We start from the raw sequence: 459,091 nt of genomic DNA, 5'->3' as shown, positions 1-459,091 counted from the left end.
GCGGTGAGCAGATCGACGACCTCGGCGCCGCGCACCTCGCCGACGACGATGCGGTCGGGCCGCATTCGCAGCGCCTGCCGGACGAGATCGCGCACCGCGACCTCCCCGACGCCCTCGACGTTGGCGGCTCGCGCGACGAGCCGCACGACGTGGGGATGGGCGGGCGCCAGTTCCGCCGCGTCCTCGACGCACACGATCCGCTCACCCGGATCCACGGTGCCGAGCAGCGCCGCGAGCAGGGTGGTCTTGCCCGCACCCGTGCCCCCGACGACGAGGAAGGCGAGCCGGGCGGCGACGATCCGGCGCAACAACACGTAGGCGTGCGGGTCGACGGCGCCGCGATCGCGCAGCGCGTCGAGTCCCTGGGTGGCGGGCCGCAGCACCCGCAGCGACAGACACGTGCCACCCTGTGCGACGGGCGCGAGGACGGCATGCAGGCGGACACCGAAATCGCCGTGCCCGGGCAGCCGGCCATCGACCCACGGTTGGGCGTCGTCGAGCCGCCGCCCGGCGAACAGCGCGAGGCGCTGGGCCAGTCGCCGCACCGACGCCTCGTCGGGAAAGGCGACGGAGGTGAGCCGCAGCCCGCCGCCGCGGTCGACCCAGACGCGGTCGGGGGCGGTGACGAGTACGTCGGTGACGCCGGGTTCGGCAAGCAGCGCTTCGAGCGGGCCGGCGCCGGACAGCTCGGTCTGCAGATGCCGCAGTGCCGTGAGCAGATCGAAATCGCCGAGAACCCCGCCGGATTCGGCACGCAGCGCAGCGGCGACACGGTCCGGCGTGGGCTCGCCGGCCTCCGTCGCGAGACGTTCACGGACCCGGTCGAGCAGCTCGGCAGTGAGGACGGCGCTCATGCTGCCCACCGCGATCCCGGCTCGGGACCGGCCAGCACGTCGAGGACCGACTCGGCGGCGTGGACCAGGGGCGAACGACGTCCGAGCCGCAGTCCACCGCGTTCGAGTGCCGCGGCGAGGCCGGGCTGCGCGCGCATCGTGGCGATCAGCGGCAGCCCCACCACCTCGGCGACGTCCCGGCCACGCAGTCCGCCGGGGGCCGGGCCGCGCACGACGATGCCCTGGTTCGTGTTCTGGTCGGCGACCCAGCCGGCGACCCGCCCCGCGGCGAGGGCGGCACGCACACGGGCGGGGACCACCAGCACGGCCAGGTCGGCGGCCGCCACCATCGCCTCGGCGGCCGGCCCGCGGCTGCGCGGCACGTCGCACACCACCAGGTCGCCCGAGCGGCGGACGGTGTCGAGCACCGCGGTGACGGCGGCGGGGGCCGGCTCGGACGTGGACTCGCGATCTGCGGAGAGCACGCCGAGTCCCGGAAGCCATTCGGGCACCGCATCCCGCAGCGACCGGGCGGAGAGCCGGCCGCGATCGACGGCCAGGCCGGACCAGCGGACACCCGGCCGCTCCTCGATTCCCGTGAGGACGTCCAACCCTCCGCCCAGGGGATCACCGTCGACGAGAAGTGCTCCCGCACTGTGCCGGAAGGCGGCGACGGTCCATGCCAGGGCGGCCGCGAACGTGGAGGCGCCGGCGCCGCCGCAGCCGCCGAGTACGGCGACGACGTGCCCACCCCCGGTGTCGGGTTCGGCGGCGGTGCCGAGCACCGTGAGCAGTTCGACTTCGTCGTCGGGCAGGCCGACGACGTGTTCGGCCCCGACGGCGGTGGCGGCCTGCCAGTCGGGGAGGTCGGCCCCGCCGGCAGTGACCAGGACGATGCCGCCTCGACGGGGAAGCTGCTGCGCGCAGAGCAGGGCTGCGGTTCGGTCGACCACGACGAGTCCCGCGTCGAGCCAGGTTCTGCGCGGCGGTGGCATCGCCGCCGCGCCGACGGTGCGGTCGGTGGCGGCCGCCACGCGGTGCAGGCTCGCCGTCAGGGCGGGATCGTCGACGAGGGCCAGGACGTCGTTCATGGCGCCCAGCTTGCGCGCCGAACGAGGGTGCCGGAAGCCGAGGCGGGGCGAATCGGCGAATCTGTGGATGAATGCGCCGCCTGTGGATGAACACGCCGGGCTTCGAAAGGTCCCGGAACAGAGGACGACCCTCGCCAGGGGGGGAGGAGGCGAGGGTCGTCATGTTCAGCCCCGGGGGGTCGGGCTGAACACCCCCTGGACTATGTCCAGGTGAGGTCGATACTACGCCGGGACCCGATATTTGCAAGTTCAACCGTCGCGTGTTCCACGCAGGTGGAGGCGCCCGACGACGGGCCGGATCACGGGACGTACCGGGAAGATGCAGCCACACCTATTGTGGTGCCGTGACCGACGCGACCGTGGACCCGACCCCGTCCGGCCGAATCGCCGCCTTCTTCGATCTCGACAAGACCGTCATCGCGAAGTCCAGCGCGCTCGCCTTCAGCAAGCCGTTCTTCGCCCAGGGGCTCCTCAACCGGCGGGCGGTGCTCAAGAGCAGCTACGCCCAGTTCCTGTTCATGCTGTCCGGCGCCGACCACGATCAGGTGGAGCGCATGCGTGCCCACATCGCGGCGATGTGTACCGGCTGGGATGTCGAGCAGATCAAGGCGATCGTCGCCGAGACACTGCACGACATCGTGGACCCGCTGGTCTTCGCCGAGGCGGCCGATCTCATCGCGGACCACCGGCTCCGGGGACACGACGTGATCATCGTGTCCGCGTCCGGGGAGGAGGTGGTCACCCCCATCGCGACGGCGCTCGGGGCGACGCACAGCACCGCGAGCCGGATGCGGATCGAGGACGGCCGCTACGCCGGGGAGCTGGAGTTCTACTGCTACGGGGAGGCCAAGGCGGAGGCAATCCAGGCGCTGGCGCTGCAGTACGGGTACGATCTCGCACGCTGCTACGCGTACTCGGACTCGTCGACGGACATCCCGATGTTGCGGGCCGTGGGTCATCCGCGGGCGGTGAACCCGGATCGGGTACTGCGCCGCGAAGCAGTCGAAAATGATTGGCCCATACTCACTTTCATCCGTCCCGTCCCGCTCCTGCACCGATTCACCACGACGTCGCCGGCCGTGGTCGCCGCGACGGCCGCGATCACCGCGGGCGCGGCGGCCGCGGGCGCCGCGGCGTACCTGGCGTTGCGCCGGAGGCACCGGCGCGGGTTCACGCCCCGGGGGTGACGGTCCCGAAAATGGGACTTGCCCCCCTGTGAGACCGGGAGTAGAAAGGAGTTACGGAAGGACGGAAGGCCAAGAGCGAATCGGAAGAGAAGGTTCGATCTCCCGACCGGACTTCCCAGCACGGACACCGAGCACCCACGCGGAGCCGATGCCACTATAAGGGCAAAAGCGTTGTGGGCTTGCGAGATTCGGGTCTTCGACGGCGAGCACCCCGCACCCGTTGCGAGGACGAACCAGCGATATCCGAACCCTCGCCGAGGCCAGTGACACACAACCCATGCAGCACGCTTGGTAACTCGGCAGTCCGTGCTGGCGGGCGACGCCACCGAAGTCATTCGGCGACGTCGCCCGCTTACATGTGACGACATGGCCCGAAAACGATGTCGGGCAGCCTGATTCACTGCTCTAACCAGCCGCACCGCTCGGACCAGCCGCACCGCTCGGACTAGCCGCCGGCGAAGGCGTCCGCGATCGATGTCGCCTCCCGCGCGCCCGCTTCCAGCCCGCCGCAGCAGAAGACGACCCAGCCGCCGACGCCGACCGCGGTGCCCGACTCGAAACCCGCGAGCCCGTCGCGGTAGGCCTGGGCGCGACGCATCCAGCTCACCTCGGGCACGCCCAGATTGTGCACGTCCAGCCCACTCGCGACCGACACGAGGCGCGACGCCGACCGGGCGATCACGCCGTCGGCCACTCCGAAGGGACGCAGCACCGCCAGCTCGCCGTGCACCACCGCGGCCAGCACCGGGGCGGGTGCCCGGGTACCACCGGTCACCAACTGCGCGAGGGCGTCGAGCCGCTCCCCCACGCCCGGCTCCGGGCGGGGCCGGCCCAGCACCTCCGGATCGTCGACGAGGTCGGCCGCCGCGAGCAGATGCAGACGTGCGAGGGTCTGCAAGGGCGCGCGCTGCCAGGTGGACACCATGACGGCCAGGCCGTCGCCGTCGAGCGCCTGCGCCACTCGCAGTGCGCCCGTCAGAATCGGCTCACCCGCCTCCCCCGGCGTGGGCAGCTCCATGGATCCACCGTCGAGCGCGGCCGAGGCCCGGGCGGCCCGGACCGACGCCTCGGCGGCGGTGTTCGGCCAGCCGCGCCGGTTGGTCTTGTGCCGGTGCACCTCGGCGAGGGCGTCGCGCGCGCGGTCCGCGGCGGCGCGCACTCCGGGCAGGTCGAGCAGGGGCTGCAAGGGGTCGGTCACGGCATCCGACGGTACCGGCCGGTGCCGACTGCCCGGGCGCCGGTTCCGCTGGACGCGGAGGCCGACCGCCCGTCGCGCGGGACCGACCGATCGTCGAAAGTGAGCAGGTTGCAGCCGTATGCAACGGTGCGATGTCGGTCACAGGTGACTACCCTCACAGGTGCCCGAACTGTTTGGACCGACCGGAAAGAGGCCCCGCAACCATGACGAGCGCAGCGCAGGACCACGAACAGCAGGTGTACCCACCGAGCCCCGAGTTCGTCGCCACCGCCAACGCCGGTCCCGAGTTGCAGGCCGCCGCGGACGCCGACCGGCTCGGGTTCTGGGCGACGCAGGCGCAGCGGCTGGACTGGGCCACGCCGTGGACCGAGGTGCTGGACTGGTCCGACGCGCCGGTGGCCAAGTGGTTCGTCGGCGGGCAACTCAACGTCGCCTACAACTGCGTCGACCGGCACGTGCTCGCCGGCAACGGCGACCGGGTCGCCATCCACTTCGAGGGCGAGCCCGGCGATTCGCGGGCGCTGACCTACAACGACCTGCTCGCCGAGGTGTCCAAGGCGGCGAACACCTTCACCGACCTGGGCCTGGTCGCCGGCGACCGGGTGGCGATCTACATGCCGATGATCCCCGAGGCGATCGTGACGATGCTCGCCTGCGCGCGCCTGGGCCTGACCCACTCGGTGGTCTTCGGCGGTTTCTCCTCGCACGCGCTGCGCTCGCGCATCGACGACGCCCGCGCCAAGCTGGTGGTCACCGTCGACGGACAGTGGCGCCGTGGCCAGGCCGCCCCGCTCAAGCCGGCCGCCGACGAGGCCCTCGCCGAGGCCGCGTCGGTGCAGCACGTGCTGGTGGTCAAGCGCACCGGCATCGACGTCGACTGGACCGACGGACGCGACCTGTGGTGGCACGAGACGGTGGACAAGGCCTCCGCCGAGCACGAGGCCCAGCCGTTCGACGCCGAACATCCCCTGTTCATCCTCTACACCTCGGGCACCACCGGTAAGCCCAAGGGCATCGTCCACACCTCTGGTGGCTACCTGACGCAGGCCTCGTACACCCACCACTACGTGTTCGACCACAAGCCGGGCCGCGACGTGTACTGGTGCACCGCCGACATCGGCTGGGTCACCGGGCACAGCTACATCGTGTACGGCCCGCTGTCCAACGGCGCGACCCAGGTGGTCTACGAGGGCACCCCGAACTCGCCGAACGAGCACCGGCACTTCGAGATCATCGAAAAGTACGGGGTGAGCATCTACTACACCGCCCCCACCCTGATCCGCACCTTCATGAAGTGGGGCCGGCAGATCCCCGACGCGCACGACCTGTCCTCGATCCGCCTGCTGGGTTCGGTGGGCGAGCCGATCAACCCGGAGGCGTGGCGCTGGTTCCGGGAGGTCATCGGCTCGGGCAAGGCCCCCATCGTGGACACCTGGTGGCAGACCGAGACCGGCGCGATCATGATCTCCCCGCTGCCGGGCATCACCGCCACCAAGCCGGGCTCGGCGATGGCGCCGCTGCCGGGCATCTCCGCCAAGATCGTCGACGACAACGCGGCCCCGCTCGGGGCCGGCGGCAACGGCTACCTGGTGCTCGATCAGCCGTGGCCGTCGATGTTGCGCGGCATCTGGGGCGACATGGACCGGTACAAGGACACCTACTGGTCCCGGTACGCCGAGGAGGGCTGGTACTTCGCCGGTGACGGCGCCCGCTACGACGAGGACGGCGCCCTGTGGGTCCTCGGCCGCGTCGACGACGTCATGAACGTCTCCGGGCACCGCATCTCGACCTCCGAGGTCGAGTCCGCCCTCGTCGGGCACCCGGCCGTCGCCGAGGCCGCCGTCGTCGGTGCCGCCGACGAGACCACCGGCCAGGGCATCGTCGCGTTCGTCATCCTGCGCGAGGGCGTGGAGAACACCGGCGATGCGCTGATCGCGGAACTGCGCAACCAGGTCTCCACCGAGATCTCCCCGATCGCCAAGCCCCGGCAGATCTCCGTCGTGCCGGAACTGCCCAAGACCCGTTCCGGCAAGATCATGCGCCGCCTGCTGCGCGACGTCGCCGAGGGCCGCGAACTCGGCGACACCTCCACCCTCGTGGACCCGAAGGTCTTCGAAGCCATCCGTTCCCAGAGCAAGTAGGCAGCGAAGCTGCCGGTGTGCCCTTTGGGCGGCCCCAACAGCCCAAAGGGCACACCGGCCGCGGAGCGGCCTACACCTCGTCCAGCCGGCGATCCTTGGTCTCGTGCATCACGAGCAGCGCGACGAAGGTGAGTGCGGCCGCGGCCAGGAGATACACACCCACCCAGCCGACCCCGTAGGTCGTGGCGAGCCACGTCGCGATGAACGGGGCGACGGCGGCGCCGAGGATGCTCGACACGTTGTAGGCGATGCCCGACCCGGTGTAGCGCACGTTGGTGGGGAACAGCTCGGGCAGCACGGCGCTCATGGGACCGAAGGTGAAGCCCATCAGGATCATGCCGAGGACGAGGAACAGCAGCATGCGCGGTTCGCCCATGCCCTCCGGGTCGAGCAGGATCCCGAAGGTCAGGCCGAACGCCATGATGATCCCGGTGACGACGAGCAGGGTGATGCGGCGACCGTAACGGTCGGCGAGCCGGCCGGACACCGGAATGGCGGCCGCGAAGAACAGCACCGCGACCAGCTGCAGCACCAGGAAGTCCGAGTACTGGAACCCGGCGCCGGTACCGCCTTGCGCGGGGGTCTTCCCGGTGCCGTGGCTGAGCACCCAGGTCGTCATGATGTAGAAGAGGGTGTACGTCGCGAGCATCACGAATGTGCCGATGATCAGCTGACGCCAGCTGGTCCGGAAAACCTCGGCCAGCGGGGTCTTGACCTTCTTGCCCTCGGCGACGGCGCGGGCGAACACCGGCGTCTCCTCCAGCTTGAGCCGCACGTAGAGGCCGATGATCACCATCACCGCGCTGAGCAGGAACGGGATCCGCCAGCCCCACGTCAGGAACGCGCTGTCCAGGTCGGGCTCGGCGTTGTTGTGGTTCAGGAACAGGGTGATGATCAGGAACAGGCCGTTGGCCAGGAAGAATCCGATCGGCGCGCCCAGCTGTGGCCACATGGCGGCCCACGCCCGCTTGCCCTTCTCGGCGGTTTCGGTGGCCAGCAGTGCCGCGCCGCTCCATTCGCCCCCGAGGCCGAGGCCCTGACAGAAGCGCATGAGTGCGAGCAGCGCCGGGGCCAGCAGACCCACCTGGTGGTACGTGGGCAGGATTCCGATGAGGAAGGTCGCGACGCCCATGGTCAGCAGCGAACCGACGAGGGTGGCTTTGCGGCCGATGCGATCGCCGAAGTGACCGAACAGGATCGAGCCGACCGGACGGGCGACGAACGCGAGACCGAACGTCGCGAGCGAGGCGAGCAGAGCGGTGGTGCCGTTGCCCTTCGGGAAGAACAGGTGCGGGAACACCGAGACGGCGGCGGTCGCATAGATGTAGAAGTCGTAGAACTCGATCGAGGTGCCGACGGTGCTCGCGACGATGATGCGGCTGCGCGGTACTCCCGCGACCAGCGATCCGTCTCGGTCGGCGGTGTTGTCGAGGGAAGTGCTCACGAAACCAGCTCCAGAGATTCACATGATGGGAAACGATCCCAGCTTCTAGGAAAGTGAACACCTCCTTTCCGGAACGAATCAAATCGGACATCCGCCGACCGGACGGACGGGGATACGATTCGTCGCTGGGTGCGCTGGGAATCCTGGTCGGCGGCAGCCCCATCGCCCCGCGGATTCGTCGATCGAAAGGCCTTCGTGAATCAGCCACTGCGCTCGGAACTCACTCGGTATCTACGCACCGAGACCGTCGGTGGCGCGATCCTCCTCGTCGCCGCCGCCGTCGCCGTCCTGTGGGTCAACTCCCCGCTCGGACCCGCCTACGAGAGGCTGCGCGACTTCACCGTCGGGCCGGAGGCGCTGCACCTGCATCTCACCGTAGGCACCTGGGCACAGGACGGCCTGCTCGCCGTGTTCTTCTTCGTCGCCGGACTCGAACTCAAACGCGAACTCGTGATCGGTGAACTTGCAGACCGCAAGAAGGCCCTGCTGCCGGTCATCGCGGCCTGCGGCGGCGTGCTGCTGCCGGCACTCATCGCCGCCACCGTCGGGTGGGGCACGCCGGGCATGGACCGCGGCTGGGCGATCCCCGTCGCCACCGACATCGCCTTCGCCCTCGGAGTTCTCGCCCTCACCGGTTCCCGCATCCCCACCGGCGCGCGTGTCTTCCTGCTCAGCCTCGCCGTCGTCGACGATCTCATCGGCATCGCACTGATTGCCGTCCTGTTCACCACGTCCATCGCGGCGCTGTGGCTGCTCGGGACCGTCGCGTGCGCCGCCGCCTACTGGTACGCCCAGCACCGGCGGATCACAACCCCGTGGCTGTACGTCCCGCTCGCGCTGCTCACCTGGTACGGCATGCACGAGGCCGGCATCCACGCCACCATCGCGGGCGTCGTGCTGGGTCTGCTCACCCGCGTCCGCGCCGACCCGGGTGAGCGGCGGGCACCGGCCGAGCGGCTCGCCCACGACCTCCAACCCTGGTCCGCCGGCCTGTGTGTGCCGCTGTTCGCGCTGTTCGCCTCCGGCGTTCCCATCGACGGCGAGGTCCTCGCCGATGTGTTCACCAGTCCGGTGGGCCTGTCCGTTCTGCTGGGCCTGCTGATCGGCAAGACGGTCGGCATCTTCGGCGCATCCTGGCTCGCGATCCGGACAGGCGTGGCCACCAGGCCCGCCGGGCTGGCATGGCCGGACCTGCTGGCCCTCGCCGTACTCGGCGGCATCGGATTCACCGTGAGCCTGCTCATCGCCGACCTCTCGCTCGCCGGAATCGACGGCGGGGCGCCCGCGGAGATCGCGAAGGCGTCGGTCCTCGTCACGTCACTGATCGCCTCGCTGCTGGGATCGACGCTACTGTTACGGCGTGGGCGAGCCCACCGTAGGCAATACGAATCAACTGGAGGGGTCGACAAGTGAGCGTGACGAACGGGAACCGGAAGCAGGGTGACGGGGTACCGACGAGCATCTCGTCCATTCCGCTGACCGAGGTGCGCGCCCGCACTCCTCAGGAAGCGAGCATCGGGGACCTGGTCCGCGACGCCACAGCACAGGTCTCGACGCTGTTCCGCGCCGAGGTCGAACTCGCCAAGGCCGAGGTCACCGGCGAGGTGAAGAAGGGCCTGCAGGGCAGTCTGTTCTTCATCCTGGCCTTCGCGGTCCTGGTGTTCAGTTCGTTCTTCTTCTTCTTCTTCCTCGCCGAACTGATCGACATCTGGACGCCCCGCTGGCTGGCGTTCCTGATCGTCTTCCTCATCATGGTCGTGGTCACGGCGATCTTCGCCCTGATCGGGTACCTGCGGGTGCGCAAACTGCGCGCCCCGGAGAAGACCATCGACTCGCTCAGGCAGGCTCGTACCGTCCTGCCGCAGCAACACGACGCGGAGCCGGCAGCGGGCCCCCGGCACGCGCGCTGACCCTCCACGTGCAGGGCACCGTGTCCCTCCCCGACCCGTCCACGGTCCGGTTCCCCGGGCCGTGGACGCACCGCGACATCCACGCCAACGGCATCCGTCTGCACGCCGTCGAAGCCGGCCCGTCCGGCCCCGACGCACCGCTGGCGCTGTTCCTGCACGGGTTCGCCGACCTGTGGTGGTCGTGGCGGCACCAGCTCACCGCCTTCGCGGACGCCGGCTACCGCGCCGTCGCCGTCGATCTGCGCGGCTACGGCGACTCCGACAAGCCCCCGCGCGGCTACGACGGCTGGACCCTCTCGGGCGACGTCGCAGGACTCATCCGCGCCCTGGGCTGCTCGGAGGCGACGCTGGTCGGGCACGCCGACGGCGGGCTGGTGTGCTGGGCGACGGCCGTGCTGCACCCGCGGCTCGTCCGGGCGATCGCCCTCGTGGACTCGCCGCATCCGATCTCACTGCGGGACGCGACGCTGCACGACCGGGCGCAGCGGGCGGCGCTGCTGCCCACGTTCCTCGCCTACCAGGTGCCGTGGCGGCCCGAACGCAAGCTCGTGCGCGACGACGGCTGGGAGATCGAACGACTGCTGCGGGCCCGCGCGGGCGCACGGTGGCAGCAGTCGGACGAATTCCGGGAGGTCGCCGAGCGGATGCGCTCGGCCATCCGCATTCCCGGCACCGCACACTGCACGCTCGAGTACCAGCGCTGGGCCTTCCGCAGCCAGTGGCGGCCGGACGGGCGACGGTTCATGGCGGCGATGGACAAGACGCTGACGCTGCCGGTCCTGCAACTGCACGGCGCGCGGGACCCGTACGTCGTGCCGGCGACCGTGCGCCGGTGCGTCCGTCACGCTCCCGGCCGGAAGTTGCTCATGATCGACGACGCCGGGCACTACGCCCATCAGGAGCGTGCCGACGACGTGACCGCCGCGCTGCTCGACTTCGCCGCCGGGCTCTAGGAGCCCCGGGATTCAGGCGATGCAGGTCCCCGTCGCCACCGCTGCGAACGAATCGTCGGCCAGTGCCAGCTGACTGCTGACCTCCGCCGCGGTCAGCACGAATCCGGTATCGCTGTTGTCCACGGCCGCCCCGAACACGACACCCAGGACCCGGCCCTGCTCGTCGACGAGCGGACCGCCGGAGTTGCCCTGCCGGATGGACCCGCGGACGGTGTACACCTCTCGCTCGACGGTGCCCGAGCGGTAGATGTCCGGTCCCTGCAGGTCGAGCGTCTCCCGGATGCGCGCGGCACTCGCCGTGTAGGGGCCGCCGCCGGGATAGCCCAGGACGAGGGCGTCCTGCCCCGAGTCGGCCGGGGCCGGGGCGAATTCGAGCGGTGCCACGTCGAGTCCCGGCACCGAGAGGATCGCGACGTCGACCGCGGGATCGAACAGCACGACCTCGGCGTCGAGCGCCCCGCCCAGCGTCTGCACCGACACTGCCGACGTGCCGGCGACGACGTGGGCGTTGGTCATGACGCGTTCGGGCGCGACGACGAACCCTGAGCCCTCGAGCGCGCGCTGGCAGGTCGGCGCGATGCCGTTGATGCGCAGCACACTCGGGTGCAGGTCGAGCGCGACGGGACTGGCGAGCACACTCGGGTCCGGTGGCTCCACCTCGGCGACCGGGGTGCGTCCGAACGGGCCGATGACGTCCGGCAGGCCCGAGGTGTCGAGCAGCGCAGAGAACTCCTTCGGGACCCCGCGCAACCAGTCCGGGGCCAGCACGTCGACCGTGCTCAGCACCCGGGACCCGCGCACGGCCGCGGAGATCTCCGGCTGGGACGAGGCGGTGAGCGGAATGGCGAGCAGCCATGCCGCCACCAGCACCGCCACGGCCTGCAGGCCGGCCCCGACCACGCTGTCGACGCCCCGCGCGACGGGGCTGTGCATGTTGCTCCGGGCCGCCCGGCCGAGCACCATGCCCGCGACCTCGCCGATGATGACGAGGACGACGATGAGCGCGATCCCGGCGAGGATCCGCATCCGTCCCTCCTCGACGTGCACGAGCACGTGCGGGGCGATCAGGATGCCGGCGACCGCGCCGAGCACCACGCCGAGGAACGCCAGCGCGGACGCCACCGCGCCCTGCCGCAGGCCGGACGACGCGGCCACGAGCACGACCAGCAGGATGAGCAGATCGATCCATCCGGACGGCGTCACGGTTCGACCACCCCTGTCTCGAGCTCGGCGAGCGTGACGTCGAAGTCACGGATGTCGCTGTGGTCCCACTCGATCTCCCAGCCCGACACCGCGAACAGGCCTGCCAGGATCCCCGCGGTGAATCCCCACACGAGCATGTCCTCCACCAGGAACGCCGGTCCCTGGTAGCCGCGCTCGTGCCGGATCTGGAAGCGATTGTCCGGGTCGAGCAGGTCGTGCAGGGACACCCGGACCACCCGGACCGCCTCGCGGGGGTCGACCACCCCGATGGGAGTGGGCTTCTCCCAGAAGGCCACCACCGGGGTGACGTCGAACCCGGACGGCGGGATGAAGATCTCCGGCAGCACCGTCAGCGGGCGGACACCCGCGGGGTCGAGGCCTGTCTCTTCCTGCGCCTCGCGCAGCGCGGTCGCGACCGGGCCGTCGTCCTCCGGGTCGGCGGCACCACCGGGGAACGCGACCTGTCCGCTGTGCTGACGCATCGTCGGCGCCCGCTGGGTGAGCAGGACGTCCGCGTCGGCGGGCAGTCCGCCCCGGGCCAGGGGATCGGGTTCGGGCGAGCCGCCGAACAGTACGAGCACGGCCGCGGGACGAACGGGAACCCCGCTCGGAGCCCGGCGGTCGAGCACGGGGTTGACCCGGTGCGGATCGCTCGGCAGGACGGTGGACACGTGGCGCAGCCAGTACGGCGTCATACCTTCACTCCCAGGTGGTACTCCACGGCGGCGGCGACCTCGTCGGCGCTGCGGAACGGCTGGGGCAGCACCTTGGCGACCGAACCGTCGGGCCGCAGCAGCACCGTCACCGGCAGCACCGGCGGCGACTGCACCGCGGCCTGCGCCCGCGCGGACCCGTCCTGCACCCCCGGCAGCTGCACGGCGTACTCCGCGAGCCGGGACAGGGCGTTGGCCTCGTTGGGATCGGTGTGGACGGTGACGACCGTGACCGCATCCCCGGCACGCTGCGCGTACTCCTGCAGGTAGGGCAGTTCTTCGGCGCACGGCCCGCACCACCACGCCCACAGGTTCACCAGGGCGGGCCGTCCCGCGAGCGCGGCCGCCAGGTCGACGCTGCTGCCGTCGCCGAGACACTCGAACCGCAGCCCCGCAAGCGGCCCCGCTCCGTTCCCGGCCGGGGCCGGGCAGGCCTCGAGCGCCGCCGCGGCACGCAGCGGCGCGAGGGCCTCGGGGGTGTCCTGGGCCCGGCGGTCCACCGGCGCCGCGGCCGGCCGGGCACCGTCGACGGGCGGTGCCGGATCGTCGGTGTCGCGGGGCCAGATCGCGACGATCAGCGCCACCACGACGACGAGTGCCACCAGGCTCCAGCGGCCTGCGCGGGTCAGTTGCACCGGGTCACCGTCCGGCCAGTTCGAGCAGGTGCTCGGTCTCCGGTCCCTTCACCAGCGCGGCGGCGGTCACGGGGTCGGTCGGTCCGATGCCGTAGGACGGGCAGTCCTTGGCCAGTACGCAGATGCCGCAGGCGGGTTTGCGGGCGTGGCACACGCGCCGGCCGTGGAAGATCACCCGATGCGAGAGCAGGGTCCATTCCTTGCGTTCGACGAGCGCACCGACGGCGTGTTCGATCTTGACCGGGTCGGTTTCCCCGGTCCACTTCCAGCGGTGCACGAGGCGCTGGAAGTGGGTGTCGACGGTGATGCCGGGAACGCCGAACGCGTTGCCGAGGACGACGTTGGCGGTCTTGCGCCCGAATCCGGGAAGTGTGACGAGATCCTCGAGCCGGCGTGGCACCTCGCCGTCGAACCGCTCGAGCAGGGCCTGGCCGAGCCCGATCAGGGAGTTGGCCTTGTTGCGGTAGAAGCCGGTGGACCGGATGTACTCCTCGAGCTCGGCGCGGTCGGCCTCGGCGTAGGCGCGGGCATCCGGGTAGCGGGCGAACAGTGCCGGGGTCACCTGGTTGACCCGCACATCCGTGCACTGGGCGGACAGGATCGTGGCGACCGCCAGCTCGAGTGGCGTGGTGAAGTCGAGTTCGCAGTACACGTGGGGAAACGCCTCGGCGAGCCGCCGGTTCATGCGACGCGCCCGGCGCACGAGGGCGAGCCGACTCTCGGGTGGGCGCTCGCCTCCGGACGCGCGTCGTCGGCGCACGTCGGGACTCTCGGACGGGGTCGCATGCACCTGCTCCACTGTACGTACCCGGCCCGTCGCGGATTCGGCGCTGTGTCGCATCTGAGACCTTTCTTGTGTTTACTTCCCGGTATGCAAGCTCTTGCTGTCGTGCTCTTCCCCGTCCTGCTCATGCTGTTCGCATTGGCGATGGAGCGGGTCGAGTCCCGGCTGAGCCGTCTGTCCGTTCGCCAGCAGGAGGTCGAGGAGTTCCTCGACAAGGCGAGCCACGACGACGTCGCCACCCTGGCCAGGGAGGGATTCCCCCACGCTCTCGCCCGGTTCCACCGCCGCCGGCGGCGGGTCCTCGTCATGGAGTTCGACGACGCGGAGTCCGACATAGGGGAGCGCCGCGCGAGCTGATGCCGCGCGAGCTGATTCCGCGCGAGCTGATTCCGGGACGCATCGGTAGAATGCGTGGGCGCTGCCGCGGGAACGGCACGACGGTTGTCGTGGTGTCAATCACTCGTGCCGAGGGCGCGCACAGTAGACTTCGATTCCGTACGCGTTGCAGGTGGCCTGTCCGGGCGCCCGTGGACGTCGTGCGGACCCGGCAGCATGACGACGAGAATTACCCTCAAAGGAGCGCACGTGGACGACGTCCTGGCCAGAGCAGGCATCTTCCAAGGAGTCGAACCCTCGGCGGTTGCGGCGCTGGTCAAAGAGCTTCAGCCGGTCGATTTCCCCCGCGGACATGTCATCTTCAACGAGGGTGAGCCGGGCGACCGCCTGTACATCATCGTCTCCGGCAAGGTGAAGCTCGGCCGCCGTTCCCCGGATGGGCGCGAGAACCTGCTGACCATCATGGGTCCGTCCGACATGTTCGGTGAGCTGTCGATCTTCGACCCGGGCCCGCGCACCTCCACCGCGACGACCGTGACCGAGGTCCGCGCCGTGAGCATGGACCGCGACGCGCTCAAGGCCTGGATCGATCAGCGCCCGGAGATCGCCGAGCAGCTGCTGCGCGTGCTCGCGCGCCGCCTGCGCCGCACCAACAACAACCTGGCCGACCTGATCTTCACCGACGTGCCCGGTCGCGTCGCGAAGGCTCTGCTGCAGCTCGCGCAGCGGTTCGGCACCCAGGAGGCGGGCGCGCTGCGCGTCACGCACGACCTGACCCAGGAGGAGATCGCACAGCTCGTCGGCGCCTCCCGCGAAACCGTGAACAAGGCGCTCGCCGACTTCGCCCACCGCGGCTGGCTGCGGCTCGAGGGCAAGAGCGTGCTCATCTCCGACTCGGAGCGCCTCGCCCGCCGCGCGCGGTAGGCCCACCCTTCCGAACGACCCGAGGCCGGTGCATCGTCGATGCACCGGCCTCGGGTCGTCCCAGGTCAGGCGAAACTGCGCAGGTACTCGAGCTGGACGTTGACCGACTTCTCCGCGACCGGCCACAGCGACGGGTCCACATCGGCGTACACGTGCTCGACGACGGATCGCGGCGTGGCGTCGTCCCCGAGCACTCGCAACGCGGCCCGCACCTGGTCGAGCCGCTCCTCCCGATGGGCGAGATAGCCGCGGGCGACGGTCTCCAGGTCGGGCAGGTCCGGTCCGTGACCGGGCAGAACGGTGTAGCCGCCGCCCAGGTCGATCAGCCGGCGGAGCGACCCGAGGTAGTCCCCGAGGTCGCCGTCGGAGTCGTCGAGAACGGTGGTGCCCCGGCCGAGGATGGTGTCGGCGGTGAGCACGCTGCGGTCGTCCTCGACGACGAAGGACAACGAGTCCGCGGTGTGGCCCGGCGTTGCGAGCACCCGGATCCGCAGCCCGGCCGCCTCGATCGTCTCGCCGTCGGCCAGGCCCGCTCCCCCGCCGTGCCGGTGCCGGGCATCCACGGCCCGTACCGGGGTGCCGGTGAGTTCGGCGAACCGGCCGGCGCCGTCGGTGTGGTCGCCGTGCCGATGGCTGACCAGCGTCAAGGCCACGGGAACGCGCGCGACGCGGGCGAGGTGCGCCTCGTCGAGCGGGCCCGGATCGACCACGACGCATTCGTCGCTGCCGGGGGCCCGCAGGATCCAGGTGTTGGTGCCGTCGAGCGTCATCATCGACGGGTTCTCGGCCAGCACCACCGCGGCGTTGGCGGTGACCTGCCGCAACTGTGCGTACGCGGGGTGAACCAGCGTCACGATCCGGCCTCCTCCATGTGGGGTGCGTCCCACTCTAGATCCGGTCCACCCCGCATCCGTCAGCGCACCTCGGCGACGATCTCGACCTCGACGGGTGCGCCGAGCGGCAGCTCGGCCACGCCGACGGCGGACCGGGCGTGCACGCCCGCCTCCCCGAACACCTCGCCGAGGAGTTCGGATGCGCCGTTGATCACACCCGGCTGACCGGTGAAACCCTCCGCCGATGCGACGAAGCCCACGACCTTGACGATGCGGACGAGGTTGTCGATGCCGACGAGGTCGTCCACCGCGGCCAGCGCATTGAGCGCGGCGATGCGCGCCGCGGCCTTCGCGTCCTCGGCCGCGACCTCGGCGCCCACCTTTCCGGCGAGGCCCAGCGCGCCGTCGACGAACGGCAGCTGGCCGGAGGTGTAGACGTGGTCACCGGTGCGGACGGCGGGAACGTACGCGGCGACGGGCGCCGCCACCGGCGGCAGGCTCAGGCCCAGTTCGGCGAGCCGTGCCGTCCAGCTCTGCCCGGCGGAATCCCCTGTTGCCACGCCCGTCAGCCCTTCGGGCGCTTGAGGTACGCGACGTGCTGCTCACCGGTGGGTCCCGGAAGCACCGAGACGAGTTCCCAGCCGTCGGCCCCCCACGTGTCCAGGATCTGCTTCGTGGCATGGGTCAGCAGGGGCACCGTCGCGTACTCCCACGTTGTCAATTCGCTCATGTCTCGACCCTATATGCGCACCGGACTTATAGGCTCGACGTCGTGGCATCAACGACTGCTGAACACGACGTCTGGCCGGCGAAGGCCGCGCAGGCGCGGCTGCACTTCGTCTCGGGCAAGGGTGGCACCGGTAAGTCGACCGTCGCGGGGGCGCTGGCCCTCGCGCTGGCGGCCGGGGGCCGCAAGGTGCTCCTGGTGGAGGTGGAGGGACGGCAGGGCATCGCCCAGCTGTTCGACGTGCCGCCGCTGCCGCCGGTCGAAACCAAGATCGCCACGACGGACAGCGGCGGCGCCGTGTACGCCCTGGCCATCGACATCGAGACGGCCTTCCTCGAGTACCTGGACATGTTCTACAACCTCGGGTTCGCGGGGCGGGCGATGCGCCGGATCGGTGCCATCGAGTTCGCGACCACGCTGGCGCCGGGTCTGCGGGACGTGATCCTGACCGGCAAGATCAAGGAGACCGTGGTGCGCACCGACCGCACCGGCGAACCCGTGTACGACGTGGTCGTGGTGGACTCCCCGCCCACGGGCCGCATCGGTAGCTTCCTCGACGTGACCAAGGCGATGGCCGACCTCGCGAAGTCGGGTCCGATCCGCTCCCAGAGCGAGGGGGTCGTGCGGCTGCTGCACTCCGACGAGACCATGGTCCACCTGGTCACGCTGCTCGAGGCGCTCCCGGTGCAGGAAACCTCCGACGCGGTGAGCGAGCTGCTCGCGGCGGACCTGCGGCTGGGTACCGTGATCGTCAACCGGACCGCACCCGACTTCCTGCCCGAGGAGATGGTGGACGAGGCGGCGGCCGGCCGGATCGATGCGGCCGCGGTACGCGAGGGACTCGACCGGGCGGGGGTCGCGCTCGACGAAGCGAACTTCGCGGGTCTGCTGACCGAGACGATCGAGCATGCATCCACCCTGCAGGCGCAGCAGGTCAGCGCCGCCCAACTCGACGAGGTGAACGTGGCACGAATGCATCTGCCCGCGCTGGCGGACGGCGTGGATCTCGGCGGGCTGTACGAGCTCGCGGAGCAGCTCGGCGAACAGGGTGTGCGGTGACCGCGCCGCGGGCGCACCATGCGCCGCCGCTCGACGTCCGGTCCATCCTCGCCGACCCCTCGTCGCGCATCATCGTGTGCACCGGCGCGGGCGGGGTCGGCAAGACCACGACCGCTGCGGCGCTGGCGCTGCGGGCCGCAGAGCAGGGCCGCAACGTCGTGGTGCTGACGATCGATCCGGCCCGGCGGCTGGCTCAGGCGCTGGGTGTGCAGGCCCTCGACAACAGTCCGCAGCTCGTGCAGCTGGGGCCGGGCGCGAAGGGCGAGCTGCACGCGATGATGCTGAACATGCGCCGCACCTTCGACGACATGGTGCTCGAGCACTCGACACCGGAAAAGGCGCAGCAGATCCTCGACAACCCGTTCTATCAGACCGTGGCCTCGTCGTTCTCCGGCACTCAGGAGTACATGGCGATGGAGAAGCTCGGGCAGCTCGCGGCGAGCGACGCCTGGGATCTGATCGTGGTCGACACTCCGCCGTCGCGCAATGCGCTGGACTTCCTCGATGCACCGCAGCGGCTCGGCGCGTTCCTGGACGGCCGGATGATCCGCATGTTCACCGCGCCGGGGCGGGGGCTGGGACGGTTGGTGACGGGCGCCATGGGCCTGGCCCTGAAAGCGGTCTCGACGATCGTCGGTAGCCAGATGCTTTCGGACGCATCCGCTTTCGTGCAGTCCCTGGATTCGATGTTCGGCGGGTTCCGGGAGCGGGCGAACCGCACCTACCAGTTGCTGCAGCAGCCGGGCACCCACTTCATGGTGGTCGCGGCGGCCGAACCGGACGCGCTGCGGGAAGCATCGTTCTTCGTCGAGCGGTTGTCCGAGGACCGCATGCCGCTCGCGGGGCTGATCCTCAACCGCACGCATCCGACACTGTCCTCGCTACCGGCCGACCACGCCCTGACTGCGGCGGATCTGCTCGAGGAGCAGGGCCGGAAGGAGAACGCGCCGGCCGAGGCCGTGCTGCGGGTCCACGCGCACCGGGCGGTGACGGCGAAGCGGGAGCTGCGGCTGCTGGCTCGATTCACGAGTGCGCATCCGCGGGTGCCGGTCGTCGGCGTACCGTCGCTGCCCTTCGAGGTCTCGGATCTCGAGGCACTGCGCGCCGTGGCCGATCAGATGACCCGCGAGGCATGACCTCGCGGGTTCCCACTGATCGGTCGGACGGCTGATCGGTCGGACGGCCGATCGGTCAGACGGCGTTCTGGTGCTGACGCTGAGCCTCGAAGAAGTCGGCCCAGGAGTCGACTTCGGGATGCTGCTTGAGCAGCGCCCGGCGCTGACGTTCGGTCATCCCGCCCCAGACGCCGAATTCGACGCGGTTGTCGAGGGCGTCGGCGCCGCACTGGAGCATCACCGGGCAGTGCCGGCAGATGACTGCGGCCTTGCGCTGGGCGGCGCCACGGACGAACAACTGATCGGGGTCCACTTCACGGCATCGGGCTTTCGATACCCATGCGATGCGTGCTTCTGCTTGGTCTACGTCGAGCCGGGCCATCGGGGTGGTCATGTGCATTCAGTTGCCCCTTACTCTCCGAACGCCGTGTCACGGGGTCCTGGAAGGCACGCAGTATCGACGGCCTAGCACGACCGTTCTGCGCCACATTCCTATTCAGGTGTTATCTGCATCACACTGAGGACTCAATCTAGGTAAAGAGTTCCCCGTGCGCAAGGTGGAGAAACACTTTTCTGGTACGCCCGTGCATCACTGCACGTCGGAGGGTTTTCGCCAGCGCAACGCGGACACGGGAACGCGTGCGGCGGGGTCCGTGCTCCGCCGCGGCACGTACTGTGTAGGCGTGTCGATCGGAAAAACGGTGGCGAAGCTCGCAGGATGCACGGCACTGGGCGGAGTCCTGCTGGCCGGTGTGATGTTCCCGGCGGCCGGGGGGTTCGGCTACGTCTCGAACCGCGCCGCGGACACGGTGGACAACAGTTCCGCCGAACTCGTCGAGGGGGTGGTGCCCGCGGTCACCACCATGACCGACGCCGCGGGCACACCCATCGCCTGGCTCTACGACCAGCGCCGGTTCGAGGTGCCGAGCGACCAGATCTCCAACGAGATGAAGCTCGCCATCGTCTCCATCGAGGACAAGCGCTTCGCCGAACACCAGGGTGTCGACTGGCAGGGCACCATCCGCGCCTTCCTCACCAACACCACCAGCGGGCAGGTCGAGCAGGGCGCGTCCACGATCGACCAGCAGTACGTGAAGAACTACCTGCTGCACGTGGTCGCCAAGACCGACGCCGAACGCCGCGCCGCGATCGAGACGACGCCCGCGCGCAAGATCCGGGAGATCCGGATGGCGCTGACGCTCGACGACGAGCTGACCAAGGACGAGATCCTCACCCGCTACCTGAACCTCGTGCCGTTCGGGAACGGATCCTTCGGCGTGCAGGACGCCGCGCAGACGTACTTCGGCATCGACGCGAAGGACCTGAACGTCACCCAGTCCGCGATGCTCGCCGGCATGGTGCAGTCCAGTTCCGCGCTGAACCCGTACACCAATCCGGACGGCGTGCTGGCGCGGCGCAACGTCGTGCTCGACACGATGATCCAGAACATCCCCGAGCGCGCCGCCGAGATCCGTGCCGCGAAGGAGCAGCCGCTCGGCGTCCTGCCCGAGCCGAAGACCCTGCCGCGCGGGTGCATCGCCGCGGGCGACCGGGGGTTCTTCTGCGAGTACGCGCTGCAGTACCTGGCCGAAGCCGGGTTGTCCCGCGAACAGATCGACAAGGGCGGATATCTCATCCGCACCACGCTCGACCCCGAGATCCAGAACTCGGTCAAGTCGTCGCTGGACAAGTTCACGAGCCCGACCGTCGAGGACGTCGCCACGGTGATGAACGTGATCCGGCCCGGGGAGGATTCGCATCGTGTCCTCGCGATGGGGTCGAGCCGCGTGTACGGTCTCGACGGCGAGGCCAACCAGACGGTGCAGCCGCAGCCGTACTCGCTGACCGGTCACGGCGCCGGCTCGGTGTTCAAGATCTTCACGGTGGCCGCGGCGATGGAGAAGGGCCTCGGCACGAGTGCCGTGCTGGACGTGCCGGCCCGCTACAACGCCCGCGGTCTCGGTGACGGCGGCGCCCCCGGGTGCCCGCCGGCCACCTACTGCGTCGAGAACGCCGCGCCGTACCCGCCGAAGCTGTCGGTGACGGACGCGCTGGCGCAGTCCCCCAACACCGCCTTCGTCAAGCTGATCGAGGCCACCGGGGTGGACTCCGTCGTCGACATGTCGGTGCGGCTCGGTCTGCGCTCCTACGCCCAGCCCAATTCCTCCGGTTTCGGCGAGCAGAGCATGTCCGAGATGCAGAAGGCGCAGCACCTCGGTTCGTTCACCCTGGGACCCACCTGGGTCAACCCGCTGGAGCTGTCCAACGTCGCGGCGACGCTCGCCTCCCACGGCAAGTGGTGCCCGCCGACGCCGATCGACGCGGTGTTCGACCGCGAGGGCAAGCCCGTGCCGATCACCCAGCAGGCCTGCGAACAGGTCGTCGAACCGGGCCTGGCCGACACGCTCGCGAACGCCCTGGGCAAGGACACGTCGGGTGGCGGCACGGCGGCCGGCGCGGCCGGCTCGGTGGGCTGGAACCTGCCGGTGTCGGCCAAGACGGGAACCACCGAGTCGCACATGTCCTCGGCCTTCCTCGGTTTCACCAACAATCTCGCCGGATCCGTCTACACGTACGGTGACTCGCCTACGCCGGGGCAGATCTGTTCCGGGCCGGTGCGCCCCTGCTACGACGGCAACCTCTTCGGCGGCACCGAGCCCGCACGCACGTGGTTCGATGCGCTGCTGCCGGTCGCGAACAAGTTCGGCCCCACCGAGCTGCCCCCCGTGGATCAGAAGTACGTGCGCGGCGCCGGCAACGCGCAGGTCCCCAACGTCGTGGGCCTGAACCGGCAGCAGGCCAGCCAGCGCCTGATCGACGCCGGGTTCCAGGTGACGGAGACGACCGTCAAGGCGGAAGGCCGCAGTGGCACCGTCGCCTCGGTCTCGCCGTCCGGTTCCGCCGTCCCCGGCTCGACGGTGACGATCTTCGTCAGCGACGGGTCGGTGCGCGCCGCGCCGCCGAGCCCGAGTGCGACACCGGCCCGGCCGAGCGAGAGCCGGGTACCGGACACGACGGTGCCGGCCGCGCCGGCACCCATCCCGGGACGATGACCGTCGCCGCCCGGTCGCGCGACGACCGGGCGGCGCCGTCGTCTACCGGTGCGGTCTACAGGCGCGACTTGACGGCGGCGGACAGGCGCTTGCCGTCGGTCTTCCCGGCGGCGATCGCGGTCGCCGCCTTCATGACCTGACCCATCTGCCGGGGCCCCGGCCGCTCCCCGATCTCCTCGGCGACCTGGGCGATGGCGGTGTCCACCACGTCGGCCAGTTCGGCGTCGGTGAGCGGGGTCGGCAGGTACCCGTCGATGATGCGGGCCTCGGCGTGCTCTTTCGCCGCCAGTTCCCCGCGGCCGTTCTCGGTGTACACCTCGGCAGCTTCGCCGCGCTTCTTCGCTTCGCGCGCGAGCACCTTCACGACTTCCTCGTCGGTGAGATCGCGTGCCTGCTTGCCGGCGACTTCTTCGGTCTGGACGGCGGCGAGCAACATGCGCAGCGTGTTGGTGCGCAGCGCATCCTTGTCCTTCATCGCGGACGTGAGGTCGGCGCGGAGCGTGGCTTTGAGCGAGGACGTGGTCTCGGACATGCCTCGACGCTACGCGGTGCCCTGCGAACCCGTGCACGGACGAGCCCCGGCGGTACGCTGGAGACGTGCCAGACGTTCCTACTCTCCGACGTGCCGCGATCGGCGCGGCCGGTGCCGCTGTCCTCGGCCTCGGCTACGCGACGCTCGTCGAGCGCAACGCCTTCGCTCTGCGGGAGGTGACGCTGCCGGTGCTCGCGCCGGACGCCTCGACGCTGCGAGTGCTGCACCTGAGCGACATCCACATGACGCCCGGGCAGCGGCTCAAGCAGAACTGGCTTCGCGAGCTCGACCGCCTCGAACCCGACCTGGTGATCAACACCGGTGACAATCTCGCGCATCCGAAGGCGGTCCCCGCCGTCGTGCAGGCGCTCGGCGGTCTGCTCGCCCGGCCGGGGCTGTTCGTCTTCGGCAGCAACGACTACTTCGGGCCGCGGGTGAAGAACCCGCTGAAGTACTTCGACCGCGACCACGAGCGCGTGCACGGCGCGCCACTGCCCTGGAGTGATCTGCGCGCCGCGTTCAGCGAGCGCGGCTGGCTCGACGTCACGCACGTGCGACGCGAGCTCGAGATCGCCGGGGTGCGCATCAGCGCAGCCGGTGTCGACGACCCGCACATCGACCGGGACCGGTACGACACCGTCGCCGGTCCCGCGAATCCGGCGGCGGATCTGCGGCTGGGGCTGACCCACTCGCCCGAACCGCGGGTGCTGGACCGGTTCGCGGACGACGGGTACGACCTGGTGATGGCGGGTCATACCCACGGTGGTCAACTGTGCCTGCCGCTGGTCGGCGCGCTGGTGACCAACTGCGGGCTGGACCGGTCGCGGGTCAAGGGCCCGTCGCGCTGGGGGTCGCACATGCGGTTGCACGTCTCGGCGGGCATCGGCACGTCACCGACGGCACCCGCCCGGTTCTGGTGCCGTCCCGAGGCGACGCTGCTGACGCTGGTTCCGGCACCGCGGGAGCAGGCTCGAAGCACCGCGGACGCGGGTACCCGGAGTACGTTTTCGCCGCGCTGACCAGGCGATTTAACCGTCAACCCCATCGTGCTGTAAGCTGACCGAGGTTCGAAACGGGGTGTGGCGCAGCTTGGTAGCGCGCTTCGTTCGGGACGAAGAGGTCGTGGGTTCGAATCCCGCCACCCCGACTCGCGAAGAACCTGATCGGGGCCTCTTCTCCGCACGGAGAAGAGGCCCCGATCTCGTTCTCAGTTTCTCGGCACGGCACGTCCGCCGTGATCGTGACGTACGGTGAGCAGACCGGCACGTTCCCGTCTCGAGCATCCGGCTCGACGCCTCCCGGTGACAAGCCGGCCTCCCCGAGGCCACCCAAGGAGCGTCTCATGACGCACAACCACGCCATCACCCACGTCGCCGACGATCGCTCCGTGCCGCCCGATCGCTCCGTGCCGCCCGAGCGCACCGCGCCGTCGCACCGCCCGCCTGCCCGATTTCCCACACCGGCCCACACGCCGCGCTTCCTGCTCCGGCCGAACTCCGCACCACCGTCCTCGATCGACGGCTCCTGGTTCCCGTGGACCACGAACCTCACCGACGAGCTGGACGACCTGATCTCCGCGCTCGTCCTGCGCCTCGGACCCGTGGCCCGGGTCTGCTTCGACTGGAACGCCCTGCAGATCTCGCGAAAACGAATCGACGAGTTCACCCTCGACTCGGGCGGCACCGCCCTGCGCGAACCGGCACCCGGACAACCACCGCACACGATGTACTTCCTCGGGTGCAACGGCACCCAACTCGTGCTGGTGCTCCTGTCCCCCGACACCGAACCGGACCACGCCTACGGCATCATGCGCACGTTGGCGGATTCGTAGGATCGGCCGGCGGTGCCGGCTCGTCCGGATACCGGCCGCCCCCGGAGTCCAGTGTGGCCGTCAGGCCCGAAAAGAAGACGTCGAGGCCGCGCTCGAACTCGGCGGCACCGTCGTAGGAGGCCAGAATCGGCGCGAGACTACGTAGGATGGGGAACTCGCCGATCGGTAGCCGATGCAGCCCCAGGCGGAGCAGGTCGTCGGACTCCTCCGGCCGCTCGACGAGTTCCTGCAACTCGTCGAGGACGTGACCGTGAAGGAACCCGAACAAGGCCCGGTAGACATGCAGGGCGTCGGCCGCAGTGAAGCCGGCCCGGGTGAGCAGGGTCAGGATACCTTCGAGGGGACGCAGAGTTCCGAGCGGACGCAGCGCGAGGGGCGTGGCCAAGGGGCGGGTGACCAGCAACGGAACCACGTGCGGGTGGTCGAGAGCCAGTCGACGGAAATCCCTTGCCACCGTTCGTAGTTGATCTTCCCAGTCACCGCCCTGGGGGTCGACGGACAGTTGCCCGAGGACGATCTCGGCGACTCCGTCGAGGAGGGCGGCCTTGTTCGGCGCGTGGCGGTACAGGATCATCGGATCCCGGCCGAGTGCCTTGCCGAGGCGGCGCATGGAGAGCCCCTCGACGCCGTCGCGATCGATGATCGCGAGCGCGGACGTGAGGATCGCTTCCCGGGTCCGAATGTTCCCGCCCCAGGGTCCGACCGGGCGGCCCGCGGGAGTCTTCGGCATCACGGACTCCTTCCCGTCCGTGTCCACTGTAGCCCTGTGCTGTAGGTCTACAGCGTTGACACCCTCGATGACGCGGTGTTGACTGGTCCTACATCCCAGGCCTCGGGAGGCCGCCGTGATCGACCTTGTGCGACCGAACGTCCTGCTCGTCGTGACCGCCGGAACGGGCGGGGCGCCCCGCGGATCCCGTCGCGAATCGACCGACACGCACCGGCGTCGTGGCCGCCCCGCTACCGAGAACGTGACTCGACGACGTGCGCCGCGGTGGGCCACCGCACCGACCGTTGATCCCCGCAGCGGGGTCCGAATCCTACCTCGCCCGTTGCGAACTCGATGCGGAAAGGACACCATGGCGATCTCCGACATCAAGGAATATGCGCACCTCACCGCGGATGATGTCGAGGCGCTGAGCACCGAACTGAACGAGATCCGCCGAGATGTCGCCGAGTCGCTCGGGGCGGCGGACGCCGCCTACATCCGGCGCACGATCGCGTTCCAGCGTGCACTGGATGTCGCTGCACGGCTGCTGATCTGCACCAGCAGGGCTCGGGCCGGGTGGGTTCTCGGAGTGGCAGCCCTCGCTGTCGCCAAGAGCGTGGAGAACATGGAGATCGGTCACAACGTCTCGCACGGGCAGTGGGACTGGATGAACGACCCGGAAATCCACTCCACGACGTGGGAGTGGGACATGGCCGGGCTCTCCTCGCAGTGGCGGTACTCCCACAACTACCGCCACCACGTTTTCAACAACGTCGTCGGAGTGGACGACGACCTCGGCTTCGGCGTCATCCGGATCACCCGCGACCAGCCTTGGCAGCCCGGCAATCTGGCGCAACCGCTGCGAAACCTGCTGTTGGCAATCACCTTCGAGTGGGGGATCGCACTGCACGGTCTGCATTCCGCGAACGAGCACGCCGGCAGCGAGGCCGAGAAGACCGCCCACCGGCGAGCACTGACGGGAAAGCTTGTCCGCCAATCGCTGAAGGACTACCTGGTCTTCCCCGCGCTCAGCGGTCGTCGCTGGCGGCGTACCCTGACGGCCGATCTGGTCGCGAATCTGCTCCGGAACCTGTGGTCGTACGTGGTGATCTTCTGCGGGCACTTTCCCGACGGCGCCGAGAAGTTCACCCTCGTCGAGCTCGAGCACGAGACGAGGGCGGAATGGTATCTCCGGCAGATGCTCGGAAGTGCCAACTTCCGCGCCGGCGCGGTGATGGCTTTCCTGAGCGGCAACCTCTGCTACCAGATCGAGCATCATCTGTTCCCGGACCTTCCCAGCAACCGCTACGCAGAGATCTCCATGAAGGTCCGGGCGCTGTGCGACAAGTACGATCTGCCGTACACGACGGGTCCGCTTGTGCGGCAGTATCTTCTGACTCTGCGTACGATCCACAAGCTCGCGCTGCCCGATCGATTCCTGCGGGCGACCTCCGATGACGCCCCGGAAACCGCCTCCGAACTGAAGTTCCGCTCCCCGGCTACCGCGCCGGTCGTTCCGCCGGCGGCCCTTCGGCCCGGCCGTCGGGCAGTTCTGCGGACCTTGCACCTCGACCGGCGCAACCGCCGGTGAGCGATGAACCCTGCCCGGCATTGGGGTGACCATCCGGGGCGGGGCCACGGAAGAGCAGGCCGTGAGGATAGCCTCCCCTCATGAACAAGCTCAGACACCTCGGCCGCCTCACCGCCGCGGCCCTGCTCGTCACCTTCACGGTCGCGGCCTGCGGCGGCGCCGCCGAGTCGACCCGCGACACCGGCGCCGGCAACGCCGACGTCGCCACCGGTGGCCGGCTGTTCGCCACCGCCGACGAGGAGACGGCGAAGCTCGGCAGCGACGCGGCGCCCGGACAGTTCCCCCGGGTCGTCACCCACGCTCTCGGCGAGACGGAGATCGCGGTCAAGCCGCAGCGCGTCGTCGTGCTCGACGGCGGCGAGCTCGATGCCGTCCTCTCCCTCGGCCTCACTCCCGTGGGCATCGCGAGTCCCGAGGGCGCTGCGGAGCAGCCGTCGTACCTCGCGGACCGGCTCGCCGGCGTCGCCGACGTGGGCACGATCAACAACCTCGATCTCGAGGCCATCGGCACGCTGCGGCCGGATCTGATCGTCGGCAGCAAGCTCCGCGCGGACAAGATGTACCCGCAGCTGTCCGCCATCGCCCCGACCGTGTTCTCGATCCGGCCCGGTTTCCCGTGGAAGGAGAATTTCCTGCTCGTCGCGGACGCGCTGGGCGAGGAGGAGAAAGCCGAGTCGGTCCTCAATGCCTATCAGACCCGCGCCGACGAGGTGGGGGACTCGATCCAGGGCGATCCAAGCATCTCGCTGGTGCGGTTCATGTCCGGCAAGATCCGCCTGTACGGGAACCTCTCGTTCATCGGCGTCATCCTGCAGGACGTCGGGCTGCGCCGTCCGCCGGTCCAGGACATCGAGGAACTTGCGGCCGAGGTCAGCCCGGAAACGATCACGGAGGCGGACGGCGACCGGATCTTCTACTCGAGCTACGGCAGAGAAACCGACGAGGCGGCCGTCGTCGGCGGCCCGCTGTGGTCGAGCCTCACAGCCGTGCAGCAGGGGCGCGCCGTCGCGGTGAGCGACGAGACGTGGTTCCTCGCACTCGGCCCGACCGGCGCAATGCTCGTTCTCGACGACCTCGAGCGATTGCTCGCACGGCAGTAACCGACATCTGCGTCAGATCGTCACCTCGTCGCGCCAACGGGTCAGCAACGCGGCGTCACCGAACACCTCGAACCGGTCGAGGGACGCCCGGTTCCACAGGAGGAGCAACAGATCCGATGCCGGCCCGCAGACTGCGACGTCCCCCTCGGCGTGGGTGTGGACGACGGAAGGTTCGTCGGCATCGAAGGTGATCGACCATTCGCCCTCGCCCGCGGCGAGGGCGGGGTCGGTCGCATGCAGGTGCATCGTCTTCCCAGACCAGGACGGCGACCCGGCACTCCCCGTCCCGGCAAGGGCACGGAACGGGAGCAGCACCCCGAAGAGTTCGTCGATGCCCTCGACGGCCAGTGCGGTGTCGACGGGCGTGGTGCCCTCGCCCGTGGCGAGCTCGGCGTCGATCCGGTGCAGCGCAGTTTCGACCGCCATGCGACGGACCCAGAACGACGCCGGCTGCGGTCCGGCGAAGGTCTGCTCGTCGGCGTGTGGGTCGGCCGACTGCACGGCCTCCGTCAACTCCTCGAGTCCGTCCCGCACCCACGGGAGGACGGCGGCCCCGGCCGGAGCGGGTGGGATCTCGGTGCGACGGCCGGTCCGCAGCCAGGCTGCCGCGTTCCGGTGCACGCGGCCGACGTGCCCGAGAAGCCGCTCGACGGACCAGCGCGGGCAGGTCGGGACCGGCCGGTCGAGCCGGCCTTCGCCGACGGCGAGCAGCCGCTCGGTGTCCGCGCGCAACAGCTTCGGATAGGACGCTCGATCCACGCCTCGATTATGCGTCCCGGGCACCTGCTTCCTGCCGGAGCGCCCCCTGTCAGCGCGCCGTCTCGCGCACGCGCAGCGTCATCACGTCGACGGGCTCCCCGACGTCCGAGAGCCCGTCGGACTTGCGGGCGGTGACGGCACCGAACTCGACGATCTCCCCGCCGTGGGTGCCGGCGAACGCGTACAGACCATACGTGCCGTTCGCCGCACCGTCGCTCACCGTGAACGCGATCCGCTCCTCGAGGGTTTCCCCCGCGGCCAGATCGACGTCGATCGGGTCCAGGACCGGCTCGCCTTCCTCGCCGTTCGGGCGGACCGCCCCGGCCCACACCTGCCCCGTGTAGGGCGCGTCGTCGGGTGCTTCGACGAGCAGGGTGGCCTCGACCACCCCGCCGGACGCGGGCAGCGTCGTGGACGTGTCCGCGGTGAGGGAGACGCGCACGGGCAGATCCGTTCGGGGAACGGCGGGCCGGGTCGACGACGGGGATCCGTCGCCGATCTCCGGCCAGCCGTTGGCCCACACGATCCGGTCGATCATGCCCTCCCGTCGCTGCGCGCCGCTGGGCAGCTGGAGATCGTCGCGGGGAATCGCGTGGTAGACGATCCAGTCGTCGCCGGCGTCGTCGGTCACCACCGTGTTGTGCCCGGGCCCTGCCCACGGGTCGCTGCCGGCCAGGATGAGCGCGCCGCCACCGCCGTCGAGATCGTCGCCCTTGCGGTCGACGTACGGGCCGGTCAACGACTCGGACCGGCCGACGAGGACCCGGTAGGCGGTGTCGGCGCCGTTGCAGCAGTGGCCGGAGGAGAGGAACAGGTAGTAGTAGCCGTCGCGATGTTCGACGTGTGGTCCCTCGAAGCGTTCGTCCGCGACCCGGACCGGTTCGCCGGCAGGCGCGGTTCCCTCCGCATTCAGCGGGATGGCGTAGACGCCTTTGAAATTCCCGACGAACATCGTCTTCGTCGTGCCGTCGTCCCATACGAACGGATCGATCGTGCCCTGGACTCCGACGTCCTCGGCGCAGAACACGGGACGACCCAGGTCGGTCCACGGGCCGGCCGGTCCGGGTGCGGTGGCGAGACCGATGCACGGATTCGCCCCGTCCGGGAGCGCGTAGTAGAGGCTGTAGCCGGAGTCCGACTCGATCACGTGGGGAGCCCACACGTAGTTGTCCGGCGGGTGCCAGGTGGGAATCTCGGAGAACACGTCGTCGACGTACTTCCAGTCCGTGAGGTCGAAGGACGTGAAGACGGACATCCCGCGCAGGCCCCGGCCGTCGCCCCAGTCGTCACCCGTCGTGTACATGTAGTACGCCCCGTCGGATGCCCGCACGATGCTGGGGTCGGCCGCCACCGGCTCGACGATCGGGTTCGCCGCGGCCGACGGCGCCGGTGCGATCAGACAGGCGAGCAGCGCTGCGGCGGCGGCCCCCCGACGGACGTGGCGCCGCGCCGAGTGCGTGCCTCCCGCGTTCTTCCCCGTCTCGAACTTCCGCACGTCGCTCCCACCGTCGCACCCACATGGAACGGGGCAAATGTATACGGATGTGACTGATGTGAGAGTTGTGAACGACGGAAGCGGCGGGATCGAAACCGAACCGTGCCCTCGGACCGGTCCCGCGCCTCACACCGGCGGCAGCAACCGATCGAGGAATCCGTTGGTGAACACCCGATGCGGGTCGTGCCGGTCGAACGACGCGCGCGCCGCGTCCCAGCCCTCGTCGGCGGACAGTCCGGTGCGGTACATCGCCGGGACGACCTCACCGAGAAACCTCGGATCCCGGTATCCGCCCGCCGCGTCGAACGCCCAGCCCTTCGACCACTCCGACCGGAAGGTCGCGTAGTCACCGGAGTAATGGTCGGCCATCCACTGCTCCATCTCCTGGAAGAAGGCGGACTGTCCCGCGGTGCCGGGAACGGAGACGACGTTCATCCAGATGGCCGTGTCCCACTCGGGCCGGTCGGGACGGGGACGGACGGCCGACAGGTTCGGCGGGCCCGCCGACTCGACGAGCACCTCCGACTGATCGTCCACGGTGCACAGGCGCACCTCGAACGGCATGTTGACCGGATACTGCCCGAGCGAGGCGTAGTGGGTCATCCGTTCGTGCAACCACGTGGTGAACTCGTGGATGACGCGGGCGATGTTCGCCCGCCGCGTGAGGACCACCCCGCCGCCGGCGACGACGCGCAGCGTGGTGGCCCGCAGATAGAACAACAGGTCCTTCGACCAGCCCCACAGGTCGGCGGTGCCGGTGGCGGCGAGACCGGCGGCGACGGCCCCGAACTGGGCGGCGCCGAAGGCCGGGGTGGCGGCCTGCATCCCGCTCGCCACCTGACCGAGAGGCGTGGTGACCTCCTCGGGGATGCTGTCGGAGAAGAAGTAGTTGTACGGCCCGTGCACCTCGCGCGCGGTCGGCGGCTTCTCGGGGCACACCGACCAGATCTTCAACCACGGCGTCTGCGTGAAGGGGAACCAGATCGCCTCCACTCGGCCGGACTCCTCGACGAACCGCTCGAAGGTGCGGCCCGGAGCGCCGGGCGGGGCGAACAGTTCCTGCCACGGCACGTCGGTGAAGCTCTGGCAGCGCAGCCGGTAGTTGGCCCCGGCCTGCAGGGTCACCGAGGTGACGAAGCTGCGGCCCAGGTGGGCGAGCAGGGGCGTGATCTCGGGTTCGGACCGACGGAACTCGCGCAGTTCGTAGGCGCCGGCGGCGCCGTTCCACACGACGGCGGTGAGGGCGACGACGAGGTTCGACAGGGAGCCGAACGACTGGCCGGGGATCGCCCGCTCCCCCGCGGCCGGATAGGTGGCGCCGTGCGCGCCGATCGACAGCGCTCCGGCGATGGTGATGTCGCCGATGGCCGGCGTATTGGCCCACCCGAGGCCGTGCTGCTCCAGCGCGGTGAGGATCGATTCGATGCTCGCGCCCGCGCCGGCGGTGACGGTGGCGGGCGTTCCTGCGGGATCGACGGTGACGGCGTTCAGGTGCGCCATCGTGTCGATCAGCACGATCTTCTCGACGCTCTCGCCGGGCACGACGGTCAGCGGGCTCCAGCTGTGCATGGTGCCCCGCGGGCGGACGCGGTAGCCGTGGGCGCGGGCCCAGTCGGCGATGCGCACAACGTCGTGCGCATCGCGTGCGGTCGCGGTCCACACCGCGTCGAAGCGGATCGTCCGGGCCCAGTTCTCGAAGCGCTGCTGGGCCAGCGGGATATCCGCGGGGAATGCCGGGGGCGCCGGAATGGTGGCGCGCGGATCACCGACCGGGACTGCGCCGGCGGGTTTCCAGGCGAGACCGGTCAATCCCACGGCACCGGCGGCGCCGAGAAAGCCTCGTCGGCTGAGGGTCGTGGTGGAGACGGGGTCGCCGTCCGTCCGGGCATCGCGGGCTTTCACCGGGCTGGGCTCCGATCTGGCGAGAGGCAGAAACAGAGCAAAAATAGAACAAGTTCTCTTTCGATGCCAGTGGTTCCGAAATCCGCGTCAGCTGCCGGCGCGCGACACCCCGACGGCTTCGCGCAGGAGTTCCGGCGCGCCGTCGATCGACCACACCGCTATCGCGACCGCGGCGATCGTCAGCGCCGGGCCGAGGATCGCCAGCTCGAACGCGCCGCCGGCGCGGATGGCGAGGAACCCGGGCATCCGGATCTCCCACCAGCGTTCGCCGCGCCAGGGCACGAACGGCGCGAGAAACGGGATGCCCTCCTTGGTGACGGCGTCGCCCAGGCAGTGCGTCGCGCATCCGAGCGCTACCGCCACCCCGAGGCCCACCGAACCCACCTCGCCGGGGAACCAGTTCCACATGAGCACCGACAACACCGCCGAGGTCGCGGTCACCACGAGCCACCCGTTGCGCTTGGCCCAGCCGTCCGCGAGCCCGCGCAGCGCCAGGCCGAGCGTGACGAACAGGACGGCGACGACCGCGACCCGGTCGAACCGGGCGACGAGCATGGACACCCCCGCCCCCAGCAGGGCCGCGAACAGGGCCGTGTGCGTCAGCGTGCGATGGCCACCCCGGCGGCTACGGTCACGACGGCCCTTGGTGAGCGTGTAGTAGCCGAGCGAGAGGTTGTCGATGCCGCGCGCCGCCACCTGACTGACCGGCCCGAAGGACCGCGCCACCGTCGACTGCGGGGTGTCGAGATCCGGCAGCAGGGCTGAGCCGGCGCAGACCGCGGCGAACGCGAAGGTCTCCGCCGTGGAGCCGGGTCCACCCCACTCCGGGGGCAGCACGTCGGCGACGAGGAGGCCGACCAGCGCCCCGGACACCGCGTGGGTAGGACCCATGACCATCGCTGCAGGCACCTTTCGATCGGAGAACGGACCGGTGCCAACGTAGCAATCACATCCGACACTTCAGTAACACAGGTGTTCGATCGCCCGGAACACACGAAGGGCCACCCGCGGGAACGGGTGGCCCTGAGGGAGGTACCGGCTCAGGCGAGCTGGGCCTGCCACATCCAATGCGTCTGCTCGAGACCGGCGGTCTGGGCGATGAGCAGGTCCTGCGTGACCGGGTCCGCCTCGTCCGTCGCCGCGATGCGCTCGCGCAGGCGGCCGATGACGGCCGAGAGGTTGTCGGTGATCGACGCGACGACCTGCTCGTCCTTGGTCCAACCCGCACCGAACCCCTTGGTGCCCGAGTCCTGGGCGACGGTCGTGGCCCGTCCGTCCGGGCTGACGCCGATCGCCGTGAGCCGCTCCGCCACCTCGTCGGTGTAGGTCCGGGCGGCCGTGACGATCTCGTCCAGGGCGAGGTGCAGACTGCGGAACTGGGGGCCGACGACGTTCCAGTGCGCCTGCTTGGCGATCAAGCTCAGGTCGATCATGTCGACCAGGGTGTCCTGCAGAGCATCCCCCGCGATCTTCTGCTGGTCCGGATTCAGCGTGCTGGTGATGGGTCCGGTCATGATCCGAGCTCCTATCGGTGTCGATGTGCCTCCCGGCGGCGACGGACGTCGCGCCGGTCGTACTTCGGACATACTGCCCTGTTTCAACGCCCGAGGCGGTGGCCTGGTTCCCTGCGGCCGCAGGCAACGAAGTGGACACGGGACTCCCTGTTCTCGGAGTGTCCGTGGCGGCCGTGCCCCCGCGGGCGGATGATGGAGGAAGAATCCGCACCGAGGGAGGACAAAGAGATGCAGACGGTCGTCGTGTGGATACTGGCCACCCTCCTCTACTGGTGGGGCTTGCTCTGACGCGCGGTCAGGCCCGGCCCGACCGGACACCCTCCTCGATCTTCTTTCCGAGGTCGGTGTCGACATTCGACCAGTATTCGAAGATCCGGCCGTACAACGCCTCCGAGGTTCCGCCGAGGATGTGTCCGACGATGTTGCCCACCAGCCGCTCCCGAGCGGCGTCGTCGAGCACCTCGCGCACGAGCGTGCCGGCCTGACCGAAGTCGTCGTCCTCGGCATGCCGGACGTAGCCGGCCCGTACCGCCTCGGTGCCGAACTCCCACAGACCTTCGTCGCCGGCGAGCTGCGGGTCGGCGTGCGGGCCGCCGAAGCTGTTCGGCGCATACACCGGGGTGCCCGGGTCGTTGAACGAGTACCGCATGGCGCCGTCCTGCGAGTACGAGTTCACCTCGTTCTTCGGCGCGTTGACCGGCAGCTGCGCGTGGTTCGCGCCGATGCGGTAGCGGTGCGCGTCGGCATAGGAGAACACCCGGCCGAGCAGCATCTTGTCCGGCGACAGTCCGATGCCCGGCACGATGTTCGACGGCGCGAACGCGGCCTGCTCGATCTCGGCGAAGAAGTTGCGCGGGTTGCGGTTCAGCGTCCAGGTGCCGACCTCGATCAGCGGGTAGTCACGCTGGGACCACACCTTGGTCAGGTCGAACGGGTTGAAGCGATACCCCTCCGCCTCGGCCACGGGCATGATCTGCACCTTCAGCGTCCAGCTGGGGAACTCGCCCCGCTCGATCGCGTCGTGGAGATCGGCGCGATGGTAGTCCGGGTCGGTACCGGCGAGCCGGTCGGCTTCGGCCTGGGTGAGGAATTCGATGCCCTGGTTCGTCTTGAAGTGGTACTTGACCCAGAACCGCTCCCCTTCGGCGTTGACCCACTGGTAGGTATGGGAGCCGAAACCGTCCATGTGGCGCCAGGTTCGGGGGATGCCCCGGTCACCCATCAGCCACGTCACCTGGTGCGCGGTCTCGGGACGCAACGTCCAGAAGTCCCACTGCATGGTGTGGTCGCGCAGTCCCGAACCGGGCAGCCGCTTCTGGGAGTGGATGAAGTCGGGGAACTTGATCGGGTCCTTGACGAAGAACACCGGGGTGTTGTTGCCGACGAGGTCGTAGTTGCCGTCCCCGGTGTAGAACTTCACCGCGAATCCGCGCGGGTCACGCCACGTGTCGGGACTGCCCTGCTCCCCGGCCACCGTCGAGAACCGCACGAGGGATTCGGTTCTCGTGCCGGGCTGGAACAGCTTCGCCGCGGTGTACGCACTGACGTCGTTCGTGACGACGAGTTCGCCGAACGCGCCGCCGCCCTTGGCGTGCACGACGCGCTCCGGGACCCGTTCCCGGTTGAACTGGGCGAGCTTCTCGATCAGGTAGTGGTCGTGCAGCAGGATGGGGCCCTGCGTTCCGGCGGTGAGCGATTCGTCGTCGCTCGCGACGGGGATACCGACGCCGGTCGTGGTGGGGCGGGGATTCGTCATGGTGATCCTCCTGAGGAAGGGTGCCCGCCACACCACCGCGGGATGCGGTGGTGGCGGAGGGAAAAGCGTTGCTGAACTAGGATTCTCGACAATCGGGGCACAGACCCCAGAACGTCACTTCGGCCTCGTCGACGGCGAATCCGTGATCGTCCGAGGGCACGAGGCACGGGACCGCCCCGACGACGCAGTCGGTATCGGTCACCGCGCCGCAGTTGCGGCACACCAGGTGGTGGTGGTTGTCGCCGATCCTGGTCTCGTACCGGGCGGGTGAGCCGGCAGGTTCGATGCGGCGCAGTAGCCCGGCCCCGACACACGCCTTGAGCACGTCGTACACCGCCTGCGTGGAGACGGAGCCGAGTTCGCTCCGCACCGCGACCGCGATCTCGTCCGCATCGGAATGCGGTTGCGCGGCAACCGCGCCGAGCACGGCAACGCGCGGAGCAGTCACCCGCAGACCCGCGGCGCGCAGTTGCGCCGGGATGTCGACAGGCTCGTCCGTTCGGTGCATGACCCCAGTATGCCCCTTTTCTGGAATAGGTCAAGAAAATGGGCGAGATCGGTGCGAGCACGATCCTCCGATTCCACACAACGGACCCCTCGGTGCGGTCTACCCTGCTTCTCAGCCCACCGGAAGAGGTCCGCCATGCGCACCATCCCGATTTCTCGCGCCTCCGGGATCGCGATCGCGGCCGGCACCGCGCTCACCCTGCTGCTCGGCTGCTCCAGCGGTTCCGACTCGGAGTCGGAGCCCTACTCCTACGGGCCCACCGTCGATGTCGGCGACGGCACTGCACGGACCTATGTCGAGTCGGGCGACGACGGCACACCCCAGGCGATCGGGCTGCGCTTCTCGGCGACGGCACTCGACGGGCTCGCCGACGCCCTCGAGGTGCACACGCTCGAGTTCCCGGCCGAGGCGGACGAGACGGCCTTCGACCACCTGACCCTGGACTGGAACCCGCACGGGCACGAACCGGTGGGATTGTTCGACCAGCCCCACTTCGACATCCACTTCTATATGATCCCCGCCGAGAAGGTCGACGAGATCGACCCGGCCGCACCGGGATACGCCGAGTCGGCGGCCAACATGCCCGAACCACGGTACATGCCTGCGGACTACGTTCCCGCCGGCCCGCCGGAGGTGGCACTCGTCCCGCAGATGGGGATGCACTGGGTCGACGGCACCCTGCCGATCGCACCCGGACAGTACGACTTCACCCAGATCCTCATCGAGGGATCCTGGGACGGCGAATGGACATTCGTCGAACCGATGATGACCCGTGAGTGGCTGCTCACCCGGCCCACCGTCGACGAGCCGGTGAAGCAGCCGGAGGCCTATCAGCAGAGTGCGTACTACCCCACCACCTACTCGGTGAGCTTCGACGACCGGGAGCAGGAATACGTCGTCGAACTCGGTGGACTCACCATGCGAGAGGAGTCGTGACAGTGGTGCATCTTCGCACGTTCGCGGTGCTCGGAGTCGTCGGTGCGACGGCGACGGCGACAGCACTCGTCCTCGGCTCGGCGGCCGGAGCCCAGAGTTCCACGGCCCTCGACGGCCCGCCGCACCCGGTCGGCAACGGATCGGCCCACACGTACGTCACCGTCGGCCCCGACGGCACTCCCACCGCGATCGGCGTCCGCCTCGACGCGGCCGCACTCGACGGCCTCACGAGCGGTCTGCTGCCCACCACCGAGGCCTACGTCCTCGACGTGCCCGCCGGGGCGCCGGACACCGTCGTCGACCACGTCACGCTGGACTGGAACTCGCACGGCCACAATCCGGAGCACGGGTTCGACCAGCCGCACTTCGACGTGCACTTCTACCTCGTGGACACCGCGACGGTGGAATCGATCCACCCGTTCGTCCCCGGTTATCTCGAACGGGCCGCGAAGCTGCCAGACCCGAAGTATCTGCCGGAAGGCTACGCACCGTCGGACCCCCAGCCGATTCTCGGCACCGTCGCCAAAATGGGACTGCACTGGCTCGACACCACCGAGCCGCACGGGCACTTCACGGAAACGGTCCTGCAGGGTTCGTGGGACGGCCGGCACATCTTCATCGAGCCGATGATGACCAGGGACTGGCTCGCCTCCCGGCCCGACCTGCACGAGGACCTGCGCCAGCCGAGCGCGTACCAGCAGTCCGGCTACTACCCCACCACCTACTCCGTGACGTGGGACGACGCGGCCGGGCAGTACGTCGTCGAGCTCGGCGGGCTCACGATGCGCGAGGCGTCGTGAGCCCGGTGCCGCCCGTCAGCGCACCGTCCGGGCCGGCCCGATGCTCATCCGGCCCGAGGTGATCACGATGCCGTGGTGTGCCCCCGGCAGCAACCACTGCCCGAGCGTCGGGCCCTGCGCCTCGACGCGGACCCGCGCGTAGCGGAACCGCCCCCGCAGCCGCGCCGTGGCCCGGGCCTGACTGCCGTCCGGTTCGGGCTGGGCGAATGCCAGTCCGCCGACGATCGGCAGTTCGGGACCACGCGGGGACGCGTCGGTGTCCACCTTCCACGTGTGGCCCGTGGCCGAGAACCGGCCGGTGACGTCGCCGTCGAACGAGGCGAGCACCTTCGGCAGGTGCCAGTGCTCGCGGCCGCCGTGCACGGACGCCTCGGAGTCCACGGCGATGAACGGCACCGCCATCGCCGGGATCAGGCCCGGGCGCAGGACGGGACTGGCGAGCACCTCACGGTAGGGACCGACGGGCGAGTCGAGATAGTCCACCACCATCGCGAGGGTGAACGGCAGGGTCCGGCCACCGGGGCCGAACTGCGCCGCCCCCGGCGCACTGCGATGCCACCACAGGGCGGCGCGCGCCTGCGCCGACCACGGGGGTGGCGCGGATGTCGGCCAGTCGGTGCGTTCGTCGGTGCTCTCAGGCACGCTCCACAACACGGGCGGCCTCCTCTCGTCGGACTGGATGGATCGGCAGGCGCAGCGCCCCGGGTGCGGAGTCCGGAACGCTGGGGCGCACCGGCTGCACGGCGGTGACCGGCACGTACCCGGAGCCGGGCGCCGGACGCGGGTCGGCCTCGCCCTTGTTGGGCCACAACGCCATCGCCCGCTCGGCCTGCGCCGTGATGGTGAGCGACGGGTTCACGCCCAGATTGGCACTGACGACGGATCCGTCCACGACATGCAGACCGTCGTGACCGTAGACGCGCAGGTAGGGGTCGACGACACCGGACTCGGGCGAATCCCCGATCACGCAGCCGCCGAGGAAGTGCGCGGTCATGGGAATGTCGACCAGGTCCGCGATCGATCCGCCCGCGTCGCCGTCGATCCTGTCGGCGACCCGCCGGATCGCCTCGTGACCCACCGGGATCCACTCCGGCGGCGGCGCACCCGGTCCGCGGCGGCTCGTGAGCCGGCGCCCGAAGAACCCGCGCTTGCTCGTCAGTTCGAGCGAGTTGTCGTCGGTCTGCATGACCAGCGCGATCACGGTCCGCTCGGACCAGCGCCGCACCGACAGGCTGCGCAGGAACGCCGCCGGATTACGGGCCGCCACGGCGAAGAACTTCGCCAGCCGCGGTGTCCGGCCGCCACCGTCGACCAGCAGGGCCTGGAGGAGTCCGATAGCGTTGCTGCCCTTGCCGTATCGCACCGGTTCGATGTGGGTGTGGTCGTCCGGGTGGAAGGAGGCGGTGATCGCGATACCCCGGGAGTAGTCCACGCTGCGGTCCTGCGCCGTCGCGGCGAGCACCGCTTCGGAATTGGTGCGCACCACCGTGCCCAGCCGCGGCGACAACCGCGGCAGCGCACCGGTCTCGCGCATCGCGAGCAGCAGCCGCGACGTGCCGTAGGTGCCGGCGGCGAGCACCACCTGGTCGGCGGTGTACACGTCGTGGCGCTTGCGGATCCGGTTCGTGCTGCGGGTGCGGACCTCGTATCCGCCGCCGGCGCGCGGGCGGATCCCGGTGACGGTGGTGAGCGGGTGGATCGTCGCACCGGCCTGCTCCGCGAGGTACAGGTAGTTCTTCACCAGGGTGTTCTTCGCCCCCACCCGGCAACCGGTCATGCAGCCGCCGCACTCGGTGCAGCCGGTCCGGTCCGGGCCGGCGCCGCCGAAGAACGGGTCCGGGACCGTCTGCCCCGGCTCGCCGAAGAACACCCCGACCGGCGTGGTGGTGAACGTCTCCCCCACCCCCATCTCCTCGGCCACCGAACGCATCACGTCGTCCGCGGGGGTCGTCAGCGGATTCGGGCGCACCCCGAGCATCCGCGCCGCCTGCTCGTAGTACGGTCCGAGCTCGGCCTGCCAGTCGGTGATGTGCCCCCACTGCGGGTCCTGGAAGAAACGGGCGGGCGGCCGGTAGAGGGTGTTGGCATAGTTGAGCGATCCGCCGCCGACGCCTGCGCCCGCCATGACCAGGACGTCGGGCAGCAGATGGATGCGCTGCACGCCGTAGCAGCCCAGCGCCGGCGCCCACAGGTACTTGCGCAGCCGCCAGCTGGTCTTCGGGAGTTCGTCGTCGGCGAACCGCCGGCCGGCCTCGAGGATGCCGACGCGGTAGCCCTTCTCGGTCGCGCGCAGCGCGGCGACACTGCCGCCGAAGCCGGAGCCGACGACCAGTACGTCGTAATGGGTCATGCCGCAATCCTTTCGGCCGCGGGGCGGGCGAGGTAGTTCTCGGGGTCGAACTGCCGGGTCCGGGCGCGGTACCGCCAGGTGAACGTAGGCCACATCACCGAGTTACGGCCCTTGCGGTCGAGGTACCAGCTGTCGCAGCCGCCCGCGTTCCACACCGTGCCCGCGAGGGCTGGATCGAGTTCGGCGTTGTAGGTGCGCTGCGCGCCCGCGGTCACCTCGACGGCGGACAGACCCCGGGACCTCATGGCGCGCAATGCATCCGCGATGTAGGCGGCCTGCGACTCGAGCATGTACACGATCGAGCTGTGACCGAGGTTGGTGTTCGGCCCGTACATCAGGAAGAGGTTGGGGAAACCGTGGACCGCGATGCCCAGATAGGCGCTGGGGCTGCCGTTCCAGGTCTCGGCGAGGGTGCGGCCGTCGCCGCCTCGGATGTGCTGGGCCACCGGTGGTTCGGTGACGGTGAAGCCGGTACCGAAGATGACGGTGTCGACCTCGTACTCGTTGCCGGCTTCGTCGACGACCCCGTTCTCGGTGAGGGCGGTCAGCCCGGACGCCACGACGGTGACGTCGGGCCGGGTGATCGCCGGGAACCAGTCGTTGGACAGCAGGATCCGTTTGCACATGATCCGGAACTTCGGGGTGAGCTTCGCCCGCAGCTCCGGATCGGCGACCTGCCTGTCGAGCACCGACAGCGCCCGGCGCTCGAACAGCGGCACGAGCCACCGGCGTGCGAACGGGCGTGTCATCCCGACGACGTACGTCTCCTTCTGCCCGTAGACGGCCGCGCGAACGACCTTCTGTGCGAGCGGGAAACGCCGGTAGAGGGCCCGCACCGGACGCGCGATGGTGTGGTCGTGCTTGGGCATGACCCACGAGGCGGTGCGCTGGAACAGTGTCAGGTGCCCGACGGTGTCGACGATGGCGGGGACGAACTGGATCGCGGAGGCGCCGGTGCCGATCACGGCGACGCGCTTGCCGGTCAGGTCGTAGTCGTGGTCCCACTGCGCCGAATGGAACATCTTGCCGCGGAACGATTCCAGTCCCGGCACCTTCGGCAGGGTGGGGGTGGACAACGCGCCGGTCGCCGAGACGAGCACCTCGGCGGTGAGGTCACCACGCGACGTCGACACCATCCAGCGGGCGCTTTCGTCGTCCCATTGCGCGTCACGCAGTTCGCACCCGAACATCGTCCGGTCGGTGACGCCCTGCTCCTTCGCGACCCGGCGCAGGTAGGCGTAGATCTCCTCCTGGGTACCGTGAGCCTTCGACCAGTCCGGTTCGGGCGCGAAGGAGAACGAGTACAACGCGCTCGGCACGTCGCAGGCCGCACCCGGGTAGGTGTTCACGCGCCAGGTGCCGCCGACGTCGTCGCCTCGTTCGATCACGAGGACGTCGGCGCGCGGATCCTCGCGCAGGAGGGTGGCGGCCATGCCGATGCCCCCGAAGCCCGCCCCGACGACGAGCGTGTGTACGTGCGGCGGGAGGGTCTCGATGCTCACTTCATCACCAGTTCCTTCCAGACCGGGAGCAGCCGCTCCCGGATCTCACGATCCGATTCGGGGGTACGCATCAGGGCGGCGACGGCAAGTCCGCGAGCGAGTTCGATGCTCAGGTCGATCTCGTCGGGCCCCATCCGGTCACCCATGATCTCCAGGCAGCCGACCCGCAGCGCATCGGAGACCTTGCGCTCGAGGGGGATCACCGCCTCGTGCAGGGCGGGATCGGTCCGCGCGGCCACCCACAGCTCGAGCGCGGCATGGAACAGCGGCCCGCGGAACGCGTCGGTGAGGACGTCGAGGCCCCGCTCGGGGTCCGGGCTCGCCTCGAGAATCTCCGTCAGGCGCTTGTCCACGAGGTGTTCGACCGCGGCGACGACGAGTGATTCCTTGGTCGGGAAGTGATGCAGTTGCGCGCCCCGGGACACCCCGGCCCGCTTGGCGATCACCTGCGTGGTGGTGCGTGCGTAGCCGAGCTCGACGAGCGAGTCGACGGCCGCGTCGAGGAGTTTCGCCCGGGTCACGGCGGTGCGCTCGGCCTGCGTGCGCCCGGTGCCCGTGGATGTGGTTCGAGTCACAGAACGGACGGTAACAGTCAATGAACAAACAGTCCAGACTGCTTGCAAATAACCGGCGGGCCGGCGTCACTCCAGCTGGCGGGCGTAGCCACCCAAAAGCAACTGGAATTCAACCGTTGACTATTTCAATCGTTATTGGTCTACTGTGATCTGCGCGACAAACGTCGCAGAAGGAGGACCGCCGTCTCCATGAGTGCCGTGTCGCTCGACCGCACCGTCTACGAATCCGACCACGACGCGTTCCGCGAAACCGCGCGACGCTTCGCCGAGCGCGAGGTCGCACCGCACCTCGAGGAGTGGGCCGCCACGGGCCGCGTCGATCGTGAGCTGTACCGGCAGGCCGGCAAGCTCGGCCTGCTCGGGGTCGCCGTGCCGGAACGGTTCGGCGGCGGCGGCATCGACGACTTCCGGTTCGGGGCCGTGCTCATCGAGGAACTCGCCCGCGCCGGCGCCCAGGCCGTCACCATGGGGCTGTCGGGATTCAACGACCTGGTCGCGCCGTACTTCACGGCCCTCGGCACCGACGAGCAGAACCACCGCTGGCTCGCCCCGATGGTCGCCGGCGAGACGATCGGCGCGATCGCGATGACCGAGCCCGGCACCGGCAGCGACCTCGCCGCCGTCACCACCACGGCGATCCCCGACGGCGACCACTTCGTCCTGAACGGCAGCAAGATCTTCATCTCCAACGGCATCCTCGCCGACACGATCATCGTCGTCGCAAAGACCGATCCCGCCGCCGGGAAGAACGGGGTGAGCCTGCTCGTCGTCGAGGACGGCATGCCCGGCTTCACGAAGAACGGCCCGCTCGACAAGGTGGGCCTGTCCGCCCAGGACACCGCCGAGCTGGTGTTCGACGACGTCCGAGTGCCCCGGACCCACCTCCTCGGCGAGGAGAACAAGGGCTTCGGCTACCTACGGCACAACCTGCCGCAGGAGCGGCTGAGCATCGCGGTGACGTCCATGGCCCTGATGACCCGAACGTTCGAGACGGCGTTGCGCCACGCCACCGACCGCAGGGCGTTCGGGCAGCGCATCGCCGACTTCCAGGCCAACCGCTTCTACCTCGCCGAACTGGCCACCGAGATCGAGGTCGCCCAGGTGTTCGTGGACCGCTGCATCCTCGACGCCGCCCACGGACGCCTCGACGAGGTGACTGCGGCGATGGCGAAGTGGTGGGTCACCGAGCTGCATCTGAAGGTCGTGCACCGTGCCGTGCAACTGCACGGCGGCTACGGCTTCATGAAGGAGTACGACGTCGCCCGCGACTATCTGGACTCCCGGGCCGGGACGCTCTACGGCGGCACCACGGAAATCATGAAGGAGATCGTCGGCCGCAGGCTCACCCGGCCGTAGCCGCTTCGATCCAGAACATCCTGAAATTCCCAGGCATCGAGGAGATCCCGTGCTCAACCAAGGTACCGGTACGTGGCCGCGCCGACGCGCCCGGCAGGCCCCCGACGCGGTCGCGCTCGCCTTCCGCGGCACCGGCGTCACCTACCGCGAACTCGACGAGCGGGTCACCCGGCTCGCCCACGCCCTGCGCGCCCAGGGTGTCGGCCCCGGGGACCGCGTCGCGCTGCTGTCGGCGAACCACCCCGCCTATCTCGAAGTGCTGTTCGCCGCCGGTCTGCTCGGGGCGGTGTTCGTGCCGCTCAACGCCCGGCTGACCACCCCCGAGGTGGAGTACTGCCTGGCCGACTCCGGCAGCATCGTCCTGGTCCATTCCGCCGCCCTCACGGACGTCGCCGACGCCGCCGCGACCGCGGCCGGCACCACCCGGCGCGTGGTCCTCGACGGTGCGCCCGACGACCGGGCCGTCGGCTACGAGGAGATCGTCGCGGCCGCTCCCACCGACCGCCTCGACCTCCCGGTCACGCACGAGGACCCGTGCTTCATCATGTACACCTCCGGCACGACGGGCCGGCCCAAGGGTGTCGTCCTCACCCACGGGAACGTGGTGTTCGCGGTGATGAACCCGATCGTCGACCTCGACTTCCTGTCCGACGAGGTGGCTCTCGTCGCCGCACCCCTGTTCCACACCGCCGCATTGAACTTCGTCGCCCTGCCCACCCTGCTCAAGGGCGGCACCGTGCTCATCGAGGAAGGCTTCGAGCCGGGCCGCATCCTCCACCTGATCGAAACCGAAAGGGTCACCTACTCGTTCGGGGTGCCCACGATGCTCGACGCGATGAGCGCCCACCCGAACTGGGACCGCACCGACCTGAGTTCGATCCGGCGCTGGATCGTGGCGGCCGCACCGGTTCCGCCGCGGACCCTGCAGACCTACACCGCCCGCGGCGTCCGCCTCTGCCAGGGATACGGGCTGACCGAGACCGGTCCGGGCGCGCTGATCCTCACCCCCAAGGACGCCGAGCGCAAGCTCGGCACCGCGGGCGCGCCGCACTTCTTCACCGACGTGCGTGTCGTCGACCCCGACGGCACCGAGGCCGCCCCCGGAGAACGCGGCGAGATCCAGATCTCCGGCCCGAACGTGATGCAGCGCTACTGGAATCGACCCGACGCCACCGCCGACGCGTTCACCGGCGACGGCTGGTTCCGCTCCGGCGACGTGGGGGTTCCCGACGAGGACGGCTTCGTCACGATCGTCGACCGGCTCAAGGACATGATCATCTCGGGGGGCGAGAACATCTACCCCGCCGAGGTGGAGGCCGCCATCCTCGACCTGCCCGGCGTGCTCGGCTGCGCCGTCTTCGGTGTGCCCGACGAGAAATGGGGCGAGGTCGGCCGGGCCGCGGTCACCCTCGCCGACGGCGTCACCCTCACCGAGGAAGAGCTGTTCGCCTTCCTCGGCGAGCGTCTCGCCAAGTACAAGATCCCCACATCGCTCCTCGTTCTCGACGAGATCCCCCGCAACGCCACCGGAAAGGTCCGCAAGGACACGTTGCGCGAGCAGTACGCCCACTGACCCGACCGCCACTGCAGGAGCCCCCATGACTGTCACCGCATCCGCGGACATCACTGCGGCCCAGAGGAAGAAGGAAGTTCGACGCGTCGTGCTGTCGAGCTACCTGGGCAGCACGATCGAGTTCTACGACTTTCTGCTCTACGCGACCGCGGCAGCGATCGTCTTCGCCCCCGTGTTCTTCTCGGACCTGTCCCCGCTCGCCGGGACCATCGCGTCGATGGGCACGTTCGCCGCGGGCTACCTCGCCCGCCCCTTCGGGGGCATCGTCTTCGGGCACTTCGGCGACCGGTACGGCCGCAAGTCGATGCTGCTGATCTCGATGACGGTCATGGGCGTGGCCTCGTTCCTCATCGGCCTCGTCCCACCGGCGTCGGCGATCGGATCCTGGGCCGCGATCATTCTCGTGCTGCTGCGCGTGTGCCAGGGCATCGCCGTCGGCGGCGAGTGGGGCGGGGCGGCACTCATGTCCCTCGAGCACGTCGGCGGGCGGGGACGCGGCTTCGCCGCGGCGTTCACCAACGCCGGCGCACCCACCGGTTCGCTGCTCGGCACCCTCGCCCTGGCACTGGTGGCGCTGCTGCCCGAGGACGACTTCCTGTCGTGGGGCTGGCGCATCCCGTTCCTGCTGTCCGCGGTGATGCTGGCCGTCGGCCTGTTCGTCCGGGCCCGGGTTTCCGAGAGCCCGCTGTTCCGGGAGGCGATGGCCAAGCAGGTCGAGGTCGATGCCGCCGCCGTGGACCGGCCCACCCCGCCGATCCTGAGCATCCTGCGCCGGCCGCGAAATCTGCTGCTCGTCGCCCTGGGCTGCATGGCCAGCTTCGGGATCCAGACCATGTTCACCACCTTCGCCATCGGGTACGCATCCCACTCCGGGGTGACCCGATCGCAGGCGCTGATGGCGTTCGCCGTCTGCCAGTTCGTCGCGATCTTCACCCTGCTCGGATTCGCCCGCCTCTCCGACCGCGTGGGCCGGCGCCCGGTGATGCTCTTCGGCCTCGGCGCGTTCGTCGTGCTGATCGTGCCGATCCTGGCGCTGCTCTCGTCCGGCAACGTCGCGCTGGTGACGCTCGGGTTCGTGCTCGGCTTCGGCGTCTGCCAGTCCGCGACGTACGGTCCGATGGCCGCTTACATCGCCGAGCAGTTCGGCACCGCGGCCCGGTACACCGGCGCCTCGCTCGGCTACCAGGGCGCGACACTGCTCGGCGCGGGCTTCACGCCGGTGATCCTCGCGTCGCTGCAGGCGGCCGCCGGCGGCGGCACCGGACTGGTCGCGGCGTTCATGATCGGTCTGGCAGTCCTGAGCGCGGTGTTCATCCTCTTGGCGAAGGAGAGCAAGGACCGCGATCTGAGCACCTACGAGCACTGATACGCGAACCCCGAGGGCGCGCAGGGAAATCCCTGCGCGCCCTCGGGGTTTCCGACTCCGGTCAGCGCCGCACCGGCCGGTGCTCCGGATACGCCCGCGCCGAGGTCTCCACCGCCGTGGGGAACGGCTCGAACGCCGCCTCGAGCGGCCGGATATTCGGGTGCGTACCGCCGGCTCCGCGACCACAATGGGACGGCAACGACGAAGGAGACGAAATGGTGCAGCCACGGTCCCGGGAGTTTGCGCAGGTAGACGTGTTCGCCGCCGAACCGTATCGGGGAAACCCCGTCGCGGTGGTTCTCGACGGCGCCGGCCTCCCGGACGAGGCGATGGCGCAGTTCGCGGCGTGGACGAACCTGTCCGAGACCACGTTCGTCCTTCCCCCGACGACCGCCGGGGCCGACTACCGGCTCCGCATCTTCACTCCGGCCGCGGAGATCCCGTTCGCCGGTCACCCCACCCTCGGCTCGGCGCAGGCGTGGCTCGAGGCCGGCGGGGTGCCGAACAGCCCGGGTCTGCTCGTCCAAGAGTGCGGAGCCGGACTCGTCGCACTGCGCCGCGGCGACGAGTCCCTGGCATTCCGGGCTCCCGAACCGGTCCGTCGCGGCGACCTCGACGACGAGCACCTGGCCCGGATCGCGCGGGGGCTCGGGATCGACCGTGCGCGAATCGTGGCGCACAACTGGGTCGACAACGGACCCGGCTGGGCCGCGGTCCTGCTCGGGTCCGCGCAGGAGGTGCTCGACCTCGAACCCGACGACCAGCACATGCGCGATCTCATCCTCGGCGTCGTCGGTCCCTACCCGCCGGGATCGCCGCTGCAGTTCGAGGTGCGCGCCTTCGCGGCGCCCGTGGGCGTCAGGGAAGACCCGGTGACGGGCAGCCTCAACGCCGGCCTGGCCCAGTGGCTGATCGGTGCCGGCCTCGCGCCGGCCGACTACCGGGCGAGTCAGGGCACTCGCGTCGGCCGCCGCGGCATCGTGACCGTGCATTCGTCCGGCGACGAGGTGTGGATCGGAGGACGCAGCACGACGTGCATCCGGGGCGCCGTGCACCTGTAGGGCACCGGTCTCGGGACGGGGTCTCCCGTCGTCTCCGTGCGACTACGCCGACAGCGCTCGGGCCAGATCGTCGGGGACCGGCATCGGCGTGGTCAGTCCGGCGGCGACCCGTCCGATGTTGCCTTCGGGATACCGGCCGGTCATCGAACCGGGGGCAGCCACGAGGATCCGCACGACCTGCCCGAAAGCCTCGCGGCGGTCACGGCAGCGCAGGGCCAGGGCGAGCATCGCGGCGTGGTTGCAGGTGTGCAGCCACGGGTCCGGCTGCGAGAGGATGTGTGCGCGTTCGAGATGGCGCCACCGCTGTTGCGGGTCGACGGCGGTTCTCGACGCCGTCATCTCCTGTCGGTAGAGGGCTCGGGCAGTGGCACCGATACGAGGCATCATCGATCCTTCGGTTCAGGAGGGGTTCGGCAACAATCGCATTCGGATCCGCAGCAGCATTCCGGCGCGTCATCGGTCACCACTGCGGGTACTGGACAGCAGGTTCGGCCCCTCCAGGCTTCGAGTCCTTCCCGCACCGCGAAGACCGCAATGACGAGTGCCGCGACCGGATCGGCCCACGACAGACCGAATGCGCTGTTGAGTACCAGCCCGATCAGCAGCACGGCCGAGAGGTACGTGCACAGCAGCGTCTGCTTCGAATCGGCCACGGCGGAGGCGGATCCGAGTTCGCGCCCGGTACGCCGCTGAGCCCAGGACAACACGGGCATGATCACCAGGCTCGCCGCGGCCAGCGCGATCCCGACCGGCGAGTGCCGGGCTTCGCCGATCCCGAGCAGCGATCGGATCGAGTCGACGCCGACATACAGGGCGAGCCCGAAGAACGAGAACGCGATGATCCGCAGCGTGGCCTTCTCGCGGGCTTCCGGATCTCGGCCGGCGAACTGCCAGGCCACCGCGGCGGCGGAGGACACCTCGATCAGCGAATCGAGCCCGAACCCGATCAGCGCCGTCGACGACGCCCGCGCGCCCTCGGTCAATGCGACGCTCGCTTCGACGATGTTGTACGCGATCGTCGCGGTCACCAGCAGCCGGATCCGTTTCGTGAGCACGGCCCTGCGCGGCGCCGACGGCGCGGGGGCGTGTGGCCGCGCGGACATCAGCAGCAGTCCTCGGCCGCGGCGGCGGGACAACACGAGGGGTCCACCGTCAGGACCAGGTCGAGCAGGTCGTCGAGTGCGTGCCCGATCCGGCGATCGGCGAGTTCGTAACGATTGCGCCGGCCTTCGGGCACCGCGACGACGAGACCGCACCCACGCAGGCACGCCAGGTGGTTCGAGAGGATCTGCCGGCTGACGCCGATCGCCTCGGCCAGTTCCGAGGGATAACCCGGGCCACGCCGCAGGGTCAGCAGAATCCGTGTCCGGGTCGGATCCGAGAGGGCATGACCGAACCGGGACAGCGCGTCGTGATGCTCCACCGTCTCCACGACCTCGAATGTACATCGAATCCTGTATTCAGGAAATGATGTATCGAATCGCCGTCCGCGAGGCAGTACCGGCCGGCGCGCCGCCGCTAGACTCGGCGGCCACATGCCGACCGCAGCCGAGGACGGGTGATGGACACTCTCGCGCGTTACGTCGAACTGTTCGTGCCGATGCTCTGGCTCGGAATGGTGCTCGCGATCTCCTTCCTGGAGGCGCCTTTGAAGTTCCGGGCGCCGGGGATCACCATCCCGCTCGGACTCGGCATCGGGCGCCTGGTGTTCCGGGCCCTGAACACGGTCGAGGTCGTTCTCGCCGTCGCGCTGATCGTCGCGTGCCTGATCCTCTCGCCGGGCACGACGGGCTGGGTGCTGCTGCTGGTGACCGTGGCCGTGCTGGCGGTGCAGGTGGCGGTGGTCCGGCCGCCGTTGACACGCCGGTCGAACCGCGTCCTCGCCGGCGAGGACGTGCCCCGCTCGAACGCGCACTACGCGTACGTGGCACTCGAGATCGCCAAGGTCGCCTTGTTGATCGCGCTCGCGATCGTGCTCGCCGGCGCCATCGTCTGATCCCGGCGGACGATCGCGCCCCACGGGGCCGTCACGTCGTATGCCCGCCTTGCCTCCGGCACGGCCCTACAGTAGGAATCGAGGAGCTCATCGCCGTCGACGCTGCCGGCGTCACGGAGCCGAACACGAGGGGGCGTACCGATGCCTGTGACAGCCACTGTTCACCGGCCGGTGCGCGCGGCGAGTCTGCGGTCGCGTCGCCCTCGTCCCACCGAGGCGCCGCGAGGGCGCAGGAGGTAATCCCACAATGGCGGACACTTCGGTTCGCGACCTGCCCCCCGCGCTCGGGAACGAGGACCTGGCGCGGCTGCTGGACGGACGCCGGCCGGCGGTGTTCCTCGACTACGACGGAGTACTCACCCCGATCGTGTCGCGACCCGAGGACGCTGTGATCTCGGACGGTATGCGTACCGTCGTCCGAGATCTCGCAGCACGGTGCCCGGTCTGCGTCGTGACCGGCCGGGACCGGGCGGTGGTGCAGCAGCTGATGGGCGTCGACGACCTCGTGGTGGCCGGCAGCCACGGCTTCGACATCTGGACTCCGCAGCGCGGCTCCGTCTCCGACGACCGCGTGGCCCGGTTCGCGGACCTCGTCGCCGCGGTGACCGAGCGGCTCCGCGCCGAGATCGGGACGATCCCGGGTGCGCTGGTGGAGCCGAAACGCGCGTCGGTCGCAGTGCACTACCGGCTCGTCGACCCTGCGGACCGGAATCGGATCGAGGCGGTCGTGCAGACCCTGCTCACCGAGCATCACGGCGAACTGAAGGTCACCCCGGGAAAGATGGTGTACGAGCTCGCGCCCGCCATCGACTGGGACAAGGGCCGGGCCGTGCTGTACCTCGTGGACGTTCTCGGTCTCGACTCGGCCGACACGGTACCGGTGTACCTGGGCGACGACATCACCGACGAGGACGCCTTCCGGGCGTTGCGCGGGCGGGGGATCGGCATCCTCGTGGGCCGGCCGGACGATCCGGAGATGGCGGGCCGGACCACGGCCGCCGAATTCGCACTCGCCTCCGTCGACGAGGTGGAGCGCTTCTTGACCACACTGGCGCGGTGATCGGGGGCCACGCCCAGGGACATCCAGGGGGACGTCGTGCAGGACCCGAAGTTCGAACTCGACTACGACCGGTTCGACAGCGCGTCGGAGGGACTGCGAGAGGCGCTGACCTCCACCGGCAACGGCTACTTCTGCACGCGCGGCACCGCCGAGTGGGAGGACATGAGTCCCATCCACTACCCCGGCACGTACGTGCACGGGATCTACAACCGCGAGACCACCATCATGGGCGGCCGCCCGGTGCTGAACGAGGATCTGGTCAACGTCTCGAACTGGCTGGTCCTCAAGCTTCGCATCGAAGGCGGGGACGCCGTACGGCTCGACGACGTCGACGTGCTGTCCTACCGGCACACCTACGACATCCGGCTCGCCACGGTGAAGCGCGAGGTGCGATTCCGGGACCGGTTCGGGCGGGAGACCACCCTGCGGAGCCGTCGCTTCGTGAGCATGGCCCAGAGCCATCAGGCCGGGATCGAATGGACGCTGGTCCCGGAGAACTGGTCCGGGACGGTGGAGGTGGTCTCGGCACTGGACGGCCGCGTCACGAACCAGATCGTCGCCCGCTACCGGCAGCTCGAGGGCCGCCATCTGGATCCGGTATCCCCGCGTACCTTCGGCAACGAGACCATCGCGCTGCGCGTGCAGACCCGCCAGTCCGACATCTACATCGCCGAGGCCGCCCGTACCCGGGTCTTCCGCGGGGAGGGCTACGACGGCGGACCGCTCGAGGTCGACCGCTCGCTGTACCAGATGGAGGACTACATCCAGCAGGTGCTCTCCTTCGACGTCGAGCAGGGCCGGCCGACGCGCGTGGAGAAGATGGTGTCGCTGTTCACCTCCCGGGACAATGCGATCACCGAGGCGCTGGCCGCGTCCGGCCGGCACGTGCTGCGGTACCCGGACTTCGCCCCCGCGTATGCCGAGCACGAAGCGGCGTGGGACGAACTGTGGGACATCTGCGACGTCCGGCTGCCCAGCGAACCGCGTGCCGACCTCCTGCTGCGGCTCCATGTCGCGCACGTGCTGCAGGTCTGTTCCCGGCACACGGCGCGGCACGACGTCGGCGTGCCGGCACGTGGACTCAACGGAGAGGCGTACCGGGGGCACGTGTTCTGGGACGAGATGTACATCCAGCCCTTCCTGAACCTGCGGATGCCGGAGGTGACCCGGAGCCTGCTGCTCTACCGGTACCGCCGGCTGTCCGAAGCCCAGGCCGCGGCCGAGGAGGCCGGGTACCGCGGCGCGATGTTCCCCTGGCAGAGCGGCAGCGACGGCACCGAGGAGACCCAGGCAGTCCATCTCAATCCCCTTTCCGGGCAGTGGGATCCAGACCTCAGCCGGAATCAGCGGCACGTCAACGCGGCGATCTTCTACAACGTGTGGCGCTTCCTGCAGGCGACCGACGACACGGAGTTCCTGGCCGACTACGGCGCCGAGCTCATGCTCGAGATCGCCCGGTTCTGGGCGTCGGTGGCCCACTACAACTCCGAGCGCGAACGCTACGAGATCCACGGTGTGATGGGGCCGGACGAGTTCCATGAACGCCACCCCGGCGCGGCCGAGGCCGGTTTGCGCAACAACGCCTACACCAATGTCATGGTGGCCTGGATCATGGCGACGGTTCCGGCGGTGCTCGGCTCGCTCTCGTCCAGCCGGCGCGGCGCCCTGCTCGCCCAGCTCGCGGTCACCGACGAGGAGCTGCGCACATGGGACGACATGAGCCGGCGGATGTTCGTGCCCTTCCACGAGGGCGTCGTCAGCCAGTTCGAGGGTTACGACGAACTCGAGGAACTCGACTGGGAGCACTACCGCGCCGCATATCCCAACATCCAGCGGCTCGATCGCATCCTCCGGGCGGAGGGCGAGGATCCGAACCGGTTCAAGATGGCCAAGCAGGCCGACACGGTGATGTTGTTCTTCCTGCTCGACGACGACGAACTGCACACGACGTTCGAGCGGCTGGGCTATCCGTACGACCGGGAGCTGGCCCGGCGCACCATCGAGTACTACGACCAGCGGACCTCACACGGGTCGACGCTCAGCCACGTCACCTTCGCCGGAGTGCTCGCCGACATCCATCCGCCCAGCTCGTGGGAACGCTTCATGCTGGCACTCGAGAGCGACGTCAGCGACATCCAAGGTGGAACCACCAAGGAGGGCATCCACATGGGCGTCATGTCCGGCACGCTCGACCTGCTGCAGAGCAGCTTCGTCGGCGCCCGGGTCTACGACGGTGTGCTGCTGTTCCGGCCCCGCCTCGTGGACCGGCTCGACGGCGTGTCCTTCTCGATCCGGTTCCGGGGCACCCCGCTACGGGTACGCATCGTGGGTGGCGAACTGACCGTGCTGGCCCAGTCCGAGGGGTTCCACGGACCCGTCCGGGTGGGTCTCGACGGTCAGGTCTGCGAACTCGGCGCCGGGGAGAGTTGTGTGTTCACCCTGCCCACCCAGGAACCGTCGATGCCCTGAGCACCGCCCAACCGTTGTGGCCGAATGTCACATGCGGTCGATCCAACCGACCGAATGTGACATTCGGTCACCGGCGCCGGCGTCCTACGGCAACGAGCGGCGCATCAGTTCGGCGACGCTCCGGTCGTACGCGACGAGCGTGACGATCTCGACGGCGGTGCGGGCGGAGGTCAGCGCGGTGACCGCCTGCCGGATCGCGTCCTCCCTCGGCCAGCCGTAGGCACCGGCGGAGATGAGCGGGAACGCGACGGTGCGGGCGCCGAGGGTGTCGGCGACGGCGAGACTGCGGGTGTAGGCCGACCGCAGCAGGTGCGAGCGGTCCTCGTGGGGCGAGTAGAGCGGTCCGACGGTGTGGATCACCCAGCGCGCCGGGAGTTTTCCGGCAGTGGTGGCCACCGCCGCACCGACGTCCAGACCGTTGGGCAGGGTCGTCGCGCGCAGGGCCTTGCAGGCGGCGAGGATCTCCGGACCGCCGGCGTGGTGGATGGCGCCGTCGACGCCGCCGCCGCCGAGGAGGGAGGACTTGGCGGCGTTGACGATCGCGTCGACGCGCTGGGCGGTGATGTCGCCGTGGACGACGTCGATGAGGGTCACGACTGCTCCTGGAACGTGGTGGGACGAGCGGGGACGGCGACGGGACGACCGTATCCCTTGCGGGCGGCCGCCGTGGCCAGGCGGGTCAGGTCGTGCGCGGTGTACCCGGGCCAGCCGTGCAGGATGCGCCGCCAACGATCCGGGACCGCCGAGGCGCCCCAGCGAGCGCCGAGCAGTCCGCCCGCGATGGCGGCGGTCGTGTCGGTGTCACCGCCGGCGCGGACCGCGGCCTCGAGGGCACGCTGCAGGTGCCCGGCGTCGGAATCGTCGGTCGTGCTGATCGCCCACCACGCGGTCTGCAGCGCGTGGACGGTCCATCCGTTGTTCGCGAAGTCGTCGGGCGAGCCGCACTCGGCCCGATCGAGCAACGGGCCCCAGTACTCGGCGACGTCGGCGGGGCAGACCTGCAGGTATCCGCGGACACCGTCGAAGGTGCCGTGCAGGACGGCGTGGCGGATCGCGTACGTCCACAGCCGGCAGGCCTGGACCACCCGGGGGTCGTCGTGGGTCAGCCGGGCCACCTCCCCCGCGGCGACGAGCGCGACGTCCGTCCCGCCCGCGCCGAGACAGGACAATGCGACGGGGGCGGTGCGCATGAGAGCGCCGTTGCCGCCCTTGCGGCCGGGAAGGGCGCGGGCGCGGGCCTGCATCGCGGCGCCGCCGGCGGGACGATGCGAGAGCACCGCGCGGGTCTGGTTGCCGATGTCCTTCGGGTCCGAGTCGAACCAGCGCACGAACTGCGCGGCCACCGCGTCGAGACCGGCGGCGCTGCCGAGGTCGACGCCCGTGGCCGCGACCTCGGCGACGGCGACGGTCATCGCGGTGTCGTCGGTCCACTCCCCCGGTTCCCACCCGAACACGCCGCCGCCGACCATGCCGATCTCAGCGTCCGCCGCGGGGTGAGTGAATTCGTAGCCGGCGCCGAGGGCGTCCCCGGCCGCCGTCGCCACCAGCACCCCCACCGCTCGGTCGCACTGTCGTGTCGTCAATGCCATCGCTCGTCCCACCCTTCGATCAAATCTGCGCTATCAGCTTAGATCATGTCCGAGCTAAGCTGCAAGAGTGAACGAGTGGAGGGACGAGACCGGCCGGACGCTGGGCGACTATCCGCACCCGTCGGCGGCGGTGGACGTCGCCGTGCTGACCTACTGCGACGGCGAACTCCGGGTGCTGGCCGTCGAGCACGGCCACGGCCCCCTGGCCCTGCCCGGCACGTTCCTCCGCGAACGCGAACGGCTCGCCGACGCCGCCCGGCGCGTGCTGCGCGACAAGACGAACCTCGCCGGCATCCGATTCCACCAGATCGGCGCGTTCGACACCCCCGACCGGGATCCGCGCGGATGGGTGATCTCGATCGCCCATGCCGCGGCGGTCCCCCACGAGGATCTCCCGCCCCGCGCCCTCCTCGTGGTGGTGCGTGACGGAAAGGCCGACCAGCCGCTGGCTTTCGATCATGCCGAGATGGTGGCGGCGGCCGTGGCGGATCTGCGGGCGCGCTACGCACAGCGTGTCGATCCGGACGGGCTGCTCGGCGACGAGTTCACCGTCCTCGAGCTGCGGCGGCTGTACGAGGTGGTGTTCGGTCTTCCACTGCAGAAGGACTCGTTCCGCCGCCACGTCGTCGACGCTCTCGACAGCACCGGGCGCATGTCGAGTCCGGGTACCGGCCGGCCTGCGGAACTGTTCCGCCGCAAGGACGGCGCCCGGTTGCCGGCTCAGGCGGCGGTGTTGTTCACCGGCTGAGGCGGCCGCGGGGTCACAGGATCGGATAGACGAAGTGCCCGGGCCCGCCGCCCGGCAGACTCGAACCGGTGACGTTCGGCAGGTTGGCCGGCAGCCGGATCAGCTTGTGCGGCTGCCCGTTCTGATCGGCCTGCCAACAGTCGGTGGTCACGCCGTGGAAGCCGACGCAGACGATCCGGGTGCCGGTGCCGAACGGTGACGTGAGCCGATTCCGGTTCACCAGCGGATTCCAGTAGTCCAGGTCCGCAGGAGTCAGGAAGTCCTTGGTCTCGTACGGCATCATCGGTGTCGGATAGGACGGAATCTCGGGCCACTGGTCCTGCGCCGACGCCGGGCCGGATGCGCCGAAGACTGCGGCGGCCGCCAGCAGCAGCGTCGCTCCCGCTCGCCGGGCACGGCGGCCGATACGGTTGCTCGTCATCTCGCCTCCTCGCGGTACTCGTCCCGACCATCGAAGCACGTGGTGCCCGCCGGCAGCGGGCACCACGCGGAGACGGAAGATTCGGAACCGGTCAGCCGAGCCGCTTGTGGTACACGACGACGTCGCACGGAACGGCGAGCAGCGGAACCAGTTCGGGGTACATGACCTCGGGGTCCTCCGTCCGCACCGGCACGTATCCCATTCGCGGATACCACTGCGACAGGAACACCTTCGACGGGTGCTCGAAGTCTTTGGGCTGGATGATCTCGAGCTGCATGATCTCGTTCCCGAGCCGCGCCGCGTGGGATTCGGCGAACCGCACCAGGGCACGGCCGATGCCTGCACCCCGCACCTCCGGGTCGGCAGCGAGCATCCCGAACTCGGCGGTGCGGGCATCGAGTTGCACCACCTTCACGCAGCCCACGATCCGGTCGCCGAGCGAGGCGACGAAGAGCTGACCGGCACCGGCAAGTTCGGCGATCTCGGTCGCCGAGGTCCGGGTGGCCCCCTCCGGCCACATGCCGTCCTCGGCAACGGCATAGACGGAATTGACGAGGTCGGCGACCACCTTGGCGGTGTCGTCACTGCCGTCGGCCGGGCGCACCAGCGGCCCGATACTCAGTTCCCCAGAGTCCGTCAACGTCTTTCACCCAATTTTCTCGACGACCGCGGCCCGCAACCGCGGAGGGACCGGCGGTCCGGCTTGCCGGAACAAGCCTAGCCGACCGCGACGACGCGACCGTTCCGGCTTCCGAGGGGCGGACGCTCAGCCGGGCAGCGCGCCGACGGCCGGCCTCGACGCCCCGAACTTCGAGGCGAGTTCGCGCCGGGCGGCCCGGTCGCCGGCCCGCTCGAGGAACCGCCTGCCGGTGCGTGTGCGGGCCACCACCGTGGAGGCGACGACGTTCTTGACCAGCACCGGAGGAACGGCCCAGGCCGAGGTGACGGGCAGATCCAGCTCCCGCAGGCTCTGCGTGCCGAGGAAGTACCGAAGCATACTCAGCAGGCGCTGCCGCTCGTACCGGCCGCGCACGTCCCCGAACCTGCCGTGGTCGAGGGTCCGCTGGCCCTCCACGAGGGCCCCGGACAACGCGGCACCCGCGGGCGTGACGTCGTCCTGCACCAGCAGCACGTGGTAGTTGAACACGTGCTGCTCGCGTTCGGTGTCGAACAGCCAGTCCTCGTCGATTCCCATGAGCCATCCGACGTACTTCCACAGGTGCATCACCGCCCGCGACTCCTCACGGGTGACGAAGTACCCGAGTGCCCGCATGCCGAGCAACAGCGTGCCGTTGAACAACCCGAGAGTTGCCGCCTGGTCGGTCTGGTTGATCGGCAGACCCCAGCGCTCGACGTCCCATCGGCCGTTGGTCTCGAACTGGTGGTTGATCAGCGCATGCATCGCGCGCACGTGCACGGTGAGCTTGAATCCCTCACCGTTCCTGCGCATCCCGCCTGGCTCGCCGACCGCGGTTCCCCATTTCTGCGTTTCGCCGAGGCGCCGCATTGCGGTCGAGCCGGTCAGGCCCCCGGTCTCGACGAGCAGATCCGGCGGCCCGCCGAACCGATAGCCACCGATGAGCGACAACTGGAGCAGCACGTCGATGCGGCTGCGGCCCATCCTGCGAAAGGCCCGGGCGCCCTTCTCCAGCAGGTCGAAGTCCACCCACTCCGGGACGTCGTCGACCACGGCGAAGAACCGTCGCAGCGCCTCCGGGGCCTCCGGCACCGCGTCGATGCCGTGCTCGAGCGCCCGATGGAACTGCGCCATGCTCACCCGTTCGGCGTCCGTCCGGGGGCGGCGCATCGCGCGCACCAGATCGGCGCCCACCTCGTCCCGGGCGAACATCCGGCGGCCGATCCGATCGAGCAGTTCCTCGTCGACGGCGCCGATCCGCGCGTAGGCGCGCAGCGGGCGTCCGATGCGCTGGTTCCTGGGCCGGATGCCCGCGTACCGGCGCGGGTAACGGGCCGCCTGCGCGTCCTGTCGAATCTCGTGTGCCACCATGAGCCGATGCTGACACGAGCAAATACTCGCGTTCAATTCGCGTCCGGGGGGCGCCGATGAGGCCGGCGGAGCAGAGCCGGCTGCGCCGGGTGCCACGGCAACGCCGCTCCCAGGCGATGGTCGAGCGCATCGTGACCGCCGGCCGGGAGGTCCTGCTCACCCACGGATACGAGGGCGCCTCCACCAACCGGATCGCCGCCGCCGCCGGTATCAGCCCCGGCTCGCTGTACCAGTACTTCCCCGGCAAGGACGCCATCGTGGCCGAAGTCGTCGACCGGTGGACCGAGGAGGTTCAGGCTCGCATTTCGCACGTGTTCACCGATGCGCTCGACGCCCCCACCTGGACCGAATCGGTGCGGACCAACATGCGCGTACTCCTCGAGGCACTCGGCGAGAACCCCCGGCTGCTGCGCGTGCTCGTCGAGCAACTCCCCCGCACGCCGGACAGCCGGCTGGTCGCGTTCGAGCACCGCATCGACGCGCTGCTGGCCATGTGGCTGCGCTTCAATCCCGGCCGGCGCCGGATCGAGCATCCCGACGCCATCGCGTGGATGCTCGTCCGCACCGTCGAGAACGTCGCGGTCGGTTACGTGCTCGATCAGCCACCGATCGAGCCGGAGGTGGTCGCGGACCAGCTGACGGCCATGATCACCGCCTATCTCAAGGAGATTCTGGACTGAGCGCCGCCCGTATCCTTCCCGACGATCTGTCCGCACGCCTCAGCAGTTGCTCCGGCAGCGTCGCAGCTGGCCGGCCAGGTATCGCCGGGCGCGGCGATGCCCACCCGCGCTGGCGAGTTCGAGGTCCAGCGCGTTCAGGAGCGTCGCGAGCAGGCTCGCCTGCGGGGCCCAGCCGCGCCGGTTCCGGCACTCGGCGAGCCACTCGACCGGACCCCGGTGACCGCGGTCGGCGTTGCACCGCCGGCACGCGGCGGCCTCGTTGGCCGCGATGCTGGGACCGCCCTTGACTCGTGGCACGAGATGTTCGGTGGTCGGCGGAATCAACGGTCCGAACCGTCGGCCACACCACAGGCAGCAATCGTCCTGTCGTTCGACGGCGAGCGTGAGTCTGGCGGCGCGGTCCACCTGTCGATCGTGACCGAGTCGCTCCCCGAGCGCCAGTGCCCCCGCGGACCACGATGCAGGGCGAGCGTTGTCGTCCCGTTCGCTCAGGGATCACAGGCGCTTGCAGAAGTGGCGCCGGGACACCCCGTGGCGGAGATCACTTTCATCCGGCAGACATTCGCATTCTCCGCACCGTACCATCTTGCGCGGGTGGGGTTCCGGGGGGATACGACATTCGAGGCGTCCGAACGAGCATTCGGGAACTGGACGGTTTCACGAGCAGTCTCCCCCGTGCATCACGTCGTTGTGCAAGTTCGGTTCCATCAAGGGGGGTCATGCATTCTCGCCACACCGTCGTCACGTCCGGACATGCACTGCTGGACGGGCTGGCCACTTCATGCGTCGAGCGCCCCGATCGGATCGCGGTGACCGATCTGCGCTCGTCATCGCAGCACTCTTTTTCCGACATCCAGCACGCGGCCGAGTCCGCACGGACACACCTGCACCAGCTGGGCGTACGGCCAGGCGACAACGTGGTGGTGACGCTGCCGCTGAGCGTCGAGCTGATCGCATACTGCTACGGCGCATTCCTGGTAGGAGCAGTCCCCGCGTTCCTCGACCCCAACCAGCCCCCCGACACGCTGGCCGCGTGCCTTGCCGACCTCGATGCGCCGGTGTGGGTCTCCGAACTGCCCTGCCCCGGAGCGGATCTCTACGACGGCATCGTCTGCACCCCGACGAGCACCGGCTTCGACAGCGCTCGTCTCGGTACGGTTCTGCCCGACCCGAGTCGGAGCGAAATGCAGTGGGACATCGCCGATACCGTGCTGCTGCTCTACACCAGCGGAACCACGGGCATCCCCAAGGGAGTGCCGTGGACCTCGCGCGAGCTCGCCTCGCAGATGCGCTACTACCGCAGCGACGAGATCTCCTCCGAGTTCTGCCTGTTTCCACACCTGGCTCTGGTGGCCGTGGCCATGGGCCGACGCGTGGTGTTGCCGGACCTGGCCACCGTCCAACCCGCTCGCCTCGACGTCGCCGCGTTCTACCAGCAGCTGGCCGTCTCCGGCAGCGACTACCTGTTCGCTTCGCCACTGGTGTGGCATCGCCTGATCACCCATATGGATCAGCATCACCTGCCCGCCCCGGCGTTGCGACGGGTGGCCACCGCGGGGTCGGCCATCGGCGCCCGGCTGGTCGAACGCATGCAGGACAGGCTCGCCCCGGCCGAGGTCGTGGTGCCGTATGCGAGCACCGAAGTGTTGATGCCGATCACCCTGATCGGCGCCGACGAGCACGTGTACCGTTCGAAGCTCGGAACCTGGACCGGCATGGGCACCCCGCTCGGGCGGCCGCCCGCGGACATGGACGTCGCTGTCGTCGAATCGCAGTTCGAGGGGCCGCACTTCGACGTAGCGCTCGACGGCCTCCCTGCCGACAGGACCGGCGAGATCGTCGTTTCCGGCGCTCGGGTGAGCACCACCTACTTCCACCGCGACGACGCCGTGCGCACCGCCAAACTGCGCGATACGCGAACCGGTGAGATATGGCACCGCACAGGCGATTTCGGCTACATCGACTCCTCGGGTCTGGTGTGGTACCTGTGCCGCAGAAAGGACGTCGTCGACTCCCCACACGGCCCGATCCATCCCGATGCGCTCGAACAGATGTGGAACATGGTCACCGGGTTCCTGCTCAGCGCAGTGGTGTATCTCGAGGATCTCGACCGCCTGTTCTACGTCTTTCCCCACGACGAGGATCCTCGCGCCGTCGACCTCGGCACCATGGCAATCCTCGCCCAGCGGCTGCACTTGCCACGGCCCACCCCGGTGCACCTGTCCACCGCGCTACCGACCGACCCGCGGCACAACAGCAAGATCGACCGCGGGCGACTGCGCCGCGTCGTCGAGCACCTCGTCGCGACGGAGGGCCTGTGACCACTACTTCGACTCCGTCGCTGCGTTCGACACCGCCGGCCTGAACGGTCCGGTTCGCGGCTGTGCCGTCGGCACCGGTTTCGGCACCTCCGACTGCTCGAGGCCGGCTACCCGCTGTTCCGACGGCAGCGTGGACGTGCTCGACCGATTTCGGCTCGACTGCGCCGAGGCCGGTCTGCCCTACGCCACCGCACCCGGCCCTCACCTCAGCCAGCTCGTCAGGCTGCCGATACCCTGCCGACCCTCGATGGGTCGACAACTCCACACCCCGGACGCCCCGACCGCGCCCGTGGACGAGCGCGCGGTCAGCGGGCGGCGTTCACCGACTCGGGAAAAACCATGCGGCCGAGCACAGTGCGCATTTCGGCGAGAAGAGCCGGGTCCACGCCGGCGAAGTGCCGGTCCGACACCTCCTCGCTGAGCCGGCGCGCTTCGTCGCACAGCTTTCGTCCCTCGTCGGTGGCGACGACGAGTTTGTTGCGCCGGTCGCCCGGGTCGGCGGTGCGGGCGACCAGATTCCGGTTCTCGAGTTCGTCGACGATCGCGACGATCTGGCTGGGGTCGAGTCCCATGTCCGCGGCGATGCGGCGCTGCGCCACACCGGAGGGTTCGTCGCACGCGAGGGAGAGCACCGTGTAGGGGCGCACCCGCAGCCCGAGTGGGGCGAGAGCCTCGTTCACCGATCGCACCACCATCGCACTGGCACGCGTCAGCAGAAATCCCAGGTCGTCCTCGAGGACGCGTCGACGTTCCATTCCGAGAGCCTTTCGTCGCGACCCTCAGGATAACAGTTCCTCAATCGTTGACATTCTCAATAGTAGATGTTCCTATGTGATTGGGAGTTCATCAGCTCGAGCAACGGAGGATCTCGTGGACCTCAGCAACAAAGTCGCCGTCGTCACCGGTAGCGGGCAGGGCCTCGGCCTCGCCTACGCCGCCGAGCTGGCACGTCACGGCGCCGCGGTCGTGATCAACGACGTCGACCGGGGCACCGCCGATGCCGCCGTCGCGACGATCACCGCCGCGGGCGGACGCGCCGTCGCCGTCGTCGCCCCCGTCGGTCCCACCGAGACGGCTCGAAAACTCGTCGCCGCCGCGGTCGAGCACTTCGGCCGCCTCGACGTGATGGTGACCAATGCGGGCATCCTGCGTGACAAGGTGCTGTGGAAGATGACCGACGACGACTTCGACGCCGTGATCGACGTGCACTTGCGCGGCACCTTCACGTGCGTGCGCGAGGCCGTACTGCGCTTCCGTGAGCAGGGCGAGGGCGGGCGCATCATCGCCATCGGATCCCCGGCCGGGCAGCGCGGCAACTTCGGGCAGACCAACTACTCCGGCGCCAAGGCCGCGGTGGTCGGGATGGTCCGCACCTGGGCGATGGAACTGCAGCGCGCCGGGATCACCGCCAACGCGGTGTGCCCCGTCGCCGTCACCGCGATGACCGAGACCGTGCCGATCTTCGCGCCCTACATCGAGCAGATGAAGCAGACCGGCGAGCTGCCCGCGGTGATCCGCCGCGAGGTCGGCATGGGCACCCCGCAGGACGTCGCCGGCCTGATCGCCTTCCTCGCCTCCGACGACGCCGCCGACATCACCGGGCAGGCGTTCTCCGTCGGCGGCGACCGCCTGGCGCTGTGGTCGCATCCGCAGCTGACCGCCACCGCCTTCCACGACGGCGGCTTCTCCGCCGACGACGTGGCCGCGCAGTGGCCCATCGTGTTCGCCGACCGCGTCGAGTCCGTCGGCGAGGAATTCCCCGAGGAGGTGCTCGCCAAGTGAGCCGCTACGAATACGGGATCGACTTCGAGGCGATCGAGGCGATCGACATCCACACCCACGTCGAGATCGACGGCTGCGGACACCGCTCCATGGACGACGAACTGATGGCCGCCTCGGAGAAGTACTTCAAGTCCGGTGAGGAACGCACCCCCACCATCGACTCCATCGCCGAGCACTACCGGCAGCGGAACATGGCCGCCGTCGTGTTCACCGTCGATGCCCGGTCCGCCACCGGCCACGCCCCCAACTCGGTCGAGGAGATCGCCGAGCTCGCCACCACCCACAACGACGTGCTCATCCCCTTCGGCTCCGTCGACCCGTTGCAGGGCAAGGCCGCTGTGAAACGGGCGCGCCGCCTGGTCGACGAGTACGGCGTCAAGGGCTTCAAGTTCCACCCCAGCATGCAGGGCTTCGAGCCGAACGACCGGCAGTTCTACCCCCTCTACGAGGCCCTCGTCGAGGCCGGCGTGCCCGCCCTGTTCCACACCGGCCAGACCGGCATCGGCGCCGGACTGCCCGGCGGGCACGGCATCAAGCTGCGCTACTCCGACCCCATGCTGCTCGACGACGTCGCCGCCGACTTCCCCGACCTGACCATCGTCATGGCCCATCCCGCGGTACCGTGGGTCGACGCGCAGATCTCCATCGCCACCCACAAGGCCAACGTCTACATCGACCTCTCCGGCTGGTCCCCCAAGTACTTCCCGCCGCAACTGGTCAAGGCCTCGAACACGATGCTGCGCCACAAGGTGCTGTTCGGCTCCGACTTCCCCGTCATCCAAGTGGATCGATGGCGCAACGATTTCGCCACTCTCGACATCAAACCCGACATCGCACCGATGATCTTCAAGCAGAACGCACTGCGCGTTCTCGGCATCAAGCGCTGAGCACAGGAGGCCCCATGACCGTCCCCGCCACCTCCATCACCCACGTCGCCACCCTGGCCGACCTCGAGGCACTCGTCGGGCAACCGCTCGGCGTCAGCTCGTGGATGGCGATCGAGCAGGACCGGATCCAGACCTTCGCCGACGCCACCGACGATCATCAGTGGATCCACCTCGACGTCGAGCGGGCGAAGAAGGAGAGCCCGTTCGGCGGTCCCATCGCCCACGGTTACCTGACGCTCTCCCTGATCATCCCGATGTGGAGCGAGGTCCTGAAGGTCGACAGTGTCACCATGGCCGTCAACTACGGCCTGAACAAGGTCCGCTTCACCAGTCCCGTGCCCGCCGGCGGCAAGGTCCGCCTCGATGCGACGCTGAAGTCGTTCGAGAAGCTGCCGAAGGGCGGCGTCCAGATCACCATCGACGGCCTGATCGAACTCGAGGGCAGCGAGCGGCCCGCCGTCGTCGTCGAGGCGGTCTACCGCATGTTCGAGTAGCGCCCGTTGCCTGCAACCGAGCGAATGTGCCCTTCTGTCGGCTGAAGGGCACATTCGCTCGTTCCAGGCCGCCTCACGGCCGGACGAACGCGGGCAGCAACGTCTGCGCGACCCGTTCGTTCCAGTCGGCGGCGATGCCGCCACTGCGCGCCCGTTCCGCGAAGTAGGCGCCGACGATGCAGTCGAGGAAGGTCTCGACGTCGAGGTCGGTCCGCACGGTCCCCCGGGCGATGTGGCGCCGCACGACCTCCGTCAAGGTGCGGCGGTGTCGCACGAGCACCGAGCGGATGAGATCGGTGAACGCGGGATCCGCATCGGTCACCAGCGCGGCGAGACCCCCGAAGCCCACACCGCCGTCGACCGAACGCAGGGACTGCTCGGTCAGCCACGTCAGCACCTGCTGCGCGGTGGCATCCGGTGCGGGAGGCGACGGTTGCGCGATCGGTTCCATCACCGCGGTGAGCATCTCGTCCCGGTCGCGGTAGCGACGGTAGATGGTGGTGCGGGCCATGCCCGTGTGTGCGGCCACGGCCTCGATCGTCACCGCCCTAGGCCCCTTGCGCCGGAGCAGTTCGAGCACGGCATCGGCGATGCGTTCTTCCGGCGTCGCAGTGTCCTCACCCGACCGCATGGCCCTCACCTGACCGCATGCATCACTCCGTCCGCCGTCCCGACTTCGACGATCATCCTACAACGTCGCTACACTATATGTAGCTACGCAACATGTAGCGATTCGAAGAGAGGTGCGCACATGAAGATCTCCAACTCGCTCGCCGGAACGATCGCCCTGATCCTGGGCATCGCCACCATGACCGCGTCGGTGTGGTTTGACACCACCGCCGTCGGCTCCGGCGTCACCCTCGGACTGGGGGCCATCGCCGCGATCTACGCCCTGTGGTCGCTGATCGCCCGCGACCCCACCAAGGACCACTGGTCCCTGTCCGTCGTCGGCCTGATCCTGTTCATCTCGCCCTGGATCGGACAGTTCGCCGGCGACGGAGCAGCCTGGACCGCGTGGATCGCGGGTGCGCTCATCATGCTCGTCGGCAGCAGCGCCTACCTCGCCGACGAGTTCGCCGACGTCACGGCGTCGACCCAGGGACGGTCCCCGATCACGGAAACTGTGGTCCTCGACCGGAAGTAGTGGCCAAGCACGCGGAAGTGTCCACTCGACCGGTGACCGCCCCGATCAGCACGGACACATCCTCGGGGATGCTGTTTCCGCGCCACGCCACGTGACCGTCCGGCCGCACGAGTACGAGATCGGCCTCGTAGACGGCGCGCACCGTGGCGTCGTCCACGGCGAGAACCTGAATGGGCATGTTCGCCGCGGCTGCAGCATCGACCAGTTCCGTCGCGGCGTCCTCGCCGACGAAGCTGACGATGGTGAACGTGTCGCGGTAGGCGTCGAGCATGGACCGGCCGTCCGGCAGCCGCACGTGCGGTGCGCGTGCGCCGGGAAGAGTGGTGGGGATGTAGGTCGAACCGTCGTTGTCGGGAACCGCACGGTCGTCCCGGACGATCACCGGCGAGGCGTACACATACCCCATTTCCACGCCGAAGCTCTCGTGCTCACCGGTGTGGGAAGCGAAGTACTCCTCCAGGGCGTGCCGGTGCTCGTCTGCTTCGATGGTGTCGGCTTCGACGAGTTCGCGGTCGACGAGCTGCTGGGCTTCGACGTGGACGCCGAGATGGCGGAACGACCAGTCCCGGGCCATGACGGCAACCGGTCGGCGCTCGGTTTCGTAGCTGTCGAGAAGGTCGTTGCCGCCGTATCCCTGGAGGACTGCGGCGAGCTTCCATCCGAGGTTGACGGCGTCGGCGATGCCGGTGTTCAGTCCGTATCCGCCGGTGGGGATGACCTCGTGGGCGGCGTCGCCGGCGACGAACAGCCGACCGAGGCGGTACCGGTCGGCGACGAGTACGTTCGCGTGCCACACACTGCTCTGCAGGACCTCGTCGACGTCGAGGTGCCGGCCGCAGACCGCGTCCAGCAGTTCCTGCTTGTCGATGTCTTCGGTCCGCACACCGTCGGTGATGGCGCTGGTCTGCAGCGTCCACGTGTCGCGTTCGTCCTGGGCGATGATCGCGCCGACTCCGCCGCCGACGAAGAAGGTGTGCCAGAACTGGCCGTGCGCGTGCAGGGTTTCGAGATCCCGGGACTTGAAATGCACCTGGCAGAACGTGATGACGCCGCGCTCGCCCTCCATGGTCAGCCCCATGGCGCGCCGCACGACCGAGGCGGCGCCGTCACATCCGACGACGTAGTCCGCCGCGAGTGTGTGGACAGTGCCGTCGACCGAGGAGGTGATCTCGATCCGGGCACCGCCGTCGTCCTGGGTGACGGCGGTGACGCGCCAGGGCCGGAGCACCTCGATGTTCTCGTCCGCGAGACAGCGGCGCATGAGCAGCTTCTCGACCTCGATCTGGGTGACCCGCTGCCAGGCGTGCGCCGGTGTGGTGCCGTCGTTCCTGGACGCGATCCACTCGGACATCTCGTCGACGCCGGGGTACTTCCAGCGGCCCACCTGCCGGCCTGCCATCGAGGTGCAGAAGACGACATCGTGCGAGTGCTCCGGGGCGACGCCGACCGAACGGATGTCGTCGACGAGACCGAGCCGGTCGAGAAGCTCCATGCTGCGCGCATTCGTCAGGTCCATCTTCGGAAAGCGGGTCGTCTGCGGAGCCTGTTCGACCAAGGTGCTGCGGATCCCGTGCAGGCTGAGCTCGAGCGCGAGGATCATCCCCACCGGGCCCGCGCCGGAAATCACCACCGGTCGCCGCGACGACACATCGATCGCCGCAGCGACGTCCGTCGACGACCGCCCGGGGCGCACCGAATCCTGTTCCGGCTCGCGACTTGTGGGATGGCTCATGACGATTCCTTTCGAGGTGTTCCGCCCGTACGCGGCCGTGGAGTACGACCGGGCGTGGGGGATGCGCAGGGTGGGGGATGCGCAGGGTGGGGCGAGGTGGCGTCACCGAGTCGGGTGGCTGCCACCGGTAGGTCCGCGGCGGCAGCCGCCTCCCGGTGTCAGCGCGCGGCGACGACCGGGCTGGGATCCATGAAGATCAGGTACTCGGTCACCTTCCCGTCCTCGATGCGGGTGCGGGTGACCGCAGGAAGGGTGAACGTGGTGCCGTCGTTCATCGTGTACGTGACGTCCACGCGCAGGGCGGTGACGTTGCCGGCGCACCACTGTTCGAGGATGACGTGCTGCATTCCGGCGACCGATCCCAGGTAGGACGCCACCCACTGCTGGATCGCCTCGCTTCCTTCGACCGGGTCGTTGTTCCCCATGCGGAAGTGGCAGTCCGTGGAGAAGTAGCCGAAGAATCGGGCGATGTCGGTGTCGGCAGCATGGAGAAGGCTACGGGTGATCTCGAGGGCGGTGGCATCGGGGGAGGTCGTGTCCGAGGTCATGGCGTTCACTTCCGTTGCGGTGGAGGTGCTCGTACGTCGCGCACCTGGAGGGCATGTCGGAGTCCGATCCGGGTGTGTCAGAGCAGCGGGTCGGCGACGGGGAGGTCGAGGGTGAAGCGACCCATCGTTTCCGACGCGGTGTCGATGTCGAGGAAGGCATGCACCGCCAGGACGCTGAGGTCACGATGGAAGCGCTGGATCGGTGAGGCGGTGCGGAATCCGTCGCCGCCGATGCCGCGCACGATGTCGTTGAGCGCATTGCGGCACAGGTCGGTCATGTACGCCGCCTTCAGTTTCATTTCGGCCCGATCCTGCGGATCCGACTGCTCGGGACGCTGTGCGGTGAGGCGTTCGAAGAAGGCGTGCAGGAGAGTCTCGGCGGCGTCCGCCGCGGCAAGGGCACGGCCGAGCCGCATCTGGGCGGCCTGCTTGCCGGCAGCCTTCTCCTGGCTCAATGTTCCCTGCCGCTGACGGGTGCGGTCGATGAAGGCGTTCGTCGCTCCCCGCATGGCCCCGACGACGACGGGCGTCACCTCCGCCATCGCGAAGGGCAGGAACGGCAGGTGGTACATCGGGTTGTCGTGGAGCAGCATGCCCGGCGCCGCGCCGGCGAGGGCGAGGTCGAACGGACCGGTCCGGTAGTCGGGGACGAACACGTCCTCGACGGAGACGTCGTTGCTGGCGGTCCCGGCCATGCCGGAGATGTACCAGGTGTCGTGGATCTCGACCTCACTGCGAGGAACGAGGAACCACAGAGGCGCCGGCGGGCGACCCTCCTCGAGGGAAACGCCGGCGAAGGTGAACCATTCGGCGTGAGCGGAGCCGGAGTTCCAGGCGGTCTGACCGGTGATCCGGTAGCCGCCCTCGACCTTCTGCACTCCGCGCAGTGGAGCGGCAGTGCCGGCGGTGAGGGTGTAGGGCTTGTCCGCGAACATCTCTCGCTGTGCCTGCTCGGTGAAGATGTTCACCCGCCATGCCGCGCCGATGTAGAAGGACGTGACCCACCCCGTCGACGGGCACACGGCGCTGATGGCGCGAACGATGTCCGCTGCGACATCGAGACCGAGCTCGAGCCCGCCGTACGCTTTCGGTGTCAGCGTCGCCAGGATCCCCGAGTCGATCAGGTCGGTGATCGTCTCGTCGAGCGGCGCCCGGTTCTCCTCGGTTTTCTGGGCGCGTTCGGCCAAGACCGGCACCAGGTCGTTGACGCGGCTCATCAGTTGATCGGCGGTGATGTCCATGGTTTCCTCGCTTCGGGATGGGTGGTCGAATTGATCGCAGAGAGCTGACCCACTCCGGCACCGCACACCTCGGGTGCGCGAAATCGACTGGATCGGAATGGATTCGGACGAAGGCGGTGGTCAGTGTGAGCGTTCGTGATACTCGTCGGGTGCTACGAGGGTGAGGCCGTAGCTGTCGGCCAGTGCTTCGGCGTCGTGGGGACCTGCGGTGTTCACCGGGTCGCCGATGCCGTCGAGTTCGGCGAAGACCGCACCGGAGTATTCCGGCCGTGCCAGATCGGTCAGCGCAAGCGCGCAGGCGGCGACCGTTCGTCGCTCGCACAGGACACGCGGATCCACCCGGACGGGGACGAGATGCCCGGGCCTGCTGAGGTCGTCGACGCTCGAGCGCGGATCCGCGAGCACCCGGGCGGTGCGAGCCCGATCTGCCCCGGAGATGCCGGTGGTGACTCCGGCCGAAGCGTCGACGGCAACACATTGGCCGTATGCGCATGCCGACGGCGCGCGCGAACTCGGAGTGGCTTCGGGCAGACCGAGCCGGTCGCAGTCCCGCTCGTGGAGGGCCACTTGGACGAATCCCGTGCTGTGTCGAATGACGAAGGCCATCTGCTCGGTGGTCACGGTGCCTGCACACCCGACGAGCACGAGACGAGCACCGTGCCGCAGGATGATCAGTTCGCCTCGCGCCAGGGCGCGCATGCCCTCGGCTGCAGTCGACCACAGGGTCCGCGGGTCAGCGGCGTATGCAACGGAGGCGGTCATGACTTTCCTCTCCTCGAGGGTGTTCGGCGCTGGGGAACAGGGACAGAAGCGATAGACGCTGCCGACCGGAACTGTCCGGTTACACCATTTCCAGCGCGCAGTGGGTGCCGAAGGTGCGGCGGTGATAGGTGAGGGGGTCGCTGTCGTGCTGCTCGGCGGCGACGACATTGCCCAGCACGATCATGTGGTCGCCGCCTTCGAGGATCCGTTCGACGGTGCAAGCTACCCATCCGGCCGCACCGGTGATCCGGGGCAGGTCGTGGTCGATGTCCCAGCGAACCCCGTGGAACTTGCCGAGGCCGTTCTTGGTGGCGAATTTCAGGGCGGCGCTGTGTTGGTCACTGGACAGGATGTTCAGGCCGAACCTGCGCGACTCGGTGACGAGTTCGAGGGTTTCGGACCCCCGGTCGAGGGAGACGAGGACCATCGGAGGGTTCATCGACAGCGAGAGGAAGGCGCTGACGGTGGTGCCGACGGGCAGCCCGCCGTTCATGGAGGTTGCGACGGCGACGGGGGTGGCTACGTGCGCCATCACGTTCTTGAAAGTTTCCTGGAGCGAAGTCAACGGACGTGTCCTTCGATCGACCGCGGGACATGCCGCGGGTCTGGAGGATGGGGCGCCGGGACCCGCTTCGACTGCTCTCACCACGGTGGCCGGCTGTGTTCTAGGACACAAGTAGACCGCACGGGTTGCGCCTTGCGCATTGGTGCGCAGCCTAAGGTTGCGCACCAACCTTGGTTTCCAGACCAAACTGCAGACGCAGGATGCCGGTACTGCCGAGCGCTACTCTCGGGCGAGCGGATCTCCGCGAAGCCACTCGTGAATGCGGAGCGCGGCACGCAGATCGGTGGTCGTCTCCCCCGAATGACCACACAGATTCAACGCCTTGTGCACGCGATAGGTCACCGTGTTCTTCGAGATATGCTCTGCCGCAGCCACCTTGGACAGACTGTGATCCATGTCGAGATAGCGGCGCAGCGTCGACCGAAGCTCCGCCATGCGAGGTTCGCGCTGCGCGAGCGGGCCCAGCAGCCGCGACGCGAACTGGTCTGCCGCGTCCGGATCCGACAGGAGCAACACCTCGAGTGCGACGTGTTCGTGGGCCACGGTGCAGGGACCCCGGCCCGGGTGAAGGCGGATCAGCCGTTCGACCGCCTTGGCTTCGGCATGGCTTCGACGGAAGCCCTCCACCCCGACCCCCGTCTCCCCTACCGTGACGAACACGTCGTCGAACATGGGGAGGGCACCCCGGTGCGGCGAACTCCCGGGGCGCACGGTTCCCCACGCCCATACCGTCTGGAGCCCGACCGGTAGTACCAACGAGGCCGACGCGGTGCCTCGCTCCCGCAGGACGGTGTCGACGACGGTGCGCAGATCCTGGGTGGAGTGCGGTCCGCCCCACGCGACGAGCGCAATGTGGGGGCCGGCGAGCGGATAGCCGAGAACCTTCTCGGCGTGGACCCGATCGACATCCTCGGCTCCCAGGATCTGGTTCACCAGATCGAATCGGGCCGCAGACACCCCCGCGGCCCAGACGCTTTGCTCTGCGATGAAAGCGGAGGCCGCCCCGGCCGTGAAGTCGTCGTGCACCTCGAAGAGCAACACCGAGATCCGCCGGAGTTCGGCACTGCTCTCCGTGGGCGGAAGCAAGAGAGTCGCCGCGTCGAGAAAGGCCGCGGCCAGGACGGCGTACCCCACGCGAATGGTACGCAGCAGGTCGTCGAGCTCCATACCTCGTCGGGCGAAGTCCCGGGCGATCTCGTCGACCTCGGCACTCGCCAGCGTCGTGTCGGACTCGCCGAGACCGGCCACCATCATCAGTGCGCGCAGTGCGGTGGAGGTGGTGGCTCGACGGATGGCCACCATGACAGCCGCCTCGTCCGCCAGGGCCGGAATCTTCCGGGCAATCCTGGCGGCGATGTCCTGACCGACCTCGACCGCCCAGGTCACCGCCCCGTCCCCGAGAGCCTCCCTGACGCGCTCGGCATCCGGGCTCAGCCACTCGCCCTCGGGCTGGGGTGCACGTGCTCCCGAGAGCTCATATGTCCAATGCGGCACTTCGGCATCCTTCCGATCCGGGCCGAGTACGGTGAGCACACGACTCTATTGGGCTCCAGACCAACTCTGTCCGGATTTCTTGGCTTCCAGCCCGTAGCCGCACAAGGCGACATCGGATGGAATTGTGCAACAGATCACATGGCAGAGACCACACCACGAACCCGTCCCGGCAGCGCCGTCGCTTCCCCAGACGGCAGCGTTCCCGTCCTGAGCACGCTGTTGCCCGGAGCGGCCCCCGTGGCGGTCCGCCCGGATTCGCCCGAGGTCTCGCACCGACGACCACGTTCAGCTCCGAAGGAGACACCGATGACCTCCACACCGAAGTTCGCTCACGTTGTGCTGCAGACCAGTCGTTTCGACGAGATGCGGGACTGGTACTGCACCGTCCTCGACGCTCACGTGGTCTACGAGGGCCACGGCCTGTGCTTCATCACCTTCGACGAGGAGCATCACCGCGTTGCTCTGCTCGGCGCCCCCGTCGAACTGGCGCCGCGCAACCCCGGAGCCGCCGGCATGCACCACACCGCCTACACCTTCGACACCCTGCAGGATCTGCTCGACCGCTACGACAGACTCAAGGCCGAGGGGATCGAACCGAAGGTGCCGATCCAGCACGGGGTGACCACGTCGCTGTACTACCAGGACCCGGACGGAAATTTCGTCGAACTGCAGATCGACAACTTCGCCACCCCGGAGGAGGCGACCGAGTACATGCACGGGCCGGAATACGGCAACAACCCCGTCGGTGTGTCGTTCGTCCCCGAGTTGATGCGTGAGGCGCTCGCGATGGGCACCCCGGTCTCGGAGATCACCACCCATGCCTGGGCTCTCGAGACCAGCCCCCATCTGCCCGATCCGATGGTCGCGCTCACCAGCTGACCCGACGGTCTCTACCGATACCGACACTCGATCGTCTCTCGAAGGATTCGTTCTCATGCGTGTGGCAAATCAATCCGGCCGGCTCACCCTCGTCGCGGACGGACGCGGCGTCGACGTCGAAACCGCCAGCGCCGGGCGCTTCTCCGCTGATCCCCAGCAGATCTTCGAGCGCTGGGACGAGTTCGTCTCGTGGGCCCGGACAGTGGACTTCTCGGATGCTGCTTCGGTGATCGAATCGGAGCTGCACGCTCCGGTTCCCCGGCCGGGCCAGATCTTCGCCGTCGGCGTGAACTACGCCGATCACGTCGAGGAATCCGGCCTCGAACTCCCGGATGCGCCCTTCGTGTTCACGAAGTTCCCCGCCGCGATCACCGGACCGTACGACACCATCGAACACCCCGGCGGCTCGGTGGACTTCGAGGTCGAACTCGTCGCGGTCATCGGTAAGGAAGCCCGCCACGTTCCCGTCTCGCAGGGCTGGGACCACGTCGCCGGCCTCACCCTCGGTCAGGACCTCTCCGAACGCGAGTTGCAGTTGTCCGGACCGCCGCCGCAGCAGTTCGCCCTCGGCAAGTCCTTCACCGGCTTCGCGCCGATCGGCCCCGTGCTGGTCACCCCCGACGAGTTCGCCGATCGTGACGACCTCGAGGTGAGCACCGTGCTCTCGGGTGAACTCATGCAGAAGTCCCGCACCCGGCATCTGATCTTCCCGATCCCGGTCCTGGTGTCCTACCTGTCGTCGATCGTGCCGCTGCGTCCCGGCGATCTGATCTTCACCGGCACCCCCGCGGGCATCGGCTTCACCCGCGAGCCCAAACGGCTCATCGGCACCGACGACGAACTCGTCAGCCGCGCCGAGGGTATCGGCGAGATGCGCCACCGCTTCGTCGCCACCGGCCGCCCCCACCCTCTCACCACAGTTTCCAGGAGCACGCACCATGTCTGACATCACCGTTCCCGTACTCGTCGTCGGCGGCGGCGGCTGCGGCCTGACCACCTCGATCCTGCTGTCCGAGCACGGCATCGACCACCATCTCGTCGAGCGGCACACCGGCACCTCGCCGCTGCCGAAGGCGCACTACCTCAACCAGCGCACCATGGAGGTGCTCCGGCAGTACGGCGTCGCGGACTCGATCTACGAGGTCGGCACGCCGCCGAAGAACATGGGCAAGACCCGCTGGGTGACCTCCCTGGGCGGCGACGGCGAACTCGACGGCCGCACCCTGTTCACCCTCGACTCCTTCGGAGGCGGGGGCCTCGAGAACAAGTACGCCGACGACAGCCCGTGCCTGTCGAGCAACTACCCGCAGGTGCGGCTCGAGCCGCTGCTGCGCGCGCACGCCGAGCAGCGCGCACCGGGCTCGATCCACTTCCACCGGGAACTGGTCTCGTTCACCCAGGACGACGACGGCGTCGATGCGGTCATCCTCGACCGGGACACGCAGCAGACCTACACCGTCCACGCCCAGTACCTGGTCGCCGCGGACGGCGGCAAGACCGTCGGACCCGAACTGGGGGTGACGCTGGAAGGCCCGACCGGGATCCTGGACATGGTCAGCACCCATTTCACCGCGGATCTGTCGCAGTACTGGGAAGACGACGTGCTGATCACCTGGCTGGTCAACCCGGAAGGGGCCGGCTCGTGGCACAGCGGCGCCATGGCCGCGATGGGACCGACCTGGGGCAAGCATTCGGAAGAGTTCGTCATCCACTTCACCTTCCGTCCGGACGATCCCAACCGCTTCGACGAAGAGGCGATCGTGCCCCGGCTGCGGGAACTGCTCGAGCTGCCCGACCTCGAACCGCAGGTGCACAAGGTCAGCCACTGGATCCTCGAAGGGGTCCTCGCCGACAAGTACCAGGTCGGCCGGATCTTCCTCGCCGGGGACGCCGCCCACCGGCACCCCCCGACCACCGGTCTCGGGCTCAACACCGCCATCCAGGACGCCCACAACCTGGTGTGGAAACTCGCCGCCGTCCTGCGGGGGGACGCCTCCCCCGCGCTGCTCGACACCTACGAACCGGAACGGCGCCCGGTGGGCATGCGCAACGTCGACTGGGCCATGTTCACCTTCCTCAACCACATGGTCATCGACGCCGGCCTCGGGCTGAGCCCCGATCAGCCTCTCGAGGTTCGCACCCAGGTGTTCCGCGACTTCTTCTCCGACACCCCGATGGGCGAAACCCGCCGGGCGCGGGCGTTCGAGGTCTCCAACACCCAGCGCACCGAGTTCCAGGCGCACGACCTCGAGATCGGCTTCGCCTACCAGGACGGCGCCCTGGTGCCCGACGGCAGCGACGCTCCGCCGCGGGACCCGATGGGCAGCGTGTACTTCCCCACCACCCGCCCCGGCCACCGACTTCCCCACGCCTGGATCGAGCACCACGGCCGCCGGGTCTCCACCCACGACCTCACCGGCACCGACACCGCCTTCGCGCTCGTCACCGGCGCCGAGAGCGAGGCCTGGGTGACCGCGGCCGACACGGTCGAGAAGAAGTTCGGGATCCGTATCAAGGTCGTCACGATCGCCGACGGCGCCGACTACACCGATCCCACCGGCCGATGGAACGAACTGCGCGAGATCGCAGAAGACGGCGCGATCCTGGTCCGCCCCGACAACCACGTCGCCTGGCGCAGCGCCGAACGCGTCACCGATCCTGCCGACGAGCTCGCCCGCACCGTCGGCACCCTCCTGTCCCGCTGAATCGACGCCGTCCCGGCGACCGACTCCCCGCGCACTCACCAGCGCATGCTCGGTCGGTCGCCGGGGTGGCAGACCAGTCGAAAGGAAACCCCCACCGATGTCCGGTCCCGAGCCCGAACTGTTGTGGTCTCCCGCTGCCGAGCGGGTCGCCACCTGCCGGATGTCGCGGTACCAGCGCTGGCTCGCCACCGAAAAGAACGTGCGCACCACCGATTACCGGTCGCTGTGGCACTGGTCGATCACCGACCTCGACGGGTTCTGGTCCTCGATCTGGGAGTACTTCGACGTGTCGGCCTCGAACCCGGGCTCGGTGGCCCTGGCCGAGCCTCGGATGCCCGGAGCGCAGTGGTTCCCCGGGGCGCGGCTGAACTGGGCGGAGAACCTGCTACGGCACATCGACGCCGACGGCCCGGCAATCGTCTCGCTCGACGAGAACGGCCACCGATCCGAGATCGGGCGGGCCCAGCTGGTGTCCCAGGTCGCCAATCTCGCCGCACAGTTCCGCGCCATGGGGGTGCGTCCCGGCGACCGGATCGCGGCGGTGCTGCCGAACATCGCGCCGACGGTGGTCGCGGTGCTCGCCGCGGCCAGCGTCGGCGCGGTGTGGTCGTGCTGCGCCCCGGACTTCGGTCTCAAGGGACTGCTGGACCGGTTCACCCAGATCGAACCGACCGTGCTCATCGGCGTCGACGGCTACCGGTTCAACCACAAGACCGTCGACCGCCGTGCCCTGCTCGCCGAGCTGCAGACCCAGCTGCCCACCGTCGCGCACACCGTCCTGGTCCGCACCCTCGACAGCACGACACCGCTTCCCGACGGTGTCCTCGATTTCGCCGAGCTGATCACCGGGGACGCGGAGCCCCGGTACGAGCAGGTGCCGTTCGACCATCCCCTGTGGATTCTCTACAGCTCCGGCACCACCGGACTGCCCAAGGGCATCGTGCACTCGCACGGCGGCATCCTGCTCGAATCCCTCAAGGCCAACGCGCTGCACTACGACCTCGGCCCCACCGATCGGGTGTTCATCGCCGCCAGCACCGCGTGGGTGGTGTGGAACATGCTCGTCGACGCCATGGTCACCGGCGCGACGATCGTCACCTACGACGGCAGCCCCACCGCCGACGGCCCGGACACCCTGTTCCGTATCTGCGGGAAGGAACGCGTCACCCGTTTCGGCACCGGAGCCGCCTACCTGACCTTGTGCGAGAAGGCCGGCGCCACCCCGGGTGCGGACGTCGACCTCGGCTCGCTGCGGTCGATCATGAGCACCGGCTCCCCGCTGCCCGAGTCCACCTGGACCTGGGTGTACGAGGCGGTCGCGTCCGATGTGCACCTCGGTTCCGACAGCGGAGGGACGGATGTGGCCACCGCGTTCGTCGGCGCCAATCCCCTCCAGCCGGTGTACACGGGCGAGCTGCAGGGGCCGTGCCTCGGTGTCGCAGTCGAGGCCTGGAATGCCGACGGAGAGCCGGTCACCGACGAGGTCGGGGAGATGGTCATCACCGCGCCGATGCCGTCGATGCCGATCTACTTCTGGAACGACCCCGACGGTCACCGCTACCACGACGCGTACTTCGACACCTTCCCCGGAGTGTGGCGGCACGGCGACTGGATCACCATCACCGGCCACGGCAGCTGCCGGATCCACGGCCGCTCCGATTCGACCATCAACCGCGGCGGTGTGCGGATGGGCTCGGCCGACATCTACCAGGCTGTCGAAGCCCTCCCCGAGATCGCCGACGCCCTGGTCATCGGCGCCGAACTCCCCGACGGCGGCTACCACATGCCCCTGTTCGTCGTGCTCCACGACGGTCACGACCTCGACGACGCTCTCGTCGACAAGATCCGCACCACCATCCGCACCGAGGTTTCACCGCGTCACGTACCCGACGAGATCATCGACGTCCCGGCCGTACCCACCACCCGCACCGGCAAGCGCCTCGAGGTGCCGATCAAGAAGCTCATCCAAGGGGCGTCGCCGGAGAGTGCACTGAACCGGGCCACCGTCGCCGATACCGATGCCTTGGACTGGTACATCGACTACGCCAACGCCTTTCACCGCTCTCGCCAGACACGACATCAGTGAGGACTGCCGTGACCGACACCGTAGAGAACCCTGCACCCCACCGGCTCGAGCCTGTCGAAGAACGGGCACTCGAGGCGTTGTTCACCGCGGCGCGGACCGCGAACTCCTTCGCACCCATCCCGGTGTCCGACGACCAGCTCACCGAGATCTGGGAGTTGGCGCGGTGGGCACCGACGGGGGCGAACACCCAACCGCTGCGAACAGTGTTCGTTCGCAAGGAATCCGGGCGCGATCGTCTGGTCACCCACATGAACGACGGCAACAAGGCCAAGACCGCTTCGGCTCCGGCCACGGCGATTCTCGCCGTGGACACCCGGTTCCACGACCATATGGGCACCCTGCTGCCGTTCAAGCCCGAACTCGGGCAGCTCTACGAATCGAACGAGGCAGTCCGGTCGGCCACCGCCCAGCTGAACGCGGCGCTACAGGCCGGCTACTTCATCCTCGCCGTGCGGGCTCGCGGTCTCGCGGCCGGGCCGATGAGCGGCTTCGACGCCGCCGCCCTCGATGCGGACTTCTTCCCCGACGGGCAGTGGCGGTCGCTGCTGGTCGTCAACATCGGACACCCCGGTGAGAACCCGTGGTTCGAGCGGCTTCCGCGGCTCGAGCACAGCGAGTGCCTGCGCTGGGAGTGATCGTGGATTGCCTACTCCGCGAGGGTGTCGAGCAGTGGCCGCACCCGGTAGTCCACCATTTCGCGCATCACCAGGGCCGTGGTGGTGCGTTTGACGCCCTTGATGTTCAGGATGTCCCCGGCGATGCGATACAGATCGTCGGCGTCCCGGGCCGCGACGTGGACGAGCAGGTCGGCGACACCGCTGAGGCCGTGCACTTCGAGGACCTCGGGTATCGCGTCGAGCGCGGCTCCGACGCGGTCGAGTTTGCGCTGGGTGACGTTGGTGAGCACGTACGCCTGCAGCGGATACCCGAGGATGGCCGGGTCGACGCGGCGTTCGAACGAGCGCAGCGCCCCCGCCTCGTCGAGCTTGCTCAGGCGTGCTTGAACGGTGTTGCGGGACAGACCTGTTCGTTCTGCTATGGCCATCACAGTGGCACGCGGGTCGTCGGACAGGGCGGTCAGGATTCGCGCGTCTATCCGGTCGGCTCGGTGTGTGCTTGGCACAGTGCCCACCTCCCTCTCGTCCACACCCGCCGGCGGGGTGCATAATGCTCAATTTTCGGTTCCAGTATTGCGCAAACAGACACCCACTGGTGGACTGTTGTCACACCCCGCAGGTCGGGCAGCCTCCCAGACACGATCCGGTCGGCCTCCCGATTCCTTCGCCGCTCGGCCCCTTCTCATCCGTCGCCGGCCGAGCCGGCTCCCCCCGGCGCCCGATGCAGTAGCCCTGCCCGGTTCCGCGTTGTTGTCTTCAAGGAGAGTTCCGATGTCCCAGCCCGTGTCCTTCGACTCCGTGACCTCGTACCCGACCGGCCAGGTCGGTGCGTGCGAGGACCTCGCCGCCCTCGAGGCGATCCGGCAGCGGGTGTTGTGGCTGTCGACCTCGATGATCCACCACGCGAACCGGGTCCGCCCCAACCCCACCGGCCTGAAAGTCGGTGGCCATCAGGCGTCCTGCGCGTCGATGGTCTCGATCATGACCGCCCTGTGGTTCGAGCACCTGCGTCCCGGCGACCGGGTCTCGGTCAAACCCCACGCGTCTCCGGTGCTGCACAGCATCAACTACCTGCTCGGCGAACTGGACGAGAAGTACCTGACCACCCTGCGCGAATTCGGGGGCCTGCAGTCGTATCCGAGCCGGGCGAAGGACCCGGACCCGGTCGACTACTCCACCGGGTCGGTCGGGATCGGTGCCACCGCCCCGATCTGGGGGGCGATGGCCCGCCGCTACGTCGACACCCACCTCGCCGGCACCGGCCGCGGCCGGCAGTACTCGCTGGTCGGCGACGCCGAACTCGACGAGGGCGCGGTCTGGGAGGCCATCCTCGATCCCGGGATCACCGACCTCGGGGAGGTGGTGTGGATCGTCGATCTGAACCGCCAGTCCCTGGACCGGGTGGTGCCCAACATCGCCGCCCGCCGCCTGGAGAAGATGTTCGACGCCGCCGGCTGGCAGGTCGTCACCGTCAAGTTCGGCACGCTGCTCGAAGAACTGTTCACCCGACCCGGCGGGGACGGGCTGCGCACCCGCATCCTGGACATGCCGAATCCGGAATACCAGCGGCTGCTGCGCTGCACCCCGGCCGAGGTCCGCGACCGGCTGCCCGGCGACGGCCCCGGCAGCACCCAGATCGCCGAGCTGATCGCCACCCTCGACGATGCGACCCTGACCGCCGCGGTCCGCAACCTCGGCGGGCACGATCTGCAGGCCCTGTCGCAGGCGTACCGGCAGATCGACGACACCCGCCCCACGGTGATCATCGCCTACACCATCAAGGGCTACGGCCTGCCCACCGAAGGGCACCCGCAGAACCACTCCGCGCTGCTGACGGTCGACGAATACACGCAACTGGCCTCGAGTCTGGGAATGGACCCGCAGCACCCGTGGGGCCGGTTCGCGGCCGACACCGCGGCAGGACAGCTGTGCCGGAGCGCCGCCGACCGGCTGCGGCGCGACCCGATCCCGGCGCTGCCGGCCCTGACGCTGCCCACCGACATCGGCCGCACCCCCAAGGGCACCGCCACCACCCAGGCCGCCCTCGGCCGGGTACTGCTGGACCTGACCCGCGAAGCCCCCGAGGCCGCCGGGCGGGTGGTCACCGTCAGCCCCGACGTCAGCTCCACCACCAACCTCGGCGGCTGGGTGAACAAGGTCGGGGTGTGGTCGGCGGCCGAGCGGCACAACTGGTTCGCCGACGACGCCGAGACGATCATGCACTGGAACGAGCGGCCCACCGGCCAGCACATGGAACTCGGCATCGCCGAAACCAACCTGGTCGGACTGATCGGCGAACTCGGCGCCACCTGGAGCCGCTGGGGCCAGCCGCTGCTGCCCATCGGGGTGCTCTACGACCCGTTCGTCGAACGCGCCCTCGAGCCCTGGTCGTACGGCATCTACGCCGGCGGACAGTCCATCCTCGTCGGCACTCCCTCCGGGGTCACCCTCGCCGCCGAGGGCGGTGCGCACCAGTCGATCAAGACCCCGTCGATCGGTCTCGAACAACCCGGCTGCATCAGCTACGAACCGGCCTTCGCCCTCGACGTCGAATGGACCCTGCTCGCCTCCCTCGCCCGGCTCGGCCGCCCCGACGGCACCTCCGCGTACCTGCGGCTGTCGACCCGCCCGGTCGATCAGACCCTCGCCGCCGTGCCCACCGACCCGGCCGCGCGCGAACGCCGCCGCCGCCAGGTCGTCGCCGGCGGCTACCCGATCCGGCGCCGCGAGGGCGCGCAGGTGACGATCGTGGCGATGGGCGCGATGCTCACCGAGGCGCTCGCCGCCGCGGACCGGCTCGAGGCCACCGGGGCGCCGGCCGACGTGCTGTGCATCACCAGCCCCGGACTGCTGTTCGAGGCCTGGCAGGCCCGCCAGGGCCGCGGCCACGGTGAGAGCTGGATCCTCGATCAGCTCTTCCCCGCCGACCGCGCCACCCCGATGGTCACCGTCCTCGACGGCCACCCCCACACCCTGGCCTTCCTCGCCGGCATCAACCGGGTGCGCAGCACCTGCCTCGGCGTCAGCCGCTTCGGGCAGGTCGGCGGGCTCGACGATGTCTACCGCTACCACGGCATCGACACCGACAGCATCGTCGCCGCCGCCCTCGACCTCCTCCCCTGACCTGGCACCGTTCCCGCATCACCGGAGACAGAAGAGACCCCCATGACCACCGGACAACTCACCGGCACCACCGTGCGCATGCCGGCCCTCGGGGACAGCGTCGACGAGGGCACCGTCACCCGCTGGCTCAAACAACCCGGCGACCACGTCACCGCCGACGAACCGCTGCTCGAGGTCGCCACCGACAAGGTCGACACCGAAATCCCCGCGCCGGTCACCGGTGTCCTGCAGCGGATCCTCGCCGAGGAGAACGACGTCGTCGCCGTCGGCGCCGAGTTGGCGATCATCGCCGAACCGTCCACCGGAGCGGTGAACCCGTCCCCCGTTCCTTCCGTATCGGCACCCGCGGCGGCTCCGGCATCCCCGGTCGCGGCGGTGCCCCCGGTGCCGGGGGCGGCGGCTTCTCCCCTGCGGCCGTCGCCCCCGGCACCGCCCCCCACTCCGACAGGTGCTGCCTCGCAACCGAAGGACTCCGGATCCGGTGGCACCACGGTGGAGAAGCTGCCCCGCATCCGCCGCACGATCGCCCGGCGGATGGTCGAATCGCTGCAGACCGCCGCGCAACTGACCACGGTGCTCGAGGTGGACGTCACCGCGATCGCCCGGCTGCGGGCCGCCCACAAGGACGACTTTCTGCGGCGGACGGGGATCAAGCTGTCGTTCCTGCCGTTCTTCGCCAAGGCCGCCGTCGATGCGCTCGCCGAGCACCGGGTTCTCAACGCCTCGCTGAACACCGAGGTCACCGAGGTGACCTACCACAACCACTGCCACCTGGGCATGGCCGTCGACAGCGACAAGGGTCTGATGGTGCCGGTCATCCGCGATGCCCACACGCTCGGCATCGAAGGACTCGCCCGGGCCGTCGCCGACAAGGCCGACAAGGTCCGCACCGGGAACATCTCCCCGGACGAACTGACCGGCGGCACCTTCACCCTCACCAACACCGGCAGCCGCGGCGCACTGTTCGACACCCCGATCCTCAACCAACCCCAGACCGGAATCCTCGGTGTCGGTGCCGTCGTCGAGCGGCTGGTACCGACCCGCCAAGACGGCGAAGTCCGCATCGACGTGCGCTCGATGGCCTACCTGTCGATCACCTACGACCACCGCATCGTCGACGGCGCCGACGCCGCCCGCTTCCTCACCACAGTAAAGAACACCCTCGAACACGGCTTCACCACAGCCGACCTGACCTGATCGCTCACCCGGAAGGAGCACACGTGCGCCCGGACGATCGCGCGATGCTGGCATTCGCCGTCGAATGGTCCCCCTTCGGCGGAGGAGACGAGTACATCCTTCCCGAATTCGGGCTCACCCCCGCGGTGTTCTACCAACGTCTTCTGGCGATGGTGACCACCACTCCGACGGATGAGGTGGATTTCGCGACCCGTACATTCCTACGACAGTTCTGCGTCTCGAAGCTGTCCCGTTCGACGCGACCCGCACGCCCCGCCTTCGATAAACCGATCGCTCCGCCCGAGGTTCGCCTGTCCCAGGCGACCGTAGAGAAACGCCCGTGAACACGACCACCGCCGCCACGGCAGCCGAACCCCACAACGACCACCTCATGCTCCCTCAGGGGAACCGGCCGTTGTTCGACGAATCCGATGAACCGGTCTCGTGGGAGGACCCGGTCTCGTCGGAGGACACAACCGCATCCTGATCGTCTCTGCCGGCGAAACCGGCACGAGGAACGCCGCGCCCATGCGTCGACGTCCCCCGAGAACGACGAGGGGGAGGTTGCCGGCGACGTGTCGCGGCAACCTCCCCCTCGGGGCGAAGAACCTACACCAGCAGCTCGGCGATCTGAATGGTGTTGAGGGCGGCGCCCTTCCGCAGGTTGTCCCCCGAGACGAACAGCGCGAGACCGCGGCCGTCCGGCACACCCGGATCCTGCCGGACCCGGCCCACCAGCGACGGATCCTGGCCGGCGGCCTGCAGCGGCGTCGGAACATCCACGAGGCGCACGCCGGGGGCGTTCGCGAGCAGTTCGTTCGCGCGCTCGACCGACAGCGGGCGTTCGAACTCGGCGTTGATCGACAGCGAGTGACCGGTGATCACCGGCACCCGCACGCAGGTACCCGAGACCAGCAGATCCGGCAGCCCGAGGATCTTGCGGGACTCGTTGCGCAGCTTCTGGTCCTCGTCGGTCTCGCCGCTGCCGTCGTCGACGAGCGAACCCGCGAGCGGCAGCACGTTGAACGCGATCGGCGCGACGTACTTGTCCGGGGCCGGGAAGTCGACGGCGCTGCCGTCGTGCACGAGCTTCTCGGCGTCGCCGATGACGGCGCGGGCCTGGCCGAGCAGCTCCTCGACGCCGGCGATGCCGCTGCCGGAGACCGCCTGGTAGCTCGAGACGATCAGCCGCTGCAGGCCGGCTTCGTCGTGCAGCACTTTCAGGACCGGCATCGCGGCCATGGTGGTGCAGTTCGGGTTGGCGATGATGCCCTTCGGCGGGTTCTTCGCCTCCTGCGGGTTCACCTCGCTCACGACGAGAGGCACCTCGGGGTCCTTGCGCCAGGCCGAGGAGTTGTCGACCACGACCGCCCCGGCGGCGGCGAACCGCGGCGCCTGGGCGCGCGAGAGCGTCGCACCGGCCGAGAACAGGGCGATGTCGATGCCCTTCAGATCCTCGTCGGAGGTCGCCGCGGCGTCCTCCACGACGATCTCCTCCCCGCGGAACGGCAGCTTCTTGCCGGCCGAGCGGGCCGAGGCGAAGAAGCGCACCTTGTCGGCGGGAAAGTTGCGCTCCTCGAGCAGGGTGCGCATGACGATGCCGACCTGGCCGGTGGCACCTACGACTGCGATGGTGGTCATGATCTACCGTCCCGTTCCGGCGTGGACGACGGCTTCCTCGTCGCCGCCGAGTTCGAAGGCGGCGTGCAGGGCGCGCACCGCGTCGTCGAGTTCGGTGTCGTCGACGAGCACCGAGATGCGGATCTCCGAGGTCGAGATGAGATCGATGTTGATGCCCGCGTCCGCGAGAGCCTCGCAGAACTTCGCCGTGACGCCCGGATGGCTCTTCATGCCGGCACCGACGAGCGAGACCTTGCCGATGTGGTCGTCGAACAGCACCTGGGTGAAGCCGATCTCCTCCTGCTGCTTGCTCAGCAGCTCCACGGCACGTGGGCCGTCGCTCTTCGGCAGGGTGAAGGTGATGTCGGTCTTGCCGGTCTCCACCTTGGAGATGTTCTGCAACACCATGTCGATGTTGATCTCGGCCTCGGCGACGGCGCGGAACACCTTCGCGGCGTAGCCGGGAGTGTCGGGCAGGCCGACGACGGTGACCTTGGCCTCGCCGCGATCGTGCGCGACGCCGGTGATCAGAGCCTCTTCCACGGGGATGTCCTCCATCGATCCGGACACGATGGTGCCGGGCTTGGTGGTGTACGACGAACGAACGTGCACGGGCACGTTGTAGCGGCGGGCGTACTCGACGCAGCGCAGCATGAGCACCTTCGCGCCGCAGGCCGCGAGCTCGAGCATCTCCTCGAACGAGACCTTCTCGAGCCGCTGCGCGTCCTTGACGATGCGCGGGTCGGCAGTGAAGACGCCGTCGACGTCGGTGTAGATCTCGCAGACATCGGCGTCGAGCGCCGCGGCCAGGGCCACGGCGGTGGTGTCGGACCCGCCGCGGCCGAGGGTGGTGATGTCCTTGCTGTCCTGGCTCACGCCCTGGAAACCGGCGACGAGGACGATGCTGCCCTCGTCGAGCGCGGTCCGGACGCGGCCGGGGGTGACGTCGATGATCTTCGCGTTGCCGTGGCTGCCCGTCGTGATCACGCCGGCCTGGGAGCCGGTGAACGAGCGTGCCTCGGCGCCGAGCGAGTGGATCGCCATCGCGACCAGGGCGTTGGAGATGCGCTCACCGGAGGTGAGGAGCATGTCCATCTCACGCGCCGGCGGGGCGGGGCACACCTGCTGAGCGAGGTCGAGCAGCTCGTCGGTGGTGTCGCCCATCGCCGACACGACCACGACGACGTCGTTGCCCGCCTTCTTGGTCTCGACTATCCGTTCAGCGACGCGCCGGATCCGTTCGGCCGTCGCGACCGAGGATCCTCCGTACTTCTGGACGACGAGTGCCACGCTGGCGAACCTCCGGGGTCTTGGGTGCAAGTCCAGGGGACCAGCTTACCGATGCGGCCCGAAGGGATGCGGCCCGACCTGCCCCGACCCGCCCCGCCCATCCGGCGGCAACCTCGGCAGCAGACCGTAATCGCCGGGCCCGAACGCGATCTCGGACGGCAACGGCAGCGGCGGGCGGGAGCGCCGGCGGACGCTGCGGGTCCGCGCGGCGGGACGCGGGTCCGCGCGGCGGGATGCGGCCGACAACGGCCGCTCGGGACGAGCGGCTCAGCCCGCGACGGTCGTGCGCAGCAGCATGACGTTGTAGTCGCTCCAGCGGGACGCGACGAAGTAGAGGTCGTTGCCGCTGGACCACGGGTGGATGTACGGCGCGTACAGGCCGCTGATCTGGGCACTGGTGACGAGCACGCGCGGCGCGCTCCACGGGCCCTCCGGCCGCGCGCTCGTGCGCATCTCGATCCGGCCGCCTTCCTCGTTGCCGTAGAGGAGGACGAAGGTGCTGCCGGTCCAGTGCACCGACATCTCGCCGACCGGGCCGTCGACGACGGGCACTGCCGCATCGATTCCGCCGAGCACCCAGCCGGTGCCGGTCCAGAACTCGTAGGCGCCGAGGTCTCGGATCTGCGCCTCGGGCACGCGGGAGACGTAGGCCGGTCCGAAGCGGCCGTTGGGCGTGCCGAAGTCGTAGACGTAGCCCTCGTGCTTGACGTACGCGTGCTGCTGGAACCCGGCGTTGCCGACGGCCAGCTGCTGGACGCCGGGCACCTCCACCGGTGTGTTGATCCGCGCGGTGGCCGGGTCGACGGTCCACGTCTCACCGTTGTCGGTCGAGTACGCGAGGGCGGAGGCGTTGGTCCACCATTCCCCGGGCTCGCCCCAGGCGCGCACCGACATGAAGTTGATGTACTGGGTGCCGCCGACGGCGACAGCGGCGGTGGGCACGACGGTGGTCTCGACCCCGTCGATGCCGATGCTGCCGAGGATCTCCCGGGCGAAGTTCGGGTCGGAGGCGAGCACCGGTGCGCCGGAAGAGGGATCGCCGGGGCGGGGCTCGGGCACGGCGATGCCGTCCGACAGCTCGGTGTCCGCGCTGCGCATGAGGATGTTGCGGCGCCATTCGTCGCCCTCGACCGAGCAGTCGCCGAAGGTGTCGCCGAAGGCCATGAGCACCTGGCGGCCGGGTCCGGTTTCACCGTTGTCCCACATGATTCCCAGATCGGTACCCGAGACGGAGAACCGGGTGTCGGTCCGGTTCGGGCTGCGCGGCCCGGTGACCCAGGCGACGGTGCGGGTGGGACCGGAGGTGATCGTCGGGAGCGGTCCCTGTGGTGTCCCGGCACCGGGGTTGCTGCTGCCGAAGCCGCTGCTTCCGGGTCCGGAATTCCCGCAGGGTTCGGCGTGGGCGGTGGCGGCGAACGGCACCGCGCAGCCGAGCGCCAGCAGCAGCGCGGAGGTGAACGTCGTCGCCGACCGGACCGCGCTCATGAACTCTCCTCCCGTCCGGGTGACCGGATCGCGTCTTCCGCAGGACTTCTGTGACAGGTGATTCTCATGTGACGAATGAGGTCAACGTATTGGACCGGCACGGACCGCGGCGGGGCCCTTCGTATCGATCGGGTCACGTTCGCGCGGGCCCGGCTGTTCGGGATCGGTTTCGAGATCGTTTATGGAATCCCTCACCTCCGGGTGGGCTCCGGCGGGGCCGGCGAGTACACTGCCTGGCATGCAGCGCGCGCTTCTCCTCGGCCGCCGCGGCGGGATCTGACCAGACCGGCTTCCCGTCGCGGGGTGTTGTCGCGCCGGTCGTATCCTCATCCGGACTCACCGGTCCCCATTTTTTGGAGCTACGTCATGTCACCCGCCGACGCATTCACCTCCGGCTCGCGCACGATCACGCCGCCGAGCAAGCCCGCCCCCGCCGATCAGCCGGCGTGGAACAAGCAGAAGAACTCTTCGATGCCGACCTACCGGTACCGGCCGTTCGCCGAGGAGGTCGAGCCGATCACGCTGCCCGACCGCACCTGGCCGGACAAGATCATCGACCGGGCGCCCGCCTGGTGCGCGGTGGACCTGCGTGACGGCAACCAGGCGCTCATCGACCCCATGAGCCCCGCCCGCAAGCGGCGCATGTTCGACCTGCTGGTACGCATGGGCTACAAGGAGATCGAGGTCGGCTTCCCGTCGGCGAGCCAGACCGACTTCGACTTCGTCCGAGAGATCATCGAGGACAACGCGATTCCCGACGACGTCACCATCCAGGTGCTGACGCAGGCCCGCCCCGAGCTGATCAAGCGCACCTTCGAGGCGTGCGCCGGGGCCCACTCGGCCATCGTCCACTTCTACAACTCGACGTCGATCCTGCAGCGTCGCGTGGTGTTCCGGGCGGACAAGGACACGGTCAAGAAGATCGCCACCGACGCGGCCGAGCTGGTGCTCGAGGAGGCGAAGAACCACCCCGACACGAACTGGCGGTGGGAGTACTCCCCCGAGTCGTACACCGGCACGGAACTGTCGTATGCCAAGGAGGTGTGCGACGCGGTCGTCGACACCCTGGGCGCGACCCCCGAGAACCCGGTGATCATCAACCTGCCGGCCACGGTCGAGATGGCCACGCCGAACGTGTACGCCGACTCGATCGAGTGGATGCACCGCAACCTGGCCAAGCGCGACTCGATCATCCTGTCGCTGCATCCGCACAACGACCGCGGCACCGGTGTCGCGGCGGCCGAACTGGGCTACCAGGCCGGCGCCGACCGCATCGAGGGCTGCCTGTTCGGCAACGGCGAGCGCACCGGCAACGTGTGCCTGGTGACCCTGGGCCTGAACATGTTCAGCCGGGGCGTGGATCCGCAGATCGACTTCTCCGACATCGACGAGATCCGCCGCACCGTCGAGTACTGCAACCAGCTGCCCGTGCCCGAGCGGCACCCCTACGGCGGTGACCTGGTCTACACCGCCTTCTCCGGCAGCCACCAGGACGCCATCAACAAGGGCATGGACATGATGAAGGCCGACGCCGATGCCGCGGGCACCGACGTCGACGACCTGACCTGGGCGGTGCCGTATCTGCCCATCGACCCGAAGGACGTGGGCCGCAGCTACGAGGCCGTGATCCGGGTCAACTCGCAGTCCGGCAAGGGCGGCGTGGCGTACATCATGAAGCACGACCACGGCCTGAACCTGCCGCGACGGCTGCAGATCGAGTTCTCGCAGGCGGTACAGCGCGTCACCGACGGTGAGGGCGGCGAGGTCAGCCCCAAGGAGATGTGGGACATCTTCCACGAGGAGTACCTGGCTCCGACCACTCCGCTCGAGCGGATGCGGCAGAAGGTCACGGCGGCCGAGACCGACGACGGCACCGACACCGTCACCGCGGTCGTGAAGTACCACGGCAAGGAACAGGAGATCACCGGGTCCGGCAACGGTCCGCTCGCGGCCTTCGTCGACGCCCTGGAATCCCTGGGCTACCAGGTGGCCGTCCGCGGCTACGCCGAGCATGCCATGTCGGCCGGCGACGACGCCCTCGCCGCCGCGTACGTCGAAGCGGACGTGACCCGGCCCGACGGCGTCACGACCCTGGTCTGGGGCGCCGGCATCGCACCGTCCATCACGACGGCCTCGCTGCGCGCGGTGGTGTCGGCGGTGAACCGGGCGCACTGAGCCCTCCGGGTCCCGCGAACGCCGGTCGATTCGGCAGGAATTCGGACGAATGCGGCGGTACTCTTCCCCGGGGAGTGCCGCCGCATTCCGCGTTTTCCCACCTCGCGCGTGCCCCACGAAAGGGAGCGTCACATGGATTTCTGGGACATCATCTGGTTCATCATCATCAGCTTCGCGTTCATCGCGTACCTGATGGTGCTCTTCTCGATCATCGGCGACCTGTTCCGCAACCACCAGCAGTCCGGCTGGATCAAGGCGATCTGGATCGTCTTCCTGATCTTCCTGCCGTTCCTCACCGCCCTGATCTACCTGATCGTCAACGGCAAGGGCATGGCCGAGCGGTCCGCACGGGAATACGCCCAGGTCAAGCAGGCCCAGGACAGCTACATCCGCGAGGTCGCCGGCAAGTCCCCCGCCGAGCACATCGCCGACGCCAAGGCGCTGCTCGACGCGGGCACCATCACCGAAGCCGAGTACCAGGCTCTCAAGGCCAAGGCGCTGTCCTGACCATCTGCTGCCTGCCGGAACGAGAACGTTAACGCCTCTCCTTCCTGAAGGCAGGAGATTCCCGGCTCAGACCGCAACCGCACCACCACCCGGAGGGAGGACGGCGCTTCCTCTCCCTCGTGAACGAGGGAGTATCCGCGCCGCACATCAGATGACACCGGATCCGGTGCTGGTCGACCGCGACGGCCCGGTCACGACGATCGGGATCAACCGTCCGGGGGTCCGCAACGCCGTCGATCGGGCGACGGCCGAGGCGCTGGCCGCCGCCTTCCGCGCCTTCGACGCCGACGACGGCGCGGCGGTCGCCGTGCTGCACGGCACCGGCGGCACCTTCTGCGCCGGCGCCGACCTGAAGGCGATCAGCGAGGGACACCCGAACCGGGTCGCCCCGGACGGGGACGGGCCGATGGGCGTGTCGCGGATGCGGCTGTCCAAACCCGTCGTCGCCGCGATCTCGGGGCACGCCGTCGCCGGCGGGCTCGAACTGGCCCTGTGGGCCGATCTGCGCGTCGCCGAGGAGGGGGCGGTCCTGGGCGTGTTCTGCCGCCGCTGGGGCGTGCCGCTGATCGACGGCGGCACGGTGCGGCTGCCGCGGCTCATCGGCGAGAGCCGCGCGATGGATCTCGTCCTGACCGGCCGTCCCGTCGACGCCGGCGAGGCGCTGAGCATCGGGCTGGTCAACCGGCTCGTTCCCGCCGGTCAGGCACTCACCGCGGCCCGCGCCCTCGCCGCCGAGATCGCCGCCTTCCCGCAGACCTGTCTGCGCCGGGACCGCCTCTCGCTGCTCGAGCAGCACGGGCTCGACGAGGACCAGGCGTTGCTCAACGAGTTCCGGCACGGCGCGGTCTCCCTGGCGCACGACACGCTCGAGGGCGCGTCCCGGTTCGCCGGCGGTGCCGGGCGGCACGGCAGTTTCGGTGAGCCCGGCACCTAGCCGTCCACATCCCCGCCGTCCCACACCACGTGCCCGTCCGCCCGCATGCGGGCACCCGGCGCCGCCTCGTGCGCCAGTAGACGGCCGTCGTGCATGAGGTGCTCGACGTCGTGGCCGAACCGCAGCACGACGACGTCGGCGACGAGGCGGCGGTGGCATCGCCACCACACGCTCTCGCTGCACATCATCGCGGTCCGGCGCCGCGCGGACTCCTCGAGCAGCCCGTCGAGCGCGTCGGCGAACTCCTCGGTGCGGGTGTGGGCGGCGTAGGCGGCGAACTGCTCGACCCGCCACCACGAGTCCTCGGGCGTCGTCCCGGCGGGGAGCCGTCGCCGGCCGCCGAGTCGCCGCTCGAGCCGGTAGCCGATGCCGGCATCGGCCAGCCATTGCGTCATCGCGTCGCTCGACAGGTCCGGGTTGCGCCGGCTGCCCGGGAAACGCCGGACGTCGACCAGCGACTCGACGCCGGCGGAATGCAGCAGCTCGGCCAGTTGCGTCCGGTCGAGCCGTCCGTGCCCCACGGAGAGCAGCATCGCGACGATTCCTCCCTCGGGTCGGGTTCCCTCCGGCATACCTGCCCCTCCGGCATACCCACCGGCGGCTACCGCATGCCCGCGCCCGCGACCGGCGCGTGCCGGCAGCCCCCCGGCGACGCGATCGGCAGTTCCTCGAACCGGCCGTCCGGAAGGCGCAGGTGCACATGCACCGCACCGGCGACCACCCCCAGCGGCTCGCGACCGAGCAGACGCGCGAGCACGTACGTCGCGCTCAGGCTCGTCACGTCGCGGATCACGCCCAGCGGCAGCAGCGAGCCCGTCTCGGCGAGCACCTCGCGTTCCCCGGCGCGCAAGACCAGCCGCAGGCCCGGTGCGATGCCCTGGACGGCGAGCGAGACCGCGACGTTGTCCCGGTCGTCGGACCCCACCGCAGCGAGCGCGACCGCCCGATGGACCCCGACCCGCTCGAGCAGCCGGCGGTCGCCGCCGTCGCCGACCACGGCGGGGATGTTCAGGTCGCGCACCAGTCGCAGGTTGCGCGCATTCGTGTCCCGCTCGACACCCACCACCGGGATGCCGAGGTCCCGCAGCTCCCGGCACAGCCGCAGACCCACCTGCCCGAGGCCCACGACGATCACGTGCCCGGAGCGGGGCAGCGATCGCGGGCCGAGCAGCGCGGTCAGGCGCGGACCCAGCAGCCGGTCCACCACCCCGGCGGTGAACATGGCAGTGAACACGATCGTCGCCAGCATCGCGGTGGACGCGATCGCGGCGTATGCCTCGTTGCCGTGCGGGTCGGCCGCCGGTCCGACCGTGGTGACCACGCGGACCGCCTCGTGGAACGCGTCGATCGTTCCCTTGCCCTCCCCGAAGGTCAGCCAGGCCCAGTCGCCGAACAGCACCGCAGCCAGCCCGAGCAGCCCGGCGAGCAGGATGCGGGTGCCGGTCTCGTGGGTGCGCAGCACCGCGGTGAGTTGCCCGGCCCACCGCTGCCACGCCATGCGGCGCGGCACCGCGACGGGCACCTCGTCGAGCACGTCACCGGCCGCGCGGATGCCGCGCGGTCCGCGGGTGGAGGTCACCGCCAGCAGGTCGGGTGCCACGCACGGCCCGGCCAGGGACGCCACGGCCAGGTCCGCCGGCGACGTCACGTCGCACTGCGGCAGGAACCGGGCGAGCTGATCGCCGATCGTGCGGTCGAAGATCGTCGCGACCATCGGGGCGTCCGGCTGCAGGTGCGCCGCGGCGAGCGCGTACCGCAGCGCCACCACGTCGTCCTGCAGGAGCACCGCGATCCCGGCGACCGGCGGCCGGTCCAGCAGGGCCCGCAGCTCGTCGTCGTCGGGCCGGGGCGCATGCCGCACGGTGCAGCCCAGGACGACGAGCGAGGCGCAGACCCGGCGCGCGACCGTGGTGTCGCCCACCACGACGTACGTCCCGGTGTTCCCGCTGGTTGTGTCCGCATCCGCCACGGCGACCACCTCCCCGCCCCAGGGGACCACGCCACCTGCGCGGATGCATCCGGCACCGCGGATGCTGTGAGCGATTCGCCCCGGCGCAGCGGCGTGTGACGGCGCGGACACGGCGGCGCTGCGGCGACGCCGGCGCCGCTGTGGAAAACTCGCGACGTGGGTACAAGCACTCGAATCACCGGGCGCGGGCGGCTGGCGCTGCGCGCGGCGAAGGCCGCCTCGTGGGCCTCGCAGAAGGCCGGGCGCGGCAAGGGCTCGATGATCGGCGGTCTCGTCGCGCTGAAGATCGATCCGCGGCTGATGGAGCAGCTCGGGCGCGGACGACGCACCGTCCTGGTGACCGGCACCAACGGCAAGTCCACCACCACCCGGATGACGGCGGCGGCGCTGGAGACGATGGACTCCGTCGCCACCCAGGCCGACGGGGCGAACATGGACGCCGGCATCGTCGCCGCGCTGGTCGCCAATCAGGAGGCGCCGCTCGCGGCGATCGAGGTCGACGAGTTGCACACCCCGCACGTCGCCGACGCCCTCGACCCCGAAGCGATCGTGCTGCTCAATCTGAGCCGCGACCAGCTGGACCGGGTGGGCGAGATCAACATGATCGAACGCAAGCTGCGGGCCGGTCTCGAACGGCACCCGGACGCGGTGGTCGTCGCGAACTGCGACGACGTGCTCGTCACCTCCGTCGCCTACGACCATCCGAACGTGGTGTGGGTGGCGGCGGGCGCCGGCTGGTCGGGCGACTCGGTCAGCTGCCCCCGCACCGGCGAGCCGATCCTGTGGGAGGACGGGCACTGGCGCAGCACGGGATCGGATTTCGCACGGCCCGAACCGGATTGGTGGGTCGACGACGACAATCTCTACGGCCCGGACGGGCTGGTGCTGCCGATGACGCTGACCCTGCCGGGGCGCGCCAACCGCGGCAACGCCGCGCAGGCGGTGGCCGCGGCGGTCGCCCTCGGCGCGGATCCGGCCGCGGCCGTCGCCGCCGCGGGTGTCGTCGAGGAGGTCGCCGGCCGGTACAAGACCGTGCAGGTGGGTCCGCATTCGGTGCACATGCTGCTGGCGAAGAATCCGGCCGGATGGCAGGAAGCCCTGTCGATGATCGACCCGACGGTCGACGGTCTGGTCATCGCGGTCAACGGGCAGGTGCCCGACGGGGAGGACCTGTCGTGGCTGTGGGACGTGCGGTTCGAGCACTTCGAGGGCGTGCAGGTGGTGGCCTCCGGCGAACGCGGTACCGACCTGGCCGTGCGGCTGACCTACGCCGGGGTCGAGCACACGCTGGTGGCGGATCCGGTCCGGGCCATCGCGTCGTGCCCGCCCGGACGGGTCGAGGTCCTGGCCAACTACACCGCGTTCCGGGATCTGAACACCGCCCTGGCGAAGGGAGCCGCGCATGTCTGAGTCCACCGTGCGGATCGGGCTCGTGCTGCCCGACGTGATGGGCACCTACGGCGACGGCGGCAATGCGCTGGTCCTGCGGCAGCGCCTGCGGATGCGCGGCCACGATGCCGAGGTCGTGTCGATCAACCTGACCGACCCGGTGCCCGACTCCCTGGATCTCTACACCCTCGGCGGGGCCGAGGACTCGGCGCAACGCCTCGCCACGCGACACCTGCAGCGACATCCGGGACTGCAACGGGCGGCCGGACGGGGGGCTCCGGTCCTGGCGATCTGCGCGGCGATCCAGGTGCTCGGCAACTGGTACCAGACGTCGGCGGGCGAGCGCGTCGACGGCGTCGGCCTGCTCGACGTGACCACCGCTCCGCAGCAGACCCGTGCCATCGGCGAGGTCGTGACCACTCCCCTCGTCGAGGGGCTGCACCTGCCGTTGACCGGCTTCGAGAACCACCGCGGCGGAACGACTCTGGGGCCGGAGGCTCGTGCCCTGGGCCGGGTCACCCGGGGTGTCGGCAACGGCGTGGGCGACGGCGTCGAGGGCGCCGTGCAGGGTTCGGTGATCGGCACCTACATGCACGGACCGGTCCTGGCCCGCAACCCCGAACTGGCGGATCTGCTGCTGGCACGCGCGCTCGGCGTGGACTCGCTGCCGCCGCTGGATCTGCCGGAGGTCGAGCAGTTGCGGCGTGAGCGGCTGGCCTGACCCGCCGTCCGTGAACACCCCGCGTCCGCGAACACCCCGGACAGGGGTTCGGCCCGGGAAATCGCTTTCGCGTTCACCGGGCCGGATCTCTGCTTCACGAGCCTCTGTCGTCCTCGGACGTCTGCTCGATTCGCACTACCGATGTTATCTGCATCACACCCCGAATGCAAGGGCGGAAACTCAACGGCGTCCCTTCATCTCGCGCGTCTCGCGGCGATGCTGGTCGACGACGGTGCGGGCCAGTTCCGCCACCTTGACGTTGACCTGCTGCGACGTCCGGCGGAGCAGCTCGAACGCCTGATCGTCGGAGATCTTGTTCAGTGCCATGAGAAGACCGACCGCTTTGCCGATCTCCCGGTTGCTCTCGATGCCGTTGCGCAGTGAGGCAATGTCCTCGCCCCGGGACGTGGCGGCGACGGCAACGGCCGCGAAGGCGGCCAGGACGCTGGCGTGGGTGGCGGCCGCGAGGTCGAAGGCCCCCGCCGTATCGGAGAACAGGTTCAGCGACCCGACCTTGCGGTCGTCGACTCGCAGGCGGAACCCCATCGCTCCACGCACGGGCGTCTGCGTCACGATGCCGGGAGCCAGATGCGGCCACTGCTCGGAGACGTTCAGGTCCGGCTCGATCTGAGCGGCGTCCTCCTCGATCGCGTCCAGGCACGGTCCCTCGCCGGTCGCGCGCTCGAGGTCGTCGACGTGCCGCGCGACGTCGTCGGAGGCACCGACGGTGACGTACGCCTTACCTTCCCGCAGCATGAGACTGGCATGGTCGCAGCCGGGCACCAGCATCGTGGCGGCCACGCAGATCGCCGTGTACGTCTCCGCAGGGCCCGCGCCGCGGTAGACGATCTCGGCGAGTGCGGTGAACACCGTCGCCGGATCGGCCGTGGACTGACCGTTCTGCATGTGCGCTCCTCGACCTCGTCGCCGCGCTTTCGACGCGGGGCTCGGATCGCCATTCAACCAGACACGCCGGAACGGCCGGCGCGTCGCGGGGAGCGCGGAGCCGCCTCCTACGTGCGGATCGCGGGCGATCGCGCGGACCCCTGAGCACAGTTGGACATCCGCTCGAGTAGCGCACGCCGCTGTGATGGGGTACAACACATCGGCATTGGTTTTGTGAACCAAGTCACGAATTGCTTGCAGGGGGATAAACCGAATATGACAGGCACGGCAACGCGCCACCACACCTCACGCTACGAGGACGTCCGGAGCGCCCCGATGGTGCTCGTGTCCCACACCGGCTCGTCGACGCCGGGGTGGCGCGCCGCTCTCGGGCACACGCTCGGCACCGCCGTCTCCGTCGGCGCCGCAGCCCTCATGGTCACCGGCCTGACCGCGGTCGGTGCGACCACCACCGTCACGGGTCTCGTGTCCTTCCTCCGGACGAACTGACCGTCCCGGTCGACCGAGCCCCGATCATCCCGACATCACAGACAGGAACACCACCACACATGCACACCTCCGCTGTCGCCGCGCCCCGTCGCTCCATGAGCACCGAGGAGATCAAGGCCCGCATCGAGGCCATGTTCGCGGACCGCGACCAGCAGGAGCGCCCGACGGCCGACTGACGATCGGGCCGCACGTCGAGAGGAGAAACCGATATGAACGCGAACGTGGTCGAGCTACTGCTGCTGCTCGGTGCCGCACTGGGCGGCACCGCAGCCCTCGAGGCCTACCTGGTGCGATCGGATTCCGCGCATCCGCACGTGTCCGACGACCTGGTCCGCCCGCCCAGGTACTGACGCGAGACCGCCCGTCCGGAAGACTCCCTTCCGGACGGGTCTTCTCATCCCCGGACGGCCCGGCCCGCGAAGCACGACGCGGGCCCGGTGCCACGGTCCGGGCAGGATCGGCAACATCCCGGTAGGCACCCGCTTCCACCCGGGCGATCGTGGCGTCCGCGTTGAGCGCGGCCTGCGTGAGCCTCCGGCCCGATGCTCCGTCGCCGGACCCGGTCAGGTCCGCCACGTCGCCACCTCGCAGATCGTCACTTCGCGTCCGCTCCCTGCAGCAGCCACCGGTCGTCCACCCGGTCGAGGGTGATCAGGAACCGTGTCGCGTCGACCCGCCCGTCCGGCACCGCGACGTTCTTCACGTCCTGGTCGAGGAACACGAGCACCGTCGCGCGATCCGCGTCGAGTGTCTCGACCGCGGCGTGCGACACGGTCGCGACGGAGACGCCCTGCCCGTTCTCCACGAGCCCGCGCAGGTCTCCCGCCACCGCGCGGTACTTGTCCGCGAACTCGGGGGTGGAGACGTCGGTGACCGCGGCGAGCGCATCGTCGAAGTGCCGGTAGTCGTAGGTGCCGAGCGCGATCGCGTACTCCCGCGCCCGTTCGAGCGCACCGGCCCGTAGGTCCTCGGCCTGCTCGGCCTGCCACCACCGGAAGCCGCAGAAGCCGGCGGCCGCGGTGAGCAGCACGATCAGGACGAGCAGCAGCCGTCGCCGCGGCCGGGAGCCCGGGGGCCCCGGGTCCGGCGGCGCGGGCGTGGCGGTGTCGTCGACGGCGGATTCGGTGGTGGATTCGGTGGTCGGCATCAGTTTCCCAGTCCTTCCAACAGCTTCTGCCAGTACTGCAGTACCTCGACGCCGGTGGGGACGAGCAGCGGATCCTCCGCCATGTCCGGTCCGGTCACCATTGCGGGGGTGGTCTGGTGTTGCAGGCCGAGGTCGTCGGGTCGTGGCGCGACGCGGGCGCCGCGCTGGGCGAGATCCTCGCCCGGCGGGCAGTACAGGGACAGGTTCGGGGTGCGGGGGCTCTCGTCGCCGACAGTGCGGCGCTGCGTGTCGTAGTAGCAGACCGGCCCCTGCGTGGCGACGAGCGAGAAGTCGCCACGGTCGCCTTCGACCACCGAGGTCAGGTCGCCGAGCGCCGCGGGGATCGAGTCGAGGCCGGCTGCCAGGGCCGGGGTGCGCGGGGCGAGCACGTCGCCCACGGTCACCAGGTTCGTCAGCAGCAGCCCGTAGTCGTCACGGGTGTCGGCGAACAACCGCTCCGTCTTCGCGAGGGCCTCCGGCGACCGGTCCAGCAGGTACACGAGCGCGTCCCGGCTACCGGCGAGTTGGTCGGAGACGTCCCGCACGGCCCGCATCGCGCCCGGGAAGGTGCCGGAGTTCTCGGCGAGCGTGTTCACCAGGTCGACCCCCTGCTCCAGCAGTGCCGCGAGGGTCGGCGCCCGTTCCGACGCCATCGTCGAGAGTGCATCGGCGTTCTCGAGCAGGGCCTGCAGGTCGGGCCCCGTACCCGCGAGTGCGGTGCCCCAGGTCTCGCCGAGCGTCGCGACCGATCCGGGATCGATGCTCTCGACGAGTGCGCTCATCCGGACGAGCATCTGGTCGAGCCGCAGTCCCTGCGCGTCCGCCGGCACCTCGAGGGTGTCGCCGTCGGTGAGATAGGGACCCTCGGCGGTCTGCGGTTCGATGTCGAGGGTGATGATGCCGATCGCGGTGCCCGTCGCGACGCGGCCCGTGCTGCCCACGGGGATCCGGGTGTCCGGATCCAGCGTGAGCACCGCCGTCGACCCGCGACCGCCGTCGTCGATCGTCACCGAGTCGATCTCCCCCACCGCGACCCCACGGTAGGTCACCGTCGTCCCGGGACCGATACCGCGCGCGTCGACCAGGTGCGCTCGCACCTCGAGGCCACCGCCGATGCTCTGCGGGCCGAGGACGTAGCGGACACCGAACGCGGTGGCCAGCAGACCGAGCACGACGAACAGCGAAACCTGCACCAGCACCGGCCGTTTCATCGGAGTCCTCCCTGGAGCAGGTCCGGCAGCCCCGACGGGACGGTGACCGGCGGCGAGGCGGCGGGCATCGGGACGCCGCCCGTGAGCAGCATGTCGATCGCTCCCGGCACGTCGAACGCGCCGTCGAACAGCAGATAGTCGCCGTGCACGGACCGGTTGAACCCGTCGACGAAGGCATCCATGTTGGTCAGCGCAGAGCCGACCGTCCGGTTGAAGTCCCGGATTCCGGCGAGGATCTCGGCGATGTCGTCGACGGATCCGCCCATCCGGCCGGAGTCGGCCATGATCGCGTCCAGCGACGTCAGCATCGTGGACGTGCTCGACACCAGGGACCGTAGGTCCGCTTCCTGCGCCGCGAGCAGGTCGACGATCTCCGCGCTGCTCGCGATGCCGTCGTCGATCAGCTGCTGTTGCTGCGCCAGCCGGGCCGTGACGTCGTCGGCGGCGCGCAGCGTCCGGGCGAGGTGATCGCCGTTGCCGGCCGCGAGCGCCATCGTCCGGTCCATCCGTTCGAGTAGGGTGCGGATCTTGTCGCCGCGACCGCCGAACGCGGTCGTGAGCTCGGTGGTGATCGTGCGGAGTTCGTCGAGGCCGCTGCCGCTGACGATCTGTCCCAGCATCGCGAACGTGGCCTCGAGCTCGGGGCCCCGCTCCGTCCGCTCGATGACGTCCCCGTCGGCGAGCGGCTCCGGTGACGGCTGCCCGGGCAGGTCGATCTGGACGAACGGGCTGCCGAGCGCGGACGGCAGCCGCACCGACGCGGCGACGTTCGCGGGCAGTTCGGCCCACTCGCTCATGCTCAGTTCGAGGAAGGCACGGCGGCCGTCCGTGGAGATCGACCGCACGCGGCCCACCACGGCCTGCCCGACGCGCACCTCGGTGCCGGGATCGACGCGGTCCGCCCCGTCGAACACCGCTGTCACCCGGTAGGTTTCGCCCTCGCCGCTGCGCCCGATCGGCAGCTGCTGCAGGCCCACGCCGCACCCCGTAGCCGCGACCGCCGCCGCGGCCAGGACGGCGGCGAGCCCGGCCGTGCGCCGGTTCATCGGCCGCCTCCCAGGGCCCGGTCCAGCGACTGGGGCACGAGATCCCGGAAGGGATCGGACAGGTCGATCGGGACGGTGATCGGGTTGGTGAATCCCGCTCCGGTGCACAACGGCAGCTGTTCCCGCTCGCACAGCTCCCTCGCCCGCGGGAACTGACCGATCCGGGTGGAGATGTTCAGCCGGATGCGGGCGGTGGTGTTCTCACCGATGGTGTTGTCGATGTTCTGCATCGTCAGCGGCAGCACGTCCAGCAGCTCCGCGAGATCGGCACGGTGCTCGGCGAACAGCCCGGTGAGCACCTGCGCGTCGGCGACGACGGCGTCGATGTCCTGCCCGCGGGCACCGAGCAGGGTGTCGAGCCGGTCCAGGATCGTCGTCAGCCGGCCGATCGGCCCGGCGACGTCGAGGTTCTGCCGTTGCAGCTCGGCGCCCAGGTCGGACAACCCGGTGGCCAGTTCGGACAGCGAGCCCTGACGGGCGTTCACGGCCTCGACCGCGATCCCGAGGTCGTCGACGAGCGCCCCGATGTCCTCGGATCGGGCGCCGACGACGGAACTCGCGGCACCCACCGCACGCAGCGCCCGGTTGATCTCGGGTCCGAGCCCCGCGGTGGCACCGGCGGCCAGGTCGAGGGTCGAGCCCAGCGCGCCGGCGTCCGGCCCGAGCGCCGCCGCGATGGTGTCGACGCTCTCGAGCAGTTCGTCCCAGTTGATCGGTGCGTGGCTGCGTTCGGGCGGGATGACGTCACCGTCCTCGAACCGGGCCCCGCCCGCATAGGCCGGGCTCAGTTCGACGAACCGGTCGCTGATGATCGACGGATTCATCACGAAGGCCGAGACGTCGGCGGGCAGGACGATGTCGTCGGGGATCCGCATCGTCACGGTCACGACGGTGCCGGCCGGCTCGACCGATTCGACCGTGCCGACGGGCAGCCCCAGGACGGCGACCTTGCTGCCGGGATAGACACCGCTCACGGACGCGAATTCGGCGGTCACGGTCCGGGCACGATCGGTGCCGACGAAGACGTACCAGGCCGCCGCCGCGCACACCACCGTGACGACGCCGATCGCGAGCCCGCGGAGCGCCCAGGTTGTCCGGGTGGTCACTGCCGTCCGGGTGGTGGTCACCGGCATCCCTCCATCACGCCGAGCGCGCACAGCAGGTTGTCGGGGATGGGGCCGGCGGGGGCGTGCACGTCGACCCAGTTGCCGTTGCCCGACGCGTCGGCGGCGGCACGCAGCGCCGGCGGCAGACGGGTCATCAGCACATCGATGTTCTCGGCGTTGCGGTTCAGCGTGTCGGTCACCGAACGCAGGTTGACCAGCAATGCGTCGATCTCCGCGGAGTTGTCCTCGAGGAAGGCGGCGGTGCGCTCGGTCAGCAGGCGCAGGTCCGCCACGAGCTGCCCGAGCGCGTCCCTGCGGGCGGCGAGCACCGACACGACGGTGGTCGCGTTCTGCACCAGCGCCGCGACGTCCTCGCTCTGCCCGGCGACGATCGCGGAGAGCGAGCGCGACGCCTCGAGCAGTGAGTGTATGCGGGCGTCGTTGCGCGACAGCATCTCTGCTGCGGCGGTGGCGCCGGCGAGGGCGTCGGCGAGCTGGGCCGAGTCGGACGGGACGGTGTCGGCGAGCGTCCGCATCATCGCTTCGAGTCCGGGCACGTCGAGATCGCGGGCCACCTGCCCGGCGTCCGCCGCGATCTGGTCGAGGCTGTACGGAACGGAGGTGCGTGCCAGCGGGATCCGGCCCTCGGGGAGTTCCCCGGCCCCGGCCGGAGTCACCGACAGGTAGAGCTTGCCGAGGATCGTCTTCAGCTTCACCTCGGCCGCAGTGCGATCGCCGAGCGGTTGGCCGCCGTCCACCCGGAACGTCACGACGACCCGGTCCGTTCCCAGCCGCAGGTCCTCGACCCGCCCGGCGGGCACCCCGGCCACGTAGACCGGGTCGTCGGGTTGCAGCCCCGCCGCGTTCGCCAGTTCCGCCGTGTACTCGTCGGTGCGGAGGAGGTAGGTGACCCGCGGTGCGGCGAGGGCGACGGCCATCACCGCCGCGACGAGGACGATGCCGACGGCCCCCACCACGAGCGGGTCGGCGGTCCGATCGTGCCGGCCCGCGAGCATCGCGAGTGCGGCGTCGCGGATCCGTCGCACGGCGCTCATCGGCACACCTCCGAGTAGGCCGGGCCGAAGAGGTTGACCTCGGCGTCGTGGCTCTTCACCGTGAAGTTGCACATGTAGAGGTTCAGCCAGCCGCCGTAGTCGCCGATGCGGTTGATGTTGCCGGCCAGCTCCGGAAGGCCGCTCATCACCTGATCGAACTGTCCGGTCCGGGGGATCCACGCGTCGGTCATCGCCCGCAGGTCGGTCACCGTGCTCGCGAGCGGGGCCGTCGCGCCGGCGACGAGTGCGGCGGCGGCACGGACGGAGGTGGAGCCGCGCTCGACGAGCACAGCGAGCTGATCGCCGTCCCCGGCCAGGGCGTCGCTGACGACGGCCAGTCCCGAGATCAGGCGACCGACGTCCGTACTGCGCCGGTCCGCGACGGCGACGAGCGTCTCGAGGTTGGCGGCGAGGCTGTCGAAGATCTGCTCGTGCTCGACGAGGTCGCTGCTCACCGACGCGATGTGCAGCAGCAGCGAATCCAGTGTGCTGCCCTGCCCCTGGAACGCCTCGACGACGGCGGTGGCGAGTGTGTTCACCTGGGCGGGGTCGATCGCCTCGAACAGCGGCTCGAACCCGTTGACGAGCGCGGTCAGGTCGACCGGCGGCGACGTCTGCCCGACCGGGATCGTGCCACCGTCGGGCAGTACGGTGCCGGTTCCGTCCTCGGGCAGCGTCAGCGCGACGTACCGGACGCCGATCATGTCGCCGTAGTGCACGTCGGCAGTGACGTCCGTGGTGAGCTCGAACTCCGATTCCACCTCGAAATCGACTACTGCTCTTGATGTTCCGTCGTCCTGCGGCGCGAGTGTCACGTCGGACACGCGCCCCACCCGCACACCGGCGAGCGTGACGTCGCTGCCGGGGCCGAGCCCCTCGACGTCCGTGAACTCCGCGGAGTATGCGCGGGTGGACCCGGCGATCGTCCTGTCGAGGGTGTTGCCGACGACGACCGCCGCCAGTACTCCCACGGCGCAGAACGCCGTGAGGCGCACTCCCGGTCCGAGCAGCGAGTTCACGAGACTTCCACCTCCGTGCCACGGACGAGCGGCGCGAGCAGGATCGACGCGGCGGTGGACGGATTCGTCCCCGTGGCCGCGGGATCGGACGGGTCGGCACCACCTGCGATCTGCTCCAGGTATCCCAGCGGCTCCCGCTCCGCGGCGGCCGAGAGGACGGGCTGCCGGTCGATCGGGCTCGTCCGGACGGGATCGTCGCAGTTCGCGCCGTCCATGCCGGGATACCGGGGGCAGTCGGCGGCGGTGTACGGCATCGGATCCGAGAAGTCCGCGACGGCGGTGATGTCGAACCGCCCGGTCGCGAAGACTCGTGCGCCGGCGTCGCCGAAGGTCGTGAGATGCCGCAGGGTGTCGTCGAGCCCGACGGTGTCGGCCGCGAACGTCTCGAGCACCGGCGCACCGTCGCGGACGACGGCGATCATCCGCTCGGTGTTCTGCGCGATCAGGGTGGAACCGTCGGCGGCCAGGGCGGCTCCGCCGCGCAGCAGGCGTGCCACACCGTCGCGGCGTTCGAGGGCGATCTCCGAGAGCTCCGCCGCGTTCTGCAGGGTCGCGACCAAGTCGTCGGTGGCCGCGGCCATCGACTCGGTCACCGCGGCGAGTTGCGGTGCGGAGGCCAGTCCCTCGTCGATCAGCGGGCCGAGCTGCTCGGTGAGCGCGACGCTGCGGTCGAGGGTGCGGCCGAGGGATTCGCCCCGTCCCGCCAGGGCCTGGCTCATCGCGTCGAGGGTGACGGCGAGCAGGTCCGGCCGCAGTTCCCGCAGGAGATCGGTGGTGGTGTAGTACAGGTTCGCCAGCTGCACCGCCTCGGCGGAGGTGTCCACCGGGATCTGTGTGCCGGCCCGCAGGCGGGGCCCGGTTGCAGGGTCCGCGGCCGGGACGAGTTCGAGGAAGACGTCGCCGAACAGGGTGCGCGGCACGATGCGGAGCTGCACCGAGGCGGGAATGTTTCGGAGCGCGCGGGCGTCGAGTCGCATCGTGATCCGTGAACTCGCGAGGCCCGCCTCGAGGTGCACGAGCCGGCCGACGTGCACGCCCCGGTACTGCACCCCGGCGGCGCCGTGGATCACTCCCGCGCCCGCCGGGACCACCGCGGTGACTTCCGGCTCGCGCGAGAGTCCGCCCGACCCCGAGGCGACGAGCAGGGCCCCCGCGACGGCGACGACCACGACGGCGACGACCCCGACGAGAGCCGCTCCCGCCCTGCCGGTTCCGTCTCGGCGCCGGCGACGGCTCTCGCGCCGCGGTGAGGGCGGCGCCGTGACGGCAGGACCCGACGCCGTCGCCTGCTGGGTCGTCACGACAGCCCCATCCCCGGCACGGTCGGCACGAGCCCCCACAACGCGAACGTCAGGACCACGTCGGTGACACCGATGGCCAGGATGCTGGTGCGCAACGCGCGCCCGGCCGCGCGACCGACCCCCTCCGGTCCGCCGGTGGCGTGGTATCCGTAGGAGCAGTGCACGAGTGCCACGATCATCGCGAACACCACGGCCTTGGTCAGCGAGTACCACAGGTCGGACGGGCCGAGCGCGAGGTGGAAGTAGTAGTCGTAGGTGCCCGCGGAGTTGCCCTGGAAGGTGACGACGACGAGCCGGGTGGCGACGTACGCCGACAGCAGGCCGACCATGTAGATCGGGACCACGCAGACGGCGGACGCGATCAGCCGTGTGCTGGCGAGGAAGGGCACCGACCGCACGGCCAAGGCGTCCAGCGCGTCGATCTCGTCGGAGATCCGCATGGCGCCGAGCTGGGCGGTGAAGCCGGTGCCGACCTTCGCCGCCAGCGCGACGGACGCGACGACCGGGGCGAGTTCACGGGTGTTGGCGATCGCGGACAGCATTCCCGACAGCGACGTCATGCCGATCAGCTCGAGGCCGCGCTGGGTCTCGACGCCGACCATCATCGCGGCGACCGCGGACATCGCGAAGACGATGCCGATGGTGCCGCCCCCGGCGAGCAGCGAGGCATAGCCGAAGCCGACCTCCCCCACGTGGTACGTCACGTGCTTGTGGTACCGGCGCAGCGCTGTGGGAATGCCTGCGACCGTGTGTATCCCGAACAGCACGTGGCGGCCGACGGTGGCGAACCCGTCGACGACGCCGGTCACCGACCGGTGGACGCCGCGCACCCGGGTGACGGTGGAATGGGACAGCATCAGTAGGTCCCCACGGCCGGCACCATCACGGTGTACATCTGGGACAGCACGGTATTGACGACGAACACCATCACGAAGGCGAGCACGACGGCCTCGTTGACGGCGTCGGCCACGCCGCTCGGGCCGCCCTTGGCGTGCAGGCCCTTGAACGCGGCGATGAGGGCGGAGGTGATCCCGAAGAACGCCGACTTCACCATCGCCATCACGAAATCCGACAGCCGGCCGTACTCGGTCAGCGTGCGCAGGAAGCCACCGCCCGAGGCGTCGTCGACGTAGATCTCGTACAGATAGCAGCCGCCGACACCCACGAGCGTGACGAGCGCGCAGAGCATCACCGACACGAGGATCGAGGCGAGCAGCCGCGGCACGACGAGCCGCTCGACCACGTTCAGCCCCATCACCTCCATCGCCTCGATCTCCTCGCGGATGGTGCGGGAACCCAGGTCGGCGCAGATCGCGGAGCCGCCGACCCCGGCGAGCATGAGTGCGCACACCAGCGCCGCGGCCTGACCCACCACGACGAACGCGACGATCGCGCCGGAGTACCCGCCGGCGCCGAGCCGGCCGGCGAGGGAGCCGACGGAGACCGCGATGAGCACGCCGACGGGCAGCATCAACAGCAGCGCCGGGCCGCTGCACACCTTCGCGACGAACAGCGCCTGTGTGATCGTCTCGCGGAGCGAGAGTCGACGGCCGGCGACGACGCGCACGGTGGTGGCGAGGGTCTCCACGGAGAACCCGACCAACGCACCGACCTGGATCGCCAGGTCGTGCACCGGCCCCCTCGCCTCGGGCAGCTCGAACGTCACTCCCATACCCCCGTACGCGTCATCGCGGCCTCCCGTCCCCCGACGGCTCCTCGGCGTCTCAGCCCTGGACGACCGCCGACAGGCCGCCGCGCAGCTGGTGCTTGACGACCTTGCCGCTGGCGTTGCGCGGCAGGGCCTCGACGATCACGACGTCCTTCGGATGCTTGTAGCGGGCGAGCCGCTCGTCGAAGAACGGCTGCAGCTCGTCCAGGGGAAGATCGTCGTGGCCGGGCCGCAACGCGATCACCGCGACCGGCACCTCGCCCCACTTCGGATCCGGACGTCCGATCACGGCGGCCTCGAGGATCTTCGGATGCGAGAACAGCACGTTCTCGACCTCGGCGCAGTAGATGTTCTCGCCGCCGGAGATGATCATGTCCTTCTTGCGGTCGACGACGTAGACGAAGCCCTCGTCGTCGACGCGCACGAGGTCGCCGGAGTGGAACCAGCCGCCGTGGAACGCATCTGCCGTCGCGGCCGGGTTGTTCCAGTACTCGCTCATCATGGTGGGTCCGCGGTAGACGATCTCGCCGACCTCACCGGGGGCCACGTCGTTCATCTCGTCGTCGACGACCCGCGCCTGGATGGTGGGAATGACCCGGCCGACGGAGCCGAGCTTGCGCAGCGCGTCCTCGCCGTCGAGCACGCAGGTGATGGGTGACATCTCGGTCTGGCCGAACACCGCGACGTTCGACGCGTCGGGGAACGTCTCGGCCATCGCGCGCAGGATCGTGTCGGACGACGGCGCAGCGCCCCAGGAGATGTTGCGCAGGGCCAGCTTCCGCGGGTTCGCCTGCTGTGCCGCGCACACCGCCTGCCACTGCACCGGCACCAGGAACAGGTTGGTGACCTGCTCGGCCTCGAGGACGTCGAGCAGCTCGTTCGGGTCGAACGCCCCCACCGGATGGATCACGGTGGCGACGCCCAGCATCAGGTTGGGTGCCATCGCACCGAGAGCCGCGATGTGGAACATCGGCGAGGCGCAGAACCCGACGCCGGACTCGTCGAACAGGTGGAACGCACGGATGCACGTGAGGGCCTGCGCGGACATGTTGCTGTGGGAGAGCACCGCGCCCTTGGGCCGTCCCGTGGTCCCGGAGGTGTACATAATCAGGGCCGGGGTGTCGTCCGGAACGTCGACCGCCGGGTGCGGCTCGCCGGTCTCGGCGACCAGGTCCTCGTAGGCGAGGCTGTCGCCGTCCGGGGCCCCGCCGACGGTGATGGACAGGCCGAGCCCGTCGCTCTCCGCGCGGACCGCGGCGGCCAGCGGAGCGAGGGGTGCCTCGACCACGATCGCCGAGGCCCCGCTGTCGTTCGACAGGTACGCCACCTCGGGCGCGGTGAGACGGAAGTTGACCGGCACGGCGATCGCGCCGAGAGCGTTCGCGGCCAGCACGGTTTCGAGGTATTCGGGGCGGTTGAGCATGAGCACGACGACCCGGTCACCGAAGCCGACGCCGCGCCGCGCGAGGGCACCGGCGAGCCGCTCGACCCGGTCGTGCAGCTCCGCCCACGTGATCGACCGGCCCTGGAACCGCAGCGCGGTGCGGTTCGGGATCATCAGGGCGTGCCGCTCGAGGTGGTTGTTCCAGTTGTTGCGACGCAGGCGCTGGGTCTCGGCGAGGGTGGAGGCGGTGACCATGAGGATTCCTCTCGGGGCGTGGCGGAGGTGCCGACGGGACGCGATCCGGGTTCTCGATGTGAGGCACATTACAGGCAGCGCCCCTGTTCGGCCAGCATTTTGTTAATGGTGATTCTCAGGGAGACAACCGGTTGAGGAGGGCGCGGGCGCCCGCAGCACGGAGCGCGTCTCGCATCGAATGATATTGTCGCCCAACGTCTTAACAGGGCAGTCCGACCGGGACGCAGCCGGGCGGCGACCGGGGTTCCCGCGCCGGTAAGTGCACGGCCTGTCGTCAGGGGAAACGCGGGGATCGCTTCTCGAGCATGGCCATGGCCGCCTCGGCGAAGTCCGCCGAGGCGAGCAGCTCGGTCTGGCCGCTCTTCTCCCGGGCCAGCGCGTCGTCGAGCAGGCCGAGCGTGGTGGCATGAAGTGCCCGCTTGGTCAGTTCGAAAGCGCGCCGTGGTTTCGTCGCCGTCCGAGCCGCCACGTCCGCGACATGCGCGGCGAACTGCGCGTCGGGCAGGGTGCGCGCGACGAGGCCGAACCGGTCGGCATCCGCGGCCGACACCCGCTCGCCGAGCAGCGCCATCTCCGCGGCCCGCGCACGCCCGACCGCCGCCGGGACGAGCAGGCTCGCTCCGCCGTCGGGCATCAGCCCCATGTTCACGAACGACAGCAGGAAATAGGCGCTCTCGGCGGCATAGGTGAGGTCCGCCGCAACAGCCATCGACACGCCCACGCCCGCGGCGGGGCCGTTGACGGCGGCGATCACCGGCACCGGAACCGTCGCGATGGATCGGATCACCGCGTTCGCGACGTCCATGACCTCGGCCGGATCGGCCGGGTTCGTCGCTGCCGCAGCGAGATCGGCGCCGGTGCAGAACGCCGTTCCCGCACCGGTGAGGACGACGGTGCGGACCCGGGGATCGGGGCCGGCCTCGTCCAGCGCGGCGCCGAGCGCCCGCATGGTCGGCAGGTCCACGGCGTTCATCCGCTTCGGCCGGTCGATGGTCAGCCGCAGGATGCCGTCGGCGAGTTCCGAGCGCAGCCCCTCCCCGGTCGGTGTGCTCACGCCCCGACCCCCTGTGCCACGAATCCGCGGAGCCGGTCCTCGATGATCGACTCCGCCTCGGACACCATGCGCTCGACGAGTTCGGCCACGGTCGGGATGTCGTCGATCAGGCCCTGGCTCTGTCCGGCCGTCCAGATGCCCGCCTCGAGATCGCCGTCCTCGAACACCTTCCTGCCCCGGGCGCCGGCGACGAGGTGCGCGATGTCGCCGAACTCCGCTCCGCGCGATTCGATCTCGACGACCTCCGCGCTGACCGAATTCGCCGCCACGCGGGCGGTGTTGTGCAGGGTGCGGAAGATGAGCCGGGTGTCGCGTTCGGTGTTGGCGACGATCTGTTCCTTGACCGCGTGCGCGACGGGCGACTCGACGGTGCACATGAACCGGGTCCCCATGTTGACCCCGTCCGCCCCGAGGGCTAGCGCGGCGACGAGGCCGCGGGCGTCCGCGATGCCACCCGAGGCGATCACCGGGATCTGCAGCTGCCGGCTGGCGACGGGGATCAGGACGAGTCCGGGCACGTCGTCCTCGCCGGGATGACCGGCGCACTCGAATCCGTCGATGCTGACGGCGTCCACTCCGACGCGTTCGGCCTTGAGCGCGTGCCGCACGCTCGTGCACTTGTGGACGACCTTGACGCCGGCGTCCTTCAGGTGGGGCAGGTGGTCGACGGGGTTGGACCCGGCGGTCTCGACGATCTTGATACCCGACTCGACGATGGCCTGCCGGTACTCGGCGTACGGCGGCGGGTTGATCGACGGCAGGATCGTGAGATTGACACCGAAGGGCTTGTCGGTGAGCTCGCGGGTCCGGGCGATCTCCTTCACGAGGTCCTCGGGCGTCGGCTGGGTGAGCGCGGTCAGGAAGCCCAGAGCGCCGGATTCGGCCACGGCGGCGACGAGTTCGGCGCGGCCGACCCACATCATCCCACCCTGGACGATGGGGTGCTCGACCCCGAATGCCTCGGTGAATCGGGTTCTCACTGGACCTCCTCGGATCCTGGACCTGCGCCGCGACGCGCATCGGACGGACACGTCCGGCGCAGCGGCCGGACACCGTGGTGACATCGGGAATGCTCGTTAACTTTCGCGGTGCGCAACCGCGTTTGTCAAGGGTTCTCCGCTGGCCTTTCCGTGGGGCGTGGCCCTCCGATTCGCCGACGCAGATATGGTGTTGGCCGCTAACGTGTGCGATAGGCTGCCGGCATCACGCCCGGCATGAATGGAGGTACGGTGGCGGAGCAGACCCGGGCCGGTTCGCGGGCGACGCGGACACGGTCGACCGCCCGCACGGCGACCGAGGGAGCACCGGCTCCGCGACGACGGCCGAAGAACCGCAAGGCACAGATCGCGGCGGTCGCCGCCGAGGCGTTCAGCGAACGCGGGTACCACGGTGTCGGGATCGACGAGATCGCTGCCGCGGTCGGCATTTCCGGCCCCGCCCTCTATCGGCACTTTCCCAACAAGTACGCGTTGTTCCGCGACGCCGCCCTGAGCCTGGGCACGACGCTCGGGACGGCGGTCGCCGAAGCGGACGCCGCGAGCCCCTCGAGCGCCGACCCCGGCGAACGCCTCGACGGCCTGCTGCTCGCCGCGATCCGCACCACCGTCGAATGCCGCCGCACCGCCGGGCTCTACCGATGGGAGAGCCGCTATCTCACCGCGCCGGACCGCGACGCGGTCCGGCGAGAGATCTGGGGGGTCAACCGCCGGATCGGGGCCGCGCTGGCGGCCCTGCGACCCGGGCTCCCGGAACCGGACAACGTCATCCTCAGCGCGGCCATGCTCAGCGTCGTCGGCAGCATCACCGCACACCGCGCCCCGCTGGCCAACCGCCGGATCGAGCGGCTGCTGCTCGAGGCCTGCCGGTCGGTCGCGCGTGTCCGTCCGGCGACGACCGACCGGTCACACGACGAGCCGGCCCGTGTCCCGGGCCTCGCCGTCGCCAACAAGCGCGAGGTGCTGCTGCACGAAGCGATCCTGCTCTTCTATGCCCGCGGGTACCACGACGTGAGCATCGAGGAGATCGGCGCGGCGGCCGGCATCAACGCCTCCGGCGTCTACCGGCACTTCGCGAGCAAGGCCGACCTGCTCGCCGCGGCCTTCCACCGGGCCGCGGACCGGCTCGCCGTCGCCGTGAACGGCACGCTGGCCGACTCCACAACCCCGGCCGAGGCACTGTGCTCCCTGACCCGCGTGTACGTCCAGTTGTCGTTCGCCCGCAGCGAGCTGATGGTCGTGTACTTCACCGAGATCGGAAACCTGCCCGATGCACACCGCACCGACCTGCGCAACATCCAGCGGCTCAACGTCGAGGAGTGGGCCCGCCTGCTCGGCGAGGTACGTCCGGCCCTGTCCGCCGTCGAGTGCCGATTCCTGGTGCACGCCGCGCTCAACCTCGTGCTCGACGTCGGACGTCTGTTGCACTTCGACGCCACCCCCGCCAACGAGACCCGCGTGCAACAGCTCATGCTGGCGACCCTTCTCGGCGACCCGGCGGCGGACGCGTGACGCGCACGGCACTCGCCGCGGTGGTGCGGGAGTACGGCGCGGACCCGCAGCGATGCCGTCGAGGCAGTACTCACCTTCGACCGTCAGGAGTGACCATGACCGTGGCCGACGAGCTGGCCGCACTGCGCCGCCGCACCGACACGATCTCGCCGCGCGAACTCGACGACCTGTGGGCGCGCCTCGAGCCCGCCCGCATCGACGATCTCGTCGGATACCGCTGGCGCGGATTCAGTTTCGACACCGGCCACCGCACCCACACGCTGCTGGGCAAGGCCCGGTGGTACGGCAAGCAGTTCGCCGCCGCCCACGACGTGCAGCCGCTGATGTGCCGGGACGCGAGCGGTGAGCTCTACTCCGACGTCGAAACCGGGCGCGGCGAGGCGTCACTGTGGGAGGTCCGGTTCCGCGGCGAGGTCACCGCCACGATGGTCTACGACGGTATGCCGGTGTTCGACCACTTCAAGAAGGCCGACGACGACACGCTCGTCGGCGTCATGAACGGCAAGGGCGGGCTCGTGTTCGACGCGGGCGAGCACTACTGGTTCGGTCTCGAACGCGACATCGCGCTGTAATCCCCTGCACCGCAAGCCTTCCGCCGGACACCCCCACGCTCCACAGGACCGAATGTGACATCCGGTCGATGTGATCGACCGGATGTCACATTCGGTCACTCGGGGCGCCGGTCCAGGTGCTCGAGCAGCCGGCGGACCGCATCGTCGAACTGCCCCGCGGTCTGCGCGATCACCTCGTCGCGGTCCCCCCTGCGGAACGCGTCGATCAAGCGGGCGTGCGAGTCGACGGCCGACCGGCCCCACTCCGGGTCCGCGGTGTAGAGCCGGTACGGGGTGTAGCGGGCCGCGCTGTAGAGGAACCAGGCGAGCTTCGGGCTGTCCGCGATCCGGTTGACCTCGCGATGGAATTCGAACTCCGCAGCGGCGATCCGGTCGGCGTCCGACGACGAGACCGCGCACCGTAGCGCATCGTTCAGCGCGGTGAGCCGATCGAGGTCCGCAGCGTCCGCGACCCGCAGCACGCGCACCGCCAGTTCCACCGCGATCTGTTTCTGCAGCCAGAAGATGTCGGCGACGTCACCCCGCCCGAGCGGCGAGACGACGTAACCGCGGTTGGGCACCGACTCCACGAGACCTTCCCCCCGCAGGGTCAGCAGCGCTTCCCGGACCGGGGTGACGCTGACCCCGAGTTCGGCTGCGGTCTCGTCGAGCCGCACGAAGTCGCCGGAGCGCAGCGCGCCGGAGATGATGAGGCCCCGCAGGTGGATCGCGACCTCCTCCGAAAGCTGAGGCCGTCGCCGCAGGGAACGGGCCGGTGCCGCCATCGTCTACAGTCCGTAGCTCTTGCCGATGATGTCGCGCTGGATCTCGTTGGTGCCGCCGAAGATCGTCGACACGATCGTCCGGCGGACATGGTGCTCCATGTCGAACTCGGTGGCGTACCCGTATCCGCCCATCATCTGCATGCCTTCGAGGGCCGTCTTCTTCGCGACCTCGGTGGCCTTGAGCTTGACCATGGACGCCTCGCGCGGAAACAACGTGCCCGGGTTGTCGTCGACGAGCCGCGCGACGCGGTACACGAGCAGGCGCGTGGCCTCGATCTCGGTGGCCAGGTCGGCGACGCGATGACGGATGGCCTGGAACGTGCCGACCGGCCGGCCGAACTGCTTGCGTTCGGTGACGAACTGCAGGGCGTCGTCGAAGGCGCGCTGCGCGGTGCCGAGCATCATCGCGGCCAGGATGAGCCGCTCGGTGTTCAGCCCGGCCATCAGCTGGGTCCAGCCGTTGCCGACCTCGCCGACGACGGCGTCCGCCGGCAGATGCACGTCGGTGAGGTAGAGGTCGTTGACCTCCTTGCCGCCCATGGTCTCGATGCCGCTGATCTTCAGCCCCGCGGTGCCGGCCGGCAGGTGGAACATCGTCAGGCCCTGATGCTTGGCGCCGCTGCGGTCGGTGCGGGCAACGAGCAGAATGTTGTCGGCGAAGTGCGCGTTGGAGCACCAGGTCTTCTGGCCGTTGATCAGCCAGCCGTCGTCGACCTTCTCGGCGCGGCAGGTCAGGGCGCCGACGTCGGATCCCGCCTCGGGTTCGGACATGGAGATGGACTGGGATCGACCCTCGACGATGCCGCCGAGCACGGTCTCCTTCTGCGCCCGGGTGCCGAACTTCTCGTAGGCGGCGCCCGTGATGAGGGTGGGGCCGATGCCCCCGATGGGTGCCATGCCCCGTGTGCTCTGCTCGAGCAGGATGCACAGGTCGACCGTGCTGCCGGCGGAGCCGCCGAACTCCTCGGGCACCGTCACGCCGAGCCAGCCGAGCTCGGCCATCTTCCGGTAGAGCTCCTGGTTGTGGCTGTGCTTGCCGTGGTCGGTGAGGGCGTCTCGCTGTTCGCGGGTGCCGACCTCCCGTCGGCAGAAATCGGCGACGGCTGCGGCGAAGTCCTGCTGCTCGGGAGTGAATTCCGTCAGGTTCGTGTGCATGGGATCGGCCTCCTGGCCTGGACAATTAGTGGGGGGTTGTCGACACCGGGCGCGCCGCCTAGTGTGATATCCACGACAGTGAATCACATCAAATATATTTGATGTGGCCCAGCGAAGGAAGCGTCGCCCATGACCCAGGAACTCACGCCCGCCGATACCCAGTCCCCGGCCCCTCCGGGGGATACCTTCGCGAGTCTCGACCCGCGCAACGGATCCGTCCTCGCCGAGTATCCGATCGCCGGTGCCGCCGACGTCGCCGCCGCCGTCGACCGCGCGCGTTCGGCGGCCCGATGGTGGGCCGACCAGGGCTTCCGGGGCCGCCGCGACTGGCTGCTCGAGTTCAAGCAGGCCGTCGCCGCCGACGCCGAGCCCCTCGCGGCCCTCGTCTCCGCCGAGACCGGCAAGCCCCGCGGTGACGCCTTCCTCGAGGTGATGCTCGCGATCGAGCACCTCGACTGGGCCGCCCGCAACGCCAGGAAGGTGCTGCGCCCGCGCACGGTGCCGTCCGGTCTCGCCAGCGCCAACCAGCGGGCCACCCTCGAGTACCAGCCGCTCGGCGTGATCGGCGTCATCGGACCGTGGAACTACCCGGTCTACACCCCGATGGGCTCGATCTCCTACGCCCTCGCCGCCGGCAACGCCGTGGTGTTCAAGCCGTCCGAGCTGACCCCCGGCGTGGGTAAGTGGCTCGAGGAGAAGTGGAACGGGCTCGCCCCGACGCAGCCGGTGTTCCAGGTGATCACCGGCCTCGGCGAGACCGGGGCGGCACTCGCCCGCTCCGGCGTCGACAAGGTCGCCTTCACCGGCTCCGGCGCCACCGCCCGCAAGGTCATGGCCGTGTGCGCCGAGACCCTCACCCCGCTCGTCGCCGAGTGCGGGGGCAAGGACGCGATGATCGTCGCGGAGGACGCCGACCTCGACAAGGCCGTGGAGATGGCCGCGTTCGGAGCGTTCGGGAACGCGGGCCAGACCTGCGCCGGCGTCGAACGCATCTACGTCGTCGAGCCGGTCTACCGGCAGTTCCTCGACAAGCTCACCGCGACCATGGAGCGGGTGCGCCCCGGCGGCAGCGACGACGCGAGCTACGGTCCGATGACCCTGCCCCGGCAGATCGACATCGTGCGCGGCCAGATCGACGACGCGCTCGAGCACGGCGCCCGCGCCGTCGTCGGCGGCCGCGAGTCCGTGCACGACCGTTACGTCGACCCGGTGATCCTCACCGACGTCCCGGAGCGGTCCTCGGCGGTGTGCGAGGAGACGTTCGGCCCGACGGTGGTGGTCAACAAGGTGCGCGATCTCGACGAGGCCGTCGAGCGCGCCAACGCCACCGACTACGGTCTCGGCGCGTCGGTGTTCACCAAGGACCGCGCGCGTGGACGGAAGATCGCCGACCGGCTGCGCACCGGCATGGTGTCGGTGAACTCGGTGCTCGGTTTCGCGGGCATCCCGTCGCTGCCGTTCGGTGGCATCGGCGAATCCGGATTCGGCCGCATCCACGGCGCCGACGGCCTGCGCGAATTCAGCCGCCCCAAGTCGGTGACCGTCGAGAGGTTCCGGGCCCCGCTGAACCTGCTCACCCTCGAACGCACCGCGCGGGACATGAAGATCGCCGCGTGGATGCTCCGCACCCGGCACGGGCGGTGACGCGGATGACGTCGACCTCCCCCGACCGCACCCGGGAACGCACGCGCGGGGCGTCCGTCGTCGCCCGCCCCGACGCCCGGACCGAGAAGGCCGCCACCTTCCCCGCGCCGAACCAGGACCCGCACGCCGGATTCGGGCGATTCGGCTGGCTGAAGGTGATCGAGGGCCTGGACCCGGTCACCCACCATCAGGACATCCTGCGGATCACCGCCGGGTACGAGTTCCCTTGGGACTACCAGCGGTCGCTCGAGTTCGCGCTGTTCCGTACCTACTGTGTGCCGAGCATCTCCGCGCTGCTGGCCCGCACCGGCGAGTTCGAGCACCGCCCGCAGAAGCGCTACGACGACACCGCGATCCTGATGTCCGAACTCGTCGAGCACGGGTACGACTCCGACCGGGGTCGCGAGTCGCTGCGCAACGTCAACCGGATGCACGGCAGGTATTCGATCGACAACGACGACATGCTCTACGTCCTCTCGACGTTCGTCTACGACCCGATCGACTGGATCGACCGCTACGGCTGGCGGCGGCTGCACCCGCACGAGCGTCTCGCCTCGTTCCACTTCTACCGGCAGGTCGGAATCCGGATGGGGATCAAGAACATTCCGGAGTCGTACCAGGACTTCCAGCGGTTCAAGCTGGACTACGAGGACGAGCACTTCACCTACAGCGACGACAACCACCGCATCGGCACCTACACCCTGCGGCTGTTCCAGTCGTGGTACCCGAAGGTGCTCGCACCCGCCGTCGCCACGGCCGTGTACTCGCTCATCGACGAGCGGATGGCGGCGGCATTCGGGTTCCCGCAGGGGTCCCCGCGGGTCCGGGCCGTCGCGGAGGCCGCGCTGCGGGCCCGTTCGGCGGTGGTACGCCGGCTGCCGAAACGACGGACCTCGATGGCCGCGAGCAATCCGAGCAACCGCACCTATCCGGGGTACCCGGAGGGCTACCGCCTGCGGGACCTCGGCGTGGAGTACTAGACCCGGGGAGGGAGGAGGCCGGTTCGCCGCCGGCACGCGGGCGGCGGACCGGCGTTACTCATACGGAAGGCACCTCGGAGGTGACGTGCTCGACGGGCCGCCGGTTCGCCGCCGGCAGCGCGAGCGCGGCCACGAACACCACCACCGCGCAGGCAGCGCACGCCAGGTAGGCGATCGAGAAGCCCGCCGCGGCGATGCCGCCGTTCACCAGATGCGCCGCAAGGACGGTCGCGACCACGGCGCTGCACACCGTGCTGCCCGTGGTGCGCAGCAGCACGTTGACGCCGTTCGCCGCGGCGGTCTGCTCGAGCGGGACCGCACCCATGATCAGCACCGGCAGTGTGCAGTACACGAGTGTGGTGCCGATGGCGGCGACACCGAGCGCCACCACCACCGACCACAGCGGCTTGTCGGGCACCGCATGCAGCGAGTAGCCGCCCAGCAGGAACAACGCGCCGGCCAGCATGGGGACCTTCGTGCCCCACCGGTCGGACAACCGCGCCGCGACGAGGGCGAACGACATCATCGCGAAGCTCGCCGGCAGCTGGCACAGGGCCGCGAGCAGGATCGGCAGCCCGTACCCGGCGCCGTGGTCGGGGTCGGCCTGCAGCAACTGCGTGGTGATGAGGGTGTTGCCGTAGAACGCGAACCCCACCAGCAGGGCGGCCAGGTGCGGCATCAGGACCGTGCGCCGCGCCGAGGCCCGCAGATCGACGAGCGGATTGCGGTTGCGCAGCTGCTGGAATCCCCACAGTCCGAACAGCACGACGGCGGCGGCGAACATCGACAGCACGGCGGGGCTGGTCCAGCCCCAGGTGCTGCCCTGGGTGAGGGGGACGAGCAGGCTCACCAGCGCGGCGCTCAGGCCGACCGCGCCGACGCCGTCGAACCGGCCGCCGGTGCGGGTGCGGGACTCGCGGATGAACACCGCGGCCGCGGTCGCCACCGCCGCGCCGATCGCGGTGGTGACCCAGAACAGCACGTGCCAATCCGCGAACTGGACGATGGCGGCGGCGAACGGGATGCCCAGCGCGGTGCCCAGGCCGAGGGTGGAGCTGAGCAGGGCGACGGCGCGTCCGACGCGGTCCCTCGGCAGTTCCTCCCGCAGGATCGACATGCCGATCGGAATGACCGCCGCGCCCGCGCCCTGCAGACCGCGGGCGGTGATGAGGACCGCGATGTTCGAGCTGATCGCGCACAGCAGCGATCCGACGGTCATCAGGACGAGCGCGACGAGCAGCATGCGCTTCTTGCCGACCATGTCGGCGAGCCGGCCGAAGATCGGGGTCATCACGGCCCCGACCAGCAGGGTGGCGGTCACCAGCCACGACACGGCCGTGGTGCCGGCGCCGGTCAGCGCCGGCATGCTCGGCAGCAGCGGCACCATGACCGTCTGCATGATCGCCTGGAAGATCGCCCCGACCGCGAGGATCGGGAAGACGAAACGCGACGGCCGGGGCGCGACCGCCGTCGCCGCCCCGCGGGCGGGCGGCCCGGCGAGCGACCGGTCCGGCCGGGATCCGCGCAGCCGGAGGGGGTGGGTGGACACGTACGCCATCGGCCCTCCTCCGCGCGGGGTGAATAATTGTTTACCAGGCTAAGTGAATAGCCGTTTACCCCGCAACAGAGGTGACCCGCATCTCACTCCGGGCCGTCGGTCACTCCGCCCCGTCGAGCAGCTCCTGCACCAGCGGCGCGTACCGCGCCACCACGTCCGGCACCGAACCGGTGGCGCGCTCCGCGAGCATGCGCCGCCGCATGATCGCCAGACCCATCACCATCGACATCGCCAGCTCCGCCCGCAACCGTGCATCCGGGCCGGGCAGGCGTGCCGCGAGCGCGTCGATCATCTGCTTCGAATAGTTCTCCCGGAGCTTGCTGTTGCTCTCCTCGCTCGCCCCGCTCATGAACAGGATGTTCATCGAGAGCGGCTTGTACGGTTCGAGCGGCCGCGCCAGCATCGACACCATCCGCTCCCCCAGCTGTTCGAGGGGACCGTCGAACAACACGTCCGCCGCGCTCTGGAAGTCGACCAGCGCGTCGAACAACTGCTCCTTGGAACCGAAGTACTTGATGATCAGCGCCGGGCTGACGCCGGCGTCCTCGGCGATGTCCTTGAGGGTGATCTCGCGGTACGGACGCGTCGCGAACGCCATGCCGGCCGCGTCGAGGATCCGGCGGCGCGTCTGCTCCCCGGTGCGTCTCGGGGCGGTCACAGTGTGCGTCGGCCCGAGAGCGCCCGCCCGAGGGTCAGCTCGTCGGCGAACTCGAGGTCGCCCCCCATGGGCAGACCGGACGCCAGCCGCGTCACGGTCAGGCCGGGGAAGTCCCGCAGCATCCGCACGAGGTACGTCGCCGTGGCCTCGCCCTCCGTGTTGGGGTCCGTCGCGATGATCACCTCGGTGACGTCGACGCCGTCCTCCTGATTGCCGATGCGGGTGAGCAGCTCACGGATCCGCAACTGGTCCGGACCGATGCCGCTGAGCGGATCGAGGGCGCCGCCGAGCACGTGGTAGCGCCCACGGAACTCGCGGGTGCGCTCGATGGCCTGCACGTCCTTCGGCTCCTCGACCACACAGATCTGGGTCCGGTCCCGGCGCGGATCGGAACAGATCCGGCACCGCTCCTGATCCGCCACCGTGCCGCACACCTCGCAGAACCGGACGCCGTCGCGCACCTGCTGCAGGGCCGCCTGCAGCCGGTCGAGCTCCGGCGGCTCGACCGACAACAGGTGGAACGCGATGCGCTGGGCGCTCTTCGGACCGATGCCCGGCAGCTTGCCGAGCTCGTCGATCAGGTCCTGGACCGGTCCCTCGTACACGTGACTCCTCTAGAAGCCGGGCAGACCGGGAATGCCGCCGCCGAGCCCACCGGCCAGGGGGCCGAGCTTCTCGGAGGCGATCTCCTGCGCCTTCGCCGACGCGTCGGCGATCGCGCCGATCACCAGGTCCTGCAGCGTCTCCACGTCCTCGGGGTCGACGACCTCGGGGTTGATCCGAAGGCCGACGACCTCACCGGTCCCCTTCACCGTCGCCGTCACCAGGCCGCCACCGGCCTGGCCGGTCACCTCCGCCTGCGCCATCTCCGCCTGGGCGGCCATCAGCTGCTGCTGCATCTGCTGCGCCTGCGCCAGGAGCTGCTGCATGTCGGGCATTCCACCGGGTTCCACAGGCATGTCCTTTCGCGGGATTTCGCAACTCAGGGTAGTCCGTCCCCGGTACCGTGACGGAATGCGCGTGCGTGGACTGTCCCGCCGGATCACCGTCGCCGCCACCTGCGTGCTGGCCCTGTCCCTGCCGGGAGTCCCCGCGACCGCGACCCCGGACCTGCCGCTGACCGGCCGCACCGTCTTCCTCGACCCCGGCCACAACGGCACCAACGACGCGAGCATCACCGCCCAGGTGCCCACCGGCCGCGGCGGCACCAAGAACTGCCAGACCACCGGCACCAGCACCGACTCGGGCTACGCGGAACACACCTTCAACTGGGACGTCGCGATGCTCGTGCGCGCCGAACTCGAGGAGCTCGGCGCGCACGTGCTGCTCAGCCGCCCCGACGACGCGTCCGTCGCGGCCTGCGTGGACCGGCGCGCGGAAGAGGCCAACGCCTCCGGCGCGGACGTCGTGGTCAGCCTGCACGCCGACGGCGGCCCCGCCGACGGGCGCGGCTTCCACGTCAACTACTCGGCGCCCCCACTCGACGAGGTGCAGGCCGGCCCGTCCGTCGCCCTCGCCGTCGCCGTGCGCGACGCCCTCGTCGACGCCGGACTGACCCCGTCCACGTACCTCGGCACCGACGGCCTGCTCGGTCGCGACGACCTGGCCGGACTCAATCTGGCCCGACGGCCGTCGGTGCTGGTCGAGCTCGGCAACATGCGCAACGCGACGGACGCCGCGACGATGACCGATCCCGACGGGCGGCAGCGTTACGCCACCGCCGTCGTCGCCGGGATCGTCGCGTTCGCCGGCGACCCCGCCGACGCCCTCTAGTCCAGTTCGCGCTTCAGGTTCGCCAGCACCTGCTCCTGGATCTTGCGCAGCCCGAGCGGCGCGAAGGTCTTCTCGAAGAAGCCGCCGATGCCGCCCGCACCCTTCCACTCGGTCAACGTCACCACGGTCGAACCGGTGCCGTTGGGCACCACGCTCCACGTGGTCACCAGGGACGAGTTCGCGTCCCGCTCGGTGATCGTGCTGCCCGAGACCGCCACTCGCGCCTCGACGTCGCGAGCCCGCTTCTTCGTCGCCTGCAGGATCCAGTGCACGACCGTGCCGTCGCCGCGACCACCCGAGAGCACCCGGTAGTCGCGGTACTGCTCCGGGAGGATGCGCGGACGCACCGACTCGTAGTCCGCGAGGGCCTCGAGCACCCGCTCCGGCGCCGCGGCGAGCTGAATCGAACTGCTGGCGCTTACCTGTCCCACTGTTCCTCCTGTTGCCCGTGGGCCGCTCGGAGCGCGGCCGTCACCGGTTCCCATCCTGCCTGCTGCATCGTCGCGCCCGGGCGGGCCCGCGGGGCTATTGTGAAGGTCGCCACCGTGCGTCGCCCCAGGGAGTCGTATGCAGAAGCCGAAGTCAGTCGTAGTCCCGAGCGGAGAATCCGCACATCGGGCGGGTGTCGAGCGCCTGTTGCGTTCCTACCGCGCCATCCCTGCCGACGCCCCCGTGCGCCTGGCGAAGAAGACCTCCAACCTCTTCCGGGCCCGGGCCCGGGTGAACGCGCCCGGCCTCGACGTGTCCGGCCTCGGCGGCGTCGTCTCCGTCGACCCCGTCGCGCGCACCGCCGACGTCGCCGGCATGTGCACCTACGAGGACCTGGTCGACGCGACCCTGCCCCACGGCCTCGCACCCCTGGTGGTGCCGCAGCTGAAGACGATCACGCTCGGCGGCGCGGTCACCGGGCTCGGCATCGAGTCGACCTCCTTCCGCAACGGCCTGCCGCACGAGTCGGTCCTCGAGATGGACATCCTCACCGGCGCGGGCGAGATCGTCACCGCCACCCCCGACGGTGAGCACGCCGACCTGTTCCACGGTTTCCCCAACTCCTACGGCACCCTCGGCTACGCCACGCGCCTGCGCATCGAACTCGAACCGGTGAAACCGTACGTGGCGCTGCGGCATCTGCGGTTCGACTCGCTCGACGAGATGCAGTCGGCCCTCGACCGCATCGCCACCGAGCGGGTGCACGCCGGGGTGCCGGTCGACTACCTCGACGGGGTGATGTTCTCCGCCGCGGAGTCCTACCTGACCCTCGGGACGCAGACCGACGCCCCCGGCCCGGTCAGCGACTACACCGGCGAAAACATCTACTACCGCTCGATCCAGCACGCATCCGTCAACCATCCGCGGACCGACCGCCTCACCGTCCGGGACTACCTGTGGCGGTGGGACACCGACTGGTTCTGGTGCTCGCGCGCCTTCGGCGCCCAGGACCCCCGGATCCGGCGGCTGTGGCCGAAGCGCCTGCTCCGCAGCAGCTTCTACTGGAAGCTGATCGCCCTCGACCACCGCTACGGCGTCGCCGACCGTATCGAGCGGCGCAAGGGCAACCTGCCGCGCGAACGCGTCGTGCAGGACATCGAGGTGCCGATCGAACGGACCGCCGAGTTCCTGCGCTGGTTCCTCGACGAGATTCCGATCGAGCCGGTCTGGCTGTGCCCCTTGCGGTTACGGGAGGGCGGCCCGGTGGCGCGCGACGCCCAGCGGCCGTGGCCCCTGTACCCGCTCGAACCGAAACGCACCTATGTCAACGTCGGCTTCTGGTCGTCGGTCCCGGCCGTTGCCGGCGAGATCGAGGGCGCCGCGAACCGTCGCATCGAACACAAGGTCGCCGAGCTCGACGGCCACAAATCGCTGTACTCCGACTCGTACTACACGCGCGCGGAGTTCGAAGAGCTCTACTACGGCGGCGGGGACTATCCCGCCCTGAAGAAGCGTTACGACCCCGAATCCCGTTTGCTTGACCTCTTCTCGAAGGCGGTGCACAACAGATGACCACGTTGCGAGAACCAGGCATTCCCGACGGCCGGCTCACGCTCGCCCAGATTCTCGAGACCGTGACCGGCGGCGAGCTGCCGGTGCGGTTCACCGCGTACGACGGCTCCAGCGCCGGCCCGGCGGACGCCCCGTACGGCCTGCGGTTGACCTCCACGCGCGGCACGACCTATCTGGCGACGGCACCCGGCGACCTCGGCATGGCCCGCGCCTACGTCTCGGGTGACCTCGAAGCCGAAGGCGTCCATCCCGGCAACCCGTACGAGCTCCTGAAGGCCCTGGGCGACTTGCACTTCCAGCGTCCACCGGCACTGACGCTCGCGCAGATCGCCCGCTCGCTGGGGTTGGAGACGCTCAAGCCCATCGCGCCGCCCCCGCAGGAGCACCTGCCGCGCTGGCGCCGGTTCGCGGAGGGGCTCCGGCATTCGCGCAGCCGTGACGCCGAGGTGATCCACCATCACTACGACGTCTCCAACGCGTTCTACGAGCACGTCCTGGGCCCGTCCATGACGTACACGTGCGCGCTGTTCGACTCCGAGGCGCAGAGTCTCGAGGACGCACAGGAGAACAAGTACCGCCTCGTCTTCGAGAAGCTGCGGCTGCAGCCCGGGGACCGTCTCCTCGACATCGGCTGCGGCTGGGGCGGGATGGTGCGGTACGCGGCACGGCGCGGCGTCAAGGCACTCGGCGTCACCCTGTCGCGGGAGCAGGCGGAGTGGGCGCAGAAGGCCATCGCCGACGAGGGACTCACCGACCTCGCCGAGGTCCGCTTCTCCGACTACCGCGACGTGCCGGAGACGGGCTTCGACGCGATCTCCTCGATCGGGCTGACCGAGCACATCGGCGTGCAGAACTACCCCACGTACTTCCGGCGGTTGCACGACAAGCTGCGCGAGGGCGGCTTGCTGCTCAATCACTGCATCACCCGTCCGGTCAACCGCGGCCCCGTCAAGGCCGGGGGCTTCATCGACCGGTACGTCTTCCCCGACGGGGAACTCACCGGCTCGGGGCGCATCATCACCGAGATCCAGGACATCGGCCTCGAGGTGCTGCACGAGGAGAACCTGCGCCAGCACTACGCGCTGACCCTGAAGGGCTGGTGCGAGAACCTCGTCGCCAACTGGGACGCGTGCGTCGCCGAGGTCGGCGAGGGCACCGCCCGCGTGTGGGGCCTGTACATGGCCGGTTCCCGCCTCGGCTTCGAACGCAACGTCGTGCAACTGCACCACGTCCTGGCCGTCAAGCTCGGCCCGGATCAGGAGCCGAACGTCCCGCTGCGCCCGTGGTGGGTCGCATAGGCCGCTCCGCGGCCCGTGCGCGGTTCTGGTAGTACCCACTACCAGAACCGCGCACGGCACGAGCAGGGGTTCGGCTCGTCCCGGACCCAGCCCAACCGGGTCAGCACCGTCTCCACCTCGCGCGCGACGTCGCACGGCGACGACGCCACCTCCCGGTATCCGAAGACCAGCCGCGATCGTCCGGCCAGCTCAGCGGCGTTGTCCCGACGCCGGTCGCGGAAGGCGACTTCGCGCATCGAATGCACCCACCTGCCGTCCAACCGCACCGTGAGCGGGCATCCGGCGCCGTCGTACGTGCAGTCCTCGTACAGGGTCCTGCCGTCCACGACGACCGGGCTCTGCCGGTCCGCCACGGGCAGTGCATGCGCACGCTCGACATCGATCGCGTAGTGGTACTCCAGGACGGACTGCACCCCCTCCGCCAGCAGTGTCACGGCCTCGTCGAGCGCGGTCCGATACCGGTACGGCGGCCGCTCCTCGAGTCGCCGTCGCACGGTGTGCAGCCGGATCCCGGCGTTCGTGACCGTGGAGATCAGCGACAGGTACGCCTCCCGCGGCGACGGCTGCGCGGTGGCCAGATCCAGTGCGGTGTCGACCTTGGTCGTGCGCGGCAGGTACCGATCGACGCCGATGTGGGCGTGCGCCCGGGACCGGTGCACGATCACCCCCGGATGAAGAACGGCGTCCGGCTTCGACACCGGGAGCGTCGCTTTCCGTCCGGGTGCCCGCATCGTCGCTCGCTGGGGTAGGGCCGACCTGCCCACGGGAACGGTGATGTGCACCGGTGCGGTGTCGTCGACCGGGAGCATGCCCCACAGCTCCGCCGCAGTGCGATGGCTCAGCATCGCCGCTCCACCCCCGTAGAGCAGCGCCGCCTCGAGCACCATGGTCCGTGTCAGCGGCCCGCTGCTGACGGCGTAGACGCCCTGCAGGACGCGCTGCCACCGCCCGGTGTCGAGCAGATGCCGCACTGTTCCCCGCCCTACCCCCAGGTCGGTCAGCTCGGTCTGGGTCACCAGGCCGGCTCGATCGTCGAACAGCTTCTGCACGTCGCTCTTCTCGAAGTCCCCCATGCGGTCGATGATGGCGGACCCCGCGACGAACGAGGGCCCCCGACCGTGGCCGGGAGCCCTCACCTGTGGAGAACTCGTGCGCGGTTTTGGTAGCGATGGCTACCAAAACCGCGCACGGGGGTCAGCGCAGGGACGCCGGGGGGGTGAAGCGCTCGCCGTACTTGGCGGCGAGTTCCTCGGCGCGCTTGACGAAGCCCTCCTTACCGCCGGGGTAGCCGGCGATGTACTGGGCGACGCCACCGGTCCAGGCCGGGAAGCCGATGCCGAGGATCGAGCCGATGTTGGCGTCGGCGGTGGTGCGCAGCACGCCCTCGTCGAAGCACTTCTGCGTCTCGATGGCCTCGATGAACAGCATCCGCTCGATCAGGTCCTGGATCGGGATGTCCGTGGGGGCACTGTCGAACTTCTCCCGCAGGCCCGGCCAGATGCGGCTGCGCTTGCCGTCGACGTACTCGTAGAAGCCGCCGCCGCCCGCACGGCCCGGACGGCCCTCGTCGACGAGGAAGTCGACGACGGTGGACGAATCGTCCTGCGGCACCTTCAGTCCCGACGCCTCGGTCGCCGCCTCGGTCTCCTTGCGGATCTTCTGCATCAGCGTCAGGTTCAGCTCGTCCGACAGCTGCAGCGGCGGCGCCGGGTAGCCGGCCTGCGAACCGGCCTGCTCGATCGTCGCCGGCTCGATGCCCTCGCCGACCATGCGGATCGCCTCGTTGACGAACGTGCCGATGACGCGCGAGGTGAAGAAGCCCCGCGAGTCGTTGACGACGATGGGGGTCTTGCGGATCTGCTGGGCGAGATCGAACGCCTTGGCCAGCGTCGCGTCGGAGGTCTTCTCCCCGGCGATGATCTCGAGCAGCGGCATCTTGTCGACCGGCGAGAAGAAGTGCAGGCCGATGAAGTCCTCCTGCCGCATCACGCCCTCCGCGAGACCGGTGATCGGCAGCGTCGAGGTGTTCGAACCGAGCACCGCGTCCGGCGCGACGACGTCCTGGATCTCCTGGAACACCTTGTGCTTGAGTTCGGTGTTCTCGAACACCGCCTCGATGACGAGGTCCGCACCCGCCAGATCGGCGACGTCCGCGCTGGGAGTGATGCGGGCAAGCAGCGCCGCGGACTTCTCCTCCGTCGTCTTGCCGCGCGAGAGCGCCTTGGCCTCGAGGCCCTCCGAGTACGCCTTACCCTTCTGCGCCGACTCGATCGAGACGTCCTTGAGGATCACGTCCATGCCGGCCTTGGCGCACACGTAGGCGATGCCCGCGCCCATCATGCCGGCGCCCAGCACGGCGACCTTCCGGAAGGTGGTCTTCGGGAACGGCGTGCCGTCGGCCTGGTTCGGCCGTGACGCACCGGAATTGATGGCCTGCATGTCGAAGAAGAACGCCTGGATCATGTTCTTGGCGACCTGGCCGGTGACGAGCTCGGTGAAGTACCGGCCCTCGATCTTCGACGCATTGTCGATGTCGACCTGCGAGCCCTCCACGGCGGCGGCCATGATGGCCCGCGGCGCCGGCATCGGGGCACCCTTGAGCTGCTTGCGCAGGTTCGCCGGGAACGCCGGCAGGTTCGCCGCGAACGCCGGCGACGCCGGGGTACCACCGGGGATCTTGAAGCCCTTCTTGTCCCAGGGCTGCACGCCGCCCTCGGGGTTGGCCTTGATCCACGCCTTGGCGGCGGGGACGAGTTCGTCGATGCCGCCGACGATCTCGTCGATCAGGCCGATCTCCTTCGCCTTGGCCGGGTTGTAGCGCTGCCCCTGCAGCAGCACCTGCATCAGCGCGGTCTGCAGACCCAGCATCCGCACGGTGCGGGTGACGCCGCCACCGCCGGGCAGCAGGCCCAGCGTGGCCTCGGGCAGGCCGATCTGGACGCCCTTGACGTCGGCCGCGATGCGGTGGTGGGTGGCGAGCGCGATCTCGAGGCCGCCGCCGAGGGCCGCGCCGTTGATCGCGGCGACGACGGGCTTGCCGAGGGTCTCGAGCCGGCGCAGGTCCGCCTTGATCGCCTCGACCTCGTCGAAGATCCGCTGCGCGTCCTCCGGCCCGACCTTGATCATGTTCTTCAGGTCGCCGCCGGCGAAGAAGGTCTTCTTGGCGGAGGTGATCACGACACCGGTGATGTCGTCCTTCTCGGCGACGAGGCGGTCGACGGTGGCCTTCATCGACGCCTTGTACAGCTCGTTCATGGTGTTCGCGCCCTGGTTCGGGTCGTCGAGGGTCAGCACCACGATGCCGTCGGCGTCGCGCTCCCAGCCGATCATGTTGTTCTCAGTCACTGTGAATTCCCCAGTCCCTTCCGAAGTTTCAGACGCGCTCGATGATCGTGGCCACACCCATGCCGCCACCGATACAGAGGGTGACGAGGGCGCGGCGGGCACCGCGGCGCTCGAGCTCGTCGACCATCGTTCCCATGATCATGGCGCCGGTCGCGCCGAGCGGGTGCCCCATCGCGATGGCGCCGCCGTTGACGTTGAGCTTCTCGTCCGGGATCTTCAGGTCCTTCTGGAACTTGAGCACGACGGACGCGAACGCCTCGTTGATCTCGAACAGGTCGATGTCGTCCACGGTCAGGCCGGCGGCGGCGAGGACCTTGTGCGCGGCCGGGGTGGGACCGGTGAGCATGATCGTCGAGTCCGCACCCGAGGTGGCGGTGGCGACGATGCGCGCCCGCGGGGTCAGGCCCATGTCCTTGCCGGCCTGCTCGGAACCGACGAGCACCAGCGCGGCGCCGTCGACGATGCCGGAGCTGTTGCCGCCGTGGTGGACGTGGTCGATCTTCTCCACGAAGTGGAACTTCTGCAGCGCGACGGCGTCGAAGCCGCCCATCTCGCCGACCATCGCGAACGACGGCTGCAGTCCGGCCAGACCCGCGAGGGTGGTGTCGGGACGCATGTGCTCGTCGTGGTCGAGGACGGTCAGGCCGTTCTGGTCCTTGACCGGCACCACGGACTTGGCGAAGTAGCCGCCGGACCAGGCCGCCGCGGCGAGCTGCTGCGAGCGGAGCGCGTAGGCGTCGACGTCCTCGCGGCTGAAGCCCTCCATGGTGGCGATCAGGTCGGCGCTGACACCCTGCGGCACGAAGTAGGTGTCGTAGTTGGTGGCGGGGTCCAGCGCCCACGGGCCGCCGTCGGAGCCCATCGGCACCCGCGACATCGATTCGACGCCACCCGCGACGACGAGCTCGTCCCAGCCGGAGCGGACCTTCTGCGCGGCCATGTTCACAGCCTCGAGGCCGGAGGCGCAGAAGCGGTTGATCTGCACGCCGCCGACGGTGTCGGGCATGCGCGCCGCGGTCACCGCGGTGCGGGCGATGTCGGCGCCCTGGTCGCCCACCGGCCCGACGACGCCGAGGATCAGGTCCGAGATGCGGTTCTCGTCCAGGTCCGGGAACCGCACGCGCAGTTCGTCGATCAGGCCGGTGACCAGGGAGATCGGCTTGACCGAGTGCAGCGACCCGGTCTTCTTGCCGCGGCCGCGCGGAGTTCGGATGGCTTCGTAGATGAATGCCTCGGAGGTCACAGTGCGCAGGTTCCTTCCCGTGCTTTGCGGATGCGAGGGGCGCCAGCTCGTGACAGCCGTCACGCCCGACGTCGTCCACCCTAGGAGCCGGGACGCCGCGGACTGAAGGACCGAACCGAGCGGAGTCCGTGACCGAACCGAGCGGACGTTCACACCCCCAGGCCGGCCTCGCGGGCCTGCACGATCGCGGTCGACCGGTCGGCCGCGCCGAGCTTGCCGAGCACGTTCGACACGTGGTTGCGCACCGTCTTCGGGCTCAGCACCAGGCGGCGGGCGATGGTGGCGTTGTCGTGCCCGCGCGCCATCAGGTCCAGCACCTCGCGTTCCCGGTCGGTCAGTTCCGGGAAGACCGTGGGCGCGAGGGTGCGGGAGGCCGCCATCGCGCCGATCGCCTTGGCGGCGACGGCGGCGCCGACGATGACCTCGCCGTCCGCGACGGCCCGGATCGCCCGCTCCACGCCCGACGGGTCCGCACCCTTGACGAGATAGCCGCGCGCCCCGGCGCGCACCGACGCGACGAGCGAGTCCTCGTCCTCGTGCATGGTCACCACCAGCACCCGCAACTCGGGGAACCGTCCGAGCAGCAGCCGGGTCGCCTCGATGCCCGAGCCGTCCCCGAGTTCGAGGTCCATGAGCACGACGTCGACGTCCGCGGTGATCACCTCGAGCGCCTCGGCGACCGAACTTGCCTGCGCCACCACCTCGATGCCGTCGAGGGTGCCCAGCAGGGCGACGAGGCCGAGCCGGAACACGGGATGATCGTCGACGACGGCGACGGCGATCGCCGTGGGGGCGCTCACGACGGTCCCCACGGCAGGTGCGCCGTGACGACGGTGCCGTGCGGCTGCGCCCCCGTGATCGCGACGCTGCCGCCGACGTCCTCGGCGCGTTCGCGCATGCTGTGCGTCCCCACTCCCCGTCGCGCGTTCCGGTCCATCCCCCGGCCCGCGTCGCGCACCTCGAGGGTGAGCCGGTCCGCCGAGGCCCGCACGCGCACGCGGCATCCGTCGGCCCCGCTGTGCCGCCGCGCATTGGTGACCGCCTCGGCGGCGATGCCGTACGCCGCCGCGACGACCGGACCGCTGCGGCCCGAGGGCACGTCGGCGTCCACCTCGACGCGAAACCCACTGCGCGAGTGGACAGCCGACATCTCCTCGAGCGCGGCGGCGAGACCGAGCTCGTCGAGCGCGGGCGGGAGCAGCCCCCGGGAGAGCTCGCGCACCCCCTCGACCTGGTGGTCGAGTTCGCGCAGCAGGGAGTCGATCAGCGGAACGGCGTCGGCGGAGTCGGTGTCGACGAGGTTGCGGGCGCCCTGCAGCCCGAGCCGGATCCCGGCCAGCGACGGACCGAGCCCGTCGTGCAGTTCCCGGCGGATGGTGCGGCGTTCGGCGAGCCGGGCCTCGGTGAGCCGGGCACGGGCCGCGTCGAGCTCCTCCGAGGATCGCAGCACCACGAGACCGGCCTCGACCACGGAGGCGAGTTCGCCGAGTGCGCGGAGGCTGCGCGGCCCGAGGGTCTCGCCGGGTGGCGCCGTCACCGCGACCCGGCCGTCGCGCAGGACGACCTCCTCGGCGGGCCCGGTGGGGGTGCCCCAGCGGGCGAGCACCTCGTCGCCGCGGCGCACCGTCACGGACTCGAGTCGCAGCGCGACGCCGATGCCGGCGGCGAGATCCTCGAGCAGTTGCCGCGGCGTCTGTGCCCCGGCGAAGTGCCGGCCGAGCCGGCGCACCGCGCTCGCCGGATCGTCGCCCTCGCCGTAGACGAGGATGTGCACGCGCCGCGTCAGCCAGGCCCGGACCGGCTGCACCGCCAGCGCCACCGCGACCGCGGCGACGGCCTGGGCCACGACCGAGCCGTCCGTGGGCAGGATCAGGGCGACGGTGGCGGTCACGACGAGGTAGCCGGTGGCGAGTACCGCGACGAGGCTGCCGGCGACGGCTGCGCGGCTGACGGCGAGGTCGAGCCCCCACAATCGTTGCCGCAGCACCACCACGAGGATCGCGATCGGGTAGAACGCCTGGGTGGCCAGGTGCAGCAGCGGGGTGAGCATCCACGGCAGGCCGGGCACCGCGAGCGGGATGTAGGACACGGCCATCAGTGCGGTGCCGAGCGCGAGCCAGCCCAGGCCGATGCGGTCGGACACCGGGCCGCGCCGCCACCGGTAGGTGATGTCCGCCGCGGCGAGCAGACCGACGGTGACGACGGGCAGCACGAGCCAGCCGACGGCGGTGCCGGTGAAGGTACGGGCCCAGAAGAACCAGCCGGTGACCGCGGCACCGGTGAGCACACCGAGGCGGGCGCGCCGGTCGAGCGGTGTGTCACGGACCAACCAGGGCACCACCAGGAACAGCGCCAGGGTGCCGGGGATCCACGTGGTGCTCTGCAGGGGCGCGAGGACCCCGGCGAACGGCAGTCCGGGCCGCACCTGCGCGAGCTTCGTCCACGCGTAGCTCAGGGCCGACAGCCCGACGCCGATCGAGGCGAGCGAGAGCAGCAGCGGCACCGGATGCACCCGGCGGGCGAGCACCACCCCGGCGACGGTGCCGTATACCGCGGCACCGACGACGTCGACGAGGAAGAACAGCTGGTCCGAGTCGAGGTCCGGACGAGCGGCCGCGAAGACGGCGAGGGCGGCGACGGCGAGACCGCACGACAGCACGGCGACGACGGCGGCGGGCCCCGGTGCGCCACCGGTGCCCGCCGCCGTCTCGGATGCGTCCGCAACAGCCATGGTGCGGTGAGTATGCCCCGCGGCCGGTCCCGTCGCGCGGCAGCCTATCGGCGTGCCCTGTCGGAGACGGCGAATCCGACGCCGGCGACGAGCACCCACACCGGGCCGACGAAGCCGGCCATGTACTGCAGCGGGGAGATCCCGAGCAGCGCCGTCAGGCCGCCGAGCACCACGCTCGCCCAGCCCAGCCACTGCGGCGTCGCGCCGTGGCGCAGCGAGGCGGCGGCCACCGCCAGGCCGCTGACCCCCGCGCCCACCCACAGCCACGGGATCGTGCCGACCCAGTGCGAACCGACGACGGCGACCTCGGCGACCATCTGTCCCGGCTCGCTCAGCCCGAACAGCAATTCGGTGTCGAGGCCGGCGCCGAGCAGGCAGGCCGTCGCGGTGAGCAGCAGCCCGAACGCCGCGACGGCCGGCAGGAGGCTGTCGTCGGGCAGTGCGATCCGCAGGCGGCGCTGCAGACCCGCGGCGAAGATCAGCAGCAGCACCGTCGACACCATCAGCGACAGGTGCATCACCAGCAGTTCGGTCCGCTCACCCGCGAAGGCGTCGGCGATGGCGGACGCGTTGCCCGCCGTGGATTCGTCGTAGGCGGCGCCCATGCCCATGCTCGCCTGGATGGCGACCACCCCGGCGAGGCCGGCGACGGCCCCGCCCCAGGCCCAGGCGCTCGACGACGCGCGCCGTGCGCCCGTGCGGCTGTCCTCCGTCACGCTCGCTGTGCTCATCGGTGTCCCTCCCTCGTCCCGGCGCGCTCTGCGCCTGACGGAGAGGGTGCTGCGCCCGGTGTCCCGGTCGCCAGGGACACCCGTCCCGTCCCGGTGGGAATTCTCCCGGCGCGGCGCCGGTGCAAGTTGCGCGCGTCGGACGCACGTGGCGCGCGTCAGGGCAAGTTGCGCGCGTCGGTGCGAGTTGCGCGCGTAAGTACGAGCGCAACAGGCACTTTCGCGCGCGGAACCCCAAAAGGAGGGGGTGGGGGGACCGGACGTGGTTCACACCAGGGCGGGGCCGATCACCAGCAGCGCGACGAGGGCGATCAGCGCCGAGCAACCGGCGATGGCCACACCACCGGCCGGCGACTCGACGTCACCGAACAGCGGTTCGTCCTCGTCCCAGCACCACCGCGGCATCACTCAATGGAAGCGGTTCGGGCGCGGATCCGCAACGGCCGGGAGACATTCGCCGCAAGGACCGGACAATGTGCGCCGCGCGTCCCGTACCGCAGGAGTTCTTCGGGCGGTCACCGCGGGGGTTGCACGGTCAGCAGGTCCCCGACGGTGCAGCCGAGGACGTGACAGATCGCGGTCAGTGTCGAGAACCGGATGGCGCGAGCGCGGTCGTTCTTCAGCACGGACAGGTTGGCGACGCTGACCCCGACGCGTTCGGACAGCGTCGCGAGGGTCATGCCGCGCTCGGCGAGCAGGTCGTCGAGCCGGCAGTGGACGGCGTGTTCTGACTCCGGCGGCATCACACGAGTCCTTCCTGGTCGCGTGCCATCCGGTTGCCCACCCGGATCGCGATCGCAACCGCAGAGAGCACCATCGCCCCGGCGTACACCAGCCAGAACTCGGCTCCGAGCCAACTGCCCTCGACGCCGGGGACGTGGGTGAGACCGAGATCGCGGATCGCCATGTTGGTGCCCGTGATCCGGGGGAACATCGGAACCAGGGCGATGGTCAGTGCCACCCAGCCGAGGTGGTAGGTGAGCCGGTAGGTGCCGTGGTCGAACATCCGGCCCTGCACGAACCGGCGCACGAGCAGGGCCAGCAGCCCCAGCACGGCCAGGTAGCTCAGCGTCTGCGCCGCGTCGCCCGTCCGCAGCAGCGCGACGGTCACCGGCGACAGCTCGGCGACCGGCAGCGAGGTGGTCACCGCGCCGTCGAGTGACGCCTGCACACCGGACGGCGTGGGGACGGGGGTGGCCGCCTCGCCGAGTTCCATGCGCGCGGTCACCGTCGCGGCCGAGAGCTGCCCGGACAGGGTGGCGACGTAGTCGGCGACGACCACCGCCGCGGTACCGGCGAACACGGCCATGCTCGCCCAGAGGTCGCGCCGGTCCTTCGCGGTGGGCCGGAGAACGGACACCGAAGACGTACTCATGACACCCTCCCATATCGATTATCGATAGCCTATCGATAATCGATATGGGAGGCAACGTGACGGGATCGGATCACGCCAGGCGGATCGGGGCGACGACGTCCGCGACGACGGTCAGCACCGTGAAGGCACCCCCGGCGACGACGAACGCGTAGGTCACCGGCAGCAACTTCCCGAAGTCGACCGGCCCCGCGTCGGACAGACCTCGCAGCCGGCGCACCCGGTTACGACACGCCTCGTAGACGGCGACGGCCGCGTGCCCGCCGTCGAGGGGCAGCAGCGGCAGCAGATTGACCAGGCCGACGAACAGGTTCAGCCCGACCATCAGCAACACGAACGATTCCCACATGCCCCGTTCCGCAGCCTGCCCGCCCAGGGACGCGGCGCCCACGACACTGACCGGGGTGTCCGCGTCGCGCTCGCCGCCCGTCACGGAGTGCCACAGCGACGCCACCTTCGACGGGGCGCTCGCCAGCGTCCGCGCCGACGCCACGACGAGGTCCCCGGTGAACGCGAACGCGGCCGGAACGGCGGCGACGAGGCCGTAGCGGACCGGACCGGCGACCGGTTGTGCGGAGAGGCCGATCGCCCCGACGGTCGTCGACCACTCGACCCCGGACCGGGGGTCGACCACCCAGCGCTGCACCGGTTCGACAGCGACCGGCACCCGCAGTTCCCGTCCCTGCCGATCGATCACCAGTTCGACGACTCCCGAACTCTGCCACACCCTTTCGACGAGGTCACCGAACCGGGCGACGTCCCTTCCGTCCACGGCGAGGACGACGTCGCCGGGGCGTATCCCGGCCGACGCGGCCGGTCCCGGCCCGTCACACCCGACGAGTCCGTATCCGGGCGCCGGCCCCTGCGACGGCGGGACGCACCCGACGGACTCGACCACGATCCTCGGGTGCAGATCCGGCAGACCCCACCCGACCGCAAGCCCGAGGACGAGCACCACGGCAAGCAGGAAATTCATACAGACGCCACCGGACATCACGGCCACGCGCTTCCACGTCCGCTGCCGATACAACGCCCGGTCGTACTCGCCGGGGGCCAGTTCGTCGAGGGCGGTGGTGCCGGCGATCTCGCAGAACCCCCCGACCGGGAACAGGCCGAGGCCGTACTCGGTCTCCCCGCGGCGGAACGAGAAGACCGTCGGGCCGCGACCGACTGCGAAGCGGCGCACCTTCATTCCGAGACGCCGCGCCACCCACAGGTGACCGGCCTCGTGCAGGGCGACGGACACGGCGAGGGCGAGCGCGAACAGCGCGACGCCGAGGGCGAACATCAAGGGTGATACGTCGCGTGCTCGCGAATGTATCCGCTGACGTTGCCCTCCGGATCGCAGATCATGTCGCCCTCGAGGCACTCGGTGGTGACCGGGATGTGCCGCAGCTCGCCGGCCGGCTGCGGAAGGGTGATCCCGGGAACGAGCGGACCGGCGTACTGGGCGGGCCGGCCCTGTGCCGGATCGGCGATCAGGTGCACCCGGACGCGGTCCTGAAGGTCGGTGCCGTCGTCGTGCACGGGCGGCACCGCGTCGATCTCCATCGCCACCCGGCGCACGACGATCGCACCCTGGGAGTAGCCGTACAGCTCGTAGCGCGTGCGCGGCCCGCAGGCGGCCTCGGTCCGGCCGATCTCCGCCCACAGGTTCTGCACGCCGATCTGCACCGACTGGTCCATGAACGTGTCCCAGCCGAACACCCCGGCCACCATGCCCGCCGGGTACCGCACGTGCCGCACCGCGAAGTCGGAACTGTCACGGTACTGATCGGTGTAGGAGTTGAGGGGGCTGTCGGGGTCGATCGAGTCCGGCGTTTCGGGACCCTTCGTGCCGTCGACGGCGAGCACCACGGTCGGCGCACAGTAGGCAGCCGGGGACGGGTCGGCATGGGCGATCGACACGGCACCGAACATCGAACCGATGGTCAGCGCGCCGACGATCGCCACCCGGACAGCGGAAAGGATCATCGAAACCGTCCTTCAGCCCATGGGATCCAACCCAACGATTCCCGACCGCGTTCATAAGTAAGCACAGCGATCGTAAGTCCGCAAATCGAAGACACGGGTGCGACGCACCGTGGTGGGCTCAGCGGACGACATCGACCGGATCCACGAAACTGTAACTCCGAGTACGCAGACCGTCGATGATCGCGGGCAGCGCATCGGCATCGAGAGTCGTGCCGTCGTCGGGGTTCGTGCCCATGTGCATCAGGACGATCTGGCCGGGCACGGCTGCGGAGACGACCCGGTCGGTGACCGCCCCGACGTCGAGACCACCGCTGGTGCCCTTCCAGCCGAGCGAGTCCACCGTCCAGCGCACCGGCACATACCCGGCATCGTTGACGACGCGGATGTCGGCGTCGGTGCGAACACCGAACGGAAATCGGAACAACGGCACGGCCGGGCGACCTGTCAGTGCCGTGATCGCGGCCTCGGCCGCAGCAAGGTCGGCCCTGATCTGTCCGTCCGTCAGATCCGGATAGGCAGGGTGGGTGTCGCTGTGGTTCCCCGCTCTACCCCGCGATCGCCGGGTCGAGCCCCCGGGTGCGGTGGAACACCACGCTCACGGCGAGGAGGATTTCCGCGGCCGCGACCGCCAGTGCGGCCGCCATGAGCGGAGGCATCGATGCGTCCGCTGTGCCACCGGCGACCACCGGCACAGCGTGCCCGTGGTGGCCGCCGCCCCCACCTCCGGGACTCATGGTGGTCAGGTGCAGCATGATCATCACGACGTTCATGACGGTGACCAGGATCCAGTCCCGCTGGTTTCCGCGCCGCCAGAGATGGCGCGCGCAGTAGAGGCACCCGGCGGTCATGACGAGCGTCAGGACCGCCGGCGCCGGGGAGGGTGCGTGCCCCCCGAGTGCGCCGACGTGCAGCACGGCGGACGCGACGGCCAGGGCGGCGGCCGCCCGGCCGCACCACGGGAACGTGGTGCGACGGGCGGCCGGATCGGTGGTGGACACGGCCGTCAGTCCGTGCAGCAGTGCTTCGACGGGCCGGCCGGGACGTCGAGCGCCGGATTGCGGTCGAAGAACCCGACCGGCTTCAGCGTGAATCCGGCATAGTCGACGGGCATCACGGGCCAGTCCTCCGGGCGCGGGAAATGGGTGAGCCCGAAGGTGTGCCACAGCACCAGGTCCTCGCCCTCGATGTTCCGGTTGCCGGCGACGAATGTCGGCAGTCCCCCCTGTCCCGGATGCTGGTTGACGAAGTCGCCGGCGGGATACCGCTGCGCCGGGTCGTACTGCGTGACCCACAGGTGCCTGGTGGCGAACGCGGCGCGGGCGGCGATGGAACTCGACGGGTCGGCCAGCAGCACGGGCTGGCCTTCCGGGTGCAGCGCGTAACCCACGTTCCGCCCGAGCCGGTTCTGCTTGGTCGGGTTGGTGATGTGCCAGACCCGGGCCTTGGTGTTGTCGGCCAGCCGCTGCCCCTCGGCCTCCGTGGTGAGGGTGGTCTTGCGGCAGCGGAACGCATTGCCCCAGGGGTTGTCCGGTCCCATCGGTTCGGGCACGGCGTCGACCTCCTCGACCGTGTTGACGTTGCCGTCGACCGCCATGTCCAGGCGCGCGGAGAAGAGGTGCTGGTGGAACGGTGCACCGAGGCCGGGCGCCATCTCGGTGGCGAACCCGTCCTCGCCGCGGTAGGCGGAGGTGAACACGATGCCGGTGGCCTTGGCCTCGAGCTCGATGGTGCCGTCCAGGTAGAGGTACCAGTAGAAGCCGTAGTCGTAGTTGCCGATCGTGAGGAAGAACGAGATCACGAGCCGGCGCGAGCGACGGGTCTCGGTCATGCCGTTGAACATGTCCGTGTGCTTCCACAGAACGCCGTAGTCCTCCTCGTGGAGGCAGATCGCGTTCTTCATCACCCGGGGGTCGCCCTTCTCGTCGGCGATGGTGACGTCGAAGTACTGGATCTCACCGAGACAGTCGCACCCGAGTTCCAGCGAGTTGGTGTAGCGGCCGAAGAGGTATTCACCCTGGTCGAAGTAGTTCTGCCAGTACCGCACCGGCGACGGGTCGGCGTAGGGCACGACCATCTCGGCGATGGAGGCACGGTAGATCACCGGTCGCTCCACGCCGTCGTCGGAGAACGACAGCTGGTGCAGGGTCAGGCCCTCGCGGACGTCGAACCCGAACCGGAACGTCCAGTCCGCCCAGGTGATCCGGTTGCCGTCGACCGAGAAGCTCGGCCCCTCGGGCTGCGTGATCTCGATCGGCTTGAGGTCGGTGCGGACCGGCGTCGCGTGCGGCGCGGCGTCCCATTCGCCGCGTTCGGCCGGCACGGGAAGGGTGATCTCGTCGACCACCTTCACCACCCGCTGCTCGGTGAGATCGACGTACGCGACCACACCGTCGATCGGATGCGCCCACGGCAGGTCGGCCTCGTCCTCCTGATGGAACGCGAGCACGCGGACGATCCGGTGCCCCACCTCGTCCTCGTGCCCGAACACCCCGGCCGACAGCGGAACCGCGCGCACCTTCTGCGGGTCGATGCCGCGCGCGGCCATCGCCGCGATCCAGTCGAAGCTGGAGAGCAGGAACGATTCGATGTCCTCGAACTCCTCGTCGAGGATCGGGACGTGCCCGTCGGTGGCGGCGTCGACGGCGACGGTGCCGAGGATCCTGCGTTCGGTGACGGACACGACGTGGTCGGATCCCGCACCGGTTGCGCGGTCGAGGAGCAGGACGCGGGCCCGGCGCTCGACGTGCTCCCCCGGCCGGAACGCCAGGACCGTCGACTTGGGGGGTTCCTCGAGTCCGACGTAGACGAACCGGACGTGCTCGGTCACCAGTCCCGCCGCCGACACCGTTTCCTTGACTGCGGTGATCTCGTCGGCGGTCAGCGGGCTGAGCGGATGGTCCGGTGCGGGTGTCGATGCCGCTTCGGTGAACGGCGTGGTGGCAGTGCTCATCGTGCGATCTCCTTGTCGATCTGGGGTTCGGTCGTGACGGCGGGCGCGAGGCCGCCGTGGGGATGGGTGTTTCGTGCAGCGTCGGGGCGGAGAGCGGCCACGGCCGCTCCGCCCGCGAACGTCCCGGCGAGAACAACGGCGATGACGGCGGCGAGGGTGCTCGATCCGCCGACGAGCAGCGGCAGGTTCGCGATCGTCATCGTGAGCAGGGCGCCCAGCCCGGCCAGGCCCAGCGCCGGCGCGATCAGCGTGGGCCAGGGCCGGGTGTCGGCCCGGGAACGCCGGAAGAAGACGAGGACGGCGATCGACGTCAGCGCCATGAGGGCGAGCACACCGACGGACGCGACCCCGGCGAACCAGGCGAAGACCTCGGTCACGGGATCGAGCCCGCCGACGGCGGAGGCCACGACGAGGACCAGCGCCGAGACCGTCTGCACGACCGAGGCCACGTAGGGCGACGCATGACGTTCGTGCGAGCGGCCGCATCGCGCCGGCAGTGCCGCGCTGTTGCCGAGCGAGAAGATGTAGCGGGAGAGCACGTTGTGGAAGGACAGCAGTGCCGCGAACAGGCTGGTGACGAGGAGCACCTGCACGACGTCACCGGCCGCCGCTCCCACGTAGCGGGTCGCGGTGTCGACGATCATGCCCTCGGGGTTCTCGGTGGCCAGGGCGACGGCGCCCTCGTCACCCCACGCGCTGACCAGCGCCCAGCTCGACAGCGCATAGAAGCCGCCGATGACCACCAGGGCGAGGTAGGTGGCCCGCGGAACGGTCCGGGCGGGATCACGCACCTCGTCGCGGAAGACCGCGGTCGCCTCGAAACCGATGTATCCGGCAACGGCGAAGATCAGGGCGATTCCCGGTGCGCCCGAGAAGAACTCGGACGGCCGCAGCGCAGCGGTGGACAGACCTTCCGCGCCGCCCCGGACGACCACCGCCGCATCGATCACCAGGACGATGCCGACCTCGCACAGCAACAGGACCCCGAGGACCTTGCCGGACAGGTCGATGTGGCGGTAGCCGAGCACCGCGACCGCCACCAGCACGATCAGAGCCCAGAGATACCAGGGCAACTCAGGGCCGCCGTGCGCGGTCACGAAGTCGTCGAGGGCCGCGCCGATGTATCCGTAGACGGCGCCCTGCACCGCCGTGTAGGACAACAGCGCCAGGAACGCCGAACCGAGACCGGCGTGCCGGCCGAGACCGTGGGTGACGAAGGTGTAGAACGCCCCCGCCCCGGGCACGTGCTTCGCCATGGCGGTGAAGCCGACGGCGAAGAAGAGCAGGACCACCGTGCAGACGACGTACGAGGCGGGGAACGCGGCCCCGTTTCCGGCGGAGATGCCGAGTGGGACCGTGCCGGCGATCACGGTCAGCGGGGCTGCGGCCGCGACCACCATGAAGACGACGGCGCCGGGACCGAGGCTGCCGGACAACCGGTGGGTGGGGGGTTCGTGTGCGCGAGCGTTGAGGGTCATCGGTGCTTCGACTTTCGGGAGAGGGGGTGTGCCGGCGGTTCGGTGCCGAGCGCCGGAAGAAGCGTGCGCCCGGCCGTTGTCGGTGCAGTCACCGCGGCGTCACGGTTCGTCGACGGCAAACGAGAACGCCTCGGTGCCGGGTTCTCGTTCGGCCGGCAGTACGGGCGGCGGTGCCCGTCCGGCGCCGGGCACCGCCCCGGCCGGTCAGAGTGCGATGTTGACCGACTTGGTCTGGGTGTACTCCGCCAGGGCTCCCTCACCGAGTTCCCGCCCCCAGCCCGACTGCTTGTAGCCCCCGAAGGGCAGTGCGGTGTCGAACGCGTTGTGGCAGTTGATCCAGACCGTGCCCGCCTTGATCTCGGCGGCGACCTCGTGCGCCCGGGAGACGTCCCGCGTCCAGACGCTCGCCGCGAGACCGTAGGGGGTGTCGTTGGCGGCGGCGCGAACCCCCTCCTCCCGGTTGAAGGGCACGGCGACGGCGACCGGGCCGAAGATCTCCTCCCGGTACACGCCGAAGTCGCTGCGCACGTCGACCAGCAGCGTCGGCTCGACGTAGAAGCCGCTGTCGCCGTGGCGCTTTCCTCCGGACAGGGCACGCGCTCCGTCCTCGAGTCCGGCGTCGATGTAGCCGGTGACCTTGCCGAGTTGTTCCGCCGAGATCAGCGGCCCGATGTCACTCGTCGGATCGAGTCCCGGACCGATCTTCTGCGACTTCGCGAATTCAGCTACGCCCTGCGTGAATTCGTCGAAGATTCGGTCCTCCACCAACAGCCGCGTACCGGCGGTGCACGCCTGCCCGTGGTTGAACAGGAAGCCACTCGCCACGCCCGGGATCGCGGCCTCGAGGTCGGCGTCCGAGAAGACGACCTGCGGGCTCTTGCCACCGAGTTCGAGCGAGACCTTCTTCAGGTTCCCGGCGGCGGCACTCACGATCTTCTTGCCGACCTCGGTCGAGCCGGTGAAGGCGACCTTGTCGACGTCGTCGTGGGCCGACAGGGCCGCACCCGCGTCCCCGAAGCCGGTGACCACGTTGACGACGCCGTCGGGCACCCCGGCCTCGGTGGCGACCTCGGCGAGCAGCAGCGCGGTGAGCGGGGTCTGCTCCGCGGGCTTGAGCACCAGAGTGTTCGCACACGCCAGCGCCGGGGCGAGCTTGAAGGCGGCCATCACCAGCGGGAAGTTCCACGGCACGATCTGGGCGCACACACCCACCGGCTCGCGGCTGGTGAACGCGTGGAAACGAGCACCCGGGGCCCACGGAACCGACACCGGGACGGTGCGTCCCTCGATCTTGGTCGCCCAGCCGGCGTAGTAGAAGAAGATCTCGGCCGCCCAGGTGACGTCGACCGCCTTCGCGACGACCACCGATTTGCCATTGTCCAGGGACTCGAGCTGGGCGAACTGGTCCGCCCGGGCCAGGATGCCCTCGCCGATCCGCCACAGGACGCGCTGACGTTCGGCCGGGGTCAGGCGGCGCCACGGCCCCTCCTCGAATGCCCGGCGGGCGGCGGCCACGGCGCGGTCGACGTCCTCGGCGCTGCCGTGCGGCACCGTGGTCAGCACCTGCCCCGTCGCGGGATCGACCGTGTCGAACCGCCGGCCCGTCGCCGACTCCACCCACCGGCCGCCGATCAGCATCTGCTTCGGCGACGAGAGGAACTCGGCCACCTCCGGAAGCAGAGCGGTGGCGGATTGCGCAACTGCAGTCATGATGTCTCCGACTCTGAGGAAAGATGAAAAAGACTCGGGCACAGTGGTTTCGATTCCGATTCGCCGGCTTCCGGCGCTGTGACCCGAACCCACGATAACCACACGATGTGGCGGGAGTGACCCCCGATTCCGGATGGAAATTGCGGGCTGTCCGATTCTCATTCGGCTGGGGCCCAGACCGTTTCCCGATTCTCGTTCGACTTCTCGTCGGCGCCCCAGGTGACGGTCGTGCGCGTGCGGCCGGTCCCGCGCGAGCGCACGTCCGGCGGGCCCGGCATTCTCATTCGAGTGACCGAAAATTGATGTGCGATCGGTGCAGCGCGCTGCGTGCCTGCGCTACCGTGCACCCCACGGGATCGTCCGGCGGCCGACGCTCGACGTCCCCTGGCGAGTGTGGAAGCAGGTGCAAGGTGTCCGGTACACCACAGATCAGAGGGACTTCGCCGGTGGCGGGCCTCGAGCGCGGACGCCTGACGTTCGTCGAGGTACTGGCCCAGTCCGTCTCGGCCGTCGCCCCCTCGGCGGTGATGGTCACCCTGCCGGCTCTCGTCATCCCCGAAGCCGGGCGCGCCGCGATCCCGGTGTTCGTCACGGCGGCGGTCCTGATGGCGGCCGTCGGCTACTGCATCGGACAGTTCGCCGCCCGCATGGTCGCGGTCAGCGGCCTGTACAGCTACACGGTGAAGGGGCTCGGTCCCCGCGTCGGCTTCGCCGGGGGATGGTCGCTGCTGATCGGCTACGCGGCCGCCGCCATGGCCAGCACGGTGGGTGCGGCGAGCTATCTGGCGTCGTTGCTCGAACGGGTCGGGTTGTCCGCCGGAGCGCCGACGAGCGCGGTGCTCGCCGGAATCGTCGGGGTGGTCGCACTGCTGCTGATGGTGCGCGGCGTCCAGCTCTCCGCCCGGATCATGCTGGGGGTCGAGGCATTCGCCATCGTCGCCGCCTCGGTCGTCCTGGTGATCGCGTTCGTCGTGGCTGTCCGGGACGGCGCGTCCCCCTCGGCTCCGAGAGCGACCGGTTCGGATTCCGCGATCGGTTTCGCGCTGCTGCTGGCGATCACCTCGTTCGTCGGTTTCGAGAGCGCCGGAACGGTGGCCCGCGAGGCCCACCACCCGCTGATCAGCGTGCCGCGCGCGATCCGGTGGACGCCGATCGTGCTCGCGGCGCTCTACGTGTTCGCCGCAGCGATGCAGTCGCCCGAGTCCGCGAGGGAAGGTGTCGGCTCCCTGCGGATCGTGCTCACCCTCCCGGACACCGCCGGCAGTGGCTCGGCGGTGCTGGCGGTCGTGATGGAACTCGGGATCACCGCGTCGTGGTTCGCATGCGTCATGGGTTCCACCACCGCGCTGTCGCGCACACTGTTCGCGATGGGCCGGGAGGGTGTCGCCCCGGCGATCGTCGGCCGGGCCCACGCCCGGTTCCGCACGCCGCACGTCGCCCTGATCGTCGCGATGCCTGTCGTCGTGGTCGTGCCCGTGGTGTTTCTGATCGCGACGGGCTCGACCCGGGACGTCCTGATCGGGTTGCTGACCCTCTCGGCGCACGGGTATGTCCTCGCCTACATCCTCGTCTGTGTCGCTACGCCCGCATTCCTGCACCGGATCGGCGAGCTGACCCGTATTCCGCTGATCGTCGGCGTGCTCACCGCGGCCTGCCTGGTGGCGCTGATCGTGTGGGCTGCCGCGTCGAGGCTCTACGTGGCGGGCGCGATGACCGCCGTGTACGCGGTCCTGATGCTCCTCGGGGGCGTGCTGCTCGCGGTGCAGGTGCGTCGGGACCCGGGCGTCGCGGATCGGATAGGAGTTTACGACGAGACCGTGGCCGACGATCTGCTCGGCCGGCACCGCCCGTGGCAGGTGCGGCGGTGAGCCCCGTCGACGGAACCCTGTCGGGGCGTCAGCCGAAGGCCGTGATCAGCGCCCTGCGCGTCCTCGAGGAGGTGGCCCGGGCGGGCCCCGGCGTCACCGCCAAGGACATCGCAGCGCACCTGTCCCTGCCGCCGGCGACGACCTATCGGCTCCTGAACCTGCTCGCCGGGGAGGGCTACGTGGTCCGGCTGCCCGATCTGTCCGGCTTCGCTCTGGGGCGCAAGATCGGCGTACTCGTCGACGCGGCCGTCGTCCCGACGGTCTGCACGGCCGCCCGCACCCTGCTGACCGAGCTTCGGCTGACCGTCCGCTTCGGCGTCCACCTGTACTACTACACCGACACGACGCTCCGCCTCGCCGACGCCGACCCCGAATATCCGCCCCGCACGGACGAGACTGTCCTCACGCGGTATCTCCATGCGAGCGCCGTCGGCAAGCTCCTGCTCGCCGAGAAGAACGACCTCGACGCCGTCCTCCCCCGGTGGGACCTCCACGCCCTCACCGGTCGCACGATCGTCGTGCGCAGCGACCTGCTCCGCCACCTCGCGGAGATCCGCGACCGGGGCTTCGCCACCCAGCTCGGCGAACTGCGCGACGACTGCGCGTGCCTCGCCGTCCCCGTCCGGTCCGCCGCCGGCACCCTGGTCGCGGGTCTGGTCCTGTCCGGCAGCATCGACCACCAGCATCTGCTGACGCGTCATCTCGAGTCGCTCCGCGAGCACGCGCGGCAACTCGCGCCCCTGCTCACCTGAGGGGGCGCGACGAGCCCGCCCCGGCTCGGAACGGACTGCTACGTGGACTGGGCCCACGCATCCCGGTTCGACACCAGGCCGAGCCGAACCGCCCGGACCACCGCGCCGACCCGGTTGGGGGCATTCAGTTTTCGCAGCAGGTGCTCCACATGAGTGTTGACCGTGCTGCGCGAGAGCTGCATCTGCTGCGCGATCTCACGGTTGGACAGGCCGGCGATCACGAGTTCGAGAACCTCGTGTTCCCGTGGCGTGAGGGCGACCGCTTCCTGCCGCGTCAGCGTGTCCACCGACCAGGCGGCGTACTCCCGGGCGTCGCTCAGCGTCGTCTTGACCCCGGTGGGCACCGAATCACGTGTCACACTGACGTGCAGCGCACCCACTGCGACCCCGGTGGGCGACGTCAGGACGACGGAGGTGCCTTCGGAGAATCCGGCGGGAGCGAACACTTCGCGCACCGAGTAGGTCTCGCGATACGACGGGATGTCGCGCCAGGTCAGCACCGCGGAGGGCTCGGCCCGAACCGCCTGCATGCCCGGATCCCTGTCGACGAAGTCGGTGACCAGGTAGTCCAGGGTGCGGTCGTCGTATCCACGGCTGGCGACCACCGCATGCCGGCCGCCGGCGACGCGGGTCACGGCAGCCGCCGCGCACCCGAGCTGATCCGTCATGTACCGGGTGAGCCCGGTCATGCGATCGACGGCGTTCTCTCCCAGCAACACCGAGACCAGTCCACTGAACACGGGTACGACCATCGCTCGACGATAGTCGAATCCCGTGTCCAGCGGAGCCGAATCCTGTTATCGGACAAATACGTTCCGGTTCCCGCGGGCGCTCGCCCGCCCCGTCACAGTTCCGGGACCCGATCCGCCCAGGGGCGAGCGCGTTCGAAGTTCGCCGCTGCGCGCAGGACCGCGGCGTCGGCGTGCAGCCGTCCCGCGATCTGCAGGCCGACCGGACGTCCGTCCGAGGTGAATCCGGCAGGGACGGTGACGGCCGGGGTGCTCAGCATGTTGTACGGGTAGGTCATCAGCCAGCCGAGCAGTTGCGAGCGCAGCGACGCCCCCGCCAGCCGGTCGGGAGCGAACTGCCCCAGCGGATGGGCCGCTTCACACAAGGTGGGCGAGACCAGCAGGTCGTAGTTCTGCATGAACGCCGAGAACGTATCCCACATCCGGCCACGGAACAGGTCTGCCCGCCCGACGTCGACACCCGTGAGACGCTCTCCCTCACGCATCAGTTCGACGAGATTGTCGTCCACCTGGCCCTGCCACTCGTCCCAGTCGAGCATGTCGTGTTCGGCCGCGAAGCCGGGAACCCAGATGCCGTGCCACATCGCCTCTTCCGGGTCTCCCCAGGCGGGGGTCGCCTCCTCGACCCGGGCTCCGAGGTCCTCGAACACCCGGACGGCCTCCGCGCAGATCGCCGCCACCTCCGGATCGACCGTCGCGAAGCCCAGGTCAGGGGACCAGGCGATGCGCCACCCGGCGATGTCCTTCCTCGTTTCGGCGACGTAGTCGGTGTCCGAGGCCGGCAGACTGAGCGGATCGGATTCGTCCGGGCCGGCAACGACACCGAGCATGAGGGCGTTGTCCTCGACCGTGCGGGTGATCGGACCGTGGTAGGCCCAGTGGTAGAAGCGACCGGCCAGGATGGTCTGCGGCACCCGTCCGGTCGAGGGCTTGAGGCCGACCACGCCGCACAGCGACGCGGGAATGCGGACCGATCCCGCTCCGTCGCTGCCTTCGGCCAGCGGGCCGAGGCCGGCCGCGACGGCGGCGGCAGCGCCGCCGCTGGAACCTCCCGCGCTGTATCCGCGCTTCCACGGGTTGTGGGTGGGGCCGAACAGGTGGTTGTCCGTGCCGCCGTAGTAGCCGCTCTCCGGCGTGTTGGTCTTGCCCAGGTAGAGACCGCCGGCGGCCTTCAGCCGCCGGACGATCACCGCGTCGTGGTCGGCGATGCTGTCCTTCATGGGCACCATGCCGAACGTCAGGGGCCGCCCCGCCACGGCCGTCAGGTCCTTGATCGTGAAGGGCACTCCGTGCAGGGGGCCGACGGATTCGCCGCCGCCGAGCTTCTCGTCCAGGGCGCGCGCGTCGGACAGGACCTGTTCGCGATCGAAGTCGACGATTGCGTTGATCGTCGGGTTGACGCTCTCCACACGCCCCACGAAGTGCTCCGCGACTTCGCTCGCGCTGATCTGTCCTCGGCGAACATCGTCCGCGAGTTCGGTTGCAGTGAGCCAGGAAAGATTGTCGGTCATGGTCGTCTCCGTGATTCGGTCCGGTCGAGGTGGCTCGACCATAGGAATCCGGCGATCCCGCCGACAATCGGTCAACTTACCGATCTTTCGGACCGGCCGGTGCGCCCTACCGTCCCGGACGCCGCGGCGTCGGTGCGGCGACGGACCGGGACACGATCATTCGCTGATCTTCTTCGCTCCCAGGATGTCCTGCAGCAACTCGATCGCCACGTCCTCCGGTTCGCGCCGCGTCGACGGGTCGACCGGGGTGGCGGCCTCGGCGAACATCTCCTCCTCGTCCTCGGCGGTGACGTCGGCGGGGCTGATCCGCGGAGGCTCGTAGCCGGGCTCGGGGCCGGGGTCGTCCGGGTAGTCCGGCGCCTCGGGCGGTGGGATGTCGTCGGCCTCGGGACGCGGCGGAGCGGGGGTGGCGGCCGGAGACGCCCCGCCCGGCTGCGGGGCGGGCTGGGCCTGCCGCGCCTGGCTGGGCCGGGAGAACCGCGGCTGACCGGAGGGGCGCGACGCCGACTGGGCCGCGGCCGGTTTCGCAGCGGTGGGGGGTGTCGCAGCGCCCTGGACGCAGGTCACCTCGAAGTCCACCCCGAACACCGCCCGCAGGGCGTCCGCGATCACCGCGGCGTTGCGCGGTTCGACGAGCCGTTTGACCAGCGGAGCGGAATCGTGGCCGAGGACGATGCGGCCCGCGTCCACGCTGCGGACCGTGGCACCGGACAGCATGACCTCGACGGTGCGGCTGCGCTCGCGGACCTTGCTGCGGACCTCGGACCACACCGCGCGGACGGCGGCGGCGTCGGGTCCGGCGGCCGCGGCGGGCGCCGGCGCGGGCTGCGGTCCGGGTTCCGGCTCGGTCGGTTCCGGTTCCCGCACGACGGGGCGAGGCGCAGGCTCCGGTTCCCGCACGGGCTCCCGTACGACGGGCCGTGGTGCCGGCTCCGGTTCACGTGCCGGCGCGGCGGCAACCGACGGTGTTTCCGACGGTGGCGCCGGGACCGGCTCGGCCGCGGGCTCGACGACGGGTGCGGGCTCGACGACGGGTGCGGGCTCGACGACGGGTGCGGGCTCGACGACGGGTGCGGCCGGTGCTGCCCGCCGCTGGGAGGGACGCTGGAACCTGGCGGCCGGCTCGTCGGGCGCGATCGGCGCGGGCGCGGCCGGGACCGGCGGGACGGCCCGCGGCGCGACGCTCGGCGGCGCAGTGCCCGGCGGAACGGCGCCCGGCGGCGCTGCCGCGATCCCGCTTTCGAGACGCTCGAGACGTTGCAGGACAGCCGATTCCGAATCGGACGCGGCTGGCAGCAGCATCCGCGCGCACATCACCTCGAGAAGCAGGCGCGGCGCCGTGGCCCCGCGCATCTCGCCGAGGCCGGAGTGCACGATCTCCGCGTACCGGGTCAGGGTGGCGGGACCGATCCGGTCGGCTTCCTCCCGCATCCGCTCGAGCACGTCACCGGGCGCGTCGACGAGACCGCGCTCGGCGGCGTCGGGCACCGACCGCATCAGGATGAGGTCACGGAGCCGCTCGAGCAGGTCGACCGCGAACCGTCGTGGGTCGTGGCCGGCGTCCATCACCTTCTCGACGGTTCCGAACAGTCCCGCCCCGTCGCCGGCGGCGAGGGCGTCCACGGCCTCGTCGATGAGGGCGACGTCGGTGACCCCGAGCAGCGCGAGTGCCCGGCTGTAGGTCACGCCCTCCTCGCCTGCGCCGGCGAGGAGCTGGTCCATCACGGACAGCGAGTCGCGCGGCGAGCCCCCGCCCGCACGGATCACCAGCGGGTAGACGGCATCCTCGACCGGCACGTTCTCCTGCGTGCAGATCTTCTCGAGCAGCCCGCGCATGACCGGGGGCGGCAGCAAGCGGAACGGATAGTGGTGGGTGCGCGAGCGGATCGTCGGCAGCACCTTCTCCGGTTCGGTCGTGGCGAACACGAAGATCAGGTGCTCCGGTGGCTCCTCGACGATCTTGAGCAGGGCGTTGAAGCCCTGCGTGGTGACCATGTGGGCCTCGTCGACGATGAAGATGCGGTACCGCGACTCGGCCGGCGCGTAGAAGGCGCGGTCGCGCAGTTCGCGGGTGTCGTCGACGCCGCCGTGGCTCGCGGCGTCGAGTTCGATGACGTCGAGGTTGCCGCCACCGCCGGGACCGAGCGCCACGCAGGACCGGCACGTCCCGCACGGCGCCGACGTCGGACCCTCCGCGCAGTTCAGCGAGCGCGCCAGGATCCGGGCCGAGGAGGTCTTGCCGCAGCCGCGGGGGCCCGAGAACAGATACGCGTGATTGATGCGACCGGCGTCGAGGGCGATGCTCAGGGGCTCGGTGACGTGCTCCTGACCCACCACCTCGGCAAAGGTCGCCGGTCGGTACTTACGGTAGAGGGCCACGCGCCGAGACTACCGGCGCCGACCGACAGACCGGCCGCGTGGTTGCGACGAAGCGATGCGGGTATCCGACGGCCATGACCGGAACACGACCGTTGGCCCTGGTGACCGGAGCGTCGAGCGGAATCGGCCTGGAACTCGCCCGACTGTTCGCCCGGGACGGCTACGACCTCATCCTGGTGGCCCACTCCGATGCCCTCGACGACGCCACCCGCACACTCGCCGCCGCCGGCGCCGCCACGATTCCGGTGCGCGCCGACCTACGGACGGCGGCGGGCGTGGAGGAGGTGTGCGCCGCCGTGACCGCCACGGGCCGGCCGCTGGCCGCCGCGGCGCTCAACGCCGGCACCGGGCAGGGTGGCCTGTTCGTCGACACCGGCCTCGACGACCAGCTCGAGGTGGTGGACGTCAACGTGCGTTCGACCGTGCACCTGGCCAAGTACGTTCTCGACGGGATGACCGCGCGGGGCGCCGGCCGCGTACTGATCACCTCGTCGGTGGTCTCGGAGATGCCCGGGCCCTACCAGGTGGTCTACAACGCCTCCAAGTCGTTCCTGCAGTCGTTCTCCGAGGGACTGCACGAGGAACTGCGCGGGACGGGGGTCACCGTCACCGCGCTGATGCCGGGGGCGACCGACACCCCGTTCTTCCGCAAGGCCGAGATGGCGGACGCGCCGATCGCTCGCGGCCCGAAGGACGACCCGGCCAAGGTCGCCCGCAAGGGCTACGAGGCGATGCGCGGGGGCAAGCGGAAGGTGGTGGCCAGCTCGCCCATGTCCAAGACCATGGCGCTCACGGCGGCGGTGATGCCGGATTCGGTGAAGGCCTTCCTCCACCGATTCATGGCCAAGCCGGCGTCCGCGCCCCGGTAGGCCGTGCCGATCGAGCCGGTCTAGATCGGGGTCGCAGCGAGGCGGATCGCGGCACGGTAGGTGCGGGAGAGCATCGCGATGCCGCGCCACTCCCCGGGAGCCGGCGGGGTCGTACCCGAACGCGCGCACCTCCTGCGCGCACCGGCAGGCGATCGCGAACTTCGCGGCCCATTCCAGCGCGGCCTCCCGGGAGGGCAACTCCAGTACCGTGAAGCCGCCTGCGAGCTGCTCGGTCTGCGGGTACGTGCCGGCGGTCACTTTGCCGTCCCCTTCGACGAGGACCGGCGGAACGCTCTCGTCGATTCCACCGCCGAACACCCAGACGCCGGCGTCCTTCGCCTCCTCCACCACCGCGTGCGCCGCATCCGACACTGCCTGCATTTCCCCGTCGGGAACGACCATGGCGCCACTCGGGAACGAGATCAGGTACTTCGTCATTGCGTCGGCTCCTTCTTCCCGGGACTCGGACCCGTCCTCGCCGATGCGGGCACGCTGCGCACGAGACTCGCTCGCCCGCCCCACGGGCGTCCGGCTCCCGCACCGCGGGCGCCGAGCACGGGATCGACACGCCCCCGTCGTGGCAGGTGTCAGAGATGGGGCAGCGCCCAGCTGAGGAACACCACGCCCGCAAGGATTCCGAAGATGCCGGTGAGCATGCCGACGAGCGCATCGAGGGACTTCGCTTCGTCGGTGAACACGGCGGGCCGCCGGGTGGCGGCGATGCCGGTCCCGAGGGCGGCCGCACCGAGTAGAACGCCGAAGCCGAACGTCCAGAAGGTCACGATCGAGAGGGCGCCGAGCATCAGGGCCAGATCGGCTCCGTTGTCCTCGACTGTCTCACGCAGCCGCGACAGGGCGGGGAAGTCGAATCGGGAACGGTGTGGTCCGGAGCGGAAGGGAGTCTGCAGGACGGACATGGTCTTTCGAATCCTCGTCGGAGATGGCGGAACGGAATGCAGCACGCGAGGGCGGAGCCGTACGGAATCTTCTGCAGGACAAGAATTCCGAGATCCGCGACGGCGCGGTAACCGGCGCTCGGCGCGAGGGGACGGATACGGCACACGACATCTCGTATCGACCTCACCCCTCGGCCCGGCTGCTACGCAGCACAGATTAGCACTCGCCGACGCCGAGTGCTAACGCTGCCGACTCCGATCGCTCGTCTCACCGATCCGGCTCCGCGCCAGTACAGTTCCTTCATGCGCGCGGGGAGGACGGCGAAGGTGTGGGCGGCGGCCCTGGCGATCCTCGCCGTGGCGATGGGCACCACCGGTACCGCCACCGCCGATCCGGATCCGGGCGCGCGGGTCACCACCGACGGCACGGGGCTGCGACTCGACGGGCAGCCCTGGTGGCCGACCGGCTTCAACGCCTACCAGCTGGGCACGAACTGGGCGGTGAACTGGGGCTGCGGCGCCATGGTCGATCTGGACGCCTACTTCGGCGCCCTGCCGCCACATTCGCTCACCCGCTTCAACGCGTTCCAGGCTCTGGCCGTCGACCGGTTCACCGGCGAGCTCGATTTCGGCCCGCTCGATGCCGTGTTCGCGGCGGCCGAGGCCCACGGCCAACTCGTGATCCCGGTCCTCGCCGCCCAGGACGGCGCGTGCGAGGACGAGGTGTTCAAGGACCGGCAGTGGTATCTGGACGGATGGACGGAGCCGGTCGATCACGAGCGCGCAGTCCTGAGCTTCCGGGACTGGGTGACGACGGCGGTGACGCGATGGAAGGACTCCCCCGTTCTGGCCGCCTGGGAACTCGTCGGCGAACCCGAGACCAGCGTGTGCACCGATGCCGAGTGCTCGTGGTGGCTGCGGCGGTGCCCGCCGGACGCAGCGGCCGTCCTGCGCGGGTTCTTCGACGTCGCGGGGGCCCAGGTCCGCGCCCTCGATCCGCGCACCCTGATCACCGCGGGATTCACCGGCGGCGGGCAGTGCGGCACCCAGGGCGACGAGTACGCGACGGTCGGCTCGTCGCCGTGGGTGGACGTCGTCCAGTACCACGACTACGGCGCCGACGCGGTCCCCCTTCCGGGCGACCAGTGGAACGGTCTGGCACGCCGCATCACCCAGGCCCGGCAGATCGGCAAACCACTCCTGGTGGCGGAGATCGGCGAGCTGGCGGGCCGGTGCGGCGCCACGGCCGACCGCGCCGAGCACATCGCCACGAAGATCGCGGGACAGAAGGCGGCCGGCACCGCCGGGGCGTTCATCTGGGCGTTCGTGCCCGACCCCCGGCCGGACGCCTGCACGTACGACGTCGGCCCCGACGACGAATTGTGGGGCGTGATCGAACAGTTCGGAACCACCGGGGACTCCGCCGAGTCGACCCCGGCCACCGGCTGACCGGCCACCGCGCGACGGCACCCACACGGCCGGGCGGGTCTTCCCGGCTCACGGTTTCCGGCGGACGTGGTTTGGCATCGCGCCGGCCCGGGTAAAGGAGGGCGATCACGGCCCGGCGTCGCCCCCACCGGCACCCGCCGGAAGGTGACACCGACAAGTAATCGCGGCCAGCACAGGAGGGGTCATGACACTCGACTACGACACCCGTAAAGAGCTCGACACGGACGAGCTGACCACCCCCACGCTCCCGGCGGTGAGCGAGACGGTGGAGCCGGACGACGGCGACATCGCCGAGTTCTTCGAACTCCCCGGCGCCGACCTGTCCGGCGAGGAGCTCACCGCCCCGGTCGTGCCGCGGCGCAGCGACGAGTTCGTCTGCGACAGCTGCTTCCTCGTCCATCACCACAGCCGGCTCGCACGGTCCGACGACGGCACGACGCGCTGCCGGGACTGCAGCTGACGGATCTCGATCGAAAGGGCGGAACGAGAACGGTTTTCCGCCGAGGTGTAGTTCTCGACCGTCCGGGGTAACAGTAGTCGTGACCACGCCGGCAGCGGCGGGTGAAGACCGGAGGGGACCGGAAGGGTCCCCGAACGAAGGGAAGTGGAGCGTGCTCGGACTCGGAATCATCGGGTGGATCATCATCGGCGGCCTCGCCGGCTGGATCGGCAGCAAGATCATGAAGACCGACGAGCAGCAGGGGATCCTGCTGAACATCGTCGTGGGTGTCATCGGCGGCCTGCTCGGTGGCTTCCTGCTCAAGCTCTTCGGCGTCGACGTCGAAGGCGGCGGACTGATCTTCAGCTTCCTCACCTGCCTCCTCGGTGCGGTGATCCTGCTGTTCGTGGTCAAGGCCGTCACCGGTCGCCGCCCGGTCACCCGCCGGTAGTCTCGCAGTTCAGTCACCACACACGCGGCGGCCTCCCGTCACCCCGTTCCGGGGCACGGGAGGCCGCCGCGCTGCGCGAGCCGGATCCTCGCCGGGCGTGTCGGGCGTCGCCCGCTGCGAAAAGGGGACCTTTCCGGCATGCTGACCGGGTGGATGGCGCGTGCGGTGAGCGTGGGGGTCATCCCGGAACCACCGGCGAGCGACGAGAGGGACACCGATGGACGACACCGCAGCAACGAAGGCGCGCTCTGCTTCCGGGAGCCGCACCCAGGAGACCCACGAGCTGTCCCAGGAGGACCTCGCCGCCGTCGTGGAGGCGCTGACCGGGCGTCCGGCCGACGTCCCGGAGCCCCCGCAGGCCCCGAAGCGACGCCGGTCGCCCCGGAAGAAGACCTGAGCCGCCGGCCGACGGGCTCGCCGATCCGGGCCGTGCAGGCTCACTTCTTCCCGGCGGCTGCCTTCAACGCCTTCTTGAACTCCCGGACCTCCTGCAGGGTCTGTGCATCGACGACGTCGGCGATGGACCGCCGTGACCCGTCCTCGCCGTACTCCCCCGCAGCCTCCCGCCAGCCCTCGGGTCGCACCCCGATCTGCTTTCCCAGTAGGGCGAGGAAGATCCGGGCCTTCTGGTCGCCGTAGCCGGGCAGGGCCTTCAGGCGCTTCAGCACCTCCCTGCCGTCGGGGTCGCCACTCGTCCACAGGGCCGCCGCGTCACCGTCGTAGCGGTCCGCGATCTCGGCGCACAGCGCCTGGATCCGCTTGGCCATCGATCCGGGGAACCGGTGCACGGCCGGCGGCCCGGAGCAGATCGCGGCGAACTCGTCCGGATCGGCCTCGGCGATCCGGTGCACGTCCAGACCGCCGAGGCGGTCGGCGAGCTTCTTCGGTCCCGCGAACGCGGTCTCCATCGGCACCTGCTGATCGAGGAGCATCCCGATGAGCAGGGCGAGCGGGTCGGCGGCGAGCAACGCATCGGCGTCGGCATCACCTACGAGGTTCAAGGTCGGTGCCATGCTCACGATCCTCGCATCCACGGGAGTCCGGCGAGCGAACGGCGCGACGATCAGCCCTGGCCGCCCAACGCGAACGCCACCAGGAAGCCGAGGGCCGTGGAGATTCCGACCCACCAGCCACCCTCCCGATATGCCTCCGGCATCAGTGAGTCGGAGATGACCGCGATCGTCGCGCCGCCGGCGAAGGCCTGGACGAGTGAGATGCCGGCGGGGGGCAGCGAGTCGGCGTACGCCGTCGCGAGCACCACCACGAGCACCAGCAGTGTCGCCGTGATACCCCAGATGAGCACGGCTTTCCGCCGATCGAAGTTCGAGCGCATCGACGCGGCACCGGCCACGGCCTCCGGCAGGTTGCCGACCGCGACGGCCACCAGCAGCACCAGTCCACCGCCGCCGGCGCCGGCGCCGGCGAGCGTCACCCCCAGGGCGGCGTTCTCGGGGATCCCGTCGAGCAATGCCCCGAGCATCAGGGCCCACCCCAGGGCAGCGGTGCCGAGCCTGCGCTCGATCAGCCGATCGGCGACGACGTACACCGAGGCCCCGAGCAACAGCGCACCGCCGGCGGACCACAGGCCCTGGTCCGCGAAGGCGGGCGCGAACAGTTCGGTGGACACCGCGGCGACCATGGCGCCTGCACCGAAGGCCATCAGCGCCGCGAGCAGAGGTCGGGGTAGGTCGTACCGGAGCCCGACGAGGGCACCGGCGAACAGGGGCACCGCAGTTCCCAGTCCGTACCAGAGGGCGGTCAGCACCGGATCACTCTACGACTGCAGCAACGAGAGATGTTGCATGCCAATACCGAACACTTCCGTCCGCGACGGCGGTCACCCAGGGCGCCGCAGCCGTCCCGGGGTCGACGTCCTCGACACCGGCGCGTAGCGACCTGCGCACCGGCGCCCGGTAGCGTCCTGTCGCGGCGGCAGAGCGAGCGGCCGCCGCCTCACCACTGCCTGGAACCCGGCTCCACCTCGAAACGCTCGCGGTAACGTCTTTCCGCCTCCCCCAGCACCTTCGGGCTCAACCGGGCGTGCGGGCGGATGTCGATCACCAACGGCTCCTGGTCGAGGCCACGGCCGACCATCGTGCCCTCGAGCAACCACAGGAAACGCCCGTCGGTCTCGTCGCCGGCGGCGTACCGGTGGATCCGACGCGCAACCCAGTCCTCGACAGGACGCCGCCACCACGGTTCCGGGGCAACGGGAAGGACGGACCACCCCGGCAGGGTGAGGTTGGCCGCCCGATCGCGCGTGGGACCGTCCGCAGCGTCCGCCGCCGGCCCCCGGGAAAAACGCAGGTAAAGGAGCGGATTCCCGGCGACGAGCGCAGCGAGCTGGTCGAGACCGGTGATCACCTGCATGTCGTCGGGATCGGGATACATCTCCTCGCGCAGCATCGTCGACGCGTCTCGTCCGGCCGTCAGCTCGGGTCCGGCACCGGGCGAGGCGAGGACCGCCGTCGTCGGATCGGCTCACCGGTGCCCACGACGGCTCCCTTCGTCGACGGTTCCGGCGCGAGCGTCGCAGGACACCCGCTGACCCGCACGATACTCCCGAATCCGGGTCCGACCCACGCAACGCGATCCGCGGTGGATCGCACGAGCGGGCATGGGGGCGAGAAGCGCGCCGTCCGCGACGGCGTGCCGGAGTATCGTTCGGATATGCCACTCCACGGCGAAGAATCGGAGTACACGCGCGTTCTCGAAGACGTCCGGGACCTCGTCGCACACGCGATCGGTGCGGGAAATTCCGCGGAGAGCGTCCGGGAGTTCTGGCGCGAACAGATCGACCGGTACGTCGAGGACGCGGCGGCCTCGGACCGAATGTGACACGGGTTCGACCGTAGTGGTGCGGTGTTCGGCCGCGCGGCCGGCGCGCACTCGGAAGGGGGGCGGATGGTCCAGGCCGGTTCGGGCGTGAGGATCGCGCTCGCGCTCGTCACGGCGGCCGTGGCAGGCGCGGTCACCGCGGCGACGCTCCCCGTGGGGCCGGTCACGACGGTCCACGCGCTTGCGGTGATGACGTCCGGCCTGCTGCTCGGTGCGGTCGGCGGCTGGGCCGGGCGCTCGGCCTGGATGGTGGTTCCGCTCGTCCTCGCCTACGGCATTGCACTGGAGATCGTCCGGCTGGACGTGTCGGTACCGACGATCGACGACGTGCGGCTCGACTCGATCTACGGCGTGCTGGCGCTGACGGTGAGCCGAGGCCTGCACGCGATCCTGCTGGTGCTGCCGATGCTGGTCGGTGCCCGCCTCGGGGTCGCGCTCACCCGACGGCGCGCCGGGACCCCACCCGGTCCCCGTCGAGGACTCGTGCTCACCTCGGTCCTCGGCGTGCTGACGCTCGTACTGGCAGCCCTGGTCGTCCGGCCGGCCTCCACACCTGCCGTGCTCGGGCCCGACGGGCAGCCGGTGGGAGTGGCGGCTCTCGAGACCGTGTCGCTGGGCGGCGACGACCACGCGCTGATGATCCGCGCCGCGGATCCCGGGAGGCCTGTGCTGCTGTACCTGTCGGGCGGCCCCGGCCAGTCCGACATGGCGCTGGCACGCGCCCTGGCGGAGCCGTGGGTGGACGACGTCGTGTTCGCAACCTACGACCAGCGCGGCAACGGCAAATCCTACGGCGCGCTGTTCCCGACCGACGAGACCACCCTCGAGCGGGTCGTCGCCGATACCGTCGAGGTCGCCGAGTATCTCCGGGACCGCTTCGACGAGGACCGGATCTATCTCATGGGTGAGTCGTGGGGCACGATCCTCGGTGTCCGCACCGTGCAGCAGCGCCCCGACCTGTTCGCCGCGTACCTCGGCAGCGGACAGATGGTGAACGTCCGGGAGACGGACCGCCGGATCTACCGCGATCTGCAGGAGTACGCGACCCGGACCGGTGACACGGACCTCGCGGCGACCCTGCAGGAGATCGGGGAGCCGCCGTATGCGGACATCCCGTGGGCGAACGCGCAGATACTCGCTGCCTACGACCACCTCTACGATCCGTACGAGCCGGCGGCGGGGTATCGCGCGCGGGGCGAGGCGAGCGGCCTGGACGGCTTCGGGATTCTCGGCACCGAGTACTCGCTGATGGACAAGGCGAACGTGCTGCGGGGGCTGATCGACACCTTCACCGTGATGTATCCGCAGATCCAGGACATCGACTTCCGGCGGGATGCGACCCGGCTCGAGGTGCCGGTGTACATCCTCGACGGGGCGGCCGAACTCGACGGGCGCCGGGAACTGCTCCTGGAATGGTTCACCCTGCTCGACGCGCCGGAGAAGAGACTGATCACGTTCGACGACGCTGCCCATGCGGTCGCATTCGAGCAGGCCGACGCCGTGGAGCAGCTGCTTCGAGACGACGTGATCCCGAGGACGTCCGGCCGGTGACGACGGGCGGCCGGTTCTCCACCGGTTGTCCACGGCTTGTCCACAGAGTTGTCCACAGGTGGGGGATACGCTCGGCCCCGGCCGTCGTGTGACGACCGGGCCGAGGGACGGAACTGCTCGCCGGCTACTTCCCGAGGGCCTTCTCGGTCGCCGCGAGGAGCACACACGTCGCGACGCCGTCCATGGCGGTGGCGAGCTCGTCCAGCGACGGGAAGCTCGGAGCGAGCCGGATGTTCTTGTCGTCGGGGTCGTTCTTGTACGGGAACGCCGAGCCCGCCGCGGTCAGCGCGATCCCCGCGTTCTTCGCGAGGGAGATGACCCGCTTGGCGGTGCCCTCCACCACGTCGAGGCTGATGAAGTAGCCGCCCTTCGGCTCGGTCCAGGACGCCACCTTCGACGACCCGAGCCGGTCCTCGAGAATCGTCAGCACGAGCGCGAACTTCGGCGCGAGCAGTTCGCGGTGCTTGGCCATGTGTGCCCGCACCCCGTCGGCGTCACCGAAGAAGCGGAGGTGACGCAGCTGGTTCACCTTGTCCGGGCCGATGGTCTTGATACCGAGGAACTTCTCGTACCACGCCAGGTTCTCGACCGAGCTGCCGAAGAAGCTGACGCCGGCGCCGGCGAAGGTGATCTTCGATGTCGAGGCGAGGACGAACACGCGGTTCGGATGACCGGCCTCGGCCGCCATGCCCAGGATGTCCAGGGCGGGAGCCGGTTCCTCGACCAGGGGATGCACGGCGTACGCGTTGTCCCAGAAGATCCGGAAGTCCGGGGCGGCCGTCGGCATCGACGCCAGTTCGCGGGCGACGCGCTCGGAGAACACGACACCGGTCGGATTCGAGTAGGTGGGGACCGCCCACATGCCCTTGATCTGCGGGTCCGAGCCGACGAGCGCGGCGACCTTCGCCATGTCCGGTCCGTCGTCGCGCATGGGCACCGGAATCATCTCGATCCCGTACGACTCGGTGATCGCGAAGTGCCGGTCGTAGCCGGGCGCGGGGCACAGGAACCGGACGACGGGCTCCTGGGACCACGGGCGCGGCGAATCCACCGTGCCGTGCAGCAGCGACGCCACGATCAGGTCGTGCATGATCTCGAGGCTTGCGTTGTTGCCGGCGATCAGGTTCTCGGTGGGGATGTTCAGGAGCTCCCCGAAGATGGCGCGCAGTTCGGGCAGTCCGCGCAGGCCGCCGTAGTTGCGGCAGTCGGTGCCGGACGCGTCGCGGTAGTCGTCGACCCCGGGCAGCGACAGCAACTCCGCGGAGAGGTCGAGCTGCTCGGGGGAGGGCTTGCCGCGAGTCAGGTCCAGCGTCAGCTTCTCGGCTTCGAGTCGCGCGTAGTTGTGGGACTGGCGCTCGTGCTCTGCGACGAGTTCCTCATGGCTCATCAACCCAATCTGGGTTTGGGTAGGCATGCGGAAGGACCTTTCACCGCGCCCAACGGCACGGGCATCGGCATCGGAAGCTAGGGGACCCCGCGCACCCGGCAGAGCCCGTTGACCCTTGCTGCCTTCCGGCCCTGGGGGAGTTCACAGGATGCGCGCCGCGCGGGATCCATCGGCCAGTGTAGACACACATCGCCCGCGACCGTGAATCGACCCCGTCGCACCCCTCCGAAACCTGCGGCGACCTCCCCGTTTGGCATCTACCAGGTCGTATTCGGTATGCTTCCCCACGGAGGATTCGCCTAGTGGCCTATGGCGCTCGCCTGGAACGCGGGTTGGGTTAACGCCCTCAGGGGTTCAAATCCCCTATCCTCCGCCACGGCAACGGCCCGTGACCAGTGGAAACACTGGTCACGGGCCGTTGTCGTTCGTCGGGCACGCAGTCGCGCGGTCGACAGTCATCCGCTGCCGCAATTGCGGGTGCGTACGACTGAACGAGGCGCGGCTGTCCACCACAGCTCACTCGCAGGCGACGCCGTCGCCGTCACCGTCCATGTTCTCGCTGTACCCGGGCTGACCGGCGTACAGCGGCGCCGCGCCGGCGGCCCGCGCCTCGGCGCAGTTGCGGTACACCACGGCCGGAGCCGGCTCCGGAGCCACCGACGGGACGGGTTCCGGGACCGGGGTCGTGGCAGGCGCGGGGACCGGGTTCGTGGCAGGCGCGGGTTCCGGGACCGGGGTCGTGGCAGGGGCGGCGGCACCGCACCCGGTGAGGACACGGACCATCGCGTCGTGCTCGGCCTGGGTCACCCACAACCCGTAGAGGGCCTTGACCTCGATCTGGCGCGCGACGTACGTGCACCGGTACGACCGGTTCGGGGGCAGCCAGGTCGCGGCGTCGCCGTCGCCCTTCTGCTGGTTGGCGGCACCGTCGACGGCCTGCAGGTTGCGGGGATCGTTGGCGAAGTTCGCGCGGGTCTGTTCGTCGAGCTGCTGGGCGCCCTTCTGCCACGCGTCGGACAGTGCGACGACATGATCGATCTGCACGTCGGCGGAGGTGTCCTGGCCGCGACGGAAGTCGATGGTCGTGCCCGTGTAGGCGTCGTGGAGGGTGCCGAAGAGGACGACGCAGTCCCGGGTGGCGGTCTTGTAGGTGATGTCGACCAGGTCGCGCCGCAGGATGTCGTTGCGGGTGTCGCACCCGTTGTGGCCGCCGTCGACGTCGACGTCGTCGCTCCACGCCGGTCCGAAGAGCTCACGGTCGTAGCCGGTCTTGGGTGCTCGGCCCTTGATCGGCAGGGTCGCGAGCGTGGCCAGCGCCGGCGTGGCGGACACGTCGGCAGGGACGGGGGTCGGCGGCGTCGCAGGGGCCGGTGCGGGGGTGGTCGTCGGGGTCGCGGCGACGGTGGGCGCGTGGGTCCGGGTGCCGATGTCGGTCGCCGTGGCGCATCCGGTCAGCAGCAGGGCCGCCGCAGCGAGTCCGGCGCTCCATCCCTGTGTGCGGTGATGCGGGGACTGGCGGGACGGTGAGGCGAACACGCTGGGTACTCCTGGGGGCGGGATGCGGCACGGCAGCACCCTCCGCGGGGGAACGAAAGGGTGTCTCCGGGAGGTCGCACCGGACATCCCTTTCGTTACCAGAGGTAACAGCACGGATTGATTACGATTCGTCCGTGGTCGGATACGGCAGACAACTCACGGCCCTCGCCGTCGCACTGTCGGGCCTCGCCGGGTTCGTCGACGCCCTCGGGTTCATCACCCTCGGCGGCGTGTTCGTGTCGTTCATGAGCGGGAACTCCACCCGGCTGAGCGTCGGCCTGGCCGAGGGCACCTGGGGTCCGGCCGCGCTCACCGCCGGGGTCATCGGCCTGTTCCTCGTCGGCGTCGTCCTCGGTGGGGTGGTCGCGCAACTGTCCGACCGCAGCCGTCGCGCCCGCAAGACCGCCGTGCTCGCCACGGTCTCCGCGCTCCTGCTGCTCGGGGCGCTCGCCCACACCGCGGGCTGGACGCCCGTCGCGGTGGTGGCGATGACCCTCGCCATGGGTGCGGAGAACTCGGTGTTCCAGCGCGACGGTGAGGTGAGCGTGGCCCTGACGTACATGACCGGGGCGCTCGTCAAGATCGGGCAGCGGCTCGCCGCCGCGATGTTCGGCGGACCCCGCTGGACCTGGCTGCCGTACCTGGGTCTGTGGCTGGGACTGGTGACCGGCGCCGTCGGCGGCGCCGCGGCGCATCGGATGCTCGGACTGCACGCCCTGTGGATCGCCACCGCGGCCGCCGTCGCGCTCACCCTCGCGGTGCGGCACCTGCCGTACCGGCCGTAGCGGAGTCCGGTTCCCCAGGCGGGCAGCGGTTGTCGGTGCCGGCGCCTACGCTCGTGGGCCATGAGGTGGTATGTGCCGAGCGCTCCCAGCGCGGACCTCGCCGAGCACGTGGTGTGCGTGTGGTCGGCGGTCTCCGACGGGCAGAGTCACCTCCTCGTGCCGGACGGATGCGTCGACGTCCTGTGGATCGCCGGCGTCGGCATCCGCGTGTGCGGCCCGGAAACGTCCGCGTGGTCGTTCACCCTGCCGCCCGGCATCGTCTCCGCCGGGGTGCGGTTCCGCCCCGGTCTCGCCTCGTTCGCCCTGCGCGCGTCGGCCGCGCAACTCCGCGATACCCGCGTCGGGTTGGACGACCTGATCGGCTCGGCAGGGGCCCGACCACTCGCCGACCGGCTCGACAACGCCCGGACCGCCCCCGAACGGCTCGAGGTGTTCCAATCCGCGGTGCGGCGCTGGCTCGCGCACGGCCTTGCCCCCGACCCGCTGATCGGGCATCTCCGGCAGGCGCTCTCCGGACACTCGTGGAGCGTCGGCGCGCTCGCCGAGACCGCCGCGCTCACCGAACGTCAGCTGCAGCGCCGCTGCAACGAGGCGTTCGGGTACGGCCCGGCCACGTTGCGATCGATCCTGCGCCTGCAGCGGTTCATGGCCCTGGCCGACGCCGCACCCGCGCGCGGCCTGGCCGAGCTCGCCGCGGCCGCCGGCTACAGCGACCAGTCCCACCTGAACCGGGAGACGCGCAGGATCTCCACCCTGACGCCCACCGCCCTGCTCGCCGGGGAGGCGCCGCGGTGGCACGGCCCGGGCTCGGCCCTCGATGTCCGAAGTATCCAATCCCTCGGCGACCGCGGGGCGGAAGAATCCGTGGCTTAGCGCCTCTCCTGCCTGAAGGCGGGAGATTCCCGGCTCAGACCGCAACCGCACCACCGAGGAGGTGATCCGCTTGTCTGACGTCGTCGACACCGGTGTGGCCGCGCTCCGCCACAGCCAGAACCACTCCGGCAGCGTTCCGGTCCCGGCATCCGCTGTAGCCGCACGCCGGGCACCGGAAGATCCGTTCCGCGAGTCCGAGGGGCTGCTTGGCTCTCGCGAAACACCCCGAACACGTCATGCTCGTGTACGCGGGCCGCACCAGCACCACCTTCCGGCCGGCCCGCCTGCCCCGCTCGACGAGTTCTCGCTTGGTCGCGGCGATCGCCGCGTCCGCGGCCTTGCGCGCCATCGTGGACTTGGCCAGGAACCGCGGCCGGAAATCCTCCCCCGCGATCACCGCATGCTGGGCGACCACCCGCCGCGCCCACACCCGCGCCTCGTGCCGGGTCCGCGCCGCGGCCTTCTGCTGGATCTTCGCCGCACTTTTCTTGGCCCGCCGATAGCCGTTCGACGCCGGGCGTCCCCTGCCCGGTCGCCGGCGCGTCATCGTGCGTTGCACCTTCGCCAGCTCCGCCGCGCAGCGGCTGCGGTGCTGCCGGTGCGGCAGGTCGAACCGTTCGTCGGTGGTGGTCGCGGTCCTGCTCACGCCCCAGTCGACACCGATCGCCGAACCCTCGGGGGCCGCGGGCACCGGTTCGGCATCGCGGGTGACGACGAACGAGGCGTACCAGTGCCCCAGCGGATCCCGGGTGATGCGCACACTCGACGGCTCGGACGGCAGCTCCCGCGACCACACCACCGGGACACTGACCCCCTTGGCGAGCACCAACCGGCCCTCGCGCAGGGTGAAGCCGCGGCGGGTGTACTCGAGCGTCGGCAACGCTTTCTTGCGGGCCTTGCACCGCGGCCGGCCCCGCCCGGTGATCCGGAACGAGTCGTCCAGGGCGCGGGCGTAGGTCCGCAGCGTCTGCTGCTGGGCCACCTGGGATCCGGCCCGCAGCCACGACGACTGCTGCCGCGCCCGGGTGAGCAGTCTGCTCAGCTTCCCGAAGGTGGGTCTCGCACCGGATTTCTGTTGGTGGACCGCCTCGTTCCACAGGAACCGGCAGCGATGCCACTCGTCGAGCAGGGCACGTTCGGCGGCGCGGCCCGGCCGCAACCGGTAGTTGTAGCGCACCACCTCGCCCCCCATGCCCGGCACCGTAGCCGCACCCACCGACACGTTCGCTCGACACCACCCCGACACCGAGAAAGGAGGACGGCGCTTGTGCTCCCTCGTCTACGAGGCAGTATCCGCGCCGAACACCAGATGACCGAGACCCTCTCCCCCGCCCGTCACTACCGCGAACTCGCGGCGAAGTTCACCGCACGCGTCGAGGCCGTGCCCGCCGACCGATGGGACGCGCCGTCGCCCTGCGCGGGCTGGTCCGCCCGCGACGTGCTGCGGCACGTCGTCGACACGCAACGGCAGATCGTCCCCGTCGTCGGCCTGGAACTGCCCGCCGGCCCGTCGCCGGACACCGACCCGGCCGGAGCCTGGGCCGCCACCCGCGACGGCATGCAGACGATCCTCGACGATCCGTGGCGCGCCGGCCTCGAGTACGACGGCCACTTCGGCCGCACCACCCTCGCCGCGACCGTCGCGCGGTTCTACAACTTCGACCTCGTGGTGCACGCCTGGGACCTCGCCCGCGCCGCCGGCCTGGACGACACCGTCGACGACGAGGACCTCGACTTCGTGGAGGCGACGGCGCAGGCCCTGGGTGACTCGATCCGGATGGAGGGAGTCTGCGGACCGGCCGTCGAGGTGCCCGCGGACGCCGACCGGCAGACCCGGGTGCTCGCGCACCTGGGGCGTCGCGCCTGATCGGCGGTAACCTCGCGCCTGACCGGCGGTAGCCTCGGGGCATGCGCGCTCCGGGCTGGTGGCTTCCGGTGTCGCTGCTGGCCGTGGCCGCCCTCCTGTCCGGTCCCGCCGAGGTCACCCCGCCCGCGCCCGTCACGTCCGTCGGCATCCCGGCGACGGGACTGACCGCCGACGTCCCGGCGACGTCCGCGACGATGTACGCGGGGGTGACCGATTCCGCCGACCCGCCGCTCCCGCGCGCCGTCGGCGAGCGCGGCGCACCGGCGTCCGTCGGCGACGAGTTCGACGAGTATCCCTATGTCCGCTACGAACTCGAATTTCCCCCCGGAACCGAGTCGGTGACGCTCCGGTGGCAGGGCCGCAGCGTCAACCTCGACGACCTCGCCCTGCACGTGCGCACCGACGGTTCGTGGGGCGAGCCGCGGGCCGTCGCGCGGCCCGAGGTGCCCGGCGGACCGATCGTGCTCGAGGCGCGGGTCACCGACGTCGCCGGCCCCCTGGAGATCCTGGTGATCGACGCGCCCCGTCGCGACCGGAGCTTCCGCGACGCCGCACCGGACCAGGCGTTCGCCGACCCGGCGGATTACGACTTCGCGATCCAGCACCTCACCGACACCCAGTACCTCGCCCGCGACGACACCGCCGTCTTCCGGGACATGACCACGTGGACGGCGCAGCAGGCCCGTGCCCGGAAGATCGCCTACGCCGTGCACACCGGGGACCTGATCCAGTCGTGGATCCGGCCGGGCGCCCCGGACGCCCGCGCCCGCACGGAGTTCGAGGTCGCGTCGGAGGCGATGGGAATTCTCGAGGCGGCCGGCGTGCCCTACGGGGTCCTGCCCGGCAACCACGACAACCTGTGGAACGTCGCCGGCCGGCTCGTGCCGGGCGAGCACGAACGCAACCATGCGCTGTACAACGAGTACTTCGGGCCGCAGCGGTACCGGGACCGGCCGCAGTGGGGTGACTCGGTGACCGACGCCGACAATTCGGCGCACTACGACCTGTTCGAGATCGCCGGCACCCCCTTCCTCGTCCTCTACCTCGGCTACAACCCGCCGGAGCACGTGATGCACTGGGCCGAGGGGGTGCTGGCCGCCCATCCCGACCGCAACACGATCGTCGCCGCGCACTACTACCTCGACGAGGACGGCCGTCTCCGGATGAGTGGATTCGGCGACATCGGCGGCAGTTCCGGCCAGCAGATCTGGAACCGGCTCGTCGTGCCGCACGAGTCGGTGTTCATGGTGCTGTCCGGGCACGTCGACGGGCAGACGACGGTGACCGACCGCCCGATCCCCGGCAGTGACCGGCGCGTGGTCGAGATGCTCGCCGACTATCAGTACTTCCTCGTCGACGGCCGGCGCGCGACGGGATTCCAGCGGTTGCTGCAGTTCGATCTCGACGGCGGCACGGTCGCCGTCACCACCCACTCGCCCGCCCTCGACAGTTTCCGGGTGGAGGACCACGACCCGCGCCGCCGCTACACCCCCGAGGACGGCGATTTCGTGGTGGACGTGCAGTTGCGTGCCGGCGTGCCCCGCGCGGTGATACCCGGATGAGCACGGATCACCCTGCCGCCGAGGCAGGTTCGGCGGTCGTCGCGCGGCTTCCGGGGCGGGCCTCCCCGAGCGCGTCGGCGGCGTCGCCCGCGGTGCGCCCTGCGGTTCGCAGCGGTCGCGTCACCGTGGGCGGCCGGCGGGCGGACGCTGCCGAAGAGGAGCCGCCGGCCGTACCCGGCCGCGGGGTGCTCCCGCCGGCCGAGCCGACCGGTGTGCTGCACCCGGACGGCGCGGGGAGTTCCCGCCGTCGGGGGAATGCGGGATAATCAGCAGCATCCGATCCTCCGGAGGTTCCCGTGCGACTGAGCAACGTTCCGCTCCGGCTGGCCACCGGCGCCTTCATCCTCAATTCCGGGCTGGGCAAGCGCGATCTCCCGCCCGAGGCCGCGGCCGGGCTGCAGGACATGGCGAGCAAGGCGCTCCCCCGGCTCGGGAAGATGCGGCCGGAGACGTTCGGCCAGACCCTGTCGACCGCCGAGATCGGCGTCGGCGCCCTGCTGCTGGCCCCCTTCGTCTCCCCCGTGGTGGCCGGTTCCGCACTGACAGCGTTCAGTTCGGGCCTGCTCGCGATGTACTGGAAGATGCCCGGCATGCACGAGGGCGGATCCTTCCGCCCGACCCAGCAGGGCACGCCGATCGCCAAGGACGTCTGGCTCCTCGGGGCGGGCCTGTCCCTGATCATCGGCGGGATGTCCAGGTAAGGGTCCCGTCGCGGGTTCGGCACGACGCACCGTGGGTACCGCCGACACATGAACACACGACGCACAACCCTTATCGCAGGCGTGTCCCTGACCGCACTCGTCGTCGCGGGGTGCGGCGGCGATGATTCCTCGACGGAGAACCAGGCCACCGTCGAGGCGCCCCCCACCTCGGAGACGACGACCACCGGCATGCCCACGGCACTGCCCGGCACGGACGGAGTGGCCTTCGAGCTGCCCGGCGCAGGCGGTGGCGACGACAACGCATTCACCTACGACGAGGCCGCCGTCCCAGTCGGTTCGACGGTGACCGTCGAATCCGAGGAGGAGGGTGGACGCACGACGGTCACGCTCGAGGCGAGCGGGCTGGCACCCACCCGTGACTTCGGCGTGCACGTCCACACGCAGCCGTGCGGGCCGCAGCCGTCGGACGCCGGTCCGCACTATCAGAACGACGTGGACCCGGCGGCCACCCCGCAATCCCCGTCGACGGATCCCGCCTTCGCCAATCCCGGGAACGAGGTCTGGCTCGACATCACCACCGACGGCAACGGCAACGCTCAGGCGTCGACGACGGTCGACTGGGAGTTCCGCGACGACGAGGCGAATTCGGTGGTGCTCCACGCCGAGCGCACCAAGACCGGCCCCGGGGAGGCCGGCATGGCCGGTGCTCGTCTGGCCTGCGTCGACGAGGACTTCTGACCGGGGTCCGACCGCGGAAGGTGGACCGGACACATCGGGCAGGTGTCGTGCGGTGCCCCATACCGGCGTATGGAGATACCTGCAGGTACGGTGCATCCATGCGCGCGCGTCCCTATGCCACCACCAGCCCCACGCGTCTCGCCGCTGCCCTGCTCGAGGTCGCGGCACGGATCGGGCTCGACGGCGCCAGCGTGCGTGAGGTGGCCAGCCATGCGGGTGTATCGATCGGCGCCGTACAGCACCACTTCCCCACCAAGGACGAGATGCTCGCCTACTCGTTCCGATCGCTCGCCGAGCGGGTGCTGACGCGGTTGAGCACCGTCGACCCGGACATCGATCCGGCGCGCACCCTGTTCGCGGCGCTGAGCCAGTTGCTGCCGCTCGACGAGCAGCGCACCGCCGAGGCACACGTGATGGCGGCGTTCACCGTGCGCGCCGCGACGTCGCCCTCGCTGAGCACGATCCGGCACACCACGTTGTTCACGATGCGCACCGCGGTGTCCGCCGTCCTGATCCGGATGGGCACCGCGGAGGCCGAGACCCGGGCCGCACTGCTGCTGGCCGCGGTCAACGGCCTGGCGCTCGACGCGATCGCCAGTCCGGAACTGTATCCGCCGGAGTACCTGACCCACGCGCTGCACACCCAGATCCAGCTGTCGCTCGACGGCGCCGACGCCCGCTGACTGCTTCCAGAATGCTTGTGGCCGAATGTCACACGCGGTCGATCTGATCGACGCGATGTGACATTCGGCCACACACCCACGCACCACGCACCCCGGGGGTGGGTCAGCGCGCGGTCCAGCCGCCGTCCATCGTGTAGGACGCGCCGGTGACCATGCCGGCGTCGTCCGACGCCAGCCACGCGACGAGGGAGGCCACCTCCTCGGGTTTGACGAGCCGCTTGATCGCGGGTTCGGTGAGCAGCACGTCGGCGAGCACCCGCTCCTCGTCGATGCCGTGCACCCGGGCCTGATCGCCGATCTGCTTCTCCACCAGCGGGGTTCGCACATAGCCGGGGTTGACGCAGTTGCTGGTGACGCCGTGCGGACCGCCCTCGACGGCCGTGACCTTCGACAGCCCCTCGAGGCCGTGCTTGGCGGTGACGTACGCGGACTTGAAGGCCGACGCCCGCAGGCCGTGCACCGACGACACGTTGACGATGCGCCCGAAACCGCGCTCGTACATGTGCGGAAGGACCGCCTTCACGAGCAGGAACGGCGCTTCCACCATGAGCGTCTGGATGCGGCGGAAATCGGTGAGCGCGAATTCCTCGATCGGCCGGACGACCTGGATGCCGGCGTTGTTGACGAGGATGTCCACCTCGAGCCGGAGCCCGTCGAGCTGGTCGGTGTCGAGCAGGTCCACCCCCCACGCCCGTCCCCCGATGTCGTGGGCGAGGGTCTTGGCGGCCACCTCGTCGACGTCGGCGACGGTGACGTGCACGCCGCGGGCGGCGAGTTCCCGGGCACAGGCAGCGCCGATGCCGCTCGCTCCGCCGGTGACCAGTGCGGTGCGGGCACTCATGCGGGCACCGCCGTCTTCTCGGCGTCGACGGCCCGCACGTCCGCGGCGTCGACGTCGCGCAGGCTGATCCCCTTGGTCTCCCGGGCGGCGACGACGGCGATGATCGTCACCACCGACGCCACGGCCAGGTAGACCGCGATGGGGACGGCGCTGCCGTAGCGGCTGAGCAGGGCGGTCGCGATGATCGGTGCGAGCGAGCCGGCGACGATGGAGGTCACCTGGTAGCCGAGCGAGACACCCGCGTAGCGCATCCGGGTCGGGAACATCTCGGCCATGATCGCGGGCTGACCGGCGTACATGAACGCGTGGAACACCAGGCCGATGACGATGGCGGACATCACCAGGGCGTTGTGGCCGCTGTCCATCATGGGGAAGGCGAAGAAGCCCCAGGTGCCGGCGGTGACGGCCCCGACCATGTACACCGGGCGGCGGCCGAAGGTGTCGGACAGGCGCCCGACGACGGGGATGATCGCGAAGTGCACGGCGTGCGCGGCGAGCATCCACCACAGGATGGTGGCGGTGTCCGCGCCGACGACCACCTTGAGGTACGTGATCGAGAAGGTGACGACGAGGTAGTACATGACGTTCTCGGCGAAACGCAGGCCCATGGCGGTGAACACACCGCGCGGGTAGCGCTTGACGACCTCGACGACGCTGTACGAGCTGGACTTCAGCTGCTCGGCCTCACGCTGAGCCTCGAGGAAGATCGGTGCGTCGGTGACCTTGGTGCGGATGTAGTAGCCGACCAGGACGATGACCGCCGACAGCCAGAACGCGATGCGCCAGCCCCACGAGAGGAACGCCGCGTCGGACAGCGTCGTGGTCAGGACCAGCAGCACGACGGTGGCGACGAGGTTGCCCATCGGGACGCCGGCCTGCGGCCACGAGGCCCAGAAGCCGCGGGAACGGTCCGGGCTGTGCTCGGCGACGAGCAGCACCGCGCCGCCCCACTCGCCACCCACGGCGAAGCCCTGCACGAAGCGCAGCGTGACGAGCAGCGCGGGCGCCCAGTAGCCGATGGCGCCGAAGGTGGGCAGGCAGCCCATGAGGAAGGTGGCGACGCCGACGAGCACGAGACTGGTCTGCAGCAGCTTCTTGCGGCCGAACTTGTCACCGAAGTGCCCGAACACGACGCCGCCGAGGGGCCGTGCGACGAAACCGACGGCGTATGTGACGAACGCCGCGATGATCGCGTCGAGTTCGTTGCCGTTGTCGGGGAAGAAGACCTTGGAGAACACCAGGGTGGCGGCGGTGCCGTAGAGGAAGAATTCGTACCACTCGACGACGGTGCCGGCCATCGAGGCGCCGACGACCTTGCGCAGACCCGAGGTGGGGGTCTCGTCCGGTGCGTGGCCGCCGGGCCGCGACTGTTCGACACTCATGGGTTCGTCCTCCTCGATCCGACTGTGACGGGCAACACTTCTGAAGGCATGTGCCGAGTATCGATGCGCAGATCTGCATGCACAATGACGCGATCCGCAGAGCAGATCTGCAAGAATGCACATATGAGCGCGCCGTCGGCCGATGACCTGCTGGTTCTGCTGGCCGTCGGCCGCACCGGTCGGTTCACGACCGCCGCCGAGGACCTCGGCGTCAACCACACCACCATCGCCCGTCGCATCGCGGCGCTCGAGAAGAGCCTCGGCGGGCGCGTGCTGGCCCGCGCGTCGGGCGGGTGGGAACTCACCGAGCTCGGCCGCTCGGCACTCGCCGCGGCCGAGCGGATCGAGGCCGCCGTGTCCGGACTGGCCGGTCCCGGCGGGGACCGCGGCCTCGAGGGTGTCGTGCGGGTCTCGGCCACCGACGGTTTCAGCGCCTACATCGCGGCGCCGGCCGGCGCGCTGGTGCGGCGACGGCACCCGGGCGTCGCGGTGGAGATCGTCGCGGCCACCCGTCGCGCGTCGCAGCAGCGGTCCGGGCTCGACCTCGAGGTGGTGGTGGGACGCCCCCAGGTGCATCGGGCCGAGGCGCACCGGCTGGCCGACTACACCCTCGGCCTGTACGCGGCGCGGGCCTACGTCGACGAGCACGGCGCTCCCACGACGGTGCGCGAGCTGGGTCGTCACCCGCTGGTGTACTTCATCGACTCGATGCTGCAGGTCGACGACCTGGACCTGGCCCGTCGCATCGCCCCGGACATGCACGAGTCGGTGAGTTCGACCAACGTGTTCGTCCACGTCGAGGCCACCCGCGCCGCGGCCGGGGTCGGGTTGCTGCCGTGCTTCATGGCCGACCGGCACGCCGACCTGGTGCGGATCCTGCCCGCGGAGGTGGAGGCGCGGCTGAACTACTGGATGGTGGCGCGGTCGGAGACGCTGCGCCGGCCGGAGGTCGCGGCCGTCGTCGCAGCGATCCGCGAGACCGTGCACGCCCAGCGTTCCGTCCTGCTCGGCCGCCCCACCGCGTGACCCACCACCCGGCCGCCGCGCACGTGACCGAATGTGACATCGCAGTCGATAGTCTGACCAGATGTCACATTCGGCCGGGGACGCGCGGGCAGGGGCCGGCCGGTTCGCCCCGAGCCCGTCGGGCGACCTGCATCTCGGGAACCTGCGCACGGCGGTCCTCGCATGGCTGTTCGCCCGGAGCACCGGGCGCCGGTTTCTGCTCCGCGTCGAGGATCTCGACCGGGTCCGGCCGGGCGCGCAGGAACGTCAACTCGCCGACCTCGCCGCACTGGGCCTCGACTGGGACGACGAGGTCGTCCACCAGTCGCGGCGGCTGCCGCTCTACGACGCCGCGATCGCCCGCCTCACCCGCGCGGGTCTGACCTACGAGTGCTTCTGCACCAGACGCGAGATCCAGCACGCGGCGTCCGCGCCGCACGCCCCGCAGGGCGCCTACCCGGGCACGTGCCGCACGCTCACCGAACCCGAGCGGGCAGCGAAACGGGCATCCGGCCGGCCGGGCGCGATCCGCCTGCGGTCCGGCGCCTCGACCTTCACCGTGCACGACGTGGTGCACGGCGACTTCACGGGTGTGGTCGACGACCTGGTGCTGCGCCGCGGCGACGGCATTCCCGCCTACAACCTGGCCGTCGTCGTCGACGACGCGGCCCAGGGCATCGACCAGGTGGTCCGCGGCGACGACCTGCTGACCTCCGCTCCCCGGCAGGCCTACCTCGCGGCGCTGCTCGGGCTTCCCGTGCCCACGTACGCGCACGTGCCGCTGGCGCTCAACGTGCACGGCAAGCGCCTCGCCAAACGCGACGGCGCGGTGACGCTCACCGACCAGGCGGCGCTGGGCCATACCGCAGCCGACGTGCTGGGCCGGATCGCGGTCTCGCTCGACCTGGCGGACAAGGACGAACCCGTCACATTGGGACTGCTGCTCGAGCGATGGGATCCGGCCCGGCTCCCGCGGGAGCCGTGGGTGTACGACGGCGGCTGGTGACACCCTCCGCGCGCCCGGCACCGGTCCGTTTCGTGCCGCTCGTCCGGCTCGCGGAAGTTCCGGTGATCGTGCAATTCGGACGCGTCGGACGTAGTGTGCGCAGTCGACAACGCGATTGGCTCCACCCTCCCCTCGAGAAGGATCCGATGACGACCGGCGGTTACGACCCCAGCAAAGAGCCCTACAACCAGGGCGGCGAACCCGACCCACAGCAGGGCGGCTACCCGCCCCCTCCCGGCAGCTATCCCCCGCCCGGGAACTACCCGCCCCCGCAGGGCAACTACCCGCCTGCCGGCGGTTACCCACCTCCGCAGGGCAACTACCCACCCCCCGGTGGCTATCCGCCACCGCCGGGGAACTACCCGCCGCAGGGCGGCTACCCGCCCCCTCCGGGCAACTACCCCTCGGGCGGTAGCCAGTACGGCGGATTCGGCGCCCCCACGCAGCTCAACGTCGGCGAGGCCATCGGCTACGGCTGGAAGAAATTCAGCCAGAACGCGGGCGTCTGGATCGCCTTCGTCGTCGCGGCGGCGCTGATCCAGTTCGTGATCAACGTGATCTTCGGCGGCTTCGACACGAACGAACTGTCGGCGCTCAGCATCATCGGCGCGATCGTCAGCGTGTTCGTCAGCATCCTGATCCAGGCCGCCTACGTGCGCGGCGCGCTGCACGAAACCGACGGCAACCGCCCGTCGTTCGGGTCCTTCTTCCAGTTCGAGAACATCGGCGCCGTGGTCGTCGCGAGCCTGCTCGTCTCGCTCATGACCGTGGTCGGCTTCATCCTGCTGATCATCCCCGGCTTCATCGTCATCTTCCTGACCTGGTGGACGCTGCAGTTCGTCATCGACCGGAACGAGCAGCCGGTGGACGCGATCAAGTCCAGCTTCCGGGCCATCTCGTCCAATGTGGGGCCGCTGCTGCTGCTGGCGCTCGCTCTGGTGGGCATCAACATCCTCGGTGCGATCCCGTGCGGGCTGGGTCTGCTCGTCACCATCCCGCTCACGATCATCGCTTCCACCTACGCCTACCGGGTGACCACCGGACGCGGCGTCGCACCCTGACGGGTACGGCGTTCCACGAAGCGGCACGTCACGAATCACGAGGACCACGATGACCAGCGGGGGCTACGAACCCACTTCCGATCCGCAGGATCCGAACAAGCACCCGGGCGCACAGCCGTACGGCCCACCGCCCGGGTACGGCCCGCCCCAGGGTTACCCACCGGGCTACGGCACGCCACCGCCCGGCTACGGTCCGCCGCAGGGCCCGCCACCGCAGTACGGCGCTCCCCAGTACGGCGCTCCCCAGTACGGTGCTCCCCAGTACGGTGCTCCCCAGTACGGCGGCCCCCAGTACGGCGGGGCACCGCAGCAGCCCGGTGACCCGTACGGCGGGGCACCGTACGGGTCACCGCCGGCGGGAGGCCCCGCCGGGTACGGCCCGCCTCCCGGCTACGGAGCTCCGGGCTACCCGCCCGGCTTCGGTTCCTCGCGCCCGCAGATCGACATCGGCGCCGCCCTGAGCTACGGGTGGCGCAAGTTCAGTGAGAACGTCGGCGGCTGGCTGAGCCTCGCCGGGGTGATCGTCGTGGCCGCCCTGGTGTTCGGCGCCCTGATGTTCGGGGTCGTGATGGCCTCGACCACGACGGACCGCTACGGCTACAGCACCGGCATGTCGGGCGTCGGGATCGCCGTGATGATCGTGCTGATCGTCGCGTTCGTCATCGGCATGCTCGTCGTCCAGGCGGCCGGGGTGCGCGGGGCCCTGTACGAGCTGGACGGTCACAAGCCGGCGCTCAAGGACTTCTTCCGCGTCGGCAGCCTCGGTCCCATCCTGCTCGTGTCCCTGCTCATCGCGCTGGGAACACTGCTCGGTTCGCTCGTCATCGTCGGTGGCATCGTCGTCGCCTTCCTGACCGTGTGGGCGCTGCACTTCGTCATCGACCAGCGGCAGGACGCGGTCACGGCGATCAAGTCGAGCGCGTCCGCGGCCGCGGCCAACGTCGGGCAGCTGATCCTGCTGTGGCTGGTGCTGTCCGCGATCAACTTCGTCGGCGCGCTGCTGTGCTACGTCGGCCTGCTGGTCACCGTGCCCGTCACCACCATCGCCTACGCGTACGCCTACCGCGTCGCCACGGGTGGGCGCGTAGCTCCCTGACAGCAGGTCGCGGGCCCCGGATCCGCCGGGCCGGGGTCCGCGTCCTGTTCGTCCGTTCTTCGCCTTCCGCCCGCCCGAGTGCTTGGATGGCCGGGTGACAGAGCACGTGCAGACCCAGCAATCCGACCACACGCACTTCGCCCGCGTGGTCCGCAGCCACTACCCCGGACTGGTGGCCCTGTTCACGGCGGTGCTCATCATCTCCAACGTCGCCGCCGGCAAGGGCGTGGCATTCTTCGGCGACGCCGAATGGGCGCTCGGCCCGCTACAGGTCCTGCCGATCATCACCGACGGTGCGTTCTTCCTGTTTCCGCTCGCCTACATCGTCGGCGACGTCCTGAGCGAGGTCTACGGCTTCGCCGCGACCCGGCGCGCCGTGTACTACGGTTTCGGCGCGGTGGCGCTGGCCGCGCTGTGCTTCTGGATCGCCCAACAGCTGCCGCCCGCCGATTTCTACGAGAACCAGCCTGCGTTCGAGGCGGTCCTCGGGGTGGTGCCGCGACTGCTGCTGGCCGGTCTCGCCGGTTACCTCGTCGGGCAGCTGCTCAACTCCTACGTGCTGGTGCGCATCAAGGAGATCACCAAGGAGAAGCACCTGTGGGCTCGGCTGATCGGCTCCACCGTCGTCGGCGAGTTCGCCGACACGCTCATCTTCTGCGCGATCGCCGCCGGCGTCATCGGCATCACCACGTGGGCGGACTTCGTCAACTACGTGGTGGTCGGGTTCCTGTGGAAGACGCTCGTCGAGATCGTCGTCATGCCGGTCACCTACGCGGTCATCGCGTACGTGAAGCGGCGGGAGCCGACCTACGCCGAGTGACGGCAGCCGACGCGGACCGCCGGGTCCTCGCTCACCGCCGCGCGTAGAACCGGCCCAGGGTCTCGGCCTTGTGCTCCTCGAAGTATCCGCCGTCGACGGCGGCGCGGATGTCGTCGACGAGCCGCACCGTGAACCGCTCGTTGTGGATGGTGCACAACGTGGACGCCAGCATCTCCTTGGCCTTGAACAGGTGATGGATGTACGCGCGCGTGTAGTGGCGGCAGGTGTAGCAGTCGCAGTCCTCGTCGATGGGGGTGAAGTCGCGGCGGAACCGGCTGGTGTTGATGTTGAACCGGCCGTCCGGGTAGTAGATGGCCGCGTTGCGCGCCACCCGGGACGGGTTCACGCAGTCGAACGTGTCGACGCCGTGCTCGATCGCGACGAACATGTCGTCGGGTTCGCTGATGCCGAGCAGGTGCCGCGGCTTGTGCTCGGGCAGTTCCTCGGTGCACCACCGGACGATGGTGCCGAGGTTCTGCTTCTCGAGGGCGCCGCCGATGCCGTAGCCGTCGAAGCCGCGGCCCGACTCGCCGACGACCGATTCGAGACCGCGGCACGCCTGCCGGCGCAGGTCCTCGTACTGCGCACCCTGCACCACCCCGAACAGCGCCTGGTACGGACGGTGGGCGCGTTGCGCCGTGAGCTTCTCGTGCTCGGCGATGCACCGCACCGCCCACGCCTGGGTCCGCTCGACGGACCGCTCCTGGTAGCCGCGGGTGTTCATCAGGGTGGTCAGCTCGTCGAACGCGAAGATGATGTCGGCGCCGAGCTGATGCTGGATGCGCATCGACGCCTCGGGCGTGAACCGATGCCGGGAGCCGTCGAGGTGGGACTTGAAGGTGACGCCGTCGTCGTCGACGTGCGCGAGCCGCTCCTTGCCTTCGGCGATGACGTCGTCGGACTGCACGCCCACGGCGTCCATCGCCAGGACCTTCTTGAAGCCGACCCCGAGGGACATCACCTGGAATCCGCCGCTGTCGGTGAAGGTGGGCCCGTCCCAGTTCATGAACTTGCCGAGCCCACCGGCCTCGTCGACGATGTCCGATCCGGGCTGCAGATACAGGTGGTAGGCGTTGGCGAGCAGCGCCTGCGCCCCGAGTTCCTTCATCGCCTCGGGCAGGACCGCCTTGACCGTCGCCTTGGTACCCACACCGACGAACGCCGGGGTGTGGATGTCACCGTGCGGGGTGTGGATCGTGCCGGTGCGTCCGAGTCCGTTGTCGAGCCGGGTACCGACGGTGAAGAACGGGTCGGGCGGGGTGGGCACGGCGGAAGCGGTGGTGCTGGGGTCGGTCACGTCGGTATCCAATCACGAGGTCCGGTCACGGCGCCGACGGCAGTCGCACGGCGAGGGCGAGGACGGCGACCCCGCCGAGCGCGAGCACCGCACCCACGGCGGCCGGCGCGGTGTAGCCGAAACCCGCGGCGATCACCGCGCCCCCGATCCAGGCGCCGAACGCGTTCGCGAGGTTGAACGCCGCGTGGTTGAGCGACGCGGCCAGGGTCTGGGCGTCCTCCGCGACGTCCATGAGCCGGATCTGCAGACCCGGCCCGACCGCGGCGCAACCCGCGCCGAGGAGGAACACCATCGCCAGGGCCGTGTACGGGTTGTGCGCGGCCGCGACGAACACGGCCAGCAGCACCGCCAGCGTCGTCATGGTCGTGAAGATGCCCGGCACCAGGGCCCGGTCGGCGACGCGGCCGCCGACCACGTTGCCGAGCACCATGCCGAGCCCGAAGAGCATCAGGGCGACCGGGACCAGCGCCTTCGACACTCCGGCGACGTCGGTCAGGGTGGTGCTGATGTAGGTGTAGACGGCGAACACGCCGCCGAAGCCGATCATCGCGACCGCGAGCGTCATCCACACCTGCCCGCGCCGCAGCGCGCCGAGTTCGGTCCTCACGCTGGTGGTGCGGATCGCCAGGGCGGGCACCCACGCGGCGATCGCGGCGACGGTGACCGTGCCGATCACCGCCACCAGTGCGAACGCGGAGCGCCAGCCCAGCGCCATGCCGAGCCACGACGCGACCGGCACGCCCACGACGTTCGCCACCGACAGGCCCATCATCACCAGCGCCACCGCCCGGGCGCGCTGCCCGCGGCCGGCCAGATGCGCGGCGACGAGGGCGGCGACCCCGAAGTACGCGCCGTGCGGCAGCCCGGCGACGAACCGGGAGGCGACGAGCAGTCCGTAACTCGGCGCGAGCACCGTCGCCGCGTTGCCGACGGTGAAGGCGATCATGAGCGCGATCAGCAGCGCCTTGCGCGGCAACCGGGCAGTGAGCGCCGCGATCAACGGCGCACCGACGACGACACCGGCGGCGTACGCCGACACGACGTGCCCGGCGGTGGGTTCGGATACCCCGAGGCCGGTCGCGATGTCGGGCAGCAGGCCCATCGCGACGAACTCGGTGGTCCCGATGCCGAATCCGCCGAGGGCGAGCGCCCACATCGCCCGGGCCCGCCGCGGCCGGGCGTCCGGTGTCGTGGCGGCCGCGGGGGCGGCCACCGGTGCTGCGGAGGCAGGTGGGCATGCGGATGCCGTCGTCGTCATGAGCGGGAACCTTCGAATAGTGCGGGATGCGCTGGATCGTGTCGGCGTGCGAAACCAGCCGAGTCTCCATTCTCGTGCACACGCCGAGCCGACCTCGAATCGGGAGGACGTGAGTTCGGCCACCCCGGCACGAGCCGCGCCGGCGAGGGAGCGGTCCACGACCTGCCGCGCCCGAGACGACGTCCACAGCTCGCGCCGCGATCCGGCCGCCGCACCCGCAGCGGCGATAACCAGTCCCATTCTGCGGCAGTTGCTTTCGGAGACCACCACGACCGGCACAGGCGACGGGGTTCACCGGTCCGCGCCGGCCGTTCGGATGCACGCGGCCGGAGCGCCCCGCCGGCGATCCGGTACCGGTTCGCCGGGCGCGCACGTGCGAATGCCGACGTCCGGAGAATTCGTGTCGCTCGTCACCTCGTGGACGCGATCGGCACCGGAGCCGCACGCCGTACCGCACGAATCTTCCTGCGCGACAACGCTACTTCGACCCCACCGAGACTCCCGGAGTGCAGCCGCCGGTCTCCGTCAGCAGACCCGGCGCCACCGCGACGGCGCCCGCGTCGTCGCCGTGATCGTGCTCCGCCCGGCAGCCACGAACGCAGCCACACTTCGTGGTGGTCGTCCACGACCGGGCGCGGCGACAGATCGTCCGTGTCAACGGATCTGCGCAGGCACCATCGCGAAGAAGCGCGCCGGGTTGTCCGTCCGCAGCCGCATGCCGGCGGCACCGCCGAGCACCAGGGGCCGCGCGTAGGGCCGCTCGGAGCCGAGCAGCACCCGGTCCTCGCCCAGACGCGCGGTCACCGCCGCGACGACCTCCCGCCCGTACGACGACGTCTCCACATAGACCCCGGCCCCGGGGATGCCGCCGGGACCGCCGCGCATCGCCATCCGATCGGCATGCAGCGGGGCCAGGCCGGCGAGCATCGCGAACAGGACCCGCAGCGCCGGGAACCGGCGCGACCCGAACTCGTGCCAGGCGAACCAGGCGGCGTGCATCTGGGTCACGTACGACACCATCGCCGGCCACCACGGCGGAGCGCCGGGCGCGGCGGCCGGACCGGGATGCACGAACAGCGGCTTGTGTGCCCGCTCGAGTTCCGCCAGCAGCGGCGCGCACCGGTCGAAGCCCGCCGAGTCGGCCAGGGCCGTCGCCGGCAGCTGCAGACCCACGCAGCCGGCCGCGAGGACCTCACGCAGTGTCTCCGGGTCGGGTTCGGCGAGACCGGCTGCGGCCCACACACCGAACCGGTCTGGCAGGCTCAACGCCCCCTCGTGATACGCGTCGAGCAGCGGCCGGGACTCCTCGGCGGGCAGCTCCTCGATCCCGAGCGGGCTCGACAGCGACACCAGCGCCAGATCGATCCCGTCCCGGACCGCGAGGGCCGTCCGCGCGGCGACCGAATGATCTGCGGGGTCGACCCGGTACGGCGGCTCGCCCGGCAGGTGCAGCACCCAGCCGTCGAGCCGGGGCGGCGCACTGCGCGCCCGGAGGGCGTCGACGAAGGACGCCGGCCACACATGTTGATGCACGTCGACGCGGGGACGTCGCCTCATGCGTCCACGTTCGCCGCCGCGCGCCCCCGTGTCAACCGTCGTTCGCATCCCGGCGATGAACCCGGACGGCGCGAGGCCCGGTGGCCACCCCCCGCGGCCCGGACCCGCCACGCCGTACGTACTGTATGTACGGTGTCGGCCCGGACCTTGCCCGGCGCGATCGACCCGCACGCCTCCGCCCGGACCCCGCCGAGGCGCTCGCGGCCCCTGCTGGACGTGTGCCCCTTCGACGCGGACACCCCACGGCACTAGCCTGGGACCGAGCGTGTTCGCCGATCGTCGGAAGGAGCACTCCGTGCCTCCGCATTGCGATTCCATGGACGGCCCCGTCGTCAAGGCCGCCGAGGCGGCGCTGGGCGACGACAACGTCGAGCTGATCCTGCCGTTCGTTCCCCTCGAAGCCGAGGACGAGGTGCGCACGGCGTTCGAACGGGCGACAGCCGCGCGCGCGGAGGGTCCGATCGCCCACGAGGTGGCCGATCTCTACTTCTTCGACACCGTGGTCCGGCTGCACCGCGCGGGCGAGGGTGCCTCGTTCACCGGCGTGAAGCCTGCGGGCGGCGACGTCGGCCCTGTGATCCCGTTGGCCGAGCGCGCGATCGAGACCGGCTCGATCGAGAAGCTCTACGCCTTCCTGTCCGCCGAACTGCACCGGCAGTTGCAAGCGCGCCTGGAACGGATCGTCGCCCTGGCCGACGCCGTGACCACCGCGGAGCGGCGGGAGTACACCGAGGCGATGCTCGGCTTCCAGGTGTACAGCCATCACCTCTACAAGAGCATGCACAGGGATCCGCACGAGGGCGGGCACCCACACGGCTGATCCGGGCGCCGCCCCGACGGCCTCCCGTGACGCCCTCACCTCGACATGTGATGCCGTCACATCGACATGTGTGAGGCCGTCACATCGGCATGTGTGAGGCCGTCACATCGGCATCATGTGATGCATCGGCATTCCTGGCATCAGCATGTGGTGCATGTGCATCATCAGCATGTGCATCATCTGCATCAAGCCCATGTCCATCGTTCCCACCTCCGCGTTCTGCGGTGCTCGTCGGAGGGCGACACCACTTCCACTATGCGCCCGACCGGGCGTGCGCGTCACCACGCCGGCGCCGCAGGCTCCGCCCGGTGGCCTTGACGAGTTCGTCCACCCACAGCACCGAAGATCCGACGCCGACGGCGAGCGCCCATTGCTGCGAGGTGAGCGCGGTGGTGTCGAAGAAGCCCTGCAGGAAGGCCGTCTGGACCACGCAGACCTGCAGGACGACCACCACGACGAGCGCGATCCAGATGCTGTGGTTGGTGAGGGTCTGCAGAGAGAACACCGAGCCGAGCTCCGAACGGACGTTGAGCAGGTTGAACACCTGGAAGAAGACGAACGTGGTGAACGCGAGGGTGGTGGCGAACAGCGGATCGCCGGCGCTCTCGGGGAACCACTGCGGCGCGTAGTGCAGCACTGCGACGGTTCCGGCGGTCATGACGATGCCCAGCCCCAGGATGCGACGGAGCCGGTCGCGGCTGAGCAGACGCTCGTGTGCCGGCCGCGGCGGCCGGGACATGGTGCCCGGCTCGGTGGGGTCGACGCCGAGGGCGAGGGCCGGCGGACCGTCCATGATGATGTTGACCCACAGGATCTGCAGGGCGGTGAACGGTGCGCCCCCGGCCAGTCCGAGCGCCCCGGAGACGAGGAAGATCAGCACGAACCCCCACGCCGTGGTCAGCTGGAACTTCACGAACTTGACGATGTTGGCGTAGATGCCGCGGCCTTCCTCGACCGCGGCGACGATGGTCGCGAAGTTGTCGTCGGTGAGGATCATGTCGGCCGCGCTCTTGGACACGTCGGTGCCGGTGATTCCCATGGCGACGCCGATGTCGGCCTGCTCGAGGGCCGGCGCGTCGTTGACGCCGTCGCCGGTCATGGCGACGACCTCGCCGTTCGCCTGCAGCGCCTTGACGACCCGGATCTTGTGCTCCGGCGCGACGCGAGCCAGCACCCCGAAATCTGCTGCCCGGGAGCGCAACTCGTCGTCGTTCAGGGCATCGAGATCGGCGCCGGTGGCCGCGGCACCACCGATGCCCAGCCGGCCGGCGATCGCCGACGCGGTCACGAGGTGGTCGCCGGTGATCATGTGCACCTCGATGCCGGCGGCATGGGCCACCTCGATGGCCCGCTCGGCCTCCGTCCGCGGCGGATCGACGATGCCGACCACGGCGTAGAGGGTCAGGTCGGACACCGCACGCTGCAGTGCCTCCGCGTCGCCCCGCGGCACCGCGTGCAGGTCCCGGCCGGCGATCATCAGGGTGCGTAACCCCTCGGCGGCGAGCGACTGCACCGCCGAGCGGAGGCGCTCGCGGCGACGGTCGTCGAGCGGGACGGGGCCGTCCCCGTCGAGCATCGCGGTGGCCCGGTCGAGCAGTGCGCCGGGAGCGCCCTTGGCGAAGCACCGGTACCCGCCGTCGGGCAGGGCGTGGAAGGTCGCCATGTACTTGTAGGCGGAGTCGAACGGCACCTCCGCCAGCCGCGGCACCGCGAGCCGCGCCCCCTCGACGTCGATGCCGCCCTTCTCGGCGAGCACCACCAGCGCGCCCTCGGTGGGATCACCGACGAGCACCCCGTCGCGGACGACGGCGTCGTTGCACAGGGCCATCCCGAGCAGCGGCGCGGTCAGGTCCGGGGGCGGCAGCCCGTCGCCGACGAGGATCTTGCCGTCGGTTTCGTATCCGGTTCCGGTGACGCGGAAGCTGCGGCCGCGGGCCAGCAGCCGCTGCACCGTCATCTCGTTGAGGGTGAGGGTGCCGGTCTTGTCGGTGGCGATGTGGGTGGTGCTGCCCAGGGTCTCGACGGCGGCGAGCCGTTTGACGATGGCGCCGCGCGCGGCGAGCCGCGACGCCCCCATCGCGAGGGTGAACGCGACGACCGCGGTCAGCCCCTCGGGGATGGTGGCGACGGCGAGCGAGACGGCGGTGATCAGCAGGTCGGACCACGACTGTCCGCGCAGCAGGCCGAGCACGAACACGACGGCGACGACGGTGAGCGCGACGATGGTGAGAGTCTTGGCGAGCTGGTCGATGCGGCGCTGCAACGGGGTCTTCTCCACCCCCGCGGTACCGAGCAGGGTGGCGATCGCGCCGATCTCGGTCTGCATCCCGGTGGCCGTGACCACCATCGCGCCCCGCCCGCGGGTGATCTCGGTGTTCATGAAGAGCATGTCGGCGCGGTCGCCCAGCGGGGCCTGCTCGTCGTCGACGGGTTCGACGGTCTTGTCGACGGGATGGGACTCACCGGTGAGCGCGGACTCGGCGACCTGCAACCGTGCCGCCGTGACGACCCGGCCGTCGGCGGGCACGGAGTCGCCGGCCTCGAGGAGCACGACGTCGCCGGGCACCAGTTCGGTGCGCGGCAGGTGCTGTTCGCGGCCGTCGCGGCGGACCCGCGCGGTGTCGACGGCCATCTGCCGCAGCGCCTGCAGGCTGTTCTCGGCCCGTCGCTCCTGCACGTAGTTCAGGACCGTGTTGAGGGTGATGACGGCGAGGATGACCACGGGGGTCTCCCATTCGCGCGAGACCACGGCGCTCACCACGGCGGCGGCGACGAGGACGAGGGTCATCCGGTCGGCGAGCAGGGCGAGCACCTTGCGCCAGCCGGGCACGGCTGCCGCCTCGACGAGGGCGTTGGGCCCGTGCTCGAGCCGGCGCTCCTCGACCTCACCGGTGGACAGTCCCACCGCGGGGTCGACGTCGAGGGCCGCCGCGACGGCGTCGGCGTCGCGGGTGTGCCACGTGGTGGCCAGGGTCATCTCGCACGCTCCTCGGTGAGGTCGGGCGGCTCCCACGCTATCGATGTGACGGATGCCGCGCGATTCGACACACGATCCGCCTGTGCCGCGCCCGGATCCGTGATGTGCTGGAGGCGGTGATATCGAGGCGCACGCCGCCGGATCGGAGGAGCCATGAGTGAGCCGAACATCGACGATCCTGTCGTCGTCCTGAGCGACGAGGAGAGCTGGGAGTTGCTCGGCACCGAGCGGATCGGCCGGCTCGTGGTGGTCTCGGACGGACGGCCCGACGTCTTCCCGATCAACTTCGCGGTGCGTGACAGGAAGCTGTACTTCCGGACGGCCGAGGGCAGCAAGCTGGTCGAGCTGACGTTGAACGCCGAGGTGGCCTTCGAAGCCGACCACGTGGAGCAGGACCGGGCCTGGAGCGTGGTGCTGCACGGTCGAGCTCGAAACCTGGTTCGTTACAACGAGATCCAGGAGGCCGAGGAACTGGGGCTGCAAGCCTGGGTGCCCACTCCGAAGTACAACTTCGTCGAGGTCACCGCGAGCGAGATCAGCGGCCGCCGGTTCGCGCTGGTCAAGGATTGACGCGAGCCCGGCGTCAGCCCGCCACCATGCCGACGCCGAGGCCGACCATGAGCACGGCGATGCCGCCGTCGAGCACGCGCCACGAGGCGGGTCTCGCGAACACTCCGCGCAGCAACCGGGCCCCGTAACCGAGCCCGAGGAACCACACGACGCTGGCCAGCACCGCGCCGGCGCCGAACCACCAGCGTCCCGGATCCCCGTGGTGGTTGGCGACGGAGCCGAGCATCAGCACGGTGTCGAGGTAGACGTGCGGGTTGAGCCAGGTCAGCGCCAGGCAGGTGGCCAGCGCTGCGCCGACGGTGACGGGACCGCCCGCCGCGGCGGTCAGGGCCGCCGGGCGCAGCGCCCGCCGCGCGGCGAGCAGTCCGTAGCCCACGAGGAACGCCGCGCCGGCCCAGCGGATCACCCCGAGCGCGCCGGGAACCCGGTCGAGCACCGTGGCGATGCCGGCGATGCCGGCGGCGACGAGGACCGCGTCGGACAGGGCGCAGACCGCGATCACCGGCAGCACGTGCCGCCGCGCGATCGCCAGGCGCAGCACGAACACGTTCTGCGCACCGATCGCGACGATGAGCGACAGGCCGGTGAGGAATCCGACGACGACGAGGTGCATGCCACCCACGCTAGGAATCCGGCTCGATGAAGGACAGTTGAGTTTTCTTCAGTACCGTTAGAGTTTCTTCACGTGGATCTGGACTTCGCGCAGCTACGGACCTTCGCCGCGGTGCTGGACGAGGGCACCTTCGACGGCGCGGCCGCGGCGCTGCGCCTCACCCCGTCCGCGGTGAGCCAGCGGATCAAGGCCCTCGAGCAGCACGTCGGCCGGGTCCTGGTGCGGCGCACCCGGCCGGTGTCCGCGACGGCCGCGGGCGAGGCCGTGATGCGACTGGCCCGGCAGGTGGCGCGGCTCGAAGAGGACACCGCCGAGGCGCTCGGACTCACGGCCGGCCGGGACGAGTACGTGTCCGTTCCCCTCGTCGTCAACGCGGACTCGATGTCGACGTGGATGCTGCGCGCCCTGGCCCGCATGCCCGAGCGTCATCGCGCCCTGTTCGAAGTGCACCGGGAGGACGAGTACCACGCCCCCGCGCGGCTGCGGGACGGCACCGCGATGGCCGCCGTGACGTCGGTGCCCGAGCCGGTGCAGGGGTGCGTCTCCGAAAGGCTCGGCGCCATGCGGTATCACGCGATGGCGAGCGTCGACTTCGCGGACCGCTGGTTTCCCGGCGGACCGGACGCCGAGGCGCTCGGGCACGCCCCCATGCTGAGCTTCGACCGCAAGGACGACCTGCAGGACCGGTTCCTGCGCCGCCGCACCCGGCGCCGCCTCGACCCGCCGCGGCACTACGTGCCCGGCGCCGCCGAGTTCGTCGAGGCCGCGCGGCTCGGCCTGGGCTGGGGCATGCTGCCGGAACCGATGCTCACCGACACCGACGGACTCGTGTTCCTCGCCGCGGACGACCCGTTCGACGTGCCGCTGTACTGGCAGCGCTGGCGGCTCGAGTCGCCGGTGCTCGACGCACTCACCGACGTCGTCCGGCGGACCGCCGGGGAGATACTGCGCTGACAATGGCATGGACGCTGGACCCGCCGGGCGTCGAGACCGGCACCGGACCACCGAGCGCGGGCGTCGTCCCTCAATCACGGGCCAGGAGTCGTGGCCCGAGATGGTGAGCCAGCTCCAAGGCGAGCTCGACGGGAAGCCGGCGCGCGCCGGGGCGGTGTCCGAGCAGTTCGGTTGCCCGGGTGACACGCTGGAGGACGGTGTTGCGGTGGGTGTGCAGGCGTGCGGCGGTGCGAGGGGCGTTTTCGGCTTCCTCGAGGAACACCCGCAATGTCTGGCGGAGACGCGCCGCACCGGGCGTGTCCGCAGCGAGCGGACCCAGCGTCGTGGCGACGAATTCGGCCGCCCGATCCAGGTCTCGAGCGGCCAACGTGGTGACTTCGAACTCGCGGTAGAGCGCGACGCGGTCGCCGCCGCGTTGCCCGCTGAGCAGGCGGTGCATGGTCAGTGCCGCGTCGTGCGATCGACGGAAGCCGTCGATGCCCACTCGGGCGGGACCGACGACCACCCGAATGTTCGGCTGCGCCTTGGTTATTGCTTCGCGCAGCGCGTCGAGTGCAGGTTCGGATCCGGTGCCCAGCCACGCCCACAGCGTCGAGGTGCCCGCGGGCAGCGTGAGGGGTGTGCGGGCTCCGGCGGCCTGGGCCAGCAGCGTCGCGGCGGACTCCAGTGCCCCCTGCGTGCCGCCCGCCCGTTCGGCCCACAGGACGAGTGCGGTGTGGTGGCGAGCGAGCTGATATCCGAGGCGTTCACTGGCTCGGCGGGGGTCGATCGGGGCGCCGTCGAGGATCAGATGCACGGTCTCGGCGCGGCGGGCGAGCGCGCCGCCGAGCACCTCCTCACGTTCCCGCTGGGCGTCGGCGATGACACGGCTCACCACGTGGTCGACGTAGTCGAACATCAGCTGCGAGGTGACCTCCAACAACTCCACGAACTGCGGCCCCGGTGGGACCATCCGTCCGGCATGAGCCAGAAACCGCTGCCAGGCGACGTTCTGGCCCCGGCGGTATGCCTGGTAGATCACCTCGAGGTCGATGCCGCGACGCACGACGGTGCGGACGACGTCGAGGGCTTCGGGTGGCACGTCGATCGGCGCGCCCCCGACCTCACGCCGGGCGAGGGTGGTCAGCAGGCGCGCGGCGTTGGCGCGATTGCTTGCCGACATCTCCGCGGCGATCGCCGCGTCTGCGCCCAGCATCGGGGCCACCGCCACCTCGGCGGCGTCCATCTCGGCGACGAGCTGATCGATCTCGCGCAGCATCAGTTCGGCGACGTCACCGACGAGGGAAACAACTTCGGGCGCCACTGCCGCACGGAGCACGGTACAAGTGTGCCACAGCACATATCGGTGCGGAAAGAGTGGGCCGGTAGACATGTCAGCGCGTGCTGTTGCGGTTCTACTGTGAATGCCGTCACACACCAGTACACCGCTCGAGGAGACCGACCATGAGCACCCCGACGACCACCGAGCAGAGCGGTCGCCACACGGAAGACACGCATTTCGACGTCTTGATCGTCGGCGCCGGCATTTCCGGCATCGGCGCGGCGTATCACCTGCGGACACGCCGTCCCGGTACGACGTTCGCAGTCCTGGAAGGCCTGGATTCGATCGGCGGCACGTGGAGCCTGTTCCGCTATCCGGGCATCCGCTCGGATTCGGATATGCCTAGCTTCGGCTACGAATTCAAACCGTGGACGCATCGGAAGTCGATCGCGGACGGCCACATCATCATGGATTACCTGCGGCAGACCGTCACCGAAAACCGTCTCGACGAGCACATTCGTTTCGGCTACCGGGTCAGCGCCGCAGAGTTCTCCTCGGCGGACGGACGCTGGACCGTCACCGCGCAGCAAGCAGGCAGTGCCGAACCCGTGCACTTCACCGCGCGATTCCTGTTCCTGGGCACCGGCTACTACGACTACGAGGAAGGCTTCACACCTCGAATCGAGGGCGCGGAGGAGTTCGCGGGCCGACTGATCCACCCGCAGCACTGGCCCGAGGATCTCGACTACGCCGGCAAGCGCGTGGTGGTCGTCGGCTCCGGCGCCACCGCCGTGACGCTGATCCCGTCGATGGCCGGCAAGGCCGGTCACGTCACGATGCTGCAGCGTTCGCCGAGCTACGTGTTCTCGATCCCGGCCGAGGACGCGATCGCGAACACCCTGAACAAAGTGGTCGGTCCCGCCCGCGCCCACCGGATCATCCGGCGCAAGAACATCATGCTCAACCGCGGGATCTACAAGGCCTGCCGGCTCGCGCCCAAGCTCATGCGCACGCTGTTGATCGCCAACGTGCGCCGGCAGCTACCCGCGAGCTTCGACGTGGACACCCATTTCACCCCGCGCTACAACCCGTGGGACCAGCGCCTGTGCATGGTTCCCGACGGGGATCTGTTCAAGGCGATATCCGCGGGGCAGGCCTCGGTGGTGACCGACCGGATCGAACGGTTCACCAAGGAAGGGATTCTGCTGGAATCGGGTCAGGAGTTGGCCGCCGACATCGTCGTCACGGCGACCGGACTCAACATGACACCGTTCGGAAAGATCGCACTGGGCGTGGACGGGCGGCCTGTGAACCTGCCCGACACGACGGTCTACAAGGCGATGATGTTGTCGGGTGTCCCGAATTTCGTGTTCGCACTGGGATACACGAACATCTCCTGGACGCTCAAAGTCGACTTGGTGTGCGAGCACTTCTGCCGACTGCTCGACTACATGGACAGCCACGGCTACGGCACCGTCGAACCAGTGCTCGACGATCCGCACATGGACCGTGTCCCCGTGGTCGACATGAGCTCGGGATATGTCCAGCGGGCCATCGCGAGGTTCCCGCGCGGCGGCACCAGCGGCCCGTGGACGGTACAGATGGCCTACGAGAAGGACGTCGAACGGCTGCGTCGCGGGCCGGTCGAGGATCCGGCGCTCGAGTTCGCACCCAGCCGCACGGCTGCCGTCGCGTCGTAGGAACGGAGCGACCGAGATGAAGAAGAATCTGACCTTCCCCAGTCACGGCGTCGCCTGCGCGGCCTGGCATATTCCGGCCGTCTCCGACATGCTGGCCGGCGCGGCCGGACGCCCGTGCGTGGTGATGGCACACGGCTTCGGCGGCACCCGGGACACCGGCCTGATCGGCTATGCCGAGGGGTTCGCCGACCACGGAATCGACGTATTGGTGTTCGACTACCGTGGCTTCGGCGATTCGGAAGGAACACCGCGCCAGGACGTTTCCTTCCGACGTCAGCGCCAGGACTATCACGCGGCGATCGCCGCCGCCCGTCACCTGCCCGGCGTGGACGCCGATCGAATCGCATTGTGGGGAACGTCGTACTCCGGTGGTCATGTCATCGCAGTCGCCGCCCAGGACAGGCGGGTCGCGGCGATCGTATCGATGACCCCGGCGACCGACGGGCTGGCAGCGGCGGTGCAGATCGCCCGCTACGCCGGAGCCGGCCAACTGGTGCGCACCACCGGCCACGGGCTGCGCGACCTCGCTCGCCGGATCGCCGGGCGCCGACCGCACCACATCCCGGTGGTGGCACAGCCGGGAAAGGTGGCGATCATCAGCACCCCCGGCGCCGAGGAGGCCTACACCTCCATCGCCGGCCCGACGTGGCGGAACGAGATCTGCGCGCGCACAGCACTGGAGGTGCCCGTGAACCGTCCCCTCACCCATGCCGGCCGCCTCGGCCGCCCGATCCTCCTGCAGGTGGGCACACACGACCGTGTCGCACCCCCCGTCGCCGCGCGCAGGACCGCGAAGAAGGCCGGAGCTTCTGCACTGTTGTGCGAGTACCCCGTCGATCACTTCGACGTCTACGACGGCCCTTGGCAGCAACGGATGCTGCGTGACCAGATCGGCTTCCTCACCCGCGTCCTCGAGCCGGCGCGGACCCTGCCGACCGTCGCCGTTCCGCCGAGCCGCTGACGCTCGACACCGAGGACATTCCGAACGAGGTTCCGCCATGACATTCATCACCCCGTCCGACGCGATGTTCCTGGCGTCGGAAACCCGTGAACACCCCATGCACGTCGGCGGCCTGCACGTGTTCCGGCTGCCCGACGGTGCCCCACCCGACTATGTGCACGATCTGTATCGACGGTTGCTCGAAAGCACCGAGCCGGCGGGGATGTACCGGCGCAAACCGGCCTGGCCGGGCCCGCTGTCGGGGGCGCTGCGCTGGGCAGACGACGACGACGTCGACCTCGATTACCACGTGCGGCATTCGGCGCTGCCGCGGCCCGGCCGGGTGCGCGAACTGCTGGCCCTGGTGTCGCGGTTGCACGGCACACTGCTCGACCGGCACCGGCCGCTGTGGGAGTTCCACCTCATCGAGGGACTCGACGACAACCGGTTCGCGGTGTACGGCAAGGTGCACCACGCGCTGACCGACGGTGTGAACGCGGTCCGCAACACCGCGGCCATGCTGTCGGACCAGCCGACCGGCACACCGCGCCCGCTGTGGGGCCCGCGGCCGCGGGCGACCCGTGATCCGGCCCGCCCGCGCGGTTTCGTCAAGGACCTCGCCGGTGTCCTGCCCGCGGCGGCGCAAGTGGTCACCAAGGGGCTGCGCACACCCGATGCGGCGTTGCCGTTCACCGCCCCGAAGACCGTCTTGAACCGCCCGCTGACCGGGGCGCGACGCTTTGCCGCCCAATCGTGGCCGATGGCCGCGATCGCCGCGGTGGCCGAGCGCCACGGCGCGACCATCAACGACGTGGTGCTGGCGATGTGTTCGGGCGCGCTGCGCGAGTATCTCTCCAGCACCGCCGACCTACCGGAGAAGTCACTGGTCGCCGCGGTGCCGGTGGCTCTGCCACGCACCGAGGGTGACGGCAACGCGGTCACGATGGTGCTGTGCCGGTTGGCCACCGACGTCGCCGACCCGGTGGAACGCCTGCACCGCATCCAGGCCTCCATGCTGGCCGCCAAGGAGGTGATGCGCGGGCGCAGCGCGCTCCAGCTTTCGACGATCGGCATGCTGACCTCGATCGGTCCCACCGGCCTGGCCGCCGTGCCCGGCTTCACATCGGTCGCGGCGCCGCCGTACAACGTGGTGATCTCCAACGTGCCCGGGCCACGCAAGCGACTCTTCTGGGGCGACGCGACGATGGAAAGTTGGTATCCGGTGTCGATGCCGGTGGAAGGCCAAGCGCTGAACATCACAGTGCTCAGCTACGCCGACAACATCGAGTTCGGTCTGATCGCCTGCCGGCGCAACGTTCCTCACCTTCAGCGGATGCTCGGCGGTCTGGACGCCGGTTTGGCGGCACTGAGCTGATCGCCGCCGCTCGACGTCCCCAGGAGCATCCACCGGTCCGGCCCGAGCGGCCGGTCGGTTAGCGTGACGGGTCCGGCCCCGGCGAGAGGACAGACGATGACCGCAGCACCGCCCGCACCGGCACGACAGCTGAGCCGGGCCCTGGCCGGCGTGCTGGCCGTCCTCGTCACCACCGGGTGGGCGGCGAACCACTTCGCCGCGATGATCCCCGTCCTGCGCGAGCACGAAGGTCTCTCGCACGCACTGCTCGACGGGGTGTTCGGCATCTACGCGCTCGGACTGCTGCCCGGCCTGGTCGGCGGCGGTGCCCTCTCGGACCGGGTGGGCCGAGCCGCGGTCGTGCTCCCCGGTGCGACGATCGCCCTCGCCGGTACCGTGCTGCTCCTCGTCCGGCACGACGCCGCCGGGCTCGTCGCGGGCCGTCTCGTCGTCGGGATCGGCGCAGGACTGGCCATCGGGGCGGGGACCGCGTGGGCCACGGACCTGCGCGGGAAGGTCGGCACGGTGCTCGCCGGCGTGGCCCTCAGCTCCGGATTCGCCCTGGGACCCTTCGTGTCCGGTCTGCTCGCCGAGTTCGGCCCGCGGCCGCTGTCCCTCCCCTTCGTGCTCTCGGCCGCGTTGTCGGCGGCGGCCGTGGCCGCCGCGGCGGTGTGGAGCCGGTCCGCGCACTACGCGGCGGCGGACCTGCAACCGGTCGTGCCGGGGCACGGACGGTCGGTGGCCGCCGCACTGTCCTGGTCGTTACCGCTGGCGCCCTGGGTGTTCGCCTGCGTCACTGTCGCGTTCGTGACCTTCCCGGCCCGCGTCTCGAGCGAGTACGCGGGACCGGCACTGACCGGCGCCGCGGCGCTGCTCGCCCTGGGCTCCGGGATCGTCGTGCAGGCGGCGGCGCGGCGCCGGGAGTGGGGACCGCGGGCCGGGACGGTCGGCGCCGTCCTCGCCGGGCTCGGGTTCCTCCTCGTCGGCGCCGGCGGAACGCACCCGCCGCTGTGGTTGCTGCCCGTCGCGGCACCCGTGCTCGGGGTGGCCTACGGGCTGTGCCTGCGCGAGGGACTGCTCGACCTCGAGTCGCTCGCGCCCAAGACTGCGCGCGGGACGCTGACCGGTGTCTTCTACGTCGGCACCTACCTGGGCTTCGCCCTGCCGGTGCTGCTCGTGGTGCTCGAGCCCGTCACCGGCGCGAGCCTGCCGCTGTTCGCGCTCGCCGTCCCGGCGTTCGTGGTCGCCGTGGTGCGGGCCCGGCGGCTGGTCGTCGCCGAGCACCCCCGCACCGCCGACGTGCCGCACGGGTGAAGAACGGCCCGGCCCTCCCGCCGGAAATTCGCTCGCCCCTCCGGAATCCGCTCCGGCAATGCCGCGCGCGGATCCACAACCGGCGCGACGATCCTGCCGACCCTCACTCCACGAGGGCGCGGAACTGCGCGTCGTACAAGCGGAAGTAGGCGCCGCCCGCCTCGAGGAGCTCGTCGTGTGTGCCCTGTTCGACGATGCGTCCGTGTTCCATCACCACGATCCGGTCCGCGTCGCGGATGGTCGAGAGCCGATGCGCGATCACAAAACTGGTGCGATCGCGGCGCAGCACCGCCGTCGCATGCTGCACGAGCAACTCGGTGCGGGTGTCGACCGAGCTGGTGGCCTCGTCGAGGATCAGGATGGACGGTTGGGCGAGGAAGGCGCGGGCGGTGGTGATCAGCTGCCGCTCCCCCGCGCTGATGTTGCCGGCGTCCTCGTCGATCACGGTGTCGTAGCCGTCGGGCAGGGACCGCACGAACCGGTCGACGTAGCTGATGCGTGCGGCCTCGAGGATCTGGTCCTCGGTGGCGTCCGGCCGGCCGTAGGCGATGTTGTCGCGGATGGTGCCGCCGAACAGCCAGGTGTCCTGCAGCACCATCCCGATGCGCGAGCGCAGCTCGTCGCGGCTCATGGTCGTGATGTCCACGCCGTCGACGAGGATGCGTCCCGAATCCAGTTCGTAGAAGCGCAGGATCAGGTTCACCAGCGTGGTCTTGCCGGCGCCGGTCGGTCCGACGATCGCGACCATCTGCCCCGGCTCGACCCGCAGGTCGAGATGCTCGATGAGCGGCCGCTCCGGCAGGTACGAGAACGAGACGTCCTCGAACTCGACCAGGCCGTACCGCCCCCACGGGGTGACGGGGGCCGGCGGATCGGGTTCCTGCTCGGGTTCGTCGAGGATCTCGAACACCCGCTCGGCGGACGCCGCCGCGGACTGCAGCAGATTGACCATCGCGCCGATCTGACCGAGCGGCTGGCCGAGCTGGCGCGAGTACTGGATCAGGGCCTGCACCTCGCCGAGACTGACGGTGCCCGACGCGACCCGCAACCCGCCGAGCACGGCGATCGCGACGTAGCTGAGGTTGCTCATGAACATCACCAGCGGCATCACCAGCCCGGAGACGAACTGGGCCCGGAACCCGGCCCGGAACAGTTCGTCGTTGGTTTCGGTGAAGCGGCGCTCGACCTCGGCGGTGCGGCCGAACGCGGTGACGAGTTCGTGGCCGGTGAAGGCCTCCTCGATCTGACCGTTGAGGTTGCCGGTGGTCTTCCACTGGGTCACGAAGTGCCGCTTCGACCGCTTCGCCACCACCGCGGTCACCACCACCGACGCCGGCACCATGAGGATCGCGACGAGTGCGAGCAGCGGCGAGATCCACACCATCATCACGACGAGGCCGAGCAGGGTGAGCACCGACAGCACCAGCTGGCTGATCGACTGCTGCAGACCCTGCGAGATGTTGTCGATGTCGTTGGTGACGCGGCTGAGCAGGTCACCTCGGGAGTGGGAGTCGAAATAGCGCAGCGGCAGCGCATGCACCTTGCGTTCCACCCGGGTTCGCAGGTCGCGGATGACGCGCTGGACGATCTCGTTGAGCCCGTACGCCGCCAGCCAGATCAGGCCCGACGACAGCAGATACAGCGCGAGCACGAACACGAGGGTGCGGCCGAGGGCGGCGAAGTCGATGCCCGCGCCCGGCACGAGCGACATCGCCGACACCATCTCCGCGAACTGGTCACGTCCCTGCGCACGCAGCGCCTCGACGGCCTGCTCCTTCGACAACCCGGCCGGCAGCTGCCGGCCGATCACCCCGCTGAAGATCAGGTCGGTCGCGTGACCGAGAACCCGGGGCGCCACCGACGACGCCACCACCCCGAGCACGGCCAGCACGAGCACCACGGATGCGGCCCACCGATGCGGCCGCAACAGGCCGACGAGCCGTTTGGTGGCCGGCCACTTCTGCCGAGCCCGGTTCTCCGGGGCGCCCGGGTCCACACCCCCGAGCCGCGGTCCCGCCTCCTTGCGCTCGGTCATGCGTTCACCATGCGCTGCGACTCGACGATCTCGGCGTAGGTCGGGCAGCTCGCGAGCAACTCCAGATGCGTGCCCGAGCCGACGACGGCCCCGCCGTCGAGGACGACGATGCGGTCGGCGTCGAGCACCGTGGACACCCGTTGCGCGACGACCACGACGCACGCATCGCGGGTCTCCGGGAACAGCGCCTCCCGCAGCCGCGCGTCGGTGGCCTGGTCCAGAGCCGAGAACGCGTCGTCGAACAGGTAGATCGACGGCCGGCGGACCAGCGCCCGGGCGATGGCCAGGCGCTGACGCTGTCCGCCCGAGACCGTCGTGCCGCCCTGGGCGACGAGGGTGTCGAGTCCCTCCGGCATCGCCCGGACGAAGTCCGCCGCCTGCGCGACCTCGAGGGCGTGCCAGAGTTCGTCGTCGGTGGCGTCGGCGCGGCCGTACCGCAGGTTCTCGGCGACGGTGCCGGAGAACAGGTAGGCCCGCTGCGGTACGAGACCGATCGCGGAGCGCAGCACCTGCGGGTCCAGCTCGCGCACGTCGGTGCCGCCCACCAGGACCGCGCCGGCGGTGACGTCGATCAGCCGCGGGATCAGCCGGAGCAGGGTCGTCTTGCCGGAGCCGGTACCACCGATCACGGCGGTCGTGCTGCCTGGTTCGGCCCGGAACGTCACGTCGCGCAGGACGGGCGCGTCGGCACCGGGGTACGCGAACGCCGCACTCCGCAACTCGAGGGTCACGGGGGTGGCGAGGGTGCGGACGGGCCGGGCCGGCGTCGGCAGCGACGATTCGGTGTCGAGCACGTCGAGGATCCGCTCGGCGCACACGGCCGCGCGCGGCGCCATCATCGCCACGAACGACGTCATCATCACCGCCATGAGGATCTGCATGATGTAGCTCAGCAGCGCGGTGAGAGACCCGACCTGCATGTCGCCGGTGTCGATCCGGTGGCCACCGAACCACAGCACGGCCACGCTCGTGGCGTTCGCGATGAGCATCACGAGCGGGAACAGCAGGGCGTTGATGCGGCCGACGTGCAACGCGGTGTCGGTCAGTTCCCCGTTGGCGACCTCGAACCGCTCCCGTTCGGTGGGCTCGCGGACGAACGCGCGCACCACGCGGATCCCGGTGATCTGTTCGCGGAGAATCCGGTTGACGGCGTCGATGCGCACCTGCATCACGCGGAAGGCCGGCACCATCCGCGCGATCAGGACGAACATGGTGATTGCGAGGACGGGCACGGCGGCGACGAGTACCAGCGACGTGCCGACGTCCTCGCGCAGCGCCATGACGATGCCCCCGATGCCCATGATCGGGGCCATCACCACGATGGTGCAGCTCATCAGCACGAGCATCTGCACCTGCTGCACGTCGTTGGTGTTGCGGGTGATGAGCGACGGCGCGCCGAACCGGCCGAACTCGCGGGCGGAGAACTCGCCGACGCGACGGAGCACGGCGAGCCGCACGTCGCGGCCGACCGCCATGGCCGTGCGCGCCGCGAAGTACACCGAACCGATCGAGCAGCCGATCTGCACCGAACTGATCGCCAGCATCACCGCGCCGGTGGTCAGGATGTAGCCGATGTCGCCGCGGGCGACGCCGTAGTCGATCAGGTCGGCGTTGAGGGCCGGCAGGATCAGCATGGTGCCGGTGGCCACCGTCTGCAGCAGCACCACCGCGAGCAGCGCCCCGCGGTGCGGGCGCAGGAACCGCAGGAGCAACCGGACCAGCATGATCACCACGCTACCGGTGCAGGGGCCCGGTTCCCGGCACCTTTTCCGCCCCCGCGGGAACGGAAGAGGTGCCCGGGCCCGGTCATGTGTGCGCCGGCTCGCGGGTGGGCTCGGGGGCGGTCAGCTCACGGCGGAGCTTCTCGCCCTCGACGTCCACGTTCGGCAGGATGCGGTCCAGCCACTTCGGCAGCCACCAGGCCTTGTCGCCGAGGAGCGCCATCACCGCCGGGATGATCACCATGCGCACGACGAACGCGTCGAAGAACACGGCGGCGGCGAGCGCGAAGCCGATCGACTTGATGAACGAGTTCGGTTCCGCGATGAAGGCCGCGAACACCGAGATCATGATGACCGCGGCGGCGGTGACCACCCGGGCGCCGTGGGCGAACCCGATCCGCACGGCCTCCTTCGCGGAGGCGCCGTGGACGAATTCCTCCCGCATGCGGGTCACCAGGAAGACCTGGTAGTCCATCGCCAACCCGAACACCACACCGATGAGGAAGATCGGCATGAAGCTGACGATCGGCTGCGGGTTGGAGACGAGCCCGCCCCAGCCCTCCTGGAAGACCGCCACGGTGGCGCCGAACGTCGCCAGGACGCTGAGCAGGAATCCGAGGGTCGCGGTCAGCGGCACCAGGATCGACCGGAACACGAGCATCAGCAGGATGAACGCGAGCCCGACGACCACCGCGAGATACGGGACGAGCGCGCTCTGCAGGGTTTCGGACACGTCGCCCTCGAGGGCGGTCTGTCCGGTGATGCCGTAGGAGACGCCGATCTCGTCGTTCAGCTGGGCCTCCTGGTCGCGGATGCTCGAGACGAGATCCATCGTCGCCGGCTCGCTGGGGCCCGACCGGGGGGTGACCATGATCTGCGCGGTGTCACCGGCCTCGTTGACCGCCACGACCTGGGCGTTGACCACCTCGTCCTGCTCGTACAGGCGCTGCACGACCTCCCCGAACGCCTCCTGCGGCGCGACGGTGGTCTCGCGGGCGTCGGCGACGACGAGCAGCGGACCGTTGCGGCCGGGACCGAACGCCTCGTTCACGAGGTCGTAGGCCTGCCGGGCGCTGGTCTTCGGGTCGCCGGTCGCCTCGGTGGGCAGGGCGAGCTGCAGGTTCGCGCCGGGCAGCGCGAGGATGCCGAGCAGCAGCACGCCGGCGACGAGCGGGATCAGCGGCTTGCCGGTGGCCCAGCGGATGTAGCGCTGGGCGGCGCTCGGGGTGTCGGTGTCGGCCTCCGGATCGTGGTCCTTCAGGCCCGGGATGCGGCCGGCGAACGCCTTGCGCCCGAACAGGCCGAGGATCGCGGGCAGCAGGCTGATCGCGATGAGCACGGCGATGAACACCGTGAATGCGGCCGCGTACCCCATCGCGGACAGGAACGGGATCCCCACCACGCTGAGCGCCATCAGGGCGATGATCACGGTCAGGCCGGCGAACACGACGGCCGAGCCTGCGGTGCCCACGGCACGTCCGGCCGCCTCGGCCCGGTCGGCGGTGACGGTGATCTCGTGGCGGAACCGGGAGACGATGAACAGCGAGTAGTCGATCGCGACGGCGAGACCGATCATGATCGCCAGCGTCGGGGTCATCGAGCTCAGGTCCGCGAAACCGGTGGCGACGGTGATTCCGAGGCTGCCGATGGCGATGCCGATGATGGCGGTGATCAACGGCAGGCCCGCGGCGACGAGCGAGCCGAAGGTGATGGCGAGGACGACGGCGGCGATGCCGATGCCGATGAGTTCGGTGACGCCACCGGGCATCTCGGCCTCCGCGGCGGCGGTTCCGCTGACCTGGACGTTCAGCCCTGCGTCCCGGCCGATCTCCGCAGCCGCGGCGATCTGCTCACGCATCGTGTCGTCGACGTCGCCGAAGCCGCCCTCGAACGGGACGGTGACGAAGCCGACGGTACGGTCCGGGCTCAGCGGCGACAGCGCGGCCGCGTCGGCGAGCGCGGTCTCCTCCGGCTTGCCCTGCTGCTCCGCGGCGGCCTTCATCCGTTCGACGAGACCGGCGTTCGCGGCGACGGGGTCGACGAGGACGGCGGCCTGCTGCTCGGGGGTGGCGACTGCCGGGTCGATCTTGGCGGCAGCGGCCACCTTGTCGATGCCGCGGATCGCCGCGAGCACCTCGTTCATCGCCGCGAGGTTCTGCGGTTCGTCGAGGGTCCCGCCTTCGGGGGCGGCGAACACGTAGCGGGCACTGAGCGCGTTCATCGGGTCCTCGGCGTTCGGGAACCGTTCGGCGAGCAGGTCCTGCGTCTGCTGCGCGGGGGTGCCCGGGATGGAGAACGAGTCGGTCGTCGGCCCGGACAGGGTGGCCGCACCCACTCCGAAGAGGACGAGGATCGCCAGCCAGAGGGAGAGGACCGTGCCTTTTCGCCGATAGGCGAACTTGCCGATCCGATAGAGATAGGTCGCCACGGGGAACCTCGTCTTCCGGATGTGTCGTGCAGATGTCTTAGGAAAGGCCTTGTCGCAGTTGCTCGAAGGCGGCTCGGACGAGCTCCTCCGGGGACGTCGCCCCCGAGGTGCCGGCGAGCCACAGTTCGACTGCCGACTTCATGGCCGAGACCGCGGCGTAGCGGACCAGGCTCGGATACAGGTCGACCCGGGGGTCGGTGCCGGTGCGCTCGGCGATGGCCTCGACGAGCAGTTGCGAGGCGCGCACTTCCATCTCGACGCGGCGCGCCAGCAGGGCGGGGCTCTGTTCGAGCAGCTCCATGGTCGTGCACAGCTCGACGAAGTCACCGCCGGGATCCGAAACTATTTCCCGTGCAACGGCTTCCATCGATTCCCACACGGGCTCACCGGCGGGCCGCGCGTGCAGGCGCCCGACCCACGCGTGCACCAACCCCTCGAGGTGCGCGAGGACGGCCTCTTCCTTACCGGCGAAGTAGTTGTGGAAGGTGCGGGTGGACACCCCGGCCCGGGCGGCGATGGCGTCGGCCGTGACACCGTCGAGCCCCCTCTCCCGCGCGAGGTCGGCCGCGGCCGCGACGAGCGCTGCTCGCGTGGCGGCCTTCTTGCGGTCGCGCAGGCCGGGCGAAGTGGTCACGTCTTCCACGGTACGCACCTTGCAGAGTCCTGCAAATTTGCAGAGTCCTGCAAGAATATGTGTTTGCCCACACCGCTCCGCACGGTGTGGCGGCGCTCACGTGCGGCGTCGCTCCCAGGCGCCCGGATCGGCGGTCAGGTCGGACACGAACCCGGGAAGATCGTCCGCGACGACGTCGGCGAGGGTGACCTCCTCGAGGACGGCCCGCAGATTCACCCGCACCGCGATCCACACGTCGCGCAGGCGTTCGGCCGGTCCGGTGTAGACCACGTCCTCCGGCCGCTGGCCGCGCACCGACGCGAGCGGGCCCTCCACGGTGCGGATGATGTCCGCGACGGAGATCTTCTCGGGCGGCCGCGCCAGCCAGTACCCACCCTCCGGGCCGCGGCGACTGCGCACCAGCCCGCCCCGGCGCAGGTCGCCGAGCACCGCCTCGAGGAACTTGTGCGGGATGTTCTGCGCCCGCGCCAGGTTCTCGGCCTTGGCGGGCGCCTCGCCTGCCGCCGCGAGTTCGAGCAGCGTGCGCACGGCATAGTCCACCCGGGCGGTGATGTGCACGTCGCGCTCCTCGGTTCGATCCTGCGCCGCCGGCGGCGACGGACACAGAATTCCTACCAAACCGGGGGAAAAGCGCGCGAGTCCCGTCCCGCGATCGCCGGTCACGCGGTGACCGTGCGCCGACGCGCCGACGCCGCACACAGCGCGAGCCCGACGACGACCCATGCGCTCAGCACCAGCACCGCCGTCCCACCGCCGTGTCCGTCGAAGAAGGCGACCGAGCGGACCACGGTCCCCGCGGCGCCCGGTGGCAGCAACTGGCCGAACGCACCCCATCCCTGCGGCAACCACGCCGCGGTGGTCGCGAAGCCCGACAGCGGGTTGCCGACGAACAGCATCAGGACCGCACCGGCACCGAAGCCGGGCAGGCCGAAGAGCGACTCGAGGCCCAGCAGGGGCAGCGAGACGGCGGCCAGGCTCAGCGCGAGCGCCCCCGCGGTCGCCCAGTAGTTCCCGGTCAGGCTGCCGAACCCGAACTGCAGGACGGCAGTGAGAGTCAGCCCCGCGAGCACCGCGAAGCCGATCGCGCCGAGCACGCGCAGGCCGACGCGCCCGGGGAACAACCTGACGAGCGCGATCGCCGGCACCAGACCGCCGAGAACCAGGGGCAGGGCCAGCGAGTTCAGGCCGGCCCCGGCCGGGTCGTCGGCGGGCAGCGGCACGACGTCGCGCACGGGGACGGGCCGCCCGAGTGTCTGCGACAGTCCGGCGGCCGTGGCGGTCAGCACCTGCGCGACGGGGGCCCCGCCCGCGCCGGCGACATACATCGCGGGCCCGTCCGGTTCGACGGCGAGACCGCCGACGACCGCACGCTGCTCGATCGCCGTGCGCAGCGCCTCCACGTCGTCGTATCGCTGTGGCGAGAACGCGCCGGGCCGGGCGTCGGCGAGACCGGCCTCGATCCGGGCGACGGCCGGATCCGGCCCGGCCACCCCGATCTTCAGCCCGTGCGGGCCGCTCTCGACCGCCGGGGCGGCGAAGGCGAACAGCATCAGGGCGATCACGGCGGTGAGCGCGAGCACGACACCGACGACACGAACTGCGTCGGGCGGAGCGTGCCGGGCGGTGGCGGGGTCCGGGGAGGAGGTCGGGGCGGCCATGACGACTCCTTGAAGTGGAGGATTGCTCTCCGTTTATGTGGAGTATATTCCTCCGGTAGGAGCGGGGATGTCAACCCGCCGACCACAGGAGAGTGCATGCGCGCCGACGCCGCCCGCCGACGCGAGGCCCTGATCCTCGCCGCCCGCGACGTGCTCGCCGAACGGGGACACGACGCGCCCCTCGACGCCATCGCCGAGCGTGCCGGCGTCGGCATCGCCACCCTCTACCGCAACTTCCCCACGCGCGACGATCTCGCGCACGCGGTGGCCCGTCGCACCCTCACCGAAGCGGGCGCGGCCGCGGATCGCGCCCTCGCCGCGATGGTGTCGGATCCCGAAAGCGCCTGGGCCGAGTTCGTCGACACCGCCGTCCGGCTGCGGCTCGGCGCCCTGATTCCGGCCCTCATCGTCGAGAGCTACCGGGAACTGCCCGGTGACGTCCTCGAGATCCGGGAGGGCACCAAGGCGCGCGTCACCGAACTCGTCCACGCCGCACAGCGAGCAGGCCTCGTCCGCGACGACGTCCAGCCGATCGAGGTGATCATGGCGGTCGCCCGGCTCACCCGCCCCCACGTGCGGTTCGTCGACGACGTCGTGCCCGGCCTCGTGCCCCGGATGATCGCGATCTACCTCGCCGGCCTGCGCCCCGACGGCCGGCCGCTGCCCCGGTGACCGCCGGACCTCCGTAGTGACCGGCAACACATTCCGGTAGATTGGACGCCTGTTCACATCACTCCCGGAGGACCGAATGTGGGAGACCCTGACGGCGTCCTGGGCGTCGCTGCTCGAGCCCCTGCACGACCCCGTCGCGCTGGCCATCCCGGCGTTCCTGCTGTTCCTCGCTCTCGAGTGGGCCGCCGCGCGCACGCTCGAGCACGTCGAACCCGGGGCCGACGGGCACACCCGCCCGCCCCGCGGTGGCTACGAGGCCCGTGACGCACGCACGAGCATCTCCATGGGACTCGTCTCCATCGGCACCAGCGCCGCGTGGAAGGTGCTGGCTCTCGTCGGCTACTCGGCGATCTGGGTGTATCTCGCACCGTGGCACCTACCGGCGGACGCCTGGTACACGTGGGCGATCCTGATCCTCGGCATCGACGTGCTCTACTACTGGTACCACCGGACGGCACACCGGGTGCGCCTGGTGTGGGCGACCCACCAGGCGCATCACTCGAGCGAGTACTTCAACTTCGCCACCGCCCTGCGCCAGAAGTGGAACAACAGCGGCGAGATCCTCATGTGGCTGCCGCTGCCCTTCCTCGGCATCCCGCCGTGGATGGTGTTCGTCGGATTCTCCGTCTCGCTCGTGTACCAGTTCTTCGTGCACACCGAGCGGGTGGGCACGCTGCCCCGGCCCGTCGAGTTCGTCTTCAACACCCCGTCGCACCATCGGGTGCACCACGGCTGCGACCCCGAATACCTCGACCGCAACTACGGCGGCATCCTGATCCTCTGGGACCGCCTGTTCGGCACCTTCCGCCGCGAGACCCACCGTCCCACGTACGGACTCACCAAGCCCGTCGGCACCTACAACATCTGGCGGCTGCAGACGCACGAATACCAGGCCATCGCCCGCGACTGGCGTACCGCGACCCGCGGGCGCGACAAGCTGGGGTACGTGTTCGGCCCTCCGGGCTGGGCGCCGTCGCGCCCGGCCACGGTCACGAGTGCGCAGTTGTCGTCACGACACGCCGGGTGACCCGACGAGAACTGCACATTCGACGAACGACAACGGCCCCGATCCGGTGAATCGGATCGGGGCCGTTCGTGGCGGTGGCGGAGGGATTTGAACCCTCGGACGGGGGTTACCCGTCACACGCTTTCGAGGCGTGCTCCTTAGGCCGCTCGGACACGCCACCGCCCACGACTTTACCGGATTCGGTCCCGGAGTTGAAATCCCCAGGTCACGACGGTTCCGGGAGCCGCTGCGCGCGGAAGAAGTCCTCGAGCACTGCGGCGCATTCCTTCTCGAGGACCCCGCCGCGCACCTGCGGACGATGGGTGAGCCGGCGATCACGCACCACGTCCCACAGCGACCCCACCGCACCCGTCTTCGGCTCCCACGCCCCGAAGACCACGCGATGCACCCTGGCCAGCACCAGCGCGCCCGCGCACATCGTGCACGGCTCCAGCGTCACGGCCAGCATCGTGCCCTCGAGGCGCCAGCCGTCGCCGTGCACCTTCGCGGCCGCGCGTAGCGCCAGGATCTCCGCGTGCGCCGTCGGGTCGCCCGTCGCCTCCCGCGAATTCGCCGCCCGGGCCAGTTCGGTCCCGTCGGCGGCGAACAGGACGGCACCCACCGGCACGTCCCCGGCCGGCGCCGCGGCGGCCGCCTCCAGCGCGGCCCGGATCAGCGCCTCGTCGTCGCGCAGGCCCATCTAGCGGCGCAGCTTGTCCAGCGCCGTGGCGAGCACATCGTCGAACCCGAGCCGCTGGGCGATCTCGTCGATCTGCTCGTCCGGATACAGGTCGGTCTCGGCGGCGATCACCGCCAGCACCGGCTCCGGCAATCCCAGGTCCGCCAGGATTCCCAGGTCGCCCTCCTCCCACGGCTCGATGTCGTCGAGCTCGTCGGGGTCGATGTCCGGGATCTCGATGTTCAGCGCATCGAGCACGTCGGCGGCGATGTCGTAGTCGACCGCCATCGTCGCGTCCGACAGCAGCAGACGCGTGCCCGACGGGGCCGGCCGGACGATGACGAAGAACTCGTCGTCCACGTTGAGCAACCCGAAGATCGCCCCGGTGCTGCGCAACTCGCGCAGCTCCCGGTCGGCCACCTCGAGGCTCGTCAACACCGCCGCCGACAGTGCCTTGCACTTCCAGCGACCGTCCTCCCGCGTCACGGCGACCCCGAACCCGTCGAGATCCTCGGTCGAACTCACGGAGGGACTCTTGTTCCCCGCACGCTGCGCAGCCATGGGCGCAACGGTAGTCGGCGCGGTCCCGTGAATGAAGTCCAGCGGGCGATGTGCCAACCTGGTCGGGTGCCCACCTCCGCGTCCACCCCGCCCGTGTGCGTACTCGGCCTCGGCCTGATCGGCGGATCGTTGCTGCGTGCGGCCGTCGCCGCGGGCCGCGAGGCCTGGGGGTACAACCGCTCGCCGGAGCCCGTCGAGGCCGCCCGAGCCGACGGATTCGACGCCTCCACCGACCTGCCGGCCACGCTGCGGCGCGCCGCGGAATCCGACGCCCTCGTCGTCGTCGCCGTGCCCGTACCCGCAGTCGGCGCCGTGCTCGCGGCGGTCGCCGAGCACGCCCCGCACGTGGCGCTGACGGACGTGGTCAGCGTCAAGTCGCAGGTCGCCGCCCTGGTCGCCGCCCACGGACTCTCCGCACGCTTCGTCGGGGGCCATCCCATGGCGGGCACCGCCGAGTCCGGGTGGTCGGCGGGATTCGCGGAGCTGTTCCGCGACGCGGTGTGGGTGGTCACCGTCGACGAGGGCACCGACCCCGACGTGTGGACGCAGGTCGCCGAGCTCGCCCTCGACTGCGGTTCCGTCGTCGTACCCGCGGAATCGGGCGAGCACGACGCGGCGGTCGCCCGCGTCTCGCACCTGCCCCATCTGCTCGCCGAGGCGCTGGCACTGTCCGGGGCCGCCGGCGGCGACCTGGCGCTGGGTCTGGCGGCGGGATCGTTCCGCGACGGTACCCGCGTCGCCGGGACCACCCCCACGTTGGTCGACGCGATGTGTGAGGGCAACGCCCCGGCGCTGCTCACGGCCCTCGACGAAACCCTCGAGGTGCTGCGGGTCGCTCGGGAACAGCTCGCCGACGGCAGCACCGCCGAGCTGACCGCCGCTGGTCACGCCGCCCGGCGACGGTTCGAGCAACGCGACCGCCGACCCGTCACCGGCGTCGTCCCCGGCGACGACGACTGGCTCGCCCGACTGCGCGAGGCGGGTCGTCGCGGCGAGGTGTGGACGCGGTGACGCTGCGCGACACCACCGCGGCACTCGCGAAAGGCGAGCTGACCGCCACCGAACACGTCCGGCAGGTGCTGGCCGACCTCGACGCCCTCGACGGCACGCCGTGGTCGAATCTCGTGGCCGCCCGCAACGACGGCGCGGCCCTCGAATCGGCGGCCCGCGCCGACGCCGAGCTCGCGGCCGGCAACTGGATCGGTCCGCTGCACGGTGTCGCCGTCGCCGTCAAGGACAACATCGACGTCGCGGGCATGCCGACCCGCTGCGGCAGCAAGGTCCTCGCCGACGCGGCGCCGGCCGCGCAGGATGCCAGGATCGTCGAGCGGCTCCGCGAGGCCGGCGCCGTCGTGGTCGCCAAGACCCACCTGCACGAGTTCGCGTACGGGCCCAGCGGCCTGGTCAACGCGGCCGGGCCGGCCCGGCACCCGCACGATCCCACCCGCATCACCGGCGGCTCGTCCTCGGGGTCGGCGGCGCTCGTCGCCAAGGGCATCGTGCCGCTGGCACTGGGCACCGACACCGGGTGCAGCGTGCGCACCCCGGCGGCGCTGTGCGGCGTCGTCGGCCTCAAGCCCACGTTCGGCGCGTTGCCGGTCGACGGGGTCTTCCCCCTGTCCACCACCTTCGATCATGTGGGCCTGCTCGCCCGCGACGTCCTCGACGCGGCCCTGGCCTGGGGCGCGCTGCCCGGAATCGCGCACCTGCGCACACCCGTCTCGGGACTGCGGGTCGGACGGCTGCGCGGCGGCATCTGGGACGTGCCCGCTGCGTTCGAGTCCGCGCTCGACGACGCCTGCCGCACCCTCACCGATCTCGGTGCCGAGGTGCGGGACGTGCCCCTGCCGGAAACCGACGACCTCCTCGGCGTCTATCCCGTCGTCACCGGCTCGGAGGCGTACGAAACCCATCAGCGCTGGTTCGAGAACGACCCGGACCTCTACCAGCCGGCCACCGCGGCGCTGCTCGCGGCTCAGCGGGACCGTCCGGCGACGGACTACGTCCGGGCCGTGCGGGCGGCCGTCCGATTGCGCCGCGACGTCCTGCGCCGGCTACGGCGCGACGACGGGCTGGATGCGCTGATCACCGTCACGACCCCGCTGCGCTCGGCCGCGCTCGACAGCGATCCCGCGGCGCTGCGGGGGCCACTGCTGCAGATGTGCATCCCGTTCAGCGTGCTCGGCGTACCGGCGGTGTCCGTCCCTGCTCCGGGCGGCGGTGATCTCCCCATCGGCGTACAGGTGGTCGGGCTGACCTCCGGGACCGGCGGGCACGGCAGTCATCCCGGCGAGTCCACGGCTCTGGCACTCGCGATGGCGGTGGAGGGCACCGACCTCTCCTGACCGACCCGTCCTAGATCCGTCCCGCCAGGCCGGGGTAGTTCACGACGAACCCATCGCCGTCGACCGTCACCGACGAACTGGACACCGGGGACAGGACGTGGATGCCGTCGGCTGCGCTGCTGTAGACGAGCGTGGCCTCCTCGATGCCGAGATCGAGCAGATTCACGTAGACGACCGGCACCTCGAGTTCGTCCGCGCCGGACTGCAGCCCGTAGCGGCGGATCGGCAGCGCATTGAAGAACGGGCTGAGGATGACGTCGACGTCGAGTGCACCGCCGAACGCCGACCGCTGGTGCTGGGTGCCGTTGTCGACCATCCAGATGCCCTCCTCGGACCGGCTGATCGACATGTGCCTCTCACCGGCGGCCAGGGTCGTGCGCACCGACAACCGGCGCGTGACACCGTTCTCGTCGGTCACGAGGTCGTACGACGCGCTGAACGCGGGATGCTCCGCGCACTGCGCGCCCACGATCCGGCCCGCCGCCTTGATGCGATCGCCGCTCAGTTGGACACGCACCGACTCCATCCGAGGAACGTCGTACGCCCGCCACGTCAGAATCGCGGGCCAGTTCGATGCTGGGCTCGCCGCAGACCGCGCGGCATCGGGGACTGGGATGCTCACGTGTCTACGTTAAGCGACGAGCCACTCCCGGGGAGCAGGGGTGCCGGGAATCGTGCCCTTCGTGTAGCACACGACCCCTTCGAACGTGTCTGCCGTCACACCACGGGGACATGTCCGCGACACCACGACGGGGTGTCCGCACGGTGACCGACCTCCTTGTGCGGCGCGTTTGAGCACGTAACCCGCTGCCCGGGAAAGACTGGCCTACAGTCGCCTCATGCGTACCGTGTGGACAGTTCCTCAGAACATCGCCCAGATCCTCCTGGAGTCCCCCGAGATCCAGATGTTCCTGACCAGCAACGAGCTGCCCGACACCGCCGCGGACCCTCGCCGGCGGCTTGCCGAGTTCACGCATGCGCTCGCCGCCCTGGCCCGCCACACCGGACGCACCTTCGGCTCTGTCGATGCAGCCAACCGCGAACTGTTCGGGGGCTCCGCCGGAACCGTGCCGGTGGCGCTGCGTCTGGCCGTCCTGCGCGAGATCGTCACCGACGTCGACGACCGCACCCCCACCCCGGACCCGCTGCCGGCGACGGTCGTCGAACAGCTCGGTGCCTACGTGTACGCCCTCGTCGACCCGCGCGACCATACCGTCCTGCACGTCGGGCAGGGCCGCGGGAACCGGCTGTTCGTCCTGACCTGGACCGCGCTCGGCGAAGACCACAAACTCGCCGCCGGCGGCGAAGCCGCGCCCGCACAGACCCCCGAAACCGACGCGGCCGTGCGCCGGATCCGTGCCGTCTACGACTCCGGCTACTCCGTAGGTCACTACGTCGTGGCCGACCGGGTGGCCCCGGCCGTGGACGCCGATCACGCCGCCGGCTTCACCGCGCAGGCCCTCGTCTCGGTACTGGGGTTGCTCGAACCGCACGACGGCGAGATCGTGCTGACCAATCTCGTCGGCGCCACCGAGGAATCCGACCGGGTGGCCCGTCCCGTCGAGGAGTTGATTCGTCAGTACTCCGCGGAGGCCGCACCCGAGCTGCCCACGCCGTGCGTCGTGCTCCGGATCACCGAGGCGAAATCGGCGTCCGCCGAGCAGGTCCGTGGGCTCGCCGACCGTCCGTGGCCGGCCGGAGCGTCGGCACGCCGGATCGACGGCCTGCCCATCCTGGTCGTCGCCGACAACATCGTCCGCGGCGCCTACCGGGCCACCGGGTGGGAAGCGGCCTCCCGCACCGAGGACAACGGCGGCACGATCCTCTACCGCTTCCTCGGCGACGCCGATCCCGAACTCGAGAAGCTCTTCGTCGACACCCGTCTGACGCCGGATCGGCTGGGGCTCAAGCGCTGGCCGTCCCACGGCTGGGCGCCGCGACTCACCCGGGCCCTGCCCCACAGGCCGAGACCCTGATCCTGGTCCGGGCCGTGTCGTCACGGCCCGGACTTCCTACCGACGGTTCTCCCGGATCACCTGCCGCTCGGGGTGAGAATGGGTGCGTGCAGGTCGTAGTAGTGCACATCGCCCTGTAGCCGCATCTCCTCTTCCAGCAGCGGCCGCAGATCGTCGGGTATCTCCATCCGTTCGTGGGCACGCGCCTCGTCCTCGGACGAGAAGTACATGGTCTCGACGTACCCGTCGTCGCCGTAGGTGGCGAACGTGCCGCCGATGATCTCGGGTCGCAACTGATGCACCCGTTCCTGGCTCTGCACGAGCAGGCTCTTCATCCGCCCGACATCGGGGCTGTGCCCCTCCATCACCTGAACGAACCCTGCGGTGTCGGAGCCACCTTCCATCCACACCTCGACGTCGCGGCAGTCGTGGACGACGATCTCGCCGTCGAAGCACTGCTCCGCCTCGGCCCACCACTCGCCCTGCTCCGGACGTTCACTGTTCCGGCGGGCCGCCTCTTCCGATTCGAACCGGGCCACCGACACGAAGGTGCCGTCGTCACTGAATCCCGACGTGCTGCCCAGATAGCCCACGGCGCCGGGGCGCAGCTCGTCCGTCCACCGCTGCAGGCAGTCCTTCAACCCCTGCTCGTCGCGGACCTTTCCCTGCCAGACCTGAATGAACATCTCCATCGCCTCCGCGTGCGGGACGAGCCCGCACCCAAACGATTTCCGTGGCCGACCCGTCGCCGTCCACCACCGACGTCACCCGACGGCCGGCGATCGCGACCACCGTGGAGTCAATGATTCGCCTGTGCCGGACCGCGGACAAGAGCGGACGGGCCGGAACATGCAGAAATGCCGGAAGCCCCCCGACGAGGTCGGGGGGCTTCCGGTAACGGGTGTTCGGCGGTGTCCTACTCTCCCACACCCTGTCGGGTGCAGTACCATCGGCGCAGACAGGCTTAGCTTCCGGGTTCGGAATGGGACCGGGCGTTTCCCTGTCGCTATGGCCGCCGTAACTCTGCGAAACGTCACGCATCAGAGTTCTCGAATACCCTTGTCGGGCTTCGGTATCTGATGTGTGTGCTGTTTCAGATACCGCACAGTGGACGCGTAGCTTCTTCGTGGTAAGTCCTCGGCCTATTAGTACCGGTCACCTGCATGCGTTGCCGCACTTCCAGTTCCGGCCTATCAACCCGGTGGTCTGCCGGGGGCCTTACCCCTCGAGGGGGTGAGAAACCTCATCTTGGAACAGGCTTCCCGCTTAGATGCTTTCAGCGGTTATCCCTTCCGAACGTAGCCAACCAGCCGTGCCCCTGGCGGGACAACTGGCACACCAGAGGTTCGTCCGTCCCGGTCCTCTCGTACTAGGGACAGCCTTCCTCAAGTTTCTAACGCGCGCGGCGGATAGAGACCGAACTGTCTCACGACGTTCTAAACCCAGCTCGCGTGCCGCTTTAATGGGCGAACAGCCCAACCCTTGGGACCTACTCCAGCCCCAGGATGCGACGAGCCGACATCGAGGTGCCAAACCATCCCGTCGATATGGACTCTTGGGGAAGATCAGCCTGTTATCCCCGGGGTACCTTTTATCCGTTGAGCGACACCGCTTCCACATGCCGGTGCCGGATCACTAGTCCCGACTTTCGTCCCTGCTCGACCTGTCGGTCTCACAGTCAAGCTCCCTTGTGCACTTGCACTCGACACCTGATTGCCAACCAGGCTGAGGGAACCTTTGGGCGCCTCCGTTACATTTTGGGAGGCAACCGCCCCAGTTAAACTACCCACCAGGCACTGTCCCTGAACCCGATCAGGGTCCGAGGTTAGAGGTCCAATACGATCAGAGTGGTATTTCAACAACGACTCCACGGTAACTGGCGTCACCGCTTCACAGTCTCCCACCTATCCTACACAAACCGAACCGAACACCAATACCAAGCTGTAGTGAAGGTCCCGGGGTCTTTTCGTCCTGCCGCGCGTAACGAGCATCTTTACTCGTAATGCAATTTCGCCGAGTCTGTGGTTGAGACAGCAGAGAAGTCGTTACGCCATTCGTGCAGGTCGGAACTTACCCGACAAGGAATTTCGCTACCTTAGGATGGTTATAGTTACCACCGCCGTTTACTGGGGCTTAAATTCTCAGCTTCGCGGATCGCTCCGCTGACCGGTCCTCTTAACCTTCCAGCACCGGGCAGGCGTCAGTCCGTATACCTCGTCTTACGACTTCGCACGGACCTGTGTTTTTAGTAAACAGTCGCTTCTCTCTGGTCTCTGCGACCACCCCCAGCTCCGACCGCGAAGGTCTTCACCAGGGCCGGTCCCCCTTCTCCCGAAGTTACGGGGGCATTTTGCCGAGTTCCTTAACCACAGTTCTCTCGATCGCCTCGGTATTCTCTACCTGACCACCTGTGTCGGTTTGGGGTACGGGCCGTGTGAAAGCTCGCTAGAGGCTTTTCTCGGCAGCATAGGATCATGGAATTCGCCTCATTCGGCTACGCATCACCTCTCAGGCTCGTGCGACACGGATTTGCCTATGTCACGCCCTACAGGCTTACACCGGTACAACCACTGACCGGCCCCACTACCTTCCTGCGTCACCCCATCGCTTGGCTACTACCACCGAAGGTCCCGTGCAGCAGGATCCCGTCTCCCGAAGGAGATCGATCACCCTTTGGACGGTTAGTACCGATGATTCACCAGGGGCGCGTTCACACGGGTACGGGAATATCAACCCGTTGTCCATCGACTACGCCTGTCGGCCTCGCCTTAGGTCCCGACTCACCCTGGGCGGATTAACCTGGCCCAGGAACCCTTGGTCATTCGGCGGACGAGTTTCTCACTCGTCTTTCGCTACTCATGCCTGCATTCTCACTCGCGCCGCCTCCACACCTGGATCACTCCGGCGCTTCCCCGGCGGCACGACGCTCCCCTACCCACCCACACCACTGCACCCGTCTCCGCAGAAACGAGTGGGTGTTGTGTGAGTGCCGCGGCTTCGGCGGTGTACTTGAGCCCCGCTACATTGTCGGCGCAGAACCACTTGACCAGTGAGCTATTACGCACTCTTTCAAGGGTGGCTGCTTCTAAGCCAACCTCCTGGTTGTCTCAGCGATCCCACATCCTTTTCCACTTAGTACACGCTTAGGGGCCTTAGCCGGCGATCTGGGCTGTTTCCCTCTCGACTACGAAGCTTATCCCCCGCAGTCTCACTGCCGCGCTCTCACTCACCGGCATTCGGAGTTTGGCTGATTTCGGTAAGCTTGTGGGCCCCCTAGACCATCCAGTAGCTCTACCTCCGGTGAGAAACACGCGACGCTGCACCTAAATGCATTTCGGGGAGAACCAGCTATCACGGAGTTTGATTGGCCTTTCACCCCTACCCACAGCTCATCCCCTCAGTTTTCAACCTAAGTGGGTTCGGGCCTCCACGACGTCTTACCGTCGCTTCACCCTGGCCATGGGTAGATCACTCCGCTTCGGGTCTAGAACATGCCACTGATACGCCCTGTTCGGACTCGCTTTCGCTACGACTACCCCACACGGGTTAACCTCGCGACATGCCACTAACTCGCAGGCTCATTCTTCAAAAGGCACGCCGTCACCCCCAGCAGACCGAACTGCTCGAAGGCTCCGACGGATTGTAAGCGCACGGTTTCAGGTACTATTTCACTCCCCTCCCGGGGTACTTTTCACCTTTCCCTCACGGTACTAGTCCGCTATCGGTCACCAGGGAGTATTCAGGCTTATCGGGTGGTCCCGACAGATTCACAGCAGATTTCACGGGCCCGCTGCTACTCGGGTATCCGAATCGACAGTCACCGTGTTTTCGTCTACGGGATTCTCACCCTCTACGACGGGCCGTTCCAGACCACTTCGACTAACACAGGCGATTTCTCACTGTCGGCCGGTGCGGCAGCACCGACACATCGAACCCCACAACCCCGAACACACAACCCCTGCCGGGTATCGCATGTGCCCGGTTTAGCCTCTTCCGCTTTCGCTCGCCACTACTCACGGAATCACATGTTGTTTTCTCTTCCTGTGGGTACTGAGATGTTTCACTTCCCCACGTTCCCTCCACACGCCCTATATATTCAGGCGCGGGTAACACGACATCACTCGTGCTGGGTTTCCCCATTCGGAAATCCTCGGATCACAGCTCGGTTGACAGCTCCCCGAGGCATATCGCAGCCTCCCACGTCCTTCATCGGCTCCTGGTGCCAAGGCATCCACCGTACGCTCATAAACACTTACAACAAAGATGCTCGCGTCCACTGTGCAGTTCTCAAACAACACACAACAACCGATACTGGGGAAAGAAGAACCCTTCCCGTTCCCGGTCATCGTCGCTGACAAAACACTCGCGTGTTCTCTCAGGACCCAACAGTGCACCGATATAACTCTCTTCCCGCCGGCACTCGGACCGGCGGTGACGAAGAAAATACCTGTCAGCGTTCCACCCATGAGCTCCTGCCGTTCCACGTGTGGGAACGAAACAGTCTCTGCCCGAGAGGCATTCACCTGTGTGAACCCTCACCGGGAGAAGTGCTCCTTAGAAAGGAGGTGATCCAGCCGCACCTTCCGGTACGGCTACCTTGTTACGACTTCGTCCCAATCGCCGATCCCACCTTCGACGGCTCCCTCCCACGAGGGGTTAGGCCACCGGCTTCGGGTGTTACCGACTTTCATGACGTGACGGGCGGTGTGTACAAGGCCCGGTAACGTATTCACCGCAGCGTTGCTGATCTGCGATTACTAGCGACTCCGACTTCACGGGGTCGAGTTGCAGACCCCGATCCGAACTGAGACCGGCTTTAAGGGATTCGCTCCACCTCGCGGTATCGCAGCCCTCTGTACCGGCCATTGTAGCATGTGTGAAGCCCTGGACATAAGGGGCATGATGACTTGACGTCGTCCCCACCTTCCTCCGAGTTGACCCCGGCAGTCTCCTGCGAGTCCCCACCATTACGTGCTGGCAACACAGGACAAGGGTTGCGCTCGTTGCGGGACTTAACCCAACATCTCACGACACGAGCTGACGACAGCCATGCACCACCTGTACACCGACCACAAGGGAAACCCCATCTCTGGGGCGGTCCGGTGTATGTCAAACCCAGGTAAGGTTCTTCGCGTTGCATCGAATTAATCCACATGCTCCGCCGCTTGTGCGGGCCCCCGTCAATTCCTTTGAGTTTTAGCCTTGCGGCCGTACTCCCCAGGCGGGGCGCTTAATGCGTTAGCTACGGCACGGATCCCGTGGAAGGAAACCCACACCTAGCGCCCACCGTTTACGGCGTGGACTACCAGGGTATCTAATCCTGTTCGCTACCCACGCTTTCGCTCCTCAGCGTCAGTTACTGCCCAGAGACCCGCCTTCGCCACCGGTGTTCCTCCTGATATCTGCGCATTTCACCGCTACACCAGGAATTCCAGTCTCCCCTGCAGTACTCAAGTCTGCCCGTATCGCCTGCAAGCCCGCAGTTGAGCTGCGGGTTTTCACAGACGACGCGACAAACCGCCTACGAGCTCTTTACGCCCAGTAATTCCGGACAACGCTCGCACCCTACGTATTACCGCGGCTGCTGGCACGTAGTTGGCCGGTGCTTCTTCTGTACCTACCGTCACTTGCGCTTCGTCGGTACTGAAAGAGGTTTACAACCCGAAGGCCGTCATCCCTCACGCGGCGTCGCTGCATCAGGCTTGCGCCCATTGTGCAATATTCCCCACTGCTGCCTCCCGTAGGAGTCTGGGCCGTGTCTCAGTCCCAGTGTGGCCGGTCGCCCTCTCAGGCCGGCTACCCGTCGTCGCCTTGGTGGGCCGTTACCCCACCAACAAGCTGATAGGCCGCGGGCCCATCCTGCACCGGAAAACCTTTCCACCCCGGAACATGCATCCCGAGGTCCTATCCGGTATTAGACCCAGTTTCCCAGGCTTATCCCGAAGTGCAGGGCAGATCACCCACGTGTTACTCACCCGTTCGCCACTAATCCACCCAGCAAGCTGGGCTTCATCGTTCGACTTGCATGTGTTAAGCACGCCGCCAGCGTTCGTCCTGAGCCAGGATCAAACTCTCCGTTGAAGACTCTCAATCAAACCCCGAAGGGCCGATCAGCCATAAGCGTAGAGCCGAATCACTAGCAAAAAACTCAAACTAGCAAAAACACTGACCACCACAGACGGAAGAATGCGGCAGCCAGCAACGATCATCACGACGCCTCATCGGCTTGACACCATGGTCGGCGTCTGATCTGATCGCACCAAATAAAAAATTTGGCACTGACATTCATCGGCACACTGTTGAGTTCTCAAAGAACACGCACACACCATCGCTCCGCACCTTCAGTGCCTTGCTCCGGGGCAACCGTTCCAGCCTAACATCGGGGGCCTTCGGAGTCAAAACTCTGCGGCCGATCCGATCTCGGGGCGATTGGAAACCTTACCAGAAGGTTCTCAATCAAGGTAATCAGGCGCCTGCGTCCAACCTCGTTGTCCCGAGCCCCTGCGGGCCGGGTCGGTGTCCGTGTCGCTCTGACCTGGAATAAGTTACGTGAACATCCGGCTGTACGCCAAATCGCCAGCTCAGAGCCATCATTTGCGCTCGAGTACGTGTGTTTCCGGGACGCGGAACCGTCCTGTGCCCGGCTGCGTCTCATCTACCGAGGGCTACGTGCCACCCACTCAGGTACAGGAGACCCATGAGCGGCTTTCCCGCAGAGATCGTCGAGCCGGCCCGGATGGATGGCCCCGACCCGCGTTCGCTCGCGGCGGCGCTGTGCGCCGCCGCCTGCGACGACATGCTCGACACGCTCGACGAGGTCCTCCTCGAGCTCGACGCAGACGCGTCGGACGGCTGTGCGTGTGACGTCGCACCGCGCGTCGCCGCAAGGATCGCGACCGTCGTCCGGATGAAGGCCGCGTTCGAGTCGTCGCGTCCCCTCGGGTAGCCGTGCCGGCTTTCGGCGACAGTGATCACGGCATCACGCGTCGCGGCACGGGCCGCCCGATTTCTCGAGTAACGTGCTCCGTGAGCAAAGCGAGAAAGGGTGCCGTGACGTCGACCGGGAACATGGTGGGATTGTTCGCCGGAATCGGCGGACTCGAGCTCGGACTGGCCGAGCACGGCTGGCGCACCGAACTGCTCTGCGAGATCGACGCCGGAGCGCAAGCCGTACTTCGCGCTCGCTTCACCGACGTGACGCTGCACACCGATGTCACGCGCCTTCGTTCCCTTCCTCAGGCAACCGAGATCGTCACCGCGGGCTTTCCGTGCCAGGACCTGTCGCAGGCCGGCCGGACCGCCGGCATCACCGGCTCCCGGTCGGGCCTCGTCGACGAGGTGTTCCGGTTGGTGCGGCGCAAGCAGGGACCGCGCTGGCTGCTCATCGAGAACGTCCCCTTCATGCTGCAACTCGGCCGCGGCGCCGCGATGCGTCACATCACCGACGCGCTCGAAGATCTCGGGTACGCGTGGGCGTACCGGGTCGTCGACGCCCGCGCGTTCGGACTTCCGCAGCGGCGACAGCGGGTGCTCATGCTCGCCTCGCGGACCGACGATCCCCGCGCGGTGCTCTTCGGCGAGGACGCCGGTGCCCCCGCGGAAGGCGATCCCGACACCCACCCGTGCGGCTTCTACTGGACGGAAGGCGTACGCGGTCTGGGCTGGGCGGTCAACGCCGTGCCCACCCTCAAGGGCGGGTCCACGGTCGGCATCGCCAGTCCGCCGGCGGTGCGGTTGCCGTCGGGAGAGATCGTCACGCCCGGTCTGATCGACGCCGAACGGCTCCAGGGCTTCGACCCGGACTGGACCGCACCCGCCACCCAGGCACCGGGCGTTCGGACCGGGCATCGGTGGCGGCTCGTCGGCAACGCCGTGAGCGTCCGCATGGCCGCCTGGGTCGGGGGACGGCTCGGCCGGCCCATCGACTACTCCCCCGACCACGAGACACCGCTGCGGCCGGGGGACCCCTGGCCGAGTGCCGCCTGGGGGGCCCGGCGACGAGCGTTCCGGGTGCACGAGTCGCACTGGCCGGTCCAGGAGCCGTACGAGGACCTCGCGGGATACCTGGAGGACGCGCGACTGCTGTCCGCACGGGCCACGGCCGGATTCCTGCGGCGGGCCCGGTCCGGCAACCTGAGATTCGTGCCCGGCTTCCTCGACGACGTCGAGTCCCACCTCGACCGCATGGGCGGCTTCCCCGAAGCCGCGGCCTGAGGACGGATCCGGCTGCCGTGCCCTCCACCGACCCGCAGACCAGCGCCCGGATGAGACGGCAGCGACGCCGGGACACCGCCCCCGAGGTGGCCCTGCGCCGGGAGCTCCACGGGCGCGGGGTGCGCTACTTCGTCGATCGGGCGCCGCTGAAGGGCATCCGTCGACGCGCCGACCTGGTGTTTCCGCGTCGCCGAGTGGCGGTGTATGTCGACGGGTGCTTCTGGCACCGTTGCCCGCAGCACGCCACCGATCCGAAGAACAACGCCGAGTGGTGGGCCGCCAAGCTCGCCGCCAACGTGGCCCGGGACCGGAATACCGACGCCGCGCTCGCCGCGGCCGGGTGGACGGTGGTGCGGATCTGGGAGCACGAGAATCCCGCGGAGGCCGCGGACCGGGTGCAGGCCGCATTGTCCGCGACCGAACCGGGTACTGCCGATTCCTGACTACCGAAGGGAGGATGCGGTGGAACCGGCAATCGCGCTCGTTCTGGGAGCGCTCCTCGGGGTCCTGCTCGGCCTCCTCGGTGGCGGCGGATCCATCCTCGCGGTTCCCGCCCTGGTGTACGGCCTCGGACTCGAGTTCCGCCAGGCCATCCCCATCTCGCTGATCGTCGTCGGAGCGGCAGCCCTGTCCGGGGCGATCCCCAAGATCCGGGCCGGGCAGGTCGACTGGCGGCTGGCCGCGGTGTTCGCCGCGGCCGGCATCCCCGCGACGTTCGCGGGCACGGCGGTCGGCACGTTGCTGCCGCAGCCGGTACTGCTGGTGGGCTTCGCCGCCGTGATGGTGCTGGCGGGCATCCGGATGCTGCGCGAGAACGACGACGCCGGAACCGCGTGCACGACCGGTGACTCCGGCATCGACTGGAAGCGATGCGCGCCGAGGTCGATCCCGGCCGGTGTGGGAGTGGGCTTCCTGACCGGGCTGTTCGGCGTCGGAGGCGGCTTCCTGATCATCCCCGCGCTGGTGATCCTCCTCGGGTTGGAGATGAGCGTCGCCGTGGGGACCTCGCTGATCGTCATCGTCGCCAACTCGACGGCCGGGCTCGTCGCGCACATCGGGGACGCCGACATCGACTGGCCGCTCACCGCGGCGTTCGCCGGGGCCGCGGTCGTCGCGTCACTGGTTGCCGGTCACCTCGGTACCCGCATGGAAACCGACCGGCTGCGGCGGTGGTTCGCCTGGCTCGTCTTCGTCGTGGCCGCGTACGTGCTGGTGGACACCCTGTTCCTGCGCTGAGCCGGAACTCGTCGGGTAACCGGCGCATTCTTCGTACGCCCCCGGGTATCCGGGGGCATAGTGAGAAAGCACCGTGGGAAGGCACCGACATGGACGTATCGATCATCGAAACCTCGAGTCTCGGCGACCGCAGCTATCTGATCACCGAGGCGGACGTGGCCGTCGTGGTGGATCCCCAGCGCGACATCGACCGGGTGCTCGCGCTCGCCAACGACCGCGAAGCGCGCATCACCCACGTCCTCGAGACCCACATCCACAACGACTACGTCACCGGCGGGCTGGAACTGTCCCGTGCCGTCGAGGCCGAGTACATCGTCCCGGCCGGCGACGATGTGGACTACGAGCGACGCGCCGTCCACGACGGCGACCTGATCGACGCCGGTCCCATCCGGCTGCGGGTGATGCACACACCCGGGCACACCCACCACCACGTCAGCTACGTGCTGCTCGACGAGACCGGCGCCACGCACGGAATCTTCACCGGCGGGTCGATGCTGTACGGATCCACCGGCCGCACCGACCTCGTCGGCCCGCAGTACACCGAGGAACTGACCCACGCGCAGTTCCACTCCGTGCGACGGATCGCCGACGAAGTGCCGGCCGACACCCCGGTGTATCCCACCCACGGCTTCGGCAGCTTCTGCTCGGCCACCCCCACCAGCGGCGACTCGTCCACCGTGGGACAGCAGCGCGACGTCAACCCGGCGCTGACCCGTGACGAGCAGGCCTACGTCGACGAACTCATCGCGGGACTCAACACCTATCCCGCGTACTACGCCCACATGGGTGTGATCAACAAGGCGGGTCCGTCGTCGGTCGACCTGTCGCCACCGGAACCGGTCGACCCGGCCGAGCTGCGCCGGCGTATCGACGCCGGCGAGTGGGTCGTCGACCTGCGTGAGCGCACCGCCTTCGCCGCGGGACACCTGGGCGGCACGCTCGGCTTCGAACTGTCCACCTCCTTCGTCACCTACCTGGGTTGGCTCTACAAGTGGGGTGCGCCCCTGACCCTCATCGGCGAGAGCGACGAGCAGATCGCCGACGCCAAGCGCGAGCTGGTCCGCATCGGTATCGACGAACTCGCCGGCGCGGCCGTCGGCGAGATCCACACCCTCGTCAACGGGCACGAACTGCGGTCGTACCGCGTCTCGGACTTCGCGGAACTCACCGGGGAGATCGACAACGAGCGGGTCCGGGTCCTCGACGTGCGCCAGAAGGACGAGTTCGAGGACGGCCACGTGCGCGGGGCGGTCAACATCCCGCTGCACGACCTCGCCGACCGGCTCGACCAGGTCCCGCACGGGGAGGTCTGGGTGCACTGCGGGTCCGGCTACCGGGCCTCGATCGCCGCCTCGATGATCGACCGGATCGACCGCACCGTCGTCCTCGTGAACGACGACTTCGACAAGGCGTACGACCACGGTCTGACCGACTCGTGAGGGTCCCTTCCGGGACCGACGACGAAAGAACCCCCACCGGAGCGGTGGGGGTTCTTCACTGTGCGCCCGAAGGGATTCGAACCCCTAACCTTCTGATCCGTAGTCAGATGCTCTATCCGTTGAGCTACGGGCGCAGTTCGTGCACGCAGTTGTGTCCTGCATGCAGTTCTCGTATTCAGTTGTCGCCGGTGACGCTGCACCGACGTGGCGGAGGCGAGAGGATTTGAACCTCCGGTCCCCCGTAAAGGGGACAACTCATTAGCAGTGAGTCCCATTCGGCCGCTCTGGCACGCCTCCCTGGGGGGTTTCGATTCTCTCGAACCGCCGGGACGAAAGATTACACACGTTCGGACAGCAAACGCAAAACGGCTGGTCAGCGCAGGTTCGAGTCGAACCAGTCGAAGATCCGACGCCGCGCGTCGATGATCGCCGCCTCGGCCGGATCGGTCTCGGGATCGGCCGTGTCGTGCTCGACGGGCGGCTCGTCGGGTCGATGCGCCAGCCCCGGATACCCGATCACCAAGGTGGGCGCATCGGCCCGTCCGGCCGCCTCGCGCAACTGCTCGACGTCGCCGGGCGGGGTCGTGGGATCGTCCTCGCCGTACAGACCGAGCCACGGCGCCTGCAGGCTGCGCACGGCCTCGACGAGTGCGGGGACGTCGGGCCGCAGCGGTTGCAGGATGCCGTGCGCCGCGACGGTGACCGCGGCCCCCACCCGCCGGTTCGCGGCGACGAGGAGCGCCGCCGTGCCGGCGTCGTCGAATCCGATCACGCCGACCGCGTCGGGGTAGACCCCGCTGCGGACCAACCAGTCCATCGCGGCATCGACGTCGTCGAACAGGTTCTGCCCGAACACCTCGTCGTCCTCGGTGAACTCGCGATGGAACAGGTGCGGTGCCACGACCAGCCAGCACTCGGCAGCCAGCACCTCCATGAAGGCCAGCAGGGCCGGTGGAAACTCGCGGGATTCGTGCAACACCACGATGCCACCGCGAAGGGCGCCCTCCGGCCGGAAAACGGTCAGCGGTACCTGCCCCGACCCGTCCGGCAACCGGGCCGCGGCAGTGTGGATTCCCGACATACCGTCCACGATGACACGACCCACCGCGACAGTGCACGTGATCGCCGGGCGCATAATCGGCTGGTGACCCCACGGACCCGCCCCGACCTCGTCTCGATCCCGTCCTATGTGCCCGGCCGCAGCTTTCCGGGCGCGATCAAGCTCGCCAGCAACGAGACCACGGTCGGTCCCCTGCCCAGCGTGCGCGACGCGATCGCCGAGGCGGCGTACTCGGTCCACCGGTATCCGGACAACATGGCTGCCGTGCTCATCGGCGCGCTGGCCGAACGGCTGGGGGTCGAGCCCGAGAACATCGCCGTGGGCAACGGTTCGGTGAGCCTGTGCCAGGAGCTGGTGCTCTCGGCCTGCAACGACGGCGACGAGGTGGTGTTCTCCTGGCGCTCGTTCGAGGCGTACCCGGTGGTGACGGCGGTGGCCGGCGCGAAACCGGTGCCGGTGCCCAACACCCCCGAGCACGGCCACGACCTCGACGCGATGCTCGCCGCGATCACCGATCGCACCCGGGTGGTGTTCGTGTGCAATCCCAACAACCCGACCGGTGCGCTGCTCGGCAGGGCGGAGCTGGAGCGGTTCATCGACGCGGTGCCACCGCAGGTGCTCGTCGCGCTCGACGAGGCGTACTTCGAGTACACCCGCCCGAAGCCCGGCGCGGAACTGGCGGACGGGGTCGTGCTCGCCGCCGGCCGGCCGAACGTCGTGGTGCTCCGCACTTTCTCGAAGGCCTACGGTCTGGCCGGTCTGCGGGTCGGCTACCTGGTCGGCGACCCCTCGGTGATCAAAGTCCTGAACAAGGTGCACACCCCGTTCAGCGTGAGCTCGCTCGCGCAGCAGGCGGCCATCGCCTCCCTGGCGGCCGCCGACGAGCTGCTGGCGCGCACCGACAGTGTGCTCGCCGAGCGCGACCGCGTGCGGACGGGGCTCGTCGACGCCGGATATCCCGTGCCGGAGAGCTACGCCAACTTCGTGTGGTTGCCGCTCGGAGACCGGTCGGCGGCGTTTGCCGAAGCGTGCGCGGAGGCGGGCGTGCTGGTCCGCCCGTACGCGGACGACGGAGTGCGGGTGACCATCGGCGATCCGCACGAGAACGACGCATTCCTGACATTCGCGACCGGCAAGGGCCTCGACATCGCGGAAATTTCGACGTCCTGACCTGCGAGAAAGCGTCTACGAGACCCAACCGTTATCAGCGGGTGGCGATCACGTGACCAACCGTTGGCACACTCGTCCGGTCGGCTAGGGAGCGGAGTGTGCGGATGGGTTCAGGCGTGACACGCCGGTGGACCTTGTCCGCGGCCCTGCTGACCGGAGTCCTGTGGACGTCGCTTGCCGTCCCCGCGACCGCACTACCTCCGGACGCCCTGCCGCTGCGACTGATCGCCTTCCGCGACCTGCACGGCAGCCTGCTCCCACCCCAGGGTCCCCGCAGCGAGGTGGTCCGTTCCGACGGCGCGTCCGTTCCCGCGGGCGGCGCGGCATATCTCGCCGCCTACGTCCGGCAGCTGCGCGCGCAGGCGGACAACTCGGTGCTCTACTCCGTCGGCGACACGTGGGGCTCGTCGCCCATCGAATCGGCGATGTTCCACGACGAACCCACCGTGGACCTGCTCAACGGCCTCGATGTGACCGCGGCCGCCCTCGGCAACCACGAATTCGACAACGGCTACGCCGAGTTGCGGCGCCTGCGCGACGGCGGGTGCCACCCCGAGGGCTGCCGGTACGACGAGGAGTACGCCGGAACCGCCTTCCCGCTGATCGCGGCGAACGTCGCGGAGGCCGACGGCAGTCCCGCGGCCCTGCCGTTCAGCGTGGACTACGTCGACGGGGTGCCGGTCGGCGTCATCGGTGTCGCCCCCCAGGACACACCGCAGGTGGTGCGTGGCGACGACATCTCCGGCCTGCAGTTCACCGACGAGATCACGGCCGTCGACCGCACCGCCGACGCGCTCGATGCCCTCGGGGTCCGCTCGATCGTGCTGCTCTACAAGGGGGCGCTGACCCCGTCGGCGGGGACCGACCCGTGCGACCCGGCCGCCGGGCCCGCGCGCGCCCTCACCTCCCGGGTGTCACCGAAGGTGGATGTCGTCGTCACCGCGGACGGCGAGGACAGTTTCAACTGCAGCTACCCGGATCCGGCGGGCAATCCCCGGACCGTGCTGCAGGGCGCCTCACACGGACGCATCGTCTCGGTCGCGGACCTGACCATCGACCGCGAGAGCCGCGACGTGCTGCGCGACCGTACCCACGCGTTCAACCAGGTCGTCACCCACGACATCGCCCCCGACCCGCGCACGCAGCAGTTCGTGGACCGGGCGGTCGACAAGTCCCGCGACGTCGCCGAACGCTTCGTCGGCCGCATCGCCGCCGACCTGACCCGCGACACCACGGCCGGCGGCGAGTCGGCCCTCGGCAATCTCGTCGCGGACGCGCAGCTGGCGGCCGCCGAACCCGCCGGGGCGCAGCTCGCCCTCACCAATCCCGGTGGAGTGCGCGCCGACCTGCTGCATTCCGAGGACGGCGTCGTCACCCACGGCGACACCTACGCGGCCCAACCGTTCGGGAACCGGCTGCAGGTGCTCGAGCTCACCGGTGCGGAACTGGTCGGGGTCCTCGAACAACAGTTCCAGCAGGACGGAAGCGGCGCGAACCGCGAGCGGATCCTCGCCCCGTCGCACACGCTGCGCTACGTCCTCGACCGGGCCGCGGCGCCGGGCGGCCGGATCCGGGACGTCACCGTCGCGGGCCGCCCGCTCGAGCAGGCCGCGACGTACCGGGTGGTCGTCAACGGGTTCCTCGCCGACGGCGGTGACGGGTTCACCGGGTTCACGCACGCGCGACGGACCACCGGGGCGGGCGCCGAACTCGACGCCCTGAACGCCTACCTGGCGGCACACTCGCCCGTCGCGCCGCCGGCCACCGACCGCATCACGGTGCCCTGACCGATCCCGTTCAGTCGAGCCCGAGAGCGCGCTCGAGCGTCGGCCAGGCGGTGCGCAGATCGTCCTGCCAGTACGGCCACGAATGCGTGCCGTACGGGCGGTAGACGATCGTGGCGGGAATCCGCAGCTCCCGCAGTCGCCGGTCGAACCCGATCGTGCACACGAAGGCACCGACCTCGAGCGGGCCGCCCACGTCGAGGGCCTCCGCATCGGGTCCGACGTCGTACGGGCCGGGCAGACCGTTGCCGGTGCTGATGAAGATCTCCTTGCCGCGCAACCGCTCGGCGAGGACGTACGGATCGTGCGCCGCCCACGCCGGATCCCCCGGCGCTCCCCACATGTTGTCCGGATTGCCGCCCTTGTAGGCGACGGTGCCGCGGACCGCGTCCTGCGCGGACGCCTTCGACGTGTCCAGGCACCCGCTCAGCGCGGCCACGCCCCGGTACAGGTCCGGATTCCGGGCGATCAGGCTCGCCGCCCCCGTCGCGCCCATCGACAGGCCGCCGACGGCGTTGACGCCGTTGCCCGCGAAACGGGCGTCGATCAGCGGCGGCAGTTCCTTCGTCAGGAACGTCTCCCACGCGTTCACGCCCAGGACGGGATCCGGGGCGAGCCAGTCCGTGTAGTAGCTCGCGGTTCCGCCGACCGGCAGCACGACGTTCACGTTCTTGTCGGCGACGAAGTCGACGATGTCCGTGCGCTGCGTCCACGTACTCTCGCGGTAGTCCGACTCGGCTCCGGCGCTGACACCGTCGAGCAGGTAGAGAGACGGGCGCGGCGCGTCCCCGGCGGGATGCAGCACCTGCACCTGCACGACCCGCTGCATCGACGGCGAGTACACGAACACCGCCGAACGACGAGGCGTGACGGACTCGACCCGCTCCACCCGCGCGGACGTCGCCGGTTCGGCGGACGCGACGGACAGCGTGGACAGTGGCACGACGAACGCCGCGACGAGCGCCGCGACCGCAGATCTGAGCATCAAGTTCCTTCGTCCCCCGACTTCGGAAACACCGATTCCACAGTACGGACCGGGGCGGGTCAAGAAAGTGGGGCTCGTCACCAACGCGGAGCGCAGCCCTTGGTGACGGCAGGACACGAGGACGCGGGCTACCGCTGCGGGACCGGTTCCGGCGGAAGCCAGCCCTGGTCCGCAGGCAGGTACGACCGGAACATCAGCACGAACTCGCCCGGCGGCGCCGGCAGCCAGTTCGGGCCGGCCGCAATCGGCGGCCGCGACGAAACCCACACGTCGAGCCCACCGTCGGGACCACGGACGAGCCCGGGCGTCCGGTCGCCGACGGCGTAGCGGTCGACGGGGTTGGCGACGAGGAACATGTCCGGGCCGTACACGGTGACGGACCAGAAGCCGCGGTCGTCGACCGGCGGCAGGCCCCCGGGTGGGAAACGCAGGAGATAGCCGGTCTCACCCCGGAGCGTCGTTCCGTCGGCCGCGACGCGGGCCACGTGGTACGTCGACTCCTCCGGCACGTTCGCGCCGAGCCCGATCGTCGCGACGACCGCGCGCTGGAGGTAGTCCGTGCCGTACCGGCCCGCGGTCGGCAGCGAATGCCACACCTCGCCGGACCCTCGATCCGAGTCGACGAGGTCCCGGATGCGTCGCTCGCCGCGGACCACCCCGGTCGCGAGTGCGGCGACGGTGTCCGCGGAACCCGTACTCGGCCGGGCGCCCGGCCGGACCCCGAGGTCCGCGAGTTCGTCGAGCAGCGGTGCGTCCGCCGGCGGGGGCGGATTCGCGGCCAGGATCGCCGACAGTTCGTCGAAGAACTGCGGACCCGACGCCGCGAGCGCCTGCGGGTCGGGGTTGCTGCCGCAGGCGGTCGGCGGCAGCGGCGGCGGTGCCCCGGCGACGGGCGCGGCCAGCACGGTCAACGAGTACTGCCGTTGCGCGGCACGGGCGGCCTCGAGGTCGGTCGCCGACTCCACGAGCGTCCGGCCGATCATCCACGCGTCCCAGGTGGACGACTCGACGACGGCCGCGTCCGCGGGCAGCGGACCGTCCCACCCCGGCGGGACGACGACGTGGGCACCGGCCGCCGGTCCCGTCGCCCGGGTGCCGACGTTGGCGAAGACGTCGGTGTAGATGTCGAGAAACTGGAAGTCGAAGTACCGGGCTCCCATGTCCGGATGGGTCAGCAGCACCGGACCGCCGCGAAGATCCAGCCACGCGATCGAATACAGCGTGTCGACGTTGGGAGCGACGACGACACGCGAGGTGGGATCGGCCGTCGCGGACTGGTGGTGCAGCCGGTTCACCGGTAGCAGGCAGAGCATGTTCGCCCGGGTCCGCGCGAGCGTCACGGGTGCGTAGCCGTAGACGTAACCGTCGGCGGCCACGTCGACCGCGGTCCGTTCGGCCGCCGGTTGCGGCGCCGCGCAGGCGGTCAGCAGGCCCACTGCCAGCGCTGCCGCCGCTCGAACCGCTGCGCCGACCATGGCGCCAGTGTAGGAGGCGAGAACGCGTTCCAGGGATTGTCGGCGGGTCCGCGCGCTGTGGTGCTACTTGCGCGCGTCCGAACGCGCGCGACAAGCACTTTTCCGCGCGACCGTCCCACGAGGAAGCCCGCCACCTGACATGCAGGTGGCGGGCTCCGGCGGAAGCGGAGGGATTTGAACCCCCGGTCGCTCTCACGACGCTCGCTTTCAAGGCGAGTGCATTCGGCCGCTCTGCCACGCTTCCGTGGCAAATCCTAACCACACCGCTCGTCGACGGCCGCCTCCACCTTGGTGAAGATCTCGGAGAGGGCGCGGATCTGCGTCCTCGTGAGCAGGTCGACGAGGTTGCGGCGCACCCCGGCGACGTGGGTGGGCGCGGCCTCGGTGAGGCGGCGCCGGCCCTCGTCGGTGAGAGTGGCCAGGACCCCCCGTCCGTCCTCGGCGCAGGAACTGCGCACCACCATCGACGCCGCCTCCATGCGACGGATCTGGTGGGTGAGGCGGCTGCGGGAGGACAGCACGCCGTCGGCCAGGTCGCTCATGCGCAGCGACCCGTCCGGGGCTTCGGAGAGCAGCACCAGGATCCGGTACTCGGCGAGGGACAGACCGTGGGCCTGCTGCAGGTCGCGATTGAGTCGATCCATCAGCCGGTGATTGCCGTCGATGTAGGCCCGCCATGCCCGCTGCTCGTCCGTGTCGAGCCAGCGCGGGTCGGGACGTTCGGCATGCGGTTCGGCTGTCACGCGGGCAGTGTAAGGGCAGGCCACCACCGGTGTTACTCACTGGTCAGTTCGCTGCGTGTCGCCCCTGCGTCGGCGTGTCGCGATAGCGTCGAACCCATGCGCGCAATCACGATCACCGAACCCGGCGGCCCCGAGGCCATGCAGTGGGCCGAACAGCCCGACCCCACGCCCGGTCCCGGACAGGTCCTGATCGACGTGGCCGCGACGGCCGTCAACCGGGCCGATCTGCTGCAGCGGCGCGGCCTGTACCCGCCGCCGCCCGGATCCAGCGACATCCTGGGCCTCGAATGCTCCGGAGTGATCGCCGAGCTCGGCGAGGGCGTGAGCGGCTGGTCGATCGGCGACCGGGTGTGCGCGCTGCTCTCCGGCGGCGGCTACGCCGAGCAGGTCGTCGTCCCCGCCGGACAGGTCCTGCCCGTACCCGAGGGGGTGGATCTCGCGGTGGCCGCGTCGCTGCCCGAGGTGGCCTGCACCGTGTGGTCCAACGTGGTGATGGCGGCGGGACTGCGCCGCGGCGAGGTGCTCCTCGTGCACGGCGGCGGTGGCGGCATCGGCACCCACGCCGTCCAGGTCGGCAAGGCGCTGGGCGCGAAGGTCGCGGTGACCGCCTCGGCCGGCAAGCTCGACTACTGCCGTGAACTCGGCGCCGACCTGGCGATCGACTACCGCACGCAGGACTTCGTCGCCGAGGTCCGGAATGCGTTCGGCGGCGCCGACGTGGTGCTCGACAACATGGGCGCGGCCTACCTGTCCCGCAACGTCGACGTGCTCGCCCCCGACGGCCGGCTCGTGGTGATCGGCATGCAGGGCGGCGCGAAGGGCGAACTCAATCTCGGCAAGCTGCTCGCCAAGCGGGGGCACGTCCTCGCCACGGGTCTGCGGGGGCGACCGGAGACCGGCCGCTCCGGCAAGAGCACGATCGTCGCGGAGGTCCGTGAGCACGTGTGGCCCTTGATCGCCGAGGCCCGCGTCCGGCCCGTCGTCCACGCAGAGGTGCCGATCACCGAGGCCGGGCGGGCCCACGAGATGCTGGATTCCCCCGATACCGTCGGCAAGGTCGTGCTGCGGATCGACCGGCACTGATCCCGGTCCGCCGGATCAGGGGGCGGTGAGGTTGCGCAGTTCGCGCACGAGCTGGTCGAGCTCGTAGCGGGTGGTGTACGGGGCCAGTCCGACGGTCACCGCGCCGCCCTCGTCGCTGACGCCGAGCGAGTCGAGCAAACGACTCGTGCCGCGGCTGACCGCGACGGACGCGATGCGACGGTCGGCGAGATGCGCGGCGATCTTCTCGGCCGGCACCCCCGCGACGGTGAAGCTCAACGTCGGGACCCGGCTCGACGCACGACCGATCACCATCACGTCGGGCAGGTTGTCCAGCAGGCGCATCAGCCGCTCGAAGAGCTGGTCCTGGTAGCCCTGGAGCGAGCTGATCGACGTCTCGAGGCGCTCCCGCCGCGTACCCGTCGCCTCGTCGTCGAGGGCCGCGAGGAAGTCGACGGACGTGACGAGCCCGGCGAGCATCGCGAACTGGTGGCCGCCGACTTCGAGCCGCTCCGGACCGCGGGCGTGCGGATCCAGGGAGACCGCGGGGATCCGGTCGAGCTGCGCCGGGTCACGGAACACCAGGGCGCCGACCTGCGGTCCTCCCCAGGCGGAGGCGTCGAGGGCGAGCACGTCGGCGCCGAGCTCGTGGATGTCGACGTGCGCGTAGGGCGCGGCCCCCGCCGCGTCGACCACCATGAGTCCCCCGACCTCGTGGACCCGGTCGGCGGCGACGCGCACGTCCGGCGCGGACCCCACCAGCGACGATGCCGCGGTCAGCGCGACGAGCCGCGTCGTCGGGGTGATCAGTTCCTCGAACTGCCAGCTCGGCAGCTCGCACGTCTCGATCTCGACCTCGGCCCACCGCACCTGCGCGCCGTACCGGCTCGCGACGCGCAACCACGGCGCCACGTTCGCCTCGTCGTCCAGCCGGGACAGCACGAGCCCGGTGCCGAGCCCGAGCCGGGAGCTGAGCGACTCCGCGAGCCAGGCCAGCAGGACCGCCCGATCCGGTCCGAGCACCACACCGGCCGGGTCCCCGCCGACGAGATCGGCCACGGCGACCCGCGCCGCCTGCAGCAGCGACGCGCTCCGGCGGTTCGAGGTGTGCCGGCCCGCCGGGGACGCCGCGGCGTTGCGGAATGCCGTCGACACCGCTCGGGAGACCGCGTCGGGAATCTGCATTCCGGCCTGGGGATCGAGATGGATCCAACCGTCGCCGAGCGAGGGAATCAACCCCCGGATCCGGGCAACGTCGTAAGCCATGCGTGACACTCTAAATCCCGGTGTCAATCGGATGTCGTCCACGTCGGTCCTGCCTGCCCTCCGCAGGTGCACGTCGACGGGCGGAATGTGGGGCGAAACCTCTCGTATCGGGAACCTGACTCGGCAGGGGCAGCGGCGAGAGGACAAGATGGAACCATGACGCATTCGGAGAATGAGCACGTCCTCGTGATCGGGCCCGACGGCCGACCCGTCCCGGTCCCGCGCGACGGGACCGCCTCCGGTGATCCGCGAGAGTCGCCCGCAGAGCCTCAGGAGAAGCCGGACGACGGCGAGTCGCTCGCCGACATGGTCGAGCAGCCGGCGAAGGTCATGCGGATCGGCACGATGATCAAGCAGCTGCTCGAGGAGGTCCGCGCCGCGCCGCTCGACGATGCGAGCCGTGCCCGTCTGCGGGAGATCCACCAGTCCTCCATCCAGGAACTCGGCGAGGGCCTGGCGCCGGAGCTGCGCGAGGAGCTCGAACGGCTCGCGCTGCCGTTCGGTCAGGACGAGGTGCCCTCCGACGCGGAGTTGCGGATCGCGCACGCTCAGCTCGTCGGATGGCTCGAAGGCTTGTTCCACGGGATCCAGACGGCGCTGTTCGCGCAGCAGATGGCGGCGCGGGCGCAGCTCGAGCAGATGCGTCAGGGTGCACTGCCGCCCGGCATGCTCGGGGGCGGACCGCGTCCCGACGAGCGGCACGGCCCCGGTCCGGGTGCACCCGGTACCGGGCAGTACCTGTAACGCCGGCCCGGACCCGATCCCCGGTAGGCTCGAACCTCGTGTCAGCTTCTGCCCTCGATCCCGAGCCCACCGCCGCGGACTCCCCGGTGGTGTCGGATTCGCAGACCTTCCGGCGCGGCCTGAAGGATCTGCGCGACGGCTTCGCCCAGCGCGAGCTGTGGCTCAGCCTGGCCTGGCAGGACATCAAGCAGCGCTACCGGCGCTCGGTGATCGGCCCGTTCTGGATCACGATCGCCACCGGTGTCCAGGCCACCGCCATCGGCATCCTGTATGCCGCGCTGCTGGATATTCCGCTCGACGAGTTCCTGCCGTACGTCACGGTCGGGCTGATCGTGTGGAACATGATCAGCGCCTCCATCCTGGAGGGCTCGGAGGTGTTCATCGCCAACGAGGGCCTGATCAAACAGTTGCCGTCGGCGCTGAGCGTGCACATCTACCGGCTCGTGTGGCGGCAGTTGCTGTTCTTCGCCCACAACCTGGTGATCTACGTGATCATGGTCGTCGCCTTCGGGGTGTGGCGGGACCTGACGTGGACGTCGCTCGCAGCGATTCCGGCGCTGGTCCTGATCGTGCTCAATGCCGTGTGGGTGTCGATCGTGTTCGGCATCTTCGCCACCCGCTACCGCGACATCGCGCCGATCCTGTCCAGCCTCACGCTGCTGCTGTTCGTCCTCACCCCGATCATGTGGACCACGCAGAGCCTCGAAGCGCAGGGCGGGGAGGCCGCCAAGCGCGTCAAGCTGGCCGAGATCAACCCGCTGTTCCACTATCTCGACATCATCCGGGCGCCGATGATCGGCCAGGATCAGCAGGCCTACCACTGGTACATCGTGCTGGCGATCACCGTGGTCGGCTGGGCACTGGCGCTGCTGGCACTGCGTAAGTACCGGGCACGCGTGCCCTACTGGGTCTGAGGGGCCGTCGATATGACCGAACATGTGAGCATCGAGACGCGCGGAGCGTGCGTCGACTTCCCGATCTTCGACGCGAAGACCCGGTCGCTGAAGAAGGCGTTCCTCGGCAAGGCGGGCGGCTCGATCGGCCGCAACAACTCCGACGTGGTGGTGGTGGAGGCGCTGCGCGACATCACCATGTCGCTGAAGGAAGGCGACCGCATCGGCCTCGTCGGCCACAACGGCGCCGGCAAGTCCACGCTGCTGCGGCTGCTCGCGGGGATCTACGAGCCCACCCGCGGCAGCGCCCGGATCCGGGGCCGCGTCGCGCCGGTGTTCGACCTCGGTGTGGGCATGGACCCGGAGATCTCCGGCTACGAGAACATCATCATCCGCGGGTTGTTCCTCGGTCAGACCCGCAAGCAGATGCTCGCCAAGATGGACGAGATCGCCGAGTTCACCGAGCTCGGCGAGTACCTGAACATGCCGCTGCGCACGTACTCCACCGGCATGCGTGTCCGCGTCGCGATGGGTGTCGTCACCAGCATCGACCCCGAGATCCTGCTGCTCGACGAAGGCATCGGCGCGGTCGACGCCGAGTTCATGAAGAAGGCCCGGGTGCGCCTGCAGAAGCTCGTCGAGCGCTCCGGCATCCTCGTCTTCGCCAGCCACTCCAACGAGTTCCTCGCGCAGCTGTGCGACCGTGCGCTGTGGATCGACCACGGCCGGATCCGCATGGAAGGCGGCATCGAGGAGGTCGTGCGCGCCTACGAGGGCGACGACGCGGCCGATCACGTGCACCACGTCATCGCCGAGCTGGAACGCGAGCAGGGTCTGCCGCAGGAGCGCTCGGCGTGAGTGAACGCATCGTCGGCGTGGTCGTCACCCACCGGCGGCGCGAACAGCTGGCGCAGTCCCTGAAGGTCCTGAGCGCCCAGACGCGGCCGCTCGACCACCTGGTGGTCGTCGACAACGCCGACGAGGCGGCGGTGCGTGAGCTCGTCGAGTCCTGCCCGCTGCCGACCAGCTACCTCGGGTCCAAGCACAACCTCGGCGGCGCCGGCGGCTTCGCGCTGGGGATGCTGTACGCGCTGTCGCTCGGCGCGGACCGGGTGTGGCTGGCCGACGACGACGGCCGTCCCGAGGGCCCCGACGTCCTCGCGACACTGCTCGACTGCGCGCAGCGGCACGGCCTGGCGGAGGTGTCGCCGGTGGTGTGCGACATCGACGACCCCGACCGTCTCGCGTTCCCGTTGCGCCGGGGCGTGGCGTGGCGGCGTCACCGCAGCGAACTCGGCGACGTCGAAACCGATGATCTGCTGCCGGGCATCGCGTCGCTGTTCAACGGCGCCCTGTTCACCGCCGCCGCGATCGACGCGGTGGGCGTGCCGGACCTGCGGCTGTTCGTGCGGGGCGACGAGGTGGAGGTGCACCGTCGCCTGGTCCGCTCGGGTCTGCCGTTCGGCACCTGCCTGCGCACCGCCTATCTGCACCCCAACGGCGCCGACGAGTTCAAGCCGATCCTCGGCGGCCGGATGCACACCCAGTACCCGGACAACGACACCAAGCGGTTCTTCACCTACCGCAACCGCGGCTACCTGCTCTCCCAGCCCGGCCTGCGCCGGTTGCTGCCGCAGGAGTGGGTGCGGTTCGGCTGGTACTTCCTCGTCACCCGCCGCGACCCGCAGGGGCTGCGCGAGTGGGTACGGCTGCGCAAGCTGGGCCGGCAGGAGCGGTTCGACCGGCCCGCGTGAGGGGCCCAATGTCACATTGCGTCGATGGAACCGACGCGATGTGACATTCGGCCGGTGGGAAGGCGCGATTGCGCCCGGTTCTCGCGCTGTCTAGGTTCGGGGCAAGATCTCGGGCGGCACGGGAGGGCGCGATGCTGGGTCGGTGGCGGGCGATGACCCGGGGCAAGCTGCAGCGGGCCGTCGCCGAGGTCGTCGACCTCTCGGCGCGACGCGCCCGCGAGCTGCAGGAGAACCACCACGACCGTGTGCTGGCCGAACTGACCGCGACCACCGCGGAGTTGCGGCAGGTGCTGGCAGAACTCGCGCGGACCCGGTCCGAGGTGGGCCTGCTGCGAGAACGCGTCGCCGACCTCGAGCACCGGCAGCGCCGCGACCTGCGCTACGCGATGGACCACGCCGCCACCGACACCGCAGCGGCGTTCGCCGTCGCGAACATGCCCACCGCCGCCGTCCTCGACACCCCGCACGACACCCTGCGGTTCGCGCTCGACCGGGTGTCCCGGCCCGGCCTGGCACTCGAGTTCGGCGTCGCGTCGGGCACCACCTTGCGGATCGTCGCCGATGTGCTGGGCGCGAAGCACCCGGTGTTCGGGTTCGACGTCTTCACCGGGCTGCCGGAGACGTGGCGCAGCGGATTCCCGGCCGGGGAGTTCGCGCAGGACGCCCCGCCGGAGGTGCCCGGCGCCGAGCTGGTGCCCGGTCTGTTCGCCGACACCCTGCCCGGCTTCCTCGCCGCGCATCCCGGCGACGTCGCGTTCGTCCATCTCGACGCCGACCTGTACTCGTCCACCACGACGGTGCTCGACCTGCTCGAAGACCGCCTGGTGCCCGGCAGCGTGCTGGTGTTCGACGAGTTCTTCAACTATCCCGGCTGGCAGCAGCACGAGTACCGGGCGTGGACCGAGTTCGTCGCGCGCACCGGCGTCGCGTTCGAGTACCTCGCCTACACGGCCGACAACGAGCAGGTCGTCGTGCAGCTGCGGTGACTCTCAGCGCACGAAACGGATCGCCTGACTGACGTTGTACTGTCGGCGCTCGTCGATCCGGAAACCGGCTTCCACGAGCCCGGCGTACTCCGGGGTCGTCTCGAACCGGTGCGGTGGGAGCGTCCACCACTGATTCGACGTGTGGTAGATCCGCTGTTCGACCGTCCGCTCGGCGTCGGCGAAGAACCACACCACGTCGCACGTGGACAGCTGCCCCGCGACCGCCTGGAACGGGAGGTTCTCGTCCCACAGCCAGCCCTCGGCGGCTGCGGTCCGTCCCAGCCCCGGATCACGGGTGCCCGCGAAGGTCTCCGGCCGGGCCGTGATCACCAGCCGCTGCGACGCCGGGTTCCACGCGGCTCCACCGAACAGCACACAGTCACCGGGCTCGAGCCGGTCGGCGACATCGTGGTTGACCGTGCTGAAATCCATGCCGCTGGGGTCGGACCATGCGGAGCGCTGTGCGACGAAGGACGGCACGGTCAGCAGCACCAGTGCACCGGTGACACCGACCGTCGCCCACGTCCGCACGGCCACCGCCGCGACGGCGGCCGCACCGACCAGCGCGACCGCGGGCGTCGTGAAGGTCAGGTACCGGTCCAGGTAGACCGGGGTCGCGACGAGCGAGTACGTCACGAGCATCGCCATCGGCAGCACGATCCACGGAACGGCCACCGCGAGAACGCCGTGTCGCCGCACCGGCGTGCGTCGCCGCACCGCCGCGACGGTTCCCGCGACGAGCAACACCGTGAACGCCGCCGCGAACCAGGGGGCGCCCACGAACCACTGATACTCCCACACGATCCGCGGCAGATTCCGGTCGAGGGGCCGAATCCACGACGTCTGCCCCGCCTGGGCGAACGCCTCGAGCACGAGCGGGCTCGCCGCCGCCGAGCCCGCCACCACCGCCGCCGCCCACGCCGGTCCGCGGCGCCGCAGGTCACCCCGCCACGCCAGGGTGATCAGGTGCGCCGGCACCAGCGCAATCGTGTACAGGAACAGCACCACCGACAGCGCGAGCACGGCGGCGTACAGCAGCCACCATCGGAGCCGGCCCGACTCGCACGCCACGAGCAGCAGCACGGTCAGCCACACGGCGACGGCCGCGGACGGGGCGTAGCTGCGGGCCTCGACCGCAGCCCACGTCACACGGGGCAGCAGCAGGAAGACGACACCCGCGAGCACGCCGAGACGCCGGTCCGCGAGCATGCACGCCAGCACCACCACGCCGCCGGCCGCGGCACCCACGGCCAGGATGCTCGGCACCCGCGCCGAGAACTCCGAGGCCCCGAAGACGGCGAACCAGTACCGCATCGCCACGTAGTACAGGCCGTGGACGACGTCGACGTTGCCGAGCACTCGGTCCAGGTCGGCGCGGGAGCGCTGGGCCACCGAGAGGGTGGCCAGCTCGTCGTACCAGAAGGAGGGCCGCCACGACCCCCACGCTGCGACGATCGAACCCAGCAGTGCGACGAGGACGGCATCCCGCGCGCACGCCGTGGTCCGATCGGCCATCCGCTATCGCCCGTACAGGCGGGCCCAATTCTCCCGGCTGGTCAGCTGCGGCGCGGCCTCGCGGTACCGCAGGGACACCGCGGGGGTTTCCTGCTTCAGGGCCTGCAGCGCACGCATACCGCGCCGGAGCAGCGCGACGGCCCGCTTCTTGTCCCGCCTGCGCACGCGGACGCCCTCCTGGGAGGCGTCGGTGACGACGGCATGCGAGAACAGCGAGACGTGCCACCAGTGCGCGTCCGACGACGGGACCGCGACCGGATGGGCGGGGAGGCGGCCCCGCCACTGGTTGAGGGCGCGTTTGGCCAGCACCGCCCACTCGAGGCTCTTGCGCGGGTGCGGGCCGGCCGGGGTGATGAACATGTCGGCCGGACGCAGACCCGGCACGTTGTTCGCGTTGTGGCGGATGGTCTCCCCGTATTCCGCGCGCTCACGCCGGATGGCGGCCGCGGCCTCCATGCCGCCGTCGTGCAGGAATTCGGGTCCGCGCAGGAAGTCCTCGACGGCCTTGATCAGGGTGAACGCCATGCCGTACTGCATCGAGACGAGGTAGCGGAACAGGTCCGTCCGCAACTGCTTGGCGAGTGCCTTGCCGTCGAGTTCGGTGTGCAGTGCGGCGGTGATCATGGCGTTGCGGAGGTTGAAGTAGCGATGCCACTCGTCCCAGTCCTTCCACGCGAAGTCCGCGTGCCACACCGCGGCGCCGGGTAGCGTGACGGTCGCGACGCCGTTCGCCCGCGAGCGGTAGCCGTACTCGATGTCGTCCCACTGGAAGAACAGGGGCAGCGGGTAGCCGACCTTGTCGACGACCTCGGACGGGATCAGGCAGGACCACCATCCGTTGTAGCCGGCGTCGACCCGGATGTCCTGCTGCTTCTTCAGCGTGCTCTTGTCCGCGAGCGCGTTCTTCACCTCGAGGCCGGCCTGGAGACGCTGCAGGTCGGCGACCTCGGCGCCGACGTGGACCCGGTCGGGGTGCAGCAGGTAGAGCATCTGCGCGCCGACGATGGCGGGCTCGACGGTGCAGTTCGCGAACATGTTGAGCCGGACCACGGCCTCCGGTTCGCACAGGACGTCGTCGTCCATGAAGACGATGTTGGCGCCGGGATTCCGCGCCGACCCGGTGACCTCGTACAGACCGCGGGTGAATCCGCCGGCGCCGCCCAGGTTGGGCTGCGTGATGTAGACGAGCTTGTCGCCGAGCTCGGATGCGACGCGCCGGAACTCCTCCCGGGTCTCGACGCGGTCGTTGCCCTGATCGATCACGTACACCGACTGCACGTCGGCCAGCGCGATCGGGTCGTCCGCCATCGCGGCCAGCGTCGCCGCGCAGTCGTCGGCGCGGTTGAAGGTGCAGATGACCACTGCCGCAGGCCGCAGCGTCTCCGGAGCCGGCACCGTCCACCGGGCGTTCGCGACGGTCAGCTCGCCGGAGCCGGTCGAGATCCGCGCGAACAGGGCACCGCCGTCGACGAACCGGTCGATGGGCGTGGACACCGTCACCGACGTGGGCGTGCCGTGGGACGACACGGTTGTCGTGGCGACGATCCGTCGCCGACCGCGGGCGTCGGTGGCGACCAACTCGAGGCGGCCGTCTCCGTCGACCTCGGCGACGAACGCGACCTCGGTGACCGCGGTCCAGCGCTGCCAGTAGCTGGCGGGGAACCTGCCGAAGTAGGTGTCCGTTTCGATACGGCTCCGGCGGCCGAGGCGCACCCGGGTCCGCTCCCGGTCCACAGTCCCCTTGACGGTGACGTACATGTCGTCACTGACCAGCGGAGACGGTCCCGCGAACAGCGCGCGCTGCGCGGTCTGCCGGGCTGCAGGGCGCTCCGGGACGGACGAACCGTCGGCCGCGGTGCCGACCCCTCCCGTCGGTTCGATCGCAGCGAATTCGGCCTTGTCCATCCGTCGAAACACCTTTCGGAACCTTGCTGCCCCCCAGGACACAACTCGTCCCAGGCTACCAACGGGCCGCGGACCGGCCGACCTTGCCGCGGATCCGCTGTGCGCCCGCCCGGCCGGTCCCGGGCACACCCCCGTTATCCTTGGCCTCTGCCAGCCCCCTCCCGACCTCTGGAGCACATGTGACGTCCGCCGTCGAGCCCGCGACGCGGCGGCAGCGCTGGCTCTGGGGCACGGTGGTGGCGGCGACGGTGACGCTCACCTACCTGGTGATCCTGACGGCCGACGATCGGTGGTTCTACACCGACGACACCGAATCCGGTGCGGTGCCGAACTGGCTCTTCCTCGGCCGGATCCTGCGGACGGGACAGCTGCCGAGTCTCGTGCCCGAACAGTGGATGGCCGGGAACTACCCGGTCGAGGGACAGGGCGGCCTCTGGAATCCGCCGCAGCTGCTCGTCAACCTGATCGCACCCTCGGTCGACAACATGGTGCTGCTCGCGACGGGCGTGAAGTGGGCGTTCACCGTCGTGCTGGCGCTGGGGGTGTACCGGATCTGCCTGGAGTACGGTGCTCGCGCCCCGTGGGCGGCGGTGGCCGGCGCCGCGGTCCCCTTCACCGGGTTCGCGCTCTTCTACGACCAGGCCACCTGGGTCACGGCCCTCACCGGATCCGCCTGGGTGGCCCAGGCGTGGGCGAGTTCACTGCGCTACCTGCGCGGCCGCTCCGGCCCCCTGCCGGCGTTCGTGTTCCTGTACCTCGCGATCAGCGTCGGCTACGTCTTTCCCGCCCTGGTGGCCGGGATCCTCACCGGCTGCCTCATGATCGGCGAACGGATCCATCGGAACTCGTGGCGGCCGTCGCTGCGACTGGCGGTCGTCGCAGTCTGTGCCGCCGCGGGCGGGCTGATCACCTATCTGCCCGGGGTGCTGTCCAGCTCCGTCACGTGGCGCTCCGATCAGGGTTTCCAGAACGACAACTTCCTCGCGGCCCCCTGGTCGGACACCCTCAATTCCGGCATCCCCTCGGCACTGCCGGGCATCGAAGCCTGGTTCGGGGAGGTGCAGCCGTTCCCCGTCACCTACATCGCCTGGTTCGTCGTCCCGGCTCTCGCCTTCGTGGACTGGAAGACCGTGAACCGGTCCGTGCGCAGCCTGGCAGGCGCGCTGATCTTCCTCGTCGCCATGCTGATGGCGACCGCGGGACCCAGCGTGATGGGGCCGCTGCGCTGGCCGGCGCGGCTGCTGCCGATGTTCGCTCTCGCGACGCTCGTGGTGGTGTGCGTGCTGCTCAGCCGCCACGGCACACTCCGCGGGATCCGGGTCCGCGCGGGCGCGGCGGCCACACTCGTGCTGTTGATGACGCTGCGTTCCGGATCCTCGTCCCCCGAGTTCATGAATCGTCACCTGCTGTGGGCGGGTGCCGTCCTCCTCGTCGGGGCCGTCGTCCTGTGGGCCGCGCTCCGCGCCGGTGAGCGGACGGTCGCGACGCTCCTGCTGCTCTCGGCACTGCCCGTCGTGTACTTCCAGGTGGCGTCGACGACACCGCATCCGCTCGCGTGGAATCTGCCCGCCCGGCAGTCGGTCGCGAAGGCGAACTTCCCGGACCGGCCGGGCACCACGCTGCAACTCGCCGACCGCGAACTGGTGCTGCCGTGGACGGCGAACCCGGAGGGCGTCTACCGCTCCCTGGTGTTCGGCAACTTCGCCAAGTCCCTCGACGAGACCTACGTCAACGCCTACACCCCCATCGGCTTCGAGGAGTTCGCCTTCCACCTGTGCATGCGGCACGACGGTTCGAGCTGTGCGGACGCGTTCGCCGCTGCCTTCGCCACCGAGCCGAGTACCGATCGCACGTACGTGGACCTGATGCTCGTGGATCGGGTCGTGCTGCAGCGCCGGCAGTATCCGGACGCCGGCTCGGAGCCGGCGCCGCCCGGCTGGCGGTGGGTGCAGTCGCCGCCCGGGTCCGCGGACGCCGTGGACGCGGTGATCCTCGAACGGATCGGCGGACCGGTCAGCGGCGGGAACGGACGCATCTCCTTCACCGAGGGAGTCACCGCGACCACGGTGGCCGAGGACTACGCGACGAGCCGGGTCCGCGTCGATTCGGCGGACGGCGGACGCGTCGTCTTCGCCCGGCTGAACTGGCCCGGCTACGCGGTCACGCTGGACGGCCGGCCGCTGGATCCGCGGTCGGTGGACGAGATGTTCCTCGCGGTGGACATCCCCGCCGGCACCGACGCGGGGGAACTCGTCGTGAGCTGGACCCCGCCGGGACAGGGGGCCGGATTCGCCGGACTGGGCCTCGGTCTCGCCGGTGCCGCGACCATGCAACTGCTGTACCTGCGAGACCGGCGGAAGACCCGGCGGGAACATCCGGACGAGACCGCGCTGCCCGTGGCGCCCGCCACGGTGGGCTGAGACCACGGTCGACTGACACGGTCGACTGACACTACGGTCCGCTGTAACTACGGGGGGCTGAGCCGCGACCGGAAGACGGTGTAGAACACCCGCCGCTGAAGCGCGGCGAGTTCGGCGCGACGATTTCCCTGCCACACATCGGCCGCCCGGAGCCCGCCGGGCAGTTGTCCGGCCACCCACCGGTGGTAGGCCTTCGCCTGCCGGGCCTGATCGGCGACGAGCGCCACGCTCCACTGACCGGCACTGACGCGGAACCCGCCGACGACCTGCCGGAGGGCATACAGATCGCCGTGGAACAGCACCTTCGTGTAGGAGGCCATGTCGATGAGGTAGGGGAAGCGACCGTCCCATCCGCCGGCCCGTTCGAGAGCGTCGCGCCGCATCGTCACGCACATCGGCTCACCGAAGACGTTGGTGCCCAGCCGCACGGTGCGCCGGATCGCCTCCTCACCCGGCACGAGGCCCGACAGTCCCTGGAGCCCGCGGCCGCCGATCATCTTCGTGCCGCGCGCGTCGAGGATGTCGCGCCGCGACGCCACCGCCACCGCCGACGGGTGCGCATCCAGGGCCGCCACCTGGGCGGCGAGGGCACCCGGATAGAGCAGGTCGTCGCCGCACACCAGCTTGACGTACTCGCCGGTGGCCTCGGCCGTCACGCGCTGCCAGTTCCGGGGCGCACCACCGCCCGCCGGGGTCGACAACAGGGTCACGCGCCGGTCGCCGGCGTACTTGCCGAGCAGGTCGGCGGTGCCGTCGGTGGAACTGTGGTCGGCGACGATCAGCTCGAAATCCCCGAAGTCCTGCCCGAGCACGGACTCGACCGTCGCCTCGATGTACGGCGCATTGTTGTAGGCCGGAATCACGACGGAGAGTTTCGGCCTCGTCACTGCTGCTCATCCCGTTCTCGAAGGGGCCGGCGCGGGGCGGGCCGGTGGACGGCGTCACCGTACATCGGCACGGACCGCACCCGAAAACAGCCCCGCCCGGCGTATACACTCCCGACTTGTGAGCAGCGACGACGGGGCGGGGACGGGCACGCCACACCGCGTGTCGATCGTCGTACCGGTCTACCAGGGCGAACACACCCTGGGTGAGCTGCTCGAGCAGATCCTTCCGTGGACCGAGGTCACCCTGACCCCCGGCGGCCGTCCCATGGTGGTCGAGGAGGTCCTGCTCGTCCACGACAACGGCCCCGACGACTCGGCCCGCGTCATCCGGGAACTGTCCGCGAAGTACCCGTTCGTCGCCGGGGTGTGGCTCAGCCGGAACTTCGGCCAGCATCCGGCGACGCTCGCGGGCATGGCGTCGAGCGGCGGCGAGTGGATCGTCACCCTCGACGAGGACGGCCAGCACGACCCGGCCGCCATCGGCGGTCTGCTCGACACCGCGCTCGACGAGGGTGCGACGGTCGTGTACGCGAAGCCGACGAACGCGGCACCGCACGGCGCGCTGCGGAACGTGGCCTCCAGGGGATCCAAATGGTTCCTGGCCCGGGTGCTGTCCGTCTCCGACAGCCCCGACTACCAGAGCTTCCGCCTGGTGCTGGGCGAGGTGGGACGGTCCCTCGCCGCCTACGCGGGTTCGGAGGCCTATCTCGACGTCGCGCTGGGGTGGATCGCGGGGAAGGTGAGCACCAGCCCGGTCGCACTGCGCGAGGAGCAGGGACGGGCGTCCGGCTACCGGCTGCGCACCCTGCTGTCGCACTTCTGGCGGATGGTGCTGTCGAGCGGCACCAAGGGCCTGCGGATGGTGAGCCTGCTGGGCGTGGTCCTGGCCGTCGGCGGTCTCCTGTGGGCGGCGTGGGTGCTGGTGTCCTACCTGTTCCTCGGCAACCGCTTCCCGGTGCAGGGCTGGGCTTCGACGACGGTCATCCTGCTGCTGGGATTCGGTGCCGTCCTGTTCTCCCTCGGGGTCATCGCCGAGTACGTCGGGGTGGCGGTGAAGACGGCGATGGGCAAACCGCCGTACCTGATCGTCAGCGATCCCGACTCCGGCCCGCTGGGCCGCACCCAGCGGTATCCCGACCTCGAATCCTTCCGGAGCGGGTAACCGTGCCGGCGCCGACGTGGGTCGTCGGAAGCGGCGGGCTGCTCGGTTCGTGGGTGACCCGGGAGCTGCGTCGCCGCGACGTCCCGGTGACGACGAGTGTGGTGCCGTGGGACGAGCCGGAACAGGCCCGCACCGTGCTGCTGGCCGATGCGGACCGGTTCGTCCGCGGCGCCGGGGGCGGGCCGTGGCGGGTCGCGTGGTGTGCCGGTGCCGGCGTGAACGGCACGACGTCGGAGGCCTTCGCGGCCGAGAATGCCCTGCTGCGCGACGTGCTCGACGGACTCGCGCACGCGGGCGGCGGCAGCGCCGAACGGGGGACGGTGTTCCACGCGTCGTCGGCAGGCGGGGTGTACGCGGCCGCGCCGGGCGCCCCGCACTCCGAGTACAGTCCCACGGCCCCGCTCGGTCTGTACGGACACGCCAAGCTGGCCGCCGAGACCGTCGTCACGGATTTCGCGCGTGAGACGGGCGCGACCGCCGTGATCGGGCGCTTCGCGAACCTGTACGGGCCGGGCCAGAATCTCGCCAAACCGCAGGGTCTCGTCTCCCACCTGTGCCGCGGGTATCTCACGGGGACGCCGGTCTCGATCTACGTCTCGATGGACACTCTGCGGGACTACCTGTTCGTCTCCGACGCGGCCGAGATGGTGGCCGACGCCCTGGCCCGGGCGGAGACCGACCCGGGCCAGGTGAGCACCAAGATCTTCGCGTCGGGCCGGTCGGTGACGATCGGCGCGATCCTGGGCGCCTGCCGGACCGTCTTCCGCCGTCGCCCCAACGTCGTGCTGGCGTCGTCGCCGCTCGCGTCGGTGCAGGGCCGGGACCTGCGGTTACGGTCCGTGGTGTGGCCGGAGCTGGACCGTCGCAGCCATCGGCCGCTGCCGGCCGGCATCGCCGCGACGCTGGAGGCGACCCGGCGCTCGATGGGTCAGTCGGCTCGGCCGAGTGTGCGCTCGCCGGATCGGGCGTAGGCCTGTTCGGTCGCGTCCTTCTGGGGTCGCCACCAGTGCTCGTGGGTGCGGTACCACTCGATCGTCGCGGCCAGCCCCTCCCGGAAGTCCCGGTAGCGGGGCTGCCAGCCGAGTTCGGTGCGCAGCCGGGTCGCGTCGATCGCGTAGCGCAGGTCGTGGCCGGGCCGGTCGGTGACGAAGTCGAAGTCGGTGCGGTCCCTGCCGCACAGCTCGAGGACGGTCTCGACGACGGTGCGGTTGTCGGTCTCCCCGTCCGCGCCGATCAGGTAGGTCTGCCCGATCTCGCCCTTGTCGATGATCGTCCACACCGCCCGGTTGTGGTCGTCGACGTGGATCCAGTCCCGCACGTTCGCCCCGGTGCCGTACAGCCTGGGCCGCACCCCGTCGAGGACGTTGGTGATCTGCCGCGGGATGAACTTCTCCACGTGCTGGTACGGCCCGTAGTTGTTCGAGCAGTTCGAGATCGTCGCCGCCACCCCGAACGAGCGCACCCACGCCCGCACCAGCAGATCCGAGCCGGCCTTGGTCGAGGAGTACGGGCTCGACGGGTTGTAGGCGGTGGCCTCGGTGAACCGCGCCGGATCGTCGAGGTCGAGATCGCCGTACACCTCGTCGGTGGAGATGTGGTGGTAGCGCACCGCATGCCGGCGCACCGCCTCGAGCAGGGTGAACGTGCCCATCAGGTTGGTCTGCACGAACGGCGACGGATCGGCCAGGGAGTTGTCGTTGTGCGATTCGGCGGCGAAGTGCACCACCAGATCCGACTCGGCCACCAGCTCGTCCACCAGGTCGGCGTCGGCCACGTCGCCGCGGACGAAGCGGACCTGCTCGGCGACCGGGTCGAGGGAGGCGAGGTTGCCGGCGTAGGTGAGCTTGTCGAGCACCGTCACCTGCGCCTCGGGGCGGTCGGCGACGGTCCGATGCACGAAGTTCGCACCGATGAAACCGGCACCGCCGGTGACGAGCAACCGCATGCGGCAACCCTACCGGCGGTGCGGTCGTTGGTCCGCGTCCACCCCGGATGGGAGACTGCCCGTCATGCGCGGAATCATTCTCGCCGGCGGCACCGGGTCCCGACTGCATCCGATCACCCTGGGAGTGAGCAAGCAGCTGGTGCCGGTCTACGACAAGCCGATGATCTACTACCCGCTGTCGACGCTCATGCTCGCCGGGATCCGCGACATCCTGATCATCACCACCGCCGAGGACGCTCCGCAGTTCCATCGGCTGCTCGGCGACGGGTCGCGATACGGGGTGAACCTGACCTACCGGGTGCAGCCGGAACCGAACGGTCTCGCCCAGGCGTTCGTCCTCGGCGCCGAGCACATCGGCGACGGCAGCGTCGCCCTGGTCCTCGGGGACAACATCTTCTACGGTCCGCGCCTGGGCACCCAGCTCACCCGGTTCGCCGACCTCGACGGCGGGGCGGTGTTCGCCTACCGGGTGTCCGACCCCAGCGCCTACGGCGTGATCGAATTCGACTCCGACGGCCGAGCTCTGTCGCTCGAGGAGAAACCCGCCACCCCCAAGTCGAACTTCGCGGTGCCCGGACTGTACTTCTACGACAACGACGTCGTCGCCATCGCCCGCGACCTGCGCCCGTCGGACCGCGGCGAATACGAGATCACCGACATCAACCGCACCTACCTCGAGGCCGGCCGCCTCCAGGTCGAAGTCCTCCCCCGCGGCACCGCCTGGCTCGACACCGGCACCTTCGACTCGCTGCTCGACGCCTGCAACTACGTCCGTACCATCGAACAACGCCAGGGCCTGAAGATCGGCGCCCCCGAGGAGGTCGCGTGGCGGCGCGGCTTCATCACCGACGACGAGCTGCGTGCCCTGGCCGCGCCGCTGGTCAAATCCGGCTACGGCAGCTACCTGCTCGACCTGCTCGACCGGGAAGGACACTGACGGTGCACTACCGCGAACTGAAGATCCCCGGCGCCTTCGAGATCACCCCCCGCCAGTTCGGCGACGACCGCGGCGTGTTCTACGAATGGTTCAAACAACCCACCTTCGCCGACGCCGCCGGCCGCCCGCTCGACCTGGCCCAGGCCAACTGCTCGGTCTCCGCCGCCGGGGTGCTGCGCGGCATCCACTACGCCGACGTCCCGCCCGGGCAGGCCAAGTACGTCACCTGCGTCGCCGGCGCGGTCCTCGACGTCGCCGTCGACCTGCGCGTCGGCTCCCCCACCTTCGGACAGTGGGACGCGGTCCTGCTCGACGACGTCGACCGCCGCGCCATCTACCTCCCCGACGGCCTCGGCCACGCCTTCTGCTCCCTCGCCGACGGCTCCACCGTCGTCTACCTGTGCTCGACCACCTACAACCCCGACCGCGAACACGAGATCGACCCCCTCGACCCGCAGATCGGCATCGACTGGCCCACCACCGGCCGCGACGGCACACCCCTGCACTACGAACTCTCCGCCAAGGACAAGGCCGCACCGTCGCTGGCCGACGTCGTCGCCGCCGGGTCGCTGCCGCGGTACCTCGGGTGAGCGCGCAGCCGGTGTCCGCCCCCGATCCCGCCACCGAGCCCGCCGGCGCGCCCGGCGGGATGACGGGGGCGCCGGGTCCGCTCATGCGCCTGTTCAATAACCAGGCGGTGGCGTTCCTGCTGGTGGGGGCGTTCAACACCGCACTGGGCACCGCGTGGTTCATCGTGTGGCAGCTCGCCGTCGGCGACACCCTCGGCTACCACTTCGCGATCGTGGCGGGTTACGCCTCGAACGTGCTGTGCGCCTTCTCCACCTACCGCTATCTGGTGTTCCGGGTGCGCGGTCACTTCCTGCGCGACCTGTGGCGGTTCGTGACGGTCAACCTGAGCGCATTCCTGCTGAACCTCGCCCTCATGACCGTGGCCGTCTCGGTGCTCGGGTTCCCGCCGATTCCGTCGCAGATCGTGATCACCGTCGTGACCGCGACGGCGAGCTTCTTCGGCTACCGGGACTTCTCCTTCCGTCGCGCCGAGCGCGGATGACCGCCGCCCCGAGCGAACGGTCCGTACCGCCCCGGAGACGAGCGAGACATTCGCTCGCCCCACGGCTCAGCGCAGGCGGAAGATCACGGCGCGCTGCACCACGAAGTTGATGACGGTGGCCGTGCCCTGCGCGACGACGAACGCCAGCGGCACGCGCCACCACTCGTCGGGCAGCGCGTCGTACAACACGTAGTTGATGCCGACCTGGACGGCGTAGGTGATCGCGTACAGGATCACCACCGCGACGAACCGGACCCGGCTCGGTTCCGCCCTGAAGGTCCAGCGCCGGTTGATCAGGTACGCGGTGGTGGTGCCGGCGACGAACGACAGCGACTTCGCGACGTTGACGTGCAGCCCCACGGCGAGCAGCAGCACGTAGAGGCCGAAGTCCACGATCGCGGACAGCCCGCCGGTGAGGACGAACCGCACGATCTGCGTCTTCAGGTCGAGCGCCTCGTCCGCGGTGCTGTCGGTGACGGGGATCTCCACCGGCAAGGGGGCGTGATGCTCCGGTTGCGTCTGCCAGTGCGGGTGCTGCGGATGCTCGGACACGGGCGACAGCCTATGCGAGCGGGGCCCGCGTCCCCGCTGCGCGACGGAACGCAGCCGGACGCTTCCGGCAATCCGGACGCCGGGACGCCGGACGTCACCGGCGACACACTCTCGCCGCTGCGACCGGCGGGTAACCTGTACGGCGATGTCCACGACAGCTGCAGAGCCGGCCGCCGCGCCGCTCCCCACCCAGACCCGCACTCTGACCGGCTGGGGGCGCACCGCCCCGACCACCGCGGAAGTGCTGTCCACTCCCGACGTCGAGGTGATCGCGCAGGCGGTCGCCCGGGTCGCGGAGCAGAACGAGTCCAAGCCGTCGCATCTGCGCCGCGGTGTCATCGCCCGCGGTCTCGGCCGCTCGTACGGTGATCCGGCGCAGAACGCGGGCGGGCTCGTCGTCGACATGACGGCGCTGGACCGGATCCACACGATCGACCGCGAATCGCGGCTGGTCACCGTGGACGCGGGCGTCGACCTGGACCAGCTGATGCGCGCGGCGCTGCCGTTCGGGCTGTGGGTCCCGGTGCTGCCGGGCACCCGGCAGGTGACCGTGGGCGGTGCCATCGGCGCGGACATCCACGGCAAGAACCATCACAGCGCGGGCAGCTTCGGCAACCACGTCCGGTCGATGGACCTGCTCACCGCGGACGGCCAGGTGCGCACCCTCACTCCCAACGGGCGCAATTCCAAGCTGTTCTGGGCGACGGTCGGCGGCATGGGCCTGACCGGCATCATCCTGCGCGCCACCATCGAGATGACGCCCACCGAGACGGCGTACTTCATCGCCGACGGCGTGGTCACCAGCACCCTCGACGAGACGATCGCCGTGCACAGCGACGGCTCCGAGGCGAACTACGACTACTCGAGCGCCTGGTTCGACGCGGTCGCGCCGCTGCCGAAGCTCGGCCGGGCCGCGATCTCGCGCGGTTCGCTGGCCAAGCTCGACCAGCTGCCGAAGAAGCTGCAGAAGAACCCGCTGAAGTTCGACGCGCCGACGCTGCTGACGTTCCCGGACATCTTCCCGAACGGCCTGGCCAACAAGTACACCTTCAGCGCCGTCGGCGAGCTGTGGTACCGCAAGTCCGGCAACTACACGGGCAAGGTCCAGAACCTGACGCAGTTCTACCACCCGCTCGACATGTTCGGGGAGTGGAACCGCGCCTACGGCTCGAACGGGTTCCTGCAGTACCAGTTCGTGGTGCCGACCGAGGCGGTCGACGAGTTCAAGAAGATCATCGTCGACATCCAGCGCTCGGGGCACTACTCGTTCCTCAACGTGTTCAAGCTGTTCGGGGAGGGCAACAAGGCGCCGCTGAGCTTCCCGATGCGCGGCTGGAACATCTGCGTCGACTTCCCCATCAAGGCGGGGCTCAACGAGTTCGTCCGCGAACTCGACCGCCGCGTCCTCGAGTTCGGCGGCCGTCTCTACACCGCGAAGGACTCGCGCACCTCCGCCGAGACGTTCCACGCGATGTACCCGCGCATCGGCGAATGGATCAAGATCCGCCGCTCGGTCGACCCCACCAACGTGTTCGCCTCCGATATGTCCAGAAGGTTGGAACTCCACTGATGATCAACGCCGTCGGCAACCCCCAGACCCTGCTGCTCCTCGGTGGCACGTCCGAGATCGGACTCGCCATCGTCGAGGAGTACCTGCGCAAGGCGCCGGCCCGGGTGATCCTCGCCGCGCTGCCCAACGACCCCCTGCGCGACGACGCTGTCGCGCAGATGAAGGGTGCGGGGGCCACCAAGGTCGACCTGATCGATTTCGACGCCCTCGACACCGGCAACCACCCGGACATGATCGCCCGGGCCTGGGATCTCGCCGGAAACGGTCGCTCCGCAGGCTCCGCTCCTGCCGGGGACGTCGACGTCGCGATCGTCGCGTTCGGCATGGACGCCGACGCCGAGGAGCTGTGGCAGAACCAGACCAAGGCCATCCGGGTCGCGGAGATCAACTACACCGCGGCCGTGTCGGTCGGTGTGCTCCTCGGCGAGAAGATGAAGGCGCAGGGCTACGGGCGCATCATCGCGATGTCCTCCGTCGCCGGTGAGCGGGTCAAGCGAGCCAACTTCGTGTACGGCTCCGCGAAGGCCGGGCTCGACGGCTTCTACCTGGGCCTCGGGGAGGCCCTGGCGCCGTTCGGTCCGCGGGTGACGGTGGTGCGTCCCGGACAGGTGCGCACCAAGTTCAGCGCCCACGTCGAGGAAGCGCCGCTGACGGTCGACAAGGAGGACGTCGCCGCGCTGGCCGTCGCCGCGTCCGCGAAGGGCAAGGAGATCGTTTGGGCTCCGGGCGCCTTCCGGTACGTGATGATGGTGCTGCGGCACATCCCGCGCGCGATCTTCCGGAAGCTGCCGATCTAGGCTGCGGAGGTGTCCGACCCAGTCGTATCCTCTTCCGACGTGGCCCCCTTCCGGCGAGCCCTCCGCACCGCCGGCGAGGGGGCCGCTGCGGTTGTCGTCGCGACGATCGTCGCCGCCGTGGGGCTGTTCGCGTTCGCGCGCGTGCAGTGGCCCGCATTCAACTCCTCGAACGTCACGCAGGCCGTCACGACGGTGCTGCAGGTGGGGGCGCTCGTCGTGCTCGCCGGCTCGGTCGTGCTGCTGCGCCGGCGACGGTGGACGGCGTTCGCGCGGGTGCTGTCGTGGGCGGGTCTGTCGGGTCTGGTCACCGTCACCCTCGGGATGCCGTTGGCGGCGACGAAGCTCTATCTGCACGGCATCTCCGTCGACCAGGAGTTCCGCACCGAGTACCTGACGCGGCTCACCGACTCCCCCGCGCTGCGGGACATGACGTACGCGGACCTGCCGCCGTTCTACCCCGCCGGCTGGTTCTGGATGGGCGGCCGCTTCGCGAGCCTGCTCGGCCTGGACGGCTGGGAGGCGTTCAAGCCGTGGTCGATCGTGTCGCTGGCCGTCGCCGCCGTCGTCGGGCTCGTGCTGTGGACCGCGCTGGTGCGGATCGACCTGGCCGTGCTGGTCGCCACCGCCACCACCGCCGTCGTCCTCGCCTACGGCTCTCCGGAGCCGTACGGCGCGTTCGTCGCGCTGCTGATCGCGCCTGCCCTCGTCATGGCGTGGGGGGCGCTGTCGCGCCCGGTGCGTCCTTTGGGCGGCTGGGGCAGCCCAAAGGACACACCGGGCGGCGGAGCCGTCGTCGGGACCGGGCTCTTCCTGGGCCTGGCCGCGACGTTCTACTCCCTCTACCTCGGGATCGCGGCGTTCGCGGTGACGGTGATGGCCGTCGTCGCCGCGGTGCTCGCGCGACGCGCGGCGGGCACCTGGCGGGCCGCTCTCCCCGTGCTGGTACGGCTGGGCGTGATCGCGGGGATCGCCGTCGCCGTCGCGCTGCTCGTGTGGGCGCCGTTCGTGCTCGAGGTGCTGCGGGGCGGGTCCACCGCCGGATCCGGCACGGCGACGCACTACCTGCCCGAGACCGGGGCGCGGCTGCCCCTGCCGATGTTCCACGGTTCCCTGATCGGGCTGCTGTGCCTGCTCGGCACGGTGTGGCTGGTCGGGCGGGCCACGTCGTCGCGGCGTGCGCAGGCCCTCGGGCTCGGCGTGGTGTCCGTGTACCTGTGGTACCTGGCGTCGATGGCGCTGACCGCGATGGGCAACACTTTGCTGGCCTTCCGCCTCGAGGTGATCCTGCTCGTGCTGCTCGCGGCGGCCGGCACGTTCGCGTTCGTCGACTTCACCCGCTGGATCGTGCTGGCCACCAGCGAGAACCAGCGGGTGCGGTGGTCGCTCATCGCGGTCGGCGCGCTGGGTGCGCTCGCGTTCACCCAGAACATCCCCCAGGTCCTCGCGAACGAGATCACCGTCGCCTACACCGACACCGACGGCAACGGTGAACGCGCCGATCAGCGTCCGCCCGGCGCGGGCGCCTACTACGCCGAGCTGGACGAGACGATCACCGCGGCGCTGGGCCGGCCGCGCGACGAGATCGTCGTCCTCACCGCCGACACCACCTTCCTCGCCTACTACCCGTATCTCGGGTTCCAGGCGCTGACGTCGCACTACGCGAACCCGTTGGCGGACTTCGAGGGACGCGCCGCCGCGATCGAGGACTGGGCGTCGGTCGAGACGACCGACGAGCTGCTCGCCGCGTGGGACGAGTCCCCGTGGCGGGGACCCGATGCGGTCGTGTTCCGGCAGGGCGCCGAGGGTTACACCCTCCGGCTCGCCGAGGACGTGTACCCCAACGACCCCAACGTCCGTCGCTACACGGTGACGTATCCGAAGTCGCTGTTCGACGATCCGCGGTTCACGGTCTCGGAGATCGGACCGTTCGTCGTCGTCGCCCGCACGGGATAGCGGGCACGCGACGGTCCGCGAACACCGTTCGCGGACCGTCGTGACGTGGGCGTGCTATCCGCGGCGCAGCGGCATCACCGACCGCACCACCGGATCACGCAGATACAGCCCGGCCCAGACGAACACACCGACGTAGACCGGGAACAGGATGGTGCTGAAGAGCGGCATCTCGTTGAGCATGTTGGTGGCCACGGCGCCGCCGAGATACCCGGTCAGCAGCACCGCCCCGAGGATCGAGGTGGACGGGACCAGGTACAGCGCCAGGCACACGAGCATGACGACGCCGATGACGTAGTTGAGGTTCGGATCGAAGCCCAGATCGATCATCGCCTGCCGCGCCTGGTCGACGTTGAGGACGTGGATCGCGGCGTCGAACAGCAGGAACAGCACGACGAGGCCGGTGATCACCAGGCCGGCGATGCGGAATTTCCGGTCGGTGGGACGCTCGGCGGGGCGGGTGGTGGTCGAGATCATGGCAGGCTCCTCGGTCGGGGTGGCGGTCTCGCTACGGACTGACCGGCCGGCCCCGGAAAACTCATCGCACCGCACCGCACCGCACCGCACCGCACCGCACCGCACCGTGCCGTGCCGATCCGGCGACCCGAGCCGCCCCAGCCCGGTCCCGACACCCGGAACCGAGCCCCGGCTCACAACCGGGACGCCAGCAACTCGGCGAGGTGGACGCCGCGACGCTCGGTGAGATCGGTGATCTGGGTGCGGCAGGAGTAGCCGTCGGCGAGCACGACGTCGTCGGGACCCGCCGCGGCGATCGCGGGCAGCAGCTGGTGCCCGGCGACGGCGACCGAGACGTCGTAGTGCGCCGGCACCACCCCGAAGTTGCCGGCGAGACCGCAGCATCCGCCGAGCCGGGTGACCGTTGCACCGGCCCGGCGCAGCAGCGCGGCGTCGGCGCCCCAGCCCATCACGGCGTGGTGGTGGCAGTGCGGCTGGGCCACCACCGACGTCCCGGACAGTGACGGCGGTTCCCAGTCGCCGAGCAGTTCGGCCAGCGTCACCGTCGAGTCCGCGACGGCGCGTGCCGGTTCGAACCCGAGCAGCTCCACGGCGTCGGAGCGCAGGACCGCCGTGCACGACGGCTCGAGGCCCACGATCGGCATGCCGGCCGGGAACAGTGCGGAGATGGTGCGGCCCAGGATCTTCCGGGCCGTATCCAGCTGGCCGGTGGTGATCCACGTCAGCCCGCAGCACTGTTGCTTTTCGGTCACGCACACCCGTCGGCCGGCCGCCTCGAGGACCCGCACCGCGGCGATCGCCACCTCCGGCGTGAAGTACTCGGTGAAGGTGTCGACGAACAGCAGGACGGGCTCGCCGTCCGTGCGACGTTCGGCCGCCGTGTCCGCGAACCAGCGACGGAACGTGCGGGGCGCGAACTCGGGCACGCGGCGACGCCGGTCGACGCCGGCGAGGGTCAGTCCGGCGGACGCCACCCCCGGCAGCTTGGCGAGGGTGTTCACGACGCGTGGTGCGCGACCGGCCAGCGCCGCCCAGCGTGGGAGCCGTCCCAGCGTGTAGTGCGTGGCGGGACGGAGCCGACCCCGGTAACTCTGGTGCAGCACTTCGGATTTGAACGTCGCCATGTCGACACCGGTCGGACAGTCGGAGGCACAGCCCTTGCATGCCAGGCACAGTTCGAGGGCCTCGTGCACCTCCGGTGAGCGCCAGGACCCGGTGACGAGCGTGCCGTTGAGCATCTCCTGCAGGACCCGGGCCCGGCCGCGGGTGGAGTCCTTCTCCTCCCGGGTCGCCAGGTAGGACGGGCACATCACCCCGCCGAGGCCGGCGGTGTCGGCGCGGCACTTGCCGACGCCGGTGCAGCGGTGCACGGCCTGCCTGAAGTCGCCGTCGTCGCCCGCGTACCGGAAGGCGAGCAGGTCCCGGACCCGGTGCGCGGCCGGGATCCGAAGGTCCCGGTCCACGGGAGCCGGGTCGACGAGCACACCGGGATTGAGCAGGCCCTCGGGGTCGAACACCGCCTTGACGGCGCCGAACAGTCGCAGCGCGGTCGGCGAGTACATCAGGGGCAGCAGTTCGCTTCGCACCCGGCCGTCGCCGTGCTCGCCCGACATCGACCCCCCGAACGACGCCACGAGTTCCCCTGCTGCGAAAAGGAATTCACGGAACATTCCGGGCATCTCGAGCGGCACGTCGAGGCGGATGTGGATGCAGCCGTCGGCGAAGTGACCGTACGGATAGCCGGTCACGCCGTACCGGGACAGCAGCGACTCGAACTCGCGCAGGTACTCCCCCATCCGTTCCGGCGGGACGGCGGCGTCCTCCCAGCCGGAGTGGGCGGGCCGCCCGGCGGGGCTGCGCCCGGCCAGTCCCGCCCCGTCCTCGCGGATGCGCCACAGCTGCGCGGCCTTGCCGGGGTCGGTCACGATCAGTGAATCCACCGCCACCGCAGCGTGTTCGACGGATCGCGCCCGTGCCAGGACCTCGTCGGCGTCGTCGCCGGACAGTTCGACGAACAACCACGCCGCCCCCCGCGGCAGCGGAGGCACCGCCGCCGCGCCGCGCCGCGCGCGCACGACGTCGACGATCCGCGAGTCGAGCCCCTCGCACGCGGTCGGACCGAAGCCGAGCAACGTGTGCGCGGCGTCGCCCGCCGTCGCGATGTCGGGGTAGCCGAGGGCCACCAGGACGCGGACCGCGGGGTCGGCGACGAGCCGCACCGTCGCCTCGGTGACGACACCGAGCGTGCCCTCGCTGCCGACGAAGAAGCGCAGGACGTCGAACCCGTTCTCGGGCAACAGGTGTTCGAGGGCGTAGCCGGAAGCCTGCCGGCCGAACCGGCCGAACTCGGTGCGGATGGTGGCGAGGTGGTCGAGGGTGATCCGGCGCAGTGATTCGAGAACGGGGGCGTCGTCGGGCAGCGACAGGTGCCGGCCCGCGCCGGTGAGCACCTCGAGACCGAGAACGTTGTCGGATGTGCGTCCGTAGCCGAGGGTGCGGGCACCGCAGGCGTTGTTGCCGATCATCCCGCCGACGGTGCAGCGGTTGTGGGTGGACGGGTCGGGTCCGAAGCGCAGTCCGTACGGGGCGGCGGCGCGCTGCAGTTCGGACTGGACGACGCCGGGCTGCACGGTCGCCGTGCGCGCCTCGGGGTCGATCCGCAGGACCCGGCCGAGATGGCGGGCGAAGTCGAGTACGACGCCGGGCCCGACGGCGTTGCCGGCGACGGAGGTCCCGCCGCCGCGTGAGGTGAGCGGAACGCCGTGCCGGCGGCACACCTCGAGCACGGTGCCGACCTCGTCGATCTCGCGGGGCCGCACCACCGCCTGCGGGGGCACCCGGTAGAGCGAGGCGTCGGACGAGTAGAGCGCGCGGGTGGTGGTGTCGTCGAACACCTCGGAGATGCCCGCGTCGCGCAGGGCCTCGCCGATCGTCCTCGCCCGGGCCATAGGCCGATGCTAGTGCCTGCAGGGGTCGCTTCGTCGCAGGTCGGACCGGCACGGCCGGGGTCGATGCGCCGTCAGCGGGAGGTGAGGACGACCGGTCCGTCCTCGGTGATCGCGACGGTGTGCTCACAGTGCGCGGCCCGGCTGCCGTCGGCGGTGCGCAGCGTCCATCCGTCCGGGTCGTGCCGGTAGGCGTCGCCGCCGCCGGCGTGCAGCATCGGCTCGACGGCCAGCACCAGTCCCGGCCGCAGCCGCATCCCCCGCCCCACCCGGCCCTCGTTGGGCACGTGCGGGTCCTCGTGCATGCGGCGGCCGATGCCGTGACCGCCGTGGTCGGCGAGCATGCCGTAGCCGCGGGAGCGGACGTATCCGCCGATCGCCGCGCCGATGTCGCCGAGACGGTTTCCCGGCACGGCCGCGGCGACGCCGCGCGCGAGGGCGTCCTCCGCCGCGGCGATCAGGGCGAGGTCCTCGGGGTCGGCGGTCCCGACGGTGAAGCTCACGGCGGCGTCCCCGCACCAGCCGTCGAGCACCGCCCCGCAGTCGATGCTCACCAGGTCACCGTCACGGAGCCGGTAGCTGCCGGGAATGCCGTGGACGACGGCGTCGCCGACGCTCGCGCACACGACACCGGGGAACGGCGACGGCGCCCAGTCGGGGTGGTAGCCCAGGAACGGGGAGGTCGCGCCGGCGGCTCGGAGGACCTCGGCGGCGACGTCGTCGAGGTCCTTCAGGCAGACCCCGATTCCCGCGTGGGCCCGCACGGTTGCCAGCGCCTCCGCGACCACGGCACCGGCGGCGCGCATCGCCTCGACCTCGCCGGGCGTCTTCAACTCGACCATCACACCTCCAATAGAAATACCGGTATTACTATACGGGAATGGTGCGCGAACCACTTACTCCGGCCCAACTCGAGCGAGGACGACGCCTGGGCGAACGCCTCCGCGCGGCACGCGGCGCCGCCGGGATGGCGACGGTCGCCGCCGAGGCCGGCATCTCCGTCGAGACCCTCCGGAAGATCGAGACCGGACGCATCGCCACGCCCGCCTTCTTCACCGTCACCGCGCTCGCCCGGGTCCTCGGACTCTCCCTCGACGACCTGGCCGGCGACCCGACGGACGATCCCGCCGAGCACGAGGCCGCCTCCTGACCGGAGGAGGCCACCCCCGCCTCCCCCGTCCCTCGCCTAGCATCGATCCTTGTGCCCGTCGATGTCCTTTCGCCCGAAACGCCCGCTTACGCCGATACGAAGGCGCGCGTGCGCACGGCCAGGATCGTCGCGACGGTCAGCGGACTGCTCGGCATGCTGCTCGCCCTGGCCGTGCCGTTCCTGCCGGTCCGGCAGGAGGCCGCCACCGTCAGCTGGCCGCAGGGCAGCGACCTGACCAACATCGAGGCGCCCCTCGTCTCCTACGCCCCCCTCGAACTGCGCGCGAGCGTGCCTTGCTCGGCCTTCCCGCTGCTCGGCGACGAGGGTGGCACCCTGATCTCGACCGTGCCGCCGGACGCCCCCGACGCCACCGAGAACGCCCTCGTGATCCGCACGGTCCCCGGCACCGACGGTGGGCCCGCCGCCATGGAGGTGGTGCTGCGCAACTCGGTGGTCGTGTCGGCACCGATCGACGACGAGCACCGCTGCACAGCCGTCACCGTCGCCACCAACGCCGACCGCACCGCCGCCGAGATCGTCGGCCTCGGGCAACACGACGACGGGCACCACATCGCCACGCTCGACGGCGATCATCGGCCGCAGATGGTCGGCGTCTACTCCGACCTGCAGGGATCGGCGCAGGCCCTCACCTCCGGCCCGGACGCCGAGCGGCTGTCCGTCCGTGCCGCCCTCGACTCGCGGTTCACCTCCACCCCGACGCTGGTCAAGTTCGTCGCGATGCTCGTGTGCATCCTCGCGACCCTGCTGTCACTCGTGGCGCTGCACCGCCTCGACGGCGTCGACAACCGCCGCGCCCGCCGGATCCTGCCCGCCCACTGGTGGCGGTTCACCGCGGTGGACGCGGTCGTCGTGGGCACACTGCTGCTGTGGCACGTCATCGGCGCCAATACCTCCGACGACGGCTACATCCTCACCATGGCCCGCGCCTCCGACGAGGCCGGCTACATGGCCAACTACTACCGGTGGTTCGGTGTCCCCGAGGCCCCGTTCGGCTGGTACTACGACGTGCTCGTCCTGCTCGCGAAGATCTCCACCGCCAGCGTGTGGATGCGGCTGCCCGCCCTGCTCGCCGCGATCGCCTGCTGGATGGTCATCAGCCGCGAGGTCATTCCCCGGCTCGGTGTCGCCGTCCGCCGCAACCGCATCGCGCTGTGGACCGCGGGGCTGGTGTTCCTCGCCTTCTGGCTGCCGTACGACAACGGCCTGCGACCCGAGCCCGTCATCGCGCTCGGCGCCCTGCTCACCTGGTGCTCGATCGAACGCGCCGTCGCCACCGGCCGCATGCTGCCCGCCGCGATCGCCGTGCTGCTCGCCGCCTTCTCCCTCGCCGCCGGCCCCACGGGACTCATCGCGGTCGCCGCGCTCGTCGCCGGGGCGCGACCCGTCGTCGTCCGGCTGGTCGGCCGCCGCCGGCTCGTCGGGGTGATCCCGCCCATCGCCGCCATCCTCGCCGCGGGCACCGTCGTCCTCGTTGTCGTCTTCGCCGACCAGACCCTCGCGTCGGTGCTCGAGGCGACCCGGGTGCGCTCGGCGGTCGGACCCAACGTGCCGTGGTTCGACGAACGGCTGCGCTGGGACGCGCTGCTGACCGTCTCCCCCGACGGATCCCTCAGCCGCCGGTTCGGCGTGTTCGTCATGCTGCTGTGCCTGATCGTGTGCGTGATGCTGATCCTGCGCAAGGGCCGCATCCCCGGCACTGCCCTCGGGCCGTCGCGCCGCATCCTCGGCATCGTCTTCGCGTCCCTGCTGCTGATGATGCTCACCCCGACCAAGTGGACCCACCACTTCGGCGTGTACGCCGGACTGGCCGGATCCGTCGCCGCGCTCGCCGCGGTCGGGGTCGGCGCCGTCGGCATCCGCTCCGCCCGCAACCGCGCGCTCTTCACCGCCGGGGTGCTGTTCGTGCTGGCGCTCGCATTCACCGGCTCCAACGGCTGGTGGTACGTCTCCAGCTACGGGATTCCCTGGTGGGACAAGCCGCCGTCGATCTCCGGACGCGCCTTCTCCACCGGCCTGCTGGCGCTGGCCCTGGTCGCGCTCGGCGTCGCCGCCTGGTTCCATCTGCGTGAACCGTTCGCCACCCCGAAACCCGACCGCAACGGCCGCGTGAAAGCGATCGCCTCGGCACCGCTGACCGTCGTCGCCGCGGGCGTGGTCCTGTTCGAGGTGCTCTCGCTCGTCAAGGGCGCGGTCGCGCAGTATCCGGCGTACTCGATCGCCCGGTCCAACGCCGCCGCCCTGACCGGCGGCAGCTGCGGCCTCGCCGACGACGTCCTCGTCGAGACCGACCCGAATGCCACCGCGCTGGCCCCCGTCGACGGCGACGTCGCCGGAGCCCTCGGCGCCGGCACCGCCGACGGCTTCACCCCGAACGGCGTCGCCCTCGATCTCACCGCCGACGAGGAGATCTCCACCACGGGCGGCGCCAACACGGTCGACACCGAGGAGGGCGGCACCACCACCTCCACGGGCGCCGGCACCGGCGGCGGCCGCGGTGCCGCCGGCATCAACGACAGCACCGTCGCGCTGCCGTTCGGCCTGGACCCCGCCCGCACCCCCGTGCTCGGCAGCTACCGCGCCGGCGCGCAGCAGGAAGCCGTGCTCGAGTCCGGCTGGTATGCGCTGCCCGACCGCACCGACGCCACGCCGCTGCTGGTGGTCACCGTCGCCGGCCGCGTGCACTACGTCGACCCCGACGGCGTCCTCACCCCCGGTGCGGACGTGCTGCTCGAGTTCGGCCGGACCGGCGACGGTTCGAGCGTCGAGCCGCTGGCCCGCGTCGCGCCCATCGACATCGGACCGTCTCCGTCGTGGCGCAACCTGCGGGTGCCGGGCGACCGGATCCCCGCCGACGCCGACACCGTCCGCCTGGTGGTGACCGACGGCAACCTGGCCCCCGACCAGTGGGTGGCGGTCACGCCGCCGCGGATGCCGCGCCTCGAGACCCTGAACACCGTCGTCGGCTCCACGGCACCGGTCCTGCTCGACTGGTCGGTGGGGTTGGCGTTCCCCTGCCAGCGTCCGTTCGACCATCGCTACGGTGTCGCCGAGGTCCCCGAGTTCCGGATCCTGCCCGACCGGGTCGGGGCCGACTCCACCAACGGCTGGCAGGACGACATCGGGGGCGGCCCGCTCGGCTGGATACCGCTGCTGCTCACCGCCGAGACCGTTCCCACCTATCTGAACCACGACTGGGACCGCGACTGGGGCTCGCTGGAGCGATACTCACCCATCGATCCGAGCGCGAGGACTGCCGAGATCACCACCGAGGACGTCGTCCGCTGGGGCTGGTGGACACCCGGCCCGATCCGCGACGGTGTGCCCGTAATGCGTGAATGAGGTCCTACGCGTCGGTAGGGACGGTGCGTCCGCTCATCTGCGCCCGATACCATCGACAATCGTGCCCGACGACGTGACCACAGTTCCCGCCCCCTCCGCAGCCGTGCCCCGGCCGCCGGTTGCCCGGGATCTGCGGGCGCAGTACCGCACCGCCCGGCTCGTCGCCACGGTGGCGGGCCTGCTCGGTGTGCTCCTCGCCGTCGCGACCCCGTTCCTGCCCGTCAAGGTCACCGAAGCCACCGTCACCTGGCCGCAGAACGGCTCGACCGGGCCGGTCGAGGTGCCGCTCATGTCGCAGGTGCCGCTGCAGCTGAGCGCGACCGTGCCGTGCACCGCCGTCGCGAGCATGCCGCCCGGCGGTGGCATGCTCCTCGCGACCGCACCACCGAGCGGTGAGGGCGCCGCACTCAACGCGATGTTCGTGCGGGTGGGCGCCGAGAACGTGGACGTTCTCGACCGCAACGTCGTCGTGGCCACCGCCCCGCGCAGCGACGTCGAATCCGCCGCGTGCACCGAGATCAGCATCTTCTCCGACGTCGACCGCACGACCGCGGAGTTCGTCGGCCTGAGCGACGAGAACGGCAACCCGCGCGCCGGTGAGCTGACCGGCGACCTGCGCCCCCTCGTCGTCGGCGTGTTCAGCGACCTGGACACCACGGTGCCCGGCATGTCGGTGACCGTCGACGTCGACTCCCGGTTCTCGTCGTCGCCGACGGTGGTCAAGCTCCTCGCGATGATCCTGGCGGCCCTGTCGACCGCGCTGGCGATCGGTGCGCTCGCCAAACTCGACGGCACCGACGGCCGGGGGCATCGCCGCTTCCTGCCGTCGCACTGGTGGAAGTTCACCGGCGTCGACGCGGTCGTCGTCGGCACACTCCTCGGGTGGCACTTCTTCGGGGCGAACACCTCCGACGACGGCTACCTGCTGACCATGGCCCGGGTCTCCGAGCACTCGGGCTACATGGCCAACTACTTCCGCTGGTTCGGCGTCCCCGAGGCCCCCTTCGGCTGGTACTACGACGTGCTCGCCGCGTTCGCCGAGGTCTCCACCGCCAGCGTCTGGATGCGGCTGCCCGCCCTGCTCGCCGGCATCACCTGCTGGATGGTGATCAGCCGCGAGGTGGTGCCCCGCCTCGGCCGCGCCGTCCGGCACAACACCGTCGCGCTGTGGACCGGCGGCCTGGTGTTCCTCGCCTTCTGGCTGCCCTACAACAACGGCCTGCGTCCGGAGCCGATCGTCGCGCTCGGCGCCCTGCTGACCTGGTGCTCGATCGAACGGGCGATCGCCACGGGCCGGTTGCTGCCGGCTGCGACGGCCGTGATGATCGGCGCGTTCACCCTCGCCGCCGCCCCGACCGGCCTGATGTGTATCGCCGCCCTGCTCGCCGGCATCCGGCCCATGACCCGGATCGTCGTGCGCCGCCACCGCGAGGTCGGGACGCTGCCGCTGCTCGCCCCGATCGCCGCCGCCGGCACGCTCGTGCTCGTCGTCGTGTTCTCCGACCAGACCCTCGCCGCCGTGCTCGAGGCCACCCGCGTGCGCACGATCATCGGCCCGAACGAGGAGTGGTGGAACGACTTCCTCCGCTACTACTACCTGTTCGTGCAGACCGTCGACGGCTCGCTCGCCCGCCGGTTCGCGTTCCTCGTCATGCTGCTGTGCCTGTTCACGTCGCTGCTGGTGCTGCTGCGCCGGCGCCGGATCCCCGGCGTCGCGACGGGACCGTCGTGGCGGCTGATCGGCATCGTCTTCGGCACGATCTTCTTCATGATGTTCAACCCCACGAAGTGGACCCACCACTTCGGGGCGTACGCGGGCATCGCGGGGTCCCTCGCGGCCCTCACCGCGGTCGTCGTCTCCGCGAGCGCGCTGCGGTCGCGGCGCAACCGCACGATCTTCCTCGCCGGACTGCTGTTCGTGCTGGCCGTGTCGTTCGCGGGCATCAACGGCTGGTGGTACGTGTCGAGTTACGGCATCCCGTGGTTCGACAAGACCGTCTCCTTCAAGGGCAACCAGTCCAGTTCGCTGTTCCTGATCCTCTTCGGGCTCGCCCTCGGGCTCGTCGCGTGGCAGTACCTGCGGGAGGGCTACGCGCCGCCGCAACCCAGACCCACGACCCGCAAGGGCCGCCGGATCCGCAAGTTCGCCGCGGCGCCCCTGACCGTCGTCGCCGGAGCGATGGTGCTCTTCGAGGTGCTGTCGCTGCTCAAGGGCGCGGTATCGCAGTATCCGGCGTATTCGCTCGCCCGGTCCAACGTCGGCGCGCTCGCCGGCCAGACGTGCGGGCTGGCCGACGACGTCCTCGTCGAATCGGACCCGAACTCCGGTCGGCTCGCGCCCATCGTCGACCCGGACAACCCACCCCGCGGCGGCGACGCCCTCGCCGGAGCCGAACCCGTGGGCTTCGATCCCAACGGCATCCCGTCGGACCTCACGGCCGACTACGTCGAGGTCAAGCCCGGCCAGGGCAACACCGACAACCAGAGCGTCGGGCCGACGTTCGAGACCGGCGCCGGCGGCGGCACCACCGGCGGCACCGGGGCGCGCACCGTCAACGGCTCGGACGCCAAGCTGCCGTTCGGCCTCGACCCGGCCGTGACCCCCGTGCTCGGCAGCTACCAGGAGGGCGTGCAGGAACCGGCGTTGCTCACGTCGAGCTGGTACGGGTTACCCGAGCGCACCGACGACGCGCCGCTCGTCGTCATCTCGGCGGCCGGTCGCATCTGGTCCGTCGACGACACCGGCGCCACCACCTACGGCCAGTCGCTGCTTGTCGAGTACGGCAGGCGCCTGCCCGACGGCACCGTCGAACCGCAGGGCACCTACCTGCCGCGCGACATCGGGCCCGCGCCGTCGTGGCGGAACCTGCGCATCCCGCTGTCGGAGCTGCCCGCCGACACCGACGCCGTCCGCATCGTCGCCAACGACCCCAACCTCACGGGCGACCAGTGGCTGGCGTTCACACCGCCGCGCGTGCCGAAACTCGAGACGCTCGACACCGTGGTCGGCTCGGAGCAGCCGGTGCTGCTCGACTGGGCGGTGGGCCTGCAGTTCCCGTGCCAGCGTCCGTTCGACCACCGCTACGGCATCGCCGAGATGCCGAACTACCGCATCCTGCCGGACCGACCCCTGGCCGTGTCCTCCACCGACACGTGGCAGTCCGCGGACAACGGCGGACCGCTGGGCTTCACCGAGGCCCTCGCGCGCCCCGAGCAGATCCCCACGTACCTGAAGGACGACTGGGCCCGCGACTGGGGCTCGCTCGAGCGGTACGTGCGGTTCTACCCGGACGCGGTGCCGGCCGAGCCGCAGACCGAGACGGTCACCCGCTCCGGGCTGTGGAACCCGGGCACGCTGCGCGTGTACGAGTAGGCCACCCGCTGCCGTCGCATGCGGTCCTCTCGCGCCTTCCGGACCGAATGTCACACCGGTTCGGCTCCATCGACCGAATGTGACATTCGGCCAGTCGCGCCGCCGGTAACGTCGTCCGTTTCGGGCGCGATGTCACGAATGTTCGATTCTGCTCGATCGCGAACTGTTCATCGGGCCAGCGGGGGTGGGCCGGCTACGGAAGGAACTGTATGTCGAAGAAGCGTGCATTCGGACTCGCGGCGGTTACCGCCGCGGTTCTCGGCGCCGGAGTGGCGACTGCCCCGGTAGCCGTCGCCGCTCCCGAAAATGCCACCACGCTCACGCGTGTCATCGGATCGGGCGAGTCCGGCTCGTTCGGTTACGGCGGAGCCTTGGTGAACGAGGCGGTCACGGTGCGCGTCGACCCCGACGAGCCCGGCATCAGCTGGTTCGGCGGCAGCATGTGGTGCTACTGCAAGATCTCCTGGACCAACATCACCACCGGGGCCAGCGGAACCAACGAACTCCCGTCCCGGCCGGTGCTCGGCGGAGGAATGACCGGTACGCCCCGCGCCGAGACCGGCTCCGGCCGAATCGTCGCCACCGTCACCGTCCCGAACGGCTTCACGTACCTGCCGGGAGTCGGGACCTGGGTCGTCCCCTGACCGTCCGGACCGAATGTCACATCGCTTCGATTGCATCGAACCCATGTGACATTCGGTCCGTCCGTCGGTCCGCCTCGGTCCGCCCGCGACGGGTAGTCCACAACCTCACCGTTCATCCACAGATTTCGCCCACCCTCCCGTTGCACCCTCGAGCGCGGCATTTCCCGGTGATCATGGGCGGCATGAGACGCGGAACGTGGGGGGACGACGTCGAACAGCTCGTCGGGCTGAGTGTCAACGGCATCATCCGCACCTCGACACTGTTGGGATGCGGGATGAGCAGCAGCACCATCTCCGGCCGTTGCCGGAAGGGTGGTCCGTGGCAGCGGATTCTGCCCGGTGTCGTTGCGCTGCACAGCGGCCCGCTCACGCAACTGCACAGACAGACGGCAGCGCAGATGTACGGAGGCGACGAGGCCGTCATCTCGGGCCACGCCGCGCTCGGCGTGCACGGATACGCCCCCTCGGCGACGAAGAGCGACATCCTGCTGCTCATCCCGCAGAATCGGCATCGCAGGAACTTCTCGTTCGTCACCGTCGAACGCAGCTGGCGTGTACCCGAACCCGTACGCAAGGGCACACTGCGGATCGCACCCGTCGCGCGCAGCCTGCTCGATGCCGGACGGCGGACGTCACGAACGGACGACTGCCGCGCCTTGTTCGCCGCCGCGCTCCAACGCGGCGATGTCACCGTGGACCACCTGGCACGCGAACTTGCAGAGGGCAGCAGTCGAGGAACCGCAGTGCCGCGCAAGGTGATCCAGGAACTGGTCGACGACGCGCATTCGGTCGCCGAGATCGAGGCCCAGAAGCTGTACTCCACCTCGGGTCTTCCCCCGATGGTGCACAACCGGGAGGTCGAGGACTCGAACGGAACTTGGATCGCCCGTCCGGACGGCTGGCTCGATGCCGTGGCACTGGCGTGGGAGATCGACTCGTTCGCACATCATCTCAGCGCAAGAGACCACGAGGCAACGATGCGGCGCCGGGCGGTCATGCAGCGGCACGGGATCATCGTCGTCACCCATCTGCCCAGACAGATCCGGCACGAACCGGCGATCGTGCTCGCCGATCTTGCGGCGGCCTACCGGCAGGGTCTCGAACGTCCACGACCCGACGTGCGGGTTCGGTAGCCCCGCGAGGCGAACCGAATGTCACATTGCGTCGATACGATCGACGCAATGTGACATTCGGCCCACCAGAAGGGCTAGAGCGGAAGCAAGTGATGCTTGCGCGGATTCTTGAACACCTTCTTGTCGCGCAGCAACGTCAGCGCCTTGCGGATCTCCAGACGCGTCTTGTGCGGCTCGATCACCGCATCGATGTAGCCGCGCTCGGCCGCGATGTACGGCGTCGCGATGTGCTCGTTGTAGAAGTTGATCAGCTGCTGACGGACCGCCGGAGCGTTCTCGCCGGCCGCCTCGATCTGGCGACGGCCGATGACCGCTACCGCACTCTCGGCGCCCATCACCGCGATCCGCGCCGTGGGCCACGCGAAGTTCACATCCGCGCCGAGCTGCTTGGAGCCCATCACCGCGTAGCCACCGCCGTAGGACTTGCGTACCACCACGGTCACCTTCGGCACCGACGCCTCGACGAACGAGAACAGGAACCGGCCGCCGCGCTTGATGACCCCGATCTTCTCCTGCTCCACACCCGGCAGGAAGCCGGGGGTGTCGACGACGAACACCAGCGGAATGTCGTACGCGTCGCACACCCGCACGAAATGCGCGGCCTTGTCCGAACTCGCCGCGTCGAGCGCCCCGGACAGGTACAGCGGCTGGTTCGCCACCACCCCGACGGGCCGGCCGTCGACGCGGGCGAAGCCGGTGATGATGTTCGGGGCGACCTGCGAGCGGATCTCGAAGAAGTCGCCGTCGTCGAAGATCTTGAGCAGGACGTCGTGCATGTCGTAGCCGGAGTTGTCGGCGTCGGGCATGAACGTGTCGAGCTCGAGATCGTCCGGCGTGATCTCCGGTTCGAGGCCCGGATTGATCACCGGGGGCTTCTCCTGCGCGTTCGACGGCATGTAGCTCAGGTACTTGCGGGCCCACTCGAACGCGGCCTTCTCGTCCGGCGCGACGTGGTGCACGTTGCCGTACTCGGCCTGCTTACGGGCGCTGCCGAGTTCGTCGAGGCTGACGTCCTCCCCGGTGACGGACTTGATGACGTCCGGGCCCGTGACGAACATGTACGCCTCTTCGGTGGCGACGACCACGTCGGTGTTGATGGGCGCGTACACGGCACCCCCGGCGCACTTGCCCAGGATGATCGACACCTGCGGGCACAACCCCGACAGCGGCTCGTGCCGCTTGCCCAGTTCCGCGTACCACGCCAGCGACGTCACCGCGTCCTGCACCCGGGCACCGCCGGAGTCGTTGATGCCGACCACCGGGCAGCCGATCTTCAGCGCGAAGTCGAGGATCGCGGCGACCTTGCGGCCGAACATCTCGCCGACGCTGCCACCGAACACGGTCTGATCGTGCGAGAACACCGCGACGGGCCGGCCGTCGACGGTGCCGTGACCGACGACGACGCCGTCACCGTAGAGCGCGTCGTCACGGCCGGGCGTCTTCATGAGCGCCCCGATCTCGACGAAGCTGCCCGGGTCGAGCAGCATGTCGATGCGCTGTCGCGCACTGGGGATGCCCTTGGCGGCGCGTTTGGCCACCGCGGCCTCCCCGGCCGGCTCCTTGGCGATCTCGAGATTCTTGCGCAGCTCGGCCAGCTTCTCGGCCGTCGTCGTGGTCACTACTCGATCAGCTCCTCGTGGCCTCGATGTCGGCCAGCTTGCGTGTCAGGTCGGCCCCCACCTTCCCGATGTACGGCTCGTCGACCACCTGGAGGTGATCGCCGCCGACACGGATGACCTCCAGATTACGGACCGACTCACCCCAGCCACCGTCGGGCTGCCTGGTCCCGAATGCGGGCTCGAGTTCGATGGCGTCGTCGTGGTAGCGGTCCGCCATGTACAGCACCACGTCGCCGTCGTACGGCTCGAGCTTCGCCGTCTGGATGGCCCGGTTGTCCAGCCACGACGTGCGCTGGTGCTCGATGATGCCGCCGGGGATCCTCGTGCCGCTCATCTTGAGCAGGTCCATGAGGATGCGCACCTGGCCCTCGTCGTCCGTCGCGGCGAGCTTGTCGTACGGCAGCGGAGCGTCGACCCCGTAGGTCTTCTTCGCGAACTGCGCGTACCGCTGCCAGCGGGCGGTGATCTCCTCGGGGGTGTCCTCGACCTTCTGCCCAGCCATCACCGTGTCGATGAGGCCGACGAGCCGCACGTCCTTGCCCTCCGCGCGCAGCAGCCGGGCGACCGCGTAGGCGAGCACACCGCCCAGCGACCAGCCGTACAGCACATACGGACCGTCGCCCTGGATCTCCTTGATCTGCGGGAGGTACTCCTGGGCACGCTGCTCGATCGGGCCCTCGGTGCGTTCGAAGCCGTACATCGGGGTGCCCTCGGGCAACCGGCGCAGGAGCGGCTCGTACACGACGGTGGATCCGCCGGCGGGGTGGAACACGAACACCGGCACGGCGTCCGAGCCCTCGGGCCGCGGGCGCAGCGTACGGACGAGCCCGTCGATGCGATCCGCCGATTCGAGGTGCCGGCGCACGCTCTCGGCGAGCTGCTCGATGGTCTCGGCGTCGAGCACGTCGTCCACGGTGATCTCGCCGTTCGCCCGCTCGGTCAGCCGGGCGGCGAGGCGCTCGGCCGTCTCGTCGTCGAGGATCGGCAGGGTGTTGAAGATGCCCTTCGCCGACTGCCCGGTGATCACGGCCCACGTCGCGAACGTGAGCCGCTCGGCGGCGTCGCGCGGCGGCACGTCGGTGCCGGATGCCTCCGCGACCGCCTGCCGGTCGGTGACGTCGGTGGCCTTGTCCGCTTCGGTGCTCGCAGCGGTCTCAGCGGTCTTGCCTGCCTCTGCGGCCTCTGCGGCCTCGAGGATCGCCTCCGCCTCGTGCACCACCCCGGTGTCCTCCACCGGCGAGACCGCAGGCAGCTCGAGCGACGCGTCCTCCCGAGCGGCGGTGTCGCGGTCGGCGGCCTGCTGGGCGGCGAGCGCGGCGACCTCCTCGCGGTTCTCCACGGCGTACCGCAGGTACTTCGCGACGTCGCGCAGGCTGGCGTCCTTCACCGCGGCGAGCTGCAGCTGCGGGATGTCGAACTCGTACTCGACGCGGTTCTTGATCCGCACCGCCATGAGCGAGTCCAGCCCCAGCTCGATCAGCGGAATCTCGACGGGCAGATCCTCGGGCGCGTACCCCATCGATTCGGCGACGATCAGCGCCAGCCGATCCTCGAGGGTCTGCGACCCGTTCGGATTCCACTTGTCGCCGAAGCTCTCCACCACCTCGGACAGCGTCTCGACCGGCCCGGTGGAGCGCTCGGCCGGCGCGGGCGTCGGGGCCGGCAGCGCGTCACCGGAGGCGACGACCGCATCGAACAGCAACCGGAACTCGCCGTCCGCCGCGTCCCGGCCGTGCACGTGCAGCGACGCGCCGCCGAGGTGCCGGGTCAGCGTGGTGGTGAGGGTGCCGGTGGCGGGGACGTCACCGTACGGCACGGACGCGGTGAGGGTGACGTCGGCGAGCACCTGCGACGCGGCGGCGACGGCGAGTTCACCGAGGTCGGTGACCGCGTCGGCGCGCACCTCCCACACGTGCCGGCCGTCGGGCAGCGCGACGTGCGCGCCGGGCACGCGGGCACTGCCGCCGGTCCCGATGCGGGTCTCGAGCCAGAACGGCTTGCGCAGGAACACCGTCCGCGGCAGGTCGGCGTACGCGCCGGCCGGGAGCAGGCTGTGCAGGTCCACGGTGTGGCCGTGCACGTACAGCTGCGCGAGGGCGGTGAGCACGCCCAGCGGCTCGTCCTCCTTGCGCTTGAGGGTCTGGATCAGCTGGGTGTCGATGACCCCGGCCGCGTACGCCGTCGCGGCCACGGACATCAGCGCGACCGGATTGGGGGCCAGCTCGACGAAGGTGGTGTGCCCGTCGGTGACGGCCAGCTTGACCGCATTGGTGAAGTAGACGCTGTGCCGCAGACCCTTGGTCCAGTACTCGACCTGGTGGATGCCCTCGTGCCCGGCGCGGTAGTGGGTGTCCTGGTCGACCGACGAGTACACGTCGACCTTCAACCGGTGCGGCTCGATGCCGGCGAGTTCGGCGGCGAGCTCGCCGAGGAGCGGATCCACCTGCGAGGTGTGGCTGGCGCCCTTGGTCTGCAGCACGCGGGCGAGCTTCTCCTCCGACTCCGCCCGCGCGACGATCGCGTTGACCTCGTCCTGCGGGCCGCCGATGACGGTGTGTGTCGGCGCGGCGTAGACGCAGACCTCGAGGTGCGGGTAGTCGGTGAGGACCTGCTCGATCTCCGCGGCGCTGTACTCGACGAGCGCCATGAGCCGGATGTCGTCGCCCTCGAGCAGCGCCTCGGCCTCGCCCATCAGGCGCGAGCGCGCGCAGATGACGCGGACGGCGTCCTCGAGCGACAGCCCACCCGAGATGTATGCGGCGGCGGCCTCACCCATGGAGTGGCCGACGACGGCGGACGGCTCGGCGCCGTGGTGACGCAGCAGCTTCGCGAGGGCGACCTGGATGGTGAAGATGCCGACCTGCGAGGTCTCGACGTCGTAGTCCTGGGCGTCGTCGAGGAACTTCTCCTTCATGGAGTAGCCGGCCTCGTCCTCGATCAGCTCGTCGATCTCGTCGACGGCCGCCGCGAACAGCGCGTTCTCGAGGTACAGCTGCTTGGCCATCTTGCGGTGCTGCGATCCGAACCCGGACAGCACCCACACCGGCCCGTTGGCGGCGGGGGCGTCGGCGGAGAACACGCCCTGGGCGGGCTTTCCGGCGGCGACGGCGCGCAGCCCGGCGATGGCCTCGGCGCGGGTCGTCGCGATCACGACGGCGCGCGAGCGGCCGTGGTTGCGGCGGGAAAGGGTGCGGGCGACGTCGGCGAGCGGCGTGGTGCTGCCCGCCTCCGTCTCGAGCCAGTCGGCGAGGTCGGCGGCGGCCCGGCGACGGCGCGACGGCATCGCCGCGGACACCGCGAGCAGCACCGGGCGCTCGGCGTTCTCGTCCGAGCGAATGTGCCCCTCAGCTCCTTCAGCCGACGGAACGACACCTTCGCTCGGCTCTGCCACGGGCGCCTCGTCCGGCCCGGCCGGCGCCGCTTCGGGGCCGGTGTACTCGCGGACCACGACATGGGCGTTGGTGCCGCCGAAGCCGAACCCGGAGACGCCGGCGATCGCCTTGCCGGTGTAGCGCGGCCACTCGGCGCCCTCGGGGATGACCTTCAGGCGGGCCTGCTCGAACGGGATGTACGGGTTCGGCGCCGTGTAGTTCAGCGTCGCCGGCAGGTGGTTCTCCTGCATCGCGAGGACCACCTTGATCAGGCCCGCCGCGCCGGCGGCCGCCTCGAGGTGGCCGAAGTTGGTCTTCGCCGAGCCCAGCAGCACCGGCTTGTCGGCGTCGCGTCCGCGGCCGACGACACGGCCGAGGGCGTCCGCCTCGATCGGGTCGCCGAGCACGGTTCCGGTGCCGTGGGCCTCGACGTAGTCGACGCCGGACGGCAGGATGCGCGCGTCCCGGTAGGCGCGGCGCAGCACGTCGACCTGGGCCTCGGGGTTCGGCGCCGCCAGCCCGTTGGAGCGGCCGTCCTGGTTGACGGCGGAACCGGCGATGACGGCGAGCACGGTGTCGCCGTCACGCTCGGCGTCCTCGAGCCGCTTGAGCACGACGAGGCCGCCGCCCTCGGCGCGGACCATGCCGTCGGCGTCGGCCGAGAAGGCCTTGATGCGGCCGTCGGGGGCCTGCACGCCGAGCTGGTCGAAGCCGAGGGTCGCGGCGGGCGCGACGAGCATGTTCACGCCGCCGGCCAGCGCCACGTCGGCGTCGCCGTCGCGCAGGGCCCGCACCGCCTGGTGCACGGCCACGAGCGACGACGAGCACGCGGTGTCCAGGGCGACGGACGGTCCGCGGAAGTCGAAGAAGTACGAGACCCGGTTGGCGACGATGGACGTGGCCGTGCCGGTCAGCGCGTACGGATGCGCGGCGGACGGGTCGCTCACCGCGAGGAGCTGGTAGTCGTTGGCGGAGCTGCCGATGAACACGCCGACCGGGCGGCCCTTGAGGTCGCTGGCCGGAATGTGGGCGTGCTCGAGCGCCTCCCAGGTCAGTTCGAGGGCGAGGCGCTGCTGCGGATCGACCATCTCGACCTCGCGCGGCGACATCGCGAAGAACTCGGCGTCGAAGCCCTTGACGTCGTCGAGATACCCGCCGCGGGTGTTGGCCGCGGCGATGGCGGACGAGATCTGCGGGTCGTCGGCGAATTCGGACCACCGTCCCTCGGGGAGGTCGGTGATCCCGTCGCGGCCCTGTGCGAGCAGCTCCCACATCTCGGCGGGGGTGCTCACGTGCCCGGGCAGCCGCGTGGCGAGACCGACGATCGCGATGTCGTGTGCCCGGCCGGCCGGACCGGCGGCGTAGAAGGCGCTGTCGTCCCCCTCCGGGAGCTCGGGCTCGCCCTCGATGATGCGCGTGGCCAGCGACGCGATGGTCGGGTGCTGGTACGCGATCGTCGCGGTGAGGGTGACGCCGAGCAGTTCCTCGATCTCGCCGCTCAGCGCGACGGCGTCGCGGGACGAGAGACCGAACTCCTCCATCGGGCGATCGTCGGAGATCTGTGCCACCGGTTGCCCGGTGGCCTCGGCGATCCAGTTTCGCAGCCATTCGCGCAGCTGCGCGACGGTCATTTCAGTGTCAGCCATCAACCCACCACGCTACCCGGGAAAGAGAACAATGTTTAAACGCTATCGGGGAAGGCCTGCTGCGTGTAACCGCCGCGCAGGGTTCCCTCGATGTACGCGGCCTTGCACGCGCGCCGCGCGATCTTGCCACTCGACGTGCGCGGGATCGACCCGGCCGGAACGAGCAGGACGTCGCGTGCGGTCACACCGTGCCGTGCCGAGATCGCCGCCCGCACGGTGTCCGCAACCGGCTGCGGATCCGCCTTGCCCGCGCCCGGCGCCCGCTCGGCGACGATGACCAGCTGCTCCGAGGCGTCGTCGGGGTCGAACTGCAGGCCCGAGTGCGAGTTCTCGAACACCACCTGCGGCAGCTGGTTGGCCGGCACGGCGAAGGCGGCCACGAAGCCGGGGCGCAGCGCGGAGCTGGCCTCCTGCGCCGAGAACTCCAGGTCCTGCGGGTAGTGGTTACGTCCGTCCACGATGACCAGGTCCTTGACGCGGCCGGTGATGTACAGCTCGCCGTCGACGTACACGCCGTAGTCGCCGGTGCGCAGCCAGTGCGCGTCGGCCGGCGTGCCCTCGGCGTGGCTGCCGACGGTCAGGCGGTCGGCGATCGTGTTGCGGAAGGTCTCCGCGGTCTCCTGAGTGCGTCCCCAGTACCCGATGCCGATGTTCTCGCCGTGCAGCCAGATCTCCCCGACGTGCTCGTCCGGCACCTCGGTGGCGGTCTCGGCGTCGACGATCGCGGCCCACTGGCTGCGCGCGACGTATCCGCAGGAGACCTGCGCGATGGCGTTCGGCGCCTCCTTGTCGACCTTGACGATGCGGCCGGCGCCCAGCTGGTCGCGGTCGACGTAGATGACCTTGGCCTCGTCGGTGTGCCGGGTGGACGAGACGAACAGCGTCGCCTCCGCCATGCCGTACGACGGCTTGATCGCGGTCTTGGGCAGGCCGTACGGCGCGAACGCCTCGTTGAACTTGCGCATCGAGGACGTGGTCACCGGCTCGCTGCCGTTGATCAGGCCGATCACGTTGCTCAGGTCGAGGGTCTCACCCGGCTTCGGCAGTCCTCGCGCGGCCGCGTGCTCGAACGCGAAGTTCGGCGCGGCGGCGAACGTGCCGGCGCCGTCGGAGACGGCGGCGAGTTCCTTGATCCACCGGCCCGGCCGCTGCACGAAGGCGCGCGGGCTCATGATGGTGATGTACTTGCCGCCGATCGCGGGCAGGATGATCGTGAGCAGGCCCATGTCGTGGAACAGCGGCAGCCACGTCACACCGCGCGAACCCTCGTTGAGTTCGATGGAGTCGGCCATCTGGATGCAGTTGGTGAGGACACCGCGGTGGGTGATCTCGACGCCCGCGGGCACGCGGGTCGATCCGGAGGTGTACTGCAGGTAGGCGATGTCGTCGGTGCCGATCCGGGGTCGCGTCCACGAGTCGGCGACGGTGTCGGGGATCGCGTCGACCGCGATGATGCGGGGGCGCTGCGCGGCGGGCAGCGGCCGGAAGAACTGCCGGACCCCGGCCGCGGAGGTGGTGGCGGTGAGGATGGCGCTGGGTGTGCAGTCGCCGAGGACGGCATGCAGCCGGTCGGTGTGGCCGGGCTCGTCGGGATCGAACAGCGGGACGGCGATGGTGCCGGCATAGATGGCCGCAAAGAAGGAGACGACGTAGTCCAGGCCCTGCGGGGCAAGGATCGCGACGCGGTCGCCGGGCTCGGTGACCTGCTGCAGCCGGGCCGCGATCGCGCGCAGACGTACCCCGAACTGCTGCCAGGTCAGCTCGTGGACCTCGCCGTCACGTTCCCGCGAGTAATCGATGTAACGGTACGCAAGATCGTCGCCGTTCTCGGCGAAATGCTGCTCGAGGTGGTCGAGCAGAGTGTTGCCCTCGGGCAACACGATCTGTCCGTTCTCATCGATGAACTCTTCGAACCCGACGCTCATTCCTTCTCCCTGTCGAAGCGATCCCACAACCACTCGACATGGTTGCGCCCCGTCCTTGTCCTCGCGCTAGCGGATCGTCGTACCTGTACAGCTCAACAGCATCCGGCGGTGCATCTCACGAATCTGTCCATCGATCCGAAATCACGATTATGTTACAGATCCGCATCGGTCATTCCCCCGCCAACAGCGGAATCACCGGTGCGAACGCCTCCATCTGGGTGGGGAAGACCCCCACATAGGACATCCCCGTCTTCGCCCGCACGTTACGGATCTGTTCGGCGATCTCCTCGTAGGAACCGATTGCGAGATACGGCGATTCGAGGATCTCGTCCACGGTGAGCCGGACGTCCACCTCGATGTTCGGGGGGAAGCCCTGGTCGAGGGCAGCCAGCGCCATCTCGGCAGTCTGCTCCCGATCATCCGTGACGAGAATCATCGTGATGGTCCAGTTCAGCTCGATGTCATCGAACCGATCCCCCGCTGCGCGACGGATCACGTCCACCCGCTCCACAGTCTTGCCCATCGTGATCCCCGACAGCAACAAACGGCCGTCCCGATTCGTGGGGGTGGCCACCGAGATGATGTCGGCGTACTTCGCCGCCAGCGCGAGCATCTTCGGTCCCCCGCCGCCGACCGCGATGGGCGGACGCGGGCCCTGCCGCGGGCGCGGACTGCCCTTGAGGCCGTCGATGCGGTAGTGCTTGCCCTCGAAGTTGCATTCCCGGCCCCGCAGGAGCACGTCCAGAATCTGCAGGCTCTCCTCGAGCTTCTCGATCCGGACGCCGGGACGTTCGTAGGCGATGCCCGCCTTGTCGAACTCCTCCTTCATCCACCCTGCGCCGATCCCGAGCTCGAGCCGGCCGCCCGAAAGGACGTCGACGGTCGCGGCGTCCTTGGCCAGGATCGCGGGATGCCGGAAGCCGTTCGCGAGGACGGCGGTGCCGAGGCGGATCTTGTCGGTGGCGACGGCGAGCGCACCGAGGGCGGCCATGGGCCCGACCTGGTTACCCAGGTGGTCCGGGATCATGAAGCTGTCGTAGCCGAGCTCCTCCGCCTTGCGCGCCAGCTCGACGAAGCGCCGGGCACCGCCCTCCTCGGCGTTGCCCTCGCCACCCGCGGCGAAACGAAACTTCCGCGTGACAGCCGAGCCGGCGGTGGCGCTCATCGAACCTCTTCTCGTGTGGCGGTGGTCGCGCGTCACGGGCCCGGAAGGATTTCCCGGGTCATGACCGAAGGTCGAGTCTAAGCGCCGACCGACCAGTGAGTGTATCGGGTGGTGATCCCCGACACTACCGACCGGTAATAACGAGGAGAGTTCACTCCTCGCGAGGGGTCGGCGCCTCCTCGATCTTCTCGATCGCCCAGTTCGCCACCCACTGCGTCGCCGTCGTACCCGAATCGTCCACGACGAAGGTGTTGTACAACGCGTGCACGGGGTTGTTCATGTACTCGAGCAACCGCGGCGCGCTGGCGAGCCAGTTGCCGGGATTCAGCGCATTCGGCGGGGCGTCGCAGATCCCGTCCGTCGGTGCACAGATGTCCACCACCTTGTCCTCGAGCTCGCCGAACCCACCCGGTCGCGCGCCGGTCATGGTGATCCCCGGCAACCGCAACCCGTTCAGCGACAGCTCGGCGCCGACGCCCGCGACGGGCGGTCCGATCGTCTCGACCGTCCCCGGGTCGCGACGGCCGTCGGCGATGAGGGCCACTCCGAGCACGCGATCCGCCGGAACGGGCCCGTCACCGGCACCGATGCGCGACGCGACGTCGCCCGCGATGACCGCGCCCTGCGAGAAGCCGGTCAGCACGTAGTTGGTCAGCGGGCACTCGGCGAACCGTCGCTCGAGGATGTCCTCGGTCGCTGCGGTGCCGGCCGTCCGGCTGTTGTTGTACGACTGCTGGCCGTCCGGCGGGAGCGCCACCGGATTCGAGAACTGGGCCACGTACGGAACGGTGTACACATCGGCACGCTGCGCGTCGAAGCGCTCCTGCAGCGGACGCGTGACGTTCAGCATCAGCGAGAGCGGATTGAACGTCGGGTTGTACGGATCGTCCCAGGCGGCCGACTCCCACGTGCCCGGCACCGCCACCACCTGGACGTCGGGGCACGAGGCCGGCTGCGCCTGGGGCTTCTCGGGCCCGAGCGGCCCCGGCGGCCCCGGCACCGGGAGCCGGCCCGCGAGGATGTACCACATCGCGAGCACGGCCGCCAGGACGACCAGGATCCCGAGTACGAGGATTCCCCGCCTCCGGCGTCGTTGCTTCGCTCGGGCCGTCATGGTTGCTGCTCCTAGCAGAAGGTGTCGCGGGCGACGGTGATGTAGACGTCGGCGGTCGTCGCGGCGTCGGCGTCGGAGATCTCCTTGCCGGCGGCCGTGGCCTCGCTGCCCACTGCGGCGGTGACGATCGTCTTGATCTCCTCGGGCGAGCTGCCCTGTGCGGTCGCGGCGCAGATGTAGTTGGCCGTGTTGATGGCGATACTGCCGTCGGCGGCGGGTTCCACGCCCCGCTCGCGCAACCCGTCCAGGAACGCCTGGCCGCGGTCGTCCACCGGCACCTCGGCCGGGCCCGGGAATCCGGGTTCGGTCTCCGGCTGCGCCGGGGGTGCGGTGGCGGCCTCGCCCGGACTGGTGGTGGCCGCGCCCTCGGGAGCGGTCGTCGTCGCCTTGGCGGCGGTGGTCTCGGCGGCGGATGTCGAGGTGGTCGCCGACACGGACGTCGACGGGGTGTTCGTCGCCGTGGAATCGTCGCTTCCGCAGGCGCCCAGGAGGGCGGTGGCGGCGAGCGCCGCGGCGCCGGCGCCCAGGACGCGGGTCAGGCTCGAACGGGTCCGTGCAGGCATGTGGTGGTGTCCTCGCATCCAATCGTCGGAAATGGGCAGTGCCCAGGCTACAGATGCGAACCGGGCGGTGACCGCGACCCGTGCGTCGCGGTCACCGCCCGATCCGGTGGTTGCGGGCCGCCGCGGCGGCACCGGAACTGCGGGTGACGATCCTAGGGGCGGACGGTGGCCACGTTGTCGACCACCGTGACGAATCCGCCCTGGAAGTTCTGCTGGACACCGCCGGGGATGGGGAACTCGTCGCCGATGGGGAAGCCGAGTCGACCGTTCTCGTAGCCGGCGCTCTTCCACGCGTCGAACACGGGCCCGTTGCGAACGGACCAGGCGCCGCTGAGCGGACTCCAGTAGATGTTGCCGCCCTCGAACTCGTTGAACCGGCCGCCGTCCTTGACGGGGATCTCGCTGGTCTTCGGGAATCCGAGCCAGCTGTTCTCGTAGCCGAGTTCGGCGTACTTGCCCATGATCATCCCCTGCACGGCGTGGGCGCCGAGCGGCTCGGTCCAGTAGAGGGCGCCGATCTCGAAGCCCTGCACCACTCCGGGCTTGTTCGGGGTGGCCACCTCGTCGGCCACCGGGTAGCCGAGCGGACCGCCCTCCCAGCCCTGGCGCGCCCACTCGTCACGGATGGCGCCGCGCACGGCGTGCGCCCCGGTCTGCGGGGTCCAGTAGATCGAGCCGTGCTGGAAGTGGTTGAACCGGCCGCGGCCGTCGGGGGTGCCACGTTCCTCGGTGGTCGGGTAGCCGAGCGGACCGGCCGGCCCCCCGGCGGCCTGGTAGGCCCCGCCGACGGCACCCGCCACCGGGCGGGCGCCGCCCTCGGTGGAGGAGAAGATCCGGCCGAAGCGGAAGTCCTGGACGCGCCCGCCCGCGACGGCGTACTCCGGTGTGAGGCAGTCGCCGATCCACGGGGCGGCGGCGTCGCCGATCGCGCCGGATGCGCTGCAGTTCGGCTTCGTGACCTCCACGCCGAGGGCGTTGGCGAGCTGCGGCCACAGCTGGTGCAGCTCGAATTCCCAGTACGGCCACGAATGGGTGCCCGACGGCCGGTAGACCACCTGCGCGGGGATGCCGACCTTGTTCAGTTTGGTGGCGAACGCCTGCGAGGTGAGCCGCGACAGGATCTCGAGGCCCATGCCGGCATAGTTCGTGCTCACGCCCGGGACACCCGACGGCTGGTCGTACGGTCCGGTGCTGCCGCTGCCGCTCGAGACGTACAGGCTCACGCCCTCGAGCTTGTCCGCGAGCAGGTAGGGATCGTGGGCGGCCCACTGCTCGCCGCCGGGGGTACCCCACATGGCCGACGAGTCGAAGCCGCCGGCGTCCTGCATCGCGTACTGGATCGCCTGCGGCATGCCGAGGGTCGTGGTGGTCAGGATGCCGGAGAGCGACCCCGCGAACTTGAAGAAGCCGGGGTTGCGCGCAGGCAGGAACATCGCGGCGGTGCCGCCCATCGACAGGCCGACGACGCCGCGCTCCTTCGTGGTGCGCCAGTTGCCCTCGAGGATCGGGGGAAGTTCCTTGGTGAGGAACGTCTCCCACTGGTAGTTGCGCCCGTTGTTCTGGTCCACCCAGTCGGCGTAGAAGCTGGACTGTCCGCCCACCGGCAGCACGACGTTGACGTTCTTGTCCGCGAAGAAGGCCTCGGCGTCCGTCTCGATCGTCCAGCCGTTCTCGTCGTCGCGGGCGCGCAGGCCGTCGAGCATGTAGACGGCGGGGAACCGCGCTTCCGGTTCGATGTTCCAGTCCCGGGCCAGCAGCAACTGCACCTGGATGGGCGTGCCCATCGCCGGCGAGTTCACCCACAGGGCCACGCGCCGGTCGGTCAGCCAGTCCACCCGCTGCACCGTCACCCCGGACGGGGCCTGCGCGGCGGTGGGCTCGCTGCGGTCCACCGGCACCGCGTACGCGGCACCGACGGCGAGGGTTCCGGCGACGAGCGGGGCGACGAGGGCTGCGGCGACCGCCCCGAGGACCCGCCGGCTCCGTCGTGCGGGCGGCACCGGCTGCCGGGCGCGCACGGTTCGACGTCCGCCAAGCACAGTTCGCATCGGCATCGCTCACTTTCTGCGTTGCTGGGGCGTCGACGGGCGACCGGGCCCCGCGTCTCGAAGACTGTTTCTACACGTGAACGGGCGCCGGGTGGGGGTGCCGCGCTGTGACGGCTGTGGTTTTTGTCAACTATCCGGGAAACGGCGCATGCCGCCCCTCGTCCCTCTCGGGTCGTGGGGCGGCATGCGGACCGTCAGTGTGTGCCGGGTGGTTCGGCGCGATCAGTAGGCGTTCAGTGCCTCGAGGATCTGGGGACGAGCCTTCCACAGCTCCTCTTCCCAGTACTTCCAGGAGTGCGTGCCGCGCGCCGGGAAGTCGAAGCGGGCCTGGATGCCGAGGGTGGCCAGCTTGATCTGGAAGGCACGGGTCTGGGCGAGGGCGAGCGCCTCGAGGCCCATGGCGTTGGCGGTGTTGTAGACACCCACCAGGCCCTGCGGGTTGTCGTGCTGACCGGGCAGGCCGCTGGCCGCCGAGATGTACATCGACAGGCCGGCGAGCTTCGGCGCGAACACGAACGGATCGTTGCGCAGCCAGGCCGGGCTCCACGGCGGGCCCCACATGGAGTCGACGTTGAAGCGGCCGGCGTCGAGCATCGCGACGCGGATGGCCTCACGCATGCCGGGAGCCGACAGGTTCAGGTATCCGGAGAGCGACGACGCGAACTTGAACTGGTCGCGGTGGTAGGCGGCCAGGGTCAGCGCGGCGCTGCCGCCCATCGACAGGCCCAGGATGCCGTTGTTGCTGCGGGAGACGCCGCGGGTGGCGAGGTAGTCCGGCAGGTTCTGGGTCAGGAACGTCTCCCACTTGTAGGTGACGTCCTGGCCGTTGAGGTTGCTGGGCGCGTACCAGTCGGTGTAGAAGCTCGACTGGCCGCCGACCGGCATCACCAGGGTGACGTTGTCGTTGGCGAACTGGTCGCGCGCGTTGGTCTCGAAGCTCCACGCGTTCGCGTCGTCCCGGGCGCGCAGGCCGTCGAGCAGGTACAGCGCCGCGTCACCGCCGCGGGCGGCCCACTGGATCTGCACCTTGATCGGGCCCATGTCGGAGTCGACGAAGACTTCCTCGAACCCGCCGGCCGGTGCCCGGTGCGAGATCGGGGCGGCGGCTGCGGGAGCGGCGAGCGCGGCGGTGCTTCCGGCGACGCCGGCGGCAACCGGCAGAACGAGGGCTGCGGCGCCCACGCCGAGCACGCGCCTGCGGAGGCGCTGCGACAACCTCGGGACAAAACGCATGAACAATGCTCTCTTTCTCCATCTGCGGCGTCCGCGTGCGCGTCCCCCGTCGGATACCGGCGGCGACGACCGAGCGGGCCGTCACAAGTCACACTGCGGTCAAGACTGTAAAGGACACCGTGGGCTCTGACAAACCCCCGGTAACCCAGGTCAACGAACCGTGTGTCGGCTTCGATATCGGCCCACACTGCCGATGCGTTACTCGTCCGTTATCGGCTGTGATCATACCGAGATATGCCCGGCGGGTCGCACGGGGCCGCCCGGAAGGAAAACGACACCGATGTAATTCGCTGGCCGGACGCCTGCGTTCAGCCCCCGTCACGTGGGGGCGGAAGCTCGAGGTCGCACCGCTGGATCTCGTATTTCGGCACCCGCTCGAATCGGTAATCCGCATATTCGAACGAATTGCGAAGATTGCGCTTGAACAGCGGCCACGTCAATTCCGCGCGGGAGGACGCGAGCAGTTCCTGCGTCTGCGGGCACGTCAGCGCCACCTGCGCCTGCGCCACCCAGTCCTCGTCCAGGTAGGCAGGCAGCCACGGGTGCACATCCACCATCCCCGTGTCGGCGACGACCCAGTCGGAGTAGAGCAGCTTGTCGTGCCCGATGCGCCCGTCCTCGAGCCGCTCGGTGTGCGCCGCCAACGGGTATGCCAGTCCCATCTGGTCGAGCACCTGCACGTCGAGCCCGACGTTCATGCTGGTCATCCCGAGGTTGAGGAAGTAGACGGTGTGGCCGGCACCACCCGGCGGGACCGGCCCCGGCGGCGGGACGACATCCCAGGCGTCGAACGACGGTGTCGGCAGCAGCAGGCCGCCGTCGGGGGTGTTCGAGATCGCCTCGACCATCGCCCGCATGCGCGGATAGTCGAGGTAGTCCTCGGCCCGGACGGGATGCAGATGGCCGGTGTTGAGGGCGTAGAACGCCCGCTCGTCGACGATCCCGGAACGGCCCACCACCGCCCCCTCGGGCATTCCGGTGGTGTTCGCCGCGATCGCCGACCACACCACCACACCGAGCCACAACGCGCCTGCCGCACCCGCGACGGCCGTCGTGCGAGTGCGGCCGATCTCGGTGGGAACACGCAACGGAATCACGGCGACGGGAACGAGCAGACAGAACAGCGGCGGTAGCAGCACCCGGCCGTGCATGAAATCACCGCCGACACGAAGGGCGTAGAGCGTGAGCAACACCCCGGCGCCGAGCATGAAGACGACCACGGCGGACGGAGTGCGCAACGCCCGCTGCGCGCGGACCGCGAACGAGGCTTCCGTGTGACGGATTTCACGTTTCGACGCACCCGGTGCGAGCGGTGTCCGGTCGCGCCACGCGAGCGCGGCACCGAGCAGCAGCAACAGCAACGGCAGCCACAACAGGTACGGGCTCACCAGGTTCCCGAGATACTCGAAGCCCTGCGACCACTTCGCGCCGCCCGCATCCTTGGCCACCGCAGTGTTCGGGTAGGGCAGCCCGTAGTAGCCCATCCGCCAGATCTGATAGGCCACCGGCACGGCACCGGCCACCGCCACCATCGCGATCCGCACCCGCCACGTGAGGCCCGCGGCGAGGAAGAGCATGAGCAGGGCCGGAAGCGCGAGAAGTGCCAGTTCGGGACGCACGAGCGGGCCGAGGCCGGCCACGAACGCCGTCGCCAGCACCGACGGCGCCGACGGGGTCCCCGGCGCCGTCGCCCACCGCACGAGCAGCAGCCACAACAGGGCGATCCAGCAGATCACCAGCCCGCTCTCGAGGCCGGAGGTGGCGAAGTCCCGCGCCGGGGGCACCGCGATGTAGACGAACATGCCGGCGGGAACCAGCAGGAAGGTGGCGCCGCCGCCCCGCAGCCGCCACCGGTACAGCCGGCCCGTGCCGAGCATCGCCAGCGCCACCGCCGCGGTCGACAGCACGAGCGCCGTGGCCAGGACCACGTACTCGAGTCGCACCCCGGTGAGCCAGCCCATCGCGTACACGAGATACGTCCACAGGGTGGACGTGTTCGCCTCGACGCGGTCGCCGGCGTTGAACACCGGGCCGTTGCCGGCCAGCAGATTGCGCACGGTGCGCAGCACGATGAGGCCGTCGTCGGCGATCCAGCGGCGCTCCCACGCGCCCCAGAACATCAGCAGGGCCGCCAGCGCGACTCCACCGGAGAACACCGCGGTCGGCACCCACGGCCGCATGCCGTCCCGACGGGCCGGCCGGGCCCGGCGGGCCGGGGTGCCGAGATCCTCGTCGAGGTCAGAAGAGGTAGACAGCACCGCCGACCGCCCCGATCCAGGCCACCGCGAGGAGTTGCAGCACCCGGTCCTTCAGGGCGATCTCCTCCGGTTCGCCGGCCTCCCCGCCGTCCACGTCGACCGCGTACCGCAGGATCGCGATCACGAACGGAACCATCGAGATCGCGAACCAGTTGGTGTCGTTGGCCTGGTCGCGTTCGAACGCCCACAGGCCGTAGCAGATGACGACCGCCGTCGCCGACAACGTCCACACGAACCGCAGGTAGGTGCCCGTGTAGTACTCGAGCGACTTGCGGATCTTCGCGCCCGTCCGCTCCGCGAGACGCAGCTCCGCGTACCGCTTGCCCGCCGCCATGAACAGCGAACCGAACGCCATGATCAGCAGGAACCACTGCGACAGGAGGATCTCCGCGGCCACACCACCGGCGATCGCGCGGAGGAGGAACCCGGACGAGACGATGGCGATGTCCAGCACCGGCTGGTGCTTGAGCCCGAAGCAGTAGGCCAGCTGGACGGTGATGTAGACGGCCATCACCACCGCGAGCTGCCAGTTCGCCAGGAACGACAGGCCGATCGAGCCGGCCAGCAGGACCACCGCCATGCCGTAGGCGAGGTTCACCGGCAGCACGCCGGCGGCGATCGGCCGGAACCGCTTGGTCGGGTGGGCGCGGTCGGCCTCGACGTCCATCGCGTCGTTGACCAGGTAGATGCCCGAGGCGGCCATGCAGAACACCACGAAGGCCAGGGCGACCGGGATCAGGACGTCCACCTCGGTCGCCGAGCCGGCCGCGAGCGGCGCCGCCAGCACCAGCACGTTCTTCACCCACTGCCGGGGGCGGACCGCCTTGACGATGCCCTCGGCCAGATTTTTCGGAGGTGCCGCGACGGCTACCGGTTCCTCGCTCATCTCTCTCCAAACTTCTTCTCGGCCCGCACGACGGCCGCGGCGGACGCGGCGCCGAGCGCAGCCCCCGCCAGCACGTCCGTCGGATAGTGGACGCCGAGCACGAGGCGGGACAGCAACATCGGCGGGACCAACACCGCCGGTAAGGGTAGCCCGGTCAGCCGGCCGAGCAGCACGGCAGCGGCCGTCGTCGAGGTGGCGTGCGAGGACGGGAAGCTGAGCCGGCTCGGCGTGGACACGTTGACCTGGACGGTGGGGTCCACGGGCCGCGGCCGCCGCACCACCCGCTTGACCACGATGGACGCGGCGTGCGCACCGACGGCGCCGACCGCGACACCGGCCCAGCGGCGCCGGCGCGGGCGGTCGACCAGTGCCCCGACACCGCCGATCACCGCCCAGCCGAAGGCGTGCTCACCGAAGTGCGACAACCCCCGGGCCGCCGCGAGCGCCCCGGGACGCGAACCGACCGTGGACTGCACGGCCTGCAGCACCTGGATCTCGGCCTCGGTGGTCGGCCATTCACGATTCGAAGACACGCTCCCACTCCTCCTTGCTCGTCAGGGCGGGAACCGCGGCCTGGTACTCGTCCTTCAACTCGGGGAACCTGCGGGCAAGCTCCCGGCGCAGCCGCACAGCCTCGGACAACAACGCCTGCGCCTGCCGTGGGTCGCGCTTACGGTAGACGACGCCGCGCCCGTCCGCGGTGGTCACGGTCACACCGTCGACCTGCGAGAGCAGGAACCAGCGGGCGTCGAGGGTGGGCACGTTCAGCTGCGGGCGCTCGTGGTGTTCCGGATGCGCCGGCCGCACGTTGTGCACCAGGCCCTTGGCGAGCCGCACCATCTTGCCGACGGCGCCGCGCGGCTCGCCGACCGCCCCGACCTCGGCACCCGACGGCAGCGGCAGCTCGGTCGACGACGGCAGCACCACGGCGTCGGAGAACCGCCTGCGCAGCGCGTGCACCTCCCCGAGCGCGGTGGGCAGCAGTTCGAACAGACGGTCCGGGCCGGCCAGGAAGTCCTCGATCGCCTTGTTCTGGATCGCCACCGTCGAGTATTCGAGGCACAGCAGGTGCTTGAGCGTGGCCTTGACGGTGTCGAGGACCAGGCCACGTCCGTCGCCCGGCATGTGCAGTGCCGCCACGACGAGACGGTTGCGCAGGTGGAAGTACGCCTGCCAGTCGATGGCGTCGTCCTTGTCGCTCCAGGCCATGTGCCAGATCGCGACGCCCGGCATGGTGACGGTCGGGTAGCCGGCGGCACGCGCCCGCAGCCCGTACTCGGCGTCGTCCCACTTGATGAACAGCGGCAGCGGCTGACCGATCTCCTCGGCCACCTGCCGCGGGATCATGCACATCCACCAGCCGTTGTAGTCGACGTCGATGCGCCGGTGCAGCAGCTTCGACTGCTCGCGGTCGCGCAGCGGCTTGGTGGAGAAGTCGTGGTCGTACTCGACGTTCGGCGCCGCCGTCCACATGAAGTTCGCCCGGTCGATCACCTCGCCCATCGTGTGCAGGTGGCTGCGTTCCTGGAGGTTGAGCATCTGACCGCCGACGAGCATCGGGCTCTTGGCGAACCGGGACAACGCGAGAGCGCGCAGGATCGAGTCGGGCTCGAGTTCGATGTCGTCGTCCATGAACAGGATGTACGGGCAGTCGGTCGTCTTCAGCGCCTCGTACATGATGCGGCTGTAACCGCCCGAGCCGCCGAGGTTGCCCTGGTTGTGGATGGCGAGCCGGTTGCCGAGCGCGGCCGCCGCCTCGGTGAAGCCGGGCTCGTCCCGAACCTTGCGGGTGCCCTGGTCCGGAATGATCACGGCGTCGACGACGTCGAGGACCAGCGGATCGGAGGCGAGGGCGACGAGGGCCTTCACGCAGTCCGTCGGGCGGTTGAAGGTGGGGATGCCCACGGCGACGGAGGCCTCGCCGGGCGCCTCGACCGGCGCGTACCACCCCGCCGAGCGCAACGTGACGTCGGAGTCGGTGGTGATGTCGAACCAGATCCAGCCGCCGTCCTCGAAGGGGCCGAGGTCGATCTCGAACTCGACCGTCGCGGCGTCGTGCGCGGCGGAGAACTCGCGGCCCTCGACGTGGATGCGGCTCGAGTCGGCCTTCGAGCGGTACACGTCGGCCCGGCCGTGCCCGGTGAGTTCGAGTCGCAGCACCACGGAGGTGAGGGTGCTCCAGCGTCGCCAGTAGCTCGCCGGGAAGGCGTTGAAGTAGGTGCACATCGACACCTCGGACTCGGCGCCGATGTTCAGCGACGTCCGGCCGACGGCGTGGGCGCGCCGCGCGTTGGTGGGCGATTCCTCCAGGTAGAGGGTGCGCACGTCGAGCGGTTCACCCGGACGCGGCAGGATCACCCGCTGCAGCAGCGCCTTGCCGAGCCGCTCGTCCACGGGTGCGTCGGGCTCGACGAGCAGGTGCCGGGCGCTCACGAGGCGTCCCCCGCCAGCGGGGTGCCCGATTCGAAGTACGGCGCGAGGGCGTTGTCGAACATGCTCAGGGCGCTCGCGATGGCCATGTGCATGTCGAGGTACTGGTAGGTGCCGAGCCGGCCGCCGAACAGCACCTTGTTCTCCGTGGCCTCCCGCTTGGCCCGCTCCCGGTAGGCCGTCAGCTTGGCGCGGTCCTCCGGGGTGTTGATCGGGTAGTACGGCTCGTCGTCGTTGCCGGCGAAGCGCGAGTACTCGCGCATGATCACGGTCTTGTCGGCGGGGTAGCTGTCCCGCTCGGGGTGGAAGTGCCGGAACTCGTGGATGCGGGTGTAGGGCACGTCGGCGTCGTTGTAGTTCATCACCGGGGTGCCCTGGAAGTCCGCGGTGGGCAGCACCTCGGTCTCGAAGTCGAGGGTGCGCCAGCCGAGCCGGCCCTCGGAGTAGTCGAAGTAGCGGTCGAGCGGGCCGGTGTAGACCACCGGGGCCTCGGGGCTCGCGGCGCGGATCTCGTCGCGCACCTCGAACCAGTCGGTGTCGAGCCGCACCTCGATCTTCTCGTCCTTCGCCATGTTCTCGAGCCACGCGGTGTAGCCGTCGACGGGCAGGCCCTCGTAGGTGTCGTTGAAGTACCGGTTGTCGAAGGTGTAGCGGACCGGCAACCGGGTGATGTTGCCGGCGGGCAGTTCCTTCGGGTCGGTCTGCCACTGCTTGGCGGTGTAGTCGCGCACGAACGCCTCGTAGAGCGGCCGGCCGATCAGGGAGATGGCCTTCTCCTCGAGGTTCTGCGCCTGTGCGGTGTCGATCTCGGCGGCCTGCTCCCTGATCAGGGCCCGGGCTTCCTCCGGGCTGAAGTACCGGCCGAAGAACTGGGACACCAGCCCCAGCCCCATGGGGAACTGGTAGGCCTGGCCCTTGTGCATCGCGAACACGCGGTGCTGGTAGTTCGTGAAGTCGGTGAACCGGTTCACGTAGTCCCACACCCGCTTGTTGGAGGTGTGGAAGAGGTGGGCACCGTACTTGTGGATCTCGATGCCCGTCTCGGGTTCGGGCTCGGAGTAGGCGTTGCCGCCGAGGTGGTGGCGGCGCTCGACGACGAGCACGCGTTTGCCGAGTTGCGTGGCGGCACGCTCGGCGATCGTCAGTCCGAAGAACCCGGAGCCGACGACGATCAGGTCGTACTCACCGGTGGCAGGCTGGGGCGAGGGTGCAGCGGTCACGGAAGACCAGGGTAGGCGACCCGCGCGCCCGTGCGCGTTTCCGGTAGCGGGAGCGACCGGAAACACACACGGGTCAGGCGAGGTGGGCCCGCAGGGCAGACCGGACGAACGTCGCACCGTCCGGGCCGCCGTAGTTCGCGGCGAACCGCTCGTCGGCGACGTACATGTCGGCCAGGCCCAGGACGTAGTCCCGGTTCGGCCCCGCCCCGTACCCGGGGGTGCCGGGGATGCTGCCGAGCCACGCGACGTGGCGACGGGCCAGGTCCTGTCCTTCCGGGCCGGCGGGGTCGAGGCCGGCGGCCGCGGCGGCCGTCCAGTCCGCGCCCAGGCGGGCGGCGACGGTCTTCCAGTCCGCCCGCTCGTCGTCGCTCATGCCCCGCCACCAGCGGTCGCTGCTCTCGTAGGCGTCCTCGCCCCAGCGTTCGATCACCTCGTCGCGGTACTGCGTGTGGTCGAACCCGTCGAACACTTCGTCCGCCATCAGTTCCTCACCTCTCTCTGTTCTGCGGATGGTGGTGCGCACCGACTCGATCTGCCGGGCCAGCCGCCGCTGCTCGTGCTCGAGCAGTTCCAGGTGCACGCGCAGCGCCGCGGTGGCGTCGCGGTGCCCCTCGAGCACCTCCGCGATGGCGGGCAGGCTCAGGCCCAGGTCGCGCAGCAGCAGGATGCGCTGCAGCCGGACCAGGGCGTCGGCGTCGTAGAACCGCATGCCGCCCGGGCCGGTGCGGCTGGGCTCGAGCACGCCGACGTCGCCGTAGTGACGCAGCGTGCGGCTGGTGACTCCGGCCGCGCGGGCCAGTTCCTGGATGGACCATTCGCCCTTCATTCGCGGGCCTCTCTCGTCGGGTATCCCCAGGATGCGTCTTGACGCTGCGTCAACGTCAAGCGCGTTCGGGTCCCGTTCGTCCGGATCCCCGCCTACGGTTTCCCTGATGCTCCGGCCGGAAGGAAAGACGGTATGACGCTGATCAGCGGACTGCCCGCCCACCCCCTGCTCGTGCACGGGGTCGTCGTTCTGGTGCCCCTGGTGTCGCTGGGACTGGTCCTGTGCGCGCTGTGGCCGGCCGCGCGGCGACGCCTGCTGTGGCCGGTCGTGGTGCTCGCGGCCGCGGCGCTGGTCCTGACCCCGATCACCGCCGAGACCGGCGAGCAGCTCGCCGGTGTCCTGGGCCCGTCCCCGCTGATCGAGACGCACGAGGAACTCGGCGAGACGATGACCCTCGTCGTCGCGCTGTTGTTCGCCGCGACGATGCTGCTCGCGGGTGCGCACGTGCTGCGCGGCCGCGACGACGGCGGCGGGCGACGAGCCCTGATCGTCGTCGCGGCCGTGCTGGCCGTCGTCGCCGCGGCGGGTGCGACGGTGCAGACCGTCCGGGTCGGCGAGTCCGGCGCCGAGGCCGTGTGGACCGGACGGCTGCCGTAGCGACAGTGCGTCAGACCGCTGCCGGTGCCCCTGTGTCCGGCGCCGCTGTGTCCGGCGCCGCTGTGTCCGGCGCCGCTGCGTCCGGGGCCGCGACCGGGGTGCGTGCCGGTCGCAGCAGCAACAGCGCCACCGCGGCCAGGACGACCACGCCGGCGACGGCGAAGTACAGCTGCGCCGGTGACCAGCCCGCGTCGAGCAGCATGCCCGCGGCGGTGGGGGCGAGGATCGCGCCGGCGCGGCCGACGCCGATGGCCCAGCCGACGCCGGTGCTGCGCACCCGTGGGCCGTAGAGGGACGGAGCGAGGGTGTACAGACCGGCGATGCAGCCGTTGATCAGACCGCCGATCACGATTCCCAGCGCGAACGCGACGGCGAGCACCGAGATCGAGGCGATGAACACGGCCATGGCCGCAGCCGACAGGCCGGTGAAGGTGATCAGGACGGACCGAGTCGACCACCGGCTGGCCAGGACGCCGAACAGCACGGAGCCGGCCGTGCCGCCGAGGGTGAGCATCATGCCGGCGGTCGCGCTCTGATCCTTGGTCAGGCCGGCCGTCTCGAGCAGCGACGGGGTCCAGGAATTGACGAAGTAGAAGCCGAACATGGTGGTGAAGAACGCCGCCCACAGCAGGAGGGTCGGACGGGCGCGGCTTCCGGTGAAGAGGTCCGCGATGCGACCGGCCCCCGCCCCGGCGTCGCGGCTGGAGCCGTCGAGCGAGTGGATCGGGTCCTGGCCGATACGACGGGCGATCCGGTTGATCGACGCGAGGTCGCCGTCTCGGCCGCGGGCCCCGAGGAACTCGATCGATTCCGGCAGCAGCGCGGCCAGCAGCACCAGCACCGTTCCGGTCAGCACCGCACCGACGACGAACACTGCCCGCCAACCGTATTCGGTCTGCAGGCCCACCGCGGCCAATCCGCCGAGAGTGGCACCGACGCCGTACCCGGCGGTGTAGATGCTGATGGCCAGGCCGCGCCACCGCGCCGAGGAGTATTCGCTGGCGATGACGGTGGTGCAGGCGAGCACTCCGCCGATGCCGAGACCGGTGAGCACACGCCAGGTACCGAGCTGCCATGCCGATCCTGCGGTGGCGGACAGCGCCATTCCGGCGGTGGCGAGTGCGACCGACAGGAGGATGAGCGGCCGGCGGCCGATCCGGTCGGCGACCGGGGCGAGGGTGATCGCGCCTACGGCCATGCCGATCAACCCGGCGCTGAGGAGCACACCGATCGCCGAGCCGCCGAGCGCGAAGTCGGCGCCGATGCTCTTGGCCGTGAAGGCCAGGGCCATGACGTCGTAGCCGTCGAGGATGTTGAGCACCACACACAGGGCGACGATCAGCCACTGGTAGGGGCGCATCGGCGACGTGTCGATGCGAGCACGAAGGTCCATGCCGAATTCCTTTGAGGGAGGGTGTATCCGATGACCAGGCCGTCAGCGGACGGCGAGGGTGACGGTGCCGGGCACGGCGGGAGCGCCGGGACGGCGCACCACTCGCGACACGCAGGCACACAACTTCGTCGCGGCCGCCTTCTGCTCTTCGCTGTAGAAGACGTCACGGTGGTCGACGGCGCCGTCGACCGCGGCGATGCCGACCTGGCACAGACCGCATTCGCCCTTGCGGCAGTCGAACATCATGTCGACGCCGGCGCGTTCGAGTGCGTCGAGCAGGGACTCGTCGGTTCCGACGGTGGTTTCGACGCCGAGGTCGGGAACCTTGACGGCGAACTCCTCGGCGTCGAACCAGCCGCTGTTGCCGAAGGTTTCGTACCTGAGGTTCGGCAGGGGCAGCTCGCGGTCCACCCAGGCGCGACGGACCGCGTCCATCAGCCGGATCGGCCCGCACATGTACAACTCGGTGTGCGCATCGACGCCGTCGACCAGGGTGCCGACGTCGAGGCCGGTGCCTTCGTCGTCGAGGTGCAGTTCGAGCCGGTCTCCGTGGAGCGCGTCCAGTTCGGAGAGGAAGGCCGCCGCCGAGCGGGTGCGGGCGACGTAGACGAGACGGTAGTCGGCGCCGACCCGCTTCAGCGCCGTGCCCATCGCGGAGATCGCCGTGATGCCGATACCACCGGCGAGCAGGACGTAGCGCCGCGCGCCGATCCGCAAGGGGAAGTTCTGCAGCGGTGCGGTGACGTCGAGTTCGTCGCCGGGGCGCAGCGCGTGCATGAATCGCGATCCGCCCCGCGAGGTCGGGGACAGGTGCACACCGAGGGTGACGGTCCGGCCGTCGGCGCCGGCGGAGACGACGGTGCCGGCGGTGCCGGTGGAGACGACGGTGCCGGCGGTGCCGGTGGAGACGACGGAGTAGGACCGCACCTCGCCGGTGTCGAGGCGCACGTCGACGTGGGATCCCGGTTCCGCTCGGACCGGTGTGTCGAGGGCGAGGACGATCCGGGCGATCGCGTCGGCCGCAGGGTCGGTCGAGACGACACGGCCGCGCTGCCAGGAGGGCTGGTTGAAGGCACTCATCTCAGCGCACCGCCTCGGGGATCGAGGTGCCGGTGGCGACGATCCGTTCGGCCTCGATCATGCGCTGGATGATCCTGCGCACCCACATGCCGCCGGCGTCGATGTTGAGGTTGTAGAACTCGTGGCCGGGGTTCGCCTCGATCGCCTTCTGCTGGGCGGTGAGCATCGCCTCGTCCTCCCCGAAGACGCCGTGGACGCCGTCGCGGGTCTGGGTGGTGATCAGCTGGCTGTCGAGGCAGTAGTTGCGCATGAACGCCCAGAAGTAGAGCGCGGTCTTCTCGTCGACCGGGGAGATGGTGTTCATCACGAATCCGTTGACGCCCTGGCTGCGGTCCCCCTCGGGGGCGCCGGTGCCGGCCTTGGCGACACCGACGTCGATGCGGATGGTCGACGGCGCCTGGAACTCGATGATCTGCCAGCGGTCGACCTTGCCGCTGAAGCCGGGGAACTTGTCGCGCATGTTCTTCTGCCAGAACGGGGGCGCGTCGATGTCGAGCATCCACCGGGTGACGGTGACGGTGCGGTCGTCGTGGGTGACGGTGAAATCGGACTCGCTGAGTTCGTCCTGCCCGATCGACGACGAGTGCACGAACTCCTCGTGGGTGAGGTCCATGAGGTTGTCGAGCACGAGCTGGTAGTTGGCCTGCACGTCGATGGTGCGTCCGTCGCCGGCCCAGTCGGGTGAGTCCATCTGGAACATGTCGGGGATGGTGTCGGGGTCGGCGAGTGTCGGATCCCCGGGCCACACCCACACGAAGCGGTGCCGCTCGACGACCGGGTACGAGGCCACCATCGCGGACGGGTTGATCGTCTGCTGGGCGGGCATGTGGGTGCACCGGCCGGCGGAGTTGAACTGCAGGCCGTGGTAGGGGCACCGGATTCCGTCGGCGCCGACGAGGGTGCCCATCGAGAGCGGGGCGAGGCGGTGCCAGCACGCGTCGGCGAGGGCCACCGGCCGGCCGTCCTCGGTGCGGTAGAGCGCGAGCGGCTTGCCCGCGATGGTGCGGGCCAGGATCTCGCGTCTGCCGACCTCGTGGTCCCAGGCCGCGACGTACCAGGCGTCGAGCGGGTAGGCCATGTTCTTCGCGGTCGCCCCGGCGGGCCCCAGATCGGTCATGTCGTTCCTTCGGGAAGATCGGCGAGACTACCTATCGACATAGATAGTCGGTGACGTGAACCACACACTAACTATCGATATAGTGGTTGGCAAGACCGGTCCCCGAAACGAGAGGTGAGGACGAGATGAGCCTCCGCTATGCCCTGCTGGCGCTGCTCACGGCCGAACCCCTCACGGGGTACGACGCCGCCAAACGCTTCGGCGGCTCGGTCGGCTTCGTCTGGCACGCCCCCGACTCGCAGATCTATCCCGAGCTCCGCCGGATGGAGAAGGAAGGCCTGATCGAAGGCGAGCAGGTCCGCTGGGGGCCGAACAGCACCAAGACCCGCTACTCGATCACCGACGACGGCATCCGCGCCTTCCGGGACTGGATGAACGCCCCGGTGGACTACGGGCCGATCCGCGACGCCCCGCACATGCGAGCGGCCTACTTCGAGTGGGCCGACCCCGACCGCGTCCGCGAGAACCTACAGCGGCACATCGACTACTACACCGAACAGCGGGCTCGATGGGCCGCGATGCGCGCCTCGATCCTCGACGCCTCCCACCCCACCATCGCCACCCGCATCGAGAAATACCCCGCGCAGGAACACGAACGGATCATTGCCTACAAGGCATTCGCCTACCAGGGACTCGTCGACCGTGCGACCGCCGAGATCGAATGGGCGCGCGACGGCCTGGATCTCGTGGACAAGCTGTCCCCTCCGTCGCCCTGATCCCGGCCACGGCGGAACGTCGCGGGGTGCAGGCACCGCCGCGGATGCGACGCCTGCGGCGATCGGGAGGTTCCGCGGGCGTTCACCGCGGCGCCCGGCGTCGTTGGCGCGCCCGTCGCCGCGGTCCGGCTCACTGAGACCGGTGCGCATCGTTCAGCTCGCCAACTTCTACGGGCCCCGGTCCGGCGGCCTGCGCACCGCCCTGCACCAGTGGGGCGGCGGGTACGTCGCGCGCGGGCACGACGTCGCACTGGTGGTGCCCGGCGCCCGGCGCGGCGAGGAACTGCTCGGGAACGGGGTCCTGCGGATCACCGTTCCGGCGCCGGTCGTGCCGTGGACCGGCGGATACCGGGTGGCCGACCCGCGACGCGTCGCGGACGTGCTGCGCGGCCTGCGGCCCGACGCGGTGGAGGTGTCGGACCGGCTGACCCTGCGCGGGTTCGGGCGATGGGCGCGACGGCGCGACGTCCGCAGCGTCGTCGTCTCCCACGAGCGGCTCGATCGCCTGCTCGGCCAGGCGCTGCCGGCACCGGCCGCACGCCGGGCCGCCGACCTGGCCAACCGCCGGATGGCTGCGGACTACGACACGGTGGTGTGCACGACGGAGTTCGCGGGTGCGGAGTTCACCCGCATCGGGACGCCGAACCTCGTGCGGGTGCCGCTCGGCGTCGACCTCGACCGCTTCCATCCCGCCCGTCGCGATCGGGGCCTGCGCGAGCGGTTCGTACCGGGCTCGGTGCGGCTGCTGCTGCACTGCGGCCGGCTGTCCGTCGAGAAGAAGGTCGAGCGCAGCATCGACGCGACCCGGTTGCTGCGTCGTCGCGGGCACGACGTGCACCTCGTCGTCGCCGGCGACGGGCCGAGACGACATGCCTTGGAACACAGAGCCAGAGGGCTCCCGGTGACGTTCACCGGGTACATCGGGGACGCCCGCCGGCTCGCCGCGCTGTTCGCCACCGCCGACGTGTCGCTGGCCCCGGGCCCGCACGAGACGTTCTGCCTGTCGGCGCTCGAATCGCTCGCGGCCGGCACGCCGGTGGTGGCGTCGCGCTCGTCGGCGTTGACGGAGATCCTCACACCCGAGTGCGGCGCCCTGTCGGCCGACCGCGGAACGGCGTTCGCCGAGGCGGTCGACGAGATACTCCGCGGCCCCGACGACGTCCTGCGCCGCTCCGCCCGTCGTCGCGCCGAGCAGTTCGGCTGGGCGGCATCGGTCGACGGGATGCTCGCGGTACTCGGCGCCTCCGGATAGCGGTTCACCGACGCGGGGCTCCCGGCCGAATGTCACATCGCGTCGATCGGATCGACCCGATGTGACATTCGGCCACGAAACCAGGTGCTACTCGGCGCTTCCCGTCCCGGGCAGCCACTCGCGCATGATGCTCGAGTCGATCACCTGCGCGCCGAGGTCGGGGGTCCAGACGATGATGCCGCCGGTGAAGACGCGGAACTTGCCGCGTTCGTCGGGCAGCATCAGCTCCGGTCCGACCGGGGTGCCCAGGGCCCCGTCGTGCCCGCCGAGCTCGAGGTACTTCTCCTCGATGGGCGAGCCATGACCGGTCTCGAAGGGTTCGTCGCCGACCTCGGGACCGGGCTCGGGCGCGGGAGTGGACGGCGGAACCGCGGCCTCCGCACCCTCCTGGACGGTGAACCAGTCGGAGCGCAGCCCCAGTTTGGCGCGCGCCTCGGCACCCGTGGTCTCGACCGTGCGGTCGGCACCGACGATGCGGACGTGGGTGACGCGGCCGCCGTCGGCCCCGAGGTTGTTGCGGCCGACGATCTCGAACGCCTGCAGTTCGCCGACCCCGAAGGCCGTGCCGATCTCCCCCGCGGTCATCGTCTCGGCCCACTGCCGGTTGGGAGCGACGGCGTCCCCGAGGTCCTCCACGGAGGGGAAGGTGCCACCGGCCGAGTAGCCGCCCGTCGAGGCCGAGAACTCGCTGGCGACGACCTTGCCGTCCGTCATCAGGACGGTGCCGCGGGTCGAGTTCACCGCCTCGTTCGTGCGGGGGTCCTCCTTGCTCGACCCCGCATACACCTGGCAGTTCTGGCTGTCGCACGTCTGCCACAGCGGCGAGCGGTTCTCCGCCGCGGCGTAGGAGCGGGCGGCGATGGCCTGCGCGCGCAGCGCCTCGGCCCCGCCGGTGTCGGCCCAGCTGGGCAGCGACTCGGCCGGGACGACGCTGAGCAGGTAGTCCTCCATCGACAGCCGGTTGACGGTGCGCGGCGCCGCGCCGTCGAGGACGACACCGAGCGAGCCGCGGTAGGGGGCGCTGTTGCCGCAGAGCTTGAGGTGTTCGGCGACGGGCCGGCCCTCACCCATGTCGACGGGGTCGACCCACGGCAGGTCGGCGCGGCCCTGCCACAGCACCTCGCCGGAACAGCCGGCGGTGACGACGACGTCCGCTCCCCCGTCCGCGGTGGGCGTCAGGTGGGCGGCCTCCCCGGGCCCGGTCTGCCGGCCGGCGACGGTCATCCCGGTGTCGGAGTAGACGTCGAGGGGCGCGTCGTCCTGCCCGACGAGCCGGACCGCGATCATGGTGTTCTCGGGCAGAGCGCCGAGGGTGGTGCCGCCGTAGTAGTGGCCGAGGATGCGATCGGCGGACCAGCCGTGCTGCGAGGCGTAGCCGTAGGCACCCCACTGGCCCATGCCGCGACCGTGACCGTGACCGAAGCCCACGAAGGTGAACGGGGTGTCGGCGGCGACGGCCTGCGCCACGTCGGGTTCGGCGGTGCGCACGTGCATCACCCCGCCGATCGCGGCGCCGATGAGCAGCGCGGGGGCGAGGCCGATCGCCGCGGCGCGGGCCGTGGCGGGCCGCCAGCCGTTGCGGAGGGGGTGTCCGACGACGAGACGCCGCCGGCGATGGGTCCGGCGGATGGACATTCGTGGCATGCGCTGCACTCCCTCGTTCTCGCACCGTGTGCCGCCCGGACGCAGGTCCGCGCGTATCGGACATTCGAGACGGATCCTCAAGCTCAGGTTGAGGCTTAAGGTTGTCTGCGACTAGTGTGGCAAGAGTGACTGAATGAAGCAACAACAGCCACAGCAGTAACACCAGAATCACAAGTTGCACACGATTCTCGGCCGTTCCGCACGTCGGGTCGTCCGGATGACGGAGGATTCGGTTCGATTCGAGCCGGCTCCTCGGCCTCGGCCGAGCGCCGCCCGGCCGCCGAGGACCGCCGCGAACACCGACAGGGAGAAGCACCGTGCCGCATCGCCGACCGAAGCCGTCGATCGTCCTGGGTGCCGTCGCCGCCCTGGCCGTCGCCAGCCCATTCGCCGTCTACGGCGTCACGAGCACCACATCGGACGTCCGCACCACCAACGAGTCCGTCCCCACCGTCGTACCGCCCGAGATCGCGGAGGTCGTGCTCGCATCCGTGCCGGACATCGTGATCCCGATCCACGAACTCACCGGCCTGAACCTGCCCGATCTGAGCCTGAGGGAACTCGCCGCGGGGCTGCCGGAGATCGCCGCGCCCGCCCCGTCGACCACCCCGGCGCCGGCCCCCGCGGCCGCGGACGTCGTCGACCGCATCGGAGCGACCGTCAAGCAGCTCACCAGGGACGCCCCGTTCAGCATGATCGCGCTGGCGGCCAAGGACGTCGCCGACACCGACGCGCGCATCCGGGCCCAGCGGGAGGACGGCAGCTGGGGGCCGTGGACGGCCACCGAACCGATCGACACGAGCCGCGACGACCAGACGCCCGACGAGCGGGCCGGCACCGAACCGATCTACGTCGGCGCCACGAAGGTCGTGCAGGTCCTGCTCACCCCGCGCCCGAAACCTGAACCGACACTCGCCGGCGCCGAGATCCCTGCACCGGCCCCGGCACCCGCTCCCGCACCGGCCCCGGCACCCGCTCCCGCCCAGCCGGAGCTGGGCTATGCGCCCGCGTCGTCGTCACGGCCCCTGCACGCCCAGGAACCCGCCGCCACGGAGGACGTCAGCGCCGTGCTCATCGACCCGGGGTCGAGCAGCGCCGACGCCGCGCTCGACGACATCGCCGGTCCGGTCGGAGGGTCCGGGCCGAAGGTGATCACCCGAGCGCAGTGGGGTGCCGACGAGTCCATCCGCTGCCAGGACGCCACCTACGACGACTCGCTCGGCGGAGCCACCGTGCACCACACCGCCGGCAGCAACGACTACTCCAAGGCCGAATCGGCGGAGATCGTGCGCGCCATCTACGCCTACCACGCGCAGACCCTGGGTTGGTGCGACGTCGGCTACAACGTGCTCGTCGACCGATACGGGCAGATCTTCGAGGGCCGCGCCGGCGGCCTGGACAAGCCCGTGCAGGGCGCGCACGCCGGCGGCTTCAACGAGAACACCGTCGGCATCGCGATGATGGGCGACTTCTCCAACGTCGAGCCTCCGAAGGCCGCGGTCGACGCGGTGGGCCGCTTCCTCGGCTGGCGGCTCGCGAAGGCGGGGCTCGACCCCGAGGGCGAGACCACCATGTACTCGGAGGGCACGTCCTTCACCCCGTACCCGCAGGGCGCGGCCGTCGACCTGCCGATCATCTTCGCGCACCGCGACGTCGGCAACACCAGCTGCCCCGGCGACTCCGGCTACGCGAAGATGGACGAGATCCGCGACATCGCCGCGGCCACCGCCGCCGGACAGAGCACCACGCCGTCCGAGCCCAGCGACGACTCGTCCGACCTCGTCACCGACAACCCGCGCGCACAGGTGCCCGACGTCGACGCGGGGGCTCCGGCCACCGGCTCGGCGGACCGCCTGCCAGACACCGGCTCGGCGGACCGCCTGCCAGACACCGGCTCGGCGGACCGCCTGCCAGACACCGGCTCGGCCGAGAAGGTCGCGGACCTCGTCGGCGAGCTGATCCGGCTCACCGACAACTCGCCGCTGGCCCAGAAGTGGATCGCCGAGGGCGGCGAGACCGGCCGTCTGGGGGCCGCTGTGTCCGGCATCCTGCCCGCCAAGGCAGGGTACGAACGCGCCGAGTTCGTCAACGGCGCCATCTACACCTCGCCGAACGGTGGTGTGTGGACGGTGCTCGGCGAGATCTACAAGACGTGGCAGCGCAGCGGCCTCGACGCGGGTGAACTCGGCCTGCCGACCAGCGACGAGTACCGCGTCCCGGACGGCTGGCGCTCGGACTTCGAGTTCGGCTCGCTGATCTTCAACGAGCTCACCGGCGCGGTGACGAAGGTGCTGCGCGCCTACAACGACGCGTACGAACAGGCACAGACCCCGGCCGCCGCGCCGGCCCCCGAGGCCCCGGCTCCGGCCCCCCAGGCTCCGGCCCCCCAGGCCCCGGCCCCCCAGGCCCCGGCTCCCGAGGCCCTGGCACCGGAAGCGCCGGCCCCCGCTCCGGCGCCCTGACCGATCGATCCGTCACCGCCACCAGCGCTCGAGGATGCGGGCCACCCCGTCCTCGGTGTTGGTGGCGGTGACCTCGTCCGCGGCCGCCTTCGCGTCCGGATGCGCGTTCTCCACCGCGACCCCGTGCCGCGCCATCGACAACATCGGAATGTCGTTGGGCATGTCCCCGAACGCGACGATCCCGTCGGCGGCCACCCCGAGGTGTTCGGCCATCAGATGCAGGCCCGACGCCTTGGTCACCCCGGAGGCGGAGATCTCGATCAGGCCGTTGTCCGTGGAATAGGTGACGTCCACCATGCCGCACAGCCGCGGAGCCAGCGCCTCGGCCATCTCGTGGCTCGTCGCCGACGCCAACCGGATCAGCAGCTTCACCGCCGGCTCGGCGATCACCTCGTGGTCGGCGAGCTCGGTGTTGTCCGGATTCAGCCACGCATGCTCGTAGCCGGGGGCGCTGACGAACTGCGGTGTCGCGGCGTCGTGGGCGCTCGCCCCGATCCGCTCGGCGGCCAGACCGCAGCCGGGCAGCACACTGTTGGCGACGTCGGCGACCCAGGCCAGTTCGTCCGCGGACAGCACGGCGGCGCTGAGAACGCGGTCGGCGGCACTGTCGTAGAGCACCGCACCGTTGGCACACACCGCCAGGGGCGCGAAGCCGAGTTGCTCGACCACCGGCGGGATCCATCGCGGGGGACGACCGGTGGCCAGGACGAACGGCGTCCCGGAGGACACCACGGCCTGTACTGCCGCGCGGGTCCGGTCCGAGACGCGCTCCTCGTCGTCGATGAGGGTGCCGTCGACGTCGGTGGCAACCAGGCTCGGCAGATCTCGTCTCACTTCGCCATTGTGCCGGTCCGCCACGGCGCGGCGCATCCGGGAGTCACCGCGCCGTAGGGCCGTCACCCGTCGGTGCCGGCATCCTTCTGCGCGCGGCGGGCCTTGCGTGCGGCGGTGTCGGCGTCGTCGAGCGCGGTGGCCTCCGCGAGCGTCGGAGCGGTGCCACCGAGCCGCACGGGCACCCAGTAGGCACCGGGCTCGTGCACGTAGCTGCTCTGCAACTCCCGCAGCATGCTTTCCATCCTGCTGTGCAACTCCGCAGTCAGCTCCGACGCCGACTCGTACGGCCGGATGGGCTCGCCCACCGCGATGGAGATGGGCGTCTTCGTGCGGCCGAGCCGCTTCGGGTGGCCCTTGGTCCACACCCGCTGCGACCCCCACAGGACGACCGGGATGATCGGGACGTTCGCCTCGATCGCCATCCGCGCGGCACCGGTCTTGAAGCCCTTGATCTCGAAGCTGCGGCTGATCGTGGCCTCGGGGAACACGCCGACCAGCTCACCGGCCCGCAACGCGTCGACGGCGGCGCGGTAGGAGTCGGCGCCGTCGGCCCGGTCGACGGGGATGTGCTTCATCGCCCGCATCAGGGGACCGGAGATCTTGTGGTCGAAGACCTCCTTCTTCGCCATGAACCGGATGTAGCGCTTGGAGGTGCGGGCGGGCAGGCCCGCGTAGGTGAAGTCCATGTAGCCGACGTGGTTCATGGCGATCACCGCGCCACCGACGGCGGGGATGTTCTCGGCGCCGGTGACGGTGAACTTCAGTCCCTGCGCGGCGAAGACGGTCCGGGCGAGGCCGATGACGGTCCGGTAGAAGGGTTCCACAGTCGGTCAGAGTAGCCGGATCGGCGCCCGCGGGCTTCGCCCGATGTCCGCGGGCCCGCCCGATTCGGGATCAACGGCCCGTATCCGGCCCGGGTTCACCGCCTGGGCGAGGCGCCCCACCGGCGTCCCCCTACCCTTGGGGGTACGTCGGTCAGCACGTCAGGAGGCAACGAAGTGCAGATCACCAGCGTCGGACACGCCGGGTTCCACATTCAGACCGAAGCGGGATCGATCCTGTGCGACCCGTGGGTCAACCCCGCGTACTTCGCGTCGTGGTTCCCCTTCCCGGACAACACGCAGCTGGACTGGGGTGCGCTCGGCGACGTCGACTACCTGTACGTCTCGCACCTGCACAAGGATCACTTCGACCCGGAGAACCTGAGCAAGCACGTCCGCAAGGACGCGACGGTGCTGCTGCCCGACTTCCCGGTCCCGGACCTGCGTCGCGAGCTCGAGAAGCTCGGGTTCACGAAGTTCCTCGAGACGACCGATTCCGTCAAGCACACCGTCAGCGGGCCCGAGGGCGACCTGGACGTGATGATCATCGCCCTGCGCGCACCCGCGGACGGACCGATCGGCGACTCCGGTCTCGTCGTCTCGGACGGCGAGACCACGGTGTTCAACATGAACGACGCCCGCCCGGTCGAGATGGACACGATGCTCGAGTCCTTCGGGAAGATCGACGTCCACCTGCTGCAGTACTCGGGCGCGATCTGGTACCCGATGGTCTACGACATCCCCAAGCGCACCAAGGCGAACTTCGGCAAGCAGAAGCGCCAGCGCGGCATGGACCGCTGCCGCAGCTACATCGACCAGGTCGGGGCGACGTGGGTGGTCCCGTCGGCCGGTCCGCCGGTGTTCCTCGACCCGGCGCTGCGCCACCTCAACGACGACCACGGCGACGAGGGCAACATCTTCCCCGACCAGATGGTCTTCCTCGAGCAGATGCGCCTGCACGGCAACGACGGTGGCGTGCTGATGATCCCCGGCTCGGTCCTCGACGTGCACGGCAGCGAGTCGATGACGCTGACCCATCCGATCCCCGACGCCGACGTCGAGAAGATCTTCACCGACAAGGCCGCGTACATCGAGGAGATGGCCCAGCGCCTGGCCCCGGTGCTCGAGGCCGAGAAGGCGACGTGGGCCCCGGCCGAGGGTGAGCCGCTGCTCGGTCCGCTCAAGGCGAAGTTCGAGCCGATCATGGCGCAGTCCGATCTGATCTGCGACGGCATCGGCTACCCCGTCGGCCTGGTGATGGGCGACGAGACGGTCGTGCTGGACTTCCCCAAGCGGGTCGTCCGCGAACCCATCGAGGGAGAAGGCAAGTACCGCTACGGTTTCCGCATTCCTCCGGAGCTGGTGCGCACGGTCCTGCGCGACGACGAGCCGGACTGGGTGAACACCATCTTCCTGTCCACCCGATTCGAGGCGTGGCGGGTGGGCGGCTACAACGAATTCCTGTACACGTTCTTCAAGTGCCTCACCGACGAGCGGATCGCCTACGCGGACGGCTGGTTCGCCGAAGCCCACGACGATTCCGCGTCGATCGAGCTGGGCGGCTTCGAGATCCAGCGCCGCTGCCCGCACCTGAAGGCGGATCTGTCGAAGTTCGGCGTCGTCGAGGGCACCAGCCTCACCTGCAACCTGCACGGCTGGCAGTGGGACCTCGTCACCGGTCGCTGCAAGACCTCCCGCGGTCACGAGCTGCGCTCCCGCAAGCTCTGACCCCTCGCGCCGCGTGTGGTGACCGAATGTCACATCGGGTCGATGCGATCGAAGCGATGTGACATTCGGCCACGACCCAGGGCGGGGACGGCGAGCACCAGCGCCCCCGACGCGACGAGCGCGAACGGCCACCACTGCCGCTCCCCGGTCGTCGCCCCCGTCGTCACGACGTCGGGCGACGAGGCGGCCGGCGACTTCGGCAGCGCGGCCGTCGCCTCCCGCACGTTGTCGGAGACTCCCTCGATCACCCCGGTGACCGGACCCACGCCGGCCACGAGCTGCCCGGTGCCGTCGACGAGTTGCCGGCCGCCGTCGTCGAGGAGCATCAGTCCGTCGCGCAGCTGCCGCGAGCCGTCGGCAGCCTGCATCATGCCGGCGACGAACTGCGCGTTCGGGTCACTCAATTCGTAGGCGAGCTGCCGCGCACCGCCGCGCAACTGCTCGAGCTGCGCGAGCGTCTCCGGCCCGAGCCCCTCGCTGTCCAGCCGGCCGACGAGCCCGTCGAGCCGGGCGGCGGCCTCCTGGGACACCGCGTCGGGCGAGCGCCGCAGGGTGCCGGCGACGGCCGTCAGCTGCTCGGTGACGCCCGCCTGCATCTCCCCGAAACCGGCGAGCCGGTCGACGACCTCGTCGACGCCGCCGCTGACCTGGGTCGCACCGTCGCCGAGCAGGTCCACCCCGCCCTGCAGCTGCCCGAGCCCGTCGGCGAGTTGCTGCCCGCCGGCACTGGCCTGCGCGAGTCCGTCGGCGAGCTGGTGAGCACCGTCGTCGAGCTGCCGGCTGCCGTCGGTGAGCTGCCCGATTCCGCCGCCGAGCAGAGCGAGCGGCAGTCCGGCCTGCTGCAGGTTGTCGCGGGTGTCGGTGAGCGGGTCGCCGGTCGACGGGGGCGGCGCCTCGGTCGTCGTCGCGACGGTGGGCGCATGGGCGTAGGCGAGGGCACTGCCGGTGCCGATCAGGCCGAGACCGGCGGCGACGAACAGGACGGGAAGGAGACTGGCACGCACGGCGGAGGACCCTAGTCCGGCGATCTGAGAGAGCTCTGAGACGGCGGCAGCCACCGCACCGCGGCGGCGGCCAGGCCGAGCAGCGGCACCGCCCATGCCGCGAGCACCGCCGACAGCGGCAGCCATACCGTTCCCAGCGCGAATCCGGCGTAGACCGCCACGGACACGACCTCGCCGACGACGCCCGACACCGACGTCACGGTCGCGCGGGCGGTTCCGCTCATGGTGTCCTGCATCCGCGCCTCGGCGACGATCATCGCGTTGTTCAGGGCGCCGTAGCCGATCCCGATCGCCACGAAGCCCGCCACTCCGCCGAGCGCGGCCCCCGTTGCCAGCAGCAGGCCACCGACGGCGATCACCGCACCCATCGCGCGGCCGGTCGTCGCCGCGGTGCGACCGGCGGTCGCGGCGCCGAGCACCTGTCCCGCCACGGTGATCGCCACCAGCGCCGGCGCCGCGGACGTGCTCGCCCCGCCCTCGCGCGCGAGCAGCGCGAAGTACTCCTCGAAGGCGAGGCACGCCGACAGCAGCGCCGCGAGCAGCACCGCGCGGCGGACGCCGGCGCTGCGGCGCGCCTCGGCCGTCCCGGCATGCAGCACCGCGCGGTAGCGAGTTGCGAAACTGCCCGGAACGAAACCGGTCTCGTCCGCCGAGGTGTCGCGGGGTGCGGACGGCAGGGCGAGCACGAGCAACCCGTTGGCGACGGTGATCCCCACCGACAGCCATCCGACGAGCGGATAGCCGCCGAGCGCGAACAGCGGTGCGGCCGACAGCGTCGCGACGAGAACGCACATCGTCTCACCGGCGTTCGCATAGCCCAGCACCGCCGGGAACCGGTGTGCCGCACCGCGGGCGGACAGTTCGTCGTACACCAGGGCCTCGAAGGTCCCGGACTTCAGCGATTCGCTGATCCCCCACGCCACGAAGCCGGCCGCGAACCCCCAGTAGCCGGGGAACAGCAGCCAGAGGGCGAAGCCCGCGGTGAACAGGGCCGAGCTGAGCAGCAGCAGACCGCGGCGGGACACCGTGTCGGCCCACGCGCCCGACGGCACCTCCGCGACGAACGCGACGACGGACCACAGCACGAACAGCGACGAGATCTCACCCGTGCCGAGGCCGTGGTCCTCGAAGAGCAGGGCGTACACGCCGTAGAGCGGCACGAGTTCACGGGTGGCCGCATACGCCACCACCCGGAAGGTCGGAGCGGAGCCGGATCAACATCGATGTCGCATGGCTCCAGCGTGGCACGCGCGGACGGGTTTGTCACCGCGCGATACGGTCGGCAGGTGACCGAACGCCAGCGCACCTACACGTGGGACGACCCCGCCCCGACGTCCGCCGCGAACCGCGACATGCACGGCCTCGACTTCCTGCGCGGACTGATCGACGGCTCCATCCCGCACCATCCGACGTCGCGCACCCTCGGCTTCCGGGTGACCGAGGCCCGGGAGGGCTGGGTGGAGGTGAGCATGGAGCCGCAGGAGTTCCACGCCAACGCGGTGGGCAGCATGCACGGCGGGGTGATCGCGACGATGTTCGACACCGCCATGGGCTTCAGCGTGTCGAGCACGCTCGAGGCCGGTGTCGGATACACGACGCTGGACCTGCAGGTGCGGTATCTGCGCGGCATCCAGGCGGGCAGCGGCGTCGTGCGCGTGCACGGCATCTGCGAGTACAGCGGCCGTCGCACCGCGACCGCCCGCGGGGAGGCCCGCGACGAGAACGACCGGTTGCTCGCGACCGCGTCGACCACGTGCCTGATTCTGCGCTGACAACCGTCGCCGGACCTGCACACTGAAGAACATGAGCGTGGAACGCACCGCACTGGACCGCTTCTTCACCCTCTACGGGGAGGCACTCGCCGGGTTCGACGCCGAGGCCTCGGCCGCGCTGTGGGGGGAGCCGGGCACGATCCTCACCGATTCGTTCGCCGGATCGCTGCCGACCCGGAAGGAGATCACCGAGGCCCTCGCGCAGAGCAACCAGACCTACCGGGAGCACGGTCTCGCCGATGTGGGGCACGAGTTGCTCGACCTCTCCCCGGTCACCGAGAAGATCGTGCGGGCCCGGGTGCGCTGGTCCTTCCGGGATGCGAACGACAGTGTGATGGGCACGAGCGACTACGAGTACCTGCTGCGCGACGATCCGGAGGGCCTGCACGCGTACGTGGCCGTCGGCTGCGACCCGGGCAGCTGAGCCCACCCGCCCCGCCCTCCGTGGCCGAATGTCACATCGGTTCGGTCAGATCGACGCGATGTGACATTCGGCCACCACCACCACCCACACGCAGGGGGACGGCTCACGCGGGCGGTTCGAGCACCTCACGCCCGACGAACGGCACGAGCGCCGACGGGACGCGCACGGACCCGTCGGCCTGCTGGTGGTTCTCGAGGATCGCGACGAGCCAGCGGGTGGTGGCGAGGGTGCCGTTGAGGGTGGCGGCGATCTGCGGCTTGCCGTTCTCGTCGCGGTACCGGACGCCGAGGCGACGAGCCTGGAAGGTGGTGCAGTTCGAGGTGGAGGTCAGCTCCCGGTAGCGCTCCTGGGTGGGCACCCATGCCTCGCAGTCGAACTTGCGGGCCGCCGACGAGCCGAGGTCGCCGCCGGCGACGTCGATGACCCGGTACGGCACCTCGATCGCGGCGAGCATGTCGCGCTCCCACGCGAGCAGCCGCTGGTGCTCGGCGACGGCGTCCTCGGGCTTGCAGTAGACGAACATCTCGACCTTGTCGAACTGGTGGACCCGGATGATGCCGCGGGTGTCCTTGCCGTAGCTGCCGGCCTCGCGGCGGAAGCACGACGACCAGCCCGCGTACCGCTTCGGGCCGCCCGACAGGTCGAGGATCTCGCCGGAGTGGTAACCGGCGAGCGGCACCTCCGATGTGCCGACGAGGTACAGGTCGTCGTCGGCGAGGTGGTAGATCTCGTCGGCGTGGGCACCGAGAAAGCCGGTGCCCTGCATGATCTCCGGGCGCACGAGCACCGGGGGGATCATCATCTGGAAGCCGTTGGCGACGGCCCGCTGGGCCGCGAGCTGCAGCATGCCGAGCTGCAGCAGCGCGCCGTAACCGGTGAGGAAGTAGAACCGGGCGCCGGAGACCTTCGCACCCCGTTCCATGTCGATCAGCCCGAGGGACTCCCCGAGGGCCAGATGGTCCTTCGGTTCGAAGTCGAAGGTGGGCAGCTCGCCGACGGTCTCGAGGGTGACGAAGTCGTCCTCCCCGCCCGCGGGAGCGCCCTCCTGCACGATGTTGGAGATCGCCATGTGCGCGCGCCCCAGGGCCTCCTCGGCGGCGTGCTGCTCGGCCTCGAGCTTCTTGACGTTCGCGGCGAGTTCCTTCGCGCCCTCGAGCAGCGCGGGCCGTTCCTCCGGGGAGGCCTGCCCGACCTTCTTTCCCAGTGCCTTCTGCTCGGCACGGATGTTGTCGCCGGCCAGCACCGCAGCGCGGCGGGCGGCGTCGGCCTCGAGCAGCGCGTCGACGAGACCGGGGTCCTCGCCTCGGGTGCGCTGCGAGGCGCGGACGACGTCGGGATTCTCGCGGAGGAACTTGAGGTCGATCACGAGGTCACAGCCTACTCGGCGACGTCCCGGGCCGAGGCCGGCCTACTGCGCCCACAGCTGCAGGTAGTCCTCGCGTTCGAACATCTTCGCCGAGTCCACGGCGCTCGGATGCCCGGCGTGCGGGTCGGCTCCGGCCTCGGTGAGCACGCGCACGACGTCGATCGCCCCCTTGAACACCGCGCCCGCGATGGGCGACTGCCCGCGGTCGTTGAGCCGGTCGACGTCGGCGCCCCGTTCGATCAGGGCCCGCACCGCGTCGGCGTGTCCGTGGTAGGACGCCAGCATGAGCAGGGTGTCGCCCTTCTCGTTGCACAGGTTCACCGGCACTCCGGCGTCGATGTAGGCGGCGAGGGTCTCGACGTGCCCGGCGCGGGCGGCATCGAACAGTCGCTGCGCGATCTCCTGGACTTCGGGATCGATGGGCTCCGTCATGCCCACCGAAGTTACCCGGGGCGGCGCGCACAGGCATGATGGACGGTGATGGCCGAGGAGAGTGAGCAGCAGTCCGACCGGACGACACCGTCCGCCTCGCGGGTCCGGCGTGCCCCGTCCGCGAAGCTGACCCGTCGCGCCCTGATGCTGGTCGCCGCGGGCGCGGTGCTCGCGGCCGTCGTCACGGCGGTGGTGGCGGGATTCGGCGGGTCCGACGACGAACCCGGCGATTCGACCAGTGCCGTGGTCACCACCGGCGCGGTGGCCGGCGAGGCCTTCGGCACTGCGGTCGCCGGGGACTGCCTGACCTGGACCGAACTCGATGCGAGCGACCTCGCGAAGGTGGACTGCGCCGAGTCGCACCTGTTCGAGGTGGTCGAGGACATCGATCTGAGCGTGTATCCGGGCGCCGAGTGGGGTCCCGGGTCGCGTTTCCCGTCGGTGCTGCGTTTCACCGAGCTGCGCGACGAGCTGTGCGCACCGGCCGCGATGGATTATCTCGACGGCCGGTTCGATCCGCACGGCAAGTTCAGCGTGGGCCTGATCAACCCCGGGGAGGCGGGCTGGGCGGCCGGCGAGCGGACGCTGCGCTGCGGCCTGCAGTTCTCCTCCACCACCGGCAACCTGCTGCCGATCCAGGGCAAGGTCGCCGACCAGGACCAGTCCAAGGTCTGGGACGTGGGCACGTGCATCGGCATCAACAACGGCGTGCCGGCGGATCCGGTGGAGTGCGCCCAGCCGCACGCCTTCGAGGTGATCTCCGTGGTGGACCTGTCCGGGCAGTTCCCCGGCGGTCTGCCCAGCGTCGAGGACCAGGACCGGTACCTCGAGGGGACGTGCACCGAGAACGCCAACGCCTACCTGGGCAGCCCCGACGCGCTGCGCAACAAGACCCTCACGCTGTTCTGGGACAACCTCGACTTCGACAGCTGGCTCGCGGGCAGCCGCAAGGTCAACTGCTCGGTGGGCAAGCAGGTCGAGGGCGGCGGATTCGCGTCGGTCACCGGCACGGCCAAGGGCGACATCCTCATCGACGGCCAGCCGCCGGTGCCGCCGCCCGCCGCGCCCGAGGGCCGCTCACTGCCGACCCCGCTGCCGGGCGCAGGTCCCGTGCCGGGCTCCTGAGGTGAGGGCACGGATGGGCGACGAGCGGTTCGAGGAACTCGTCGGAGAGGCCCTGGATCTGATCCCCCCGGAACTCGCGCGGGCCATCGACAACGTGGTGGTGCTGGTCGAGCCCAGGAACGAGGAAGAGCCCGATCTGCTCGGGCTCTACCACGGGATCGCGCTCACCGAGCGCGACAGCCACTATGCGGGGGCGCTACCGGACACCGTGACCATCTACCGCGACGCGATTCTCGACATCTGCGACTCCGACGACGACGTGGTGCACGAGGTCGCGGTGACGGTCATTCACGAGATCGCTCACTACTTCGGAATCGAGGATGCTCGTCTGCACGAGCTGGGGTGGGGCTAGTGGCCCCGTAGCGCGGTCCCGTCGCGCCGTACTTCGGCTTGCGCTGCAGGAAGTGCGGGCTGATCGTCGAAATGATCAGCAGGGCGAGCGTTCCGATGATCACCTCTGCGACGACGATGTAGACGAAAGCAATACCGACGATCTTCGCGATCTCTTCCATGTGTCGATCACCTCCGGTCCGACCGTACCGCGGGACGGCGGTCCGGACGGGGTAACCGGGAGTGCTGTTGCCGGGCGGCGGGCGCCCGGCAACAGCCACCGGTCACTCGATGCGGTCGAGATCGATGCCCTTGGTCTCGCGGCTGCTCAGCACCGCGACGACGGTGATCATCATGGTCACCACCAGATACGCGACGACGGTCCCGACCCCGAACCGGTCGACGAGCCAGACGGCGATGAACGGCGCGGGCGCACCGGCGATGATGGACGAGCCCTGGAACACCAGCGAGGAGCCGGCGTACCGGTACCGGGTCGGGAACAGCTCGGTGATCCAGGCAGCCTCGGGACCGGCGAGAGCGCCGTGGAAGAAGGCGCCGACGCAGACCCCCACCCACAACAACGGCACGCTCTGCATCTGCACGAGCCAGAAGAACACCGGTGCCCACACCACGAGCACCACGGCCGGGACGAGCATCGCGACGCGGCGGCCGACCCGGTCGGACCAGCGCCCGCCACCGATCATGCCGACGAACTGGAACACCGACGCGAAGGTCACGGCCAGCATCACGTCGCCCCGGGCGAAGCCGTGATAGGTGGTGGCGTACGCGATGACGAAGATCGTGTACACGTAGAACGCGATGTTCTCGCCGAGCCGCATGCCGATGCCGATCAGCACCGGGCGCGGACGGGACAGCGCTTCGACGATGCTCGACCGGGGCTCGGGGCGGTCCGCCGCGGCGGCCTGCGCCGCCCGGAAGACCGGGGACTCCTCGACGCCGTGCCGGATCCAGAAGCCGATGACGAGGAGGGGAACGGCGAACAGGAATGCGATCCGCCAGCCCCATGCGTCGAACGCGTCGGCCGGAAGCAGGAACACCAGAGCCGAGACGACCACTGCGGCGAGCACGGTCCCCGACGGCGCGCCCGCCTGCGGCCACGACGCCCAGAAGCCGCGACGCTTGGGCTCGCCGTACTCACTCACCAGCAGCACCGCCGCACCGAATTCACCGCCGAGCGCGAAACCCTGGATCATGCGCAGCGCGACGAGCAGGACCGTCGCCCAGATGCCGATCTGTTCGTAGGTCGGCAGCAGCCCGATCGACGCGGTGGCCGTACCGAGCATCACGAACGTGATGACGAGCATCGGTTTGCGGCCGAACCGGTCACCGAGATGACCGAAGACGATGCCGCCGAGCGGCCGGGCGATGAAGCCGAGCCCCTGGGTGGCGAGGGCGAGCAGCAATTTGGTGATGCCGTCGGATCCGGGGAAGAACAGAGGTCCGAGGACGGTGGCGGCGAGGATGCCGTAGATGGCGAAGTCGTACCACTCGAGCACGGCCCCGGCCATGCTGCCGGTGAGGACCCGCTTGAAGCTGCTGCGTGGCGCGTCCGGCGCGGTGCGCACGGCGATCGGGTCGAGCGTGGATCCCATGGCGGGTCCCTTTCGGATCGGGTGAGTCAGAGTCGGAGGGTCAGTCGGTCGCCGCAGGCACGCGAGCAGCAGGTCATCATCTGCCGGTTCGCCGCCCGCTCGGCCTTGGTGAGCACGGTGTCGCGGTGGTCGACCTCGCCTTCGAGGACGGTGACCTCGCAGGAGCCGCAGAGGCCTTCCTCGCAGTCGCTGGGCACGTCGATGTTGTTGGCGCGCAACGCGTCGAGGACGGTCTGGGTGGGCTCGACCCGCACGGTGAGTCCCGAGTCGCGCAGGTCGAGGTCGAAGGCGTGCTCGACGTCCGGGTCGAGTGCCGTGAGGGACGAGGTGAAGTGCTCGACGTGCAGCGCACCGTCGGGCCAGTGCCGGCTCGCGTCCTCGAGTCCGGCGAGCAGCCGTCCGGGCCCGCACGCGTAGATCTGGGTGCCGGACACCGGCGTCGCGAGGAGGGCGGCGAGGTCGACCCGGGTGCCTTCCGCCGAGACGTGCAGGGCGGCGCGGTCCCCGTGCCCGGCGACCCGCTCGAGATAGGCCATCCCGGAACGGTTCCGGCCGCAGTAGTGCAGTTCGTAGCTCCACCCCCGGGCGCGGGCGTGGTCGGCCATGGCCAGGACGGGGGTGATGCCGATGCCGCCGGCCACGAACACGTAGTGCTCGGCGTCGGGGTCGAGCGCGAAGTGGTTCCGGGGCCCGCGAATCCGGAGCGATCCCCCCACCCGGAGCTGTTCGTGGACGTAGCGCGAGCCACCGCGGCTCTCGGGGTCCAGCAGAACGGCGATCTCGTAGGTGGGCGCGTCGGGCGCACCGCACAGGGAGTACTGCCGCGACAGCGCACCGAGGTCGACATCGATGTGGGCGCCAGGAGTCCACGCGGGCAACGCATTTCCTGCAGGAGCCCGTAGGACGACGCGCAGCACGTCGTCGGCGATCCGGTCCAGGCGCTCGACGGTGACGGTGCGTGACACCGACCGGGTGGAGGGCTCGCCGATGGTGACGGGATGCTGCCGTTGCAGCACGGCCGGGTCGGTGCGCTCGGGGTTCGCCTGCGGATCCCACTGCACCCACACGTGATCGGGACCGCGGAACGAGGTGTTCGGCAGGTAGGTGAACTCCTGATCGGGTACGAGTTCCATGTGGGGAAGCCGCGTGGTCAGTTCCTCGAGGAAGATCTGCATCTCCATGCGGGCCAGGTTCTTGCCCATGCACTGATGGCTGCCGTACCCGAAGGTGAGGTGGTCGCTCGAGTTCGGGCGCCGGATGTCGAACTCGTCGGGACGATCGAAGTGCCGCTCGTCGTGGTTGGCGGACGCGTTGACGACGAGCAGCTTTGCGCCGGCGGGGATGTCGACGTCGCCGATGCGGGTGTCGGTGGTGGCCACCCGTCGCCACGCCGCGACCGATCCCGAGTGGCGCAGGCACTCCTCGACGGCGTTGGGGATCAGCGACGGATCCGCGCAGATCTCCTCCCACACCGGGCGGTTCTCGAGCAGCAGCTTGAACGCGTTCGCGGACGCGTTGGCCGTGGTCTCGTGCGCGGCGACGATGCCGGCCATCATCATCGAGTGCAGGTAGGAGTCGGTGACGACGTCCGGCATCTGCTGCTGCATGCGGATCCCGTAGGGCATCCAGCCGTGCCCCGACGGGTCCTGGCGCATCTTCTCGAGCACCGTGCCCGCGTACTGCCAGAACCTGCCGACCGCCTCGGCGACGGCGACCTGCTCCTCGGGCGCGGGGCGGCCCCAGGTGTTCACGGTGTGGGCGATCGAGTACTTGCGCATCGTCGCCATGTCCTCCTCCGGCACGCCGAGGAAGTGCAGGGCGACGGTGAGCGGTACCTCCCACAGCATCTCGTCCACCAGGTCGGCCTTGCCGGATTCGACGAAGCGGTCGACGTATTCGCGCGTGAGCCGTCGCACCATCGCCTCGTGGTGCGCCAGTTCCTTCGGGGTGAACGGGTCCATGAGTGCGCGGCGGCGCGGCATGTGGGCGGGCTCGTCCTCGTTCACGAGGGTCCGGGCCATGGCGTAGTCGTAGCGGGCGAGGGTGGCGGTGGCCTCCTCGGAGACCGGGGTGATCTTCTCGAGGGCGATGGCCGGTGAGAACACGAGGTTGTCGCGGAACACCGCTTTCACATCCTCGTAGCGGGTGACCACCCAGTAGCCGAGTTCGGGGCTGTAGAACACCGGCTCCTCGTCGCGGGACCAGCGCAGCGATTCGGCCGGATCGGCCTGGTAGGCGGGCCCGAACGGGTCGAACGCCGCGGCGTTCGCCGACACCGGACAGCCGCCGGCCAGGGCCGTGTGATCGACGGGGCACGCGGACGCCGACGCCGGAACTGATGCACTCATACTGACACCGAAAACCTCTCCACCTGCACTGTTACTTTTATCGAACAGTTTCGTCCTCTATGAGGACAAGGAGCAGAGTAAGGGGCGTCACAGAGGAGGTCAAGCCGCAGCGGCGGTCACATCCGGCGGACTCCACTAGAGGGAACACGTCTCTCCCCCGCGCCCGGCAACCTGTGCCCGACACCGGAACCCGGCAAACCGGACGTCCCGAGAAATACCCGCTCGGCCGGAAACAGCCACGATCGCGCCCTCAGCCGGCGGCGGCACCGAACCACTCGGACAGCCGCCCGAGCAGATCCTGCTGGTCGTCACCGACCCATGCCACGTGGCCGTCCGGCCGCAGCAGCGCCGCGGGCACGTTCGGTTCCTCGCTGACGTCGACGACGTGGTCGACCCGATCCGCCCAGCCCGCCACCGACAACCGGCCGGTCCGATCGAGCAGCAACCCACGTCCGCCGTGCATCAGTTCGTAGAGACGGCCTCGCTTCAGCGCCACGTCCCGCATCCGCCGGCCGAGCAGCTCGTGCCCGTCGCCGAAGTCGTAGCGGACCCCGACGGCGGTGATCATCTCGGTGATGTGCCGGTTCACCTCCGCCAAATCCATCAGCTCGGAGAACAGTTCCCGCAGCGCGGTCGCGCCCGGATCGGTTCCCATCAGCGCGATCTGCGCGCGGGTGTTCGCCAGCACGCGGGCGCCCACCGGGTGGCGCTCGGCGTGGTAGCTGTCCAGCAGCCCCTCCGGCGCCCAGCCGTCGACCGCCGCAGCCAGTTTCCAGCCCAGGTTGAACGCATCCTGGATGCCCAGGTTGAGTCCTTGCCCCCCGGTCGGCGGATGGATGTGCGCGGCGTCGCCGGCCAGCAGCACCCGCCCGACCCGGTAGCGCTCGGCCTGCCGGGTGGCGTCACCGAAGCGGGAGAGCCAGCGCGGCGAGTGTGCGCCGAAGTCGGTGCCGGCGATCGACCGCAGCTGCTGCGTGAACTCCCCGAGGGTCGGTGCGGCCGCGCGGTCCTCGCTCACCCCGTCGGCGGGCACGACGACGCGGTACATCCCGTCCCCGAGCGGTACCGCACCGAACCGCAGCTGGGTCTTGCGGACTTCCGTGACGACGGCGGCCACCGTCGCCGGGTCCTCGGTCATCCGCATTTCCCCCAGCAGCGTCTCGACCCTGCTGGGCTCGCCCGGAAAGCTGACGCCGAGCAACTTGCGCACCGTGCTGCGGCCGCCGTCGCAACCGACGAGATACCGCGAGCGCAGCCGAGCGCCGTCGGCCGTTTCGACCGTCACCCCGTGATCGTCCTGGCTCAGTCCGACCACCTCGCAGCCGCGCCGGATCTCGGCACCGAGTTCGAGGGCACGCTCGTCGAGCAACCGCTCGGTGACCGGTTGCGGAGTGGCGAGGCCGTACGGGTGCGCCGTGTCCAGCCGGTCCGGCCACGGCTTGACGATTCCGCCGAAAAGCCCGCCGACCCGGAACTTCTCGCTGACGGCGAGGAACCGATCCAGCAGGCCGCGCTGATCCATCATCTCGACGCTGCGCGCGTGCAGCCCCTGCCCGCGGGACTGCCCGCTCGGTGCGTCCAGCTTCTCCAGCACGAGCGTGCGCACGCCGTGCAGCCGCAACTCGGTGGCCAGCATCAAGCCGGTCGGCCCACCGCCGACGACGATCACATCGATCATGAAAACCCCGTTCACTGGTTGAATTTCGGCCACCCCTCCACACGGACCGGCGCCCCACGCCCGCAGACCCCCACCCGGCGGCGCGACTCCCCTCGGGGATCTCGTCCGCCGGCCGATCCCACCTGCGAATCCCCACTTTCCGCAGGTCCCGGCTTCGACTGGCGATTCTGCAGCACGACGGGGGCCTTGCGGCAAGGCCCCGTGCGCGATATACGTTGAAAGGGGCAGGGAGTCGAAGGCATCCCGGCCGTTCTTTCTCCCGCCCCGCGTTCGATGTGCACCGGAGTACCGTCGATTCCCGGACTCGTGCCCGGCAGCGGGGGTATCAGTCGGTGAGCAGAACGCTCAGGCGCGCTGCCGCGTCCTGGACGGCGAGCGCCGCGGCGTCGACGTCGAGACCGGCGATGGCCACCACCCCGACGCTGCATTCGAGACCGGCCCCCCGGGGCGCGCGCACCCCGGCAGCGACACCCACGGCGCCGCGTTCGAGCTGCCCACGGGTGACGCTGTAGCCGAGCTCCCGGGCCTGCTTCACCGCGTCGGGGTCGCGGGCGTCCTCGGGCCGCAGCGCGAGGATCGCGATCCCGGCCGCACCGCGGTCGAGCGGGTGCCGGTTGCCCACCCGGTAGCCCACGTGCAGGAGCGCTCCCTCCGGCTCCGCGACGAGGATGACGATGCACTCGTTCCCGTGCGCGGCGGAGACGAAGGCCGTCGCCTGCGTGCGCTCGGCCAGGTCGTGCAGCACCGGGCCGGCCGCGTGCTGGAACTGCGGCACGAACCGCGACGAAAGGACGGCGGCACCGGCGCCGAGCCGGATCCGGCCGTCGTCGGCCCGCACGACGAGCGAGTGGGTTTCGAGCGTGGCGACGATCCGGTAGCAGATCGCCCGCGCGATCTCGAGCTCTTTGGCGAGGTCCGCGACCGTGATTCCGGCGGGTGACCGGGAGATGAGGTCGAGCGCGCGCAGACCACGATCGAGCGTCTGCAGCGTACTCATGGCTTCCTCCGTCCGTCCGGATCCGACCCTACCGGCGCGGGCATCGCGCCCGATGCAGCGCATTGCAACGCTTGAGCGCCGCGTGCCGCACTGATTGCCTTCGAGTGACACAGATCACTACGAACGGGAGTCGGCATGAGCATCGAAGGCAAGGTCGCGCTGGTCACCGGGGCCGGACAGGGCATCGGACGGGCGATTGCGCTGCGACTGGCATCCGACGGTGCGGCCGTCGCACTGCTCGATGTCGACGGCGGCAAGCTCGCCGCGGTCGAGGACGAGGTGCGGGCGGCCGGCTCGAAGGCGGTCTCCGTCGTTGCCGATGTGACCGACCGCGAGCAGATCCGGGCCGCCGTCGACCGGACGGAGGCCGAACTGGGCGGGTTCGACATCATCGTCAACAACGCCGGCATCGCCCAGGTCAACCCGATCGCCGACGTGACGCCCGAGGAGGTGTCGCGGATCATGGCGGTCAACGTCGAAGGCGTGCTGTGGGGCATCCAGGTCGCCGCCGCCAAGTTCCGCGAGCGCGGGCACGGCGGCAAGATCGTCAACGCGTCCTCGATCGCCGGTCACGAGGGCTTCGCGATGCTCGGGGTGTACTCCGCGACCAAGTTCGCCGTCCGGGCGCTCACGCAGGCGGCGGCCAAGGAGTACGCCTCCGACGGGATCACCGTCAACGCCTACTGCCCCGGCGTCGTCGGCACCGACATGTGGGTCACCATCGACGAACGCTTCTCGGCGCTGACCGGGGCGCCGAAGGGGGCGACGTTCGAGAAGTTCGTCGGCGGCATCGCGCTCGGCCGGGCGCAGACACCGGAGGACGTCGCGGCCTACGTCTCCTACCTGGCGGGCCCGGACTCCGACTACATGACCGGGCAGTCCGGGTTGATCGACGGCGGCCTGGTCTATCGGTGACCCGAACCCGCGGCACCGGAAGGACATTCCCATGTTGACCAGAACGGTACGGGCACTCGCGGTGCCCCTGCTGGTGCTCCTCGACCACATGATGGCGCCGAAGCTCTGCGCCGAGCTGTTCGAGCTCTCCGAGCAACTCGCGGAACCAGCGTGCCGGCCGGTGTCCGGGGCATGTCGCCACTGACCACGATCCGGTGCGGGGGCCTGTACTCGGCGAGGCGACCGCGGAGGTGGCCGGCCGGGGCGCCGGGATCGAGGTCGGCGACGGCGAGCCGGCGACCGGCCTCGTTCAGGCTGCGCAGCTCCGTCGCACCGACCAGCGCATCGAGTTGCCGGGCGGTGTGGAACATGACCCACGCGCGCACCAGCGCCTGCAACTGCGCGTCCGGCGAACCACCCGGCCGCAGCAGCGCCCCCGGGTCATGGCGATCGCATCGTGCAGCGCCCGGGTCATGATGTCCTGCAGAATCTCCTGCTCGGACTTGAAGTGGTGGTAGATCGAGGCGACGGTGATGTCGGCGTCGCGGGCGATGTCGCGCATCGAGGTGCCGTGGTACCCGCGCTCGGTCATGTTCCGCAGCGCGGAGTCGAGGATCGCCTGCCGACCGTTGCCGGTCCCGACCGAAGTCGCCTTCGCCGCGCTCATCGTCTGCTCCGTCCCGCCGGTCGTGAACCACTGACAGCGTAGTCGCAGGGCGTGTGCCGGAATCGGGCAGATCCGCGCCACGAACCGCCGTCTCCGCGTGCCGAACCGACGAATGTCGGTCCGACCTGGCAGCATCAGCCGCGGCAGCCTCGCCCGGGGCCGCTCACCATCGGACAACACAGGGGGCCGTCATGCCAGCACCCGTTCTCACCGACGAACAGCGCACCGCCGCACTCGCCAAGGCGGCCGAAGTGCGCAAGGCCCGCAGCGAACTGCTCGCCGCCGTCAAGGCCGGAGAGATCGACGTCCCGGCCGTGCTCGAGAAGGCCGAGACCGACGAGGTCGTGAAGAAGACGAAGGTCTCCGCCCTGATCAAGGCGCTGCCCGGCGTCGGCGCGGTCAAGGCCGCCAAGCTCCTCGAGCAGCTGTCGATCCCGGACACCCGCCGCATCGGAGGCCTCGGCGCCAACCAGCGTCAGGCGCTGCTCGACGCCACGACGGCCGCCTGACACACCGGACCCGACGCAGGTGTTCCCGCGCCCCGGGAACACCTGCCCGGGCGCGTCCTGCGCCCACCGCGCGCTCCACAGACAAGGAGACCGATCGAGCGGGAGGAGTCGGATGACGACGTCGGTGCCCGAGTCGCGACAGCAGCAGGACCGCCTGCTGTTCCGTTTCATGCTGCTCTCGCTGGCCGCCGCGGTGGTCACCATCGTCCTCAAGGCGAGCGCCGCGTGGTCGACCGGCTCGGTCGGCTTCCTCTCCGATGCCCTCGAATCGGGTGTCAACCTCGTCGCCGCGGTGGTGGCGCTGATCGCGCTGCGGGTGGCGGCCCGCCCCCCGGACGCGAGCCACCACTTCGGCCACGGCAAGGCCGAGTACGTCTCCGCCCTGGTCGAGGGCGCGATGATCTTCGTCGCCGCCACCGCCATCATCTGGACCGCGATCGAACGCCTGATCAGCCCGGTTCCGCTCGTCCAGCCCGGGCTCGGACTGGCACTGTCGACCGTCGCCTCGGTGATCAACCTCGGCGTCGGCCTCACCCTGCTGCGCGTGGGACGCACGCACCGCTCGATCACACTCGTCGCGGACGGCAAGCATCTGCTGACCGACGTGTGGACCTCCGCCGGGGTGATCGTCGGCATCGCGCTGGTCGCCGTCACCGGCTGGGAGCCCCTGGACCCGATCGTGGCGCTCGCCGTGGGCGTCAACATCCTGTGGACCGGGTACCGGCTGCTGCGCGGCTCGGTCAGCGGCCTCCTCAGCGCCGCCCTCCCCCAGCACGAGCAGGACCAGGTCAATGCCGTGCTGGACCGGTTCCGCGCCGAGTGCCCGGTCGAGTTCGCGCCGCTGCGTACCGTCGAATCCGGGCGGCAACGTCAGGTGTTCGTCGTCGTGACCGTGCCCGGGGACTGGACCGTGCGGACCGCTCACGACATGGCCGACCGCATCGAGGCGGCGATCGACGCGGTGCTGCCGCACACCGAGACCTTCATCCACGTGGAACCGGCAACCGCCGGCCCGGGCAGTGCCTGACCCAGGGTAGGAGGTGCAGCGACCGCTGCCGTCGTCTTACGCTCCCGCATTCTCCGTGCTCGCGGGACACCCCGCGAGCCCATCCGAGCCGGAGTTCCGAATTCCACTGCCGTCCGGAATGTCTCGTCACAACCCAGAAGTGACGCAGGTCAGTACCGTGCCGGCGCCGCGGCGACACCGGGAGTGCACCGCGGCACCGGTGGCAGCGAGGAACGGTCGACGGTGTGCCGTCCGCCGGCGGCAGTGTCCGACGTAGGGCTCAGCGAAGCTCCTGGATCCGCACCAGATTGCCCGCCGGGTCGCGGAAGGCACAGTCGCGGATGCCGTACGGCTGCTCGGTCGGCTCCTGGACGACCTCGGTGTCGCCGGCCTGCACCTTCTCGAACGTGGCGTCGAGATCCCGGGTGGCCAGCAGGATCCAGCCGTAGGTGCCCTTGGCCATCATCTCGGCGATGGTGCGGCGCTCGTCGTCGGTGATGCCCGGGTCGACGGCCGGCGGCGCCAGGAGGATGGACGTGTCGGGCTGACCGGCGGGGCCCACCGTGATCCAGCGCATCTTGCCCTGCCCGACGTCATTGCGGACCTCGAAGCCGAGGACGTCGCGATAGAAGGCGAGGGAGGCGTCCGGGTCGTCGTGCGGCAGGAAGCTCGTGTGAATGGTGATGTCCATGACGAGCAGGTTAGGAGCGTCTCCGTGTCCCGCGCTTCTCGATTCCTGATCGATCCGCCGAGCGCGAGTCCGTTCCTCGCCGTCGCGCGGCCGATACCGCTTCGTCGACGAACTCGCCGTCCACGCGTGGCACGCCGGAAGCGCTGGGCAACTCCGTTGCCACGTGGCACGATCGCGTACGTGACCGGGGGACCTGCTGACGCGCAGCGCCTGCGCGATCTCGCGCGGCTGCGCCGCGTCCGCGACCGCATCGACCGGGAGTACGCCCAGCCGCTGGACGTCGAGGCGCTCGCCCGCGGGGTGCACATGTCGGCGGGGCATCTCAGCCGGCAATTCCGGGCGGCGTACGGGGAGTCGCCGTACGCGTACCTGATGACGCGGCGCATCGAACGCGCGATGGCACTGCTGCGTCGCGGCGATCTGAGTGTCACCGAGGTGTGCTTCGCGGTGGGCTGCTCGTCGCTGGGCACCTTCAGCACCCGCTTCACCGAGCTGGTCGGTGTGCCACCCAGCATCTACCGGCGTCAGGCGGCGCACGCGGCGGCGGGGATGCCGTCGTGTGTCGCGAAGACGGTGACCAGACCGATCAGGAATCGAGAAGCGGGAGCCGCGGAGCCGCAACTAGCCTGACCGCCATGACGTCACCGTTGACCCGAGCTTTCCCCTCCCGGCAGATGGAGACCCGATGAGCATGGCCACGAAGACGGACACGCGGTCGCACGCGCCGCACGTTGCCGACAGCCACGACCTGATTCGCGTCCACGGTGCGCGGGTGAACAACCTCCACGACGTCAGCGTCGAGATCCCGAAGCGCCGGTTGACGGTGTTCACCGGCGTCTCCGGCTCGGGCAAGAGCTCGCTGGTGTTCGGCACGATCGCCGCGGAGTCGCAACGGCTGATCAACGAGACCTACAGCGCCTTCGTGCAGGGCTTCATGCCGACCCTGGCGCGTCCCGACGTCGACCTGCTCGAAGGACTGACGACGGCGATCATCGTCGACCAGGAGCGGATGGGTTCCAATCCCCGCTCCACCGTCGGCACCGCCACCGACGCGCACGCGATGCTGCGCATCCTCTTCAGCCGGTTGGGGCAACCGCACGTCGGTTCCCCCAACGCGTACTCGTTCAACGTCCCCTCGGTGAAAGCCAGCGGTGCGATCACGGTCGAGCGCGGCGCCGGCAAGACGAAGACCGAGAAGGCGACCTTCCACCGGCTCGGCGGCATGTGCCCGCGCTGCGAGGGGATGGGCTCGGTCACCGACTTCGACCTGTCCGCGTTGTACGACGAGAACCTCTCGCTCGACGAGGGTGCACTCACGATTCCCGGGTACAGCATGGACGGCTGGTACGGCCGGATCTACCGGGGCTGCGGATTCTTCGACCCGGGCAAGCCGATCCGCAAGTACACCAAGCGGGAACTGCACGACCTGCTCCACAGGGAACCGACCAAGATCAAGGTCGACGGGATCAACCTGACGTACGAGGGGCTGATCCCGAAGATCCAGAAGTCGATGCTGTCCAAGGACGTCGATGCCCTCCAGCCGCACATCCGGGCGTTCGTGGAACGGGCCGTGACCTTCTCCACCTGCCCCGCCTGCGGCGGTACCCGGCTCGCCGAGGAGGCCCTGTCCTCGAAGATCGACGGCAGGAACATCGCCGATGTCTGCGCCATGCAGATCAGTGACCTGGCCGACTGGGTCCGCAGCCTGGACGAACCGTCGGTGGCTCCGCTGCTGACCGGGCTGCAGCACCTTCTCGACGCGTTCGCGGAGATCGGGTTGGGCTACCTCTCCCTCGACCGGCCGGCGGGCACGTTGTCCGGCGGAGAAGCCCAGCGCACCAAGATGATCCGACATCTCGGTTCCTCCCTCACCGACGTCACGTACGTCTTCGACGAGCCCACCATCGGACTGCACCCGCACGACATCGCCCGGATGAACGACCTGTTGCTGCAGCTGCGCGACAAGGGCAACACCGTGCTCGTCGTCGAGCACAAGCCGGAGGCGATCGCGATCGCCGACCACGTCGTCGACCTCGGACCGGGCGCCGGCACCGACGGTGGCGAGGTGGTGTTCGAGGGCACCGTCGAGGGACTGCGCACCAGTGGCACGCTCACCGGGCGGCACCTGGACGACCGCGCATCGGTGAAGCCCGCTGTGCGGACCCCGTCGGGTGTGCTCGAGGTGCGCGGCGCCGACACGCACAACCTGCAGAACGTCGACGTGGACATCCCCCTCGGCGTGCTGGTCGTCCTCACCGGCGTGGCGGGCTCCGGGAAGAGCTCGCTGATCGACGGGTCGGTGGCCGGGCGCGAGGGCGTGGTCACGGTCGACCAAGGGGCCATCAGGGGTTCGCGGCGGAGCAATCCGGCGACGTACACCGGGCTGCTCGATCCGATCCGGAAGGCGTTCGCGAAGGCCAACGGCGTGAAGCCGGCGTTGTTCAGCGCCAACTCCGAGGGCGCGTGCCCGACGTGCAACGGCGCCGGGGTCATCTACACCGACCTGGGAGTGATGGCCACCGTCGAATCCACCTGCGAGGAATGCGAGGGAAAGCGGTTCCAGGCCGCGGTGCTGGAGTTCACGTTCGGCGGGCGCAGCATCGCGGACGTGCTCGCGATGCCGGTGGCCGAGGCCGAGGGGTTCTTCGGCGCGGGCGAGACACGGATCCCGGCGGCGCACAAGATCCTGCAGCGACTCGCCGACGTGGGGCTCGGCTACCTCAGCCTCGGCCAGCCGCTGAGCACGCTGTCCGGCGGTGAACGCCAGCGGCTCAAGCTGGCGACCCGGATGGCCGAGAAGGGCGGCGTCTACGTCCTCGACGAACCGACGACCGGTCTGCACCTCGCCGACGTCGAGCAGCTGCTCGGGCTGCTCGACGGATTGGTCGACGCCGGCAAGTCCGTCATCGTCATCGAGCACCACCAGGCGGTCATGGCGCACGCCGACTGGATCATCGACCTCGGTCCCGGCGCCGGCCACGACGGTGGCCGGATCGTCTTCGAGGGCACCCCCGCCGACCTCGTCGCCGCGCGGTCCACCCTCACCGGCGAGCACCTCGCGGCCTACGTCGGCGCCTGACCGTGTCCGTCGCGCGTGCGCCCCGCCGGCACGACGGTCAGTTGGGACGGACGGTGAGGATCTGGGACACGGTGCCCACGGGACCGCGGGTGTCGTGGAGGACGCTGCTCGTCAGGCCGAGACCGTCGGGACCGAACGAGACGGTGGTGTCGAAGCCGAGCCAGTCACCGCGGGGTTCGGTGAACAGGTGGGCGGTGAGGTCGACGTTGGGGAAGGCGACGTCTTCCGGGGACACCCGCACGGTCATGCCGTTGGCGATGTCGAACAGACCGGCGGCACCGGCCGGCGCGCTGACCTTCTCGTCGAGCACCAGGGGGAGCGGCGTGCGCACCCAGTACGCCGCCCGGCCCGGCTCGAGCTGGGCGCGACGGACCTCGGTGGAGGCGATGAACCCGCCCGGCCACACCGTCGAGGCGTCCCACGGCTCCATGGCCTCGGGCGGGTCGATCCGCGGCAGCGACGTCGCCTCCAGCGCGGGGGTGGGACGAGGTTGCATCAGCCAGGCCCGCAGCCGGACCGCGGCGCGACCGTCGTGCGTGAGGACGGCCTCGACGAGCTCGATGGTGCGCCCGGGACGCAGGACCGTCACGGTGGTCTCGACCGTGTCGACCGGGACGGTGCCGAGGATGTCGTAGGACAGGCGGGCGACGACCAGTCCGTCGTCGCGGCGGGCATCCCGGTCGCATTCGACGGCGTGGACCAGCAGCCCCAGCGCGGGCGCGATGTGCTGCTCCTGCGGGTTCCAGGCGCCGCCGACGTGGTGGGTCGGCCGGAACGCGGCCGGACCGATCCGTTCGAAGTAGGCCATCTGCTGCTCCAGAGGTCGGGGACTCGTCCAGGCATGATCCCAGGCGGGCACGCTCCTCCGCGGACCGGACGGTGCCGAGCAGGACGGTGCCTGATAGGACGGTGCCTGATAGGACGACGGCAGCCCGCCCCCTGGTCGACCAGGGGGCGGGCTGCCGTGAATTGCGGAGGTACCGCGGTCAGGCGGGGACGTGGGCCTCGGCCCAGGCGTTGTACCCGCCGAGCAGGTCCGACACGTTCTCGAAGCCCTGCGCCCGCAGCAGCGACGCGGCCACACTCGACCGCCACCCGCCGGCACAGTGCACCACGATCGGCTTGCCGGTGGGCACCTGCTCGAGCCGCGCCCGCAGCTGCGCCAACGGAATCGGCACCGCCCCCGGAATCGTCCCGAACTCCCGCTCCCCCGGATTGCGGATGTCGACCAACGCCACCGCCTCCGCGGCGAGCATCTCGTCGAGCTCGGCGACCGTGGTGCGCGGCGCGCTCTGCACCAGCTCCGCCAGCTCCGCCGGGAACACCCCGTCGTGATCGACCGTCAGGTACCCCAGCGCGTTGTCCGACCCGATCCGGGCCAGCCGCACCGCCGCGTCCTGCTCCTCCCCCGGATAGGTGATCAACACGATCGGCTCCCCCACCTCGGCGACCATGCCGCCGGTCTCGGCGAACCGCCCGTCGAACCCGACGTTGACCGACCCGCGCAGATGCCCCGCCGCGAACTCGTCCACGCTGCGCGCATCGAGCACCCGGGTCCCGGCGGCCAGCTCCGCGCGCACCCGCTCCGGGCTCAGCGCCGGGATGGCCCGGCCCTGATCGAGCAGCGGATGCAGGCTCTTGTTCAACCCGGCATCGACCGAGAAGTACGACGGCGCCGCGGGCTGGCCCTCGGTGACCAGCGCGACGAACGCCTCCTCGCTCATCGGCTGCACCGACGGGTTGCTCACCCGCTGCTCCCCGATCGTCGAGGTCAGCTCCGCCGACAGGTTCTTCCCGCACGACGAGCCGGCGCCGTGCGCGGGCATCACGGTGACCTGATCGGGCAGGGTCAGCAGCTTCTCGTGCACCGTGTGGTACATCGCCCGGGCCAGGTCCTCGGTCGACGAATCCCCCAGGTTCACCAGATCCGGCCGGCCCACGTCCCCGATGAACAGCGAATCCCCGGTCAGCACCGCCGTCGGCGTCGCGCCCGGATGCTCGCGCACCAGCACCGAGATCGACTCCCAGGTGTGCCCCGGGGTGGACAGGATCTCGAGGTCCACCTCCCCGAGCGAGAGGTGCTCGCCGTCGCGCAGCCGGCGGATCGGGTAGTCCGCCTCGGCGGCCTCGCCGAACCCGATCCACGCCCCGGTCGCCTCGAGCAGCTCGAGGTGCCCGGAGACGAAGTCGGCGTGGAAATGGGTGTTGATCACACCCTCGATGCTCAGCCCGTGCCTGCGCGCGTCGTCGAGGTACTCGGTGACGTCCCGGCGCGGATCGACCACGATCGCCCGGCCGGTGCCCTCGTCACCGATCAGGTACGACGCGTGCGACAGGCACTCGATGTAGTACTGCTCGAGAATCATCGTGGTTCCTCCGTATGAGTCGATTTCGTCCTCGATGTGGACAACCCTGCCACATACCCCCTAGGGTATGTCAAGTACCCCATGGGGTATCCAAGCGAACCCCGCTCCCCCCGACCGGAAGCACAACCATGAACACTCCTGCCGCCCCCGTCGCCCGGACCGCCGTCACCCCCGAAGCCGATACCCAGGTGCTGCATCGGCTGCGCCGCGCCCAGGGGCAGCTCGCGGGCGTCATCGCCATGCTCGAGTCCGGCCGCGAGTGCCGGGACGTGGTGACCCAGCTCGCCGCCGTCTCCCGGGCGCTCGACCGCGCCGGCTTCAAGATCGTTGCCGCACAGCTTCGTCGGTGCATGCTCGACGAGGAGGACGACACGTGCCCCGACCGGCTCACCGAGGAACAGCTCGAGCGCCTCTTCCTCGCACTGGCCTGAGGGCTACCGCCCGGTGACTCTGAGGGCTACCCGCCCGGTGACCCTGAGGGCTACCGCCCAGTGACCCTGAGGGCTACCGCCCAGTGACCCTGAGGGCTACCGCCCAGTGACCCTGAGGGCTACCGCCCAGCGACTCTGAGGGCTACCCGCCCAGCGACTCTGAGGGCTACCCGCCCAGCGACTCTGAGAGCTCCCCCCGGTGACGATGCTCGCGACGCGATCAGCGCCGCCGGGCCCCGACCACCGTGTCGTGCACGGTGACGACGCGTCCGTCCGGGTCGGTGACCTCCCGCGCGACGGCGGCATCGGTGACGACGTCCCAGCCGTCGGGATCGAGCAGCGCCACGACGTCCGCCCCCGTGAAGAACAACTCGGGTCGCGGCGGACGCGGCACGGTGGTCTGCAAATCGGAGGGGTGATGCCCGACGATCAGGAGGGTGCCGCCGGGGGCGACCGCCTCCCCCAGCCGCCGGAAGAGGACGTCACGTTCCGGCGAGGGCAGGTGCATGTACTGCGCGGAGACCAGGTCGTATCGCCCTCGGCCCGGGTCCCAGGCGGTCAGGTTCTCGTGCAGCCACGAGATGCGGCCGGCGACCTCGGCGCCGGCCCGGTCCGCGTGCTCGGCGGCGCGTTGCAGGGCGACGCCGGAGACGTCCACACCGTCGACTCGCCAGCCGCGCTGCGCGAGCCAGATGGCGTCCGCGCCTTCGCCGCACCCGACGTCGAGGGCGAATCCGGACGAGAGGTCGGCCACCTCCCCCACGAGGTGACGATTGGGCTCACCGCTCCACAGCGCGGGACGGGAACGGTAGCGCTCGTCCCAGAGTTCTTCGTCCTGTAGATGTTCGGGCACTACGACTCCTTCGATCGTCGGGAGGGGTCTGCGGCCGGCCGGCCGCGGACCGTATCGGCGAGTCGGGACCACACCGTCCGCGGCCGAGGCCCGATCAGCTCGCCCACCCGGCCGGGGAGATGCCGCTCGATCGCCGATTCAACTTCTCGCACAGAGGGATTGACGAGCGCGACCGGTCCGACGAAGACCGTCGGCACGATCTCGTCGCCGCCGGTCACTGCCCGGATCCGCGCGGCGGCGGCCCGGTCCTGCCAGATGTCGGTCTCGACGACCTCGATGCCGCGCCTGTGCAGGCCCCGGCGCAGGCGCGAGCAGAACGGACACCCGGGCCGCCACAACACCTCGACTCCGTCGACGAAGTCGGGCAATGTCATCCGGTTTCTCCTTCCGCCTACGTCTCGTCCATATACCCAGAGGGGTATACGACCTCACTGTACCGGCCCGCCCGGCGCTGCGCCGCGCGGCCGGCGCCGTTCCCCGGCACGGTGACCTTCGACCCTTTCCGGCGACGCCCGAGGGGTGGACCGTGGAACCACAGCCGCGAGGCGATGCGGAAGGAGAAGCCGTGGCCACGTGGGTCGTTCTGACCGGTGTGCTCCTGGTGGTGGCGCTGTTCGTCCTGTCGCAGGCAGTGCACGTGGTGACCCAGTACGAGAAGGGCGTGCTGTTCCGGTTCGGCCGGCTCATCGGCGTCAGGGAACCCGGACTGCATCTGATCATCCCTCTCGTCGACCGGTTGACGAAGGTGTCCCTGCGGATCGTGACGATGCCGATCCAGTCCCAAGGCATCATCACCCGCGACAACGTCAGTGTCGACATCTCTGCTGTGGCGTACTTTCGCGTCATCGACGCCGTGAAATCCGTCGTCGCGATCGAGAACGTGGCGGCGGCTATCGATCAGATCGCCCAGACCACGCTGCGCAGGGTCGTCGGCCGGCACACGCTCGACGAGGCACTGTCCGAAACGAATGTGATCAACGCGAACATCCGTGAGTTCCTCGACGTGTCCACTCTGGAATGGGGTGTCGAGGTGACGCTGGTGGAACTGAAGGACATCCAGTTGCCCGACAGTATGAAGCGGGCCATGGCGCGGCAGGCCGAGGCGGAACGGGAGAAGCGGGCCAAGATCATCGCCGCCGAGGGTGAGTCGATCGCCGCGACCGCCCTAGGGCAGGCGTCCGACACGATGATGGCCCACCCGCTCGCCCTGCAGTTGCGCAACCTGCAGACCTTGGTGGAACTGGGGGTGGAGAAGAACACCACCGTGGTGTTCCCGGCCCCGATGATGAGCGCCATCGCCGAACTGAAGGCATTCCTCGAACGCGAAACCACCGCTGTCACGGACACGGCCGCGCCGGGAGGCCTCGCGGGCCGCACACGACAGACGGAATCGCCGGGACCCGAGTTCACCGGAAACGGAACCCCGGCACCCACGGTATCGGCACACGAGAGGCACGAGGGGTTGGCGCCATGACGGAACTCGACGGCGGATCGGTCATTGTCACGGGCGGCAGTCGCGGCATCGGCGCCGCCGTCGCCACGATCCTCGCCCGCGAAGGCGCCGGCGTCGTCGTCGCCGACGTGCTCGACGACGAAGGCACCCGCCACGCCGCGACACTCGGCGACGGCTCGAAATTCGTGCACCTCGACGTGACCGACGAAGCGCAATGGTCGGAGGCGGTCGCCGTGGCCGAATCCATCGGCCCGCTGCGGGCGCTGATCAACAACGCCGGCATCCTGTCCGTCGGCACCATCGAGGACCAGACCCGAGCGGAGTTCGAACACGTGCTGCAGGTCAACCTCGTCGGAGCCTGGCTGGGAATGCACGTCGCCGGCCCGGCCCTGCGTCGCGGGCGCGCAGTCGTCGTCAACGTCTCCTCCACGGCGGGACTCATCGGCTACGCCGGCCTCGGCGCGTACGTGGCCGGCAAATGGGCCCTGCGCGGCCTGACGAAGACCGCCGCGCTCGAGTTCGCCCCCGACGGGGTCCGGGTGTGCTCGGTGCACCCCGGACCCATCGACACCCCCATGACGGCGGGGATGGACCGCGGCATCGCCGCCACTCAGCCGATCCCCCGTTTCGGCAGTCCCGAGGAGGTGGCCCGGATGGTGCGGTTCGTCGTCACCGAGGCCACCTACTCGACCGGCTCCGAATTCCTCGTCGACGGCGGCGCCACCACCGGCACGGTGCTGAACCTCGGGACGACGGATGTCCCTGCAGCGCAGTAGCTCGGGAAACGAGTGCACCGGCGTCGGTGGGGTGATTCAATGGCCGGGTGTGCAGATGGATGGCCTACTCGGGCGAGCCGATCCTCGTGGAGGACCTGCTGTTCAAGCCCGAGCATTCACTCATCGACCAGAGCCTGCACTCCCATCTCGGAGCCACCACGACCAACGGTGACGGATTCGGAATCGGCTGGTACGGAATAGGTTCCGAACCGGCCCTGTTCAAGAGCATCGATCCGGCGTGGAACAACCACAACCTGCGGGAGATCGCCGGGCAGATCCGCACCCCACTGCTGTTCGCACACGTGCGCGCCTCGACCGGCACGCAGGTGCAGCGCAGCAACTGCCACCCGTTCCGGCACGGGAGTGGCTGTGGATGCACAACGGCGAGATCCTCGGTTTCCGGGAGATCAAACGAGAACTGATGATGGCCGTGGATCCGTCGCTGTATCCGGACGTCGCGGGCACCACGGACTCCGAGGTGCTGTTCTTCCTCGCCCTCACGTTCGGTCTCCGGGACGACCCGTTCACCGCGGTCGGCCGGGCAGTCGGGATGGTCGAGAAGGTCGCCCGCGACCGCGGGATCGACGACCCCGTCCAGATGACCGTGGCCACCACGGCCGGCGACACGATCTGGGTGTTCCGCTACTCCACAGAGGGCCGGACCCGGTCTCTGTTCTACTCCACCGAGGTCGCCAAGCTCCGCGAGCTGCACCCCGAGGTGGAGATGTTCCATCGCCTGGGCATCGACACCCGGTTCGTCGTGTCCGAACCGCTCCGCGATCTGCCGGGCGCCTGGAACGAGATGCCCGAGTCCTCGGCCGCCGTGGTCGGCCCCGCCGGCAACGACATCCGGCCGTTCCGGCCGCTCGAGCCGGTGTAGCCGAGAGGGGGACCTTGTGCCCTGTAGCCGCGCGAGGGCAGCATGCGAAGGTCGAACCTGCGTGAACCAGCCCTGTGTGAACCCAGCAATGCCGGAGGACGGCCCCGAGAGGTCCATGCCATGAGTCTCGAGAGTTCACAGAAGGGGCCGGCGACGGCCTCGGGTTCCGCGCTGGTGCTCGCGGTACTGGCCTCGAGTCAGTTCCTGATGACCCTCGACAGCTCCGTGATGAACGTGTCGATGGCGACCGTGGCCGCGGACGTGAACACCACCATCACCGGCATCCAGACCGCCATCACCCTCTACACGCTGGTGATGGCCACCCTGATGATCACCGGCGGCAAGGTCGGCACCATTCTCGGCCGGCGCCGTGCGTTCGGGCTCGGCCTGATCATCTACGGTGCCGGCTCGTTCGTCACCGGCATCGCCCCGAATCTCACCGTCCTGCTCATCGGCTGGTCCCTGCTCGAGGGCATCGGCGCCGCCCTGATCATGCCCGCGATCGTCTCCCTGGTCGCGGCGAACTTCCCCGCCGAACGCCGACCCGCCGCCTACGGACTGGTGGCCGCCGCAGGTGCCGCGGCAGTCGCGGTGGGGCCGCTGCTCGGCGGGGCGGTGACCACGTTCGCGTCCTGGCGCTACGTCTTCTTCGGCGAGGTCGTCCTCGTCGTCCTGATCCTGCTCACGCTGCGCCGCGTGGAAGACATTCCAGCGCAGCGGATCCGGCTCGACCTCGTCGGCTCGCTCCTGTCGGTCGTCGGCCTGGGAATGTTCGTCTACGGCGTGCTGCGCTCGAGCGAATGGGGCTGGATCCAGACCAAACCCGGCGGACCGGCAATCCTGGGACTGTCCCCCGTCATCTGGTTGCTCCTCGGCGGCCTGCTCGTGCTCTACCTGTTCCTGCGCCGGGAGACGTACCTGGCGAAGACGGGCGGCGAACCGCTGGTCGACCCCGCGCTGCTGAGGAACAGCCAGCTCTCCGGCGGGCTGGGCATGTTCTTCGCCCAATTCCTCATCCAGGCCGGGGTGTTCTTCTCCGTCCCCCTGTTCCTGTCGGTGGTCCTCGAACTCAGTGCGCTCGAGACGGGTGTGCGGATCCTCCCCCTGTCGATCGCTCTGGTCCTGGCGGCCGTCGGCATCCCCAAGCTGCGACCCCAGGCGAATCCCCGGCTCGTCGTCCGGGTCGGCCTCGGCATCATGGCCGCCGGCATCCTCCTCCTCGTGGGCGGAATGGACCCCGGCGCCAACGCGGCGGTCGTGTCGATCCCGATGCTGCTGATGGGTCTCGGCCTGGGTGCGCTGGCCTCCCAGCTCGGTGCGGTCACGGTGTCCGCGGTGCCGGACTCGCAGAGCGCCGAGGTCGGCGGTCTGCAGAACACGGCGACCAATCTCGGCGCGTCCCTGGGAACCGCCCTGATCGGGTCGATCCTCATCGCCACCCTGACCACCTCCGTCATCGCCGGCATCGAGAACAACCCGGCAGTACCGGAATCGGTGCAGCAGCAGGCCACCACGGACATGGCTGCCGGGGTGCCGTTCCTGTCCGACACCCAGCTCGAGGATGCCCTGGCCGACGCCGGGGTGGACGAGACCACCGCGGATGCGATCGTCGAGGTCAACTCGGACGCGCGCCTCGAGGCGCTCCAGGTGGCCTTCGGCGTCACGGCGTTGCTCGCCGTCGCCGCCCTGTTCGGCACCGGATCGCTGCCGCGCGTGCCGGTGGGCACCCGGCCCGGGGAAGGTCAGCGCAGGCCCGACGAGACCGACGACGAGCGCTGAGGCCGGAAGGCCAGGTCCCGGAGCCGCACCCAGTCCCAGGTCGGTGCCGAGACCAGGGCTCCCGGACGGTGCCGGGGCACCCGCACGCGGAGCGCCTGCGGCTCGACGGTGCATCGCACGGGCGTGGGCAGCATCAACGCTTCCCCGTCCACCCCGACCGGTATCTCCGGGGCGTCCGCATCGACGACCACCTCGGTGGCCGCGCGCTGCACCAGACCCCGGCTGCGCGTGCGGCGCAGCAGGTCGACCGCCTGCCCGGCGCCGGCCACCGAGATCGCCACCACTCCGAGCACGCCGCGGTCCAGACGGGGCCGGCGTCCCAGCCCCGCGAGGTCGTCGGTCGCGTACGGGTCGTTGCTCACCAGGACGGCCTGCGCGCCCTCCACCGTCGTGTCACCGTCGATGCGGGCCCGCAGCCGGGTCGCGCTGTCGCGGGCGAGCAGGTCGGGCATCATCCGCAGCGCCGTCCCGGTCTTGTCGTCCCGGTATTCCGGGCTCTGCACCACGTCGGCGTAGACGCCGAACGAGGCGTTGTTGACGAACACCCGTCCGCCGATCCTGCCGAGATCGACGCGCAGTTCCACCCCGTCCCGCAGCGCGTCCAGGCCCGCGGCCGGGTCCTCCCGGTCCAGGCCCAGATCCAGCGCGAAGTGGTTCCGCGTGCCGGCGCTGATCACCAGGAACGGCAGTCCGTGCTCGGCCGCGATCGCCGCCACCAGGGCCTGGGTGCCGTCGCCTCCGGCGACACCGAGCAGGTCGGCGCCCCGCTCCACCGCCTGCCGGGCCAGGGCCTCGACGTCGACGGGACCCGGCCCGGCGAGCAGTGCCACCTCGGCGCCGAGTTCTTCGGCCTTGCGTTGCAGATCGAACTTCACGACCTTGCCGCCCCCCGAACGGGGGTTCATCACCAGGAACGGGCGGTGGACCGGCGGGGCGGGGTACTCGGGCATCCCCTGTTCCGAGCCCCGTCGCAGGGCCGCCCGCGCGCACAGCAGCGCGAGCAGCACCAGCGCGACCGACACCAGCGCGACCCACAGCACGCCCTCCCGCACGAACAGCACGGGCAGGGCGAGAGGTGCGACCACAGCCAGGCCCAGTGACAGCGCACGCGCCAGCCCCCGGGTCGCGAGGAACCAGTACAGGGCCGCGACCGTCACCGCTGCCACCGCCACGCTCGCCACCAGGAGTGCAACAGCGCCGCGCAGGCCCGCGACGACCACCGGCACGACGGCAGCGCAGAGGACGGCGACGAATGCCGCCCGCGCCCACCATCGGCGCGAAGCCGGTACCTGGTCGCCGGGAGCGGCGTCCACCGGGTTCACGACCCGGTCTTCGAGCCCGGCAGCTTCTCCGTCGGCTGCTCGCCCGCCGGCTGTTCGCCCGTCGGAGATGCGCCCGTCGGAGATGCGCCCGTCGGAGGTGCCGACGTCACGTCCCCCGCCGGCTCTTCCCAGGCCCGGGCCGGCCGGATCAGCACCTCGAGCGCGAGCAACGCCAGCAGGGCACCGAGAACGATCCACACGACCACGAGACCGGTCGGGTACCGCCAGAACATCAGCATCAGCGCGGCGACGCCGATGATCGCCAGCCGCAACGCGGTCCGCGCCCGGTAGGCCCCGGCTTCCACCTGGTTCGGTGGCCGCGGCTTACGGGACCGCTGCACCGCGTCCATGCCTCGCCCGAATCCGCGACGGACGGCTGCCGCGGAGGCCGATCCCCCGGTCAGGTACGCCCCGACCGCGATCACCAGGCCGAGGACCGCCACCGCCCGCAGCGCGGTCCGCAGCGGCACCAGCACCGTGTCGGCGATCGCCGAGGCGGCGTCCGGGGACAGCACGTCCGGAGGAATGTCGCCGAGGTAGAGGGACCGGGCGACGATCAGCGCGATCGCGAGGATCAGCATCCCCACGAGCAGTGCCGTCCCGACGAACGCCAGGGCACGACGGCGACGGCCGGGCGGAGCAACGGCCACCGCGGCCACCGCGGCGGCGATCGTGAGCCACGGCAGCACATCCGACGCCGTGTTCAGGGCGCTGACCGCCCGTTGCGCCTTGATCAGTTCCGGCGACTGGAACAGCACGAACTGCTTGTCGATGTCCGGGATCTTCTCGGCGAAGGAGAATCCCCGGTCCAACAGACGAGCCTTGACGTTGTCGATGATCGTGCCGAGGGAGATGCTGACCGTGCCGCTCTCGTCCACCGTCACCGAGGACGGCCCGCCCTCACCGGTGACGACTGCCACCAGACCGGTGTGCGCGGCTCGGTTGGCCTGGATCCACAGATCCTCGAACTGGTCGGTCTGCACCAGCGACAGCACCGTCTCGTACACGAAGTTGCGTGCCTGCCCGGCGATCACCGGCGCGAGGCCCTCCACCGCCCGGTCCACGCGCGGCGCGTCCGCGGTCGCCGGAACGGCATCGGTCAGGGCGGTCAGCGCGTCGGACGTGAGGCCTTCGACATCGACCCGCGCGAAGATCTCGTCGGTGACCGTGCCCGCGATCTCGGTCTGCACCGCGGGATCGGAACCGAGCGGGGCCACCGTGGTGACGTACCGATCCGTGTCGAGGATTTCGCTGCGGACGAACCGCGCCGTCACCGACGTGATCGCCAGCAGAGCGACCAGCACGGTCAGGATCGCCACCGCAGTCCAGCGCAACGCGTGCCGCGGCGGACGCGACACGGGCGGGGGCGACGGCGGGGGCGCCTCGGGCGCGGCCTCCGTCCGCGCCCGCAGCGCGGCCACCTCGGCCCGCAACCGCTCGAGCTCGGCCCGTTCGGCGGTGTCGAGCGGAGCGGTGCCCGTGCCGCTGCGCGTAGGCTCGCTGTCCATCGTCATCTCATTCCACTCGGTGTGACACGGCGGCGGACGAAGCGCTCCAGGGGGATCGAAACCTCTGCACCCTTTGATATTCCGCCGATCGGTGGACGGCCCGGGGTCGATCACCTCGGTCCGGCCTTCACGCGAACCTAGTAGTCCAGCCGTGGATTCCAGGTCGATACCGCCCAGATGACCACCACGTCGAGAGCGATGATCAGAATCGACCACCACGGGTAGTACGGCAACCACATGAAGTTGAGCAGGATCGACAGGGCCGCGACGACGATCGCCGCGACCCGGCCCCAGGTGGCCCCGGTGAGGAGGGCAGCACCTACCACGATGAGGACGGCACCGGTGACGATGTGGATCCAACCCCATGTGGTGAGATCGAACTCGAAGGTGTATTTCTGTCCCACCACGAACAGTTCGCCCTCCGCGACCGCCGCGACGCCCTGCAGCAGTTGCAGAATTCCCACGGTGGCGAGAACGACGGCGGCACCGACCGAAGTGCCCGTCGCGATCTTCTGTCCGACGCTCCTTTCGGCGGTACTGCCCCGGCTCACGCTGCCGTGGCTCGCACTGCCCTGCCCGACACGCACATCCTCGGACACGACCCGTCCCCTTTCCTGAGATCCGGCTCGGTGATCTGCGGTGAAACGACCCGTCGTATCGCCTCCGTTCCTCAGCCGGCGGGTGAGCTTCGGAGCCGGGACCCGACTCGGGTCTGCGCCCAGGACTCGGGCCTCAGATCGTCGACCTGCACACGGGGACCGTAGAACTCGTGAACCAGGCCGAGGACGCGGGCGAGCACCTCCGCGTCCGTGAGATCGTCACGGAGCACCAGATGCAGTTGAGCCGGACTGTCGCCGAAATCCTTCGGCATCATCAGCCGGCACACCCAGTCGCTCATCCGGGCCTCCCGACGCAAGATCTTACCCGGCAAGAAGATCGAGAATGCCGCTTCGCGCCGACCGGCATCCCGACGGTCAACCCATCGACCATCCCGGGCTCCTTCCGACGTCGTTCCACTCCCGATCCAGGGCCGAGATCCTCCGCTTCGCACCGGCCCGGTGCACTCCGTAGAGGAGCAGCAGCGCGACACCGGAGCCCATCCCCCACACCGTGAGCGCGGCAACGACACCGGCTACGACGCCGTCCGAGCCTGTTCTGGGCGCGGCGACGGGATCACCGTTCGAGTCGATCCAGATGTCGATCGTCTCGCCGGGTTTCGCACCGAAGGGCACCTCCACCCTGCCCGTGCGTGTTTCACCGGTCTCGGTCGTCCACCGCGCCGTCGCTCGGTCCGGGTCGCCCGGACCCCGTGTCGCGGTGTCTGTCAGGGCGTCGGCTCGCGCAGGTGCCGGTTCCTCGAGAAGGACCGCCGCCACCTGGTGCCGTTGCTGATGCTCCTGCATCGCCAGTTGGCCGATCCGGGCGTAGGTCGCCGTCCCGTAGGCGGCGGCGAACGGAATCAGGACGAGCACGAACAGTGCCACGGCCAGGACGAGGGCGGATTCCACTCGCTCGGATCGTCGCATCAGGGGATTGCCGCTCCACGGAGCGCGGCGCCACAACCGGAGGGCCAGGGGCTGCTCTGCGTTCATCTCGATACTCCTGCAGTTGCTCGACTACAGTGTTCCGCCGCCGACGGCCGGTGGTGTAGAGCACAAGGTCACCGCTCGATTCGGGTGGTCGCGAGAAGGAGCCGGGGCCTCCGCCCGGCGGTGAGATCGAGGGTCTTTGTCCCCTGGGGAGAGGCCGGTCGCGGTGTCATTCTCGATGTGAGTCGCCCGGGTCGTCGGGAGCTCCGCCCCACCCGGGGTCCGCACACAGAGAGGTGCACATCATGGATTCGTTCTGGGATTACGTGTGGTACACGATCATCGTCTTCGCCTTCGTGGCCTACCTGATCGTGCTGTTCCAGATCTTGGTCGACCTGTTCCGCGATCACACCGTGTCCGGCTTCGCCAAGACCCTCTGGGTGATCGGGCTGGTCCTCTTGCCGTACCTGACAGCCTTCGTCTATCTGATCGCCCGGGGCCGCGGCATGGCGGAGCGGTCGATGCGCGCCCAGCAGGAGACCAAGCAGGCCACCGACGAGTACATCCGGCAGGTGGCCGGCAAGTCCCCGGCCGAGCACATCGCCGATGCGAAGGCTCTGTACGACTCGGGAGTGATCACCGAAGCCGAGTTCGAGCAACTCAAGGCCACGGCGCTGGGACGGACATCCGCTGGACAGGCGGGCATGCAGGTCCGGTAGGAGAGGTCCTGCACGGCATCGCGAGGACGGGCGATCCGGTTCCGAGATGCTCGAAGCAGGCAACCAGTAGGCCGCGCACCGAACGACATGAGGTGGTTCCGGGCGGGGCCTTCCGGATGGGGTCGGAGGACTTCTGCCCCGAGGACATCACCGGCAACGTGCGAGAACGGACGACGGTGCCGACACCCACCCCGGCGGGTCCTCGAGGGCGGATCACACCTCTGCGCACCGACTGCCGGCGCTATCGGCCCGCAGCCAGGCAAGGGGAAAGCACGGAAAGGTCCACCTGCCTCATCGGGTTCCCCTGCCTCATCGCGCTTTACTGCATCGTGCGCGGTCGCTGAGCAACGCGGGTCAATCGATCGAGAACCAGGCCCGCACCTGCGCCTCGTGGTCGACGTAGCGTTCGCCGGAGACGTCGACGACAACCTTGTCGATCGTGCCCCCGGTGAAGCGGAACGGGGACACGTAGTCCGGGGTGACCGGCGAGGCGCTGTCGCGCCCGACGCAGATGCCGTCACCGACGAGGCAGAACGCCCCCGGCTGGGTGACGATCTCATCGGAGGCCACCTGCTGATCGTCGACATAGAGAGTCAGGGTGCCGGCGAAACCCGGCATTGCCGGATCGGTGTTCTTCCCCGATACGGCGAATTCGGCGGTGCACACGTGAGCGCCGAGGGTCAGGTCCCGGTCGGCGACCACGGTCTGCAGGTGCGTGCCGACCCAGTTGAAGGCATAGCGCAGACGACCGTCCTTGACGTACAAGCTGTGACCACCGGCCAGACCGCCGTGGGCGTACAGGACTCCCTCGGCAGCGGCCGAGTCCACGTGCACACCGGCGACGATCGTGTAGGACCGACCGGTGATGGCGACGCCGGCCGCCTCCGGGACGTCCGCGCAGTCCGGATAGTAGACATAGTGGTCGCGCTTCTTGCCCGGGTGGGGACGTTCGGCGAGCACCTGTTCGAGGGCGCTGCGATCGTCCAGCGGTAGCCCGTGGTGACGACCCGCGTAGTAGAACCACAGGCTCTTCAGAGCTTCCAGCCGCTCGGGTTCGGCGTCTGCGAGGTTGTGCAGTTGCGCCCGGTCCTCCGCGAGGTGGTACAGCTCCCACACGTCCTTGTCGAAGTGCCCCCACCCGGACAGGGGCGGATGCACGGAACAGACGAGCCACCCTTCGTGATACAGCGAACGCTGCCCCAGCATCGTGTAGAACTGCACGTCCTTGCCCGGTGCTGTGGGATCGGTCAGCGAGGCCGCGAAGCTCTCTCCTTCGAGGGGGCTCTGGGTGTATCCCTTCAGAACCGCGGGTGGGGTGATGCCGAGCAGCTCGTAGATCGTCGGGACGACGTCGACGGCATGGACGTACTGCGAGCGAGGTTCGGCCGAGGCCTCGATCCGCGCCGGCCACGAGACCACGCACATGTCGGCGACTCCGCCTTCGTAGCCGGCCCAGCGCTTCCAGTACGGAAACGGGGTGTCGAAGGCCCACGCCCAGCCGGTGTTGTAGTGGTTGTACGACACCGGTGTGCCCAGCTCGTCGAGGTGCGGCAGGGTGGTTTCGGTGGTGTCGGGGATCCCGTTGAAGAAGCGCCATTCGTTGAACGATCCGTTGGGTCCGCCTTCCCCGCTGGCACCGTTGTCGGAAACCACGACGACGAGGGTGTTGTCGAGCTCGCCGCTCGCGTCGAGCATGTCGATCACCCGGCCGAGCTGGTCGTCCGTGTAGGAGATGTAACCGGCGAAGACCTCGGCCATCCGGACGAACAGGCGTTGCTCGTCGGCGGTGAGCGAGTCCCAGGGCCGGACGGTGTCGAGCAGCGGCCACGGCTGACCGTCGGGCCCGGTGGTGGCCGGCTCCCCGTGCGGATTGATCGGTGACAGCTCGGTGTTCTCAGGCAACAACCCGAGGTCCTTCTGCCGCTGCAGGATCTCGACGCGGATGGCCTCGTAGCCCTGGTCGAACCTGCCCTTGTACCGGTCGGCCCATTCGGTGAACACGTGGTGCGGGGCGTGCCCGGCCTGCGGGGCCAGGTACATGAAGAACGGCTTGTCGGGGTCGATGGTCTTGGCGTCACGGATGAACCCGATCGCCTTGTCCGCAAGGTCCTTGGACAGGTGGTAGCCGTCCTCGGGCGTTCCGGGGGCGTCGATCGGGTGATTGTCGTAGACCAGATCGGGGTACCAACTGCTGGATTCGCCGCCGAGGAATCCGTAGAAGCGCTCGAATCCGCGGCCCAGCGGCCACCGGGACTTGACCGCCGACATGTTCATTTCTTCCCCCGGCGTCAGATGCCACTTGCCGACGCAGTAGGTGTTCCATCCCCGCTCGGCCAGGACCTCCGAGACGAACCCGTTCTCGGACGGAATGTGGGTGCTGATGCCGGGGAATCCGGAGCTCAATTCGGCGATGGTCGCCATTCCGTTGGTCGTCGCGTTGCGTCCGGTCAGCAGCGACGCGCGGGTCGGGGAACACAGCGCGGTGGTGTGGAAGTTCGAGTACTTCACGCCGCGGTCCGCGATCCGCCGCATCGTCGGGGTCTCGATCGGACCGCCGAAGATGTCCATACTGCCGTACCCGACGTCGTCCCAGGCGATGATCAGGACGTTCGGGGCGTTCTCGGGTGCCTGGGCGGGCAGATACGGCGCCCAATCAGGGACGGAATCACGAATGTCGACCGCGATCTTTCCGTGGTGGGTTCTTGCCATGGCAACGCTCCCGATCTCGAGCAGACCTGTCGTCCTCCGGCATCTCGAGCGTACCGACCAGCCGAATCACCAGACATGCAAACGGCACGATCCGGCGAAGTCTCATCGCATGATGTCTCGGATTCGGCAGAATATGACGACGCCGCCCCTCCGGTCGCGCCTGTCCCGGAACTCCGACGCGGCGAGGCGAGAAGGGCCCGACTCATGATGTGGATCATCTTGGTGTTCCCGGAAGTTCCACTGTGGTCGGGCGTGGCAGCTCTCGTTCTGCCGCGCGGACGCCGATGGCCGACCGGCGCACCCCGCCACCGCCCTCCACCCCCGGAGGGGGCATCGTGACCTGGGCACTCCCGGCGATCGCCGGCATCTTGCTCGTCTTCGCGGCGATCTCCGGACGGGTCGCGGGCACCTCCGTCACGGCTCCGATGGTCTTCACCGTCGGCGGCCTCGTGCTGGGCGCACAGGCTGCCGGGCTGATCGACGTCGAGGCCACCAGCGAAACAGTGAAACTGCTCGCCGAGGTCACCCTTGCCCTCGTGCTGTTCTCCGACGCCGCTGGTGTGGACCCGACTGCTCTACGGTCCGAGATCTCGCTTCCTGCACGCCTTCTCGGTATAGGACTACCGCTGACCATCACGGCCGGCTTCGCCGCCGCGGTACTCGTCCTGGGCGACCTCTCCTGGCCCGAGGCGCTGCTGCTCGCCGTTCTCCTCGCGCCCACCGACGCCGCTCTCGGACAGGCGGTGGTCACCCTGCCGATCCTGCCGACGCGGGTGCGCCAGGGACTCAACGTCGAAAGCGGCCTCAATGACGGCATCTGCGTACCGCTGTTCCTGATCGTGCTGGCGATCGCACGTGCCGAGTCCGGGGCAATCGGTGGCGGTGCAGCCGTACGGTTGGTCACCGAGCAGATCGGCTACGGCATCGTCGCCGGGGTAGGTGCCGGAGCGGTCGCGGCGGCGGTACTGATCCTCGCCGGCCGGCACCGCACGATCGACCCCCTGTGGGTTCAGATCGTGCCGGTGGCCGCCGCCACGCTGGCCTACACCGCCGCCGTGCCCCTCGGCGGCTCGGGATTCATCGCCGCGTTCGTCGGCGGGCTGACCTTCGGGACGATCCGGCACCGCGCCGACGAGGAGGTCTCCCAACTGATCGACGAGGCCGGGGATGTGTTCAACGCCGTGACGTTCATCGTCTTCGGGGCGGTGTTGCTCGGGCCGGCCCTCGAACACCTGTCGTGGCCGGTACTCGCCTACGCCACGCTGAGCCTGACCGTCGTGCGCATGGTCCCCGTCACACTGTCGCTGCTCGGCACCCATGCCCGCGCCCCCACCCTCGCCTTCCTCGGCTGGTTCGGCCCCCGCGGACTGGCCACCATCGTCTTCGTCATCCTGATTCTCGAAGAACCCGGTACCCTGCCCCACGAAGACCTGCTACTGCTCACCGCTGTCGTCACCGTAGGCCTGTCGGTCCTCGCCCACGGAGTCACCGCCGCCCCCCTCGCCGACCGGTACGCCGCATGGTTCCGCCGCCACCCCCGACCCGAACGGAAGCCGGCACACGAGGCGTAGACGCCGCGGCACCGGATATGCGTCCGGAATATCCGATCTGTCCTGCTCGGGTCCATTTCAGGCGCCGTAGGTCACCGGATCGAGCGGTCTTCACCGAGCTCCTTTCCGGGCGCGGCCATCAGGTCTACCGTCGATTGCGTAGAACCCACCGGCAGACCGACTTGCCAGGTCGTCATCGGACTCTCCGACAAGCCGGCCGTCCGGGACGAGGCGGCACGTGGACGCCGCCGAACCGGACGTGGAACCCGCCACGGGTACGTGGCCTTGCCACTCCATCGACGACAACTCGGCAAAGGAGACGACGCGATGACCGAACAGGTCGAACGACAAATCGACAGTGACATCGACGAACTCGGTCCGGTGGACTGGATCGTAGTGGAGTTCCCGGGCAGCAGGTTCAGGGGCGAGATCGCACCCGCCCTCGAAGAACTCGTCGAACGCGGAACAGTACGCGTCCTGGATCTGCTGTTGCTGAAGAAGGACACCGACGGATCGCTCGAAGCGTTCGAGCTCGCCGACCTGGACGAAGCGGAGATCGGCGCGCTGCGCTCCTACGAAGCCGAGCTGGCGATGCTGCTCAGCGAGGAGGACGTCGAGGCGGTCGCCGCGGCCGTAGAGCCCGGCAGCACCGCGGCCTTGCTCGTGTGGGAGAACCTGTGGGCCGCACCGTTCGCGTCGGCGATCCGCCGCGCCGGGGGACAGCTGGTGGCCAGCGGCCGCATTCCCGTACAGGCCCTGCTGGCCGCAATCGAGGCCGACGAACAAGAAGGAGATTGACATGCCACTCGCAGCCAGGCGCATGCGTCGCGCCGCGGTGATCGGACCCGCACCCGTGGCACGTACGGCCACCACCGTTGCGACGGCGGCGGTAGTCGCCCACGGTGTCCGCCGGCGTTCCGACCGCCGGGAAGATCGGCGAGAGGACCGCAGAGACCGGCGCTGACCCGACGGCCGGAACACGGCCGGCTCGTCCGTAAGCCCGACAGCGAAAGGGACTGCCATGGTTGCCACGACGTCAGCGGTGTCGCCGCGTCGTCCCGCCCTCGAACGGTTGCGGGAGGCCGAACATCTCGTCCTGGAGCTGCCCGTCATGGGCCACATCAGCCTCCCGCCGCCCGAACAGCTCGCATACCTCGCGGGCGTCGGCACCTTGGTGGCCCTCGAGCTCCTCGAGTGGCCGGTGGCGGTTGCCATCACCGCGGGCCACCTTCTGGCCGAGGCGCATCACCACCGCCTGCTCCAGGGAATCGGCGAGGCGCTGGAGGAAGCCTGAGCTCCAGCTCGGCGAGGCGGTCCGGCAGGCGTCCGGACAGCAACGCCGGGACGGGGCGGGCGGCGCTCTCTCGGATCAGAGACCGCGCTGAGCGGTGATCCGCCCCGCGGCGATCGCATCGACGAGCGCAGCGTGGTCCCGGACGTTCTGCTCGGCGTAGGCGACCGCGAAAGCCGCTATGGCGTCGTCGAATTCGGTTCCGGATCCGAGGTATGCGGCGATCGCGATGCGGTCGCCGGATCGGGCGTGCCCGTACGCCAGCACCCGTCCGCACAGCCGCCCGTACAGCGTCATGCCGGTGGGGGTCATCGCCTCGACGACCGCAGAGCCCTTGCCGTCCCGCAGCTGCCGCAGGTAGAAGTCGCGCCGGATCCCGTCCGGGCCGGGGCCCTGCTGCCAGCCGAGGAAGATGTCGCTGGCCGCCTGCATCAGCCGCTGGCCGTTGACCACCCGTTCGCCCTCGTTGGCGAACGTCGGTCCGTCCACGTAGTACGAGAGCACGGACCGTTGCGCCTCCTTGGCCTGCAGGAAGAGCGGGTCGTCGTCACCCGTGCCGCGCAACAGGAAGATCCACGCCCGGGTCCCGACGCTACCGACACCGACCACCTTGCGCGCCGCCTGCACGAACTCGAACTGCTCGAGCAATACCCGCCGATCCCACTGGAGGGTCGAGCGGTACTGGCGCAGGCGCTGGTGCAGGTCGGCGTAGAGTTCGTCCGCGTCCGCGTCGGGCAGCACCTCCTCGATGGGGACGATGAGCGGCGGGTTGCTGATGATCCGGCGCCGGCCGTCGACCACCTCGGTCAACTTGGCCAGCGCCTGGACGCTGTCCCGGTGCCGGGACTTCTCGAGAGTCTTGCGCAGGCGCTTCTTCATGGACGAGTCGAGTTCGTCGCGCAGCTCCGCGAGTTCCGCGCCGGCTTCGATGTGCGAATACCAGACCGCCAGATTCCCACGCTCCGCCTGCCGGGCGATCGTCTCGCGGTATTCGGCGGCACAGGCGCGGGCGATGCGCGCCTGCTGCTTGCTCGTGAATCCGTTGTCCTGCGCGGCGATCACGAGACTGGCGACGAGCCGCTTGACGTCCCACTCGAACGGCCCGGGATACGTCTCGTCGAAGTCGTTGATGTCGAAGGTCAGCTTGCGTTCCGGGGTGGCGAAGATACCGAAGTTGCTCAGGTGCGCGTCCCCGCACAGCTGAGTGAGGACGGTCGTGGTCGGCCCGCGGGACAGATCGTCGGCCATCACCAGGGCCGCACCGCGATAGAAGGAGAACGGAGTTTCTGCCATGCGGCCGTAGCGCACCGGAACCAGGTCCGGCACCCGGGACGTCGCCTGCTGCTCCAACAGGTCGAGCGGATCGGGACGACCGCTCGTATCGAACTCGGCGAGCGCGGAGAGCGGGATCCGGGCGCGTGCCGCCCGGCCGCGTTCCGCCCGCTCCTCCCTGGTGAGGTGTTCGACTGCTGTTGCGCTTCTCGAGGTCTCGGCCATCGGATTCTTCCTCTCACGTCTTCTTCTGCTGCTGGCGCCACTTCACGGCCGCGGTCAGGAAACGGATGCCGAGCGCGATAAGGACAAGGTTGCCGACCATCTGCGCCGTGACGAGCGCCCGCGCGCCCTCGGTGGTCGCGACGATGTCGCCGAAGCCCACCGTCGCGAAGACGGTCATGCAGAAGTACAGCGCGTCGATCCGCGAGAGCGGCTCGTCGAACGCTTCCGGATAGTTGTAGGACAGGACGTGATACACCGTCGAGTACCCGACGAGGTAGACGGCGACCGACAGCAGCAGCGCCTCGATCGCCTGCACGGCCGGGTACGGGGACCGCAGCACCTGCCGGATCTGCCAGGCGCACACTGCGCACACCAGGAGGGTCCCGCCGATCAGCAACGCCAGGGTGGAGACATCGTCGATGTCCTCGAGCGGCAGCACGAAGTACGCGATCACCAGCAACACCGTGGTGAGCAGCGGCCGCAGCACCGCCAGCCAGAGCAGCCGTCGGCCTCCTACGTCGGGCAGGCCGGACGGGGCGTCACCGTCGGTCATCGGCGACGTCCCGGCCTGCCGGCGAAGCCGTCAGTAGGAGTCCCGACGCGGGTTCCACGTCGACACCGCCCAGATGACGACCACATCGAGCGCGATGATCAGTATCGACCACCACGGGTAGTAGGGCAGCCACATGAAGTTCGCGAGAATCGACAGTGCCGCAAGCACGATGGCCGCAACCCTCGCCCAGGTCGCGCCGGTGAAGAGGACAAGACCGACGAGGGTGATCACCGCACCGAGCACGATGTGGATCCATCCCCAGGTGGTGAAGTCGAACTTGTACGTGTACTCGATCCCGACGACGAACAACTCGTCCTCGGCTACGGCGGCGATCCCCTGGAAGATCTGGAGGATACCGATCGTGGTGAGGATGATCGCGGCGCCGATGGACGTACCGGCCGCCACACCCTGTTTGACACTCGTGTCCTGGGACATGCCACTCGCCTTCCCTTCGCTCCGGCCCGACGTACGGTATTGTGCGCGCGCCACCGGCCACCCCGCATCGAGTTGACGATCTTCGTGCGATCCCGACCGCATGGCTGCGCGGGAGGGATCCGAAAGGTCTTCGGTCACCACATCGACCGAAGGGCGAGTCGTCCGCGGCCGAGCGGAGAACGACGCCACTGCCGGTCGTGCGCTCCAGTCACCGCGTCGACACAGCCGGACACGGCCCGACCACCTGTTCCCGGCACAGCGGAAAGAGGAATCCCATCGGCGATGCCGACATCCTGGGTCCCGTCGACCATCTCGTCGTCGAGTTACCGCAGACCGACGGCTCGGCCCTGCTGCTGCCGGACGGCCTCGTCGCGCGCGGGATCATCGCGGTGCCGGACCTCGCCTTCGTCCGCAAGGACACCGACGCCTCCCTGGGCGGGATCGACGTCTCCGAGATCGGCTCGAGGACGACATCGACGTGATCCTCTTCGCCGGGGCGGCCACCTGCATGCTCGACGACACCGACCTCGGTGAGACCGGTGCGGCCCTCGGGTGCTCGGCGGCGATCGTCGTCTACGAGAACACCAGGGCCGCACCCTTCGCGGCCACCGTGCGCCCCAACGGCACCCGACTCGTCGCCTCACTCGAGGTGCTCGAAGACCAGACCTGAAGTGCCAGGGAGCACTGACCGAGCTCGAGGCCGAGAACTCGGTCCTCGGCTCGTAGCGGTTTCCAGGAGTTCTCTACTCCGCGCGCCATACCGGCGCGCGCTTCTCGGCGAACGCGCGGGCGCCTTCCTGCGCGTCCGCGGAGGCGAACACGGGCTCGACGAGCGCCCGCTGCGACGCGAACGCCTCCGCATCGGTGTACTGCACCGCCGAGGACATGATCTGCTTGGACGCCCGGACGGCGAGCGGCCCGTTGCCGCTGATGCGGGCGGCGAGCGCCCGCGCCCCGTCCAGCGCCGCACCCGGCTCGGTGAGGGTGTTGACCAGACCGTGCGCGTGCGCCACCTCGGCGGTGAGCGGGTCGCCGGTCAGCACGATCTCCATGGCGAGCTGGTACGGCAGCACCTTGGGCAGGCGCAGCAGGCCGCCGGCTGCCGCGACGAGTCCGCGCTTGACCTCGGGCAGCCCGAATTTAGCGCCCCGGGCAGCGACGACGAGGTCCGCCGAGAGCGCGAGTTCGCATCCGCCGGCGAGAGCCCAGCCCTCGACCGCGGCGATCAGCGGCTTCGTCGGCGGACGCTCGGTGAGCCCGGCGAATCCCCGGCCGGGCAGCGACGGCCGCTCGCCCCGGGTGAACGCCTTGAGGTCCATGCCGGCGCAGAAGGTGCCGCCGGCGCCGGTGACGATCCCGACGACCAGGTCCGGCCGCGCCTCGAACTCGTCGACGGCGGCAGCGAGCGCCTTGGCGACCTCGAGATCGACGGCATTGCGCGCCTCGGGCCGGTTGATGGTCATGACGGCGATGCCGTCGCCGAACTCGGTCAGTACAGCGCTCACGTGGCGTCTCCTCGTCGCGGGGGTTCCGGCCGCACCCGCGGCGCCGCCGGAGCGTCCCGTCGAGTCGATCACCGGACCGGCGCCCGGGACAAAGTCCGAACGGGAGATCGACCCATAGCCGAAACCTATGTAGCGGAACCCGGGCCGTGAGGTACCCGTCACTGTTCTCGCACCGAGGGGAAGAACCCGGGCGGCGGGGGGCGTTGGACTCGACCGATCGACGACGACCACGACATGGAAGGAGACACGCGATGCGCACAGCGCCACCGGCTGCCCCGCCGGAACGACCGGCGCCGCAGCCGATGCGACATCCCGTCGCGTGCGTCCTTCCCCCAGCGGGACCCCGGCAGGCGGGGTCGCCGACGACGCGACCCGGCATCTGCTGACCGCCGCCTCCGCATCCATCCGTTCCTCGACACCGTTCTGCGCCACAACGCGTTTCGTTCTGCCACGACTTCATGCCGGGGCACTGCGCCGCCCCGACCGAACCCGCATTCCATCCTCGGAAGGAGGACCTGCCCGTGACTACGATGCTCACCGACCTGCTCGCCCCGTCGGACACCACGCCGGACTGGGACCTGGCCGCGTGCCGCGGCGACGCGACGCCGGACGCCCGGTTCCCGGACCCGTCGGAGTCGTTCGACTACGCCCGCCGGGTGTGCGCCCGCTGCCCGCTCGTCGCCGCATGCGCCGCCTACGCCGGCGAGACCCGGCAGTCCGGCATCTGGGGCGGCAAGGAGTTCCGCCGCGGCCGCGTGACCCGCGGATAGCCCCTGCACGTCACGCCTGCGCCCCCGTCACCGACTCGCGACGGGGGCGCCGCGCTGTGCGCGACCGGGACACCTACCGATCGCTCAGTAAACATGTCATGCTGACCGGCGTGGAACACATCGACCTGTCCGTCGCCGACGGCATCGCCACCATCACCCTCGACCGTCCCGACCAGCTCAACGCCTTCACCACCACGATGGAGCACGAGCTGATCGAGGCCTACGACCGCTGCGACGCCGACGATTCCGTGCGCGCCGTCGTCATCACCGGCGCCGGACGCGCCTTCTGCGCGGGCGCAGATCTCTCTGCGGGCGCCGACACGTTCGCGCAGCGACTCGACGAACCGCGCGCCGACGACGTCCGGCGCGACGGTGGCGGCCGCGTCGTGCTGCGCATGTTCGAGTGCCGCAAGCCGATCATCGCGGCGATCAACGGCCCGGCCGTCGGCGTCGGCATCACCATGACGCTTGCGGCGGACTTCCGCCTCGCCGCCGACGACGCCCGTATCGGCTTCGTCTTCAACCGCCGCGGCCTCGTCCCCGAGTCGTGTTCCACCTGGTTCCTGCCCCGCCTGGTTCCGCTGCAGACCGCCCTGGACTGGGTGTACTCGGGACGGATCTTCGACGCGACCGAGGCCCACGCGGCCGGGCTCGTCTACGCGCTCCATCCCGCGGCCGATCTGCTCGATCAGGCCCGCGCGTTGGCCCGCAGCCTCACCGAGCACTCGGCGCCGGTCTCGGTGGCGCTGTCCCGGCAGATGATGTGGCGCACGCTCGGCGCGGAGCATCCGATGATCGCGCACCGCATCGAGACCCGCGGCATCAACATCCGCGGCACGGGCCCCGACGCCCGGGAAGGCATCTCGTCCTTCCTCGAGAAGCGTCCCGCGGCGTTCCCGGACCGGGTGTCGAGGGATCTGCCGGATCTGTTCGGTGACGACCTGCCGACGCCACCGTTCCGTCCCTGAACGGTCACCATTGACTGTTTAGATGGGTGGCCCCTACGCTCGGGGGCGACGAACCGAGAGGGGATCCTCATGTCGACCCACGTCCGACCCGCCGTCGTCGAACGCTGGCACCACATCGTCGAGCACAGCGACGAGGCAGCCCTGGACGATCTGATCGCCGACGACGCCGTCTTCTACTCCCCCGCGGTGTTCACGCCGCAGGAGGGGAGAGACCTGACCCTCGCCTACCTGCGGGCCGCGCTCGCCGTGTTCACCGGGCGGGACTTCCGGTACGTCGGCGAGTGGTACTCCGACGGATCGGCGGTGCTCGAGTTCACCGCCGATCTCGACGGCATCCACGTCGACGGCATCGACATGATGCACTGGAACGACGCCGGGCAGATCACCTCGTTCAAGGTGATGATCCGGCCGGTCAAGGGCCTGCAGGCCCTCATGCCGCTCATGGCCGCCCAGCTCGGGCAATCGTAAGGCCGCACCGTAGGACCGCACCGCCTGCAAGACCGCACCGTAAGACCGCACAGCACAAGGAGTTCCGCATGGCCCTGCCCCCGATCCTGCAAGACCGGCTGCGCCTGCCCGTGGTGGCGTCGCCGATGTTCATCGTCTCCGGCCCGGACCTGGTGATCGCCCAGTGCACCTCCGGCGTCGTCGGCTCGTTCCCCTCGCTCAACGCCCGTCCCCAGGCGATGCTGCGCGAGTGGCTCACCCGCATCACCGAGGCCCTGGCCAAGCACGACGCCAACCACCCCGAGGCGCCGTCCGCTCCCTACGCGGTCAACCTCATCGTGCACCGCTCCAACGACCGCCTCGAAGAAGACCTCGCCACCATCGTCGAATTCGAGGTCCCGGTCGTCATCACCTCCCTCGGCGCCCGCACCGACGTCAACGACGCCATCCACTCCTACGGCGGCATCGTCCTGCACGACGTCATCAACAACACCTTCGCGCGCAAGGCGATCGACAAGGGCGCCGACGGGCTCATCGCCGTCGCCGCCGGCGCCGGCGGGCACGCCGGCGCCCAGTCCCCGTTCGCGCTGGTCCAGGAGATCCGCGAGTGGTTCGACGGCCCACTGCTGCTGTCGGGCTCGATCGCGCACGGCCGCTCGGTCCTCGCCGCGCAGGCCGCCGGCGCCGATCTCGCCTACGTCGGGTCGGCGTTCATCGCCACCGAAGAGGCCAACGCCGACGACCGCTACAAGGACATGATCGTCGACTCGACCGCCGCGGACATCGTCTACTCGAACCTTTTCACCGGCGTGCACGGCAACTACCTGCGCGGCAGTATCGAAGCCGCCGGCCTCGACCCGAACAACCTCGCCGTGTCGGACCCGTCGGCCATGGACTTCGGCACCGGCGAGAGTTCGGGATCGGCACCGGCGGCCAAGGCGTGGCGCGACATCTGGGGTTCAGGACAGGGCATCGGCGCGGTCGACGCCGTCGTACCCGCTGCCGAACTCGTCGACCGGCTCACCACCGAGTACCGCGCGGCGCGCGAGCGGCTCGCCGGCCTGTAGGCGCACCGTCCGGCTGACGGCGGTCGCCACGACCACCCCGCCGAGGAGCGCGGCGAGCACCCCCGCGGTGCTCGCCGCGCCGACGGTCGTCGTCAGCACGCCCACCGTCAGCGGAGCGAACATCGCCGGCAGCGACGTGACCAGACCGGTCGCCGCGCCGACCCGTCCCCGTACCTCGTCGGGTACCAGTTCGGCACAGCGAGCGGTCACCACCACCGACCACGACGGGGTCACCGCCAGCAGGGCCGCGTAACCGGCGGCCGCCGCGACCGGCGAACCCGTGGCCGCCGCGAGGACCGCCAGAGCCCCGAGGGCCGCCGAGAGCACAAGCAGACGGTGTGCCGGAATCCGGCGCCGGAGCCACGGCACCGCCAGGGCTCCGAGCATGCCCCCGCCGTACGCACCGGCGAGCACGATGCCGACCGTCGAGGACGGCGCGTCGCTGCCGACCAGGAGCACGACCACCACCAGGCCACAGCCGTTGACCACGAACTCGGCGACGGCCGTCAGCGCCGCGGTGGTACGAACGAACGGGTGGGATGCGAACCAGCGCAACCCTTCCCGGATCGCGACCCACGGCCGCTCCACGACCGGGCCGTGGACGCGAGGTGCCTGCAGCGGGGTGCGGACCCGGGACGCCGCTGCCCCTGCCACCACGAACGACACGGCATGTCCTGCGAAGGGCAGCGCGGCACCGAGGCCGTAGAGGGTGGCCGCGAGCGGTGGCCCGGCCACGCCCGTCGCATATCCCCGTGCCTCGAACAGCCCGTACGCCGCGCCGAGCTGTTCGCGCTCGACCACCTGCGGCACCGCCGCGTCCTCGGCGAGGCCGCGCACCGCCCACCCCGCCCCGAGCACCGACACGGCGGCGAGGACGGGCACCGGGTCGAACGCGCCGCGCCACGCGCAGAACGCCAGCACCGCGGCGGCGGTGGCCGAGCAGGCGTCGACGGTGAGCATGACGCGGCGGCGATCGAAGCGGTCGACGATCCAGCCGGCGGGCACCGTGGCGGCCGTGAAGGCACCCATCGTCACGGTGGAGACCAGACCCACCGTCGCGGCCGACCCGCTGACCGCGAGCACCCACAGCATGATCGCGACGCCGTAGCCGCGGCTGCCGAGCTGCGCGACCGCCTGCCCGGCGCACAGCCGCGCGAAGTCGGGATTGCGGAGCGCACCGGACACCGGACGTCACCCGAGTCCGGCGGCGGGGTGCCCGAGCGCCGTGACCGCCAGGACCGGTTCGGCGGTGGGGTCGCAGCCGAGCAGGTCTTCGAGCTCGCGGTCACGCATCGCCGTCGCCGTCACCGCACCGAGCCCGAGCGCGGTGGCGGTGAGCAGGACGGTCTGACTGACGTGGCCGAGCTCGACGAGGATGTCGCGGTAGGCGCGGGAATGTTCATACCGCCACCGGGTCCGGGCCGGTACCGCCGTGTAGATGAGCAGCGCCGGGCAGTCCGACAGCCACGGCTGCTCGCCGAGCGCCGCGTCCAGCACGGACCGGGGCACGCTCTGCCCGATCCGTTCCAGCCCACCGCGCATCGGCGCGTAGTGGAAGAACCCCGGCTCGAGTCCGTCGACGCGGTTCGCGTAGAGATACAGCTCGAGGGGGGTGCGGGCACCGGCGGACGGGCTGGTCTTCAGCAGCACCTGCCCGACCTGCGGATGGTCGATCACCGTGACGGGCCCCGCCGCGACGCGCGCGACGGTGCCCACGGCGTCGAGAGACACGGGATCTGCGGTGAACTGCCGGACCGAACGGCGCTCGAACAGGGCCTCGACGAGGCCCGGACGCTGCCATCCCGACGAGTCCGGCCGATCGCCGGGTACGGGAATCATCGGGTGCTGCGGATAGGACTTGGCGGCTGCGGGCGCCGGCTGCTCGCTCGCTTTGGCAGCCGACCGCAGTTCGTCGTCGACTACGTCCGCGAACCGGACGTCCGAGCCGGTGCGGGCCGCGAAATGCAGGTAACGGGCCGACGGGCCCCACGTGCCCCATTCGACGAGCATCTGCTCCTGCTCGGCGTGCTCGGCCGAACCCTCGGCGACGAGCACCTGCGCCTCGAGCAGCCGGTGAGCGATTCCGAGGGGTAACTCCCCCAGCTCGGAGATGCTGTCGAGTTCGCGCCACGACGCGAACCAGCGCAGGACCCGCTCGCTGTCGGGGGTGAGGGCGAACTGCCGGTGGTGCAGGTAGTCGTCCCACACCAGTGTGCCGTTGCGCCAGAACAGCACCGCGTACTCGGCGACGGCGACACGGGTCATCGGTTCTCTCCTCGGTGTGCGGGGACGGCGGCGGCGATCAGAGCACGCACCGCGTTCGTGGTGTCGGAGTCACCGGCGCCGTGTTCTGCCCAGCGCCAGTCGAATTCGGGGTTGACCTCGAGGAAGACGGGGCCGGTGGGGGTGTCGAGCAGGTCGACGGCGCCGAGGTCGAGCCGGAACCGGTCGAGGAGCTCCCGCACGGCCTCGGCGACGTCGGCGGGAATGTCGCAGCGCCGCACGGTGATCGACTCCGGCCGGGTCCACAGCGACTCCGGGGTGGGTCGCGTGACGGCGTACCCGATCAGCGTTCCGCCTACGGCGTGGATGCGCAGTTCCCGGTCGGCGGCCACATATTCCTGGACGAGCACCGGGGCGCCCGTGTGCTGTGTACCGTCGAGCGCCGTACGGGGGATGCGCTGAGGGTAGACACCGAGCAGACGGCCGGGCCGCGGTTCGACGCAGTGCCGGCCGAGGCTCTTGACCAGCAGATCGCCGGTGCCCGGCAGAGCCCGGGCCGCGACGTCGAGCCGCGTCGTCACGAGGGTCGCGGGGACGCGCAGTCCGGCCGCCCGCGCGGCGGCGAGCTGGGTGAGGCGATCGGGGGTTCCGGGCCGCGCGGCGGGATTGAGCGTGCGCACCCCCTCGTGCGCTGTGAGGGCGGTGACGAACGCCTGCCACTGGTCACGCACGTGCAGCGTCGCGTCGGGCGCGGGGTGCCCGCTGCGCAGGGCGTCCACGTCGAAGTACCGCAGCCAGCATACCCGCGGCCGGAACGTCCGGCCGTCACGGGCGAGCAGACCGGTGAGCGGATCCCACTGCACGTCCGTGCCGACGCACCGGTCGCTGTCCAGCCGCACCAGCGCGGTGCCGCGCGCGGCCAGCCACAGCGACAGATCGTCGACCTCGCGGTCGGCGGCACGGGTGAGGACGAGAACGCACGGCGCGGGATCCGGCACCGTGGGATGCCCGACGCGGGCCTGGAAGTCCAGGGATTCGGCGGAGGCCGCGGTGAGATGGGGGTGCGAGCGCAGCAGCAGCGGCAGCGCAGCGGTCATGAGGGTTCCTTCGGTGGCGGTCGTGGGGACGGGACGGCCGGAGCACCGTGGTACTCCGGCCGCTGCACGTCCGTCGATCAGCCGCCGTGACACCCCTTGCAGCCGGGCCGGGTCATGGCCTCGACGTAGTCGCTCGCGTAGGCGGCGAAGGTGGCGTCCTCGATCGCTGCGGCGCTGCGCAGCGCCGCTTCGTCGTCGAGGGTGAGCAGGGTCCGGGCCATCTCTTCGACGTTCATGGCGTCCGCCTTTCCTGGGAGGTTCCGCCGTCCCGGGACCGGGTGGGCGGGCGTCGATCCGACATACCGATCGTCGGCGACGACGCCGCCTCCGCCCAGGCACCCCAGGGCGGAATCTGCTCACCCCCTACCTGTCAGACCTCGTCGAAGTAGGTCAGCTTCGGCGCGCCGGCGAGCAGCGGGCCGAGCTCGGTGATGGCGCCGGGCCCGGCCCGGAACTCGCGGTAGGCGGCGTCGTGCTGCTCCGACTCCCACTTCTCCACGACAACCCAGTGCGCCTCGTTCGACCGGTCGGCGAGCACCTCGATGCCGAGGCAGCCGTCGAACGCACGGGTCTCCTTCAGCACCCGGTCCATCAGTGCGCGGGCCTCCCCGAGCGTCTCGGGCTTGAACTCGAGCTCCAGGAATGCGGTCAGTGCCATAGCTCCTCCTCGTGGTCGAATCTTGCTGGACAACACTTCCGGCGGTTCAGAAGATCGAGTATCCGCCGTCGATCAGGGTGGACGATCCGGTCTGGAACGCGGAGGCATCACTCGCAAGGTACACGGCGATGCCGGCGAAGTCCTCGGGAGTTCCCCACCGGCCCAACGGCACCCGCGAGATCACGTGGGACTCGAACGTCTCCGAGTCCTGCAGCGGCCCGGTCATGTCGGTGGCGATCCAGCCGGGCAGCACGCTGTTGACGCGGATGCGGTGCCGGGCGAGTTCCACCGCGCAGCCGTTGGCCAGAGCCAGGACCCCGGCCTTGGTGGCGGCGTATGCCTGATTGCGTCCGGCGCCCTGGATCGCACCCAGGCTCGACGTGACGATCATCGATCCGCCGGTGCCCTGGCCGACGAGGACCCCGGCCGTCTCGCGCAGGGTGAAGTACGCGCCGTCGAGGTTGGCCGCCATCACCTTCCGGTAGTCCTCGGTGCTCGAGTCGACGAACTGCGCGGGCCGCCCCCCGATTCCGGCGTTGACCACGACGACGTCCAGCCCGCCGAGTTCCTCGACCGTCGCGGCGACACCGTCACGGACGGCCGCTTCGTCGGACACGTCCACCGATCGGGTGAGCACGCGGACCCCGGTGGCCTCGAGGTCGGCCGCCGCCTTCGCGAGACGTTCGGTGCCGCGGCCCCACAGCGCGACGTCGGCGCCCGCGGAGGCGAGCCCCCGCGCCATGCCCAGGCCGATGCCGGCCGAGCCGCCGGTGACGAGTGCCCGCTTACCGGACAGATCGAACATCGTGTCGCTCCTTCGAAGGTGGAGTGGATCAGGCGAATTCGGCAGCGATGTCGCGGCCGATGATCTCCTTCATGATCTCGGTGGTGCCACCGTAGATGGTCTGGATGCGGGTGTCGACGTAGGCGCGCCCGATGGGGTACTCCATCATGTACCCGTAGCCGCCGTGCAACTGCACGCACCGGTCCACGACGCGCTTCTGTAGCTCGGTGGCCCACCACTTGGCCTTGGCGGCGTCGACGGCGGTCAGCTCCCCGGCGTTCAGCGCGAGCACGCACCGGTCGACGTGCGAACCGGTCACCTCGATCTCGGTGAGCATCTCGGCGAGAGCGAAGCGGGTGTTCTGCAGGGCGCCGATCGGCTTGCCGAATGCCGTGCGTTCGAACACATAGTCCTTGGTCCACTCGTACGCCGCCCGGGCCGCGGCGACGGCACCGACGGCGATGGAGATACGTTCGAGGGGAAGGTGTTCCATGAGGTGGACGAACCCCTGCCCCTCGGTCCCGAGCAGGTTGTCCGCCGGCACCCGTACGGCGTCGAAGGACAGCTCGGCGGTGTCCTGGCCGGCCAGGCCCACCTTGTGCAGTTTGCGGCCGCGGGTGAAGCCCGGCATGTCGCGTTCGACGACGAGCAGGGAGAAGCCGCGGGCGCCGGCCTTCGGGTCGGTGCGGGCGACGACGATCACCAGGTCGGAGTGGATTCCGTTGGTGATGAACGTCTTCTGCCCGGTCAGGATCCAGTCGTCACCGTCGCGCACGGCGGTGGTCTTGATCCCCTGCAGGTCTGACCCGGTGCCGGGCTCGGTCATGGCGATGGCCCCGATGAGTTCGCCGGCGGCCATGCCGGGCAGCCAGCGGCGCTTCTGCTCCTCGGTGCCGAGGTCGGCGATGTAGGGGACGGCGATGTCGTCCTGCAGGCTCATGCCGGAGCCGAAAGAGGTGGTGCCGGTGCGGGCGATCTCCTCGGCGACGACGCAGCGGAACCGGTAGTCGGTCACGCCGGAGCCGCCGTACTCCTCGGGAACGCCGAGGCCCACGACGCCCGCCTTGCCCGCGGCGATCCAGGCGGAGCGGTCGATCAGCCGCTCGTCCTCCCAGCGTTCGTAGTTCGGTTCGACCTCGCGGGCGAGGAACTCGCGTACCGTCTCCCGGTACGCGTCGTGGTCGGCGTCGAAGAAGTAGCGCTTCATGAATGTCCCTGTCTCGGTGTGCACGGTCTCGGTGTGCAGGGCGGGCGGTGCGGCACGGCAGTCACGCTCCGGACGGGCACCCCACGATGCGCAGCGCGATGACGGTGTAGCGCGCGGCGACCTGGTCGGGGGTCAGGGGCCCGCCGATCCGGTACCAGCGGGCGATGGACTGGCACATGCCGAGCAGGGCCCGCACCGCCTCGGCGATGTCGTCGACGACGAACACGCCGCGTTCGACGCCCTCGCCGACGAGATCGAGGGCGATCAACTCGACACGCTTGCGGGTTGCGGCGTAGTGGCGGCGATTCTGCGGCGACACGTGGCGCAATTCGGAGTCGAGGGCGGACTGCCGGGATCGGTAGGTCGAGTTCAGCACGATCGCCTCGACGAAGTGGGTGAAGCGCCGCACGGGGTCGTCGCCGCCCGCGGCGACGGCCGCGAGGGCGCGCTCGGTGAGATCACGTACGGCGGTGTGGAGGAGCGCGACGAGGACGGCTTCCTTGTTCTCGTGGTGGTAGTACAGCGCGGGTACCGTCACCCCGACCCGGCGGGCCAGATCCCGGACGCTGGTGCCGTGGAAACCGTTCTCGCCGAAGGCGTCCAGGGCATGCTCGAGGATGGGGTCGAGCTGCAGCGCCTCGAACTCCCGCCAGTTCGCCAACCGGCGGGGTTCGGGCTGGGCAGTCATCGACCCCGTCCTCTCACATGTTGCTCGTGTGCGACGATCAGCGCGGGGCCATGCGGATGGCACCGTCGAGGCGGATGACCTCGCCGTTGAGCATGGGGTTGGAGACGATGTGCGCGGCCAGGGCGCCGTACTCGGACGGGTCGCCGAGGCGGGCCGGATGCGGGACCTGCTGACCGAGGGACTTCTGTGCCTCCTCCGGCAGCGACCCGAGCAGCGGGGTCTTGAACAGGCCCGGCGCGATGGTGACGACGCGGATGAGCAGCGACGCGAGGTCGCGGGCGATCGGCAGGGTCATGCCGACGACACCGCCCTTGGACGCGGAGTAGGCGGCCTGCCCGATCTGACCGTCGAACGCGGCGACGGAGGCGGTGTTGATGATGACGCCGCGCTCGCCGTCGACGGGCTCGGTCTTCGCGATGCGCTCGGCGGCCAAGCGGATGACGTTGAACGTGCCGAAGAGGTTGACGTCGACGACCTTCTTGAACGCGTCGAGCGGGAAAGCGCCCTTCTTGCTCACGGTCTTGACGGCGTTGCCGATGCCGGCGCAGTTGACCGCGACCCGCAGCGGGCCGAGCGATTCGGCCAGGTCGAGGGCCTCGGTGACGGCGGCCTCGTCGGTGACGTCGGCGGCGGCGAAGCGGACGCGGTCGCCGAGTTCCTTGGCGATGGTCTCGCCGTTGGAGGACGGCAGGTCGATGATGACGACCTGGGCGCCGTCGGCGAGCAGGGCCTCGACGGTCGCGAGGCCGAGGCCGGAGGCGCCCCCGGTGACGACGGCGACGCTGTCGTTGACGATCATGTTCTTCCCTTCGGTTCTGTTGTGTCTCAGAGGCGTTCGATGACGGTGGCGTTGGCCATGCCGGCACCCTCGCACATGGTCTGCAGGCCGTAGCGGCCGCCGGTGGCCTCGAGATGGTTCACCAGTGTGGTCAGCAGGCGGGTGCCGGACGAGCCGAGGGCGTGGCCGAGGGCGATGGCGCCGCCGCGCGGGTTGAGCTTGGCTGGGTCGGCGCCGAACTCGTGTGCCCACATCAGCGGCACCGGGGCGAACGCCTCGTTGACCTCGTAGGCGTCGATGTCGTCGATGCTGAGCCCGGACTTGGCGAGGATCTTGCGGGTGGCCGGGATGGGCGCGGTGAGCATGAACAGCGGGTCGTCGCCGGCGACGGCGAACGAGTGGAACCGGGCCCGCGGCGTCAGGCCCAGCTTGGCCGCGGCCTCCTCGCTCATGATCAGCGCCGCGGAGGCACCGTCGGACAGCGGCGACGAGTTGCCCGGCGTGATGTGCCACTGCGCCTCGGGGAAGCGCTGGGCGTACGCCTCGGTGTAGAACGACGGCTTCAGCCCGGCCAGGCCTTCGACGGTGGTCGCGGCGCGCACCGTCTCGTCGACGGTGTGCCGGACCTGCTCGCCGGCGGCGTTGGTGACCGTGATCGGGACGATCTCGCGGTCGAAGAAGCCGGCGGCGATCGCCTCGGCGGCCCGCTGGTGCGACTGCGCCGAGAACGTGTCGAGCGCCTCGCGGTCGAACTTCCACTTCGCGGCGATCAGTTCGGCGGAGATGCCCTGGTTGACCAGGCCCTCCGGGTAGCGGGCGGCGATGCCCGGGCCGGCGGCGTCCTGGCCCATCGACGAGGTGCCCATCGGCACGCGGCTCATCGACTCGACACCGCACGCGATGACGATGTCGTAGGCGCCGGCGATGACGCCCTGCGCGGCGAAGTGCGCGGCCTGCTGGCTCGAGCCGCACTGGCGGTCGATGGTGGTGGCCGGCACCGACTCGGGGAAGCCGGCCGACAGCAGGGCGGTGCGGGAGATGTTGAGGGCCTGCTCGCCGGCCTGATTGACGCAGCCGCCGATGACGTCGTCGACCAGCGCCGGGTCGAGGTCGTTGCGCGCGGTGATCTCCCGCAGGACGTGGGCGAGCAGTTCGACGGGGTGGGTGCCGGACAGGGCGCCGCCGGGCTTGCCCTTGCCGACCGCGGTGCGGACCACGTCGACGATGACAGCGTTGGTCATGAGGAATTCCTTTCGAGGGGTTGGAGCGGCCCGGGTGTCCCGGAGGGATCGACGAGACCCCGGGCCGAGATCAGAGGGTCAGCGACCCGTCCAGACCGGCTGCCGCTTCTGCGCGAACGCGGTCGGGCCTTCCTTGGCGTCCTCGCTGGTGAAGACCGTCCGCAGCGCGGCGTCGTTGGCCTCCCACACCCCCGGCTCCCAGTCGTCGCCGTGCGCGGTGCGGTGGATCATCGCCTTCGATTCGCGCACCGACAGCGGCGCGTTCGCGGCGATCGTCTCGGCGAGGCCCAGCGCCACCTCGAGCGCGGTTCCCGCGGGGGCGACCCGGTTGACCAGGCCCAGTTCCCTGCCCTGGGCGGCGGAGATCGGCTCGCCGGTCAGCGCGATCTCGAGGGCGATCTTGCGCGGGATCTGCTGCTGCAGGCGGATGACCCCGCCCGCGGCGGCGAACAGGCCCCGCTTGACCTCGGGCAGGCCGAGTTCGGCGTCCTCGTCGACGACCGCGAGGTCGGACGCGAGCACCAGCTCGGTGCCGCCGCCGAGGGCGAACCCGTTGACCGCGGCGATGGTCGGCTTGCTGATCCAGTGCTGGGCGTACCCGGCGAAGCCCCATTCGGGATGTCCCTCGGCGGCGAGACTCTCGCCGGTGGCGAGCGCCTTGAGGTCGGCGCCCGCGCAGAACGCGCGGCCGGCGCCGGTGAGGACCACCACGCGCACCTCCTCGTCGGCCTCGGCCTGCTCGAGCAGCGTGCCGACCGCCGTCGAGAGCGCCGCGTTCACGGCGTTGAGCGCCCGTGGGCGGTTGAGCGTGATGACGGCGACGTTGCCGCGGCGCTCGTACAGCGCGGCAGCTTCGGTGACGGTGGACTCCTCGGCCATGGGGCTCCTGTCGGAAACGGTCAGGTCTACTTATCGATCGCTAAATCACTATCACGGACCGATCGATCGGTCAATGGTCTCGTCTAGCTAGCGTCCGATCAGGACGTTCTGGTATGGATGAGCGGTACGCGATCACCGGGCCGCGGAGCACCGAAACCCGCTCGGCCACAAGGACGGCAGGAGAGCCCATGCAGGCCGTGCAGTTGATCGACAGAACCGGACCCGAGGGCGTGCGGCTCGTGGACGTGCCCGAACCCGACCCGCACGGCAGCGTCCTCGTCGATCTCCACGCCGCCGGAGTCTCGTTCCCGGACCTGTTGCAGACCACCGCCGGCTACCAGGTCGTGCGCCCCCTGCCGTGTGTGCTCGGTGTCGAAGGGGCCGGCGTCGTGCGCTCCGCGCCGGCGGACAGCGGCCTGACACCGGGACAGCGGGTCGCCGTGCTCGCCGCCGCCGGCGCGTGGCAGCAGACCGTCGCGGTGGCCCCGGAATCGGTGTTCCCGCTTCCCGATTCGGTGTCCCTGACCGCGGGCGCCGGGTTCCTCATGAACTATCTCACCGTCCACTTCGCGCTCGACGAACGCGCCCGGTACCGCGCCGGCGACACGGTGCTCGTGCACGGCGCCGCGGGCGGTGTCGGCGTCGCCGCCCTGCACGTCGCGGCCGCCCTCGGCCTCGAGACCGTCGCGGTGGTGAGCACCGCGGAGAAGGCGGCGGTCGCGAAGGCCAACCGCGCCACCCACACCGTCCTCGCGGACGGCTTCAAGGACCGGGTCCTCGAGCTCACCGGCGGCCTCGGGGTCGACATCGTCCTCGACCCCGTCGGCGGGGACCGGTTCACCGACAGCCTGCGTAGCCTGGCACCGAACGGACGCCTGGTGGTCCTCGGCTTCACCGGCGGCGAGATCCCCACCGTCAAGGTCAACCGCCTGCTGCTCAACAACATCTCGGTCCTCGGCGCCGGATGGGGCGAGTACGTGCGCACCTTCCCCGGCTACACCGCCCGCCAATGGGCGCAGCTCGAACCGCTGCTGCGCTCCGGGGCCCTGCTGGTCCCCGAGCCCACCGTCCACCCCATGACGCATGCCGCCGAGGCGCTGCGGTCGCTCGCCGACCGGACCGCGACCGGCAAGGTCGCCCTGAACCTGCGCCCCTGATCGTCCCGAGCACCCGACCCCCGGAGGACCCATGACCATCGACCCGATCGGTCTCGACGTGACCGTCGACGACGGCATCCTGCGTATCACCCTCGACCGGCCCGCCCGGATGAACGCCGTCACCGCCGCCACCCTCGAGGCCGTCGCCGACGCCTTCGAGAAGCACGCCGGCGACGACGCCGTGCGCGTCGCGGTCCTCACCGGTACCGGCCGCGCGTTCTGCACCGGTGCCGACCTCGCCGGCAAGGACCTGTCCGCGCCGCCGTCGGCCGAGACCATCGACGCGGCCAACCGCACCGTCGCCGCGATCCGCGCTTTCCCGCGGCCGGTCGTCGGCGCCGTCAACGGTCCCGCTGCCGGTGTCGGTGTGTCCCTCGCACTGGGCTGCGATCTCACCGTCGCGGCGGAGTCGGCCTACCTGCTGCTCGCCTTCACCCGCATCGGCCTCATGCCCGACGGCGGCGCGACGGCACTCGTCGCCGCGTCGATCGGTCGGGCCCGGGCGCTGAAGATGGCGCTGCTCGCGGAACGGCTGCCCGCGAGCGAGGCCCTCGCGGCCGGCCTGATCGCCGAGGTGTACCCCGACGACGGTTTCGCCGCCGCCGTCGATGCGCTCGCCGCCCGGCTCGCCGCCGGCCCCGTCGAGGCCTTCCGTTCCACGAAGGACGCGATCAACGACGCGACCCTCGGCGAGCTCGACAACGCGTTCGGCCGCGAACGAGCCGGCCAGCTCGAGCTGCTGGCGTCCGCGGACTTCCACGAGGGCGTGAGCGCCTTCCAGGAGAAGCGGACGGCGGTGTTCGGGCGGAGCTGAGCCGGCCCGTCAGGACGTCGAGGCGGGGGTGGCGCCGACCGTCTTGAGGGCGATCGCGACGTACTTGCGCGCCACCTCTTCCGGAGTCAGGGAGCCCTCGCGGTGATACCACCGCGGGATGGACTGGCACATGCCCAGCAACGCGCGGGTGGTCTCGGCCGGGTCCTCGACGTCGAACACCCCGCGCCGGGTCCCGTCCTCGACGATCTCGAGGACGAGCTTCTCGATCTCCTTGCGCACCGCGCGGTAACGCTGCCGGTTCTCGGGACTGAGGTAGCGCACCTCGCCCTCGAGCGCGGCGAGTCGGGGACGGTTCGTCATGCGCAGCACGATCGCCTCGACGGCATTGGCGAGCCGCTGCACCGGGTCGTCGCCGCCGTCGGCGTCCGCGGCGTAGGCGCGCGCCATCACGTCACTCGTCGAGAGCTCGAGCAGCGCGATGAGCAGGCCTTCCTTGTTCTCGTGGTGGTAGTACAGGGCGGGCACGGTGACGCCCACCCGGCGGGCGATCTCCCGCACGGAGGTGCCGTGGAACCCGGTCTCGTAGAACGCATCGAGCGCCGCGGAGAGGATGGGAGTCAGCTCCATCGGCTCGAGACGTCGCCAGTCCGGCCCAGCGACACCGTCCGCGACGGTGCCGTCGGTGGAAGTTCCCATGTGCCGTACCCAACCTATCGATCGCTACGTTCGGACGGCTCGAGGATACCCGTGCGCCGGCAGCACCCGGGACGCCTCCGCGTCCGGGCGCTTCCAGGGCGGACGGTGGGGGCGAACTCAGCCCATCGGATCGTCGGCGCCGGCGCGCCCGGTGTCGTGGAACGGCCCCTGGAAGGTGCCCCAGCGGACGCACTCCCAGCCGCCACCCGGCAGCGGGACCAGCTCGACGCTCTCGGTGTTGGCGAGGTGGTTGCTGGTCGCGAAGCTGCCCGGCACCCGGCCGAGGTGGGCGGCGACGAGGCGGATCGCGGCACCGTGGCTGACCACCACGACGTCCCCCGAACCGCTGTCGAGATAGTCGGCCCGCACCGACTCGACCACCGGCAGGTAGCGGTCCAGGACGTCCATGCCCGATTCACCGCCCGGCACCCGGTCGCGCAGGTCGCCGGTGTGCCAGGACTCGTACACCTTCATGAACAGCGTGTGGGATTCCTCGTCGCTGCGGTCCTCGAGCTCCCCGACCTGCACCTCGTGCAGGCCTTCGCGGACGACGGTGGTCACCCGCGCGGCGAGTTCGACGTGCTCGGCGGTCTGCCGGGCGCGCAGGGCCTGCGAGGCGAACAATGCCGTCGGCGGCTGCTGCGCGAACCCCCGCCCGAGGGTGCGGGCCTGCGCGACGCCGAGCTCGGTCAGTTCGGCGCCCGGCAGTTTGGTGTCGAGGCGACGCGCGACGTTCGCCACCGTCTGTCCGTGCCGCACCAGGATCAATCGGCCGCTCAACGCTCTTCCTCCCCGCGCCGCAGCCGTTGCAGCCACCGCGCATCCTCTTCGTCCGACACCGGGGCCACACCGTGCTGGGACACCGCCGCCCAGGAGCCGAGGAACCGCACCTGCGCGAAGCGGTGCAGCGCCTTGAGCGCCTCGGCGACGAGCGCGTCGTCGATGTGGCCGACACAGTCCAAGTGAAAGAAGTAGGTCCCGTATTCCTGACGGGTGGGACGGGACTCGATCCGGGTGAGGTCGATGCCGCGGGTGGCGAACTCGGTCATGGCCCGCACGAGGGAGCCCGGCTCGTTGGGCAGCTGCAGGATCACCGAGGTGCGGTCGACGCCGGTGCGGGCCGGGGTGGCGGCGGGCCGGGTGGCCAGCACGAAGCGGGTGCGGGCGCCGGAGTGATCGGCGACGCTGTCGGCGAGGACCTGCAGGCCGAGTCGCTGCCCGGCCAGCGCGGTGGACACGCCCGCGTCGGCCTTGCCGGCCGCGACGTCCTCGGCGGCCCCGGCGTTGGACGAGGCGGCCACCACCTCGGCCTGCGGCATGTGGTCGGCGATCCACTGGCGCACCTGTGCGGCGGCCACCGGATAGGCGTGCACGGTGCGGGCCTCGCCGAGCGTGACGCCGGGCCGGGCCACGACGGTGAAGGCCACGTCCAGCTCGGTCTCGGCCACGATCTGCAGGCGCGGGCCCACCGCGAGGGCATCCATCGTGGGGGGCACGGAACCCTCCACCGAGCTCTCGATCGGCACCACGGCAGCGTCGACCGCGCCGTCGCGCACGAGTTGCAGCGCCGCGGGCGGGCTGGCGGCCGACACCCGCTCGACCGGACCGTCGAAGGTTCCGGCATCCTCGAACCGGGCGAGGGCCATCTCCGTGAAGGTTCCGGTGGGACCGAAGTAGGCGATGCGTGGCACGCCTAGAAGGGTACGCACCGAATTCGTCCGGACCCTGTCGTCACGGCAAACGTCGTCCCGGCAAACGTCGTCAGGGCAAACGGAATCATCGCGGCGGCAGGCCGAGGCCGGCGAGGTCCCGCGCGACGGCCGGCGGGTCGTCGACCTCGACGGCGAGCAGGATCTCGCGCACCGCGGCCGCGGCCTCGGGGATCAGCCGGGTCAGCCGGGCGGGGTCGGGTGCGGCGAGCGCGGCGCGCACGTCGTCGCCGCGCAGGGCGGCGACGGTGGCGGCGAGCAGGGCGAGCACCTCGTCGGCGTCGCGGGCGCGCGCGGCGAAGCCGGTGCCGGCGTGGGCGAGGACGGACAGGAAGTCGGCGACCTCCCCCGCCTCGCGCCCGGCGGGCAGGCCGGGGCTGTGCCCGGCACCGACGAGCGCGCGGGCCGTCTCGGGCAGGTCACCGGCGTCGACGTAGACGGTCAGGGGGGCGGGGACGGCGATCGCGAGCGCCACGTCGAGCTCTTCCGCGGGGCAGTCGAGCTGGTAGCGGACCGGGACCGGATGCAGGCCGGACAGGCGTTCGGGTGCGACGTCGAGTTCACCGACGATCCGCAGCGTGGCGGCGCTCCCGGCGAAGGCCTCGGTCAGCGCGGACACCGGCACGACGGGGTCGCCGATCGCGGTGTGGGCGGGGGCGGCGAGTGCGTCGGCGAGGGTCGGGTGCCGGCGGGTGAGCAGGGCGGTGAGCAGGCCGCGGGGCTCCTCGCGGGACGGCGGCATTCCGAGCGTGAGCGGGATGGGCACCTCCTCAGGTTAGTCGCCGGGAGGTTGCGACCCCGGTCACCATGACTTAGGTTTGCCTCACCTACTAATCGAGGAGGATCCGATGCCGGCCACCACCGCCCTTCCCGCACCCTCGACCGCCGAGACCGTCCGCACCGCCATCGTCCGTGCCGGCTCCGCCGTGCTCGCCACCGGCTCTGCCGTACTCGCTACCGACGGAGCCGCGCCCGTGACCACGGTGCTGCACCACCTGCACAGCGACGGCGACCTGCTCGTCGTCGTCCCGGACGACTGTGCCGCCGTCGCGCTGGCCTGGCAGCGGGGCGCGGCGGGTCTGCACGCCGTGCTGGAGCTGACCGACCATTCGCCGCTGCGCCTGCGCAACCCCGTCCGCTCGCTCATCTGGCTCCGCGGCACCGCACACACCGTCGCCGAGCCCCGGCGGCTCGCCGCCGACATCGCCGCGACCCTCCCGCACCCCGCGCTGCTCGACGTCGGGCACCGCGCCGAACTGCTGCGTCTGCGGCTCACATCCGTCGTCGCCGCCGACACCACCGGCGCCGAGGCCGTCGAGGTCGCCGACGTCCTCGCCGCCGCCCCGGACCCGTTCGCCGCCGTCGAGTCCGCCTGGCTCGAGCACCTCGAGCAGGACCACGGCGACCTCGTCCACCGCATCGCCCGGCACATTCCCGCCGCCGAGCGGCGTGGCCGCATCCGGCCCCTCGGCCTGGACCGCTACGGCCTGCGCCTGCGGCTCGAGTCCGGCCGCGGCGACCACGACGTGCGGATTCCGTTCCCCGAACCCGCCGACGACGCCGAGTCCCTCGGCCGCGCCCTGCGCCGCCTCGTCGGCTGCCCCTTCGCCAACGGGCTGCGCGCCAGGCACTGATCTTCCCGCCCGCTTCGGCGGTATCCTCGAGTCAGCAGTGCGTCGCATGTCGAAAGCCGCGAATCATGGCCGATTTCGATCCGGAAGCCACCCGTCCCGCCGGGCAGGGGATCGCGGCCGAACTCGCCGCGGCGGGATTCGACGATGCCCTCGTCGTCGGCCGAGGCGGCTTCGGTGTGGTCTATCGGTGCCGGCAACGCTCCCTCGGACGCACCGTCGCGATCAAGGTGCTCTCCTCCGACCTCGACGCCGAGAACCGCGAACGGTTCCTGCGCGAGGGCTTCGCGATGGGCGGACTGTCCGGCCACCCGAACATCGTCAACATCCTCCAGGTGGGCGTCACCTCCACCGGCAGGCCCTACATCGTGATGCCGTACCACCCCAACGACTCGCTCGCGGTGCGGGTCCGCCGCGACGGTCCGATGCCGTGGTGGGACGTCGTGCGCGTCGGGGTCAAGCTCGCCGGCGCCCTCGAGACCGCCCACCGCGCCGGCACCCTGCACCGCGACGTCAAGCCCGCCAACATCCTCGTCACCGAGTACGGCGAGCCACAGCTCACCGACTTCGGTATCGCCCGCATCGCCGGCGGTTTCGAAACCGCCACCGGCGCCTTCACCGGATCGCTCGCGTTCACCGCCCCCGAGGTGCTCGAGGGCAAACCCCCCACCCCCGCCTCGGACATCTACGGCCTCGGCGCCGCCATGTTCGCCCTCATCACCGGCCGCGCCGCGTTCGAGCGACGCACGGGCGAGGAGATCATCGCCCAGTTCCTGCGCATCACCAGCCAGCCCATCCCGGATCTGCGCCCCCACGGCATCCCCGACGACGTGTGCACCGCCATCGAGCACGCCATGTCGGTGGATCCGGCCCGCCGGCCCGCCACGGCCGCCGACTTCGGCCGCGAGTTGCAGCAGGTCCAGGCCCGGCACGGCCGTCACGTCGACGACATGGCCCTGCCGGGCGAGTCGCGGTTCCACGACCAGCCGACGGGCCGGCACCCTCTCGTCGGACCTGTCACAGCCGGGCCCGGCAGCACCGGCCCCGGCGGTACCGGGCCCGGCACAGCCGCGCCTGCCACGGTCACCGCGGTCTCCCCGGGGTCCGCCCCACCCCGACCGAACGGTCGACCACCGTCGTCCGGCCCCCCACCGCGGTCCGGGCCCCCGTCGTCCGGTCCGCCGCGTCCGGGCGAGTCACCCGCGCGACGAACCGCGCGGCTGCCGGTGCTGCTCGCCGTGCTCGCCGTCGCGCTGCTCGCCGTCGCGGCCACGGCCGTCTTCGTGGCGACCCGGCAGGCCGGCGACGCCGGGACCGCCGCGGCAGGCGAGACCACCGAGGTCGCCCCGACCGCCGGGTGGCGACCGCTGCGGGACGCGCCCACCGCCCGCCAGCAGACCGCCGCCACCGTCGCCGACGGCACCGTGTGGGTGTTCGGCGGCCTGGACGACTCCGGCTCCTCCCCTGCCCACGAGGGCTACGACCCGGCCATCGACACCTGGAAGTCCGGACCGGACCTGCCGATCCCGCTCAACCACGCGATGGCCGTCACGTGGGACGGCGTGCCCGTCGTCCTCGGCGGCTGGATCCCGGACGGACCCGACCTCACCGCCACCGCGTCGAACCGGGTCTTCGCCGTCCGCAACGGCGAATGGGTGGAGATGCCGCCGATGCCCCGCGCCCGTGCCGCCGGGGCCGCCGTCACCATCGGGGACCGGATCTACGTGTTCGGCGGCCAGGCCGACGACACCCTGATCCGTCCCACCGACGTGTTCGACGGCACCGCCTGGAGCACGGTCGCCGACCTGCCCACCCCACGCGAGCACCTCGCGGCCGCGACCGACGGCACCTACGCCTACGCGCTCGGCGGCCGGGACCTGGCCGCCGACAAGAACGTCGCCACCGTCGAACGCTTCGACCCCACCACCGGATCGTGGACCGCCCTGCCCGACATGCCCACCCCGCGCGGCGGGCTCGGTGCCACCTACATCGACGGCCGCATCGTCGCCGCCGGCGGCGAGGAACCCACCCGCGTCCTCGCCGACGTCGAAGCGTTCGACCTGACCACCGGCACCTGGTCCGAGCTACCGGACCTGCGGACGCCGCGGCACGGGCTGGCCCTCGGCGCGGTCGGCGACACCGTCTACGCCATCGACGGCGCCACCGAACCCACCCACGCCGAGTCGACCTCCGTCACCGAGGCGCTGCAGATCCCGCCGCGCCGCGTCCAGCCCGGCCCGGCGTGGCGGCAGCTGCGTGACGCCCCGACCGCCCGCCAGCAGACCGCGGCCGCCGTCGCCGACGGCACCGTGTGGGTTCTCGGCGGTCTCGACAACAACGGGTCCACGGCCCGGGTCGAGGGCTACGACCCGGCGATCGACACGTGGAAGGTGGGACCCGATCTCCCTCTTCCGCTCAACCACGCGATGGCCGTCGAGTATGCGGACGAACTGGTGGTGCTCGGTGGATGGGTGCCGGAGGGCGCCGATCTCACCGCGCGGCCGTCCGATCGGGTGTTCGCGCTGCGCGGCGGCGAGTGGGCCGAACTGCCCGCCATGCCGCAGGCCCGTGCCGCCGGGGCCGCCGTCACCATCGGGGACCGGATCTACGTGTTCGGCGGCCAGGCCGACGACACCCTCCTCACCACCACCGACGTGTACGACGGCAGCAGCTGGAGCACCGTCGCCGACCTGCCCACCCCACGCGAGCACCTCGCGGCCACCACCGACGGCACCTACGCCTACGCGGTGGGCGGCCGGGACCTGGCCGCCGACAAGAACGTCGCCACCGTCGAACGGTACGACCCCGGCACCGACACCTGGACCGCGCTACCCGACATGCCCACCCCGCGCGGCGGGCTCGGCGTCACCCATCTCGACGGCCGCATCGTCGCCGCCGGGGGCGAGGAACCCACCCGCGTCCTCGCCGACGTCGAAGCGTTCGACCTGATCACCGGCACCTGGTCCGAGCTGCCACCGTTGGGCGTCGCCCGGCACGGTCTCGTCGTCGCGACCGTCGGCACCACCGTCTACGCCGTCGACGGTGCGCAGCGGCCCACCCACGCCCAGTCCACCGCGCTCGCGGAGGCACTCGACTTCTGGTGACAGGCCGCTCCGCGGCCCGTGTGCCCTTTGGGCTGCCCCAGCCGCCCGAAAGACACACCGCCTGTACCGCTCCGTGCCCGCATTCCGCGGGTCACGGCTTCGGCGTGGCGGAACGCGCCCGCCACCAGCCCACCGCCCCGGTGACGAGCAACGCCCCCACGAGCGAGCCGATGATCCCGCTCGGTCGTAGCGACAATCCGTCGCCGGCCAGGAGACTGACGAGCAGCCCGCCTACGAACGACCCGGCGAGCCCGGCAGCGAAGGCGAGGGTCCAATCGATCCGTCCCGCCGACCTGCCCAGCAGCAACTGGGCCGCGGCGCCGACGACCATCCCGAACACAAGGATTCCGATGAGCAGCATGGCGACAGCATAGACTCCGAGTTCGCCAGCGAATGATTATCGGGGCGAACGTTTTTCGACACTCCCGCTGCTATGGGTGCCCACCGTGGCCGACCGGAGGGACCCCGCACAGCGCACGTCGGGCCGCGCGCCCCGTCGGGCGCGCTCCTCGAGAGCCGCGAACCCGGTCTCGGAAATCGTGCCTGTGCCGAGCAGTTCCTTCGCACGCCCGATCACGCGATCAGGATCAGGATGTGAGCGGTCCGCGGCGACGCGGCACAATCGCGACCGTGACGATCCGCACCTGGCTGACCCCGCCCCCGCGCCGCCCGGCCGCACCGCTCGATCCGTCGGACCGGCGCGCGCTGTGGATCGAGATCACCATCGTCCTGCTCGTCACCTTCGGTCTGAGCGGGCTGTCGTCGATGCTGTCGCTGCTCGAGTCCGCGCTGGCGCCGGCGCCGCTGTCCGACCAGACCGTCGCGCTGAACGTTCCCCGCTCGTCGCAGCAGTTCATCGACCTGGCCCGGCAGCTGCTCGGCATCGTGCGGCTGCTGGCGTGGGCGGCGCTCGGGGTGTACCTGCTGTGGCGCAGCGGCATCGGCCCGAGAGCGATCGGTTTCGCCCGGGACCAGGTGCGGCGCGGCCTGCTGCCCGGTGTGGGGCTGGCGGCCCTCATCGGGATCCCCGGTCTCGGCCTGTACCTGGCGGCACGCGCGGCAGGCCTCAACCTCACCGTCGCCCCGAGCACCCTCGAGGACTACTGGTGGCGGCTGCCGGCGCTGGTGCTGTGGGCGATCGCCAACTCCGCCGCCGAGGAGGTCCTCGTCGTCGCGTATCTGATCACCCGGCTGCGGCAGCTCGGCTGGTCGGAGAACTCGTCGCTGCTCGCGTCGGCGCTGCTGCGCGGCAGCTACCACCTGTACCAGGGGGTCGGAGGCGGGATCGGCAACGTCGTGATGGGCCTGGTGTTCGGCCGGTACTGGCAGCGCACGTCGCAGCTGTGGCCGCTGGTGGTGGCGCACGCATTGATCGACAGCGTCGCATTTGTCGGTTACCAGGCACTTCGCGGGCACGTGTCCTGGCTGCCCTGACCCGGCCTGCGTACATTGGGAGGTCGTGAACGGCGACCATCCCGACCCTCGACCCCGGCCGCCGCGGCAGCCTCCGCAGATGCCGCCGCCGCGCCGACCGGCACCGATGGGCCGGCCGGCACCGCCGCCGTCGCCGGAGGGACCGCAGATCATCCGCCGCGACGGACGTCCCCCCGCTCCGCAGCAGGCCTGGTCGCAGGCGCCCACCCCGCAGTACCGGTCGCCGGCGCCCCCGCCTCGGCAGCAGCCGCCAAGGCAGCCGCCGAGGCAGCCGCGCGACTGGGCGCCCACCCAGACTCCCGAGCGGTACGACGAGCCGCGCCGCGCGGCCTCTCCCCCGCCGTCACCGCCCCCACCGTCGCCGCCCCCGCCGCGGCGCCGGCCCGCTCCGCCCGCGCCCGAACCGGCCCCCCGCCGCCGGCCCGGCGTCGCCCGTCGCGTCGTGCGCCGCGCCGCGATCGTCGTGCTCGTGCTGATCGCCCTCGTCGGTGCGGGTGCCGTCTACCTCGACGGCAAGCTCACCCGCGTCGACGCGCTCGCCGACTATCCCGACCGCATCGCCGACACCCCGGGGACCAACTGGCTGCTGGTGGGCTCCGACAGTCGCACCGGCCTCAGCGCGGAGCAGGAGCAGGAGCTCGCGACGGGCGGGGAGACCGGTCCGGACCGCACCGACACCGTCATCCTGATCCACGTGCCCAGCGGTGGCGGGCCCACCACGATGGTGTCCCTCCCCCGGGATTCGTACGTCCCGGTCCCCGGTCACGGCCAGGACAAGCTGAACGCGTCGTTCGCGCTGGGCGGCCCGTCGCTGCTGGTGCAGACCGTCGAGGGCGCCACCGGGGTGCACATCGACCACTACGCCGAGATCGGGTTCGGGGGCTTCGCCTCGATCGTCGACGACCTCGGCGGTGTGGACGTGTGCCTGCCGCAGGCCATCGACGATCCGCTGGCGGGAATCTCCCTGCCGGCGGGATGCCAGGAACTCACCGGTCCGCAGGCCCTCGGCTTCGTGCGTACCCGCGCGACGGCACTGGCCGACCTCGACCGGATGAACAACCAGCGGTTGTTCATGTCCGCCCTGCTGAGCAAGGCCACCGGCCTGAGTACGCTGCTGAATCCGGTGCGGATGTGGTCGCTGGCCTCCGGGGTCGCCGGTTCGCTGCGGGTCGACGAGGGCGACCACATGTGGCACCTGGCCCGGCTCGGATGGGCGATGCGGGGCGAGACGGTGACCGCCACCGTCCCGGTCGGCGGCTTCCAGGACGTCTCCGGGATCGGCAACGTGCTCGTGTGGGATCGGTCGCGGGCCGTCCCGTTCTTCGACGCCCTGGCCCGGGACGAGCAGATCCCGCCGGAACTGCTCACGCCGCCGTCGTAAGCAGTTCCGGCTGTCGTGCCGCTCGCCCCGGGGGCAGGTTCAGCGCAGGGTGACCTGACGGCTGCGCAGGCCGTCGCGCGAGCGCCGTTCGGCGGCGGTGAGCGGCCCGTCCACGGCCAGCGCCTCGTCGAGCCGGGCACCGAACTCGGCGGTGGGTGCGACCCACTCGTCCGGGTGCCGCTCCGGATCGAGATCGAACACCGGCACGAGCAGCCCGTGGGTGCGGAACGACCCGGCGAACCGGGAACCGTCCCCCAGGTGCAGCCCGCCCGCGGCGTGTACCCGCGAGAGCGCGGCCATCAGCGCGTCCTCGTCCTCCGGCCGCACCCAGCGCAGGTGCGCCTTCTCCCCGGCGTCGACCCACCACGCGGCGACGAGTCCTTCGCCCTCGAGCCGCGCGGACGGCATGATCGCGTCGTTGGCGTGCCGGACGGTGTTCGCGACGTCGGGCGAGACCTCGACGCCCTCGGGGATCCACCAGTCGAAGTCCCGGTGCACGGTGATCGCCGGGACGACGTCGACGTCGAGCAGGTCGTGCAGGCGCGGCCGGTCCGGCCCGGGTTCGGCGACGGCGAGGGACGAGCCGGCCTCCGCGTCCCGCGCCCACGCGAGCGCGGCGCCGAGTTCGGCGGCCGGGTCGGGGCCGGCGGCGGCGAGCTGCAACCCGATGTACGCGGCGGTCTCGTCCCCTTCCTCGCGGACGAGGGCGGCGACGGCGCCGGGCAGCACCGTGGCCGCCTGGACGACCCGGCCGGGGGTTCTCGTCGGCAACGGGAACACCGCCGACGGCACGAATTCGCGCAGGGCCACCAGGTCGCATTCGAGGGCGAGACCCTCGAACGGCCGGGTGACCGTGGCGGCCTCGGCCTCCCGGGCGAGCCGCCGCTGCTCGAGCTTCGCGGCGCGGTTGCCGCCGGGCTTGGGTCCGCTGTTTCTCTTACTCTTCTTGGCCACGGCGCAAAACTACACGCCGCGGGAAGCGCCGAGCCGAAGCTTGGTGCGCCCCGGATGGTTGGTGGCCACCCAGCCGACGCCCAGGTCGCGACACAGGTCGACGTCGGCGGGATCGTCGACGGTCCAGCAGTAGGTGGCGCGGCCCGCGGCGGCCGCCTTGTCGACGAGTTCGGGATGCTGGCGCAGCGTGAAGATCGACGGGCCGATCGCCGTGGCACCGACGGTGGTGGCGGCACTGCCCCCGAGATAACGCGACGTGTCGCCGAGGAGCACCGTCGGCAGCAGCGGCGCGGACCTGCGCACCCGCCACACCGCGGCCGCGGAGAACGACATCACGACGACGCGGGAGAAGTCCGCGGAGGCGGGGGTGGCAAGCCGGAAGCGCGCCAGTTCGGCGAGGAGTTTCGCCTCCACGAGACCGCCGTAGCGCACGGGATGCTTCGTCTCGACGAACAGCTTGACGGGCCGGCTGGTCCAATCGAGCGTCAGCTCGATCAGCTGCCGCAGCGTCAGCAGCCGCGCCGGCTCGCCGGGGGTGCCGTAGTCGAGTTCCTCGAGCTGGGCGAGGGTCATCTCGCTCACCATGCCGCTCCCGTTGGAGGTGCGGTCGACGGTGCGGTCGTGGACGCACACCAGATGCCCGTCGCGGGTCAGCCGTACGTCGCATTCGAGGCCGTCGGCGCCTTCCTGCAGCGCCAGTTCGTAGGCCGCGAGGGTGTGCTCGGCCTTGGCGGCGGAGGCCCCTCGGTGGGCGACGACGCGCGGTTCCCAGCCCGCGGTCACGGGGCCACCACCTCGTCGGTGCGGGCGCCGACCGGTTCGATCGGAGCGATGGGTTCGGATTTCGGGCCGGTCGCCACGGTGCGGCGGGGCAGGCGACGGGGACGGCCGCGCAGATCGTGGTCGTCGAACAGCCGCACGACGTGCAGGGCCGCGACGGCGACGGCCGCGGCGAGGGCCGCGGTCACGGCGGCGAGCAGCACGCCGTCGGCCTGCGCCTGCAGGGCATCCCGCTGCCGCCACAGCACGTTGACGACGAACAGCACGCCGCCGAGCACCCACAGCACCCACCACGTCCGCACGGCTCGTCGTAGCCGCGGGTCGCCGGGACCGGTGACCTCGGTGAGAAAGACTCCGGGCAGCGCGAGGTTCACTCCGGGCACGAGGCAGCCGAGCAGCAGCGACAGCCGGCTGCGCGGGTCGGCGAGTCCGCGGGCGGCGAACAGTTGTCGCCGCACCCGGATCAGGCGCAGCGTCGCCGCGACACCCGCGGCGAGGGCGACGGCGGGTCCGCACAGCTGGGTGGCCCACACCAGGGCGTCGGAGGCGGCGAGAGCGAGGGGATCCACGAGGCGCGTGCGGTTGTACAGCAGCAGCCCGTACCGGATCGCCTCGGCGACCGCGGCGAGGCCGAAGACGACGGCCGCGCCCGCGAGGAGCGTCGGGGCGAGGTCGGCGAGGGTGTCCTCCCGCGACGGTTCCGTCGGTTCGTCGACCGGACGCGGGTCGGCGAGGCCCCACCGCGGCACCTCGCGGTAGTGCGGGGTAGGTCCCGCGGACCGGCGCCGGGGCCGGCGGCCGTCCGCGGCGGACCGGGTCTGCGGCGGCCGTGCGACCCAGCGGAAGTTGCGGCGCCGCGGCGGCACGGGGGCGGCGGTGTCGTCGGGGGACAGCAGCAGGCCCCGGCAGCCCGGGCACCACTGCCGGGGCTGCCAGGACACGGGCCAGCGGTGCCCGCAGCGGACGCAGATCTGGTAGGCAGCCATCAATAGATCTTCGCCGGGGTGTCGCCGTCGGCGGTGAGGGGCAGTCCGTTCTGCTGCCAGGACACCATTCCGCCGTGGACCTGGATCGCCTCGTAGCCGACGTGGGACAGGTATTCGACGACGGCGAGTGAGCGTCCTCCCTGGCGGCACACGACGTACACCTCGGCGTCGATGTCGATCTCGTCCAGGCGGGCGGGAACGTCGCTCATGGGGATGTGCAGAGCCCCGGGAGCGTGCCCGAGGTCCCATTCGTCGGATTCGCGTACGTCGAGCAGTACGACGTCGGGGCCGATCGGCGGCACGTCCGAGACGGTGACGGTGGGCACGTCGGAGAAGCTCACATCGTCAATACTGGCACGCCGCCGGGGCGTATGCAGCGAGCACCGGCATCCCGCCGCGACCCCGCAGAACTGGAACCCGTCCGATTCCCGGCGCCACCGGCGCCGCGTGAAAATGCCTCCGCGCGGGAGTTATCCACAGTTTCCACAGCTTCATCCACAGAAGGCACAGTTTCCACAGCCGCACATCGCCTCACTCCGGGAACATTTCGGCGGTGAGATGACGACGCACCCACGTCATCCATTGCCCCACAGACATCTTCTGCACCACAGACATCTTCTGCACCACCACGCACAGCTCGTAGGTCTCCGGCGACGGCACCGCGAAGATCGCGCCGCGTCCGCCTCCCCCGCACGCCCGTGCTTGCGCGAGAGAGCCTCGGCGACGGCCCGATAAGGGTGAGGGAGGATCGGTTGCGTCCGAGGAGGGCGTCCTCCCGCACAGGTCCATTCCGGCGAGAACGTCGGTGCGGCGCAGACCCACGTCGTCTTCGTCGAGCTGAAATGATCGACGGCATGGAACTACGGATCTTCACCGAACCTCAGCAGGGTGCCACCTACGAGGACCTGCTCGCCGTCGCGCAGACGGCCGAGCGGCTCGGCTACGGCGCGTTCTTCCGTTCCGACCACTATCTCGCGATGAACTCCGCCGGCCTGCCCGGTCCGACCGACGCGTGGATCACGCTGGCCGGCCTGGCGCGGGAGACCTCCACGATCCGGTTGGGCACGCTGGTGACCTCCGCGACGTTCCGCCACCCCGGCCCCCTCGCGATCTCCGTCGCACAGGTCGACGCGATGAGCGGCGGCCGGGTCGACTTCGGGCTGGGCGCCGGCTGGTACGAGGAGGAGCACCTCGCCTACGGGATCCCGTTCCCGTCGCTGAAGGAGCGCTTCGACAAGCTGGAGGAGTCGCTCGCCGTGATCACCGGCCTGTGGCAGACGCCCGTGGGCGAGACCTTCTCCTACGAGGGGGCGCACCACCGCATCGTCGATTCGCCGGCGCTGCCCAAGCCGCACCAGCGTTCCGGTCCGCCGATCGTGATCGGCGGCGGGGGCAAGCGCCGCACCCCGGCCCTCGCCGCCCGGTACGCGGACGAATTCAACATCCCGTTCCAGTCGGTGGAGGCGACCGCGGCCCAGTTCGCGCGGGTGCAGGAGGCGTGCCGCGCGGCCGACCGCGACCCCACCGAGCTGACGTACTCCAACGCGCTCGTGCTGTGCTGCGGTCGCGACGAGGCGGAGATCGCCCGCCGCGCCGGTCGGATCGGACGCGAGGTGGACGAGCTGCGGGAGAACGGCCTCGCCGGCACCCCCGCCGAGGTGATCGACAAGATCGGCCGCTACGCCGAGGCCGGGTCGCAGCGCATCTACCTGCAGGTGCTGGATCTGGCCGACCTCGACCACCTCGAACTGGTGGCGCGGGAGGTCATGCCGCAGGTGTGACGAGCCGGCGCGGTCAGTGGCTGCTGGTGGAACCGAGGAAGGCCGCGATCTCGCGGCTCCACTCCCGGCGGCGGGTGCGATCCAGCCGCCACCGGCCGTAGCCGAACATCGCGGCGGCGAGCAGGGCCGCGGCGCACCAGAGGGCGACCGCGACCAGGACCGAGGAGATCTTCGCGCTCGTCGCGCTCAGCGGTGCGAGAGCCTGTTCGCCGTTCGGATCGACCCAGATCTGCACGTCGGCGCCGGCGGGTGTGCCGTAGTCCACGGTGACGTCGCCGCGGCGCTTCTCGTCGCCCCACATCCAGGTGGCGGGGGCGGCCGCGGAGGCCGTCATCGCGAGTTCGCCGACGGTGACGTCCGTGGTCTCGGCCGGCGCCTGCGTCGTCGCCGTCACGAGGGTGCGCTCGGCGGTCTGCTGCACGGCCAGAGCGGACTGGGTGTCCCAGGTACGGGCGCCGACCCAGCCGGCGAGGGGGATCGCCGCCAGGAGAAGGACCAGCACCGCGACCACCAGGCGCGCCTCGACGCGATCGGTGCGCCGGATCAGCGGGTGGCGACCCCGCAGCCCGCGCCGCAGGACCCGCAGATATCCGCTCGTGTTCCCCATCATCTCGGCCTCGATCCTCTCCCCCGTGACAACTCCCTCACTCCAGGGTGATACGCACAGCTAAGGACTGCAAGGTGTCCCGGCCAACGTCACAGAAGCGCCGGACGTCGCCGAGGCCGATCCGCTCGGCGGGGGCGCTGCGTCAGGCGCCGAGCCCGACCGGGCAGCTCACCCCGGTGGCGTGGACGGGGCAGTACCCGTTCGGATTCTTCGCCAGGTACTGCTGGTGGTAGTCCTCCGCGTAGTAGAACTGCGTGAGCGGCGCGATCTCGGTCGTCACGGCGCCGTAGCCGGCGGCGGCGAGGCGGGCGCCGTAACTCTCGGCGGTGGCCTCGGCGATCTCGATCTGCCCCTCGTCGAACGTGTAGATCGCCGAGCGGTACTGGGTGCCGTGGTCGTTGCCCTGACGCATGCCCTGGGTGGGATCGTGGTTCTCCCAGAACTGCTTGAGGATGCCCCCGTAGGAGATCACCTTCGGATCGAACACCACCAGCACCACCTCGGTGTGCCCGGTCCGGCCCGAGCAGACTTCCTCGTAGGTGGGGTTCGGGGTGTATCCACCGGCATATCCCGCGGCCGTGGAGTACACGCCCTCGAGCTGCCAGAACTCCTTCTCGGCTCCCCAGAAGCAGCCCATCCCGAGGACGGCGGTCTGCAGTCCCTCGGGGAACGGCGGGGCGATGCGGTGTCCGTTGACGTAGTGGGTGTCGGGGACGGGCAGCGGCTCGGCCCGGCCGGGCAGCGCCTGCTCCTGCGCGACCATCACCGATTTCGAACCCGCACGGGCAAGGATGTCGTCGAACCAGGACATGCCTCGATGCTACGCGCGCGGCTTCTCCACGGGTTCCACCTCGGCCGTGACCTGGGGCGACGGGCGGGGCGGGAGCCACCGGGCGCTGATCCAGCGGGCGGCCGGCACCTCGACGCCGCGGTAGAGCAGTTCGGAGACGGCCGCACACACCACCAGGAACGCGAGCACGGCCCCGGTGCGGCCCAGATGGGCGACCGTGTTCTCGTACACCCGGTACAGCACCAGCGTGTGCACCAGGTAGATCGCATAGCTGCGGGTCGCGGTCCAGTGCAGCACCCGCGAGCGGGCGAACCGGCCGTCGATGCGGGAGATCAGCACCACGCACGCGGTGACCACGACGATGGTCCACAGGTAGCGGCTGCCGGCCCAGTACACCTGGTAGTCGGTGGCCAGGTGGATCACCTGGACCTGGGCGAGCAGCGCGACGATCAGCCAGCGACGGGACGTCAGCCGCGCCCAGCCGAGGTACACGATCTGACCGAGGAACACGGTCGGCATCGTGGCCGCGATCTTGGACAGGAACGGCGCGGTGTACGGCTCGGGCAGGTACAGGTTGTACAGCAGCACCAGCATGCACGCCACCGCCCCGAGGACGGGGACGACGATGGGCCGGGTGTGCAGGAGCGGCCGGGCGGCCACGCAGTACAGATAGAAGGTGATCTGGACGGCGAGGGTCCAGGTGACCCCGAGCACCGCCACCTCGGGCTTCAGGAAGAACCCACCCAGGAAGAAGCTGAGTACGGCCTCGGCGTCGGAGACGCCGGTCTGGCCGCTGAACATGCCGTTGACACCGAGCCGCACCAGCAGGATCGCGGCCAGGATCGCCACCCAGAACGCCGGGATCAGCCGCGCGCTGCGGGCGACGAGGAAGCGGCGCGGTTCGTCGCGGATGGCGGAGCGGGTGATGAGCAGCCCGGTCAGGGTCATGAACATCGCGACGCCGAGGAAGGACAGGTGCTGGTTGAGACCGGCCCCCTCGACGAGCACCCGGTACACGACGTCGATGACCCACCAGCCGGTGCCGAGGTCGTCGATCAGATAGAAGGAGATGTGCGAGTACAGCACCGCCAGGACGGCGACGGTGCGGAGCAGGTTCACACCCGGCAGGTCCACGCGCGGCGCCGGGGCATCGCGCGTCCCGTCGCTCGCGAAGGGCCGAAACACCCGCCGATGTTAAGCGGCCGTTCATGTGCCGGCCGAATTGCGCGGCGTTTCCGCAGGTAGACGCTCCGCCCGTGGCCGGCCGGCGCCGTGACCCCCGATGTCCCGGCGCCGACCGGCTGCGCAGGCGATCTTGCAGAGGGTGTACTTATGGGTTTGGGTGGAAACCCAGGAGTACTTGAAAATCACGCACGGGCCCTACCGGGCCCGAACAGAAGGGACCCTTCGTGGCTGAGTACACACTTCCGGACCTGCCCTACGACTACGCCGCGCTCGAGCCGCACATCTCGGCGAAGATCATGGAGCTGCACCACAGCAAGCATCACGCGACCTACGTTGCCGGCGCCAACACCGCCCTCGAGAAGATGGCGGAGGCACGGGAGAACGGCACGATGGCGGCGCAGGCCACCAAGCTGGAGAAGGACCTGGCCTTCCACCTCGGCGGCCACACCAACCACTCCGTCTTCTGGAAGAACCTGTCGCCGGAGGGTGGCGACAAGCCGGACGGTGAACTCGGTGCCGCGATCGACGACGCGTTCGGTTCCTTCGACGCCTTCCGGGACCACTTCTCGGCGAACGCCAACTCGATCCAGGGCTCCGGCTGGTCCATCCTGGCCTGGGACTCCATCGGCCAGCGCCTGATCATCGTCCAGCTGTACGACCAGCAGGGCAACATCCCGATCGGCCTGACCCCGCTGCTCATGCTCGACATGTGGGAGCACGCCTTCTACCTGCAGTACCAGAACGTCAAGGCCGACTACGTCAAGGCCTTCTGGAACATCGTCAACTGGGCCGACGTGCAGGCCCGCTTCGAACGCGCCCGCACCCAGACCTCCGGTCTGCTGGTCTAGTCGCGTCGCACGTCGTGAAGGGGACGCCGGATTCCGGCGTCCCCTTCGCGCGTTCCCGGGGCTTCGGACGGAGCTGGCACTCGGGGGCTCTTGTGTGCCAGCGGACGAAACGGTCATTCTTCACCTACCCAACGGCGTGTATCGGTCATCGACTGTCGTCACACCGAGGAGGTAGCGGGATGAACGGGAACGAACAGATCGGCCTCGCCGCCTTCCACACCGCCGGATCCCTGCGGGGATTCGTGGTGTCGGGGCGGTGGCCGGAGAGCACCCGCGAGTGGGCGCAGTTGCTCGCGGTGACGGTGCGGGTGGCGTCGCTGCCCGGCCTGCTGACCACGTCGACGGTGTTCGGGGTGCGTGAGGAACTGCCGGACGACCCCGAGCCGGGCACGGTGGGCCTGGTGCTCGCGGAGGGACCGGTGATCGGCGACGAGGCGGTGGAGCCGGGCCGGTTCGCGGCGCATCAGCCGCCCGCCCTGATCGTGCTGCACCCGCCGTCCGAGACCCGGCCGTCGCTGCCGGAGTGCACGGGGGCGGCCTCGGGTTGCGTGCTGCTGCCGGGGCTGCCGCACCTGGGTCTCGAGCACCGGGCCGCGTGGGTGGAGGCGGAGGCCGACGGAACGGTGACGTCGCTGGTCAGCCGGGTCGGGGTGGACCCCAACAGCGATCCCGACACCGCGGTTCTGGCCATGCTGCTCGCCGCCTGACCGGGACCCGCACCGAAAAGTTCGGGTTCCCAAACTTGTTGGCGCCTTTGCGATTTCGCGCCGCTCCGATTATGGTTGCCTAAGCGAAGGGGAGTAGCCCGCAATCGCCCGGTCGACATACTGGCGTTCAGCCCGGCCCGGCGAACCGGAATCCGTACCGGTGGGCGAGACCTTCGGCCGCGACGCATCCGCGTCGTCCGGCCGGAGGAAGGTCCCCGCCTCCTCCACACGACACGAGGAGGAGCAACCCCGGCATGTGGTCCGCCCTGGTTCTGAGTTTCGTCGTGGTGTTCGTGGCCGAGCTCGGCGACAAGTCGCAGCTCATGGCGATGACGTTCGCCCTTCGCTACCGCTGGTGGGTGGTGCTGTCCGGCATTCTCGCGGCCACGACCGCCGTGCACCTCGTCTCCGTCGCCGTGGGCCACTACCTGGGTTTGGCGATCCCCACCTCGGCGATGGCGATCGTCGGTGGCCTGGCCTTCCTGTTCTTCGGCCTGTGGACGCTGCGCGGCGACTCCCTCGACGAGGACGAGCAGGGCAAGGCGGCCCGCGTCACCCGCTCGGCCTTCCTCGCCGTCCTGTCGGCCTTCTTCCTCGCCGAACTCGGCGACAAGACCATGCTCGCCACCATCACCCTGGCCGCGGACAACGACTGGGCCGGCGTGTGGGTCGGCTCGACGGTCGGCATGGTGGCCGCCGACGCCCTGGCCATCGTCCTCGGCGCCGTCCTCGGCCGGCACCTGCCGGAGAACGCGATCCGGCTGGCGGCGTCGGCGCTGTTCTTCGGGTTCGGCGCCTGGATGCTCGGCGAGGGCCTGGCCCCCGGCACGCCCGTCGGCCCCGTCGCGGGCGGTGCGACCCTCGCCGTCGCGCTCGCCGCCGTGACCGGTCGCGCCCTGCTGCGCCGCCGCGCCGAGACCCGCCCGGTCCCCGCCGCCTCGGACTCCGTCGAACGATAGAGAGTGCCCTCCGGACGCCTGCGCGACCCCACGCCCAGGAGTATGCTTGCCGATAGGCAACTAAATGGAGGTGGCATCACGCCCGCACACGATCGCTTCGACGACGAAGACGTCAACCGCCTGCGCGTGGCTCTCGGCCGCATCGCGCGCCGCGTCGACCGCCGCACCACCGGCGCGGGCGGGCTCACCCGCTCCCAGTTCTCGATCCTCGCCACCGTCGCCCGCCGCGAGACCGTCGGCGTGCGCGAACTCGCCGAGATCGAGGGCCTCAACCCCACCATGCTCTCGCGGATGCTCGGCAAGCTCGAGGACGCCGGGCTGCTCACCCGCTCCCCCGACCCCGACGACAAGCGCGTCGTCCGCGCCCACATCACCGAGGCCGGTGCCCGCACCTTCGCCGACCTGCGTCGCATGCGTACCGCGGTGTTCACCGAGCACCTCGCGGAACTGTCCTCCGATCGGCTCCACGCCCTGCACGACGCCCTCCCGGCGCTCGAAGCGCTCGCCGAGCAGATGTGCCGTCGCTCCGCGGAGGAGCGCCGATGACCGTCCTCACCGACCTGCGCGGACAGACCTTCGCCGCCTTCCGCGGCGCCAACTTCCGGCGCTACCTCAGCGGACAGGCGATCTCCCTGATCGGCACGTGGATGCAGACGGTCGCCCAGTCCTGGCTGGTGCTCGAACTCACCGGTTCCGGCACGGCCATCGGCCTCGTCCTGGCCCTGCAGACCGTGCCGATGCTGCTGCTCGGCCCCTACGGCGGCGTGGTCGCCGACCGCGTCGACAAGCGCCGGCTCATGATCGACCTGCAGTCCGCGATGGGCGTGCAGGCCCTCGTCCTGGGCCTGCTCACCGTCACCGGCGCCGTCCAGCTGTGGCACGTCTACGTCCTCGCCGTCGTCCTCGGCCTCAACCAGTGCTTCGAGAATCCCGCCCGGCAGTCGTTCATGCTCGAGCTCGTCGGGCCGGAGGACCTGCGCAACGCCGTGAGCCTGCAATCGGTGCTGGCGTCCGTCGCGCGCCTGATCGGCCCGGCCGTCGCGGGACTGATCATCGCCGTCGGCGGTCTCGGGGTGTGCTTCCTGCTCAACGCACTCAGCTTCGTCGCCGTCGTCGCCTCCCTCGCGAGCCTGGACCTGTCCCTGCTGCGCCCGTCGCCACCCGCCGCCCGTGCCCGCGGGCAGCTCCGCGAGGGGTTCGCGCACGTGCGGCAGACCCCGGCCCTCGCGGTTCCGTTGCTGACGATGGCACTGGTGGGCTGCCTGGCCTACGAGTTCCAGGTGGTGCTGCCCGTGGTCGCCCGACAGACCTTCGGCGCCGGCGCCGAGACCTACGGCTTCCTCACCGCCGCGATGGGCGCGGGTGCCGTCGTCGGCGGTCTCGCCGTGGCGACCTGGGGTCGCACCGGCACCACCGCCGTGGTGGTCACCTCCGCGGTGTTCGGTGTGGTGCTGCTCGCGGCCGCGGCGGCGCCCACGCTCGAACTCATGCTCGCCGCGATGGTGCTGGTCGGCGTCCTGAGCGTCGCGTTCACCGCCACCACCAACAGCTCCCTGCAGCTCGCCGCGGCCCCCGGCATGCGCGGGCGGGTGATGGCGCTGTTCGCCGTGGCCTTCCTCGGCTCCACCGCCGTCGGCGGCCCGATCGCGGGGTGGGTCAGCGAGCAGTGGGGTGGCCGGGCCGGGCTGCTGCTCGGTGCCGCGGCGTGCCTCGTCGCGGCCGGTATCGGCGCGACGCGACTCGGACGCGACGACCCGCGGTAGGTTCCCGCTCTCGGCGACGGCGAGAGCGGAACGGGGATCCGCCGGCGCGGACCGACACCGTGAACGTCCCTCGTGCAGGACGGAGCCGGCCGGCGTGCGGCGACGGGATGCGGCGACGACCGGACTCCTCGCACACCGTTGGCCACCGTGGTCCGCCGGCTGACCCCCGAGGGGCACAGACGCTCCCGGCACACCCGCCCGGACCGTCAGCCCACGCGAATACCCGCGTCGGCGAGGAACTCGCGGGCACGACCCAGTCGGCGGTCGGCGGCGAAGGCGTCCCAGGGGCCGGCAAGACCCTCGTGGTGGACGAGGTCACGGAAGCGACGAAAGGCGCCCTTGCCCTCGATCGCCCGCTGCAGCCGCTCCCGCAGCGCGACATCCTGCTGCCGCTCGGCGAAGGCCGCCATGTCGCGCCAACCGTCCCGCGCGCCGGTGCGGTCGAACCGAAGCCACCGGTCGGGCTCGGTCTCGACGTCGACGGCGACGTCTTCCCCGACCATCATCGGGTCGGTACTGCTCTCGTCGTACACCTCCCCGGTGCGCAGATCGATGTACCCACCGGTCGATACGCCCGGATCGCCTTCCAGCGCGGCACTGAGCATCTCGAGGTCGACAGGTAGCACCCGGCCGGTCAGCGACTCGCCGTGCAGACACGCGAGCAGGTCCTCGGCCAGCACCTCGTCACCGGGGCCGCCGCGCCGAGTCAGCCGGTCGATCACCGACAGTGCCACCGGCTCGGCTTCCCGACGCCGCTGCTGCAGGGCCGTCGGTATGCCGGCCCCCACCTGCTGCAGCAAATCGTCGACCTCGTGTCCCCGCACCGCAGCGAGGAAGCGGGGTGCATCTGCAGTCGCCACAGCCGCGCGCAGCTCGGACGGGTCGACCACCTGCTCTCGTGCGGGCCAGGCGTGCACCAGCATGGGATGCGGACGACTCGGTCTGCGCGGCGCTCGGCTCTGCCCGTCGTCGTCGGCCCACCGGCGCCCGTACTGGTCCGGGATGTCGCCCCACCCCCAGTACGGCAGGGGCTTTGTCGGCGCGGTTCCCAGCACTTCCACGGGGTCGACTTTCTCCTTCCCGATCACGCACCGGTGCGTCCAGTCGTCGCCCAGGACGAAGGTGAACTGGAATTCCGCTCCAGGCTCCAGCAGCCGAGCGACCTCGGACGACTCGATGTCCACCGGCTCCGTGACGGGCCCACCGATCGACCCGGCGATCTCGGCGCCGGTCTGCGCGTCGGTGACCACTCGTCCGCCGGGCAGGATGAACATCGACAGGTGGGAGCGGTCCCATCGAGCGAAGGCATCGTTGATGGCACTGGCCAGGTCCTCGAAGGTGTGCGACGGTCCGACCGCGAAGACGCGGCCGGGCCACGGCCACAGCTGCTCGCCGCGCCCACCGAGCAGCTCCACCGTCACCGACAACCACGTCCGTGCCATCCCCCGAGGATGGCATGCGGTCCGCCGCCGCACCGGACGGAGCTAGCGCGCGCTAAGGTGCCACCGTCGACAAGGCGCACGCCGAACGGTGGCGCCACGAAAGGAGCACGGCAGTGGAAATTCAGGGAACCGCCGCACTGGTCACCGGCGCGGCGTCCGGTCTCGGCGCAGCCACCGCCCAGCGTCTCGCCGACGCCGGCGCGACCGTCTTCGGTCTCGACCTCGCCCAGTCCATCGAACGCGTCGGCGACAAGGCGCCCGCCGGCGTCACCCTCATCGCCACCGACGTCACCAGCGCCGACGACGTGCAGGCCGCTGTCGACCAGATCGTCGCCTCGGGCGTGCCGTTGCGCATCGTCGTCAACTGCGCCGGCGTCGGCTGGGCCGGCCGGGTCCTGTCGAAGAACGGCCCGCACGACCTCGAGCTGTTCCGCACCGTCATCACCGTCAACCTGCTCGGCACGTTCAACGTGCTGCGCCTGGCCGCCGACGCGATGGCCAAGACCGAGCCCGTCGACGAGTACGGCCAGCGCGGCGTCATCGTCAACACCGCCTCCGTCGCCGCGTTCGAGGGCCAGATCGGCCAGATCGCCTACTCCGCCTCCAAGGGCGGCGTCCACGGCATGACCGTCCCCGCGGCCCGCGACCTGGCCCAGTACGGCATCCGGGTCAACACCATCGCCCCCGGCATCGTCGACACCCCGATGCTCGCCGGCGTCACCGAGGAGTACCGCAAGGGTCTCGAGGCGGGCGTGCCCTTCCCGTCCCGCCTCGCCCAGCCGGCCGAGTACGCCCAGCTCGTGCAGATGATCGCCGAGCACGACTACCTCAACGGCGAGACCATCCGCATGGACGGCGCGCTGCGCATGGCGCCGCGATAGGCCGCTCCGCGGCCGGTGTGTCCTTTGGGTTGCCAGGGCCGCCCAAAGGGCACACCATCCAACTCATGCGCCTGCTATGGGTCGTGGTCGCGGTCGTCGCGGTGCTCGCGTCGGCGCTGTGGTTCGGGCAGCGCCGGCTGATCTACCTGCCCGACCGGGCCCCGCCCCCGCCGGCGCAGTCGCTGCTCCCCGGTGCCCGCGACGTGCGGCTGACGACCTCCGACGGGCTCGAACTCGGCGCCTGGTTCGTCCCGGCCCGCGACGCCGCACGCGGCTTCACGGTGCTGCTCGCCTCGGGCAACGGCGGCAGCCGCGTCGACCGCGCCCCGCTGGCGACGGCACTCGCGGAGGCCGGTTTCGCCACCCTGCTCTTCGACTACCGCGGCTACGGCGGCAACCCCGGCCGCCCGAGCGAGGACGGCCTCGCCCGCGACGTGCGCGCCGCCCGGCAGTACCTCCTCGACCGCGAGAACGTCGCTCCGGACCGGCTGCTCTACCTCGGGGAGAGCCTGGGCACCGGCGTGGTGACCGGCCTCGCCGCCGAGCATCCGCCCGCCGGCATGCTGCTGCGCTCACCGTTCGTCGATCTGCCCACAGTCGGCCGGCACCACTACCCGCTGCTGCCCACCGGGCTGATGTGGGACCGCTTCCCGATCGCCGAGACCGTCGCGCGGCTCGACGTGCCGATCACCGTCGTCTACGGGACGGCGGACACGATCGTCCCGCCCGGCCAGAGCGAGGCCGTGGCCGCCGCCGCCCGCCGGCTCGTCGAGAAGGTGGCCCTGCCGGGCGCCGAGCACAACGATCCCGTGATGTTCGGGCCGCCGGTGGTCGACGCCCTGATCCGGCTCGCCGAGGCGGTGCCACCCCCGCAGCAGTGACCCGGTGCCGCCCCGCAGCAGTGACCCGGTGCCGCCCCGCAGCAGTGACCCGGTGCCGCCCCGCAGCAGTGACCCGGTGCCGCCCCGCAGCAGTGACCTACAGGTCCGAGATGTGCGGGATCTCGTGCACCGCACGCTCGCTCATCCACTCACGGAGCACCTTCGTGGCGATCACGTCGTCCTCGTTGTACTCGAGCAGCCGGCGTCGCTGCTGCGGGTCCGGGTCCCCGTCGTAGCCGACTGCCTCGCGGTACCAGCTCATCGACGCCTCGCCGCCGGCCTCCTCGTCGCGCCAGCGGTGACCCGCGATCGGTGCGATCTTCTTGAGGCCCTTGCCGTTCGGGCACACGAACTGGTCGGTGACGACCTGGTAGATGTCCACCCACTGCGGCGAGTCGATGAACTCGCGCACCTCGGCCTCGCTCGGCACCCCCGGGAACCCGGCGAACCGCCGAGCCGAACCGAGTAGCCACTTGTCCTCCGCGGTACGTGAATAACAATAGGCCGCAAAGGTTTTCCCGCTCGCCGCAGCGGCGGCCCGCTCCGCGGACAGCCACGTCCAGAACTCGGCGAACGAGCGCGCCTCGTCGTCGGTCGGTACCGGATCCCAGCTGACGAACGCCCGGTACGCGGAGATCCCGTCGACGTTGAGCAGCGTGCCCCACAGGTACGCACCGTGCTCGTGGTAGCTCTCCATGTCGATGTCGATCTCGATGTCCGCCCGGCGCACGTGCACGTGGTCGTGCCGTCGCACCAGCGGCGCACCCGCCAGCCACGCCTTGGCCACCACGACGGTGTCCTCGAACGAACCCTGCGGCCAGACCTCGGGCGGGTCCCCCTCCCAGCGCGCCAGCTCGTCGATCGTGTGCACACCCAGCTCGCGCAGCACCGTCGCGCGTTGCCCCGGGGCAACCAGCGACACGTCGTGCGTCGCACTCAGCTGCTCGCGGCACCGCGGCCACCACGGGCAGGTCTTGCACTCCCCGATCTGCGACGGCTCCGTCGGGGTCTCGCCCCGCGCGATCGCGAGCCGGTCGGCGAGCCGGGCGTCGTAGTCCTCGAGGATTGCGCCGAGGTCGTGCACGAGGATGCAGTCCCCGCCGTACCCGATGGCGCCGCCGACCTGTGCCGGGCTGGCCAGGCCGTGACGCTCGAGCATCCGGTACAGGTGAGCCACCCGCATCTGGTCGCGCACCTGACCGCGCACCTTGCGGGTCTCGTCGACCGCCGGTTCCCACACGAACAGCCCCGAGGTCGTCGCACCGCGGCCCGGGTCGGTGACCTTGTGATTGACCACGATCACCGGGATGTAGCCGCCGCGCTCGACGTCGCGCAGCAGGATCTCGGCCCGGCCCCGCCGACCGGTGTCGGGCTCCGCCGGCAGGACCGCCCCCCAGATCCGGTCCGCGCCGCGACGGCACGCGTCGAGGGTGGCGTCGGCGCGCCGCGACGCCGGGCCCTCGGGGTCGATCCGCACCCATCCACCGGGGTGGGCGTCGAACAGCCGCTGCCGCACGGCCTCGCGGTGAGTGGCCGCCGCCTCCTGCCGCTGCTTCGCTCCCGGATGCTCCGGGGCCGCGCTCAACTCGTCCGGAAAGGCCGCGTCCAGATGGACCCGGTGCCGGCACCGGGTCAGCGCGCTCGCCTCGATCAGGGCCGGCGAGGTCCGCCTCTCGCTGGATACGTTCACACTGAAGAACAGTATTCGTCCACCTAGGGTCAACCGGAAACGACCGTCACGGATAGGCTGATCGTGGCGCCGTGGGTGCCGTACACCGAATGGAGGGTCCTGTTCGATGGCGTTGTTCAGCAGGCGGAAGCGCCGCGCCACCCGCAAGGCGGAGGCGAAGGCTCTCAAGCACAAGGCGAAGCTCGAGGCCAAACTCAACGCGAAGAACCAGCGCCGGCGCGACCGCCGCCTGGCGAAGGCCGAGATCAAGGCGGCCAAGGCGCAGGTCAAGGCGGACAAGGCGCTGATCGCCGCGCAGTCCCGGGTCGAGAAGCAGCAGATCGCCACGCTCAAGGCCCAGGAGAAGGCGGCCGCGCAGAAGGGCTTCACCGCGGCGAAGGTCCGGCGCTACCTGGCCGTCGTGCGACTGCTCGCACCGGTACTCGTGCCGCTGGTGTACCAGGGGGTGACCGCGCTGCGCGGCCAGCTCGACGCCGCGCGCGCCCAGCGCATGGGCGTCGCCGTCGACCAGCTCGGCGAGTACACCGGTCACGGCGCGCACCTGAGCGCCCGCATCGCCGGGGCCGAGAAGTCGCTCGCCGAGATCCTCGAGCGCCATCCCAAGGACCCCGAAACCCAGAAGTTCGCCGACGCCATCCGGGGCCGCCTCAGCGACCTGACGGCGGCGGTGCACGCGGCCGAGCAGATGCCGGCGCCGCGCCGCAAGGCCGCACATGCCGGTATCTCGCGGGAACTGGACGGCATCGAGGCCGACCTACTGGCCCGGCTCGGCGTGCGCTAGCGACGACCACCGTGGCACCCGGCTCGCCCCTGCGCGGCACCGCCGCGGGAGCGCTGACCGCCGCCCTGGCGGTCGCCGCCCACGGCAGTGCGGGCGGCGGCGTGCCCGGCAACGCCGAGGTGACGCTGCTCGTCGCCGTCGCGGCCGGGGTCGGGCTCATCGCGGCCCACCTGCGCGCGGTGCCCACCATCGTGGTGCTCGCGGGCGGGCAGGCCGCGACGCACCTGGTGCTCGCCGCGGTGACGACGGGTCACCTGCACACGTCGGTGCCGATGCTCGCCGCGCACACCGTCGCGGTCGTCGCGTGCGCGGCCCTGCTCGAGGCGGCGCAACGCCTGTGCGGGCCGCTGACCCGGGCGGTGCGGGCCGCGTGGCTCACCGCGCCCCCTCGCGTCGAGGCGGTTCGGACGCTGCTGCCGCCCGCGACGGTGCGGCCGGTCGCGGCGGCGCGGGCGGCACCGGGCATCTCCCGGCGGGGGCCGCCCGTCGCGGCATGACCGCGACCGACCCCCTCGAAGAGAGAAATCCATGAACATCCCGAACACCGTCGCCGCGCGCCGGCGACAGACCCCCCTCGTCCTCGCCCAGCTCGCTGGGCTCCTCGGCGCGGTCGCGGCAGCGTTGCTGTTCGCTGCCGGGCCGGCGGCCGCGCACTCGGTCGTCATCGCCAGCACACCCGCGCCGGGCGAGCAGATCGCCCAGGGTCCCGAGCGCGTGAGCCTGACCTTCAACGAGGCCCTGCAGGAATCCTTCGCCGCCCTGACCGTCGTGGGTCCGGACGGCAACCTGTGGTCCAAGGGCGATCCCCTCGTCGAGGACGCCACGGTGTCCGTGGCGGTCGGTGATCTCGGACCGGCCGGCGAGTACACCATCGCCTACCGGGTGACGTCCGCGGACGGGCATCCCGTCACCGGCACCCAGGTCTTCACCCTCACGCAGGACGGTCCGGGCGCTCCCGGTGCGGCGGCCGCCGCCGGTGCCGCGGCGCCCGCGTCCGACAGCGACGAGGACAGCGGCCCGGCCGTGTGGATCTTCGTCGTCGTGGGCGTCGTCGTCCTCGCCGGCGTGCTGTGGTTCGTGCTGCGCAAGCCGAAGAAGGCCTGACGCCGGTGGCCGGGCGTTGACGACGAGCGGTACCGGCACCGCCGCGCACCGCGCGTGGTTGCTCACCGCCGGCGCCGGCGCCACCGCGGGCGTCGCCGCCGGCTGGTTGTTGGCGAACCCGGCCGCGTCGAGCTGGGTCCGGGCGTTGTCGCTGTGTCTCGGTGCGACGGTTCTCGGCCTGGCCGCGCTCGGGGTCATGGTGCGCGACGAGCGGCGGCCCGGCGTCGCCCCGGCCGACCTCTGGCGCACGATCGCCGGGCTCGGTGGATTCTGGGTCCTGACGGAGGCCGTGCAGCTCGTGCTGCAGGCCGCGGACACGACGAACGTCCCCGTGTCGCGGCTCGGGCTGTCGCGCTTCGCGGAGTATCTCGGCAGCGCGGGCGCCGGCCGGATCGGGGTGGCCGCACTGGTGTGCGCGCTGGCGTGCACGGTCGTCGCGGCGCTCGCGTATCGCCGGTCGGCGACGTGGTCGACGGTGCCGGTCCTCGTCGCCGCGGCGCTGGCGGTCATCGCCCGGCCGGTCACCGGGCACATGTCGCAGCAGACCCTCGGATCGCTGCTCGACGCCGCGCACGCGCTCGCTGCGGCGCTGTGGTTCGGCACGCTCGTCGCGCTGGCCCTGACGGTCCGGTCCCGCGGCGCGTGGGCCCGGCTGCTCCCCCGCTACTCGGTGCTCGCGGTGCGATGCGTCGCCGTGCTCGCCGCGACGGGCGTCGTCGACGCGGCCGTTCGGCTCGGCTCGGTCGCGGCCCTGATCGACACCGGTTACGGGCGCATCGTGCTGGCCAAGGCCCTGACCCTGCTGGCGCTGCTGGCGCTGGCGTGGTGGTGGCGACGGACGTGGGTGCCGGCCGCGACCGCGCACCGGGTCACCGCGGAGGTGTCGCTGCGCAACGCGGTGCTCGAGGTCGCCGCGACGTCGGTCGCGTTCGGGCTCGCGGCGGCGCTGGCCACCAGCGCCTGAACCGCCCGCGAATCTTCGACGAGCTGGCCTCCGGGCGCTTCGACGTCATCGCCTCCGGCACCACCGTCACCGAATCGCGCCGGGAGCGGGCTGCGTTCTGCGCGCCGTATTTCGGGTCCGGGCAGTCCGTGGCGGTGGACACCGCCCGTCAGGCGGTGGACACCGCCCGTCAGGCGGTGGACACCGCCCGTCATCCCGCGGTGAGAGGGGTGGCGGACCTGGCAGGCCTGACCGTCGTGGTGCAGCAGGGCAACACCAGCGAGCCGGTGGTGAAACGCCTTCTCGCCGAAGGCCGTATCGGCGGGATCCGGGTGTATGCGTACCACGAGATCGACCGTGCCCGGGACGAGCTGTCGACCGGCGGCTGCGACGCCTTCATGAAACTCGGTCCCGTGCTGAGGTGGCTCACGCGCGTCCGCCCCCACGTCGACGTCGTCGAGTACGACATCACCCGCGAGGAGATCGCGCTCGCGGTGCGCCTCGGCGACGACGTGCTGCGCGGTGAACTCGAGGATGCGCAGCGTGCGCTCGCGCAGGACGGCACGCTCGGTGCGCTGGTCTCACGCCGGCTCGCCCCGGGCGACGGCACGTCTCTCGGCACGCGATGACGCCGGGTGGCCGGCGAGCAGGACGACCGCCAGCACCGCGATCCACAGCACGAACGCACCGAACATCACCCGTTCGACCGCGCCCATGCCGGGGGTGGGTTCGGCGGCGGCGACGGCCGGGACGTACCGGCCCGTCCACGCGCCGAACACGAGGATCGTCGCGACCGTGCCGGCCGAGTACACCCGGAACCAGGTGCCGAAGGCCGCGGCCGCGAATCCGATGAGCGCGCACCACAGCGACACCGTCACCACGCTGAGCGCCAGGTGCATGGTGTCGGCGAGCGGCATCGCTGCCCCGGCCTCGATGTCCTCGCGTCCCGTCATCGGGAACGGCAACCACAGCGGTCCCACGAATGCATAGGCCACCAGGAGAACTCCCGCGATGCGCAGGGGGCGGACGCCGCGGCCCGTGCGCCACACACCGATCCCGAAGGCGACGATCAGCGCGTCGTACACGAATCCCGCGACGGTCAGGGGCGCCCGGGTCGGCGCGCCGATCGACGTCAGCTCGCTGATCGCCTGATCGAAGCGGTTGTAGCCGTCGTAGAGGGCGGCCGCGAGTACCTCGTGCGCCCCCACGTACAGCAGAGACGACACGATCCCGCAGGCGAGCAGCACCGTCGATGCCGTGTCCGGACGTCGCGGACCGTCGCGCCGGAGCTGGGGTGTGTACGGATCAGGAGTGGACACCGTCGGCCTCCCGGGACGCCGACTCGGCGGTGCGGGCGCCCGCTGGGTCCAGCATGATCCGGCCGGGGAGGCGACGCCAGAGACCTTCGTCCCCGATCGTCCGCCGAGTGTGAGCTGTCCGTCTGCCCGTATGCCATGCCACGGCCGGTGCCGCGTGCCACGCTGACGCACCGGGCCACGGACGCGCCGAGGCGGAAGGAGCGACGGTGTATCGGAAGATCGAACTGCGGGGTCGGCACGGCTTCGAGGCGATGGCCCCCGATGCCGGGAACCGCACCGAGCTGTCCGTCCCCGACGTGACGCAGTTCCGGTTCCGGATGGAGATCTGCGACGTCGGGGCGCTCACCGTCGGCCGGGTGCAGATGTCACCGCATCGTGCTCTGCCCGGCCTCGTCGAGGACGGCGAGGTCGCCAACCTGTGTCTGATGCTGTCCGGCAAGCAGGTGGTCGACGACGGGACGACCCGCGTGCACATCGAGGTCGGCCGGATCGTCCTGCAGGTCGGGTGGAACCGATACGAGGCCGTGGATGCGGACGGGTCGGACCTTCTCCTCGTGCGCATCCCCCGGCACCGGCTCGAAGAACGCGGACTCGATCTCGAGGAGACGTCCGTGACGTTCGGGCCGGCAAAGCCCACCATGTCGGTGCACGCGCTCAATGCGGTGGGGATGACCATGCTTCGTGAACGCGGTCGCCACAACACGACCGCGGCCCCCCGCAGCGTGGAGAACGCCCTGATCGAGCTCGTCGTGGGTCTGCACCACGAGTCGCTCGGGTACGGCGCCGATTCGGGTGAGCTGCGTGGCAGCGTCTACGCCCGCGCCCTCACCCTGATCCGAGCCCATCACCACGACCCGACGCTGACCCCCACCGTGATCGCGGAACGCCTGCAGCTGTCGTTGCGAAGCCTGCAGCGCGCGTTCGCAGCCCACGACACCACGGTGGCGTTCCAGATCCGGCGGCTGCGCGCGCACCGCGCGGCGGCGCTTCTGCAGGAACCCGGCTATACCCGCACAACGGTCGCCGAGATCGCCGCGATCACCGGTTTCGCGTCCAGCGCCGAGCTGCGTCGCGCCCTGCGCACGGTGCGCGGGGTGAGTCCGGCGGAGCTGCGACCACGCTGAGCTCGACCACGCTGAGCTCGACCACGCTGAGCTCGACCACGCTGAGCGCGACCACGCTGGCTCGACCACGCTGAGCGCGATCGCCCACGGAATGGGCGTGGTGCATTTCGCGCCACCGCCGCACATTCCGCGTCGCCGTGTTCCAATGTGCGGCGAAGACGGTGTACCTGTTTACGTCCGGGTGTCCTTTCCGTCCGTTTCCCGGGCACCTCCGAACCTGAAGGGCGTGTGTGATGCTGGATTCGTTGTGGGACCTGTTGTGGTACACGCTGGTCGTCTTCGCGTTCGTCGCGTACCTGCTGATCCTGTTCCAGGTGCTGACGGACCTGTTCCGTGATCGCTCCACGTCCGCCGTGGTCAAGGTCGTGTGGATCATCTTCCTGATCGTCCTGCCGTACCTGACCGCCTTCGTCTACCTGCTGGTGCGGGGCCGCGGCATGGCCGAGCGGTCCGCCGCCGCCCACGACGCGGCCCAGCACGCCGCCGACGACTACATCCGCAAGGTGGCCGGACGATCCCCCGCCGCCGAGATCGCCGAGGCCCAGGCCCTGCTCGAGGCCGGGACGATCACCGGCGACGAGTTCGACCGGCTCAAGGCCAAGGCCCTGCGCTGACCGCCGCGGCCGAACTCGAGCACGAGCGGGCGGGCGCGCCGCGCGCTCGGCTGCGCAGCTACGGGCGCCGGTTCCACCCGGTCGGCCTGGGGCTGGCGCTGCTGTTCTTCGTGGGGTCGATGACGCCGTCGCTGCTGCCGCGCGTGTGGTACCTGCAGGCGGTCGCGACGGGAATCAGCGTCGCCATCGGCTACGGGGTGGGCTGCCTGATCGCCTGGGTGGTCCGGCGCTGCGGCGTCGAGCCGCACTGGTCCGAGCGGACCCGGCGGATCGGCTGGTGGGTGCTCGCCGGCGCGGCGCTGGTCCTGGCGCCGACCTTCCTGGTGCTCGGGTCGTGGTGGCAGCAGATCGTCCGCGATCTGGTGGGCGTGCCGCGAGCGCAGCGCGCCTTCTACCTGCTGGTGCTGCTGATCGCGCTGGCCGTCGCGTTGCTGCTGCTCGCGGCGGCCCGCGCCGTGCGCCGGGGCACCGACCGGTTGACCCGCTTCGCCGGCCGGTTCGTGCCCGGGCCCGTCGCCCGCGTGGCCGCGGTGCTCGTCGTCGTGGTGCTGGCGGTGTTCGTGCTCGACGGCGCCGTCGACCGGGTCCTGCTCGGCGTCGCGGAGCGGTCGGCGGCCGTCGCCGACACGGGCACCGCCGAGGGCGTCACCCAGCCCCAGCTGACGGAACGGTCCGGGTCGCCGGCGTCGAACGAGCCGTGGGACAGCCTCGGCCGGGAGGGCCGCACCTTCGTCGCGGGCGGCCCGGCCGCCGAGCAGATCGAAGCCGTCACCGGCGCGCCCGCGCGCACCCCGATCCGGGTGTACGCCGGCCGCGAATCCGCGGACTCCGTCGAGGGGATCGCCGAGCGGGTCGTCGCCGAACTCGAACGCACGAACGCGTTCGACCGCCGGGTGCTGGCGGTGGTGACCACCACCGGCCGCGGCTGGGTGAACGCGAACGTCGCGGGGGCATTCGAGTACGTCAACGGCGGGGACTCGGCGATCGCCGCCATGCAGTACTCGTTCCTGCCCAGCGCGCTGTCGTTCGTCGCGGACCGCGACACCCCGCAGCAGGCCGGGCGGGCGCTGTTCGAGGCGGTGTACCGGCAGTGGTCGGCCCGGCCCGAGGGGCAGCGTCCGAAGCTGGTGGTGTTCGGCGAGAGCCTCGGCTCGTACGGCGGGCAGGCGGCGTTCGCGTCGGGACAGGACATCGTGGCGCGCACCGACGGGGCGCTGCTGGTGGGCACCCCCAACTTCGCGCAGCCGTGGGGCCGGATCACCGCGGACCGCGACCCCGGTTCCCTCGAGCGGCTGCCCGTGGTGGACGACGGCCGCAACATCCGGTTCGCGTCCCGGCCCGGCGACGCGGACCTGCCGGGGCCGTGGGAGTTCCCCCGCGTGGTGTTCTGGCAGCACGCGAGCGATCCGATCACCTGGTGGTCGTTCCGGCTGCTGCTGCAGCGGCCGGACTGGCTGCGCGAACCGCTCGGCCCGGATGTGGACCCCGGGATGCGCTGGCTGCCGTTCGTCACGTTCTGGCAGGTCACGCTGGACATGGTGTTCTCCGCGGACGTGCCGTCCGGGTTCGGGCACGCCTACGGTCCCGAGGCTGCCGAGCTGTGGGCGGACATCCTGGCCCCCGCGGGCTGGGACGGGGCCGCGACCCGGCGGGTGCAGGACGCCCTCGCCGGGACGGACCCCGACGACTGAACCATGGACGACTGAACCACGGACGACTGAACCACGGACCGGCGCTGCGGCAGGATGCCTACAGCACGCCGGCGGCCACCCTCAGGTCGGCGACCAGCCCGGCGAGCGCCTCCTCCCGCTGCGCGCTCGGTCCGCGCAGGATCGCCGACGGGTGGATCGTGGCGACGACGGCCGGATCCGACGGGACCCGCACGTCCGGGTGCAGGATCTCCCCGCGGTGGGCGGTCACCCGGAACGACGGCCCGAGCAGCGACTGGGCCGCGGTGGCGCCGAGGCACACGAGCACGTCGGGTCGCACGGCCTGCAGCTCGGCGACCAGCCAGGGCCGGCACGCGACGATCTCGCCGCGCGCCGGTTTCTTGTGGATGCGGCGCCCGCCGGCCGCGGCCCGCTCGAACTTGAAGTGCTTGACCGCGTTGGTCACGTACACCTCGCCGCGGTCGATGCCCGCCTCCTCGAGCGCCCGGTCGAGCAGCCGCCCGGCGGGGCCGACGAACGGCTCCCCCGCGCGGTCCTCCTGATCGCCGGGCTGCTCGCCGACGAGCACGAGCCGGGCGCTCGCCGGTCCGGCGCCGAACACGGTGCGTTCGGCGTTCCGGTACAGCTCGCACCCGCGGCAGCCGCCCGCCGCGGCGGCGAGCTCGGCCAGGTCGGTGCTGTCCGGCACGAACTCCTCGGCTCCCGGTTGCCTGCTCACCGCCACCTCCCTCACGTCGGTGCCGGACGGGTACCCAGCCCGGCTCAGGACATGCGCAGCCGCGACACCCAGGCCCGAGTGTCGCCGGGATCGATGACGTCGTCGAGCTCGAAGATCGTCGCGGCCTGCAACGCCTTGCCGTGCTGGTAGGCGGCGGCGACGAGCTGCGCGAACAGTTCGTCGCGCGCGACCTGATCGGGTGCGGCCTCGAGTTCCTTGCGGAAGCCGAGCCGCACCGCGCCCTCGAGTCCCATGCCGCCGATCTCGCCGGTGGGCCATGCCACCGTGAACTCGGGGGCGTGGAAGGAGCCGCCGGCCATCGCCATGGCGCCGAGACCGTAGCCCTTGCGCAGGATGATCGTGCCGAACGGGACGGTCAGGCGCGCACCGGCGACGAACAGCCGGCCGAACCGGCGGACCGTGGCCTCCTTCTCCGACTCGGGCCCGACCATGAATCCCGGTGTGTCGCAGAGGCTCACGACGGGCAGGCGGTGCGCCTGGCACAGTTCGAGGAAGTCGGCGGCCTTGTCGGCGGCCTCGGCGTCGATCGCGCCGCCGAGGTGGTGGCTGCTGTTGGCGAGCACCCCGTACGCCGCGCCCTCGACGCGGATCAGGGCGGTGACGATGCCGACGCCGTAGTCGCCGCGCAGTTCGAGCACGGAGCCGACGTCGGCGATTGCGTCGATCGCGGCGCGCACGTCGTAGGCGCGCAACCGGTTCTCCGGAACCGCGTGCCGCGCGAGCCGCGGATCGGGGGCCTGCCAGTCGTCCGCCGCGGTGGTGAAGTAGCCGAGGTACTGCCGGGCCAGTTCGACGGCGTGCGCCTCGTCGCGCGCGGCGAGGTGTACGACGCCGTTGCGGCGCTGCACGTCGACCGGGCCGATGTCCTCGGGCCGGAAGACGCCGAGGCCGCCCCCTTCGATCATCGCGGGCCCGCCCATGCCGATGTTGGCCTCGGGGGTGGCGATCAGCACGTCGCACACGCCGGCGAGGGCGGCGTTGCCGGCGAAGCACCGACCGGAGACCACCGCGATCGTCGGCACGCGCCCGCGCAGGGCGGCCATCGCCCGGAACGTCGACAGTTCCAGGCCCTGGCCGGGTCCGGCGTCGACGTCGCCGGGGCGTCCGCCGCCGCCCTCGGCGAACAGCACGAGCGGCACCTCGCGTCGTGCGGCGAGTTCGAGCAGCCGGTCGGTCTTGGCGTGGTTGCGCATGCCCTGCGTGCCGGCGAGGACGGTGTAGTCGTAGGAGAGCACCACCGATTCGGCGCCGTCGATGCGGGCGAGACCGCCGACGAGGCCGTCGGCGGGGGTGTTGGCGATCAGGTCCTCTTCGCTGCGCCGGCTGCGCTGCGCGGCGAGCACGAGCGGCCCGTACTCGACGAAGGTGCCGTCGTCGACGAGGTCGGCGATGTTCTCCCGCGCGGTGCGGCGGCCGACCCGGTGCCGTTTGGCCACGGCGTCGGGGCGGGCGGCGTCGAGGGTGCGCTCGTGCCGGTCCCGGATCTCGGCGAGGTCGTCGCGTACGGCGTCGAGGTCCCGCGCGTCCCCGTCGCCGGTGGCCGCGTCGCCGGACCCGGCGCGCACCACAGCGAGCACCTCCCCCGGTTGCACGGTCTGTCCGGGCCGCACCAGCAGCCGCACCACGGTGGCGGGTCCGGACGCGGACACCACGTGCTGCATCTTCATCGCCTCGAGCACGACGACGGGGGCGCCCGCGGTGAGCGCGTCGCCGTCGGCGGCGGTCTCGACGACGGTGCCGACCATGTCGGCACGCACCGCCTCCTCCCCGGCGTGCAGTTCCGGTGCGACGACGGGTGCGTCGTCGGGGCCGGCGACGGCGAGGTCGGCGATCCGCTCGTCCAGCCACGACGTGTGCACGTCGCAGGCGGCGAAGTCCTTGTCGCGCAGAATGTTCTGCAGGAAATCGGTGTTGGTGGCGACCCCGGCGACGAGCAGGTCCCCGAGTGCGGCGTCCGTCTTGCGCAGCGCCGCGGCGAAGTCGTCGATGCGGGTGTGGGTGATCACCTTGGCCAGCAACGAGTCGTAGCGCGGGCTGGTCGTCAGCCCGGGACGGCCGTAGGTGTCGACGCGGATGCCCGGGCCGGTGGGCGGGGTGAACGCGGTGAGCGTGCCGGACGCGGGTACGGCCCGCCCGTCCGGGCGCATGGTCTCGGTGTTGACGCGGGCCTGGACGGCAATGCCCTGTGCGGCGGCGGGCTCGCCGCGCACCCCGGCGCCGTCGGCGGTGACGCCGCCGGGCAGGCCGAGTTCGCCGAACCGGGCACCGCGGGCGATCGCCACCTGCGTCGCGACGAGGTCGATTCCGGTGACCTCCTCGGTCACCGTGTGCTCCACCTGAATTCGCGGGTTCACCTCGAGGAACACCGCCTGATCGCCGGCGACGAGGAACTCGACGGTGGCGAGGCCGCGGTACCCTACCGACGCGCAGAGCCGGGCCGCGGCCTCGTGCAGCGTGCGTCGCACGGTCGCGTCGAGCCGTTGCGCGGGAGCGACTTCCACCAGTTTCTGGTGGCGCCGCTGCACGCTGCAGTCCCGGTCGCCGAGCGCGAGGGCCCGCACCCCGCCCGCGTCGTAGGCCGCGGCGACGATCTGCACCTCGATGTGCCGGGCCCGGTCGCACAGGGCCTCGGCGAACAACGCGCCGTGCCCGAAACCGTTTTCCGCCTCCGTGGTACACGCGCGGAAGGCGTCGTCGAGGGTCGCTGCGTCGCGCACCACCCGCATGCCACGGCCGCCGCCGCCGGCGAGGGCCTTGAGGACGATGCCGCCGGGGTGGGCGGCGAGGAAGTCGCGGGCCGCGCCGACGGTGACGCCCCCGTCGGTGGCGGGCAGCACGGGCACCCGGGCGGCGACGGCGGCGCGGCGGGCGGCGGCCTTGTCGCCGAAGACCCGCAGCACCTGCGGGTCGGGTCCGACGAACGTCACCCCGGCCGCGGCGCAGGACTCGGCGAATTCGGCGTTCTCGCTGAGGAATCCGTATCCGGGGTGGACGAGGGTGCAGCCGGTCTCGGTGGCGGCGCGCAGCAGGGCGGCGCCGTCGAGGTAGGCGGCCGGCCCGGCGCCGGTCAGCGCGACGGCGCGGGTTGCGGCTGCGACGTGGGGACTGTCGGCGTCGTCCTCGGCATACACGGCGACGGTGTCGATGCCGAGTTCGGTGGCGGAACGGACGACGCGCAGCGCGATCTCGCCGCGGTTGGCTACGAGCAGCATGGGTGTCGGGGGTCCTGTCGGTCGGGGCCGGTCAGCGGAAGCCGATGAGCCGTTCGGACATCGCGATCATGTCGTCGATGTAGGAGAGCTGTTCCTGTCTCGGGGCGTCGAGCAGGCGCACCGCGCCGACGCGCTGGGCGTCGACGAGGGTGCGCGCGATCCGTTCGGGATGCGCGCTGAGCGTGACGTCGCCGGTGGCGTCGATACGCTCGACGAAGCGGACGTAGCGCCCGACGAGCCGCTCGCGCACGCTCACCCATTCCGTGCCCACCTCGTCGTCGAGGCGGGCACGGTGCTCGATCAGCTCGAGGATGCGGCCGTTGACGTACATGGACTCGATGGAGGCCCGGGTCGTCGTGCGCAGCACCTCCCGCAGGTCGTCCACCGTCGGCCCCTCCACGTGCTGGGCGTCGAGGAACTGCCGGCACACGAGGGTGGCGAGGGCGCGGAACACCTCCTCCTTGGACGAGAAGTACGCGTAGAAGGTGGCGCGGGAGACGGCGGCGCGTTCGGTGATCACCGCGACGGTGGTGCGCTCGTACCCGAGTTCGCCGAAGCAGTCGCGGGCGGCGTCGAGCAGCTCCCGCCGGCGGGGTCCGTCGCTGTCGCGTCGCGCGGATCGGGCCCGTTCCTGGGCTTCGCTCGTGGTCACCCGCACAGCATGCGTCGACGTTGACGTCAATGTCAACGGACGTGGGGCGCCCGGCGACCGGGACCCGAGCCGGGGCACGACGCGACCCGGCAGGTATTGCGCAACATCGGCGTGCCCGAAATGGGCGGCGCATCAACGACATCCGTTGTCCGAGCACCCTGTTCGGAGGCACGGTGCGGCACTAGCATGGTGGGCAGCCCTCAGTGGACACCCCCCTTTCGGGAAGGTTCGATCATGACCACGATGGAAATGCCGCACGTCACCGAGTGCAGCGTCAGCACCTGCTCCTACAACCACGACGGCTGCCACGCCTACGCCATCAACGTCGCCGGCCACAACGGCAGCGCCGACTGCGAGACGTTCATCCCGCTGTCGACGAAGGGCGGCCTGGACACCGTCACCAGCATGGTCGGCGCCTGCCAGCGCGCCGACTGCATGCACAACCAGGATCTCGAGTGCACCGCGAGCGAGATCCGGGTCGGCGGCAGCGGCAGCGGCGAGCACGCCGCCAACTGCCTGACCTACCAGGCCCGGTAACGGATCGAACCGTTCACCGCCCCACTCCCAGCACTGCCCGCACGGCGCCGGTGAGGGCCGCGGCCGGCAGGTCGGGGGTGATCGCGCGCTGCAGGCCGAGGCCGATGCCGAGCCCGAGCAGCATCGTCGCCGCCTGCTCGGGCTCGATCGCCGGTTCGAGGCCGAACCGTGCGGCGAGCGACCGGATCAGTTCGGCGATCAGGGTCCGCACCCCGGCGGCCCCGGCCGCGATCCGGGAGCGGATCTCCTCGTCGTGCCGCGAGCGCACCGAGAATTCGATCTCGAGCAGGGTCCAGCGCCGGTCGCCGATGGTGCGCTCGGCCCAGGCGCCGAAGGCGGCCACCACGTCGTCGAGCGACGCACCGGCCTCGAGCGTCGCGGCGATCTCCCCCATGCGCTCGGCCCGGATCCGGTCGAGCACCGCGAAACACAACTCGTCCTTGTTGCGGAAGTTCGAGTACACCGCGCCCTTGGAATAGCCGGCGTCCTCGGCGATCTGCTCGAGCGACGCCGCGCTGTAACCACGGTCGAGGAAGTGCTCGGTGGCCGTGGCGAGCAGCTCCTCGCGCGTGCGTGCCTGGGTCTGCTGCCGGGTCTGTCGTGCCACGACTCGACGGTACCGGAGCGACCCGAACTCGGATACTGTGGTTATCCGAATACCGACGGTATTCGGATTGGACGCAGACGAGAGGCGACACGATGGACGAACACCGGGTGGTGGTGATCGGTGCCGGGATCTCCGGTATCGGCGCGGCGATCGCCCTGCGACGGCGCGGCATCACCGACGTCGTCGTCCTCGAGAAGGCCGACAGTCTCGGCGGGACGTGGCGCGCCAACACCTACCCGGGCTCCGCGTGCGACGTGCCGTCGCTGCTGTACTCGTACTCGTTCGCGCGGAACCGCGACTGGAGCCGCCTGTTCGCCGGGCAGCCGGAGATCCGCGACTACATCGAGCACACCGCCGCCGCACAGGGCGTGACGTCCCACGTCCGGTTCGGCGTCGAGGTGCTGAGGGCGGACTGGGACGACGTCGACGCCCGCTGGACGCTCGCCACCACCGCCGGCACCGTCCGGGCGCGTTTCCTCGTCGCCGCCGCGGGGCCGTGGAACGAACCGCTCGTGCCCGAGATCCCCGGTCTCGACCGGTTCCCCGGCGAGGTGTTCCACTCCGCGCGCTGGAACCACGACTACGACCTGCGCGGCAAACGGGTCGCCGTCGTCGGCACCGGCGCCTCGGCGGTCCAGTTCGTCCCCGAGATCGCTCCCGACGTCGCACGCCTGCACCTGTACCAGCGGACGGCGCAGTGGGTGCTGCCCAAACCCGACCGGCACCTGTCCGCGGCCGAACGCCGGCTGCTCACCCGTCTCCCGGGTGCGCGACGGCTGGTCGAGGCGATCGAATACAGCCTGATGGAGGTCCTCGGCCTCGGCTTCCGGCACCCGTGGCTCATGCGCCGGCTGCAGTGGATCGGCCGGGCGCAGCTCCGCGCGCAGGTGCGCGACCCGCGGCTGCGCCGGGCCCTGACCCCCGACTACACCCTCGGCTGCAAGCGGCTGCTCATGTCGAACACCTACTACCCCGCCCTGACGCGGCCCGACGTCGAGGTCCACCCCGCGGCGGTGCAGGAGGTCCGCGGCTCCACCGTGATCGCCGGGGACGGCAGCGAAGCCGAGGTCGACGCGATCGTCTTCGGCACCGGCTTCCACATCCTCGACATGCCCATCGCGGGCCGGGTGTTCGACGGGCAGGGCCGCAGTCTCGACGAGCACTGGCAGGGCAGCCCCCGGGCGTACCTCGGCTCGTCCGTCGCGGGCTTCCCCAACGCGTTCGTCCTGCTCGGACCGAGCCTGGGCACCGGCCACACCTCGGCCTTCCTCATTCTCGAAGCCCAGCTCGACCACGTCGTGACGGCCATCGACACGGCCCTGCGCCGCGGCTGGCGCACCTTCGAGGTGCGCCGGGAGGCCCAGGACGCCTTCGACGACGAGGTTCAGGCCGCCCTTCCGGGCACCGTCTACAACTCCGGCGGATGCCGCAGCTACTTCTTCGACGTCAACGGCCGCAACAGCTTCAACTGGCCGTGGTCGTCGGCCGCGCTCCGGCGCCGGGTGTCGGCGTTCGACCCGGACGTCTACGCCGTCACGCGCGACGACGAACGCGTGTCCGCCGGGTGATCCGGGCCCCGGCGCAGGGACTGCCGGCGTACCGTCGGCTCGAGGCACCCGACACGAGGAGGACCCGGAAATCTTCGTTCGTCTGCGCAACCCGTACCACCGCGTCGAGGCGCTGCCCAGCAGCCGGCACGTGCAGGTGTCGATCGCCGGCGCGGTCGTCGCCGAGACCCGCAAGCCCGTGCTGCTGTTCGAAACCCGGCTGCCCGTGCGGTACTACCTCCCGTCCGCGGACGTCGACTTCTCGGTGCTCGAGGAGACGGACCTGCACACCTCGTGCCCCTACAAGGGCACGGCCCGGTACTGGAGTTTCACCGGACCGCCGCGGGCCGAGAACCTCGCGTGGTCGTACCCGGATCCCCTTCCCGCCGTCGCACCGATCGCCGGCCACATCGCGTTCTACGACGAGAAGGTGGACCTGGTCGTCGACGGTGTGCCCGTGCCGCGTCCCGGCGGCTGACCACGCGGCCTCAGCAGGCGATCCGGATCCACGGATCGTCGTCCCCGGCCTGCAGGCGGGTGCCGAAGCCGGCCGACGCCTCCGCGAGCGTCGCGCGCAACCACCGCTGCTGCGACTGCGTGACGTGCTCGAGCCGCATCCGCCGCGCCTGCACCGGCAGCATCCGCACCTCCTGCAGCTCCCCCGTGCCCGCGTCGAGGGTGACGAGGTACAGCAGCCGCAGCTCGTCGTGGAAGCGCTCGTAACCGCCGATGCCCTCGTAATCGTTGATCAGGTCGCCGCACCCGTACAGCACGGGCTTGCCGCGGTAGATCTCCAGCGGGCGCGGGTGATGGGACGAGTGCCCGTGCACCACGTCGACGCCGCCGTCGATCAGCCGGTGCGCGAACCGCACGTGCGCGTCCGGCACGGCGTAGCCCCAGTTGGAACCCCAGTGCACCGACACCACCACCACGTCGCCGGCCCCGCGGTCGGCGTCGATCCGGGCGAGCAGCTCGTCGGCGCCCGCCTCCGACACCGGCAGCAGGGCCACTCCCGGCCGCGTCGGCGTGGCGGCCCACGACGGGGTGATCCCGCTCGACACCGCACCGACCGACCACACCCGCACCCGGGGCGATCCGGCGGCGACCGTCGCCGGCCGCCACGCCGCCCGGTCGTCGTCGCCCGCACCGGCGAGCCGCAGTCCCGCCGCCGTGAGGACCTCGACGGTCTCGCGCAGACCGCGGACACCGAAGTCGAGCACGTGATTGTTGGCGAGCGTGCACACGTCGACCCGCGCGACGGTGATCACCCCGACGTTCGCCGGGTTCATCCGGTAGTGGATGCCCTTGTCCGGGGCGTAGTCCCGCGACGTGGTCACGGACGTCTCCAGGTTGACGACCCGCACGTCCGGGGCGCATTCGTCGAGCACCGGCAGCGCGACGCCCCACGGCCAGTCGAAGCCCGCCGGCCGCGGGATCACCCCGCTGCGGGTCTCGGCGAGCTCGACGTAGTCCCGGGCGTCCTGCGCGTAGGACTCCCGCAACCTCGGCCCTCCGGGATGCGGGAGGATCTGGTCCACGCCCCGGCCGGTCATCACGTCCCCGGCGAGGAACAGCGTCACCGTGCGCGGCACACCTGAAAGGGTAGTCGCCGAACCGGATCCGCGTGGTCACCGAGCGGCGGTCACCGGGACACGTAACTGGGCTGTTCGGTGACGTCGCCGAGCACCACCAGCGTCGCCAGGGTGTTCTCCCACCGGATCCGGGCGGCGCCGACCGTCGCCTGCACCACGGTCCCGTCCGGCCGGCCGAACTCGCACAGCTGCCCGGTCCGGTCGTGCAGCGAGCGGACGGTGACAGACCTGTCGGGCCAGGTGCCGCCGGTGAGGACCTCGTGCAGCGGCCGGTTCTCCACGTTCCGGGCGTCGACGCCGAACAGCGTGGCGAAGCACGGATTGACGTAGGCGACGGTCCCGCCGTCGCGCACGGCGAGGATGGGGACGGGCAGCAGATCGAGGACATCCGGCAGGGGCAACGGGGCCAGCCGGTCCGGCAGTTGAGCCCAGGCCGCGGCCTTCGCCCGATACAGGTCCATGTCGGCGTCGTGGTACAGGTCCATGGGGTCGCTGACGACGCCGGCTGCGACCCCGAAGCTGACCGGCACGGGATTCGCGCGGGCCAGGCCCTCGAGCACCGCGCGCCCTTCCTCCTCGTCCGTGTCCGGGAGGACGACGAGGAATTCGTCGCCGCCGAGGCGGGCCAGGATCCCGCCGCGCGGCACCTGCTGCGCCCACGCCTCGGCGGCGTCGCGGAGCAGGGCGTCTCCCGCGGGATGCCCGTGCTCGTCGTTGAACGCCTTGAACCCGTCGACGTCGAGCAGACCGAGGCAGACCCAGGCGCCGCGGTCGCGCGGCCGCGATCGCAGTTCGAGGTCGAGGCCGGCGCGGTTGCGCAGCCCGGTGAGCGGATCTCGGGTCGCCGCGTTCACCAGCAGGCGCCCGACGGCCCCGAAGATCGCACCGGAGCCGAGCAGCGCCGCGGCGACGACCACGTAACCGACCCACAGCAGGCGCGTCGGGGCCAGGGCCGCGGCGCCGAGGGTGGCGGCGGTGAGCGTCCCGATCCACAGGACGGCCTGCCGCGGCGGCCAGAACGCCGCGAGATACATCGACAGGAACATCGAGCCCATGACGCTGATGAGGATGCGGGAGGGGTCGACGTGGAACGCGATCACCGCCGGCATCGCGGCGACCGCGCACGCGGTGGCGGCGACGATGGGGGTGCGCCCCAGACGCCGTGGCGTCCACCGCAGGATCACCAGCCCGGCGATGCCCAACGCCAGCGCCGAGGCCATGCCGGCGAAGCTGCCGGATCGCGCGACCGCTGGATCGAGCAGGGCCGCAACGATTCCTACTGCGACGAGCCCGGTGCTGATCGCCAGGTACCACGCGAGCAGACGGCGCCGCTGGACGCGGAGATTCGCCGTCGCACCGTGCAGCACCTGGCGATCGCCCACACCAGGATTATCCCGTTCGTCGCACCGTTCGTGTCCGGCTCGGCGAAATGCCGCGGGTCACCGACCCGGCAGCCACTGCATCGCCTTGACGAACGGCGGCATCACCTTCGACCACAGCTTCGGCGGAACCCCGCGGGGTCCACCGAGATTCATCACCCGGGTCGTCGCGATCGTCTGCGGCTCGGTGTACTTGATCAGGCCCTCCGCGCCGTGGCGCCGGCCCATGCCCGAGATGCCCATGCCGCCCATCGGTGCGTCGGTGCTGCCCCATGCGGGCGCGTAGCCCTCGTCGACGTTGACGGTGCCGGCCCGCACCCGCGCCGCGATCGCCTCGCCCTGCGCCTTGGTGCCCGCCCACACGCTGGCGTTGAGTCCGTACTCGGTGTCGTTGGCGCGGCGGATCGCCTCCTCGACGTTGTCCACCGGGTACACCGACACGAGCGGACCGAACGTCTCCTCCCGGTAGCACTCGGCGTCCTCGGGAACGTCGGTGAGCACCGTCGGCTCGTAGAACAGCGGGCCGAGGTCGGGCCGGGCCTTGCCGCCGGCCACGACGGTGGCGCCCTTGGCGACCGCGTCGTCGACATGTCCGGAGACGGCCTTGACCTGGGTCTCGTTGACCATGCTGCCCATTTCGACGCCGTACTCGTAGCCCGGGCCGAGCGTCATGTTCCGCACCCGCTCGCCGAGCATGCGGATGAATTCGGGGGCGACGGACTTCTCGACGTAGATCCGTTCGATGGAGATGCACAGCTGCCCGGAGTTGGAGAAGCACGCCCGCACGGCGGCGTCGGTGACCTCACGCAGATTCGCCCCGGCGGTGACGATCATCGGGTTCTTGCCACCGAGCTCGGCGGAGAACCCGATCAGGCGACGGCCCGCCTGCTCGGCGAGGAGGCTGCCGGTCTGCGAGGAGCCGGTGAACATCAGGTAGTCGGCGTTCTCGACGAGGGCGGTGCCCACGACGGAGCCGGGTCCGGGCACGACGGCGAACAGGTCGCGCGGCAGGCCGGCCCGGTAGAGCAGTTCGACGACGGCCAGCGCGCAGTAGGGGGTCTGGCTGTCGGGCTTGAGGACGACGGCGTTGCCGGCGAGCAGTGCGGCGATCGCGTCGGAGACCGCGAGGGTCATCGGGTAGTTCCACGGCGCGATGACCCCCACGACCCCCTTCGGGTGGTAGTGCACGGTGGTCCTCGTCAGGCCGGGCAGCATGCCCGTGGCGCGGCGCGGACGCAGCAGCTTGGGAGCGGTCCGCGCGTAGTAGCGCGCGGTCAGGGCGATGTCGAGGACCTCTTCCTGCGCCGAGGCGCGAGCCTTGCCGGTCTCGGCCTGGGCCATGTCCATCAGCTCTTCGCGGTGCGCCAGCACGAGGTCGTGGTAGCGGTGGAAGATCTCGGCGCGTTGCTCGACGGAGCGGCGCGCCCAGTCGGCCTGCGCGACGCGGGCACGCTCGAGGGCGGCTCTGGCGTCGTCGGCGGTGCCGACCGGGACCGTCGCGAGTTCACGACCGGTGAAAGCTTCCACGACCGAGCGGGTGGGACGGCTCGCCGCGTCCGGGATGGCGATGAGCTCGGCCAACCGGGCGAAGGTGGCAGCGCTGGGAGCTGGCATGTCGAACCCCTACTGGTGAGTAGTTCTGGCGGTTACACCAACCTACCGTGCAGCGTGGCCCTTGTCACAGGGCGGGCTGGTCCTCTGCACACCTGTGCCGCGCGGTCGGCGCACCGAGGTGTCGAACCGTCGGCGACGTCGCGGAGGCGGGGGTCGAGTCGTGCACGCGCGGCCCCCGGACCGGCCGGCGTGTCGGATGCGGCAGCAGAGCCGTGAAGAGGACGGAGTTCGTGGGACGACAAACCCCGCCGGAGAGAGCTTGGGGCAACTCCGGCGGGGTCTGGGCCACCGTGCAGGGGGGTGACGGTGGCTGTGAGAGATCATACCGAGCGCATGACAGCACTGTGAGGGATTCGCCCGACACGACTCGCGGCCTGAGCGGAGGTTTCGATCCTGTCGTCCCCCGGACCTGCAGACCGCCCTTCCCGTGCCCGGCTCGTGCGTCGCGGGGATGTCGTTATCCGAGTCGCCCTCCCCACCCGCACCCGCGGGCGCAGAACCCCACGACGCCGATGTCGCGGCGGGAGCCGTCCGCGAACGACATCACCTCTGCCACGGCGACAGCGTCGGCCCCACACGCCGGGCACCGATACCCGGGCACGGACACGGAATCCGTGTCGACCGGCCACAATGTCTCCCCCACAAGGGGACCATACGCGCGGGAACAACCGGTTGGGCGGTATTTTCGACGACCCGTCGCTCGGAGGCAGTCCGTACCGAGCCTGCGCCGCAGTCAGGCCGGCAGGTCCGCCTGCCAGGACATGGTGACCGTCGTGCCGGTTCCGGCGGTACTCACCCGGGTGTGGGTGGTGAGCGCCGCGATCAGCTCCAGCCCCCGGCCCCGAGACCCGGTGTGCGACGCGCGCATCCCGGCTCGCCACCGGCCGTGGTCGGCGACGGTGATCTCCAGGTCCCGCTCGTGGGCGACGAAGGTCGCATCCACCTCCACCACCCCACCGGGGAGACCGGCGTCCCGGCCGGGGTAGGCGTGTTCGACGACATTGGCCAACGCCTCGTACACCGCGGCGACGACGTCCTGGCGGCATCGGTCGTCGACACCGATGCGGGCGAGCCAGCCGGCCAGGGCGCGGCGCAGCGAGGTGATCTCTGCGGCGGTGGCCGGAGCTTGCCGATACCAGCAGACGGTGGAAGTGATCGACGGATCGAGCGGATGCCGGTGCATAGCGGTCCTCGCGGTCTCTGGCACAGTAGATCCCCGGCTGAGTGAAACCGTCGGCGAACAGGTCGACCACCGCACGACTTCGCTTTCGGGTAAGCATATTCGTTTTTCGGCACACCCTGGGAGTGGATGTCCGCGCGCAGGCGGACAGGCGCGCGAGTCGGCACCGGATCCGAGCCGGCGGTGACCGAGGCGGGCAAGCATCGCATCGACGCACCGAGACGGGTAGGTTCGAGGTGAGCGGGTCGCAGCGGCGGCCGCGGGAACCGGCCGAAGGAGGCACGCGATGACGCCTCCACGAAAGCCGGAGTCGGACGCCCTGGCCGCGGTCTATGCGGGAATGTCGGGGCTGGCGCTGTCGGAACAGACCCTCTCGAGTGTGGTGGAGTTGACCACCTCGCTGACCAAGGACACCCTGCCCGGTTCGGTCGGGGCCGGCATCACGCTGCTCGCCGGAGACGGCGCCGAGACCACGACGGCGGCGACCGATCCGGTGGTCGAGCGGCTCGATGCGCTGCAGTACGAACTCGGGGAAGGACCGTGCCTGACTGCGCTGCGGGACCGGGTCATGGTGCGGGTCGACGATCTGGCGACCGAATCGCGATGGCCGCGGTGGTCGGCACTGGCCGCGCGAGCCGGAATGGGTGCCGTGCTCAGCGCCCCGTTGGTCTCGGCCGACCGCACGCTCGGTGCGATCAAGGTGTATTCGGCGCGTCCGCATGCCTACACCGGCGCCAGCGAGGATCTACTGCGGCGGTTCGCCGCCCAGGTCGCTCTGCTGTTGGCAAACGCGTCCACCCTCGCCGGCTCCGAGCGACTCGGCGATCAGCTCAAGGAGGCGCTACGCACCCGGGACCTGATCGCCACCGCCAAAGGGATCGTGATGCTGCGCGAGCACCTCGGCGCGGACGAGGCGCTGCGATGGATGCTCGCGTCCGCCGAGCGTGAGCACACCCCGATGCGGGAGGTGGCCGCGGCGATCCTCGCTACTGTCTTCGAGCAGTCGTGAGTCGCGCGATGGAACACTATCCCGAGCACCGCCCCCGCCCGATGCGGAGTATGCCCGACGGCAGCGATCGCCACCGGTTCCTGGCGGCGCTACGGGCCAGTGGGTTGAGTGTCGAGCAGTTGTGGTTGCGGTATTTCGGTCTCGGTGGTGAGGCCGGCAAGGTGGAGATCGAGGCGTATCTCAGCGGATTGCTGCCACTGCCGCCGTTGCAGCACGACCTCCTCGCCCACGCGATCAACGAACGGCTCGACGAACTCGCCCCACCGCGCGCTCCGTATTCCACCGACCTGCCACCGTCGGCCGCCACCGACGGCTGTGCGCCGTCGGCGGCCCGCCCGGACGGCACCCACCCGGACCGGCACCGCCCCACCCCACGAACCGACCCCGGCCACGCCACCGATCACGACGACGGCGACCGCAACGACGGCGCCGGGAGCGATCGAGACGGATCCTCCGGATAGGGGAAAACGGACGGCGAACTTCGCAGTTCCGGCGAGGCGACCCGGGTTCGGTCGAGAACGACCCGACCGCCGACGGAGGCGGGCATGGGCGTCCCCAGCCCCCTGCGCCAGGGCGCGACCCGCCCCGTCGGCGGTTGTGACCGGGCGCGGCCACCGCAGGGAGCAGGAAGGCGGCGGACCGCCCTCGGAGCCCACCGGCACACTCGGCGCCCGGAGCGCACCTGCGGTGCACCCAGGCGGAACACACCCACCACATCTGTTCGTTCCGGGGGTCAGTGTATTCGTTTTCGACGGCGGCGACGACGAATACCGGGGTCCGTTCCAGCAACCGAACGATCCGATCCGGGGCTGCTCCGCCCCGGCGCCGAAGCGGGGTCGGTCACGCCGACAGGGTCTGGCTGGGGAGCCGGCCGTAGGCGGCACGGTATTGCTCGGCGAAACGTCCCGTCTTGGCGAAGCCCCAACGGGCCGCGATCGCGGACACGGTGTCACCGCCGGCCGGATCCGCAGCCAGCAGATCGCGGTGGGCTCGTTCCAGACGCACCCGGCGCAGGTAGCCGAGCGGCGTGATCTGATGGTGGCGCAGAAAATCGTACTGCAGTGCCCGCGCACCGATCCCGGCAGCCGCGACGATGTCCGCCAGCCGGATCCGGGACTCGGCGTGAGCGTCGATGAAGGCGATCGCGCGCTGCAACGCGGCGGGTTCGCCAGGACGTGCCAACATTTTCCGGATCACCGGCGGCTCGTCGATCCGGCCCGAACCGAGCACCGACTGCGCCAACTCCAGCAGCGGCATCCCCGCCTCCCGCGACGCCGACACCAACACACCACCGGCATCCTCGGCGGTCAGGCGATGACGTTCCATCAACACACCCGTAGCTCGCTCGACCACCACCCGGGACGCGAGCGCCTGCTCCCACCCCTCCCCCTCCCGCGTGCCGGTACCGACAGCGGAGGGCAGGCTCTGCCCGAAAGACGAATCGATCACCTCCTCATCACAGCACCGACTGCCACCATCGCGCACCCTCCCCGCACCCCGGGCTTGCCCGGCTCGATCTCTACCGAGTCACCCTGATCCATAGTGCTGTCGATCTTCGGAAGGTAACTGCCGAGACCGAACGCTCTTCGGACTCCGAAGATGGGGACATGTCACCCGTGTGGGTTGTCGGTCGTGTCGCCGCCTGTTCGTACAGTGCCCGTGTGGAGAACACCGAACTGACCGTCGCAATCTGGAACACCATGTGGGCCAACGCCTCCAGCCCCCGCGGGCAGCGCATCCGGCACGTGCTGCGCGAGGCGGATGCGGACCTGCTGATCGTCACCGAAGGCCAATGCGACCTGCTCCCCGACGGCGGTCATGTCGCCGACGCCGGTACCGACTGGGGCTACGACACCACCGCGCATCCGCTGCGCCGCAAGACGCTGCTGTGGTCCCGGTGGCCGCTCACCGACCTCACTTCCTTGCCCACCGGTGCCGGGGCCGGTCGCGTGCTGACCGCGAGCGCCGACTCCCCACTCGGCCCGATCCGGGTGCTGGCGGTGTGCATCCCGTGGGCGAGCGCGCATGTGACCACCGGGCGTCGGGATGCGACGAACTGGTCCGAGCACCTCGAATGCTGCGACCAGATCGAGAAGCTGGCGGCCCAGTTCGACCCGCGGATCCCCACGATCGTCGCCGGCGACTTCAACCAGCGGATCCCGCGGCGACGCCAACCCATCCGGGTGTTCGAGCGGCTGCTCGAAGTAATGGACCGATGGACCTTGCACACCGGCGGCGAGGTCGAGCACGGACCGTTGATCGATCACATTGCCTCCGACCTGCCCTGCACCGGTCTGCGGACCTGGGCCGGCAGTGACGAGGCCGGAAAGCTGAGTGATCACGCCGGGGTGGTCTGCACCCTGCGCGCCACCATATAGAGCCGCCCGACGCGGATACCGTGCTTCCCGGTTCCTTGCGCCGCCGTACGCGTGACCGATCGCCGCAATCCGTGAACCTCAGCCGGCGCGGAGAGGAATCCTCGTGCCGAATTGCAGCCTCGGACGATCGACGATTCGGCGAACCCCGCGTCATGTCCTCGCCGCCGGCGAACACGGGCAACCGCTACGGCTACGTCCGGGGTGATCTGCACGGACCGCTGCAGCCGTGCGTAGCCCAGCCGCAGGACCCGCTCAGCGGCCTCCGGGTCGGTAGATGTGGGCGCGGGGTCGACGCCGACGATCAGGAGGACACGGTGCTCGTCGTCGACACGGAGCAGGATGCGGTAGTCGCCGCGGCGGGCGCTGCGCAGGCCCTCCAGCTCGTAACGCAGCGGCTTGCTCATCCGGTGAGGATTCTCTGCCCGCGGGCCGGAGAGGAACTCGACGACCACACGCACGATCCGTCCGGGTAGCCGGGACAGCGCTCCAGATCCGGAAGAGCCCGTACAGCGGCACCATGGGGCTATGGACATCGCGCCCGAACCCGCCGATCCCGACACTCGTGACTGGACCTTCGTGCTCGACGGAGGGTGCCCCGAGTGCGGGTACACGCCGCACGATCCGACCACGACCGGTGAACGCTTGCGATCCGGCGTGCCACGCTGGCAGGCCGTGCTGCGGCGGCCGAACGTCGCCGAGCGGCCCGCTCCGAAGGTGTGGTCGGCGCTCGAGTACGCCTCCCACGCGCGTGACCTCATCGTCGTCCTCGGACAACGAGTGCAGGCGATGATCACCGACAACACTCCGACGTTCGCCGATTACGACGGCGAGGCCGAGGCGATCCGTCGGCGGTTCTGGGCGGCAGATCCCGCCGACGTGGCCCGGCAGATCGCTCTACGTACCGACGAGACCGTCGAGATCATCGAGGGCGTCGAGGACTGGCGGCGCGACGGCCTGCGCAGCGACGGCCGGAGGTTCACCATTGTGCAGTTGAGCCAGTATCTGCTGCACGACGTCGAGCACCATCTGCACGACGTCGCGGGCTGATCCGGCCGAGCCGCGTACGCGTCCCGGGCAGTGAAGCTCACGAAACTCACTGCAAAACAACATAATTCCCAAAACCGTACTGGACCGGCACCGAACCGGGTGGTGCGCCCGCCCGCGGGGCCCGAACCACCGTCGCGACCGCACGTCGCACCGACGTCGCGGGCGCCCCGCCGCCTCGGCCCGGGACGTGCCCTCACACCAGGCCGATCCCGGTCCCGGGCACCGATCGAAGGCGCGGTCGACAGTCTCGGAGGATGCGCACACCCGGTCCCGGACTTTCGGTCGCGAGGGGACGTCGAGTTCACTGCCGAGCCCACCGTCGACCTCCGAACCGTGCCCGTGTCGGCGTTCGCCAGATCTCCCCGCGACACCCTGAGCTGCGACGAGATGCGGAAGGCCACGCCGAAGGGGCACGGCACCGATCGGCGAGCGCACCGACTGCCTCGATCGTCCGCAGCGCCGAGCTCGGCCTGCTCCGTGCGCGCGACCCGTGACCGAACCGTTATAGTCGGCGCCATGACGTCAGTTCTCGGTGTGTCGGTCGGGGCCAGCGCTGTGCGCTTCGCGTGCCGCGACACCGAGAGCCCCCATGGTCCGATCTTCCGATCACGGTCGGTGACCGCGACCCTCGAACGCCCGGGGGACCTGACCGCCGCATCTCTCGACACGGTGCTCACCGAAACCGATGAGATCGACGAGGTCCAGGCCATCGGCGTCGCGTACCGGAACCAGGCGCAGGCCGGTGCCGTCCAGGCCGCGATGACCCGACTCGAGATCGGCCACTTCCACTTGGTCCCCGAAGTGACGGCCGCGCTCGAGATGCTGGAGACGTCCGGAGATCTCGGCGACTACGAGACGCTCGTGTTCTACGACCTCGGCAGTTCCGGCCTCACCGTCACCGTCGTCGACCGCACCACCGGGATCGTGCTGAGCACCGCACGCTCGGAGCGGATCAGCGGCGACCTCGTCGACCGGCTGATCTACGACCACCACCTGGAACTGCACCGCTTCACCCCGCCGGCCGACACGGCAGCACGGCTCGCCCTCACCGCCCGGTGCCGCGACGCGAAGGAGCAGCTGTCCACCACCGGCGCGGTGTGCATGCCCGGTGAGGGCGGTCTGCTGCTGCTCTCCCAGGACAGCTTCGAGTCGCTCATCGACGGCCCCGTGAAGACGTCGGCCCGCCTCACCCGTGACGTCATCCGCCGCTCGGGGCGCACCCCCGACGCCGCGGTGCTCATCGGCGGCGGTGCGCATATTCCGCTGGTCACCTCCGTGATGGAGTCCTGGCTGGACGTCCCGGTGATCGTGCCCGCACAGCCCGAACTCGTCGCGGCCGAGGGTGCGGCACTGCTGGCCCGCCCGGCCGCCGGCGTGGTGATGTCCCCGACGCAGGCATCCGCGCCACACGAGACGAGCAACACCGTCGAAACCCGGCACACCGTCGAGAAGACCGCACCACCGCGCACACGTCGGCGCCTCCTTCTCGCCGGCAGTGTCCTCACCGTCGTCGCGGCGATCGGCCTCGGCACCGTCCTGCTGCCGGATTCCGAACGGGACGCACAGCCCACCGCCCCGCCAGAGCCCGCTACGACCGCCGACCTGACCCCGCCTCCGGAAGCCGCCCCGCCGGTGCTCGACAAGTCGAGGATCCCCGCACCGACCGAGGCGCCCACCACGTACCAGCCGCAGACACAGAATCCGACACAGACCCCTACCACCCCTCAGACGCAGAACAGCGCGCCGGCCGACACATCGGCTCCGCCGCCCCCACCGGAACCAGCCCCCCTCATTCCCGGTCTGCCGCAGTACCAGCTGCCGACACTTCCCCCGCCCCCGCCGCTCCCTCTACCGGAATTGCCCCGAATACCGGGACTCTGAACCCCCAGTCCACACCATCGACATGTTCTGACGCTTGGCCCTTGCTCGGCGGCAGGCCTGCGAGCCCCCATCAGCTGTGGTGGACAAGCACGATTATCCTCATTCATGATGTACCGCAACGAGTTACAGATTCCGAGCTGGGTATAACCCATCACCCGACCACGTAGTCCGGGCCCGTGACGTGGGCGTACTGGGGTAAGCCCCAGGGGGTGGTGGGAATCGGGTGAGGGCTTCCGGCCAGGTCCGTGGTTTGTTGCTCCGTCGGCGAGGGGGAGCCATCGCGTAGTGATCGACGAGTTACCTCTCATAGTGACTCACAGAATGCGACTACGCGATGACCCACGACGATTCTGCCCTGCTCGCCCAACTCGACGCGCTCAAGGCGCCGACAGTGCGGACGTGTTCGCCGAACTGATCCGCATCGGCCTGCAGGCGTTGATCGAAGCCGAGGCCACCGAGAAGCCCGGCGCCGGCCGCTACGAGCGCACCGCCACCCGCACCACGTACCGCAACTCAAAGCCGCCGTGGCACAGCAGTTTGCGGGTTCGTCGTGGCAGTGGTGCCGGGTGCACTTCATGCGCAACATCCGGGCGGCGGTGGCGACCATGTGGTTGTTGCCGGAAGTTCATCGGGGGGTCATGCGGCATCGAGGAGTCGGTCGTGGTCGTCGAGCCGCTGCAAATGCCGTGCAGGTCGGTGCGGGTATAGAGCCACCGGAACGGCGTGGCAGTGGCGTTGTAACACTCCGCGAACCGCGACAAGCGGTCTTCGGCTGCCCCGAGATCGGGGAAGTCATTGGGAGTAAGAACCTTCCGCTGCACCATGGAGAAGTAGATTTCGACCTGATCGAGCCACGACGCATGCACCGGGTATGGACCGTCACCGCATTCGGATACCGCTGCGCCAACCGATCGACCGCGGTGCGAGGAACTGTTGTCGACAATCCAGAACACGCACCGGGCCGACGCGTACGGCTCGCGTGTCATGACTTGATCGACCCTAGCGGTGAACGGCTCGATACCGGTGGAGGACTCGCACCGGCCGAACACCGTCGCCCGGCGCACTGAGCCTGCCCCCTCGGGAGTGGACACCCTGACAATGGTTCGTGGAGGAACCAGGAGGGATGTTCACATGGGACGTCGGTCTCGGTACACGGAGGAGTTCCACCGGGACGCGGTCGCGTTGCCTCGCACAGCCGACGGCACCCGTACCTACGCGGCAGTGACCTCGGACCTGGGGATCAGCGGCGAGACCCTGCGGACCTGGGTCCGCACGGACAACGCGTCGGGTCAAGGCTCAGCAGCCAATCACGCGGGCTCCTTTCCGAAGGATTTCGGTCTGGCTAGGAGGAAGCGAACGGGGTGTCCCGATTACCGGCCGATCCCGTAGTGACGGTCTCGACGACGTTGTGGACGACGCACTTCGGGGTGAGCGGCGCGAACCGGCACTGCTCGTGGAACCACACGTGCTCCCAGTCCACCGCCGGCTCCGGATCGCTGACGGCGGCGAGCGGGACGTCCGTGGCGCTCGCCGCCGGAAACGCGCCGGGCGGCGGAGTGGGGATGACTCCACACTTGCTGGAGCCACCGTCGAGGAAATTGCAGTTGAGGGCGGCACCGAGAAGGCTGGGAATGTCGTCGACACTGCCGGGAGCAGCGTTCGCCGTGGCCGGTACGGCAAGGGTAAGAGCGGTGCAGCCGAACACAGCGGCAACAAGACGCTTCACGAAGACCTCGATTCAGTGAAATAAACCTACCGGTCGGATTGATCGGACAAATCCCCGAAGTGTTACCTCCCTCGCCTCGGAAGCCCTCGGCATCCCCGTCCACTCGCTCCTCGGGCGACCCCCGGGGTGGGATCGGTTCTGCCCGCCAACCTGGAGGCACGCCGTCGGCCGGGCTCAGACACTGCGCAGATGACTTCGCGCATACTTCTCGAGGGAGAGCGGAATCTTGGCCTCAGTGCAAGAGATTTCCCAGGGCACCCGCGGCGGCCATGACGGCCGCGGCGAGCTGTTCTTCTCCTGCCGTGAGCTCGAATACGGAGATGCCCACGGCAGCTTGTGTGCCGCCGGGACGACTCGGGACGGCGGCGGAGATGCCGATGGCCGCGGGGATGATTTCGCCTTGCGATAGTGCATAACCGCGGCGGCGTGCCGCGCCGACTTCGGGGCGTTCACCGTCCGTCGGCGGCATCGAGGCCAGGATCGCCAGGCCCGCGGAGCCACGGTCGATCGGATCCACCTGGCCGGGCCGGAATGCGATGTGCATTCTGGATCGTCGCGGCTCGACCACCATCATCGCGCGCACGTCGGACTCCGATTCACGCACCACCAGGTGGGCGGTTGCCTCCACCGTGTCCGCGAGTTCCTCGAGGATCGGCCGCGCCAGGGTACGCAGGTCCTGCTCGACGGAGTCGGCAAGCGTCACGAGCCCGGTGCCGAGCGAGATCCGCTTGCGGTCGTCGCGCCGGCACAATCGGTGCGCCTCGAGCGTGCGGATCAGCCGGTGCGCGACCGTGCGGTGTACGCCGATCCCGTCCGCGATCTCGCTGACCGTCAGTCCGCGCGGATGGGCAGCAAGCAGTTCGAGGATTTCCAGCCCGTGGTGCAGTGTCTTCGACATTCCCGAGTCCGGCTGTACGCGGACGATGTCCGAGTCGGCCGTTCGCTCCGGCCGTGACCCCACCTGTGTCATCACCATGCCTCCCTTGACAGGTGTGAACCGTACCACCTAGCGTATTCTTTAGTCGCACACATAGTGCGATAATAGCACACAGTGAGAATGGTTCAAGTGTCATGACGCCCAGCGATACGGATGTCGACGCGACGGTGCTCGCGCAGCTTCACCAGCTCTACGCTCGGCAGAGCCACCTCATCGACGGTGGCGCGGCCGAGGAGTGGGCGCGGACGTTCACCCCGGACGGGGAGTTCTGTTCGCCCAGTTACCCGGCGCCCGTCGTCGGTGCCGAGGAGCTCACGGCGTTCGCCGAGCGGTTCCTCGCGGCCGCGACCGCGGCCGGCGAAGTGCACCGGCATGTGATCACCAACGTCGACGTCGAGCCCGGCGACAGGGACACCCTCGCGGTGCGGGCCTATCTGCAGATCGTGGCCACGGTCCGCGGTGGGCAATCGCGCGTGGTGCGTTTCACCACCCTCACCGACCGGGTGGTCCGCCACGACGGCGCCTGGCGGATCGCGCGACGCACCGTCCGTCGCGACGACTTCTGAAAATCCACAAGACCTTTCGTACTCCTTTCGATACCGCTCTCCTGGAGGACCTCGACCATGAATACCGACACCACCGACGCCCAGAACCCGGGCCGCACCGTCACCACCGCGCTGACCACCGTGTACCCGGAAATGGTCGGCAAGGTCGCCGTCGTCACTGGCGCCGCCCGGGGCATGGGCGCTCGATTCACCCAGGGCCTGGCCACCCGCGGCGTACACGTCGTCGCCGCCGACATCGACGACGTGCAGATGAAGGAAACCGCCGACGAGATCAACGCCGCGCTCGCCGCGAATTCCCTGGCGGACCAGCCCGGTACTGTGCTCGGGACACGCGTCGATGTCACGAACGCCGAGGACCACGAGAGCCTCGCGCAGGTGGCGCTGCAGACGTTCGGACGCATCGACTTCTGGGTCAACAACGCGGGCATCTTCCCCTTCGCCCTGGCCGAGGAGATCTCGCCCGAGCAGATCGCCGCGACACTCGACGTCAATGTCGAAGGTGTCCTCTTCGGCGCGCAGGCCGCTGCCCGCCACCTGCAGCCCGGTGGGGCGATCGTCAACATGTCGTCGGTGTCGGCGCTCCGGGTCCGCAAGGGCCGCGGCGCCTACTGCACGTCGAAGGCCGCGGTCGCACATCTGACCGAAGCCCTCGCCGTCGAGTTCGGCGACAAGGGCATCCGGGTCAACTCGATCGCTCCCGGCTATATCGACACCGAGATGACGCGGTGGGTGCAGGACGATCCGGCTGCGCTGGCGCACGCCCTCGACGTCGTGCCGCTGCACCGCCTCGGTTCCCCGGAAGAGGTCCTCGGCCCGCTGTTGTTCCTGCTCTCCGACAGCGCCCGCTACGTGACCGGTCACTCCATCGCTGTGGACGGCGGCTCCCGTCATGTCTGAGTCCACCGTCCTCGTCCCGTCGGCCGACCGATTCACCTCCCGGACCGCCGGGCAGACCGCCGTCGACGGCGGCCTCCCTTCCCATTGCTCGAACGACCGCCCCGGCGCGGAGACAGGGAACGCATTGTCATGACCGACGACACCTGGGACGTCATCGTCATCGGCGGCGGCGGAGCCGGCCTGGCCGCGGCGGTCACCGCGGCCGAACAGGGCGCATCGGTGCTGTTGTTCGAGTCCGAGACCGAACTCGGCGGCTCCACGCAGCTCTCGGCCGGTCTGTTCACCGCCGCCGGCACCAGCGTTCAGCGGGGCCTGGGCATCGAGGACTCGGCCGAGAAATTCTTCCAGCACTACATGGATCTCAACCAGTGGATGCTTCAGCCGGGACTGATCCGCACTTTCTGCGAGAACGCCGGACCCACCCTCGAATGGCTGATCGAGCTCGGTGTGCAGATCCCGGCCCGCGAGTCCGCGAACGCACACATGCCCGGACTGTGCCAGGCCGGCGTCGAGGACGTCTGGCGCGGGCACGTGCCCAAGGACCAGGGATACGGCTTGGTCCAGGTCCTCGACAAGGCCCGACGCAGGCACGGTGTCGAGGTGGTCCTGGGCACCCGGGTCCAGAAACTGCTCGTCGAGGACGGCCGCGTCGTCGGTGTGGTCGCGGACGACCTCGACGTCCCGGCTCACGCCGTGGTCGTCGCCTCCGGGGGCTTCGCTCAGGATCCCGAGCTGGTCGACCGCTACTATCCTGTCGCGAACAACGCCGGCGAGTCGCTGTTCGTGGTCGCCGCCCCGGGCAGCCGAGGCGATCACCTCGCGTTCGGTCGTGACGTCGACGCCGCCGTCACCGGCGACGGTTGGGGACTGATGCTCCCGACCGCCTACTTCCAGCGATACCACCACTGGCAGTCCGGCTTCCCGCCGAAGTCGCGGATCCACGTCAACCGGCACGGCCGCCGGTTCATGGACGAGGACGCCTCCTACGCGGTCTCCACCGGCATCATCGAGGCCCAGGACGGCCCGGTGTGGGCGATCTTCGACGAGCGGGCCCGGCTCGGCCTGCCCAGCGGGTACACCGACTGGATCCCCGACCGCATCGCCGAGGAAGCCGACGCCGGTCGGACGCTGCGAGCGGGCACCCTGGCCGAGCTGGCCGCGCTGCTCGAGGTACCCGCCGACGTGCTGACCGTCACCGTCGAGCGGTGGAACGCGCAGCTCCCGGCCGGTACCGACGACGACTTCCTGCGCCACCGCACCCTGGCCAACAAGGGCTCGACCGCCGCCCCGGACCCGATCGCGCACGGTCCGTTCTACGCCGTGAGAGTGCTGCCCGCCGAGCTGGTCTGCACACACGCCGGCCTCGAGATCGACAGCAACGCCGCCGTCGTCGACCGGACCGGATGCCCGATCCCCGGTCTGTTCGCAGCCGGGGAAGCCGGGGCCGGAATCCTCGGACTCCGGTACGTCGGCGGCGGCAACGCCGTCGCCAACGCCCTGACCATGGGCCGGATCGCCGGTCGCAACGCGGCACGCGCCTCCCGCCCCTCGTCCACGCACCCCTCCGCCCTCACCTCTGCCCGCCCCTGACCTCGGGGTCTTCACCCCGGTCCCGCACACCCCAAAGGACGCGCCATGATTGGTGATTCCCCCGTGATTCCCGTCGCGGACGAACCTGCGCACACCCAGTCCCCTCCGAAGAAGCAGTCGACCGCCACGGTCATCCGCGCCGCCGTCGTCGGCACCGTCGTCGAGTACTACGACTTCGGCATCTACGGCTACATGGCCACCACCATCGCCGCACTGTTCTTCGTCTCGGACAACCCCACGGCCGGGCTGCTCGGCACCTTCGCCACGTTCGCCGTCGCGTTCTTCCTCCGGGTGCCCGGTGGAATCTTCTTCGGTCACATCGGAGACAAGTACGGCCGCAAGAACGCCCTGTCGTGGACGATCCTCCTGATGGTGGTGGCCACCGCCGGCATCGGCCTGCTGCCGTCGTACTTCACCCTCGGTCTGTGGGCCACGGCGATCCTCGTCCTGGCCCGCTGCCTGCAGGGCTTCGCCGCGGGTGGGGAGCTGGGCGGTGCCAACGCCTTCGTCTCGGAGTCCGCACCCGCCCGCTGGCGCGGGATGCAGACCTCGATGGTGAACACCGGCACCTACCTCGGCTCGCTGGCGGCCTCGCTGGTCGCGCTCGCCCTGACCTCGGTCTTCGACGACGAGACCGTGCTCGCGTGGGCATGGCGGATCCCGTTCCTGCTCAGCATCGTCATCGGTGTCATCGGGGTGTGGATCCGAACCCAGCTCGAGGACACCCCGGAATTCGAAGAACTCGCAGAAAGCGGCGAGACGAAGAAGCTCCCGATCCGGGAACTGCTGGCCACTTCCCGCGGCAGCGTCGTGAAAATCATCTTCCTCGGCGCCCTGATCACCGGCGGCTACTACATCGCCTCCGTCTACGCCGCCACGTACCTCAAGACCACCGGCGGCCACACCTCGCAGGTCGCGTTCCTGTCCACCTCCCTGGCCCTGGTGCTCGGTGTCATCACCCTTCCCCTCGCCGGCTGGGCGTCCGACAGGTGGGGCCGCAAGCCGGTGCTGTTCACCGGCAGCTTCGCCGCCATCGTCCTCGGCGTCCCGATGTTCATGATGATGGCGGGCGGCAGCATCTGGCAGGCCGTGGTGGGCCAGTCGGTCCTGTTCATCTGCGTCTCCGTGGTCAACGGGGCGTCGTACGTCACGTACGTCGAGATGCTCAAGACCTCGGTGCGCTACACCGGACTCGCGTTCGGCAACAACGTCACCAACATGGTCCTCGGTGGCACCGCCCCGTTCATCGCGACCTACCTCATCGCCCTCACGGGTAATCCCCTCGCCCCCGCCGGGTATTTCGTGCTCACCGCGGTCCTCACCTTCGTCACGGTCTTCTTCGTCACGGAGACCAAGGGCTGCGAACTGAAGACCGACTGACCCAGACAAGGACAGCGCTATGAACACCGAGTTCTCCGGCAAGACCGTCGCCGTCACCGGTGCCGGCAGCGGGATGGGCCGTGCCGAAGCACAGCTGCTCGCCTCCCTCGGGGCGCATGTGTGGGTCGCCGACATCGACTCCACCGCCGGCGAAGCCGTCATCGACCAGATCCGGGACAAGGGCGGTGCCGCCGACTTCCACCGGCTCGACGTCACCGACCCCGACGCGTGGAGTCGATTCGCCGAGGTGATCGACGCCGCCGACGGGAACCTCGACGGACTGGTGAACAACGCTGGGGTGAGTTTTCGATACGGGATCGAGGACACCTCCGTCGAGGACTGGCGGCGGGTCATGGCGATCAACCTCGACAGCGTGTTCTACGGCATGCGGGCGTGCGCGCCGTTGCTCAAGTGCAACGGTGGTGGCTCGATCGTCAACATCTCCTCGATCGCCGGTATGCTCGGCTACTTCGCCGCCGCCTACGGCGCCAGCAAATGGGGCGTCCGCGGCCTGTCGAAGGTCGGCGCACTCGAGTTCGCCGAACACCACGTGCGCGTCAACTCGGTCCACCCCGGGCTCGTCGAGACGCCGCTGCTGACCTCGGGTACGACGGAATTCGTCGACGAGAGCCTGAAATCCGTTCCCGCCGGCCGGTCGGCCGACCCCGACGAAGTGGCCGAAACCGTCGCATTCCTGTTGTCGGACAGATCGACGTACATCACAGGCACCGAGATCGTCATCGACGGCGGCCTGACCTCCGGCGGCCTCTACCACCGCATCACCCGGGAGCTCGGCTGACATGTCACTCGAGGACAAAGCCGTCATCACCGACGTGCTGCACCGGTACGCCCGCTACGTCGACCGCGCAGACTTCGACCGCGTCGCCGAATGCTACTTCCCGGATGCCATCGACACCCACGGCGGCTACATCGGGACGGTCGACGGACTGATCGAGGACATGAAAACCCGGCACCGCACGATCGACTCCTCGATGCACTACATCAGCAACATCCTGATCGACCTGGACGGCGACACCGCGAACGTCGAATCCTACTGCCTGTGCTACCTGCGCCAGGCACCGGCCGACGGCGAGTCGACTCAGATGCTGAACACCATCAAGTGCCGATACATCGACCGGTTCGAGAAACGAAACAGCCAGTGGCGCATCGCCGAACGAATCGTCGTATTCGACGAATCACGACACGAGCGGATCGAGAACATCCTCGATCCGACCTGGGTGAGCGCCCGCAGGACGGCCGACGATTCCCTCTACACCGGGAAGCCGTAACCGGAACGCGCGCGAGGGAGGTGACCGCGGCGGCAGAAATCGCCACGCTCACCTCCCCCTCAGTTCGCAGAGAAATGCTCCCTGAACTGCGCGCATACTCCTTCTCGCTACCCGATACGCGATGCCCGCGGGGCGGCGGCGACCGCCACGGCGCGGTGTACATAGCCGACGGCGGATGGACCATCCAATAACCGCACGAGGAGCCCCAGCCCACCACGCCCGTGATGAAGCGCGGGACAGTGACACACTCGTGCACAACGTGTGGAGACCCGGCCGAATCCAGAAGAAGTGGATAAGCACGATTATCCATCTATTATGTTGTAGTACAGCATTTTTGAACTGAACGGCGGGCTGCGCGATATCATGACGCCGGCGCCGCATATCAGGCGGGAACACACGTTCAGGCTCGTTCAGGCTTCAGACTCGTTCAAGCCGGGACCGTCCCAGCGATCAATCCGGCAGCGTCGGCGGCAGCGAACAGTGCCCGGGCTGTGTCCTTGCTGGTGGCGTTGACCTGGGGTGGTGCTTCTGCACCGCGTCGCGCACAGTCGGATACACGATCTTACGTTTCCGCCAGCAACGAGGCAGGATTGGTTTCGTCGAAACTGCGAGACGCGGTGATGTTGTGGGTCATGGTCGGCCATAAGCAACGGGAGCAGCGATTGGCTATGCCGGCCACCGCCGCATAGGAGCTGGTGTCAACACCTTAGCCTGGATGCACCGAACCGGCGGAGATAACCAGCGCGTCGTAACAACGAAATGCCCTGTCGTAGTGAAAGAATTGAACTTCTCACAGAAACAATTCGGCCACCACGAAGGGCATCTCGCAGATGCAACTCTCTCACACCCGCCCCGTCACCGCCGCGAGGTTCGACGATGCGAATCTCGTGTCGACCGCCGGACTGGTCCCGATCATGGCCTTGGCCCGTAGTGGCGGCCTGCTCACCCTCACCGAGCAGCATCTGAGCCTGCCCACCGACAAAGGCGCCCACCCCGGAGCCAAGATCGGATCGTTGGTCGCGGGCATGGTCGCCGGCGCTGACAGTATCGCCGACATGGCCCTGCTACGACACGGGGCGATGGGAACACTGTTCGACCGCCCGTACGCGCCCTCGACGCTGGGGTCGTTCCTGCGCACCTTCGCCTTCGGACACGTCCGGCAACTCGATGCCGTCGCCTCCCGATTCCTGTGCGCCCTGACCACCGATACCCCACTGGCCTCGGGTTTCGACACCGGACGGATGCTGGTCGACATCGACGATTCGATCATCGAAGTGCACGGGCACGGCAAACAGGGTTCCGGATACGGCTACTCCGGGGTCCGCGGACTGAACGCGCTGATCACCACGGTCACCACCGACACCGCAGCCCCGGTGATCGTCGGACAACGCCTACGCAAAGGGTCCTGCGGATCAGCGCGTGGAGCAGCCCGGATGATCGCCGACACCCTGTCCACCGTCGCGCACCTGCGCCGAGCGACCGACCCAGCAGCGGGAACCACAGCGCCAGCCGCACCGGCACCGCTGGCGCGGGCCGACTCGGCGTTCTACGGATATCCCACCATCTCGGCTGCGCTGCGCGGCGGAGCCGACGTCTCGGTCACCGTCCGCCTGACCACGCCTATCAAGACCGCGATCGCCTCGATCGACGACGATGCGTGGACCCCGATCGAATACACCAACGCGGTCTACGACCACGACACCGAACGATGGATCTCGGCAGCCGACGTCGCGGAGATACCGTTCACCGCGTTCGCCTCGAAGAAGAAGGCCCGCCGGGTTCCGGGTCGGTTGATCGTACGGCGTATCCCTGACCTGCGGCCGAAGAAGGACCAGGGACAAGGCGAGTTGTTCGACGTCTGGCGGTTCCATGCCTTCTTCACCACCACCGACCCCACCGATCTCGATACCGTCGCCGCCGACAAGCTCCACCGCCATCACGCGATCATCGAGCAGGTCCACGCGGACCTGAAGAACTCCGCGCTCGCTCACCTGCCGTCGTCTCGGTTCACCGCCAATGCTGCATGGTTGGTCTGCGCGGTGATGGCCTTCAACCTCACCCGCGCCGCGGCCGCCGTCACCGGCGATCCGAAGCTGATCAAGGCGACCACAGGCAGTATCCGGCGGACCATCGTGTCGGTTCCCGCACGTATCGCGTCGTCGGCACGCCGGTTGACGTTGCATCTACCCCGGAGCTGGCCGTGGGAACCGGCGTGGAACACCCTGTTCGACACGGTGTTCGGGCGAAACCGGCCGATCGTCAGCTAACCGGCTCGTCCTTGCCCGTCTACGACACGAAAGATCCAGTGGAACAACCCGACACGAGCGGTCGGGCGGTCAGCTATCTCCACACTCTTCCCGAAGGCGCGCAAAGGAAGTCACGACGACAACATCAGCCGATCGGTGCATTGAGGCTTAGCAGCCGCGGGGTTGTCGGAGGAGGACCGTTCCCGCCTGCAGCAGGGACCACGTGTCCGACAACTTGACGAACTCCATATTGACCTCGTCGGTCTGCGCGTCGCCGATCGGCGTGGTAGATGCCCGCTGATCACTCGGCCGTCGGCGGCCGGTCTACCTGAAGTGGGTACTGTCGCAACGGGTGCCACCCGGTGACATGCCCACCGACCGCAGGCGAGGCCAGACCTTCCCCCATACCTGCCGGGGTATTCTTGACATGTGCTTCCGCAGCGGTGGCCCTATTTTTCTTCGCTCGCGCCAAAGAGACCACCATGACGAACTCGGCCACGGGCTATTCGAACTGCGGACCCTGCATGTCTGCGCCGCCGAGGCGAAGGCCGCCGTCGCGATGGTCCTCGGCGGGCAGGGGCCTCACCCCGATTTGCCGTCAGGCTATCGCCGTCGCCGTCGCCGATGCGGCCGGTTGCCCGGTGAGTGACTGTGGCGGTGCCTCCGTATCGCCGATCGGTGAGCGTGTAACCGTCCTGGCCCGAGCATCGGTATCAGTGTCATGAACGTGATCGCGTCGCTACTGGCCGGCTGGATGGCGGTTGCTGCAGCAGCCGGCATGTTCGGTGCAGTGCTCGTACTGCGGCGCAGGATTCATCCCGGACGGAGCGGTGCCCGCATATGCGGGCGGCGGCAAAGGCGAGACCACCCCGGCACCGTGCACCCGTGTCGGCAACGGTGACGTCGAGTCGGCACGGCTCGGCTCCACCGCCCACGCGGCTGTCGGTGACGGCACGACCCCGCCCTGGCGGGGGCGTGGAGGTAAAGGAGAAGACCGTAGCGAGAAGCGAGTGGATGCGTATCGTTTTCCACCCTGTTATCCGATCCGTGGTGCCCTGCGCCGTGATCTGCGCGGTCCGTCTTGCGGACCCGGACGGTCGAGCACGACGCGACTTCACCGTCGGTGTCGGTGATCGCTGCTGCCCCGGGTAAACGCCGGATCGGTTACCTGTCCGTCACCCGGGGCCGGGCGTTCTTTCCCGACGGTCAGTCCACACCGACGACCGAGGCGCCGCGCTGGGCGAGCCACTGCACCGGATCGGCCTTGACGCCGGTCGGGTCTTCGACCTCGAAATGCAGGTGGGGCCCGGTCGAATTGCCCCGGTCGCCGACGGTGGCGATCTTCTGCCCGGCTTTGACCCGTTGTCCCATGGTCACCAGATTGGTGTTGTTGTGACCGTAGGTGGTCACGGTGCCGTCGTCGTGGCGGATACGTACCCACAGTCCGTAGCCTTGCGCGGGTCCGGCGCTGATGACTTCCCCGTCGGCGACGGCGACGATGGGGGCACCCATGGTGTTGGCAATGTCTATGCCGCCGTGACCGCGGGCATCGCCGAAGGTGGAGGTGATCACCCCGGCCGTCGGAGCGACGAACCGGCCGGGTCCGGTGGTGGCCGCGGCACCCGCGCCCTCGGGCCGGGCCGGCACCCCGGTCGGCTCGGAGTGGGTGCCGTCGTGCTGTTCCGGAGCTTCGGGGACACCTGGTTCCGCAGTCGCCACCTCGGGCGGCCGCGTTGGCGTTCCCGTGGGGTTGTTTCCCCGGTTCGGCACCGTCTCGTTGTCGGGAGCCGGGGTCCGAGGGGCGGGAGCACGAGGGGGCGGCGGGACGTCGTGGTCGTCGACCAACGCGGCCAGCAGCCGTGGGCCGAGGATACGGCCCAGGCCGGACAACTCGGGGCCGCACGCCGCCAGCAGGCTCGCGCCCGGGGCCGCAGCGGCTCTCCACTGCCCTGCGCATCCGGCCAGCGACTGCAGTGCCGCTACCGTGCCGGTGAGCGCGTCCTGGTCTCGGGCGGCGCGCACGCTGTCGGCGGCGATGTTGGCTACCGTCTGCCACCGGGCCGGGTCGACCACCTGCACCGCGGGATCGGCGGTATCGGTAACGGTCAGCGCATCCGCGAGCGCCTCGACCACCGGCCCGGGCCGGATCGGATCGGGCTGTGCAGGAGCGGCGTCCGCCGGTCCCGTCAGGGCGGTCGCTACCGCTCCCGAGGCCGACACCCCCAGAACCAGGGCAGCCACTCGGCGCCTGCGAGTGTGGTGCATTCCACTCCCCCAACCATAGAAATGTCCGTTTCGAGCAACTTGAGAGCTTTTGTCAAGTCGACACACCGGAACTCTAGTTCACTTTTGGCACTTCAGTCTCTGTAATCACCCTTGCGTCGTGCTCGCTCCCACCGGAGCGGTCATGGGTCTCGGGAGTGCCCCATGCGGAATCGGGCATCGAGGACAGCAGGCCGTGCAGCCCGGAAGGCGAGGGCGGGCGCGATGCTACAGTCGGGAAGTTGTGAGGGCCCGAGCGACATTCCCGCGTCTGCGGGCAGCCGCCGCCGTCGTCGCCCTCTACGTGCTCGGCTTCACCCTGGTGCCGTGCGGTTTCGCCGTAGCCGAAAGCCATCACCTCGACCGATCCCACGTCGTGGCCGTTACCGGGCAATCAGGCGACGAATCGGCGGCCGGTCATGCCCACGTCGGCGACGGTGTATCCCCCCTCGGACACCACCAGGAGAAGTTGTTCGTCGTACCGCGGCCGGACAGCCCACTCCGCCCGATAGCGGTGGTCACCGGCGTCGCCGTGATGATGCTGGTACTGGTGGCATTGCGACAGGCCCCCGTCGGGTTGCGGGCCCCACCGGCGGCACCCTCACCCCCTCACCGGGGCCGGGCGATCCTGCGCGAGCTCTGTATCGACAGGTGCTGATCGGCAGCACAACGGCCATCGAGACCCCTCGATGGCCGGGCCCCTGCTGCCCTATTCACACCTGTACACATACAGGCCCACAGAAATGCGCCATTGATGAACAGTGCCCTTTCCATCACCCCGCCCCGTCCGCTCTCTTCCGCCCCCCTGCTGACCCCCGCCCCGCGCTGTCCCCAACCGAACACCATGGTCGGCAACACCCCGGTGCTGTGGATCGGCCAGCCTTTCGCCGACGGAAACACCGGATTCTGGGCCAAGCTCGAAGGAACCAATCCCGGGGGCATGAAGGACCGCCCCGCCCTGCACATGGTCGAACGCGCCCGTGCTCGCGGCGAGCTGACCCCCGGCGCCCGCATCATCGAATCGAGCAGCGGCACCCTCGGCCTCGGGCTCGCATTGGCCGGCATCGTCCATCATCACCCGGTCACCGTGGTCACCGATCCCGGCCTGGAACCGATCATTCACCGCATGCTCGCCGCCTACGGTGCCGACGTCGAGCTGGTCACCGAGCCGCACCCGACCGGCGGCTGGCAACAAGCCCGCCGAGACCGAGTCCGGGAACTGCTCGGGACCCACCCCGGTTCGTGGTGCCCGGACCAGTACAGCAACCCGGACAACGTCGATGCTTACCAGTCGCTCGCTCTCGAGCTGCTCGCCCAGCTGGGCCACATCGACGTCCTCGTGTGTTCGGTCGGCACCGGTGGCCACTCGGCCGGCATCGCCCGGGTACTGCGCCGGTTCTGCCCCGAGCTGAAACTGGTGGGCGTCGACACCGTCGGGTCCGTCATCTTCGGCCAGCCCGCCGCCCCGCGGCTGATGCGCGGGCTGGGCTCGAGCATCCATCCGGCGAACATCGACTACGGCGCCTTCGACGAGGTGCACTGGGTCGCTCCCCACGAGGCGGTCTGGTCGTGTCGGACCCTGGCGGCGACCCATCACGCCAGCGGCGGCTGGAGTGTCGGCGCAGTGGCCCTGGCGGCGGGGTGGATCGCCCGCACCCACACACCCGACACCCGAATCGCGGCGATCTTCCCTGACGGACCGCAGCGCTATTTCGACACCGTCTACAACGACGAATTCTGCGACGCCCACGGACTGCTCGAGGCGACACCACCGACCGACCCGACCACCGTCGAGCACCCCACCGACCGCGTCGTCCGCTCGTGGACCCGCTGCACCACCGTCGTCGCCCCCACGCAGGAGCGGGCATGAACAACCTCGTAGCCCGCTTCCGCAGCTTCGATCGGCCCAGCCAGGTGTTGATGGTCAACCAGTTCTCCATCAACATCGGCTTCTACATGCTGATGCCGTACCTGGCCACCTACCTGGCCGGCCCGCTGGGACTGGCGGCGTGGGCGATCGGGCTGGTGCTCGGCGTGCGCAACTTTTCCCAGCAAGGGATGTTCCTGCTCGGCGGCACCCTGGCCGACCGGCTCGGCTACAAGCCGCTCATCGTCGCCGGCTGTCTGCTGCGCACCGCCGGGTTCGCCCTTCTGGCCGCCGTCGACTCGCTGCCGGCCGTCCTGGTCGCCTCGGCGGCCACCGGATTCGCCGGCGCGTTGTTCAACCCTGCCGTGCGGGCCTACCTCGCCGCCGACGCCGGGCCCCGCCGGGTGGAGGCCTTCGCGGTGTTCAATGTCTTCTACCAAGCCGGTATCCTGCTCGGCCCGCTGGTGGGATTGGCGCTGACGGCGGTGGATTTCCGCATCACCGCCGTGGTGGCGGCTGCGGTCTTCGGCCTGCTCACCCTCGCGCAGATCCGGGCGCTGCCGGCCCACGCCGCCGCGAAGTCCGGGCCGCGCACCACGGTGTTCGACGACTGGAAGGTCGTCCTCGCCAACCGGCCGTTCGTCCTGTTCGCGCTGGCGATGATCGGCTCGTACGTGTTGTCCTTCCAGGTGTATCTGGCGCTGCCGCTGCAAGTCGGTGGCCTGGTCCCGAACGGCTCGTCCGGCACGGCGTTGGTGTCGGCGTTGTTCGTGGTCTCCGGCATGGTCGCCATTGCCGGCCAGCTGCGCATCACCTCCTGGTTCTCCAACCGATGGGGATCCGGGCGCAGCCTCGTCGTCGGCATGACGATCATGGCGGCGGCGTTCGTCCCGCTGGTCGCGGTCTCCGATCCGCCGAGCGGAGCCCGGTGGGCCGGTGCCGCGGCGCTGTTGGTGGCGGCGGCGGTCCTGGCCATCGGCACAGCGGCGGTGTTTCCCTTCGAGATGGACACCGTGGTCGCACTTTCGGGGGACCGGCTCGTCGCCACCCACTACGGCTTCTACAACACCGTGGTCGGGGTCGGGATCCTGCTGGGCAACCTCGGCACCGGGGCGGTGTTCGGGTTGCTCTCCGATTCCGGCGTGAGTTGGTTGATCTGGGTGCTGCTCACCGCGATCGGCGCCGCCTGCGCGGCCGCGTTGCACTTGCTCGACCGCACCGGACGGCTCACCGCCCCGGTTGGGGAACCGGTCTCGGTTTCCGGATAACCGGCCGCGGCGGACTGGGCCGATGGCACCGTCTGCAGGGGAATCGATCCCATGTCGATCCAGTAGGTCGATGCCATATTCGTCCTGGCGGTGAGGGGCCAGGACGGTCGGCTGCTCTCGGCGTACCTGCCGTTCACGGAGCAGGGCCCGGCCGGCCCGCGTTCGCATCACTCACCGCGTGTACCCGCGGAACGGGCACGTGCAGCGGGCGCGGTGGCCGCCCCGGGGCACCTCGTGCGGTTCTGTCCACCACCGTTCGCCATTCTTGAGCAGATCTTCACAAGAACACATTCCAATCCTCACCACCACAGCGCACCCTGGTGACCAAGCCATCCGCTGACTCTCTTCGCAGGGCGGCGCTGGAGAAACAGTCGCCACGTCCAGAGCTACGCAAGCCAACGGACCTGAGCATCGGAGAAAGGAAGCGTGCCTCATGAGCCTCGCGCAGCGTTTGGCCTTGCTGTTCCGGGTCAAGGCGAACAAAGCTCTCGATCGTGCCGAAGACCCCCGGGAGGTTCTCGACTACTCCTACCAGCGCCAGACCGAACTGCTCGCTCAAGTTCGTCGCGGCCTGGCGGACGTGGCGACCAGCCGTAAACGGCTGGAACTGCAGATCGACCAACTGCAGCAGTCCGCCGATCGGCTCCAGTCTCAGGCGGTTCAGGCTGTCACCGCGGGACGCGACGACTTGGCCCGCGAGGCCCTGACCCGTCGCGCTGCGGCAGTGGAACAGATCCAGCAACTGCAACCTCAGCGGGACGCACTCGAAGGTGAGGAAAACAAGCTCACTGCCGCCGCCCAGCGGCTGCAGGCCAAGATCGAGGCCTTCCGCACCCGTAAGGAGACGATCAAGGCCAGCTACACCGCCGCCGAGGCGCAAAGTCGCATCGGTGAAGCGGTCACCGGGATCTCCGAGGAGATGGGCGATGTCGGGTTGGCCGTCCAACGCGCCGAGGACAAAACCGCACAGATGGCCGCTCGGTCCCAGGCGCTGGACGAACTGATGGCGTCGGGGGCCCTCGAGGATGCCTCGATCCCGCTGGGTCGGCGCGACGACATCCAGGCGGCACTCGACGCGGGCACCGGCTCCCCTGGCGACATCGGTAATCAGCTTGCCCAACTCAAGGCCGATCTGAACGCCCCGGCCTCCTTGGAGCAAGGTTCACGAACGTCTTCAGCGGAAGACCCCCGCGCGTAGAGGCCTGAAGACCCCGCGCCCAGAGGAAGGACAGCTTCTCATGATCATCCGCATTCTCGGGGAAGGACAGTACGAGGTTGCCGACGCGCATCTCGATGACCTCAATGCACTCGACGACCGGTTGATGGCTGCGTTGGAGTCCGACGACACCGCCGATTTCTCCTCGGCTCTGCTGGATCTGCTCGCAGCGGTGCGTCGGTCCGGGAGCCCGGTCGCCGACGACGTCTTGACTGTCTCCGAACTGATCGTGCCGAGGGCCGACTCCGATCCCGCCGAGGTCCGTGCCCTGCTCGGTGACGACGGTCTGATTCCTGGGTGAGTGTCATGCGCACGCGGTTCCGGCCGGACCGTCAGCTCACCGCGCGGATGGCGCTGACCATGTTTCTGCTCGGATTGGTGTACGTGGCTTTCGTGGCCGCGCTCGTCGTACTGATCAAGTCGATGGTCCTCATCGTGGTGATCGTGGGAGGCTTGCTGCTGGCCCAGTTCTGGTTCTCCGATCGCATCGCCCTGTACGGCATGCACGCGCATATCGTCACTGCCGAGGAGGAACCACAACTGCACGGGATCGTCGATCGCCTGTGTTCGCTGGCGGACATGCCCAAACCCCAGATCGCGGTGTCGGACATGGAATTGCCCAACGCCTTCGCCGCCGGGCGCAGCAGCAAACGGGCGGTGCTCTGCGTCACCACCGGTTTGACGCGCCGGCTCGATACCGACGAACTCGAAGGCGTGCTCTCGCACGAGCTGTCCCACGTGGCGCACCGCGACGTGGTGGTCATGACCGTTGCGTCGTTCCTGGGTGTGTTGTCCGGGCTGCTGGCACGGACGATGTTGTATTCCAGCATGTTCGGTGGTGGCCGGGATCGACGGGACGGGGCCAACTTCGTCGTGATCGTCCTGGCCGTCATGGCGGTCTCCGCCGTGGTCTACGCCTTGAGCTACCTACTGATCCGGGCGTTGTCGCGGTACCGCGAACTCGCCGCCGACCGCGCCGGGGCGATCCTCACCGGGCGTCCGTCTGCGCTGGCCTCGGCCCTGACCAAGGTCAGTGGCGAGATCGCTCGGATTCCCACTCGCGATCTGCGCGCTGCCCAGGCCTTCAGTGCCTTCTTCTTCGCCCCGGCCTTGGGGGTGCAGACCAGTGTGGCGCATGTGCTGTCCACCCACCCGTCCCTGGAACGTCGGCTCGATCAACTGGCGACGCTGAGCACGCAGTTGGGGGAAGGGGCCTGACGATGGGGTTTCTGCGGGCATTGTTCGGTCGCAGTGAGCCGGTGCAGCCGAATCTCGACGTGCTCTTCGCCCTTCCCGGTGCCGCCTACACTCTCGAGGCGTCGCTGGGGTTTGCTCCTACTGGAGTCGGGGCGGTGGCGTTCAAACCGGCCGAGGGCGCCGCAGCGCAGCACTCGCAGGACGAGATTCTGGACTTACTGCATCTCGATCCGGGTCTGAACGTGTCGGTCACCGCTGACGAATTCGGCTATACCTGGATCACCGCCCGCCAGTCGGTCGTCGATCTGCCTACCCTGGTGACGGCCCTGCACGCGATCAACGCCACCCTCGCCGACGCCGGATTCGGGCCCTCCCTGCTGTGCACTGTCGTCGCCTTCACCGCAGCGGCCGACGCGGATACCGAGAGTTCCTCCGGCCCAAGGCGATTGGGACTGGTATACCTGTTCAAGCGCGGCACCGTCTACCCCTTCGCCCCGGTCGGGAACCGACGGCGCGATACAGCACTCGAGCTGCAGACCCGGGCCGTCCTCGCCGGTGACCTCCCGATCGAACGGGATCTGCAGCGCTGGTTTCCCGTCTGGAACGGCCCCGCTCCGTGACTCGACTGCCACGCGAGGCGGGCGAGCGCACTCGCCGCCGATCCGGATCGTCGAGCAGACGCCGGCATCGGCAACTGTATCCCGTTGGCGCATCACCCCTGGGTACCGCAGCGAAGCTGCAGGGCACACGATTCGAGGAGGCAGACCATGATGTTCTGGTACGACCACAACGTGAGCGGTTGGGGATATGTCCTCATGATCATCGGCATGGTCGGGTTCTGGGCATTGGTGATCTTCGCCGTGGTCGCCCTGGTGCGATCTCTTGGCTCCAATTCCGGGCCGATCCCACCCACCGCAGAGCCCACGGCGGAACAGGTCCTCGGCCTGCGGCTGGCTCGAGGCGAGATCGATGCGGACGAGTACCGGCAACGTCTCGAGGCCCTGCACCGCACGTTACCGCCGAAGCCTTGATCCAGTCCTTCGGTGTTGCCTCCTCCCCGGTGTAGCGAGCGCGACAGTGACTTGTGTGGCTCCGTTCCTCGTGCTCGCTACGTGAGGTGGCAGCCCGGTAGAGCGCGGAAATCGCTCGCCGACGCGGGATCCAAACGCTGCATGTCTTCTTGATCGACCGAATCGACAAGAGAGAAACCGACATGAACAACAATGCTGCTTTTCAGGTCGTGGTAGGCGTAGATGGTTCACCACAGTCCCATCGTGCACTCGAATGGGCCATCACGGAGGCTCGTCTACGACACGGCCACGTCAAGGTGGTGACCGCATGGCAGTTTCCGGCCACAGCACTCGGTCTGAAAGGAATGGCCCAGGAACTCGAATCCGTCGAGCGAACCGCACACCAGATCCAGCGCAGAACGCTGATAGGTGTACATCTCGAAGGTGTGACCGTCACGACGGAGGTACACGAGGGGCCGCCCGCCTCGGTACTGATCAACGCCTCCCGAGACGCAGACCTGCTGGTGGTGGGCTCCCACGGGTACGAAGGAGTGAGCGCACTGCTACTCGGATCCGTGTCCAATCAGATCGCTCATCATGCCCCCTGTCCGGTCTTGATTGTGCGACCACGACCGGGCCCGTCGGCCGCCCCGTAGACAACGTCACGGGGGTGACCACACCGTGCACTGTGACGGGAGCTGCTGCCCGGCGGCCGACCCGTGTTCGAACAGAAAGGACGGAGACGATGCAGATCGGGATGGTCGGTGTCGGCCGAATGGGTGGGGACATGGTGCGCCGACTGCTGCGAGCCGGACACCACTGCGTGGTGTACGACCGCGAACCCACCGCGACGGTGGCTCTCGAGCGGGAGGGCGCAGTAGCAGCGACCTCACCGGCCGACCTGATCGCCCGGCTGGAGCCGCCACGAACGGTCTGGGTCATGGTCCCCGCCGCGGTGACCGGCGACGTCGTCGAGCAGCTTGCCGCCAGCATGGATTTCGACGACACCCTCGTCGACGGAGGAAACTCCCATCATCGTGACGACGCCGCCCGAGCCTCCCGACTCGCCGAACGTGGCATCCACTATCTCGACGTCGGCACCAGCGGGGGCGTGCACGGACTCGACCGGGGCTACTGCTTGATGATCGGCGGCGACACTTTCGCAGTCGAACGGCTCGAACCGGTATTCCAAGCGTTGGCACCCGGAGTCGACACCGCCCCGCGTACCGCGGGCCGCAACGGCACTGCCTCTCCGGCCGAACAGGGATACCTGCATTGCGGTTCTGCCGGGGCCGGGCACTTCGTGAAGATGGTCCACAACGGCATCGAATACGGTCAAATGGCTGCCTTGGCGGAAGGGCTGTCCATCTTGCACCACGCCGCTGTCGGAGCTCGCCTCCGAGACGGTGATGCCGGGACAGCACCACTGGCCGATTCCGCGGGCTACCGATACGAGTTCGACATCGCCGAGATCACCGAGGTGTGGCGGCGTGGGAGTGTGCTCACCTCGTGGTTGCTCGACCTCTTGGCCGGTGTACTGCATGCAGATCCGACACTGTCGGACTACACCGGAAAGGTCGGCGACTCCGGGGAGGGACGGTGGGTTGTGCAGACGGCGGTCGACGAAGGAGTTCCCGCCTCCGTGATCACCGTTGCGCTGTACGAACGGTTCAGTTCGCAGCGCGGCGACCACTACAGCCACCGAGCACTGTCGGCCCTGCGCCGTGCATTCGGGGGCCACGGCGAGAAATGATCCCGTCATGTGTGGCGCTGTGCGAACCGTCGAGTCGTGACCAGTACCGATACCGAGCGAGTCGGCGTCGTACCGTATTCCGTAATCGTGCTCGTACCGCAGCACCTGCGCTACCAGCGCCGGTAACCGCGACGGGGGAGGCTCCTCGCCATACTGCCGACACCGATCTGCATGCAATACCACGCGTGCCCGTCGAACATCTACTATCCGTCGGACCGTTTCCAGCGGTGGTGGACGGTTTGCGTACTGTCGACGACAGAGAGAGGCGGCACTCCGCAGCACCACTGCGATCCGAACCCGACAAGGGTGCAGCCGTCTTCCACCTGTCTGGGACGACCCACGACCTCCCATGCCTCCTGGGCGGAATTCCTTACGATGCAACGACTGAGAGGCATGGGCCTCAGGATTTTTCGTCCGCTTCCACTGTGCCCACTTTCTGGACACCACGGCGAGGTTGCAGGATGGTCCACAAGGAGACCAACACCACGGCCAATCCGAAAGCGGTCCATCTGGTCGGTCGCTCGCCCAAGACGACGGCCGCCAGCACAACTCCGATCACCGGCACCAAGAACGTCCAGGCGGTGAGGGCGTCGAGGCGACAGTGCTGGCTCTCGACGAACCATCCCACAAAGGCCGCTGCAGTGCCGACGAGCGAAAGCGCGATCAGTACCCCAAGGAAACCGGGGGACCACGCGATCGTGGGAGCACCTTCGACTGCCGCCGCCCACCCGATCAGCCCCACGCCGCCGAGGACGAAATGCCATCCACTGGCGGCAACGACGTCGAGCCCGACCAGGCGGCGGGACAGCAACGTCCCGGCGGTGATCGCTACCGCCGAGAACAAGGCGAGCAACGCGCCTTGGCCGCCGGGAGCTGCCAACAGAACCAGACCGACGAATCCCACGATCAAGGCGATGACCGTACGCCATGAGACCGCTTCCCCGTACCACCACCAAGCCGGCAACACGATCAGCAGCGGTTGGGCATTGGCCAATACCGCTGCCGTACCGGTGGACAGGCCGGCCACTCCCCCGAACATCGCCGCGAACGCGACCGTGACGTTCACCCCGCCCAGCACAACGATCAGCAACCACGCATGCCTCCCTCGCGGCATCGGTCGATGCTGGAGGACACACAACACGAGCAGTGCGACCCCGGCCAGTACCGCGCGCAAGGCGGCGAACCAGAGGATCGGCGCGTACTCGAGCCCCCACCGGATGCCCAGGAAACACGCGCCCCAGGCGGTCGTGATCCACAGCATCCGCAGGGGCTTGGGTGAGCGGAGCTCTTCCGTCGATGCTCTCACCTCCGTCGTTGCACCTGTGCCAGCCCGACTGAATACCCCGGCAGGGGGTCGTCCCGCAGAGTCTCTCATTCGCCCACGGAGAACACGACCTGGGCGTCCGAACCGGCTGGCCGGGACAGCAGCTCGGACGCCCGAAGCGGGACAACGACGTCGGAATCAAAAGGGTGTCGACGGCGTATGGGCTCGCAACTTATCGGTGCCTGCGGTTCGACTCATCGGTGATCAGCCGGTAAAGAACATATACCGAGAACCACATGATCAACCCGGCAGTCAGGACAAGCAGAACCTCGTAGAAGAGGACCACATTACGATGCTACGCCGGTCCGGCTATGACACCGCCCCGGGCGCCACAGTCGCGGCGGTCGAAAGGACGCAGTCCCGGACACCGCCGCATGCCCTTCTCCTCAGGACACCGATACTCCTTGCACGGCTACACTCGACCGGTATGAATCCGACGGCATTCGCCGTACGTGCCGCCACGACGACGACCTTGCGAAGCGGCGCCGACCGGTCGCGGTGCGCGCATCGGGCCTACCCGCAGAGTGCTTGTAGGAGCAGTGGTCCGCACGAGCATCGCCACCAAGGCCTTTCCGACCACCGGATCGATGCCGCTGCCAGCGGCTTGCGGCCGCGAGTCGGGACCTTAGGCAGCGCACGGAGGGGCAACTGATGCACCTCGAACACCTCCCGGTCTCTACCGGGCGTACGCGCAACGGTTACGGCGCGGTGATCTTCGACATGGACGGGGTGATCACCGACACCGCCACGGTGCATGCCGCCGCCTGGAAGGCCCTGTTCGACCAAGTCCTCACTGAGCTCGATCCTGGACAGGAACCCTTCGATACGGACCGCGATTATCGCGCATACGTGGACGGCCGTGCCCGAGAGGACGGAATCCGGACGTTCCTCGACGCCCGCGGACTCGAGGTGCCCACCGGCACCCTCGACGACACACCGGGCCGGATGACCATTCGAGGATTGGCTGCACGAAAACAGCAGATCTTCGCCGACACGCTCACCGACACGGGTGTGTCGGTCTTCCCCGATGCGAGAGAGCTGCTCATTGAGCTTAGGGCGATGGGTGTGCCTACCGCCCTGGTGACTTCGAGCCGCAACAGCCAGACTGTACTCGATGCGGCCGGGGTGGCGTATCTGTTCGACGTACGTGTCGACGGGATCGACGCGGTGCGTCTGTCCTTGGCCAGCAAACCGGATCCGGCCATGTTCGTCGAGGCTGCTCGCCGACTCGCAGTTTCGCCGGCCGACGCTGTGGTCTTCGAAGATGCTCCGGCCGGGGTCAGCGCCGCCGTCAAGGGTGGATTCGGGTGGGTAGTAGGCGTCGACCGAACCGGAATCGGTCCCCAGTTGACCGCGGCCGGGGCGGACGCGGTGGTCGCCGATCTCCGCCAGGTACCGTTGACGGATTCCACCGCGGCGTCGGAGCGGGGGCGAGTAGAGCGCTGGTGCGGCGGAGCGATGCCCGCGCCGCAGGACGGGTGGGCTCTTGTCTACGATCGATTCGATCCTGCTCAGGAGGCGACCCGGGAAGCACTGTGCACCCTCGGGAACGGGTACTGGGCTACCCGCGGAGCTGTTCTCGGCAGCACCGCCGATGGCGTCCACTACCCCGGGACGTACCTGGCCGGAATCTACAATCGGCTCGGCACCGTACTCGAGGGACGCACCGTGGAGACCGAACATCTGGTCAACGCGCCCGACTGGACCTACCTGACCGTTCGGTGCGCGGACGGTGCCGTACTCCATCCGGGAGGCCGGGAAATGGTCTCCCATCGTCAGGAACTCGACATCCGTACGGGGGTTCTGACCCGTATCACTCGGTATCGTGACAGCGTCGGTCGTGTTCTGCAGATCACCTCACGTCAGTTCCAGTCTCTGACCGAACCGCACCTGGCCGCACTGGAGGTCACCGTCGACTCCGACAATTGGTCGGGGGCACTCGTCGTCGAGTCCGCGGTGAACGCGGCGGTGGCCAACCGCAACGTGACAGCAGACCACGCACTCGATCACCACCATCTGGTCCCTGTCGCAACAACGCAGATTGCCTCGGACACGGTGCTGGCGGAAGTATCGACCAGCCAGTCCCTGGTCCGTATCGCCACCGCGGTACGGACCCGTGTCCGTGCTACCGAGGCGGTGAGCCACCGTCGGCCGGTGCTGGATTCGGCCTATGCCGGGCACATTCTCACCGTGCACCTCGCGCCGGGCACACCGGTGACGGTGGAAAAAATCGCCGCGGTGGCAACCTCGCGGGATGCGGCGATCTCGACCGCCGCCCTCGCCGCAGAGGACAGGATCGCCCGGGCGCCGCTCTTCGCCGACCTGCTCGATGCCCACACTCTGGCATGGCAACAGTTGTGGGATCGGTTCGGCATCGAACTGCGGGCCGCGCCGCAGCAGTCGCTGGCGTTGAATCTGCACATCTTCCACGTGCTGCAGACCGTCGCCGCAGCGGGGCCGGATCTCGATGCCGGCTTGCCGGCGCGAGGACTGCACGGGGAGGGCTACCGTGGCCACATCTTCTGGGACGAGATGTTCGTCTACCCCATGCTGAGTTTGCGCCGCCCCGAATTGACCCGGTCGTTCCTGCTGTATCGGTATCGACGCCTGGACTCCGCCCGCGCTGCCGCCCGGGCGGAGGGACTGGACGGGGCGATGTTCCCTTGGCAATCCGGCAGTGACGGCCGGGAGGAGACGCCGACCCAGTTGTTCAATGTCCGCAACGGAAGGTGGATGCCCGACAATTCTCGTCGGCAACGGCACGTCGGTCTGGCCGTCGCCTACAGCGTATGGCAGTACTATCAGGCCACCGCGGACCTGGGTTTCCTCATCGACTACGGAGCCGAGATTCTCGTCGAGGTCGCTCGGTTGTTCAGCAGCATGGCCGTGTACGACCCGGCGGACGATCGATTCGACATCTGCGGGGTGATGGGACCGGACGAATATCACGACGGCTACCCCGATGCGCCGGGGACAGGACTGCGCAACAACGCCTACACGAACGTACTCGCCGCCTGGGTCCTGGCGCGGGCGGAGGAGGCGGTGACCCGCTTGGCCTGTCACGACTGCGATCCCCTGTGGCGCCGCCTACGACTCGGCGCGCAGGAACCCGCCCGCTGGGAGCGGCTCAGCCGCCGACTGCGGATCCCGTTCCACGACGGGGTGATCAGCCAGTTCGAGGGCTACGACGCGCTGCTGGAATTCGACTGGGACGCCTACCGCGGCCGGTACGGCAACATCGGTCGGTTGGATTTGATCCTGCAGGCCGAAGGGGACAGCACCAACCGGTACAGGCTGTCCAAGCAGGCCGACGTGCTGATGTTGTTCTACCTGTTCTCCGCCGAAGAACTGCGCGCCCTGTTCGCCCGTCTCGGCTATGAGCTTCCCGCGGAGATGATTCCCCGTACGGTCGCGTACTACCTTGCCCGCACCAGCCACGGTTCGACCTTGAGTCGACTGGCCCACGGCTGGGTGCTCGCCCGCACCGACCGGGCCCCGTCGTGGACGCTGTTCATCCAGGCATTGGAGGCGGACCTGGCCGATACCCAGGGGGGAACCACACGGGAAGGTGTCCATATCGGGGCCATGGCCGGCACCGCCGACATGGTGATGCGCTGTTACGGCGGTGTGGAAACCCGGCAGGACGCGCTGTGGCTGCACCCGGTGCTTCCTGCCGAATTGACGGCGGCGTCGTTCCGGCTCAGTTATCGCGGCCAGCCGATGAGTATCGAACTGACCCAACACCGGGCACGGATTGTCCTGTACCCGTGCTCGGCGGCGCCGGTCCGTCTGTGCGTCGAGGGCATCGAGAAGACCCTTGCCGCCGGCGAGCTCTGGGATGTCCCTCTGCAGTCGGCACCGTCGGAGGGTGCGCCGTCTTCTGCACCGCCGCAGGCGAAGGGGTAGACCGTGTCCCATGCCGAGCGGTACCGACAGATCGCCGAGACCTTCGCCCGTCACGGATTCGGATTCTTGATCGGTGTCGCCGGTCTGCAGAGGTGGCTGCCCCTGCACCGTGGACTGCTCGGGCATGCGCGCCGTGACCAGCCCTATTCGAATCCCGAGCACCTACGGTTGGCTCTCGAACAACTCGGTCCGACGTTCGTCAAACTGGGGCAGGTCCTGTCCACCCGTCCGGATCTGCTGCCGGAACCGTACCGGAGAGAGTTGGCCGTCCTGCAGGACGCCGCCCCTCCGGTTCCCGGTCCCCTCATCACCAGCCTCGTCACCCACGACCTCGGAGCCGCTCCGTCGGAGGTCTTTGCCTCGTTCGATCTGCAACCCTTGGCCAGCGCTTCCCTGGGTCAGGCTCATGCTGCGACCCTGGCCGACGGCACCGAGGTGGTGGTCAAGGTCCGCCGGCCGAATGTGGTCGAACAGATCGAGCAGGACCTGGAGATCCTCCACAACCTCGCCGCCCGGGCCCAACGGCGTTGGGAGGCAGCCGCAGACTACGACCTGGTGGGCATCGCCGAAGAGTTCGCCCGGACATTGCGCGCGGAACTGGACTACCTCCACGAAGGCCGCAACGCCGAACGCTTTGCCGCCAACTTCGCCTCCTCTGCCACGATCCGCATCCCGCGCATCTACTGGGACACCACCACTTCTCGTGTCCTGACAATCGAGCGGATCAGGGGAATCAAGATCGATGACGTGCAGGCCCTCGACGCGGCCGGCATCGATCGGTCGACGCTGGCGCACCACGCGGCCTGGGTGGCCGCGAAGATGGTTTTCGAGGACGGGTTCTTCCACGCCGACCCCCATCCGGGCAACTTTTTCATCGAGCCCGGCGGCCGCATCGGGTTGATCGACTTCGGCATGGTGGGGGAAGTCGATGCGCAGCTGCGTGAGAAGCTCGGCGCGCTGCTCATCGCGTTGGCCGGTCAGCAACCCCGCCGGGTGGCTGCGGCCCTGACCGGGCTCTCGTCCGGCCGGGGCCGGGTAGATGTGCCCGCTCTCGCCACGGATCTGGCTCCATTGCTCGACCGCTACGCTGGGCGCGAACTGGGACAGATTTCCCTCGGGGCGCTGATCCAAGATGTGCTGACGGTGGTCCGCCGGCACCACGTCCAGATTCCGTCGGACCTGGCGCTGTTGTCGAAGATGCTGATCATGGTCGAAGGCCTGGGTGTCGAACTCGATCCACAGTTCCAGCTTGCCGAGCTCCTCGACCCGTACGCACGGCGCCTGGCATCCGCTCGTTATTCGCCTGAGGTCCTGGCGAGCAGGTTTCGGCAGGCAGGATTCGACGTTCTCGATGTCGTGGCGGAACTTCCCGATCAGCTCCGGCGGCTGCGGGAGACGCTCGATGCCGGCGGACCTGAAGTGCACCTGCGCGCTGCCGAACTCGAACCCTTCGTCGCCCGCCTCGAGACGACGGGACGTCGGCTCGTAGTCGCCCTCGTGGCAGCCGCGCTGGTCCGCACCCTCGGCGCAGTAATGAGTGCCGAGGCCATCCGCAATAGGTTCTCCGGCCCGAGCCCCGGTTCCGATCCGCGCGGTTCTCGCGGCGCCGACGGTCTCCGGACTGGGCGTACCCGTCGACGACGGCACCGGTAGGGCAACGATCCGGCAACATCGGTCATCCTCACCGTCGCCCGGAACGTCCAAGACATCATCCCGAACACCTCCAAATGCGAAGGGGCAGGACATGGCGAAGAAGATGCGCGTGGGCATCAACGGATACGGAGTCATCGGCAAACGCGTCGCCGATGCAGTACGGCTCCAGCCGGACATGGACCTGATCGGCGTCAGCGACGTGCTCTCCGACTACCGGGTCGCGACAGCGGCAGGCAATGGAATACCCCTCTACGCATCCACGCCGGAATCCTCAGCGCAGATGTCTGCGGCGGGGATTTCGGTGGCGGGCGGACTGCCCGACCTGCTGAATGCGATCGACGTCGTCGTAGACTGTACCCCGGCCGGAATTGGTGCCGAAAACCTCGAGCACTACCGGAGCCGGGGTGTCAAAGCCATCTTCCAGGGCGGCGAAAAACATACCCTCACCGGCCACTCCTTCGTCGCACACGCAAATTTCGCTGCTGCTGTGGGCCGGGACACCACCCGGGTGGTCTCGTGCAACACCACGTCCACGGTGCGGACCTTGACGGCCCTGAAGAATACGGGACTGCTCGCCAAGGCGCGGGGCGTCCTGATTCGTCGGGCTACCGACCCGTGGGAGTCCGATCACTCCGGGATCATGAATACGATCGTTCCCGAACGCAAGATTCCCAGCCACCAAGGGCCCGACGCACAAAGTGTCGATCCGGACCTCGATGTCGTCACCATGGCCGCCAAAGGCGCGCACACCCAGAACCATCTGCACTATTGGGTGGTAGAGCTGACCCGTTCGGTCGCCCGCGACGACGTGCTCGAGGCACTGAGGGCTTGTTCGCGAATCGCCTTCGTCCGCGAGTCGGACGGCGTGGTCGCCCCCAACAGCACGATCGAATTGATGCGCGATCTCGGGCGACCTCGCGGTGACATGTACGAGGTCGCCCTGTGGGAAGACATCCTCACCGTCGACGGTACCGAGCTGTACTACAGCTACACCGTCGACAACCAGGCCATCGTCATTCCCGAGAACATTGATGCCATCCGCGCCGTGACCGGAACGATCGTCGATGCTGCCGAATCGATCCGGCTGACCGACGCCACACTTGGTATTCGGCGCAACTTCCTCCCGGAGGCCCGAGAGGTACCGTCCGAGTCCAGCACCGCCACCCGGTGACATCCGCCCGCCCCGGTCGACGAGAGAACGCACTCGGGTCGGACACATGATCGACTGCACGGCAAAGATGCCGTTGCGCGGGAAGAGCCCACGCTGGGGGCGTGGGCAGGTCAGGAAGATCTAGGTCGCGGTAGCGGCACCGATCACGAGAGCCGCCGACATCGGTGGGATCGTTACTGTCGGTCGCGGGGACGTGGATACGGCCCTGGTACGTCTTCAAGGCGGTAGGCTATTCGGTCTCATGTGAGGGTTCTCGATTGCCGCGGTTTCCTCGGCCGGTCCACGCTGCACCCGCACTGGTCTTGCCGGCGGTACTTGCGCTTCAAACCGGAGGGTCCTGGTATTGCGCCCACCTGGTGTGGCAGATTCGAGCGGTGAGAGGTGTGTGTGGCGTGATCCGGCACAGTGGACAGGCCGAGATTCGGCTCGGAGCCGAGTGGCCCTGGCCGCGAGTTCTTGCGAGTCCACACCCGCGCACGGGTCGACCGGTACGGTGTGTGCGAGCGATGCCGGAGGGTCCCGACCGGTGAATATCTCTTGATGTCCCGAATGCCGGATCGGGTTCCGATGTCCGTCTTCGCCCGGCGCCGGGCCGCCCTCCAGGGTGTCGATGTTTCCGTCGTTTGTCGGGCTTCGTCTCAACGCTTCGTGAGCACGCGTGTGGGTTTCAGCGCCTCGGGGTCCTCGCGGCCCTTGCGGGCGACGACGACGTAGGCGACGGCGAGGACGAACACGATGGCGGAGGTGAAGGAGTTGATCCGGATCCCGGCGATCTCGGTGGCCGGATCGGACCGCATGAGTTCGACGAAGAACCGGCCCGCGCTGTATCCGGCCACGTAGAGCGCGAACAGCCGCCCGTGTCCGATGCGGAATCGCCGGTCGACGAGCACGAGCAGCAGCACGACGAGCAGGTTCCACACCAGCTCGTACAGGAACGTCGGGTGCACCACCGCCGCGACCTGCCCGGTGGAGATTCCGTCGATGAGGTCCGGGCTCGTCTGTCCCGCGTCGTTGCGGCGCTCGTAGATCTCGAGGCCCCACGACACGGTCGTCTCCCGACCGTAGAGTTCCTGGTTGAACCAGTTGCCGAGCCGGCCGATGGCCTGTGCCAGCAGGATCGCCGGGGCCAGCGCGTCACCGAAGGCGGGCAGGGGGACGCCGCGGCGCCGGCACCCGATCCAGGCACCGACCCCGCCGAGGGCGACCGCCCCCCAGATCCCGAGTCCGCCCTGCCAGATCTTCAGCGCGTCGACCGGGTCGGCGCCCGCGCCGAAGTACTTCTGCCAGTCGGTGGCGACGTGGTACAGGCGTCCACCGATCAGGCCGAACGGCACGGCCCACACGGCGACGTCGAGGACGGTGCCCGGCTCACCGCCGCGGGCGACCCAGCGGCGGTCGCCCCAGAAGATGGCGACGACGATCCCGACGATGATGCACAGGGCGTAGGCCCGCAGCGCGATCGGTCCGAGGTACCACACCCCCTGTGGCGGACTGGGCAGATACGCCAGGACGGTGGCGGCGGGTACGACAGTGGGAACCACGATTTCTTTCTATGTCACGTCGCGGCTGCGACTGGTACGCGGACGCAGCGGTGGGTTCTTCAGAAGGAAAGGAAATTTCATGGCGGTGCGTCGTGGGGCAACGCCATGGTGCGGCCGGGTCGTTGGTGCTCAGGACATCGGACATCGGGGGTCGGTACGGTTGACTGCCACGCTGTGCCATCTTGCCTTGTGTCGCCTTCTGTCAGATGTTCCTTTGATGAAGGTTCGTTGAAGAAGGGCCATAGAAGGAAGAAGGGGATCGAGCTCCGATCGGTACCAGGTCCGCATCGACCAGTTGCGGGGCGGCCCCGCACCGGCGTACATGCTTCGCTCCTTGAGCCCGTAGATCCAGCCATTTCGTGAGAATTACGTTGGCTGGGTACCGGATTGACCGGGTATGGAAAATGCTTCGCCAGCGCGCGGGTGTGTCTGGAAAGAACTGGCCTGGTTCATGGGGCGGGCCGGTCCGCTGTCTGGTCGGCCGCTCGGTGGGACAGGCCGGCACGGTCTACCGCGGCGGTGAAACCAAAGCCAATGCCTAGGACGCCCGGGGATCGCCGTTCAATCCCGCATGTGCACCGGCCTGCGCGTTCTGTATCCCGACGATGATCTGATTGGGAAACTGTAGATACCCCGCTGCCGCGTCGATCTCGGGGCCGGCCGCACACGCGTCTTCCCTCCGGCTGCGCCAGCAGCGCATAGCGATCCGTCGCGCACTCGAATGCATCGCGCGGATCTTCTCGGACCACCGGCTGGACAGTGCTGCGGGCCTGCTGCCAGCGGTCGAAAGCGGTCCGCCGTACCGGGACCGCGCTGCTGGTCCCCGCGCTCCCCGGCGTCGGCGTCGGCGTGCGCAACACGGACTTGGTCGCCCACGCCGCGACGAAAGCCCTGACGATGCGGTTGCCCGGTAAGGACGTCACCGCCGCGCTGGTGGCCGAGCCGGCGCACGGGCTGAGCTATTCCCGACGAGCGCATCAACGCCACCGACGCTGCGATCGAGGTCCGACTTCGCCGACATCCTCGGGCAGAAGTGATCACCAGCCTTCCGGGCATTGGATTCCGGCTGGAAGCAATATTCGTCGCTGCCCACGGCGAGCCCACTCTGGTCGGCCCGGACGACCGGCTCACCGCGTGGGCGGGCCGGCACCGATGCCGAAAGTTCCCGGCAGACGCCCCGGGCGAATGCACACCCCGGCGCTACAGCAGATTCCTGGGCCGGGTGATGTACATGTCGGTACTGCCCGCGGCCCGCTGCGACTCCGAAAGCAAGGGCCTCATCTGGCTGGGCCGCGGCCGCACTACGGTCCTCTATGTCCTTACCCGCGAAACGCGTAACCTGGCAATCGGATGCGCCGGTCATCGCGGCTGCGGCTCGACAGGGCATTGAGTGTTCTTTCCTTGCGAGTCGCTCGCGTACCGGGTGTCGTCTGGTTGTCGTGGTGTGCGGATCGGTTCTGCAGGCGGATCGGCACCGATGCCTGCGCCTACCCCTTTCTGGTGCGTCGACCGTGCAGGTGTTGCTTCATGCAGGAAGCAACAGGCCGGTATGGCGGTCCGGTGCGGGTGACCGCGCCGGGGAACGTGCTGTTATCCGAGCGAGCCGATCAGCTCTCGGCAGGCCTGCTCACAGCGGCGGCAGACCTCGGCGCAGGTTCTGCAGTGCTCGTGATGGGAGGCGTGCTGCGCGCACTGGTCGCCGCATTTCTTGCACGAAGCCGCGCAGGCCTCCAAGACCGAGCGGGTCAGATTCGCGTCGTAGCCGGTATGTCGCGAGAGCACCCTGCTTGTGATTTCGCAGAGGTCAGCGCAGTCGAGGTCCGTGCGGATGCATTTGGTCAGCTCCTCCACCGACTCTTCGCTAAGGCAGGCATCGGCGCATGCGGTACATACCTGGGCACAGTCCATACACGCCTCGATGCAGCCAGCCAGCTTCGCCGTGTCGATCCCGGCCAAACCCTTCGGGTAGTTCTCCAGCATGGTGGCAGCAGTACTCATCGTTGTTCTCTCCCGTCGTCGAGGATGGGGAAGAGGCCGTCCTCTGCGAGGACAGGCCTGATCAATCGCCGCGTACCCACCAACGCGGGCTTGTAACAACAGGTGCGCCCTCCTCGGTGCCGGCGCAACGATCGGCTGCCATCCCGCGCAGGGAACTCCACTGCAGTGCAACAGCGAGGTCGACCACACCATCTGCAACGCGAAAAGCTACCAAATCCGCTGCTTCTCAACCCTGTACAGAGGATATTCATGGCCGCGGAGGTGGCATGGACGGCGTCCCGCCGGCGACCACAGATTGCTTCCCCAGCCCGAATCCCAGACACATGAAGATTTGGTGAAGATATTCCTGCCTCGACATCGAGGCGCTGAGCACGGTCATGCGGATCCGTACCACTTCGGGGTCGCGGAGGCACTCGACCCGCCTAGGACAGAGGATCCCTGGGGGCGGACAGATCGTCTCCCTCGAAGATCAGGCCCACGGCACTACCCCGCGCCCAGTAGCCGCCTCGCCCAACCGCAGCGAGGGGCCCTTCGGTGATTACGACATGGACATGGTGCAGCGGCCGTCGACCGCGGCGGTGCCTAGGGGCTCGATCATGATGGTGTCGAACCAGGATGGGGGCAATTTGCTGGTCACCACCATACTTCGTCGTTCCTGGACGGCCTCGGCAAGGCGGAAGAACGCCTTCGCGGCAGCCCGCCCGGACGGGCAACGTACCGATGCCGTCGACGAACGATCAACTCCATCCCGGGAGGAATTCTGATGATGGTCTTGTCGATCGACCGTCGACACACCGCGGCCCGTCCGGTCGCCGCGGTCACCGGTTCGAGGTGGACCACGACACCCGCATGCCGGCATCGATCATCGTATGCGCGATGCGCAGGTGCTTCGACGAGGTGGGTTTGCCGGTGCCAGAGGCCGCAGACCGTGTGGTTTCGCCGCGGTGCGTCCACTCCAGCGCCGCCAAGGCGTTCGGGATGGAACCGGGTCGACGGATCGTATTCGCGCCAGGACATGGACGTCAGTGTCCTTGCCCGTTACCGCCTCCGGGACTGTGAATTCGCTCCTGGTACTCGCTCAGGACCGTGCGCTGCTCGACCTCCGCCTCGTGGTGCGCCGTCTCGAGGGCGGTCGCCTCCTCGGCCGGGTCCGCGCTCCACCAGCTGCCCGCGCCGGGCTTGCCGGCGGTGCCGAGCTTGTTCATGCGCTTGGGCACCGGAGCACCCTGGTACTCGAGCGGGACCGGATGGCCGTGCTCGTCCACCGGGCCGAGCGGCTGGTGGATCTCGATGTACTCGCCGTGCGGCAGGCGACGGACAATGCCCGTCTCGATGCCGTGCTCGAGCACCTGACGGTCGCTGCGCTGCAGGCCCAGGCAGAACCGGTAGGTCAGGTAGTAGGCGAGCGGAGGGCCGAGCACCATGCCGATGCGGCCCATCCACGTGGTGGCATTGAGCGAAATGTGGAAGGTGATCGCCACGATGTCGTTCATCCCCATCAGCGTGAGAACGGTGTAGAACGCCAGGGCCATCGCGCCGATCGCGGTACGCACCGGCACGTCCCGCGGACGCTGCAGCAGGTTGTGGTGCGCATCGTCCTTGGTGAACTTCTTCTCGATCCACGGGTAGGCGATCAGAAGCGTGAACACCAGGCCCATGATCACCGCGACCCAGAACACCGCCGGGATGGTGTAGCGGCCGAACAGGTAGATATCCCACGCCGGCCAGGTGCGGGCCAGGCCGTCCGTCCACAGCATGTAGATGTCGGGCTGCGAGCCGGCCGACACCTGCGACGGGTTGTACGGGCCGATGTTCCAGATCGGGTTGATCTGGAGCAGACCGCTCATCAGCGCCAGCACGGCGAAGGTGATGGCGAAGAACGCACCGGACTTGACCGCGAACACCGGCAGAATCCGGACACCGACGACGTTCTGCTCGGTACGGCCGGGGCCGGGGAACTGGGTGTGCTTCTGGTACCAGACCAGGGCCAGGTGGGCTGCGATCAGGGCGAGGATGATGCCCGGAATCAGCAGCACGTGCGCGACGTACAGGCGCGGGATGATGAGCATGCCGGGGAAGTCGCCGCCGAAGATCAGCCAGTGCATCCAGGTGCCGATCACCGGGATGCTGATGGTGATGCCGGACAGCGCGGCGCGCAGGCCGGTGCCGGAAAGCAGGTCGTCGGGCAGCGAGTAGCCGAAGAAGCCCTCGAACATCGCCAGGATCAGCAGCAGCGAGCCGATCACCCAGTTCGCTTCACGCGGACGGCGGAACGCACCGGTGAAGAACACGCGCAGCAGGTGCACGATGATCGACGCGGCAAACATCAGCGCAGCCCAGTGGTGGATCTGCCGGACGAACAGACCGCCGCGCACCTCGAACGAGATGTCCAGGGTCGTCTCGTACGCGCGCGACATGGTGACGCCGCGCAGCGGGGTGTAGGCGCCGTCGTAGGTGACCTCGGCGAGGGACGGATCGAAGAACAGCGTCAGGTACACGCCCGAGATCAACAGGATCACGAAGCTGTACAGGGCGATCTCACCCAGGAGGAAGGACCAGTGGGTGGGGAAGACCTTGTTGATCTGACGCCGCAGCCCGGCCGCCGGGTGATAGCGCGAGTCGATGTTCTCCGCCGCGTGGGCGGCGCGGGACGGTGTTGCAGTACTCACGGGCGACGCTCCCAAAATGGGGCGAATATTCGTCGTCGGACGGTGTTAGCCCGGCCTTCGTCCGGCCGAGTACGCTTTATCTGCCACTTCTGCAGGCCTGGACACGACTCCTGACTCGGCACATCAGAGACTTGGCACATTGGATTCGAGCAGCGAGAAGGACTAGGCTGCATCCAATCCGATCCGTTCCTGCGTGGAATCCCACAGTTCCGCCGGAACAGTCGAGGTGCGACCGATTCAATAATTCTGTTGTGCCTCAATCGCAATGACCCGCGGGCGCCGTTGGGAGCACAGGTGCGGAGTCGGCGTAGGGCGAAGCAGGGTTCACAGAGTTGGCGCAGGCGCAGACGTGACGGCCAGTTGCGGGTTCGTCCCGGCTTGGGAGGGGTGAACGCCTGGGTTCGATTCCAGATCGGCGGGTTCTGGGTCGTCGCTGTCATGGCTGTGACCCGGGGGATGATCAAGTCGGCGATCTTGCGTACGAACCGATGCTGGATAGGAACATCCACAATCACCTCTACAGATGCGCTCACATCGAAACGCTCGTTCGGCTTCAGCTCCGGTTCCAGGAAGTCGCCACTGAGCCAGGGGATGTCCGGACGACGGAGCTTCAAGTTTTCGATTGTCCGAGCTGGAAGATCGACTGCGGTTACCGCGCCCAATCCGGCGAGTTGAGCTGAAAGCCAAACGGTTCCGCAGCCCCTCCCCGGGATCTTCATATCCGGTCGTGCCGTCGCGCGGACGACCTCGAGAACATACGTCCCGCAATGTTCATTGCCTCGATGGACTCCTCCGGCAGTGGACCTTTTCACCCACTCGGTCCAGAACTGGAGCTGAGCCTCCATCGTCGGTTGAATCATAGGCCTGGTCTTCTTTCGCGAGCTTCCGCGAGCGAGCGCCTTCGGCAGCAGTGCTACTCGGCAGCAGTGCTACTCGGCAGCGCACATCGATCGCGCTTCACTGGGCAGTGTGCCCAGTCGGCGCAAGTTCTGACCTGCAGCGGCGGTCGATGGCCGATTGCCGAAAGTGTCGTTCCCCCAATGGTAGGGCGGTTCCCTTCCAGGCCCGAGACACTTCATCGAATCTTCATGTCCTGAGGATGAGCCGCACTCTGCTGCCCTGCCCTGCCCTGTCTGTTCTCGCCGGTGATGCGCATCACGCATTCGCTCGCACCCGGCGGGGACGTTACTGCGTCGGACAGGTGCATTCGTCCCTGTGGTGAGCGGAGATAGCGGTGTCGGCGGCACCCGACGGCAGAGGGAGACGGGATTCGAGCACCAACCCGGCAATGCCCGAAAGTAGGCACACAGCCGTTACCGCAGTCAGGGCGGGCTCAGTTCGGCCGGCAATCGTGTCACCGAGAAGTACCGCTCCGATCGTGCCGGGCAGGATGCCGATGATCGTAGCGACGGTGTACGGAAGCAGCCGCACGGACGACAAGGCGCAGCAGTAGTTGACCACCGCGAACGGCACCACCGCGATGAGGCGCAGTGATCCGACAGCCAGCCATCCCCGGTGCGCCAGACGGGCATCGACAGCCCGTACCGCCGAGTGCGACAGCCGCGCTTGAACTGCGTCTTTGCCGAGCGTTCGAACCACCATGAATGCCACCACTGCGCTCACAGTCGTGGCGGCGATGGCGACGCCGATGCCGACCAGAGGGGAGAACAATACCCCGGCACTCACCGTGAACACGGTGCGGGGAATCGGGGTGACGGTCAGCACGGTCTGAGCGAGGAAGAACACCACCACAAACGTCGGGCCTACCGCCGTCGCCCATTCCCGAATCTGCACGATCGGCGGATACGGAACCAGAGTGGCCATCGCAACCACCGTCGCGGCCACCGGTAGTGCGACGAGAAATTTACGGCCGAGCTGGATTCTCGTCACAGCCGCCCAGGATAGCAGCGTCTCCCATGGCGTGATGTCTTCGTGCCGCACACCGACACCGATTCCGCCGCATGTCCAGTCAACGATCTCGGAAGGGACTGCACGGGGACAACGGAGCCCCCGACCACACCACAAATACTATCTGGAATAGTAGTTGCGGTGTGGGTACGCCGAGGAGGGTCGCAATGTCCGTCAGAACCATGTCGACGATCGGGTTCCTAGCGGTGATCGCCCTGCTCATTGTGGGACTGTGGCCCCGCGGGGATGAACCCGCGACCGGGCCGCGTACCGACCACGCCACCTCAACCGCTCCTTCCACCGTCGACACCTCCGAAGGGCTGTTCCGCGCCGACGGACCGGCAGGACGAATCTGTCCGGCGCCGGTCGGTTCCGCCTCGGGACAGTTGAGGGGGGTCTCGGTGCGATGCCTAGGCTCCACCGAAACGGTTGATCTCGGAAGTGCACTGCAGGGCGAGCCCACGTTGGTCAATCTCTGGGCATCCTGGTGCGGCCCGTGCCGGGAGGAGATGCCGGTGCTCGACACCTATGCCGCCGAGCCGGGCTCGATCCGGGTGGTGGGGCTCAACGTGCAGGACACCGCAGCTTCCGCGCAGGCCTTGATGGCCGAACTCGAGTTGCGTTATCCCTCGTTCGTCGACATCGACGCGGCCGCGCAGGAGGCACTGCAAGTCCCACCGGTGCTGCCGTTGAGCTTTCTCGTACACCGGGACGGGTCCGTCGAGCGCGTGGTGAACCCCCCGGTGTTCACCGCGCCGGCCGAGGTTCGCTCCGCGGTGGAGGAGATGCTGCGATGACGGGGACGAGCCGGAGGCACCGTCGACGGCCCTGGCCTGTGCTGACACTGATCCTGGTTGCGTTGCTGGGGGCCGGTGCCTGTGGCACCGGAACCGACGCCGTCGCTCAGGGCGGCACCTTCGATTTCGTCGCCCCCGGCGGCCAGACCGATATCTTCTACGACCCGCCGTCCGCCCGCGGCACCCTCGGGCCGCTCTCCGGCCCGGATCTGATGGCCGACGGTGTCACCGTGGATTTGGCCGACTATGCCGGCCAGGTGGTGGTGCTCAATCTGTGGGGCCAGTGGTGCGCCCCGTGCCGCAGCGAAGCCGACGATCTCGAACGCGCCTACGCCGCCACCCGGGCTCTGGGGGTGCAGTTTCTCGGCATCAACGTCCGCGATCCTCAACGTGACAAGGCACAGGACTTCGTGATCGACAACAACGTCTCCTACCCGTCCATCTACGATCCGCCGATGCGCACCCTGATCGCCCTGGGAGGGAACTTCCCCACGAGCGTCATCCCCTCCACCCTCGTTCTCGACCGGCAGCATCGGGTCGCCGCGGTGTTCCTGCGGGCGCTGCTGACCGAGGATCTGCAGCCGGTCATCGAGCGAGTGGCGGCGGAGTCATGATCGTCCTGGCGCAAGAACTGGGCACCAGCTTCCAGACGGTCGCCGCCACCGGGCCGCTCGTGTTCGCGCTGGCGGCGGCGGCGCTGGCCGGTCTGGTCTCCTTCGCTTCGCCGTGCTGTATTCCGCTCGTGCCCGGGTACTTGTCGTACCTGGCCGCGGTCTCGGGGGCGGAAGCACCGACGGTCACGGCGGGCGATACGCGTGTCCGCGCCGCCGGACGGTGGCGGGTCACCGGTGCCGCGTTGTTGTTCGTCGCCGGGTTCACCGTGGTGTTCGTCCTGGCCACGGCGTCGGTCTTCGGGGTGATCGGGGCGTTGCGCGTCAACCAGGAACTGCTTCAACGCATCGGTGGCGCCGTCACCGTGGTCATGGGGTTGACCTTCCTCGGGTGGGTCCCCGCCTTGCAGAAGAATCTGCGTTTCGCCCCGCGGCAGATCTCCTCGCTGGCAGGAGCTCCCTTGCTGGGTGGAGTGTTCGCCCTCGGCTGGACACCGTGCCTGGGCCCGACGCTGGCCGGGGTGCTCTCGGTGGCCGCCGGCACCGAAGGCACCACCGCCGCCCGTGGCGTGGTGCTGATCATCGCCTACTGCCTGGGGTTGGGATTGCCGTTCGTCGCGCTGGCCTTCGGCTCCTCTTCCGCCCTGCGTGGGGTGGGATGGCTGCGCCGCAACTCCCGCAATATCCAGATCGCCGGGGGCATGCTGCTCGTGGTGGTCGGATTCGCCTTGATGACCGGAGTCTGGGAGATGTTCATCGCCTGGATCCGCGACGAGTTCGTCACTGACGTGGTGCTGCCGATATGACCGTCACCGACCGTGCTCCGGCCTCGAAGCCGTCACCGCCGCCGGAACCCTCACCGCTGCGCCGAGCCGTCGCCACGGCACGCAACCTATGGCGTCAGCTCACCTCCATGCGCACCGCTTTAGTGTTGCTGTTCCTGCTCGCCCTCGCTGCCGTCCCCGGGGCGTTGCTGCCCCAGCGAAGCCTCAACGCCGGCAAGGTCGACGAGTACATCGCCGCGCGTCCGGTCCTCGGCCCCGTCCTGGACCGGCTCGAAGCGTTCGACGTGTTCGCCAGCTTCTGGTTCACCGCCGTCTACGCCCTGCTGATGGTTTCGCTCATCGGCTGCCTGATCCCCCGGCTGCGCGAGCATCTGCGCGCTGTGCGCAGCGCCCCGGTACCTGCACCGCGCAACCTGTCGCGATTGCCGCATCACCACCAGGGGCTGCTCGACGCGCCGGTCGAGGAGTCCCTCGACCGGGTCCACGACCTGCTGCGAGGCTGGCGTCTGACCACCCGCACCGAGCCCGGCGCGGTACAGGCGGTATCCGCGGAAAAAGGGTATCTGCGCGAAGCCGGCAACCTGGTCTTCCACTTCTCGCTGGTCGGGCTGCTGGTGGCGGTGGCCACCGGTCGGCTGTTCGGGTACGAGGGGTCGGTGATCGTCATCGCCGACGGCGGGCCGGGATTGTGCAACACCTCCCCGGCGGTGTACGACTCGTTCCGCGCCGGAGCCGCCACCGACGGCACCGGACTCGATCCGTTCTGCCTCAAGGTCGAAGATTTTTCCGCCGACTACCTCGACAACGGGCAAGCCGAAATGTTCACCTCCACGCTGTCCTACCAGACCGGCACGGACATCGGCACCGACCGCTGGCAGCGGTACCAAGTGCGGGTCAACGAGCCGCTGCGGCTGGGCGACGAACGGGTGTATCTCACCGGTCACGGTTACGCCCCCCGGTTCACCGTGACCTTCCCCGACGGGCAACAACGCACCGAGACACTGCAGTTCGCCCCCGAAGACGCCACCACGTTCCTCAGCAGCGGAGCGCTGCGCTTCGACCCGCCCGGCGGCACCTATCCGGATCCGGACGAGCGTCGCCGCAACCAGATCGCGATCGAAGGATTGTTCGCTCCCACCGCCGCGTTCAACGGCACCCTGCTCACCTCGGTGTTCCCCGACATGCGCGATCCCGCAGTGGCCGTCGACATCTACAAGGGCGACACCGGCCTCGACACCGGCATTCCCCAGTCGATCTTCTCGCTCAACGCCGAGATGATCAACCAAGGCCGACTGGTCAAACAGGCCCGGGTCAACCTGCGACCCGGAGAACACACCACCCTCACCGACGGCACCACCGTCCGGTTCGACGGCGCCGAGGAATTCGCCTACCTGCAGGTCTCCCACGACCCTGCCCAGAACTGGGTGCTGGTCTTCGCGATCACCATGATGGGCGGGCTGGTGGCCTCACTGGTGATCAAACGCCGCCGGATCTGGGTGCGGCTGCGCCCCGCCGGCCGCGGCACCGCCGTCGAACTCGGCGGGCTGGCCCGCACCGACCACGCCGGCTGGGGACCGGAATTCACCGATATCTGCCGACGCCTGGCCCCCGGGACCGGGGCATCACCTGCTGCGAAAAAGGACCGCTAGAGCCATGCCGATCGACGACACCCTCGCCCGTTACTCCGACCTGAGCTTCGAGGCCGCCTTCGCCGTCTACCTGCTGGCCCTGGTGCTGTTCGTCGCCGAATTCGCCGCGGTCCGCACCCGCCGCACCGACCCCACCCTCGTCCCCGCCGCAGCTGTCCCCCCGGCAGCCCCCGGGCCCGGCCGGGTGATCACGCCGACCGGGCGCGAGCTGTCGGACCGGCTCGGCCGGATGGGCATCAGCGTGCTCGTGGTCGCCTGGATCCTGCACGTGGGGTCGATGGTGCTGCGCGGGCTGGCCACCGCCCGTTTCCCCTGGGGCAACATGTACGAGTTCGTCACCGTCACTTGTGCGATCGGGGTGCTCGCCGGTCTGATCGTGCTGCGCCGCCCGGCGCTGCGGGTGGTGTGGATGTTCGCGTTGCTCCCGGTGCTGGTGCTGCTGTTCGTCGCCGGCACCGTGCTCTACGCCGACGCCGCCCCGGTGGTGCCGGCGTTGCAGTCGTTCTGGCTGCCGATCCACGTGTCGGTGGTGTCCGTCTCGAGCGGGGTGTTCCTCGTCTCGGGGGTGGCCAGCATGTTGTTTCTGCTGGCGCTGCGCGCCGAACACCGCCCCGGGAGCCGGCTGGCGACGATGACGGCGCGCCTGCCCGACGCCCGCGCCCTCGACCGCCTGGCCTACCGCACCACGATCTTCGCCTTCCCGCTGTTCGGCGCCGGGGTCATCCTCGGGGCGATCTGGGCCGAGGCCGCCTGGGGCCGATTCTGGGGCTGGGACCCGAAAGAAACCGTCTCGTTCATCGCCTGGGTGATCTACGCCGCGTACCTGCACGCCCGCGCCACCGCCGGCTGGCGCGAAACCCGCGCCGCATGGATCAACATCGCCGGTTTCGTAGCGATGCTGTTCAACCTGTTCGTCATCAACATGGTCGTCTCCGGCCTGCACTCCTACGCCGGGCTGAACTGACCCCGCCCACCCCCGCGGTACGCCGGCAATGACTCTCGAAGAGGTCCCCGGTGGACCTGGGGGCACCGGCCGCGCCGGCACATTGGCGCCGAAGACCGGGGCCGGTGGTGTGGGCTCCGCACGGCTTCGATCGGGGCCGGGCTGACATTGTATGCCGCTGCCCACCGCGTATGGCCTGGGGCCTGCGCCGATCGCAATCGCGATGCTCACCGCTGCGGTCACGCACCGGTCCCGGCGGATCGGGTTCGGCCATCTCCCGGGGCCCGGGTTCTTCCTGCCGTTGCTGCCCTCGGTGAGCGTCGATGCCGGGCTGGCGCTCGGCGCCGTCGAGGCGATGGCGGTCGGTGTCTTCGGAGCGCTGACCTGCGATGCTCAGCCGCACCTCCGCCGCGCCGCTGTCGATTGCGGGGGCCTGGGTGGTCACCGAAGCGGTGCGGGCCCGAGTGCCATTCGGCGGCCGGTTCGCCTTGACAGGTAACGGCCCGTTGCTGTCGTGGGTTTCGCTCTCGGTGAGCCGGGGTGAGCTTCGCTATGCCCCTGACCGGGACCGCCGCCCTCGCGGCGGCGCTCGCTCCGCCGGATGCCAAAGCACATGTGCCAGCATCGACGGCACCGACCTTGGCCACGGTACAGGGCACCCGTGCCGTGCACGGGTGAGACTTCAACACCCAACACTCAACACCCAACACCTGACGTCCGATGCCGCACCGTCCTCGACAACCCCCGGCCGGCCACCGAACAATCGGCGGGGTTCGCGAGTTTCTGCTGGGTTCTGTCCGCCAGCAATGCGCTCAGGGTACGGCGTGCCCAGTGGCACGCCGGCACGCTCTGAAGACGACGAAGTGAGCGGCAGCAACGACCGGCAAGCGTCATCGAGTCGATACCGCTGTCACCGCCGCGCCGCGGTAGCCGAACAGGCGTAGTCCGTTGAGGACCACCAGAATCGCCGTGCCCGCGTCGACGGCCACCGCGACGCCCAGGCCGGCCAGCCCGGTGATGCCGGCGAGTAGGATTAATCCCTTGACGATCAGTGACCCGTACACGTTCTGCCTGACCACCCCGAACGTTTTCCGACTCAAGCCCAGCAGGTAGGGGAGCGTGACGATCGCATCGTTCATCAGCGTGACATCGGCGGCCTCGATCGCCACATCGGATCCGCCGCCCATAGCGATACCGACATCGGCGCGGGCCAGGCTCGGCGCGTCGTTGACACCATCGCCGATCATCGCCACTCCCCCATACATTGTGCGCAGCCGGTCGATCAGTTCGGCTTTCCGCTCGGGCAGTAACCCACCGTGAACTTCGGCAATGCCGATCTGCTCGGCTACCGCACGCGCCGCGGCCTCGTTGTCACCGCTGAGCATCACCGACGTCACGCCCAACCGGTGCAGCGCGGCGACCACGTCCGGAGCCTCGGGACGCAACCGGTCGCTGATACCGATCACGCCGATGACGACGCGTCCTTCGCTGACCAGCACCGCGGTCTGCCCGGCGATCTCGAGCCGCCGCACTTCACCCAGCACCTCATCGCATGTCTCGGCGCTGGCGCCGATGTGCTCCAGGTTGCCGATGGCGTGGTCCCTGGTGGCGCACACCAGGCACTTGGCGCTGGCACCGCGTCCGGCGACATTCACGAACCTGTCCATACGGTGCGCGGCGACGCCCTTGGCGGCCGCGGCGTTCCTAATCGCCGTGCCCAGAGGATGAGAGGAGAACTTCTCCAAACCAGCCGCGTCGGCGAGCACGTCGGAGTCAGTGGCGCCATGCAGGGCGATCACCTCCCCGACCACGGGCACACCCATGGTCAGTGTCTTGGTTTTCGGCCTCGGGGAACAATGGAACAGCCGTTGGCGCTAAGGGATGATCTTGTCCGCCTAGCACAATGATCCACTTGGCTGCTGGGGTTCGGAGAAAGATCGTATGAGCGGTGTGGCGTGGGGCTACCGTCCGCCGGGTGCCGGTGGAATTTCTGACTGATGAGCAGGCCGCAGCGTACGGACGGTTCGTGGAGGAGCCGACCCGTCCGGAGCTGGAGCGGTTCTTCTACCTCGACGACGTCGATCGCGAGCTGATCGGGAAACGGCGGGGTGACCACAACCGTCTGGGGTTCGCACTCCAGATGTGCACGGTCCGCTACCTGGGGCTGTTCCTGGAGGACCCGCTGGATGTGCCGTGGCCGGTGGTGGAGTACCTGGCCGAGCACCTGGGCGTGGAGGACGCCTCGTGCGTGAAGCGGTACACCGAGCGGTTGAAGACGGCGTACGAGCACGCGTGGGAGATCCGGGACGCCTACGGCTACCACCAGTTCGAGGATCGCGAGTGGGGGCGGAAGTTCCGTACGTTTCTGCACGGGCGGGCGTGGACGGCCGCCGAGGGGCCGGTGGCGCTGTTCAACCAGGCGGTGGGCTGGCTGCGGCGCAACCGTGTGCTGCTGCCCGGGGTGAGCGTGCTGGCCCGGCAGGTGGCCGAGGTGCGGGGCACGGCCGAGCAGCGGCTGTACGCCACGGTGGCGGGGGCCGCGCGCCGCGCGGACGGCGCACTGCCGGCGGACCTGGTGGCGCTGCTGGATGTTCCGGAGGGCCGTCGGGTGTCGGAGCTGGAGCGGCTGCGCCGGCCGCCGACGCGGACGACAGGCACGAGCATGGCGAAGGCGCTGGAGCGGGTCGATGAGATCGCCGCGTTCCGTCTGGGCCGGGTGCGGATCGACAAGGTCCCGCCGAACCGGCTGGCGTCCCTGGCCCGTACGGGGCTGGGGTCGAAGGCGCCGAACCTGGAGCGCACCCCGGAGCCGAAGCGCACCGCGCTGCTGACCTCGGTGGTCCGTCACCTGGAAGCATCCGCAATCGATGACGCGCTGGATCTGTTCGCGCTGCTGATGCAGGTGAAGCTCATCAGCGCCGCGCGGCGGGCGACAGACCGGGAGTGGGTGGCGGGCCGGGCCCGGGTGGTGAAGGCGTTCCGCATGGTCGACGGGGTGTTCCGGCTGTGGAGCGAGCAACTGGATCTGATCGCCGAGAGCGCCACGGACTTCGATCCGGGCGCGATGTGGCGGGCACTGGAGACGGAGATCGGCCCCCGCGCGGAGATCGAGGCCGCGTCCAAGCTGGCGGCGGAGATGATCGGGCCGGGAGACGACGAGGCCGAGGCGGAGATGCGGCGCCTGCTGGCCACCCGCTACAACACCGTCCGCCCGTTCCTGTCGCTGCTCGGGGAGTCGCCCGCGCTGGGCGCAGCCTCCGCCGGCAAGCGCATCCTGGAGGCGGTACGGCGGCTGCCCGCGCTCGCACGGCGGAAGGTCAAGGTCAAGCCGCTGCTGCCGCGTGAGATCGACGCCAAGCTGGTGCCACCGGCGTGGCGGTCGGCGGTGTACTCCAACCCGGAGCTGCCCGAGGGTGCGGTGGACCGCGACGCGTACGTGGTGTGCGTGCTGGAGCAGCTGTACAGGGCGCTGAACTCCCGGAATGTGTTCGCCTCGCCGTCGAACCGGTGGGCCGACCCGCGGGCGCGGCTGCTGGCCGGCAAGCAGTGGGAGGCCGTCGCCGACGACGTCCTGCACGGCCTGAGCCTGGACGAGCCGGTCGAGGAACACCTCGCCGGGCGGGTGCGGGCGCTGGACGCGGCCTGGCAGCTGATGGCCGAGCGGCTGGAGGAGGCCGGGCAGGACGCGAAGCTGAGCTTCGAGGTGCAGCCAGGCGGCCGGCTGAAGCTGAACGTGGACCGGCTCGGCGCGGTCGGCGAGCCGAAGTCCTTGCGGTGGCTGCGCAAGACCACCGCGGCGATGCTCCCGAAGATCGACCTGCCGGACCTGCTGTTCGAGGTCGACTCCTGGACTGGGTTCCTGGACGCGTTCGTGCACCTCGGGGACGGCCGCACCCGCATGGAGAACCTGAAGACCTCCCTGGTGGCGCTGCCGGTCGCCGAGGCGTGCAACATCGGCCTGACCCCCGTCATCGACCCCGAGGACGAAGCACTGACCCGGGGCCGGCTGGTGCACGTCGACCAGTACTACCTGCGCGCCGACACCATCGCCGCGGCGAACGCGAAGCTGATCGAGGCCCAGGCGCGGGTGCCGATCGTCTCCCACTGGGGTGAGGGCCTGCTGGCCTCGGTGGACGGGCTGCGGTTCGTAGTGCCCAAGCGGACCATCAACGCCGGTCCCTCGCCGAAGTACTACCACTTCAAACGCGGGATCACGTGGCTGAACGCGGTCAATGACCAGGTCGCCGGGATCGGGCAGATGGTCGTGCCGGGCACCCCGCGCGACTCCCTGCACATCCTGGACACCCTGCTGAACCTGGACGCCGGGGTGAAGCCGGAGATGGTCGCCACCGACAACGCCTCGTACTCCGACATGGTGTTCGGCCTGTTCTCGATGCTCGGCTACAACTTCTCGCCCCGGTTCCGGGACCTGGCCGACCAGCGGTTCTGGCGGGCGGAGATGCCCGGTGTCGAAACCGGCGGCTACGGCCCGCTGGAGCCGCTGGCCCGCAACAAGGCCAACCTGGGCAAGGTGGTCACGCACTGGCCGGACATGCTGCGGGTGGCCGGCTCCCTGGTGACCGGGCAGGTCCGCGCGTACGACCTGCTGCGGATGTTCGGCCGCGAGGGCCGCCCGACCCCGATGGGGCAGGCGTTCGCCGAGTACGGGCGGATCGCCAAGACGCTGCACCTGCTGCGCGTGGTCGACCCGGTGGACGACACCTACCGCAGGCAGATGAACCGGCAGCTCACCGTGCAGGAGTCCCGCCACAAGCTGGCCCGGGACATCTGCCACGGCAAGCGCGGGCAGATCATGCAGGCGTACCGGGAGGGCCAGGAAGACCAGCTCGGTGCGCTCGGCCTGGTCCTGAACGCCGCGGTGCTGTGGACGACCCGCTACCTGGACGCCGCCGTAGAGGAGCTGCGGGCGCTGCCCGCCGAGGAGCGGGAGTACGACGTCCTGGACGAGGATGTCGCCCGCCTGTCCCCGCTGCGTCACGCGAACCTCAACTGCCTGGGCCGCTACAGCTTCCGCGCCTCCACCCCCGTGGGCGGGGGCCTGCGGCCGCTGCGTGACCCGGACGCAGCCGGGGTGGACGAGGACGGGGAACAGTGAGCCTGCCGGCCGGGCCGCCGGTGGCTGTCAGTGCACGGGGCGGCGGCCGAGGATGGTCCAGGCGGTTTCGGTGACGGCGGCGACGGCGATGCCGAAGGCAAGGTGGGCGGCGAAGCCGCGCAGGTGGGATACGGCCGGGTAGTCCCGGTTGGGGGCGGAGAAGCCGGCCAGTGGGGTGATGCCCTCGTCCACGATCAGCGACATCGCGGCTCCGGAGGCGAGTCCGGCCGCGACCGGTGTGAGGCCGGTGGTGCGGCGCAGCAGCGCGTACACCGGAGCCCAGCTGATGGCGAGCCCGTAATGGAACGCCGTCCCGGCCCGCTCCCGCGCCTTGTCGTCGAGGTGGATGCCGAGCAGGCCGAGGGTCTTGTCGGCGGCGATCTGAGAGGGGGAGCCGGGCCGGGCGGCGTCCTCACGCCGGCGGGTCTCGTCGGATTCGAGCTGGTAGAGCTTCATGCTCACCGGCTCCATCACCTTCGTCGCCGCGTACCCGGCGACCGGGGCGATGACGGCGTCGGTGAGCAGATCAGCAGTGGTCTTCATGGTGCTCTCCTTCCTGTCGGCCCCCTTCGGGGTGGCCGCGGGCCGCGACCACCCCTGGGGGTGCTCAGCAGCAGCCGGACGAGGAGGTGCCGGTGAGGATCTGGTGGATGAGCGGCTGTTCGATGGCGTAGGCGTCGGCGACGGGCAGCACTCGGGAGCCGGGGTGGCCGGCCAGCCAGTCCTCGGCGGCCGCGGCGCTGGTGAAGAAGTGGATCTCGTTGCAGAAGCTGGTGCGGATGGAGGCCGGAGTCTCGCAGGCGACGAGGGAGACGACCGCACCGGCTGGCTCCACGCTGGTGGGCCCGTCCGGGGGCACGGTCAGCCGCACCGGCTCCCCGGTGGCGCGGCAGGGGGAGGTCACCTGGGCGGTGTGGCCCAGGACGGCGGGGAAGACCAGGGTGTCGAGCGCGCACCAGGTGTACAGGGTGCGGCCGTCGGTCTCGTAGCGGTGCGGGGTGGGGTTGAGCGTCAGGCCGTAGCCGGTGACGCGGCCCTGAGTGTCGTACTCGGTGTCGGGCATGGCCGCGAGCGCCTGGCGGATCTCCTCACGGGTGCGGCCGGTTTCGGCGGCGAGCTGGTCGACGGTGACCGGCTCACCGGCCGCCAGCAGCGTCAGCAGGGGCCGCAGCAGAGCCAGTTCCAGGCCGGGAGCGCTGGTGAGCGAGTCGGTGAAGCGGGGGGCGAAGTCCTGGGTGTCGGTGTCCACGACCGCGTTCCTTCCTTGGGTGGATGGGTCCGATGCGTGCCGACCGTAGGGTCTGCCCCCGGGGTGAGGGTCAAGTGCGCTGCGGGTCGCCGGCCCAGCACAGGTCGCCCTCCGCCAGGTCCGCCCGGTGTTCGACCTGGAACTTCTCGATCCGGTCCAGGATCTGCTGCTGGGCGGCGATACGCTGGCGCAGCCGTTCGCGGGAGCGGTGCAGCAGCTCGGCCAGGTGCGAACCCACCGGCCCGGGGGGGCCGTCGAGATACGCCGTGGTCAGTTCCCGGATCTCGGCGACGGTCAGGCCCAGGCCACGCAGCTCGCCGATGAACCGCACGCACCACAGCGCGTCGGCGGTGTAGAGCCGGTAGTTGGCCGGGCTGCGGCCCAGGGTGTAGATCAGCCCGAGGTCGGTGTACTCGCGCAGCGTCTTGACCGGCACCCCCGTCCGGCGGGACAGCTCGCCGACCGTCATCGGCCGCGTCCGGCTCCCACTCATGATCGATCCTTCCCGGCGGTTTCAGCTGGCGCAGCAGGACAGCTTGGTGACGTCGCGGGTGTAGGTCTGGGCGGCGAGCTTCAGGCCCTCGGCCATGGTCAGGTAGGGGCACCACAGGTCGGCCATCTGCTGCACCGTCATCTGGTTGGCCAGCGCGTAGACGGCGGTGGCGACGACGTCACCGGCGCCGTCGGCCAAGACGTGCGCGCCCAGCAGGCGGCCGGTGGAGGCGTCGGCGACGAGCTTGATCAGGCCGCGGGTGTCGCGGTTGACCAGCGCGCGCGGCACGTACTCGAGCGGCAGGACGCGGCAGTCGCAGGTGTAGCCCTGGGCGACGGCCTCGGCGTCGGTCAGGCCGGCGGAGGCGATGGCCGGGCTGGTGAAGGTGACCCTGGGCAGGTGGCGGTAGTCCACCGTGCGCCCGGCACCGTCGAACGCGTTGTCGGCGATCAGCGCGCCGTGGGCGGAGGCGACGTAGACGAACTGGGGGTGCCCGGTGACATCCCCGGCCGCCCAGATCCGCGGATTGGCCGTACGCAGATGCCCGTCGACGACGACTTCGCCCCGCTCGCCGGTCCCCACTCCAACCGCCTCCAGGCCGAGTCCGTCGGTGACCGGACGGCGGCCGGTGGCCACCAGCAGCTCGTCGGCGCGCAGCTGAACCTCGCGGCCGTCGCCGGTGCGGGCGGTCGCCACGACCTCGCCCGAGTCACGGCGCACCGCGGTCAGGCGGGTGTGGGTGTGGACGGTGATGCCCTCGTCCGCGAAGACGTCCTGCAGGGCGGCGGAGATCTCGGGTTCCTCACCGGAGGTCAGACGACTGCGGGCCACCACGGTGACCTTGGCGCCCAGGCGGGCGAACAGCTGAGCCTGCTCCAGCCCGACATACCCGGCACCCAGGACCAACAGGCTCTTAGGCAGTACGTCCAGGTCCATGGCGGTGGTGGAGGTCAGGTAACCGGCCTCCTCCAGGCCGTCCACGGGCGGCGCCCACGGAGCGGATCCGGTCGCGATCAAGTAGTGCGCGGCCTCGATCCGGCGGCTGCCGCCGCCGACAAGCGCCACGTCCAGGGCGGGGCTGTCCGGGCTGCCGGTGAAGCGAGCGGTGCCCTCAAGGATGTCCCAGCCGTACTCGGCGGCCAGGTCCGTGTACTTCTCCGCCCGCATCTCCTGGACCAGCTTGTCCTTGCCGTCGATCAGCGCGTCGAAGGCCACCGGCCCTGCCTCGGTCCGGATGCCGGGGAAACGCTGCCCCTCCAGCGCGCTGCGGCGGGCCTCGGCGGCGGCCAGCAGCGCTTTGGACGGCACACAGCCGGTGTTCACGCACGTCCCGCCGGTCGTGCCGCGCTCGACCATCACCACCGAGCGGCCCTTGCGACGGGCGGCGATCGCGGCGGCGAACGCCCCGCCGCCGGAGCCGATGACCGCCAGGTCGTAGCCGTTGTCCGCTGCGTTCACCGCAGCACCTCCTCGCGTCCCGGGTCCCGTGTGACCGGGACCGCTTCTATGCGCCTTGCCGAATAGCTCACCACGACCATACTATGCGGCCAGGCGAATAATTCCAGTTGTGGAGGCCCGCATGTCCGACCGCGTCACTGCCCCCGCCCCTTCCACTCAGGAGGGCCCGCAGGAGATGCCGTGTACCCATCTGGACACGGTGGCGAAGTTCTTCCGCGCCCTGTCGGACCCCACCCGGCTGAAGCTGCTGGAGTACATCCTTCGCGGCGAGCGGACCTCCGCCGACTGCGTCGCCTACGCCGGCATCTCCCAGCCCCGCGTCTCGGTGCACCTGTCCTGCCTCACCGACTGCGGCTACGTCACCGCTCGCCGCGACGGCAAGAAGCTGCGCTACTCCGTCGGCGACCCGCGCGTGGCCGACCTGATCATCCTGGCCCGCTCGCTGGCCGCGGACAACGCCGCCGCCCTGTCCTGCTGCACCCGCATCCCCGACAGCCAGGACTGACCCAGCAAGGAGCACCACCGCCATGCCCGCCACCCACCGGCCCCCACGCCGGAACAACTCCGAGCCCTCCGGCGCCGGCCTGGCCGGCGCCGGGATCGGCGCCGCCCTGCTGATGATCGCCTGCTGCGCCGGGCCCGCCCTCATCGCCGCCGGCGCCCTCGGCGCGGTCGGCGGCATCCTCGGCAACCCCTGGGTGATCGCCGCCGCGGTCCTCGCCCTGGCCGCCGCCGTGACCGCCGTCATCCGCCACCGCGCACGGCGCAGTGCCTGCTGCCCGCCCACCACGCGCTCCGCCGACCGGGACCGCTCGCCCACCCCGGCCGACCAGAAAGGCCCCCGCTCCCGATGACCATGTTCCCGCCCCGCCGCCGCACCCTCCTCGCCCTGGCCACCACTGCCGCCCTCGCGGCCGGCGCCACCGCCTGCGGCACCGGGACCACCCCGGCCAAGACCACCGCCGCAGGCGGCACCGCCAAGGGGTCGGTGTCCAAGGACGGCACCGAGGTGACCACGATCAGCGACGAGAAGATCCAGGTGCCGGGCGAGAAGCCGACCGCGGTGTTCTTCTTCTCCGTCGGCTGCGGCGAATGCTCCGAAGGAGCCAAGTCCCTGGCCAAGGCCGGCAAGGAGCTGAACGGCAAGGCGAACGTCCTCGCGGTGGACATGGACCCGGGCGAATCACCCCAGCTCATCCGGCAGTTCCTCGACTACATCAAGGCACCCCAACTGCCCGCGGTCATCGACAAGAACGCCACGCTCTCCCAGCGGTACCAGGTCGCCGCGCTGTCCACGCTGATCGTCGTCGACCCGGCCGGCAAGGTCACCTACCGGGCCACCGACCCCGGCCCCGAGGCGATCCAGGCCGCCCTGGAGAAGGCGGGCGCCAAGTGAACGGCCTGCTCACCCTCGCGTTCGCCGCCGGGATGATCGCACCGGTCAACCCCTGCGGGTTCGCCCTGCTGCCCGCCTGGATCACCTCTGCCCTCGGCGACACCGACACCTCACCGCTGCCCGTGCGCCTCGGCCGCGCGCTGCGCTCCGGTGTCGCGCTGACCCTCGGCTTCGCCGGAACGCTCGCCGCCGCCGGGCTCGTCGTCAGCGCCGGAGCCCGCGCCCTCATCTCCGCCGCCCCCTGGCTCGGGCTGGCCACCGGCGTCATCCTGCTGCTGCTCGGCCTGGCCGGGCTGACCG

Annotated in this window: 416 protein-coding genes, 6 tRNA genes, 3 rRNA genes, 1 other RNA gene and 8 pseudogenes (2 of these 434 only partly in view); 205 read left to right on the top strand and 229 right to left on the bottom strand. The window is 69.9% G+C overall.

The genetic code is table 11. From position 1 onward, the window contains the following. Positions 1 to 854: the 5' portion of a TadA family conjugal transfer-associated ATPase gene (locus LZP97_RS23595; protein WP_010595025.1), read on the bottom strand. 319 nt of this gene lie to the left of the window's left edge; 854 of the gene's 1,173 nt are visible here — the first part of the coding sequence; it begins with the start codon at positions 852 to 854; its stop codon lies beyond the left edge, outside the window. Next, on the bottom strand, positions 851 to 1,924 hold the full coding sequence (ssd, locus tag LZP97_RS23590; protein ID WP_017681222.1) for a septum site-determining protein Ssd: 1,074 nt from the start codon (positions 1,922 to 1,924) through the stop codon (positions 851 to 853). The genes LZP97_RS23595 and ssd overlap by 4 nt, the downstream gene beginning before the upstream one ends. 344 nt (positions 1,925 to 2,268) lie before the next feature. Between ssd and LZP97_RS23585 the strand changes: the two genes are divergently transcribed. Beyond that, on the top strand, positions 2,269 to 3,111 hold the full coding sequence (locus tag LZP97_RS23585) for an HAD-IB family hydrolase (protein ID WP_010595022.1): 843 nt from the start codon (positions 2,269 to 2,271) through the stop codon (positions 3,109 to 3,111). Positions 3,112 to 3,556: 445 nt separating this feature from the next. Here the strand turns inward: LZP97_RS23585 and LZP97_RS23580 are convergent, their stop codons facing one another. Continuing rightward, on the bottom strand, positions 3,557 to 4,309 hold the full coding sequence (locus tag LZP97_RS23580) for a hypothetical protein (protein WP_048774217.1): 753 nt from the start codon (positions 4,307 to 4,309) through the stop codon (positions 3,557 to 3,559). Positions 4,310 to 4,512: 203 nt separating this feature from the next. Here LZP97_RS23580 and acs point away from each other — a divergent pair, with 203 nt between their 5' ends. Next, complete coding sequence (gene acs, locus LZP97_RS23575; protein ID WP_010595020.1) at positions 4,513 to 6,450, top strand: acetate--CoA ligase; 1,938 nt, start codon at positions 4,513 to 4,515, stop codon at positions 6,448 to 6,450. Between the two features lie 70 nt (positions 6,451 to 6,520). Here acs and LZP97_RS23570 read toward each other — a convergent pair whose 3' ends face one another. Continuing rightward, a complete protein-coding gene (locus LZP97_RS23570) occupies positions 6,521 to 7,894 on the bottom strand; it encodes an MFS transporter (RefSeq protein ID WP_048774219.1) in 1,374 nt (457 codons plus the stop codon). 195 nt (positions 7,895 to 8,089) lie between these two features. On the opposite strand from LZP97_RS23570, the gene nhaA reads away from it, so the two are divergent. Genes nhaA through LZP97_RS23555 form a run of 3 tightly spaced genes read left to right on the top strand, consistent with a single transcriptional unit; the run spans position 8,090 to position 10,757 of the window. Further along, positions 8,090 to 9,307: a Na+/H+ antiporter NhaA gene (gene nhaA, locus LZP97_RS23565; RefSeq protein ID WP_010595018.1), complete on the top strand. Its 1,218-nt coding sequence runs from the start codon at positions 8,090 to 8,092 to the stop codon at positions 9,305 to 9,307. Next, a complete protein-coding gene (locus LZP97_RS23560; RefSeq protein WP_003935267.1) occupies positions 9,304 to 9,804 on the top strand; it encodes a phage holin family protein in 501 nt (166 codons plus the stop codon). The genes nhaA and LZP97_RS23560 overlap by 4 nt, the downstream gene beginning before the upstream one ends. 20 nt (positions 9,805 to 9,824) lie before the next feature. Continuing rightward, positions 9,825 to 10,757: an alpha/beta fold hydrolase gene (locus LZP97_RS23555; RefSeq protein WP_026137873.1), complete on the top strand. Its 933-nt coding sequence runs from the start codon at positions 9,825 to 9,827 to the stop codon at positions 10,755 to 10,757. 12 nt (positions 10,758 to 10,769) lie between these two features. Here the strand turns inward: LZP97_RS23555 and LZP97_RS23550 are convergent, their stop codons facing one another. From LZP97_RS23550 to nth, 4 genes are read right to left on the bottom strand one after another with little or no spacing between them, the layout of a single operon-like run. Next, the gene (locus LZP97_RS23550; protein ID WP_010595016.1) at positions 10,770 to 11,960 is read right to left on the bottom strand and encodes a MarP family serine protease; all 1,191 of its coding nucleotides are present in this window, start codon (positions 11,958 to 11,960) and stop codon (positions 10,770 to 10,772) included. Next, on the bottom strand, positions 11,957 to 12,655 hold the full coding sequence (locus tag LZP97_RS23545; protein ID WP_017681220.1) for an NUDIX hydrolase: 699 nt from the start codon (positions 12,653 to 12,655) through the stop codon (positions 11,957 to 11,959). The genes LZP97_RS23550 and LZP97_RS23545 overlap by 4 nt, the downstream gene beginning before the upstream one ends. Continuing rightward, positions 12,652 to 13,275 carry a TlpA family protein disulfide reductase gene (locus LZP97_RS23540; protein ID WP_010595014.1) on the bottom strand — a complete coding sequence of 208 codons (624 nt, stop codon included), beginning with the start codon at positions 13,273 to 13,275 and terminating at the stop codon, positions 12,652 to 12,654. The genes LZP97_RS23545 and LZP97_RS23540 overlap by 4 nt, the downstream gene beginning before the upstream one ends. A gap of 37 nt (positions 13,276 to 13,312) precedes the next feature. Beyond that, a complete protein-coding gene (gene nth / locus LZP97_RS23535; RefSeq protein ID WP_026137872.1) occupies positions 13,313 to 14,107 on the bottom strand; it encodes an endonuclease III in 795 nt (264 codons plus the stop codon). Between the two features lie 72 nt (positions 14,108 to 14,179). On the opposite strand from nth, the gene LZP97_RS23530 reads away from it, so the two are divergent. Together LZP97_RS23530 and LZP97_RS23525 are read left to right on the top strand one after the other, a co-directional pair. After that, positions 14,180 to 14,449, top strand: a complete 270-nt coding sequence (locus LZP97_RS23530) for a hypothetical protein (protein ID WP_026137871.1) — start codon at positions 14,180 to 14,182, stop codon at positions 14,447 to 14,449. Between the two features lie 228 nt (positions 14,450 to 14,677). Further along, positions 14,678 to 15,352: a Crp/Fnr family transcriptional regulator gene (locus LZP97_RS23525; protein WP_003935274.1), complete on the top strand. Its 675-nt coding sequence runs from the start codon at positions 14,678 to 14,680 to the stop codon at positions 15,350 to 15,352. 65 nt (positions 15,353 to 15,417) lie between these two features. On the opposite strand, the gene LZP97_RS23520 is transcribed toward LZP97_RS23525, so the two are convergent. From LZP97_RS23520 to LZP97_RS23510, 3 genes are read right to left on the bottom strand one after another with little or no spacing between them, the layout of a single operon-like run. Further along, positions 15,418 to 16,206 carry an MBL fold metallo-hydrolase gene (locus LZP97_RS23520; RefSeq protein ID WP_010595011.1) on the bottom strand — a complete coding sequence of 263 codons (789 nt, stop codon included), beginning with the start codon at positions 16,204 to 16,206 and terminating at the stop codon, positions 15,418 to 15,420. Positions 16,207 to 16,265: 59 nt separating this feature from the next. Next, on the bottom strand, positions 16,266 to 16,745 hold the full coding sequence (locus LZP97_RS23515) for a RidA family protein (protein WP_017681218.1): 480 nt from the start codon (positions 16,743 to 16,745) through the stop codon (positions 16,266 to 16,268). Positions 16,746 to 16,750: 5 nt separating this feature from the next. Continuing rightward, positions 16,751 to 16,915, bottom strand: coding sequence for a DUF4177 domain-containing protein (locus LZP97_RS23510; RefSeq protein WP_006945567.1), 165 nt, complete (start codon positions 16,913 to 16,915; stop codon positions 16,751 to 16,753). 42 nt (positions 16,916 to 16,957) lie between these two features. Between LZP97_RS23510 and LZP97_RS23505 the strand changes: the two genes are divergently transcribed. Together LZP97_RS23505 and LZP97_RS23500 are read left to right on the top strand one after the other, a co-directional pair. Then, positions 16,958 to 17,971: an ArsA-related P-loop ATPase gene (locus LZP97_RS23505; protein WP_010595009.1), complete on the top strand. Its 1,014-nt coding sequence runs from the start codon at positions 16,958 to 16,960 to the stop codon at positions 17,969 to 17,971. After that, positions 17,968 to 19,107: an ArsA family ATPase gene (locus LZP97_RS23500; protein WP_010595008.1), complete on the top strand. Its 1,140-nt coding sequence runs from the start codon at positions 17,968 to 17,970 to the stop codon at positions 19,105 to 19,107. The genes LZP97_RS23505 and LZP97_RS23500 overlap by 4 nt, the downstream gene beginning before the upstream one ends. 55 nt (positions 19,108 to 19,162) lie before the next feature. Here the strand turns inward: LZP97_RS23500 and LZP97_RS23495 are convergent, their stop codons facing one another. Continuing rightward, positions 19,163 to 19,486, bottom strand: coding sequence for a WhiB family transcriptional regulator (locus tag LZP97_RS23495; protein WP_026137870.1), 324 nt, complete (start codon positions 19,484 to 19,486; stop codon positions 19,163 to 19,165). 301 nt (positions 19,487 to 19,787) lie between these two features. Between LZP97_RS23495 and LZP97_RS23490 the strand changes: the two genes are divergently transcribed. After that, positions 19,788 to 22,139 (top strand): penicillin-binding protein, encoded by a 2,352-nt coding sequence (locus LZP97_RS23490; RefSeq protein ID WP_010595006.1) that lies wholly within the window; start codon positions 19,788 to 19,790, stop codon positions 22,137 to 22,139. A 55-nt stretch (positions 22,140 to 22,194) separates the two neighbouring features. On the opposite strand, the gene LZP97_RS23485 is transcribed toward LZP97_RS23490, so the two are convergent. Continuing rightward, entirely contained in the window at positions 22,195 to 22,671 is a 477-nt protein-coding gene (locus LZP97_RS23485) for a GatB/YqeY domain-containing protein (RefSeq protein WP_017681217.1), read from the bottom strand. Positions 22,672 to 22,736: 65 nt separating this feature from the next. Here LZP97_RS23485 and LZP97_RS23480 point away from each other — a divergent pair, with 65 nt between their 5' ends. From LZP97_RS23480 to LZP97_RS23470, 3 genes are all read left to right on the top strand, one after another. Further along, a complete protein-coding gene (locus tag LZP97_RS23480) occupies positions 22,737 to 23,690 on the top strand; it encodes a metallophosphoesterase (RefSeq protein WP_017681216.1) in 954 nt (317 codons plus the stop codon). Between the two features lie 54 nt (positions 23,691 to 23,744). After that, a tRNA-Pro gene (locus LZP97_RS23475) sits at positions 23,745 to 23,818 on the top strand. 195 nt (positions 23,819 to 24,013) lie between these two features. Then, positions 24,014 to 24,502 (top strand): DUF5994 family protein, encoded by a 489-nt coding sequence (locus LZP97_RS23470; RefSeq protein WP_010595003.1) that lies wholly within the window; start codon positions 24,014 to 24,016, stop codon positions 24,500 to 24,502. On the opposite strand, the gene LZP97_RS23465 is transcribed toward LZP97_RS23470, so the two are convergent. Next, positions 24,477 to 25,232 (bottom strand): TetR/AcrR family transcriptional regulator C-terminal domain-containing protein, encoded by a 756-nt coding sequence (locus tag LZP97_RS23465; RefSeq protein WP_017681215.1) that lies wholly within the window; start codon positions 25,230 to 25,232, stop codon positions 24,477 to 24,479. The genes LZP97_RS23470 and LZP97_RS23465 overlap by 26 nt on opposite strands. A 349-nt stretch (positions 25,233 to 25,581) precedes the next feature. On the opposite strand from LZP97_RS23465, the gene LZP97_RS23460 reads away from it, so the two are divergent. Continuing rightward, positions 25,582 to 26,802: a fatty acid desaturase family protein gene (locus LZP97_RS23460; RefSeq protein WP_017681214.1), complete on the top strand. Its 1,221-nt coding sequence runs from the start codon at positions 25,582 to 25,584 to the stop codon at positions 26,800 to 26,802. Positions 26,803 to 26,882: 80 nt separating this feature from the next. Continuing rightward, positions 26,883 to 27,902, top strand: coding sequence for an ABC transporter substrate-binding protein (locus tag LZP97_RS23455; RefSeq protein ID WP_017681213.1), 1,020 nt, complete (start codon positions 26,883 to 26,885; stop codon positions 27,900 to 27,902). 12 nt (positions 27,903 to 27,914) lie between these two features. On the opposite strand, the gene LZP97_RS23450 is transcribed toward LZP97_RS23455, so the two are convergent. From LZP97_RS23450 to LZP97_RS23420, 7 genes are all read right to left on the bottom strand, one after another. After that, on the bottom strand, positions 27,915 to 28,661 hold the full coding sequence (locus LZP97_RS23450) for a maleylpyruvate isomerase family mycothiol-dependent enzyme (protein ID WP_048774220.1): 747 nt from the start codon (positions 28,659 to 28,661) through the stop codon (positions 27,915 to 27,917). 49 nt (positions 28,662 to 28,710) lie between these two features. Next, positions 28,711 to 30,156, bottom strand: coding sequence for a family 43 glycosylhydrolase (locus LZP97_RS23445; protein ID WP_010594998.1), 1,446 nt, complete (start codon positions 30,154 to 30,156; stop codon positions 28,711 to 28,713). 126 nt (positions 30,157 to 30,282) lie between these two features. Beyond that, positions 30,283 to 32,058, bottom strand: a complete 1,776-nt coding sequence (locus LZP97_RS23440; RefSeq protein ID WP_010594997.1) for a cholesterol oxidase substrate-binding domain-containing protein — start codon at positions 32,056 to 32,058, stop codon at positions 30,283 to 30,285. An 87-nt stretch (positions 32,059 to 32,145) separates the two neighbouring features. Continuing rightward, positions 32,146 to 32,955, bottom strand: a complete 810-nt coding sequence (locus tag LZP97_RS23435) for a metal-dependent hydrolase (protein WP_010594996.1) — start codon at positions 32,953 to 32,955, stop codon at positions 32,146 to 32,148. A 143-nt stretch (positions 32,956 to 33,098) separates the two neighbouring features. After that, a complete protein-coding gene (locus LZP97_RS23430) occupies positions 33,099 to 33,572 on the bottom strand; it encodes a Dps family protein (protein ID WP_010594995.1) in 474 nt (157 codons plus the stop codon). A gap of 295 nt (positions 33,573 to 33,867) precedes the next feature. Continuing rightward, a complete protein-coding gene (locus LZP97_RS23425) occupies positions 33,868 to 35,328 on the bottom strand; it encodes a catalase (protein WP_048774222.1) in 1,461 nt (486 codons plus the stop codon). 76 nt (positions 35,329 to 35,404) lie between these two features. After that, on the bottom strand, positions 35,405 to 35,836 hold the full coding sequence (locus LZP97_RS23420; protein ID WP_048774224.1) for a Fur family transcriptional regulator: 432 nt from the start codon (positions 35,834 to 35,836) through the stop codon (positions 35,405 to 35,407). Between the two features lie 135 nt (positions 35,837 to 35,971). On the opposite strand from LZP97_RS23420, the gene LZP97_RS23415 reads away from it, so the two are divergent. Beyond that, a complete protein-coding gene (locus tag LZP97_RS23415) occupies positions 35,972 to 36,772 on the top strand; it encodes a DUF5602 domain-containing protein (RefSeq protein WP_017681208.1) in 801 nt (266 codons plus the stop codon). A 2-nt stretch (positions 36,773 to 36,774) separates the two neighbouring features. Beyond that, the gene (locus LZP97_RS23410; protein WP_017681207.1) at positions 36,775 to 37,572 is read left to right on the top strand and encodes a DUF5602 domain-containing protein; all 798 of its coding nucleotides are present in this window, start codon (positions 36,775 to 36,777) and stop codon (positions 37,570 to 37,572) included. Positions 37,573 to 37,587: 15 nt separating this feature from the next. Here the strand turns inward: LZP97_RS23410 and LZP97_RS23405 are convergent, their stop codons facing one another. From LZP97_RS23405 to LZP97_RS23390, 4 genes are read right to left on the bottom strand one after another with little or no spacing between them, the layout of a single operon-like run. Beyond that, the gene (locus tag LZP97_RS23405; RefSeq protein WP_017681206.1) at positions 37,588 to 38,214 is read right to left on the bottom strand and encodes an acetoacetate decarboxylase family protein; all 627 of its coding nucleotides are present in this window, start codon (positions 38,212 to 38,214) and stop codon (positions 37,588 to 37,590) included. After that, positions 38,207 to 39,922, bottom strand: a complete 1,716-nt coding sequence (locus tag LZP97_RS23400; RefSeq protein WP_040273640.1) for an FAD-dependent oxidoreductase — start codon at positions 39,920 to 39,922, stop codon at positions 38,207 to 38,209. The genes LZP97_RS23405 and LZP97_RS23400 overlap by 8 nt, the downstream gene beginning before the upstream one ends. Continuing rightward, positions 39,919 to 41,424 carry a flavin-containing monooxygenase gene (locus tag LZP97_RS23395; RefSeq protein WP_010594987.1) on the bottom strand — a complete coding sequence of 502 codons (1,506 nt, stop codon included), beginning with the start codon at positions 41,422 to 41,424 and terminating at the stop codon, positions 39,919 to 39,921. Before LZP97_RS23395 ends, LZP97_RS23400 begins: the two co-directional genes overlap by 4 nt. Continuing rightward, positions 41,421 to 41,999: a TetR/AcrR family transcriptional regulator gene (locus tag LZP97_RS23390; protein WP_017681203.1), complete on the bottom strand. Its 579-nt coding sequence runs from the start codon at positions 41,997 to 41,999 to the stop codon at positions 41,421 to 41,423. The genes LZP97_RS23395 and LZP97_RS23390 overlap by 4 nt, the downstream gene beginning before the upstream one ends. Positions 42,000 to 42,188: 189 nt before the next feature. Between LZP97_RS23390 and LZP97_RS23385 the strand changes: the two genes are divergently transcribed. From LZP97_RS23385 to LZP97_RS23370, 4 genes are all read left to right on the top strand, one after another. Then, a complete protein-coding gene (locus tag LZP97_RS23385) occupies positions 42,189 to 43,355 on the top strand; it encodes an acyl-CoA dehydrogenase family protein (RefSeq protein WP_040273637.1) in 1,167 nt (388 codons plus the stop codon). Between the two features lie 49 nt (positions 43,356 to 43,404). Further along, positions 43,405 to 44,928: an acyl-CoA synthetase gene (locus tag LZP97_RS23380; protein WP_040273635.1), complete on the top strand. Its 1,524-nt coding sequence runs from the start codon at positions 43,405 to 43,407 to the stop codon at positions 44,926 to 44,928. Positions 44,929 to 44,953: 25 nt separating this feature from the next. Further along, entirely contained in the window at positions 44,954 to 46,294 is a 1,341-nt protein-coding gene (locus LZP97_RS23375) for an MFS transporter (RefSeq protein WP_026137869.1), read from the top strand. A 215-nt stretch (positions 46,295 to 46,509) separates the two neighbouring features. Then, on the top strand, positions 46,510 to 47,355 hold the full coding sequence (locus tag LZP97_RS23370; protein WP_010594982.1) for a PhzF family phenazine biosynthesis protein: 846 nt from the start codon (positions 46,510 to 46,512) through the stop codon (positions 47,353 to 47,355). Between the two features lie 42 nt (positions 47,356 to 47,397). Here LZP97_RS23370 and LZP97_RS23365 read toward each other — a convergent pair whose 3' ends face one another. The 3 genes from LZP97_RS23365 to LZP97_RS23355 are packed head-to-tail and all read right to left on the bottom strand — an operon-like array spanning position 47,398 to position 48,787. Then, positions 47,398 to 47,739, bottom strand: coding sequence for a DUF3703 domain-containing protein (locus LZP97_RS23365; RefSeq protein ID WP_010594981.1), 342 nt, complete (start codon positions 47,737 to 47,739; stop codon positions 47,398 to 47,400). Beyond that, positions 47,739 to 48,458 (bottom strand): cation diffusion facilitator family transporter, encoded by a 720-nt coding sequence (locus LZP97_RS23360; protein ID WP_010594980.1) that lies wholly within the window; start codon positions 48,456 to 48,458, stop codon positions 47,739 to 47,741. Before LZP97_RS23360 ends, LZP97_RS23365 begins: the two co-directional genes overlap by 1 nt. Further along, the gene (locus tag LZP97_RS23355; protein WP_010594979.1) at positions 48,458 to 48,787 is read right to left on the bottom strand and encodes an ArsR/SmtB family transcription factor; all 330 of its coding nucleotides are present in this window, start codon (positions 48,785 to 48,787) and stop codon (positions 48,458 to 48,460) included. The genes LZP97_RS23360 and LZP97_RS23355 overlap by 1 nt, the downstream gene beginning before the upstream one ends. 129 nt (positions 48,788 to 48,916) lie before the next feature. Between LZP97_RS23355 and LZP97_RS23350 the strand changes: the two genes are divergently transcribed. From LZP97_RS23350 to LZP97_RS23340, 3 genes are all read left to right on the top strand, one after another. Continuing rightward, on the top strand, positions 48,917 to 49,351 hold the full coding sequence (locus LZP97_RS23350; protein ID WP_017681197.1) for a hypothetical protein: 435 nt from the start codon (positions 48,917 to 48,919) through the stop codon (positions 49,349 to 49,351). A 247-nt stretch (positions 49,352 to 49,598) separates the two neighbouring features. Beyond that, positions 49,599 to 50,411: a trehalose-phosphatase gene (gene otsB, locus LZP97_RS23345; protein WP_010594977.1), complete on the top strand. Its 813-nt coding sequence runs from the start codon at positions 49,599 to 49,601 to the stop codon at positions 50,409 to 50,411. Positions 50,412 to 50,447: 36 nt separating this feature from the next. Next, positions 50,448 to 52,880, top strand: coding sequence for a glycoside hydrolase family 65 protein (locus LZP97_RS23340; RefSeq protein WP_017681196.1), 2,433 nt, complete (start codon positions 50,448 to 50,450; stop codon positions 52,878 to 52,880). Positions 52,881 to 52,964: 84 nt separating this feature from the next. On the opposite strand, the gene LZP97_RS23335 is transcribed toward LZP97_RS23340, so the two are convergent. After that, positions 52,965 to 53,474: an O-acetyl-ADP-ribose deacetylase gene (locus LZP97_RS23335; protein ID WP_010594975.1), complete on the bottom strand. Its 510-nt coding sequence runs from the start codon at positions 53,472 to 53,474 to the stop codon at positions 52,965 to 52,967. Continuing rightward, the gene (locus LZP97_RS23330; RefSeq protein WP_048773668.1) at positions 53,471 to 54,469 is read right to left on the bottom strand and encodes an ADP-ribosylglycohydrolase family protein; all 999 of its coding nucleotides are present in this window, start codon (positions 54,467 to 54,469) and stop codon (positions 53,471 to 53,473) included. The genes LZP97_RS23335 and LZP97_RS23330 overlap by 4 nt, the downstream gene beginning before the upstream one ends. Before the next feature lie 67 nt (positions 54,470 to 54,536). Here LZP97_RS23330 and LZP97_RS23325 point away from each other — a divergent pair, with 67 nt between their 5' ends. Beyond that, positions 54,537 to 55,217: an NUDIX hydrolase gene (locus LZP97_RS23325; RefSeq protein ID WP_040273626.1), complete on the top strand. Its 681-nt coding sequence runs from the start codon at positions 54,537 to 54,539 to the stop codon at positions 55,215 to 55,217. 13 nt (positions 55,218 to 55,230) lie between these two features. On the opposite strand, the gene LZP97_RS23320 is transcribed toward LZP97_RS23325, so the two are convergent. From LZP97_RS23320 to LZP97_RS23310, 3 genes are all read right to left on the bottom strand, one after another. Beyond that, a complete protein-coding gene (locus LZP97_RS23320; RefSeq protein ID WP_010594972.1) occupies positions 55,231 to 55,638 on the bottom strand; it encodes a hypothetical protein in 408 nt (135 codons plus the stop codon). A 91-nt stretch (positions 55,639 to 55,729) separates the two neighbouring features. Continuing rightward, positions 55,730 to 56,278 carry a GNAT family N-acetyltransferase gene (locus LZP97_RS23315; protein ID WP_230831725.1) on the bottom strand — a complete coding sequence of 183 codons (549 nt, stop codon included), beginning with the start codon at positions 56,276 to 56,278 and terminating at the stop codon, positions 55,730 to 55,732. 126 nt (positions 56,279 to 56,404) lie between these two features. After that, the gene (locus LZP97_RS23310) at positions 56,405 to 57,646 is read right to left on the bottom strand and encodes an oxygenase MpaB family protein (RefSeq protein WP_040273621.1); all 1,242 of its coding nucleotides are present in this window, start codon (positions 57,644 to 57,646) and stop codon (positions 56,405 to 56,407) included. Between the two features lie 116 nt (positions 57,647 to 57,762). Here LZP97_RS23310 and LZP97_RS23305 point away from each other — a divergent pair, with 116 nt between their 5' ends. Next, positions 57,763 to 58,326: a TetR/AcrR family transcriptional regulator gene (locus tag LZP97_RS23305; RefSeq protein ID WP_010594969.1), complete on the top strand. Its 564-nt coding sequence runs from the start codon at positions 57,763 to 57,765 to the stop codon at positions 58,324 to 58,326. Positions 58,327 to 58,365: 39 nt separating this feature from the next. Here the strand turns inward: LZP97_RS23305 and LZP97_RS23300 are convergent, their stop codons facing one another. Continuing rightward, positions 58,366 to 58,731 (bottom strand): HNH endonuclease, encoded by a 366-nt coding sequence (locus LZP97_RS23300; protein ID WP_010594968.1) that lies wholly within the window; start codon positions 58,729 to 58,731, stop codon positions 58,366 to 58,368. A gap of 314 nt (positions 58,732 to 59,045) precedes the next feature. Between LZP97_RS23300 and LZP97_RS23295 the strand changes: the two genes are divergently transcribed. Then, a complete protein-coding gene (locus LZP97_RS23295; protein ID WP_048773665.1) occupies positions 59,046 to 60,647 on the top strand; it encodes an AMP-binding protein in 1,602 nt (533 codons plus the stop codon). A gap of 305 nt (positions 60,648 to 60,952) precedes the next feature. On the opposite strand, the gene LZP97_RS23290 is transcribed toward LZP97_RS23295, so the two are convergent. Further along, entirely contained in the window at positions 60,953 to 61,402 is a 450-nt protein-coding gene (locus LZP97_RS23290) for a MarR family winged helix-turn-helix transcriptional regulator (protein ID WP_010594966.1), read from the bottom strand. A 115-nt stretch (positions 61,403 to 61,517) separates the two neighbouring features. Between LZP97_RS23290 and couN the strand changes: the two genes are divergently transcribed. The 3 genes from couN to LZP97_RS23275 are packed head-to-tail and all read left to right on the top strand — an operon-like array spanning position 61,518 to position 63,810. Beyond that, positions 61,518 to 62,429 carry a 4-hydroxyphenyl-beta-hydroxyacyl-CoA dehydrogenase gene (couN, locus tag LZP97_RS23285; protein WP_010594965.1) on the top strand — a complete coding sequence of 304 codons (912 nt, stop codon included), beginning with the start codon at positions 61,518 to 61,520 and terminating at the stop codon, positions 62,427 to 62,429. Continuing rightward, a complete protein-coding gene (gene couO / locus LZP97_RS23280) occupies positions 62,426 to 63,316 on the top strand; it encodes a 4-hydroxyphenyl-beta-ketoacyl-CoA hydrolase (protein WP_048773664.1) in 891 nt (296 codons plus the stop codon). Before couN ends, couO begins: the two co-directional genes overlap by 4 nt. Positions 63,317 to 63,330: 14 nt before the next feature. After that, positions 63,331 to 63,810 carry a MaoC family dehydratase gene (locus tag LZP97_RS23275; RefSeq protein ID WP_010594963.1) on the top strand — a complete coding sequence of 160 codons (480 nt, stop codon included), beginning with the start codon at positions 63,331 to 63,333 and terminating at the stop codon, positions 63,808 to 63,810. A 73-nt stretch (positions 63,811 to 63,883) separates the two neighbouring features. On the opposite strand, the gene LZP97_RS23270 is transcribed toward LZP97_RS23275, so the two are convergent. After that, positions 63,884 to 64,441: a TetR/AcrR family transcriptional regulator gene (locus tag LZP97_RS23270; protein WP_048773662.1), complete on the bottom strand. Its 558-nt coding sequence runs from the start codon at positions 64,439 to 64,441 to the stop codon at positions 63,884 to 63,886. A 120-nt stretch (positions 64,442 to 64,561) separates the two neighbouring features. Here LZP97_RS23270 and LZP97_RS23265 point away from each other — a divergent pair, with 120 nt between their 5' ends. Then, positions 64,562 to 64,954 (top strand): SPW repeat domain-containing protein, encoded by a 393-nt coding sequence (locus LZP97_RS23265; protein ID WP_048773661.1) that lies wholly within the window; start codon positions 64,562 to 64,564, stop codon positions 64,952 to 64,954. Here the strand turns inward: LZP97_RS23265 and LZP97_RS23260 are convergent. The 6 genes from LZP97_RS23260 to LZP97_RS23235 form a co-directional block, all read right to left on the bottom strand. Beyond that, positions 64,923 to 66,686, bottom strand: a complete 1,764-nt coding sequence (locus tag LZP97_RS23260; protein ID WP_048773660.1) for an FAD-dependent monooxygenase — start codon at positions 66,684 to 66,686, stop codon at positions 64,923 to 64,925. The two genes, LZP97_RS23265 and LZP97_RS23260, sit on opposite strands and share 32 nt — an antisense overlap. 158 nt (positions 66,687 to 66,844) lie before the next feature. Further along, positions 66,845 to 67,234 (bottom strand): nuclear transport factor 2 family protein, encoded by a 390-nt coding sequence (locus tag LZP97_RS23255; protein WP_017681858.1) that lies wholly within the window; start codon positions 67,232 to 67,234, stop codon positions 66,845 to 66,847. 77 nt (positions 67,235 to 67,311) lie between these two features. Then, on the bottom strand, positions 67,312 to 68,475 hold the full coding sequence (locus LZP97_RS23250) for an acyl-CoA dehydrogenase family protein (protein WP_048773658.1): 1,164 nt from the start codon (positions 68,473 to 68,475) through the stop codon (positions 67,312 to 67,314). 120 nt (positions 68,476 to 68,595) lie between these two features. After that, positions 68,596 to 69,237 carry a 3,4-dihydroxy-2-butanone-4-phosphate synthase gene (locus tag LZP97_RS23245; RefSeq protein ID WP_017681856.1) on the bottom strand — a complete coding sequence of 214 codons (642 nt, stop codon included), beginning with the start codon at positions 69,235 to 69,237 and terminating at the stop codon, positions 68,596 to 68,598. Between the two features lie 79 nt (positions 69,238 to 69,316). Then, entirely contained in the window at positions 69,317 to 69,769 is a 453-nt protein-coding gene (locus LZP97_RS23240; protein WP_017681855.1) for a flavin reductase family protein, read from the bottom strand. Between the two features lie 252 nt (positions 69,770 to 70,021). Further along, positions 70,022 to 71,296 (bottom strand): PucR family transcriptional regulator, encoded by a 1,275-nt coding sequence (locus LZP97_RS23235; RefSeq protein WP_048773689.1) that lies wholly within the window; start codon positions 71,294 to 71,296, stop codon positions 70,022 to 70,024. 306 nt (positions 71,297 to 71,602) lie between these two features. Between LZP97_RS23235 and LZP97_RS23230 the strand changes: the two genes are divergently transcribed. The 5 genes from LZP97_RS23230 to LZP97_RS23210 all read left to right on the top strand — a co-directional run bounded on the left by LZP97_RS23230 (position 71,603) and on the right by LZP97_RS23210 (position 77,601). Further along, entirely contained in the window at positions 71,603 to 72,175 is a 573-nt protein-coding gene (locus LZP97_RS23230; RefSeq protein WP_017681853.1) for a VOC family protein, read from the top strand. Between the two features lie 55 nt (positions 72,176 to 72,230). After that, complete coding sequence (locus LZP97_RS23225; protein WP_048773657.1) at positions 72,231 to 73,121, top strand: fumarylacetoacetate hydrolase family protein; 891 nt, start codon at positions 72,231 to 72,233, stop codon at positions 73,119 to 73,121. Next, positions 73,114 to 74,880, top strand: a complete 1,767-nt coding sequence (locus LZP97_RS23220) for an FAD-dependent oxidoreductase (RefSeq protein ID WP_048773655.1) — start codon at positions 73,114 to 73,116, stop codon at positions 74,878 to 74,880. Before LZP97_RS23225 ends, LZP97_RS23220 begins: the two co-directional genes overlap by 8 nt. A gap of 97 nt (positions 74,881 to 74,977) precedes the next feature. Continuing rightward, the gene (locus LZP97_RS23215) at positions 74,978 to 76,966 is read left to right on the top strand and encodes an acetoacetate--CoA ligase (RefSeq protein WP_048773653.1); all 1,989 of its coding nucleotides are present in this window, start codon (positions 74,978 to 74,980) and stop codon (positions 76,964 to 76,966) included. Between the two features lie 8 nt (positions 76,967 to 76,974). After that, positions 76,975 to 77,601: a malonic semialdehyde reductase gene (locus tag LZP97_RS23210; protein ID WP_017681849.1), complete on the top strand. Its 627-nt coding sequence runs from the start codon at positions 76,975 to 76,977 to the stop codon at positions 77,599 to 77,601. 11 nt (positions 77,602 to 77,612) lie between these two features. On the opposite strand, the gene LZP97_RS23205 is transcribed toward LZP97_RS23210, so the two are convergent. Next, entirely contained in the window at positions 77,613 to 78,089 is a 477-nt protein-coding gene (locus LZP97_RS23205) for an Lrp/AsnC family transcriptional regulator (protein ID WP_048773687.1), read from the bottom strand. Positions 78,090 to 78,354: 265 nt separating this feature from the next. Here LZP97_RS23205 and LZP97_RS23200 point away from each other — a divergent pair, with 265 nt between their 5' ends. From LZP97_RS23200 to LZP97_RS23190, 3 genes are read left to right on the top strand one after another with little or no spacing between them, the layout of a single operon-like run. Further along, the gene (locus LZP97_RS23200; protein WP_152693033.1) at positions 78,355 to 80,706 is read left to right on the top strand and encodes a transketolase-like TK C-terminal-containing protein; all 2,352 of its coding nucleotides are present in this window, start codon (positions 78,355 to 78,357) and stop codon (positions 80,704 to 80,706) included. A 42-nt stretch (positions 80,707 to 80,748) separates the two neighbouring features. Next, on the top strand, positions 80,749 to 81,903 hold the full coding sequence (locus tag LZP97_RS23195) for a 2-oxo acid dehydrogenase subunit E2 (RefSeq protein WP_048773651.1): 1,155 nt from the start codon (positions 80,749 to 80,751) through the stop codon (positions 81,901 to 81,903). 23 nt (positions 81,904 to 81,926) lie between these two features. Beyond that, the gene (locus LZP97_RS23190; protein ID WP_152693032.1) at positions 81,927 to 82,226 is read left to right on the top strand and encodes a DUF3263 domain-containing protein; all 300 of its coding nucleotides are present in this window, start codon (positions 81,927 to 81,929) and stop codon (positions 82,224 to 82,226) included. 265 nt (positions 82,227 to 82,491) lie between these two features. Here the strand turns inward: LZP97_RS23190 and LZP97_RS23185 are convergent, their stop codons facing one another. From LZP97_RS23185 to LZP97_RS23175, 3 genes are all read right to left on the bottom strand, one after another. Continuing rightward, positions 82,492 to 83,523 (bottom strand): aspartate-semialdehyde dehydrogenase, encoded by a 1,032-nt coding sequence (locus tag LZP97_RS23185; protein ID WP_048773649.1) that lies wholly within the window; start codon positions 83,521 to 83,523, stop codon positions 82,492 to 82,494. A gap of 3 nt (positions 83,524 to 83,526) precedes the next feature. Next, on the bottom strand, positions 83,527 to 84,792 hold the full coding sequence (locus LZP97_RS23180; RefSeq protein WP_003935350.1) for an aspartate kinase: 1,266 nt from the start codon (positions 84,790 to 84,792) through the stop codon (positions 83,527 to 83,529). Between the two features lie 267 nt (positions 84,793 to 85,059). Then, the gene (locus tag LZP97_RS23175; RefSeq protein ID WP_010594959.1) at positions 85,060 to 86,277 is read right to left on the bottom strand and encodes a DUF4185 domain-containing protein; all 1,218 of its coding nucleotides are present in this window, start codon (positions 86,275 to 86,277) and stop codon (positions 85,060 to 85,062) included. Positions 86,278 to 86,643: 366 nt separating this feature from the next. Here LZP97_RS23175 and leuA point away from each other — a divergent pair, with 366 nt between their 5' ends. The 3 genes from leuA to LZP97_RS23160 all read left to right on the top strand — a co-directional run bounded on the left by leuA (position 86,644) and on the right by LZP97_RS23160 (position 89,893). Then, on the top strand, positions 86,644 to 88,452 hold the full coding sequence (gene leuA / locus LZP97_RS23170; protein WP_010594958.1) for a 2-isopropylmalate synthase: 1,809 nt from the start codon (positions 86,644 to 86,646) through the stop codon (positions 88,450 to 88,452). A gap of 132 nt (positions 88,453 to 88,584) precedes the next feature. After that, the gene (locus tag LZP97_RS23165) at positions 88,585 to 88,959 is read left to right on the top strand and encodes an SHOCT domain-containing protein (protein WP_010594957.1); all 375 of its coding nucleotides are present in this window, start codon (positions 88,585 to 88,587) and stop codon (positions 88,957 to 88,959) included. Positions 88,960 to 89,110: 151 nt separating this feature from the next. Further along, the gene (locus LZP97_RS23160) at positions 89,111 to 89,893 is read left to right on the top strand and encodes a crotonase/enoyl-CoA hydratase family protein (RefSeq protein WP_010594956.1); all 783 of its coding nucleotides are present in this window, start codon (positions 89,111 to 89,113) and stop codon (positions 89,891 to 89,893) included. Here the strand turns inward: LZP97_RS23160 and LZP97_RS23155 are convergent. Together LZP97_RS23155 and LZP97_RS23150 are read right to left on the bottom strand one after the other, a co-directional pair. After that, positions 89,890 to 90,426 carry a DUF488 domain-containing protein gene (locus tag LZP97_RS23155; RefSeq protein WP_026138029.1) on the bottom strand — a complete coding sequence of 179 codons (537 nt, stop codon included), beginning with the start codon at positions 90,424 to 90,426 and terminating at the stop codon, positions 89,890 to 89,892. The two genes, LZP97_RS23160 and LZP97_RS23155, sit on opposite strands and share 4 nt — an antisense overlap. Positions 90,427 to 90,494: 68 nt before the next feature. Further along, positions 90,495 to 91,862 carry a potassium channel family protein gene (locus tag LZP97_RS23150; protein ID WP_048773682.1) on the bottom strand — a complete coding sequence of 456 codons (1,368 nt, stop codon included), beginning with the start codon at positions 91,860 to 91,862 and terminating at the stop codon, positions 90,495 to 90,497. A gap of 156 nt (positions 91,863 to 92,018) precedes the next feature. Between LZP97_RS23150 and LZP97_RS23145 the strand changes: the two genes are divergently transcribed. Further along, positions 92,019 to 93,272 carry a Mur ligase family protein gene (locus LZP97_RS23145; protein WP_010594952.1) on the top strand — a complete coding sequence of 418 codons (1,254 nt, stop codon included), beginning with the start codon at positions 92,019 to 92,021 and terminating at the stop codon, positions 93,270 to 93,272. Next, a complete protein-coding gene (locus tag LZP97_RS23140) occupies positions 93,265 to 93,972 on the top strand; it encodes a type 1 glutamine amidotransferase (protein ID WP_010594951.1) in 708 nt (235 codons plus the stop codon). Before LZP97_RS23145 ends, LZP97_RS23140 begins: the two co-directional genes overlap by 8 nt. A 180-nt stretch (positions 93,973 to 94,152) precedes the next feature. Here LZP97_RS23140 and LZP97_RS23135 read toward each other — a convergent pair whose 3' ends face one another. Then, on the bottom strand, positions 94,153 to 94,878 hold the full coding sequence (locus LZP97_RS23135) for an ANTAR domain-containing protein (protein WP_010594950.1): 726 nt from the start codon (positions 94,876 to 94,878) through the stop codon (positions 94,153 to 94,155). 255 nt (positions 94,879 to 95,133) lie between these two features. Here LZP97_RS23135 and LZP97_RS23130 point away from each other — a divergent pair, with 255 nt between their 5' ends. Together LZP97_RS23130 and LZP97_RS23125 are read left to right on the top strand one after the other, a co-directional pair. Next, a complete protein-coding gene (locus LZP97_RS23130) occupies positions 95,134 to 95,367 on the top strand; it encodes a hypothetical protein (RefSeq protein WP_145961970.1) in 234 nt (77 codons plus the stop codon). Between the two features lie 209 nt (positions 95,368 to 95,576). Then, positions 95,577 to 95,717 carry a hypothetical protein gene (locus LZP97_RS23125; RefSeq protein ID WP_017681531.1) on the top strand — a complete coding sequence of 47 codons (141 nt, stop codon included), beginning with the start codon at positions 95,577 to 95,579 and terminating at the stop codon, positions 95,715 to 95,717. Between the two features lie 245 nt (positions 95,718 to 95,962). Here LZP97_RS23125 and LZP97_RS23120 read toward each other — a convergent pair whose 3' ends face one another. The 12 genes from LZP97_RS23120 to LZP97_RS23065 form a co-directional block, all read right to left on the bottom strand. Then, on the bottom strand, positions 95,963 to 96,514 hold the full coding sequence (locus tag LZP97_RS23120) for a hypothetical protein (protein WP_048773648.1): 552 nt from the start codon (positions 96,512 to 96,514) through the stop codon (positions 95,963 to 95,965). After that, positions 96,514 to 97,725, bottom strand: coding sequence for an MlaD family protein (locus LZP97_RS23115; RefSeq protein ID WP_048773646.1), 1,212 nt, complete (start codon positions 97,723 to 97,725; stop codon positions 96,514 to 96,516). The genes LZP97_RS23120 and LZP97_RS23115 overlap by 1 nt, the downstream gene beginning before the upstream one ends. Next, complete coding sequence (locus LZP97_RS23110; protein ID WP_048773644.1) at positions 97,722 to 98,771, bottom strand: MCE family protein; 1,050 nt, start codon at positions 98,769 to 98,771, stop codon at positions 97,722 to 97,724. The genes LZP97_RS23115 and LZP97_RS23110 overlap by 4 nt, the downstream gene beginning before the upstream one ends. Beyond that, positions 98,768 to 99,904, bottom strand: a complete 1,137-nt coding sequence (locus LZP97_RS23105; protein WP_048773643.1) for an MCE family protein — start codon at positions 99,902 to 99,904, stop codon at positions 98,768 to 98,770. The genes LZP97_RS23110 and LZP97_RS23105 overlap by 4 nt, the downstream gene beginning before the upstream one ends. Further along, on the bottom strand, positions 99,895 to 100,932 hold the full coding sequence (locus LZP97_RS23100; protein WP_200903469.1) for an MCE family protein: 1,038 nt from the start codon (positions 100,930 to 100,932) through the stop codon (positions 99,895 to 99,897). Before LZP97_RS23100 ends, LZP97_RS23105 begins: the two co-directional genes overlap by 10 nt. Beyond that, positions 100,929 to 101,951 carry an MCE family protein gene (locus LZP97_RS23095; protein ID WP_048773642.1) on the bottom strand — a complete coding sequence of 341 codons (1,023 nt, stop codon included), beginning with the start codon at positions 101,949 to 101,951 and terminating at the stop codon, positions 100,929 to 100,931. Before LZP97_RS23095 ends, LZP97_RS23100 begins: the two co-directional genes overlap by 4 nt. Continuing rightward, positions 101,948 to 103,252, bottom strand: coding sequence for an MCE family protein (locus LZP97_RS23090; RefSeq protein ID WP_234574918.1), 1,305 nt, complete (start codon positions 103,250 to 103,252; stop codon positions 101,948 to 101,950). The genes LZP97_RS23095 and LZP97_RS23090 overlap by 4 nt, the downstream gene beginning before the upstream one ends. Continuing rightward, complete coding sequence (locus LZP97_RS23085) at positions 103,249 to 104,109, bottom strand: MlaE family ABC transporter permease (RefSeq protein ID WP_040273608.1); 861 nt, start codon at positions 104,107 to 104,109, stop codon at positions 103,249 to 103,251. The genes LZP97_RS23090 and LZP97_RS23085 overlap by 4 nt, the downstream gene beginning before the upstream one ends. Then, positions 104,109 to 104,918: an MlaE family ABC transporter permease gene (locus LZP97_RS23080; RefSeq protein ID WP_026137959.1), complete on the bottom strand. Its 810-nt coding sequence runs from the start codon at positions 104,916 to 104,918 to the stop codon at positions 104,109 to 104,111. Before LZP97_RS23080 ends, LZP97_RS23085 begins: the two co-directional genes overlap by 1 nt. A 58-nt stretch (positions 104,919 to 104,976) precedes the next feature. Beyond that, positions 104,977 to 106,560, bottom strand: a complete 1,584-nt coding sequence (fadD5, locus tag LZP97_RS23075; protein ID WP_048773639.1) for a fatty-acid--CoA ligase FadD5 — start codon at positions 106,558 to 106,560, stop codon at positions 104,977 to 104,979. A gap of 274 nt (positions 106,561 to 106,834) precedes the next feature. Further along, the gene (locus LZP97_RS23070) at positions 106,835 to 107,614 is read right to left on the bottom strand and encodes an enoyl-CoA hydratase (protein ID WP_048773637.1); all 780 of its coding nucleotides are present in this window, start codon (positions 107,612 to 107,614) and stop codon (positions 106,835 to 106,837) included. Continuing rightward, positions 107,611 to 108,594 carry an NAD(P)H-dependent flavin oxidoreductase gene (locus LZP97_RS23065; RefSeq protein ID WP_267966267.1) on the bottom strand — a complete coding sequence of 328 codons (984 nt, stop codon included), beginning with the start codon at positions 108,592 to 108,594 and terminating at the stop codon, positions 107,611 to 107,613. Before LZP97_RS23065 ends, LZP97_RS23070 begins: the two co-directional genes overlap by 4 nt. Before the next feature lie 249 nt (positions 108,595 to 108,843). Here LZP97_RS23065 and LZP97_RS23060 point away from each other — a divergent pair, with 249 nt between their 5' ends. Further along, positions 108,844 to 110,121 carry a TetR/AcrR family transcriptional regulator gene (locus tag LZP97_RS23060; protein WP_048773635.1) on the top strand — a complete coding sequence of 426 codons (1,278 nt, stop codon included), beginning with the start codon at positions 108,844 to 108,846 and terminating at the stop codon, positions 110,119 to 110,121. Positions 110,122 to 110,216: 95 nt separating this feature from the next. Beyond that, positions 110,217 to 110,693: a DUF4334 domain-containing protein gene (locus LZP97_RS23055; protein ID WP_017681521.1), complete on the top strand. Its 477-nt coding sequence runs from the start codon at positions 110,217 to 110,219 to the stop codon at positions 110,691 to 110,693. A 95-nt stretch (positions 110,694 to 110,788) separates the two neighbouring features. On the opposite strand, the gene LZP97_RS23050 is transcribed toward LZP97_RS23055, so the two are convergent. Together LZP97_RS23050 and LZP97_RS23045 are read right to left on the bottom strand one after the other, a co-directional pair. Further along, positions 110,789 to 111,457, bottom strand: a complete 669-nt coding sequence (locus tag LZP97_RS23050; RefSeq protein ID WP_017681520.1) for a GntR family transcriptional regulator — start codon at positions 111,455 to 111,457, stop codon at positions 110,789 to 110,791. Between the two features lie 3 nt (positions 111,458 to 111,460). After that, on the bottom strand, positions 111,461 to 112,612 hold the full coding sequence (locus tag LZP97_RS23045; RefSeq protein ID WP_010594933.1) for an acyl-CoA dehydrogenase family protein: 1,152 nt from the start codon (positions 112,610 to 112,612) through the stop codon (positions 111,461 to 111,463). Between the two features lie 129 nt (positions 112,613 to 112,741). Between LZP97_RS23045 and LZP97_RS23040 the strand changes: the two genes are divergently transcribed. Both LZP97_RS23040 and LZP97_RS23035 read left to right on the top strand, forming a co-directional pair. Beyond that, positions 112,742 to 114,256: an aldehyde dehydrogenase family protein gene (locus LZP97_RS23040; RefSeq protein WP_010594932.1), complete on the top strand. Its 1,515-nt coding sequence runs from the start codon at positions 112,742 to 112,744 to the stop codon at positions 114,254 to 114,256. 5 nt (positions 114,257 to 114,261) lie between these two features. Continuing rightward, positions 114,262 to 115,236: an oxygenase MpaB family protein gene (locus LZP97_RS23035; protein WP_040273673.1), complete on the top strand. Its 975-nt coding sequence runs from the start codon at positions 114,262 to 114,264 to the stop codon at positions 115,234 to 115,236. A gap of 58 nt (positions 115,237 to 115,294) precedes the next feature. Here the strand turns inward: LZP97_RS23035 and LZP97_RS23030 are convergent, their stop codons facing one another. The 4 genes from LZP97_RS23030 to LZP97_RS23015 form a co-directional block, all read right to left on the bottom strand. Beyond that, positions 115,295 to 116,794: an MFS transporter gene (locus LZP97_RS23030; protein WP_017681517.1), complete on the bottom strand. Its 1,500-nt coding sequence runs from the start codon at positions 116,792 to 116,794 to the stop codon at positions 115,295 to 115,297. 100 nt (positions 116,795 to 116,894) lie between these two features. Beyond that, the gene (locus LZP97_RS23025; RefSeq protein ID WP_010594929.1) at positions 116,895 to 117,452 is read right to left on the bottom strand and encodes a TetR/AcrR family transcriptional regulator; all 558 of its coding nucleotides are present in this window, start codon (positions 117,450 to 117,452) and stop codon (positions 116,895 to 116,897) included. Then, complete coding sequence (recR, locus tag LZP97_RS23020) at positions 117,449 to 118,057, bottom strand: recombination mediator RecR (RefSeq protein ID WP_010594928.1); 609 nt, start codon at positions 118,055 to 118,057, stop codon at positions 117,449 to 117,451. Before recR ends, LZP97_RS23025 begins: the two co-directional genes overlap by 4 nt. Before the next feature lie 9 nt (positions 118,058 to 118,066). Further along, positions 118,067 to 118,390, bottom strand: coding sequence for a YbaB/EbfC family nucleoid-associated protein (locus tag LZP97_RS23015; RefSeq protein WP_048773633.1), 324 nt, complete (start codon positions 118,388 to 118,390; stop codon positions 118,067 to 118,069). A gap of 76 nt (positions 118,391 to 118,466) precedes the next feature. On the opposite strand from LZP97_RS23015, the gene LZP97_RS23010 reads away from it, so the two are divergent. Further along, positions 118,467 to 119,225, top strand: coding sequence for an Rv3717 family N-acetylmuramoyl-L-alanine amidase (locus LZP97_RS23010; protein ID WP_072786557.1), 759 nt, complete (start codon positions 118,467 to 118,469; stop codon positions 119,223 to 119,225). On the opposite strand, the gene LZP97_RS23005 is transcribed toward LZP97_RS23010, so the two are convergent. Further along, positions 119,222 to 119,656: an SRPBCC family protein gene (locus tag LZP97_RS23005; protein ID WP_010594925.1), complete on the bottom strand. Its 435-nt coding sequence runs from the start codon at positions 119,654 to 119,656 to the stop codon at positions 119,222 to 119,224. The two genes, LZP97_RS23010 and LZP97_RS23005, sit on opposite strands and share 4 nt — an antisense overlap. Before the next feature lie 136 nt (positions 119,657 to 119,792). Here LZP97_RS23005 and LZP97_RS23000 point away from each other — a divergent pair, with 136 nt between their 5' ends. Together LZP97_RS23000 and LZP97_RS22995 are read left to right on the top strand one after the other, a co-directional pair. Continuing rightward, positions 119,793 to 121,226, top strand: a complete 1,434-nt coding sequence (locus LZP97_RS23000; protein WP_010594924.1) for an FAD-binding oxidoreductase — start codon at positions 119,793 to 119,795, stop codon at positions 121,224 to 121,226. Further along, positions 121,223 to 122,524, top strand: a complete 1,302-nt coding sequence (locus LZP97_RS22995; protein WP_010594923.1) for a class I SAM-dependent methyltransferase — start codon at positions 121,223 to 121,225, stop codon at positions 122,522 to 122,524. The genes LZP97_RS23000 and LZP97_RS22995 overlap by 4 nt, the downstream gene beginning before the upstream one ends. A gap of 38 nt (positions 122,525 to 122,562) precedes the next feature. Here the strand turns inward: LZP97_RS22995 and LZP97_RS22990 are convergent, their stop codons facing one another. From LZP97_RS22990 to LZP97_RS22915, 16 genes and pseudogenes are all read right to left on the bottom strand, one after another. Further along, positions 122,563 to 123,597, bottom strand: coding sequence for a type IV toxin-antitoxin system AbiEi family antitoxin domain-containing protein (locus tag LZP97_RS22990; RefSeq protein ID WP_048773631.1), 1,035 nt, complete (start codon positions 123,595 to 123,597; stop codon positions 122,563 to 122,565). A gap of 121 nt (positions 123,598 to 123,718) precedes the next feature. Beyond that, positions 123,719 to 125,869 (bottom strand): 3-hydroxyacyl-CoA dehydrogenase NAD-binding domain-containing protein, encoded by a 2,151-nt coding sequence (locus tag LZP97_RS22985; protein ID WP_026137955.1) that lies wholly within the window; start codon positions 125,867 to 125,869, stop codon positions 123,719 to 123,721. 28 nt (positions 125,870 to 125,897) lie between these two features. Continuing rightward, entirely contained in the window at positions 125,898 to 127,112 is a 1,215-nt protein-coding gene (locus LZP97_RS22980) for an acetyl-CoA C-acetyltransferase (RefSeq protein ID WP_010594920.1), read from the bottom strand. A gap of 149 nt (positions 127,113 to 127,261) precedes the next feature. Further along, a complete protein-coding gene (locus tag LZP97_RS22975) occupies positions 127,262 to 127,924 on the bottom strand; it encodes a response regulator transcription factor (protein WP_010594919.1) in 663 nt (220 codons plus the stop codon). Further along, on the bottom strand, positions 127,909 to 129,843 hold the full coding sequence (locus LZP97_RS22970) for a sensor histidine kinase (protein WP_048773629.1): 1,935 nt from the start codon (positions 129,841 to 129,843) through the stop codon (positions 127,909 to 127,911). The genes LZP97_RS22975 and LZP97_RS22970 overlap by 16 nt, the downstream gene beginning before the upstream one ends. A gap of 44 nt (positions 129,844 to 129,887) precedes the next feature. After that, positions 129,888 to 130,574 (bottom strand): hypothetical protein, encoded by a 687-nt coding sequence (locus tag LZP97_RS22965; RefSeq protein WP_048773627.1) that lies wholly within the window; start codon positions 130,572 to 130,574, stop codon positions 129,888 to 129,890. Positions 130,575 to 130,838: 264 nt separating this feature from the next. Next, the gene (locus LZP97_RS22960) at positions 130,839 to 130,976 is read right to left on the bottom strand and encodes a hypothetical protein (RefSeq protein ID WP_017681507.1); all 138 of its coding nucleotides are present in this window, start codon (positions 130,974 to 130,976) and stop codon (positions 130,839 to 130,841) included. A gap of 110 nt (positions 130,977 to 131,086) precedes the next feature. Then, positions 131,087 to 131,314: a helix-turn-helix domain-containing protein gene (locus LZP97_RS22955; protein ID WP_029540072.1), complete on the bottom strand. Its 228-nt coding sequence runs from the start codon at positions 131,312 to 131,314 to the stop codon at positions 131,087 to 131,089. Continuing rightward, positions 131,314 to 131,946, bottom strand: coding sequence for a hypothetical protein (locus LZP97_RS22950; protein ID WP_225223152.1), 633 nt, complete (start codon positions 131,944 to 131,946; stop codon positions 131,314 to 131,316). Before LZP97_RS22950 ends, LZP97_RS22955 begins: the two co-directional genes overlap by 1 nt. Positions 131,947 to 132,016: 70 nt before the next feature. Continuing rightward, complete coding sequence (locus LZP97_RS22945) at positions 132,017 to 133,231, bottom strand: M50 family metallopeptidase (RefSeq protein WP_082170413.1); 1,215 nt, start codon at positions 133,229 to 133,231, stop codon at positions 132,017 to 132,019. Further along, on the bottom strand, positions 133,231 to 133,917 hold the full coding sequence (locus LZP97_RS22940; protein ID WP_010594913.1) for a cutinase family protein: 687 nt from the start codon (positions 133,915 to 133,917) through the stop codon (positions 133,231 to 133,233). Before LZP97_RS22940 ends, LZP97_RS22945 begins: the two co-directional genes overlap by 1 nt. Before the next feature lie 118 nt (positions 133,918 to 134,035). Beyond that, positions 134,036 to 134,449 (bottom strand): annotated as a pseudogene (locus LZP97_RS22935) (polysaccharide deacetylase family protein); the annotation flags it as partial. A 13-nt stretch (positions 134,450 to 134,462) separates the two neighbouring features. Next, entirely contained in the window at positions 134,463 to 134,915 is a 453-nt protein-coding gene (locus LZP97_RS22930) for a hypothetical protein (RefSeq protein ID WP_010594911.1), read from the bottom strand. Positions 134,916 to 134,920: 5 nt separating this feature from the next. After that, positions 134,921 to 136,867, bottom strand: a complete 1,947-nt coding sequence (locus LZP97_RS22925) for a primary-amine oxidase (RefSeq protein ID WP_040273588.1) — start codon at positions 136,865 to 136,867, stop codon at positions 134,921 to 134,923. Then, on the bottom strand, positions 136,864 to 138,345 hold the full coding sequence (locus LZP97_RS22920; RefSeq protein WP_017681499.1) for an APC family permease: 1,482 nt from the start codon (positions 138,343 to 138,345) through the stop codon (positions 136,864 to 136,866). Before LZP97_RS22920 ends, LZP97_RS22925 begins: the two co-directional genes overlap by 4 nt. Positions 138,346 to 138,549: 204 nt before the next feature. Beyond that, positions 138,550 to 140,055 (bottom strand): aldehyde dehydrogenase family protein, encoded by a 1,506-nt coding sequence (locus LZP97_RS22915; protein WP_048773622.1) that lies wholly within the window; start codon positions 140,053 to 140,055, stop codon positions 138,550 to 138,552. 446 nt (positions 140,056 to 140,501) lie between these two features. On the opposite strand from LZP97_RS22915, the gene LZP97_RS22910 reads away from it, so the two are divergent. Both LZP97_RS22910 and LZP97_RS22905 read left to right on the top strand, forming a co-directional pair. Next, positions 140,502 to 141,923, top strand: a complete 1,422-nt coding sequence (locus LZP97_RS22910) for an APC family permease (RefSeq protein WP_048773621.1) — start codon at positions 140,502 to 140,504, stop codon at positions 141,921 to 141,923. Next, positions 141,920 to 142,675 (top strand): IclR family transcriptional regulator, encoded by a 756-nt coding sequence (locus LZP97_RS22905; RefSeq protein WP_026137951.1) that lies wholly within the window; start codon positions 141,920 to 141,922, stop codon positions 142,673 to 142,675. Before LZP97_RS22910 ends, LZP97_RS22905 begins: the two co-directional genes overlap by 4 nt. Before the next feature lie 38 nt (positions 142,676 to 142,713). Here LZP97_RS22905 and LZP97_RS22900 read toward each other — a convergent pair whose 3' ends face one another. The 3 genes from LZP97_RS22900 to LZP97_RS22890 form a co-directional block, all read right to left on the bottom strand. Then, positions 142,714 to 143,427, bottom strand: coding sequence for a response regulator transcription factor (locus LZP97_RS22900; protein WP_017681494.1), 714 nt, complete (start codon positions 143,425 to 143,427; stop codon positions 142,714 to 142,716). A gap of 92 nt (positions 143,428 to 143,519) precedes the next feature. Continuing rightward, positions 143,520 to 144,935 (bottom strand): amidase, encoded by a 1,416-nt coding sequence (locus LZP97_RS22895; protein WP_040273584.1) that lies wholly within the window; start codon positions 144,933 to 144,935, stop codon positions 143,520 to 143,522. Positions 144,936 to 145,091: 156 nt separating this feature from the next. Further along, complete coding sequence (locus tag LZP97_RS22890; RefSeq protein WP_040273582.1) at positions 145,092 to 147,314, bottom strand: DNA polymerase III subunit gamma and tau; 2,223 nt, start codon at positions 147,312 to 147,314, stop codon at positions 145,092 to 145,094. 74 nt (positions 147,315 to 147,388) lie between these two features. Between LZP97_RS22890 and LZP97_RS22885 the strand changes: the two genes are divergently transcribed. Continuing rightward, entirely contained in the window at positions 147,389 to 148,183 is a 795-nt protein-coding gene (locus tag LZP97_RS22885) for an SDR family NAD(P)-dependent oxidoreductase (RefSeq protein WP_040273580.1), read from the top strand. Positions 148,184 to 148,285: 102 nt separating this feature from the next. Here LZP97_RS22885 and LZP97_RS27425 read toward each other — a convergent pair. Together LZP97_RS27425 and LZP97_RS22875 are read right to left on the bottom strand one after the other, a co-directional pair. Then, positions 148,286 to 148,621: pseudogene (locus LZP97_RS27425) on the bottom strand (YciI family protein); the annotation flags it as partial. Positions 148,622 to 148,770: 149 nt separating this feature from the next. After that, complete coding sequence (locus LZP97_RS22875) at positions 148,771 to 149,100, bottom strand: hypothetical protein (protein WP_017682359.1); 330 nt, start codon at positions 149,098 to 149,100, stop codon at positions 148,771 to 148,773. 306 nt (positions 149,101 to 149,406) lie between these two features. Here LZP97_RS22875 and LZP97_RS22870 point away from each other — a divergent pair, with 306 nt between their 5' ends. The 4 genes from LZP97_RS22870 to LZP97_RS22855 all read left to right on the top strand — a co-directional run bounded on the left by LZP97_RS22870 (position 149,407) and on the right by LZP97_RS22855 (position 151,815). Next, a complete protein-coding gene (locus tag LZP97_RS22870) occupies positions 149,407 to 150,528 on the top strand; it encodes a beta-mannosidase (RefSeq protein WP_082061323.1) in 1,122 nt (373 codons plus the stop codon). Between the two features lie 184 nt (positions 150,529 to 150,712). Continuing rightward, positions 150,713 to 150,988 (top strand): DUF4193 family protein, encoded by a 276-nt coding sequence (locus LZP97_RS22865; protein ID WP_010594896.1) that lies wholly within the window; start codon positions 150,713 to 150,715, stop codon positions 150,986 to 150,988. Positions 150,989 to 151,139: 151 nt separating this feature from the next. Then, on the top strand, positions 151,140 to 151,418 hold the full coding sequence (locus LZP97_RS22860; RefSeq protein WP_026138144.1) for a GlsB/YeaQ/YmgE family stress response membrane protein: 279 nt from the start codon (positions 151,140 to 151,142) through the stop codon (positions 151,416 to 151,418). A 217-nt stretch (positions 151,419 to 151,635) separates the two neighbouring features. After that, the gene (locus tag LZP97_RS22855; protein WP_017682363.1) at positions 151,636 to 151,815 is read left to right on the top strand and encodes a hypothetical protein; all 180 of its coding nucleotides are present in this window, start codon (positions 151,636 to 151,638) and stop codon (positions 151,813 to 151,815) included. Positions 151,816 to 151,855: 40 nt separating this feature from the next. Here the strand turns inward: LZP97_RS22855 and LZP97_RS22850 are convergent, their stop codons facing one another. From LZP97_RS22850 to LZP97_RS22840, 3 genes are all read right to left on the bottom strand, one after another. Continuing rightward, complete coding sequence (locus LZP97_RS22850; RefSeq protein ID WP_010594894.1) at positions 151,856 to 152,431, bottom strand: HhH-GPD-type base excision DNA repair protein; 576 nt, start codon at positions 152,429 to 152,431, stop codon at positions 151,856 to 151,858. A 50-nt stretch (positions 152,432 to 152,481) separates the two neighbouring features. After that, a complete protein-coding gene (locus LZP97_RS22845) occupies positions 152,482 to 153,183 on the bottom strand; it encodes a ZIP family metal transporter (protein WP_010594893.1) in 702 nt (233 codons plus the stop codon). 188 nt (positions 153,184 to 153,371) lie between these two features. Further along, positions 153,372 to 153,824: a DUF6098 family protein gene (locus tag LZP97_RS22840; protein WP_010594892.1), complete on the bottom strand. Its 453-nt coding sequence runs from the start codon at positions 153,822 to 153,824 to the stop codon at positions 153,372 to 153,374. 264 nt (positions 153,825 to 154,088) lie between these two features. Here LZP97_RS22840 and LZP97_RS22835 point away from each other — a divergent pair, with 264 nt between their 5' ends. Together LZP97_RS22835 and LZP97_RS22830 are read left to right on the top strand one after the other, a co-directional pair. After that, positions 154,089 to 154,256 carry a hypothetical protein gene (locus LZP97_RS22835; protein WP_157180003.1) on the top strand — a complete coding sequence of 56 codons (168 nt, stop codon included), beginning with the start codon at positions 154,089 to 154,091 and terminating at the stop codon, positions 154,254 to 154,256. A gap of 87 nt (positions 154,257 to 154,343) precedes the next feature. Then, on the top strand, positions 154,344 to 155,807 hold the full coding sequence (locus tag LZP97_RS22830) for an alpha/beta fold hydrolase (RefSeq protein ID WP_157180002.1): 1,464 nt from the start codon (positions 154,344 to 154,346) through the stop codon (positions 155,805 to 155,807). A 124-nt stretch (positions 155,808 to 155,931) separates the two neighbouring features. On the opposite strand, the gene LZP97_RS22825 is transcribed toward LZP97_RS22830, so the two are convergent. Both LZP97_RS22825 and ffs read right to left on the bottom strand, forming a co-directional pair. Continuing rightward, a complete protein-coding gene (locus tag LZP97_RS22825; RefSeq protein WP_040273575.1) occupies positions 155,932 to 157,221 on the bottom strand; it encodes an aminotransferase class I/II-fold pyridoxal phosphate-dependent enzyme in 1,290 nt (429 codons plus the stop codon). Between the two features lie 49 nt (positions 157,222 to 157,270). Next, positions 157,271 to 157,365: signal recognition particle sRNA small type (gene ffs, locus LZP97_RS22820), an RNA gene on the bottom strand. Positions 157,366 to 157,482: 117 nt separating this feature from the next. Between ffs and LZP97_RS22815 the strand changes: the two genes are divergently transcribed. Next, positions 157,483 to 157,570: transfer RNA gene (locus tag LZP97_RS22815), tRNA-Ser, on the top strand. Positions 157,571 to 157,710: 140 nt separating this feature from the next. On the opposite strand, the gene LZP97_RS22810 is transcribed toward LZP97_RS22815, so the two are convergent. After that, entirely contained in the window at positions 157,711 to 158,730 is a 1,020-nt protein-coding gene (locus LZP97_RS22810; RefSeq protein WP_040273573.1) for a GmrSD restriction endonuclease domain-containing protein, read from the bottom strand. A 134-nt stretch (positions 158,731 to 158,864) separates the two neighbouring features. On the opposite strand from LZP97_RS22810, the gene LZP97_RS22805 reads away from it, so the two are divergent. Continuing rightward, the gene (locus LZP97_RS22805) at positions 158,865 to 159,515 is read left to right on the top strand and encodes a YoaK family protein (protein ID WP_010594887.1); all 651 of its coding nucleotides are present in this window, start codon (positions 158,865 to 158,867) and stop codon (positions 159,513 to 159,515) included. 60 nt (positions 159,516 to 159,575) lie between these two features. Continuing rightward, positions 159,576 to 160,388 (top strand): helix-turn-helix domain-containing protein, encoded by an 813-nt coding sequence (locus tag LZP97_RS22800; RefSeq protein WP_172603542.1) that lies wholly within the window; start codon positions 159,576 to 159,578, stop codon positions 160,386 to 160,388. Between the two features lie 34 nt (positions 160,389 to 160,422). On the opposite strand, the gene LZP97_RS22795 is transcribed toward LZP97_RS22800, so the two are convergent. Then, on the bottom strand, positions 160,423 to 161,580 hold the full coding sequence (locus LZP97_RS22795) for an RNA-guided endonuclease InsQ/TnpB family protein (protein WP_210063198.1): 1,158 nt from the start codon (positions 161,578 to 161,580) through the stop codon (positions 160,423 to 160,425). Between the two features lie 117 nt (positions 161,581 to 161,697). Between LZP97_RS22795 and LZP97_RS22790 the strand changes: the two genes are divergently transcribed. From LZP97_RS22790 to LZP97_RS22770, 5 genes are all read left to right on the top strand, one after another. Next, complete coding sequence (locus LZP97_RS22790) at positions 161,698 to 162,255, top strand: TIGR03086 family metal-binding protein (protein WP_010594884.1); 558 nt, start codon at positions 161,698 to 161,700, stop codon at positions 162,253 to 162,255. Positions 162,256 to 162,296: 41 nt separating this feature from the next. After that, positions 162,297 to 163,817 (top strand): metallophosphoesterase, encoded by a 1,521-nt coding sequence (locus LZP97_RS22785; protein ID WP_017681589.1) that lies wholly within the window; start codon positions 162,297 to 162,299, stop codon positions 163,815 to 163,817. A 296-nt stretch (positions 163,818 to 164,113) separates the two neighbouring features. Next, positions 164,114 to 164,518: a membrane protein gene (locus tag LZP97_RS22780; RefSeq protein ID WP_010594882.1), complete on the top strand. Its 405-nt coding sequence runs from the start codon at positions 164,114 to 164,116 to the stop codon at positions 164,516 to 164,518. 48 nt (positions 164,519 to 164,566) lie between these two features. Then, the gene (locus tag LZP97_RS22775; RefSeq protein WP_040273568.1) at positions 164,567 to 165,217 is read left to right on the top strand and encodes a superoxide dismutase family protein; all 651 of its coding nucleotides are present in this window, start codon (positions 164,567 to 164,569) and stop codon (positions 165,215 to 165,217) included. Between the two features lie 98 nt (positions 165,218 to 165,315). Further along, complete coding sequence (locus LZP97_RS22770; RefSeq protein WP_017681591.1) at positions 165,316 to 165,900, top strand: TetR/AcrR family transcriptional regulator; 585 nt, start codon at positions 165,316 to 165,318, stop codon at positions 165,898 to 165,900. A 103-nt stretch (positions 165,901 to 166,003) separates the two neighbouring features. On the opposite strand, the gene LZP97_RS22765 is transcribed toward LZP97_RS22770, so the two are convergent. Together LZP97_RS22765 and LZP97_RS22760 are read right to left on the bottom strand one after the other, a co-directional pair. Further along, a complete protein-coding gene (locus LZP97_RS22765) occupies positions 166,004 to 166,741 on the bottom strand; it encodes a 3-hydroxybutyrate dehydrogenase (protein ID WP_040273565.1) in 738 nt (245 codons plus the stop codon). After that, positions 166,738 to 168,123: an MFS transporter gene (locus tag LZP97_RS22760; protein ID WP_040273563.1), complete on the bottom strand. Its 1,386-nt coding sequence runs from the start codon at positions 168,121 to 168,123 to the stop codon at positions 166,738 to 166,740. Before LZP97_RS22760 ends, LZP97_RS22765 begins: the two co-directional genes overlap by 4 nt. A 123-nt stretch (positions 168,124 to 168,246) precedes the next feature. Here LZP97_RS22760 and LZP97_RS22755 point away from each other — a divergent pair, with 123 nt between their 5' ends. The 5 genes from LZP97_RS22755 to LZP97_RS22735 all read left to right on the top strand — a co-directional run bounded on the left by LZP97_RS22755 (position 168,247) and on the right by LZP97_RS22735 (position 173,111). Further along, the gene (locus tag LZP97_RS22755; RefSeq protein WP_040273560.1) at positions 168,247 to 169,149 is read left to right on the top strand and encodes a LysR family transcriptional regulator; all 903 of its coding nucleotides are present in this window, start codon (positions 168,247 to 168,249) and stop codon (positions 169,147 to 169,149) included. Positions 169,150 to 169,210: 61 nt separating this feature from the next. Then, positions 169,211 to 170,134 carry a tRNA glutamyl-Q(34) synthetase GluQRS gene (gene gluQRS / locus LZP97_RS22750; RefSeq protein ID WP_040273559.1) on the top strand — a complete coding sequence of 308 codons (924 nt, stop codon included), beginning with the start codon at positions 169,211 to 169,213 and terminating at the stop codon, positions 170,132 to 170,134. A gap of 146 nt (positions 170,135 to 170,280) precedes the next feature. Next, on the top strand, positions 170,281 to 171,195 hold the full coding sequence (locus LZP97_RS22745) for a membrane protein (RefSeq protein ID WP_040273663.1): 915 nt from the start codon (positions 170,281 to 170,283) through the stop codon (positions 171,193 to 171,195). A 49-nt stretch (positions 171,196 to 171,244) separates the two neighbouring features. Then, positions 171,245 to 172,291, top strand: coding sequence for a hypothetical protein (locus tag LZP97_RS22740; RefSeq protein WP_040273557.1), 1,047 nt, complete (start codon positions 171,245 to 171,247; stop codon positions 172,289 to 172,291). Positions 172,292 to 172,385: 94 nt separating this feature from the next. Beyond that, positions 172,386 to 173,111, top strand: a complete 726-nt coding sequence (locus LZP97_RS22735; RefSeq protein WP_017681596.1) for a queuosine precursor transporter — start codon at positions 172,386 to 172,388, stop codon at positions 173,109 to 173,111. 31 nt (positions 173,112 to 173,142) lie between these two features. On the opposite strand, the gene tgt is transcribed toward LZP97_RS22735, so the two are convergent. The 3 genes from tgt to LZP97_RS22720 form a co-directional block, all read right to left on the bottom strand. After that, a complete protein-coding gene (gene tgt / locus LZP97_RS22730) occupies positions 173,143 to 174,408 on the bottom strand; it encodes a tRNA guanosine(34) transglycosylase Tgt (protein ID WP_040273555.1) in 1,266 nt (421 codons plus the stop codon). A gap of 25 nt (positions 174,409 to 174,433) precedes the next feature. Then, positions 174,434 to 175,666 carry an MFS transporter gene (locus tag LZP97_RS22725; RefSeq protein ID WP_051009387.1) on the bottom strand — a complete coding sequence of 411 codons (1,233 nt, stop codon included), beginning with the start codon at positions 175,664 to 175,666 and terminating at the stop codon, positions 174,434 to 174,436. 654 nt (positions 175,667 to 176,320) lie between these two features. After that, positions 176,321 to 177,223, bottom strand: coding sequence for an amidohydrolase family protein (locus LZP97_RS22720; RefSeq protein WP_072786591.1), 903 nt, complete (start codon positions 177,221 to 177,223; stop codon positions 176,321 to 176,323). 295 nt (positions 177,224 to 177,518) lie between these two features. On the opposite strand from LZP97_RS22720, the gene LZP97_RS22715 reads away from it, so the two are divergent. Further along, positions 177,519 to 178,043, top strand: coding sequence for a DUF6448 family protein (locus tag LZP97_RS22715; RefSeq protein ID WP_230831719.1), 525 nt, complete (start codon positions 177,519 to 177,521; stop codon positions 178,041 to 178,043). A gap of 253 nt (positions 178,044 to 178,296) precedes the next feature. Here the strand turns inward: LZP97_RS22715 and LZP97_RS22710 are convergent, their stop codons facing one another. Continuing rightward, positions 178,297 to 181,020 (bottom strand): cation-translocating P-type ATPase, encoded by a 2,724-nt coding sequence (locus tag LZP97_RS22710; protein ID WP_017681601.1) that lies wholly within the window; start codon positions 181,018 to 181,020, stop codon positions 178,297 to 178,299. A 153-nt stretch (positions 181,021 to 181,173) separates the two neighbouring features. Here LZP97_RS22710 and LZP97_RS22705 point away from each other — a divergent pair, with 153 nt between their 5' ends. Beyond that, positions 181,174 to 181,590, top strand: a complete 417-nt coding sequence (locus LZP97_RS22705) for a pyridoxamine 5'-phosphate oxidase family protein (protein ID WP_017681602.1) — start codon at positions 181,174 to 181,176, stop codon at positions 181,588 to 181,590. A 13-nt stretch (positions 181,591 to 181,603) separates the two neighbouring features. On the opposite strand, the gene LZP97_RS22700 is transcribed toward LZP97_RS22705, so the two are convergent. Then, complete coding sequence (locus tag LZP97_RS22700; protein WP_040273550.1) at positions 181,604 to 182,203, bottom strand: LysE/ArgO family amino acid transporter; 600 nt, start codon at positions 182,201 to 182,203, stop codon at positions 181,604 to 181,606. Positions 182,204 to 182,275: 72 nt separating this feature from the next. Between LZP97_RS22700 and LZP97_RS22695 the strand changes: the two genes are divergently transcribed. Next, positions 182,276 to 183,157 carry a LysR family transcriptional regulator ArgP gene (locus tag LZP97_RS22695; RefSeq protein WP_040273548.1) on the top strand — a complete coding sequence of 294 codons (882 nt, stop codon included), beginning with the start codon at positions 182,276 to 182,278 and terminating at the stop codon, positions 183,155 to 183,157. A 70-nt stretch (positions 183,158 to 183,227) separates the two neighbouring features. Here the strand turns inward: LZP97_RS22695 and LZP97_RS22690 are convergent, their stop codons facing one another. After that, positions 183,228 to 184,460: a PucR family transcriptional regulator gene (locus tag LZP97_RS22690; protein ID WP_040273546.1), complete on the bottom strand. Its 1,233-nt coding sequence runs from the start codon at positions 184,458 to 184,460 to the stop codon at positions 183,228 to 183,230. A gap of 140 nt (positions 184,461 to 184,600) precedes the next feature. On the opposite strand from LZP97_RS22690, the gene LZP97_RS22685 reads away from it, so the two are divergent. From LZP97_RS22685 to LZP97_RS22670, 4 genes are all read left to right on the top strand, one after another. Continuing rightward, positions 184,601 to 186,118, top strand: coding sequence for a flavin-containing monooxygenase (locus LZP97_RS22685; RefSeq protein WP_040273544.1), 1,518 nt, complete (start codon positions 184,601 to 184,603; stop codon positions 186,116 to 186,118). A 16-nt stretch (positions 186,119 to 186,134) separates the two neighbouring features. Next, the gene (locus tag LZP97_RS22680) at positions 186,135 to 187,079 is read left to right on the top strand and encodes an alpha/beta hydrolase (RefSeq protein WP_017681606.1); all 945 of its coding nucleotides are present in this window, start codon (positions 186,135 to 186,137) and stop codon (positions 187,077 to 187,079) included. A gap of 37 nt (positions 187,080 to 187,116) precedes the next feature. Further along, complete coding sequence (locus LZP97_RS22675; protein WP_017681607.1) at positions 187,117 to 188,433, top strand: WS/DGAT/MGAT family O-acyltransferase; 1,317 nt, start codon at positions 187,117 to 187,119, stop codon at positions 188,431 to 188,433. A gap of 96 nt (positions 188,434 to 188,529) precedes the next feature. Then, positions 188,530 to 189,726, top strand: coding sequence for an MFS transporter (locus tag LZP97_RS22670; RefSeq protein ID WP_017681608.1), 1,197 nt, complete (start codon positions 188,530 to 188,532; stop codon positions 189,724 to 189,726). Between the two features lie 103 nt (positions 189,727 to 189,829). On the opposite strand, the gene LZP97_RS22665 is transcribed toward LZP97_RS22670, so the two are convergent. The 6 genes from LZP97_RS22665 to LZP97_RS22640 all read right to left on the bottom strand — a co-directional run bounded on the left by LZP97_RS22665 (position 189,830) and on the right by LZP97_RS22640 (position 198,202). After that, positions 189,830 to 191,761, bottom strand: coding sequence for an ABC transporter ATP-binding protein (locus LZP97_RS22665; RefSeq protein WP_010594858.1), 1,932 nt, complete (start codon positions 191,759 to 191,761; stop codon positions 189,830 to 189,832). Then, positions 191,758 to 193,485 (bottom strand): ABC transporter ATP-binding protein, encoded by a 1,728-nt coding sequence (locus LZP97_RS22660; protein ID WP_026137972.1) that lies wholly within the window; start codon positions 193,483 to 193,485, stop codon positions 191,758 to 191,760. The genes LZP97_RS22665 and LZP97_RS22660 overlap by 4 nt, the downstream gene beginning before the upstream one ends. Positions 193,486 to 193,567: 82 nt before the next feature. Continuing rightward, positions 193,568 to 195,910: an MMPL family transporter gene (locus LZP97_RS22655; RefSeq protein ID WP_017681609.1), complete on the bottom strand. Its 2,343-nt coding sequence runs from the start codon at positions 195,908 to 195,910 to the stop codon at positions 193,568 to 193,570. Between the two features lie 37 nt (positions 195,911 to 195,947). Then, positions 195,948 to 196,544: a TetR/AcrR family transcriptional regulator gene (locus tag LZP97_RS22650; protein WP_026137973.1), complete on the bottom strand. Its 597-nt coding sequence runs from the start codon at positions 196,542 to 196,544 to the stop codon at positions 195,948 to 195,950. A gap of 96 nt (positions 196,545 to 196,640) precedes the next feature. Continuing rightward, positions 196,641 to 197,102, bottom strand: coding sequence for an RrF2 family transcriptional regulator (locus LZP97_RS22645; RefSeq protein ID WP_010594854.1), 462 nt, complete (start codon positions 197,100 to 197,102; stop codon positions 196,641 to 196,643). Positions 197,103 to 197,203: 101 nt separating this feature from the next. After that, positions 197,204 to 198,202: a hypothetical protein gene (locus LZP97_RS22640; RefSeq protein ID WP_010594853.1), complete on the bottom strand. Its 999-nt coding sequence runs from the start codon at positions 198,200 to 198,202 to the stop codon at positions 197,204 to 197,206. Positions 198,203 to 198,298: 96 nt separating this feature from the next. Between LZP97_RS22640 and LZP97_RS22635 the strand changes: the two genes are divergently transcribed. Next, positions 198,299 to 198,874, top strand: coding sequence for a TetR/AcrR family transcriptional regulator (locus LZP97_RS22635; protein ID WP_040273540.1), 576 nt, complete (start codon positions 198,299 to 198,301; stop codon positions 198,872 to 198,874). A 76-nt stretch (positions 198,875 to 198,950) separates the two neighbouring features. After that, positions 198,951 to 199,901 (top strand): sterol desaturase family protein, encoded by a 951-nt coding sequence (locus LZP97_RS22630; protein WP_010594851.1) that lies wholly within the window; start codon positions 198,951 to 198,953, stop codon positions 199,899 to 199,901. A gap of 69 nt (positions 199,902 to 199,970) precedes the next feature. Here LZP97_RS22630 and LZP97_RS22625 read toward each other — a convergent pair. The 3 genes from LZP97_RS22625 to LZP97_RS22615 all read right to left on the bottom strand — a co-directional run bounded on the left by LZP97_RS22625 (position 199,971) and on the right by LZP97_RS22615 (position 201,120). Continuing rightward, positions 199,971 to 200,061: transfer RNA gene (locus tag LZP97_RS22625), tRNA-Ser, on the bottom strand. A 45-nt stretch (positions 200,062 to 200,106) separates the two neighbouring features. Then, positions 200,107 to 200,580: a nucleoside deaminase gene (locus LZP97_RS22620; RefSeq protein WP_017681613.1), complete on the bottom strand. Its 474-nt coding sequence runs from the start codon at positions 200,578 to 200,580 to the stop codon at positions 200,107 to 200,109. Next, positions 200,581 to 201,120 (bottom strand): tRNA adenosine deaminase-associated protein, encoded by a 540-nt coding sequence (locus LZP97_RS22615; RefSeq protein ID WP_017681614.1) that lies wholly within the window; start codon positions 201,118 to 201,120, stop codon positions 200,581 to 200,583. It abuts the gene before it with no gap. Between the two features lie 48 nt (positions 201,121 to 201,168). On the opposite strand from LZP97_RS22615, the gene LZP97_RS22610 reads away from it, so the two are divergent. After that, positions 201,169 to 202,131, top strand: a complete 963-nt coding sequence (locus LZP97_RS22610) for a prephenate dehydrogenase (protein ID WP_040273537.1) — start codon at positions 201,169 to 201,171, stop codon at positions 202,129 to 202,131. Further along, positions 202,119 to 203,465: an amidase gene (locus LZP97_RS22605; protein WP_010594848.1), complete on the top strand. Its 1,347-nt coding sequence runs from the start codon at positions 202,119 to 202,121 to the stop codon at positions 203,463 to 203,465. Before LZP97_RS22610 ends, LZP97_RS22605 begins: the two co-directional genes overlap by 13 nt. Before the next feature lie 10 nt (positions 203,466 to 203,475). Here the strand turns inward: LZP97_RS22605 and LZP97_RS22600 are convergent, their stop codons facing one another. Beyond that, the gene (locus LZP97_RS22600; RefSeq protein WP_072786589.1) at positions 203,476 to 204,087 is read right to left on the bottom strand and encodes a putative glycolipid-binding domain-containing protein; all 612 of its coding nucleotides are present in this window, start codon (positions 204,085 to 204,087) and stop codon (positions 203,476 to 203,478) included. Between the two features lie 217 nt (positions 204,088 to 204,304). On the opposite strand from LZP97_RS22600, the gene LZP97_RS22595 reads away from it, so the two are divergent. Next, positions 204,305 to 205,441: a GIY-YIG nuclease family protein gene (locus LZP97_RS22595; RefSeq protein ID WP_010594847.1), complete on the top strand. Its 1,137-nt coding sequence runs from the start codon at positions 204,305 to 204,307 to the stop codon at positions 205,439 to 205,441. Between the two features lie 56 nt (positions 205,442 to 205,497). Here LZP97_RS22595 and LZP97_RS22590 read toward each other — a convergent pair whose 3' ends face one another. The 4 genes from LZP97_RS22590 to LZP97_RS22575 all read right to left on the bottom strand — a co-directional run bounded on the left by LZP97_RS22590 (position 205,498) and on the right by LZP97_RS22575 (position 211,501). Continuing rightward, positions 205,498 to 206,106: a hypothetical protein gene (locus LZP97_RS22590; protein WP_026137974.1), complete on the bottom strand. Its 609-nt coding sequence runs from the start codon at positions 206,104 to 206,106 to the stop codon at positions 205,498 to 205,500. A 217-nt stretch (positions 206,107 to 206,323) separates the two neighbouring features. After that, positions 206,324 to 206,440, bottom strand: a 5S ribosomal RNA gene (gene rrf, locus LZP97_RS22585). 105 nt (positions 206,441 to 206,545) lie between these two features. After that, positions 206,546 to 209,678, bottom strand: a 23S ribosomal RNA gene (locus tag LZP97_RS22580). 300 nt (positions 209,679 to 209,978) lie between these two features. After that, positions 209,979 to 211,501: ribosomal RNA gene (locus tag LZP97_RS22575) — 16S ribosomal RNA — on the bottom strand. The 16S, 23S and 5S rRNA genes sit together here, the layout of an rRNA operon. Positions 211,502 to 212,117: 616 nt before the next feature. Here LZP97_RS22575 and LZP97_RS22570 point away from each other — a divergent pair. From LZP97_RS22570 to LZP97_RS22550, 5 genes are all read left to right on the top strand, one after another. Next, on the top strand, positions 212,118 to 212,366 hold the full coding sequence (locus tag LZP97_RS22570) for a hypothetical protein (protein ID WP_010596142.1): 249 nt from the start codon (positions 212,118 to 212,120) through the stop codon (positions 212,364 to 212,366). 122 nt (positions 212,367 to 212,488) lie between these two features. Then, on the top strand, positions 212,489 to 213,634 hold the full coding sequence (locus LZP97_RS22565; RefSeq protein WP_017682066.1) for a DNA cytosine methyltransferase: 1,146 nt from the start codon (positions 212,489 to 212,491) through the stop codon (positions 213,632 to 213,634). Positions 213,635 to 213,651: 17 nt separating this feature from the next. Next, positions 213,652 to 214,077, top strand: coding sequence for a very short patch repair endonuclease (locus LZP97_RS22560; RefSeq protein ID WP_010596144.1), 426 nt, complete (start codon positions 213,652 to 213,654; stop codon positions 214,075 to 214,077). A gap of 19 nt (positions 214,078 to 214,096) precedes the next feature. Continuing rightward, positions 214,097 to 214,870, top strand: a complete 774-nt coding sequence (locus LZP97_RS22555; RefSeq protein WP_010596145.1) for a sulfite exporter TauE/SafE family protein — start codon at positions 214,097 to 214,099, stop codon at positions 214,868 to 214,870. A gap of 89 nt (positions 214,871 to 214,959) precedes the next feature. Next, the gene (locus LZP97_RS22550) at positions 214,960 to 216,309 is read left to right on the top strand and encodes an MBL fold metallo-hydrolase (protein ID WP_010596146.1); all 1,350 of its coding nucleotides are present in this window, start codon (positions 214,960 to 214,962) and stop codon (positions 216,307 to 216,309) included. 61 nt (positions 216,310 to 216,370) lie between these two features. Here LZP97_RS22550 and LZP97_RS22545 read toward each other — a convergent pair. The 3 genes from LZP97_RS22545 to LZP97_RS22535 form a co-directional block, all read right to left on the bottom strand. After that, positions 216,371 to 216,443 (bottom strand) — tRNA-Arg (locus LZP97_RS22545). Between the two features lie 71 nt (positions 216,444 to 216,514). Continuing rightward, positions 216,515 to 216,606, bottom strand: a tRNA-Ser gene (locus LZP97_RS22540). Between the two features lie 76 nt (positions 216,607 to 216,682). After that, entirely contained in the window at positions 216,683 to 217,390 is a 708-nt protein-coding gene (locus LZP97_RS22535; RefSeq protein ID WP_026138073.1) for a dienelactone hydrolase family protein, read from the bottom strand. A 63-nt stretch (positions 217,391 to 217,453) separates the two neighbouring features. Here LZP97_RS22535 and hisC point away from each other — a divergent pair, with 63 nt between their 5' ends. Next, positions 217,454 to 218,539 carry a histidinol-phosphate transaminase gene (gene hisC, locus LZP97_RS22530; RefSeq protein ID WP_010596148.1) on the top strand — a complete coding sequence of 362 codons (1,086 nt, stop codon included), beginning with the start codon at positions 217,454 to 217,456 and terminating at the stop codon, positions 218,537 to 218,539. Between the two features lie 104 nt (positions 218,540 to 218,643). Then, the gene (locus LZP97_RS22525; RefSeq protein ID WP_010596149.1) at positions 218,644 to 220,326 is read left to right on the top strand and encodes a bifunctional metallophosphatase/5'-nucleotidase; all 1,683 of its coding nucleotides are present in this window, start codon (positions 218,644 to 218,646) and stop codon (positions 220,324 to 220,326) included. Between the two features lie 10 nt (positions 220,327 to 220,336). Here the strand turns inward: LZP97_RS22525 and LZP97_RS22520 are convergent, their stop codons facing one another. The 4 genes from LZP97_RS22520 to LZP97_RS22505 form a co-directional block, all read right to left on the bottom strand. After that, the gene (locus tag LZP97_RS22520; protein WP_010596150.1) at positions 220,337 to 221,308 is read right to left on the bottom strand and encodes an alpha/beta hydrolase; all 972 of its coding nucleotides are present in this window, start codon (positions 221,306 to 221,308) and stop codon (positions 220,337 to 220,339) included. Between the two features lie 128 nt (positions 221,309 to 221,436). Continuing rightward, positions 221,437 to 222,744 carry a DUF1254 domain-containing protein gene (locus tag LZP97_RS22515; RefSeq protein ID WP_010596151.1) on the bottom strand — a complete coding sequence of 436 codons (1,308 nt, stop codon included), beginning with the start codon at positions 222,742 to 222,744 and terminating at the stop codon, positions 221,437 to 221,439. Positions 222,745 to 222,942: 198 nt separating this feature from the next. Next, positions 222,943 to 223,027, bottom strand: a tRNA-Ser gene (locus LZP97_RS22510). A 10-nt stretch (positions 223,028 to 223,037) separates the two neighbouring features. Beyond that, complete coding sequence (locus LZP97_RS22505) at positions 223,038 to 223,526, bottom strand: MarR family winged helix-turn-helix transcriptional regulator (protein ID WP_010596152.1); 489 nt, start codon at positions 223,524 to 223,526, stop codon at positions 223,038 to 223,040. A gap of 96 nt (positions 223,527 to 223,622) precedes the next feature. On the opposite strand from LZP97_RS22505, the gene LZP97_RS22500 reads away from it, so the two are divergent. After that, positions 223,623 to 224,609, top strand: a complete 987-nt coding sequence (locus tag LZP97_RS22500; protein ID WP_010596153.1) for an NAD(P)H-quinone oxidoreductase — start codon at positions 223,623 to 223,625, stop codon at positions 224,607 to 224,609. A 15-nt stretch (positions 224,610 to 224,624) separates the two neighbouring features. Here the strand turns inward: LZP97_RS22500 and LZP97_RS22495 are convergent, their stop codons facing one another. Then, entirely contained in the window at positions 224,625 to 225,833 is a 1,209-nt protein-coding gene (locus tag LZP97_RS22495) for a cysteine desulfurase-like protein (protein WP_017682062.1), read from the bottom strand. A 156-nt stretch (positions 225,834 to 225,989) separates the two neighbouring features. Here LZP97_RS22495 and LZP97_RS22490 point away from each other — a divergent pair, with 156 nt between their 5' ends. The 5 genes from LZP97_RS22490 to LZP97_RS22470 all read left to right on the top strand — a co-directional run bounded on the left by LZP97_RS22490 (position 225,990) and on the right by LZP97_RS22470 (position 230,210). After that, a complete protein-coding gene (locus LZP97_RS22490; protein ID WP_010596155.1) occupies positions 225,990 to 226,577 on the top strand; it encodes a bacterial proteasome activator family protein in 588 nt (195 codons plus the stop codon). 38 nt (positions 226,578 to 226,615) lie between these two features. Beyond that, positions 226,616 to 227,491 (top strand): galactan export ABC transporter permease subunit Wzm/RfbD, encoded by an 876-nt coding sequence (wzm, locus tag LZP97_RS22485; protein WP_026138070.1) that lies wholly within the window; start codon positions 226,616 to 226,618, stop codon positions 227,489 to 227,491. A 12-nt stretch (positions 227,492 to 227,503) separates the two neighbouring features. Then, complete coding sequence (gene wzt / locus LZP97_RS22480) at positions 227,504 to 228,328, top strand: galactan export ABC transporter ATP-binding subunit Wzt/RfbE (RefSeq protein WP_010596157.1); 825 nt, start codon at positions 227,504 to 227,506, stop codon at positions 228,326 to 228,328. Next, positions 228,325 to 229,224 carry a galactofuranosyltransferase GlfT1 gene (gene glfT1, locus LZP97_RS22475; RefSeq protein WP_040270479.1) on the top strand — a complete coding sequence of 300 codons (900 nt, stop codon included), beginning with the start codon at positions 228,325 to 228,327 and terminating at the stop codon, positions 229,222 to 229,224. Before wzt ends, glfT1 begins: the two co-directional genes overlap by 4 nt. Positions 229,225 to 229,355: 131 nt before the next feature. Next, entirely contained in the window at positions 229,356 to 230,210 is an 855-nt protein-coding gene (locus LZP97_RS22470; protein WP_010596159.1) for a TylF/MycF/NovP-related O-methyltransferase, read from the top strand. Between the two features lie 3 nt (positions 230,211 to 230,213). Here LZP97_RS22470 and LZP97_RS22465 read toward each other — a convergent pair whose 3' ends face one another. Further along, a complete protein-coding gene (locus tag LZP97_RS22465) occupies positions 230,214 to 231,725 on the bottom strand; it encodes a glycosyltransferase family 39 protein (RefSeq protein WP_010596160.1) in 1,512 nt (503 codons plus the stop codon). A gap of 3 nt (positions 231,726 to 231,728) precedes the next feature. After that, entirely contained in the window at positions 231,729 to 233,630 is a 1,902-nt protein-coding gene (locus LZP97_RS22460) for a glycosyltransferase (protein ID WP_040270478.1), read from the bottom strand. A 179-nt stretch (positions 233,631 to 233,809) separates the two neighbouring features. Between LZP97_RS22460 and LZP97_RS22455 the strand changes: the two genes are divergently transcribed. Next, a complete protein-coding gene (locus LZP97_RS22455) occupies positions 233,810 to 236,050 on the top strand; it encodes a hypothetical protein (RefSeq protein ID WP_234574916.1) in 2,241 nt (746 codons plus the stop codon). 47 nt (positions 236,051 to 236,097) lie between these two features. Here LZP97_RS22455 and LZP97_RS22450 read toward each other — a convergent pair whose 3' ends face one another. Continuing rightward, on the bottom strand, positions 236,098 to 236,937 hold the full coding sequence (locus LZP97_RS22450) for a glycosyltransferase family 2 protein (protein WP_026138069.1): 840 nt from the start codon (positions 236,935 to 236,937) through the stop codon (positions 236,098 to 236,100). Positions 236,938 to 237,097: 160 nt separating this feature from the next. On the opposite strand from LZP97_RS22450, the gene LZP97_RS22445 reads away from it, so the two are divergent. Both LZP97_RS22445 and LZP97_RS22440 read left to right on the top strand, forming a co-directional pair. After that, positions 237,098 to 238,099, top strand: coding sequence for a glycosyltransferase (locus LZP97_RS22445; protein WP_010596165.1), 1,002 nt, complete (start codon positions 237,098 to 237,100; stop codon positions 238,097 to 238,099). A 2-nt stretch (positions 238,100 to 238,101) separates the two neighbouring features. Further along, complete coding sequence (locus LZP97_RS22440) at positions 238,102 to 239,070, top strand: NAD-dependent epimerase/dehydratase family protein (protein ID WP_040270473.1); 969 nt, start codon at positions 238,102 to 238,104, stop codon at positions 239,068 to 239,070. On the opposite strand, the gene rfbB is transcribed toward LZP97_RS22440, so the two are convergent. Further along, positions 239,028 to 240,044: a dTDP-glucose 4,6-dehydratase gene (rfbB, locus tag LZP97_RS22435; protein ID WP_010596167.1), complete on the bottom strand. Its 1,017-nt coding sequence runs from the start codon at positions 240,042 to 240,044 to the stop codon at positions 239,028 to 239,030. The genes LZP97_RS22440 and rfbB overlap by 43 nt on opposite strands. Positions 240,045 to 240,108: 64 nt before the next feature. Here rfbB and rfbA point away from each other — a divergent pair, with 64 nt between their 5' ends. From rfbA to LZP97_RS22420, 3 genes are read left to right on the top strand one after another with little or no spacing between them, the layout of a single operon-like run. Further along, on the top strand, positions 240,109 to 240,981 hold the full coding sequence (rfbA, locus tag LZP97_RS22430) for a glucose-1-phosphate thymidylyltransferase RfbA (protein WP_010596168.1): 873 nt from the start codon (positions 240,109 to 240,111) through the stop codon (positions 240,979 to 240,981). Positions 240,982 to 240,983: 2 nt separating this feature from the next. Then, entirely contained in the window at positions 240,984 to 241,571 is a 588-nt protein-coding gene (gene rfbC, locus LZP97_RS22425; RefSeq protein ID WP_010596169.1) for a dTDP-4-dehydrorhamnose 3,5-epimerase, read from the top strand. Further along, a complete protein-coding gene (locus LZP97_RS22420; RefSeq protein ID WP_048774125.1) occupies positions 241,568 to 242,053 on the top strand; it encodes a GtrA family protein in 486 nt (161 codons plus the stop codon). Before rfbC ends, LZP97_RS22420 begins: the two co-directional genes overlap by 4 nt. Before the next feature lie 66 nt (positions 242,054 to 242,119). On the opposite strand, the gene LZP97_RS22415 is transcribed toward LZP97_RS22420, so the two are convergent. Next, entirely contained in the window at positions 242,120 to 242,542 is a 423-nt protein-coding gene (locus LZP97_RS22415; RefSeq protein ID WP_048774123.1) for a GtrA family protein, read from the bottom strand. 208 nt (positions 242,543 to 242,750) lie between these two features. On the opposite strand from LZP97_RS22415, the gene LZP97_RS22410 reads away from it, so the two are divergent. The 3 genes from LZP97_RS22410 to LZP97_RS22400 are packed head-to-tail and all read left to right on the top strand — an operon-like array spanning position 242,751 to position 246,925. After that, on the top strand, positions 242,751 to 244,175 hold the full coding sequence (locus tag LZP97_RS22410) for an FAD-binding oxidoreductase (protein WP_040270463.1): 1,425 nt from the start codon (positions 242,751 to 242,753) through the stop codon (positions 244,173 to 244,175). Continuing rightward, positions 244,175 to 244,972, top strand: coding sequence for a decaprenylphospho-beta-D-erythro-pentofuranosid-2-ulose 2-reductase (locus LZP97_RS22405; protein WP_010596173.1), 798 nt, complete (start codon positions 244,175 to 244,177; stop codon positions 244,970 to 244,972). The genes LZP97_RS22410 and LZP97_RS22405 overlap by 1 nt, the downstream gene beginning before the upstream one ends. A gap of 39 nt (positions 244,973 to 245,011) precedes the next feature. Further along, positions 245,012 to 246,925, top strand: a complete 1,914-nt coding sequence (locus LZP97_RS22400; protein WP_040270461.1) for a galactan 5-O-arabinofuranosyltransferase — start codon at positions 245,012 to 245,014, stop codon at positions 246,923 to 246,925. 54 nt (positions 246,926 to 246,979) lie between these two features. Here LZP97_RS22400 and LZP97_RS22395 read toward each other — a convergent pair whose 3' ends face one another. The 3 genes from LZP97_RS22395 to map all read right to left on the bottom strand — a co-directional run bounded on the left by LZP97_RS22395 (position 246,980) and on the right by map (position 251,186). Beyond that, a complete protein-coding gene (locus LZP97_RS22395) occupies positions 246,980 to 247,399 on the bottom strand; it encodes a DoxX family protein (protein ID WP_040270459.1) in 420 nt (139 codons plus the stop codon). A 173-nt stretch (positions 247,400 to 247,572) separates the two neighbouring features. Next, positions 247,573 to 250,347, bottom strand: a complete 2,775-nt coding sequence (locus LZP97_RS22390) for an FAD-binding and (Fe-S)-binding domain-containing protein (RefSeq protein WP_010596176.1) — start codon at positions 250,345 to 250,347, stop codon at positions 247,573 to 247,575. Between the two features lie 71 nt (positions 250,348 to 250,418). Next, a complete protein-coding gene (gene map, locus LZP97_RS22385) occupies positions 250,419 to 251,186 on the bottom strand; it encodes a type I methionyl aminopeptidase (protein ID WP_040270436.1) in 768 nt (255 codons plus the stop codon). Between the two features lie 38 nt (positions 251,187 to 251,224). Here map and LZP97_RS22380 point away from each other — a divergent pair, with 38 nt between their 5' ends. The 5 genes from LZP97_RS22380 (at position 251,225) to LZP97_RS22360 (ending at position 260,004) form a co-directional block, all read left to right on the top strand. Beyond that, positions 251,225 to 251,494: a helix-turn-helix domain-containing protein gene (locus LZP97_RS22380; RefSeq protein WP_026137866.1), complete on the top strand. Its 270-nt coding sequence runs from the start codon at positions 251,225 to 251,227 to the stop codon at positions 251,492 to 251,494. A 108-nt stretch (positions 251,495 to 251,602) separates the two neighbouring features. Further along, positions 251,603 to 254,854 (top strand): arabinosyltransferase domain-containing protein, encoded by a 3,252-nt coding sequence (locus tag LZP97_RS22375; RefSeq protein ID WP_040270433.1) that lies wholly within the window; start codon positions 251,603 to 251,605, stop codon positions 254,852 to 254,854. 61 nt (positions 254,855 to 254,915) lie between these two features. Next, positions 254,916 to 258,227 carry an arabinosyltransferase domain-containing protein gene (locus tag LZP97_RS22370; protein WP_040270432.1) on the top strand — a complete coding sequence of 1,104 codons (3,312 nt, stop codon included), beginning with the start codon at positions 254,916 to 254,918 and terminating at the stop codon, positions 258,225 to 258,227. Positions 258,228 to 258,436: 209 nt separating this feature from the next. Then, positions 258,437 to 258,871, top strand: a complete 435-nt coding sequence (locus LZP97_RS22365; protein WP_010596183.1) for a hypothetical protein — start codon at positions 258,437 to 258,439, stop codon at positions 258,869 to 258,871. A gap of 182 nt (positions 258,872 to 259,053) precedes the next feature. After that, positions 259,054 to 260,004, top strand: a complete 951-nt coding sequence (locus LZP97_RS22360) for a hypothetical protein (protein ID WP_040270441.1) — start codon at positions 259,054 to 259,056, stop codon at positions 260,002 to 260,004. Between the two features lie 74 nt (positions 260,005 to 260,078). On the opposite strand, the gene LZP97_RS22355 is transcribed toward LZP97_RS22360, so the two are convergent. From LZP97_RS22355 to LZP97_RS22290, 14 genes are all read right to left on the bottom strand, one after another. Then, complete coding sequence (locus LZP97_RS22355; protein WP_010596185.1) at positions 260,079 to 261,623, bottom strand: acyl-CoA carboxylase subunit beta; 1,545 nt, start codon at positions 261,621 to 261,623, stop codon at positions 260,079 to 260,081. A 7-nt stretch (positions 261,624 to 261,630) separates the two neighbouring features. Continuing rightward, entirely contained in the window at positions 261,631 to 266,625 is a 4,995-nt protein-coding gene (gene pks13 / locus LZP97_RS22350; protein WP_040270429.1) for a polyketide synthase Pks13, read from the bottom strand. Between the two features lie 50 nt (positions 266,626 to 266,675). Then, a complete protein-coding gene (fadD32, locus tag LZP97_RS22345; protein WP_040270427.1) occupies positions 266,676 to 268,565 on the bottom strand; it encodes a long-chain-fatty-acid--AMP ligase FadD32 in 1,890 nt (629 codons plus the stop codon). A gap of 169 nt (positions 268,566 to 268,734) precedes the next feature. Further along, positions 268,735 to 269,730: an LLM class F420-dependent oxidoreductase gene (locus LZP97_RS22340; RefSeq protein ID WP_017681177.1), complete on the bottom strand. Its 996-nt coding sequence runs from the start codon at positions 269,728 to 269,730 to the stop codon at positions 268,735 to 268,737. Between the two features lie 151 nt (positions 269,731 to 269,881). After that, positions 269,882 to 270,844 (bottom strand): cutinase family protein, encoded by a 963-nt coding sequence (locus LZP97_RS22335; protein WP_040270425.1) that lies wholly within the window; start codon positions 270,842 to 270,844, stop codon positions 269,882 to 269,884. An 11-nt stretch (positions 270,845 to 270,855) separates the two neighbouring features. Further along, on the bottom strand, positions 270,856 to 271,407 hold the full coding sequence (locus tag LZP97_RS22330; RefSeq protein WP_010596188.1) for a DUF732 domain-containing protein: 552 nt from the start codon (positions 271,405 to 271,407) through the stop codon (positions 270,856 to 270,858). A gap of 152 nt (positions 271,408 to 271,559) precedes the next feature. After that, a complete protein-coding gene (locus LZP97_RS22325; RefSeq protein ID WP_263623498.1) occupies positions 271,560 to 273,455 on the bottom strand; it encodes an alpha/beta hydrolase-fold protein in 1,896 nt (631 codons plus the stop codon). A 222-nt stretch (positions 273,456 to 273,677) separates the two neighbouring features. Beyond that, positions 273,678 to 274,688: an alpha/beta hydrolase gene (locus LZP97_RS22320; RefSeq protein ID WP_040270439.1), complete on the bottom strand. Its 1,011-nt coding sequence runs from the start codon at positions 274,686 to 274,688 to the stop codon at positions 273,678 to 273,680. Positions 274,689 to 274,996: 308 nt separating this feature from the next. Continuing rightward, complete coding sequence (gene zomB / locus LZP97_RS22315) at positions 274,997 to 276,868, bottom strand: flagellar motor control protein ZomB (RefSeq protein WP_040270418.1); 1,872 nt, start codon at positions 276,866 to 276,868, stop codon at positions 274,997 to 274,999. A gap of 58 nt (positions 276,869 to 276,926) precedes the next feature. Beyond that, complete coding sequence (locus tag LZP97_RS22310; protein WP_040270416.1) at positions 276,927 to 277,832, bottom strand: decaprenyl-phosphate phosphoribosyltransferase; 906 nt, start codon at positions 277,830 to 277,832, stop codon at positions 276,927 to 276,929. Continuing rightward, on the bottom strand, positions 277,829 to 278,365 hold the full coding sequence (locus LZP97_RS22305; protein ID WP_017681171.1) for a phosphatase PAP2 family protein: 537 nt from the start codon (positions 278,363 to 278,365) through the stop codon (positions 277,829 to 277,831). Before LZP97_RS22305 ends, LZP97_RS22310 begins: the two co-directional genes overlap by 4 nt. Further along, a complete protein-coding gene (locus tag LZP97_RS22300) occupies positions 278,349 to 280,265 on the bottom strand; it encodes a glycosyltransferase (protein ID WP_010596194.1) in 1,917 nt (638 codons plus the stop codon). The genes LZP97_RS22305 and LZP97_RS22300 overlap by 17 nt, the downstream gene beginning before the upstream one ends. Continuing rightward, positions 280,262 to 281,482 carry a UDP-galactopyranose mutase gene (gene glf, locus LZP97_RS22295; RefSeq protein WP_040271476.1) on the bottom strand — a complete coding sequence of 407 codons (1,221 nt, stop codon included), beginning with the start codon at positions 281,480 to 281,482 and terminating at the stop codon, positions 280,262 to 280,264. Before glf ends, LZP97_RS22300 begins: the two co-directional genes overlap by 4 nt. Positions 281,483 to 281,555: 73 nt before the next feature. After that, positions 281,556 to 282,308, bottom strand: coding sequence for a MerR family transcriptional regulator (locus LZP97_RS22290; RefSeq protein ID WP_017681168.1), 753 nt, complete (start codon positions 282,306 to 282,308; stop codon positions 281,556 to 281,558). 132 nt (positions 282,309 to 282,440) lie between these two features. Between LZP97_RS22290 and LZP97_RS22285 the strand changes: the two genes are divergently transcribed. After that, complete coding sequence (locus LZP97_RS22285; protein ID WP_040271474.1) at positions 282,441 to 282,905, top strand: DUF2231 domain-containing protein; 465 nt, start codon at positions 282,441 to 282,443, stop codon at positions 282,903 to 282,905. 10 nt (positions 282,906 to 282,915) lie between these two features. Here the strand turns inward: LZP97_RS22285 and LZP97_RS22280 are convergent, their stop codons facing one another. From LZP97_RS22280 to LZP97_RS22270, 3 genes are read right to left on the bottom strand one after another with little or no spacing between them, the layout of a single operon-like run. Beyond that, positions 282,916 to 284,298, bottom strand: a complete 1,383-nt coding sequence (locus LZP97_RS22280; RefSeq protein WP_040271472.1) for an MFS transporter — start codon at positions 284,296 to 284,298, stop codon at positions 282,916 to 282,918. Positions 284,299 to 284,340: 42 nt separating this feature from the next. Further along, positions 284,341 to 285,378 carry a PDR/VanB family oxidoreductase gene (locus LZP97_RS22275; protein ID WP_040271470.1) on the bottom strand — a complete coding sequence of 346 codons (1,038 nt, stop codon included), beginning with the start codon at positions 285,376 to 285,378 and terminating at the stop codon, positions 284,341 to 284,343. A 1-nt stretch (position 285,379) separates the two neighbouring features. Then, a complete protein-coding gene (locus LZP97_RS22270) occupies positions 285,380 to 286,495 on the bottom strand; it encodes an aromatic ring-hydroxylating dioxygenase subunit alpha (protein WP_040271467.1) in 1,116 nt (371 codons plus the stop codon). A 125-nt stretch (positions 286,496 to 286,620) separates the two neighbouring features. Here LZP97_RS22270 and LZP97_RS22265 point away from each other — a divergent pair, with 125 nt between their 5' ends. Together LZP97_RS22265 and LZP97_RS22260 are read left to right on the top strand one after the other, a co-directional pair. Next, entirely contained in the window at positions 286,621 to 287,211 is a 591-nt protein-coding gene (locus LZP97_RS22265; RefSeq protein ID WP_010596201.1) for a PadR family transcriptional regulator, read from the top strand. A gap of 142 nt (positions 287,212 to 287,353) precedes the next feature. Continuing rightward, positions 287,354 to 288,463 (top strand): glycosyltransferase, encoded by a 1,110-nt coding sequence (locus tag LZP97_RS22260; RefSeq protein WP_010596202.1) that lies wholly within the window; start codon positions 287,354 to 287,356, stop codon positions 288,461 to 288,463. Between the two features lie 87 nt (positions 288,464 to 288,550). Here LZP97_RS22260 and LZP97_RS22255 read toward each other — a convergent pair whose 3' ends face one another. Continuing rightward, positions 288,551 to 290,098: a SpoIID/LytB domain-containing protein gene (locus LZP97_RS22255; RefSeq protein WP_082170430.1), complete on the bottom strand. Its 1,548-nt coding sequence runs from the start codon at positions 290,096 to 290,098 to the stop codon at positions 288,551 to 288,553. Positions 290,099 to 290,424: 326 nt separating this feature from the next. Between LZP97_RS22255 and LZP97_RS22250 the strand changes: the two genes are divergently transcribed. Then, positions 290,425 to 292,569, top strand: coding sequence for an N-acetylmuramoyl-L-alanine amidase (locus tag LZP97_RS22250; protein WP_048774118.1), 2,145 nt, complete (start codon positions 290,425 to 290,427; stop codon positions 292,567 to 292,569). A 12-nt stretch (positions 292,570 to 292,581) separates the two neighbouring features. On the opposite strand, the gene LZP97_RS22245 is transcribed toward LZP97_RS22250, so the two are convergent. Further along, positions 292,582 to 293,403: a Cof-type HAD-IIB family hydrolase gene (locus LZP97_RS22245; RefSeq protein ID WP_010596206.1), complete on the bottom strand. Its 822-nt coding sequence runs from the start codon at positions 293,401 to 293,403 to the stop codon at positions 292,582 to 292,584. Between the two features lie 62 nt (positions 293,404 to 293,465). Next, positions 293,466 to 294,227 (bottom strand): lysophospholipid acyltransferase family protein, encoded by a 762-nt coding sequence (locus LZP97_RS22240; RefSeq protein WP_010596207.1) that lies wholly within the window; start codon positions 294,225 to 294,227, stop codon positions 293,466 to 293,468. A 174-nt stretch (positions 294,228 to 294,401) separates the two neighbouring features. On the opposite strand from LZP97_RS22240, the gene LZP97_RS22235 reads away from it, so the two are divergent. After that, positions 294,402 to 295,952, top strand: coding sequence for an MBL fold metallo-hydrolase (locus LZP97_RS22235; protein ID WP_010596208.1), 1,551 nt, complete (start codon positions 294,402 to 294,404; stop codon positions 295,950 to 295,952). 29 nt (positions 295,953 to 295,981) lie between these two features. Here LZP97_RS22235 and LZP97_RS22230 read toward each other — a convergent pair whose 3' ends face one another. Together LZP97_RS22230 and LZP97_RS22225 are read right to left on the bottom strand one after the other, a co-directional pair. Then, positions 295,982 to 296,956 carry a membrane protein gene (locus LZP97_RS22230; RefSeq protein WP_010596209.1) on the bottom strand — a complete coding sequence of 325 codons (975 nt, stop codon included), beginning with the start codon at positions 296,954 to 296,956 and terminating at the stop codon, positions 295,982 to 295,984. An 11-nt stretch (positions 296,957 to 296,967) separates the two neighbouring features. After that, positions 296,968 to 298,146: an MFS transporter gene (locus tag LZP97_RS22225; RefSeq protein WP_048774114.1), complete on the bottom strand. Its 1,179-nt coding sequence runs from the start codon at positions 298,144 to 298,146 to the stop codon at positions 296,968 to 296,970. Between the two features lie 162 nt (positions 298,147 to 298,308). Between LZP97_RS22225 and LZP97_RS22220 the strand changes: the two genes are divergently transcribed. Next, a complete protein-coding gene (locus tag LZP97_RS22220; RefSeq protein ID WP_371851047.1) occupies positions 298,309 to 298,728 on the top strand; it encodes a PaaI family thioesterase in 420 nt (139 codons plus the stop codon). A 31-nt stretch (positions 298,729 to 298,759) separates the two neighbouring features. Further along, positions 298,760 to 299,152: a hypothetical protein gene (locus LZP97_RS22215; RefSeq protein ID WP_010596213.1), complete on the top strand. Its 393-nt coding sequence runs from the start codon at positions 298,760 to 298,762 to the stop codon at positions 299,150 to 299,152. Between the two features lie 103 nt (positions 299,153 to 299,255). Here LZP97_RS22215 and serS read toward each other — a convergent pair whose 3' ends face one another. Both serS and LZP97_RS22205 read right to left on the bottom strand, forming a co-directional pair. Then, positions 299,256 to 300,518 (bottom strand): serine--tRNA ligase, encoded by a 1,263-nt coding sequence (gene serS, locus LZP97_RS22210; protein ID WP_010596214.1) that lies wholly within the window; start codon positions 300,516 to 300,518, stop codon positions 299,256 to 299,258. A 42-nt stretch (positions 300,519 to 300,560) separates the two neighbouring features. Continuing rightward, positions 300,561 to 300,950: an ankyrin repeat domain-containing protein gene (locus tag LZP97_RS22205; protein WP_010596215.1), complete on the bottom strand. Its 390-nt coding sequence runs from the start codon at positions 300,948 to 300,950 to the stop codon at positions 300,561 to 300,563. A gap of 48 nt (positions 300,951 to 300,998) precedes the next feature. On the opposite strand from LZP97_RS22205, the gene LZP97_RS22200 reads away from it, so the two are divergent. Next, positions 300,999 to 302,075, top strand: a complete 1,077-nt coding sequence (locus LZP97_RS22200) for a septum formation family protein (RefSeq protein WP_017681156.1) — start codon at positions 300,999 to 301,001, stop codon at positions 302,073 to 302,075. 13 nt (positions 302,076 to 302,088) lie between these two features. Beyond that, on the top strand, positions 302,089 to 302,427 hold the full coding sequence (locus tag LZP97_RS22195; protein WP_017681155.1) for a metallopeptidase family protein: 339 nt from the start codon (positions 302,089 to 302,091) through the stop codon (positions 302,425 to 302,427). 262 nt (positions 302,428 to 302,689) lie between these two features. On the opposite strand, the gene LZP97_RS22190 is transcribed toward LZP97_RS22195, so the two are convergent. The 4 genes from LZP97_RS22190 to LZP97_RS22175 form a co-directional block, all read right to left on the bottom strand. Continuing rightward, positions 302,690 to 304,018: an MFS transporter gene (locus LZP97_RS22190; RefSeq protein WP_048774112.1), complete on the bottom strand. Its 1,329-nt coding sequence runs from the start codon at positions 304,016 to 304,018 to the stop codon at positions 302,690 to 302,692. A gap of 26 nt (positions 304,019 to 304,044) precedes the next feature. Next, complete coding sequence (locus tag LZP97_RS22185; protein WP_048774111.1) at positions 304,045 to 306,366, bottom strand: cytochrome P450/oxidoreductase; 2,322 nt, start codon at positions 306,364 to 306,366, stop codon at positions 304,045 to 304,047. A gap of 250 nt (positions 306,367 to 306,616) precedes the next feature. Beyond that, positions 306,617 to 308,044 (bottom strand): rifampin monooxygenase, encoded by a 1,428-nt coding sequence (gene rox, locus LZP97_RS22180; RefSeq protein ID WP_010596219.1) that lies wholly within the window; start codon positions 308,042 to 308,044, stop codon positions 306,617 to 306,619. A 325-nt stretch (positions 308,045 to 308,369) separates the two neighbouring features. Further along, positions 308,370 to 309,041: an IclR family transcriptional regulator gene (locus LZP97_RS22175; RefSeq protein WP_040271453.1), complete on the bottom strand. Its 672-nt coding sequence runs from the start codon at positions 309,039 to 309,041 to the stop codon at positions 308,370 to 308,372. 135 nt (positions 309,042 to 309,176) lie between these two features. On the opposite strand from LZP97_RS22175, the gene LZP97_RS22170 reads away from it, so the two are divergent. Next, positions 309,177 to 309,956 carry an acetoin reductase gene (locus LZP97_RS22170; RefSeq protein WP_048774109.1) on the top strand — a complete coding sequence of 260 codons (780 nt, stop codon included), beginning with the start codon at positions 309,177 to 309,179 and terminating at the stop codon, positions 309,954 to 309,956. Positions 309,957 to 309,987: 31 nt separating this feature from the next. Next, positions 309,988 to 310,140, top strand: coding sequence for a hypothetical protein (locus LZP97_RS22165; protein ID WP_017681148.1), 153 nt, complete (start codon positions 309,988 to 309,990; stop codon positions 310,138 to 310,140). A 76-nt stretch (positions 310,141 to 310,216) separates the two neighbouring features. Here the strand turns inward: LZP97_RS22165 and LZP97_RS22160 are convergent. Beyond that, positions 310,217 to 310,602: pseudogene (locus tag LZP97_RS22160) on the bottom strand (TetR/AcrR family transcriptional regulator); the annotation flags it as partial. Between the two features lie 191 nt (positions 310,603 to 310,793). On the opposite strand from LZP97_RS22160, the gene mihF reads away from it, so the two are divergent. Then, positions 310,794 to 311,111: an integration host factor, actinobacterial type gene (gene mihF / locus LZP97_RS22155; protein ID WP_017681145.1), complete on the top strand. Its 318-nt coding sequence runs from the start codon at positions 310,794 to 310,796 to the stop codon at positions 311,109 to 311,111. A gap of 112 nt (positions 311,112 to 311,223) precedes the next feature. Continuing rightward, positions 311,224 to 312,138 (top strand): cation diffusion facilitator family transporter, encoded by a 915-nt coding sequence (locus LZP97_RS22150; RefSeq protein WP_017681144.1) that lies wholly within the window; start codon positions 311,224 to 311,226, stop codon positions 312,136 to 312,138. Between the two features lie 259 nt (positions 312,139 to 312,397). On the opposite strand, the gene LZP97_RS22145 is transcribed toward LZP97_RS22150, so the two are convergent. Beyond that, a complete protein-coding gene (locus tag LZP97_RS22145) occupies positions 312,398 to 312,808 on the bottom strand; it encodes a VOC family protein (protein WP_017681143.1) in 411 nt (136 codons plus the stop codon). A 180-nt stretch (positions 312,809 to 312,988) separates the two neighbouring features. On the opposite strand from LZP97_RS22145, the gene LZP97_RS22140 reads away from it, so the two are divergent. Then, positions 312,989 to 313,438 carry a helix-turn-helix transcriptional regulator gene (locus tag LZP97_RS22140; protein ID WP_017681142.1) on the top strand — a complete coding sequence of 150 codons (450 nt, stop codon included), beginning with the start codon at positions 312,989 to 312,991 and terminating at the stop codon, positions 313,436 to 313,438. A 55-nt stretch (positions 313,439 to 313,493) separates the two neighbouring features. After that, positions 313,494 to 315,887: an ATP-binding cassette domain-containing protein gene (locus LZP97_RS22135; protein ID WP_372462635.1), complete on the top strand. Its 2,394-nt coding sequence runs from the start codon at positions 313,494 to 313,496 to the stop codon at positions 315,885 to 315,887. A gap of 37 nt (positions 315,888 to 315,924) precedes the next feature. Here the strand turns inward: LZP97_RS22135 and LZP97_RS22130 are convergent, their stop codons facing one another. Next, complete coding sequence (locus LZP97_RS22130) at positions 315,925 to 316,695, bottom strand: thioesterase family protein (RefSeq protein ID WP_040271449.1); 771 nt, start codon at positions 316,693 to 316,695, stop codon at positions 315,925 to 315,927. Between the two features lie 178 nt (positions 316,696 to 316,873). Next, complete coding sequence (locus LZP97_RS22125) at positions 316,874 to 318,253, bottom strand: MBL fold metallo-hydrolase (protein ID WP_040269667.1); 1,380 nt, start codon at positions 318,251 to 318,253, stop codon at positions 316,874 to 316,876. Positions 318,254 to 318,381: 128 nt separating this feature from the next. Between LZP97_RS22125 and LZP97_RS22120 the strand changes: the two genes are divergently transcribed. After that, positions 318,382 to 318,684 carry a metal-sensitive transcriptional regulator gene (locus LZP97_RS22120; RefSeq protein ID WP_003939454.1) on the top strand — a complete coding sequence of 101 codons (303 nt, stop codon included), beginning with the start codon at positions 318,382 to 318,384 and terminating at the stop codon, positions 318,682 to 318,684. A 220-nt stretch (positions 318,685 to 318,904) separates the two neighbouring features. Here LZP97_RS22120 and LZP97_RS22115 read toward each other — a convergent pair whose 3' ends face one another. Together LZP97_RS22115 and LZP97_RS22110 are read right to left on the bottom strand one after the other, a co-directional pair. Further along, positions 318,905 to 319,537: a class I SAM-dependent methyltransferase gene (locus LZP97_RS22115; protein WP_048773837.1), complete on the bottom strand. Its 633-nt coding sequence runs from the start codon at positions 319,535 to 319,537 to the stop codon at positions 318,905 to 318,907. Then, positions 319,537 to 319,911, bottom strand: a complete 375-nt coding sequence (locus LZP97_RS22110) for a glutaredoxin domain-containing protein (protein ID WP_040271446.1) — start codon at positions 319,909 to 319,911, stop codon at positions 319,537 to 319,539. Before LZP97_RS22110 ends, LZP97_RS22115 begins: the two co-directional genes overlap by 1 nt. A 191-nt stretch (positions 319,912 to 320,102) precedes the next feature. Here LZP97_RS22110 and LZP97_RS22105 point away from each other — a divergent pair, with 191 nt between their 5' ends. From LZP97_RS22105 to LZP97_RS22090, 4 genes and pseudogenes are all read left to right on the top strand, one after another. Further along, a complete protein-coding gene (locus LZP97_RS22105; RefSeq protein ID WP_017681534.1) occupies positions 320,103 to 321,011 on the top strand; it encodes a slipin family protein in 909 nt (302 codons plus the stop codon). After that, on the top strand, positions 321,008 to 321,766 hold the full coding sequence (locus tag LZP97_RS22100) for an SDR family oxidoreductase (RefSeq protein WP_017681535.1): 759 nt from the start codon (positions 321,008 to 321,010) through the stop codon (positions 321,764 to 321,766). Before LZP97_RS22105 ends, LZP97_RS22100 begins: the two co-directional genes overlap by 4 nt. 59 nt (positions 321,767 to 321,825) lie before the next feature. Continuing rightward, positions 321,826 to 322,646 (top strand): annotated as a pseudogene (locus LZP97_RS22095) (class II glutamine amidotransferase). A gap of 120 nt (positions 322,647 to 322,766) precedes the next feature. After that, the gene (locus tag LZP97_RS22090) at positions 322,767 to 324,425 is read left to right on the top strand and encodes an MFS transporter (protein ID WP_040271445.1); all 1,659 of its coding nucleotides are present in this window, start codon (positions 322,767 to 322,769) and stop codon (positions 324,423 to 324,425) included. On the opposite strand, the gene LZP97_RS22085 is transcribed toward LZP97_RS22090, so the two are convergent. The 5 genes from LZP97_RS22085 to LZP97_RS22065 all read right to left on the bottom strand — a co-directional run bounded on the left by LZP97_RS22085 (position 324,389) and on the right by LZP97_RS22065 (position 328,847). Beyond that, on the bottom strand, positions 324,389 to 325,747 hold the full coding sequence (locus LZP97_RS22085) for a diacylglycerol/lipid kinase family protein (protein WP_040271444.1): 1,359 nt from the start codon (positions 325,745 to 325,747) through the stop codon (positions 324,389 to 324,391). The genes LZP97_RS22090 and LZP97_RS22085 overlap by 37 nt on opposite strands. After that, positions 325,744 to 327,261 carry a hypothetical protein gene (locus LZP97_RS22080; protein WP_010596011.1) on the bottom strand — a complete coding sequence of 506 codons (1,518 nt, stop codon included), beginning with the start codon at positions 327,259 to 327,261 and terminating at the stop codon, positions 325,744 to 325,746. Before LZP97_RS22080 ends, LZP97_RS22085 begins: the two co-directional genes overlap by 4 nt. Positions 327,262 to 327,392: 131 nt before the next feature. After that, complete coding sequence (locus tag LZP97_RS22075) at positions 327,393 to 327,854, bottom strand: DUF7144 family membrane protein (protein ID WP_010596010.1); 462 nt, start codon at positions 327,852 to 327,854, stop codon at positions 327,393 to 327,395. Positions 327,855 to 327,925: 71 nt separating this feature from the next. Next, a complete protein-coding gene (locus LZP97_RS22070; RefSeq protein WP_010596009.1) occupies positions 327,926 to 328,153 on the bottom strand; it encodes a hypothetical protein in 228 nt (75 codons plus the stop codon). Positions 328,154 to 328,229: 76 nt separating this feature from the next. Next, the gene (locus LZP97_RS22065; protein WP_010596008.1) at positions 328,230 to 328,847 is read right to left on the bottom strand and encodes an Rv1733c family protein; all 618 of its coding nucleotides are present in this window, start codon (positions 328,845 to 328,847) and stop codon (positions 328,230 to 328,232) included. 242 nt (positions 328,848 to 329,089) lie between these two features. Here LZP97_RS22065 and LZP97_RS22060 point away from each other — a divergent pair, with 242 nt between their 5' ends. Further along, positions 329,090 to 329,503 (top strand): SHOCT domain-containing protein, encoded by a 414-nt coding sequence (locus tag LZP97_RS22060; protein ID WP_010596007.1) that lies wholly within the window; start codon positions 329,090 to 329,092, stop codon positions 329,501 to 329,503. A 354-nt stretch (positions 329,504 to 329,857) separates the two neighbouring features. Here the strand turns inward: LZP97_RS22060 and LZP97_RS22050 are convergent, their stop codons facing one another. Further along, a complete protein-coding gene (locus tag LZP97_RS22050; RefSeq protein WP_040271438.1) occupies positions 329,858 to 332,212 on the bottom strand; it encodes an arylsulfatase in 2,355 nt (784 codons plus the stop codon). A 335-nt stretch (positions 332,213 to 332,547) separates the two neighbouring features. On the opposite strand from LZP97_RS22050, the gene LZP97_RS22045 reads away from it, so the two are divergent. The 3 genes from LZP97_RS22045 (at position 332,548) to LZP97_RS22035 (ending at position 335,056) form a co-directional block, all read left to right on the top strand. Then, the gene (locus tag LZP97_RS22045) at positions 332,548 to 333,783 is read left to right on the top strand and encodes a cation:proton antiporter (protein ID WP_040271489.1); all 1,236 of its coding nucleotides are present in this window, start codon (positions 332,548 to 332,550) and stop codon (positions 333,781 to 333,783) included. Positions 333,784 to 334,089: 306 nt separating this feature from the next. Then, the gene (locus LZP97_RS22040) at positions 334,090 to 334,560 is read left to right on the top strand and encodes a DUF6325 family protein (protein WP_010596004.1); all 471 of its coding nucleotides are present in this window, start codon (positions 334,090 to 334,092) and stop codon (positions 334,558 to 334,560) included. A 223-nt stretch (positions 334,561 to 334,783) separates the two neighbouring features. After that, positions 334,784 to 335,056, top strand: a complete 273-nt coding sequence (locus tag LZP97_RS22035) for a hypothetical protein (protein ID WP_029540166.1) — start codon at positions 334,784 to 334,786, stop codon at positions 335,054 to 335,056. Between the two features lie 75 nt (positions 335,057 to 335,131). Here the strand turns inward: LZP97_RS22035 and LZP97_RS22030 are convergent, their stop codons facing one another. Genes LZP97_RS22030 through LZP97_RS22020 form a run of 3 tightly spaced genes read right to left on the bottom strand, consistent with a single transcriptional unit; the run spans position 335,132 to position 337,538 of the window. After that, positions 335,132 to 336,550 carry a DUF2252 domain-containing protein gene (locus LZP97_RS22030; RefSeq protein WP_010596002.1) on the bottom strand — a complete coding sequence of 473 codons (1,419 nt, stop codon included), beginning with the start codon at positions 336,548 to 336,550 and terminating at the stop codon, positions 335,132 to 335,134. 13 nt (positions 336,551 to 336,563) lie between these two features. Further along, complete coding sequence (locus LZP97_RS22025) at positions 336,564 to 337,103, bottom strand: potassium channel family protein (protein WP_003939435.1); 540 nt, start codon at positions 337,101 to 337,103, stop codon at positions 336,564 to 336,566. Positions 337,104 to 337,133: 30 nt separating this feature from the next. Beyond that, complete coding sequence (locus tag LZP97_RS22020) at positions 337,134 to 337,538, bottom strand: DUF7144 family membrane protein (RefSeq protein ID WP_003939434.1); 405 nt, start codon at positions 337,536 to 337,538, stop codon at positions 337,134 to 337,136. A 275-nt stretch (positions 337,539 to 337,813) separates the two neighbouring features. Here LZP97_RS22020 and LZP97_RS22015 point away from each other — a divergent pair. Next, a pseudogene (locus tag LZP97_RS22015) lies at positions 337,814 to 338,208 on the top strand (DUF6325 family protein). A gap of 73 nt (positions 338,209 to 338,281) precedes the next feature. Here the strand turns inward: LZP97_RS22015 and LZP97_RS22010 are convergent. Then, entirely contained in the window at positions 338,282 to 339,043 is a 762-nt protein-coding gene (locus LZP97_RS22010) for a crotonase/enoyl-CoA hydratase family protein (protein WP_010596001.1), read from the bottom strand. 521 nt (positions 339,044 to 339,564) lie between these two features. On the opposite strand from LZP97_RS22010, the gene LZP97_RS22005 reads away from it, so the two are divergent. The 4 genes from LZP97_RS22005 to LZP97_RS21990 all read left to right on the top strand — a co-directional run bounded on the left by LZP97_RS22005 (position 339,565) and on the right by LZP97_RS21990 (position 342,295). Next, the gene (locus LZP97_RS22005) at positions 339,565 to 339,813 is read left to right on the top strand and encodes a WhiB family transcriptional regulator (RefSeq protein ID WP_048773864.1); all 249 of its coding nucleotides are present in this window, start codon (positions 339,565 to 339,567) and stop codon (positions 339,811 to 339,813) included. A 110-nt stretch (positions 339,814 to 339,923) separates the two neighbouring features. After that, the gene (locus LZP97_RS22000; RefSeq protein WP_029540165.1) at positions 339,924 to 340,781 is read left to right on the top strand and encodes a crotonase/enoyl-CoA hydratase family protein; all 858 of its coding nucleotides are present in this window, start codon (positions 339,924 to 339,926) and stop codon (positions 340,779 to 340,781) included. 69 nt (positions 340,782 to 340,850) lie between these two features. Next, on the top strand, positions 340,851 to 341,249 hold the full coding sequence (locus tag LZP97_RS21995) for a nuclear transport factor 2 family protein (RefSeq protein WP_010595998.1): 399 nt from the start codon (positions 340,851 to 340,853) through the stop codon (positions 341,247 to 341,249). A 68-nt stretch (positions 341,250 to 341,317) separates the two neighbouring features. Further along, positions 341,318 to 342,295, top strand: coding sequence for an NAD(P)H-dependent flavin oxidoreductase (locus tag LZP97_RS21990; protein WP_040271433.1), 978 nt, complete (start codon positions 341,318 to 341,320; stop codon positions 342,293 to 342,295). On the opposite strand, the gene LZP97_RS21985 is transcribed toward LZP97_RS21990, so the two are convergent. The 11 genes from LZP97_RS21985 to LZP97_RS21935 all read right to left on the bottom strand — a co-directional run bounded on the left by LZP97_RS21985 (position 342,188) and on the right by LZP97_RS21935 (position 351,850). After that, on the bottom strand, positions 342,188 to 343,480 hold the full coding sequence (locus LZP97_RS21985) for an MFS transporter (protein ID WP_040271431.1): 1,293 nt from the start codon (positions 343,478 to 343,480) through the stop codon (positions 342,188 to 342,190). The two genes, LZP97_RS21990 and LZP97_RS21985, sit on opposite strands and share 108 nt — an antisense overlap. A 6-nt stretch (positions 343,481 to 343,486) precedes the next feature. Next, the gene (locus tag LZP97_RS21980) at positions 343,487 to 344,560 is read right to left on the bottom strand and encodes a SagB/ThcOx family dehydrogenase (RefSeq protein WP_040271429.1); all 1,074 of its coding nucleotides are present in this window, start codon (positions 344,558 to 344,560) and stop codon (positions 343,487 to 343,489) included. Then, positions 344,557 to 345,615 carry an ATP-grasp domain-containing protein gene (locus LZP97_RS21975; protein ID WP_040271426.1) on the bottom strand — a complete coding sequence of 353 codons (1,059 nt, stop codon included), beginning with the start codon at positions 345,613 to 345,615 and terminating at the stop codon, positions 344,557 to 344,559. The genes LZP97_RS21980 and LZP97_RS21975 overlap by 4 nt, the downstream gene beginning before the upstream one ends. A gap of 77 nt (positions 345,616 to 345,692) precedes the next feature. Further along, complete coding sequence (locus tag LZP97_RS21970) at positions 345,693 to 345,851, bottom strand: hypothetical protein (protein WP_003939424.1); 159 nt, start codon at positions 345,849 to 345,851, stop codon at positions 345,693 to 345,695. Between the two features lie 134 nt (positions 345,852 to 345,985). Further along, a complete protein-coding gene (locus LZP97_RS21965; protein ID WP_040271424.1) occupies positions 345,986 to 346,273 on the bottom strand; it encodes a putative quinol monooxygenase in 288 nt (95 codons plus the stop codon). Positions 346,274 to 346,319: 46 nt separating this feature from the next. Beyond that, positions 346,320 to 347,078 carry an SDR family NAD(P)-dependent oxidoreductase gene (locus tag LZP97_RS21960; RefSeq protein ID WP_040271422.1) on the bottom strand — a complete coding sequence of 253 codons (759 nt, stop codon included), beginning with the start codon at positions 347,076 to 347,078 and terminating at the stop codon, positions 346,320 to 346,322. Between the two features lie 28 nt (positions 347,079 to 347,106). Beyond that, entirely contained in the window at positions 347,107 to 348,264 is a 1,158-nt protein-coding gene (locus LZP97_RS21955; RefSeq protein WP_040271419.1) for an acyl-CoA dehydrogenase family protein, read from the bottom strand. A 61-nt stretch (positions 348,265 to 348,325) separates the two neighbouring features. After that, complete coding sequence (locus LZP97_RS21950) at positions 348,326 to 348,952, bottom strand: TetR/AcrR family transcriptional regulator (RefSeq protein ID WP_040271417.1); 627 nt, start codon at positions 348,950 to 348,952, stop codon at positions 348,326 to 348,328. Positions 348,953 to 348,989: 37 nt separating this feature from the next. Further along, a complete protein-coding gene (locus LZP97_RS21945; protein ID WP_010595988.1) occupies positions 348,990 to 349,751 on the bottom strand; it encodes a 3-hydroxyacyl-CoA dehydrogenase in 762 nt (253 codons plus the stop codon). 26 nt (positions 349,752 to 349,777) lie between these two features. Next, complete coding sequence (locus tag LZP97_RS21940) at positions 349,778 to 350,971, bottom strand: thiolase family protein (RefSeq protein WP_040271415.1); 1,194 nt, start codon at positions 350,969 to 350,971, stop codon at positions 349,778 to 349,780. Positions 350,972 to 351,049: 78 nt separating this feature from the next. After that, positions 351,050 to 351,850, bottom strand: coding sequence for a crotonase/enoyl-CoA hydratase family protein (locus tag LZP97_RS21935; RefSeq protein WP_010595986.1), 801 nt, complete (start codon positions 351,848 to 351,850; stop codon positions 351,050 to 351,052). A 188-nt stretch (positions 351,851 to 352,038) separates the two neighbouring features. On the opposite strand from LZP97_RS21935, the gene LZP97_RS21930 reads away from it, so the two are divergent. Further along, positions 352,039 to 353,007 carry an NADPH:quinone oxidoreductase family protein gene (locus LZP97_RS21930; protein WP_040271412.1) on the top strand — a complete coding sequence of 323 codons (969 nt, stop codon included), beginning with the start codon at positions 352,039 to 352,041 and terminating at the stop codon, positions 353,005 to 353,007. Positions 353,008 to 353,038: 31 nt separating this feature from the next. Continuing rightward, entirely contained in the window at positions 353,039 to 353,821 is a 783-nt protein-coding gene (locus LZP97_RS21925; protein ID WP_017681564.1) for an enoyl-CoA hydratase, read from the top strand. A gap of 9 nt (positions 353,822 to 353,830) precedes the next feature. Here LZP97_RS21925 and LZP97_RS21920 read toward each other — a convergent pair whose 3' ends face one another. The 4 genes from LZP97_RS21920 to LZP97_RS21905 form a co-directional block, all read right to left on the bottom strand. Continuing rightward, positions 353,831 to 354,478 (bottom strand): TetR/AcrR family transcriptional regulator, encoded by a 648-nt coding sequence (locus tag LZP97_RS21920; protein WP_010595983.1) that lies wholly within the window; start codon positions 354,476 to 354,478, stop codon positions 353,831 to 353,833. Positions 354,479 to 354,595: 117 nt separating this feature from the next. Continuing rightward, positions 354,596 to 355,258 carry a histidine phosphatase family protein gene (locus tag LZP97_RS21915; protein WP_026137966.1) on the bottom strand — a complete coding sequence of 221 codons (663 nt, stop codon included), beginning with the start codon at positions 355,256 to 355,258 and terminating at the stop codon, positions 354,596 to 354,598. Next, complete coding sequence (pheA, locus tag LZP97_RS21910; protein ID WP_040271409.1) at positions 355,255 to 356,169, bottom strand: prephenate dehydratase; 915 nt, start codon at positions 356,167 to 356,169, stop codon at positions 355,255 to 355,257. Before pheA ends, LZP97_RS21915 begins: the two co-directional genes overlap by 4 nt. An 85-nt stretch (positions 356,170 to 356,254) precedes the next feature. Beyond that, positions 356,255 to 356,929: a hypothetical protein gene (locus LZP97_RS21905; protein WP_040271488.1), complete on the bottom strand. Its 675-nt coding sequence runs from the start codon at positions 356,927 to 356,929 to the stop codon at positions 356,255 to 356,257. 106 nt (positions 356,930 to 357,035) lie between these two features. Between LZP97_RS21905 and LZP97_RS21900 the strand changes: the two genes are divergently transcribed. Then, on the top strand, positions 357,036 to 357,821 hold the full coding sequence (locus tag LZP97_RS21900) for a DUF2470 domain-containing protein (RefSeq protein WP_040271406.1): 786 nt from the start codon (positions 357,036 to 357,038) through the stop codon (positions 357,819 to 357,821). A gap of 65 nt (positions 357,822 to 357,886) precedes the next feature. After that, a complete protein-coding gene (locus tag LZP97_RS21895; RefSeq protein WP_040271404.1) occupies positions 357,887 to 360,922 on the top strand; it encodes a serine/threonine-protein kinase in 3,036 nt (1,011 codons plus the stop codon). A gap of 91 nt (positions 360,923 to 361,013) precedes the next feature. Here the strand turns inward: LZP97_RS21895 and LZP97_RS21890 are convergent, their stop codons facing one another. Then, entirely contained in the window at positions 361,014 to 361,283 is a 270-nt protein-coding gene (locus tag LZP97_RS21890) for a hypothetical protein (protein ID WP_006944638.1), read from the bottom strand. A 269-nt stretch (positions 361,284 to 361,552) separates the two neighbouring features. Here LZP97_RS21890 and LZP97_RS21885 point away from each other — a divergent pair, with 269 nt between their 5' ends. Together LZP97_RS21885 and LZP97_RS21880 are read left to right on the top strand one after the other, a co-directional pair. Then, entirely contained in the window at positions 361,553 to 362,356 is an 804-nt protein-coding gene (locus LZP97_RS21885) for a CPBP family intramembrane glutamic endopeptidase (protein WP_048773866.1), read from the top strand. 148 nt (positions 362,357 to 362,504) lie between these two features. Then, positions 362,505 to 363,737, top strand: coding sequence for an LCP family protein (locus LZP97_RS21880; RefSeq protein ID WP_234420222.1), 1,233 nt, complete (start codon positions 362,505 to 362,507; stop codon positions 363,735 to 363,737). 39 nt (positions 363,738 to 363,776) lie between these two features. Here LZP97_RS21880 and LZP97_RS21875 read toward each other — a convergent pair whose 3' ends face one another. The 4 genes from LZP97_RS21875 to LZP97_RS21860 are packed head-to-tail and all read right to left on the bottom strand — an operon-like array spanning position 363,777 to position 366,798. Further along, complete coding sequence (locus LZP97_RS21875) at positions 363,777 to 364,691, bottom strand: DUF5926 family protein (RefSeq protein ID WP_048773841.1); 915 nt, start codon at positions 364,689 to 364,691, stop codon at positions 363,777 to 363,779. A gap of 9 nt (positions 364,692 to 364,700) precedes the next feature. Further along, positions 364,701 to 365,474: a glycerophosphodiester phosphodiesterase gene (locus LZP97_RS21870; protein WP_040271399.1), complete on the bottom strand. Its 774-nt coding sequence runs from the start codon at positions 365,472 to 365,474 to the stop codon at positions 364,701 to 364,703. Next, positions 365,471 to 366,457, bottom strand: coding sequence for a DUF4328 domain-containing protein (locus tag LZP97_RS21865; protein ID WP_048773842.1), 987 nt, complete (start codon positions 366,455 to 366,457; stop codon positions 365,471 to 365,473). Before LZP97_RS21865 ends, LZP97_RS21870 begins: the two co-directional genes overlap by 4 nt. Next, a complete protein-coding gene (locus tag LZP97_RS21860; RefSeq protein ID WP_017682051.1) occupies positions 366,457 to 366,798 on the bottom strand; it encodes a rhodanese-like domain-containing protein in 342 nt (113 codons plus the stop codon). The genes LZP97_RS21865 and LZP97_RS21860 overlap by 1 nt, the downstream gene beginning before the upstream one ends. Positions 366,799 to 367,311: 513 nt before the next feature. Here LZP97_RS21860 and LZP97_RS21855 point away from each other — a divergent pair. After that, on the top strand, positions 367,312 to 368,238 hold the full coding sequence (locus LZP97_RS21855) for an LLM class F420-dependent oxidoreductase (protein WP_048773870.1): 927 nt from the start codon (positions 367,312 to 367,314) through the stop codon (positions 368,236 to 368,238). Positions 368,239 to 368,251: 13 nt separating this feature from the next. On the opposite strand, the gene LZP97_RS21850 is transcribed toward LZP97_RS21855, so the two are convergent. The 3 genes from LZP97_RS21850 to LZP97_RS21840 all read right to left on the bottom strand — a co-directional run bounded on the left by LZP97_RS21850 (position 368,252) and on the right by LZP97_RS21840 (position 370,769). Beyond that, on the bottom strand, positions 368,252 to 368,848 hold the full coding sequence (locus LZP97_RS21850; protein ID WP_017682048.1) for an Rv1733c family protein: 597 nt from the start codon (positions 368,846 to 368,848) through the stop codon (positions 368,252 to 368,254). Between the two features lie 139 nt (positions 368,849 to 368,987). Then, positions 368,988 to 369,656 (bottom strand): peptide-methionine (S)-S-oxide reductase MsrA, encoded by a 669-nt coding sequence (msrA, locus tag LZP97_RS21845; RefSeq protein WP_010595968.1) that lies wholly within the window; start codon positions 369,654 to 369,656, stop codon positions 368,988 to 368,990. A 9-nt stretch (positions 369,657 to 369,665) separates the two neighbouring features. Then, positions 369,666 to 370,769: an acyltransferase family protein gene (locus LZP97_RS21840; RefSeq protein ID WP_053085925.1), complete on the bottom strand. Its 1,104-nt coding sequence runs from the start codon at positions 370,767 to 370,769 to the stop codon at positions 369,666 to 369,668. Positions 370,770 to 371,044: 275 nt separating this feature from the next. Here LZP97_RS21840 and LZP97_RS21835 point away from each other — a divergent pair, with 275 nt between their 5' ends. From LZP97_RS21835 to LZP97_RS21815, 5 genes are all read left to right on the top strand, one after another. After that, entirely contained in the window at positions 371,045 to 371,668 is a 624-nt protein-coding gene (locus tag LZP97_RS21835) for a superoxide dismutase (protein ID WP_003939397.1), read from the top strand. Positions 371,669 to 371,847: 179 nt separating this feature from the next. Next, a complete protein-coding gene (locus LZP97_RS21830) occupies positions 371,848 to 372,375 on the top strand; it encodes a hypothetical protein (RefSeq protein ID WP_010595966.1) in 528 nt (175 codons plus the stop codon). Positions 372,376 to 372,629: 254 nt separating this feature from the next. Then, a complete protein-coding gene (locus tag LZP97_RS21825) occupies positions 372,630 to 373,334 on the top strand; it encodes a TMEM165/GDT1 family protein (protein WP_017682046.1) in 705 nt (234 codons plus the stop codon). A gap of 126 nt (positions 373,335 to 373,460) precedes the next feature. Then, positions 373,461 to 373,880: a MarR family winged helix-turn-helix transcriptional regulator gene (locus tag LZP97_RS21820; protein WP_010595964.1), complete on the top strand. Its 420-nt coding sequence runs from the start codon at positions 373,461 to 373,463 to the stop codon at positions 373,878 to 373,880. Continuing rightward, a complete protein-coding gene (locus tag LZP97_RS21815; protein WP_048773845.1) occupies positions 373,877 to 375,097 on the top strand; it encodes an MFS transporter in 1,221 nt (406 codons plus the stop codon). The genes LZP97_RS21820 and LZP97_RS21815 overlap by 4 nt, the downstream gene beginning before the upstream one ends. A gap of 206 nt (positions 375,098 to 375,303) precedes the next feature. Here LZP97_RS21815 and LZP97_RS21810 read toward each other — a convergent pair whose 3' ends face one another. Beyond that, on the bottom strand, positions 375,304 to 376,539 hold the full coding sequence (locus tag LZP97_RS21810; protein ID WP_048773846.1) for a UPF0158 family protein: 1,236 nt from the start codon (positions 376,537 to 376,539) through the stop codon (positions 375,304 to 375,306). A gap of 113 nt (positions 376,540 to 376,652) precedes the next feature. On the opposite strand from LZP97_RS21810, the gene LZP97_RS21805 reads away from it, so the two are divergent. Both LZP97_RS21805 and LZP97_RS21800 read left to right on the top strand, forming a co-directional pair. Next, the gene (locus LZP97_RS21805; RefSeq protein ID WP_010595961.1) at positions 376,653 to 377,420 is read left to right on the top strand and encodes an SDR family NAD(P)-dependent oxidoreductase; all 768 of its coding nucleotides are present in this window, start codon (positions 376,653 to 376,655) and stop codon (positions 377,418 to 377,420) included. 65 nt (positions 377,421 to 377,485) lie between these two features. After that, positions 377,486 to 378,301, top strand: coding sequence for an alpha/beta hydrolase (locus tag LZP97_RS21800; RefSeq protein WP_010595960.1), 816 nt, complete (start codon positions 377,486 to 377,488; stop codon positions 378,299 to 378,301). A 97-nt stretch (positions 378,302 to 378,398) separates the two neighbouring features. Here the strand turns inward: LZP97_RS21800 and LZP97_RS21795 are convergent, their stop codons facing one another. Beyond that, entirely contained in the window at positions 378,399 to 379,991 is a 1,593-nt protein-coding gene (locus LZP97_RS21795) for a TM0106 family RecB-like putative nuclease (RefSeq protein WP_017682041.1), read from the bottom strand. Positions 379,992 to 380,097: 106 nt separating this feature from the next. On the opposite strand from LZP97_RS21795, the gene LZP97_RS21790 reads away from it, so the two are divergent. The 5 genes from LZP97_RS21790 to LZP97_RS21770 are packed head-to-tail and all read left to right on the top strand — an operon-like array spanning position 380,098 to position 383,448. Then, positions 380,098 to 380,772 (top strand): DUF6474 family protein, encoded by a 675-nt coding sequence (locus LZP97_RS21790; protein ID WP_017682040.1) that lies wholly within the window; start codon positions 380,098 to 380,100, stop codon positions 380,770 to 380,772. A gap of 11 nt (positions 380,773 to 380,783) precedes the next feature. Continuing rightward, positions 380,784 to 381,269 (top strand): hypothetical protein, encoded by a 486-nt coding sequence (locus tag LZP97_RS21785; protein ID WP_040272830.1) that lies wholly within the window; start codon positions 380,784 to 380,786, stop codon positions 381,267 to 381,269. A gap of 31 nt (positions 381,270 to 381,300) precedes the next feature. Beyond that, positions 381,301 to 381,876 carry a copper resistance CopC family protein gene (locus tag LZP97_RS21780; RefSeq protein ID WP_048773848.1) on the top strand — a complete coding sequence of 192 codons (576 nt, stop codon included), beginning with the start codon at positions 381,301 to 381,303 and terminating at the stop codon, positions 381,874 to 381,876. Between the two features lie 16 nt (positions 381,877 to 381,892). Next, positions 381,893 to 382,840, top strand: coding sequence for a CopD family protein (locus tag LZP97_RS21775; RefSeq protein ID WP_040272827.1), 948 nt, complete (start codon positions 381,893 to 381,895; stop codon positions 382,838 to 382,840). Continuing rightward, complete coding sequence (locus tag LZP97_RS21770; protein ID WP_415649103.1) at positions 382,837 to 383,448, top strand: transporter substrate-binding domain-containing protein; 612 nt, start codon at positions 382,837 to 382,839, stop codon at positions 383,446 to 383,448. The genes LZP97_RS21775 and LZP97_RS21770 overlap by 4 nt, the downstream gene beginning before the upstream one ends. Here the strand turns inward: LZP97_RS21770 and LZP97_RS21765 are convergent. Next, positions 383,401 to 384,138, bottom strand: a complete 738-nt coding sequence (locus LZP97_RS21765) for a DUF998 domain-containing protein (protein ID WP_228287145.1) — start codon at positions 384,136 to 384,138, stop codon at positions 383,401 to 383,403. The two genes, LZP97_RS21770 and LZP97_RS21765, sit on opposite strands and share 48 nt — an antisense overlap. 206 nt (positions 384,139 to 384,344) lie before the next feature. Between LZP97_RS21765 and LZP97_RS21760 the strand changes: the two genes are divergently transcribed. The 3 genes from LZP97_RS21760 to LZP97_RS21750 all read left to right on the top strand — a co-directional run bounded on the left by LZP97_RS21760 (position 384,345) and on the right by LZP97_RS21750 (position 387,567). Next, positions 384,345 to 385,262 carry a helix-turn-helix domain-containing protein gene (locus LZP97_RS21760; RefSeq protein ID WP_010595951.1) on the top strand — a complete coding sequence of 306 codons (918 nt, stop codon included), beginning with the start codon at positions 384,345 to 384,347 and terminating at the stop codon, positions 385,260 to 385,262. A gap of 233 nt (positions 385,263 to 385,495) precedes the next feature. Then, positions 385,496 to 385,876, top strand: coding sequence for a PLDc N-terminal domain-containing protein (locus tag LZP97_RS21755; protein WP_017682033.1), 381 nt, complete (start codon positions 385,496 to 385,498; stop codon positions 385,874 to 385,876). A 119-nt stretch (positions 385,877 to 385,995) separates the two neighbouring features. Continuing rightward, positions 385,996 to 387,567 (top strand): alpha/beta hydrolase, encoded by a 1,572-nt coding sequence (locus tag LZP97_RS21750; protein ID WP_040272825.1) that lies wholly within the window; start codon positions 385,996 to 385,998, stop codon positions 387,565 to 387,567. A gap of 58 nt (positions 387,568 to 387,625) precedes the next feature. Here LZP97_RS21750 and LZP97_RS21745 read toward each other — a convergent pair whose 3' ends face one another. Genes LZP97_RS21745 through LZP97_RS21735 form a run of 3 tightly spaced genes read right to left on the bottom strand, consistent with a single transcriptional unit; the run spans position 387,626 to position 392,155 of the window. Beyond that, positions 387,626 to 388,264, bottom strand: a complete 639-nt coding sequence (locus tag LZP97_RS21745) for a UdgX family uracil-DNA binding protein (RefSeq protein WP_096824247.1) — start codon at positions 388,262 to 388,264, stop codon at positions 387,626 to 387,628. A 44-nt stretch (positions 388,265 to 388,308) separates the two neighbouring features. Beyond that, complete coding sequence (locus LZP97_RS21740; protein ID WP_040272823.1) at positions 388,309 to 391,497, bottom strand: acetyl-CoA carboxylase family protein; 3,189 nt, start codon at positions 391,495 to 391,497, stop codon at positions 388,309 to 388,311. A gap of 31 nt (positions 391,498 to 391,528) precedes the next feature. Next, positions 391,529 to 392,155 (bottom strand): TetR/AcrR family transcriptional regulator, encoded by a 627-nt coding sequence (locus LZP97_RS21735; protein ID WP_040272821.1) that lies wholly within the window; start codon positions 392,153 to 392,155, stop codon positions 391,529 to 391,531. A gap of 228 nt (positions 392,156 to 392,383) precedes the next feature. Here LZP97_RS21735 and LZP97_RS21730 point away from each other — a divergent pair, with 228 nt between their 5' ends. After that, positions 392,384 to 392,686, top strand: coding sequence for a DUF1540 domain-containing protein (locus LZP97_RS21730; RefSeq protein ID WP_010595945.1), 303 nt, complete (start codon positions 392,384 to 392,386; stop codon positions 392,684 to 392,686). 13 nt (positions 392,687 to 392,699) lie between these two features. Here the strand turns inward: LZP97_RS21730 and LZP97_RS21725 are convergent, their stop codons facing one another. Then, the gene (locus tag LZP97_RS21725) at positions 392,700 to 393,293 is read right to left on the bottom strand and encodes a TetR/AcrR family transcriptional regulator (protein ID WP_040272819.1); all 594 of its coding nucleotides are present in this window, start codon (positions 393,291 to 393,293) and stop codon (positions 392,700 to 392,702) included. A gap of 92 nt (positions 393,294 to 393,385) precedes the next feature. Here LZP97_RS21725 and LZP97_RS21720 point away from each other — a divergent pair, with 92 nt between their 5' ends. Beyond that, positions 393,386 to 394,861, top strand: coding sequence for a flavin-containing monooxygenase (locus tag LZP97_RS21720; RefSeq protein ID WP_040272816.1), 1,476 nt, complete (start codon positions 393,386 to 393,388; stop codon positions 394,859 to 394,861). Positions 394,862 to 394,991: 130 nt separating this feature from the next. After that, entirely contained in the window at positions 394,992 to 395,318 is a 327-nt protein-coding gene (locus LZP97_RS21715) for a DUF427 domain-containing protein (protein ID WP_040272814.1), read from the top strand. Between the two features lie 10 nt (positions 395,319 to 395,328). On the opposite strand, the gene LZP97_RS21710 is transcribed toward LZP97_RS21715, so the two are convergent. The 4 genes from LZP97_RS21710 to LZP97_RS21695 all read right to left on the bottom strand — a co-directional run bounded on the left by LZP97_RS21710 (position 395,329) and on the right by LZP97_RS21695 (position 400,608). Beyond that, a complete protein-coding gene (locus LZP97_RS21710; RefSeq protein WP_040272811.1) occupies positions 395,329 to 396,432 on the bottom strand; it encodes a CapA family protein in 1,104 nt (367 codons plus the stop codon). A gap of 50 nt (positions 396,433 to 396,482) precedes the next feature. Further along, the gene (locus LZP97_RS21705; protein ID WP_010595940.1) at positions 396,483 to 397,814 is read right to left on the bottom strand and encodes a GGDEF domain-containing protein; all 1,332 of its coding nucleotides are present in this window, start codon (positions 397,812 to 397,814) and stop codon (positions 396,483 to 396,485) included. A 57-nt stretch (positions 397,815 to 397,871) separates the two neighbouring features. Continuing rightward, the gene (locus LZP97_RS21700) at positions 397,872 to 399,425 is read right to left on the bottom strand and encodes a succinic semialdehyde dehydrogenase (RefSeq protein WP_010595939.1); all 1,554 of its coding nucleotides are present in this window, start codon (positions 399,423 to 399,425) and stop codon (positions 397,872 to 397,874) included. Between the two features lie 733 nt (positions 399,426 to 400,158). Continuing rightward, positions 400,159 to 400,608 (bottom strand): ATP-binding protein, encoded by a 450-nt coding sequence (locus LZP97_RS21695; RefSeq protein ID WP_048773850.1) that lies wholly within the window; start codon positions 400,606 to 400,608, stop codon positions 400,159 to 400,161. Between the two features lie 283 nt (positions 400,609 to 400,891). On the opposite strand from LZP97_RS21695, the gene LZP97_RS21690 reads away from it, so the two are divergent. Beyond that, entirely contained in the window at positions 400,892 to 401,614 is a 723-nt protein-coding gene (locus LZP97_RS21690) for a GAF and ANTAR domain-containing protein (protein WP_010595937.1), read from the top strand. Between the two features lie 50 nt (positions 401,615 to 401,664). Then, positions 401,665 to 402,075, top strand: coding sequence for a hypothetical protein (locus tag LZP97_RS21685; protein WP_234420151.1), 411 nt, complete (start codon positions 401,665 to 401,667; stop codon positions 402,073 to 402,075). Between the two features lie 379 nt (positions 402,076 to 402,454). On the opposite strand, the gene LZP97_RS21680 is transcribed toward LZP97_RS21685, so the two are convergent. After that, a complete protein-coding gene (locus LZP97_RS21680; RefSeq protein ID WP_230831759.1) occupies positions 402,455 to 403,099 on the bottom strand; it encodes a helix-turn-helix domain-containing protein in 645 nt (214 codons plus the stop codon). A gap of 176 nt (positions 403,100 to 403,275) precedes the next feature. Here LZP97_RS21680 and LZP97_RS21675 point away from each other — a divergent pair, with 176 nt between their 5' ends. Next, positions 403,276 to 403,992 carry an endonuclease/exonuclease/phosphatase family protein gene (locus LZP97_RS21675; RefSeq protein WP_230831760.1) on the top strand — a complete coding sequence of 239 codons (717 nt, stop codon included), beginning with the start codon at positions 403,276 to 403,278 and terminating at the stop codon, positions 403,990 to 403,992. A 252-nt stretch (positions 403,993 to 404,244) separates the two neighbouring features. Here LZP97_RS21675 and LZP97_RS21670 read toward each other — a convergent pair. Next, positions 404,245 to 404,525 (bottom strand): annotated as a pseudogene (locus LZP97_RS21670) (type II toxin-antitoxin system RelE family toxin). Between LZP97_RS21670 and LZP97_RS21665 the strand changes: the two are divergent. The 3 genes and pseudogenes from LZP97_RS21665 to LZP97_RS21655 all read left to right on the top strand — a co-directional run. Next, on the top strand, positions 404,518 to 405,039 hold the full coding sequence (locus LZP97_RS21665) for a hypothetical protein (RefSeq protein WP_017682125.1): 522 nt from the start codon (positions 404,518 to 404,520) through the stop codon (positions 405,037 to 405,039). The pseudogene LZP97_RS21670 and the gene LZP97_RS21665 overlap by 8 nt on opposite strands. A gap of 516 nt (positions 405,040 to 405,555) precedes the next feature. After that, the gene (locus tag LZP97_RS21660) at positions 405,556 to 406,920 is read left to right on the top strand and encodes an Hsp70 family protein (RefSeq protein ID WP_082061295.1); all 1,365 of its coding nucleotides are present in this window, start codon (positions 405,556 to 405,558) and stop codon (positions 406,918 to 406,920) included. Between the two features lie 334 nt (positions 406,921 to 407,254). Further along, positions 407,255 to 407,433: pseudogene (locus LZP97_RS21655) on the top strand (transposase); the annotation flags it as partial. Here LZP97_RS21655 and LZP97_RS21650 read toward each other — a convergent pair. After that, positions 407,397 to 408,011, bottom strand: a complete 615-nt coding sequence (locus LZP97_RS21650; RefSeq protein ID WP_230831831.1) for a hypothetical protein — start codon at positions 408,009 to 408,011, stop codon at positions 407,397 to 407,399. The pseudogene LZP97_RS21655 and the gene LZP97_RS21650 sit on opposite strands and share 37 nt — an antisense overlap. A gap of 40 nt (positions 408,012 to 408,051) precedes the next feature. On the opposite strand from LZP97_RS21650, the pseudogene LZP97_RS27540 reads away from it, so the two are divergent. Then, positions 408,052 to 408,207: pseudogene (locus LZP97_RS27540) on the top strand (transposase); the annotation flags it as partial. 55 nt (positions 408,208 to 408,262) lie between these two features. Here LZP97_RS27540 and LZP97_RS21640 read toward each other — a convergent pair. Next, positions 408,263 to 408,646: a hypothetical protein gene (locus tag LZP97_RS21640; protein WP_225222946.1), complete on the bottom strand. Its 384-nt coding sequence runs from the start codon at positions 408,644 to 408,646 to the stop codon at positions 408,263 to 408,265. A gap of 232 nt (positions 408,647 to 408,878) precedes the next feature. Beyond that, the gene (locus LZP97_RS21635; RefSeq protein WP_017682129.1) at positions 408,879 to 409,622 is read right to left on the bottom strand and encodes an IclR family transcriptional regulator; all 744 of its coding nucleotides are present in this window, start codon (positions 409,620 to 409,622) and stop codon (positions 408,879 to 408,881) included. Between the two features lie 95 nt (positions 409,623 to 409,717). Between LZP97_RS21635 and LZP97_RS21630 the strand changes: the two genes are divergently transcribed. From LZP97_RS21630 to LZP97_RS21600, 7 genes are all read left to right on the top strand, one after another. Beyond that, the gene (locus tag LZP97_RS21630) at positions 409,718 to 410,149 is read left to right on the top strand and encodes a nuclear transport factor 2 family protein (RefSeq protein WP_040272803.1); all 432 of its coding nucleotides are present in this window, start codon (positions 409,718 to 409,720) and stop codon (positions 410,147 to 410,149) included. A gap of 57 nt (positions 410,150 to 410,206) precedes the next feature. Then, positions 410,207 to 411,046 (top strand): SDR family NAD(P)-dependent oxidoreductase, encoded by an 840-nt coding sequence (locus LZP97_RS21625; protein WP_040272801.1) that lies wholly within the window; start codon positions 410,207 to 410,209, stop codon positions 411,044 to 411,046. Positions 411,047 to 411,175: 129 nt separating this feature from the next. Further along, positions 411,176 to 412,636 (top strand): FAD-dependent oxidoreductase, encoded by a 1,461-nt coding sequence (locus LZP97_RS21620; RefSeq protein ID WP_040272798.1) that lies wholly within the window; start codon positions 411,176 to 411,178, stop codon positions 412,634 to 412,636. Between the two features lie 45 nt (positions 412,637 to 412,681). After that, positions 412,682 to 414,016, top strand: a complete 1,335-nt coding sequence (locus LZP97_RS21615; RefSeq protein ID WP_048773853.1) for an MFS transporter — start codon at positions 412,682 to 412,684, stop codon at positions 414,014 to 414,016. A gap of 19 nt (positions 414,017 to 414,035) precedes the next feature. Beyond that, positions 414,036 to 414,815, top strand: coding sequence for an SDR family NAD(P)-dependent oxidoreductase (locus LZP97_RS21610; RefSeq protein WP_010595922.1), 780 nt, complete (start codon positions 414,036 to 414,038; stop codon positions 414,813 to 414,815). Between the two features lies 1 nt (position 414,816). Continuing rightward, on the top strand, positions 414,817 to 415,305 hold the full coding sequence (locus LZP97_RS21605) for a nuclear transport factor 2 family protein (protein WP_010595921.1): 489 nt from the start codon (positions 414,817 to 414,819) through the stop codon (positions 415,303 to 415,305). A gap of 830 nt (positions 415,306 to 416,135) precedes the next feature. Next, positions 416,136 to 417,572 carry an IS1380 family transposase gene (locus LZP97_RS21600; RefSeq protein WP_006948346.1) on the top strand — a complete coding sequence of 479 codons (1,437 nt, stop codon included), beginning with the start codon at positions 416,136 to 416,138 and terminating at the stop codon, positions 417,570 to 417,572. Positions 417,573 to 418,757: 1,185 nt separating this feature from the next. On the opposite strand, the gene LZP97_RS21595 is transcribed toward LZP97_RS21600, so the two are convergent. Beyond that, positions 418,758 to 419,816, bottom strand: coding sequence for a M23 family metallopeptidase (locus tag LZP97_RS21595; RefSeq protein ID WP_006946834.1), 1,059 nt, complete (start codon positions 419,814 to 419,816; stop codon positions 418,758 to 418,760). An 841-nt stretch (positions 419,817 to 420,657) separates the two neighbouring features. On the opposite strand from LZP97_RS21595, the gene LZP97_RS21590 reads away from it, so the two are divergent. The 9 genes from LZP97_RS21590 to gnd all read left to right on the top strand — a co-directional run bounded on the left by LZP97_RS21590 (position 420,658) and on the right by gnd (position 428,124). After that, on the top strand, positions 420,658 to 421,683 hold the full coding sequence (locus LZP97_RS21590; RefSeq protein ID WP_006946838.1) for a PLP-dependent cysteine synthase family protein: 1,026 nt from the start codon (positions 420,658 to 420,660) through the stop codon (positions 421,681 to 421,683). Continuing rightward, positions 421,680 to 422,948 (top strand): MFS transporter, encoded by a 1,269-nt coding sequence (locus LZP97_RS21585; protein ID WP_006946842.1) that lies wholly within the window; start codon positions 421,680 to 421,682, stop codon positions 422,946 to 422,948. The genes LZP97_RS21590 and LZP97_RS21585 overlap by 4 nt, the downstream gene beginning before the upstream one ends. Positions 422,949 to 423,381: 433 nt before the next feature. Then, the gene (locus LZP97_RS21580; RefSeq protein WP_006946844.1) at positions 423,382 to 424,146 is read left to right on the top strand and encodes a PspA/IM30 family protein; all 765 of its coding nucleotides are present in this window, start codon (positions 423,382 to 423,384) and stop codon (positions 424,144 to 424,146) included. A 40-nt stretch (positions 424,147 to 424,186) separates the two neighbouring features. Continuing rightward, positions 424,187 to 424,465 carry a PspA-associated protein PspAA gene (gene pspAA / locus LZP97_RS21575; RefSeq protein WP_006946849.1) on the top strand — a complete coding sequence of 93 codons (279 nt, stop codon included), beginning with the start codon at positions 424,187 to 424,189 and terminating at the stop codon, positions 424,463 to 424,465. Positions 424,466 to 424,470: 5 nt separating this feature from the next. After that, positions 424,471 to 425,382 carry a zinc metalloprotease HtpX gene (gene htpX, locus LZP97_RS21570; protein WP_006946850.1) on the top strand — a complete coding sequence of 304 codons (912 nt, stop codon included), beginning with the start codon at positions 424,471 to 424,473 and terminating at the stop codon, positions 425,380 to 425,382. 2 nt (positions 425,383 to 425,384) lie between these two features. Further along, on the top strand, positions 425,385 to 425,981 hold the full coding sequence (pspAB, locus tag LZP97_RS21565) for a PspA-associated protein PspAB (protein ID WP_006946851.1): 597 nt from the start codon (positions 425,385 to 425,387) through the stop codon (positions 425,979 to 425,981). Positions 425,982 to 426,128: 147 nt separating this feature from the next. Next, positions 426,129 to 426,392, top strand: coding sequence for an SHOCT domain-containing protein (locus LZP97_RS21560; protein ID WP_006946852.1), 264 nt, complete (start codon positions 426,129 to 426,131; stop codon positions 426,390 to 426,392). Between the two features lie 182 nt (positions 426,393 to 426,574). Continuing rightward, positions 426,575 to 427,027, top strand: coding sequence for a universal stress protein (locus LZP97_RS21555; protein ID WP_102031820.1), 453 nt, complete (start codon positions 426,575 to 426,577; stop codon positions 427,025 to 427,027). A gap of 89 nt (positions 427,028 to 427,116) precedes the next feature. After that, on the top strand, positions 427,117 to 428,124 hold the full coding sequence (gene gnd, locus LZP97_RS21550) for a phosphogluconate dehydrogenase (NAD(+)-dependent, decarboxylating) (RefSeq protein ID WP_006946854.1): 1,008 nt from the start codon (positions 427,117 to 427,119) through the stop codon (positions 428,122 to 428,124). Between the two features lie 400 nt (positions 428,125 to 428,524). On the opposite strand, the gene LZP97_RS21545 is transcribed toward gnd, so the two are convergent. Further along, on the bottom strand, positions 428,525 to 429,385 hold the full coding sequence (locus tag LZP97_RS21545; RefSeq protein WP_044476553.1) for a DMT family transporter: 861 nt from the start codon (positions 429,383 to 429,385) through the stop codon (positions 428,525 to 428,527). A 714-nt stretch (positions 429,386 to 430,099) separates the two neighbouring features. Here LZP97_RS21545 and LZP97_RS21540 point away from each other — a divergent pair. The 3 genes from LZP97_RS21540 to LZP97_RS21530 all read left to right on the top strand — a co-directional run bounded on the left by LZP97_RS21540 (position 430,100) and on the right by LZP97_RS21530 (position 436,178). Continuing rightward, positions 430,100 to 433,354 carry a beta-phosphoglucomutase family hydrolase gene (locus LZP97_RS21540; protein WP_006946857.1) on the top strand — a complete coding sequence of 1,085 codons (3,255 nt, stop codon included), beginning with the start codon at positions 430,100 to 430,102 and terminating at the stop codon, positions 433,352 to 433,354. Positions 433,355 to 433,615: 261 nt separating this feature from the next. Continuing rightward, complete coding sequence (locus LZP97_RS21535; RefSeq protein ID WP_230831830.1) at positions 433,616 to 435,007, top strand: ABC1 kinase family protein; 1,392 nt, start codon at positions 433,616 to 433,618, stop codon at positions 435,005 to 435,007. A gap of 91 nt (positions 435,008 to 435,098) precedes the next feature. Further along, positions 435,099 to 436,178 (top strand): type II glyceraldehyde-3-phosphate dehydrogenase, encoded by a 1,080-nt coding sequence (locus LZP97_RS21530; RefSeq protein ID WP_006946861.1) that lies wholly within the window; start codon positions 435,099 to 435,101, stop codon positions 436,176 to 436,178. 638 nt (positions 436,179 to 436,816) lie between these two features. On the opposite strand, the gene lgt is transcribed toward LZP97_RS21530, so the two are convergent. Beyond that, positions 436,817 to 437,719 (bottom strand): prolipoprotein diacylglyceryl transferase, encoded by a 903-nt coding sequence (gene lgt / locus LZP97_RS21525; protein WP_152693034.1) that lies wholly within the window; start codon positions 437,717 to 437,719, stop codon positions 436,817 to 436,819. A gap of 1,033 nt (positions 437,720 to 438,752) precedes the next feature. Here lgt and LZP97_RS27535 point away from each other — a divergent pair. Continuing rightward, positions 438,753 to 439,109 carry a transposase gene (locus LZP97_RS27535; RefSeq protein WP_161800552.1) on the top strand — a complete coding sequence of 119 codons (357 nt, stop codon included), beginning with the start codon at positions 438,753 to 438,755 and terminating at the stop codon, positions 439,107 to 439,109. Positions 439,110 to 439,309: 200 nt separating this feature from the next. Here LZP97_RS27535 and LZP97_RS21520 read toward each other — a convergent pair whose 3' ends face one another. The 4 genes from LZP97_RS21520 to LZP97_RS21510 form a co-directional block, all read right to left on the bottom strand. Then, positions 439,310 to 439,717, bottom strand: coding sequence for a four-helix bundle copper-binding protein (locus LZP97_RS21520; RefSeq protein ID WP_040270107.1), 408 nt, complete (start codon positions 439,715 to 439,717; stop codon positions 439,310 to 439,312). Between the two features lie 1,022 nt (positions 439,718 to 440,739). Then, complete coding sequence (gene qcrB / locus LZP97_RS21515) at positions 440,740 to 442,386, bottom strand: cytochrome bc1 complex cytochrome b subunit (protein ID WP_048773861.1); 1,647 nt, start codon at positions 442,384 to 442,386, stop codon at positions 440,740 to 440,742. Then, entirely contained in the window at positions 442,383 to 443,105 is a 723-nt protein-coding gene (locus tag LZP97_RS27530) for a class I SAM-dependent methyltransferase (RefSeq protein WP_225222952.1), read from the bottom strand. The genes qcrB and LZP97_RS27530 overlap by 4 nt, the downstream gene beginning before the upstream one ends. A 466-nt stretch (positions 443,106 to 443,571) precedes the next feature. Next, positions 443,572 to 444,276, bottom strand: coding sequence for a TVP38/TMEM64 family protein (locus tag LZP97_RS21510; protein WP_006942101.1), 705 nt, complete (start codon positions 444,274 to 444,276; stop codon positions 443,572 to 443,574). A 185-nt stretch (positions 444,277 to 444,461) separates the two neighbouring features. Between LZP97_RS21510 and LZP97_RS21505 the strand changes: the two genes are divergently transcribed. Genes LZP97_RS21505 through ccsB form a run of 5 tightly spaced genes read left to right on the top strand, consistent with a single transcriptional unit; the run spans position 444,462 to position 449,100 of the window. After that, positions 444,462 to 445,091 carry a TlpA family protein disulfide reductase gene (locus tag LZP97_RS21505; protein WP_040273236.1) on the top strand — a complete coding sequence of 210 codons (630 nt, stop codon included), beginning with the start codon at positions 444,462 to 444,464 and terminating at the stop codon, positions 445,089 to 445,091. Continuing rightward, positions 445,088 to 445,705, top strand: coding sequence for a TlpA disulfide reductase family protein (locus LZP97_RS21500; protein WP_237211187.1), 618 nt, complete (start codon positions 445,088 to 445,090; stop codon positions 445,703 to 445,705). Before LZP97_RS21505 ends, LZP97_RS21500 begins: the two co-directional genes overlap by 4 nt. Then, positions 445,702 to 446,508: a cytochrome c biogenesis CcdA family protein gene (locus tag LZP97_RS21495; RefSeq protein ID WP_006942282.1), complete on the top strand. Its 807-nt coding sequence runs from the start codon at positions 445,702 to 445,704 to the stop codon at positions 446,506 to 446,508. The genes LZP97_RS21500 and LZP97_RS21495 overlap by 4 nt, the downstream gene beginning before the upstream one ends. Beyond that, entirely contained in the window at positions 446,505 to 448,136 is a 1,632-nt protein-coding gene (resB, locus tag LZP97_RS21490; protein WP_006942279.1) for a cytochrome c biogenesis protein ResB, read from the top strand. Before LZP97_RS21495 ends, resB begins: the two co-directional genes overlap by 4 nt. Positions 448,137 to 448,140: 4 nt before the next feature. Further along, positions 448,141 to 449,100, top strand: a complete 960-nt coding sequence (gene ccsB / locus LZP97_RS21485; protein WP_040269861.1) for a c-type cytochrome biogenesis protein CcsB — start codon at positions 448,141 to 448,143, stop codon at positions 449,098 to 449,100. 869 nt (positions 449,101 to 449,969) lie between these two features. Here ccsB and LZP97_RS21480 read toward each other — a convergent pair. After that, the gene (locus tag LZP97_RS21480; protein ID WP_228287239.1) at positions 449,970 to 450,908 is read right to left on the bottom strand and encodes a heavy metal translocating P-type ATPase; all 939 of its coding nucleotides are present in this window, start codon (positions 450,906 to 450,908) and stop codon (positions 449,970 to 449,972) included. A 146-nt stretch (positions 450,909 to 451,054) separates the two neighbouring features. Between LZP97_RS21480 and LZP97_RS21475 the strand changes: the two genes are divergently transcribed. Further along, the gene (locus LZP97_RS21475; RefSeq protein ID WP_040273213.1) at positions 451,055 to 454,195 is read left to right on the top strand and encodes a Tn3 family transposase; all 3,141 of its coding nucleotides are present in this window, start codon (positions 451,055 to 451,057) and stop codon (positions 454,193 to 454,195) included. A gap of 27 nt (positions 454,196 to 454,222) precedes the next feature. On the opposite strand, the gene LZP97_RS21470 is transcribed toward LZP97_RS21475, so the two are convergent. The 4 genes from LZP97_RS21470 to merA form a co-directional block, all read right to left on the bottom strand. Continuing rightward, positions 454,223 to 454,738, bottom strand: coding sequence for a hypothetical protein (locus LZP97_RS21470; RefSeq protein WP_040273211.1), 516 nt, complete (start codon positions 454,736 to 454,738; stop codon positions 454,223 to 454,225). A gap of 64 nt (positions 454,739 to 454,802) precedes the next feature. Then, a complete protein-coding gene (merB, locus tag LZP97_RS21465; RefSeq protein WP_006554635.1) occupies positions 454,803 to 455,444 on the bottom strand; it encodes an organomercurial lyase MerB in 642 nt (213 codons plus the stop codon). Between the two features lie 70 nt (positions 455,445 to 455,514). Further along, positions 455,515 to 455,937 carry a MerR family transcriptional regulator gene (locus tag LZP97_RS21460; protein ID WP_006934806.1) on the bottom strand — a complete coding sequence of 141 codons (423 nt, stop codon included), beginning with the start codon at positions 455,935 to 455,937 and terminating at the stop codon, positions 455,515 to 455,517. A gap of 21 nt (positions 455,938 to 455,958) precedes the next feature. Beyond that, the gene (gene merA / locus LZP97_RS21455) at positions 455,959 to 457,395 is read right to left on the bottom strand and encodes a mercury(II) reductase (RefSeq protein WP_006554633.1); all 1,437 of its coding nucleotides are present in this window, start codon (positions 457,393 to 457,395) and stop codon (positions 455,959 to 455,961) included. A gap of 121 nt (positions 457,396 to 457,516) precedes the next feature. Between merA and LZP97_RS21450 the strand changes: the two genes are divergently transcribed. The 4 genes in view from LZP97_RS21450 to LZP97_RS21435 are tightly spaced (at most 22 nt apart) and all read left to right on the top strand, a layout consistent with a single transcriptional unit that may run on beyond the window. Continuing rightward, positions 457,517 to 457,900, top strand: a complete 384-nt coding sequence (locus LZP97_RS21450) for an ArsR/SmtB family transcription factor (protein WP_039958748.1) — start codon at positions 457,517 to 457,519, stop codon at positions 457,898 to 457,900. Between the two features lie 22 nt (positions 457,901 to 457,922). After that, entirely contained in the window at positions 457,923 to 458,249 is a 327-nt protein-coding gene (locus LZP97_RS21445) for a hypothetical protein (RefSeq protein ID WP_006554631.1), read from the top strand. Continuing rightward, a complete protein-coding gene (locus tag LZP97_RS21440) occupies positions 458,246 to 458,791 on the top strand; it encodes a TlpA family protein disulfide reductase (RefSeq protein WP_006554630.1) in 546 nt (181 codons plus the stop codon). Before LZP97_RS21445 ends, LZP97_RS21440 begins: the two co-directional genes overlap by 4 nt. Continuing rightward, positions 458,788 to 459,091, top strand: the start of a protein-coding gene (locus LZP97_RS21435; protein ID WP_006554629.1) for a cytochrome c biogenesis CcdA family protein. Its footprint extends 689 nt past the window's final position; 304 of the gene's 993 nt are visible here — the first part of the coding sequence; it begins with the start codon at positions 458,788 to 458,790; the stop codon falls past the right edge of the window. The genes LZP97_RS21440 and LZP97_RS21435 overlap by 4 nt, the downstream gene beginning before the upstream one ends.

This window comes from Rhodococcus sp. DMF-1, assembly GCF_021441945.1.
GTDB lineage: Bacteria > Actinomycetota > Actinomycetes > Mycobacteriales > Mycobacteriaceae > Rhodococcus > Rhodococcus ruber.
This window is presented reverse-complemented; position numbering and strand designations above follow the sequence as displayed.

Excerpts from the sequence above, each read along its gene's own strand:
- LZP97_RS23485 (WP_017681217.1), bottom strand. The coding sequence starts at position 22,671 with ATGTCCGAGACCACGTCCTCGCTCAAAGCCACGCTCCGCGCCGACCTC.
- LZP97_RS22970 (WP_048773629.1), bottom strand. The coding sequence starts at position 129,843 with ATGGCTGTTGCGGACGCATCCGAGACGGCGGCGGGCACCGGTGGCGCA.
- LZP97_RS23470 (WP_010595003.1), top strand. The coding sequence starts at position 24,014 with ATGACGCACAACCACGCCATCACCCACGTCGCCGACGATCGCTCCGTG.
- LZP97_RS21905 (WP_040271488.1), bottom strand. The coding sequence starts at position 356,929 with ATGCCGCCGTCCCGCGAGGAGCCCCGCGGCCTGCTCACCGCCCTGCTC.
- LZP97_RS22535 (WP_026138073.1), bottom strand. The coding sequence starts at position 217,390 with ATGTCGGGAATCCACACTGCCGCGGCCCGGTTGCCGGACGGGTCGGGG.
- LZP97_RS22390 (WP_010596176.1), bottom strand. The coding sequence starts at position 250,347 with ATGGCCCGGGCGAGGACGATCGGCGAGGCCCTGCGCGACGCGGGCATC.
- LZP97_RS22145 (WP_017681143.1), bottom strand. The coding sequence starts at position 312,808 with ATGGACATCACCATTCACACGAGCTTCCTGCCGCACGACGACCCGGAC.
- LZP97_RS21610 (WP_010595922.1), top strand. The coding sequence starts at position 414,036 with ATGAACACCGAGTTCTCCGGCAAGACCGTCGCCGTCACCGGTGCCGGC.
- LZP97_RS23455 (WP_017681213.1), top strand. The coding sequence starts at position 26,883 with ATGAACAAGCTCAGACACCTCGGCCGCCTCACCGCCGCGGCCCTGCTC.
- LZP97_RS22025 (WP_003939435.1), bottom strand. The coding sequence starts at position 337,103 with ATGACCGACGGTGACGCCCCGTCCGGCCTGCCCGACGTAGGAGGCCGA.
- LZP97_RS21965 (WP_040271424.1), bottom strand. The coding sequence starts at position 346,273 with ATGGCACTGACCGCATTCCTGGAGCTCGAGTTCAAGCCCGAGACGCTC.
- LZP97_RS22310 (WP_040270416.1), bottom strand. The coding sequence starts at position 277,832 with ATGAGCGAGGAACCGGTAGCCGTCGCGGCACCTCCGAAAAATCTGGCC.
- LZP97_RS22680 (WP_017681606.1), top strand. The coding sequence starts at position 186,135 with ATGAAGAAGAATCTGACCTTCCCCAGTCACGGCGTCGCCTGCGCGGCC.
- LZP97_RS22990 (WP_048773631.1), bottom strand. The coding sequence starts at position 123,597 with ATGGGGGACTTCGAGAAGAGCGACGTGCAGAAGCTGTTCGACGATCGA.
- LZP97_RS22800 (WP_172603542.1), top strand. The coding sequence starts at position 159,576 with ATGAGGTGGTATGTGCCGAGCGCTCCCAGCGCGGACCTCGCCGAGCAC.
- LZP97_RS22855 (WP_017682363.1), top strand. The coding sequence starts at position 151,636 with ATGGACGACACCGCAGCAACGAAGGCGCGCTCTGCTTCCGGGAGCCGC.
- LZP97_RS23115 (WP_048773646.1), bottom strand. The coding sequence starts at position 97,725 with ATGAAACGGCCGGTGCTGGTGCAGGTTTCGCTGTTCGTCGTGCTCGGT.
- LZP97_RS23015 (WP_048773633.1), bottom strand. The coding sequence starts at position 118,390 with ATGCCCGACATGCAGCAGCTCCTGGCGCAGGCGCAGCAGATGCAGCAG.
- LZP97_RS22255 (WP_082170430.1), bottom strand. The coding sequence starts at position 290,098 with ATGTCCATCCGCCGGACCCATCGCCGGCGGCGTCTCGTCGTCGGACAC.
- rfbA (WP_010596168.1), top strand. The coding sequence starts at position 240,109 with ATGCGCGGAATCATTCTCGCCGGCGGCACCGGGTCCCGACTGCATCCG.
- LZP97_RS22670 (WP_017681608.1), top strand. The coding sequence starts at position 188,530 with ATGACCGCAGCACCGCCCGCACCGGCACGACAGCTGAGCCGGGCCCTG.
- LZP97_RS21960 (WP_040271422.1), bottom strand. The coding sequence starts at position 347,078 with ATGTTCGATCTGTCCGGTAAGCGGGCACTCGTCACCGGCGGCTCGGCC.
- LZP97_RS22460 (WP_040270478.1), bottom strand. The coding sequence starts at position 233,630 with ATGGACAAGGCCGAATTCGCTGCGATCGAACCGACGGGAGGGGTCGGC.
- pks13 (WP_040270429.1), bottom strand. The coding sequence starts at position 266,625 with ATGACCGTCGCGCAGCTGCGCGAATGGCTGCGAAACTGGATCGCCGAG.
- LZP97_RS22265 (WP_010596201.1), top strand. The coding sequence starts at position 286,621 with ATGAGCCTCCGCTATGCCCTGCTGGCGCTGCTCACGGCCGAACCCCTC.
- LZP97_RS22205 (WP_010596215.1), bottom strand. The coding sequence starts at position 300,950 with ATGACGGAGCCCATCGATCCCGAAGTCCAGGAGATCGCGCAGCGACTG.
- LZP97_RS21530 (WP_006946861.1), top strand. The coding sequence starts at position 435,099 with ATGGCGAAGAAGATGCGCGTGGGCATCAACGGATACGGAGTCATCGGC.
- LZP97_RS23120 (WP_048773648.1), bottom strand. The coding sequence starts at position 96,514 with ATGCCGACCACCGAATCCACCACCGAATCCGCCGTCGACGACACCGCC.
- LZP97_RS23310 (WP_040273621.1), bottom strand. The coding sequence starts at position 57,646 with ATGGTGGCACACGAGATTCGACAGGACGCGCAGGCGGCCCGTTACCCG.
- LZP97_RS22050 (WP_040271438.1), bottom strand. The coding sequence starts at position 332,212 with ATGGCAAGAACCCACCACGGAAAGATCGCGGTCGACATTCGTGATTCC.
- LZP97_RS21890 (WP_006944638.1), bottom strand. The coding sequence starts at position 361,283 with ATGCTGCTCATCGGAATCCTTGTGTTCGGGATGGTCGTCGGCGCCGCG.
- LZP97_RS22410 (WP_040270463.1), top strand. The coding sequence starts at position 242,751 with ATGTCCACGACAGCTGCAGAGCCGGCCGCCGCGCCGCTCCCCACCCAG.
- LZP97_RS22925 (WP_040273588.1), bottom strand. The coding sequence starts at position 136,867 with ATGAGCACTGCCACCACGCCGTTCACCGAAGCGGCATCGACACCCGCA.
- LZP97_RS23195 (WP_048773651.1), top strand. The coding sequence starts at position 80,749 with ATGACCACCGGACAACTCACCGGCACCACCGTGCGCATGCCGGCCCTC.
- LZP97_RS22875 (WP_017682359.1), bottom strand. The coding sequence starts at position 149,100 with ATGTCCGTCCTGCAGACTCCCTTCCGCTCCGGACCACACCGTTCCCGA.
- LZP97_RS22960 (WP_017681507.1), bottom strand. The coding sequence starts at position 130,976 with ATGCCGCGGTGGTGCTGGGACGAGGACGAACCGCTGTTCGGTGACGTC.
- LZP97_RS22340 (WP_017681177.1), bottom strand. The coding sequence starts at position 269,730 with ATGAGCGCCACCGCCGGCTCGGCTGTCACGCGGAAGTTTCGTTTCGCC.
- LZP97_RS23375 (WP_026137869.1), top strand. The coding sequence starts at position 44,954 with ATGACTGTCACCGCATCCGCGGACATCACTGCGGCCCAGAGGAAGAAG.
- LZP97_RS22220 (WP_371851047.1), top strand. The coding sequence starts at position 298,309 with ATGCACGGCCTCGACTTCCTGCGCGGACTGATCGACGGCTCCATCCCG.
- LZP97_RS21545 (WP_044476553.1), bottom strand. The coding sequence starts at position 429,385 with ATGCTGTGGATCACGACCGCCTGGGGCGCGTGTTTCCTGGGCATCCGG.
- LZP97_RS22175 (WP_040271453.1), bottom strand. The coding sequence starts at position 309,041 with ATGAGTACGCTGCAGACGCTCGATCGTGGTCTGCGCGCGCTCGACCTC.
- LZP97_RS22945 (WP_082170413.1), bottom strand. The coding sequence starts at position 133,231 with ATGTTCGCCCTCGGCGTCGCGCTGTTCGCGCTCGCCCTCGCCGTGTCC.
- LZP97_RS23125 (WP_017681531.1), top strand. The coding sequence starts at position 95,577 with ATGAACGCGAACGTGGTCGAGCTACTGCTGCTGCTCGGTGCCGCACTG.
- LZP97_RS22065 (WP_010596008.1), bottom strand. The coding sequence starts at position 328,847 with ATGAACGCAGAGCAGCCCCTGGCCCTCCGGTTGTGGCGCCGCGCTCCG.
- LZP97_RS22190 (WP_048774112.1), bottom strand. The coding sequence starts at position 304,018 with ATGGGATCCACGCTCGACCCGATCGCCGTGCGCACCGCGCCGGACGCG.
- acs (WP_010595020.1), top strand. The coding sequence starts at position 4,513 with ATGACGAGCGCAGCGCAGGACCACGAACAGCAGGTGTACCCACCGAGC.
- msrA (WP_010595968.1), bottom strand. The coding sequence starts at position 369,656 with ATGTCCTGGTTCGACGACATCCTTGCCCGTGCGGGTTCGAAATCGGTG.
- LZP97_RS23255 (WP_017681858.1), bottom strand. The coding sequence starts at position 67,234 with ATGACCTCGGACACGACCTCCCCCGATGCCACCGCCCTCGAGATCACC.
- LZP97_RS22920 (WP_017681499.1), bottom strand. The coding sequence starts at position 138,345 with ATGACCCTCAACGCTCGCGCACACGAACCCCCCACCCACCGGTTGTCC.
- LZP97_RS23225 (WP_048773657.1), top strand. The coding sequence starts at position 72,231 with ATGCGTGTGGCAAATCAATCCGGCCGGCTCACCCTCGTCGCGGACGGA.
- LZP97_RS22185 (WP_048774111.1), bottom strand. The coding sequence starts at position 306,366 with ATGAGTGCATCAGTTCCGGCGTCGGCGTCCGCGTGCCCCGTCGATCAC.
- LZP97_RS22165 (WP_017681148.1), top strand. The coding sequence starts at position 309,988 with ATGTTGACCAGAACGGTACGGGCACTCGCGGTGCCCCTGCTGGTGCTC.
- LZP97_RS22280 (WP_040271472.1), bottom strand. The coding sequence starts at position 284,298 with ATGGACCTTCGTGCTCGCATCGACACGTCGCCGATGCGCCCCTACCAG.
- LZP97_RS22215 (WP_010596213.1), top strand. The coding sequence starts at position 298,760 with ATGAGCGTGGAACGCACCGCACTGGACCGCTTCTTCACCCTCTACGGG.
- LZP97_RS22770 (WP_017681591.1), top strand. The coding sequence starts at position 165,316 with ATGCGCGCGCGTCCCTATGCCACCACCAGCCCCACGCGTCTCGCCGCT.
- LZP97_RS21900 (WP_040271406.1), top strand. The coding sequence starts at position 357,036 with ATGCCGGCCACCACCGCCCTTCCCGCACCCTCGACCGCCGAGACCGTC.
- LZP97_RS22775 (WP_040273568.1), top strand. The coding sequence starts at position 164,567 with ATGAACACACGACGCACAACCCTTATCGCAGGCGTGTCCCTGACCGCA.
- LZP97_RS22895 (WP_040273584.1), bottom strand. The coding sequence starts at position 144,935 with ATGACCGACAATCTTTCCTGGCTCACTGCAACCGAACTCGCGGACGAT.
- LZP97_RS23140 (WP_010594951.1), top strand. The coding sequence starts at position 93,265 with ATGTCTGAGTCCACCGTGCGGATCGGGCTCGTGCTGCCCGACGTGATG.
- LZP97_RS21940 (WP_040271415.1), bottom strand. The coding sequence starts at position 350,971 with ATGACCAACGCTGTCATCGTCGACGTGGTCCGCACCGCGGTCGGCAAG.
- LZP97_RS23100 (WP_200903469.1), bottom strand. The coding sequence starts at position 100,932 with ATGAGCGCCGTGCGACGGATCCGCGACGCCGCACTCGCGATGCTCGCG.
- LZP97_RS23240 (WP_017681855.1), bottom strand. The coding sequence starts at position 69,769 with ATGGCGCACGTAGCCACCCCCGTCGCCGTCGCAACCTCCATGAACGGC.
- LZP97_RS21635 (WP_017682129.1), bottom strand. The coding sequence starts at position 409,622 with ATGGTGATGACACAGGTGGGGTCACGGCCGGAGCGAACGGCCGACTCG.
- LZP97_RS22885 (WP_040273580.1), top strand. The coding sequence starts at position 147,389 with ATGACCGGAACACGACCGTTGGCCCTGGTGACCGGAGCGTCGAGCGGA.
- LZP97_RS22290 (WP_017681168.1), bottom strand. The coding sequence starts at position 282,308 with ATGAAGGGCGAATGGTCCATCCAGGAACTGGCCCGCGCGGCCGGAGTC.
- LZP97_RS21865 (WP_048773842.1), bottom strand. The coding sequence starts at position 366,457 with ATGGCTGCCTACCAGATCTGCGTCCGCTGCGGGCACCGCTGGCCCGTG.
- LZP97_RS21780 (WP_048773848.1), top strand. The coding sequence starts at position 381,301 with ATGAACATCCCGAACACCGTCGCCGCGCGCCGGCGACAGACCCCCCTC.
- LZP97_RS21730 (WP_010595945.1), top strand. The coding sequence starts at position 392,384 with ATGACCACGATGGAAATGCCGCACGTCACCGAGTGCAGCGTCAGCACC.
- LZP97_RS22940 (WP_010594913.1), bottom strand. The coding sequence starts at position 133,917 with ATGATCCTTTCCGCTGTCCGGGTGGCGATCGTCGGCGCGCTGACCATC.
- LZP97_RS21625 (WP_040272801.1), top strand. The coding sequence starts at position 410,207 with ATGAATACCGACACCACCGACGCCCAGAACCCGGGCCGCACCGTCACC.
- wzt (WP_010596157.1), top strand. The coding sequence starts at position 227,504 with ATGACCGAACATGTGAGCATCGAGACGCGCGGAGCGTGCGTCGACTTC.
- LZP97_RS23530 (WP_026137871.1), top strand. The coding sequence starts at position 14,180 with ATGCAAGCTCTTGCTGTCGTGCTCTTCCCCGTCCTGCTCATGCTGTTC.
- LZP97_RS21585 (WP_006946842.1), top strand. The coding sequence starts at position 421,680 with ATGAACAACCTCGTAGCCCGCTTCCGCAGCTTCGATCGGCCCAGCCAG.
- LZP97_RS22825 (WP_040273575.1), bottom strand. The coding sequence starts at position 157,221 with ATGCCTACCCAAACCCAGATTGGGTTGATGAGCCATGAGGAACTCGTC.
- LZP97_RS21830 (WP_010595966.1), top strand. The coding sequence starts at position 371,848 with ATGAACGGGAACGAACAGATCGGCCTCGCCGCCTTCCACACCGCCGGA.
- LZP97_RS23045 (WP_010594933.1), bottom strand. The coding sequence starts at position 112,612 with ATGCACACGAACCTGACGGAATTCACTCCCGAGCAGCAGGACTTCGCC.
- ccsB (WP_040269861.1), top strand. The coding sequence starts at position 448,141 with ATGCCGATCGACGACACCCTCGCCCGTTACTCCGACCTGAGCTTCGAG.
- LZP97_RS23385 (WP_040273637.1), top strand. The coding sequence starts at position 42,189 with ATGAGTGCCGTGTCGCTCGACCGCACCGTCTACGAATCCGACCACGAC.
- LZP97_RS22070 (WP_010596009.1), bottom strand. The coding sequence starts at position 328,153 with ATGAGCGACTGGGTGTGCCGGCTGATGATGCCGAAGGATTTCGGCGAC.
- LZP97_RS23085 (WP_040273608.1), bottom strand. The coding sequence starts at position 104,109 with ATGCTGTCCCATTCCACCGTCACCCGGGTGCGCGGCGTCCACCGGTCG.
- LZP97_RS22195 (WP_017681155.1), top strand. The coding sequence starts at position 302,089 with ATGGGCGACGAGCGGTTCGAGGAACTCGTCGGAGAGGCCCTGGATCTG.
- LZP97_RS22100 (WP_017681535.1), top strand. The coding sequence starts at position 321,008 with ATGACGGAACTCGACGGCGGATCGGTCATTGTCACGGGCGGCAGTCGC.
- rox (WP_010596219.1), bottom strand. The coding sequence starts at position 308,044 with ATGATCGATGTGATCGTCGTCGGCGGTGGGCCGACCGGCTTGATGCTG.
- LZP97_RS22755 (WP_040273560.1), top strand. The coding sequence starts at position 168,247 with ATGAGCGCGCCGTCGGCCGATGACCTGCTGGTTCTGCTGGCCGTCGGC.
- LZP97_RS23040 (WP_010594932.1), top strand. The coding sequence starts at position 112,742 with ATGACCCAGGAACTCACGCCCGCCGATACCCAGTCCCCGGCCCCTCCG.
- LZP97_RS22110 (WP_040271446.1), bottom strand. The coding sequence starts at position 319,911 with ATGACATTGCCCGACTTCGTCGACGGAGTCGAGGTGTTGTGGCGGCCC.
- LZP97_RS22700 (WP_040273550.1), bottom strand. The coding sequence starts at position 182,203 with ATGCACCTCGTCGTCGTCGGATTCCTCACCGGCCTGTCGCTCATCGTC.
- LZP97_RS22470 (WP_010596159.1), top strand. The coding sequence starts at position 229,356 with ATGCTGGGTCGGTGGCGGGCGATGACCCGGGGCAAGCTGCAGCGGGCC.
- LZP97_RS22200 (WP_017681156.1), top strand. The coding sequence starts at position 300,999 with ATGGCCGAGGAGAGTGAGCAGCAGTCCGACCGGACGACACCGTCCGCC.
- pspAB (WP_006946851.1), top strand. The coding sequence starts at position 425,385 with ATGGGGTTTCTGCGGGCATTGTTCGGTCGCAGTGAGCCGGTGCAGCCG.
- LZP97_RS22615 (WP_017681614.1), bottom strand. The coding sequence starts at position 201,120 with ATGGCTGCGCAGCGTGCGGGGAACAAGAGTCCCTCCGTGAGTTCGACC.
- LZP97_RS21995 (WP_010595998.1), top strand. The coding sequence starts at position 340,851 with ATGTCGACCCACGTCCGACCCGCCGTCGTCGAACGCTGGCACCACATC.
- LZP97_RS22765 (WP_040273565.1), bottom strand. The coding sequence starts at position 166,741 with ATGAGTGCCCGCACCGCACTGGTCACCGGCGGAGCGAGCGGCATCGGC.
- LZP97_RS21815 (WP_048773845.1), top strand. The coding sequence starts at position 373,877 with ATGACCGTCCTCACCGACCTGCGCGGACAGACCTTCGCCGCCTTCCGC.
- LZP97_RS22835 (WP_157180003.1), top strand. The coding sequence starts at position 154,089 with ATGCCACTCCACGGCGAAGAATCGGAGTACACGCGCGTTCTCGAAGAC.
- LZP97_RS21615 (WP_048773853.1), top strand. The coding sequence starts at position 412,682 with ATGATTGGTGATTCCCCCGTGATTCCCGTCGCGGACGAACCTGCGCAC.
- LZP97_RS23130 (WP_145961970.1), top strand. The coding sequence starts at position 95,134 with ATGACAGGCACGGCAACGCGCCACCACACCTCACGCTACGAGGACGTC.
- LZP97_RS22865 (WP_010594896.1), top strand. The coding sequence starts at position 150,713 with ATGACACTCGACTACGACACCCGTAAAGAGCTCGACACGGACGAGCTG.
- LZP97_RS23360 (WP_010594980.1), bottom strand. The coding sequence starts at position 48,458 with ATGTCCGCGCGGCCACACGCCCCCGCGCCGTCGGCGCCGCGCAGGGCC.
- LZP97_RS23000 (WP_010594924.1), top strand. The coding sequence starts at position 119,793 with ATGCAGAAGCCGAAGTCAGTCGTAGTCCCGAGCGGAGAATCCGCACAT.
- LZP97_RS22660 (WP_026137972.1), bottom strand. The coding sequence starts at position 193,485 with ATGCTGGTCCGGTTGCTCCTGCGGTTCCTGCGCCCGCACCGCGGGGCG.
- LZP97_RS23275 (WP_010594963.1), top strand. The coding sequence starts at position 63,331 with ATGACCGTCCCCGCCACCTCCATCACCCACGTCGCCACCCTGGCCGAC.
- zomB (WP_040270418.1), bottom strand. The coding sequence starts at position 276,868 with ATGCGGCCGTGGGTGCCGACCGCGGTGTTCTCCGGTGGAGTCGCGCTG.
- pspAA (WP_006946849.1), top strand. The coding sequence starts at position 424,187 with ATGATCATCCGCATTCTCGGGGAAGGACAGTACGAGGTTGCCGACGCG.
- LZP97_RS22405 (WP_010596173.1), top strand. The coding sequence starts at position 244,175 with ATGATCAACGCCGTCGGCAACCCCCAGACCCTGCTGCTCCTCGGTGGC.
- LZP97_RS22665 (WP_010594858.1), bottom strand. The coding sequence starts at position 191,761 with ATGACCGAGCGCAAGGAGGCGGGACCGCGGCTCGGGGGTGTGGACCCG.
- LZP97_RS23430 (WP_010594995.1), bottom strand. The coding sequence starts at position 33,572 with ATGACCGGACCCATCACCAGCACGCTGAATCCGGACCAGCAGAAGATC.
- LZP97_RS23105 (WP_048773643.1), bottom strand. The coding sequence starts at position 99,904 with ATGCCGGTGACCACCACCCGGACGGCAGTGACCACCCGGACAACCTGG.
- LZP97_RS22125 (WP_040269667.1), bottom strand. The coding sequence starts at position 318,253 with ATGATTCTCGAGCAGTACTACATCGAGTGCCTGTCGCACGCGTCGTAC.
- LZP97_RS23200 (WP_152693033.1), top strand. The coding sequence starts at position 78,355 with ATGTCCCAGCCCGTGTCCTTCGACTCCGTGACCTCGTACCCGACCGGC.
- LZP97_RS22630 (WP_010594851.1), top strand. The coding sequence starts at position 198,951 with ATGTGGGAGACCCTGACGGCGTCCTGGGCGTCGCTGCTCGAGCCCCTG.
- LZP97_RS22950 (WP_225223152.1), bottom strand. The coding sequence starts at position 131,946 with ATGAGTACGTCTTCGGTGTCCGTTCTCCGGCCCACCGCGAAGGACCGG.
- LZP97_RS21925 (WP_017681564.1), top strand. The coding sequence starts at position 353,039 with ATGACCATCGACCCGATCGGTCTCGACGTGACCGTCGACGACGGCATC.
- LZP97_RS22610 (WP_040273537.1), top strand. The coding sequence starts at position 201,169 with ATGTGCCAACCTGGTCGGGTGCCCACCTCCGCGTCCACCCCGCCCGTG.
- LZP97_RS23270 (WP_048773662.1), bottom strand. The coding sequence starts at position 64,441 with ATGCGGTCGGGTGAGGACACTGCGACGCCGGAAGAACGCATCGCCGAT.
- LZP97_RS22130 (WP_040271449.1), bottom strand. The coding sequence starts at position 316,695 with ATGGCCTACTTCGAACGGATCGGTCCGGCCGCGTTCCGGCCGACCCAC.
- fadD5 (WP_048773639.1), bottom strand. The coding sequence starts at position 106,560 with ATGGTCACCGCCTCCACCCTCGCCGAGACCCAGCGCCTGCGTCGCAAC.
- LZP97_RS21595 (WP_006946834.1), bottom strand. The coding sequence starts at position 419,816 with ATGCACCACACTCGCAGGCGCCGAGTGGCTGCCCTGGTTCTGGGGGTG.
- LZP97_RS22080 (WP_010596011.1), bottom strand. The coding sequence starts at position 327,261 with ATGACGATGGACAGCGAGCCTACGCGCAGCGGCACGGGCACCGCTCCG.
- LZP97_RS21790 (WP_017682040.1), top strand. The coding sequence starts at position 380,098 with ATGGCGTTGTTCAGCAGGCGGAAGCGCCGCGCCACCCGCAAGGCGGAG.
- LZP97_RS23220 (WP_048773655.1), top strand. The coding sequence starts at position 73,114 with ATGTCTGACATCACCGTTCCCGTACTCGTCGTCGGCGGCGGCGGCTGC.
- LZP97_RS21740 (WP_040272823.1), bottom strand. The coding sequence starts at position 391,497 with ATGCTGCTCGTAGCCAACCGCGGCGAGATCGCGCTGCGCGTCGTCCGT.
- LZP97_RS22495 (WP_017682062.1), bottom strand. The coding sequence starts at position 225,833 with ATGGCTTACGACGTTGCCCGGATCCGGGGGTTGATTCCCTCGCTCGGC.
- LZP97_RS21720 (WP_040272816.1), top strand. The coding sequence starts at position 393,386 with ATGGACGAACACCGGGTGGTGGTGATCGGTGCCGGGATCTCCGGTATC.
- LZP97_RS21810 (WP_048773846.1), bottom strand. The coding sequence starts at position 376,539 with ATGGCACGGACGTGGTTGTCGGTGACGGTGGAGCTGCTCGGTGGGCGC.
- LZP97_RS21665 (WP_017682125.1), top strand. The coding sequence starts at position 404,518 with ATGGACATCGCGCCCGAACCCGCCGATCCCGACACTCGTGACTGGACC.
- LZP97_RS21800 (WP_010595960.1), top strand. The coding sequence starts at position 377,486 with ATGCGCCTGCTATGGGTCGTGGTCGCGGTCGTCGCGGTGCTCGCGTCG.
- LZP97_RS23185 (WP_048773649.1), bottom strand. The coding sequence starts at position 83,523 with ATGACCACCATCGCAGTCGTAGGTGCCACCGGCCAGGTCGGCATCGTC.
- LZP97_RS22365 (WP_010596183.1), top strand. The coding sequence starts at position 258,437 with ATGTCGAAGAAGCGTGCATTCGGACTCGCGGCGGTTACCGCCGCGGTT.
- LZP97_RS22710 (WP_017681601.1), bottom strand. The coding sequence starts at position 181,020 with ATGACCCTGGCCACCACGTGGCACACCCGCGACGCCGACGCCGTCGCG.
- LZP97_RS22020 (WP_003939434.1), bottom strand. The coding sequence starts at position 337,538 with ATGTCCCAGGACACGAGTGTCAAACAGGGTGTGGCGGCCGGTACGTCC.
- LZP97_RS23245 (WP_017681856.1), bottom strand. The coding sequence starts at position 69,237 with ATGACCGCCTCCGTTGCATACGCCGCTGACCCGCGGACCCTGTGGTCG.
- LZP97_RS23010 (WP_072786557.1), top strand. The coding sequence starts at position 118,467 with ATGCGCGTGCGTGGACTGTCCCGCCGGATCACCGTCGCCGCCACCTGC.
- LZP97_RS21505 (WP_040273236.1), top strand. The coding sequence starts at position 444,462 with ATGTCCGTCAGAACCATGTCGACGATCGGGTTCCTAGCGGTGATCGCC.
- LZP97_RS21945 (WP_010595988.1), bottom strand. The coding sequence starts at position 349,751 with ATGATCGTCAACGACAGCGTCGCCGTCGTCACCGGGGGCGCCTCCGGC.
- LZP97_RS27530 (WP_225222952.1), bottom strand. The coding sequence starts at position 443,105 with ATGAAGATCCCGGGGAGGGGCTGCGGAACCGTTTGGCTTTCAGCTCAA.
- fadD32 (WP_040270427.1), bottom strand. The coding sequence starts at position 268,565 with ATGAGCGTCGGGTTCGAAGAGTTCATCGATGAGAACGGACAGATCGTG.
- LZP97_RS22595 (WP_010594847.1), top strand. The coding sequence starts at position 204,305 with ATGCGTACCGTGTGGACAGTTCCTCAGAACATCGCCCAGATCCTCCTG.
- LZP97_RS21700 (WP_010595939.1), bottom strand. The coding sequence starts at position 399,425 with ATGCCAGCTCCCAGCGCTGCCACCTTCGCCCGGTTGGCCGAGCTCATC.
- LZP97_RS23265 (WP_048773661.1), top strand. The coding sequence starts at position 64,562 with ATGAAGATCTCCAACTCGCTCGCCGGAACGATCGCCCTGATCCTGGGC.
- LZP97_RS22040 (WP_010596004.1), top strand. The coding sequence starts at position 334,090 with ATGACCGAACAGGTCGAACGACAAATCGACAGTGACATCGACGAACTC.
- LZP97_RS22520 (WP_010596150.1), bottom strand. The coding sequence starts at position 221,308 with ATGCTCAGATCTGCGGTCGCGGCGCTCGTCGCGGCGTTCGTCGTGCCA.
- ssd (WP_017681222.1), bottom strand. The coding sequence starts at position 1,924 with ATGAACGACGTCCTGGCCCTCGTCGACGATCCCGCCCTGACGGCGAGC.
- LZP97_RS22720 (WP_072786591.1), bottom strand. The coding sequence starts at position 177,223 with ATGAGGCGACGTCCCCGCGTCGACGTGCATCAACATGTGTGGCCGGCG.
- LZP97_RS21750 (WP_040272825.1), top strand. The coding sequence starts at position 385,996 with ATGACGCCGTCGCTGCTGCCGCGCGTGTGGTACCTGCAGGCGGTCGCG.
- LZP97_RS21470 (WP_040273211.1), bottom strand. The coding sequence starts at position 454,738 with ATGAAGACCACTGCTGATCTGCTCACCGACGCCGTCATCGCCCCGGTC.
- LZP97_RS22675 (WP_017681607.1), top strand. The coding sequence starts at position 187,117 with ATGACATTCATCACCCCGTCCGACGCGATGTTCCTGGCGTCGGAAACC.
- gnd (WP_006946854.1), top strand. The coding sequence starts at position 427,117 with ATGCAGATCGGGATGGTCGGTGTCGGCCGAATGGGTGGGGACATGGTG.
- htpX (WP_006946850.1), top strand. The coding sequence starts at position 424,471 with ATGCGCACGCGGTTCCGGCCGGACCGTCAGCTCACCGCGCGGATGGCG.
- LZP97_RS23135 (WP_010594950.1), bottom strand. The coding sequence starts at position 94,878 with ATGCAGAACGGTCAGTCCACGGCCGATCCGGCGACGGTGTTCACCGCA.
- LZP97_RS22550 (WP_010596146.1), top strand. The coding sequence starts at position 214,960 with ATGGACGTATCGATCATCGAAACCTCGAGTCTCGGCGACCGCAGCTAT.
- LZP97_RS23215 (WP_048773653.1), top strand. The coding sequence starts at position 74,978 with ATGTCCGGTCCCGAGCCCGAACTGTTGTGGTCTCCCGCTGCCGAGCGG.
- LZP97_RS22635 (WP_040273540.1), top strand. The coding sequence starts at position 198,299 with ATGCGCGCCGACGCCGCCCGCCGACGCGAGGCCCTGATCCTCGCCGCC.
- LZP97_RS22685 (WP_040273544.1), top strand. The coding sequence starts at position 184,601 with ATGAGCACCCCGACGACCACCGAGCAGAGCGGTCGCCACACGGAAGAC.
- LZP97_RS21555 (WP_102031820.1), top strand. The coding sequence starts at position 426,575 with ATGAACAACAATGCTGCTTTTCAGGTCGTGGTAGGCGTAGATGGTTCA.
- rfbB (WP_010596167.1), bottom strand. The coding sequence starts at position 240,044 with ATGCGGTTGCTCGTCACCGGCGGTGCCGGTTTCATCGGTGCGAACTTC.
- LZP97_RS23435 (WP_010594996.1), bottom strand. The coding sequence starts at position 32,955 with ATGGTCATGGGTCCTACCCACGCGGTGTCCGGGGCGCTGGTCGGCCTC.
- LZP97_RS21500 (WP_237211187.1), top strand. The coding sequence starts at position 445,088 with ATGACGGGGACGAGCCGGAGGCACCGTCGACGGCCCTGGCCTGTGCTG.
- LZP97_RS22785 (WP_017681589.1), top strand. The coding sequence starts at position 162,297 with ATGCGCGCTCCGGGCTGGTGGCTTCCGGTGTCGCTGCTGGCCGTGGCC.
- LZP97_RS23305 (WP_010594969.1), top strand. The coding sequence starts at position 57,763 with ATGGTCGAGCGCATCGTGACCGCCGGCCGGGAGGTCCTGCTCACCCAC.
- LZP97_RS22320 (WP_040270439.1), bottom strand. The coding sequence starts at position 274,688 with ATGCGTTTTGTCCCGAGGTTGTCGCAGCGCCTCCGCAGGCGCGTGCTC.
- LZP97_RS21520 (WP_040270107.1), bottom strand. The coding sequence starts at position 439,717 with ATGAGTACTGCTGCCACCATGCTGGAGAACTACCCGAAGGGTTTGGCC.
- LZP97_RS22325 (WP_263623498.1), bottom strand. The coding sequence starts at position 273,455 with ATGCGAACTGTGCTTGGCGGACGTCGAACCGTGCGCGCCCGGCAGCCG.
- LZP97_RS22620 (WP_017681613.1), bottom strand. The coding sequence starts at position 200,580 with ATGGGCCTGCGCGACGACGAGGCGCTGATCCGGGCCGCGCTGGAGGCG.
- LZP97_RS22790 (WP_010594884.1), top strand. The coding sequence starts at position 161,698 with ATGACCGAGACCCTCTCCCCCGCCCGTCACTACCGCGAACTCGCGGCG.
- map (WP_040270436.1), bottom strand. The coding sequence starts at position 251,186 with ATGGTCGAGTTGAAGACGCCCGGCGAGGTCGAGGCGATGCGCGCCGCC.
- LZP97_RS22915 (WP_048773622.1), bottom strand. The coding sequence starts at position 140,055 with ATGACTGCAGTTGCGCAATCCGCCACCGCTCTGCTTCCGGAGGTGGCC.
- LZP97_RS22760 (WP_040273563.1), bottom strand. The coding sequence starts at position 168,123 with ATGAGTGTCGAACAGTCGCGGCCCGGCGGCCACGCACCGGACGAGACC.
- LZP97_RS22285 (WP_040271474.1), top strand. The coding sequence starts at position 282,441 with ATGACGCTGATCAGCGGACTGCCCGCCCACCCCCTGCTCGTGCACGGG.
- LZP97_RS21895 (WP_040271404.1), top strand. The coding sequence starts at position 357,887 with ATGGCCGATTTCGATCCGGAAGCCACCCGTCCCGCCGGGCAGGGGATC.
- LZP97_RS21495 (WP_006942282.1), top strand. The coding sequence starts at position 445,702 with ATGATCGTCCTGGCGCAAGAACTGGGCACCAGCTTCCAGACGGTCGCC.
- LZP97_RS23510 (WP_006945567.1), bottom strand. The coding sequence starts at position 16,915 with ATGAGCGAATTGACAACGTGGGAGTACGCGACGGTGCCCCTGCTGACC.
- LZP97_RS23365 (WP_010594981.1), bottom strand. The coding sequence starts at position 47,739 with ATGCCTCGTATCGGTGCCACTGCCCGAGCCCTCTACCGACAGGAGATG.
- LZP97_RS23425 (WP_048774222.1), bottom strand. The coding sequence starts at position 35,328 with ATGACGAATCCCCGCCCCACCACGACCGGCGTCGGTATCCCCGTCGCG.
- LZP97_RS22335 (WP_040270425.1), bottom strand. The coding sequence starts at position 270,844 with ATGACGGCCCGAGCGAAGCAACGACGCCGGAGGCGGGGAATCCTCGTA.
- LZP97_RS23055 (WP_017681521.1), top strand. The coding sequence starts at position 110,217 with ATGACCGTGGCCGACGAGCTGGCCGCACTGCGCCGCCGCACCGACACG.
- LZP97_RS23110 (WP_048773644.1), bottom strand. The coding sequence starts at position 98,771 with ATGAACCGGCGCACGGCCGGGCTCGCCGCCGTCCTGGCCGCGGCGGCG.
- LZP97_RS23260 (WP_048773660.1), bottom strand. The coding sequence starts at position 66,686 with ATGAGCCATCCCACAAGTCGCGAGCCGGAACAGGATTCGGTGCGCCCC.
- LZP97_RS22395 (WP_040270459.1), bottom strand. The coding sequence starts at position 247,399 with ATGATCTCGACCACCACCCGCCCCGCCGAGCGTCCCACCGACCGGAAA.
- LZP97_RS22740 (WP_040273557.1), top strand. The coding sequence starts at position 171,245 with ATGACCAGCGGGGGCTACGAACCCACTTCCGATCCGCAGGATCCGAAC.
- LZP97_RS22840 (WP_010594892.1), bottom strand. The coding sequence starts at position 153,824 with ATGCTGCGCGAGGAGATGTATCCCGATCCCGACGACATGCAGGTGATC.
- LZP97_RS22360 (WP_040270441.1), top strand. The coding sequence starts at position 259,054 with ATGAGACGCGGAACGTGGGGGGACGACGTCGAACAGCTCGTCGGGCTG.
- LZP97_RS22565 (WP_017682066.1), top strand. The coding sequence starts at position 212,489 with ATGGTGGGATTGTTCGCCGGAATCGGCGGACTCGAGCTCGGACTGGCC.
- LZP97_RS21955 (WP_040271419.1), bottom strand. The coding sequence starts at position 348,264 with ATGAAGCGCTACTTCTTCGACGCCGACCACGACGCGTACCGGGAGACG.
- LZP97_RS23290 (WP_010594966.1), bottom strand. The coding sequence starts at position 61,402 with ATGGAACGTCGACGCGTCCTCGAGGACGACCTGGGATTTCTGCTGACG.
- LZP97_RS22170 (WP_048774109.1), top strand. The coding sequence starts at position 309,177 with ATGAGCATCGAAGGCAAGGTCGCGCTGGTCACCGGGGCCGGACAGGGC.
- LZP97_RS23370 (WP_010594982.1), top strand. The coding sequence starts at position 46,510 with ATGGTGCAGCCACGGTCCCGGGAGTTTGCGCAGGTAGACGTGTTCGCC.
- LZP97_RS21445 (WP_006554631.1), top strand. The coding sequence starts at position 457,923 with ATGCCCGCCACCCACCGGCCCCCACGCCGGAACAACTCCGAGCCCTCC.
- LZP97_RS21755 (WP_017682033.1), top strand. The coding sequence starts at position 385,496 with ATGCTGGATTCGTTGTGGGACCTGTTGTGGTACACGCTGGTCGTCTTC.
- mihF (WP_017681145.1), top strand. The coding sequence starts at position 310,794 with ATGCCAGCACCCGTTCTCACCGACGAACAGCGCACCGCCGCACTCGCC.
- LZP97_RS22030 (WP_010596002.1), bottom strand. The coding sequence starts at position 336,550 with ATGGCCGAGACCTCGAGAAGCGCAACAGCAGTCGAACACCTCACCAGG.
- LZP97_RS22705 (WP_017681602.1), top strand. The coding sequence starts at position 181,174 with ATGAGTGAGCCGAACATCGACGATCCTGTCGTCGTCCTGAGCGACGAG.
- LZP97_RS21605 (WP_010595921.1), top strand. The coding sequence starts at position 414,817 with ATGTCACTCGAGGACAAAGCCGTCATCACCGACGTGCTGCACCGGTAC.
- otsB (WP_010594977.1), top strand. The coding sequence starts at position 49,599 with ATGGCGGACACTTCGGTTCGCGACCTGCCCCCCGCGCTCGGGAACGAG.
- LZP97_RS23035 (WP_040273673.1), top strand. The coding sequence starts at position 114,262 with ATGACGTCGACCTCCCCCGACCGCACCCGGGAACGCACGCGCGGGGCG.
- LZP97_RS23030 (WP_017681517.1), bottom strand. The coding sequence starts at position 116,794 with ATGGCGTACGTGTCCACCCACCCCCTCCGGCTGCGCGGATCCCGGCCG.
- LZP97_RS21620 (WP_040272798.1), top strand. The coding sequence starts at position 411,176 with ATGACCGACGACACCTGGGACGTCATCGTCATCGGCGGCGGCGGAGCC.
- LZP97_RS23400 (WP_040273640.1), bottom strand. The coding sequence starts at position 39,922 with ATGACCCATTACGACGTACTGGTCGTCGGCTCCGGCTTCGGCGGCAGT.
- LZP97_RS22525 (WP_010596149.1), top strand. The coding sequence starts at position 218,644 with ATGGGTTCAGGCGTGACACGCCGGTGGACCTTGTCCGCGGCCCTGCTG.
- LZP97_RS23050 (WP_017681520.1), bottom strand. The coding sequence starts at position 111,457 with ATGGCGGCACCGGCCCGTTCCCTGCGGCGACGGCCTCAGCTTTCGGAG.
- LZP97_RS21540 (WP_006946857.1), top strand. The coding sequence starts at position 430,100 with ATGCACCTCGAACACCTCCCGGTCTCTACCGGGCGTACGCGCAACGGT.
- LZP97_RS23420 (WP_048774224.1), bottom strand. The coding sequence starts at position 35,836 with ATGCACCGAACGGACGAGCCTGTCGACATCCCGGCGCAACTGCGCGCC.
- LZP97_RS23330 (WP_048773668.1), bottom strand. The coding sequence starts at position 54,469 with ATGGCATTGACGACACGACAGTGCGACCGAGCGGTGGGGGTGCTGGTG.
- LZP97_RS21970 (WP_003939424.1), bottom strand. The coding sequence starts at position 345,851 with ATGAACGTCGAAGAGATGGCCCGGACCCTGCTCACCCTCGACGACGAA.
- LZP97_RS22465 (WP_010596160.1), bottom strand. The coding sequence starts at position 231,725 with ATGGCCGATCGGACCACGGCGTGCGCGCGGGATGCCGTCCTCGTCGCA.
- LZP97_RS21690 (WP_010595937.1), top strand. The coding sequence starts at position 400,892 with ATGACGCCTCCACGAAAGCCGGAGTCGGACGCCCTGGCCGCGGTCTAT.
- LZP97_RS21580 (WP_006946844.1), top strand. The coding sequence starts at position 423,382 with ATGAGCCTCGCGCAGCGTTTGGCCTTGCTGTTCCGGGTCAAGGCGAAC.
- LZP97_RS23415 (WP_017681208.1), top strand. The coding sequence starts at position 35,972 with ATGCGCACCATCCCGATTTCTCGCGCCTCCGGGATCGCGATCGCGGCC.
- LZP97_RS21850 (WP_017682048.1), bottom strand. The coding sequence starts at position 368,848 with ATGATGGGGAACACGAGCGGATATCTGCGGGTCCTGCGGCGCGGGCTG.
- LZP97_RS23160 (WP_010594956.1), top strand. The coding sequence starts at position 89,111 with ATGACACCGGATCCGGTGCTGGTCGACCGCGACGGCCCGGTCACGACG.
- LZP97_RS22795 (WP_210063198.1), bottom strand. The coding sequence starts at position 161,580 with ATGGGGGGCGAGGTGGTGCGCTACAACTACCGGTTGCGGCCGGGCCGC.
- leuA (WP_010594958.1), top strand. The coding sequence starts at position 86,644 with ATGTCACCCGCCGACGCATTCACCTCCGGCTCGCGCACGATCACGCCG.
- LZP97_RS23465 (WP_017681215.1), bottom strand. The coding sequence starts at position 25,232 with ATGCCGAAGACTCCCGCGGGCCGCCCGGTCGGACCCTGGGGCGGGAAC.
- LZP97_RS23295 (WP_048773665.1), top strand. The coding sequence starts at position 59,046 with ATGCATTCTCGCCACACCGTCGTCACGTCCGGACATGCACTGCTGGAC.
- LZP97_RS22955 (WP_029540072.1), bottom strand. The coding sequence starts at position 131,314 with ATGCCGCCGGAGTCAGAACACGCCGTCCACTGCCGGCTCGACGACCTG.
- LZP97_RS22900 (WP_017681494.1), bottom strand. The coding sequence starts at position 143,427 with ATGGTCGTACCCGTGTTCAGTGGACTGGTCTCGGTGTTGCTGGGAGAG.
- LZP97_RS21590 (WP_006946838.1), top strand. The coding sequence starts at position 420,658 with ATGGTCGGCAACACCCCGGTGCTGTGGATCGGCCAGCCTTTCGCCGAC.
- LZP97_RS21990 (WP_040271433.1), top strand. The coding sequence starts at position 341,318 with ATGGCCCTGCCCCCGATCCTGCAAGACCGGCTGCGCCTGCCCGTGGTG.
- LZP97_RS21450 (WP_039958748.1), top strand. The coding sequence starts at position 457,517 with ATGTCCGACCGCGTCACTGCCCCCGCCCCTTCCACTCAGGAGGGCCCG.
- LZP97_RS23165 (WP_010594957.1), top strand. The coding sequence starts at position 88,585 with ATGGATTTCTGGGACATCATCTGGTTCATCATCATCAGCTTCGCGTTC.
- LZP97_RS22275 (WP_040271470.1), bottom strand. The coding sequence starts at position 285,378 with ATGAGTGCCTTCAACCAGCCCTCCTGGCAGCGCGGCCGTGTCGTCTCG.
- LZP97_RS22995 (WP_010594923.1), top strand. The coding sequence starts at position 121,223 with ATGACCACGTTGCGAGAACCAGGCATTCCCGACGGCCGGCTCACGCTC.
- LZP97_RS21695 (WP_048773850.1), bottom strand. The coding sequence starts at position 400,608 with ATGCACCGGCATCCGCTCGATCCGTCGATCACTTCCACCGTCTGCTGG.
- LZP97_RS22060 (WP_010596007.1), top strand. The coding sequence starts at position 329,090 with ATGGATTCGTTCTGGGATTACGTGTGGTACACGATCATCGTCTTCGCC.
- LZP97_RS22490 (WP_010596155.1), top strand. The coding sequence starts at position 225,990 with ATGACGCATTCGGAGAATGAGCACGTCCTCGTGATCGGGCCCGACGGC.
- LZP97_RS21825 (WP_017682046.1), top strand. The coding sequence starts at position 372,630 with ATGTGGTCCGCCCTGGTTCTGAGTTTCGTCGTGGTGTTCGTGGCCGAG.
- LZP97_RS22725 (WP_051009387.1), bottom strand. The coding sequence starts at position 175,666 with ATGACGACGACGGCATCCGCATGCCCACCTGCCTCCGCAGCACCGGTG.
- LZP97_RS22270 (WP_040271467.1), bottom strand. The coding sequence starts at position 286,495 with ATGACCGATCTGGGGCCCGCCGGGGCGACCGCGAAGAACATGGCCTAC.
- LZP97_RS22965 (WP_048773627.1), bottom strand. The coding sequence starts at position 130,574 with ATGAGCACAGCGAGCGTGACGGAGGACAGCCGCACGGGCGCACGGCGC.
- LZP97_RS22500 (WP_010596153.1), top strand. The coding sequence starts at position 223,623 with ATGCGCGCAATCACGATCACCGAACCCGGCGGCCCCGAGGCCATGCAG.
- LZP97_RS21980 (WP_040271429.1), bottom strand. The coding sequence starts at position 344,560 with ATGACCCGTGTCGCCGTCGCCGAGTACGCGGTGCTGTTCTGGCGCAAC.
- LZP97_RS23155 (WP_026138029.1), bottom strand. The coding sequence starts at position 90,426 with ATGCTGCTCTCCGTGGGGCACGGACGGCTCGACCGGACGCAACTGGCC.
- LZP97_RS22150 (WP_017681144.1), top strand. The coding sequence starts at position 311,224 with ATGACGACGTCGGTGCCCGAGTCGCGACAGCAGCAGGACCGCCTGCTG.
- LZP97_RS23250 (WP_048773658.1), bottom strand. The coding sequence starts at position 68,475 with ATGGACATCACCGCCGATCAACTGATGAGCCGCGTCAACGACCTGGTG.
- LZP97_RS23545 (WP_017681220.1), bottom strand. The coding sequence starts at position 12,655 with ATGACGCCGTACTGGCTGCGCCACGTGTCCACCGTCCTGCCGAGCGAT.
- resB (WP_006942279.1), top strand. The coding sequence starts at position 446,505 with ATGACCGTCACCGACCGTGCTCCGGCCTCGAAGCCGTCACCGCCGCCG.
- LZP97_RS22120 (WP_003939454.1), top strand. The coding sequence starts at position 318,382 with ATGAACACTCCTGCCGCCCCCGTCGCCCGGACCGCCGTCACCCCCGAA.
- LZP97_RS22590 (WP_026137974.1), bottom strand. The coding sequence starts at position 206,106 with ATGTTCATTCAGGTCTGGCAGGGAAAGGTCCGCGACGAGCAGGGGTTG.
- LZP97_RS22850 (WP_010594894.1), bottom strand. The coding sequence starts at position 152,431 with ATGGCACCGACCTTGAACCTCGTAGGTGATGCCGACGCCGATGCGTTG.
- LZP97_RS22330 (WP_010596188.1), bottom strand. The coding sequence starts at position 271,407 with ATGCCTGCACGGACCCGTTCGAGCCTGACCCGCGTCCTGGGCGCCGGC.
- LZP97_RS21975 (WP_040271426.1), bottom strand. The coding sequence starts at position 345,615 with ATGACCGCTGCGCTGCCGCTGCTGCTGCGCTCGCACCCCCATCTCACC.
- LZP97_RS21460 (WP_006934806.1), bottom strand. The coding sequence starts at position 455,937 with ATGAGTGGGAGCCGGACGCGGCCGATGACGGTCGGCGAGCTGTCCCGC.
- LZP97_RS21930 (WP_040271412.1), top strand. The coding sequence starts at position 352,039 with ATGCAGGCCGTGCAGTTGATCGACAGAACCGGACCCGAGGGCGTGCGG.
- LZP97_RS22035 (WP_029540166.1), top strand. The coding sequence starts at position 334,784 with ATGGTTGCCACGACGTCAGCGGTGTCGCCGCGTCGTCCCGCCCTCGAA.
- LZP97_RS21630 (WP_040272803.1), top strand. The coding sequence starts at position 409,718 with ATGACGCCCAGCGATACGGATGTCGACGCGACGGTGCTCGCGCAGCTT.
- LZP97_RS21920 (WP_010595983.1), bottom strand. The coding sequence starts at position 354,478 with ATGGGAACTTCCACCGACGGCACCGTCGCGGACGGTGTCGCTGGGCCG.
- LZP97_RS21600 (WP_006948346.1), top strand. The coding sequence starts at position 416,136 with ATGCAACTCTCTCACACCCGCCCCGTCACCGCCGCGAGGTTCGACGAT.
- LZP97_RS21685 (WP_234420151.1), top strand. The coding sequence starts at position 401,665 with ATGCCCGACGGCAGCGATCGCCACCGGTTCCTGGCGGCGCTACGGGCC.
- LZP97_RS21560 (WP_006946852.1), top strand. The coding sequence starts at position 426,129 with ATGATGTTCTGGTACGACCACAACGTGAGCGGTTGGGGATATGTCCTC.
- LZP97_RS21440 (WP_006554630.1), top strand. The coding sequence starts at position 458,246 with ATGACCATGTTCCCGCCCCGCCGCCGCACCCTCCTCGCCCTGGCCACC.
- LZP97_RS23175 (WP_010594959.1), bottom strand. The coding sequence starts at position 86,277 with ATGAGCGCGGTCCGGTCGGCGACGACGTTCACCTCCGCGCTGCTGCTG.
- LZP97_RS23230 (WP_017681853.1), top strand. The coding sequence starts at position 71,603 with ATGACCTCCACACCGAAGTTCGCTCACGTTGTGCTGCAGACCAGTCGT.
- LZP97_RS22640 (WP_010594853.1), bottom strand. The coding sequence starts at position 198,202 with ATGGCCGCCCCGACCTCCTCCCCGGACCCCGCCACCGCCCGGCACGCT.
- LZP97_RS23320 (WP_010594972.1), bottom strand. The coding sequence starts at position 55,638 with ATGACGAGCAACCGTATCGGCCGCCGTGCCCGGCGAGCGGGAGCGACG.
- LZP97_RS21950 (WP_040271417.1), bottom strand. The coding sequence starts at position 348,952 with ATGACTGCCCAGCCCGAACCCCGCCGGTTGGCGAACTGGCGGGAGTTC.
- LZP97_RS23460 (WP_017681214.1), top strand. The coding sequence starts at position 25,582 with ATGGCGATCTCCGACATCAAGGAATATGCGCACCTCACCGCGGATGAT.
- LZP97_RS21935 (WP_010595986.1), bottom strand. The coding sequence starts at position 351,850 with ATGGCCGAGGAGTCCACCGTCACCGAAGCTGCCGCGCTGTACGAGCGC.
- LZP97_RS22380 (WP_026137866.1), top strand. The coding sequence starts at position 251,225 with ATGGTGCGCGAACCACTTACTCCGGCCCAACTCGAGCGAGGACGACGC.
- LZP97_RS23495 (WP_026137870.1), bottom strand. The coding sequence starts at position 19,486 with ATGCACATGACCACCCCGATGGCCCGGCTCGACGTAGACCAAGCAGAA.
- LZP97_RS22570 (WP_010596142.1), top strand. The coding sequence starts at position 212,118 with ATGAGCGGCTTTCCCGCAGAGATCGTCGAGCCGGCCCGGATGGATGGC.
- LZP97_RS21660 (WP_082061295.1), top strand. The coding sequence starts at position 405,556 with ATGACGTCAGTTCTCGGTGTGTCGGTCGGGGCCAGCGCTGTGCGCTTC.
- gluQRS (WP_040273559.1), top strand. The coding sequence starts at position 169,211 with ATGTCACATTCGGCCGGGGACGCGCGGGCAGGGGCCGGCCGGTTCGCC.
- LZP97_RS22135 (WP_372462635.1), top strand. The coding sequence starts at position 313,494 with ATGAGCATGGCCACGAAGACGGACACGCGGTCGCACGCGCCGCACGTT.
- LZP97_RS23350 (WP_017681197.1), top strand. The coding sequence starts at position 48,917 with ATGGACACTCTCGCGCGTTACGTCGAACTGTTCGTGCCGATGCTCTGG.
- LZP97_RS22745 (WP_040273663.1), top strand. The coding sequence starts at position 170,281 with ATGACGACCGGCGGTTACGACCCCAGCAAAGAGCCCTACAACCAGGGC.
- LZP97_RS22090 (WP_040271445.1), top strand. The coding sequence starts at position 322,767 with ATGAGTCTCGAGAGTTCACAGAAGGGGCCGGCGACGGCCTCGGGTTCC.
- LZP97_RS21855 (WP_048773870.1), top strand. The coding sequence starts at position 367,312 with ATGGAACTACGGATCTTCACCGAACCTCAGCAGGGTGCCACCTACGAG.